Origin of the sequence: Exiguobacterium sp. s191 (assembly GCF_018618955.1) — a bacterium.
Taxonomy (GTDB): domain Bacteria; phylum Bacillota; class Bacilli; order Exiguobacteriales; family Exiguobacteriaceae; genus Exiguobacterium_A; species Exiguobacterium_A abrahamii.
On record NZ_JACSNC010000001.1, the window covers coordinates 403,211 to 858,588 of the forward strand.

At 46.6% G+C, this 455,378-nt stretch carries 499 protein-coding genes, 1 other RNA gene, 1 riboswitch and 1 other annotated feature (1 of these 502 cut by a window edge); of the genes, 297 read left to right on the forward strand and 203 right to left on the reverse strand.

Translation table 11 applies throughout. The annotated features are described in order from the left end of the window. Positions 1-320 carry the 3' portion of a pyrophosphohydrolase domain-containing protein gene (locus tag KNQ09_RS02045; protein WP_214857180.1) on the forward strand. The gene continues 202 nt to the left of window position 1, outside the view, so the window shows 320 of its 522 coding nt (coding positions 203-522); its start codon lies beyond the left edge, outside the window; the stop codon is at positions 318-320. A gap of 63 nt (positions 321-383) precedes the next feature. Here the strand turns inward: KNQ09_RS02045 and KNQ09_RS02050 are convergent, their stop codons facing one another. The 3 genes from KNQ09_RS02050 to KNQ09_RS02060 all read right to left on the reverse strand — a co-directional run bounded on the left by KNQ09_RS02050 (position 384) and on the right by KNQ09_RS02060 (position 2,250). Continuing rightward, positions 384-680 carry an MGMT family protein gene (locus tag KNQ09_RS02050; protein ID WP_064300215.1) on the reverse strand — a complete coding sequence of 99 codons (297 nt, stop codon included), beginning with the start codon at positions 678-680 and terminating at the stop codon, positions 384-386. Next, positions 677-1,645, reverse strand: a complete 969-nt coding sequence (locus KNQ09_RS02055; protein ID WP_029341224.1) for a cation diffusion facilitator family transporter — start codon at positions 1,643-1,645, stop codon at positions 677-679. The genes KNQ09_RS02050 and KNQ09_RS02055 overlap by 4 nt, the downstream gene beginning before the upstream one ends. 119 nt (positions 1,646-1,764) lie before the next feature. Further along, positions 1,765-2,250 (reverse strand): pyridoxamine 5'-phosphate oxidase family protein, encoded by a 486-nt coding sequence (locus tag KNQ09_RS02060; protein ID WP_029341225.1) that lies wholly within the window; start codon positions 2,248-2,250, stop codon positions 1,765-1,767. 163 nt (positions 2,251-2,413) lie between these two features. On the opposite strand from KNQ09_RS02060, the gene KNQ09_RS02065 reads away from it, so the two are divergent. Beyond that, positions 2,414-3,424: an LLM class flavin-dependent oxidoreductase gene (locus tag KNQ09_RS02065; RefSeq protein WP_023467737.1), complete on the forward strand. Its 1,011-nt coding sequence runs from the start codon at positions 2,414-2,416 to the stop codon at positions 3,422-3,424. A gap of 19 nt (positions 3,425-3,443) precedes the next feature. Here the strand turns inward: KNQ09_RS02065 and KNQ09_RS02070 are convergent, their stop codons facing one another. Further along, positions 3,444-4,712, reverse strand: coding sequence for an MFS transporter (locus KNQ09_RS02070; RefSeq protein ID WP_214857181.1), 1,269 nt, complete (start codon positions 4,710-4,712; stop codon positions 3,444-3,446). A gap of 120 nt (positions 4,713-4,832) precedes the next feature. Between KNQ09_RS02070 and KNQ09_RS02075 the strand changes: the two genes are divergently transcribed. Next, on the forward strand, positions 4,833-6,023 hold the full coding sequence (locus KNQ09_RS02075; RefSeq protein ID WP_064300213.1) for a helix-turn-helix domain-containing protein: 1,191 nt from the start codon (positions 4,833-4,835) through the stop codon (positions 6,021-6,023). A gap of 29 nt (positions 6,024-6,052) precedes the next feature. Here KNQ09_RS02075 and KNQ09_RS02080 read toward each other — a convergent pair whose 3' ends face one another. Continuing rightward, a complete protein-coding gene (locus KNQ09_RS02080; protein WP_214857182.1) occupies positions 6,053-6,232 on the reverse strand; it encodes a hypothetical protein in 180 nt (59 codons plus the stop codon). An 89-nt stretch (positions 6,233-6,321) separates the two neighbouring features. Continuing rightward, positions 6,322-7,755, reverse strand: a complete 1,434-nt coding sequence (locus tag KNQ09_RS02085; RefSeq protein ID WP_064300211.1) for a C40 family peptidase — start codon at positions 7,753-7,755, stop codon at positions 6,322-6,324. Between the two features lie 195 nt (positions 7,756-7,950). Here KNQ09_RS02085 and KNQ09_RS02090 point away from each other — a divergent pair, with 195 nt between their 5' ends. Together KNQ09_RS02090 and KNQ09_RS02095 are read left to right on the forward strand one after the other, a co-directional pair. After that, positions 7,951-9,663 carry an ABC transporter ATP-binding protein gene (locus KNQ09_RS02090; RefSeq protein WP_214857183.1) on the forward strand — a complete coding sequence of 571 codons (1,713 nt, stop codon included), beginning with the start codon at positions 7,951-7,953 and terminating at the stop codon, positions 9,661-9,663. A gap of 124 nt (positions 9,664-9,787) precedes the next feature. Then, a complete protein-coding gene (locus KNQ09_RS02095) occupies positions 9,788-10,648 on the forward strand; it encodes a DUF4003 family protein (protein WP_064300209.1) in 861 nt (286 codons plus the stop codon). A gap of 276 nt (positions 10,649-10,924) precedes the next feature. On the opposite strand, the gene KNQ09_RS02100 is transcribed toward KNQ09_RS02095, so the two are convergent. Together KNQ09_RS02100 and KNQ09_RS02105 are read right to left on the reverse strand one after the other, a co-directional pair. Next, on the reverse strand, positions 10,925-12,172 hold the full coding sequence (locus KNQ09_RS02100; RefSeq protein WP_064300208.1) for a lysine N(6)-hydroxylase/L-ornithine N(5)-oxygenase family protein: 1,248 nt from the start codon (positions 12,170-12,172) through the stop codon (positions 10,925-10,927). 77 nt (positions 12,173-12,249) lie between these two features. Next, positions 12,250-13,380 (reverse strand): S1C family serine protease, encoded by a 1,131-nt coding sequence (locus KNQ09_RS02105; RefSeq protein WP_023467745.1) that lies wholly within the window; start codon positions 13,378-13,380, stop codon positions 12,250-12,252. 207 nt (positions 13,381-13,587) lie between these two features. Here KNQ09_RS02105 and KNQ09_RS02110 point away from each other — a divergent pair, with 207 nt between their 5' ends. Further along, on the forward strand, positions 13,588-13,938 hold the full coding sequence (locus tag KNQ09_RS02110) for a DoxX family protein (RefSeq protein WP_029341233.1): 351 nt from the start codon (positions 13,588-13,590) through the stop codon (positions 13,936-13,938). Between the two features lie 38 nt (positions 13,939-13,976). Here the strand turns inward: KNQ09_RS02110 and KNQ09_RS02115 are convergent, their stop codons facing one another. Further along, entirely contained in the window at positions 13,977-14,741 is a 765-nt protein-coding gene (locus KNQ09_RS02115) for an SGNH/GDSL hydrolase family protein (protein WP_023467747.1), read from the reverse strand. 126 nt (positions 14,742-14,867) lie between these two features. Between KNQ09_RS02115 and KNQ09_RS02120 the strand changes: the two genes are divergently transcribed. Together KNQ09_RS02120 and KNQ09_RS02125 are read left to right on the forward strand one after the other, a co-directional pair. Further along, on the forward strand, positions 14,868-15,788 hold the full coding sequence (locus KNQ09_RS02120; protein ID WP_023467748.1) for an ABC transporter ATP-binding protein: 921 nt from the start codon (positions 14,868-14,870) through the stop codon (positions 15,786-15,788). Further along, positions 15,781-16,779: an ABC transporter permease gene (locus KNQ09_RS02125; protein ID WP_034785942.1), complete on the forward strand. Its 999-nt coding sequence runs from the start codon at positions 15,781-15,783 to the stop codon at positions 16,777-16,779. The genes KNQ09_RS02120 and KNQ09_RS02125 overlap by 8 nt, the downstream gene beginning before the upstream one ends. A gap of 36 nt (positions 16,780-16,815) precedes the next feature. On the opposite strand, the gene KNQ09_RS02130 is transcribed toward KNQ09_RS02125, so the two are convergent. After that, positions 16,816-17,343 carry a P-loop NTPase family protein gene (locus tag KNQ09_RS02130; protein WP_214857184.1) on the reverse strand — a complete coding sequence of 176 codons (528 nt, stop codon included), beginning with the start codon at positions 17,341-17,343 and terminating at the stop codon, positions 16,816-16,818. 506 nt (positions 17,344-17,849) lie between these two features. On the opposite strand from KNQ09_RS02130, the gene miaA reads away from it, so the two are divergent. Together miaA and hfq are read left to right on the forward strand one after the other, a co-directional pair. Further along, positions 17,850-18,776 carry a tRNA (adenosine(37)-N6)-dimethylallyltransferase MiaA gene (gene miaA, locus KNQ09_RS02135; RefSeq protein WP_029341237.1) on the forward strand — a complete coding sequence of 309 codons (927 nt, stop codon included), beginning with the start codon at positions 17,850-17,852 and terminating at the stop codon, positions 18,774-18,776. A 48-nt stretch (positions 18,777-18,824) separates the two neighbouring features. Continuing rightward, positions 18,825-19,073, forward strand: a complete 249-nt coding sequence (gene hfq / locus KNQ09_RS02140) for an RNA chaperone Hfq (RefSeq protein ID WP_023467753.1) — start codon at positions 18,825-18,827, stop codon at positions 19,071-19,073. A 108-nt stretch (positions 19,074-19,181) separates the two neighbouring features. On the opposite strand, the gene KNQ09_RS02145 is transcribed toward hfq, so the two are convergent. Further along, entirely contained in the window at positions 19,182-20,153 is a 972-nt protein-coding gene (locus tag KNQ09_RS02145; protein ID WP_064300207.1) for a site-specific integrase, read from the reverse strand. A gap of 138 nt (positions 20,154-20,291) precedes the next feature. On the opposite strand from KNQ09_RS02145, the gene hflX reads away from it, so the two are divergent. The 6 genes from hflX (at position 20,292) to KNQ09_RS02175 (ending at position 25,347) form a co-directional block, all read left to right on the forward strand. After that, positions 20,292-21,533: a GTPase HflX gene (hflX, locus tag KNQ09_RS02150; protein WP_034785946.1), complete on the forward strand. Its 1,242-nt coding sequence runs from the start codon at positions 20,292-20,294 to the stop codon at positions 21,531-21,533. 2 nt (positions 21,534-21,535) lie between these two features. Further along, positions 21,536-22,813: a methionine gamma-lyase family protein gene (locus KNQ09_RS02155; protein ID WP_214857185.1), complete on the forward strand. Its 1,278-nt coding sequence runs from the start codon at positions 21,536-21,538 to the stop codon at positions 22,811-22,813. A 140-nt stretch (positions 22,814-22,953) separates the two neighbouring features. Beyond that, on the forward strand, positions 22,954-23,352 hold the full coding sequence (locus KNQ09_RS02160; protein WP_023467758.1) for a MerR family transcriptional regulator: 399 nt from the start codon (positions 22,954-22,956) through the stop codon (positions 23,350-23,352). A gap of 45 nt (positions 23,353-23,397) precedes the next feature. Continuing rightward, positions 23,398-24,744: a type I glutamate--ammonia ligase gene (gene glnA, locus KNQ09_RS02165; protein ID WP_023467759.1), complete on the forward strand. Its 1,347-nt coding sequence runs from the start codon at positions 23,398-23,400 to the stop codon at positions 24,742-24,744. 116 nt (positions 24,745-24,860) lie between these two features. Next, on the forward strand, positions 24,861-25,097 hold the full coding sequence (locus KNQ09_RS02170) for a (4Fe-4S)-binding protein (protein ID WP_058713286.1): 237 nt from the start codon (positions 24,861-24,863) through the stop codon (positions 25,095-25,097). After that, positions 25,072-25,347: a GNAT family N-acetyltransferase gene (locus KNQ09_RS02175; protein ID WP_214857187.1), complete on the forward strand. Its 276-nt coding sequence runs from the start codon at positions 25,072-25,074 to the stop codon at positions 25,345-25,347. Before KNQ09_RS02170 ends, KNQ09_RS02175 begins: the two co-directional genes overlap by 26 nt. A 313-nt stretch (positions 25,348-25,660) precedes the next feature. On the opposite strand, the gene KNQ09_RS02180 is transcribed toward KNQ09_RS02175, so the two are convergent. Together KNQ09_RS02180 and KNQ09_RS02185 are read right to left on the reverse strand one after the other, a co-directional pair. Continuing rightward, entirely contained in the window at positions 25,661-25,987 is a 327-nt protein-coding gene (locus KNQ09_RS02180) for an AzlD domain-containing protein (protein ID WP_214857188.1), read from the reverse strand. Next, positions 25,966-26,667, reverse strand: a complete 702-nt coding sequence (locus KNQ09_RS02185) for an AzlC family ABC transporter permease (protein WP_023467762.1) — start codon at positions 26,665-26,667, stop codon at positions 25,966-25,968. The genes KNQ09_RS02180 and KNQ09_RS02185 overlap by 22 nt, the downstream gene beginning before the upstream one ends. A 155-nt stretch (positions 26,668-26,822) precedes the next feature. On the opposite strand from KNQ09_RS02185, the gene dhaK reads away from it, so the two are divergent. From dhaK to dhaM, 3 genes are read left to right on the forward strand one after another with little or no spacing between them, the layout of a single operon-like run. Next, complete coding sequence (gene dhaK, locus KNQ09_RS02190; RefSeq protein ID WP_214857189.1) at positions 26,823-27,791, forward strand: dihydroxyacetone kinase subunit DhaK; 969 nt, start codon at positions 26,823-26,825, stop codon at positions 27,789-27,791. A 24-nt stretch (positions 27,792-27,815) separates the two neighbouring features. After that, complete coding sequence (dhaL, locus tag KNQ09_RS02195; protein ID WP_214857190.1) at positions 27,816-28,418, forward strand: dihydroxyacetone kinase subunit DhaL; 603 nt, start codon at positions 27,816-27,818, stop codon at positions 28,416-28,418. Next, positions 28,411-28,779: a dihydroxyacetone kinase phosphoryl donor subunit DhaM gene (gene dhaM / locus KNQ09_RS02200; protein ID WP_023467765.1), complete on the forward strand. Its 369-nt coding sequence runs from the start codon at positions 28,411-28,413 to the stop codon at positions 28,777-28,779. Before dhaL ends, dhaM begins: the two co-directional genes overlap by 8 nt. 78 nt (positions 28,780-28,857) lie before the next feature. Here the strand turns inward: dhaM and KNQ09_RS02205 are convergent, their stop codons facing one another. From KNQ09_RS02205 to lexA, 5 genes are all read right to left on the reverse strand, one after another. Beyond that, entirely contained in the window at positions 28,858-29,178 is a 321-nt protein-coding gene (locus KNQ09_RS02205) for a hypothetical protein (protein ID WP_133208040.1), read from the reverse strand. Between the two features lie 74 nt (positions 29,179-29,252). Then, the gene (gene glpK, locus KNQ09_RS02210) at positions 29,253-30,755 is read right to left on the reverse strand and encodes a glycerol kinase GlpK (RefSeq protein WP_214857191.1); all 1,503 of its coding nucleotides are present in this window, start codon (positions 30,753-30,755) and stop codon (positions 29,253-29,255) included. 43 nt (positions 30,756-30,798) lie between these two features. Next, on the reverse strand, positions 30,799-31,500 hold the full coding sequence (locus KNQ09_RS02215; protein ID WP_023467768.1) for an MIP/aquaporin family protein: 702 nt from the start codon (positions 31,498-31,500) through the stop codon (positions 30,799-30,801). Positions 31,501-31,686: 186 nt separating this feature from the next. Beyond that, positions 31,687-32,157 carry a metal-binding protein gene (locus KNQ09_RS02220; RefSeq protein ID WP_047391185.1) on the reverse strand — a complete coding sequence of 157 codons (471 nt, stop codon included), beginning with the start codon at positions 32,155-32,157 and terminating at the stop codon, positions 31,687-31,689. A 31-nt stretch (positions 32,158-32,188) separates the two neighbouring features. Beyond that, the gene (gene lexA / locus KNQ09_RS02225) at positions 32,189-32,803 is read right to left on the reverse strand and encodes a transcriptional repressor LexA (RefSeq protein WP_214857192.1); all 615 of its coding nucleotides are present in this window, start codon (positions 32,801-32,803) and stop codon (positions 32,189-32,191) included. A 211-nt stretch (positions 32,804-33,014) separates the two neighbouring features. Between lexA and yneA the strand changes: the two genes are divergently transcribed. The 3 genes from yneA (at position 33,015) to KNQ09_RS02240 (ending at position 34,351) form a co-directional block, all read left to right on the forward strand. Continuing rightward, positions 33,015-33,302, forward strand: a complete 288-nt coding sequence (gene yneA / locus KNQ09_RS02230) for a cell division suppressor protein YneA (RefSeq protein WP_023467771.1) — start codon at positions 33,015-33,017, stop codon at positions 33,300-33,302. 45 nt (positions 33,303-33,347) lie between these two features. Further along, complete coding sequence (locus tag KNQ09_RS02235) at positions 33,348-34,001, forward strand: YneB family resolvase-like protein (protein WP_029341251.1); 654 nt, start codon at positions 33,348-33,350, stop codon at positions 33,999-34,001. 113 nt (positions 34,002-34,114) lie between these two features. Further along, positions 34,115-34,351 carry a DUF896 domain-containing protein gene (locus KNQ09_RS02240; protein ID WP_035398122.1) on the forward strand — a complete coding sequence of 79 codons (237 nt, stop codon included), beginning with the start codon at positions 34,115-34,117 and terminating at the stop codon, positions 34,349-34,351. A 75-nt stretch (positions 34,352-34,426) separates the two neighbouring features. Here KNQ09_RS02240 and KNQ09_RS02245 read toward each other — a convergent pair whose 3' ends face one another. From KNQ09_RS02245 to KNQ09_RS02255, 3 genes are all read right to left on the reverse strand, one after another. Beyond that, positions 34,427-35,863: a PTS transporter subunit EIIC gene (locus KNQ09_RS02245; RefSeq protein WP_064300199.1), complete on the reverse strand. Its 1,437-nt coding sequence runs from the start codon at positions 35,861-35,863 to the stop codon at positions 34,427-34,429. Between the two features lie 3 nt (positions 35,864-35,866). Beyond that, complete coding sequence (locus KNQ09_RS02250) at positions 35,867-37,546, reverse strand: glycoside hydrolase family 13 protein (RefSeq protein WP_214857193.1); 1,680 nt, start codon at positions 37,544-37,546, stop codon at positions 35,867-35,869. Between the two features lie 226 nt (positions 37,547-37,772). Continuing rightward, positions 37,773-38,786: a LacI family DNA-binding transcriptional regulator gene (locus KNQ09_RS02255; protein WP_353049740.1), complete on the reverse strand. Its 1,014-nt coding sequence runs from the start codon at positions 38,784-38,786 to the stop codon at positions 37,773-37,775. 362 nt (positions 38,787-39,148) lie between these two features. Here KNQ09_RS02255 and tkt point away from each other — a divergent pair, with 362 nt between their 5' ends. From tkt to KNQ09_RS02275, 4 genes are all read left to right on the forward strand, one after another. After that, the gene (gene tkt, locus KNQ09_RS02260; protein ID WP_251138072.1) at positions 39,149-41,119 is read left to right on the forward strand and encodes a transketolase; all 1,971 of its coding nucleotides are present in this window, start codon (positions 39,149-39,151) and stop codon (positions 41,117-41,119) included. Positions 41,120-41,242: 123 nt separating this feature from the next. Beyond that, positions 41,243-41,473, forward strand: coding sequence for a YneF family protein (locus KNQ09_RS02265; RefSeq protein ID WP_012370001.1), 231 nt, complete (start codon positions 41,243-41,245; stop codon positions 41,471-41,473). Positions 41,474-41,593: 120 nt separating this feature from the next. Then, positions 41,594-43,345, forward strand: a complete 1,752-nt coding sequence (locus KNQ09_RS02270; RefSeq protein WP_214857194.1) for an ABC transporter transmembrane domain-containing protein — start codon at positions 41,594-41,596, stop codon at positions 43,343-43,345. Further along, on the forward strand, positions 43,342-45,105 hold the full coding sequence (locus KNQ09_RS02275; RefSeq protein WP_058705250.1) for an ABC transporter ATP-binding protein: 1,764 nt from the start codon (positions 43,342-43,344) through the stop codon (positions 45,103-45,105). Before KNQ09_RS02270 ends, KNQ09_RS02275 begins: the two co-directional genes overlap by 4 nt. Before the next feature lie 56 nt (positions 45,106-45,161). Here KNQ09_RS02275 and KNQ09_RS02280 read toward each other — a convergent pair whose 3' ends face one another. The 3 genes from KNQ09_RS02280 to KNQ09_RS02290 all read right to left on the reverse strand — a co-directional run bounded on the left by KNQ09_RS02280 (position 45,162) and on the right by KNQ09_RS02290 (position 47,050). Beyond that, positions 45,162-46,058 (reverse strand): SH3 domain-containing protein, encoded by an 897-nt coding sequence (locus KNQ09_RS02280; protein WP_214857196.1) that lies wholly within the window; start codon positions 46,056-46,058, stop codon positions 45,162-45,164. A 304-nt stretch (positions 46,059-46,362) separates the two neighbouring features. Then, positions 46,363-46,539 carry a hypothetical protein gene (locus KNQ09_RS02285; RefSeq protein WP_214857198.1) on the reverse strand — a complete coding sequence of 59 codons (177 nt, stop codon included), beginning with the start codon at positions 46,537-46,539 and terminating at the stop codon, positions 46,363-46,365. 316 nt (positions 46,540-46,855) lie between these two features. Continuing rightward, positions 46,856-47,050: an aspartyl-phosphate phosphatase Spo0E family protein gene (locus KNQ09_RS02290; protein WP_029341257.1), complete on the reverse strand. Its 195-nt coding sequence runs from the start codon at positions 47,048-47,050 to the stop codon at positions 46,856-46,858. A 222-nt stretch (positions 47,051-47,272) separates the two neighbouring features. On the opposite strand from KNQ09_RS02290, the gene KNQ09_RS02295 reads away from it, so the two are divergent. Next, a complete protein-coding gene (locus KNQ09_RS02295) occupies positions 47,273-47,971 on the forward strand; it encodes a cytochrome c biogenesis CcdA family protein (RefSeq protein ID WP_023467780.1) in 699 nt (232 codons plus the stop codon). A gap of 16 nt (positions 47,972-47,987) precedes the next feature. Continuing rightward, the gene (locus KNQ09_RS02300; RefSeq protein WP_214857200.1) at positions 47,988-48,467 is read left to right on the forward strand and encodes a CcdC family protein; all 480 of its coding nucleotides are present in this window, start codon (positions 47,988-47,990) and stop codon (positions 48,465-48,467) included. 42 nt (positions 48,468-48,509) lie between these two features. On the opposite strand, the gene KNQ09_RS02305 is transcribed toward KNQ09_RS02300, so the two are convergent. Next, positions 48,510-48,935: a DUF2621 family protein gene (locus KNQ09_RS02305; protein WP_029341260.1), complete on the reverse strand. Its 426-nt coding sequence runs from the start codon at positions 48,933-48,935 to the stop codon at positions 48,510-48,512. 91 nt (positions 48,936-49,026) lie between these two features. On the opposite strand from KNQ09_RS02305, the gene KNQ09_RS02310 reads away from it, so the two are divergent. Continuing rightward, complete coding sequence (locus KNQ09_RS02310; protein ID WP_023467783.1) at positions 49,027-49,350, forward strand: hypothetical protein; 324 nt, start codon at positions 49,027-49,029, stop codon at positions 49,348-49,350. A 43-nt stretch (positions 49,351-49,393) separates the two neighbouring features. On the opposite strand, the gene KNQ09_RS02315 is transcribed toward KNQ09_RS02310, so the two are convergent. The 3 genes from KNQ09_RS02315 to KNQ09_RS02325 all read right to left on the reverse strand — a co-directional run bounded on the left by KNQ09_RS02315 (position 49,394) and on the right by KNQ09_RS02325 (position 52,265). Then, the gene (locus tag KNQ09_RS02315; protein ID WP_214857202.1) at positions 49,394-50,698 is read right to left on the reverse strand and encodes a VOC family protein; all 1,305 of its coding nucleotides are present in this window, start codon (positions 50,696-50,698) and stop codon (positions 49,394-49,396) included. Between the two features lie 26 nt (positions 50,699-50,724). Next, the gene (locus KNQ09_RS02320) at positions 50,725-51,738 is read right to left on the reverse strand and encodes a hypothetical protein (protein ID WP_058265204.1); all 1,014 of its coding nucleotides are present in this window, start codon (positions 51,736-51,738) and stop codon (positions 50,725-50,727) included. Between the two features lie 92 nt (positions 51,739-51,830). Next, on the reverse strand, positions 51,831-52,265 hold the full coding sequence (locus KNQ09_RS02325; RefSeq protein ID WP_231681780.1) for an RrF2 family transcriptional regulator: 435 nt from the start codon (positions 52,263-52,265) through the stop codon (positions 51,831-51,833). Between the two features lie 146 nt (positions 52,266-52,411). On the opposite strand from KNQ09_RS02325, the gene KNQ09_RS02330 reads away from it, so the two are divergent. Next, a complete protein-coding gene (locus KNQ09_RS02330) occupies positions 52,412-53,209 on the forward strand; it encodes a hypothetical protein (RefSeq protein ID WP_023467787.1) in 798 nt (265 codons plus the stop codon). Positions 53,210-53,267: 58 nt separating this feature from the next. Here KNQ09_RS02330 and KNQ09_RS02335 read toward each other — a convergent pair whose 3' ends face one another. Then, on the reverse strand, positions 53,268-54,512 hold the full coding sequence (locus KNQ09_RS02335; protein ID WP_064300193.1) for an MDR family MFS transporter: 1,245 nt from the start codon (positions 54,510-54,512) through the stop codon (positions 53,268-53,270). Positions 54,513-54,914: 402 nt separating this feature from the next. Here KNQ09_RS02335 and KNQ09_RS02340 point away from each other — a divergent pair, with 402 nt between their 5' ends. The 3 genes from KNQ09_RS02340 to KNQ09_RS02350 all read left to right on the forward strand — a co-directional run bounded on the left by KNQ09_RS02340 (position 54,915) and on the right by KNQ09_RS02350 (position 58,292). Then, positions 54,915-56,495 (forward strand): peptide chain release factor 3, encoded by a 1,581-nt coding sequence (locus KNQ09_RS02340; protein WP_214857204.1) that lies wholly within the window; start codon positions 54,915-54,917, stop codon positions 56,493-56,495. Positions 56,496-56,619: 124 nt separating this feature from the next. After that, positions 56,620-57,081, forward strand: coding sequence for a YflT domain-containing protein (locus KNQ09_RS02345; protein WP_214857206.1), 462 nt, complete (start codon positions 56,620-56,622; stop codon positions 57,079-57,081). A 122-nt stretch (positions 57,082-57,203) separates the two neighbouring features. After that, a complete protein-coding gene (locus KNQ09_RS02350; protein ID WP_214724584.1) occupies positions 57,204-58,292 on the forward strand; it encodes an MBL fold metallo-hydrolase in 1,089 nt (362 codons plus the stop codon). Between the two features lie 164 nt (positions 58,293-58,456). Here KNQ09_RS02350 and KNQ09_RS02355 read toward each other — a convergent pair whose 3' ends face one another. Next, complete coding sequence (locus KNQ09_RS02355) at positions 58,457-59,695, reverse strand: purine/pyrimidine permease (RefSeq protein ID WP_149427056.1); 1,239 nt, start codon at positions 59,693-59,695, stop codon at positions 58,457-58,459. Positions 59,696-59,802: 107 nt separating this feature from the next. Here KNQ09_RS02355 and KNQ09_RS02360 point away from each other — a divergent pair, with 107 nt between their 5' ends. The 3 genes from KNQ09_RS02360 to KNQ09_RS02370 are packed head-to-tail and all read left to right on the forward strand — an operon-like array spanning position 59,803 to position 62,443. Further along, complete coding sequence (locus KNQ09_RS02360; protein WP_214857208.1) at positions 59,803-60,624, forward strand: LysR family transcriptional regulator; 822 nt, start codon at positions 59,803-59,805, stop codon at positions 60,622-60,624. Between the two features lie 31 nt (positions 60,625-60,655). Then, entirely contained in the window at positions 60,656-61,840 is a 1,185-nt protein-coding gene (locus KNQ09_RS02365) for an RtcB family protein (RefSeq protein WP_064300188.1), read from the forward strand. A gap of 33 nt (positions 61,841-61,873) precedes the next feature. Next, positions 61,874-62,443 carry a hypothetical protein gene (locus KNQ09_RS02370; RefSeq protein ID WP_214857210.1) on the forward strand — a complete coding sequence of 190 codons (570 nt, stop codon included), beginning with the start codon at positions 61,874-61,876 and terminating at the stop codon, positions 62,441-62,443. Positions 62,444-62,476: 33 nt separating this feature from the next. On the opposite strand, the gene KNQ09_RS02375 is transcribed toward KNQ09_RS02370, so the two are convergent. Next, complete coding sequence (locus KNQ09_RS02375; RefSeq protein ID WP_050678322.1) at positions 62,477-62,971, reverse strand: hypothetical protein; 495 nt, start codon at positions 62,969-62,971, stop codon at positions 62,477-62,479. Positions 62,972-63,228: 257 nt separating this feature from the next. Here KNQ09_RS02375 and acnA point away from each other — a divergent pair, with 257 nt between their 5' ends. The 10 genes from acnA to KNQ09_RS02425 all read left to right on the forward strand — a co-directional run bounded on the left by acnA (position 63,229) and on the right by KNQ09_RS02425 (position 74,513). Then, positions 63,229-65,955, forward strand: a complete 2,727-nt coding sequence (gene acnA, locus KNQ09_RS02380; RefSeq protein WP_064300185.1) for an aconitate hydratase AcnA — start codon at positions 63,229-63,231, stop codon at positions 65,953-65,955. Between the two features lie 57 nt (positions 65,956-66,012). After that, on the forward strand, positions 66,013-66,480 hold the full coding sequence (locus KNQ09_RS02385; RefSeq protein ID WP_133208052.1) for a DUF3939 domain-containing protein: 468 nt from the start codon (positions 66,013-66,015) through the stop codon (positions 66,478-66,480). Positions 66,481-66,670: 190 nt separating this feature from the next. Then, entirely contained in the window at positions 66,671-67,378 is a 708-nt protein-coding gene (locus KNQ09_RS02390) for a hypothetical protein (RefSeq protein ID WP_029341277.1), read from the forward strand. 76 nt (positions 67,379-67,454) lie between these two features. Then, positions 67,455-69,698: an AAA family ATPase gene (locus KNQ09_RS02395; protein ID WP_023467800.1), complete on the forward strand. Its 2,244-nt coding sequence runs from the start codon at positions 67,455-67,457 to the stop codon at positions 69,696-69,698. A 12-nt stretch (positions 69,699-69,710) separates the two neighbouring features. After that, entirely contained in the window at positions 69,711-70,148 is a 438-nt protein-coding gene (locus KNQ09_RS02400; RefSeq protein WP_023467801.1) for an acyl-CoA thioesterase, read from the forward strand. Positions 70,149-70,383: 235 nt separating this feature from the next. Next, positions 70,384-71,415 carry a M15 family metallopeptidase gene (locus tag KNQ09_RS02405; protein WP_214857212.1) on the forward strand — a complete coding sequence of 344 codons (1,032 nt, stop codon included), beginning with the start codon at positions 70,384-70,386 and terminating at the stop codon, positions 71,413-71,415. Positions 71,416-71,432: 17 nt separating this feature from the next. Beyond that, a complete protein-coding gene (gene plsY / locus KNQ09_RS02410) occupies positions 71,433-72,047 on the forward strand; it encodes a glycerol-3-phosphate 1-O-acyltransferase PlsY (RefSeq protein ID WP_214857214.1) in 615 nt (204 codons plus the stop codon). A 191-nt stretch (positions 72,048-72,238) separates the two neighbouring features. After that, on the forward strand, positions 72,239-73,003 hold the full coding sequence (locus KNQ09_RS02415) for a DeoR/GlpR family DNA-binding transcription regulator (protein WP_047391234.1): 765 nt from the start codon (positions 72,239-72,241) through the stop codon (positions 73,001-73,003). Between the two features lie 25 nt (positions 73,004-73,028). After that, the gene (locus tag KNQ09_RS02420; RefSeq protein ID WP_064300181.1) at positions 73,029-73,691 is read left to right on the forward strand and encodes a copper homeostasis protein CutC; all 663 of its coding nucleotides are present in this window, start codon (positions 73,029-73,031) and stop codon (positions 73,689-73,691) included. A gap of 156 nt (positions 73,692-73,847) precedes the next feature. Beyond that, complete coding sequence (locus KNQ09_RS02425) at positions 73,848-74,513, forward strand: DUF975 family protein (RefSeq protein WP_251138073.1); 666 nt, start codon at positions 73,848-73,850, stop codon at positions 74,511-74,513. 51 nt (positions 74,514-74,564) lie between these two features. Here KNQ09_RS02425 and KNQ09_RS02430 read toward each other — a convergent pair whose 3' ends face one another. Next, a complete protein-coding gene (locus tag KNQ09_RS02430) occupies positions 74,565-75,446 on the reverse strand; it encodes an NAD(P)-dependent oxidoreductase (protein WP_214857215.1) in 882 nt (293 codons plus the stop codon). Beyond that, positions 75,443-77,188: an ABC transporter ATP-binding protein gene (locus KNQ09_RS02435; RefSeq protein WP_214857216.1), complete on the reverse strand. Its 1,746-nt coding sequence runs from the start codon at positions 77,186-77,188 to the stop codon at positions 75,443-75,445. Before KNQ09_RS02435 ends, KNQ09_RS02430 begins: the two co-directional genes overlap by 4 nt. Positions 77,189-77,312: 124 nt before the next feature. Here KNQ09_RS02435 and KNQ09_RS02440 point away from each other — a divergent pair, with 124 nt between their 5' ends. From KNQ09_RS02440 to KNQ09_RS02455, 4 genes are all read left to right on the forward strand, one after another. Then, on the forward strand, positions 77,313-77,744 hold the full coding sequence (locus tag KNQ09_RS02440; protein WP_058265220.1) for a YaiI/YqxD family protein: 432 nt from the start codon (positions 77,313-77,315) through the stop codon (positions 77,742-77,744). Positions 77,745-77,827: 83 nt separating this feature from the next. Further along, on the forward strand, positions 77,828-79,462 hold the full coding sequence (locus KNQ09_RS02445; RefSeq protein ID WP_231681779.1) for an ATP-binding protein: 1,635 nt from the start codon (positions 77,828-77,830) through the stop codon (positions 79,460-79,462). Positions 79,463-79,494: 32 nt separating this feature from the next. Then, the gene (locus KNQ09_RS02450; RefSeq protein WP_353049741.1) at positions 79,495-81,249 is read left to right on the forward strand and encodes an EAL domain-containing protein; all 1,755 of its coding nucleotides are present in this window, start codon (positions 79,495-79,497) and stop codon (positions 81,247-81,249) included. Positions 81,250-81,310: 61 nt separating this feature from the next. Continuing rightward, the gene (locus KNQ09_RS02455) at positions 81,311-81,577 is read left to right on the forward strand and encodes a hypothetical protein (RefSeq protein WP_214857217.1); all 267 of its coding nucleotides are present in this window, start codon (positions 81,311-81,313) and stop codon (positions 81,575-81,577) included. Between the two features lie 76 nt (positions 81,578-81,653). On the opposite strand, the gene KNQ09_RS02460 is transcribed toward KNQ09_RS02455, so the two are convergent. Together KNQ09_RS02460 and KNQ09_RS02465 are read right to left on the reverse strand one after the other, a co-directional pair. Continuing rightward, positions 81,654-82,619, reverse strand: a complete 966-nt coding sequence (locus KNQ09_RS02460) for a DUF4003 family protein (RefSeq protein WP_214857218.1) — start codon at positions 82,617-82,619, stop codon at positions 81,654-81,656. Positions 82,620-82,673: 54 nt separating this feature from the next. Then, positions 82,674-83,189 carry a DUF1836 domain-containing protein gene (locus KNQ09_RS02465; RefSeq protein ID WP_214857219.1) on the reverse strand — a complete coding sequence of 172 codons (516 nt, stop codon included), beginning with the start codon at positions 83,187-83,189 and terminating at the stop codon, positions 82,674-82,676. Between the two features lie 112 nt (positions 83,190-83,301). On the opposite strand from KNQ09_RS02465, the gene trhA reads away from it, so the two are divergent. The 5 genes from trhA (at position 83,302) to KNQ09_RS02490 (ending at position 87,696) form a co-directional block, all read left to right on the forward strand. Beyond that, a complete protein-coding gene (trhA, locus tag KNQ09_RS02470; RefSeq protein WP_023467814.1) occupies positions 83,302-83,949 on the forward strand; it encodes a PAQR family membrane homeostasis protein TrhA in 648 nt (215 codons plus the stop codon). Between the two features lie 119 nt (positions 83,950-84,068). Continuing rightward, positions 84,069-85,793, forward strand: a complete 1,725-nt coding sequence (locus KNQ09_RS02475) for a M3 family oligoendopeptidase (protein ID WP_214857220.1) — start codon at positions 84,069-84,071, stop codon at positions 85,791-85,793. Positions 85,794-85,835: 42 nt separating this feature from the next. After that, complete coding sequence (rpiA, locus tag KNQ09_RS02480) at positions 85,836-86,534, forward strand: ribose-5-phosphate isomerase RpiA (RefSeq protein ID WP_214857222.1); 699 nt, start codon at positions 85,836-85,838, stop codon at positions 86,532-86,534. Positions 86,535-86,554: 20 nt separating this feature from the next. Then, the gene (locus KNQ09_RS02485) at positions 86,555-86,815 is read left to right on the forward strand and encodes a hypothetical protein (protein ID WP_214857224.1); all 261 of its coding nucleotides are present in this window, start codon (positions 86,555-86,557) and stop codon (positions 86,813-86,815) included. A 131-nt stretch (positions 86,816-86,946) separates the two neighbouring features. Beyond that, positions 86,947-87,696: a hypothetical protein gene (locus tag KNQ09_RS02490; protein ID WP_214857225.1), complete on the forward strand. Its 750-nt coding sequence runs from the start codon at positions 86,947-86,949 to the stop codon at positions 87,694-87,696. A 302-nt stretch (positions 87,697-87,998) separates the two neighbouring features. Here KNQ09_RS02490 and KNQ09_RS02495 read toward each other — a convergent pair whose 3' ends face one another. The 4 genes from KNQ09_RS02495 to KNQ09_RS02510 all read right to left on the reverse strand — a co-directional run bounded on the left by KNQ09_RS02495 (position 87,999) and on the right by KNQ09_RS02510 (position 91,331). Beyond that, positions 87,999-88,982, reverse strand: a complete 984-nt coding sequence (locus KNQ09_RS02495) for a hypothetical protein (protein WP_214857227.1) — start codon at positions 88,980-88,982, stop codon at positions 87,999-88,001. A 592-nt stretch (positions 88,983-89,574) separates the two neighbouring features. Continuing rightward, positions 89,575-89,979 (reverse strand): DUF350 domain-containing protein, encoded by a 405-nt coding sequence (locus tag KNQ09_RS02500; RefSeq protein ID WP_023467822.1) that lies wholly within the window; start codon positions 89,977-89,979, stop codon positions 89,575-89,577. 13 nt (positions 89,980-89,992) lie between these two features. After that, positions 89,993-90,160, reverse strand: coding sequence for a hypothetical protein (locus KNQ09_RS02505; RefSeq protein ID WP_023467823.1), 168 nt, complete (start codon positions 90,158-90,160; stop codon positions 89,993-89,995). 55 nt (positions 90,161-90,215) lie between these two features. Further along, on the reverse strand, positions 90,216-91,331 hold the full coding sequence (locus KNQ09_RS02510) for a GGDEF domain-containing protein (RefSeq protein WP_214857229.1): 1,116 nt from the start codon (positions 91,329-91,331) through the stop codon (positions 90,216-90,218). Between the two features lie 241 nt (positions 91,332-91,572). Between KNQ09_RS02510 and KNQ09_RS02515 the strand changes: the two genes are divergently transcribed. From KNQ09_RS02515 to KNQ09_RS02535, 5 genes are read left to right on the forward strand one after another with little or no spacing between them, the layout of a single operon-like run. After that, on the forward strand, positions 91,573-93,012 hold the full coding sequence (locus KNQ09_RS02515; protein WP_035398062.1) for a GntP family permease: 1,440 nt from the start codon (positions 91,573-91,575) through the stop codon (positions 93,010-93,012). A gap of 25 nt (positions 93,013-93,037) precedes the next feature. Continuing rightward, a complete protein-coding gene (locus KNQ09_RS02520) occupies positions 93,038-93,739 on the forward strand; it encodes a CoA transferase subunit A (protein WP_056060627.1) in 702 nt (233 codons plus the stop codon). Between the two features lie 13 nt (positions 93,740-93,752). Continuing rightward, the gene (locus KNQ09_RS02525) at positions 93,753-94,415 is read left to right on the forward strand and encodes a 3-oxoacid CoA-transferase subunit B (protein WP_214857231.1); all 663 of its coding nucleotides are present in this window, start codon (positions 93,753-93,755) and stop codon (positions 94,413-94,415) included. A gap of 5 nt (positions 94,416-94,420) precedes the next feature. Further along, on the forward strand, positions 94,421-95,197 hold the full coding sequence (locus KNQ09_RS02530; RefSeq protein WP_214857233.1) for a 3-hydroxybutyrate dehydrogenase: 777 nt from the start codon (positions 94,421-94,423) through the stop codon (positions 95,195-95,197). Between the two features lie 13 nt (positions 95,198-95,210). Beyond that, a complete protein-coding gene (locus KNQ09_RS02535; protein WP_064300167.1) occupies positions 95,211-96,401 on the forward strand; it encodes an acetyl-CoA C-acetyltransferase in 1,191 nt (396 codons plus the stop codon). 61 nt (positions 96,402-96,462) lie between these two features. Here the strand turns inward: KNQ09_RS02535 and KNQ09_RS02540 are convergent, their stop codons facing one another. Beyond that, the gene (locus KNQ09_RS02540) at positions 96,463-97,395 is read right to left on the reverse strand and encodes a DUF2268 domain-containing putative Zn-dependent protease (protein WP_214857235.1); all 933 of its coding nucleotides are present in this window, start codon (positions 97,393-97,395) and stop codon (positions 96,463-96,465) included. Between the two features lie 280 nt (positions 97,396-97,675). On the opposite strand from KNQ09_RS02540, the gene brnQ reads away from it, so the two are divergent. The 10 genes from brnQ to KNQ09_RS02590 all read left to right on the forward strand — a co-directional run bounded on the left by brnQ (position 97,676) and on the right by KNQ09_RS02590 (position 110,031). Further along, positions 97,676-99,016, forward strand: coding sequence for a branched-chain amino acid transport system II carrier protein (gene brnQ / locus KNQ09_RS02545; RefSeq protein WP_064300165.1), 1,341 nt, complete (start codon positions 97,676-97,678; stop codon positions 99,014-99,016). Between the two features lie 238 nt (positions 99,017-99,254). Continuing rightward, positions 99,255-100,733, forward strand: a complete 1,479-nt coding sequence (locus tag KNQ09_RS02550; protein ID WP_064300164.1) for an AraC family transcriptional regulator — start codon at positions 99,255-99,257, stop codon at positions 100,731-100,733. Positions 100,734-101,060: 327 nt separating this feature from the next. After that, the gene (locus tag KNQ09_RS02555) at positions 101,061-102,755 is read left to right on the forward strand and encodes an IucA/IucC family protein (RefSeq protein ID WP_214857237.1); all 1,695 of its coding nucleotides are present in this window, start codon (positions 101,061-101,063) and stop codon (positions 102,753-102,755) included. A 49-nt stretch (positions 102,756-102,804) separates the two neighbouring features. Next, complete coding sequence (locus tag KNQ09_RS02560) at positions 102,805-104,337, forward strand: IucA/IucC family protein (protein WP_214857239.1); 1,533 nt, start codon at positions 102,805-102,807, stop codon at positions 104,335-104,337. Continuing rightward, positions 104,324-105,520, forward strand: a complete 1,197-nt coding sequence (locus tag KNQ09_RS02565; protein ID WP_064300161.1) for an AMP-binding protein — start codon at positions 104,324-104,326, stop codon at positions 105,518-105,520. The genes KNQ09_RS02560 and KNQ09_RS02565 overlap by 14 nt, the downstream gene beginning before the upstream one ends. Further along, a complete protein-coding gene (locus KNQ09_RS02570) occupies positions 105,508-105,759 on the forward strand; it encodes a phosphopantetheine-binding protein (RefSeq protein WP_064300160.1) in 252 nt (83 codons plus the stop codon). The genes KNQ09_RS02565 and KNQ09_RS02570 overlap by 13 nt, the downstream gene beginning before the upstream one ends. Continuing rightward, complete coding sequence (locus KNQ09_RS02575) at positions 105,752-106,750, forward strand: DUF6005 family protein (RefSeq protein ID WP_214857240.1); 999 nt, start codon at positions 105,752-105,754, stop codon at positions 106,748-106,750. The genes KNQ09_RS02570 and KNQ09_RS02575 overlap by 8 nt, the downstream gene beginning before the upstream one ends. Continuing rightward, entirely contained in the window at positions 106,698-107,525 is an 828-nt protein-coding gene (locus tag KNQ09_RS02580; protein ID WP_214857241.1) for a sugar phosphate isomerase/epimerase family protein, read from the forward strand. The genes KNQ09_RS02575 and KNQ09_RS02580 overlap by 53 nt, the downstream gene beginning before the upstream one ends. A gap of 94 nt (positions 107,526-107,619) precedes the next feature. Then, positions 107,620-108,732: a glycerol dehydrogenase gene (locus KNQ09_RS02585; RefSeq protein WP_023467840.1), complete on the forward strand. Its 1,113-nt coding sequence runs from the start codon at positions 107,620-107,622 to the stop codon at positions 108,730-108,732. Between the two features lie 147 nt (positions 108,733-108,879). Then, positions 108,880-110,031: an FAD/NAD(P)-binding protein gene (locus KNQ09_RS02590; protein ID WP_214857242.1), complete on the forward strand. Its 1,152-nt coding sequence runs from the start codon at positions 108,880-108,882 to the stop codon at positions 110,029-110,031. Between the two features lie 61 nt (positions 110,032-110,092). Here KNQ09_RS02590 and KNQ09_RS02595 read toward each other — a convergent pair whose 3' ends face one another. After that, complete coding sequence (locus KNQ09_RS02595; protein ID WP_214857243.1) at positions 110,093-111,037, reverse strand: peptidoglycan DD-metalloendopeptidase family protein; 945 nt, start codon at positions 111,035-111,037, stop codon at positions 110,093-110,095. A gap of 257 nt (positions 111,038-111,294) precedes the next feature. Further along, positions 111,295-112,032 (reverse strand): peptidoglycan DD-metalloendopeptidase family protein, encoded by a 738-nt coding sequence (locus KNQ09_RS02600; protein WP_050676998.1) that lies wholly within the window; start codon positions 112,030-112,032, stop codon positions 111,295-111,297. 308 nt (positions 112,033-112,340) lie between these two features. Between KNQ09_RS02600 and KNQ09_RS02605 the strand changes: the two genes are divergently transcribed. From KNQ09_RS02605 to KNQ09_RS02640, 8 genes are all read left to right on the forward strand, one after another. Further along, on the forward strand, positions 112,341-112,820 hold the full coding sequence (locus KNQ09_RS02605) for an NUDIX hydrolase (protein WP_251138074.1): 480 nt from the start codon (positions 112,341-112,343) through the stop codon (positions 112,818-112,820). Between the two features lie 88 nt (positions 112,821-112,908). After that, positions 112,909-113,784 carry an SDR family oxidoreductase gene (locus KNQ09_RS02610; RefSeq protein ID WP_029341323.1) on the forward strand — a complete coding sequence of 292 codons (876 nt, stop codon included), beginning with the start codon at positions 112,909-112,911 and terminating at the stop codon, positions 113,782-113,784. Positions 113,785-113,797: 13 nt separating this feature from the next. Beyond that, positions 113,798-113,986, forward strand: coding sequence for a hypothetical protein (locus tag KNQ09_RS02615; protein ID WP_029341324.1), 189 nt, complete (start codon positions 113,798-113,800; stop codon positions 113,984-113,986). A 152-nt stretch (positions 113,987-114,138) separates the two neighbouring features. Further along, positions 114,139-114,519 carry a GntR family transcriptional regulator gene (locus tag KNQ09_RS02620; RefSeq protein WP_029341325.1) on the forward strand — a complete coding sequence of 127 codons (381 nt, stop codon included), beginning with the start codon at positions 114,139-114,141 and terminating at the stop codon, positions 114,517-114,519. Beyond that, complete coding sequence (locus KNQ09_RS02625; RefSeq protein WP_050677003.1) at positions 114,512-115,189, forward strand: ATP-binding cassette domain-containing protein; 678 nt, start codon at positions 114,512-114,514, stop codon at positions 115,187-115,189. The genes KNQ09_RS02620 and KNQ09_RS02625 overlap by 8 nt, the downstream gene beginning before the upstream one ends. Next, on the forward strand, positions 115,186-116,001 hold the full coding sequence (locus tag KNQ09_RS02630; protein ID WP_214724636.1) for a hypothetical protein: 816 nt from the start codon (positions 115,186-115,188) through the stop codon (positions 115,999-116,001). The genes KNQ09_RS02625 and KNQ09_RS02630 overlap by 4 nt, the downstream gene beginning before the upstream one ends. A 10-nt stretch (positions 116,002-116,011) precedes the next feature. Continuing rightward, on the forward strand, positions 116,012-117,106 hold the full coding sequence (locus KNQ09_RS02635; protein ID WP_214724639.1) for a hypothetical protein: 1,095 nt from the start codon (positions 116,012-116,014) through the stop codon (positions 117,104-117,106). 82 nt (positions 117,107-117,188) lie between these two features. Continuing rightward, complete coding sequence (locus KNQ09_RS02640; RefSeq protein WP_214857244.1) at positions 117,189-117,482, forward strand: hypothetical protein; 294 nt, start codon at positions 117,189-117,191, stop codon at positions 117,480-117,482. Positions 117,483-117,510: 28 nt separating this feature from the next. On the opposite strand, the gene KNQ09_RS02645 is transcribed toward KNQ09_RS02640, so the two are convergent. Beyond that, the gene (locus KNQ09_RS02645; RefSeq protein ID WP_214857246.1) at positions 117,511-117,999 is read right to left on the reverse strand and encodes a DoxX family membrane protein; all 489 of its coding nucleotides are present in this window, start codon (positions 117,997-117,999) and stop codon (positions 117,511-117,513) included. A 127-nt stretch (positions 118,000-118,126) separates the two neighbouring features. Next, the gene (locus KNQ09_RS02650; RefSeq protein ID WP_214857248.1) at positions 118,127-119,311 is read right to left on the reverse strand and encodes an MFS transporter; all 1,185 of its coding nucleotides are present in this window, start codon (positions 119,309-119,311) and stop codon (positions 118,127-118,129) included. Positions 119,312-119,501: 190 nt separating this feature from the next. On the opposite strand from KNQ09_RS02650, the gene KNQ09_RS02655 reads away from it, so the two are divergent. The 8 genes from KNQ09_RS02655 (at position 119,502) to KNQ09_RS02690 (ending at position 125,366) form a co-directional block, all read left to right on the forward strand. Continuing rightward, positions 119,502-119,927, forward strand: a complete 426-nt coding sequence (locus tag KNQ09_RS02655; RefSeq protein WP_023467853.1) for an OsmC family protein — start codon at positions 119,502-119,504, stop codon at positions 119,925-119,927. After that, on the forward strand, positions 119,924-121,144 hold the full coding sequence (gene nagZ, locus KNQ09_RS02660; RefSeq protein ID WP_214857250.1) for a beta-N-acetylhexosaminidase: 1,221 nt from the start codon (positions 119,924-119,926) through the stop codon (positions 121,142-121,144). Before KNQ09_RS02655 ends, nagZ begins: the two co-directional genes overlap by 4 nt. Before the next feature lie 56 nt (positions 121,145-121,200). Then, a riboswitch (TPP riboswitch) is annotated at positions 121,201-121,303 on the forward strand. Between the two features lie 82 nt (positions 121,304-121,385). Continuing rightward, on the forward strand, positions 121,386-121,979 hold the full coding sequence (locus tag KNQ09_RS02665; protein ID WP_214857251.1) for a thiamine phosphate synthase: 594 nt from the start codon (positions 121,386-121,388) through the stop codon (positions 121,977-121,979). Continuing rightward, on the forward strand, positions 121,976-122,920 hold the full coding sequence (locus tag KNQ09_RS02670; protein WP_214857252.1) for an FAD-dependent oxidoreductase: 945 nt from the start codon (positions 121,976-121,978) through the stop codon (positions 122,918-122,920). The genes KNQ09_RS02665 and KNQ09_RS02670 overlap by 4 nt, the downstream gene beginning before the upstream one ends. Further along, positions 122,917-123,117 carry a sulfur carrier protein ThiS gene (thiS, locus tag KNQ09_RS02675; RefSeq protein WP_214857253.1) on the forward strand — a complete coding sequence of 67 codons (201 nt, stop codon included), beginning with the start codon at positions 122,917-122,919 and terminating at the stop codon, positions 123,115-123,117. The genes KNQ09_RS02670 and thiS overlap by 4 nt, the downstream gene beginning before the upstream one ends. A 2-nt stretch (positions 123,118-123,119) precedes the next feature. After that, positions 123,120-123,884, forward strand: coding sequence for a thiazole synthase (locus KNQ09_RS02680; RefSeq protein WP_214857254.1), 765 nt, complete (start codon positions 123,120-123,122; stop codon positions 123,882-123,884). Further along, positions 123,881-124,888 (forward strand): ThiF family adenylyltransferase, encoded by a 1,008-nt coding sequence (locus KNQ09_RS02685; protein WP_214857255.1) that lies wholly within the window; start codon positions 123,881-123,883, stop codon positions 124,886-124,888. The genes KNQ09_RS02680 and KNQ09_RS02685 overlap by 4 nt, the downstream gene beginning before the upstream one ends. A gap of 121 nt (positions 124,889-125,009) precedes the next feature. After that, positions 125,010-125,366, forward strand: a complete 357-nt coding sequence (locus KNQ09_RS02690; RefSeq protein WP_050677014.1) for a hypothetical protein — start codon at positions 125,010-125,012, stop codon at positions 125,364-125,366. A gap of 128 nt (positions 125,367-125,494) precedes the next feature. Here KNQ09_RS02690 and KNQ09_RS02695 read toward each other — a convergent pair whose 3' ends face one another. Then, positions 125,495-125,863, reverse strand: a complete 369-nt coding sequence (locus tag KNQ09_RS02695) for a hypothetical protein (RefSeq protein WP_214857257.1) — start codon at positions 125,861-125,863, stop codon at positions 125,495-125,497. Positions 125,864-126,094: 231 nt separating this feature from the next. Here KNQ09_RS02695 and KNQ09_RS02700 point away from each other — a divergent pair, with 231 nt between their 5' ends. The 5 genes from KNQ09_RS02700 to KNQ09_RS02720 all read left to right on the forward strand — a co-directional run bounded on the left by KNQ09_RS02700 (position 126,095) and on the right by KNQ09_RS02720 (position 132,243). Beyond that, positions 126,095-126,322 carry a hypothetical protein gene (locus tag KNQ09_RS02700; protein WP_214857258.1) on the forward strand — a complete coding sequence of 76 codons (228 nt, stop codon included), beginning with the start codon at positions 126,095-126,097 and terminating at the stop codon, positions 126,320-126,322. A 212-nt stretch (positions 126,323-126,534) separates the two neighbouring features. Next, positions 126,535-127,656, forward strand: a complete 1,122-nt coding sequence (locus KNQ09_RS02705) for an exonuclease SbcCD subunit D (protein WP_214857260.1) — start codon at positions 126,535-126,537, stop codon at positions 127,654-127,656. Continuing rightward, complete coding sequence (locus KNQ09_RS02710; RefSeq protein ID WP_214857262.1) at positions 127,638-130,643, forward strand: SbcC/MukB-like Walker B domain-containing protein; 3,006 nt, start codon at positions 127,638-127,640, stop codon at positions 130,641-130,643. Before KNQ09_RS02705 ends, KNQ09_RS02710 begins: the two co-directional genes overlap by 19 nt. A gap of 13 nt (positions 130,644-130,656) precedes the next feature. Then, positions 130,657-131,448, forward strand: coding sequence for an AAC(3) family N-acetyltransferase (locus tag KNQ09_RS02715; RefSeq protein ID WP_214857263.1), 792 nt, complete (start codon positions 130,657-130,659; stop codon positions 131,446-131,448). A gap of 57 nt (positions 131,449-131,505) precedes the next feature. Next, positions 131,506-132,243 (forward strand): Bax inhibitor-1/YccA family protein, encoded by a 738-nt coding sequence (locus KNQ09_RS02720; protein ID WP_214724661.1) that lies wholly within the window; start codon positions 131,506-131,508, stop codon positions 132,241-132,243. A gap of 43 nt (positions 132,244-132,286) precedes the next feature. Here KNQ09_RS02720 and KNQ09_RS02725 read toward each other — a convergent pair whose 3' ends face one another. Genes KNQ09_RS02725 through pssA form a run of 3 tightly spaced genes read right to left on the reverse strand, consistent with a single transcriptional unit; the run spans position 132,287 to position 133,858 of the window. Continuing rightward, positions 132,287-132,829, reverse strand: coding sequence for a GNAT family N-acetyltransferase (locus tag KNQ09_RS02725; protein ID WP_214857264.1), 543 nt, complete (start codon positions 132,827-132,829; stop codon positions 132,287-132,289). Between the two features lie 25 nt (positions 132,830-132,854). After that, complete coding sequence (locus KNQ09_RS02730; RefSeq protein WP_251138076.1) at positions 132,855-133,310, reverse strand: DedA family protein; 456 nt, start codon at positions 133,308-133,310, stop codon at positions 132,855-132,857. 17 nt (positions 133,311-133,327) lie between these two features. Beyond that, positions 133,328-133,858 (reverse strand): CDP-diacylglycerol--serine O-phosphatidyltransferase, encoded by a 531-nt coding sequence (pssA, locus tag KNQ09_RS02735; protein WP_214857266.1) that lies wholly within the window; start codon positions 133,856-133,858, stop codon positions 133,328-133,330. A gap of 136 nt (positions 133,859-133,994) precedes the next feature. Here pssA and KNQ09_RS02740 point away from each other — a divergent pair, with 136 nt between their 5' ends. Then, positions 133,995-134,855 carry a MerR family transcriptional regulator gene (locus KNQ09_RS02740; protein WP_251138077.1) on the forward strand — a complete coding sequence of 287 codons (861 nt, stop codon included), beginning with the start codon at positions 133,995-133,997 and terminating at the stop codon, positions 134,853-134,855. 154 nt (positions 134,856-135,009) lie between these two features. On the opposite strand, the gene KNQ09_RS02745 is transcribed toward KNQ09_RS02740, so the two are convergent. Continuing rightward, positions 135,010-135,315, reverse strand: coding sequence for a hypothetical protein (locus tag KNQ09_RS02745; protein WP_214748285.1), 306 nt, complete (start codon positions 135,313-135,315; stop codon positions 135,010-135,012). A 130-nt stretch (positions 135,316-135,445) separates the two neighbouring features. On the opposite strand from KNQ09_RS02745, the gene KNQ09_RS02750 reads away from it, so the two are divergent. The 10 genes from KNQ09_RS02750 (at position 135,446) to KNQ09_RS02795 (ending at position 144,407) form a co-directional block, all read left to right on the forward strand. Beyond that, a complete protein-coding gene (locus KNQ09_RS02750; RefSeq protein ID WP_214857267.1) occupies positions 135,446-136,180 on the forward strand; it encodes a nuclease-related domain-containing protein in 735 nt (244 codons plus the stop codon). 75 nt (positions 136,181-136,255) lie between these two features. Further along, positions 136,256-136,678 carry a MarR family winged helix-turn-helix transcriptional regulator gene (locus KNQ09_RS02755; protein ID WP_023467873.1) on the forward strand — a complete coding sequence of 141 codons (423 nt, stop codon included), beginning with the start codon at positions 136,256-136,258 and terminating at the stop codon, positions 136,676-136,678. A 68-nt stretch (positions 136,679-136,746) separates the two neighbouring features. Beyond that, positions 136,747-137,757: an ABC-2 transporter permease gene (locus KNQ09_RS02760; protein WP_214857269.1), complete on the forward strand. Its 1,011-nt coding sequence runs from the start codon at positions 136,747-136,749 to the stop codon at positions 137,755-137,757. 182 nt (positions 137,758-137,939) lie between these two features. Then, the gene (locus KNQ09_RS02765) at positions 137,940-138,254 is read left to right on the forward strand and encodes an ArsR/SmtB family transcription factor (RefSeq protein ID WP_214857271.1); all 315 of its coding nucleotides are present in this window, start codon (positions 137,940-137,942) and stop codon (positions 138,252-138,254) included. Positions 138,255-138,383: 129 nt separating this feature from the next. Next, complete coding sequence (locus KNQ09_RS02770) at positions 138,384-139,688, forward strand: arsenic transporter (protein ID WP_214857274.1); 1,305 nt, start codon at positions 138,384-138,386, stop codon at positions 139,686-139,688. 20 nt (positions 139,689-139,708) lie between these two features. After that, positions 139,709-141,367, forward strand: coding sequence for an FAD-dependent oxidoreductase (locus KNQ09_RS02775; RefSeq protein ID WP_214857276.1), 1,659 nt, complete (start codon positions 139,709-139,711; stop codon positions 141,365-141,367). A 135-nt stretch (positions 141,368-141,502) separates the two neighbouring features. Then, positions 141,503-141,835 (forward strand): PadR family transcriptional regulator, encoded by a 333-nt coding sequence (locus KNQ09_RS02780; protein ID WP_214857278.1) that lies wholly within the window; start codon positions 141,503-141,505, stop codon positions 141,833-141,835. Next, a complete protein-coding gene (locus tag KNQ09_RS02785; protein ID WP_167507541.1) occupies positions 141,825-142,352 on the forward strand; it encodes a DUF2812 domain-containing protein in 528 nt (175 codons plus the stop codon). The genes KNQ09_RS02780 and KNQ09_RS02785 overlap by 11 nt, the downstream gene beginning before the upstream one ends. Before the next feature lie 285 nt (positions 142,353-142,637). Further along, positions 142,638-143,771, forward strand: coding sequence for a hypothetical protein (locus tag KNQ09_RS02790; RefSeq protein WP_214857280.1), 1,134 nt, complete (start codon positions 142,638-142,640; stop codon positions 143,769-143,771). 18 nt (positions 143,772-143,789) lie between these two features. After that, positions 143,790-144,407 carry a hypothetical protein gene (locus KNQ09_RS02795; protein WP_214857282.1) on the forward strand — a complete coding sequence of 206 codons (618 nt, stop codon included), beginning with the start codon at positions 143,790-143,792 and terminating at the stop codon, positions 144,405-144,407. Between the two features lie 54 nt (positions 144,408-144,461). Here KNQ09_RS02795 and KNQ09_RS02800 read toward each other — a convergent pair whose 3' ends face one another. Then, positions 144,462-145,100: an SDR family oxidoreductase gene (locus KNQ09_RS02800; protein ID WP_214857283.1), complete on the reverse strand. Its 639-nt coding sequence runs from the start codon at positions 145,098-145,100 to the stop codon at positions 144,462-144,464. A 264-nt stretch (positions 145,101-145,364) separates the two neighbouring features. On the opposite strand from KNQ09_RS02800, the gene KNQ09_RS02805 reads away from it, so the two are divergent. The 5 genes from KNQ09_RS02805 (at position 145,365) to KNQ09_RS02825 (ending at position 149,170) form a co-directional block, all read left to right on the forward strand. Further along, a complete protein-coding gene (locus KNQ09_RS02805; RefSeq protein WP_214857284.1) occupies positions 145,365-146,195 on the forward strand; it encodes a transporter substrate-binding domain-containing protein in 831 nt (276 codons plus the stop codon). Further along, positions 146,188-146,985: a transporter substrate-binding domain-containing protein gene (locus KNQ09_RS02810; RefSeq protein WP_214857285.1), complete on the forward strand. Its 798-nt coding sequence runs from the start codon at positions 146,188-146,190 to the stop codon at positions 146,983-146,985. Before KNQ09_RS02805 ends, KNQ09_RS02810 begins: the two co-directional genes overlap by 8 nt. Positions 146,986-147,088: 103 nt before the next feature. Beyond that, positions 147,089-147,370: a hypothetical protein gene (locus KNQ09_RS02815; RefSeq protein ID WP_214857286.1), complete on the forward strand. Its 282-nt coding sequence runs from the start codon at positions 147,089-147,091 to the stop codon at positions 147,368-147,370. A gap of 107 nt (positions 147,371-147,477) precedes the next feature. Further along, the gene (locus KNQ09_RS02820; RefSeq protein ID WP_251138079.1) at positions 147,478-148,401 is read left to right on the forward strand and encodes an ATP-binding cassette domain-containing protein; all 924 of its coding nucleotides are present in this window, start codon (positions 147,478-147,480) and stop codon (positions 148,399-148,401) included. Position 148,402: 1 nt separating this feature from the next. Continuing rightward, complete coding sequence (locus tag KNQ09_RS02825) at positions 148,403-149,170, forward strand: ABC transporter permease (protein ID WP_214857287.1); 768 nt, start codon at positions 148,403-148,405, stop codon at positions 149,168-149,170. A 55-nt stretch (positions 149,171-149,225) separates the two neighbouring features. Here the strand turns inward: KNQ09_RS02825 and KNQ09_RS02830 are convergent, their stop codons facing one another. The 8 genes from KNQ09_RS02830 to KNQ09_RS02865 form a co-directional block, all read right to left on the reverse strand. After that, on the reverse strand, positions 149,226-149,663 hold the full coding sequence (locus KNQ09_RS02830; RefSeq protein ID WP_050677037.1) for an Asp23/Gls24 family envelope stress response protein: 438 nt from the start codon (positions 149,661-149,663) through the stop codon (positions 149,226-149,228). 53 nt (positions 149,664-149,716) lie between these two features. Next, positions 149,717-149,923, reverse strand: coding sequence for a DUF2273 domain-containing protein (locus KNQ09_RS02835; RefSeq protein ID WP_029341361.1), 207 nt, complete (start codon positions 149,921-149,923; stop codon positions 149,717-149,719). Between the two features lie 20 nt (positions 149,924-149,943). After that, positions 149,944-150,486 carry an alkaline shock response membrane anchor protein AmaP gene (amaP, locus tag KNQ09_RS02840; protein ID WP_023467891.1) on the reverse strand — a complete coding sequence of 181 codons (543 nt, stop codon included), beginning with the start codon at positions 150,484-150,486 and terminating at the stop codon, positions 149,944-149,946. A gap of 335 nt (positions 150,487-150,821) precedes the next feature. Beyond that, a complete protein-coding gene (locus KNQ09_RS02845) occupies positions 150,822-152,192 on the reverse strand; it encodes an amino acid permease (RefSeq protein ID WP_214857289.1) in 1,371 nt (456 codons plus the stop codon). 163 nt (positions 152,193-152,355) lie between these two features. After that, the gene (locus KNQ09_RS02850) at positions 152,356-153,240 is read right to left on the reverse strand and encodes a hypothetical protein (RefSeq protein WP_214857290.1); all 885 of its coding nucleotides are present in this window, start codon (positions 153,238-153,240) and stop codon (positions 152,356-152,358) included. A 58-nt stretch (positions 153,241-153,298) separates the two neighbouring features. Continuing rightward, positions 153,299-153,892: an undecaprenyl phosphate transporter UptA gene (gene uptA, locus KNQ09_RS02855; protein ID WP_023467894.1), complete on the reverse strand. Its 594-nt coding sequence runs from the start codon at positions 153,890-153,892 to the stop codon at positions 153,299-153,301. 123 nt (positions 153,893-154,015) lie between these two features. After that, a complete protein-coding gene (locus KNQ09_RS02860; RefSeq protein WP_214858543.1) occupies positions 154,016-155,335 on the reverse strand; it encodes a Na+/H+ antiporter family protein in 1,320 nt (439 codons plus the stop codon). A gap of 314 nt (positions 155,336-155,649) precedes the next feature. Further along, positions 155,650-156,201: a beta-class carbonic anhydrase gene (locus tag KNQ09_RS02865; RefSeq protein WP_214857291.1), complete on the reverse strand. Its 552-nt coding sequence runs from the start codon at positions 156,199-156,201 to the stop codon at positions 155,650-155,652. A 336-nt stretch (positions 156,202-156,537) separates the two neighbouring features. Between KNQ09_RS02865 and adhE the strand changes: the two genes are divergently transcribed. The 3 genes from adhE (at position 156,538) to KNQ09_RS02880 (ending at position 163,894) form a co-directional block, all read left to right on the forward strand. Beyond that, positions 156,538-159,132 (forward strand): bifunctional acetaldehyde-CoA/alcohol dehydrogenase, encoded by a 2,595-nt coding sequence (gene adhE, locus KNQ09_RS02870; protein WP_214857292.1) that lies wholly within the window; start codon positions 156,538-156,540, stop codon positions 159,130-159,132. Positions 159,133-159,321: 189 nt separating this feature from the next. Continuing rightward, a complete protein-coding gene (locus KNQ09_RS02875; protein ID WP_214857293.1) occupies positions 159,322-160,722 on the forward strand; it encodes a hypothetical protein in 1,401 nt (466 codons plus the stop codon). 457 nt (positions 160,723-161,179) lie between these two features. Next, entirely contained in the window at positions 161,180-163,894 is a 2,715-nt protein-coding gene (locus KNQ09_RS02880) for a bifunctional 2',3'-cyclic-nucleotide 2'-phosphodiesterase/3'-nucleotidase (protein ID WP_214857294.1), read from the forward strand. 38 nt (positions 163,895-163,932) lie between these two features. Here KNQ09_RS02880 and KNQ09_RS02885 read toward each other — a convergent pair whose 3' ends face one another. Continuing rightward, positions 163,933-164,814: a LysR family transcriptional regulator gene (locus KNQ09_RS02885; protein ID WP_214857297.1), complete on the reverse strand. Its 882-nt coding sequence runs from the start codon at positions 164,812-164,814 to the stop codon at positions 163,933-163,935. Positions 164,815-164,915: 101 nt separating this feature from the next. Here KNQ09_RS02885 and KNQ09_RS02890 point away from each other — a divergent pair, with 101 nt between their 5' ends. The 8 genes from KNQ09_RS02890 (at position 164,916) to KNQ09_RS02925 (ending at position 174,412) form a co-directional block, all read left to right on the forward strand. Continuing rightward, positions 164,916-165,935, forward strand: a complete 1,020-nt coding sequence (locus KNQ09_RS02890; RefSeq protein WP_214857298.1) for a ketopantoate reductase family protein — start codon at positions 164,916-164,918, stop codon at positions 165,933-165,935. A 13-nt stretch (positions 165,936-165,948) separates the two neighbouring features. Further along, positions 165,949-166,686, forward strand: a complete 738-nt coding sequence (locus KNQ09_RS02895; protein ID WP_214857299.1) for an acetoacetate decarboxylase — start codon at positions 165,949-165,951, stop codon at positions 166,684-166,686. 101 nt (positions 166,687-166,787) lie between these two features. Continuing rightward, on the forward strand, positions 166,788-167,306 hold the full coding sequence (locus tag KNQ09_RS02900) for a GrpB family protein (protein WP_214857300.1): 519 nt from the start codon (positions 166,788-166,790) through the stop codon (positions 167,304-167,306). Next, complete coding sequence (locus KNQ09_RS02905; protein WP_214857301.1) at positions 167,299-167,745, forward strand: DinB family protein; 447 nt, start codon at positions 167,299-167,301, stop codon at positions 167,743-167,745. Before KNQ09_RS02900 ends, KNQ09_RS02905 begins: the two co-directional genes overlap by 8 nt. A 19-nt stretch (positions 167,746-167,764) precedes the next feature. Then, a complete protein-coding gene (locus KNQ09_RS02910; RefSeq protein ID WP_214857302.1) occupies positions 167,765-168,649 on the forward strand; it encodes an alpha/beta fold hydrolase in 885 nt (294 codons plus the stop codon). 477 nt (positions 168,650-169,126) lie between these two features. Further along, positions 169,127-170,248 carry a GTP-binding protein gene (locus KNQ09_RS02915; RefSeq protein ID WP_214858544.1) on the forward strand — a complete coding sequence of 374 codons (1,122 nt, stop codon included), beginning with the start codon at positions 169,127-169,129 and terminating at the stop codon, positions 170,246-170,248. 111 nt (positions 170,249-170,359) lie between these two features. Then, complete coding sequence (locus tag KNQ09_RS02920; RefSeq protein ID WP_214857303.1) at positions 170,360-171,883, forward strand: cardiolipin synthase; 1,524 nt, start codon at positions 170,360-170,362, stop codon at positions 171,881-171,883. Positions 171,884-172,036: 153 nt separating this feature from the next. Next, positions 172,037-174,412 (forward strand): glycoside hydrolase family 31 protein, encoded by a 2,376-nt coding sequence (locus KNQ09_RS02925; RefSeq protein ID WP_214857305.1) that lies wholly within the window; start codon positions 172,037-172,039, stop codon positions 174,410-174,412. Between the two features lie 75 nt (positions 174,413-174,487). Here KNQ09_RS02925 and KNQ09_RS02930 read toward each other — a convergent pair whose 3' ends face one another. The 3 genes from KNQ09_RS02930 to KNQ09_RS02940 all read right to left on the reverse strand — a co-directional run bounded on the left by KNQ09_RS02930 (position 174,488) and on the right by KNQ09_RS02940 (position 176,674). After that, entirely contained in the window at positions 174,488-175,288 is an 801-nt protein-coding gene (locus KNQ09_RS02930; protein WP_064300110.1) for an SMI1/KNR4 family protein, read from the reverse strand. Between the two features lie 105 nt (positions 175,289-175,393). After that, the gene (locus tag KNQ09_RS02935; protein ID WP_064300109.1) at positions 175,394-175,975 is read right to left on the reverse strand and encodes a DUF1643 domain-containing protein; all 582 of its coding nucleotides are present in this window, start codon (positions 175,973-175,975) and stop codon (positions 175,394-175,396) included. 15 nt (positions 175,976-175,990) lie between these two features. Then, on the reverse strand, positions 175,991-176,674 hold the full coding sequence (locus KNQ09_RS02940) for a lytic transglycosylase domain-containing protein (protein ID WP_023467911.1): 684 nt from the start codon (positions 176,672-176,674) through the stop codon (positions 175,991-175,993). Between the two features lie 107 nt (positions 176,675-176,781). Here KNQ09_RS02940 and KNQ09_RS02945 point away from each other — a divergent pair, with 107 nt between their 5' ends. The 5 genes from KNQ09_RS02945 (at position 176,782) to KNQ09_RS02965 (ending at position 180,825) form a co-directional block, all read left to right on the forward strand. Further along, positions 176,782-177,456, forward strand: a complete 675-nt coding sequence (locus KNQ09_RS02945) for a CPBP family intramembrane glutamic endopeptidase (protein ID WP_064300108.1) — start codon at positions 176,782-176,784, stop codon at positions 177,454-177,456. Positions 177,457-177,603: 147 nt separating this feature from the next. After that, positions 177,604-178,026 (forward strand): hypothetical protein, encoded by a 423-nt coding sequence (locus KNQ09_RS02950; protein WP_055967405.1) that lies wholly within the window; start codon positions 177,604-177,606, stop codon positions 178,024-178,026. Between the two features lie 220 nt (positions 178,027-178,246). Continuing rightward, positions 178,247-178,927 (forward strand): ABC transporter ATP-binding protein, encoded by a 681-nt coding sequence (locus KNQ09_RS02955; protein ID WP_058712861.1) that lies wholly within the window; start codon positions 178,247-178,249, stop codon positions 178,925-178,927. Further along, positions 178,924-179,742 (forward strand): hypothetical protein, encoded by an 819-nt coding sequence (locus tag KNQ09_RS02960; protein WP_214857308.1) that lies wholly within the window; start codon positions 178,924-178,926, stop codon positions 179,740-179,742. The genes KNQ09_RS02955 and KNQ09_RS02960 overlap by 4 nt, the downstream gene beginning before the upstream one ends. Before the next feature lie 12 nt (positions 179,743-179,754). Beyond that, a complete protein-coding gene (locus KNQ09_RS02965; RefSeq protein ID WP_214857310.1) occupies positions 179,755-180,825 on the forward strand; it encodes a hypothetical protein in 1,071 nt (356 codons plus the stop codon). 101 nt (positions 180,826-180,926) lie between these two features. On the opposite strand, the gene KNQ09_RS02970 is transcribed toward KNQ09_RS02965, so the two are convergent. The 3 genes from KNQ09_RS02970 to KNQ09_RS02980 form a co-directional block, all read right to left on the reverse strand. Further along, the gene (locus tag KNQ09_RS02970; protein WP_023467917.1) at positions 180,927-181,820 is read right to left on the reverse strand and encodes a hypothetical protein; all 894 of its coding nucleotides are present in this window, start codon (positions 181,818-181,820) and stop codon (positions 180,927-180,929) included. 89 nt (positions 181,821-181,909) lie between these two features. Then, on the reverse strand, positions 181,910-182,116 hold the full coding sequence (locus KNQ09_RS02975) for a DUF2922 family protein (RefSeq protein WP_029341392.1): 207 nt from the start codon (positions 182,114-182,116) through the stop codon (positions 181,910-181,912). A 36-nt stretch (positions 182,117-182,152) separates the two neighbouring features. Beyond that, positions 182,153-182,380, reverse strand: a complete 228-nt coding sequence (locus KNQ09_RS02980) for a DUF1659 domain-containing protein (RefSeq protein ID WP_023467919.1) — start codon at positions 182,378-182,380, stop codon at positions 182,153-182,155. A gap of 68 nt (positions 182,381-182,448) precedes the next feature. Between KNQ09_RS02980 and KNQ09_RS02985 the strand changes: the two genes are divergently transcribed. The 4 genes from KNQ09_RS02985 (at position 182,449) to KNQ09_RS03000 (ending at position 186,072) form a co-directional block, all read left to right on the forward strand. Then, positions 182,449-183,444, forward strand: a complete 996-nt coding sequence (locus KNQ09_RS02985) for a potassium channel family protein (RefSeq protein WP_251138081.1) — start codon at positions 182,449-182,451, stop codon at positions 183,442-183,444. Positions 183,445-183,513: 69 nt separating this feature from the next. Then, positions 183,514-184,206, forward strand: coding sequence for a hypothetical protein (locus tag KNQ09_RS02990; RefSeq protein WP_029341394.1), 693 nt, complete (start codon positions 183,514-183,516; stop codon positions 184,204-184,206). A 59-nt stretch (positions 184,207-184,265) separates the two neighbouring features. Continuing rightward, complete coding sequence (locus KNQ09_RS02995) at positions 184,266-184,679, forward strand: hypothetical protein (RefSeq protein WP_050677067.1); 414 nt, start codon at positions 184,266-184,268, stop codon at positions 184,677-184,679. A 49-nt stretch (positions 184,680-184,728) separates the two neighbouring features. Then, positions 184,729-186,072 carry a S8 family peptidase gene (locus KNQ09_RS03000; RefSeq protein WP_214857314.1) on the forward strand — a complete coding sequence of 448 codons (1,344 nt, stop codon included), beginning with the start codon at positions 184,729-184,731 and terminating at the stop codon, positions 186,070-186,072. 47 nt (positions 186,073-186,119) lie between these two features. On the opposite strand, the gene KNQ09_RS03005 is transcribed toward KNQ09_RS03000, so the two are convergent. Next, positions 186,120-186,563, reverse strand: a complete 444-nt coding sequence (locus tag KNQ09_RS03005) for a hypothetical protein (RefSeq protein WP_041255063.1) — start codon at positions 186,561-186,563, stop codon at positions 186,120-186,122. Positions 186,564-186,697: 134 nt separating this feature from the next. Between KNQ09_RS03005 and rnpB the strand changes: the two genes are divergently transcribed. Continuing rightward, positions 186,698-187,071: RNase P RNA component class B (gene rnpB, locus KNQ09_RS03010), an RNA gene on the forward strand. Between the two features lie 111 nt (positions 187,072-187,182). Continuing rightward, entirely contained in the window at positions 187,183-188,328 is a 1,146-nt protein-coding gene (locus KNQ09_RS03015) for a THUMP domain-containing class I SAM-dependent RNA methyltransferase (RefSeq protein ID WP_029341397.1), read from the forward strand. Positions 188,329-188,423: 95 nt separating this feature from the next. Here KNQ09_RS03015 and KNQ09_RS03020 read toward each other — a convergent pair whose 3' ends face one another. Continuing rightward, positions 188,424-188,939: a tyrosine-type recombinase/integrase gene (locus KNQ09_RS03020; protein ID WP_214857315.1), complete on the reverse strand. Its 516-nt coding sequence runs from the start codon at positions 188,937-188,939 to the stop codon at positions 188,424-188,426. Between the two features lie 43 nt (positions 188,940-188,982). Further along, positions 188,983-190,215 (reverse strand): hypothetical protein, encoded by a 1,233-nt coding sequence (locus tag KNQ09_RS03025; protein WP_214857316.1) that lies wholly within the window; start codon positions 190,213-190,215, stop codon positions 188,983-188,985. Positions 190,216-190,683: 468 nt separating this feature from the next. Here KNQ09_RS03025 and KNQ09_RS03030 point away from each other — a divergent pair, with 468 nt between their 5' ends. Next, positions 190,684-191,346, forward strand: coding sequence for a hypothetical protein (locus KNQ09_RS03030; protein WP_214857317.1), 663 nt, complete (start codon positions 190,684-190,686; stop codon positions 191,344-191,346). Positions 191,347-191,375: 29 nt separating this feature from the next. After that, positions 191,376-192,224: an SMI1/KNR4 family protein gene (locus KNQ09_RS03035; RefSeq protein WP_214857318.1), complete on the forward strand. Its 849-nt coding sequence runs from the start codon at positions 191,376-191,378 to the stop codon at positions 192,222-192,224. Between the two features lie 55 nt (positions 192,225-192,279). Here the strand turns inward: KNQ09_RS03035 and KNQ09_RS03040 are convergent, their stop codons facing one another. Further along, positions 192,280-192,468 (reverse strand): hypothetical protein, encoded by a 189-nt coding sequence (locus tag KNQ09_RS03040; RefSeq protein WP_029341400.1) that lies wholly within the window; start codon positions 192,466-192,468, stop codon positions 192,280-192,282. An 85-nt stretch (positions 192,469-192,553) separates the two neighbouring features. Next, positions 192,554-192,799, reverse strand: a complete 246-nt coding sequence (locus KNQ09_RS03045) for a hypothetical protein (RefSeq protein ID WP_214857319.1) — start codon at positions 192,797-192,799, stop codon at positions 192,554-192,556. Here KNQ09_RS03045 and KNQ09_RS03050 point away from each other — a divergent pair. From KNQ09_RS03050 to KNQ09_RS03065, 4 genes are all read left to right on the forward strand, one after another. Next, entirely contained in the window at positions 192,798-193,064 is a 267-nt protein-coding gene (locus KNQ09_RS03050; RefSeq protein ID WP_214857320.1) for an N-acetyltransferase, read from the forward strand. The two genes, KNQ09_RS03045 and KNQ09_RS03050, sit on opposite strands and share 2 nt — an antisense overlap. A 19-nt stretch (positions 193,065-193,083) precedes the next feature. Continuing rightward, positions 193,084-193,308, forward strand: a complete 225-nt coding sequence (locus tag KNQ09_RS03055; RefSeq protein ID WP_214857323.1) for a hypothetical protein — start codon at positions 193,084-193,086, stop codon at positions 193,306-193,308. Between the two features lie 74 nt (positions 193,309-193,382). Beyond that, positions 193,383-193,601: a hypothetical protein gene (locus KNQ09_RS03060; RefSeq protein ID WP_214857325.1), complete on the forward strand. Its 219-nt coding sequence runs from the start codon at positions 193,383-193,385 to the stop codon at positions 193,599-193,601. 73 nt (positions 193,602-193,674) lie between these two features. Beyond that, on the forward strand, positions 193,675-194,151 hold the full coding sequence (locus KNQ09_RS03065) for a glutathione peroxidase (RefSeq protein WP_064300093.1): 477 nt from the start codon (positions 193,675-193,677) through the stop codon (positions 194,149-194,151). A gap of 79 nt (positions 194,152-194,230) precedes the next feature. Here the strand turns inward: KNQ09_RS03065 and KNQ09_RS03070 are convergent, their stop codons facing one another. Together KNQ09_RS03070 and KNQ09_RS03075 are read right to left on the reverse strand one after the other, a co-directional pair. After that, on the reverse strand, positions 194,231-194,692 hold the full coding sequence (locus KNQ09_RS03070; RefSeq protein ID WP_214857327.1) for a hypothetical protein: 462 nt from the start codon (positions 194,690-194,692) through the stop codon (positions 194,231-194,233). 3 nt (positions 194,693-194,695) lie between these two features. Further along, on the reverse strand, positions 194,696-195,607 hold the full coding sequence (locus KNQ09_RS03075; RefSeq protein ID WP_214857329.1) for an EamA family transporter: 912 nt from the start codon (positions 195,605-195,607) through the stop codon (positions 194,696-194,698). Between the two features lie 156 nt (positions 195,608-195,763). On the opposite strand from KNQ09_RS03075, the gene KNQ09_RS03080 reads away from it, so the two are divergent. From KNQ09_RS03080 to KNQ09_RS03115, 8 genes are all read left to right on the forward strand, one after another. Next, complete coding sequence (locus tag KNQ09_RS03080) at positions 195,764-196,717, forward strand: SMI1/KNR4 family protein (RefSeq protein ID WP_251138082.1); 954 nt, start codon at positions 195,764-195,766, stop codon at positions 196,715-196,717. Positions 196,718-197,145: 428 nt separating this feature from the next. Next, a complete protein-coding gene (gene lysS, locus KNQ09_RS03085) occupies positions 197,146-198,699 on the forward strand; it encodes a lysine--tRNA ligase (protein WP_214857331.1) in 1,554 nt (517 codons plus the stop codon). Positions 198,700-198,818: 119 nt separating this feature from the next. Further along, positions 198,819-199,703 carry an N-acetylmuramic acid 6-phosphate etherase gene (murQ, locus tag KNQ09_RS03090; protein ID WP_214858546.1) on the forward strand — a complete coding sequence of 295 codons (885 nt, stop codon included), beginning with the start codon at positions 198,819-198,821 and terminating at the stop codon, positions 199,701-199,703. A 12-nt stretch (positions 199,704-199,715) separates the two neighbouring features. Next, entirely contained in the window at positions 199,716-201,089 is a 1,374-nt protein-coding gene (locus KNQ09_RS03095; RefSeq protein WP_214857333.1) for a PTS transporter subunit EIIC, read from the forward strand. A gap of 82 nt (positions 201,090-201,171) precedes the next feature. Continuing rightward, the gene (locus KNQ09_RS03100; RefSeq protein WP_214857334.1) at positions 201,172-202,218 is read left to right on the forward strand and encodes a DUF871 domain-containing protein; all 1,047 of its coding nucleotides are present in this window, start codon (positions 201,172-201,174) and stop codon (positions 202,216-202,218) included. Continuing rightward, the gene (locus KNQ09_RS03105) at positions 202,215-202,742 is read left to right on the forward strand and encodes a general stress protein (protein ID WP_214857335.1); all 528 of its coding nucleotides are present in this window, start codon (positions 202,215-202,217) and stop codon (positions 202,740-202,742) included. The genes KNQ09_RS03100 and KNQ09_RS03105 overlap by 4 nt, the downstream gene beginning before the upstream one ends. Before the next feature lie 123 nt (positions 202,743-202,865). After that, on the forward strand, positions 202,866-203,579 hold the full coding sequence (locus KNQ09_RS03110) for an N-acetylmuramoyl-L-alanine amidase (protein WP_353049742.1): 714 nt from the start codon (positions 202,866-202,868) through the stop codon (positions 203,577-203,579). Positions 203,580-203,620: 41 nt separating this feature from the next. Next, a complete protein-coding gene (locus KNQ09_RS03115; protein ID WP_214857336.1) occupies positions 203,621-204,187 on the forward strand; it encodes a DUF1349 domain-containing protein in 567 nt (188 codons plus the stop codon). A 63-nt stretch (positions 204,188-204,250) separates the two neighbouring features. Here the strand turns inward: KNQ09_RS03115 and KNQ09_RS03120 are convergent, their stop codons facing one another. Then, positions 204,251-205,357, reverse strand: coding sequence for a citrate synthase/methylcitrate synthase (locus tag KNQ09_RS03120; RefSeq protein ID WP_214857337.1), 1,107 nt, complete (start codon positions 205,355-205,357; stop codon positions 204,251-204,253). A gap of 165 nt (positions 205,358-205,522) precedes the next feature. On the opposite strand from KNQ09_RS03120, the gene KNQ09_RS03125 reads away from it, so the two are divergent. After that, the gene (locus tag KNQ09_RS03125; protein ID WP_214857342.1) at positions 205,523-205,789 is read left to right on the forward strand and encodes a hypothetical protein; all 267 of its coding nucleotides are present in this window, start codon (positions 205,523-205,525) and stop codon (positions 205,787-205,789) included. Between the two features lie 71 nt (positions 205,790-205,860). On the opposite strand, the gene KNQ09_RS03130 is transcribed toward KNQ09_RS03125, so the two are convergent. The 6 genes from KNQ09_RS03130 to KNQ09_RS03155 all read right to left on the reverse strand — a co-directional run bounded on the left by KNQ09_RS03130 (position 205,861) and on the right by KNQ09_RS03155 (position 211,306). After that, positions 205,861-206,640, reverse strand: coding sequence for an HAD-IIB family hydrolase (locus KNQ09_RS03130; RefSeq protein WP_214857344.1), 780 nt, complete (start codon positions 206,638-206,640; stop codon positions 205,861-205,863). Between the two features lie 124 nt (positions 206,641-206,764). Next, positions 206,765-207,460, reverse strand: coding sequence for an FAD-dependent oxidoreductase (locus tag KNQ09_RS03135; RefSeq protein WP_214722859.1), 696 nt, complete (start codon positions 207,458-207,460; stop codon positions 206,765-206,767). 27 nt (positions 207,461-207,487) lie between these two features. After that, the gene (locus KNQ09_RS03140; RefSeq protein ID WP_058705311.1) at positions 207,488-208,240 is read right to left on the reverse strand and encodes an iron ABC transporter ATP-binding protein; all 753 of its coding nucleotides are present in this window, start codon (positions 208,238-208,240) and stop codon (positions 207,488-207,490) included. Further along, positions 208,237-209,289 (reverse strand): iron chelate uptake ABC transporter family permease subunit, encoded by a 1,053-nt coding sequence (locus tag KNQ09_RS03145; RefSeq protein ID WP_483299312.1) that lies wholly within the window; start codon positions 209,287-209,289, stop codon positions 208,237-208,239. Before KNQ09_RS03145 ends, KNQ09_RS03140 begins: the two co-directional genes overlap by 4 nt. Positions 209,290-209,297: 8 nt before the next feature. Continuing rightward, entirely contained in the window at positions 209,298-210,293 is a 996-nt protein-coding gene (locus KNQ09_RS03150) for an ABC transporter permease (RefSeq protein ID WP_064300406.1), read from the reverse strand. A 20-nt stretch (positions 210,294-210,313) separates the two neighbouring features. Beyond that, the gene (locus KNQ09_RS03155; RefSeq protein WP_058265312.1) at positions 210,314-211,306 is read right to left on the reverse strand and encodes a siderophore ABC transporter substrate-binding protein; all 993 of its coding nucleotides are present in this window, start codon (positions 211,304-211,306) and stop codon (positions 210,314-210,316) included. A 387-nt stretch (positions 211,307-211,693) separates the two neighbouring features. Here KNQ09_RS03155 and KNQ09_RS03160 point away from each other — a divergent pair, with 387 nt between their 5' ends. From KNQ09_RS03160 to KNQ09_RS03175, 4 genes are all read left to right on the forward strand, one after another. Next, positions 211,694-212,650, forward strand: coding sequence for a sensor domain-containing diguanylate cyclase (locus KNQ09_RS03160; RefSeq protein ID WP_214857346.1), 957 nt, complete (start codon positions 211,694-211,696; stop codon positions 212,648-212,650). Positions 212,651-212,887: 237 nt separating this feature from the next. Next, positions 212,888-214,903: a BglG family transcription antiterminator gene (locus tag KNQ09_RS03165; protein WP_214857347.1), complete on the forward strand. Its 2,016-nt coding sequence runs from the start codon at positions 212,888-212,890 to the stop codon at positions 214,901-214,903. A 3-nt stretch (positions 214,904-214,906) separates the two neighbouring features. Then, positions 214,907-215,173: a PTS sugar transporter subunit IIB gene (locus KNQ09_RS03170; RefSeq protein WP_058705306.1), complete on the forward strand. Its 267-nt coding sequence runs from the start codon at positions 214,907-214,909 to the stop codon at positions 215,171-215,173. Between the two features lie 32 nt (positions 215,174-215,205). After that, complete coding sequence (locus KNQ09_RS03175; protein WP_047395867.1) at positions 215,206-216,468, forward strand: PTS ascorbate transporter subunit IIC; 1,263 nt, start codon at positions 215,206-215,208, stop codon at positions 216,466-216,468. 107 nt (positions 216,469-216,575) lie between these two features. On the opposite strand, the gene KNQ09_RS03180 is transcribed toward KNQ09_RS03175, so the two are convergent. After that, positions 216,576-217,133: a hypothetical protein gene (locus KNQ09_RS03180; RefSeq protein ID WP_214857349.1), complete on the reverse strand. Its 558-nt coding sequence runs from the start codon at positions 217,131-217,133 to the stop codon at positions 216,576-216,578. Positions 217,134-217,388: 255 nt separating this feature from the next. Here KNQ09_RS03180 and nikA point away from each other — a divergent pair, with 255 nt between their 5' ends. Genes nikA through KNQ09_RS03205 form a run of 5 tightly spaced genes read left to right on the forward strand, consistent with a single transcriptional unit; the run spans position 217,389 to position 222,392 of the window. Further along, entirely contained in the window at positions 217,389-218,999 is a 1,611-nt protein-coding gene (gene nikA, locus KNQ09_RS03185) for a nickel ABC transporter substrate-binding protein (RefSeq protein ID WP_214857351.1), read from the forward strand. 12 nt (positions 219,000-219,011) lie between these two features. Then, positions 219,012-219,953 carry a nickel ABC transporter permease gene (gene nikB / locus KNQ09_RS03190; protein ID WP_214857353.1) on the forward strand — a complete coding sequence of 314 codons (942 nt, stop codon included), beginning with the start codon at positions 219,012-219,014 and terminating at the stop codon, positions 219,951-219,953. Further along, positions 219,950-220,795, forward strand: coding sequence for a nickel ABC transporter permease subunit NikC (gene nikC / locus KNQ09_RS03195; RefSeq protein ID WP_483299307.1), 846 nt, complete (start codon positions 219,950-219,952; stop codon positions 220,793-220,795). Before nikB ends, nikC begins: the two co-directional genes overlap by 4 nt. After that, on the forward strand, positions 220,792-221,598 hold the full coding sequence (locus KNQ09_RS03200) for an ABC transporter ATP-binding protein (RefSeq protein ID WP_214804654.1): 807 nt from the start codon (positions 220,792-220,794) through the stop codon (positions 221,596-221,598). The genes nikC and KNQ09_RS03200 overlap by 4 nt, the downstream gene beginning before the upstream one ends. Beyond that, the gene (locus KNQ09_RS03205) at positions 221,595-222,392 is read left to right on the forward strand and encodes an ATP-binding cassette domain-containing protein (protein ID WP_214857354.1); all 798 of its coding nucleotides are present in this window, start codon (positions 221,595-221,597) and stop codon (positions 222,390-222,392) included. The genes KNQ09_RS03200 and KNQ09_RS03205 overlap by 4 nt, the downstream gene beginning before the upstream one ends. A 46-nt stretch (positions 222,393-222,438) precedes the next feature. Here the strand turns inward: KNQ09_RS03205 and KNQ09_RS03210 are convergent, their stop codons facing one another. The 3 genes from KNQ09_RS03210 to KNQ09_RS03220 are packed head-to-tail and all read right to left on the reverse strand — an operon-like array spanning position 222,439 to position 224,314. Further along, positions 222,439-223,209, reverse strand: a complete 771-nt coding sequence (locus KNQ09_RS03210) for an ABC transporter permease subunit (protein WP_056060838.1) — start codon at positions 223,207-223,209, stop codon at positions 222,439-222,441. After that, entirely contained in the window at positions 223,206-224,090 is an 885-nt protein-coding gene (locus KNQ09_RS03215; protein ID WP_214857355.1) for an ABC transporter ATP-binding protein, read from the reverse strand. The genes KNQ09_RS03210 and KNQ09_RS03215 overlap by 4 nt, the downstream gene beginning before the upstream one ends. Continuing rightward, a complete protein-coding gene (locus tag KNQ09_RS03220; protein ID WP_056060843.1) occupies positions 224,087-224,314 on the reverse strand; it encodes a PLDc N-terminal domain-containing protein in 228 nt (75 codons plus the stop codon). The genes KNQ09_RS03215 and KNQ09_RS03220 overlap by 4 nt, the downstream gene beginning before the upstream one ends. 197 nt (positions 224,315-224,511) lie before the next feature. Between KNQ09_RS03220 and KNQ09_RS03225 the strand changes: the two genes are divergently transcribed. Next, positions 224,512-224,862, forward strand: coding sequence for a cupin (locus KNQ09_RS03225; RefSeq protein WP_214857356.1), 351 nt, complete (start codon positions 224,512-224,514; stop codon positions 224,860-224,862). A gap of 223 nt (positions 224,863-225,085) precedes the next feature. Here the strand turns inward: KNQ09_RS03225 and KNQ09_RS03230 are convergent, their stop codons facing one another. Together KNQ09_RS03230 and KNQ09_RS03235 are read right to left on the reverse strand one after the other, a co-directional pair. Beyond that, positions 225,086-226,177: a hypothetical protein gene (locus KNQ09_RS03230; protein ID WP_214857357.1), complete on the reverse strand. Its 1,092-nt coding sequence runs from the start codon at positions 226,175-226,177 to the stop codon at positions 225,086-225,088. A gap of 76 nt (positions 226,178-226,253) precedes the next feature. Further along, the gene (locus KNQ09_RS03235) at positions 226,254-226,772 is read right to left on the reverse strand and encodes a helix-turn-helix domain-containing protein (RefSeq protein ID WP_064300066.1); all 519 of its coding nucleotides are present in this window, start codon (positions 226,770-226,772) and stop codon (positions 226,254-226,256) included. A 149-nt stretch (positions 226,773-226,921) separates the two neighbouring features. Between KNQ09_RS03235 and KNQ09_RS03240 the strand changes: the two genes are divergently transcribed. Next, positions 226,922-227,191, forward strand: a complete 270-nt coding sequence (locus tag KNQ09_RS03240; protein WP_064300065.1) for a hypothetical protein — start codon at positions 226,922-226,924, stop codon at positions 227,189-227,191. A gap of 58 nt (positions 227,192-227,249) precedes the next feature. Here KNQ09_RS03240 and solA read toward each other — a convergent pair whose 3' ends face one another. The 3 genes from solA to KNQ09_RS17400 form a co-directional block, all read right to left on the reverse strand. After that, positions 227,250-228,392, reverse strand: coding sequence for an N-methyl-L-tryptophan oxidase (solA, locus tag KNQ09_RS03245; RefSeq protein ID WP_214857358.1), 1,143 nt, complete (start codon positions 228,390-228,392; stop codon positions 227,250-227,252). Between the two features lie 70 nt (positions 228,393-228,462). Then, positions 228,463-230,208, reverse strand: a complete 1,746-nt coding sequence (locus tag KNQ09_RS03250; RefSeq protein ID WP_251138083.1) for a methyl-accepting chemotaxis protein — start codon at positions 230,206-230,208, stop codon at positions 228,463-228,465. A gap of 482 nt (positions 230,209-230,690) precedes the next feature. Then, a complete protein-coding gene (locus KNQ09_RS17400; protein ID WP_214857360.1) occupies positions 230,691-231,161 on the reverse strand; it encodes a DUF2975 domain-containing protein in 471 nt (156 codons plus the stop codon). Positions 231,162-231,307: 146 nt separating this feature from the next. Between KNQ09_RS17400 and KNQ09_RS03260 the strand changes: the two genes are divergently transcribed. The 3 genes from KNQ09_RS03260 (at position 231,308) to KNQ09_RS03270 (ending at position 232,255) form a co-directional block, all read left to right on the forward strand. Continuing rightward, on the forward strand, positions 231,308-231,532 hold the full coding sequence (locus KNQ09_RS03260) for a DUF2188 domain-containing protein (protein WP_029341445.1): 225 nt from the start codon (positions 231,308-231,310) through the stop codon (positions 231,530-231,532). A 137-nt stretch (positions 231,533-231,669) separates the two neighbouring features. Beyond that, on the forward strand, positions 231,670-231,879 hold the full coding sequence (locus tag KNQ09_RS03265) for a helix-turn-helix transcriptional regulator (protein WP_353049743.1): 210 nt from the start codon (positions 231,670-231,672) through the stop codon (positions 231,877-231,879). Further along, complete coding sequence (locus KNQ09_RS03270) at positions 231,872-232,255, forward strand: hypothetical protein (protein ID WP_214857364.1); 384 nt, start codon at positions 231,872-231,874, stop codon at positions 232,253-232,255. The genes KNQ09_RS03265 and KNQ09_RS03270 overlap by 8 nt, the downstream gene beginning before the upstream one ends. 310 nt (positions 232,256-232,565) lie before the next feature. Here KNQ09_RS03270 and KNQ09_RS03275 read toward each other — a convergent pair whose 3' ends face one another. Next, entirely contained in the window at positions 232,566-233,480 is a 915-nt protein-coding gene (locus KNQ09_RS03275; protein ID WP_029341448.1) for a hypothetical protein, read from the reverse strand. 109 nt (positions 233,481-233,589) lie between these two features. Beyond that, a complete protein-coding gene (locus KNQ09_RS03280; RefSeq protein WP_214857366.1) occupies positions 233,590-234,141 on the reverse strand; it encodes a GNAT family N-acetyltransferase in 552 nt (183 codons plus the stop codon). A gap of 84 nt (positions 234,142-234,225) precedes the next feature. Then, positions 234,226-234,471 (forward strand) — a binding site (T-box leader). A gap of 56 nt (positions 234,472-234,527) precedes the next feature. Between KNQ09_RS03280 and ileS the strand changes: the two genes are divergently transcribed. From ileS to KNQ09_RS17405, 3 genes are read left to right on the forward strand one after another with little or no spacing between them, the layout of a single operon-like run. Continuing rightward, on the forward strand, positions 234,528-237,611 hold the full coding sequence (gene ileS, locus KNQ09_RS03285; RefSeq protein ID WP_214857368.1) for an isoleucine--tRNA ligase: 3,084 nt from the start codon (positions 234,528-234,530) through the stop codon (positions 237,609-237,611). Positions 237,612-237,621: 10 nt separating this feature from the next. Next, entirely contained in the window at positions 237,622-238,065 is a 444-nt protein-coding gene (locus KNQ09_RS03290) for an SMI1/KNR4 family protein (protein ID WP_251138084.1), read from the forward strand. A gap of 57 nt (positions 238,066-238,122) precedes the next feature. Continuing rightward, entirely contained in the window at positions 238,123-238,599 is a 477-nt protein-coding gene (locus KNQ09_RS17405) for a GNAT family N-acetyltransferase (RefSeq protein WP_064300059.1), read from the forward strand. On the opposite strand, the gene KNQ09_RS03300 is transcribed toward KNQ09_RS17405, so the two are convergent. Next, positions 238,578-238,829, reverse strand: a complete 252-nt coding sequence (locus KNQ09_RS03300) for a hypothetical protein (protein WP_064300058.1) — start codon at positions 238,827-238,829, stop codon at positions 238,578-238,580. The two genes, KNQ09_RS17405 and KNQ09_RS03300, sit on opposite strands and share 22 nt — an antisense overlap. Positions 238,830-238,887: 58 nt before the next feature. Further along, positions 238,888-239,544 carry a carbon-nitrogen hydrolase family protein gene (locus KNQ09_RS03305; protein ID WP_214857369.1) on the reverse strand — a complete coding sequence of 219 codons (657 nt, stop codon included), beginning with the start codon at positions 239,542-239,544 and terminating at the stop codon, positions 238,888-238,890. 132 nt (positions 239,545-239,676) lie between these two features. Here KNQ09_RS03305 and KNQ09_RS03310 point away from each other — a divergent pair, with 132 nt between their 5' ends. Genes KNQ09_RS03310 through KNQ09_RS03320 form a run of 3 tightly spaced genes read left to right on the forward strand, consistent with a single transcriptional unit; the run spans position 239,677 to position 241,301 of the window. Continuing rightward, positions 239,677-240,363, forward strand: coding sequence for a VOC family protein (locus KNQ09_RS03310; RefSeq protein WP_214857370.1), 687 nt, complete (start codon positions 239,677-239,679; stop codon positions 240,361-240,363). 30 nt (positions 240,364-240,393) lie between these two features. Continuing rightward, positions 240,394-240,804, forward strand: a complete 411-nt coding sequence (locus KNQ09_RS03315) for a hypothetical protein (RefSeq protein WP_214857371.1) — start codon at positions 240,394-240,396, stop codon at positions 240,802-240,804. Between the two features lie 20 nt (positions 240,805-240,824). Then, complete coding sequence (locus KNQ09_RS03320; RefSeq protein ID WP_214857372.1) at positions 240,825-241,301, forward strand: NUDIX hydrolase; 477 nt, start codon at positions 240,825-240,827, stop codon at positions 241,299-241,301. 216 nt (positions 241,302-241,517) lie between these two features. Here the strand turns inward: KNQ09_RS03320 and KNQ09_RS03325 are convergent, their stop codons facing one another. Further along, on the reverse strand, positions 241,518-242,390 hold the full coding sequence (locus KNQ09_RS03325; RefSeq protein WP_214857373.1) for a helix-turn-helix domain-containing protein: 873 nt from the start codon (positions 242,388-242,390) through the stop codon (positions 241,518-241,520). A 130-nt stretch (positions 242,391-242,520) separates the two neighbouring features. On the opposite strand from KNQ09_RS03325, the gene KNQ09_RS03330 reads away from it, so the two are divergent. The 8 genes from KNQ09_RS03330 (at position 242,521) to KNQ09_RS03365 (ending at position 247,925) form a co-directional block, all read left to right on the forward strand. Continuing rightward, a complete protein-coding gene (locus KNQ09_RS03330) occupies positions 242,521-242,916 on the forward strand; it encodes a hypothetical protein (RefSeq protein WP_214857375.1) in 396 nt (131 codons plus the stop codon). Positions 242,917-243,066: 150 nt separating this feature from the next. Then, positions 243,067-243,879 carry a hypothetical protein gene (locus KNQ09_RS03335; RefSeq protein WP_214857377.1) on the forward strand — a complete coding sequence of 271 codons (813 nt, stop codon included), beginning with the start codon at positions 243,067-243,069 and terminating at the stop codon, positions 243,877-243,879. Positions 243,880-243,891: 12 nt separating this feature from the next. Next, on the forward strand, positions 243,892-244,626 hold the full coding sequence (locus tag KNQ09_RS03340; RefSeq protein WP_214857379.1) for a hypothetical protein: 735 nt from the start codon (positions 243,892-243,894) through the stop codon (positions 244,624-244,626). A gap of 9 nt (positions 244,627-244,635) precedes the next feature. Beyond that, on the forward strand, positions 244,636-245,262 hold the full coding sequence (locus KNQ09_RS03345; RefSeq protein ID WP_214857381.1) for an ABC transporter ATP-binding protein: 627 nt from the start codon (positions 244,636-244,638) through the stop codon (positions 245,260-245,262). Then, positions 245,255-245,785, forward strand: coding sequence for a hypothetical protein (locus tag KNQ09_RS03350; RefSeq protein ID WP_214857383.1), 531 nt, complete (start codon positions 245,255-245,257; stop codon positions 245,783-245,785). Before KNQ09_RS03345 ends, KNQ09_RS03350 begins: the two co-directional genes overlap by 8 nt. A 138-nt stretch (positions 245,786-245,923) precedes the next feature. After that, positions 245,924-246,661, forward strand: a complete 738-nt coding sequence (locus tag KNQ09_RS03355) for a phosphotransferase family protein (RefSeq protein ID WP_214857385.1) — start codon at positions 245,924-245,926, stop codon at positions 246,659-246,661. 29 nt (positions 246,662-246,690) lie between these two features. After that, positions 246,691-247,296 (forward strand): AAA family ATPase, encoded by a 606-nt coding sequence (locus tag KNQ09_RS03360; protein ID WP_214857387.1) that lies wholly within the window; start codon positions 246,691-246,693, stop codon positions 247,294-247,296. Next, complete coding sequence (locus KNQ09_RS03365; protein WP_214857389.1) at positions 247,293-247,925, forward strand: DUF3108 domain-containing protein; 633 nt, start codon at positions 247,293-247,295, stop codon at positions 247,923-247,925. The genes KNQ09_RS03360 and KNQ09_RS03365 overlap by 4 nt, the downstream gene beginning before the upstream one ends. A 45-nt stretch (positions 247,926-247,970) precedes the next feature. Here KNQ09_RS03365 and KNQ09_RS03370 read toward each other — a convergent pair whose 3' ends face one another. Next, positions 247,971-249,914: a CDP-glycerol glycerophosphotransferase family protein gene (locus KNQ09_RS03370; RefSeq protein WP_214857391.1), complete on the reverse strand. Its 1,944-nt coding sequence runs from the start codon at positions 249,912-249,914 to the stop codon at positions 247,971-247,973. A 380-nt stretch (positions 249,915-250,294) separates the two neighbouring features. On the opposite strand from KNQ09_RS03370, the gene KNQ09_RS03375 reads away from it, so the two are divergent. The 6 genes from KNQ09_RS03375 to KNQ09_RS03400 all read left to right on the forward strand — a co-directional run bounded on the left by KNQ09_RS03375 (position 250,295) and on the right by KNQ09_RS03400 (position 256,001). Continuing rightward, positions 250,295-251,791: a glycosyltransferase gene (locus tag KNQ09_RS03375; RefSeq protein WP_214857393.1), complete on the forward strand. Its 1,497-nt coding sequence runs from the start codon at positions 250,295-250,297 to the stop codon at positions 251,789-251,791. A gap of 34 nt (positions 251,792-251,825) precedes the next feature. Beyond that, positions 251,826-252,692 (forward strand): UTP--glucose-1-phosphate uridylyltransferase GalU, encoded by an 867-nt coding sequence (galU, locus tag KNQ09_RS03380; protein ID WP_064300048.1) that lies wholly within the window; start codon positions 251,826-251,828, stop codon positions 252,690-252,692. A 92-nt stretch (positions 252,693-252,784) separates the two neighbouring features. Continuing rightward, positions 252,785-253,060, forward strand: coding sequence for a hypothetical protein (locus KNQ09_RS03385; protein ID WP_214857395.1), 276 nt, complete (start codon positions 252,785-252,787; stop codon positions 253,058-253,060). 927 nt (positions 253,061-253,987) lie between these two features. Continuing rightward, on the forward strand, positions 253,988-254,800 hold the full coding sequence (locus KNQ09_RS03390; RefSeq protein ID WP_064300045.1) for an ankyrin repeat domain-containing protein: 813 nt from the start codon (positions 253,988-253,990) through the stop codon (positions 254,798-254,800). A gap of 128 nt (positions 254,801-254,928) precedes the next feature. Next, on the forward strand, positions 254,929-255,399 hold the full coding sequence (locus KNQ09_RS03395; RefSeq protein WP_214857396.1) for a DinB family protein: 471 nt from the start codon (positions 254,929-254,931) through the stop codon (positions 255,397-255,399). A 71-nt stretch (positions 255,400-255,470) separates the two neighbouring features. Continuing rightward, a complete protein-coding gene (locus tag KNQ09_RS03400) occupies positions 255,471-256,001 on the forward strand; it encodes a GNAT family N-acetyltransferase (protein ID WP_214857398.1) in 531 nt (176 codons plus the stop codon). Positions 256,002-256,047: 46 nt separating this feature from the next. Here the strand turns inward: KNQ09_RS03400 and KNQ09_RS03405 are convergent, their stop codons facing one another. Then, positions 256,048-257,031 carry a ketoacyl-ACP synthase III gene (locus KNQ09_RS03405; protein WP_214857400.1) on the reverse strand — a complete coding sequence of 328 codons (984 nt, stop codon included), beginning with the start codon at positions 257,029-257,031 and terminating at the stop codon, positions 256,048-256,050. Positions 257,032-257,213: 182 nt separating this feature from the next. Here KNQ09_RS03405 and KNQ09_RS03410 point away from each other — a divergent pair, with 182 nt between their 5' ends. The 3 genes from KNQ09_RS03410 (at position 257,214) to KNQ09_RS03420 (ending at position 261,192) form a co-directional block, all read left to right on the forward strand. Further along, the gene (locus KNQ09_RS03410) at positions 257,214-257,888 is read left to right on the forward strand and encodes a 5'-methylthioadenosine/S-adenosylhomocysteine nucleosidase family protein (protein ID WP_214857403.1); all 675 of its coding nucleotides are present in this window, start codon (positions 257,214-257,216) and stop codon (positions 257,886-257,888) included. A 204-nt stretch (positions 257,889-258,092) separates the two neighbouring features. Then, positions 258,093-260,135 carry an acyltransferase family protein gene (locus KNQ09_RS03415; protein WP_214857404.1) on the forward strand — a complete coding sequence of 681 codons (2,043 nt, stop codon included), beginning with the start codon at positions 258,093-258,095 and terminating at the stop codon, positions 260,133-260,135. Positions 260,136-260,172: 37 nt separating this feature from the next. After that, positions 260,173-261,192, forward strand: coding sequence for an SMI1/KNR4 family protein (locus KNQ09_RS03420; RefSeq protein ID WP_214857405.1), 1,020 nt, complete (start codon positions 260,173-260,175; stop codon positions 261,190-261,192). 243 nt (positions 261,193-261,435) lie between these two features. Here the strand turns inward: KNQ09_RS03420 and KNQ09_RS03425 are convergent, their stop codons facing one another. The 6 genes from KNQ09_RS03425 to KNQ09_RS03450 all read right to left on the reverse strand — a co-directional run bounded on the left by KNQ09_RS03425 (position 261,436) and on the right by KNQ09_RS03450 (position 269,630). After that, entirely contained in the window at positions 261,436-264,957 is a 3,522-nt protein-coding gene (locus KNQ09_RS03425; protein ID WP_214857406.1) for a CDP-glycerol glycerophosphotransferase family protein, read from the reverse strand. A 164-nt stretch (positions 264,958-265,121) separates the two neighbouring features. Next, positions 265,122-266,525 (reverse strand): glycosyltransferase, encoded by a 1,404-nt coding sequence (locus KNQ09_RS03430; RefSeq protein ID WP_214857407.1) that lies wholly within the window; start codon positions 266,523-266,525, stop codon positions 265,122-265,124. A gap of 27 nt (positions 266,526-266,552) precedes the next feature. Beyond that, positions 266,553-266,693, reverse strand: coding sequence for a hypothetical protein (locus KNQ09_RS03435; RefSeq protein ID WP_214857408.1), 141 nt, complete (start codon positions 266,691-266,693; stop codon positions 266,553-266,555). A 145-nt stretch (positions 266,694-266,838) separates the two neighbouring features. Beyond that, positions 266,839-268,731 (reverse strand): glycosyltransferase family 2 protein, encoded by a 1,893-nt coding sequence (locus tag KNQ09_RS03440; RefSeq protein WP_214857409.1) that lies wholly within the window; start codon positions 268,729-268,731, stop codon positions 266,839-266,841. A 167-nt stretch (positions 268,732-268,898) separates the two neighbouring features. Next, the gene (locus KNQ09_RS03445; RefSeq protein WP_214769620.1) at positions 268,899-269,285 is read right to left on the reverse strand and encodes a hypothetical protein; all 387 of its coding nucleotides are present in this window, start codon (positions 269,283-269,285) and stop codon (positions 268,899-268,901) included. A gap of 105 nt (positions 269,286-269,390) precedes the next feature. Then, entirely contained in the window at positions 269,391-269,630 is a 240-nt protein-coding gene (locus tag KNQ09_RS03450; protein WP_214769623.1) for a hypothetical protein, read from the reverse strand. A 281-nt stretch (positions 269,631-269,911) separates the two neighbouring features. Between KNQ09_RS03450 and KNQ09_RS03455 the strand changes: the two genes are divergently transcribed. The 14 genes from KNQ09_RS03455 (at position 269,912) to KNQ09_RS03520 (ending at position 279,908) form a co-directional block, all read left to right on the forward strand. Then, entirely contained in the window at positions 269,912-270,652 is a 741-nt protein-coding gene (locus KNQ09_RS03455; protein WP_214769624.1) for a hypothetical protein, read from the forward strand. A gap of 573 nt (positions 270,653-271,225) precedes the next feature. Next, positions 271,226-272,527, forward strand: a complete 1,302-nt coding sequence (locus tag KNQ09_RS03460) for a suppressor of fused domain protein (protein ID WP_214857411.1) — start codon at positions 271,226-271,228, stop codon at positions 272,525-272,527. 16 nt (positions 272,528-272,543) lie between these two features. Then, on the forward strand, positions 272,544-273,083 hold the full coding sequence (locus tag KNQ09_RS03465; RefSeq protein ID WP_214857413.1) for a hypothetical protein: 540 nt from the start codon (positions 272,544-272,546) through the stop codon (positions 273,081-273,083). 29 nt (positions 273,084-273,112) lie between these two features. Then, a complete protein-coding gene (locus KNQ09_RS03470) occupies positions 273,113-273,745 on the forward strand; it encodes a hypothetical protein (RefSeq protein WP_214857415.1) in 633 nt (210 codons plus the stop codon). A 55-nt stretch (positions 273,746-273,800) separates the two neighbouring features. Continuing rightward, positions 273,801-274,511, forward strand: coding sequence for a DUF2750 domain-containing protein (locus tag KNQ09_RS03475; RefSeq protein WP_214857417.1), 711 nt, complete (start codon positions 273,801-273,803; stop codon positions 274,509-274,511). 1 nt (position 274,512) lies between these two features. Next, complete coding sequence (locus KNQ09_RS03480; RefSeq protein WP_214857419.1) at positions 274,513-275,097, forward strand: hypothetical protein; 585 nt, start codon at positions 274,513-274,515, stop codon at positions 275,095-275,097. A gap of 47 nt (positions 275,098-275,144) precedes the next feature. Then, positions 275,145-275,747: a hypothetical protein gene (locus tag KNQ09_RS03485; RefSeq protein ID WP_214857421.1), complete on the forward strand. Its 603-nt coding sequence runs from the start codon at positions 275,145-275,147 to the stop codon at positions 275,745-275,747. An 88-nt stretch (positions 275,748-275,835) separates the two neighbouring features. Beyond that, positions 275,836-276,315 (forward strand): hypothetical protein, encoded by a 480-nt coding sequence (locus tag KNQ09_RS03490; RefSeq protein WP_214857423.1) that lies wholly within the window; start codon positions 275,836-275,838, stop codon positions 276,313-276,315. Positions 276,316-276,330: 15 nt separating this feature from the next. Next, complete coding sequence (locus KNQ09_RS03495; protein WP_214857425.1) at positions 276,331-276,963, forward strand: hypothetical protein; 633 nt, start codon at positions 276,331-276,333, stop codon at positions 276,961-276,963. A 22-nt stretch (positions 276,964-276,985) separates the two neighbouring features. Continuing rightward, a complete protein-coding gene (locus tag KNQ09_RS03500; protein ID WP_064300026.1) occupies positions 276,986-277,468 on the forward strand; it encodes a DUF2691 family protein in 483 nt (160 codons plus the stop codon). An 88-nt stretch (positions 277,469-277,556) separates the two neighbouring features. Continuing rightward, on the forward strand, positions 277,557-277,943 hold the full coding sequence (locus KNQ09_RS03505; RefSeq protein ID WP_058705264.1) for a hypothetical protein: 387 nt from the start codon (positions 277,557-277,559) through the stop codon (positions 277,941-277,943). A gap of 21 nt (positions 277,944-277,964) precedes the next feature. Then, positions 277,965-278,969: a DUF2716 domain-containing protein gene (locus KNQ09_RS03510; protein WP_214857427.1), complete on the forward strand. Its 1,005-nt coding sequence runs from the start codon at positions 277,965-277,967 to the stop codon at positions 278,967-278,969. A 14-nt stretch (positions 278,970-278,983) separates the two neighbouring features. Continuing rightward, positions 278,984-279,151: a hypothetical protein gene (locus tag KNQ09_RS03515; RefSeq protein WP_214808416.1), complete on the forward strand. Its 168-nt coding sequence runs from the start codon at positions 278,984-278,986 to the stop codon at positions 279,149-279,151. Positions 279,152-279,158: 7 nt separating this feature from the next. Continuing rightward, positions 279,159-279,908, forward strand: a complete 750-nt coding sequence (locus tag KNQ09_RS03520; protein WP_214857429.1) for a hypothetical protein — start codon at positions 279,159-279,161, stop codon at positions 279,906-279,908. A gap of 57 nt (positions 279,909-279,965) precedes the next feature. Here the strand turns inward: KNQ09_RS03520 and KNQ09_RS03525 are convergent, their stop codons facing one another. Next, positions 279,966-280,469, reverse strand: a complete 504-nt coding sequence (locus KNQ09_RS03525) for a DUF2199 domain-containing protein (RefSeq protein ID WP_064300024.1) — start codon at positions 280,467-280,469, stop codon at positions 279,966-279,968. Positions 280,470-280,603: 134 nt separating this feature from the next. Between KNQ09_RS03525 and KNQ09_RS03530 the strand changes: the two genes are divergently transcribed. The 5 genes from KNQ09_RS03530 to KNQ09_RS03550 are packed head-to-tail and all read left to right on the forward strand — an operon-like array spanning position 280,604 to position 283,393. Continuing rightward, positions 280,604-281,221 carry a hypothetical protein gene (locus KNQ09_RS03530; protein WP_214857431.1) on the forward strand — a complete coding sequence of 206 codons (618 nt, stop codon included), beginning with the start codon at positions 280,604-280,606 and terminating at the stop codon, positions 281,219-281,221. Between the two features lie 27 nt (positions 281,222-281,248). Then, on the forward strand, positions 281,249-281,863 hold the full coding sequence (locus KNQ09_RS03535) for a hypothetical protein (protein WP_214857433.1): 615 nt from the start codon (positions 281,249-281,251) through the stop codon (positions 281,861-281,863). A 57-nt stretch (positions 281,864-281,920) separates the two neighbouring features. Continuing rightward, positions 281,921-282,538, forward strand: coding sequence for a hypothetical protein (locus tag KNQ09_RS03540; RefSeq protein ID WP_214857435.1), 618 nt, complete (start codon positions 281,921-281,923; stop codon positions 282,536-282,538). A gap of 32 nt (positions 282,539-282,570) precedes the next feature. Next, positions 282,571-282,966, forward strand: a complete 396-nt coding sequence (locus KNQ09_RS03545) for a hypothetical protein (RefSeq protein WP_214857437.1) — start codon at positions 282,571-282,573, stop codon at positions 282,964-282,966. A gap of 46 nt (positions 282,967-283,012) precedes the next feature. Beyond that, positions 283,013-283,393 (forward strand): DUF5412 family protein, encoded by a 381-nt coding sequence (locus KNQ09_RS03550; RefSeq protein WP_149427212.1) that lies wholly within the window; start codon positions 283,013-283,015, stop codon positions 283,391-283,393. A 92-nt stretch (positions 283,394-283,485) separates the two neighbouring features. Here KNQ09_RS03550 and KNQ09_RS03555 read toward each other — a convergent pair whose 3' ends face one another. Continuing rightward, positions 283,486-283,908 (reverse strand): hypothetical protein, encoded by a 423-nt coding sequence (locus KNQ09_RS03555; protein ID WP_023468065.1) that lies wholly within the window; start codon positions 283,906-283,908, stop codon positions 283,486-283,488. An 87-nt stretch (positions 283,909-283,995) separates the two neighbouring features. Here KNQ09_RS03555 and KNQ09_RS03560 point away from each other — a divergent pair, with 87 nt between their 5' ends. Continuing rightward, positions 283,996-284,712, forward strand: coding sequence for a hypothetical protein (locus tag KNQ09_RS03560; RefSeq protein ID WP_251138085.1), 717 nt, complete (start codon positions 283,996-283,998; stop codon positions 284,710-284,712). A gap of 471 nt (positions 284,713-285,183) precedes the next feature. On the opposite strand, the gene KNQ09_RS03565 is transcribed toward KNQ09_RS03560, so the two are convergent. Next, positions 285,184-286,023, reverse strand: a complete 840-nt coding sequence (locus KNQ09_RS03565; protein WP_214749492.1) for a helix-turn-helix transcriptional regulator — start codon at positions 286,021-286,023, stop codon at positions 285,184-285,186. Between the two features lie 118 nt (positions 286,024-286,141). On the opposite strand from KNQ09_RS03565, the gene fabF reads away from it, so the two are divergent. Further along, complete coding sequence (fabF, locus tag KNQ09_RS03570; RefSeq protein ID WP_214857439.1) at positions 286,142-287,380, forward strand: beta-ketoacyl-ACP synthase II; 1,239 nt, start codon at positions 286,142-286,144, stop codon at positions 287,378-287,380. A gap of 220 nt (positions 287,381-287,600) precedes the next feature. Here the strand turns inward: fabF and KNQ09_RS03575 are convergent, their stop codons facing one another. Then, positions 287,601-288,476 carry a LysR family transcriptional regulator gene (locus KNQ09_RS03575; protein ID WP_214804773.1) on the reverse strand — a complete coding sequence of 292 codons (876 nt, stop codon included), beginning with the start codon at positions 288,474-288,476 and terminating at the stop codon, positions 287,601-287,603. 149 nt (positions 288,477-288,625) lie between these two features. Between KNQ09_RS03575 and KNQ09_RS03580 the strand changes: the two genes are divergently transcribed. Next, the gene (locus tag KNQ09_RS03580) at positions 288,626-289,756 is read left to right on the forward strand and encodes an NADH-dependent flavin oxidoreductase (protein ID WP_251133614.1); all 1,131 of its coding nucleotides are present in this window, start codon (positions 288,626-288,628) and stop codon (positions 289,754-289,756) included. 911 nt (positions 289,757-290,667) lie between these two features. Here the strand turns inward: KNQ09_RS03580 and relB are convergent. The 3 genes from relB to KNQ09_RS03595 form a co-directional block, all read right to left on the reverse strand. Beyond that, positions 290,668-290,886 carry a type II toxin-antitoxin system RelB family antitoxin gene (relB, locus tag KNQ09_RS03585; RefSeq protein WP_251138086.1) on the reverse strand — a complete coding sequence of 73 codons (219 nt, stop codon included), beginning with the start codon at positions 290,884-290,886 and terminating at the stop codon, positions 290,668-290,670. A gap of 500 nt (positions 290,887-291,386) precedes the next feature. Then, positions 291,387-292,334, reverse strand: coding sequence for a DUF2268 domain-containing putative Zn-dependent protease (locus KNQ09_RS03590; RefSeq protein WP_214857441.1), 948 nt, complete (start codon positions 292,332-292,334; stop codon positions 291,387-291,389). Between the two features lie 247 nt (positions 292,335-292,581). Next, positions 292,582-293,133, reverse strand: coding sequence for a hypothetical protein (locus tag KNQ09_RS03595; RefSeq protein ID WP_214804774.1), 552 nt, complete (start codon positions 293,131-293,133; stop codon positions 292,582-292,584). Positions 293,134-293,209: 76 nt separating this feature from the next. Here KNQ09_RS03595 and KNQ09_RS03600 point away from each other — a divergent pair, with 76 nt between their 5' ends. From KNQ09_RS03600 to sstT, 7 genes are all read left to right on the forward strand, one after another. Then, positions 293,210-293,542: a hypothetical protein gene (locus KNQ09_RS03600; RefSeq protein ID WP_483299308.1), complete on the forward strand. Its 333-nt coding sequence runs from the start codon at positions 293,210-293,212 to the stop codon at positions 293,540-293,542. Positions 293,543-293,791: 249 nt separating this feature from the next. After that, positions 293,792-294,049 (forward strand): hypothetical protein, encoded by a 258-nt coding sequence (locus KNQ09_RS03605; RefSeq protein ID WP_023468074.1) that lies wholly within the window; start codon positions 293,792-293,794, stop codon positions 294,047-294,049. A 43-nt stretch (positions 294,050-294,092) separates the two neighbouring features. Then, a complete protein-coding gene (locus KNQ09_RS03610; RefSeq protein ID WP_214857442.1) occupies positions 294,093-294,737 on the forward strand; it encodes a hypothetical protein in 645 nt (214 codons plus the stop codon). Continuing rightward, positions 294,709-295,389, forward strand: a complete 681-nt coding sequence (locus KNQ09_RS03615) for a hypothetical protein (protein ID WP_214857445.1) — start codon at positions 294,709-294,711, stop codon at positions 295,387-295,389. The genes KNQ09_RS03610 and KNQ09_RS03615 overlap by 29 nt, the downstream gene beginning before the upstream one ends. A 102-nt stretch (positions 295,390-295,491) precedes the next feature. Continuing rightward, complete coding sequence (locus KNQ09_RS03620) at positions 295,492-295,800, forward strand: hypothetical protein (protein WP_214857447.1); 309 nt, start codon at positions 295,492-295,494, stop codon at positions 295,798-295,800. A gap of 340 nt (positions 295,801-296,140) precedes the next feature. After that, positions 296,141-297,388 (forward strand): MFS transporter, encoded by a 1,248-nt coding sequence (locus tag KNQ09_RS03625; RefSeq protein ID WP_214857449.1) that lies wholly within the window; start codon positions 296,141-296,143, stop codon positions 297,386-297,388. Positions 297,389-297,683: 295 nt separating this feature from the next. Then, positions 297,684-298,955 (forward strand): serine/threonine transporter SstT, encoded by a 1,272-nt coding sequence (sstT, locus tag KNQ09_RS03630; RefSeq protein ID WP_214857451.1) that lies wholly within the window; start codon positions 297,684-297,686, stop codon positions 298,953-298,955. Positions 298,956-299,028: 73 nt separating this feature from the next. On the opposite strand, the gene KNQ09_RS03635 is transcribed toward sstT, so the two are convergent. The 3 genes from KNQ09_RS03635 to KNQ09_RS03645 form a co-directional block, all read right to left on the reverse strand. Next, a complete protein-coding gene (locus KNQ09_RS03635) occupies positions 299,029-299,415 on the reverse strand; it encodes a hypothetical protein (protein ID WP_214857453.1) in 387 nt (128 codons plus the stop codon). A 161-nt stretch (positions 299,416-299,576) separates the two neighbouring features. Beyond that, positions 299,577-300,353 carry a phosphatidylserine decarboxylase gene (locus KNQ09_RS03640; protein WP_214857454.1) on the reverse strand — a complete coding sequence of 259 codons (777 nt, stop codon included), beginning with the start codon at positions 300,351-300,353 and terminating at the stop codon, positions 299,577-299,579. Between the two features lie 129 nt (positions 300,354-300,482). Then, on the reverse strand, positions 300,483-300,794 hold the full coding sequence (locus KNQ09_RS03645) for a DUF2834 domain-containing protein (protein ID WP_214857456.1): 312 nt from the start codon (positions 300,792-300,794) through the stop codon (positions 300,483-300,485). Positions 300,795-300,985: 191 nt separating this feature from the next. On the opposite strand from KNQ09_RS03645, the gene KNQ09_RS03650 reads away from it, so the two are divergent. Next, positions 300,986-301,825: a hypothetical protein gene (locus KNQ09_RS03650; RefSeq protein ID WP_214857458.1), complete on the forward strand. Its 840-nt coding sequence runs from the start codon at positions 300,986-300,988 to the stop codon at positions 301,823-301,825. A gap of 81 nt (positions 301,826-301,906) precedes the next feature. After that, positions 301,907-302,443, forward strand: coding sequence for a TetR/AcrR family transcriptional regulator (locus KNQ09_RS03655; protein WP_214857460.1), 537 nt, complete (start codon positions 301,907-301,909; stop codon positions 302,441-302,443). A gap of 48 nt (positions 302,444-302,491) precedes the next feature. On the opposite strand, the gene KNQ09_RS03660 is transcribed toward KNQ09_RS03655, so the two are convergent. Next, entirely contained in the window at positions 302,492-303,070 is a 579-nt protein-coding gene (locus tag KNQ09_RS03660; protein WP_214857462.1) for a LysE family transporter, read from the reverse strand. A 129-nt stretch (positions 303,071-303,199) separates the two neighbouring features. On the opposite strand from KNQ09_RS03660, the gene KNQ09_RS03665 reads away from it, so the two are divergent. Further along, a complete protein-coding gene (locus KNQ09_RS03665) occupies positions 303,200-304,081 on the forward strand; it encodes a LysR family transcriptional regulator (protein WP_214857463.1) in 882 nt (293 codons plus the stop codon). Here KNQ09_RS03665 and KNQ09_RS03670 read toward each other — a convergent pair. Further along, entirely contained in the window at positions 304,073-304,324 is a 252-nt protein-coding gene (locus KNQ09_RS03670) for a hypothetical protein (protein WP_251138087.1), read from the reverse strand. The genes KNQ09_RS03665 and KNQ09_RS03670 overlap by 9 nt on opposite strands. A gap of 75 nt (positions 304,325-304,399) precedes the next feature. Here KNQ09_RS03670 and KNQ09_RS03675 point away from each other — a divergent pair, with 75 nt between their 5' ends. Beyond that, the gene (locus KNQ09_RS03675) at positions 304,400-305,671 is read left to right on the forward strand and encodes an alkaline ceramidase (RefSeq protein WP_214857464.1); all 1,272 of its coding nucleotides are present in this window, start codon (positions 304,400-304,402) and stop codon (positions 305,669-305,671) included. Positions 305,672-306,523: 852 nt separating this feature from the next. Continuing rightward, a complete protein-coding gene (locus tag KNQ09_RS03680; RefSeq protein ID WP_214857465.1) occupies positions 306,524-306,991 on the forward strand; it encodes a DUF4825 domain-containing protein in 468 nt (155 codons plus the stop codon). A gap of 56 nt (positions 306,992-307,047) precedes the next feature. Here the strand turns inward: KNQ09_RS03680 and KNQ09_RS03685 are convergent, their stop codons facing one another. From KNQ09_RS03685 to KNQ09_RS03695, 3 genes are all read right to left on the reverse strand, one after another. Next, entirely contained in the window at positions 307,048-307,953 is a 906-nt protein-coding gene (locus KNQ09_RS03685; RefSeq protein ID WP_069940545.1) for a TerC family protein, read from the reverse strand. 228 nt (positions 307,954-308,181) lie between these two features. After that, positions 308,182-309,132: a TIGR03571 family LLM class oxidoreductase gene (locus tag KNQ09_RS03690; RefSeq protein WP_214857466.1), complete on the reverse strand. Its 951-nt coding sequence runs from the start codon at positions 309,130-309,132 to the stop codon at positions 308,182-308,184. Between the two features lie 11 nt (positions 309,133-309,143). After that, positions 309,144-310,346: an MFS transporter gene (locus tag KNQ09_RS03695; protein ID WP_214857467.1), complete on the reverse strand. Its 1,203-nt coding sequence runs from the start codon at positions 310,344-310,346 to the stop codon at positions 309,144-309,146. 311 nt (positions 310,347-310,657) lie between these two features. On the opposite strand from KNQ09_RS03695, the gene KNQ09_RS03700 reads away from it, so the two are divergent. Then, positions 310,658-310,987 carry a winged helix-turn-helix transcriptional regulator gene (locus KNQ09_RS03700; protein WP_023468096.1) on the forward strand — a complete coding sequence of 110 codons (330 nt, stop codon included), beginning with the start codon at positions 310,658-310,660 and terminating at the stop codon, positions 310,985-310,987. Positions 310,988-311,051: 64 nt separating this feature from the next. Then, positions 311,052-311,669, forward strand: a complete 618-nt coding sequence (locus tag KNQ09_RS03705) for a hypothetical protein (protein WP_214857469.1) — start codon at positions 311,052-311,054, stop codon at positions 311,667-311,669. Between the two features lie 57 nt (positions 311,670-311,726). Here the strand turns inward: KNQ09_RS03705 and KNQ09_RS03710 are convergent, their stop codons facing one another. The 4 genes from KNQ09_RS03710 to KNQ09_RS03725 all read right to left on the reverse strand — a co-directional run bounded on the left by KNQ09_RS03710 (position 311,727) and on the right by KNQ09_RS03725 (position 313,373). Next, positions 311,727-312,029 carry a hypothetical protein gene (locus tag KNQ09_RS03710; RefSeq protein WP_214857471.1) on the reverse strand — a complete coding sequence of 101 codons (303 nt, stop codon included), beginning with the start codon at positions 312,027-312,029 and terminating at the stop codon, positions 311,727-311,729. Between the two features lie 109 nt (positions 312,030-312,138). Further along, the gene (locus KNQ09_RS03715; protein WP_214857473.1) at positions 312,139-312,831 is read right to left on the reverse strand and encodes a hypothetical protein; all 693 of its coding nucleotides are present in this window, start codon (positions 312,829-312,831) and stop codon (positions 312,139-312,141) included. A gap of 25 nt (positions 312,832-312,856) precedes the next feature. Beyond that, positions 312,857-313,057: a hypothetical protein gene (locus KNQ09_RS03720; RefSeq protein ID WP_214857475.1), complete on the reverse strand. Its 201-nt coding sequence runs from the start codon at positions 313,055-313,057 to the stop codon at positions 312,857-312,859. Between the two features lie 16 nt (positions 313,058-313,073). After that, positions 313,074-313,373 (reverse strand): hypothetical protein, encoded by a 300-nt coding sequence (locus tag KNQ09_RS03725; protein WP_214857476.1) that lies wholly within the window; start codon positions 313,371-313,373, stop codon positions 313,074-313,076. A 188-nt stretch (positions 313,374-313,561) separates the two neighbouring features. Here KNQ09_RS03725 and KNQ09_RS03730 point away from each other — a divergent pair, with 188 nt between their 5' ends. After that, the gene (locus tag KNQ09_RS03730; RefSeq protein WP_214857477.1) at positions 313,562-314,479 is read left to right on the forward strand and encodes an NAD(P)-dependent alcohol dehydrogenase; all 918 of its coding nucleotides are present in this window, start codon (positions 313,562-313,564) and stop codon (positions 314,477-314,479) included. Positions 314,480-314,572: 93 nt separating this feature from the next. Continuing rightward, positions 314,573-315,325, forward strand: coding sequence for a collagenase (locus KNQ09_RS03735; RefSeq protein WP_074668468.1), 753 nt, complete (start codon positions 314,573-314,575; stop codon positions 315,323-315,325). Between the two features lie 381 nt (positions 315,326-315,706). Here the strand turns inward: KNQ09_RS03735 and KNQ09_RS03740 are convergent, their stop codons facing one another. After that, positions 315,707-316,018: a hypothetical protein gene (locus tag KNQ09_RS03740; RefSeq protein ID WP_214857478.1), complete on the reverse strand. Its 312-nt coding sequence runs from the start codon at positions 316,016-316,018 to the stop codon at positions 315,707-315,709. Positions 316,019-316,421: 403 nt separating this feature from the next. Next, positions 316,422-317,480 (reverse strand): serine hydrolase domain-containing protein, encoded by a 1,059-nt coding sequence (locus tag KNQ09_RS03745; protein WP_214857479.1) that lies wholly within the window; start codon positions 317,478-317,480, stop codon positions 316,422-316,424. Positions 317,481-317,589: 109 nt separating this feature from the next. Between KNQ09_RS03745 and KNQ09_RS03750 the strand changes: the two genes are divergently transcribed. Next, complete coding sequence (locus tag KNQ09_RS03750; RefSeq protein WP_214857480.1) at positions 317,590-318,465, forward strand: MerR family transcriptional regulator; 876 nt, start codon at positions 317,590-317,592, stop codon at positions 318,463-318,465. 144 nt (positions 318,466-318,609) lie between these two features. Here KNQ09_RS03750 and KNQ09_RS03755 read toward each other — a convergent pair whose 3' ends face one another. From KNQ09_RS03755 to KNQ09_RS03775, 5 genes are read right to left on the reverse strand one after another with little or no spacing between them, the layout of a single operon-like run. Further along, the gene (locus tag KNQ09_RS03755; RefSeq protein WP_214857482.1) at positions 318,610-319,302 is read right to left on the reverse strand and encodes a ChbG/HpnK family deacetylase; all 693 of its coding nucleotides are present in this window, start codon (positions 319,300-319,302) and stop codon (positions 318,610-318,612) included. After that, complete coding sequence (locus KNQ09_RS03760; protein ID WP_214857483.1) at positions 319,295-319,597, reverse strand: PTS sugar transporter subunit IIB; 303 nt, start codon at positions 319,595-319,597, stop codon at positions 319,295-319,297. The genes KNQ09_RS03755 and KNQ09_RS03760 overlap by 8 nt, the downstream gene beginning before the upstream one ends. Then, a complete protein-coding gene (locus KNQ09_RS03765) occupies positions 319,594-319,893 on the reverse strand; it encodes a PTS sugar transporter subunit IIA (protein ID WP_214724268.1) in 300 nt (99 codons plus the stop codon). Before KNQ09_RS03765 ends, KNQ09_RS03760 begins: the two co-directional genes overlap by 4 nt. A 29-nt stretch (positions 319,894-319,922) precedes the next feature. After that, the gene (gene celB, locus KNQ09_RS03770) at positions 319,923-321,242 is read right to left on the reverse strand and encodes a PTS cellobiose transporter subunit IIC (RefSeq protein ID WP_058713530.1); all 1,320 of its coding nucleotides are present in this window, start codon (positions 321,240-321,242) and stop codon (positions 319,923-319,925) included. Further along, on the reverse strand, positions 321,239-322,561 hold the full coding sequence (locus KNQ09_RS03775) for a 6-phospho-beta-glucosidase (protein WP_214857484.1): 1,323 nt from the start codon (positions 322,559-322,561) through the stop codon (positions 321,239-321,241). The genes celB and KNQ09_RS03775 overlap by 4 nt, the downstream gene beginning before the upstream one ends. Before the next feature lie 173 nt (positions 322,562-322,734). On the opposite strand from KNQ09_RS03775, the gene KNQ09_RS03780 reads away from it, so the two are divergent. Further along, on the forward strand, positions 322,735-323,451 hold the full coding sequence (locus KNQ09_RS03780) for a GntR family transcriptional regulator (RefSeq protein ID WP_058713528.1): 717 nt from the start codon (positions 322,735-322,737) through the stop codon (positions 323,449-323,451). Positions 323,452-323,550: 99 nt separating this feature from the next. Here KNQ09_RS03780 and KNQ09_RS03785 read toward each other — a convergent pair whose 3' ends face one another. The 18 genes from KNQ09_RS03785 to KNQ09_RS03870 all read right to left on the reverse strand — a co-directional run bounded on the left by KNQ09_RS03785 (position 323,551) and on the right by KNQ09_RS03870 (position 345,925). Next, complete coding sequence (locus KNQ09_RS03785; RefSeq protein WP_156357189.1) at positions 323,551-323,790, reverse strand: hypothetical protein; 240 nt, start codon at positions 323,788-323,790, stop codon at positions 323,551-323,553. Between the two features lie 659 nt (positions 323,791-324,449). After that, positions 324,450-326,336: a DUF4084 domain-containing protein gene (locus KNQ09_RS03790; RefSeq protein ID WP_214857485.1), complete on the reverse strand. Its 1,887-nt coding sequence runs from the start codon at positions 326,334-326,336 to the stop codon at positions 324,450-324,452. A 211-nt stretch (positions 326,337-326,547) separates the two neighbouring features. After that, positions 326,548-328,815 carry a putative bifunctional diguanylate cyclase/phosphodiesterase gene (locus KNQ09_RS03795; RefSeq protein ID WP_214857486.1) on the reverse strand — a complete coding sequence of 756 codons (2,268 nt, stop codon included), beginning with the start codon at positions 328,813-328,815 and terminating at the stop codon, positions 326,548-326,550. Positions 328,816-329,051: 236 nt separating this feature from the next. Next, positions 329,052-330,230 (reverse strand): hypothetical protein, encoded by a 1,179-nt coding sequence (locus KNQ09_RS03800; protein ID WP_064299970.1) that lies wholly within the window; start codon positions 330,228-330,230, stop codon positions 329,052-329,054. 37 nt (positions 330,231-330,267) lie between these two features. Next, positions 330,268-330,606 (reverse strand): hypothetical protein, encoded by a 339-nt coding sequence (locus KNQ09_RS03805; RefSeq protein ID WP_064299969.1) that lies wholly within the window; start codon positions 330,604-330,606, stop codon positions 330,268-330,270. 18 nt (positions 330,607-330,624) lie between these two features. After that, positions 330,625-330,906 carry a hypothetical protein gene (locus KNQ09_RS03810; protein WP_064299968.1) on the reverse strand — a complete coding sequence of 94 codons (282 nt, stop codon included), beginning with the start codon at positions 330,904-330,906 and terminating at the stop codon, positions 330,625-330,627. A gap of 33 nt (positions 330,907-330,939) precedes the next feature. Beyond that, entirely contained in the window at positions 330,940-331,365 is a 426-nt protein-coding gene (locus tag KNQ09_RS03815; RefSeq protein WP_251138088.1) for a hypothetical protein, read from the reverse strand. 234 nt (positions 331,366-331,599) lie between these two features. Next, complete coding sequence (locus tag KNQ09_RS03820; RefSeq protein WP_050677785.1) at positions 331,600-332,454, reverse strand: NmrA family NAD(P)-binding protein; 855 nt, start codon at positions 332,452-332,454, stop codon at positions 331,600-331,602. A 53-nt stretch (positions 332,455-332,507) separates the two neighbouring features. Further along, complete coding sequence (locus KNQ09_RS03825; protein WP_214857487.1) at positions 332,508-332,927, reverse strand: RrF2 family transcriptional regulator; 420 nt, start codon at positions 332,925-332,927, stop codon at positions 332,508-332,510. 36 nt (positions 332,928-332,963) lie between these two features. After that, the gene (locus KNQ09_RS03830) at positions 332,964-333,257 is read right to left on the reverse strand and encodes a hypothetical protein (RefSeq protein ID WP_023468121.1); all 294 of its coding nucleotides are present in this window, start codon (positions 333,255-333,257) and stop codon (positions 332,964-332,966) included. Next, a complete protein-coding gene (locus tag KNQ09_RS03835; protein WP_214857488.1) occupies positions 333,244-334,122 on the reverse strand; it encodes an NmrA family NAD(P)-binding protein in 879 nt (292 codons plus the stop codon). Before KNQ09_RS03835 ends, KNQ09_RS03830 begins: the two co-directional genes overlap by 14 nt. Before the next feature lie 233 nt (positions 334,123-334,355). Continuing rightward, positions 334,356-334,874, reverse strand: a complete 519-nt coding sequence (locus KNQ09_RS03840) for a hypothetical protein (protein WP_214857490.1) — start codon at positions 334,872-334,874, stop codon at positions 334,356-334,358. A 20-nt stretch (positions 334,875-334,894) separates the two neighbouring features. Beyond that, positions 334,895-335,365 (reverse strand): DUF7878 domain-containing protein, encoded by a 471-nt coding sequence (locus KNQ09_RS03845; protein WP_214857491.1) that lies wholly within the window; start codon positions 335,363-335,365, stop codon positions 334,895-334,897. Between the two features lie 28 nt (positions 335,366-335,393). Beyond that, complete coding sequence (locus KNQ09_RS03850) at positions 335,394-336,287, reverse strand: DMT family transporter (RefSeq protein ID WP_214857492.1); 894 nt, start codon at positions 336,285-336,287, stop codon at positions 335,394-335,396. Positions 336,288-336,453: 166 nt separating this feature from the next. Next, entirely contained in the window at positions 336,454-340,182 is a 3,729-nt protein-coding gene (locus tag KNQ09_RS03855; protein ID WP_214857493.1) for an ABC transporter permease, read from the reverse strand. A gap of 64 nt (positions 340,183-340,246) precedes the next feature. Continuing rightward, the gene (locus tag KNQ09_RS03860) at positions 340,247-343,951 is read right to left on the reverse strand and encodes an ABC transporter permease (protein WP_214857494.1); all 3,705 of its coding nucleotides are present in this window, start codon (positions 343,949-343,951) and stop codon (positions 340,247-340,249) included. A 210-nt stretch (positions 343,952-344,161) separates the two neighbouring features. Then, a complete protein-coding gene (locus tag KNQ09_RS03865) occupies positions 344,162-344,683 on the reverse strand; it encodes a GNAT family N-acetyltransferase (RefSeq protein ID WP_214857495.1) in 522 nt (173 codons plus the stop codon). A 15-nt stretch (positions 344,684-344,698) separates the two neighbouring features. Then, complete coding sequence (locus tag KNQ09_RS03870) at positions 344,699-345,925, reverse strand: MFS transporter (RefSeq protein ID WP_214857497.1); 1,227 nt, start codon at positions 345,923-345,925, stop codon at positions 344,699-344,701. Positions 345,926-346,358: 433 nt separating this feature from the next. Between KNQ09_RS03870 and KNQ09_RS03875 the strand changes: the two genes are divergently transcribed. The 6 genes from KNQ09_RS03875 (at position 346,359) to KNQ09_RS03900 (ending at position 351,514) form a co-directional block, all read left to right on the forward strand. Next, the gene (locus KNQ09_RS03875) at positions 346,359-346,721 is read left to right on the forward strand and encodes an ArsR/SmtB family transcription factor (protein WP_023468128.1); all 363 of its coding nucleotides are present in this window, start codon (positions 346,359-346,361) and stop codon (positions 346,719-346,721) included. 112 nt (positions 346,722-346,833) lie between these two features. Next, positions 346,834-348,231 (forward strand): aldehyde dehydrogenase, encoded by a 1,398-nt coding sequence (locus tag KNQ09_RS03880; protein ID WP_214857499.1) that lies wholly within the window; start codon positions 346,834-346,836, stop codon positions 348,229-348,231. Positions 348,232-348,256: 25 nt separating this feature from the next. After that, on the forward strand, positions 348,257-349,078 hold the full coding sequence (locus KNQ09_RS03885; RefSeq protein ID WP_214857501.1) for an SDR family oxidoreductase: 822 nt from the start codon (positions 348,257-348,259) through the stop codon (positions 349,076-349,078). Positions 349,079-349,257: 179 nt separating this feature from the next. Beyond that, positions 349,258-350,463: an MFS transporter gene (locus KNQ09_RS03890; protein ID WP_214857502.1), complete on the forward strand. Its 1,206-nt coding sequence runs from the start codon at positions 349,258-349,260 to the stop codon at positions 350,461-350,463. A gap of 13 nt (positions 350,464-350,476) precedes the next feature. Then, on the forward strand, positions 350,477-350,923 hold the full coding sequence (locus KNQ09_RS03895) for a MarR family winged helix-turn-helix transcriptional regulator (RefSeq protein ID WP_214857503.1): 447 nt from the start codon (positions 350,477-350,479) through the stop codon (positions 350,921-350,923). Positions 350,924-351,046: 123 nt separating this feature from the next. Then, positions 351,047-351,514 (forward strand): hypothetical protein, encoded by a 468-nt coding sequence (locus tag KNQ09_RS03900; protein ID WP_214857504.1) that lies wholly within the window; start codon positions 351,047-351,049, stop codon positions 351,512-351,514. A gap of 43 nt (positions 351,515-351,557) precedes the next feature. On the opposite strand, the gene KNQ09_RS03905 is transcribed toward KNQ09_RS03900, so the two are convergent. Continuing rightward, the gene (locus KNQ09_RS03905) at positions 351,558-351,995 is read right to left on the reverse strand and encodes a hypothetical protein (RefSeq protein ID WP_214857505.1); all 438 of its coding nucleotides are present in this window, start codon (positions 351,993-351,995) and stop codon (positions 351,558-351,560) included. Between the two features lie 113 nt (positions 351,996-352,108). Further along, positions 352,109-353,182: a peptidyl-alpha-hydroxyglycine alpha-amidating lyase family protein gene (locus tag KNQ09_RS03910; RefSeq protein ID WP_214857506.1), complete on the reverse strand. Its 1,074-nt coding sequence runs from the start codon at positions 353,180-353,182 to the stop codon at positions 352,109-352,111. A 169-nt stretch (positions 353,183-353,351) separates the two neighbouring features. Here KNQ09_RS03910 and KNQ09_RS03915 point away from each other — a divergent pair, with 169 nt between their 5' ends. Next, on the forward strand, positions 353,352-354,383 hold the full coding sequence (locus KNQ09_RS03915) for a zinc-binding dehydrogenase (RefSeq protein ID WP_214857507.1): 1,032 nt from the start codon (positions 353,352-353,354) through the stop codon (positions 354,381-354,383). Between the two features lie 66 nt (positions 354,384-354,449). Here the strand turns inward: KNQ09_RS03915 and KNQ09_RS03920 are convergent, their stop codons facing one another. Then, positions 354,450-354,944 carry a hypothetical protein gene (locus tag KNQ09_RS03920; protein ID WP_214857508.1) on the reverse strand — a complete coding sequence of 165 codons (495 nt, stop codon included), beginning with the start codon at positions 354,942-354,944 and terminating at the stop codon, positions 354,450-354,452. 140 nt (positions 354,945-355,084) lie between these two features. Here KNQ09_RS03920 and KNQ09_RS03925 point away from each other — a divergent pair, with 140 nt between their 5' ends. From KNQ09_RS03925 to KNQ09_RS03940, 4 genes are all read left to right on the forward strand, one after another. After that, a complete protein-coding gene (locus KNQ09_RS03925; RefSeq protein ID WP_214857510.1) occupies positions 355,085-356,062 on the forward strand; it encodes a DUF389 domain-containing protein in 978 nt (325 codons plus the stop codon). A 24-nt stretch (positions 356,063-356,086) separates the two neighbouring features. Then, the gene (locus tag KNQ09_RS03930) at positions 356,087-356,437 is read left to right on the forward strand and encodes a potassium channel family protein (RefSeq protein ID WP_195865169.1); all 351 of its coding nucleotides are present in this window, start codon (positions 356,087-356,089) and stop codon (positions 356,435-356,437) included. Continuing rightward, a complete protein-coding gene (locus tag KNQ09_RS03935) occupies positions 356,434-357,666 on the forward strand; it encodes a chloride channel protein (protein WP_214857512.1) in 1,233 nt (410 codons plus the stop codon). Before KNQ09_RS03930 ends, KNQ09_RS03935 begins: the two co-directional genes overlap by 4 nt. Before the next feature lie 89 nt (positions 357,667-357,755). Further along, positions 357,756-358,610, forward strand: coding sequence for a LysR family transcriptional regulator (locus KNQ09_RS03940; RefSeq protein WP_214857514.1), 855 nt, complete (start codon positions 357,756-357,758; stop codon positions 358,608-358,610). Positions 358,611-358,678: 68 nt separating this feature from the next. Here KNQ09_RS03940 and KNQ09_RS03945 read toward each other — a convergent pair whose 3' ends face one another. The 4 genes from KNQ09_RS03945 to KNQ09_RS03960 all read right to left on the reverse strand — a co-directional run bounded on the left by KNQ09_RS03945 (position 358,679) and on the right by KNQ09_RS03960 (position 361,136). Beyond that, a complete protein-coding gene (locus tag KNQ09_RS03945; protein ID WP_214857516.1) occupies positions 358,679-358,966 on the reverse strand; it encodes a putative quinol monooxygenase in 288 nt (95 codons plus the stop codon). Between the two features lie 54 nt (positions 358,967-359,020). Continuing rightward, positions 359,021-359,683, reverse strand: coding sequence for a type 1 glutamine amidotransferase domain-containing protein (locus KNQ09_RS03950; RefSeq protein WP_214857518.1), 663 nt, complete (start codon positions 359,681-359,683; stop codon positions 359,021-359,023). A 162-nt stretch (positions 359,684-359,845) separates the two neighbouring features. Continuing rightward, on the reverse strand, positions 359,846-360,232 hold the full coding sequence (locus KNQ09_RS03955; RefSeq protein WP_214857519.1) for a hypothetical protein: 387 nt from the start codon (positions 360,230-360,232) through the stop codon (positions 359,846-359,848). A 43-nt stretch (positions 360,233-360,275) separates the two neighbouring features. Next, entirely contained in the window at positions 360,276-361,136 is an 861-nt protein-coding gene (locus KNQ09_RS03960; protein ID WP_214857521.1) for an alpha/beta fold hydrolase, read from the reverse strand. 243 nt (positions 361,137-361,379) lie between these two features. Between KNQ09_RS03960 and KNQ09_RS03965 the strand changes: the two genes are divergently transcribed. Both KNQ09_RS03965 and KNQ09_RS03970 read left to right on the forward strand, forming a co-directional pair. Then, on the forward strand, positions 361,380-362,063 hold the full coding sequence (locus KNQ09_RS03965) for an ABC transporter permease (RefSeq protein WP_214857523.1): 684 nt from the start codon (positions 361,380-361,382) through the stop codon (positions 362,061-362,063). A gap of 1 nt (position 362,064) precedes the next feature. Further along, complete coding sequence (locus KNQ09_RS03970) at positions 362,065-362,955, forward strand: ABC transporter ATP-binding protein (protein ID WP_214857525.1); 891 nt, start codon at positions 362,065-362,067, stop codon at positions 362,953-362,955. Here KNQ09_RS03970 and KNQ09_RS03975 read toward each other — a convergent pair. From KNQ09_RS03975 to KNQ09_RS03985, 3 genes are all read right to left on the reverse strand, one after another. Next, a complete protein-coding gene (locus KNQ09_RS03975; protein WP_214857526.1) occupies positions 362,944-363,555 on the reverse strand; it encodes a YdeI/OmpD-associated family protein in 612 nt (203 codons plus the stop codon). The genes KNQ09_RS03970 and KNQ09_RS03975 overlap by 12 nt on opposite strands. A 65-nt stretch (positions 363,556-363,620) precedes the next feature. Further along, on the reverse strand, positions 363,621-364,706 hold the full coding sequence (locus KNQ09_RS03980; protein WP_214857527.1) for a diguanylate cyclase: 1,086 nt from the start codon (positions 364,704-364,706) through the stop codon (positions 363,621-363,623). 155 nt (positions 364,707-364,861) lie between these two features. Continuing rightward, positions 364,862-365,245: a hypothetical protein gene (locus KNQ09_RS03985; protein WP_064299939.1), complete on the reverse strand. Its 384-nt coding sequence runs from the start codon at positions 365,243-365,245 to the stop codon at positions 364,862-364,864. A gap of 141 nt (positions 365,246-365,386) precedes the next feature. Here KNQ09_RS03985 and KNQ09_RS03990 point away from each other — a divergent pair, with 141 nt between their 5' ends. From KNQ09_RS03990 to KNQ09_RS04005, 4 genes are all read left to right on the forward strand, one after another. Then, a complete protein-coding gene (locus KNQ09_RS03990) occupies positions 365,387-366,391 on the forward strand; it encodes an ABC transporter ATP-binding protein (protein WP_214857528.1) in 1,005 nt (334 codons plus the stop codon). Then, a complete protein-coding gene (locus KNQ09_RS03995; protein WP_193748180.1) occupies positions 366,388-367,182 on the forward strand; it encodes an ABC transporter permease in 795 nt (264 codons plus the stop codon). The genes KNQ09_RS03990 and KNQ09_RS03995 overlap by 4 nt, the downstream gene beginning before the upstream one ends. Continuing rightward, positions 367,179-367,970, forward strand: a complete 792-nt coding sequence (locus KNQ09_RS04000; RefSeq protein ID WP_064299937.1) for an ABC transporter permease — start codon at positions 367,179-367,181, stop codon at positions 367,968-367,970. The genes KNQ09_RS03995 and KNQ09_RS04000 overlap by 4 nt, the downstream gene beginning before the upstream one ends. 262 nt (positions 367,971-368,232) lie before the next feature. Further along, complete coding sequence (locus KNQ09_RS04005) at positions 368,233-368,763, forward strand: hypothetical protein (protein WP_064299936.1); 531 nt, start codon at positions 368,233-368,235, stop codon at positions 368,761-368,763. Between the two features lie 68 nt (positions 368,764-368,831). Here the strand turns inward: KNQ09_RS04005 and KNQ09_RS04010 are convergent, their stop codons facing one another. From KNQ09_RS04010 to KNQ09_RS04020, 3 genes are all read right to left on the reverse strand, one after another. Continuing rightward, positions 368,832-369,254: a MarR family winged helix-turn-helix transcriptional regulator gene (locus KNQ09_RS04010; RefSeq protein WP_023468160.1), complete on the reverse strand. Its 423-nt coding sequence runs from the start codon at positions 369,252-369,254 to the stop codon at positions 368,832-368,834. Positions 369,255-369,273: 19 nt separating this feature from the next. After that, positions 369,274-369,693, reverse strand: coding sequence for a MarR family winged helix-turn-helix transcriptional regulator (locus KNQ09_RS04015; protein WP_029341581.1), 420 nt, complete (start codon positions 369,691-369,693; stop codon positions 369,274-369,276). A 153-nt stretch (positions 369,694-369,846) separates the two neighbouring features. After that, a complete protein-coding gene (locus KNQ09_RS04020; protein ID WP_064299935.1) occupies positions 369,847-370,377 on the reverse strand; it encodes a hypothetical protein in 531 nt (176 codons plus the stop codon). A 199-nt stretch (positions 370,378-370,576) separates the two neighbouring features. On the opposite strand from KNQ09_RS04020, the gene arr reads away from it, so the two are divergent. The 3 genes from arr (at position 370,577) to KNQ09_RS04035 (ending at position 371,795) form a co-directional block, all read left to right on the forward strand. Next, complete coding sequence (gene arr, locus KNQ09_RS04025; RefSeq protein WP_214857529.1) at positions 370,577-370,978, forward strand: NAD(+)--rifampin ADP-ribosyltransferase; 402 nt, start codon at positions 370,577-370,579, stop codon at positions 370,976-370,978. Positions 370,979-370,998: 20 nt separating this feature from the next. Beyond that, positions 370,999-371,514 (forward strand): hypothetical protein, encoded by a 516-nt coding sequence (locus tag KNQ09_RS04030; RefSeq protein WP_064299933.1) that lies wholly within the window; start codon positions 370,999-371,001, stop codon positions 371,512-371,514. A 104-nt stretch (positions 371,515-371,618) separates the two neighbouring features. After that, complete coding sequence (locus tag KNQ09_RS04035) at positions 371,619-371,795, forward strand: hypothetical protein (RefSeq protein ID WP_156501836.1); 177 nt, start codon at positions 371,619-371,621, stop codon at positions 371,793-371,795. 17 nt (positions 371,796-371,812) lie between these two features. Here the strand turns inward: KNQ09_RS04035 and KNQ09_RS04040 are convergent, their stop codons facing one another. After that, positions 371,813-372,244, reverse strand: coding sequence for an Rrf2 family transcriptional regulator (locus tag KNQ09_RS04040; RefSeq protein WP_058265849.1), 432 nt, complete (start codon positions 372,242-372,244; stop codon positions 371,813-371,815). 163 nt (positions 372,245-372,407) lie between these two features. Between KNQ09_RS04040 and KNQ09_RS04045 the strand changes: the two genes are divergently transcribed. Both KNQ09_RS04045 and KNQ09_RS04050 read left to right on the forward strand, forming a co-directional pair. Continuing rightward, entirely contained in the window at positions 372,408-373,043 is a 636-nt protein-coding gene (locus tag KNQ09_RS04045; protein WP_214857530.1) for an NAD(P)-dependent oxidoreductase, read from the forward strand. Between the two features lie 128 nt (positions 373,044-373,171). Next, positions 373,172-373,354: a hypothetical protein gene (locus KNQ09_RS04050; RefSeq protein WP_214857531.1), complete on the forward strand. Its 183-nt coding sequence runs from the start codon at positions 373,172-373,174 to the stop codon at positions 373,352-373,354. A gap of 57 nt (positions 373,355-373,411) precedes the next feature. Here KNQ09_RS04050 and KNQ09_RS04055 read toward each other — a convergent pair whose 3' ends face one another. The 4 genes from KNQ09_RS04055 to KNQ09_RS04070 all read right to left on the reverse strand — a co-directional run bounded on the left by KNQ09_RS04055 (position 373,412) and on the right by KNQ09_RS04070 (position 375,515). Next, on the reverse strand, positions 373,412-373,693 hold the full coding sequence (locus tag KNQ09_RS04055) for a hypothetical protein (protein ID WP_214857533.1): 282 nt from the start codon (positions 373,691-373,693) through the stop codon (positions 373,412-373,414). Positions 373,694-373,782: 89 nt separating this feature from the next. Next, positions 373,783-374,151 (reverse strand): hypothetical protein, encoded by a 369-nt coding sequence (locus KNQ09_RS04060; protein WP_214857535.1) that lies wholly within the window; start codon positions 374,149-374,151, stop codon positions 373,783-373,785. Beyond that, positions 374,144-374,947, reverse strand: a complete 804-nt coding sequence (locus KNQ09_RS04065) for a hypothetical protein (protein ID WP_214857537.1) — start codon at positions 374,945-374,947, stop codon at positions 374,144-374,146. Before KNQ09_RS04065 ends, KNQ09_RS04060 begins: the two co-directional genes overlap by 8 nt. Before the next feature lie 25 nt (positions 374,948-374,972). Next, positions 374,973-375,515 carry a GNAT family N-acetyltransferase gene (locus KNQ09_RS04070; RefSeq protein ID WP_214857539.1) on the reverse strand — a complete coding sequence of 181 codons (543 nt, stop codon included), beginning with the start codon at positions 375,513-375,515 and terminating at the stop codon, positions 374,973-374,975. Between the two features lie 214 nt (positions 375,516-375,729). On the opposite strand from KNQ09_RS04070, the gene KNQ09_RS04075 reads away from it, so the two are divergent. The 3 genes from KNQ09_RS04075 (at position 375,730) to KNQ09_RS04085 (ending at position 378,245) form a co-directional block, all read left to right on the forward strand. Continuing rightward, entirely contained in the window at positions 375,730-376,359 is a 630-nt protein-coding gene (locus tag KNQ09_RS04075) for a DedA family protein (RefSeq protein WP_058704058.1), read from the forward strand. Between the two features lie 87 nt (positions 376,360-376,446). After that, a complete protein-coding gene (locus KNQ09_RS04080) occupies positions 376,447-377,541 on the forward strand; it encodes an MGDG synthase family glycosyltransferase (protein ID WP_208796384.1) in 1,095 nt (364 codons plus the stop codon). 17 nt (positions 377,542-377,558) lie between these two features. Further along, entirely contained in the window at positions 377,559-378,245 is a 687-nt protein-coding gene (locus KNQ09_RS04085) for a polysaccharide deacetylase family protein (RefSeq protein WP_064300892.1), read from the forward strand. A gap of 46 nt (positions 378,246-378,291) precedes the next feature. On the opposite strand, the gene KNQ09_RS04090 is transcribed toward KNQ09_RS04085, so the two are convergent. Both KNQ09_RS04090 and KNQ09_RS04095 read right to left on the reverse strand, forming a co-directional pair. Beyond that, entirely contained in the window at positions 378,292-378,540 is a 249-nt protein-coding gene (locus KNQ09_RS04090) for a hypothetical protein (RefSeq protein WP_064300893.1), read from the reverse strand. Positions 378,541-378,622: 82 nt separating this feature from the next. Then, a complete protein-coding gene (locus KNQ09_RS04095) occupies positions 378,623-379,732 on the reverse strand; it encodes a GGDEF domain-containing protein (protein WP_214857540.1) in 1,110 nt (369 codons plus the stop codon). A 155-nt stretch (positions 379,733-379,887) separates the two neighbouring features. On the opposite strand from KNQ09_RS04095, the gene KNQ09_RS04100 reads away from it, so the two are divergent. Further along, positions 379,888-380,421, forward strand: coding sequence for a DUF402 domain-containing protein (locus KNQ09_RS04100; RefSeq protein WP_050677833.1), 534 nt, complete (start codon positions 379,888-379,890; stop codon positions 380,419-380,421). Next, entirely contained in the window at positions 380,418-380,903 is a 486-nt protein-coding gene (locus KNQ09_RS04105; protein ID WP_214723071.1) for an NUDIX hydrolase, read from the forward strand. Before KNQ09_RS04100 ends, KNQ09_RS04105 begins: the two co-directional genes overlap by 4 nt. Positions 380,904-380,939: 36 nt before the next feature. On the opposite strand, the gene KNQ09_RS04110 is transcribed toward KNQ09_RS04105, so the two are convergent. Further along, positions 380,940-381,437, reverse strand: a complete 498-nt coding sequence (locus KNQ09_RS04110; protein WP_214804852.1) for a DinB family protein — start codon at positions 381,435-381,437, stop codon at positions 380,940-380,942. 90 nt (positions 381,438-381,527) lie between these two features. Between KNQ09_RS04110 and KNQ09_RS04115 the strand changes: the two genes are divergently transcribed. The 5 genes from KNQ09_RS04115 to KNQ09_RS04135 all read left to right on the forward strand — a co-directional run bounded on the left by KNQ09_RS04115 (position 381,528) and on the right by KNQ09_RS04135 (position 384,992). After that, entirely contained in the window at positions 381,528-382,292 is a 765-nt protein-coding gene (locus KNQ09_RS04115) for a helix-turn-helix domain-containing protein (RefSeq protein WP_214804854.1), read from the forward strand. Beyond that, positions 382,283-382,918, forward strand: a complete 636-nt coding sequence (locus KNQ09_RS04120; RefSeq protein ID WP_214857541.1) for a M15 family metallopeptidase — start codon at positions 382,283-382,285, stop codon at positions 382,916-382,918. Before KNQ09_RS04115 ends, KNQ09_RS04120 begins: the two co-directional genes overlap by 10 nt. Further along, a complete protein-coding gene (locus KNQ09_RS04125; RefSeq protein ID WP_214857542.1) occupies positions 382,915-383,160 on the forward strand; it encodes a phage holin in 246 nt (81 codons plus the stop codon). Before KNQ09_RS04120 ends, KNQ09_RS04125 begins: the two co-directional genes overlap by 4 nt. Before the next feature lie 134 nt (positions 383,161-383,294). Beyond that, positions 383,295-384,431, forward strand: coding sequence for a GGDEF domain-containing protein (locus KNQ09_RS04130; RefSeq protein WP_214857543.1), 1,137 nt, complete (start codon positions 383,295-383,297; stop codon positions 384,429-384,431). A gap of 66 nt (positions 384,432-384,497) precedes the next feature. Beyond that, the gene (locus KNQ09_RS04135; protein WP_214857544.1) at positions 384,498-384,992 is read left to right on the forward strand and encodes an Imm64 family immunity protein; all 495 of its coding nucleotides are present in this window, start codon (positions 384,498-384,500) and stop codon (positions 384,990-384,992) included. Between the two features lie 53 nt (positions 384,993-385,045). On the opposite strand, the gene KNQ09_RS04140 is transcribed toward KNQ09_RS04135, so the two are convergent. Both KNQ09_RS04140 and KNQ09_RS04145 read right to left on the reverse strand, forming a co-directional pair. Then, positions 385,046-385,339 carry a hypothetical protein gene (locus KNQ09_RS04140; protein ID WP_029341604.1) on the reverse strand — a complete coding sequence of 98 codons (294 nt, stop codon included), beginning with the start codon at positions 385,337-385,339 and terminating at the stop codon, positions 385,046-385,048. A 200-nt stretch (positions 385,340-385,539) separates the two neighbouring features. After that, entirely contained in the window at positions 385,540-386,217 is a 678-nt protein-coding gene (locus KNQ09_RS04145) for a hypothetical protein (RefSeq protein ID WP_214857545.1), read from the reverse strand. A gap of 124 nt (positions 386,218-386,341) precedes the next feature. Here KNQ09_RS04145 and KNQ09_RS04150 point away from each other — a divergent pair, with 124 nt between their 5' ends. Further along, on the forward strand, positions 386,342-387,415 hold the full coding sequence (locus tag KNQ09_RS04150; RefSeq protein WP_214857546.1) for a threonine aldolase family protein: 1,074 nt from the start codon (positions 386,342-386,344) through the stop codon (positions 387,413-387,415). On the opposite strand, the gene KNQ09_RS04155 is transcribed toward KNQ09_RS04150, so the two are convergent. Further along, positions 387,385-387,792 (reverse strand): MerR family transcriptional regulator, encoded by a 408-nt coding sequence (locus tag KNQ09_RS04155; RefSeq protein WP_035397549.1) that lies wholly within the window; start codon positions 387,790-387,792, stop codon positions 387,385-387,387. The genes KNQ09_RS04150 and KNQ09_RS04155 overlap by 31 nt on opposite strands. Positions 387,793-387,874: 82 nt before the next feature. Here KNQ09_RS04155 and KNQ09_RS04160 point away from each other — a divergent pair, with 82 nt between their 5' ends. The 3 genes from KNQ09_RS04160 to KNQ09_RS04170 all read left to right on the forward strand — a co-directional run bounded on the left by KNQ09_RS04160 (position 387,875) and on the right by KNQ09_RS04170 (position 390,003). Then, on the forward strand, positions 387,875-388,624 hold the full coding sequence (locus KNQ09_RS04160; RefSeq protein ID WP_064300902.1) for an SDR family NAD(P)-dependent oxidoreductase: 750 nt from the start codon (positions 387,875-387,877) through the stop codon (positions 388,622-388,624). 541 nt (positions 388,625-389,165) lie between these two features. Then, a complete protein-coding gene (locus KNQ09_RS04165; protein WP_214857548.1) occupies positions 389,166-389,507 on the forward strand; it encodes a DUF3139 domain-containing protein in 342 nt (113 codons plus the stop codon). Positions 389,508-389,754: 247 nt separating this feature from the next. Next, on the forward strand, positions 389,755-390,003 hold the full coding sequence (locus KNQ09_RS04170; RefSeq protein ID WP_023468196.1) for a hypothetical protein: 249 nt from the start codon (positions 389,755-389,757) through the stop codon (positions 390,001-390,003). Between the two features lie 68 nt (positions 390,004-390,071). Here KNQ09_RS04170 and KNQ09_RS04175 read toward each other — a convergent pair whose 3' ends face one another. Continuing rightward, positions 390,072-390,398 (reverse strand): DUF3139 domain-containing protein, encoded by a 327-nt coding sequence (locus tag KNQ09_RS04175; RefSeq protein ID WP_069940608.1) that lies wholly within the window; start codon positions 390,396-390,398, stop codon positions 390,072-390,074. A gap of 363 nt (positions 390,399-390,761) precedes the next feature. Here KNQ09_RS04175 and KNQ09_RS04180 point away from each other — a divergent pair, with 363 nt between their 5' ends. Then, positions 390,762-390,956: a hypothetical protein gene (locus KNQ09_RS04180; RefSeq protein WP_064300907.1), complete on the forward strand. Its 195-nt coding sequence runs from the start codon at positions 390,762-390,764 to the stop codon at positions 390,954-390,956. A gap of 203 nt (positions 390,957-391,159) precedes the next feature. Here the strand turns inward: KNQ09_RS04180 and KNQ09_RS04185 are convergent, their stop codons facing one another. Continuing rightward, entirely contained in the window at positions 391,160-391,576 is a 417-nt protein-coding gene (locus KNQ09_RS04185; RefSeq protein ID WP_214857550.1) for a hypothetical protein, read from the reverse strand. A gap of 261 nt (positions 391,577-391,837) precedes the next feature. Here KNQ09_RS04185 and KNQ09_RS04190 point away from each other — a divergent pair, with 261 nt between their 5' ends. After that, the gene (locus KNQ09_RS04190) at positions 391,838-392,743 is read left to right on the forward strand and encodes a methyl-accepting chemotaxis protein (protein WP_214857552.1); all 906 of its coding nucleotides are present in this window, start codon (positions 391,838-391,840) and stop codon (positions 392,741-392,743) included. A 172-nt stretch (positions 392,744-392,915) separates the two neighbouring features. Then, entirely contained in the window at positions 392,916-393,851 is a 936-nt protein-coding gene (locus tag KNQ09_RS04195) for a cation diffusion facilitator family transporter (RefSeq protein ID WP_064300911.1), read from the forward strand. Between the two features lie 46 nt (positions 393,852-393,897). On the opposite strand, the gene KNQ09_RS04200 is transcribed toward KNQ09_RS04195, so the two are convergent. Then, complete coding sequence (locus KNQ09_RS04200) at positions 393,898-394,215, reverse strand: hypothetical protein (protein WP_064300912.1); 318 nt, start codon at positions 394,213-394,215, stop codon at positions 393,898-393,900. A gap of 175 nt (positions 394,216-394,390) precedes the next feature. Between KNQ09_RS04200 and KNQ09_RS04205 the strand changes: the two genes are divergently transcribed. Both KNQ09_RS04205 and KNQ09_RS04210 read left to right on the forward strand, forming a co-directional pair. After that, complete coding sequence (locus KNQ09_RS04205; RefSeq protein WP_214857553.1) at positions 394,391-395,590, forward strand: MFS transporter; 1,200 nt, start codon at positions 394,391-394,393, stop codon at positions 395,588-395,590. A gap of 375 nt (positions 395,591-395,965) precedes the next feature. Next, positions 395,966-396,706, forward strand: coding sequence for a sugar nucleotide-binding protein (locus KNQ09_RS04210; RefSeq protein ID WP_214857554.1), 741 nt, complete (start codon positions 395,966-395,968; stop codon positions 396,704-396,706). 50 nt (positions 396,707-396,756) lie between these two features. On the opposite strand, the gene KNQ09_RS04215 is transcribed toward KNQ09_RS04210, so the two are convergent. Together KNQ09_RS04215 and KNQ09_RS04220 are read right to left on the reverse strand one after the other, a co-directional pair. Next, entirely contained in the window at positions 396,757-397,896 is a 1,140-nt protein-coding gene (locus tag KNQ09_RS04215; RefSeq protein WP_214857555.1) for a globin domain-containing protein, read from the reverse strand. 139 nt (positions 397,897-398,035) lie between these two features. After that, positions 398,036-399,667: an ABC transporter substrate-binding protein gene (locus tag KNQ09_RS04220; protein WP_214857556.1), complete on the reverse strand. Its 1,632-nt coding sequence runs from the start codon at positions 399,665-399,667 to the stop codon at positions 398,036-398,038. Positions 399,668-399,769: 102 nt separating this feature from the next. Between KNQ09_RS04220 and KNQ09_RS04225 the strand changes: the two genes are divergently transcribed. Together KNQ09_RS04225 and KNQ09_RS04230 are read left to right on the forward strand one after the other, a co-directional pair. Continuing rightward, a complete protein-coding gene (locus tag KNQ09_RS04225) occupies positions 399,770-401,005 on the forward strand; it encodes an MDR family MFS transporter (protein WP_214857557.1) in 1,236 nt (411 codons plus the stop codon). A 15-nt stretch (positions 401,006-401,020) separates the two neighbouring features. Next, entirely contained in the window at positions 401,021-401,584 is a 564-nt protein-coding gene (locus tag KNQ09_RS04230) for a GNAT family N-acetyltransferase (RefSeq protein ID WP_214857558.1), read from the forward strand. A gap of 92 nt (positions 401,585-401,676) precedes the next feature. Here the strand turns inward: KNQ09_RS04230 and KNQ09_RS04235 are convergent, their stop codons facing one another. From KNQ09_RS04235 to KNQ09_RS04250, 4 genes are all read right to left on the reverse strand, one after another. Next, positions 401,677-402,192 (reverse strand): DinB family protein, encoded by a 516-nt coding sequence (locus KNQ09_RS04235; protein WP_064300919.1) that lies wholly within the window; start codon positions 402,190-402,192, stop codon positions 401,677-401,679. A gap of 76 nt (positions 402,193-402,268) precedes the next feature. Further along, on the reverse strand, positions 402,269-403,174 hold the full coding sequence (locus tag KNQ09_RS04240; RefSeq protein WP_214857560.1) for a helix-turn-helix transcriptional regulator: 906 nt from the start codon (positions 403,172-403,174) through the stop codon (positions 402,269-402,271). 512 nt (positions 403,175-403,686) lie between these two features. Next, a complete protein-coding gene (locus tag KNQ09_RS04245; RefSeq protein ID WP_214857562.1) occupies positions 403,687-404,370 on the reverse strand; it encodes a hypothetical protein in 684 nt (227 codons plus the stop codon). Positions 404,371-404,445: 75 nt separating this feature from the next. Beyond that, on the reverse strand, positions 404,446-404,769 hold the full coding sequence (locus KNQ09_RS04250; protein ID WP_214857563.1) for a PadR family transcriptional regulator: 324 nt from the start codon (positions 404,767-404,769) through the stop codon (positions 404,446-404,448). Positions 404,770-404,928: 159 nt separating this feature from the next. Between KNQ09_RS04250 and KNQ09_RS04255 the strand changes: the two genes are divergently transcribed. The 4 genes from KNQ09_RS04255 to KNQ09_RS04270 all read left to right on the forward strand — a co-directional run bounded on the left by KNQ09_RS04255 (position 404,929) and on the right by KNQ09_RS04270 (position 408,100). Then, the gene (locus KNQ09_RS04255; RefSeq protein ID WP_214857566.1) at positions 404,929-405,699 is read left to right on the forward strand and encodes a CPBP family intramembrane glutamic endopeptidase; all 771 of its coding nucleotides are present in this window, start codon (positions 404,929-404,931) and stop codon (positions 405,697-405,699) included. Positions 405,700-405,784: 85 nt separating this feature from the next. After that, a complete protein-coding gene (locus tag KNQ09_RS04260) occupies positions 405,785-406,450 on the forward strand; it encodes a GntR family transcriptional regulator (RefSeq protein ID WP_174316277.1) in 666 nt (221 codons plus the stop codon). Next, positions 406,450-407,382, forward strand: coding sequence for a DMT family transporter (locus KNQ09_RS04265; protein WP_214857568.1), 933 nt, complete (start codon positions 406,450-406,452; stop codon positions 407,380-407,382). Before KNQ09_RS04260 ends, KNQ09_RS04265 begins: the two co-directional genes overlap by 1 nt. A 16-nt stretch (positions 407,383-407,398) precedes the next feature. Next, on the forward strand, positions 407,399-408,100 hold the full coding sequence (locus tag KNQ09_RS04270) for a DUF554 domain-containing protein (RefSeq protein ID WP_035397505.1): 702 nt from the start codon (positions 407,399-407,401) through the stop codon (positions 408,098-408,100). A 44-nt stretch (positions 408,101-408,144) separates the two neighbouring features. Here the strand turns inward: KNQ09_RS04270 and KNQ09_RS04275 are convergent, their stop codons facing one another. Together KNQ09_RS04275 and KNQ09_RS04280 are read right to left on the reverse strand one after the other, a co-directional pair. Next, positions 408,145-408,615: an NUDIX hydrolase gene (locus KNQ09_RS04275; RefSeq protein WP_214857570.1), complete on the reverse strand. Its 471-nt coding sequence runs from the start codon at positions 408,613-408,615 to the stop codon at positions 408,145-408,147. A 3-nt stretch (positions 408,616-408,618) separates the two neighbouring features. Then, complete coding sequence (locus KNQ09_RS04280) at positions 408,619-409,365, reverse strand: arylamine N-acetyltransferase family protein (protein ID WP_214857572.1); 747 nt, start codon at positions 409,363-409,365, stop codon at positions 408,619-408,621. A 183-nt stretch (positions 409,366-409,548) separates the two neighbouring features. On the opposite strand from KNQ09_RS04280, the gene KNQ09_RS04285 reads away from it, so the two are divergent. Genes KNQ09_RS04285 through KNQ09_RS04295 form a run of 3 tightly spaced genes read left to right on the forward strand, consistent with a single transcriptional unit; the run spans position 409,549 to position 412,477 of the window. Next, positions 409,549-410,469 carry an ABC transporter substrate-binding protein gene (locus tag KNQ09_RS04285; RefSeq protein WP_214857574.1) on the forward strand — a complete coding sequence of 307 codons (921 nt, stop codon included), beginning with the start codon at positions 409,549-409,551 and terminating at the stop codon, positions 410,467-410,469. Between the two features lie 59 nt (positions 410,470-410,528). Continuing rightward, the gene (locus tag KNQ09_RS04290; RefSeq protein ID WP_483299309.1) at positions 410,529-411,512 is read left to right on the forward strand and encodes a FecCD family ABC transporter permease; all 984 of its coding nucleotides are present in this window, start codon (positions 410,529-410,531) and stop codon (positions 411,510-411,512) included. 5 nt (positions 411,513-411,517) lie between these two features. Next, positions 411,518-412,477, forward strand: a complete 960-nt coding sequence (locus KNQ09_RS04295; protein WP_214858560.1) for a FecCD family ABC transporter permease — start codon at positions 411,518-411,520, stop codon at positions 412,475-412,477. A 105-nt stretch (positions 412,478-412,582) separates the two neighbouring features. Here KNQ09_RS04295 and KNQ09_RS04300 read toward each other — a convergent pair whose 3' ends face one another. Genes KNQ09_RS04300 through KNQ09_RS04310 form a run of 3 tightly spaced genes read right to left on the reverse strand, consistent with a single transcriptional unit; the run spans position 412,583 to position 414,639 of the window. Continuing rightward, positions 412,583-413,512, reverse strand: a complete 930-nt coding sequence (locus tag KNQ09_RS04300) for an ABC transporter ATP-binding protein (protein ID WP_214857576.1) — start codon at positions 413,510-413,512, stop codon at positions 412,583-412,585. After that, the gene (locus tag KNQ09_RS04305; protein ID WP_149427320.1) at positions 413,512-414,201 is read right to left on the reverse strand and encodes an ABC transporter permease; all 690 of its coding nucleotides are present in this window, start codon (positions 414,199-414,201) and stop codon (positions 413,512-413,514) included. Before KNQ09_RS04305 ends, KNQ09_RS04300 begins: the two co-directional genes overlap by 1 nt. 24 nt (positions 414,202-414,225) lie before the next feature. Then, positions 414,226-414,639: a DUF4064 domain-containing protein gene (locus KNQ09_RS04310; protein WP_058265893.1), complete on the reverse strand. Its 414-nt coding sequence runs from the start codon at positions 414,637-414,639 to the stop codon at positions 414,226-414,228. A 187-nt stretch (positions 414,640-414,826) separates the two neighbouring features. Here KNQ09_RS04310 and KNQ09_RS04315 point away from each other — a divergent pair, with 187 nt between their 5' ends. Continuing rightward, positions 414,827-415,129 carry a DUF2089 family protein gene (locus KNQ09_RS04315; RefSeq protein ID WP_214857578.1) on the forward strand — a complete coding sequence of 101 codons (303 nt, stop codon included), beginning with the start codon at positions 414,827-414,829 and terminating at the stop codon, positions 415,127-415,129. Continuing rightward, positions 415,126-415,410, forward strand: coding sequence for a hypothetical protein (locus KNQ09_RS04320; protein ID WP_050677872.1), 285 nt, complete (start codon positions 415,126-415,128; stop codon positions 415,408-415,410). Before KNQ09_RS04315 ends, KNQ09_RS04320 begins: the two co-directional genes overlap by 4 nt. A gap of 114 nt (positions 415,411-415,524) precedes the next feature. On the opposite strand, the gene KNQ09_RS04325 is transcribed toward KNQ09_RS04320, so the two are convergent. Further along, entirely contained in the window at positions 415,525-418,743 is a 3,219-nt protein-coding gene (locus tag KNQ09_RS04325) for an ABC transporter permease (RefSeq protein ID WP_214857579.1), read from the reverse strand. Positions 418,744-419,157: 414 nt separating this feature from the next. Between KNQ09_RS04325 and KNQ09_RS04330 the strand changes: the two genes are divergently transcribed. Then, entirely contained in the window at positions 419,158-419,481 is a 324-nt protein-coding gene (locus tag KNQ09_RS04330; RefSeq protein WP_214857580.1) for a DUF3784 domain-containing protein, read from the forward strand. 99 nt (positions 419,482-419,580) lie between these two features. Here the strand turns inward: KNQ09_RS04330 and KNQ09_RS04335 are convergent, their stop codons facing one another. Beyond that, positions 419,581-420,048 carry a GNAT family N-acetyltransferase gene (locus KNQ09_RS04335; protein WP_214857581.1) on the reverse strand — a complete coding sequence of 156 codons (468 nt, stop codon included), beginning with the start codon at positions 420,046-420,048 and terminating at the stop codon, positions 419,581-419,583. Between the two features lie 119 nt (positions 420,049-420,167). Between KNQ09_RS04335 and KNQ09_RS04340 the strand changes: the two genes are divergently transcribed. Next, on the forward strand, positions 420,168-420,779 hold the full coding sequence (locus KNQ09_RS04340) for a DUF3885 domain-containing protein (protein WP_214857582.1): 612 nt from the start codon (positions 420,168-420,170) through the stop codon (positions 420,777-420,779). Positions 420,780-421,293: 514 nt separating this feature from the next. Here KNQ09_RS04340 and KNQ09_RS04345 read toward each other — a convergent pair. Genes KNQ09_RS04345 through KNQ09_RS04355 form a run of 3 tightly spaced genes read right to left on the reverse strand, consistent with a single transcriptional unit; the run spans position 421,294 to position 423,832 of the window. Further along, a complete protein-coding gene (locus KNQ09_RS04345) occupies positions 421,294-421,671 on the reverse strand; it encodes a VOC family protein (protein ID WP_214769983.1) in 378 nt (125 codons plus the stop codon). A gap of 17 nt (positions 421,672-421,688) precedes the next feature. After that, complete coding sequence (locus KNQ09_RS04350) at positions 421,689-422,852, reverse strand: MFS transporter (RefSeq protein WP_064300940.1); 1,164 nt, start codon at positions 422,850-422,852, stop codon at positions 421,689-421,691. Then, positions 422,849-423,832 carry an ROK family protein gene (locus KNQ09_RS04355; protein ID WP_082874267.1) on the reverse strand — a complete coding sequence of 328 codons (984 nt, stop codon included), beginning with the start codon at positions 423,830-423,832 and terminating at the stop codon, positions 422,849-422,851. Before KNQ09_RS04355 ends, KNQ09_RS04350 begins: the two co-directional genes overlap by 4 nt. A gap of 264 nt (positions 423,833-424,096) precedes the next feature. Between KNQ09_RS04355 and KNQ09_RS04360 the strand changes: the two genes are divergently transcribed. The 4 genes from KNQ09_RS04360 (at position 424,097) to KNQ09_RS04375 (ending at position 426,670) form a co-directional block, all read left to right on the forward strand. Beyond that, positions 424,097-425,002, forward strand: coding sequence for a methyl-accepting chemotaxis protein (locus KNQ09_RS04360; protein ID WP_214857583.1), 906 nt, complete (start codon positions 424,097-424,099; stop codon positions 425,000-425,002). 108 nt (positions 425,003-425,110) lie between these two features. Continuing rightward, the gene (locus KNQ09_RS04365; RefSeq protein WP_149427329.1) at positions 425,111-425,599 is read left to right on the forward strand and encodes a GNAT family N-acetyltransferase; all 489 of its coding nucleotides are present in this window, start codon (positions 425,111-425,113) and stop codon (positions 425,597-425,599) included. A 34-nt stretch (positions 425,600-425,633) separates the two neighbouring features. Next, a complete protein-coding gene (locus tag KNQ09_RS04370) occupies positions 425,634-426,212 on the forward strand; it encodes a GNAT family N-acetyltransferase (protein ID WP_214857585.1) in 579 nt (192 codons plus the stop codon). After that, positions 426,194-426,670 carry a GNAT family N-acetyltransferase gene (locus KNQ09_RS04375; RefSeq protein ID WP_064300945.1) on the forward strand — a complete coding sequence of 159 codons (477 nt, stop codon included), beginning with the start codon at positions 426,194-426,196 and terminating at the stop codon, positions 426,668-426,670. The genes KNQ09_RS04370 and KNQ09_RS04375 overlap by 19 nt, the downstream gene beginning before the upstream one ends. A gap of 40 nt (positions 426,671-426,710) precedes the next feature. Here KNQ09_RS04375 and KNQ09_RS04380 read toward each other — a convergent pair whose 3' ends face one another. Then, on the reverse strand, positions 426,711-427,763 hold the full coding sequence (locus KNQ09_RS04380) for a C45 family autoproteolytic acyltransferase/hydrolase (protein ID WP_023468255.1): 1,053 nt from the start codon (positions 427,761-427,763) through the stop codon (positions 426,711-426,713). A 162-nt stretch (positions 427,764-427,925) separates the two neighbouring features. Between KNQ09_RS04380 and KNQ09_RS04385 the strand changes: the two genes are divergently transcribed. Then, positions 427,926-429,632, forward strand: a complete 1,707-nt coding sequence (locus KNQ09_RS04385; RefSeq protein ID WP_214857587.1) for a methyl-accepting chemotaxis protein — start codon at positions 427,926-427,928, stop codon at positions 429,630-429,632. Between the two features lie 140 nt (positions 429,633-429,772). Here the strand turns inward: KNQ09_RS04385 and KNQ09_RS04390 are convergent, their stop codons facing one another. After that, positions 429,773-430,276: a DNA topology modulation protein gene (locus tag KNQ09_RS04390; protein WP_214857589.1), complete on the reverse strand. Its 504-nt coding sequence runs from the start codon at positions 430,274-430,276 to the stop codon at positions 429,773-429,775. Positions 430,277-430,357: 81 nt separating this feature from the next. Between KNQ09_RS04390 and KNQ09_RS04395 the strand changes: the two genes are divergently transcribed. After that, positions 430,358-430,780 (forward strand): hypothetical protein, encoded by a 423-nt coding sequence (locus KNQ09_RS04395; RefSeq protein ID WP_214857591.1) that lies wholly within the window; start codon positions 430,358-430,360, stop codon positions 430,778-430,780. 250 nt (positions 430,781-431,030) lie between these two features. On the opposite strand, the gene KNQ09_RS04400 is transcribed toward KNQ09_RS04395, so the two are convergent. Beyond that, a complete protein-coding gene (locus tag KNQ09_RS04400; RefSeq protein ID WP_214857593.1) occupies positions 431,031-431,777 on the reverse strand; it encodes a bacteriorhodopsin in 747 nt (248 codons plus the stop codon). Positions 431,778-431,928: 151 nt separating this feature from the next. Between KNQ09_RS04400 and KNQ09_RS04405 the strand changes: the two genes are divergently transcribed. Then, entirely contained in the window at positions 431,929-432,369 is a 441-nt protein-coding gene (locus tag KNQ09_RS04405) for a VOC family protein (RefSeq protein WP_214857595.1), read from the forward strand. Between the two features lie 19 nt (positions 432,370-432,388). On the opposite strand, the gene KNQ09_RS04410 is transcribed toward KNQ09_RS04405, so the two are convergent. Then, positions 432,389-433,657, reverse strand: a complete 1,269-nt coding sequence (locus tag KNQ09_RS04410; protein ID WP_214857597.1) for an NAD(P)-binding domain-containing protein — start codon at positions 433,655-433,657, stop codon at positions 432,389-432,391. Positions 433,658-433,693: 36 nt separating this feature from the next. Then, positions 433,694-434,140, reverse strand: coding sequence for a MarR family winged helix-turn-helix transcriptional regulator (locus KNQ09_RS04415; protein WP_023468262.1), 447 nt, complete (start codon positions 434,138-434,140; stop codon positions 433,694-433,696). Positions 434,141-434,261: 121 nt separating this feature from the next. Here KNQ09_RS04415 and KNQ09_RS04420 point away from each other — a divergent pair, with 121 nt between their 5' ends. The 3 genes from KNQ09_RS04420 to KNQ09_RS04430 all read left to right on the forward strand — a co-directional run bounded on the left by KNQ09_RS04420 (position 434,262) and on the right by KNQ09_RS04430 (position 435,995). Then, complete coding sequence (locus KNQ09_RS04420) at positions 434,262-434,741, forward strand: GNAT family N-acetyltransferase (protein WP_214857598.1); 480 nt, start codon at positions 434,262-434,264, stop codon at positions 434,739-434,741. Positions 434,742-434,895: 154 nt separating this feature from the next. Then, the gene (locus tag KNQ09_RS04425; protein WP_055968026.1) at positions 434,896-435,513 is read left to right on the forward strand and encodes a flavodoxin family protein; all 618 of its coding nucleotides are present in this window, start codon (positions 434,896-434,898) and stop codon (positions 435,511-435,513) included. Next, positions 435,510-435,995, forward strand: a complete 486-nt coding sequence (locus KNQ09_RS04430; RefSeq protein ID WP_230088549.1) for a YusW family protein — start codon at positions 435,510-435,512, stop codon at positions 435,993-435,995. The genes KNQ09_RS04425 and KNQ09_RS04430 overlap by 4 nt, the downstream gene beginning before the upstream one ends. Before the next feature lie 40 nt (positions 435,996-436,035). On the opposite strand, the gene KNQ09_RS04435 is transcribed toward KNQ09_RS04430, so the two are convergent. Then, on the reverse strand, positions 436,036-436,821 hold the full coding sequence (locus KNQ09_RS04435) for an endonuclease/exonuclease/phosphatase family protein (protein WP_064300955.1): 786 nt from the start codon (positions 436,819-436,821) through the stop codon (positions 436,036-436,038). Beyond that, positions 436,818-437,348, reverse strand: a complete 531-nt coding sequence (locus KNQ09_RS04440; RefSeq protein ID WP_064300956.1) for a GNAT family N-acetyltransferase — start codon at positions 437,346-437,348, stop codon at positions 436,818-436,820. Before KNQ09_RS04440 ends, KNQ09_RS04435 begins: the two co-directional genes overlap by 4 nt. A gap of 79 nt (positions 437,349-437,427) precedes the next feature. On the opposite strand from KNQ09_RS04440, the gene KNQ09_RS04445 reads away from it, so the two are divergent. Then, positions 437,428-437,844: a GNAT family N-acetyltransferase gene (locus KNQ09_RS04445; protein WP_064300957.1), complete on the forward strand. Its 417-nt coding sequence runs from the start codon at positions 437,428-437,430 to the stop codon at positions 437,842-437,844. Here the strand turns inward: KNQ09_RS04445 and KNQ09_RS04450 are convergent. From KNQ09_RS04450 to KNQ09_RS04460, 3 genes are all read right to left on the reverse strand, one after another. Next, on the reverse strand, positions 437,841-438,302 hold the full coding sequence (locus KNQ09_RS04450; RefSeq protein WP_064300958.1) for a DUF2178 domain-containing protein: 462 nt from the start codon (positions 438,300-438,302) through the stop codon (positions 437,841-437,843). The two genes, KNQ09_RS04445 and KNQ09_RS04450, sit on opposite strands and share 4 nt — an antisense overlap. Then, positions 438,299-438,508 (reverse strand): helix-turn-helix transcriptional regulator, encoded by a 210-nt coding sequence (locus KNQ09_RS04455; protein ID WP_064300959.1) that lies wholly within the window; start codon positions 438,506-438,508, stop codon positions 438,299-438,301. The genes KNQ09_RS04450 and KNQ09_RS04455 overlap by 4 nt, the downstream gene beginning before the upstream one ends. 171 nt (positions 438,509-438,679) lie before the next feature. Further along, positions 438,680-438,961 (reverse strand): hypothetical protein, encoded by a 282-nt coding sequence (locus KNQ09_RS04460; protein WP_214857600.1) that lies wholly within the window; start codon positions 438,959-438,961, stop codon positions 438,680-438,682. 213 nt (positions 438,962-439,174) lie between these two features. Between KNQ09_RS04460 and KNQ09_RS04465 the strand changes: the two genes are divergently transcribed. The 4 genes from KNQ09_RS04465 (at position 439,175) to KNQ09_RS04480 (ending at position 441,969) form a co-directional block, all read left to right on the forward strand. Further along, positions 439,175-439,351: a hypothetical protein gene (locus KNQ09_RS04465; protein WP_169738094.1), complete on the forward strand. Its 177-nt coding sequence runs from the start codon at positions 439,175-439,177 to the stop codon at positions 439,349-439,351. Positions 439,352-439,506: 155 nt separating this feature from the next. Continuing rightward, the gene (locus KNQ09_RS04470; RefSeq protein WP_214857602.1) at positions 439,507-440,484 is read left to right on the forward strand and encodes a flavin monoamine oxidase family protein; all 978 of its coding nucleotides are present in this window, start codon (positions 439,507-439,509) and stop codon (positions 440,482-440,484) included. Next, complete coding sequence (locus KNQ09_RS04475) at positions 440,481-441,392, forward strand: PhzF family phenazine biosynthesis protein (protein WP_214857604.1); 912 nt, start codon at positions 440,481-440,483, stop codon at positions 441,390-441,392. Before KNQ09_RS04470 ends, KNQ09_RS04475 begins: the two co-directional genes overlap by 4 nt. Continuing rightward, positions 441,364-441,969, forward strand: a complete 606-nt coding sequence (locus KNQ09_RS04480) for an HAD-IA family hydrolase (RefSeq protein ID WP_214857606.1) — start codon at positions 441,364-441,366, stop codon at positions 441,967-441,969. Before KNQ09_RS04475 ends, KNQ09_RS04480 begins: the two co-directional genes overlap by 29 nt. Positions 441,970-442,008: 39 nt before the next feature. On the opposite strand, the gene KNQ09_RS04485 is transcribed toward KNQ09_RS04480, so the two are convergent. The 3 genes from KNQ09_RS04485 to KNQ09_RS04495 form a co-directional block, all read right to left on the reverse strand. Further along, positions 442,009-443,190, reverse strand: coding sequence for an MFS transporter (locus tag KNQ09_RS04485; protein WP_058265930.1), 1,182 nt, complete (start codon positions 443,188-443,190; stop codon positions 442,009-442,011). A gap of 17 nt (positions 443,191-443,207) precedes the next feature. Further along, positions 443,208-443,801, reverse strand: coding sequence for a TetR/AcrR family transcriptional regulator (locus tag KNQ09_RS04490; protein ID WP_231884734.1), 594 nt, complete (start codon positions 443,799-443,801; stop codon positions 443,208-443,210). A gap of 117 nt (positions 443,802-443,918) precedes the next feature. Further along, positions 443,919-444,971: a YrzE family protein gene (locus KNQ09_RS04495; RefSeq protein ID WP_050677910.1), complete on the reverse strand. Its 1,053-nt coding sequence runs from the start codon at positions 444,969-444,971 to the stop codon at positions 443,919-443,921. Positions 444,972-445,253: 282 nt separating this feature from the next. On the opposite strand from KNQ09_RS04495, the gene KNQ09_RS04500 reads away from it, so the two are divergent. Next, positions 445,254-446,555, forward strand: a complete 1,302-nt coding sequence (locus KNQ09_RS04500; RefSeq protein WP_047395248.1) for a hemolysin family protein — start codon at positions 445,254-445,256, stop codon at positions 446,553-446,555. Positions 446,556-446,608: 53 nt separating this feature from the next. Here KNQ09_RS04500 and KNQ09_RS04505 read toward each other — a convergent pair whose 3' ends face one another. Then, positions 446,609-448,867, reverse strand: a complete 2,259-nt coding sequence (locus KNQ09_RS04505; RefSeq protein ID WP_214857608.1) for a putative bifunctional diguanylate cyclase/phosphodiesterase — start codon at positions 448,865-448,867, stop codon at positions 446,609-446,611. Positions 448,868-449,117: 250 nt separating this feature from the next. Between KNQ09_RS04505 and KNQ09_RS04510 the strand changes: the two genes are divergently transcribed. Both KNQ09_RS04510 and KNQ09_RS04515 read left to right on the forward strand, forming a co-directional pair. Then, positions 449,118-450,410 (forward strand): globin-coupled sensor protein, encoded by a 1,293-nt coding sequence (locus tag KNQ09_RS04510; RefSeq protein WP_064300965.1) that lies wholly within the window; start codon positions 449,118-449,120, stop codon positions 450,408-450,410. Positions 450,411-450,520: 110 nt separating this feature from the next. After that, positions 450,521-451,183: a hypothetical protein gene (locus tag KNQ09_RS04515; protein WP_214857610.1), complete on the forward strand. Its 663-nt coding sequence runs from the start codon at positions 450,521-450,523 to the stop codon at positions 451,181-451,183. A gap of 141 nt (positions 451,184-451,324) precedes the next feature. On the opposite strand, the gene KNQ09_RS04520 is transcribed toward KNQ09_RS04515, so the two are convergent. Beyond that, complete coding sequence (locus KNQ09_RS04520; RefSeq protein ID WP_023468282.1) at positions 451,325-451,954, reverse strand: Lipopolysaccharide core heptose (II) kinase; 630 nt, start codon at positions 451,952-451,954, stop codon at positions 451,325-451,327. 145 nt (positions 451,955-452,099) lie between these two features. Here KNQ09_RS04520 and KNQ09_RS04525 point away from each other — a divergent pair, with 145 nt between their 5' ends. From KNQ09_RS04525 to KNQ09_RS04540, 4 genes are read left to right on the forward strand one after another with little or no spacing between them, the layout of a single operon-like run. Beyond that, complete coding sequence (locus tag KNQ09_RS04525; RefSeq protein ID WP_214857612.1) at positions 452,100-453,578, forward strand: carboxypeptidase M32; 1,479 nt, start codon at positions 452,100-452,102, stop codon at positions 453,576-453,578. Beyond that, the gene (locus tag KNQ09_RS04530) at positions 453,578-454,300 is read left to right on the forward strand and encodes a glycerophosphodiester phosphodiesterase (protein ID WP_251138090.1); all 723 of its coding nucleotides are present in this window, start codon (positions 453,578-453,580) and stop codon (positions 454,298-454,300) included. The genes KNQ09_RS04525 and KNQ09_RS04530 overlap by 1 nt, the downstream gene beginning before the upstream one ends. A gap of 13 nt (positions 454,301-454,313) precedes the next feature. Next, the gene (locus tag KNQ09_RS04535) at positions 454,314-454,784 is read left to right on the forward strand and encodes a hypothetical protein (RefSeq protein ID WP_023468285.1); all 471 of its coding nucleotides are present in this window, start codon (positions 454,314-454,316) and stop codon (positions 454,782-454,784) included. Further along, complete coding sequence (locus tag KNQ09_RS04540) at positions 454,774-455,331, forward strand: guanylate kinase (protein WP_029341679.1); 558 nt, start codon at positions 454,774-454,776, stop codon at positions 455,329-455,331. Before KNQ09_RS04535 ends, KNQ09_RS04540 begins: the two co-directional genes overlap by 11 nt. The last annotated feature ends 47 nt before the right edge of the window (positions 455,332-455,378 follow it).

Sequence of the window (455,378 nt, forward strand, 5' to 3'; positions counted from 1 at the left end):
TTGATACAGCGGTTGAAAAATCGCTCCAGATGAAACAACCCGAAACAGATGTCGAACGGCTCGTCGGACAAGGGGATGCCTTGACGGACGCCCTCTACTTCATCATGGGAAGCTTCGTTGAGATCGGGCTTGATCCGGCTCCATTGTTCGAGATCGTCCAGCGTGCGAACATGGCGAAGCTTGGACCGGACGGAAAACCAATCTTCCGGGAATCGGACCAAAAGGTCATGAAACCGGAAGGCTGGCAACCACCGGAACCACAACTGGAAGCAGAAGTACGTCGGCAAATCGCTGTAGCTTCGAGTACGTCGAAAGCGTGATTCATGACGATAAAAAGAGAGGGATGACTGGTCTGCGAACCGGTCATCCCTCTCTTGTTGTATCTATTCACTTTTGACTTGATAACGCGATAAATCGAGTTGACGGGCGGTGAGGAATTCGACATCTTCTGCTTCAAGCGCCAGTCGCTGTTCATCGCCTTCAAGCGATAGTTTTCCGCCAGCAGCAAGCACGCGGTGCCACGGTAGACGTTCCGTCTTACTCATGCTGTGAAGAATCCGCGCTACTTGTCGTGCGCTACGCGGATGACCGGCGAGTCGAGCGACTTGCCCGTAAGTCATGACTCGACCAGCAGGGATCGAACGAATGATAGTCAGGACATCTTGCGTGAATGGTGTCATGTTTCGTCCGTAGCAACGACATACTGTTGAATCTTATCGTCTTCATCAAAGCCGATCGTCACATCGATGATGCCTTGTTGCAGGCGAATCTGGAGCTCGAGACGGTCCTTGATATCGTCCGCTTGTGCGATCGTCAACGTCGGGTCGACTTCAATCTCGACTTCGACGTGGAAATGATCGCCTTCCTTAATGACTTCGAGTTTACTGATGTCTTTGACGTCAGGGTCCTTCATGATTAGTCCACCGAGACGTGCTGCCATCGTCTCATCGGCTTCACCCAGTGCACCAGCTGCGTTTTGTAGGAAGACATTCCCGACGACGTAAAACATCATCAGTCCGATAAGGATCGAAGCAATTCCTTCTGCCTGATGGAACGGTGTCACATGCGAGATAATGACGGCGATCATCGCGACGACGCCACCGGCCGTTGCGACCAAATCTTCTAGAAACACAAGGCGTGTGGCTGGTTTTGCTTGTTTGAGTGAGCGGAAGCTGTCAAGAATCAAGCGTGGTCCTTTTGAGTCTAACTTCGCATCGTGTGCGATCTCTTGCATCGCTTTAACAAATACGCCACTCTCTAAGACGACACCGACGAACAAGACAGACAACGTGATCCAAAAGCCAGTTGATTCCGTCGGTTCGATGATGTGGGCGATCCCTTCATGAATCGTTTCGTACGCCATGATGCCGACGAAGAGGATGGCGCCGAGCAACACGAGATTGACGAGACGACCGAAGCCGTTCGGGAATCGTTTCGTTGGTGCCTTTTTACTGAGGGCAGAACCGATGAAGACGAAAAATTGGTTGGCAGCGTCCCCGAGCGTATGCATCATCTCCGCGAACATCGCGACATTTCCCGTCAGGACGTAGGCAATTGCCTTGATGATGGCGATGACAGAGTTAACGATGCCTGCCGTCAGCGCCGACCGGTTTCCCCGGCGTAATAACGTAAAAAATTCTCCCATGATTGTACTCCTTTTAGTTAAGTTACGTATTAGTTCACTTTCTTATGTTAACTTAATTTTTCTGAAACGACCACTCCGACACATAAAACCCCCACGCTTTTCGCGTAGGGGTTAAGAGGTTAAGACAAGTCGACTGTTTTATTGATTTCGTTCTCATCGTCCTTGCCGACGACTTTCTTCAATACTTGTTTGACGGATTTAGCAGTATTTCCAGTTTCCCAGTACTCGGCTGCTTCAGTGTTGACTTTAATCAAGACGACTTTCGGATCTTCATATGTCGTTCCGAGATAGGCTTCATAGCGTGGGCTCCAGAGCTCTTTCTTCCGTTCGATGTCTTCAACGAGTTCCGCTGTCCCGCGGATCGAGACATATGATTTGTCAACATATGCGACATTGACGCTCGGATTCTTAAGTAGTTCTTGATATTTGTCTGTTTCTTTTGAAGTGAGGAACCAGAGGTCGCCATCAAATTCGATATCCTGTGTTTGCATCGGACGCGATACGAGTCCTTCTGCTGAAATCGTCGTCAGCATCGCTGTTTCGATTTTATCAATCAGTTTCTTGACCGTTTCGACTGCTTCTTGATTCGTAGTATGTGTTGACATGTAACTCCACCTCATTCGTTAGATTTTTATGCTCACTTAGGCATTGTTCCCTGAATCTCAAAATGAAAACGTCCCCATGATGGAAAGAAGCAGTTTCGTTGCACGGTACAACGAGGAGGCGTACAGTGTAGGTACGTATTCGAAAGAAAAAGGAGAGACATACATGAAACTTAGTATTTTAGACCAATCCCCGGTCTCTAAAGGACAATCCCCATCTGATGCCTTACACGAAACGGTCGAGCTCGCGAAAATCGCGGACGAACTCGGCTATCATCGCCTGTGGGTATCCGAGCACCACTTCGCCAAAACACTAGCTGGTTCGAGCCCGGAAGTCCTGATTGCTTACATGGCGGCAGTGACGAAACAGATTCGCCTCGGTTCAGGCGGTGTCATGCTGCCGCATTACAGTGCCTATAAAGTCGCAGAGAACTTCCGTGTCCTTGAAGGGCTTGCACCAAACCGGATCGACCTTGGACTCGGTCGGGCACCGGGCGGTATGCCGCTTGCGACACGTGCGTTGCAAGAAGGATCGTCGCCACGTTTTGGTGGAGCCGATTACGGCGAACAACTCGATGATCTCGTCGATTACTTGAAAGACGGGGCGCCTGCCGGACACCGGTTCGCGGGACTCGTCGCAACACCAGAAGTCGATACGACACCAGAGGGCTGGTTGCTTGGATCAAGTGGGGGTAGTGCCTTGAACGCCGCACAACGCGGATTCGGATTTGCCTTTGCTCACTTCATCAATGGACAAGGTGGACAAGAAGTGATGGATTACTACCGTCATAACTTCATGGCGACGTCATTCAATGAGACACCACAAACGCTCGTCTCGATCTTCGTTACGTGTGCTGAAACGACAGAAGAAGCAGAACGGTTAGCTTCAAGTCTGGATCTGTCACTACTCTTACTGGAAAAAGGGGTCTCGTCGACAGGAACGCCAACTCCGGAAGAGGCAGCGGCGTATCCGTATACGTTCCAAGACCAATTCCGGATTGCTGAAAACCGGAAGCGGATGATCGTCGGTAATCCGGAATCCGTTGCAAAACAATTGCAAGAGCTCGCCGATTCCTACGGCACAGACGAAGTGATGATCGCTTCGATGATCGCAGACAAGGAAGCAAAACAACAATCATTAAAATTAATCATGGATGCCGTCAAAGCGACGGTCTGACCGATTCGCACGTCCTTTCTCACGAAGTGAGGGAGGACGTGTTTTTTACGTCTGCTACAGGAATGCTCTCGGACAAGATGTCTTTACGAAGTCGGAGGAATCCGAATGATGCCGCACCGAATAAGCCGACTGTACCGACTCCAAGTAGCACGATGATAGACACATGATCACTGAGTAAACCAAACAATAGGGTACCAATCGGCATCATCGCCATTGCGACCGATTCCAGAACACCGATGACACGTCCGAGGTAAGTCGGATCGGTTTGTTTTTGAACGATGAGCTGTAGTGGAATGTTCATCCGTAAGACGAGCATGCCGTCGATGAACAATAGAATCATGAAAAAAGGTAGTAGTAGAGCAGATGGAACATAGCCGAGTAGAGCAAGTGCAGGAAGTGCGTAACAAGAGGCGATTAAAAAGAGCGACTCGAATATCGTTCGTAACGGACGTTTCACCGTAAAGCGAGGTAAGGCAAGAAGCAACGAAGCGACAAGAAGACCGGCACCTAGTGCGGACTCGACCACTCCAAACCGAAATGGTGTGAATTGTAGTCGATCGAGCAAAATGATCGGTAACAAGATTTCGAAAGCGACAAAAAAGAAGTTCAGGACGATCGCCATCAGGACGAGTGTCGTCAATACTGGTTGACGGAACAGATAGCGGTAGCCCTCTTTAAACTCCGAGACGAAAGACGGAGTATCGGTAGTAGCCGGAGGAGAGGTATCCACTGCAAGAAAGCGGAGGCGGCTATTCCACCAGGCAGCAGAGGCAAACAAGAGAAACGGTAAGATCAAGAATTGCGTGATGGAGACAGTGGCGATGAGCAATCCCGCAACGAGTGGAGCAGTGATCGTTGAGGTCGATTGAATCGTCGAGAAGAGCGCGTTTCCGCGTTGTAACTCCTCTTCTTCTACGAGTCGCGGTAACGAGCTTGATAAGGTAACGGACAGGAACGTCGACAGGCTCGTCAAAAGGACACTAGCGATGATGTAATGAACGGTATGTAGAGGGGCTTGTAACGAATAGAGCAAAAGTCCAAACAAGACGAGTGCACTTAAGCTTTCGGTCATGACGATGATTCGTTTCCGGTTCCAACAATCAGCGAGGACACCAGCAACCGGTGAGAGCAAAATCCGTGGCACTGATCCTGCAAGCAGGACGAGCGCAAACTGAAAACCAGACGACGTTTCCCGTAAGACGGTCAGTCCGGCGACGAACGTAAAGAGACTAGCTGCGAATAATGAACAAAACTTTCCGAATAAGACACGCTTTAAATTAAATGACATCCTGTTCACTCCTTCAGAGTTAAATATTATTGAACTTTAGTGTAGAATAAAGGAGTGGAAGAAAAATGTAAAGATAAAGTTCAATATAATTTAACTTTTATGATAAAAGGAGTGACCAGTGTGTTAGGGGAACGTATCAAACAGATCCGAAAACAGAAAAAAATGACGCAAACGGATGTTGCGACCGGCATCATCACGAAGTCAATGCTCAGTATGGTCGAGAACGGGAAAGCGACACCGTCTGTGCCCGCATTACAGGCGATTGCTAGGCGATTACAGGTGACAGTCGAAGAATTAATGCTCGATCCGCGAGATGTTCAGATGCGGGAACTCATCGAAACAATCCGTTCGCGGCATACCCCATATTTTTCAGACGAAAAAATTCAGGAACTTCTAGAACCTTACTTGGTTCCGGAAACGACTTCCTATTGGCAAGGGCAGGTCTATCATAAATACGGCGATGCCCTCCGAGCGTCTGACCCGGAGCTTGGTTTGATATATTATGAGAAAGCAGAGCGGATTTTTCGACAGCTCGGTCGTCAAGATGAGCAGTTGCTCGTTCAGATCTCGAAAGTCTATTTTTTATTCAATCTCAAACGGACAAAGGAAGCATACGAGCTGATCGAAGCAATGGATGTACCACGCGAGATTCCACTTGCACCGAAAACCTATTTAAATTTCCAAATCTTGCGTGCACTTCGAGCAAGTTTGTTCGATGATCACTACACAGAAGCGATCGCTTTATTGCGTGAAGGGGTTCAGTATATGCGGGAGCAAGATGTCTATTATCATGTCATTTCGTTTCAACGTTTTCTCGGACTGTTTTTATATCTAGAAGGGGAAATCGAAAAATCACAGCAAGAGTTTGATCGATTGGAGCAGTTTTTTGCATTTAGTGAAACGACTGCCGTCGGACGAATCGAAGTCGATTTGACGAAAGGACTCATCGCGATTTTTGAAAACGATACGGACGGCATGCAGATGGCGTGGGAAAAACTCGTCACTGTAGCGATCGATGACGCGAAGCATTACATCGGACAACTTGAAGTCCATCTCCTTGTCAATGGCATCGAATTACCGAATCAGACGCTTCAGCAGAGCGTCGATAAGATATGGGAGATGCAAGATGCGTGGCTTGCTGCGAGTGGATTCGACCAAGCGATGATGTTACAGACGCTCGTACTAGCGATGCAACGAGGAATTGGTCAAGAACGGCTGGAGGATGTCATTCGATTGAAGGATGACCTTCAAAGTGAACGCCTCAAAGGCGATCTTGAGCGAGAGATACAAGCGTTGGTTAATGTTCAATGACGAAAAAACAGGCATGAAGCGAGTGCGCTTCATGCCTGTTCGTGTGAGGATGTCGTTCTTCTGAAGATCAACAAGACGCATGCAAGGACGGAAACGATCAAGTGTCCGACATAGACATCTCCCGTCTGGATGTAATGCAAGAGCATCGAGCCACCAAAAATCAATAAGGCAAGAAAGAGAAGCCGGACATAAAGTGATTTGTAAGACATGCAGACACATCCTTTCCATATCCAGTATATCCCAAAGTGAAGTGATAAGACAAAAAAACATCCACCCCAGAGGGATGGATGAGGAAAGTTTAAAGTGATTTAAAGCCTAATAGTTTTTGTGTCCAGTAGCGTTCCGATACACGGCTGATGCCGAGTGCCGGTGTGTTGGCATGGATGAACTGATCGTTGTTCAGCATGATCCCGATATGCGTCGGACCAGCAGCATATGTGTTTTCGAAGAAGATGATATCGCCACGCTTCGGTTGACGTAATTTTGATAACTTCGCTCCGAGGTACCGATCATCGTTCCAGTAGCCGTTGACGTTCGTTCGTCCGACTGCATAGCCAGCGGCATTCAAGGTATAGTTAACGAATCCAGAACAGTCGAATCCACCATTAACGGGGCTGCTTGATCCCCAGACGTATGGTGTACCGAGATATTGTTGACCAATCGAGATCGCACGTTCCATCAATGTTGAACCAGGAACGGTCGTCACAGGAGGTGTCGTCGGAGTGACCGGAGGCGTCGTCGTGACGGATCCCGTCGTGATGTAACTCTTCGCGACATAGTAGAGACCCGTTCCGATCTTGATCTGGTACCAGCCGCTATCTTTACCTGTCGTTTCACCTGTGACATTGACTGTCGAACCGTGTCCGACTTGTGTGAAGACTTTAGACGACGTCGAAGGCAACGTACGGACATTCAGACCGGTTGGGGCATTGACGCGATACGTCTTCGAAGCATCAACTGGCGTCAAAGAGACTCCGGGAGTCGTCGGTGTTGTTGGTGGTGATGCTTTTGTTGAAGCTTTGACATAGGTCGAAGCGACATATGCTTCTTTTCCGTCAAGCTTGACTTGGTACCACGAATCAACGGCACCTGTGACATCGAGCACCGTCTGATGCGGTAATGTCTTGTAGATTTTTGCGTTCGTCGCTGCAGCAGTCCGTGCGTTCAAGCCTTCCTTCGCATTAACCGTGTAGACTTTCGATCGATCAACCGCTTTAACGACTTTTTTGACGGGAGTCGTTGCGGGTGGTTTTGAATCCGTCGTGACGTTCGACGTCTTTTTGCTGACTAACGTCGCATGGACGTAAGCCGTTTGTTTTTTATACGTGATTTGGTACCAATCTCCTGTTTTTTTCTTAACAGATAAGATTGTATTCTTTGCTAGTTTTCCGAGTGATTTCGAACTCGTCGTTGCTTTTTGGCGAATGTTGACGGCATCGGTATTCGTTATGTAAGTCGTAGTTGTTGGAGCCTTTTCCGTCGTCGCTTTGACATATGCTGAAGTGATGAAGGCTGGTTTGGACTGATAGCGGATTTCATACCAGCTGTTGACTTTCTTGACAGCTGTCAGCTTCGTACCTTTTTTGAGCGTCGTGATGACCTTCGCGGAAGTCGAGGCAGCCGTGCGAATGTTGACGTTATCCGTCAAAGTCAGTGTCGTTGACGCGGCTGAAACCGGAACCGTGGTACCGATCAAAGCGAGCGTCGTGAGGGCGAGAACAGTCTTTTTCACGTGACATAGCTCCTTCCAATAGATAGGTAAAAATCGTTGTTACCATTTTGTCATAAAAAGCGCTGATTCCCCTGATTTAAAAATATAATTTTTGTCTGGAAAACTGTAATACCGTTTTTCAAAAAAACGAATAGGTAGAATGAGTATTTTCAAAAAAGTTCAAGTACACTAGAAGTACTCGGAAGGAGGTTACACATGTTACGCCGTTTTTATCAGTATTATATCCCGCACAAACGATTATTCTGGCTCGATTTCATATCTGCTTTATTCGTCGGGGTTTTAGAACTTGCTTTTCCACTCGCTGTCCAGTGGTTCATCGACTCCTTGTTGCCAAACGGTGAGATGAACTGGATCATCCTCGTCAGCGTCGGATTATTAGCGCTCTACATCATCAGTACGTTGATGCAATTCGTCGTCAACTATTTTGGACATAAGCTCGGGATCAATATCGAGACCGATATGCGTCGTCAACTGTTCAGCCATGTGCAGAAACAGTCGTTCCGTTTCTTCGACAATACGAAGACGGGGCATATCATGAGTCGGATCACGAATGATTTGTTTGATATCGGGGAACTTGCCCATCACGGTCCGGAAGATGCCTTCATTGCCGTCATGACATTGCTGGGTGCATTCTCGATCATGTTGACGATCAACGTGCCACTCGCGCTCGTGACGATCATCGCTGTACCATTCCTAATCTGGTTGATCAGCTATGCGAACGTCCGGATGAATAAATCGTGGGACCGGATGTATGGTAACATCGCGGAAGTTAATTCACGCGTCGAGGACAGTGTCTCTGGTGTCCGTGTCGTTCAGTCATTCACGAACGAAGCTTACGAAATCGAGCGTTTTGAAAAAGACAACGCGACGTTCCGGCAGTCGAAAATCAATGCTTACAAAGTCATGAGTAAGAGTCTATCTGGCATTTACTTGACGACCCGTTTGATGACGCTCGCCGTCTTAGTCGTCGGTGCGTACTTGACGTATCGTGGCACTTTAACGGCCGGAGAGCTCGTTGGATTCATTCTTTATATGAACATCTTGCTGAAGCCGATTGATAAGATTACGGCATTACTTGAGATGTATCCAAAAGGGATGGCTGGCTTCAAACGCTTCCTCTCGATGATTGATGAGGATGCATCGATTCCGGATGCGCCAGACGCACTCGTCGTTGATCGGTTGAACGGTGGTATCACATTCAAGGATGTCGCGTTCGGTTATGAAGCCGATCGTCTCATTCTAGAGAATATCAATTTGACGGTCGACCCGGGACAGACCGTCGCGTTCGTTGGAACATCAGGGGCAGGGAAGACGACGATCTGTTCGTTGATTCCACGTTTTTACGATGTTCTAGATGGCGCAATCACGATTGACGGAATCGATATCCGGCAGATGACGAAGGAGTCTCTGCGACAACAAATCGGGATCGTCCAGCAAGATGTCTTTTTGTTCTCAGGGACGATCGCTGAAAACATCGCCTACGGTGATCTGAATGCGACGCAAGAAGACATCGTACAAGCGGCAGAACGTGCCCATCTCGGCCCGATGATCGCGGATCTACCTGATGGCTACGCGACACAAATCGGCGAACGGGGACTCAAATTGTCGGGTGGACAAAAGCAACGACTCGCGATTGCGCGGATGTTCCTGAAGAACCCACCGATTCTGATTCTTGATGAAGCGACGTCTGCGCTTGATACGGAAACGGAAGCACTGATTCAAGAATCGCTTGCCGAGCTGTCTGAGAACCGGACGACGCTCGTTATCGCCCACCGTTTAGCAACGATTCGAAATGCCGATAAGATTTTCGTCGTCACGAAGGACGGCATCGTCGAAGAAGGCTCGCATGATGAACTAATGGATCAAGGTGGTTACTTCTCCCGTCTGTTAGAGAGACAACGAGTTTGAATCGAATTGAAAGAATGAGAGGCGACGGACATGTTCTGTCGCCTTTTTTTGTTCGTCTAAAAATAAGGTTGTACAAGCCAATTTTAGGGAAAACGATTTATAGAAAAGAAGGCGAGGTGGAAGGATGTACGGTCAATTCTGTGAGAACTATGATGAGAGTTATCCCGTCTTGCGGGAGGAATCGTCACATGATTTCCATCGTTTTTTTGCGCTGTCCTACACGATTCATGATACCGTTTTTGAACAAACTGTCTACGAACGGCTGATGCGGACGATCAAACATAAGACGTCGCGTTTTTCAGCACTTCGGAGCCGCTATACACCGTTGCTCGTTGCCCATGTTCAATTAAATAGCACGGATCCCGATGTTCTCATCGAAGAAATCATCGTTGCGGAAAAGAAGATTAAACATCGCTTGATTCGTGATAAAGGAGTTCGCCCATTTTTTGCACTCAACGAAGTGCTGAACCGTCGACAAGGAATTGATGCGTTCCCTTATATGGAACGATTACATGCGACACGACCTCATTTGAATGCCGCGAAACAGTACGTCGTGACATCGACCTTGCTTGAACAGCAGCCATTACCAGAGGAATTTTTAGAGCGTGTCGATACATCGGAAGAATGGCTCGCGCAATATATGGAACGGACGAGTGAACGTGTCATTACGGCGCAAATCTTAGCGGCGCATCCAGATCCTTCAGCGCAACAGGAACGAATCATTGCGTGGCGGGAACTGTTAGAGCGGAGAGAAATCATCATCTGGGATCGTTTAATGCCGATTCTTGCGTTACTGCCTACAATGGAACGTGTCGACTGGATTTATGTGACCCGAATCGTCGACCGGGAGCGGGCACGGAATCGATTTTCAGACGAAGTCAACTGGTTGATTGCCTTTCATTTGTTGCTCGCTAAAACAGGTGTGACACGAGTTCAAGCCACGTTGCTATTGCTGGCTGCACTAGAGTTGACGAAAAAGCCTTGAAATGAAATAGACAAAGAGGCTGACTCAAAAGTCGATCTCCGCAAGATAAGGGTGGCAGAATGATGATCTGCCACCCTTATCTTGTAAAAAAAGAATGACACGTCACACGCCACTCCTACAGGAAAAAGCGCATTCTTGCGCTGTCAGAGACAAATAAGACCCGTTTTCCTGCTAAATGAAGCAGGAAAACTGGCATGTGTCTCGCCTGAGGAAAGGGCGTGAAAAGACGCGTCATTCTTTTTTTGAGTCAGTTCTTTTAAAGTGTCATCCTTTAATTTAATCGAACGTCGTAAACGTCGCATGTCGTTCGACCGGATACAGTTCCGTACCGGCGACAGCGTTCAAGATCAACTGGTTCCGCGAGACGGACATCCCGAGATTATCCGCAGCCGGACCGTGTGACAGCTCTAAATTAGCAGTTGCGTAAAGATGATGGGCTGTCTCGACCGAACGCACGATTTGGTAGTCGGCATCGACTTTCCAGGCATTCGGTGCTTCGAACACGATATCAAGTCGGTCGATGAAGCTCGGAAGGGATGGCGAAAAACCAGTTGCCGCGATGACGGCATCTGTTACGGACATACGTTCATCCTCAAGTTCTTGATGTTGCATCGCAATCGTGAACCGCTCATCGTACGTAATCTCTTTTACTTCGAGATTCGCGCGGATCGCGACCTGTCGTTGTTCCTCTTCCGTCAAATCATAGAGATGGGCATAGATTGATTGAAGTGTCTCCGGACTGATACCGTTCTGAGAGCGGGCGAACTTCTTAACCGATTCTTGTCGTACTTCGAGTGGAAGCTGGTTGAAGTACGTGACGTAGCTCGGTGAAAAAATTTCTTCTCCGAGTTTGCCGGTCTCAAGTGTCTCAAACAGTGTCGAACGCGCGATCCACTCGAGTTCAGGACGCTCTGGAGCAGGCGTCGTCAAGAGATCAAGGAAAATCTCGGCGGCACTTTGACCGGAGCCGACGATGCTGATTTTGTTGCGCTGAAGTAAATCTGCCTTATTCATGACATATTGCGTATTGTGGATGACGCGTTCATCAAACGTATCCGGGATGGCAGGTTTTGAACCAGTGCCGATGACGACGTTTCGTGCTTCGAACGTTTCGCGTTTACCGGTCGAGACATCTTCGACGAGGACTTCAAAACTATCACCGGTGTCTTGCACGTCGATGACACGCGTCGAAAAGTGGAGATCTTCAAGCTGTGTTGCGACCCAACGTAAGTAATCGTTGTAACCTTGTCTTGAAATCAGAAGTTTTTCATAGAAGTAAAACGTGTGGAGACGGTGAATCGATCGTAAGTAATTGAGATAGGAAAACGAACTTGTCGGATCGGCGAGTGTGACGAGATCGGAGATGAAGCTCGTCTGCATCATCGAGTCCTGGATCATCATGCCGGGATGCCAGGAAAATTGTTCGCTTTCGTCAAAAAATAACGTCTTTAAATCTGTCGGATGCGCAAGTGCGCTCAATCCTAAATTCATCGGACCAATGCCAATGCCGATTAAGTCATACATAGAAAAAGCCTCCCAATTCGATATTGTTCTAAAACAATACCCGAAAAGGAAGGCGGACGAAACGTCAGGCTGAAGCTTTACAGCTGGTCGGTCGTCGTTGTTTTGGTTTCGACCGTCATCGTTTTCCCATCACGGATGATCGTCAAGGAGAGCGGTCCATCTGATTTAATCAGTGCCGTTTTGATGTCAACGAATGCTTTGATTTCGGAATCATTGATTTTCGTGATGACATCACCTGTTTTCAGTTTAGCCGCAGCAGCTGGACTGTTCGGTTCGACTGACATGACGACGACACCTGTTTTTTGACTGTCTGGTAGTTTGACCTGATCTTTAAGATAACCGGCAGGGAACGCCGCAACGTCTTGTAAGGATACACCGAGCGTCGGATGCTCGACTTTACCGTTTGTTTCAAGCTGTTTGAGGATTGGTAATGCATCATCGATCGGGATACTGAAGCCGACACCTTCGACACCAGACTCAGCGATTTTCATCGAGTTGATTCCGACGAGTTGTCCTTGTTCATTGATCAAGGCACCACCCGAGTTCCCGGGGTTAATGGCAGCATCCGTTTGAATGACCGTCGTATTGAAGTCGTCTTGTCCGTCACTGTTCGTATCGACCGGTACGGTCCGGTCTTTCGAACTGACGATTCCGCGTGTGACGGAGTTTTGGAACTCACCAAGCGGGTTACCGATTGCGAGGACCGTTTGTCCGGCTTTTAAGTCCGCTGATTTCCCAAGTGTGATGACACCCGGAACATCGCTTGCGTCCACTTCAAGCACAGCTAAGTCATAGGTTTCGTCGCTACCAAGCAACTTGGCTGAGAGTGTCTTGCCGTCATTCAACGTTACATCGAGTTTTGATGCCCCGTCGACGACGTGATGGTTCGTAATGATGTATGCTTTGCCGTCCTCTTTCTTATAGATGACACCGGACCCTGAACCAGCCGCTGCTTCTTGTTGGGACATCGAGTTGCCCGCTTGATAGTTCGTTACGGTCACGACGGATTTTTGAGCCGTAGCGACTGCGTTCGTCACCGGATCATTCGTCGTCGTTGAGACTTGTTTTGGCATACCATTTGATAGTGGTGTATCAGCGACTTGTTGTTCTTGATCGAGTAGGATCGGAAAGGCAACCGTAGCCGTCAAGACCGCGCCGATGATGCCTCCAGTCAATCCAGGTAAAAGTGCTTTCGTTTTTCCAGCCATAAGTCATCATTCCTCTCTGTATGATTTCTGACTTCATCATAGCAAATGAAGCAACCTCTTCTCTGATTACGGGAGACATTCCGAAATGACTCATCATTCCCCATAATTCGACGACAATTTCTAAAAGTTGAGATAATCAGGTCATTTCGATACACTGAAGCTGTCTCGAACATATATTTCATTAACAGAAAGAGAGTGTGGAACATAATGCTATTGCGTCTAGTCTATGGAGCAGGATTACTGTTTGCGGGAGTTGGTCATTTCCGCAATGAAAAAGGGTTCGTCAGCATCATGCCGTCGTTCATTCCGTTCAAGCGCTTCTTCGTCCAAGTGACAGGGGTCATCGAAATCGCTTACGGTGTCATGTTGTTGACAGGAAAAGGGGTTCACCTCGTTCGTAAGACTCTTCCTGCCTTCTTATATGCTGTCTTACCCGCAAACGTCAACATGGCAGTCAATCCAAAGCCGATTAATGGGAAACGTCTTCCGTCTTGGTTGCTTTGGACACGGTTGCCGCTCCAATGGGGGCTCGTCTCTCTTGCGAAACGTCTGAAATGAATCGGAACAAAAAGCCGCCTAAATGGCGGCTTTTATTGTTAGAAACGTTTGTTGACAGCAAGTAAGGAAGCTTTTGCAATCTCTTCGTAGGTAGAATCGTTCGGGTGGAATTGGTCACTCGATAAATCACGTTTGACGTCACGCACGAGATTGAATGTGTCGATGATTTCGACATCGTACTCGATACCGAGCGTCCGTGATTTTGCATTCCAATCTTGTACGATGGCATCGAATGCTTCACCGTTTTCCGTTGCACGGAAAGGATTATAGAGCCCGACGTAGAAAATGACAGCATCCGGATTTTGTTCTCGTAGGATACTGAACGTCTTTTTCAAGTTCGCTTGTGCCGTCGTAACGGTTTCGGCTGTCTTCTTCGCATTGAAGTTCGCGACGCCTTCACCACGGTTGAATAAGTCATTTCCGCCAATCGTCACCGAGATGACTTTTGCTTGTTTGATTGAACGTAAGACTTCTTTTTGTTCTAGTTGTTTCAGTAAATCTTCCGTCCGGGCACCACTGACGGCAAGATTCTGGAAGCGCTCGACAGTGTTATCTTTGACAAGATCGCGTCCGACGATCGCGGCGTAACTATTGCCGTTTGATGCTCCGACACCACGTGTCAAGGAATCACCAAGCGCGACGTACGTCCCGCCTTTTTTGACAGGCTCTTCCTTCGTAGGTGTCAGGACGGCACGTTTTGGTGGGTTGACGACGTCACTATAGGCACTGACGAAGCCGTATCCAAAGATTGCCGTCAAAACGAGTGAGACGGTTAAAAACAGGGGCCAGCGTAATCGCTTCATGAACGTTCCTCCTTCTAGGTTCTAACCTGATTGTAGCAAAAGTTGAAAGAATGTGCGGAAATGAAGTGTTCTGACAAGTCAAATGATTCATTATTCCGCTAGAATAGACAATAAGAGGTGAGAGACGTGAAACCAACAGTGAAATTAGAAGGTGTAACAAAGGTGATCGGAAAAAAGACGATCATTGATAATATCTCGTTTGAGATTCAACCAGGTGAAGTCTTTGGCTTCCTTGGACCGAACGGGGCAGGAAAAACGACGACGATCCGGATGCTCGTCGGCTTGATCAAACCGACGTCCGGTAAAATCACGGTCTGTGACTTCGACGTCCGCAAACAGTTCGTCCAAGCGATGGAGCGGATTGGCTCGATCGTTGAAAATCCAGAGTTGTATAAGTATTTGACGGGTCGCGAAAATCTACAAGTCTTTGCCCGGATGTTACCGAATGTCGATGAGGCCCGGATTCAGGAAGTCATCGATCTCGTCGATTTGACGGCGCGTGTTGATGATCAAGTCCGGACATACTCGCTCGGGATGCGGCAGCGTCTCGGAATCGCACAAGCATTACTCGGACGACCAAGCGTCTTGATTCTCGACGAACCGACGAATGGTCTCGATCCGATGGGGATTCGGGATTTACGTCAATTCATCCGCCGGCTCGTCGAGGAAACGGGACTGTCGGTCCTCGTCTCGAGTCATATCTTGGCTGAGATCGAAATGCTTGCCGATCGAGTTGCGATCATGAGTTATGGCAAAATCGTTCAAGTCGGAACGGTCAAGGAACTGGTCGAGTCGCTCGCACCAGGCGTTGACTGGCGTGTTGACGATGCCTTTAAGGCGAATGAGATTTTATCAGCATCCGATTTAGTCCAAGTTTCCGAAGTCGTCGATGCGAATACGGTTCATACTTTGATGGATGCAAGCAAGACACCAGCGCTCAATAAGCAGCTGCTCGAAGCAGGTGTCGAAGTCTGGACGATTGAACGGAAAGTCCAAACGCTCGAAGATCTGTTCATCACGTTAACGGGAGGCGATCACATTGCGTAATCCGAACATGATCGGTCTCGTTCGAAATGAAGTGACGAAAATTGCTTCAAAGCGTCGTTTTGCTGTCGTTGCGATCATTTTGATCGTCCTTGTCTCGATGTTTACGTACGCACAGTACCGAGACATCCAAGAACAAATCAAAAAGCAGGGAACGCTCGATTGGCGGGTTGAGTTACAACAAGACATCGTCGACACGCAGAACCGTCTTGCTTCCAGCAGTATTCAAGATGAGTTCCGTCAGTTCCTTGAGTTTGACCTAAAACAAAATCAATACTATCTCGACAATGACATCAACCCGAACTATCCGGGAGCCCCGACGTTCATCCGGATCTTCTTCTCGCAAGGATTGACGCTGATCTTACCGCTGTTCATCATCGTCATCATGGCGGATATCGTCAGTGGGGAGCAAAATGACGGAACAATCAAGACGCTACTGTCGCGACCAGTCCGGCGCTGGAAGATCCTGATGGCGAAATGGTTGACGGTGTTGCTCTATACGTCGATGCTGATGGCATTGACCGTCGCCGTCTGTTACGCGATATCCGGGATCGTCCTCGGCTATGACGGCTGGACCGCACCGATCTTGACCGGTTTCCAAGCTTCACCGAGCGGTACGTTCTCGACGGAGTTCGTGCATACGTTACCGATGTGGGAGTACCTCTTGATGGCCGTCGGTCTAGCATGGATCGTCACAGCTGTCGTCGGAACGATCGCCTTGATGGTCTCTGTTCTCGTCAAAAATACAGCGACAGGGATCGGGATCATGATGGCAGTCTTGATTTCCGGTACGTTACTGACGACGCTCGGTTCAAGTTGGACGAGCTCGAAATATCTCGTCAACGTCAACTTCGGACTGATCAATTACCTCGATGGACAAGCGCCACCAATCGAGGGGATGACGCTTCCGTTCTCCCTTGCCGTCCTCGGTTGTTGGACGGTCGCGGCATTAGTCGTTGCGTTCTGGAACTTCACACAAAAAGATATGTATTAAGACGAACGGGTCCACCTATAGAGGGGGACCCGTTTTTCATGGATGAAGCGACAAACGATCGTATGTCTCGATTATTTTTTGATACTGAAGTTGTGTCGGTAACGAAGCATCTACTATCAGAATCGGGGAAATCGACCGGTCCATCTGATACTGGTGTTCTGCGAACGTACCGATCATCGATGGATCCGTCGCCGTGTGATACGTCCGGCACCAGTCAAGGAATTCATTGGAGCCTGTAAAATCTGAGTATCGTGCTGCTTCGCGCGCGATGAGACGTTCCATCCGAACCGATTCGTCGAGCGACAGGAAGACCAGCAAGTCCCGATCGATGAAACCGTCCGGATACCAGGCGAAGACAGAACCGGAGACGATGTAATCGTTGTAAGACATTAGATCTGCTTCATACATAGAAACTCGCTCGGAGACGTCTCGTTTTTCAGTGAACGTCGTATCTTTCCACAGATAATGGTCGGTATCAATCCAGGGAATCTGTTCAGCTTGTCCGATGAAGGCGCCTAGTGTACTTTTTCCGGTACCTGAGCCACCAATAATTTGAATACGCAAGACAATCGGCTCCTTTCGAAATAATGTACCGGCACGCAGAACAGGCCCGGGCATGATGCCGGACCTGTCGCTTGGAAGAACGAATTCTCCCTATGTCGCCTCGTGCAAGCACAAGACATGGAATCGAGAGGCAGTGCCTCTAATAGGAAGCCGATGCAGGTCAGCCTCCGCGCTACGTACCAATCGTACTTTTATCATACTGATTCCAAGAATTGGTGTCAAACCTGCTCGAAAGGGTTTACAAACCGTTCAAACCGTCAAAAGAGAGAATAACGATGACTAGAGGAGGAACGACCATGGCAGATTGGGGCATCATGCTGACAGGCGTCGTCATTTGTGGGTGGTGCATCTTTAGTGCCATCTATGACGATTTCATCCGTCGCGTATAAGACGAGCAAACGTGAACCGTCCAAGGAGGGCGGTTTTTTTGTTGATTTTTTTAATCCGAGTAAGTGGCTGTGGTACACTCGAATCAGAATGAAAAGATAGAGAATGGGTGAAGAAAAATGAAGAAACAACCAGTCATCGTCATCGTCGGACCGACGGCAGTCGGAAAAACGAAGACGGGCATTGAACTAGCCAAACGATTAAACGGAGAAGTCTTATCTGGAGACTCTGTCCAAGTCTATCAAGGGATGGATATCGGATCGGCAAAAGTGACGACCGAAGAGATGGAAGGGGTGCCGCATCATCTGCTTGATCTCGTTACACCGGATGATGAGATGAGTGTAGCGCGTTTCCAGACGGTTGCCCGAGCGACGATCGATGAGATCGCAAGTCGGGGGAAGTTACCGATCATCGTTGGTGGAACAGGGCTTTATATCCGTTCGATTTTATATGATTATCAGTTCACCGAGCAGGCAGAAGATCCAGCCTTAAGGGCTGAACTCGAAGCGTATGCAGCGACACATGGAGCGAATGCGCTACATGATCAGTTGAAGGAACTTGATCCGGTGCGTGCCGAAGCGATTCATCCGAATAACATTCAGCGGGTCGTGCGGGCGATTGAGGTCGCGCGGACGGGTCAGACACAAACGACCGGTAGTAAGCCTGCACTTTACGAGAGTCTACTGTTCGTCCTACACATGGAAGACCGGGATCGCTTGTATGATCGAATCGATCAGCGGGTAGATATGATGGTCGAAAGTGGGCTTCTTGAAGAAGTGGCGCGTCTTGACGCTGCCGGGTACCGACAAACGAAGGCGTTGCAAGCGATTGGTTATAAAGAGATGTTACCGGTCCTTGACGGGGCACCACTCGATCCTGCTGTCGACATGCTGAAACGGAACACGCGACGCTTCGCTAAACGTCAATTGACGTGGTTCCGGCACCAATTTGATGGCGTTTGGGTGGATATGGGAAAGTTTTCATTTGAAGAAACGTTCAAAATTATCTATGATAGAACTGTAGAGTTTCTGAAAGCGGTTAAATAAGAGTTGCCCGAAGACAGAAACAGATAAAAAGAGGGGGCACGGGGAATCATGAAAGCGACATACAACATTCAGGACGTCTTTTTAAATCAATTACGGAAAGATGCAGTCCCGACAACGGTTTTCTTAATCAGTGGGTATCAATTACGGGGGCTGATCAAGTCATTCGATAACTTCACAGTCATCTTGGAGTCGGAAGGCAAACAGCAATTGATCTACAAACACGCGATCTCGACGTTCGCACCAGCGCGCAACGTGACGTTATATGAGCAAGAAGAGACACAAGAAGTCTCTCGCTAAGCAAAAAGACGACCGGGGGGTCGTCTTTTTTTTAGGTTTCATTCAGGTGTGGCGCTTCGTAAGTGAAGCGAAAAATGACAGTTGCTTCACTCCATCGTAAACGTGTCGTTACAGTAATGGTGTTAGTTCCTCGACTGCTTCTTCATAACGTCTGAGCGAGACATCCTTATAGAGGCATGTCTTCTGTAGGCGTTCTTCCTTCGTCATCTCGTCCTGATATGTTTTCAGGATAAAACTGTTGCGTAACATCGACGGCGTCAAGATCCGTTTATTATCCGACCGTTCATTCAGCTGACGCATCATCTTCGTAATCATGACGATCGACAATTGCTTCGGTGCATTTTTGCTGTAGACCCATCGGAATGTCATCCGAGCGAAGTCGAAGGCGACGAAAAAGGGATCGGTACTGTTATAACGGGGGCGGACCGGCTCCGGGATCGTCTTCAAGTATCGCAACATGATATCTTGATCCTCCCGCTCGAGGTGAAGCAGGTAACGGTTGCCGAGTCGGTCATGAACGGTCATCTCTTGCTGGGCGAAATTGAGGTCGTGCATCTTCAAACCAATGATGTGATGAACACGTAAGCCGTAAAGATAAAACAGACGAAGAATCAATTCGTTTCGATCGATCAAATACGGACGTGCCTTCAATTGATGTTCCGTCAAGCCGCGATCGGATTGATTCGTCCGGACCAACTGTTCGTATTCTTTGAAGGAAGCGACGTGTTTTGCCGTCAATTCGTGCGTCGGTTGTGCGTATTCGATCAGCTTCGCCTTCGTTTGCCGGATCTGGTAATTGACTTGATTGATGACGGTGACGATTCGGGCAACCGTCGCTTGCTGGTAGAGTTTCTCTTCGATCAAGTACTCATTGATGAACGTCTTCCATGTCTCGATTGAAATCGCCTTGAAATCATCGATCGTCTCGAGCGGCTGGTCGACATCCGTCATGTAACGATGGACTTCGATTAAATCATACCGATAGCGGCGGACGGTCGAAAGTTGCCGTCCACTTGTCGTTAGATAAAACAAATAGCGTTCAATGAACTCTGGAAGCGTATACGACTGTTCGCGTGCCATGGTTTTCCTCCCCTTATCGTAATCTTTCTTCCATCATAAACCGAACGGATGTTTCCTGTCCAAAAAAGTTCAGACGAACCGGTGCCTGTGGTATGATAAGGGGCGCAGTACGTCTTTACTCGTGAAAGGAATGATATTATGTCAGAACGCGTTATCGTCGTTGGTTGCCAGCTCCCCGGTGTCCCGGACCATGTCTATGAAGAATCGGTCGCGGAGCTTGAAGCACTCGTAACGACTGCGCATGGTGTCGTCGTCGGTCGTCTGGATCAAAAACGACAAGCGATTGATCGCCGTACGTTCATCGGAAAAGGAAAGGTTGAAGAACTCGTTGCCTTAGCAGACGAACTTGAACCTGATTTAATCATATTCAATGCCGAGGTCACGCCCGGTCAGATGAAGAATATCCGGATCGCCTTGTCGGACCCGGAAGCGATCAAATTGATCGACCGGACACAGTTGATCCTCGATATCTTCGCTGGACGTGCCCAGTCACGCGAAGGGAAATTGCAGGTCGAACTGGCACAGATGAGTTATCTCTTACCACGTCTTGCCGGGCAGGGAACACAACTGTCACGTCTTGGTGGCGGAATCGGGACGCGTGGACCAGGTGAATCGAAACTCGAGACGGACCGCCGTCATATCCGGCGTCGGGTTGATGAGATCTCGAAACAACTCGAGACATCCGTCGCCCACCGTGCCCGTTACCGGGAACGTCGCAAAGAGAACCAGACATTCCAAATCGCGCTCGTCGGTTATACGAATGCCGGCAAATCAACGATCTTCAACCGGTTGACACAGGCCGACACATACGAGAAGGATGAGTTGTTCGCGACGCTCGATCCGTTGACACGTCAAGTCGATTTGCCAGAAGGTGGTCAAATCCTCCTGACGGATACGGTCGGTTTCATTCAAGATCTCCCGACGAAGTTGATCGCGGCGTTCCGTTCGACACTCGAGGAAGTGCTGGAAGCCGACTTGATCCTCCATGTCGTTGATGCGTCGAGTGAGCATTACTTGAATCAGATGCAGACGACGAACGATGTCCTCGATGAACTCGGTGCCGGTGACATTCCGCAACTCGAAGTCTACAACAAGAAGGATCAATTGAACCGCTTGTTCACAGGTGGAAAACTGCTGATTTCTGCGCTTGACCCGCAGGATATCGAGCGCTTGATCGAAGAGATCGAACGTTCGATCAGCGAAATCCTCGAGTATCTCGAGATTCGCATTCCAGTTGACGGATTTGCCCATTACAATCCGGCGAAAGAAGTCATGATGAATTTGAAGGAATCGTTCGAAGAAGATGGTTCCGTCATTCTAAAAGGTTACTTGCGTAAAGATACGCGTCTATACGCGACATTGAAACAATACGAGGTGTAAACATGTTTTCAGAATTAACCCATTACGAAACGCTCCGTCCGCTCATTGACCGGGCGGAGGAACAGATCGCCCCGTACGTCAAGAAAGCGCAAGAGGTCGCGGAATACAATCAATTCCGTGTCCTCGATGCGTTCCGGCGTCACAAGGTCAGTGATTTTCACTTCATGCCGTCAACAGGTTACGGCTACAACGATGAAGGACGCGATACGCTCGAACGGATCTATGCCGATGTCTTCGGTGCGGAAGCCGGTCTTTGTCGTCCGCAAATCATTAGCGGAACCCATGCGATCGGTATCGCGTTATTCGGTTTGTTATTGCCAGGAGACGAATTGCTCTATATCACAGGAAAACCATACGACACGCTTGAAGAGATCGTCGGAATTCGTGGTGACGGACGCGGTTCATTAAAGGAACTGGGCGTCCAGTATGATGTCGTCGAGATGAAAAACGCCGAGACGATCGACGTACCGGCCGTTCTCGAACGGATCACACCGCAGACGAAGGTCGTCGGGATTCAGCGTTCAAAAGGGTATGCGACGCGACGCAGTCTGCCGGTCAACGAGATCGGAGAAGCGATCGCCACCATCAAAGCTGTCCATCCGCACGTACTGATCTTCGTCGATAACTGCTACGGTGAATTCGTCGAGACAATCGAACCGACGCACGTCGGGGCAGACTTGATGGCAGGGTCGTTGATTAAGAATCCGGGTGGTGGTCTTGCGAAGACTGGCGGTTATCTCGTCGGTCGAACGGACTTGATCGAACGGGCATCGTTCCGGATGACGACGCCAGGGATTGGCGCCGAAGCCGGTCCATCGTTATCCGCACTTCCGGATATGTATCAAGGTTTCTATATGGCACCACATACGGTGAGCCAAGCGTTGATGGGCGCGATGTTCACGTCGAGCATGCTCGGTCAGTTCGGCTTTGATACGGCACCGCATCATACGGCAGAACGGACGGATTTGATTCAATCGGTTTCGTTCCATGCGCCGGAGCCGATGATTGCCTTCTGTCAAGCGATTCAAGCTGCTTCACCCGTCAATGCACATGCGTTACCGATTCCGGATTATATGCCGGGATATGCGGACGATGTCATCATGGCAGCAGGAACATTCGTACAAGGATCATCGATTGAGTTGTCAGCGGATGGTCCGATCCGTGCGCCCTATACCGCGTACGTCCAAGGTGGTTTGACGTATAGCCACGTTAAGATTGCCATCATCTCAGCCGTCAATCACTTGATGGAAAAACAATTAATTCCAGAAAAAAAAGTTTAATACTAGAATATCTCGTGAAAAGACCTCTGAACGACTTCATGTAAAGTGATTAAAAAAGTTGTGTTAACTTTTCTTACATCGCTTGACAAGTTGCCTGACAGAGGTTTATTCTCATGGAGTAAGGAAAAAGGAGGAACCACATGGCAGACTCATCACGCCAGTCCAAGCCACTATTTCCCATCGGAGTCGTTCAAGAGTTGACCGCGTTATCTGCCCGCCAGATCCGATACTACGAAGAACAAGGACTGATCAAACCGGAGCGGACAGAGACGAAGCGTCGCCTCTATTCGTTCAACGATGTCGATCGTCTGTTGTCGATCAAGGAATACCTGGATCAGGGACTGAATATCGCAGGGATCAAATTGATTTTTGAAAACGATCTCGTCAAACGCGAACGCGTTGCGGAGAGCGTCGTCGAGACGCGCCCGGAACTATCTGACGGCGAATTGTATAAACTCCTGAAAAATGAATTGAAGGAAGCAGGACGACATGGAAAGACGTCGCTCATCCAAGGTGAGCTCGGGCGTTTCTTCAAGTAAGGACCTGTAACCATATAAAAACGAATCGGAGAGGGGATTTGTCACATGACACGTCGCAACATTACACGAGAAGACATTTTGAAAATCGCTAAAGCTGAGGATGTACGCTTTATTCGCTTACAGTTCACAGATATCCTCGGAACGATCAAGAACGTTGAGATTCCAGTAAGCCAATTGGAAAAAGCACTTGATAACAAAATGATGTTCGATGGTTCATCGATCGAAGGATTCGTTCGAATCGAAGAATCAGATATGTATCTCTTCCCAGACTTGAACACATGGGTCGTCTTCCCATGGACAGAAGATGGAACAGGGAAAGTTGCACGTTTAATCTGTGACATCCACAATCCGGATGGCACGCCGTTCGCAGGAGACCCACGTGGTCAGCTCAAACGGGTACTTAAAGAGATGGAAGAGCTCGGTTTCTCATCATTCAACGTTGGACCAGAGCCAGAATTCTTCCTCTTCAAGAAAGATGAAAAAGGTCGTCCGACACTTGAATTGAACGACCAAGGTGGATACTTCGACCTCGCACCAGTCGACCTCGGCGAAAACTGCCGTAAAGAGATCGTCATCGAGCTCGAGAACATGGGCTTTGAAATCGAAGCATCACACCATGAAGTTGCTCCAGGTCAACACGAAATCGACTTCAAATATGCGGATGCGATCACGACAGCGGATAACATCCAAACGTTCAAACTCGTCGTCAAGACGATTGCTGCGAAGCACAACTTGCACGCGACATTCATGCCAAAACCACTCTTCGGTGTCAACGGATCAGGCATGCACGCGAACATGTCGCTTTTCAAAGGCAACGAGAACGTCTTCTTCGATGAAGGCAACGAAGACATGCAATTGTCGGATGATGCACGTGCCTTCACGGCAGGTATCCTCAAACACGCTCGTGCGTTCACAGCCGTTTGTAACCCGACAGTCAACTCATACAAACGTCTTGTTCCTGGCTACGAAGCACCTTGCTACGTCGCATGGTCAGCACGTAACCGTTCACCACTCGTCCGTGTTCCTGCAGCACGTGGACTCTCGACTCGGATCGAAGTTCGTTCAGTCGACCCAGCAGCGAACCCGTACCTTGCGCTTGCGACATTGCTCGCTTCAGGTCTTGACGGAATCAAGAATAACTTGAAAGCACCGGCTCCAATCGACCGTAACATCTACGTCATGGACAAGCCGGAACGCGTTGCGAACGGAATTGATGATCTTCCATCAACACTCAGCCACGCACTCGAAGTCTTGAAAGCGGATGACGTCGTCATGCACGCTCTCGGCGATCACATCGCAGAACACTTCGTTGAATTGAAAGAAATCGAATGGGATATGTTCCGGACGCAAGTCACGGAATGGGAACGCGATCAGTACATGGTCTTGTTCTAATCCAACTCAAGCACTTCTGGACTTTTGTCCGGAAGTGCTTTTTTCATGTCGTCGACAGGGATTGAGTCAAGGATGTGGAAAGATACAAGAGTACAAAGAAAGGGAGACGATACATCATGAAAAAAGGATATGAAGGCAAAGAGATTACGGTCTATTTTGATTCGGAAGTCTGCATTCACTCTGGTCATTGTGTACAAAGTCTACCAACTGTCTTTGATGTCAAGCGGCGTCCATGGATTGAAGCGGACGGGGCGCCGGTCGAAGACGTCATGCGGGTCGTCGACGGTTGTCCGAGCGGCGCCTTATCTTACGAACGGAGGGAAGCAAATGGAGCTGAAACGAGCGGAACGTAAAATCGAAGCCCATCAGGAAGGTGAAGTGATTGGGGAAATCACTTACAGCGATACGAACAACGGCATGTGGATCATTGATCACACATACGTCGATCCCGCGCACCGCAATCAACAGATTGGGGAACAACTCGTTGTCGAGATCGTCAACTGGGCACGAGAAGCAAACGTCAAGCTGTTACCGTTATGTCCGTTTGCGAAAAAAGAGTTTGAACATCAATCCGATTATCAGGACGTACAAGCAAATACGTGAACACAAAAATCTCCTCTAGTCTCTCAAGACCAGAGGAGATTTTTTCGAGTCATTGTTTATGATCCCTGACTTTCATTTTGCGAGAAACCATCATCGTACCGAAATAGGCGATGACGTACAACACAATCAATCCTTGTTTTAGCAGATAAGGTAGATCCATTTGACTCGCGATTATAAAAATGACGCACAGCAATATCAAATAGGGTATGAACTGCTTATTTGGCATATCAGGACCTCCTTCACTATCCATTTATTTCTATTATAAGGATAACACAAGAGATGCATCGAAATAGGCTAAAGATGAATGACTTGCTTATAGATACAATCGTAGAAACGCCATCGTGACAACACCAGTCACGACCGTCCAGGATAAACTTTTACTGAAAATCGCGACCGCCATGGTCGGGAGGGCGGCGAAGACATGAAGCGTCGAAACCGTCGGAAACGCCTCGTCTTGCGCGATAAGTAGATTTTGAAAGAAAAGGGCACCGAGCAGGCAGACCGGAATGAACGAGAGCCATTCTGTTACGAAGCGCGGTAACGTCAGTCCATGAAGGACGAGAAACGGTAAGACGCGTGGAATCCATGTGACGAGTCCACAAGCTAAAAAAAGAGCAATTAATTCCGGGCGGATTTCCATCGTGTGATCACGACTCCTATACTTGCACCACCGAGCGTCGCGCAAAGAACGGCGACTTCTGGAGAAAAGTAGCGCATGGTTATGTAAAGCAATAGTAAGACAATCAGTAAAAGGCAACTATTCACGGCAATACGGGAACGTTCCCCTTCAAACTGTAAGTACAATAAGCCGATGAACATCGCTGTCAGGGCAAAATCGAGACCGAAGCGCTCGGGATCAGGGAACCAGCTGCCGACAAGGGCGCCGAGAACGGTTGCGACGATCCAGCTGAAGTAAGCAGTCAGATTCAAGCCATGCATGAAGGACGGGGAGAGCTTCCCTTTTTGCGCAGTGTTCATCGCGACAGCGAACGACTCATCCGTTAGTAGCGTTCCGGTACCGAGGCGGTCGCGGAGATGCCGTGTCTCAACATGTGGCGCAAGCGTCAGACTCATTAACAAGTGCCTGAGATTGACGATGAACGTCGTCAGAATGATGGCAGAAGCAGGACCATTTAAGAGTAAGAGACTCGTGATGATGAACTGAGCGGCGCCGGCATAGATGAAGACGGACATGAATCCGACTTCAAGAGGGGATAAGCCGGAGGCACGACCGACGATCCCAGCTGAAAAACCGATGCCGATATATCCGAGGACAGTGGGTAGACAGGCACGGACGCCTGCTTGAAAGGCTGATGACATTCGATTCCTCCTCTTTTTTAAGAGCATAGCACTCATGCGGAATATCGTCACCAACTGGTCAATATTTTCATCGTTTTTTTCGACATACTCGGCTTGATTTAGTGGTAAAGAGTAAGTGGTACGGCAAAAATCAGATTGGTAAAGGAGCGTTTTTCATGCACAAATTAATGAAAGATTCAAACCGGTTCGTGTCAGACATGGTCGACGGACTCGTACTAGCTCACCCTGATTTGTATAAGAAGGTCGAAGGTGTTAATGTCGTCGCACGGAAAGTACCGCTCGATGGAAAAGTCGGTCTTGTCTCTGGTGGAGGAAGTGGTCACGAACCCGCACATGCTGGATTCGTTGGGGACGGTATGCTTGCTGCTGCTGTCTGCGGGGAAGTCTTCACGTCACCGACACCGGACATGGTGCTCGAAGGTATCAAGGCAGCCCATGGTGGAAAAGGTGTGTTACTCGTCGTCAAGAACTACTCGGGTGACGTCATGAACTTCGATATGGCGAAGGAACTCGCTGAACTCGAGGACATCGAAGTCGACACGGTAATCGTCAATGATGACATTGCTATCAATAAAGAGGAAGACCGTCGTGGTGTCGCGGGAACCGTCTTCGTCCATAAGATTGCTGGTGCTGCAGCTGCAGATGGAAAATCACTGAGTGAAGTCAAAGCAGTCGCGGAAAAAGTCATCCAGGGCGTTCGTTCGATCGGAATGGCACTCTCGCCATGTTACATGCCGGAGAGTGGCAAGCCAGGCTTTGAGTTGCATGATGACGAGATGGAGATCGGAATCGGGATCCACGGTGAAAAAGGACTCGAGCGAAAAGCGGTCGCTTCCGTGGATGCGATCGTTAAAGAGTTGCTCGATCGTCTGACGAAAGAGGTACCAGACAAAAAAGTTGCCGTCATGGTGAATGGGATGGGTGGAACACCAGAATCCGAACTGTATATCACGTATAAATACGTCGCGGAAGAACTTCAGGCACATGGTTACGAGATTGCCCGTTCGTTCGTTGGAAACTATATGACGTCGCTCGAGATGCACGGATTCTCAATCACGCTCTTACCAGTGGATGATGAACTGCTTGGGTATCTCGATGCAGAAACGAAAGCGATTGGATTCTAATTTAGATAAACGGGGTGTACAAAGATGAAGTTGACGACGGAACAGTTACGAAGCGCGCTCATCAAAGCAGCGGAACAGATCGAACAGCACAAGGATGAATTGACGGACCTTGACCGGGAAATCGGTGACGGGGACCACGGGATCAATATGTCACGTGGCTTCCAAGCAGTCCAAAAGACGTTAGAAGAACACGGCGAGTATGAGGACTTAGGAGCTTTGTCGAAAGAGGTAGGGATGACGCTGATCAAGACGGTCGGTGGGGCATCCGGTCCTTTGTACGGCACGGCATTCGTTAAGTTCGCTGGTGCGTTCAAAGGGAAAACGGAAGTCGAAGGTGCAGAACTCGCGGATGCTTTCCATGAAGCGACGGAAGGCATCAAATCGCGTGGGAAATCGGAATTCGGTCAAAAGACGATGGTCGATATCTGGACACCGTTCCAAGAGGCGCTCTCGCAAGAAGAGGATTTGAAAGCGGCAATCGATCAAGCGCTTGCTGATACGAAAGCGCGCATCGCAACGAAAGGACGCGCGTCTTACTTCGGTGAAGCGACGGAAGGCGTCCAGGACCCAGGAAGTCTATCGAGTGCGTTGTTACTTGGCGAAATCGCGGAGGTGCTTCATGGTTAATCTTGTACTCGTTTCCCATAGTGAAAAGCTCGCGACTGGACTAAAGGAACTGCTGGCAGAGATGGCGCCGGATACACCAGTCTTAATAGCAGCAGGTCTTGAGGACGGTAGCATCGGAACGGACGCGACGCGCATCGAAGAAACATTGAATACACTGGACGACGATGGAGTCGTCTTAACGGATATCGGTTCTGCGACGATGAACACGGAACTGGCCCTTGAACTATATAGTGGCGAACGGACGGTTCGGTTTATCGACGCACCACTCGTCGAAGGCGCGTTTTTAGCGGCAGTCTTAAGCGGACAGTCGAAATCCGTTGATGAGATTGAAGATGGATTGAAAAAAGAATTTAGCAAATAAGGAACAGATTCCCCTTTGCGATTAGGCGAAGGGGGATTTTTTTAATGAAAGATGATCGTCGATCTCATGCGTGACGACTTAAAACGATGAGAGCCATTTTTCTAACCACTCTCTAGGTAAGCGAATTGTAGCTAAATCAATGGTTTGTAATTCATTTAGAGAATAACTGTTAGCAAGATAAAGATCCCATTGTGCATCGATATCGTTCGCTACTTCAGTCGCTTGCTCACTTAACGGATAGCTCCCACGTCCGTCGGTTGCGATATGGTAATGATTGTTATGGTACACGTCGGTCATGTAGCGGTAACACCAATCCGCCAGTTCTTCATGTGTGATGTTGCCATCCAGCGCGTCCTGAATGCATGCTTTTAGTTGTTGATCCGAATAGGTAAGATTCATGATACACCCCGCATTATGTTTGTATAGAATAGTGAAAACCCGGTCCCTCTGCAAAAGGGACCGGGTCAATTGTTTTATTTTGATGGTTTGAAGACCATTGTCGCTTCCACTGCTTTTTGCCATCCGGCATAGCGTTGTTCACGATCGTCTTCTTTCATCTCTGGTTTGAACTGGTGATCCAGCTTCCATTGTTTTTTGATCTCCGCTTTATCTTTCCAGTAACCAACAGCTAATCCAGCAAGGTAGGCTGCACCAAGTGCTGTCGTTTCGTTGATTTCTGGACGATCGACAGGAACGCCGAGGATGTCCGATTGGAACTGCATCAAGAAGTTGTTCGCTACTGCACCACCGTCGACACGAAGTGTCTTCAGTTCGATACCAGAATCTTGTTCCATCGCTGTCAACACATCGCGTGTTTGATAAGCGAGTGATTCAAGCGTTGCACGAACGAAGTGTTCCTTATCTGTTCCGCGTGTTAATCCGAAGATTGCCCCGCGTACATCTGAATCCCAGTATGGCGCACCAAGACCAACGAAGGCAGGAACGACATAAACACCGTCTGTTGAGTCGACTTTCGTTGCGTAACCTTCTGAATCTTTCGCATTTTTCAGCATCCGGAGTCCATCACGGAGCCACTGGATCGCAGAACCAGCGACGAAGATAGAACCTTCCAGCGCATATTCCACTTTTCCATCGACGCCCCAAGCGATCGTCGTCAAGAGTCCATTATCAGAAGAAACGGCTTTCTCACCTGTGTTCATGAGCATGAAGCACCCTGTTCCGTATGTGTTTTTCCCTTCACCCGCTTCGAAGCACGTTTGACCGAAGAGTGCTGCTTGTTGGTCACCCGCAATACCAGCGATTGGCACTTCGTAACCGAAGAAGTGATACGGTACCGTTTTGTCGTAGACTTCACTCGACTGACGAACTTCTGGCAACATGGAAGCAGGAACACCTAGGATATCGAGTAACTCTTCATCCCATTTTTGTTCGTAGATGTTATACATCAATGTTCGTGAAGCGTTCGTGTAGTCCGTGATGTGCGTTTTTCCACCAGACAGTTTCCAAACGAGCCACGTATCGATCGTACCGAAGAGCAATTCACCGTTCTCTGCTTGCTCACGTGCACCTTCGACATTGTCGAGGATCCATTTAACTTTTGTGCCAGAGAAGTAGGCATCAATCAGAAGTCCTGTTTTGTCGCGGAACTTCTGGTTCAAACCTTGTTCTTTTAAGTCGTCACAGATACCAGACGTTTGACGCGATTGCCAAACGAGTGCGTGATAGACCGGTTTACCTGTTTCTTTGTTCCAGACGACCGTCGTTTCACGTTGGTTCGTGATGCCGATTCCAGCGATTTGCTCAGGTTTGATATCTGCTGTCCCGAGTGCTTCGGCCATGACGGCAAGAATCGAACCCCAGATTTCGTTTGCATCATGCTCGACCCAGCCTGGTTGTGGGAAGTACTGTTTGAATTCCCGTTGTGCCGAGTTGACGATTTTCCCATCGTGATCGAAGATGATTGCACGTGAGCTTGTCGTACCTTGGTCGAGTGCTAGGATATACTTGTTTTCCATTTCGAAATCCCCCTTGAGCGGTATGTGTTAGTGAGACGTGATCTTAGTAGATCAATTGATAGATGAACACGGCAATCGCTCCACCGATGATCGGACCGACGACAGGAATCCATGAATAGCCCCAGTCAGATGAACCTTTATTCGGAATCGGTAGGATAGCGTGCGCGATACGCGGTCCAAGGTCACGAGCCGGGTTGATGGCATACCCTGTTGTACCACCGAGCGAGAGACCGATGACGACGACGAGTAAACCGACGATGAGTGGTTTTAAGCCATCTCCGAACGTTGTTAAACCGAGTGCCAAGATACCGAAGACGAGAACAAATGTCCCGATGATCTCAGAAATCAAGTTCGACGGCGTATGACGAATCGCTGGACCTGTTGCGAATACACCGAGTTTTGCAGCTTGATCATCAGTCGCTTCAAAATGTTTCATGTAATGAAGCCAAACGAGAATGGCGCCGATGAAAGCTCCGACAAGTTGTCCGGCAATGTAGATCGGAACGTCTGCCCACGGTAGGTCAGAGTTCAAAGCAAGTGCGATCGTCAATGCGGGGTTCAAGTGTGCTCCACTTTCAGCAGCGACGAATGCTGCTGTCATGACGGCAAGACCCCAAGCGAACGTGATGACGATCCATCCGCTGTTTTCCGATTTCGTCTTTTTCAAGACGACACCGGCGACGACTCCATCCCCGAGCAGGATGAGGATCATCGTACCGATCATTTCCAATACAAAGTTATTCATGCAAAAACCCTCCCTTTGGATTAAAGCAGATAATGGCCTTTCTACTTTAAATTACTCCGAATTGAGAACGTTTTCAATACATATAATTGAAATATAGGAATGGAAATTTTTTATTTTGATGTTTAAAGATACGAAAAAGTGGATAAGAAAACACCTCATTCTGCTTGCAAGCAAGCAAAAGAGGTGTTACCGACGACGTTTTTTTCTTTTTTTAGGTCGAAACCAACTGCTGGAATAATCTAGTAGAATATGAATCGTACTCGCCACCATGATACCGACGACGAATGCAGGCAAGGAAGCGAACCACGAATCAATCGTAGCAGAATCAAGAACCTGAAAATATAGACTTAAAAATAGTAGCGGAATCAGAATCGCAGCACTATAAAGAAGCCGGATAATGTCTCCGATGATCAGTCCATGTGACCAGATCGAGCGATGGGGCATGATTTTGACGTACGGCATCCAAAGGACTCGAAATGGTCCAAAGCGATAATACGGTTCTGACTTTAAATCGAGGTCGGGTGACAACCAAAGGGTACCGACAGCGATACCGATGGCGGTTGGTAACCAATCGGTTTGTTGCGTTGCGACCGAATACGCAACGTAACCCGTCAGTGCGACGGTATTGACGGTATCATGTACATTTCCTGAAGGCATGAAAAAAGACCAGTCGTAACTGGTCCCTCCGTCAATGAATCGTCCGATACACGCCGATTACCTTACCAAGAATGGAGACATTATCGAAATACATCGGATCCATCGAGTCATTTTCTGGTTGTAGACGTACCTGTTGATCTTCTAAGAAGAACCGTTTCACCGTCGCTTCGCTATCTTCGGTCATAGCTACGACGATTTCTCCGTTTTCTGCTGTGTTTTGTTGGCGCACGATGACACGATCGCCGTCTAGAATACCTGCGTTAATCATCGATTCACCATCGATCATCAACATGAAGACCGTCTCATTTCCTACATAATGTGCAGGGAGCGGGAACTGTTCTTCGATGTTTTCAATCGCTGTAATCGGAAGACCCGCTGTGACTTTCCCGATGACGGGAACATGGACGATGGCTTCCGTGATTTCTTCAGGCTTATCAAGCAATATCTCAATCGCACGTGGTTTCGTCGGGTCACGGCGAATCATTCCCCGTTTCTCGAGTCGATCCAAATGACCGTGTACCGTCGAGCTAGACGCGAGTCCGACTGCTTCTCCGATTTCACGAACTGATGGTGGATACCCCTTCAGTTTCACTTCAGAGACGATGTAGTCGAGAATCTCTTGTTGGCGCTTAGACATTTTCCGCATACGAATTGCCACCTCTTTCTGGATTGAAGTTTGAAATGTAAGAATATATGTTTCTAGATTCACTATAACATAGAACAAATGAGCGTACAAACAATTGTTCGACATTTTGTGTTGACCGAACACGGGTTCTGTGTTTATTATGAGTTATGCGAACAATTGTTCCGCGAACATTTATTCTAACTCATTCATTTCATATTTGGAGGGATTCATGATGATTCATACGATTCGTACTCATGCTTTTTCAATTCTCTTCTATGCATTAAGTATTGCCTTCGTGATCTTTTTACTCACACCACGCCCGGATGAAAAAGTGGCGCAACTGATGACAGCTTCCGTTACGGTCGATGAGAACGCTACAGTCGAACAAATCGCTGAAGTCTACAATGATGGTTCGATGTCAGATGAAGAGTACGTCAATTGGTTGATTAAAAATAATGATGTTGAAACAAAACACGTCATCTCAAAAAGCAAAATCGTTGTACCAATCGCACAACAATGACAAAATGGAAAAGTTGTGAAAGAACGAACAGGGATGTGAGGTACGATGAAGGTCGTGATTTATTGTCGGGTGTCGACCGAAAAAGAAGCACAAGATAGTTCGATTGAACGCCAACGGATGGAGCTTTCGAAGGTCGCGTCTCAAAAGGGTTTTGATGTCGTAGATGTCGTCTCTGAAAAAGAGAGTGGATATGACGTCGATCGGGAAGGGATGCTGACGGTTCTTGATCATGTAACACGTGATGCGGTAGATGCGGTCCTCGTGACAGATGACACACGGATTGGTCGAGGGAATGCGAAAATCGCTATTTTGCACACGTTTAAGAAGCACGGTGTTCGGTTGATGACACTTGATTCCGATGGAGAATACCAGCTTGCGGATGCAGAAGCAATGGTCCTTGAGATTGTCTCACTGGTGGAAGAATATCAACGGAAACTGCATAACGCAAAAATCGCGCGCGGCATGCGGCGAGCTGTTGAACAAGGCTTTCGCCCGGAACGAAATCTGAATCGCCAAGGAGAGAACGCTGGGCGTAGTCGAAAGGACGTACCGATCGAAGAAATCGTACGTCTTCGAGAGCTCGGACTGACGTTTTCAGATATCGCCATCACCTTGCGTGGTATGGGACATGATATTTCAAAAGCAACGGTCAATCGTCGATATCTTGAATACCGCGAACTGACACCTAGCCCGGAATGAAGAGCAAGTTACCCGTCGACTGACGCGGTTAACTTGCTTTTTTTTATAGCCTCTTTTAAAGTAAGGATACAATTGAACAACTCAAGTTTGAGTCGTACAGAAAGAGGGATTCCATGTTATCACAAGAACAATTAGATCGAATCAATGCATTAGCGAATAAATCAAAAGTCGAGCCGTTATCAGAAGCCGAAACGGCAGAGCAAAAAGAGTTACGTGCAGCGTATCTCGCAGCATTCCGTGGATCGTTCAAAAACCAACTCATGGGCATGAAAATCGTCGATGAAGAAGGAACGGACGTAACACCAGAGAAATTGAAACAAGCACAAGAAGAAGAACGGAATAAACAATAAAAAATAGCCTTCTATAGGACCACCCGAGAAGTAGGTGTCTAATATAGAAGGCTATTTTATTGTTTTCAGCTGATATCAAGATATCTTGGAAGTTACTTTTTGTGGTTCCGCAACCAAAACTGATTTAGGAACTGCGAAAAAGTAAGTGATGGTGAGTGCAGCAACAAAGGTTAAGACCGATACGATTAAATAAGCTAAAAGTTGATTCCATTCATAAATGTACATTAAAGGAGATAAAATAACAGCTAGACCGTAAGAGTTGGCCTTAATCTGTAAGAGCGAAAGAAGAGCACCACCCAAAGCAGAACACGCAATCATAACATATAAAGGTTTCATACTATATCGCATGACAATCCCAAACAATGCAGGTTCACTAACTCCTAATAATTGCGTGAGTGTGGCACTCATACCAGCAACCCGTACTGTACTTTTTGTTGCGCGTAATGTAATACCGAGCGCCGTACCAGCATTTGAAAATCCATACATGGCGCATAAAGTGATTAGGGGGTTAAATCCTGTATTTGCAAGTAGCGTCGTTTCGATAGCAATGAATAAATGATGCATTCCAGTCATGACTGCAAGCGGATACATAAAACCAATCAGCAAGCCTCCAAGACCAAAAGGCATTCTAATTAACATCGTCACGAGAGTAATCAGACCATTCTCTAGAATATGCAAAAGAGGACCTAGTACAAGTAATCCCAATATCATTGAACCTAATAATACAAAAAACGGAGTAAATATCAAATCAAGTGCATTTGGCATGATTCGCCGTAACCATTTTTCAAATTTTGCTCCTAATATACCAATGACCAAAGCAGTTAAGACGCTTCCTTGATAACCAACGACTGGAATAACGCCGAATGCAAGAATTGGATCCACACCGCTATTGACATCTGCAACAGCATAGGCATTTGGTAAAGCAGGTGATACGAGCATTAAACCAACAATAAATCCAATAATCGGCATTCCACCAAATTTTTTAAAAGCGGACCAACAAATTAAAGCAGGTAAGAATGCAAAAGCAGTATCAGTCAAAACAGATAAGAGGGTCGGTACATAGCTTGGAATTTCTTTTAATGTTAAATCGAACCAACCTAATACGATATCACTGAACATTACTCCTTTTAATCCTAAAAAGAGTCCTGTAGCGGCAATGATAGGAATGATCGGGATAAAGATATCTGCGAGTGTACGGACAGCACGTCGAAGTCCCTTATCAGATGAAGAGGATTCTTCATCTGATGCAAGGGTTTCAATGTTTAATTCACTTAAAGCGGCATAAACTTTATTGACGATGCCGGTACCAAGGATGACTTGATACTGTCCAGCATTATAGAACACACCCTTTACCTCTGCAATTTGCTCGATTCTTTCATCATGGATGAGGGAACGGTCCTTTACAGAAAATCGAAGACGTGTAGCACAATGCGTGTAAGATTCGATGTTTTCTAATCCGATTTCTTGAAGAATTTGCTCGGCAATGGTTTGATATTGGTCTGATTTCTTCATGGTTTAGCCTTCTTTCCGATGAAGTAAGAGAGCATGATAAGGGCGTAGGATAGATGGAGTTTCTGAGACACCATCAACGAAATGATAATTATCGAGTAGCACAGTACCTTTTGGTTCGTTAGGCAAGTCGATATATTGATTAGAAAAGTTAAAATAACAAATTACGGCTTCTTCACCGAGTTTTCGTTCGTATGCGACAAGGTGTGGATGCGTTTCATAGAGTGGTAGAAAGTCCCCATAAACCAACGTATCACTAGCTTCACTATGCTGACGAATCGAAATCATTAAACGATAAAAATTGAGTAAAGACGTAGCACTATGTTCTTGCAGAGCAACATTTATATCACGATAATTCTCATTCATTTTTAACCAAGGTGTCGCATCTGAAAATCCAGCATGTTCATGATGTGTCCAGTGAAACGGAGTGCGAGAATTGTCTCGGCTACGTAAATTTATGAAGTGAAGCGCTTCTTGCTCGCTATGCCCTTCTTGCATGGAGCGGTAATATTGATCAATGCTTGAAATATCATCAAAATCATGAATAGATTCACGGGTGAAATTGGTCATGCCTATTTCTTGCCCTTGATAAATAAAGGGAGTGCCTCGTAAGAAAAAGTACATTGCTCCTAGCATAGATGCTGAATAGAAATGACGCTCTTCCGGATTTTTAATGTATTTACTAATAGAACGATTTTGATCATGATTCTCGAGAAAGTTAGCTGCCCAACCGCTTTCTTGTAACTTATTTTGGCTACGGAATAACATCTGTTTAAAATCGTTAACATTCCAATCGACACGCTTGAACCACTCGCTGCCCGATTCAACATCGAGATCAGCATAACGAAAATCGAAAATCATAGAAAAGTATCCGTTTTCTCCTATGAAATCATCATATTGTTCGTAAGGAACACCAGGCGCCTCACCAATCGTGACACAGTTATAGCGATCAAAGGTACGTTCCTTCAGTTCATGTAGAAAAATTTCGATTCCAGGTTGATTACGTGTTTTTTTAGTACATTTGACGAGACCATCGACACCGTCGGCGGGTAAGTTACTGAAAGTCTGATCTTTTTTTATAAAGGTGATAGCATCGACACGAAATCCTGAAAGACCTTTTTGTAACCAAAATTCAATCATTTCGTAGATTTCTTCACGCAGAGTCGGGTTTTCCCAATTCAAATCAGGTTGTTTGACACCAAAAGAATGGAAGTAATAAAGGTCGCTTCCTTGAATAGGTTCCCACACACTTCCGCCAAAAACAGAACGCCAATTGGTCGGGGGCTGTCCGGTTGTTCCTTTCTTTAACACGTAATAATCTCGATAGGGACTAGTCTCAGGCTGCTTTAATACATCTTGAAACCAAGCATGTTCGTCAGAAGTATGATTTACGACTAAATCCAATACGATTTTAATGTTATATTCTTTTGCTGTTGCCAATAATTCGTCCAAATCACTCATTGTTCCGAAATCAGGATGAATCGTATAGTAATCGGAAATATCATATCCGTTATCATCCATTGGAGACTGATAGATGGGACAAATCCAAATCATCGTAATGCCGAGTTTGCTGAGGTAATCCAATTGAGTCGTGATACCTCTTAAATCGCCAATGCCATCTCCGTTATGATCCTTAAAACTTTTAGGATAGATTTGATACACGACTTCCTCTTTCCACCAGCTCATATAAACTACCTCCTTATTGGTATCGATACCAATTTTGCTTTTAATTTTATTGGAACCGATACCATAAACACTCAAAAAATTTGGTATCGGTTCCAATTTGATTTAAAAAAATATGAAACCGTTTTCTTGTATCAAGAATAAGCGATATATATTTTAGTTGTCAATCCTATTTTTTTAACTCCTCCTCTTTGAGGAGCGTACATTACTGTAGCTCCTCTTGAAAAGCTTAAGTTGATTGACGAATGATTAACTTCATATCAAGGGAATCCATTTTTTCTAGACTGAAATCTTCTGGAGATAATTGTTGCAAAAGACAGTGCACGGCTTGTTTCCCCATTTGTTGAATAGGCTGATGAATAGTCGTCAAAGAAGGCGTAATGATTTCAGCAATCGGTTGATCATCAAATCCAACCACCGCCAATTCCTTTGGGATATTAATCCCGTGTTCTTTAGCAGCAAGGATAATCCCACAAGCTACTTCATCGCTGTTCGCGAAAAGAGCAGTTGGTCGATTAGATAGCTTGAACCATTCTTTAAAAACATCTTTTCCATCTGAAATAGTGTGACGATGAGTGAAGATCCAATCCTCGTGGAATGGAAGATGTGCCTTCTTCAGTATTTTCAAGAAAGCAATATTTCTGTCACGACCTTTACTTTTTTCAGAAAAATCTCCACCTGTACAATAGCCGATTTGAGAATGACCTTGTTCAATCAAATGTTGAACGCCTAAAGAAGTTCCTTTTGCTTGATCCGGGCGAACGACTGCAACGTCCGTTTGATCAATTTGTTCGTTACATACAACGATTGGTCCATATTTTAAATAGGGCAGTATATTTTCCCATTCATTGACTACAGCCGTTAAAATCAAGCCATCTACTTGTTTGGTTTTTAAAAGATTTAAGAAAGATAGTTCTTTTCCAGGTTCTTCATTACTTTGAGAAATTAAAACGTTGTATCCATGTCGTTGTGCTTCTTGTTCGATTTTATCGACTAGTTCTGCAAAAAATGGATTAACAAGTCTAGGAACTAGAACACCGATTGTTGTTGTCACGGAACCTCGAAGTTTTCGTGCTGAGGGATTTGGAGTGTATCCGAGTTCATCCATTGCTTGCAAGATACGTGCCCGCTTTTCAGGTTTGACGAGAGGAGAACCGTTGATTACCCGTGATACCGTTGTTTTAGAAAAGCCGGATAATTTTGCGACATCACTTATATTTGCCATATCATCACCTGTATTCACTTATTTTATGTTCAGTATAGCAAAGTTTTTTATTTTTGAATGAAAGGAGTCTAAAGGAAATAGTACCTAAAAATTAATCTACTATTTTTTGATTCCGAAAAATATATTTCAAAATAATAGGATGGACATTATGTTACTTCGTCTCATATATATCTCTTTTTGCAGGAATCTTAGCATCATAAAAATAAAATTTTAGAACCAAATCTGAAATGATACATCCTGAAAGGGATGGAAGGACAGTAATAGAGAACGCATTCATTTTAATGTGACATACTATTTAGATAAAGTTGTATCACATTTATGGTTGTGCTAAAATGAGTAGGAATTTGTGAAAAAGAGAGAGGATGATTGTTTTGACGAACATGACGACAGTAGAACAATTAGCAATTAATACGATTCGTACCTTATCGATTGATGCCGTACAAAAGGCGAACTCGGGTCACCCAGGTATGCCAATGGGAGCAGCGCCGATGGCATTCTCGCTTTGGGCGGATCATATGAACCACAACCCTAAAAATCCAGAATGGTTCAACCGCGACCGTTTTGTACTTTCAGCCGGACACGGTTCGATGCTTCTCTACTCACTCCTCCACCTATCGGGATATGATCTATCAATGGATGATCTTAAATCATTCCGTCAATGGGGATCAAAAACACCAGGTCACCCGGAATACCGTCACACGGCTGGTGTAGATGCGACGACAGGTCCACTTGGTCAAGGGATCGCAATGGCAGTTGGTATGGCGATGGCAGAACGTCATCTTGAAGCAAAATACAACCGTGACGATCTCAACGTCGTCGATCACTTCACATACGGAATTTGTGGAGATGGAGACTTAATGGAAGGTGTCTCAGCTGAAGCGGCTTCACTCGCAGGTCACCTTGGTCTTGGTAAATTGGTCGTATTGTACGATTCAAACGATATCTCACTTGATGGCGATCTCGATAAATCATTCTCTGAAAACGTCCAGAAGCGCTTCGAAGCGTACAACTGGCAAGTCATTCGCGTAGAAGACGGAACGGATATCGATTCGATTTCGAAAGCAATCGCGGTGGCACAAGCAGAGACGACAAAACCGACATTGATCGAAGTCAAGACAGTCATCGGTTTCGGTTCACCGAACAAATCAGGGAAATCGGCTTCTCACGGTGCACCACTCGGTGAAGCGGAAATCAAATTGACGAAAGCAAGCTACATTTGGGATCACGAAGAGTTCTACGTTCCTGAAGAAGTCAAATCATTGTTTGACGAGCGGATCGTCCAACGTGGTGCTTCTGCGGAAGACGCATGGAACGAAACGATGAAACAATACGAATCAGCTCATCCAGAATTGCATGCGGAACTCGTTCGCGCGATCGCAAACGAATTGCCAAGCAACTGGGAAGCAGATCTTCCGACGTACGACTTGTCATCGAAAAAAGCGACACGTCAAACGAGTGGTGAAGTCTTGAACGGTCTTGCGAAGAACGTTCCGACATTGTTCGGTGGTTCAGCTGACCTTGCAGGATCGAACAACACGATGCTCAAAGGCGAAGCAGACTTCGATATCGACCCAAGCGGTCGTAACATCTGGTTCGGTGTACGTGAATTCGCAATGGCTGCGGCTGTCAACGGTATGGCACTTCACGGCGGCGTCATTCCTTACGGTGCGACATTCTTCGTCTTCTCGGATTACCTCCGTCCAGCGGTTCGCCTTGCTGCGCTAATGGGGCTTCCATCAATCTTCGTCTTGACGCACGACTCGATCGCTGTCGGGGAAGATGGTCCAACACACGAGCCTGTCGAGCACTTGATGAGCTTCCGTGCAATGCCGAACGTCACGATCTACCGTCCAGCAGACGGAAAAGAGACGATCGCAGCATGGAAAACAGCGGTTCAAGCAAAAGACAAACCGACACTTCTCGTCTTGACGCGTCAAGGTCTTCCTGAACTGGAAGGTACGACGACAGAGGGCGCTGAAAAAGGTGGTTATGTCATCGCTGGTGACGTCACGAAAGCTGATACGCTCTTGATCGGTACGGGTTCAGAAGTTCACCTTCTTGTCGAAGCACAAAAAGAACTTGGTGAATCAGCAGCTGTCGTTTCGCTTCCATCATGGGAAGTATTCGAAGCGCAGTCAGCAGAGTATAAAGAATCAGTTCTTCCAAAACACATCACGAAACGTGTTGCGATCGAAGCAGGCGCTTCACTCGGTTGGTACAAATATGTAGGAACACAAGGACAAGTCATCGGAATCGATCGTTTCGGTGCATCTGCGCCTGGAGACTTCCTCTTGAAAGAATACGGCATGTCTGTTGAGAACGTTTTAGCGACAGTCAAACAACTCGGATAATCTTTTCCGGAAAAACGGGTCCGATCTTACGTCGGGCTCGTTTTTCATCTATTATCATCTATGCAAACAATTGGAATTATAGTATAGTAAAAAGCGACGTTTTAAGTTAGAGGAGGAAGCAACTTGGCTACATGGATTTGGATTTTAATTGCCCTTCTTTGCTTGGTAGCAGGTGTCGCCCTTGGTTTCTATATCGCTCGTCGATACATGATGAACTACTTGGAGCAAAACCCACCAATCAACGAAGATATGATTAAGACATTGATGATGCAAATGGGTCAAAAGCCATCACAAAAGAAAGTCAACCAAGTGATGCGTTCAATGAGTGGTTCAATGAAATCACCTAAAAAATAAGCTGTACGAAAGGGGACCAAATGGTCTCCTTTTTATTTGCTATTTTTTAGAAAGAGAACTAATCTAAAATGTGAGACTATTTCAAATAATCATAGGATTTAAAAAAGGGGGGAGACTTGAATGGGAGTCTTCAGGAAACTCGGTTGGTTTTTCCGACGAGAATGGAAAGCATATAGTCTTGGGGTCGTCAGTTTGATTTTTGTAGCGGCGTTAGAGTTGATTCCGCCAAAAATCATCGGGACGACGGTCAACGGTCTGAGTGAGGGAAGCTTGACGAAAGATGATTTGATTCGTCTCGCAGGTACGTTGTTGCTCATCGGGGTCGCGACATATATCATTCGTTATTTTTGGCGCTTTTATATCTTTGGGGCATCGATTCGTCTCGGTCGATTATTGCGCAGCCAACTGTATGGACATTTTTCAGATTTGGATCAATCGTTCTATAAGAAATATCGGAGCGGGGACTTGATGGCGCATGCGACGAACGACGTACAGGCGGTATCGATGACAGCAGGTGCCGGTATTCTCACGCTCGTCGACTCGGTGACGATGGGGAGCTTCGTCATCATCACGATGGTCACGACGATCAGTTGGAAATTGACGCTCGTATCACTTCTACCGATGCCGCTGATGGTCTACTTGACGTCACGCTACGGGAAAATGTTACATTCGCGTTTTCATGACGCGCAGGAAGCATTCTCCGATTTGAATGACAAGGTCGCGGAAAGTATTAGTGGTGTCCGCGTCTTAAAAGCAACAGGGGAAGTGGAATCTGACGTGCAGACGTTTACGGATCTATCGGATGACGTCGTCCAAAAGAACCGTCGTGTCGCAAAAATCGATGCATTATTTGATCCGACGATTTTTGGATTAGTCGGTCTATCGTACATCATCGCTGTCGGATATGGTGCATATCTGTTACAACAAGGTGAAATCCGAATTGGTGACATCGTCTCATTCACTACATATCTTGGTTTATTGACATGGCCAATGCTTGCCTTCGGTTGGTTGTTCAACATTGTCGAACGTGGTCGTGCTTCCTACGATCGGATCGAGCGAATGCTTGCGATCGAACCGGAAATTAAAGATGCGAAGGAAGCAGCAACAAGTGTTTCCTCACCGGAACTTCACGTTGGGATTGAGCGTTTCATCTATGACACGCAACCGGTCTTACAAGACATCGATGTGACGTTGAAGCCCGGTAAATCGCTCGGAATCGTCGGGAAGACAGGTGCTGGGAAATCGACGTTCGTTCGCTTATTGTCTCGCGAATACGACGTCAAACAAGGCGCCATCACGATTGGTGGACGAGACATCAAACAATTGACGCGTGACACCGTCCGTCGTCAAGTGGCGATCGTTCCACAGGATCATTTCTTATTCTCCGCGTCGATTGCTGACAATATTGCCTTTGCAAAACCGGATGCATCAATGGAAGACATCATGGAAGCAGCGCGTATTGCAGCAGTCCATGAGGACATTCTCGGCTTTAAGGAAGGGTACGCGACGATGGTCGGGGAGCGTGGGGTGACGTTATCCGGTGGTCAAAAACAACGGATCTCGATTGCCCGGGCATTATTAGCAGACTGTCCGATTTTAGTGCTCGATGATGCCTTGTCTGCGGTCGATGCTAAAACCGAGGAAGCGATCATCCATCACTTCCGCACGGCGGATCACGATCAGGCACAAATCATCGTTGCCCACCGGTTATCGGCTGTGTCGCATACCGATGAGATCATCGTCCTTGAAGACGGTCGGATCATCGAACGGGGCACGCATGAACAGTTACTCGCCCATGACGGTTGGTATAAAGAGACGTACGATCGCCAGCAACTAGAATCACTTGTTGAACAAGGAGGGCGTTCCGAATGAATCATGATATCAATGAAAAAGCCGTCCTGAAGCGATTGCTTGATTTTGTCAAACCGTTCAAAAAGCAAGTCAGCATCGCCTTCATCCTGCTATTCATTACGACAGCGGCAAAACTCGGTGGACCATATCTCGTCAAGATTTTCATTGATGAATACGTCGCACCGGGTACGTACCCAGTACAGGAAGTCGCACTCTTATTTACAGCGTACTTGTTACTGCATACGACAGGGATCATCGTCGATTACTTGCAAGCGTTCGAATTCCAAAAGATTGCCTTGCAAGTCATTCAACGCTTACGCATTGATGTGTTCCGGCATGTCATGCACTTACGGCTTGCCTATTTTGACCGGACGCCTGCCGGAGTGCTCGTGTCCCGGATCACGAACGATACGGAAGCGATCAAGGAGCTCTACATCGGTGTCTTGTCGACATTCGTGCAAAGCGGCGTCCAGTTGATTGGAACATATATCTTCCTCTATCTACTAGAGCCGCGACTCGCGACGATCGCGTTACTATTGTTACCGCTGTTTTATTTCATCATTTGGATTTACCGGAAGTATTCGACGAAGTATTACGCGGAAGTCCGCGATTTACTATCGAAAATCAACGCCCAACTGAACGAATCCATCAACGGCATGGCGATCATTCAACAATTCCGCCAAGAAAAACGCTTGATGGCAGAGTTCGAGGAGACGAACGTCGCTCACCAGAATGGACGTTATAAGAACTTGAAGCTCGATAGTTGGTTACTGCGACCAATCATTGAATTGTTACTCGCCATTTCAATTGCGACACTCGTGACGTATTTCGGTGTCCTATCGTTCTCACAAACGGTCCAAGTCGGTGTCGTCTATGCCTTCATCAGCTACATGGAGCGGATCTTCCAACCGGTTCAGCAAATCATGCAACGGTTGTCCGAGTTCCAGCAAGCTGTCGTCTCAGCAGACCGTGTATTCAAGGTCCTCGATACGGATGAGCCGGAACCAACGAAACAACTCGAAGGGGATGCACGAGTATCGGAAGGACATATCGTCTTTGAAGACGTGCGCTTTAGTTATGACGGAGAGAAAGATGTCTTGAAAGGGATTTCGTTCGAGGCGAAAAAGGGGCAGACGATTGCGCTCGTTGGTCATACGGGAAGTGGGAAAAGTTCAATCATCAATATCTTGATGCGCTTTTACGCGTACCAATCGGGTCGGATCTTAATCGATGGTCAACCGCTTGAGCAGTTATCGGAAGAAGAACTACGACAGCATGTCGGACTCGTGTTGCAGGATTCATTCTTGTTCACGGGAACGGTCGCTGACAATATTCGATTATTCGACAGTTCGATTTCCTTTGATCGTGTCGAAGCGGCTGCTAAATTCGTACAAGCGGACGGATTCATCAATCAACTCGACCAGCAATATGACAGTCCCGTTGCGGAACGGGGGGCGACGTTCTCAGCTGGGGAACGTCAGTTGATCTCCTTCGCACGCACGATGGCGCGAGATCCCAAAATCCTGATCCTCGATGAAGCGACGAGTTCAATTGATACGGAGACAGAGGAGAAAGTGCAAGTCGCACTTGAACGGATGCGTCAAGGGCGGACGACGATTGCCATTGCCCACCGTCTATCGACGATTCAAGATGCAGATTTGATTCTTGTATTGCATCAAGGAGAAGTGATCGAGCAAGGAAATCACCAAGAATTGATCGCGCAAGATGGTCTGTATAAGAAGATGTATCAACTGCAATCCGGTCATGTCACGGTTTCTTAAAAAATAGACAAAAAAAGCCTGCCAGGCGGTCTCGCCCGGCAGGTTGTTTGTTTTGATTAGTAGACTGTGACTGTGACGTTTTGGCGTCCCCAGTTGAGTGCTTCTTGTTGTGAACCAACGAGAAGGTCAAGTTTGTTACCTTGGATTGCGCCACCACGGTCGAGTACGATTGCTTCACCAATGCCTTCGATGTGCATACGTGTACCGATTGGGTATTGTGAAGAAGCTGCTACGATACGCATACCATTGTACGTGATCGTATTCGTAACGTCATAACCGCTTGCTGTCAACGCACGACCGTTGTAGAGTTGGCTACCGTTGTTAGATGGGTCGTTAGTGTAAGCACTGACGTTCATCGTCACTTTCGTACCTGATTTTGCAGGTGTCGATTGTTTTATTGCAGTTGCTGGTTTAGCAGCTGCTTTTGGTGCTGGCTTCGCAGCTGGTTTAGCCGCTGGTTGAGCTTGTGCTGCTGGTGCTTTAGCTACGCTACCGAGTGTTGTATATGCACTGTGTACATAGCGTGTTTTACCGTCGATTGTTGTTTTAATCCATGCACCAACTTTTCCTTCTACGTTGACTTTTTCACCTTTGTAGAGGTTACCGACATCTTTCGAGCTTGTCGTTGGTTGTGTGCGGACGTTTAGTACTGCCGTAGTAACTGTCGCTTTTTTAAAGTCGAATGAGCCTGCTGCAGACGTATACGCGCCATGGACATAACGTTTTTGACCGTTAATGTGTGTTTGAATCCATGCGCCAGAACGTCCTTCGACATTTAATGTTTGACCTTTATATACATTGCCTACGTCTGCTGATGCAGTTGTAGGTGCTGTGCGTACGTTGAGTACTGGTGTATTTACTGTTACCGTTTCTGAGGCAGCCTCTGTCTCTTGGGCAAATCCTACTGATAGAGCTGTTGCTGCAAGACCGGCAGCGAAAACTGCTTTTTTCATTATTGATGTCCTCCTGACATATGCTGTGTTTACTGTTCCTACTTTACACGGCAAAACTGACCTGTGCGTTTACAGGTCAATGTCATTCGAGTTACAAACCGGGCTATTGTGACAACGAGATTGCAAAAGGTCGGTTTTTGTCATCGATAGGACATACTGATTATGAAAAACGGATGTTTATAGGTCTTTTGGATTACTTTTGCTGAAAGATTCGCACAATTCAACAGAAAAAAGTCTTAAAAATAGAAACTATGTCATCCTTCTATCGTCTAGTGATGAAAAAGTGAAATGGAGGATACGCAGATCAATACTTGACGATCGTCGTCACGCCGAACGCTGTCAGGTAAGAACGATGGAACAATTCCTGCATACAATCGTTAGCGGAAAGCTGAAACGTGCCGTGAATCGTTTGGTACGTTCGCTGTCGAATATTGATTTCAATCGGCTCTAGTAAGGGGGCGGATGGTAGATGGTCATGCATGCTGTCATTTTAATTTTCAATATAAAGCAACTCGAGGACATCTCCTTCTTCCATATAACGCTGTAAGTAAATCATGAACTCCCACTGATCAGCACCTTCGATCGTGTACAGGTAAGGCATCGTGAATCTTCCTCGCTTCAATGATACGTATTCAATCGCTTCGACTTCATGTACGTATAATTGGGGGAGATCGTCAGGTATATAGAGAGGACGAGAACTAGCAATGAATGTAAGAGCGGACATAAAGCACCTCCATCAGAAATAAGAAGTCACAAAAAAGTCAGCATTCGCACTCGAATGCTGACCAGATCGTGCATTAAGATAAAAGCGGTTCATTCGAACCGTGAATGGTATAGTTTTGGACGATGCGTGAATATTCTAAAAGCAAGACGTCGAGTTCATGACTAAGTTGTAGAACACGCGGGGAGGTGAAGCTGGACTGGTCAGCTTGATGATATAGTTCGCTACGTTTGGCTTCGATCGCTAACGTCAATAGTTGTTGTGTCGTCATAGCAGTCTCCCTTACATTGGTGTCGTATCCATATTCTAGCAAGTCCATTTACTAGGTGCAACGAGATTTCAGTAAAATCGACGAAATGTAATTTTTTTGTAATTTTGGCGGACACGAATCTTTTGCAACTTTCTGTGAGATAATAGGTGCTAAATGCAGAGGAGTTTGGCAAAATAGAGGAGGAACTTCTTCTATAGTAGTAAAGGAAAGGGGATGCTCATGATGGAGCTCTCGTTATGGTTAGCGTTTGGAGCAGGATTATTATCTTTCGTCTCTCCGTGTACGCTACCACTGTATCCTGTGTTTCTCTCATACATCACAGGCGTGTCGGTAACGGATTTAAAAGAACGAGGCGTACGAGAAAAGCGATCCTTGTTTCATACGTTAGCGTTCCTCGTTGGTTTTGCGATGGTGTTCGTTGTGCTCGGTTTATCGACATCGTTATTCGCAGATGTTTTTATCACATATCGCGATACGTTACGGATGGTTGGGGCACTCGTCATCTTCGTGTTTGGGATTGTTCTCGTCGGATTATGGCAACCAACATTCTTGATGCGTGAAAAGAAACTGAATCTCGGGGAACGAAAAGGGGGATACGTCGGGACGGTACTCGTCGGAATCGGTTTTGCAGCCGGTTGGACACCATGTACAGGTCCGATTCTCGCAGGAGTCATCGGATTAGCTGCGACCAATCCGAGTCAAGGCATGTTCTACATGCTCGCGTATGTCCTTGGCTTCTCGATTCCGTTCTTATTGATGGCGTTCTTCGTCGGTCGTTCGCGCTTGTTCGTGCAGTATAGTCTGAAATTAACGAAATTCGGGGGAGCCTTGATGATGGTGTTCGGAGTCATGCTGTATTTTGATGGCTTGAGTAAATTCGCAGCATGGATGAGTGACATCGTCGGATTCACTGGATTTTAATCAAGGAAGTGATCGGATGATTTGGATATCAACTGGGGTAGCGCTCGTCATGGGATTGCTGATCAGCTTCATTCGTGTGAAGGCATCAGCAAAACCGACGAATGCTAAAAAAATCTTGATCCCGCCCTTTGCGATGTCGACGGGGATGCTACAGTTTTTATACCCAGCATCCCGTCTGACATGGACGGAAGTGGCAGAAGCATTGCTCATTGGAGCCATCTTCAGCATCTTTTTGATCAAGACATCCAATTTTTATGAAGCAGAAGGGCAGATTTATTTGCAACGTTCGAAAGCATTTTTCATCGTCTTATTCGGCATCTTACTCGTTCGGACGGTTGCGAAATTTTTCATAGGCGGACAAATCGATATCTTCGAAACGGGTGGGATTTTTTATCTCGTTGCCTTTGGAATGATTGCACCGTGGCGCTTCGCGATGTATATGAAATACAAACGAGTCAAGTCGGGTACCGTGCCGGTCGCGCACTTACCTCACTAAAAAAACCGCTGAAGGCGACTTCGGCGGTTTTTCGTGCATCCTTCAATTTTGGAAGTATAATGCGTAGTCTCGCCAGTCGATGGCGTGCTCCGTCAGTGCTTTTTTCAAGAATTTATGATCGCGTTTTGGCGTAGCGGAAATATATCCTTTGACAACCAGTTCAGATGTCATCTCTGTCGCTTGTTCCTCCAGTGCGAACTGTCCGATCCGCCCGGCAATCTTGCGGCGTGCGACATCACGAAATGCCGATGGAACCGGCATGACGAGAGCGTTCAACAATTCCATCGTCTCATCCGTCCAAAGATGTCGTGTTTGGTCGATGTACTCATCTTCCCAGTCCATCATCGATTTACCGTCTTCTTTCGGTAACTTTTTGAGGAACTTCCGGAACATGAAAAACCCGCCAATCGCCATGAGTGTAATCATGATAAAGCCCCAGAGCAGAATCCCGTTCATGAACCATTCCATGCGCGACTCATCCCCCTTTCACATCAAATATAGATTAGCATAAATCAGGTGGACGTGCTATGATGAATGACGGAGAAAGTGAGGCGAAAGAATGCTGCAACCATACGTACAATTGGACGAGACCGGACAGCCCCGTAAAGGTGTCTTACCTGAAACAGCGGACGGTCGGATCGTTGAATTCTATTATGATACGAAGGGTGAGGAGATCACAGTCATCTTCGTCACCGTTCCGGCAGAAGATGCAAGCCGGAAGCGTGCGTTTACGGTCGGGAAAACGTTCAAAACGGTCTCGACACTCGAAGACTTCACGTTACTTCACTATGAATGGGCAAATGACCAGATTTTCGCAACACTTGAGATGTTCGCGGATGGGTCGAAACGTCAAATCGACGCTTCGAGATTGCTCGACTATTAAAAAAGAAGGAGATGCGGATTGCCGCGTCTCCTTCTTTTGATATTCAAGAAATATATAGTCGGATGACCTCGTCATGTAATTCAACCTGTCCACCGATCGGGAACGTGAACAAAGGACTCGTATGTCCAAAATCGACATTCGCAAGAACCGGTACGTGCTCTAAGACTGGATAGAGCGAGATCAGATACCGCAGATGCTCTTCCGTCATCTTCGTTGCGAGTTGGAAGCGTCCGAAGACGATCCCGCGAATCGTTTCGGCACCCGGTTGCGCCATCAAAGAGGCGAAATCACGGGCGAACGTCGCTGGATGGACTTCGTAATCGTCTTCAAGGAATAAAATGGTATCCCGTAAATCAGGGAAGTGCGGTGTGCCTTGCAGGAGATTTAGCGTACAAAGATTCCCACCGAGCAGACGACCACTTGCTTGCCCAGAGGATAAAAGAATCGGTCCTTTGTTCGGTAACGTAATGACATGTCCGCGATCGGTATCACGCCAATGGACCGAAGGCTTGATCGTAACGGGATCCGTTCCAAACAACACTTGCTTGAAGTAATCGATCGTATAGGCGTCGCGATCACGGAAAGCCCGTAACATTGGTCCCGAGTACGTCACTAAGCCGGTATTCGTTAGAATGGCGTGACTGAGTGCTGTGATATCGGAGAAGCCACAAAGGATTTTCGGATGTGTCCGAATCAATTCGTAGTCGAGTAAGTCGACGAGTTCATTCGTACTGAATCCACCGCGAACGCACAGAATCGCATCAACGTTCGGATCAGCGAACGCGGCATGGAGGTCTGCAACCCGTAACTCAGGATTACTGGAACCAAACGGATTGACAGCACGCGCATGTTGACTGATCGAGACACGTAATCCGAGTGATTCGAGGGTTTGGATCGCACCATCGATGATCTTCATCTCGACCGTTGAGAGACTTGAAGCGGGTGCGACTAAACGGACATGAGAACCATCCGTCAATTTCTTCGGTGTTAACGTCGGCAGGTGGGCAGCGATGATTTCTAACCGGTTACCGAAGGGATCGGCTGTGAAGAAACGACGACGTGGCGCAAGGCGTGTATCATGCTCAACCGGATAACCGGCAGCTTGAAGAGCATCGCTCAAGGCTTCGAACGCAGCGACGGTTAATCCAGGATGCGCTTTTTTAGCAGGGGAGAAGGGATCCTCGATGCCAAGATGAAGTGCTGCACCATGGTCTTCGAACCAGACACCACCGCTGGCTTGAACGCCAGTCGGTTTTTCGACTTCCTTCATATGTAAAAGCCCGGCATAAAATGCACGGGCGCGATCTTCTTCGTTTTTCGGCATAGCGAGCTGGACATGATCTAACATGAAGACACTTCCTTTACGAATGAGATTCAGGCAACGAACTGGGTGATTCGTTTTAGTTCACGTTCGACGAGGTTCAAGTAGAAGACACCTTCGATCCGGCGATCAAGAGATTGTGCAATCTCATAGAGATTCGTCCGAAGCGCTGCGAGATACGACGCTTCCTCACCAAGAGATTGACGATGAGCAAAGGCATAGTGAGCGAGTAGGAACTGAAGATATCCACGATCAGTCAAGAACGGGATCAATTGTTTTTTCTCTTCCATCGACCAAGTATAGTTCGTATCATAATACATCTTCGCATACAGGTGATACGGCTCGTCACCGCCTGTAAAGAGGGTTTCACCACGTTTGACTTCTTCGATCAAGCGTTCGCTCCAGTCAAAGCGTTCTTTTTTGCGACTGAGGAACAACGGAAGGATGTATGGATGAGCCTGATCTGGCATCCGCGAGCAACCGCGTTCATGCCGCAGTGCTGCATAGAGAAGTAAGGCACGATCTTCGAAGCCACGATCAATCGCATACGTCATTCGGCTAAATGCTTCACAAGATGGGCAATCACTGAGTTCGTCACTTGGCGCGTCAACCCATTCCGATAGATAATGGTCGGCTTGTTCCTCGTCACCGAGTTTGCTGTAGACCATGAAGCTGATATAGTCACGTGTCCGAATAAAGCCATGCGCGTCACAGAAATCGATGAAGCGATCGAGATCTTCTTCGAGAAGCGAGACCGTCACGTCTTCTTGTTCTGCCATATAAATCAAGTAGGACTTGTAGTTCCAGTACAAATCAAGTTCTTGTTTGGGAGTCAGTGTCATCTCATCTTTTCGGATCCATTCCATCAAGAGCGTGAAGGACACGAGAAACGATCGGAAGTGTCCTAAATCAAATTGATTTTGTGAAAATGCCCATAAGGAGAGGAAGCGGAGTGAATCATCAGCTGTTTCCTCAAAGATGGCCCATAAGGCCTCACCGCGTGCAACGGAGGGTTCTTCTTCCTTTAAGCGAAGATATAAGAGATGGAGTTCTTCTTGAGGGTTCATCTGTACCCCTCCTTTCTTATATAAGTATACCACGAGCGTTTTGAGAAATCGCAATTGAGCGAGGACGGAATAAAAAAAGATTCCGAACCCGCTCAATCGCGGTTCGGAATCATTTCAAGTATTTGTGGATGAGTTTCAGCTGTCGGATGTAGCAAATCATGTACTGTGTAACCATTGAGTACTTGATGGAACGCCGCAATGGCATCATCGAAAGCATCACGTGCTGGATTGAGCGAAGGAATCTCGTGAATGCCTTCTTGCGGATCGAGAAAATGAACGGTTGGTTCAAACAGTTGTACGACGTCACCGATATGAATTGCATCCGGAGGGCTCGCTAATCGAAAACCACCTCCACGACCACGGACAGATTCAATCAGACCACTCTGTCCTAAACGATAGACTACTTTCATCAAATGATTCTTAGAAATGTCGTAACAATCCGCTACTTCCTGGATTCGGACTAAACGATCGGGATGAGCTGCTGCGAACAGCAGGGACCGAATCGCGTAATCCGTATAACGTGTCATGCGCATTTTCATCACCTACTTAACACACATACTAGGGGGGGACGCAAGCATTTACAACTTTCAATGTGCAAAAAATAAGATGCATTTTAGAGATTGTTTTTGAGAGTGGATTCACGCATAATGGACGGTGAAAGGTAGGTTAAATTATGCATTTCGATCAGGCATTACACCTTTTGCAACAGCTCGGTCCATCGATGGAGCAAAAGGGATTGCGGATCGCGACGCGCTTCTATGACTCGCTCGAGGCGACGTACGAAGAAGAATTGCGCGCGCTTCGAGAAGCAGGAGCTCAGGACGGAACTCGCGCATTACGGATTTTACGCCTGAGTCAATTACTGAACCAGATTACCAACCAGCACGAATCGAGTGAACTGTTTAAATTGATTTTGCTGAATGAAATCGATCAGACAAAATCGTTTCTGCTGACGTACCCGGACATCATCAGTCGTGAAATTCTTCAAGCTATTCAAATCGAATATGACCTTAAAGAAGATGCACCTTTACTTCAAGCATGGGCAATTGTTCACCATCAACTCGTCGATACGTGCCGCCATTTTTGTAAATACCGTCATGCTGAAAATTGGCGTCAACAAGATATTTTGTTGATCGCAGAAGAACATCATCTCGGAGCCGTCATCGATGAAGCCAGGCACGCGCTCTTGAGTGGTCGAAAAACGACATTGTTACATGTCTCAGCTGAGGAACTGGCAGAACGAATGTTAGCGAATGTCGTATCCTTGACGACGAAAGGGATGGTCGTTCATCACATTCGTCAAGAAGGATGGGAACAACAGATGCACGAATTCTTGACGATGATCACGGCAAATGATCCGATTGTCTTCGTCAGTGGATCGACGAATTTCATTGAAGAAATCCAGCAACGACTTGATCCGTTGCCGGTCCTGTTCGGTCCGTTCGTAGCGGCAAATCAATTACCCTCTTGACGAGAAAAGCGATGTGTAACGCTCTGAATGAAGTCGGAGCATGACACATCGCTTTTTTTTAGGCGGATTTCGTTAAGCGTTTCGCGCGTTGAATCGATCGGTCTAGTGCGAGATAGACCCCACCTGATACACAGCAGAGCAGTCCGACGAATCCGAGCGCAAAGTCACCTTTTCCGGTATCAAGGAATAACGATCCGAGAAGCGGTGCGGTGACGCCGCCAATCAACCATTGGAGACTCGCAGCACCGTTGTACGTTCCGCGGAGGTGTTCCGGGGCGATCAAAGCGATGAACGTCATCTGCACAGGAGACATGATCATCTCACCGAGCGTATAGAACGCATAAATCGCAAGCAATACCGTCACGAGCACGACATAACTCGTTCCGAGTGAGAACAGGTAAGACGGGACGAATGCGAGGAAAATCATGCCGATTCCGAAAATCGAGGCCCCGAGCAACATGACTTTTCCGAATGCTTTGCCAGACAAGCGAGCAGCGATCGGGAACTGGAACAAGACGACCATGATTCCGTTCAGAGCCATCAGATAAGGGAACGGATTTTGTTTCGTCGGTAATCCCGGTAGTGCTTCCTTCAAGAAGACCGGTAACATACTCTCGACGAGGGCAAATCCCATCGAGATGAAGACACCCGCCCCGATGAAGATTAAAAAGACATGATCCTTCCGCAATACAGTGAGCGGTGATACTTTGACTTCGTCCGTCTTTTCGATATACTCCGGTTTTGTCTCTTCGATGAAGAAGTAGAGAACGAGTCCGTACAGGAAAAAGACGAAAGCGGCAGAGTAGAAGATGAGTGAACGGTCGACGAATAGGACCGCACTTCCGAGAAGTGGACCGAATGCGGCCCCGACGTTATGTCCCATCCGCAGCAGGCCGAACGATTCGTTCAGGCGTTCTGGTGGTGTGACGTCAGCGACCATCGCGCTTGCCGCCGGATGGAACAGTGAACTCGATAAACCGAGCAGCGCGTTCAAAGCGAGAAGCGGTCCGAATGAATCAGCAAACGAAAAACCGATTAGTGCGATGACGTCACCGATGATCGAGAGGACCATCAGTGGTTTTCGACCGAATTTATCGGCGAAGTGACCACCGAGGACGGCACCGACGAGCGACATGATCGGTCCGGTCGCCATGATGACACCGACCAAGAAGTAGGAATCGAGTCGATCCGCATAATAAAGAACTAAAAATGGTGCAATCATGAACATCATGATCCCCGTGATCGTTTCCCCGACGAACCGGATCCAGATGTTGCGATCAAGCTGTTTGAGTGCGTTAAGCATAGTGAAAACCCCTTATATTCCGTTTTTAGACAATAGAAAAGACGGATACGCACAAATATGGGCATACCCGTCCTAATATAAGAGGGCAGCATGTACGTATACGCATACGCACACCCTGCTTAATTAAAAATTAAACGATTGGGTGACGTACAGTTGTAGCCGATACAAAGACAGTGTGGACAGATGTCCGGGCTTGATGGAATACCATTGTACGTCTCCTCCTTCTGTAATAGTGAACTTCCTAGTCATCGTAAAGAAGATCGTGATGAATTGTCAACTTTAAATCTGAAAATTGAGTCAATGAAGTGAAATGGACGAGACCTTGAAAATTCGGTATGATAGACTAGTTGCGAAAAAGATTGATCGGACTTTTGAATATATCGGTGAAAGGAACTACCATACATGACAAACATTCTACAAACGGAAGTCGAAAAGCGTCGGATTTTCGGCATCATTTCCCACCCGGATGCGGGTAAGACGACATTAACTGAAAAATTCCTCCTGCACGGAGGGGCAATCCGTGAGGCAGGTTCTGTCAAAGCACGGAAAAACTCGAAATTTGCGAAATCAGACTGGATGGAAATCGAAAAACAACGCGGAATCTCAGTTACGTCTTCGGTCATGCAATTCGAATACAACAAAAAGATCGTCTCGATCATGGATACACCAGGTCACTCGGACTTCGGTGAAGATACGTACCGAATCCTGACAGCGGTTGACTCAGCGATCATGGTCATCGATGCGGCGAAAGGGATCGAGTCACAAACGAAGAAACTGTTCCAAGTCTGTCGGATGCGCGGGATTCCAATCTTTACGTTCATCAACAAGATGGACCGTCAAGCGCGTGACCCACTCGAATTGATGGAAGAACTCGAAGAAGTCCTCGGCATCCCGTCTGTTGCTGTGACGTGGCCAGCTGGTTCAGGTCAACAGTTCGAAGGGGTCTATGACCGCGTCAAAGGACAATTCCACTGCTTTAAAAATGATCGTAAGACGATCGAACTCGGCGAGGAAGGTCTCGCAAACGAAGAACTCGCGACGACGATCAACTCGGAAATGTACGAGACGTTGATGGATGAAGTCGACTTACTCGACGGCGCAGGTAACGAATACGATGAAGAATTGATCGCAAAAGGTGAACTGACTCCAGTCTTCTTCGGATCAGCACTCGTCGATTTCGGTGTCACACCACTTCTTGAACATTACTTGAACTTGTCTCCTTCACCGACACCACGCGAGTCGAACAAAGGGAAAGTCGAGCCGGCACAAGACTTCTTCAGCGGTTTCGTCTTCAAGATTCAAGCGAACATGAACCCGAACCACCGTGACCGGATTGCGTTCGTCCGTATTTGTACGGGTAAATTTGATCGTGGAATGGACGTCGTCTTGACACGGACAGGCAAGAAGATGAAGTTATCTCAATCGACACAATTCATGGCGGATGAGCGGGAAACAGTCAATGAAGCGTTCGCAGGAGACGTCATCGGGTTGTACGATTCAGGCAACTATCAAATCGGTGATACGATCACGAACGGTGATCCATCATTACAATATGAGGCACTACCAACGTTCGCACCAGAACTCTTCTTGAAGGTCTACACGAAAAACGCCTTAAAGTCGAAACAGTTCCAAAAAGGTGTCGAACAGCTCGCGCAAGAAGGTGCGATCCAGGTCTACAAAACGGAATACAACGAAATCATCCTTGGAGCAATCGGACAACTCCAATTCGAAGTCTTCGAGCACAGGCTCAAAGGCGAGTATGGCGTTGACATCTTGAAGGATGCCGCGAACTTCCAAGTCGCGAAATGGATCAAGCCAGCAGAAGTCGCTGCCGTCAAACAATTGACGGATTCTCGGACGGTTCTCGTCTACGACCGTTGGGAGAATGCCGTGTTGTTATTCGCGAATGATTTCGTCTACGAGCGGTTCGTTCAGAAAAACGAAGGAACAATCACATTGGTCGATTCACCGCAACAACTCTAAGCTTTGACGGACTACTTTTCGAAGTGGTCCGTTTTTTCGTTCCTGAAATCTCGTTTGATGGCAAGCGAACAAGGGTAAAAACAGAGCGAGTTTGAATTCATATGAAAAAGGAAGGTGTCATGTGATGGCGAAACGGTTTGTTGGAATCTATCAGGATCAATCGAGTCTGGAACGAAAAATCGAGGAATTGAAACAACAGGGGCATCATGATTCGGATTTTTCTGTCGTCGGTCGAGATGACGCGGCAGACGAAGCATCGGGTGCGAGTTGGATTGATCAGGTCAAATCAAAATTTTCTAAAGAACCACCGCTCCGCGAGACATTAAAACGTGTCGGACATTCGGACGATGAGGCAGAACGGCATTACGCAGAAGTCGAGCGTGGCGGTCTTGCATTGTTCGTCAAGGATCGAGATCACGACCATGACCATGAGCACCATCACCATCATCACCATGACCACGATCATGACCATCGGCACGATGATAACAAGGTCGAAAATCCGGGGAACAATGCCTATGAATCCGATCACCGCGGGGACGGTGAGAAGAGCGACCGGGCGAAGTGGAAAGCGGACGATCTCGACTAATACCTAGAAGTGAAGGCGCCGATATCGGTGATCTTCACTTTTTTTCTCGGATCCGGAGTCGCAAAGCGAGATGTGTGGGGAATCGAGGTGCTATACTGAGAGCATCGAAGAGGTGATAAGACATGAAAAAAATAGTGACAGCTTTAGCAGGAATCGGTCTTGCCAGTGCTTGGTTCATCAACCGATACCCGGTGTTCGGGAAACGACCAAGCCGTGCAGAGCGGCGGAGTTTCGAACGATCAGACCGTTTTGTCGACGGGAAGTTCAAAAATGAGATGGATTTCCAGTTGAAGATGGAATGGGACTCGATGAAAAGTATCTTAAAGGATTACGGAAGAAACATTCCGAATCTGCGTCCTGTCAAAGCGTTACCGACGCTTCCGTATCAGCGACGTCAAGACGATAGCGAAACACCACGTGTCACATGGTTCGGGCATTCGGCATTTTTACTCGAACTCGATGGGCAAACGATTTTCTTTGACCCGATGCTCGGGCGCGCACCATCACCGTTCCCGAAGCTGGGCGGAGGACGTTTTCAAACGACGCAGACGGTTGATCTCGAACGTTTACCGTTGATTGATGTCGTCGTCTATTCGCATGATCATTATGATCATCTGGATTATCCATCCGTCCTCGCCTTGAAAAATCGAGTCGGTCGCTTCATCGTGCCGCTCGGTGTCGGGAGTCGTCTCCGTGGATGGGGCGTCTCAGCTGAGCGAATCACGGAACTCGACTGGCATGAATCGACACAAGTCGGTGGCATCAAACTGACAGCGGCTCCGTCGCGCCATTATTCAGGGCGAAATGGTCTTGATCAATTTTCAACGCTATGGGCGTCATGGGTCATCGAAGGCTCGCAAAAGGTCTTCTTTAGTGGCGATAGTGGATATGGTCCACACTTTAAAGCAATCGGCGAACAATATGGTCCGTTTGACCTGACGATGATGGAATGTGGGCAGTACGATGTCCGGTGGTCCAATTCGCATATGTTACCGGAACAAACGGTTCAAGCACATCGTGACGTCAAAGGTCGCGTCCTGATGCCAATTCACTGGTCTGCCTTCATCCTCGCGTTTCATGCATGGTTCGAGCCGGTCGAACGGTTGCTCAAGGAAGCGAAACGCGATGAGATTCCGGTTCTGACTCCGATGATTGGGGAGAGTGTGACACCCGAGAGCACTACACGAAAATGGTGGCGGGAAGTGCGTTGAGTAAAATAGCTTTTTGATTTTAATCGAATAAAATGAGAAAAAAGTAGCCTTTTCGATGTGACTCGAAAAGTCTACTTTTTTAGGTGAATAAACAGATGAGATGTTCATCCTCGACTCTTATAGAAAAGCGAGGATGATGACATCGTCCGGTCGTACAAAACCATTTAGCTCGCTAATCGATCAGCCTGTTTCGCGCGACGAGAGCGAACTTTTTCGATGATTTCGAAACCGAGCACAAGCATCGTACCGACGAGTAATCCGTTACTGAGGAACGGACGAAGTGTCAAAGGCAGGACTTCTGCGATGACGGTTGATTGTAACAAGATACTGATGCCGATGACAGCACTGATTGCAAACGCATGGCGGCGACGGCTATTCTCCATGTTACTTTCCGCAGACTGCCAAGCAATCAGGAACATGTGTGGCAATGTCGCAAGCAACGCGGCACTCGCGACGCTACGCGGTAATGTTGCGATAATACCGATCAAGCTTGGGAAGAAACCGATCAACGCGATGACGAGCGAGGCAATCAAGAACGGGCGACGTTTCCGGCTTCCCGTTTGCGCGATGAATCCGCTCGTAATGGGTAAAGGAACTGGCACCAGCGTCGAGAACGTAGCAGCGAGTAAATGAATGACACCTTCGATGGATAATCCTTGGTGCAGACGTCCTTGTTTTTGAAGCGTCGCTTCGACGGCGCTTAAAGCGGCAATTAAATTGACGACGAGCAAAATCGCGAACGGAATCGCGACAAGGAATGCACTGCCGTCAAACTGTGGCCATCCGAACGGTAACGCTTGCGGTGGTGCGAACAAACTAGACGATGCAGGAAGCGACGGACGGCTGACGAGCCAACCGACGATGATTCCGATCATCAAGGCAAACGGACGTAAGCGACTCGGTCCGAATTGGCTGAGTCCGAGTACGAGCAAGAACGTGATGATTCCGGCGAGACGTGTTGCCTCGACGGCAAGAACGGCACCGAGCATGACGCCTGTTAATTGAATACATAATAAGAGCAAAAATGTTCCGCTGACGAGCGGTGTGAAGACGGGTAGTAAGTATTTCGTCCATCCTGTCAAACCGAGAATGATGAGGACGACGCCGGCAATGACGACGGCTGCCATCGCGATCGTAAAGGCCGTTTTTGAATCGACCGGTAGTGCGGCGATGACGACGAAGATGCTGACCCATGATCCGGCAGGTCCCGATACGATCGGAAGCCGGTGGCCGAAGGCTCCGTGTAGGAAACAGGCGATCCCGCCTACAAAGAACGACCGTTGGACAAGGGCAGCAGTCTCAACTGATGAGAGGTCGAACAGACTGGCGACGACGATTGGTAAAGCAATCGTGTTCGCGAGTAAAAAGACGATCCACTGGAAGGTAGAAGTCGTTTGTTTCATGAAAAAGCTCCTTTCTTAAACTTCAGATATTCCTGCATCATAGCATATGATTGATGTTATGATTCATATATCTTTATACATGAAAACATATGAAAGAGATGATGAATATGGATTTACGCCAGTACCGCTATTTTTGTGCGGTCGTCGAGGAACAATCCGTCACGCGAGCAGCGGAGCGCTTACGGATGGCACAACCTGCCTTGACGCAGCAAATCCGGCGGATGGAAGAAGAGCTAGGCGTTCGTCTGATTGAGCGGGCAGGACGCGGGATCCGGATTACCCCAAGCGGCAACCGCTTATATGAACGAGCGGTTTCTTTGCTGCAGTTTGAACAGGAGACACGGATGGAAGTGAGCGACATCGAAGCCGGGCGAACGGGAATCTTGCGCATTGGTGTCAACACATTATCAGCCAGTCGGCTCGTCGAATGGATTGAACAGATGAAACGACGACATCCTGGCATTATCTTACAAGTCCACCAAGGAGAATCGAGTGCGCTCATCGAACGGTTGAAAGAGCGGTCGCTTGATGCAGCGTTCGTCCGTCTGCCGATTGATGCGCAAGGGATTTCGATTGAATGGATGGAAGAAGAACCGTTTCATCAAGTCTGGCACCCGGATCACCCGACTGCGGATCTCATCATTCCGAGTCAGGAAGGACTCGGTGTCTTTCAGACGTTAAGTCAAAGGCTCGGCGTCGTATCGCAAGAGACGTGTTCCGATGTCTTGACGCTGATTGGACTCGTCCGCAGTGGACAGGCGGTGACCGTTTTGCCGGAGAGTACGTTGCGGGAACTGGATATGACAGGACTGCACCAGACATATCTATCCGGTGCCGCGAGTACGACAGCCTTCGTCTGGTTGACGGAGACGGGACCGACGACACTGACAAAACAATTCATTGAAATCATGAAGGAAACAGCAGAATAATTAAATGGATAGGAAAGAAAGGAACGATCGTATGAAAACGATTCAAGGCACGTATGGGGAAGCGAAGATTTTCACGGATAACGTCGACGACCTGACGATTAAGCAAGTCACAGCTATGTTAGAGGAACAATTTGCGACAGACAGTCGCGTCCGGATCATGCCGGATTGCCATGCTGGAAAAGGATCTGTCATCGGAACGACGATGCATGTGACGGACGAGGTCGTACCGAACCTCGTCGGTGTTGATATCGGTTGTGGCATGTTATGTACACGACTTGCTGAACAAGAACCAATCGATTATGCGGAACTTGACGCGACGATTCAGCGTCTCGTTCCAAGTGGCATGTCGGTACGTCAAAAAGCCCATCCATTATCAGAACAGGTACCATTTGATCAAGTACTCGCACCGTTCAACGAGACACGGGCACGATTATCGATTGGTACGCTCGGTGGAGGAAATCACTTCATCGAACTGAATCAGGACGCGGCAGGCGAGCTTTATCTTGTGATTCATTCCGGAAGCCGAAATCTCGGGAAAACGATCGCTGAACATTATCAGGCAGAAGCGGAAACGACACGCTTCCAATTTGACGCGGATCAAGTTATCGGGGAATTAAAGCAAGCGGGGCGCGAGTCGGAGATTCAAGCCACCTTACAGCAATTGAAGGAAAAGCGGTCTACGTTTAACAAAGATTTAGCATCTGTTTCCGGCGAAGCGATGGAGCGCTATCTGCATGATCTCAAGATTGCGCAACGATACGCGGCACTGAACCGTCAGGCGATGACCGAAGTTATTTTTGAAGCGATGGGGTGGACGGCTGCGGATCAGTTCGATACGATTCACAACTACATCGATCTTGACGCGATGATTCTACGAAAAGGTGCCATCTCTGCAAAAGCCGGCGAGCGGGCAATCATTCCGATGAACATGCGTGATGGTTCCTTGATCGTCGTAGGAAAAGGAAATCCCGATTGGAACTATTCCGCGCCACACGGAGCAGGACGCATCATGTCGCGGTCAAAAGCATTCAAAACAGTTGAACTGGATGCGTTCGAAAAGACGATGACCGATGTCTGGTCAAGTTCAGTCGTCGCATCGACGCGTGACGAGTCGCCGTTCGTCTACAAACCGATGGACGAAATCATCCGTAATACGAAAGAAACGGTCGATGTCGTCGAGATCATTAAACCGCTATACAACTTTAAGGCGAAATGATGGAAGGGTATCAACAATGGAGGAGGATATTCTATGAACTATAAGGGAACTATGCTGATTCTGTTTTCAAGTGTGTTTTTATTCGCTGGATGCACGGATGAGGCGGTCACGACGGAACAGAAAAAAGTAGAAGTCAAAACTACTACGCATACGAATCAGACGAAACACCCCATCTTAAATCCAGTTCAGTATGAAAGGCTGTTCAAGCATATGAATGAACACTTGAAGATGGATCAGTTTCATTTGAAGGGAAGTACGATCGGTGCAGACTTCACGGCTGTCGACCAATCCTTGAGTTTTGGGAAGAGACGATGGTTAACGGTTGACGGAACGATTGACACGCCATCGACCCAGGAGACACTTTATTTTGAAAACCAAAAACAAGATACGCAGTTAGCGATTCATTTTGCGTATACGGATCGATACATAGGCAATGATTTGGTTCAGTATCAATCAAACGGTGATTACGGCGAGCTCCTCATCATCAGCTACAAAAATATCCTCATAACCGTGCAACACAATTCTTTACAGAAAGTTGATTCAGACACGACACAGGAAGCAGCAAAACAGGTGATCCAGGAATTAAAAAACGTTCCCGTCTAAAACGAGAACGTAAAGAAGATAACTCTGATTTGATTAGACTGCACCATCCGGTAATGTCTCACCTGTCCGGCGAATCGTCGCTCCGAGTTCAGCGGCGATCGCATTGACGGCTTCGGAATCTTCGTTGACTTCACTGATCAAGATGACACCGTAATGGTCAGGATTGATCTGATTCAGCGTCCGGTTGAATAAATCAAACGATTCCCGCTCGTTCTTCTCATCCCGATTCGCACCGATCAAGTAACCAGCAACGGAGCCGACGAGCATACCGAACGGACCTCCGACGACACCGATTGCCATGCCGATCAATGAGCCTTTGAAGGATTGGTCCTGCTGCGTGAAGTCGATGGCATCGATGAAAGAGAAGCCCTCTGCTTCGTCACGTTTTGCGAGAACCATCTGATCCATCTCGATTTCCTTGATTGCTTCGAGATCCTTAATCATCGCAAAGCCTGTTTTTGCTTTTTCTAAATCACTGAAAATGATTGTCGTAATGACGTGCGTTGCATCGCTTTTATATTTCGCCATAATAAACGCCTCCACAAGAATCGGATATCGTACTACACTTTTTAAGTACCCTGAACATTCTAAATGGAAACGCATGACTGGAAATATGAGAAAAACAGGACAACAGAATAATTTTCTAATATCGGCAATAAGTAAAACTTATCGAAAGTCTTTTGTTCTTTCAAATTGTAACGGAATCCATATTATACTATGATAGAACTGTACAAGTAAGCGGTATCAGGGGCTTGATGTCGTGAACACTTAAAGGGGGAATCACCATGAAGCAAACAGATGTGTCGCAAGATGTCTTTGGCGCACGCCGTTCGTTTGAAGCAAACGGTAAGAATTATCAGTACTATAGTCTTGAAAAATTGGAAGAACTCGGATTGACGGAAGTCAAACGTCTTCCATACTCGATTCGTGTCCTACTCGAGTCAGTACTTCGTCAACAAGATGGTCGTTCGATCACACGTGAACACGTCGAGAACTTGGCGAAATGGGGAACAGCTCAAGTTTCGAACGATGTCGATGTTCCGTTCAAACCGTCACGCGTTATCCTTCAGGATTTCACAGGTGTTCCAACGGTCGTTGACCTCGCGTCACTTCGTAAAGCCATGCAAGATCTCGGTGGAGACCCATCGGTCATCAACCCAGAAGTACCAGTCGACCTCGTCGTTGACCACTCGGTTCAAGTCGATGCTTACGGTTTTGCTGGAGCACTTGCAGAAAACATGGATCTCGAATTCGAACGTAACGAAGAGCGTTACAAATTACTTCGCTGGGCGACATCGGCATTCGATAACTACCGTGCCGTACCACCAGCAACAGGGATCGTCCACCAAGTTAACCTCGAGTACTTGGCATCTGTCGTCCTCGAAAAGGAAACAGCAGACGGTACAGTTGATGTGTACCCGGATACACTCGTCGGAACGGACTCACACACGACGATGATCAACGGTCTTGGCGTCCTCGGTTGGGGAGTCGGTGGGATCGAAGCGGAAGCGGGCATGCTCGGACAGCCATCGTTCTTCCCAGTACCAGAAGTCATCGGTGTACGCATCACAGGTGAGATGCACCCAGGAACGACAGCAACAGACGTTGCACTTCGTGTAACGGAAATGCTCCGTCAAGAGAACGTCGTCGGTAAATTCGTCGAGTTCTTCGGTCCATCACTCCACTTGATGTCATTATCTGACCGGGCAACAATCGCGAACATGGCGCCAGAATACGGTGCAACATGTGGATTCTTCCCAGTCGACACAGAAACATTGACGTACCTTCGTCTGACAGGTCGCGATGAAGAATTGATCGAAAAAGTCGAGAACTACTCGAAAGCAAACGGTTTGTTCTACACGCCACAAAACGAAGATCCAACATTCACGAAAACAGTTGAACTTGATCTTTCAACGATCGTTCCTGCCCTTGCTGGACCAAAACGTCCACAAGACCGGATCGATTTGACGGATGTTCATACATCATTCAAAAAAGCGTTGACGGCTCCACAAGGAAACGCTGGATTCGGCTTAGCGGAAGAAGAAGCGGACAAAGTCGCTGTCGTTCAGTTCGAAGACGAAGCAGTTGAAATGCGTACGGGTGACGTTGCAATCGCTGCGATCACGAGCTGTACGAACACATCAAACCCATACGTCATGATCGGTGCGGGACTCGTCGCGAAAAAAGCGATCGAACTCGGTCTTTCAGTTCCGAAATACGTCAAGACGTCACTTGCGCCAGGATCGAAGGTCGTTACGGATTACCTAGAGAAATCAGGACTCCAAACGTACCTTGACGAACTCGGCTTCAACACGGTCGGTTACGGCTGTACGACATGTATCGGGAACTCCGGTCCGCTCGACCGCGCTGTCGAAGACGCGATCCTCGGTTCAGACTTACTCGTTTCGTCTGTCCTCTCCGGTAACCGTAACTTCGAAGGTCGTGTCCACCCGCTTGTTAAAGCGAACTACTTGGCTTCACCGCCACTCGTCGTCGCGTATGCCCTTGCAGGAACAGTCGACGTCGATATCATGAACGCGTCACTCGGAACAGGCAAAGACGGACAAGAAGTCTTCTTCGCTGACATCTGGCCGTCACGTGATGAGATCCAAACGATCATCAACACGGTCGTCACACCAGAAAGCTTCCGTGCAGAATACGATTCAGTCTTCACAGGAAACGAACGTTGGAACAATCTTGACGTGCCAACAGGGGATCAGTACGACTTCGACGGTGAGTCGACGTACATCCAAAACCCACCGTTCTTCGAGAACTTGGCGAAGGAAGCTGGTCAAGTCGAAGCCCTCAACGGACTCCGTGTCTTCGGTAAGTTTGCTGATTCGGTTACAACGGACCACATCTCACCAGCGGGTTCATTCTCGAAAACGACACCAGCCGGTCAATACCTCGTCAACAAAGGGGTTGCACCAAAAGACTTCAACTCATACGGTTCACGTCGTGGTAACCACGAAATCATGATGCGCGGAACGTTCGCGAACATCCGCATCCGTAACCAAGTCGCACCAGGTACAGAAGGTGGCTTCACGACGTACTGGCCAACAGGCGAAACGATGGCGATGTACGATGCTGCGATGAAGTATAAAGAAGATGGCACAGGTCTCGTCATCCTTGCTGGTAAAGACTATGGTATGGGTTCTTCACGTGACTGGGCAGCAAAAGGAACGAACTTGCTCGGCGTCAAAGCCGTCATCGCGGAGAGCTTCGAGCGGATTCACCGTTCAAACCTCGTCATGATGGGTGTTCTTCCACTACAATACGTGGCAGGCACGACAGCTGAAACACTTGGTTTAACAGGTGAAGAAGCGATCAGCATCGCAATCGATGAGTCTGTTCGTCCACGTGACATCGTTAAAGTCACAGCGACAGCGGCAGATGGAAAAGTCACTGAATTCGAAGCGATTGCTCGTTTCGATTCAGAAGTCGACATCGATTACTACCGTCACGGCGGGATCCTTCCAATGGTCCTTCGTGAGCGTCTCCAACAAGCATAAGTTGTCTAATCAAAGGTGGGGGAAACCCCACCTTTTTTTGACGAGAGGAGGAAAAAGGTGAACCGATTCAAGAAGTGGTTTCAACCGAAGGAGGACGACCAGCCGTTGCCGATGCGTGACGTGACGCTTGATGAAGTCAAACAAGCGACGCATGCCTTTGAATCCGAACTACCGAAAGGGACGAATCGGACAGTGCTTCTAGATAATGAGCAACGCATCGACTTAAAGCAGTTGGAGCCGTATTTAAAGGTTCGTTCGACACAAGTGTTTTACATGTCGCGTGAGACATTCACCATCATGGAGGCAAAAGACCGGGAACTTGTCTATGAGATGGATCATGTCCAGGTTGCCGTCGATCGCTATTTTGACCGGGTGAAGAAACTTCCGTTGAAACCGTATAGCAAAACGTTCCAAGTCGACTGCGCGATGTTGTTTCAGGATGGCTATTTGCGTGAAATGCCGCATCATAGCTATTACTTGGTCGATGAGTCGATGATCGTCTCGCTGACGCCGAAGGAAGCATAAACGTAATCAAGGGTGGACCGAATTCATTCGGTTCGCCTTTTTTTGTCGTCCTGACCGTTTTCAGATTTGTTCAAAAGTCTGACGAATTTAGTCAGAAATCGTGAAATCTCGGACAAACCCTTTGTATTCTCCTTATAAAACCGATACGATGATAAGGAATAGAGACTTGAGCTAGGAAGGTGTACATGGCATGACGAAACGAACGAGCACGTGGATTGCAGTAGCAATCGTGGCAATGGCGATCCTCCTTGCCTACAATTTTTATCTCTTGAACAAGACGCAGACCGCAAGCGATGAAAAAGCCGCGACGGTCAAACCGTTTTATACGATGACACGCATCCAATATGTTGAGAAGAAGCTCGCGACGAAAAAAGATGAACTTGAATCACGCACGTATGAAGTCGTCTTTAATGACAAAGGTCATTTCCGGACAGAAGTCGTAGACGGTCCGTCAAAAGGATCGCTTGCGATCTGGAACGGGACGATGTTCCGTGAGTATGATGCGACAGGGAAGTTAGTCAATGAGACGAAAGCTGGCAAAAGTGTCAGTGCGCCGCGCCCATTCCTCTCACGTGGCTTCAACGAACAGATCCTCGCCTTCATCAACAAAGGTGACTTTGGACAAGTCGAAGGGGAAGCGGACATCGCCGGAATGGCAGCGGACGTGTATGTGAAAAAAGAACCGTCGAGCACGGTACCAGAAGAATGGATCAAACAATATCCATCGATCTTCGATAAAGAAAACAACCAAGAACAAGCAACGTATTATGTCGCTTCCGACCGTTCGAAAGTACTCGGTGCGGAGTCACGCAATAATGGTAAATTGTTCTACTCTGTCAAGATGAAGAGTTTTGAAACGATCGATACGTTCGATCCGGATTGGTTAAAAGCAAAATAAACAAGAAACGACCGGCGATGACGCTACGAAACGGTAGCGGACAAAGTCGGTTTTTTCGAGACGCAGGAGGTTCAACATGGAAGCATTCTCGAAAGAGGAGATGTTCAATCAAATCAAAGCGTGGGAAGAGGGCGCGAAGGTCGAGGAGGTGCTCGCCTTACGGTATGCTCAAAGTAGCCGGTTGCTTGGAGAGACGGAAGCACTCGTCCGTATCTTGGCGTTACTCGTCGAACATCGCTATATCATGACAGGACGACTGGATGCCTTAGCTGAGAGTTGGATGCAAGAAATCCGTCAGCATGGCCGCCTGCCAGCCCGTCTTGAGCAGTTGTTGACGGAACAACAATTACAAAGTACGTATCAGCGCCTTGTCGCGCATACGTTTCCGACGATTCGCGAGACGGACAATGCAAACGCCAAACGATCAGCGACGAAAGAACTGATCCTCCAAGCAAGTCAAATCGTTGAGGAGACGGAACAAATCGTCGAACTGACGGAACGACTGCGTCGGTTGGATGCCGGACGCTGGACGGAACTGTTCGAGGCTGGAACGGCATTACTGCGTTCAAGTGCCACGCTTGAACAGACAGCGCAGACATTCGTCGACAGCTTACAAGAGCGTTTCTATTCCCGGGAAGCGTTCCGCGAGATGACGGAACTGAAAGCGACGACGATCCAGGATCTCAAACGTGTCGTCGCTTTGCTCCCCGTCGAAAGCAAACAAGTCGAACGCTCAGCACTCGAGGAACTAGACGCGATGATTGGTCTCGAAGACATCAAACAACGGGTCCATCATATGTATCGCTTCTTAAAGTATCAACAGAAACGATCGGAAGATGGCTACCGTTCAAGCGATCAACCATCCCTACACATGATCTTCATGGGGAACCCCGGAACCGGAAAGACGACGCTTGCCCGTTTGATGGCAAAGATCTATCACGAGCTCGGATTACTCGAACGACCGGAAGTCGTCGAGACGGATCGTTCATCGCTTGTCGGTGCGTTCGTCGGTCAGACGGAAGAACAGGTCATGAGTAAAGTCCGCGAAGCCGTCGGAGGGGTGCTCTTCATCGATGAAGCCTATGCCTTAAAACGTGCCGGACAAAGTGGGAACGATTATGGTCAGGCAGCGATCGATACGCTCGTCGCAGCAATGACGAGTGGGGAATATGCAGGGCGATTTGCGGTCGTGCTTGCTGGATACCCAGAAGAGATGCGTGATTTCCTGAAGGCGAATCCTGGACTGCGGAGTCGTTTCCCGGAATCAAATCATTATCTACTCGCCGACTATACGGATCAGGAGCTGCTCGCCATCGGACGCTCGATCGCGACCGCTAACGATTATGTCTTGACGGAACAAGCGGAGCGGGCATTACTCGGACGGCTTGAGCGGGAACGCGTCGACGCCAGTTTCGGAAATGGACGCGCCGTCCGCAATATCGTCCTTGATGCGATCTTCAAAAAGGGATCAAGCCTTGGAGAGAGTGCCAGTCACGAAGACTTTGCCTTACTCGAACAAGAAGATTTCGAGATGGTACAAGAACCGGACGCAACCGTTGAGGAGCGGATTGCTTCGCTCGTCGGATTGTCTGATCTCAAAGATGAACTCAAACAGATTGAAGCTCTGTTATCGATGCAAAAACGTCGCCGGGAAGCTGGTTATAAAGTCTTACCGGTCGAACTACATGCGGTCTTTAGCGGCAATAGCGGAACCGGAAAGACGACCGTCGCGCAGCTCTATGCCGATGTCTTACGACAATGCGGTTATTTAAAACGGGGACACTTGAAAGTCGTCAGCCGGGCGGATCTTGTCTCTGGTTACGTCGGACAAACGGCGCAAAAGACGCGAGACGCAATTCGCGATGCGCTGGGTGGTGTCTTATTCATCGATGAAGCGTATGCGTTAAATGGTGGAGCGAACGACTTTGGAAAGGAAGCGATTGATACGCTCGTGGATGAGATGACGAAACATCAAGACAATCTCGTCGTCGTCCTTGCGGGTTACGAGCAACAGATGAACGCCTTGCTCGCAAGTAATCCAGGATTGAAATCACGCTTCAAACGGTCATTCCACTTCCCGAATTATTCGCCAGACGAGTTGATTCAAATCATTGAAGGATACGCGGCACGTTTCGGATACGAGCTGACGGAGGACGCACGATTGACGCTTACCGAGAAGATTGATGTCGTTCCGAACGGAAACGCACGAGCGGCGATCACGATCGTTGAACAGGCGATCGCGAAGCAGTCGATGCGATTAATTGACAAAGTTAGCTTGTCCGGTTCAGAATGGTCCTATCTTGAAAAAGAGGATTTTTAAGGGGGAAGCTACATGCACACGATTGAAATACCTGTCCGGTACGCCGAGACGGACATGATGGGCATCGTCTATCATTCAAACTATCTCGTCTATTTGGAACTCGCACGGACAGAATTGATCCAGTCCTTAGGTCTTGACTATAAGGAAATGGAAGATGCGGGATATGTCTCCCCGGTCACGAATGTCAATCTCGATTACAAACGCTCGTTGACGTACGGTGATACAGCGGTCGTCACAGTCTGGATTGATCATTACGATGGATTACGGACGATTTATGGTTATACGGTCAAACATCCGGACGGGAAGCTTGCAGTATCGGCGAAAACGACACACGTCGTCGTCAAGAAGGAAAACTTCCGACCGATTCGCTTGCCGAAGGTGTTCCCGAACTGGCACGAAATTTATGAGAAGATGAGCGAGACGGACGCAGCACTCTTAACGGAAGCGTGAAAAGATACATCACAGCGGGATCGATTTTTGAATCGGTTCCGCTTTTTTCTTTTTTCAGTCTGAACAGTAAAAGTTAGCACTTGGTACTAACGACCGATGACAAAGTCAGGATCATTTGCGAAAATAAAGAAGCTGAAGTAAGGTAGGGACTTACTCCATCTGTCGGAAGTAGACTCGACGGATGGAACGATTAGCGGTAACATAGAGAAGCATAAAAAGAAGAGGGGTCTTACTCATGAAAAAAATCGTAACCGTCAGTACGTTAGCGCTTCTCCTTGCAGGATGTAATCCTGGGGATCAACAAGCGGATGATACAACGAAAACGGAACAGAAATCAGATGAGACAAAACAATCAAACGACGAAACGAAAAAAGAAGACACAGCAAAAGACACGAACAAAGAAGAAACAAACAAAACAGAAGAAACAGCAAAAGACGATACGTCAGAAGAAGCAAAACAAGAAGACAATTCGTCTGATGCGGCAACGCAAGAAGATCAAGAATCTTCAGATGAGACGAAAAAAGAAGAAGAACAAAAAGACGATACACCAGCTTCAGAGAACAAGACGGAGGACAAAAAAGACGAATCGACGGATAAACCGGATAGTTCATCTCAGGATCCAGAACAAGAAAAACCGTCGAAACCAGAAGATGAGACACCGGACGTCGATAAATCAGCAGAAGCCAAAGCGGATTTATCACTTGGTAATCTTGTCGTCGTCAATAAAAAATACAGCTTGCCAATCGACTACAAACCATCAGATCTTGTCGTACCAAACGTCAGCTTCTCATACTCAGGTGTACTTGAGCAAAGCTACATGCGGGCGCCAGCTGCGAAACAGATGGAGAAGATGTTTGCCGCTGCTAAAAAAGAAGGCGTGACATTGAACGCTGTCAGTGGATTCCGTTCAGGCGAACGTCAAAAAGTATTGTATAATAATTATGTCGCACGTGATGGCAAGGCTGCTGCTGATCAATATTCAGCACGTCCTGGTCACAGTGAGCACCAGACGGGTCTCACTTTCGATATTTCGGCACCAAGCGTTGGTAACGGATTGACGGCTGCCCTTGGTGATACGAAAGAAGGAAAATGGATCGCGAATAACGCAGCGAAATATGGTTTCATCGTGCGCTACGATCGTGGCTTCCAATCACGGACAGGCTATACGTATGAGCCATGGCACATTCGTTATGTCGGTGTCGATGTCGCGACACAAATTAAAAATAACGGACAGACTCTTGAGGAATATATGAAAGTCGGTCACTAAGAGGTTGGAGGTTGACTATGATTGAAATCATAGGGATTTTAGTTCTTGGCTATCTGCTTGGTTCGATACCGTTCGCACTTCTTGTCGGGAAGTGGGGACATGGGATGGATATTCGCCAACACGGTAGCGGGAATCTCGGAACGACGAATACGTTCCGTGTCTTGGGAAAAAAGGCGGGAATCATCGTATTAATCGGTGATTTCGGAAAAGGAGCCGTCGCAAGTCTCGTTCCAATCTTGATGGGAGCAGATATACATCCGTTGTTTGCTGGACTAGCAGCTGTCATCGGTCACATCTATCCGATCTTCGCGAAGTTCAAAGGCGGAAAGGCAGTTGCGACGTCCGGAGGGATGTTGCTCGTGACGAGCCCTGTTCTGTTCATCTTCCTGCTCGTTTCCTTTTTGACGACACTTCGTCTGAGCCGGATGGTGTCGCTCAGTTCAATCGTGGCAGCAAGTGTCGGAATCGTTGTTTCCATCACGATTGGTGTCTTGACGAACGACTGGATTGTTCCGACGCTCTTTACGGTTCTTGCCTTGTTCGTCATCTTCAAGCACCGCGAGAACATCCAACGGATTCGCCAAGGTACAGAGTCTAAGATTCCACTCTTTGCAAAGAAACCGTCTGAATGAGTCATTAAGACGCATCTCCATCTCGTTCATTGAGATGCGGATGCGTCTTTTGTTTGTGGAAAAAGTCGGATAACGGACGAATTCAACGACATTTCATAGGAACTACACGTTTATTTACATCGGATTTACAAGACCTTTACAGACGTTCGATACACTAGAACTAGAACTTGTCTGTGAAGGGGGAAGCGCACGTGTCGTTGTTAGGAGAAGAGCGGAAATCACGCATCATGGAATGGCTGGAAGAGGAAGGGAAAGTCATGACGAAGGATTTGATCGAACGTCTCGATGTCTCGGGAGAAACGGTACGACGCTACTTAGAGGAGCTCGAACGGGAACGGCAGTTGAAGCGCGTCTATGGCGGTGCCATCTATCAAGGAGGAAAACGAGAAACACCGATCTCGCGTCGGACGGATCAGTTGTCTCGCCGTTTAGCGCGTTATGCGAAAGGATGGCTCAGCGATTATTCCTGTATCTTTCTTGGTCGAGGCGAGCCGGTCGAGCATCTGTTGCCGTATTTAACGGGGAACGCGACGATCGTCACGAACTCACTAGTGGTCGCTAGTCACTTGGAGCAGTGCCGCAAGACGGGACCGTTCAAAGGTGAAATTCGGTTACTTGGTGGGACGGTCGATGCCTATGGGCAGACGGTCGGAGTCGAAGTCTTGCAGGCGCTCGATGCCTACGCTTTTGATGCTTGTTTTCTATCGTTTGACGGTGCCGAAATCGAGCGTGGCTTCGTCAGCGATGATATTGAATCCTCGCTGATTCAAAAAGCCGTCATCAGTTGTACGAAAGACGTTTATGCCTTCTTGGCGAATGATGAATTCCAAGGCAATCGTAAATATAAGGTGGCAGAGTTCCGACGTGCGAAGATCGTCCTCAGTCCAGCTTCCTATCCACCATCGTGGGAGATGAAACTGTTCAACGAACGCGTGAACTGGATGGTCGTCTCATGATACACTGATGCGGGAGGGATGTATCATGTTAGAAATCATCGCATCGACCGTAGAAGAAGCGGTCGCAGCAGAACAAGCCGGAGCGGACCGGATCGAGCTCGTTTCCGCATTATCCGAAGGTGGGTTGACGCCGAGCTATGGACTGATTCGTCAAGTCGTCTCGACGGTCGAGATTCCAGTTCACGTCCTCGTTCGACCACATAGTAAGTCGTTCGTCTATTCGAAATCAGACGAAGAGACGATCATCACGGATATCGACTTGATCCGAGAACTCGGTGCTGCCGGGATCGTCGTCGGCTCATTGACCGCAGACGGTCGCGTCGACGAAGGCTTCCTTGGTCGAATCATCAAACATAAAGGGGAACTGTCATTGACGTTCCACCGAGCAATCGACAGTAGTCGCGATATTCTCGAAGCGGCAGAAGTGCTCGCTGATTTTCCAGAAGTCGACCGGATCTTGACGTCGGGTGGTCAAGCGACGGCGTTAGAAGGAAAAGAGACAATCGCGCGCTTGATCGAGGACCATCCGGACTTGATTATCTTACCAGGTTCCGGGATTACGCTTGAGAATGCGGAAACGCTTCTCAAAGCGACGAAGGCATCGGAACTACATGTGGGTTCCGCTGTCTTACAAGACGGTATCATTCAAAAAGAACGTGTTGAGGCATTGACGCGACTTCTGCGCTAATCCTATACCGCACGAATCCATTTTTCAAATCTTATGAGATGAGAGAAATGGATTTTTTTGTATGTGTTCGTGACGGATTTTCGACGATTCCGTGACGCGTTTGAAAAGCAGAGCGGGATAACTAGGTTTTTCAACGGGACTACGCTAGAATCAAAGATGGAAATAGTGGAAATGAAGGAGTACGACATGAACCCTAAACAATTAAAACAAGACGCCCTTGGTACACTAAAAGGACGTTGGCTGGTCGGGCTAAGCATCTCGATCATCTACTTCCTTATCTTTGCGCTTGCAGCAAGCCGGATGTCCTTTGACCAAGATGACATCGACAGCATGGTCCGTTTCATCGGACTGAACATGGTCGTAACGATCGTGCTTGCTCCGGTGACGGTTGGACGAACGATTGCTTACTTACGCTTCACACGCGGGGAGTCTGCCGGTATCGGAACGTTATTCGAAGGATTTTCTTCGTTTCGACGTGCTTTTCGAACGATTGCTGCGTATGCAATCGTGACGATATTGGTCTATGTCGGATCATTTTTGATCTTACCGGCATTGTACTTTTATCTAGCGTATCGCCTCGTCCCGTACATTTTGGTCGACCGACCGGAATTGTCGTTTTGGCAAGTCCTCGGTGAGAGTCGTCGGATGATGAAAGGGCATAAGCGTGAATTGGTCATGCTTTACTTGAGTTTCATCGGCTGGGGTATCCTCGCACTACTTAGTACTGTGGGTGTCATCTTCTTGACGCCGTATTTCGATACGACGATGGCACACTTCTATGAACGCTTGAAACCAACACGTCAATCATCCGTCGAGGGATGAACGAAAAAAGCCTGTACATTACGTCAGTAGACGTAGCGTACAGGCTTTTGCTTATTCTACCGAAGCGCGTGAACGTTCGGCGAGCAACAGATAAAGCGCTTGTGTACCGGAATCGGCGTGACCCAGCTCAGCAAGTTGTTCATATAAATCCTTCGTCAGTGCGAGACCAGGTGTCGCGATGCCCATCTCAGCTCCTCGCTCAAGGGCAAGGCGCATATCCTTGATGAAGTGTTTGACGAAGAAACCAGGTGAGTAGTTTTCAGCGATGACGCGCGGAATCAAGTTCTCAAGACTCCAGCTACCGGCAGAACCAGATTTGATCGTCTCGATGAATTGTGTCGGATCAATCCCGGACCGCGTGACGAACAACAGCATCTCCGCTGTTCCAATCATCGAGCCGGCAATTGCGATTTGGTTCGCGAGTTTCGCCGATTGTCCTTTACCAGGACCACCGAAGAGTGAAATCGATTTTCCCATCGCTTCGAATAATGGCTTCGCTTGCGCGAACGCTGCTTCTTCACCACCGACGAGAATGGCGAGTGTCCCGTTCTTCGCACCGAGGTCACCACCTGTGACAGGTGCGTCCAGTGCCTGAAGACCGCGTGCTGTCGCTTCCTGCGCGATGCGTTCTGCAAGAGCCGGACTGGATGTCGTCATGTCAATCAGAATCGTTCCGGGTGTCGCATGGTCGAGGATTCCGTCTTCGAAGTAGATCTGCTCGACGTCTTGCGGATAACCGACGATCGAGATGACGACGTCGACATCCGTGACGACGTCTTGAATCGTATCGACGATTTCGACACCATCTGCTTCAAGGACAAGTCCTTTTTCTTTCGTACGATTGTATCCTTTGACTGTAAAACCTGCCTTGCGCAGATTGCGGACCATGCCTTGTCCCATGACACCTAATCCGATGAAACCGACTGTCTTCATACGTGATTCCCCCTTGCACGTTCCGTGCCGATGAATTGTTGCGTTACGAGCTTATTATACAATGGATTGTCGACGACAAGACGATCATGTGTCCCAATGCCGGAAATCCGACCATCTTCAAGGACGATGATTTGATCGGCATGACGAACTGTCGCGAGACGATGGGCGATGACGAACGTCGTCCGTCCGACCATCAATCGCTCGAGTGCTTCCTGAACGACCCGCTCTGACTCGGAGTCGAGGCTTGACGTGGCTTCATCCAGCAATAGAATTTCCGGATCACGGAGGAGTGCACGTGCGATTGCAATCCGTTGGCGTTGACCACCGGACAACTTGACACCCCGTTCTCCGATTTCAGTTGCATACCCCTCCGGAAAACGTTCAATGAACGTATCGGCATTCGCCATCCGTGCAGCCTCACGGATTTTGTCTTCACTGACGTCTTCCGCAAGACCGTAGATGAGATTGTCACGGATCGTTCCCGATAAAACAGGTGAGTCTTGCGCAACATAACCGATCGCTTGGCGCCAAGACGATAACGTCAAATCAGTGATGGATTGATCTCCGAGTCGGATCTGACCGGACGTCGGTTGATAGAATCGCTCAAGTATCGCGAATAATGTCGTCTTCCCGGATCCACTCGGACCAACGATCGCTGTCGTCTTGCCGCGTGGTAACGTAAAGCTGACATTCTGGAGGATGGGCGTCTCATTGTATCCGAATGACAGGTGATCGACCGTGACGTCCGTGAACGGACGCGGCGCAACAAGCGCTCCAGGTGCTTCCGGTGTCTCATCGAGCAGCTCGATGATTCGCTCTGTCGCCCCACGTGCTTTCTGCAACTTCGTGATGAATTCAGTCATCGTCACGAGCGGCGTCATGATTTGGAACAAATAGAGTGAGAAGGCGACGAGTTCACCTGCTGTGATCTGGTTCGTCGCGACGCGGTAGGCACCAAAGCCGATGATCAAGATCAACATCGTCGTCAAGGTGACGTTAAAGATCGGCAACAAGAGGGCTTGGATTCGTCCTTCCTTGACGCCATAGCCATAAAGATTCTCGATGCGAGTTTTCCCACGGTTCAACTCATAGGGTTCTGTTGCTTGTGATTTGACGAGTCGGACTTCGCCGAGCATCTCGGCAAAAAAACCGGATAATCCTGCGAGTTCCTTCTGAGTCTCACGGGATATCTTATGCAGCTTCCGCACGAGCGGGATGATGATTAGTAGCGTCACGGGTACAGCGATGACCATGACGAGTGTCATCTGCCAGTCGAGGAAGAACAGAATCGTGATCGCTCCGATGATCGAGACGAGTGATGTCAGCAGGCGGACGAGTTGCTCCGACAGCAATTGCTGGAGTGTCGTAGCGTCACTGTTGAGTCGGGAGACGAGCTCGCCAGATTTCGTCTCATCATAGAACGGAATCGACAAGGTCAACAGGTGTTTCCATAGGAGCGTCCGCAAATTAGCGACGATTCGTTGACCGACGATCTGTAACCAATAGATGGATAAAGCATTCGCGACGACTTGGACGACGAAGACGATCACAAATAAACTGATCAGCTGCGGAGTCAGTCGATCGACTGTAAAACCGTCAATCAACGTCTTTAAGAACCAAGGAATGGCGAGGGCAGCCAGCGCTTGGATGACGGAGACGGAAACAGCGGCGGATAATAATCCGACCGGGGGTTTCGTTTTTTTCAATAACAGGTAAAAAGATTGGAACGTCGCAGCGTTCATTTCAACACATCCTCTCTTTTCCATTGTCCGAAAGAACGAAGAAACGGTCAAATGGGAAACGCGACTTGACAAGAAATCTTTTGGTTTGTGACACTGATAGTGGAACCAACAAGGGAGGATACAGATGTCTATTTTCGTAGATGCGGACGGATGTCCCGTTGTCGATCTCGTCATTCGACACCGACAGGGACGTGACGTCTTTTTAGTTTGTGATACAGCACACCAGATGATGCGGGAGGGGGCGACGACGATCACGGTCGGACAAGGACCAGATGCCGTCGATTACGCGATCGTCAATCGGATGAAACGTGGTGATCTCGTCGTGACGCAAGACTACGGTCTAGCAGCACTCGTCTTAGCGCGAGGAGGACTCGCAATCGACCAAAATGGTCGTCAGTTTACGAACGAGAATATTGATCTATTGCTTCATACACGCCATGTCGGACAACAAATTCGACGAGCGGGTGGACGGACGAAAGGACCGAAAAAACGGACGCGCGATGCGGATCGGGCATTTGAAGAGGCATTTCGTGCATTAGTGCAAACCAGCATATAAGGAAGACAGTACTCGAACTGTCGATCAAATAGGGACCATGCTATAATTTGTAACAGGAATGCATTCAGAAAGGAGGATACACGTTGAAACGAATCTTACGCGACCACTCGAAGGACCGTCCTTACCGATTGCGCCAAGGAACGGTTCCGGCATCAGCTGAGGCACGACTCACATCACTCGATCAACGTGAAATCAATCGATTACAACAGAATTTACGGGAAGTCGAACTGAAATTGAAGCAACGCAATGAGATCATGGAAGCGTTAGCGACGCAAAATGTCGAAGCGGCCTGTGAGACCGTCCTGACGATCCTGTTGCAACTGCTCGATGTAAAAGAAGGTGCCATCCTCTTGTACCGTCGTGAACAGTTGAATCATTTCGTCGCGCAAGGCATCGACGAGATGGAGCTGATCGAAAAAGATCTCGATCAATATTCGGTCTTACGTCGGGCGTTCGTCATGCGTAAATCGGTTCAATTACCGATTGGCGATCAGTTCGAATCGGCGATTCCCGTCCAATCTCCAAGTAATGGACAAGTCGTCGGGTTACTTTATATTCGTCATGCTTTTCCTCAGTTCAATCTAGAGCAAGTCGGGGACTTACTTGATTTATCACGAAAACTCGGAATGACGCTTGAGCGCCATCTCCTGTTTCATCAGATGGAGCATGAAAAGATCAAGACGTATCAGCTCCTCGACTCGATTCGGGAAGCTGTCCTATACATCGAGAGTAGTGGGGAACAGATCTATGCGAACCAAGCCTTGTTGAACATGTTTCCACCGAAGCTCGTCAATCAGGCGCAAGGATTCCGCCACGCCTACGAACGGGCGACGTCGTTGTTTGAACATGTCGATCAGCCAGACGCACTCCATGACTACATCGGTCAACTAATGAATGGAGATATTCCGGGAGAAACGATCGAACTATCAGCGTTTCGAGGGAACTTGCTTCTCAGTGCTTACGCCGAGCGGATTGCGATCGCAAACGTCGAGTGGGGCATGATGCTCGTCTTACGGGACGTGACGAAAGATAAGGAACTTGATCTCAAGCAGGCAGAATTCGTCTCGATCGTGTCGCACGAGTTGCGGACACCGCTCTCTTCCATCATGGGCTTCACGGAATTATTGATGAAACGAGAAGTGGATCCGAAGCGCCAAAAGCGATATTTGCAGACGATACATTCAGAAACCGTTCGTTTGGCGGAATTGATCAATGACATCCTGGAAATTCAAAAAGGAGAAGACTCGACGCATGGGACGCAAAAAGAACCGCTTGATGTGAAACAATTGATGTTTGAGATGAAACCGATGTTTGATCTCGCGAGTCGCGCGCATCGCATCAGTGTCCAGTTCGATCCAGGCTCCTATACGATTTCAGCAAGCAGTGAAAAGATGAAACAGCTGTTCACGAACTTGATCATGAACGCGATTAAATATTCGCCTGAAGGTGGGGCAATCCGGATCAAAGGGTCAAACCAGTCGGATCAACTACGGATTGAGATATCGGACGAAGGGCTTGGGATTCCAGAAAAAGCGCTCCCTTACATCTTTGATAAATTTTACCGAGCAGATAACTCGGATACACGTAAAATCGGTGGAACCGGCTTAGGGCTCGCGATTTGTCGCATGATCGTGCTTGATCATGGTGGAGCGATTTCCGTCCAATCAACGGAAGGAGAGGGCAGTACCTTCATCATTCAACTCCCGCTCGACGCATGACCGACAATCGACTGAGAAAGGAGGAAGACACGGTGAATAATTCACACATTCGTTATGAAGCATTGCATCCGCTCGTCGAAGAGATTCTTGAAAAACTGAGTGAACGGATTGGCGTCAACACGTTGTTTTTTGCATTGAACGACTCCTATAGCAACTTTGTCGTCAAGGCGATTAATCAAGAACGACAATTGATTGAAGAAGGCTCGACCCATGTCTTCCAACATGTCCTCTGTAAGTTGGTCGTCGATGAGACGGACGGGAAGGTCTCGATCAATGAATTGCTCAACGATCCATTGACTGTCAATCATCCGGTCACGAAAGCACTTGGAAACGGTAGCTTTTTAGGGGTGGCGATCAAAAACGCAGAGAACGAGAAAATCGGCACGTTATGTGCCTTTGACGATCAACCATTCGACTTCAAGGAACAGGACATCGCGCTCGTCGAACGATATGCAGATATCATCAGTAAATCAATCAATGTCGAAACATACGTTATTAAGGATGCCCTGACCGACGTCTATAACGAACGCTATATGAATCGTTTAATTTCGAGTGTGACGATTCATCCAGCTTTCTTGATGGTCTTGAACCTCGACCGTTTTCATGCGATCAATGCTACGCACGGTTACCGGATAGGGAATGAAGTGTTACGTGAAATTGCAAGTCGTCTAAAATATGTACCGTTACCGAATCATGTCGTCGGACGGATGGATGGTAATGAGTTCGTCGTATTGGCAGAACTTGAGCAAGAGCAAGAATTCGAACAGCATGCAATAGACTATGCCCGCATCGTCACGGAAGCGATCGAGCAACCAATCGTTGGTGTCGCGGACGAACCGATTCACGTGACGGCATCGTCTGGTGTCAGTCTCTTGACGGGTGACATGGCGAGTCGTCAGACGCAGATTTATGCGGCGGAAGCTTTGATGCAACAAGTCAAACACGACGGGAAACGACGGACCTCGTTCGTCAATCCGAACCGACATGCGGAGCAGCACCCGTTTGCATCGGTCCTTGAATCAGAGCTGTCGCATGCACTGGAACGGGGGCAGTTCGAACTTTATTACCAATGGATCGTCGATGCGAAACAAGAACATTATGTCGCAGTAGAAGCACTTTTGCGCTGGAACCACCCAGTGCTTGGCTTCGTCAGTCCGACGGATTTCATTCCGATTGCTGAGAAGATGGAGATTTTTCCGGACATTGGTCGATTTACGATCTGTCAGGCAATCTTGGATCAACGCCGGTTAGAAGAAACGTTTGGTCGTAAGATTTCCGTCGCCGTCAATCTATCGGCAAATCAGTTCGAGTCGGATCAACTATTTTCCGAGTTAATTCGACTAACAGAAGAGTCTTACTTCCCGAATGAGCGTCTCATTCTTGAAATTCGTGAGGAAGTACTGCAAACACGTCGTCGTTTTGCGATCAAACGCTTGGAACAGTTACGCCAAGCAGGCTATCGTCTGACCGTCGATCATTTCGGCAGTCATTATGCGTCGCTCAATTCGTTGTTACGCTTACCTGTTCAAGCGGTCAAACTCGATCCGATTTTTACACGTCGACTCGTTCAAAATCAGTTGGAGCGCTCGATGATTCGCTCTGTCCATTCCTTGACGTCGACGTTGAACATCGCGCTCGTGATTCAGGAAGTCGAAACACCGTCACAGCTGCAACACATTCAAACGTTAGATGAGTTATTGTATGTGCAAGGATACGAGGTCCATCATCCTCAGCCCATCGATCAACTGCTCGTCGAAGACATCATGCGAGGACGTGCTGAGGTTTAACCGTTCTTCAGTCGGGAATACCTTAAAAGGTGGAACAAGTACATTTTAAGGGGGATGCCAAATGGCTGATCAACACGATAAAGAAACGGATCCAATTACTTCAGGTAACCGAATGACGAAGGATGAGATTGCGGGGCGTGATCCGCAGAACCATGCGGAGGTTCCGGAAAAATCGAAGGATGAAAAAGAATCGAAGCATCCAGATCAAGAAGCAGACACATCAAGTGAAGAAGCTTCAAGTGAAGAGGCTCCCGATTTGTCCCATGCTTCAGATGAAGATGGGGATGTCCAGCCGTCTGATGAAGACAACCAACAAGATAAAGAATGACTAAAAATAAGGGTAATCGACGTTCGGCAGTAATGCCACGCGTCGATTGCCCTTTTTAGTGTAGTGTTCTCGAATGTTACTCGCCACCGCCGCCGCCGTCACCACCACCATCAAATCCTCCGTCGATCCCGCCGTCTGTCGCATGGGACGTGTCGGTCAAATCAACAGGGAAGAGTAAGAACGGAATCGCGTCGGCGCCGTCCGGTGGGAGAATCGAAGTTGGGAAGAGCTGTTGCAGGATCGTTTGTTGACTCAAGTATAATCGGATTGCCGTCAAATAGACTAAGTCCTTCCGGTATTTAAAATGTAAATCAGAGCGTAACGCCTCTGCCATTTGTTCGAGTGACGAAGCGTGAACGTTTGGATCACCGAGTAACGCAAGCATGCCGTGGAACGACAGCGGAACATGGTGTTTACGATGTATCTTACGGGATGCCTCCACTTGTGCGATATAGCGATCCCAATCGTCTTCAGGCAATAAAGCGAATAACAAGGCGACGACATACGTCTGTTGAGCGCGTCCGAACCGTCGTTTGAGTCGTTGATAGACCATCTCGATACGCAAGGCGAGTTCGTCTAACTCACCGCGTGTCGTAGCGTGAAAATAGACGAAAGAGATCAATAGCGGTGACACGATGAACCGATGTTGTTTTTTGAGGCGTGTGTATAGTTGTACCGTTCGTTCGAGTACCGCGTCCTGTGGAGTAAGACGGCTGATGAACAGGGCAGTAGAGTAGGCATTCAAGGGATGCGACAAGCGATGCGATTTAAAATAGCCATGAATCGACATCATCTCAGCAATCCGACTCGGTGTGTGGGCGTCAAAGGCATGAATCTTCGAAGCAAGCAATAATGCCTGGGTCGTTTGTGTATGCAAGCGTATTTTCAAGTCATCTGCTGTCTCAAGCAACACACTTGCGGAAACCTGCTCCGTTCCGATCGTTCGGTCGAATGCCAGTTCGATCAGAATACCATCCTGATAGGTTCTGAATTCTGGTCCGATGTGATCCAGCTGTCGCAAGAAAGTCGTCGCGATCTCCATGACTGTTCCTCCTCTGCCTTTTCTTCTAGTGTATCACGCAGTGAAAGCGTTCTCTTATTTTTTCAGTTGGGTGTCAATTAATTGTTCTGCTGCGCGCCGGTACAAGTTACTCATATGAGCCATCGCTAAGATCTGTTCCAGTGGGTCGGTCGTCGAAACGGTCAGAGCCTCTCGTTCCGTTACGAAGCGGGCTGTATTTCGCTCTGCTAACATGAGATATTCACGGTAAAACCCTTCAAGATCGAGTTGATCCTGTTCGATCCCTTCGTTCAAGGGCGCGAGAATCGTCTTGATATCATTGATCGAAAACGAACTTTTCAATTGATAAATTAAGCTGATCAGAATCAAGTGCTCCTTCGTATATTTTTTATTCGTGACCGGAAAGAATAATTTCTTTTTGGCATAATTGTTGATCATCGTCTTCGTCAAAATCGTCTCGTCTGCACTTCGCGTCGTTTCCTCGAATGTCCGCTCGAACAGTTGGATGACTTGATCCATATAGAGATCGATATTCGGGATATCTTCGAGCCGTAATTGACGATCGTATCTCGTGTCGTCAGAATGTGTCATAAAAAAACCTCCAAAATCGCTAAAATAGGACTTTCTACTTCTCCATCATATGATAGAATACGTATATAACGCCATGTAGTATTCGAAACTACATATCAGGGGAGGAACGAAAGTGAAAGCTTATATGAGAGAACCGATTAATGGATTAACGCATCTTGGAGGAGCTGTCTTTGCTTTTGTCGGGTTACTGGCACTTGTCATTAAGGCATCGTTAGAACGGGGGGCATCACTTGCGATCGTTGCAGCGATTATTTTTGGTGTCAGTATGATGGCGCTCTATGCCGTCTCAGCGACCTACCATATGGTGCTTGCGAGCGACCGGGCGATCGCAATCTGGCGTCGGTTGGATCATTCGATGATTTATCTGTTGATTGCCGGGTCTTACGCACCGTTTTGCCTCGTCAGTCTGAACGGCCCGACCGGTTGGGTCTTGTTCAGCATCGTCATGTTGATTGCAGTCTCTGGAATCACCTTTAAATTGGTTTGGTTCAACAGTCCACGTTGGTTATCAACGACGCTCTACATCGGAATGGGCTGGATCATGGTATTTGCGATCACGCCACTCGCGCAAGTCTTATCACCGCTCGGCATCGGATTGTTGTTCCTTGGTGGTATCTTCTATACGATTGGTGGCATCATCTATGGGCTGAAGCCACGTATCTTATCGTTCAAACATCTTGGATTCCATGAAATCTTCCATATCTTCGTACTACTGGGTAGCCTAGCGCATTTCCTATGTGTCTACTTCTTCGTCTTGTGAGGATGTCCTCCTTCAGTCAATGGCTGAAGGAGTTTTTTTGTGTCTGATGGAAAATACAGGAGAAGTCGAGTGTCCTCACGAATGAAAGAACGAATAGATCACGCATAGGGAGGAAAAACATGAAACACACACGATGGCAGTTAGAGACACTCTACACGATAGATGACGTCAAAGCAGGAATTGCTACGATACAAGCCGCGTTGACGAAACATCCGGCTAATGTGGCAGAACAGGTCGAGCGTTATCAGCAAGTCGCGCGCGACGTCGAGGAATGGAGCGACTTCATTTATTGTCTGTACGCTGAAGATGTCACGCGCTCAGAAGTCCATCCATTGCTCGAAGAGATCGAAATCGTGCAAGCGATGGTGCGCAGTGAGGCAGCAGCACTCGATACGAAGATCGCCGCACTGTCACAAGAAGAGTGGGAGGAGCTCGTCACGGGTTCACCATACGCCTTTTTCTTGAATGAACGCCGTGACATCCAGTCCCGTCGTGCACCACTAGTTCAGGAACAATTGTTGCAGGATCTCGGTGTGGACGGGTTCCAAGGCTGGGGGCAGCTCTACAAACAGCGCTTCATGGCATTGCGCGTCGACTTGGATAATAAGCAGGTCACGATTGGTCAAGGGCTACACGAAGCGATGTTCGCACCTGACCGTTCGGCTCGTTTAGCGGCAGCGACAGCAGTTGACACCGCGTGTGCACAAGAAGCTGACTTGTTTGCGACGATTCTGAACCGGATTGCCGGCTTCAGACTGCAATCCTACAAGATGCGGAACTGGGAGCAACCGTTGACCGAGTTGCTTGAGCAGAACCGGATCTCGGAAGCGAGCCTAACAGCGATGATGGAAGCACTCGATCAACACCGCGACCTCTTTCACGCCTATTACGCTCGCAAGATTGCCCAGGCGGAGCGGATGACGGGAGAATGGCATGATTTTGAGACGAACACCTATCGTTCCGCGCGTCACGTTTCGTTTGAGATGGCAGAGACCATCGTCACGACACAATTCAAACGATTGAATCCGCAGCTCGGCGCCTTCGCGGAAAACGTGTTTAGTGAGGGATGGGTCGATGCAGAGAATCGTCCTGGAAAAGCAGAGGGCGGATTCTGCGCTGCCTTTCCGATTGCCAAGGAGAGCCGGATCTTCATGACGTACCGCGACAGTTATCCGGACGTCGCGACGCTCGCTCATGAATTCGGTCATGCCTATCATAATTATTTACTGCAAGATGAACCCTATTTAAATCAAGTCAAAGGAACGAGCATCGCGGAGACGGCTTCGACGTTCATGGAGAATCTCGTGCTCGATGCTGCCATCAAAGAGACGACGGAACGGGAGGAAGTGCTCGCTCTCCTAGAGGTCAAGATCCGAGAAGGGTTAAAATATGCCAGCATCGTTCCCGGCATGTTCCGGTTCGAGCAACGGTTTTATGCGGAACGTCAGCAAGGGACGGTCAGTGCCGAACGGTTAAGTGAACTCCTGCAAGAGGAAGAACGGTTAGCCTATGGTCCGGTATTGCCTGAACCGGCGCGCTATAAATGGATGTACATCAGTCACTTATTCAATCCGAATCTTGCATTCTACAACATTCCCTACACGATCGGTTATCTGCTCAGCAATAGTCTGTATCAGACGGTTCAAGCGGATCCGAGTCAATTTTCGACAGTCTTTGAAGCCGTCATGCATGATTCCGGTCAAGCGACAATCGATGAGATCGTTAACCGTCATCTCGACGCTGATCCGACATCTGTCGCGTTTTGGATGGAAGCCCAGCAACCGATCGTCCAGGCAATTGAGCAGTACCTGAAGTTAACGGAATCCTCTCTCTCCGTCGATTGAAGACGAATCGAAACGGGAACAGAAATGTAGGGAGGGATGCGGATGTATGAACAGGAGAAACAATTAGTCGCTGAGGCAGCACTAACTTACGTGAAAAATGGGATGATAGTGGGTCTTGGGACGGGTTCGACGACGGAACGATTCATCGAGGCGCTTGGTCCACTTGTGCAGGCGGGACTACAGATTCAAGGTGTGGCGACGTCACTTGCGACGGTCCGACTCGCGGAACAGTTACACATTCCGTTGATCGACTTGGAAGAGGGAATGGAAATCGATGTGACGATTGATGGGATCGATCAGATTGACGGACAATTTCAAACGATCAAAGGTGGTGGCGGTGCACTATTTCGCGAGAAAATCGTCGCACTGATGAGTCGGGAATTGCTCTATCTGACCGATTCCTCGAAGTTCGTCCATCATTTAAGCGGACCGTTACCGGTTGAACTGGATCCGTTTGCCTTACCGTATGTACGACAACGGTTGCGTGATAAGCATGTCTCCGCAACGTTGCGGCTGAAAGACAATCGTCCCTTCGTTACAGATGGAGGTCACGTGATTCTTGACGTGGAATTATCAGCCATCTCGGACGTCCGAGTATTCGCAAAAGAAGTGAAGAGTTGGTCTGGGGTGCTTGAGACCGGTTACTTCGAGCGACAGCCCGATCATGTCCTGACGGTCGAAGAGGGAAAGGTCAAACGTATCGCGCATCCACGACTGCGTGACGGCGGTGGGTTGGTTTAAGAAAGAAAGAAGGAAACCGTATGGGCTTGAAAAAACGGTATTTATTTGGAGCAGGTGTCATTGCCGGTGCGAGTCTACTGTTGTTCAGGAAGCGGGAACAGGGCACACAGACCGATGCGCTACGTAATTATTTAGCGCATCTCGATCAGGATCCGAGTCCCGATGCTGCGAAAGACCCGGATGAGGTCGGATTGACGAAACTTGATTCGATCTATCGGTCGGAGTGGCAAGCGAATGGTTTTCCGCGTTCGCGGACAGAGCTAGAAGAGCTTGAAAAATAGTGGCAGTCAACTATGAGTAATTAAAACGGCTAAAGTCCGGATTTGAACGGACTTTAGCCGTTTAGTTGTGAGCGTAGTAAAAATTGAACGCAATACATAGAAAATTAAAAATGTTCAGCAGGAGGAAATGTATGTATAGTTGGTCAAGAAAAGTGAGGCGTATGTGGTTGAAGTTTGGCTGGATTGTGATCATCGCTTGTTTCGTTGTTATCGTTGGTTCATTCGTTTTAATCATGAATGGCAATCCGATCAAAGAAAAAGAAATCGGAAAACGATTGGAAGTAGATTTAGAGCGAGAGTATAAAACGAAATTTGACCTAGAGTACACTCGTTACGATGCGACTAGAAGCGAATATGGGGCAATTTTTCATACGAACGAACCGGATAAGAAGGACGATGTCTCGTTCTATGCAACGTATCATAATGATTATGAATTGTACGATACATATCGGGAAGAAATTTGGTCACGTGATATTCGTAAAGCAGTCTCTAAAGAAGCAAAAGAGGTGTACGGTAACAATTTTATTAGGATCGAAGTGAACTCTCCACCAGAATTATTCATAGATGACGTAAAACTAAATAATGTATTGCAATATACCGAATTGAGCGAAGAATCGATGCGATATGTGCAGATCATGGTGAACGTACATAAGGAAGCGCGACACACGGTGAAAAAAGACTTGGCAAAATTAGTGACGAAAATGAAAGACGGATCGATGAAGGCTGGAAAGGTGATCGTGATGGGAGCAGATGACGAGAAGGCTACAGCATTTCGTTCATGGGTATGGATTGATGTAACGAACCTTCCAAAGGATTTTAAAATGTCTGAGTTCAATAAGTTATTGGAATGGGATAACACATTTACGACTGTAAAACCATGAAAAGACCGTTCAGAAAGTTGAATGGTCTTTTTATATAGAGTCGCTGTTAAAATTTTATGAGTATGCTTTCATGAAGATGATTGGTTGCTTTACATATTAAAAGTCAAAAACAACAATCATCTTCGAAACGTTTCAAGCTCGTAACAAGACACTTTATTTATATGTTTATTACTTGAAGCTAAACTTTAATTTCCTCTTTAAGTTAAAAAATGGAATAGTGATTTATTTTTGAACTAAAATCGATTTAATAAAAGCCATCAAAGATATGGTAAAAGTACTGGAGCCTCATACAGTAGAAATATTTAAAAAGATTTAGTATATAACTTTTTACCCTGTAAATAAGTGAGTTTGCCGAGTTGTAAGTTAATTGATTTTAAGTAAGTTGCTTCAAAAAATAGATAAGGATCATATAGATTATTAGACAGAGTTACTACCTTTTTTAAGGTCTTTCCATCCACATCTCGTAAAAATAATGAATTATTCTCTGAGACTATATAGTTACCGTTTAAGAAATCAATAGCCTCTATCGTGATGGTAGTGATATTTTTATTTTTGAACACATGATCGTTTGTCTTGTAAACCATTACTTTAGTTTGTCCTGTCACATAGTCGTAAAGATCGAATCGATGACGATAAGTAGTGACTGCGCTTAAAAAGGCGATTCCTTCATCATAATGGATATAGTTTAATTTCTCACAGTTTGAAGGTGTGAGAAGTTTTCCTTTACCAATTTCTAAGAGAGTAGAGCGATAACTTTTAACATTCATTTTATAGAAAGATCTGTTTTTGACATAAAAGATATCTTTATCGGACATCCAAAAGTCCTGCACATCAGTTACGAGAATTTTTCGTTCTTTTCCGGTTGAAGAAATACGGATCAAATCCCCTTTACTATTGCTTTTATTCGAGACAAAATAGACGTATTTTCCATCGCTTCCAATGTGTCCTCTTCGTCCGTTGATATTTGCCCCTTTTACAGTGGAAATTACTCCGTTTTTAGAGCGGAATCGAAGTTCATATTTTTCAAAAGCTAACATACAAACAGAGTCGATAAAATGATTTTTTTCATTTTCTGTATAAAAAAGATTATCACCGGCGGATACAACATTAGTAATGGTATACGGATAAGTAGGAGATTCATTTTTCGCTGCATGAACTAATTTACCATTTTGATAAATTCCAGAGCTTATACCTTGTTGCTTTGGAACTGTATAGTAAGGTGATGTAGCATCTACATGGATAGCAAGGGCACAAAAGGTCAAAAGTAAGAGTATAACTTTTTTCAAATGCATCTTCTCCTTAAATTAAATAAAATAGTAACTTCACATTTATTATTTTAAATGTAAGATCAGAAAATAATATCCTATTTTTGTAAAAAAGATAAGTGTGTTTTTTAAGAAAAAATATAGATTGTTTGTATAATTAATGGTAAAACATTTCTTAAGTATCAATGATTCGAAAATCCCTTTAAAAATGATTGTGATAAAAAATAAGTCAATCTTGATAAATATCCTAATTTTCATGTTTTTTAATTTTCGGGATAAGCTATATTGAATTCATAATGAGAAGACCTGCCGACTTCACTTTCCATTATTCTTGAGTAAAAAAGGTTGGTGAGAGTTAACCTTACTAATAAAAAGAATTACAAAGGATTTAGTGAAGCGAAATAGTTCGCTCTCGTTTTCACCCAGTTAAAAAAACAAGGTACAGAAACGTCAAAAAAGATTGGTTACTATTTCTTTATGTTTTGAACTTTCCCTCTTTCATTTATTTTTTCAAACGTTACTCAAAATCTCCTCATTTGAAATACAAAATTAAGAGTTGTCCACAATCTAAACAGCCCTAGATCCTAATGATCCAGGGCTGTTTTCATGTGTTTTAATATGTAAGCGATCCTGCAATGATCAAACCGATCGAAATCGATAAGAAAAGGAGCAGCAAGCCGACTGCTTCGTTATTCGCATCAATCTCTTTCGTCATGCTCAAACGTGGAATCAATAAATCTGCAAGATAGAACAAGACGATTTGTAAGACGATCGCGAGTGCACCCCATAACACCATATCGAGAATGCTGACAGAGTTTGAAATACTCGAATAGAGGACGATGGCGAGACCAAGAATACGTCCACCGAAGGCGTAGACGGCCGCTTTCTTCCCGTTACGGATGAGTTCGAGTTCCTTCGATTTCGTCGTCACCTCGAACAGGACGACACCGATTGCAAGGAGTACGGTCGCGACACCGATATACGAGAGCGTTGAAAGAAATAGATCACTGAATGTCATGCTGGTACCTCCATCATGATTTTTTATTTTTTTTGCGTTGTTCGTATGCAACATACAATTCAAGCAGTGCTCCGACGAGAATACCTGCTGATACATACAAATAGAAGTTGTCACCAATGAATCCGAACAAGAGACCTAAAATGAGGCCGATCAGGATATAGGGACCTTTTGCTAACTTCATGCCAATCACCTACCTCTTCTTTAAAGGTAGCGGATTTCAGAGGTGGCGTCCATCGTTATTCTTGAAAGCTGACGGCAGATTCTGCATTAGGAGAAAACAGGACGACTTGATTCCGTCCTTGTTGCTTTGCCTGATAGAGGGCAGCATCCGCATCCAGTAGAAGATCGTCGATTTGCAGTGTCGTCTCATCGTACGCGGCTAAACCAAACGATGCCGTGAGCGATAGCTCTGTCGTCGCTAGTCGGAACGTACTAGAAGCGATCCGTTCACGTAATTGTTCTGCTAAAGGCAGGACTTCAGCAAGCGGAACACCCTCAAACAGGACCGAAAATTCCTCGCCGCCGTTACGGGATAAATACCCGCTTTCTGCTACTCCATCGCGCAGTCGATTGGCGAACTGTCGTAGCACCTCGTCGCCCGCCTCATGTCCATACGTATCGTTGACCTGTTTAAAATGATCAATATCGATCGTCAACAACACGACCGACTGTTTGTTTAGGATCAATCGCTGTTTGACATCCGTATAGTATTCGTTGAAGGCGCGTGAATTATTTAATCCTGTTAAAAAGTCGAGTTGCGCTTTTTGCCGAAGCATCCGTAATGATTGTTTGGTCAACCGAATATCACGGATGATCACTAGGGCGAGCCAACTACTGACGAAGGAAGCAGGAATGACGACTGCCATCACTTCAAGTAGAAGAATCTGTTTCGGTAAGACAATCCATAAGACAAGAGCGTGTAAAGCCGTCGCATAGATTGTCACGAGTGTGAATGTTCGTTTTGCATAGGGTGGCATCTCGCGAACGATTAAGCTCGTTCCTAAGGCGACGGCGACGATGAAACCGAATGCGGTGAAGGCTGCTAGATTCGTTCCTAAACTGAAACGATAGATGATGATCGCGATCGTCACGATCGTTGTCGGGATGGCGCCACCAAAGTAGGCAGCGACGACGACCGGAATATGACGCAAATCAACCATGACGCCAGGTGCTGCTTCAATCGTCATCTGCATGAGTAGTAAAGAGATGACACTTAGGGCAAGACCGTACAGCACGCGCGTTAGACGTGGGGAGTCACGGGTGATTGGAAGCGGTGATAATTTTCCGAGCAGATAGAAACCAGCCATTAATAGCGTCACGTTATGCAAGACGTCAAAAAGGATGCTTTTCATGAAATGTCCATCCTTTCAAATAAAAAGTACGTTACTTAAAAGACATACGCCATAAAAGGACTAACTCCTGTTCCTTGAAAAAATAATCTATCTGATGTAATTGTGTCTATAATGTGAACTTATGATTTCTATAAGCTGTACTTATAGTTTGACGGAATTTAATTGACCTCCTCGATACTGCGTTGTTAAATGATGAAGAAGCGATATGAAAGCGCTTACTAAAATCGAAGGAGATCTACTTATGGAACTTGTCATCATTCTTCTTGCCTTATCCCTATTGATGTTCGTTGCCTATCGTGGTTTTTCGGTCATCCTATTTGCGCCAATCTGTGCCTTGTTCGCCGTCTTACTGACGAACCCGGATTGGGTGTTACCCTTCTTCTCGAATATCTTCATGGAAAAGATGGTCGGCTTCATCAAGGCGTACTTCCCGGTCTTCCTCCTCGGAGCGATTTTCGGAAAAGTCGTTGAGATGTCTGGTATCGCAGAATCGATCGCAAAGACGATCATCCGCATGATCGGTGCGAAACGCGCCATTCTTGCCATCGTCTTACTCGGCGCCATTCTTACATATAGCGGTGTCAGCCTGTTCGTCGTCGTCTTCGCTGTTTATCCGTTCGCAGCGAACTTGTTCCGCGAAGCGAACATCCCGAAACGCCTCATCCCGGGAACAATCGCACTTGGTGCATTCACGTTCACGATGGATGCCTTACCAGGAACACCACAGATTCAAAACGTCATCCCAACGACGTTCTTCAAAACGGATATCTACGCTGCACCGATCATGGGAACGGTCGGTGGATTGTTCATCCTAGTCGTCGGCATGTGGTATCTCGAGTCACGTAAGAAAAAAGCCCATCAAGCGGGGGAAGGATACGCTGGATTTGAAGCAACAGCTGCAAGTGCCGCACCGCAAATGGAGTTGAAGAACGAACCAGAAATGACGCTCGAGACGGATCGTCAACCGGTCTATCGGCAAGTCCTTGCCTTCGTTCCACTCGTCCTCGTTGCCGTCATGAACAAAGTCTTCACACTCTCGATTCCGAAATGGTATCCGGAAGGATTTGATTTTTCAGCAATTGGTCTAGAAGCATTCGGAAAGATCGAGACACCGGCCGTTCTTGCGATCTGGTCCGTCCAAATGGCGTTATTGATTGGAATTCTCGCAGCGATGCTGTATGACTTCCCGAAGATCAAGACGAATTTCCAAGCTGGTCTGAACGTCAGTATCGGTGGCGCGCTCCTAGCGGTCATGAATACAGGTGCTGAGTATGGTTTCGGAGGCGTCATCGCGGCATTACCAGGATTCAAGTCCGTCTCAAGCGGGATCTCAGAGACATTCACGAATCCGCTCGTCAACGGAGCCGTCACGACGACAACACTAGCTGGTGTCACCGGTTCCGCATCAGGTGGAATGGGGATCGCGTTAAGTGCGATGTCGGATAAATATACGCAAGCCATCACATCAGGCGGCGTACCACCGGAAGTCATGCACCGCGTCATCTCGATGGCGTCCGGCGGAATGGATACGTTACCGCATAACGGTGCCGTCATCACGTTACTTGCCGTTACGGGGCTGACGCATCGTCAGTCGTATAAGGACATCTTCATGATTACGATCCTCAAGACAGTGACGGTCTTCTTGATGATCGGATTGTATAGCTTGACTGGCTTGTACTAAGGATTTTTAAAGGGGGCATCATCAGATGAAACAGGGGAAAGTATACGAATCATTCGCGGAAGCAACAGCAGACATCTTTGACGGGGCGACGCTAGTCGTAGGGGGCTTCGGACTCTGCGGAATCCCGGAAAAATCAATTACCGCGTTGCAAGAGAAGGGCGTCAAGGATTTGACGGTCGTCAGTAACAACTGTGGCGTCGATGACTTCGGACTCGGTCTCCTCTTGCAGACGCGACAAATCAAGAAGATGATTTCATCGTATGTCGGGGAAAACAAGACGTTCGAGCAACAATACCTCAGTGGCGAGATCGAAGTCGATCTCGTCCCACAAGGTACACTTGCCGAACGTATCCGTGCCGGCGGAGCTGGTATTCCCGGTTTCTATACACCAACAGGCGTCGGGACACCGATTGCTGAAGGAAAGGAACAAAAGGAGTTCGACGGGAAGACGTATCTCCTCGAAGAAGGAATCGTCGGCGATTTTGCGATCGTCAAGGCATGGAAAGCAGATCGACTCGGGAATCTCGTCTTCCGGAAGACGTCACGCAATTTTAACCCGATCGTCGCAACAGCCGGAAAAGTAACGATCGTTGAAGTCGAAGAACTGGTCGAAGTCGGTGAACTCGATCCGAACGAGATTCATACACCTGCTGTCTACGTCCAGCGCATCGTCGTCGGAACGGATTATGAAAAACGCATCGAACGCCGGACTGTCCGGGAAGCTTGAGGAGGAGACGGATATGAAAACGACACGAGAGATCATCATTGAACGCGCACTTCAGGAAATCGAAGACGGGATGTACGTCAACCTCGGGATCGGAATTCCGACATTGATCGCCAATGCGATTCCGGACGATATGCATGTCATGCTGCAATCCGAAAATGGACTGCTTGGCATCGGACCGTATCCGCTTGATCATGAAGTCGATGCCGATGAAATCAATGCCGGCAAAGAAACGGTCACGGCACAATCCGGTGCATCTTACTTCGACAGTGCCGAATCGTTCGCGATGATTCGCGGTGGGCACATCGACCTCGCGATCCTCGGCGGGATGGAAGTCGATCAGAACGGTGACCTCGCGAACTGGATGATTCCGGGCAAGATGGTCAAAGGCATGGGGGGAGCGATGGATCTCGTCAACGGAGCGAAACGCGTCGTCATCATCATGGAGCATGTCAACAAACACGGCGAATCGAAAGTCAAACAGGTGTGTACTTTGCCGTTGACAGGACGCGCTGTCGTCAACCGTTTGATTACGGACCGGGCCGTCTTTGATTTCACACCGGACGGAATGGTCTTGATCGAGACGCTGAATGGTCATACGGTCGAAGACGTCAAACAAGTCACGGAAGCACGATTCACGGTCAGTCCGGAACTCGAGCGCGTGACGGCAGGGGAGTGAAGCAGATGGTTCAAGGAGATATCGTACTCGTAACAGGTGCAGGAAGCGGAATTGGTCTTGAAATCTCAAAGGCGTTCGCTGCGGCAGGAGCGAAGGTCGTCGTAACGGACGTCCGCACGGAAGCAGCAGAAGTGGCGGCGGCAGCGATTCGCGCAGCTGGTCATGAAGCGGTCGGTATGACACTCAACGTCACCGATGAAGCACAGGTCGAAGCCGTCTTGAAGCAGACGGTCGAACAGTTTGGTCGACTCGACGTCTTGATCAATAACGCGGGTCTTCAACACGTCTCACCAATTGAAGAGTTTCCGACGGAGAAGTTCGAATTGATGATCAAGATCATGTTGACGGCGCCGTTCATCGCTATCAAACATGCCTTTCCGATCATGAAGGAACAAGGCTACGGACGGATTCTTAACATGGCATCGATCAATGGTTTGATCGGTTTTGCCGGGAAGGCGGCGTATAACTCGGCGAAGCATGGGTTGCTCGGCTTGACGAAGGTCGCAGCCCTTGAAGGAGCAGAACACGGAATCACCGTCAACGCGATTTGCCCGGGGTACGTCGATACACCACTTGTCCGCAATCAGATGGAAGACTTAGCGAAGACGCGTCACGTCGAGCTTGAGAAGGTACTCGAGGAAGTCATCTATCCGCTCGTTCCACAAAAACGGTTGCTCGCCGTCGAGGAAATCGCGGATTATGCATTGTTCCTCGCGAGCCGTAAAGCAAAAGGGATCACGGGACAAGCGAACGTACTCGATGGAGGATATACGATTCAATAAGGAGATGGAGCAGATGAGTGAAGCAGTCGTCATCGTCAGTGCGACGCGCACGGCGATCGGAAATTTTAATGGGAGTTTGAAGGACGTCAAAGCAACGGAACTCGGAGCGACAGTCATCCGCGCAGCACTTGAAAAAGCAGGTGTCGCTGGGAATCACGTCGACGAAGTCTTTTTCGGTAACGTTCTCTCAGCAGGACTTGGTCAAAATCCAGCACGGCAAGCGGCACTCGCTGCCGGATTACCGGAGACATGTCCAGCGATGACCGTTAACAAGGTCTGCGGATCCGGTCTCTCGGCCGTCCATCTCGCGTATCAGGCGATCAAGTCGGGCGAAGCCGATGTCATCGTTGCCGGTGGGATGGAGAACATGAGCCAAGCGCCGTATGTCCTATCGGGCGCACGGTCTGGGCTGAAGATGGGTGACCAACCGCTCGTCGATACGATCATCCAGGATGGACTTGAGTGTGCGTTTAATGACTATCACATGGGAATCACGGCAGAGAATTTAGCCGACGCCTATGAACTTTCCCGCGAAGCCCAGGATCAGTTCGCGGCGACGAGTCAGCAAAAAGCGCAGACGGCATTAGCGGAAGAACGGTTCGTCTCGGAAATCACGCCAGTGTTGATTCCACAACGAAAAGGCGACCCGATCCGTTTTGATCAAGATGAGTTTCCGCGTGCCGGAACATCTGTCGAAACACTCAGTCGTTTGCGCCCGGCATTCAAAAAGGACGGAACGGTCACGGCAGGCAATGCATCTGGCATCAATGACGGGGCTGCGGCGCTCGTCATCATGTCCGCGACAAAGGCAAAAGAACTCGGCGTGACACCACTCGTTGAGATCGTTGCGAACGGAACGTCCGGTGTCGACCCGAGCATCATGGGAATCGGTCCCGTCCAAGCGGTCCAAAAGGCACTCGATAAAGCGGGACTGACGCTTGACGAGATCGATGTCATCGAAGCGAACGAAGCGTTCGCGGCACAATCTCTCGCGGTCGATGCGGAGCTACAGTTCCCGCATGAGAAACTCAACCGCAACGGCGGTGCGATCGCGCTCGGTCATCCGATCGGTGCGAGTGGGGCGCGGATTCTCGTTACGTTGATCCATGAACTCGAGCGGACCGGTGAGACGCATGGTCTTGCGACGTTATGCGTCGGGGGCGGTCAAGGGGTAGCGACGATCGTCAAAAAATACGAAGATTAACTAATAAAGCACGAGACGAAGGAGATGCATGCTCCCGTTGTCTCGTGCTTTTTTGATGTTTTTAGCGAATCGTTAACCTCTTCTTATAACTGCTTTTTTCGAGAATTTGTACAGATGACATCCGTGACCATTCCTTCAAGGAAATCTCGGGATGTTGTTTTACGAAGTCGGAGACTATCATGTAGCCGAGTCTGTATTTCACGAACGCTGGAATTTGTTTTTCGTAATTTCCAAAGAACAGATCATCCGTCGTCAATCGTTCCGCATTCAGCTCCGAAATCACATGCTCTAAAGTATGGTCAAGTAGAGGGGCGATCGCTTCCGATGATTCCACAGGATAAAGATTGTGGGCAAAGAATTCCGCTTTTCCTTCGAGGATGATGTAATCGAGCATCGTCGCACGATTCGGTTCATCGAGGGCAACGGTATGATGGTACTCATGCGCCGTCGTATTGCGTAATGATGTTTCCGAAAAATCCTTCAAGAAGAATAGACTCATCGAATTGTTTCCTTGAGCGACACCGCTGACACCACCATAACGTTTGGCATCATCATGCTCGATTGGTGTCGTCGGGGAGACGAAGACGACGAGCTTCTGATCTCGTGGAAGTTGTTTCATCGAAGTCAGGAGACTGGACTTGATCTGTTTCATGATGCGCTGATGGTGTTTTTTCAAATATGTATTCATCTGTTTTAAGTCCTTGATGTTCTCCGATGGCTGTTCATAGAGGCTAGGAACGGGCATGGCTTGGAGCTGTTCTTTTTTGATGACGCTATTTTTAGCGCCCAATACATATTTTTTAAATAGTGCCTCTTTGTCCTCTGGATGTTTCGAAGCCGCTTGAATGTAATCGTCATACGCCTTGTACAAAGGAACGATTTGAATCTCTTGTTTCTCATGCGTAAATGAGATGTCATACGTCTTTGGTTTTTCGGCAGCCGGGGAACAACTGGCAAGTAAAAGGGTGGCGCTAAGAAGATAGATCGATTTCATAGAAAAACCTCCTGTTTAATTATCCATATATTTACTTTCTTCATGAAACCTTTTAATCCTACTACGTCATATGAACTTATGAATCCGATTTCATGCTTCGACGCACAGACGTAACAAATTCTATAGACCGTAGCTCCACCAAACTTTCAACATAATTTTCAGAATATTCTCCAGATAAACTCCTAGCACGAGCTCTTAAACGTATGGTATCCTTTCGAACGAAGTACTTCATCTGCTTAGGGAGCGAGATGAAGTCGATCATCATCAGTGGGGGTTTATTATGTCTAAAACTGTTCCAACATCATTTATCATCGTCATCGGCATGATGCTCTTCGCCTTATTCTTCGGGGCAGGAAATCTCATCTTTCCGCCGATGCTCGGACAGCTCGCAGGGGAGCATGTCTGGGTCGCCAATGCCGGATTCCTCGTCACCGGTGTCGGTCTACCATTGCTTGCGATTCTCGCATTCGCGTTTTCAGGGGAACGCGATCTACAAGCGATGGCGTCACGCGTTCATCCTGCGTTCGGGATCGGGTTCTCCGTCATTCTGTATCTTGCGATCGGTCCCTTCTTCGCGATTCCTCGTGCCGGAACGGTCTCGTATGAAATCGGAATCAAGCCTTTCTTCAGTGAATCGACGAGCCACTGGCCGTTGCTCATCTTCACGGTCTTGTTCTACACGGTTGCGTGTCTTTTATCATTGAATCCGACGAAAATCGTCGATGTCGTCGGGAAAGTACTGACACCGATTAAGATCACGTTCATCGGTCTGTTGATCGTCGTCGCTGTCCTCCATCCGATCGGAAGTTTTCAGAATCCTTTGAAGACATATCAGTCGAATGCCTTCTTTAACGGTTTCCAGGAAGGATATATGACGCTCGATGCACTTGGTGCCTTCGTCTTCGGGATTATCATCATCGCAGCGATCAAGGAAAAAGGTGTCACATCGAAGCGACAGTTGCTGTTGATTTGTACGAAAGCGTCATTGATTGCAGCAGCCTTGCTTGCAATCACATACTCGGCGCTTGCCTTCATGGGTGCTTCGAGTGTCTCTGAAATCGGACAGCTGGCGAACGGAGCAGAGATCTTGTCTGCTGTGTCCGATTATTACTTTGGTGAATACGGTGCGATTTTACTCGGTCTGATGATCACAGTCGCCTGTATGACGACAAGTGTCGGCTTGATCACGGCCTGTGCGTCGTTCTTCTCGGCACTCGTGCCAAAAATCTCGTACGTCAAATGGACGATTGGTCTATCAGTCTTCAGCGCACTCGTCGCGAACATCGGTCTGAATCAATTACTTGCCGTCTCAAAGCCAGTCTTGATGACACTTTATCCACTGGCAATCTGTCTCATTTTCCTGACATTCTTGCATCCACTCTTTAAAGGCAAACCAGCCGTCTATCAAGGGGCGCTGTGGATGACATTCGTTGTCAGTTTGTTTGATGGATTGAAGACAGCAGGGATTAACGTCTCAGCTGTCACGAAAGTGTTCGACGCGGTATTACCGTTTGCTTCCGTCAGTCTCGGATGGGTCGTTCCAGCCATCATTGGTGGAGCGATTGGAGCAATCGTTGGTAAGAAAACAGCACAGACACAATCGTCGTCGCGTGTAGCTTAAATTAAATCCTTTCACTCAGATTACACTGGGTGAAGGGATTTTTTTATTGTAACGATGAAACGTATTCTAGCAACAGTTGTTGACAAAAAGCGGTAGCATGATGCTATAGTGTTAACGAAAATGATATTCATTATCAATTAGAAGGGGTGATAGGTGATGTTTATCTAATTGAAAATATTCAAAGCTGATATACGGAAAAAGCATCTGATAGCAAATGTTTTTTAGGAGTGAGTTGAAAATGACAGAAGCATTGAATACATTTCGAGTGAGAAAACACGCGTTACAAACAGGAGGACAATTGACGTTACGTCCGAGTTTGATCATCGTCATACAAGGTGCTGGCATTACCTACACGGAAAGAAAACGTCTAGAGGCGGGAGAAGCCTGTTTCGTCAAGAAATCAGGTGAACGATTCATCGTTCAGGAGGGACATTGTCTCTTGTATCAGGTAGAGGTTGAACTGACGCCATTTCCAATCTTCCGACAACCAACGAATGAACTAGAGGAGTGCTTAGAACGAATGCAAGGGTGTCCAGAAACAATGACCGGTTCTCTTAGACAACATCGCTATTTGTATCAACTACTGGAGCAATTAAGTGAACGTCGTCATGAGCAGACGTTTGAGGAAGTGACGTTAGAGTGGTTAAAAGAACTCGGAAAATCAAGAACAGTCAGTGACTTGGCAAGTGAGTTAAACATGTCACTGCCGACGTTTTCTCGTCAATTCAAAAAGCACTACGATCAATCACCAAAGGAACTGCTTCATCAATTGCGGATGCAACGGGCGAAGGAGTGGATGATTGCACATCCAGATTGGACGATTGCCGAGATCGCAGAACGTGTATCAATCAATGATGAATTTTATTTCAGCCGTCTCTTTAAAAAGCGTGAGGGACTATCACCAAGTCAGTACCGGAAACGGTTGATTCCACGGGTCGGAATCTGGAGTCAAGCGTTGTTACAAGATCACTTATTGGCACTTGGCATTCAACCGGTCATCGCACCGTCTTTTCCGACACAATATCGTTCGAACGGTGTGCCAGACTATTTAAGTGAAATCGAAGGTACGCGACTATACGACGCGTCAGCAACGATTTTACCGGAATGGTTTGAGACATCAAATCTTGATCTCGTTTTACGGACACCGATACGAGGTGAACTACCACCTATGTTGACTTCTTGTCCGGTCATCGATATTTCGAAACAAACTTGCTGGAAGGATTACTTGTATGCTGTTGCTACGGCAACCGATATGCTTGAGCAAGCGACTGATATCATCAACGAAGTCGAGACGTTTGAATCAGTTGTGAAGCAACAATTCGAATTCAATCGGAATGTGACATGGGCAGTCATCTGGATCAGAGACTCAGAAATCAGACTGTACGGACGAACAGGGCATACGATGTTGGATTTTCTGTTCAATGAAATCGGTCTACGAGCAGTGGAAGGACTTCCGCATACCGTCTACATGACGATCAGCCTAGAAACATTACAGCAGTTAGATCCGGATGGTCTGTTCATACTGTGGAGTCAACCTGCAGATGTGGAACGAATTCGAGGAACGAAGGAGTGGAAAACGCTTCGTGCCGTTAGGACGGGGCGTATATTTCACCCAGACAGTGTAGATTGGGATCCGTGGGGACCACTTGGGAGGATGCATATGTTACGTCAATTGCATACATATATCAGCGATAGTAACTGTTTTGTTTGTCCATGAAGAATGAAAAGAAAATCCATGTCATTCGTAATTGATAATGATTATCATTACAGATGGAGTTCACAATGAGGCAGAGAAGGCTGATAAATGAACCTAAAAAGTCGTCACCTTGTCGTACGAATGTTAGGGAGGATCGTTTGTTTGATTTGTGTTAAATCTCACGACGATATGTGACTTCTGGCATTTAATCGATTGTGAAAACGGATTGAAGAAACTTGAAAACGTTTTACTTAAAATAAGTGCGTATACGCACCATCAAAAACGGGGAAACCCGTTTTTCTATTGATATGGAATGAGAATGATTTTCAATAAGGGGAGGAACAGAGCGTGCGAACATGCGAAGAACAAATCGAGCGATTAGCGACCGAGGTGACGCTTCAATCGTTCATGAACAGCTACATCAGAGAAGTGAACCCGGGCGAATGGGTCAACGAGAGACCGTTTGATGCATCCGAGACATCCTCTTTTTATTGGATGAAGCCATATCTCATTGAAATCAAACGTCGTTCCATCATCGGACGCCACGAGATTGGAATGATCCGTGAAGAGACAAAGAACGGATGGCGGGAAGTTTCAGCCATGTCTTGTATCATCACCTGTTGCATCAAGCTTCAAGATCAACATCCGGATCAAACGGACTTACTCTTTCGCGTTCTTGACAGTCACCGGACTGTGCAATTGATTTTGGAGGAACAACTGAACGCACAAGAGCAACAGACGTTCATCGATTATGAACAACGCTTGTGGTGTGGTCATTGGTTCCATCCGACCCCGAAAAGTAGAGTCGGTATGACCGACTGGCAACAAAAAGCGTATGCGCCTGAATTCCGTCAGCCGTTTCAACTTCACTATTTCACAGTACATGAGACATTGCTCGAAGAACGTTCAGGTAGCAACGAGACGATTACTCAGCTGATGAAAAATCAACTGGATAACTCAATCCAAGCGACGGCGCAAGAGCGAGTCATTCCAATTCATCCGCTTCAAGCCGAGTATTTGTTACGTCAGCCGACAATCAAGCAATGGATCGAGCAAAGTATTCTCCGTTATCATGGCGCAACTGGACCACTCTATAACGCGACTTCGTCGATACGGACCGTCGAAGCACTCGACCGAAGTCATATATTGAAGTTATCCATACCTGTCCAAGTGACGAACTCAAGACGCGTCAATAAACGGCACGAATTAGAGGCCGGTTATTTGATGCATCGATTGTTTCATCATCTGTCTCTTCCTGATACATTTGACCTCATTCATGATCCTGCGTATTTGGCGATCCGGACTAGAGAAGAAACCGGATTCGAAGTTATTTTGCGAGAGCCAGCACCCCACGCGGTAAATGTTGCGGCACTCGTCCAACCAGCATTGCCGGATTCAGAATCGCTCCTGCTGCGGCTCATTCGGCAGTCAGGATTAATCGAACCGGAACACGTCACTCGGTGGTGGAAACAGTACTTAGAGTTGACGTTAGGAGCGATCGTTACACTGTATGAGGAACAAGGAATCGGTCTCGAGGCACATCAGCAAAATAGTCTCATCACATTCGAAGACGGATGGCCGGTTCAATATCACGTCCGGGATAATCAAGGCTATTACTTAGCAGACACGAATCGAGATTCCTTCATCCTGCTGGAACCGGAATTGAAGCATACGACGTTGTTCTACCCAGAAGAAGTCATTGCTGAGCGTTTGACGTACTACATGATTTGGAACCATCTGGCGAGTGTCATCGACCGATTTGCAGCAGACACATTATTGAACGAAGAAGTTGCTATCGCGTTACTGCACGAATGGTGTCAGGTACGAGTTGAAAGTCTAGAAGGGCGAGGCAGAGCTTGGCTTTTGATGTTGTTAGAATCGCCGACACTTCCATATAAGGCGAATTTACTAACACGCCTACAAGGACTCGATGAACTCGAAGTCGAGGGAGAACGAGTTTGTTTCGTCGAGTTGGATAATCCGTTACGGGAGGACAACTATGCTTTACGACAGCAAAACACGTATCTGCAAACAACTTCTTGAGAGTTTGTTATTCGAACGGATTCTTCCTTTTACTGAAATGATTGTCGGAATGAAGCATCGTTTTACATTCCACATAAAAGATAGTGAAGTGACAGTCGAGGGCAAACGCGGTCCGTTCGACCGGATTCGGCTCGACATCAAGACGTTACGCTCATCGAAGTCATCTGGCGTCAACGACTGGTTTGAGCATCTTTTGACGCAGTTGCCGATCTCGGACGACTTTCAGGAAGAGTTGCGACGTACACATGATTTTGATGACTTGTCGCAGCAACATCGTCTACCAATCCACCGAGCAGGCTTGGATTATGAAGAGTTGGAGCAGACCATCATCGAAGGGCATCCCTATCATCCTTGTTATAAATCAAGGATTGGTTTTTCGCGAGCTGATCACGAGGCATATGGACCTGAAGCGGGCAATCGCTTCCAGTTACATTGGATTGCCTTACCTTCTACGCTCGTTCAAGGGAATAGAATCTTACCTATTCCACTGATTCTTGGAGAATCGCTTCTACATATGTTTTTAGTCAAACTGGAAGAGCTCAATCAAACCGATTATCAGATTCTTCCGGTCCATCCGTGGCAGTGGTCACGTATCCAACAGGAAGTGGCACAAGTCGGAGGTGTCGACTTAGGAGAAGGTGGTGTCTTCGTACAAGCGACGCAGTCGATTCGAACCGTTTTTTGTCCAGGTCACCCCGAACTACCGCATATCAAATTGCCGCTAGACTTGAAGCAAACGTCAGCCGTTCGGACTTTTTCCGTTCCGAATGTCGTGGCAGCTCCTGCGGTATCGGATTGGTTGAAAAAACAGGCGAGTGAATTGCCGGTGACGCTGTTATCTGAATTTGCTTCATCTGTCGTTTCGAGCGGTCCACTTGCGGGTCGGGTCGGCTGTGTCTTTCGAGAAAATGTCTTGACGTATGCTCAACCGGGCGAGCAAGTCATGCCTTTGACGGCACTTGCTCAAATCGAGGTCGACGGAAGACATTTTCTAGGTCCGTGGTTGGAACGATATGGTCATGAACGGTGGCTCCGTCGATTCTTCGGCGTCTATCTCGAACCAGTCATCCGACTTGTGACCGAGAAAGGAATCGGTGTGGAAGCTCACGCCCAAAATACGTTACTTGTCTTACGGGATGGATGGCCGGAACGGATCATTCTCCGCGATTTTCATGATAGCGTCGAGTTCGTCACCGAGTTGCTCGATGATCCATCGGATGTACCCGATTTTAAGAGGCTACATCCTGATTTTGATGCACCGCTCAATACCTATTATGAAATGTCACACCCGCTTGCCTTACGCGAGCTGCTGTACGATACATTATTCGTCTATCATTTGACGGAACTAGCGTATCAACTTGAACTGACGGAGAACTTGAATGAAGCGACGTTCTTTGATTGGATGCATCAGACGATCGAGGGGTTGCCGATTGATCGAGACCGACTAGAACGAATCGGATGGTACGAACAAAGAGTAACGGCAGAAGCCTTACTGGCACCACGGTTTGGTTTGACGAATCAAATCGATGTAAAAAATTCACTAGTTCAACGAGGAGAGGAAGACGATCATGCTATGGATTGAGAAAGAATGGGTGACAGAAGAAGAATTGACGACACACGAACTGGTGAAGCAATCGTTCATAACGGAAGGGAAGACCGTAGCCATCTGTACGTTAGATACAAAAGCATGGTTAGCCCTCTGTCTTGCGATGCGACGTATGAATGGAACAATCCTTCCCATTCATCCGGAGACGCCTGTTTCTGGTGCTGAGCGTCTAGCGATACAAGCCGGATGTGGCTATTTGATTTATCAAGAGACCATCATTCCGCTTCCGGAAGCGGAAAAACGTGCGGGTGGATTGATTCAATTCAGTTCCGGTACGACGGGGCAACCCAAAATCATTCACCGGACATGGGAGTCGATCGAGACGGAACTGACTGCTTATACGAACAGTTTTCCGCTGACGACCAAAGCGACGATCATTGCTTGTCCGACGACGCACTCATTCGGATTACTGTGTGGAGTGTTTGCGACTTTAAGACGCGGAGCAACACCAGTCATCCTACAAGACTTCTCACCACGTCATGTGCTAGCAATTCATCGTTTGCATCCGGACGCTATCATCTATATGGCACCGGGACTGGCGTATGCGATGAGTTTGTTCCCGGAAACAGTTCACGCAGTGATGATTTCCGGGATGACATTACCAGAAAAATGGTTCCGTTCGATTGAACGGAAGACACATCATTTGCTTCAACAATATGGCTGTTCAGAAATCGGTTGTATCGCACTACATCCGAATCCGCCGAGTCCGCAAGCGATCGGATTTCCGTTAGAACACCTTGAAATTGAAACTGGAACGAAGGGGAAACCAGCAGAACTAGTCGTTTCGCAACAAGGCGTACGGATTGGTACGAAGGATTTAATGTACGTTGAAGACGGGCTGCACTTTCTTAGCCGACTCGATGAGATGATCAATGTGTCTGGCTTATCCGTCTATCCCGGGGAAGTCGAAGATGTCTTGTATCAGCTTCCAACCGTCGAGGCTGTCGTCGTCTTTAAACGAATGGATGCGTTCCAAGGAGAGCGCGTCTGCGCTCAACTCGTGACGACGGCATCGGAGGAAGAACTGAAACAACATTGTATGAAGCATCTCGCACCTCATCAACGACCGACGGAGTGGCAAATCGTTGAGCAAATCGAGCTGTCTGCGAATGGGAAAGTGAGTAGAAAACGATTGGGGGAACAAACATGTCCCGTTTAACGATTGCGCAATTCGAAGATATACTGACCGAACAGCTCGAATGGTCATCATCTGTCCCTGTCTCGACAACAGACTCTCTACGAGATGATCTAGGACTGGATTCGATGCGTTTGATTCATCTGTTGCTTCACCTTGAATTGGAACACGGGTTAGTGATTCCAGATGAGCACATGTCAGCCCTCCCCAAAATGCGAGTAGAAGAGTTAATGTCTGTTTTACAGGAGGTCATACATGATTAAAGTACACTGTCTCGTCAGTTGCGTCTGCGAGACGATCAAACGATCGGCCGCTGATCATCGTCCCTATTACTTTGGCGTATGGGATTCTTCGTTTTCCTTGTCAGCCGATTATGTCCTCTCACATCATGATAAGAAGATCAACCATCAGGAGATGCTTAATTGGTATGAACGTCTTTACGGAATCCCAGTCGAAGAATGGTACGACCAAGAACAGTCAAAAGACGAAAACATCGCTCAGCTGATTCAACGAATCGAACAGAAAAACGAGGACGAGTCAGTGATCGTCATGTTGGATTTAGCTAGTCTACCTGAGCGCGAAAATAAATTTCACCATGATGTGTTTCCCCACTACGTCATGTTAGAGGCGACAGAAGATCCGGAAATATGGCACATGCTTGATCCTGATTTCCGGTATGAAGGTGAAATAGAAAGAGAACGTATTCTTGCAGCAGTACGTCATCCTGCTGTCGCTGGTGGATTTGCGTTTCGAAGTACGGATGTTCGAGTACCGGACGCGACGACGGTAAGTGCGTATTTCATGAGTTGTATAAAAGTACAACATCCATTGACTGAGGCAGTCAAACGTGTTGTGCATCACTATCGTGAACAACCTGAGGGATTGCCGAATGCCTTAAAGCAGTTACCTGTGATTGCCATTCGAAAATATGCCTATGAGCATGCATTTGCTTATTTATATGAAGCGATTGGACGCAACTTGCAGACATCTGATTTTGAAGAATGGACGGATGAGGTTGAAACATTAGTCAATCAATACTCTGTCATCCAGCATCGGGCTGTCAAATACGCTGTAACACGTCAACCGGAAGTGTACTTAGAAATCGAACGATTGATCGAAGAACAATGGGCACGGGAAAGTGCAATCAAACGGCAACTCGTCGACACGTTCCATGCGTATCAACGACAGGAGGGGATTGAACATGAAACTCGCACTCTGTACGATCAGCTATCGGCATCATCTGCGTTCATTTAATGATTTGATCGATTTTGCTACAGAAGAACACTTTGACGCTATTGATATTTGGGGTGTTCATGCTGAACATTTAAGAACGGAAGAAGTCGATCGGCTGAAGTCGTCCCATCTGAACGTCAGTATGTTGAGTCATTATTTAAATTTAAGCGCACCGATGTCAAAACTACTTGCGGAGACGAAACGACTCTCGCGATTAGCGACACGAATCGGAACGCAGCGCATCCGCATCTTTGCTGGTAATGAGGCGAGCCATACCTTATCCGATGCCAAATTGGATCAACTCGTTTATCGATTGAACGGGATTTGCCGTGTCCTTGATCCTGCAGGACAGCGATTATTACTTGAATTTCATCCGAACACGGCAACAGATACGGTAGAGGCAACGGTTCGTTTGCTACAAGCGATCAACCACCCGGCATGTCGGATCAACTTTGACGTCTTGCATGTCATCGAATCAATGGTAGATCCCGTCGAAGCATACTTCAGACTTGCATCGTATGTGGATCACCTTCATTTAAAGACAGTGGAAAATGCTGAACAGTTCGCAGTATTTGAACCAACGAATGTATATGCAGCAAGCGGATCACGGGAAGGGATGGTTCCATTATTCGAAGGTATCGTCGATTATAAACGGTTCTTTGAAGACGTATCGGCTCATCTCGATCACTTGACGGCAAGCCTTGAATGGTTCGGTCCTGATCCGGATAAGCGATTAAGCGAAGATCGACGTCTTATTGTTCAAGCACTTGAAAGAGTACCCGTTTTGTCAAGATGATTCGACTTGATGGGGTTTAAACGTCAGCAGAAAAGGCAATTCCTCTACTGTATGTCATTGACCATCGTGTCCCTTACAGAAAGGATGTTGAAACATGTCAGAACGTGTCTTCATTAGTCCCTCAAAGTATGTCCAAGGAAAGGATGTCATTGACCGGCTCGGTACATATGTGAGCCCGTTCGGTGAAAAAGCGCTCGTCATCGCGGATGATGTCGTTTGGAAAATCGTCAAGGAACGTGTCGAGCATTCGTTATCCGGCGAAAATGTCGGCATCGAGAAAGCGGACTTTAGTGGTGAAGCCTCACGGCATGAAGTGAAACGAATCGCTGAGCAAGCACAGGCAGCAGATGTCCGGTTCGTCATGGGTGTGGGAGGCGGAAAGACGCTCGATACGGCAAAAGCCGTCTCGGATGAGCTGAACGTCTCCGTCGTCATCGTTCCGACGCTTGCTTCGACCGACGCACCGACGAGTGCCTTGTCCGTCATCTATTCCGACGAAGGGATTTTCGAAAGCTATCGTTTCTATAAGAAGAATCCCGATCTCGTTCTCGTCGATACAAAATTGATCGCCCAAGCACCAGCGCGCTTCTTCGCGTCCGGAATCGCCGATGCGCTCGCGACGTGGGTTGAGGTCCGGAGTGTCGTCGCTTTTGGTGGACAAACGATGGCAGGGGGACGACCGACGATTGCGGCACAAGCGATCGCCAAACGGTGTGAGGAAGTCTTGTTCGAGCATGGTCGCTTGGCGTATGAATCCGTTCAAGCGCAAGTCGTCACACCGGCACTTGAAGCCGTCGTCGAGGCGAATACGCTCTTAAGTGGACTCGGTTTCGAGAGTGGTGGGCTAGCTGCAGCGCATGCGATCCATAACGGGTTCACAGCGCTGGACGGTGAGATTCACCACTTAACGCATGGTGAGAAAGTTGCCTTTGGTACACTCGTTCAACTGGCGCTCGAAGAACATCCACAAGAAGAAATCGAGCGGTACATCGCGCTCTACACGGATCTTGGCTTACCGGTGACGCTCGAAGACGTCAAGCTAAAAGATGCGTCGCGTGAAGATATCGTCAAGGTCGGCGAGGCAGCGACTGCTGAAGGCGAGACGATTCACAGCGGTTTCAACGTCACGGCGGACGAAGTCGCGGATGCGATCATCGCAGCTGACCGCTATTCGAAAGCGTATCTAGCGAAACATGCTTCTTCCTGATTGATGCGTTTAAATCCGCTTCCTCTACCGAGAGGAAGCGGATTTTTTATGGGCTTTCGTCGAATGACGCTTGAATTCTTCTTAAAAACACGCTATCGTTATAAAACGTAATGATTACGATTTAATTCAGGTAAAGGAGTTTTTGTGATGACGGATCGATATGAATGGGTGATTGTTGGCGGAGGAATTCATGGAATGACGGTATTCAATGCCTTACGTGAAAAAGGAATCGATCGGGAGATGATACGGATCATCGACCGTCATCGGCAACCATTGATGAACTGGCGTAAACAAACCGAACGAATCGGCATGCCTTACCTACGTTCAACTCGGGTGCACCACACTTCGACGAATCCGACGAGTCTCAGGCATCATGCTGAAGAACAGGATTATACACATCAAGCCTTCAAGGATACATACGGGCGACCATCCTTGGAATTATTCAACGACCATGCCCTTCAATTGGCGCAACGAAATGAAGTGGAGGCGAGCTGGGTCCAAGGGGAAGTCACAGGACTAAGACGAGAGAGCGAAACGTGGATCGTCTCGACAGACGAAGGTGAGTTACGAGCAAACCGTGTCGTTCTCGCCCTCGGACAATCGGAGCATCACGTCATGCCAGAGTGGGCGAAATCGGCGCGTCACGTTTTCTTATCGAAGCACGATACACCACCGGTCGTCATCATTGGAGGTGGAATCAGTGCCTTGCATCATACGATTCAATGTGCCGAGCGCTATCCTGGACAGGTGACCCTCCTTTCACGACGTCCGCTCGAAAAAAGTGCATTCGATGCGGATCGGAAGTTCATGGGACCAAAAGGATTGACGCCATTCAAGTCCTTGTCGGCTAGCGAAAAACGAGCGTTGATCGTACAGGAGCGTCGCCCCGGAACGGCAACACAGGACTTGATTCAACGTGTCCGTCATCTGATTCGAGAAGGAATCATCAGTCATGTGATTGGTGAAGTCGAGCAGGAAATCGGAAGCGGAGTGAAGCTGACAGGTGGTCGCATCATCACCGCTAAATCGATTATTTGCGCAACGGGTATCCGTCCGATGGTCGTCGAAGGATCTTGGCTTGAAGCGGTACAGCAAGAGTTGAATCTGCCATTGTCTCCTTGCCGGACGCCGTTATTAGATGAAGAAACCTTTGAATGGGGAGAGAACTTATTCGCGACTGGCAGTCTTGCTGACTTGACGGTTGGACCGTTCGCTCGGTCGATTTACGGGGGACAAGCTGCAGCACGTGCGATTGTCTCGACGATTCAAGAGAAACAGACTACGCTTGTTTCCGTTTAAAAGAATAGGAAAAGCCCCGACCACATGACTTATCAATGACGTCATGCGGTCGGGGCTTTTTTTAGAGGTAATCGAGTGGATTGACGCTGCTACCAGCTGATGTTGCGCTGTAGACGTACGATCCCTTATGAAGTTCAAAATGTAAGTGTGTTCCGAAAGCGTTACCTGTCTCACCGACTGTACCGACTTTTTGACCTTGGGCGACGGTTTGACCGACCGAGACGGAGCGGCTATTCATATGTGCATACAGACTGATGAACGGCGATCCGTTGACAGTGTGTGAGACCATAACGTAGTTGCCGTATGCGCCTTTGAACTGAGACGTAATGACCTTACCGCTTGCTGTCGCATAGACTGGAGTACCTTTTGCTGCGCCATAATCGATACCGTTATGGAACGTATATCCGTAAGCACCGCTTGCCTTACCATATCCTTGCGTGATCGGGCCACTCGTTGGTGTCGCGAAGCTTTTTGACGTCGACGTCGAGGCTTTTGATGCGCCACTGCTGTTTGTCAGTGTCAAGACAGCATATTTCGAGACGTAGTCAGCGTGCACAAATCGTTTGTCGCCACCGTATAGGAACTTGATCCAGTCACCTGTCCGACCGAGGTAGCGGAATGTCTCGCCTTTATCGACACTTCCGACGACTGCACTGCTCGTCGAGTTGCTGCTACGAACGCGAAGATTGTCGACGTTGACTTTAATCTTATAGATACGTGTTACAGAATATTTCTTAACATATGTAGAAGAGACGTAGACTTTTTTTGAACCATAGAGGATTTTCGTCCAGTTCCCTGTCCGTCCGAGATACTTGTATGTGTCACCTTTTTCAAAGCTCGTGACCGTACCGTAAGATGTCGAAGGACCCGTCCGAGCGCGTAAGCCGTCCTCCATGACCTTCACCTTATAGAACGTCGTTGCAGCATCCGCACGCGGGATGGCAAATGATGCAAAACTTGCGACAGCGATGGCTGTCGCCGAGACACCTTTCCAAAAACCATGCATGATTCATTCCTCCTGAATATGTAATCTGTGTGACTAAACCGTTATGTAAATTTCATAGATGAGTATAACATTTACGAATTTGTTTAAATGTTACATTCACATTTCGATATTATTTCAATAAATTATATTAAACGGACTTAATTTTATTCATTTTCCAATAATCATAAAATCCTTTGACAAGATTGGATGGAATTGGATAAGGTGAAATGCCCACTGAAAATCAAAAAAGGTACCTCAGATGAGGTACCTTGAAATGCTTATAAGAAAGCGAGTGGGTTGACACTGCTTGCTGCAGAAGAACCGCTGTAGACGTAGTTTCCACGATGAATCTCGAAGTGTAAGTGTGATCCAGACGAGTTCCCTGTACTACCGACTGCTCCGATGTTCGCGCCTTTCGGGATCGATTGACCGACGAAGACAGAACGTTTGCTCAAGTGAGCATACACCGTTGTGTACGAAATACCGTTCACTTTATGTTCGACCATGACATGGTTACCATAAGCTCCCTGATATGACGACTTAATGACTTTTCCGGCAGCAGCTGCTTTAACTGGTGTTCCAGTAGGTGCACCGAAGTCGATTCCGTTATGGAACGTGTAGCCGTATTTCCCGCTAGCATTCCCATACCCTTGTGTGATCGATCCGCTTGTCGGACGCATGAATCCAGTCGACGAAGAGAATGATGCTTTTTTCGCTGATTTTCCAGAAACACTGTACTTCTTGACGTAACCAGAATAAACGAAGCGTTTTTCGCCTTTATGCATGATCTTCGTCCAGTTTCCTGTCCGACCAAGGTATTTGAATGTTTGACCCGCATTGACGCCGTCGACGATGCGGTGTTTTAACGATGGGCCAGTCCGGACGCGAAGTCCGTCTGCCTTGATTTTAACTTTATACGATGAGCCAGAAGCGGCTTCAACCTTACCTGTACCCGTAGCTGCAAAACCTGAAACAACGAGGGCGCTCATTGCTAACGTCGTGATTGTTCGTTTCATGAATGTTCCTCCTAAGTTGAATATCTAGTGTTGTCGTCGGAATGACATCTATAGAAGTGGATGCGTTTAGTGTGTGTTGAAGTGAGTGATGCGGTCATTTGACTAACGAGAGTATAGCATTCAAACATCAGACGGTTGTGTTTCAATTTGATTGCTTAAATATATTCTAATAACAATTGTTGTAATATTGAATACATATTCAATCTCAAAATCCCTTAAAATCAAGATGAATCCGTGTTACAACGAGATGAATTTGATGACAAAACGCAATCGTGGGAAATGATGAGAAAGTATGGGAGTCTAATAAGATGAGAGTAGGTAATGGAATGGATTTGACGTTTACAGTAAATCAAAAAAAGCTTAATATTCGCGCAGTGGCGCTGTTGATTCAAGATGGACATCTGTTGATTCATCGTCAGGGAGAAGATGATTTTTGGTCATTACCGGGAGGGCGTGTTCAGTTCGGTGAAAGTGGTGCCAAAGCGATTGAACGTGAAATATTAGAAGAACTCGGTCAGTCGATCGAGCCACCGGTCTTCCGTTTCCTCCATGAAAATTTCTTTGAGTACGCTGATCACCAGTTTCATGAACTAGGGATGTTCTATGAAGTCGTTTGCAAAAAACCGCTGCCTTTATTAACAGAGGATTTTTACGGTCCAGAAGGTGAAGGGTTGACGTATCGCTTCGTTCCGTTCAACAAACTGGATCAGTATATATTGTATCCAAGCGAACTATCAAACATGCTCCAAACGAATGTATTCCCAACACTGTTGACGAATGACATCTGACTTTTCCAGAAAAACGTTTATAGATGTATCTCAAGGGAATGGTTAATCATGTAGTTCATTCCAACAGTGATAAGGGAGCTGATCGTTCATGAGAGAAGAACAGTTCGAAGCGATGCATCAAGAAGCACGAGGGCAGACGCAGGAACAACAACCCGGTGTCGAGTACGCCATGAAACCAGAACCGATTTACGATGATCCGGACTATGTCGGTTCAGGAAAACTGACGGGGAAGGTCGCGCTGATCACGGGCGGGGATAGTGGAATCGGTCGTGCCGTTGCTGTCGCTTATGCGAAAGAAGGGGCAAACGTCGCGATCGTTTACTTAAATGAGGGGAAAGACGCGGAAAAGACGAAATCGTTGATTGAAGGCTACGGGGTCAAAGCCTTAAAAATCGCAAAAGATGTCAGTCAACCGGAAAATGCACAAGAGATCATCGATACGGTCATTGCAGAATTCGGTCAATTGAACATTGTCGTCAATAATGCCGGGAAACAATTCCCGCAGGATGATTTTCTTTCGATTACACCAGATCAATTGAAGGAAACGTTCGAGACGAATGTCTTTTCGATGTTCTATTTGATTCAAGCGGCGCTTCCGCATCTGCATAAAGAAGATGCAATCATCAATACCTCATCGGTGACGGCTTATCGTGGGGCACCGACGTTGATCGATTACTCAGCGACAAAAGGGGCAATTACGACATTAACACGTTCACTCGCCTCGAGCTTGATTGAGAAGGGAATCCGCGTTAATGCCGTCGCACCCGGTCCGATTTGGACGCCACTCATTCCGGCGACGTTCTCGAAGGAGAAAGTCGAGTCGCATGGGGAAGATACATTAATGAAACGCCGGGGACAACCGTCGGAAAATGCACCGGCTTATGTCTATCTGGCTTCTCGCGATTCAAGTTACATCACGGGTCAGACGATTCATATCAATGGCGGCGATTACATCACGTCTTAAGGGGGAGATCAAGATGAAGAAAAATCCGAATGAAGTGCCAGAACGCGAACCGGATCATCAACCGGACGAGATACCGCAGACACCACCGAGTGAGGTGCCAGATACGCCACAGGAAGACCCGGTCCGTCAGCCGGAACCGGATACGTTTCCAGAACCGACCGAGATTCCGGATACACCGCAGGAGGATCCGAATCCCTATTAATGAGTGAAGTGACCACTATCCAAAATTGGATGGTGGTTTTTTCGTGATAAAGAAGACAAACTATCTTGACAGTCAAACTGTATGGTGAGTATGATACAGAAGAGAAGTGTATTATTGTTTTAATACATTAAACAGGAAAGGGAGGTCTACCGATGCAGTTCGACCAAAGAAGCCCGGTGTATCTGCAGGTCGTCCGTTGGTTCAAACAACGAATCGCGACCGAGGAATTGCAAAGCGGGCAAGAGATCCCGTCCCGCCGCGAAATCGCCGCACAGCTCGGAATCAATCCGAATACCGCACAAAAAGCATACAAAGAGATGGAGGAGCAGCAATTGATTACGACAGAACGGAATGTCCCGAGTAAGATTACACGCGATCCACAAGTCGTCCAAAAAGTACGTGCTGAGATGCTAGAAGAAGCCGTCTCTGAATTCATCGATGCCGTCAAGGCAATTCAAATTCCACTCGATGAGGTCGTCTCGAAGATCGAGACGGTGTATCAGGAAACAGAACGGAGGAAGATCGATGCTTGAAGTCCATGGCTTACAAAAGAAATACGGGAAAAAACCAGTTCTTCAAGGCGTCTCGTTTTCTGTTCCGATGGATCAATTGACGTGTCTGATCGGTTTGAACGGTGAGGGGAAATCAACGATCCTGAAGGCAATCGCAGGTCTCGTCCCAGTCAACGCGGGAACAGTTCTCGTCGATGGCGAGATCAACCGAAACAAGATTGCCTTCGTTCCAGATATCCAGACGATGCCCGGTTACATGACGGTTGGTGATGCGCTGACGTACATGGCGGATTATTATTCCGACTGGAACCAAGCGACAGCGGATGAGCTGATGCGGATCTTCCAGCTACTCTCGACAGATAAGATCACGGACTTATCAAAAGGGAATCAGGCGAAGGTTAGCTTGATCCTCGGATTTGCGCTCGATCGTCCGTACTTACTACTCGATGAACCATTCGCTGGGATCGATCTGTTTACGAAGGAACAGATTGCAGGACTATTCTCGAGTCACTTCATGGAAGGACGCGGCATCCTGATGACGACACACGAAATTCAGGAAATCGAGCATTTGATCGATCGAGTCGTCTTCTTACAGGACGGTCGGATCATCGATGAACATGAGACAGAAGAGATGCGAGAACTGTACGGGAAATCGGTTCAGGACCGGATGCGGGAGGTCTATTTGCGATGAAACAATACATACAATTGACGAACGAAGAAATTAAGCGGAGTTTTAAGATATATGTAATTGCGGTCCTTGTAATGGCTGCGATTGAGCTGGTGTCGGTCGTTGTAAAAGTCAAACTACATGAGCGCAGAATCGAAGATTATATGAAGTCTAATACAGTGACTCTATATGAAACGTTTGATCAAATCGGTAAACTATCTTTTCCTGATGCAACCTCATGGTTTAGTTACGTCATATTAATTGGAATGGCGTTAGTCATCATATATTCAATTCAAATATGGTATCGGGATTGGTTCGGTGAGACGAAATATATGTACCGTTTGCTGATGCTTCCAGGGAATCGAGCAAGTATTTTCTTTTCAAAACTAACATCTGTATTTCTTATCATCATGAGTTTCCTTGGTATTCAATGGCTCTTAATTCAAGGTAGTCGATCTATTTTTAGATGGGTCATTCAAGATGAGTATATGGGAAAAGAGGGAACTGGGACGCTTGGAAGCACTCTAGGCGAAATTTACTCAATGAATCTGACGAATTTGTTAGTCATTCTTTCAGTTTCTTTTCTCATTGTTAGTTTAATTTTTTTACTTGTATTAATTGAACGGTCGTATCGAAAATGGAGTGGATTTATTCGAATTGGAATCGAAATTCTTTTTGTAATTGCCTATACGTTTTCTAGTTTATATTTCTTAGAACGAACAGACTTATTATTAAATCTGGAGAAAACTATTTTATTAGTGAGTTTATTTGTCCTCTATTTTGCTTATGTAATTTGGAGAAGTCTACGTTTACTAAAATGGAAAGTTGCTGTTTAAGGAGGACACTATGCGTTCAATAAAATATTTTTTGATTCTGGGAATAGTCAGTATCGTATCTATAGGAATCTATGTAGGACAAGTGTTATCAGTAGATAAAACTAATTTTGTAGTTGAAACAATAAAAGGTAATCCGAAGCAAGATGCTGTTCAAAACATGAGACTTATTTTAAATGAGTGGAGTCGTAATCCGAACGGATATTCTATTGATATTGAAGGTAACGTACAGAGGATTGATAAATCTATCCTATTTTATATTTTTCAAGACGAAAATAGATGGGAAGAGTCTCCTCGTGAATTTCGTCAATTTATTTTTAAACACGATACCCATTTGTACACTCAAGATTTAGTGACGTATGGCTTACGTGCTACAGGTGATGGGGAAATCGAACTTCAATATTGGGATGTATCGACGAAAAAGTTGACTCGGAAAACATTTGATATTTCTGAAATTCAACAAAATCGATCCATTCGTTTCTCTCCGTTTCAACGAATGGGTAATATGCTGCTAATTGAATCGTATATTCCTAACCGAGAATCAGTGAGAGAAAATATCTTTAGTATAGATTTAAATGATGAGACAGTATCAAAAATTAAGTTGCCAAGTCGTTTAGAGAAAGGCGATGTTATTCGATCTTTTTATGACGGAAAAATGATTGTGGAACAAATGCACCAATTAAAAGATTCAGATACAATGGAAGTAAAAATCGTTGTAAAAGATGGACAGAAAACAAAACAACTAAATCGATTTGCAGACTTTCCTAACGGTACTTATATCATGAAAGAAGGAAGATATTTGGTAGGAATTGAAGAGTCGGATGAATCTTCTGAGCAAGTACAGTTAAGATGGCACATCTATGATATTGAGTCTGATCGACAGTTCGTTAAAACGATAAAATTAAAATCGTTTGCTAAAAACGAAGTTATTTCATACTCAGTTGTTAATGCAGAAAACGACCATATATATATTGCATATCGGATGGAAAATGGAGCAGTCAAAGCGATTGTCGTCAATCCATTAACAGCCGAAACAGTATTTGAAACAGAAATTAAAAATAAGGGATCGAAGAATAAACTTATGCTTGAACAAATTATTACAAATTAATAAAAGTAACCAATTTCCACTCCTAATTTGAAACCTCCCGTTTTCTTCCAACGTATAAAGACTATACGAAGGGGGAACTGACATGCAATTCTTGATTTTTGTTTTATTTGCAGGTGTTATGTACTGGTTCTACTACAATTTCTTACTCGGGTATCGTAAGAAAAACATCACAATGACGTTCGACGATCGGTTTTATTCACTCGACGAACATGTCTCAGCCATCGAACAAAAGCTCGCAACGGATGGGCACTCGGCACGTTATCTCGGTGACCATCGTTTCGAAGTTGATGGCAAACCCTATCTGTTCCTCGAGCGGACAGTCTCAGTCGGCGGGGTTCCGACACAGCAGACGATTCTCGAGCAACAAAAAAAATAACTCTCCCACGTATGGGAGAGTTTTTTCGTTAGACTGGAATCCGGTCAAGGGGATGCGGTTGCTGCGACGAACGATACCAGCGGATGATCCAGTGATCGATGCCGATGTGATAGGCAAAGCGTCCTGCAGCCAGTAAGGCGATTGACGCTGCTAAGAATACTGGGTTCAATGCGATCGTCCCAGCGAGTAAGTAATTGAGATTCATGATACTACCGACGACCAGTGAAGGAACTGTCAACAGACTAAGAATCAACAGAATCCCGACGACGAGTTCCGCGAACGGAATCAAGGCGTTGATCAGCCCGACGTTCGGTAAGGCGAGTTGCTCGATCCACGTCGCATACCAGGAACTGACGAGTGCGTCTTCGCCAGTTGACTTCGCGAGCGCTCCTTCGAGAAACGGCCGTGCATCAAAGCCATTAATGTACTTACCGATTCCAGCGATGAACCACTGGATTCCGAGCCAGAGTCGGATGATCGTCAACAGACCGAGACCGATGATGTGTAATGCTTTCACTTTCAGACACTCCTCTACTACAACATAGTCCCCATCATACTGAAAAATCATCAGCGAGATGGGGACTATCATCATAACGTCATCGAACCGTCATCGACCTGTTACAAAAAAGGATAAGGTAACGGTTTCATGACCGTTGATCGAGGCGATGACTGATTGTAGTCAATAAAGCAGCAACGAGCGCAACCAGTCCACCGACGAGTGCCGTGTTCATCATCGGACCGTTCGCATAGACGATGCCACCGAGTGCCGAACCAAAAGCAATCCCGACGTTACTCGCAACCGGCATCAATGAAGCAGCGAGTCCTTTTGCTTCCGGATTGAACTTTTCAGCAAGGTCGATCAAGTAGATTTGTGTCGAAGTCGTTAGTAAAATCGACATCAACGACATCAAGGCGATGTTGAACAGACCAAGCGGAAGGGATGCTGTTGTGAAGTATAACGCAGCAAGAACGACTGCTTGCACGACGAAGACGAACCGTAAGCGTCCCATCGGATTTTTGCTGGCAATCTTGCCGGCAAGGATGTTACTGAAGATCGAGACGACGCCGTAAGCGAGCAAGATCGGACTGATCCACGTTTTCGCAATCCCGAGTTCTGTTTGCAGAATTGGTACGAGGTACGTGTAGACGACGTAGGTTGCCCCGAATCCAAATGACGGAATAAAGAAGGCGATCAGGATCCGTGGGTTGGCGAGCAATCCAAGCTGTTCCTTAATTGAACCAGAACCCGTCGATTGCTGGACCGGAACGATCTTCCATACTGCGAGGAACGCGATCAATCCCATGACTGTCGTTAGCCAGAACGTAGCTTCGAAGCCAGCGTGTTGACCGATGAACGTTCCGATCGGGACACCGAGAACGTTCGCAAGTGTGAAACCACCGAAAATGAACGAGACGGCGACACCGCGCTTCGCGACAGGCACACCGTCACTTGCGACGACCATTGCGAGCGAGATCAAGACACCGGTCAGGATGGCTGTCAGAATGCGGGTTGCGAGCAATACTTCGTAACTTGGAGCAAAACTACTGGCAAGATTCAATAAGACCCAGGCGAGTAAGAGACGTAGGATCAGACGACGCCGTTCCAGGTGACCGGTCAGCGACATGACGATCGGTGTACCGATTGCAAAGGAGATGGCAAAGGCTGAAACGAGCGTACCTGCTGTTGCGATCGTGATATCAAGGGCTGAGGAGATTTCAGCGAGGATCCCGACGATGACGAATTCGCTTGTTCCGAGAACGAACGTCAGGAGCGACAACGTGGCGATCAAGAGCCAATCGCGTCGACTTAAACGAGTAGTAGGTGACATGGATGATTCCTCAATTCTAGCGCTTGCGCGCGAAACTATGAGTAACAGGATAGCATGAAACGATTTCGTCGGGTATCGCAAAGCGAGATTTCGGGAAAAGAACCATTATTCGAAATAGCGTGTGAATTTCCAGGCTTGCTGTTTTTTGCGTATACTACAGAAGAAGACTACTTATAAAGGAGTGGAAACGATGCAAGCGACAGTGACATGGAACAAACAGATGGGATTTAGTGGACAGACGGAATCAGGGCATCATCTGGCGATGGACGCAGCACCCGAAAACGGTGGTGAAAACCAAGCGCCACGACCGACTGAACTCTTGCTACATGCCGTTGCCGGCTGTACTGGAATTGATATCGTCTCGATTTTAGAGAAGATGCGCTTGACGATCACCCATTTCGAAATGGATATCGAAGGAGAACGGGCAGAGGACCATCCGCGGCGTTTTACGTCGATCTCGATTCATTACCGGCTCGAAGGTGATCTCCCGGAAGATAAGGTCCGTCGCGCCATCTCGTTATCAAAGGATAAATATTGTTCGGTCTCGCAATCCCTGAACGCTGAGATTTCCGTCTATTATTCGATCAATGGTGTGCGAAGCGAGGATCCTTTGTGAAGAAAACCGTACTGATCGGTTGTCTGTTGCTTGCAGGGTGTGCGCAGGAGACGACGGAACCAACGAAACCATCACAATCGGAAACGAAGCAACCGACAGAAGAAAAGAAACCGAAACCTGAGCCAACGAAAGAGGAACGACAACAAGCACGATTAAAGCAGCAACTTAAAACGATGTCGACGTCAGAAAAAATCGATCAACTGCTCTACATCGGAGTCGCCGGCACGGAACTTTCAGCAGCTGACCGGAAATTGTTACAGACGCATGCGATTGGCGGGGTCTTATTGCTCGGCGGAAACATTACGTCGGAAGAGCAACTCTTGACGTTCACGCGTGCGATTCAAGAGACGAACCAAAAACCGTATGCGTTCGTCGGGATTGATGAAGAAGGCGGACGCGTCAGCCGGGTACCAGATCAACGATTACGTCTACCGACGAGTCAACGTATGGCGCAAGGAGCAGATGAAGTGAAAATGGAAGACGTCGGACGTACGCTCGGACATTTGTCACGTTTTTATGGCTTCAACATGGACTTCGCGCCGGTCCTTGACGTCAACAGTAATCCGAACAATCCGATCATCGGCGACCGTGCGTTAAGTGCTGATCCGAATACCGTCGCGACGCTTGGTACGGCCCTGATGCACGGGATGCAGGAGACGGGAACGATTCCGGTCGTCAAACATTTTCCCGGTCACGGCAATACGAGTGTCGATTCCCATGTCGGGCTACCGAAAGTGAAGGCATCAAAGGAAGAATTGAAGCGGACGGAGCTGTTACCGTTCCAAGAAGCGATTCAAGAGGGCGCCGAGATGGTGATGGTCGCCCATATTCTCTATCCCGCGTATGACGATATGAATCCGTCCTCGCTCTCAAAGCCGATCTTGACTGACCTCTTGCGTCAACAACTCGGATTCAACGGTGTCATCATCACGGATGATCTCGTCATGGGGGCGATCACGAAACAATATGGTCTCGCAGAAGCGGCACGTCAGTCGCTCGTCAATGGAGCTGATATGGCGATGTTTTCAGAGGCAGGTGCTTACACAAAGGTCCATGCTGAAGTGATGCAAGCCGTCAAAGAAAAAACGCTGACGCCGGAGATGCTCGATGCCAAAGTAATGCGCATCCTGAAGCTGAAGCAGACGTATGCCGACAGCCGAGAGCAACAGCGACCAACGAAATCGGAACTGATTCAGCAAGTGGAAGCGCTCAACTAGGACTAGCGAAGCAAAGCGACTCATGCTAGACTAATGGGGCAAGCCAATTAAACACGAAAAGACACTAGGGGAGTCTCCCAGCAGACTGAGACGGAAGTATCCGGACCCTTTGAACCTGATCTAGTTCGTACTAGCGGAGGGAAGTGGCTCGAAATCCTAGATATCCTTAGCGCTTCAGCGCATTTTCGGACCACTCCCTTCAACATCGGGAGTGGTCCTTTTTCGTATGGAAAGGAAGAACATGATGCGTTTACATCTGATTTCGACGGGATCCATTAATCCGCTTGACGAAATAAAGACCTTTCAATCGCTTCAACCCTATACGGATCAGCTGCATCTACGAGAACCGAACTTATCGGCGGCAGAATTACTTGATCTAATTGAGGCGCTCCTTACACATGGTTATTCGCCTGAACAGTTAACGGTTCATGATCGGGTCGACGTCGCCCATGTCGCAGGCATCGGTGTGCAGCTGACGCGCCGTTCCTTGCGTGTCCGCGATGTGCGACGTCATTTTCCGAATCTCGTCATCGGGAAATCAGTCCATTCGCTAGCAGAGGCACTGGCAGCAGAAGCGGAAGGAGCCGATCGCCTGCTGTACGGTCATATTTATCCGACAGCGTCGAAGCCGGACGTGCCACCACGAGGGATTGACGCCTTGAAGCAAGTCGTCACCTTCACGACGAAACCAGTCATTGCAATTGGCGGGATTACACCAGAACGCATGCCTGAAATCGTAGCGACCGGTGTAACCGGAATCGCCGTCTTATCGGGTATTCTCGGTCATTCGGATCCGCTCGCCGCCGTCAAGCATTATCAGGGGGTACGGGTATGACGAATCACATCATCATCGGCGGTGGAGTCATCGGTTTGACGCTTGCTTACGGTCTCGCCTGTCAGAATGAATCCGTCGTCGTCTTAGAACGCGGAGCAGGTGGACAAGGAACGAGTCGCGCGGCTGCCGGGATGCTTGCGACGGACATCGAGCTCAGAGAGGAATTGCATGCACTTTCCGCGCGAAGTCGTCGTCTGTATCCGTTGCTTGCACGTCGTCTTGAGCGAGAAACAGGCATCGATTGTGGATACCGGGAACAACCGTTTTTGTTAAAGCGTAAAGGGCGCGAGCATCTGTTTCCAGCTGTCGGTCAAATCGATCCACGACGACTGACGACTGCATTGATGTATGCCTTACACGCACGTGGCATATCGATTGAAGAACAGGTGGAAGTCACACGCATCGAAGAGAACGATGACTTCATTAGGATCGAATCGAATGCGGGAATCTGGACCGGACAAACAGTGACGGTCGCTGCCGGACGGGGTTCGCAAGCTTTGCTCGATACAGCCGGCATTTCGATCGCGACATATGGGGTCAAAGGGGAATGTCTCGCCGTCCGTCTCGCGGGTCAGCCGTTACGCTCGATCCTGTTTGACGACGCTGTCTACCTTGTGCCAAAAGCAGACGGTCGGATTTTGATCGGTGCGACCGAACTGCCGCACGACGAGACGGTCGGTGTCAGTGTCGCAGGGGTCACGTCATTGCTTCAAGCAGCAGAACGACTGTATCCACCGATTCGTGACGCGGTCATCGAAGAAGTCTGGTCCGGTGTACGACCACAAACGGCGTCCGGCTTGCCATATATCGGAGTCGCCGATTCATCCCGTCGGATCTTCCTAGCGACGGGGCATCATCGGCATGGCATATTACTCGCACCGGCGACAGCGGAAGTCTTGGTAAATACATTACGGTTGATTCAGAAGGAGGAAGTCCGATGAACATTACGATTAACGGCAATGACCACACGATCGATCAGATTGAAACGATCGAGGACATGCTAACGCAACTCGGCTTAGGGGAAAAGCTCGTCATCGTCGAACAGAATCGACAAATCATCGATCGCACGGCGTACGATCAGACGGTCGTTCGGGACAACGACACATTTGAAATCGTTCATTTCGTAGGAGGAGGATAAACATGCTGAAAATTGGAGAAAAGACATTTGAATCACGGTTATTACTCGGAACGGGGAAATATACGGATGCTACGGTACAGCAGGAAGCAATCGATGCGTCCGCCTCACAAATCTTGACGTTTGCCGTCCGCCGGCTCGATATTTTTGATAAACAACAAGCGAATTTCCTCGAGTCGCTTGATTTAACGAAGTACGATCTACTACCGAACACGGCCGGAGCGAAGACAGCAGAAGAAGCCGTTCGGTTGGCGAAGCTTGCGCGAGCATCCGGTATGTGCGACATGGTTAAGGTCGAAGTGATCGGTTGCGATAAGACGTTATTACCTGACCCGATTGAGACGTTACGGGCTTCTGAAGAATTACTTAAAGAAGGCTTCATCGTCTTACCGTATACGTCGGACGATGTCGTCCTTGCACGACGACTCGAAGAACTTGGTTGTCACGCCATCATGCCGGCAGCATCACCGATTGGTTCCGGGCAAGGTATCCTCAACCCACTTCACCTGCAATTCATCATCGAGCAGACGACGGTCCCAGTCATCGTCGACGCCGGAATCGGTTCACCGACCGACGTCGCCTATGCGATGGAACTCGGTGCGGACGGTGTCTTATTGAACTCCGCCGTTGCCCATGCTCAAGATCCAGTCAAGATGGCGCGCGCAATGAGACTAGCTGTCGAAGCGGGGCGTCTCGGATACGAAGCGGGACGAATCGAGAAGAAACAGTATGCGGTCGCGAGTAGTCCGACAAGTGGATTGATTCGATGAACCGTTACTCACGGCAAACTCGATTTCAACCGATCGGGGAAGCGGGACAAGCACGCTTGGCAACAGCGAAGGTGCTGATCATCGGCATGGGAGCGCTCGGAACGGCGTCGGCAGAACAACTCGTCCGCGCCGGTGTCGGCGTCGTCCGAATCGTCGACCGCGACTATGTCGAGTGGAGTAATCTACAACGACAACAGCTTTATACCGAGGAAGATGCGCGTCACATCGTACCAAAAGCGATTGCCGCAAAAGCACGGCTTGAAGCGATTAATTCGACGGTGACGATTGAAGCGCATGTATTAGACGTCGACCGGGCAGCGCTGACATGGCTTCTCGATGATATCGATCTGATCATCGACGCGACGGACAATTTCGATATTCGCTTGCTGATGAACGACATGGCGTTGATGCGTTCGATTCCGTGGATTTATGGTGGCTGCGTCGGCAGTTATGGGATCACGTTTACCGTCCGTCCCGGGGAGACGCCGTGTCTGCATTGTCTGCTCGATCAATTACCGCGGGATCAGGAGACGTGTGATACAGCGGGAATCATCGGACCAGCTGTACAGATGGTCGCTTCCTTACAGGTGACGGAAGCGTTGAAGTGGTTGAGCGGAAAGACGGACGCCATGCGGACGCGCTTGCTTGCGTTTGATGTCTGGTCGAATACGTTTCAACAAATTAACGTTCAGTCACTGAAGCAAACGGAGTGCCCGTCGTGCGGCATCGATCCGTCCTATCCTTACTTATCGGATCAAACGGTTCGTTTCACGGCACTCTGCGGTCGGGATGCCATTCAAATCCGCGGAGACGGACAGCGGGATCTGGAACAGTTGAAACAACGTCTCCAGCCGGTCGCTGCGATTTCCGCCCATAATCCATATTTGCTGGCGTTTACGACGGACGAACATCGGATGGTCGCTTTCCGAGATGGACGCGTTCTGATTCATGGCGAGGCGGATCTCGTCAAAGCGAAACGGCTCTATCATGCCTATTTCGGGTAACGTTCACAAAACAGTAAAACTAATTTTAAATATATATGTTTTAAATGTTTGAAAAACAGGTAAATAAGACTTCAGACATAAATCGGTCTACAGGTTTTGAACGTGAAGAGGAGTGATTCAGATGAAACAAGAATTCGATCCAATCAAGGATCAGGCACAGACGGAAGACGCCCAAGCAGTTGTTCAGCAACCCAACTGGAATCCGGATCGGTACCGGACGAACTTGAACCCATTCTATCTGTCACCTTGTAGTGTCGAACGTAGAGAAGACGTGCATCAGGATGCATCGAAAATTCTCGAAGTCGAGACGTCGTCGCCCCTCCAACAACTTTTTGAACACAATCAAGCAACGCATAAATCAGAACAATCGGGCAAAAAATTTAAAACAGGCATCGTCGTCGGCGTCGGTGCGATCATCGGCGGATCGGTTTCTGTGATTCGTTCCGTTCAACGCTTTAGAAAACAACGGACGAAATAATACGTTCGTCGTAAGAGTGAAAAAGCAGGAGGCATTCGCCTTCTGCTTTTTGTGTTACCCTTTCGTTTCACAAAAGAAATGAGGGGTTTTAGTATGTATGTTGTTTCTACTTGTTATATCTAGATTTATCAGTTAGTTACGTTATCAAATGCGGTAGATTTACCGTTCACGTAAACATCGATGATTTTATGTTCAGGATCTAATGTTAACTTGTAGACATGCTGCTTCGTTTTCTTATGAGTTTTAGATTCATTCAATTTAATCTTTAGCTTATCTCCTTGTTCCTCAAGATCAGTAGCAACTGTTTTCTTTGACTGATAAACAACATAAGCGACTTTGTCTTTCGTATTGATCAATTGCAAGGTATTGGCGGGATTGATCTTCGTTTGTATTTCGTTTGGTACAATCTTTAACTCACTAAAACTGAGCTTAGACTCATTGATGCTACACGCTGATAACAAAGTACATAACAGAGCTAACAGTATAAGTCTTTTCATGTTTTCCCTCCTGGCTTTCAAATGAGAAGTATATATTGTATTTTAACAGTTTTTTAAAGTATGCAGACCTCAAAAACTAATAAAATTTTCTATATTAGCCATATTATTGATTCACAAAAAAATAAAATGGTAAAGTAAATACTATTGATTAACTCATTTCTATAATTATAAATAGCGATGTAATATCAAATTTAAACAATTTTAAGTTATTTAGTAATCGGAGGGTTTTAATTGCGTAAGATGGGATTTTGTTTTGTATTAGTAGCTTTGACTAAGCTATGGCTATCTATTTACTTAGCTGAGTTTTTATTTCTTAGAGAGCTAGAGGTGTACAAAAGTGTCGGAGGTGATGCGATTGACATGATTCCGAGCCTTACTTGGTTGATCATTCTTTTGGAATGTATCATAGGTATTACTTTGATTGTTACAGATGGGAAAAGAAAACTAAAACAGACATAAAAAGTAAACGTTCTATCTATTTTCTATTGAAACTAATGTGTAGTTTTTCTCTTAGTCGAGAAGAATTACACTTTTTTCGTCATTACGTATCATCGGATTGATGTGCAACACGAAAACTACTGCTTTTTGTATTCCAAACGGATGTTCGTCGCAGAACGAACGCTTGCATGCTACACTTAAGCTACTATATTCAAAAAGTGAGTGTGATGAAAATGAAATGGATACATACTGCCGATTGGCATCTCGGCAAAATCGTTCATGGCGAGTCGATGCTCGAGAACCAGCGGGCGGTCTTAGCGGACTTTTTGACACTCGTCGACCGCGAACAACCGGATGCAATCGTCATTGCGGGTGACTTATACGACCGCGCCGTACCACCAACGGAAGCCGTTGAACTGCTTGACGAGACGCTCGCTGCCTTGATCCTTGACCGAGACATTCCAGTCGTTGCGATCAGTGGAAATCACGATTCGGCCGAACGGTTAAGTTTCGGAACGACGTTACTCCAACGGGCTGGTCTGCATCTCGTCGGAAAACTAACGCCGGTCATTACTCCGGTCACGATCAAAGGGGTGTCATTTTACCCGATTCCGTTCGCGGATCCGGCGACCGTTCGTTACGTGCATCAGGACGAAACGATTAAGACACATGATGACGCGATGCGGACGATCCTTGCCGGATGTATTCCGGATGGACCGAGTGTCCTCGTCGGTCATGCTTTTGTGATCGGTGGACTCGAGACGGATTCGGAGCGGCAATTGTCCGTCGGAACGGCAGGGCAAGTTAGCGCAAGCCAGTTTGCACCGTTTACGTATACGGCACTCGGTCATCTGCATAATCCACTTGCGATTCAATCCGAGACGGTTCGCTACAGCGGATCGCTCTTGAAATATTCATTCTCGGAAGCCCATCATGTCAAAGGGGTCGATGTGTTGACGTTGAACGATGCGGGTACGTTCGATCGTCGGTTCGAACCACTTGCACCAAAACGTGACTTGAGGGAACTGACTGGAAGTCTCGCGGAGCTGACAGACCCGGCGTTCGTCGCGACACAAGACCCGGACGATTATCTAAAGATCAATCTAACGGACGGCGAAGCTTTGATGGATCCGATGGGCAAGCTGAAAAAAATCTATCCGAACATCCTGCACCTCGAGCGAATTGGATTCGTCCGCGAGAGTACGCGGGCGGTCAAGGCGTCGCGGGAGCAAGTCAAGGATGCATCCGTTGCGGATCTATTCAGTGAGTTTTATGAAGCAGTCCGTGAGAAGAAACCGACGGAAGCGATGCAAGCCGTCCTGAAGGAGGAAGCGACATGCGCCCAGAACGACTGACATTACGCGCCTTTGGACCGTTTGCTGGTGAAGAGACGATTGATTTCACGGCACTTGCCGGACGGACGATGTTCGTCATCTCCGGGAATACCGGAGCAGGGAAAACGACGATCTTTGACGCATTGACGTTCGCCCTGTATGGCGAAACGTCAGGCGGCGAACGGGAAATGAGCGAACTGCGAAGTCATTTTGCCGTGCCCGAGCAAAAGACGGAAGTTGAACTGGAGTTTACGCTGAAAGGGGAACGGTACCGGATCATCCGCCAACCGAGTCAACCGCATCCGGTCAATAAAACCGGCTACTCGCATGAAGCCGAGCTCGCTCGGTTCGACGGAACGACGTGGAAACCGCTCGCGGTCAAGATTCCAGAAATCAAGCAACGGGTTCAAGAGCTGATTCAGCTCGACCATAAACAGTTTTCGCAAATTCTCCTGTTGCCGCAAAATAAGTTCCGCGAACTGTTGATGGCAGAGTCAAAAGACAAACTGCAGATTCTCAAGCAGCTGTTTAAGACGGAACACTATGGTGAGTTCCAGCAACGATTGCATCGACAAGCGCTCGATCTTGCGGCACGCATCAAGGAAACGAAGACGAAACAATGGGCAAAGCTTGAGGAACTACCTCTGCAAGCGAACTGGAGTGAACTGACGGAAGGCGACATCCGGTTACGGATGGAGGCATTGACGACGGAACGGGACGAATGGTTAACGGCTGCTCGTCAAGCTGAAATAGAGACTCGTGCGATCGTCGAGAAGAAAACGACGCAATTGCAACAAGGCGAGCAACTCGAAGCGGTTTTCCAAGAGCAGGAGCGACTTCAACAGACGGAACAGTTGCTACTAGACCGCCTACCGGAAATCAAGAGGATGCAAGAAGAAGCGATGGCGGCTGAACGCGCTCAAATTGTCGCACCGATCTATGACCAGTGGCAACAGGATCAAGAACAATTGACGCAACTCACGCATCGAAAACAGGAAACTGAACAGCACATCGCTCGCTTGAAAGAGCAACAAGAGGTCGTTCAAGCAAAAGTCGATCGATTGCTAGCGGAGGAACCACAGATTGAGCAACTTAGTCGTCGTCTCGAAAAGATTCAAGAAGAGCGCGAACGCCTGGAAGCAGAAACGGCTTTACGGCAACAACAGCAACAACTAGTAGAACGTTTGAAGCTTCTGGACCCAGAGTCATTACGGAAGCAACTCGAACAAGCACGGACAGAGCGAAAGAACGTTCAAGAACAACTGCATCCATTACAAAACGTCGGAGCAGAGCGCTTACAGGTGCAAGAACGGCGCTTCATCCTGCAACAGCTAGCGACAAAGGTAGCGGAACATGACAAATTGGAAGCAGAACGGCAACAGCTGATCGTCCGCGGCACGAGCGTCCGGGATCAAAAAGAGGCAGCAGCGCGCCAGTATGAAGAAGCGCGTAGATACGAACGGGAACAACTGGCTGCTGAACTTGCCAAAGGATTGACGGACGGGACGGCTTGCCCGGTTTGCGGGAGTACATCGCATCCGCAGCATGCTGTCGCCGTCGCAAAGGAACGATCCGTCGATGTAGCACAACAGCGGTTCCTTGAAGCGCAACAAGCGCATCAAGAATTGCAAGCCTCTTACCGGACAGTTGCGGAGCGTCTGCAGCAACTGACGACCGAAATGAAAAAGACGAGTGAAAACGAGTCATCTCATGCGGATGTTTCAGCACAGCTTCAGGAAGTCGAACAGACGGAAGCCCGATTAGCGGCAGCGCAGACGGAAAAAGCGCGTCTTGAGACTCGCCTGCAACAACTCGAGCAATCCATGGATCAGCTACAACTGAAAATCGATGCAATGATCAAAGATCGGACCGTCATCGAATCGGAAATGGCACACTTGTCTGGTCGCCTAAGTCAATCAGGAGAGTCCACGAAATCGCTACCAGCACTCCGTGAGGAACAACAACAGGCAGAAACACGTATCGAGCAGTTCAAGCAAGACAAACAACGTCAGTTACGCGAGAAGGAACAGCTCGATCGTGACTTCGCGGAACACCAGGGTCGATTCCGTCAATTGACTGAGGCATCTGCTGAACAAAGCGATCGATTAACGAAACGCGAAAACGAATTACACGCAGTTTTGGCAGAAGAAGCGTTTCCGACGATTGAAGCCTTCCGCGATGCGAGACGTTCTCGTGACGAACTCCGCCACCTCCAAGAACGTTTGGAACAAGACCGCCTAGCGCGGCAGGAACTGAAGCTGAAACAGGAACAAGCTCGCTTGAAGACGGAAGGCCAAGTGCGACCGGACCTTGAACAGTTACGGATGGAAGTGCAGACGTCGTCGCTCGAACTGACGGAGCGGACCGACCGACGTGTCGGGCTTGAGAAGGAACGCGCACACATCGATCAGTTGATCGCGGCTTGGGAAAACCTGCAACGCCAAATCGAGGACGAGGATGCGAGATACGGGGTCATCGGCGAACTCGCTCGCGTTGGTGTCGGGGAGAATGCGCAACGGATGACGTTCGAGACGTACGTCCAGACGGCATACTTCGATGAAATACTGTTCGCCGCAAATCGGCATCTGCACGAGATGACATCTGGTCGTTTCCAGCTTGAACGGAAAACGGAGGCGGGAAAAGGACTCAAGAAATATGGGCTTGATTTAAATGTCTTTGACGCGTACACGTCGCAAACGCGTCACGTCAAGACGTTATCCGGTGGCGAAAGCTTCAAAGCATCCCTTGCGCTTGCGCTCGGATTGTCGGAAGTCGTGCAAGAAGCAAGCGGTGGGGTATCACTTGAGACGATGTTCATCGATGAAGGATTCGGAACACTTGACCCGGAATCACTCGAACAAGCGATCGAGACGTTGCTCTCGATTCAAGCGAGCGGTCGCATGGTCGGAATCATCAGTCACGTCCAGGAACTGAAGTCACGAGTTGACGCAAAAATCGAAGTCAAACAAGGAAAAACGGGGTCGACGATTGAACTAGTCGTCGAGTAAGGAGCTAAGATCGATGGAAACACGAAACATGGTCACGAAAACACAAATCAAAGAGGCGTTACACGAATTAGGTGTGACGCCCGGTATGAAACTGTTCGTCCATTCGTCTCTCAAACAAATCGGCTGGATTCCCGGCGGCGTACAAGCGTTAATCGAGGCCTTACAGGAAGTCGTCACGACGGAAGGGTTGATCATGATGCCGGCGCAGAGTACGGATAATTCGGATCCGAAAAACTGGAGCCAACCGGCTGTTCCCGAGGAATGGTGGGAAACGATCCGCCGGGAGATGCCGGCATATGACCCGGCAAAAACGGTCACACGCGGCATCGGTCGCGTCCCGGAAGTCTTCCGGACGTATCCCGGCGTCGTTCGAAGCGATCATCCGATGTGGTCCGTGACCGCCTGGGGGAAAGATGCGGCGACATTCGTTGCCGATCATACATTAGAAAATGGCTTCGGTCCCGGTTCACCGATTGAACGCTTCATCGAGGCGGACGGTCAAATTCTGCATATCGGTTCCCCTTGGGATACGACAACCGTCTGGCATTACGCGGAATACGGATTGAATCGTCCGGACGTCGAGGATGGTTGTAAAGTCAAAGAAGGAACGACGGAACGATTCATTCATTACCGACATCGTCAAATCGATAGTGACGCGTTTGGTCCGATTGGCGAAGCGTTAGAAAGTGCCGATTTCGTCACGTCCGGTCTGATCGGACAAGCGAAATCTTACCGCATCGATGCCAAAGCCTCGATCCCAGTCGTCATGTTGCAATTAAAAGCGCTCGATCAATGGTTATTTTGAAACTTTTTCGGGAAACCTTCGTAGTAGAAAACAGAATCATAAAAAGGAGTGAAAGCAATGGCTTCACGTTTTAAAGTAAACCCGGCATTGCGTCGCGGATTCGATACAGCACGTGTCGGAGAGCGACCAATGACAAAAAGCGGGACGATGAGCAAGATTTTCTTGATGCTCGCTCTCGTCACAGCAGCAGCAGGGGGAAGTTGGTTCTTCCTCGCAGAAAACCAAGCGTTCCTATTCCCGGCATTAATCGGTGGATTCGTCATCGGTCTGATCCTTGCCTTGATCATCACATTCAAACCAGCAACAGCACCGGTCCTTTCACCGGTCTATGCGTTGGCAGAAGGTGTCGCCGTCGGAGCATTGTCGCTCGTCTTTGAAAGCATGTACCCAGGTATCGTCGGAAAAGCAGTGGTTGCGACTTTCGTCGTTGCGTTCGCGATGTGGTTCGTCTACTCGACAGGCATGATAAAAGTGACGCAACGTTTCCGTTCTGCGGTCACAGCAGCGATTCTCTCGATCTTCGTCTTGTATGCAGTCAACTTGATTCTCTCGTTATTTGGTGTCGACCTCCCATTCATGACAGGTAGCTCACCGCTTGCGATTGGTATTCAGTTCGTCATCGTCATCGTGGCATCCCTGTCACTCGTGATGGACTTCGATTTTATCTCGCAACAAGTTCGTGCGGGTGCTCCGAAATCGATGGAGTGGGTTGCAGCATTCGGATTGATCGTGACGATCATCTGGCTCTATATTGAATTACTCGATCTCCTGTACCGTCTTGCGGCACGGGATTAACAGCAACAGACGACGGAGAATCCGTCGTCTGTTTTTTTTATCGTTAATTTGTTTCTGAGGATGACATTACTTTTTCAAAACGAAAGAATTCGTATTCTTCATCGGACGTGGGCACTTCGCCCTCTACATTCGGGCCAGGGTTCCCTTTATGATTAAATTCGACGATGTGGAAACCGCACTTATTCACATAGAAATGAATATTACGTTTTTCAAAGTACGGGGTATGCAACTCCCATACGTTTGTTTGTGGAAAGGCGGCTTCAATTGCTTTCCATGCTTTCGTGCCAATCCCTTTTCCATCTGCACTTATATATATAAAATCGACTTCATTATGCTGTGTTTTTTCATTAATCCGTAGCACCACACCTCCGACTATTTCACCATCTAGGACGATATGAAGAATAGTAGCGCCCTTCGCACACAACGAATGCTGTATGTCTTCCTCTGAAGGAATAGGTCCCATTTCTGTTAAGTCTTCATATTGACAGCTATCTTGCCAACCTTTCATAAAGGCATCTTGTAATGCCTTTTTAAATTTTGGTAAGTCTTCTGTTGTTACGGGTAATAGCTCAATTTTTGAATCCATGTTGTTTTCACCTCATCCTAAAAAATTAAAAAAAGCGTCCAATGGTTAAAAATATTAAACTCCATATGCCAATACTAATACTGGTATAGAACGAATACGTTTTTATCGACATATGCGACATCCCGCAGAAGTAACCAGCGAAATGACGCATTCCCGGTACGAAATAACTCACGACAAGCGCTACTGCTCCATACTTCCCAATCCACGTTTCAGCTTTACTACTCCATTTTCGGGGAGCGCTCATCCAACGTCCCAGCCAATCAAGTAAAGGACGACCTGCTCGTTGTCCAATGAAATAACTAAATAGCATTCCGACGAATGACCCAATACATACGACGACAAACGTTAAATCATAACGAAGAAAACCAATTTTTGTGAAATAACCAACGAGTAAAATCATCAACTCATCTGGAATCGGAAGGCTGAATAGACCTAAGGCCAGTACGAGAAAAATAGTGACATATCCATAGTCTGTAATCATAGCTTCAAATAAAGCCATCATATTGTTTGTTCTTTTTCTGTGCTGATTTTTTTAGCATGTGGAATCTTCACATGACTGATCATTAAATAAGAAAGTAGGCACATGATTCCGGCGACGAACATAGGTGATAAGAAGATCGTAGTTAACAGTAGAATGACAGCAGCCGCGGGTACGGGTAACCCGATAAAAGTCGGTAACTCACTTTGCGTCGTATTAAATCGTGCTAAGCGAAGTAATGCACAGACATTGTATGACACAGCGAGGAAAAGAGCGATTTGTCCAAAATCACTTAGTAAAACATGATAAGTAAAAAGCGCTGGAGCAATTCCGAACGTTACTAAATCTGAAAAAGAATCGAGTTCTTTTCCGAATTCGGATACAGTTCCTAGTTTTCTAGCGATCCTACCGTCAAACAGATCAAACAATAACCCGAATAAAATAAATCCAATTGCTGCACTAAAGTTCTCCTCGAGTACGGCAAAGATAGACAACGTTCCACAGACGAAGTTACTAATCGTTAAGATTGCGGGGATAGCAGTTTTCGACATAATATGAAGTCTTCCTTTCCTGACATGAATGAGCGGATTTGAATCCCTAAGCGACTCATTCAAAATAATTTTTAGTCAGAGTACACGATGGTCGTTTGTGCAGGGATGTGTTACTCTCACAAAAAGAGCATAAACTATGGAGTCACTCCAGGGTAAAGGGGGCAAAAAAGGAAAGATGAAAAATTATTTGCAAAAAAAATTTACAACCGGTGAATTTGCAAAACTTCTTGATATCAACAAAGACACACTTTTGTATTACGATAAAATCAATTTATTTAAACCGGCTGGTACTCATACGAACGGGTATCGCTACTATACGTTTGAGCAATTTGATCAATTTATGGCGATCCATTCATTACGACAAGTAGAAGTACCAATTAAAGAATTAAAAAAATATTTTGAAACACCGACGATACCGTCGTTACGACAACTGGCATTAAAACAAAGTGAACAAGTCGCGCTTGAAGTAAAAAAATTGCAGGATATTCAGCTTTTTTTACATCGTGTCGTAGAACTGACAGATGAAATGCAAGGGATTTCGTTCGGAGAAGTGCATTTTAAAAAGTTAGCTGAAGAATCGATTGTATTGAGTGAGGAAAAATTAGATTGGTCATTGTCAATTGAAGAGTTGTATCAGCACTCTAGTGTATTTTTAAAAAAACTTGGTGTGAAAAGTACAGCTGCACATGGAATCGTGTATGAAAAAGAGAAATTCTTGCAGGAGGAAGGTAATCTACATCATTTGTTTTGTCACGTAGAAACAAGTCATTCGAAGAAAAAACCAGCCGGATTATACGCTGTCCTCTATTTCAAAGGGAGTTTTGACAATATCGATACTGCTTATACACAGCTTATGGATTCATTAGAAATACAAAACTTTGAAATGGACGGAGATGTGTATGAGGAGTACCTACTTCATTCTATTGCGTCTCTAGAGGAAGAGGAGTTCATCACGAAGATTAGTGTGAAAGTAAAAGAAAACGTTTCAACATCTTGAATGTGTATTTTCTAAGAATCGTATTTAAGATGTTTTGATATGTCTTACTTTTTGTCATAAGTGACTAAGGATTTGAATGCTTGAACAAGATTAAATCAAAAATAAGTAATAGATATACCATCCAGCAAATAACATTGCCAGATGGTCTTTTTGATCATATTCCGTGATCACTTTTTAGTTGGTCGACATATTGTTTTGCTTCGAGCAAGGACGATCCGAGCGTCTCTCGAACGCGTTTGACAGCTTCAACCGTCTTTCCTTCATGAAGCAACTGAACCAGTTCGACTTGTAACGCTGCTTCTTCTAGTGACACCTCATTCAGACCGAGGTGCTCTTCGATCCGTTGTAGCTTCTTCAGAATCGTTTGTTGGCGGCGTTTCGCTTCGTCTGCTTTTTGAGATAAGGACATCCAGATGAAGAATAAGACGATTAGTGGTGCGAACGTGACGACAGAATCCATGGAGAACACCTTCCTTTGTTTCACCGTACCATAGGATAGTCACCGTAACAAATAGTGGAAAATGATGCAGAAATTGATTATGCTGATATAGTGGAAAATAAAGGGTTAATATGGAAAGGAGATAAATCTAGTGGATAATGTGTTAGTGACATTTTTACCGCTCTTGATTCAAATCGGACTGATCATGGTACTGTTCTTCTTCGGAACGTTTGGTCTGTTTTTCTTCGTAAAACGCAGTTCGTATCACAGTAGTCGTTATTATCGTTTAACGCGCGAACCGTTTTTACGGATCGTTCGTGATAAAGGGAAATGGGGTGAATACTTGACGACACGTCAACTCGATCAAGTTTCCGGATACGGCACTTATGTCTTTAATACATACTTACCACGTGCGCGTGGAGAAGGAACGACGGAGATCGATGTGACGTTCATTCATGAAAGTGGCATCTATGTACTCGAATCGAAAAACTACAGCGGGTGGATTTTCGGACGCGAGCAGGACCGTCAGTGGACGCAGCAGTTCCAGAATCGCTTCAAGCAACGGTTCTATAATCCGATCAAACAAAATGAAGGGCATCTCAAAAGCATGCAACGCTTCTTAGAAGGAACGGATCCCGCGCTCTTTCACTCCTTGATCGTTTTCAGCGAACGCTGTGAACTGAAAAAGATCACCGTCGATTCAGCGCATGTCCGTGTCTTGAAACGAAATGTCCTTCGCAAGACGATCGAGCAACTCGCGACAGGAAAACCATTGACACCCAGTCAAGTTGATACGATTGCAGGGAAACTCGGGGTTCATTCACAAGTCGATCGTGCCACGCAACAAGCGCATATCGAAGGGATTCGCCAACGCCAGGCAAAATGAGACCGTTGACGGACTTGTTCTTCTTCAGGTATAGTGGATAAATAATAAGTAGTGCAACTATATGGAGATGATGGGATGAAAGAATCGGAATGGTCGCTTGGCATGCAATTATCCCGTAGTTATTATGCGTTTAAACGTGCTGCTGCTAAACGGATGGAAGCGTTCGGACTGACACCAGAGCAGTTTTCTGTCCTGAGCGAACTCGCTAAACAAGATGGTGTTTCGCAAAAGCAGCTGGCACTCGTGACAGAACGTGATCAAACGACGATCGGTAAGATTCTGGATAAGCTCGGTAAAAAAGAACTAATCGTTCGGACGCCGGACCCCCGGGACCGACGAGCGGTTCTGCTCTTAATGACACGAGAAGGACGCGACATCGTCGATCGCCTCGGACCAGAGCTCGATCAGCTACAACTCGAAGCGTTCCGTGGACTATCGAGAGAGCAAATCGAGCAATTAAAGGAAACACTTGAGACCATTCACCGGAATGTGACGTGAATGGTTTTCCTTCGGACATATAGTTGCACATGATATTATAAGTAATGCATATAAAAGGAGATCGTAATATGAAAGCATGGAAAGATGTCTGGTCAATGACACAAACGAAAGTGGGACTCGTCTTCGCGATCGTCGTCCCACTCTTGTTCCTCATCGTTTGGATGACTGGTTACGAAGGAACAACGGAACGGCTCGATCAATTGAACGTCGGAGTCGTTGGCGAAGTGAATGACCCGTTCGTCACATCACTTAAGGAAGCACCATTCACGGTCCAAACACTCGCGACGGAAGCGAAAGGGTTGGAAGCACTCGATGCCAATGAAGTCGATCTCGTCCTACAAAAGGATGATGCCTCGCGTCAACTGACGGCACACGTCAGCCAGACGAATGCTGAATTCGCGAATGCGATTCTCGAGCGGGCAACGGAAACGATCGGCAAACAGTTGAATGGTGAGCCGACGTTTACGACATCGATCGTCACGGAGCATGCCGTCTCGGATTTTGCCTTGTCGATGCTGCCACTCGTCCTCGGGTTCGTCATCTATATCGCGACGATGACGATGGGGATTCAATTCAATCTTGTCAGTACGATCTTAAGTAAGCGTCATTCGATCTGGTCGCTATTTTGGAGTCGCCAACTGTTGCACGGGATCGTTCTTTTGGTCGTTCCATTACTGCTCGTTTCCGTGGCACATGTATTAACGGACATCACGACACCGTTCATCAAACTATGGGCGTTCGAACTCCTTGTCGTCGCGACCTGTATCGCCGTCACGCAGATGAACTTTGCGATATTTGGACCGATTGCGCCGCTCGTCAATGTCGCATTGATTCCGTTCCAGCTGATGACTGCCGGAAACATCGTGCCGGCGAAGATGCTGGCACCGTTTTATCAATCGCTTGGAACGTTCCTGCCCGTTCCGAATGCAGTCTCCGGTTTCAGTCGATTGCTGTTCATGGATGGTTCAGTAGGGACACAGGTGCTTCATTTATCACTGATTGGTCTCGGTAGTTTTATCGTGACATGTTTAGTGGTGAGTTGGAGGGAGCAACGACAAGCACGACGTGTAGTTGCATGAAGAACATTAAGAAGAATCGTCATCGAATGAGATGGCGATTTTTTTGTTTGAAATCGATTTACGAAAAAATCATTGCATAACAAAATCGTTATATAATAATATGGTTATGTGAAAAGCGAAAAGATAAATTCGTGCCTGGATCATGCATGGACTATACGTATAACAGAGAGGAGGAGCCTCTAGTGATCGAGACAGCAAAACGGGTAGAAGAGATGAGTCAGTTCTTAAAGCTGTTGAGCGATGGAACACGACTTGAAATTTTGCGAAGAGTACATGTTCGGGAGCATTGTGTCTGTGATTTCGTCGAGATGTTTGATATTTCGCAACCGGCAGTCAGCCGTCATCTAAAATTATTGCGTCAATCCCAGCTCATCTTGGAACGACGGGAACGACAATGGATTTATTTTCGAATCAATCCAGATCATCCGCAGTATAAATTGTTATTGACGATTTTAGCAGAAATGGACACGCCGGACATCCCGGACAGAAGTTGCTAAGACACATTGTGGATGAAATGGATTAGCCCGAGTAAGGCAGGGGAATTAAAACGATATTCCATTCTGAGTGACACGTTCAAGGATGACGAATCGTTAACAGAACCACTCGAAATTTAATACAGAAATGAAGTGAACGCATTGACCGGTACACATTTACTAGCGATCGGAATTTTTCTGATCACCTTATTCTTAATCATTAAACAACCGAAAGGACTCGGCATCGGTTACTCCGCGATGGGAATGGCGCTCGTTGCGCTATTGACGGGAGTCGTCAACCTCGATGATGTCTCGACGGTCTGGGGCATCATCTGGAATGCGACCTTTACGTTCATCGCCCTGATCATCATCTCATTGATTCTTGATGAGATTGGATTCTTCGAATGGGCGGCACTCCACATGGCACGCATCGCACGAGGTGGTGGTGTCAAACTATTCGTGTACATGACATTGCTCGGTGCTGTCGTTGCGGCTTTATTCGCGAACGATGGGGCAGCCTTGATTCTGACACCCATCGTCCTCGCGATGGTTCGTCACTTGAAACTTCCGGATTATGTCGTGTTAGCTTACGTCTTCGCTTCCGGATTCATTGCCGATACGGCCAGTTTGCCATTCGTCATCTCGAACCTCGTCAACATCGTCTCAGCAGACTTCTTTAATATCGGGTTTACGGAGTATGCGTCACGGATGGTGTTCGTCAATCTCTTTTCTGTCATCGGCAGTCTGATCGTCTTGTATCTCTATTTCCGAAAGAGTATTCCAAAGAATTACGATGTCGCGCAACTCGTCGCACCAGCGACAGCGATCAAGGATCAACGGATGTTTAAGTTATCTTGGTTCGTCCTCATCTTGCTGGTCGTCGGATACTTCACGAGTGACATCGTCGGCATTCCCGTCAGTCTTGTCGCTGGTATTATCGCCTTGTTCTTCTTATTGATGGCACGCCGTTCACCGAGCGTACCGACGAAAAAAGTCATCAGTGGTGCTCCGTGGGCAATCGTCTTCTTCTCACTTGGTATGTATATCGTTGTCTACGGACTTCAAAATGCCGGGTTGACACAAGTTCTTGCCGACATCATTGATGGATTTGCGACGAATCTAGCAGCCGCAACTTTTGGCATGGGCTTCTTAGCTGCCATCTTGTCGTCGATCATGAATAATATGCCGACCGTCATGATTGATGCGCTCGCGATTGATTTAAGTCAGGCAACCGGAACGATGCGAGAAGCGCTCATCTATGCGAACGTCATCGGATCCGATTTGGGACCGAAGATCACGCCGATTGGTAGTTTAGCGACGTTACTTTGGTTACACGTGCTTCGAACGAAGGGTGTAAAGATTGGTTGGGGACAATACGTTAAGATTGGAGCGATTCTAACGATCCCGACACTCGCCATCACATTGCTTGGCTTGTATATCAGCTTGATACTTTATTGATTTTCAAGGAGGAACGAGAGATGAAATTGATGATTATTGGTTCAGTTGCTGCGGGAACGTCCGTTGGAGCAAAAGCACGTCGTAACAGTGAAGAGTTGCAAATCACGATTTATGATCGGGATCAGGACATTTCGTATTCAGGTTGTGGAATTCCCTACTTCGTCGGTGGGGAGATCGCTGATATCGATGAGTTGACACCACGCGATGCCGCTTTCTTTAAAAAACGGTATAACATCGATATTCACACACAACACGAAGTCGAGTCGATCGATCATGCGACAAAAACGGCGACGATCGTCAATCTCCTGACAGGAGATCGTTTCACGGACACGTATGATACGTTAGTGTTGGCAACTGGTGCTTCAAGTATCGTTCCACCGCTTCCAGGAGTTGAGCATGAGAATGTCTTTACGGTTCGAAATGTCCGCAATGCCGACGCGATTCGGTCCTACATTGACGCCCATGATCCGAAGACGGCAACGATTGTCGGTGGAGGATTCATCGGACTCGAGATGGCAGAGCAATTGACGTATCGCGGCATTCAAGTCACGCTCGTCGAACGTTTGCCGCAAGTCATGCCGCCACTTGATCGCGATATGGCAGAACGCGTAGCGGATCATTTGAAAGATAAAGGGGTATCGCTCTTGCTTGGCGAATCCGTGACAGCGTTCAACGGAGAAGAACGTGTTTCTGAGGTCGCACTTGAGAGTGGAAAAACGATCGAGACCGATCTCGTCATTTTATCGGTTGGCGTCAAGCCGAACACGGGTCTTGCGAAGCAGATCGGTGTAGAGCTTGGTAAAACAGGGGCGATTGCAGTCAACCGTCACATGCAGACGAATGTAGCTGAAGTTTACGCAGTCGGTGACGTCGCGGAGAGTTTCTCCGTCATCACGGGTGAAGCACTTTATCGTCCGCTTGGTTCAACAGCGAACAAGATGGGACGGATTGCCGGCATGGTCATTACTGGAGAAGAAGCGGAGCACCGTGGGATCTTAGGGACGGGTATCTTCAAGGCGTTCGATTTGACCGTCGCTCAAACAGGTTTGACGGAAAAAGAAGCGCGTGAGTCAGGCTATGACATCGAAGTCTTGCATAACATCAAACCAGATCGTCCGGAATACATGGGTGGGAAAGAGATGACGATCAAAGCGATTGCCGATCGGGCAACAGGGCGAGTCCTCGGAGCCCAGATCGTTGGTCCGCAAGGTGTCGACAAACGGATTGATGTCCTGGCGACGGCGATCACCTTTAAAGCGAAGGCAGAGGATTTATTCCATCTCGATTTAGCTTACGCTCCACCGTTCGCGACGACGAAGGATCCCGTTCTCTATACGGGAATGGCACTCGATAATGCCATCAAAAAAACAGCGCGTTTGATGACACCGAACGAATTAATTGACCAAGTCGCGAAGGGGAAGTCGTTCCAAATCATCGATACACGCTCGAAAGCACAATTCGAAAAAAATCATGTTGATGGAGCGATCCATATTCCGCTCGGTGAACTGCGGACACGCGCAAAGGAACTGGATCCGACGTTACCGACGATCGTCTACTGCAACAAAGGCGTGACGGGGAATGCTGCGCAAAACGTCTTGAAAAATCTTGGATTTACGGATGTATGCAACTTATCAGGTGGTAACAAGAACTATCAACATATCAAAAAATGTTTGTCATAAAATCGAACAATATAGCGTGATGATCCTATTCATTTAGGAATCATCACGTTTTTTTGTTGCCAAATCGTTAGAAATAGGATATTTTTAGTATATCGGTAGACGATATAACGGAAGACGTAGTAAGGAAGTGAGAAAATGGCAAGAACAGTCCAGGAGACAGCATTAACAGAAGCCGTTTATTATATTTTACTGTCACTTCAACAACCCCGTCATGGTTATGGCATCATGCAATTCGTCCAACAGTTGAGCAACGATCGGGTCAAGTTAGCTGCCGGTACGTTGTACGGCGCACTCAGTAGTCTGGTCGATAAAGGATGGATTGAAGCGATTGAGCAAGAAGCAGGGCGGAAGAAAGAGTACATCTTGACGAATCAGGGGCGGGAAAGATTACAGGTAGAGCTGGATCGATTAAAAGAACTCGTACGACATGGACAAGAAACGATGGGAGTGGATCAAGGTGAGCAGTAAAACGGTCTATCGCTTTTACGCTGATTATGCAAAAGAAGAAGTGTGGTTAAACGAGATGGCAAACAACGGCTGGTACTTACAGCAGTTTCGACTCGGACGTTATGTATTCATCAAAGGTGAACCTGGTATGTACACGTATCGAATCGAGTTATTAGAAAACATGCCAAAGCATCCGAAGTCGCAGGACTACTTTGCGTTTTTGGAAGAGATGGACATCGAAGTCGTGGATACATCGTTCCGCTGGGTCTTCTTAAGAAAACGGACCTCGGATGAACCATTTCATTTGTACTCGGACTTTGATTCACAGATCCATCACGAACATCGGATTTTGCAACTCTATAAAGTCATTTTTTTCGTGAACATCATTGCAGTACTCATTAATTTGTTTAATCCGATTACCGACACGATGATTTGGTTCAACCTCGCGATCGTGACGGGTCTCTCATTCGTGATGCAACGCCACGAACGTAAAATTCAAACGTTACGTGGATTGCGTGCCATTGCGGAGCAGGATTAAACGCATACAACCTGATTTCAAAATTCCTCACGTCTCTAAATGAAACGTGAGGAATTTTTTTGGTGGTTAGAGTTCAGGAGGATGTTGTAAAGTTGGTCAATTCGTCTAACAGTGTTGTAAGAAAGACGTATTACATCGATCTAACAGTGTATAACTAGATAGAAGTAATTGTTTAAATCAACAAGTTAAGGGGTCATGAATCGAATGGATAAGTCTATCCGTAAAAAGCGGATCTTTTTTAGTCTAGTGTTTTTTGTCAGTGGAAGTATCCTTTTAGCGACCTGGATGAAAGTGCAACAGGATCGCGCAAACGCAAAAATTCTACCACGTTCTTCGATTACAGCCATTGATTTTAGTCCTCAACAAGACACCATGATGTTGTTCTATCCAGGACAGGGGCAAGGGAAAACGAATGATCCTGAACTTGCTTACAGTTCGATTGTCACGATCAACATGAAAGGACAGGTATTAAACGAACGACAGGTCCATGATCCTGCAATTACGAACATGACGCTTGTGCAAAAACCGAGTACGCCGAATGTGTTGTATGCCTCTGGCGCAGGATATCCGAATCACTTTCATACATTCGATTTTACGAAACGACGGTTTGTTCAACATAATGTGACGTATTTCAAGCACGATCCCATGATGGAATCAATCAAACACTTTGGGACAGATACATGGTTCAAGACGTTGAATTCATACAAAACCGGTACGCAACGATCGTCTCAAGGAACAGGATTCTCGCACACCTTTTCTAATTTTGAGACAAAAGAAAACTATGAGACGCCTGCGCGATTCGAACCAGGAAACTCGATGATGATTGAATTGAAGCAGCATTTAGCTTATGCCAGTATTGGTAGCGAAGATGAACAAGAAGAAAAAGCAGCGATGATTTTTTTGGATAAGCGGACTGAAAAACCAGTCGTATATCGTAAAAGAGATGAACCATATGCATACTCAGCACTTTATGGAAAGGATGATACGGCATACTTCGCTAGTACGGATGGCTGGATGATTCGGATTAATGAGACAGGGGAACAAACCGAGCGATATTATCCGTTTCTTCAGAATACGAATTTTGATAGTACCGATCCGATTCGAATGATCGATGCAACACAAGGGATTCAAGTCGTTCAGCAATTTTCTCGTGATAATCAAAATCGGGATCGCCACATTTTAGTCAAATGGACGTTCGGTCAATCATTCTCGGTTCAGGAAATCAAACCGAATTTTTGGAAAGCAGACAAATGGTACAAGTACTTATATATTCATCCCAAGACGAAAAAATCATACTTCATCGAATTTGACCCTGAACACCCGGATAAAGGGAAACTGCTCATTACGAATCAAAGGTATGAGTTGCTTCACGAGATGCCGGTTGAAGGACCGATTGGAATCGACTTTGTGATTGAGTGAGGCAGGGGGGAAGATGTTTTGAACCGTATCGAGCGATTTGAATTTGAATTTGAAGAAAAAGCGGGAGACCGACTTCCGTTGTTCACGTATCTAGAGCAACAGCAATCAGATTGGTCTTCTTTACAAGATGATGAAGCGCGTGAGGGGAACTTTCACGTAAGTATGTGGATCAGTGGAGAGAAGGTTTCCTGGTCATATGATGTGCGAGAACGGGATGAAGAAACACAAGCATATCGGTTTGGCATTTTCATGCAACGCTGGAAAAACATCTGGGAATGGGATCGGCAACGTCACTTGATGAGTGGAAACGCATTTGGAATTCATCAAACACTAGCCGACTCCGTCAGGACATCTGCCAAGTCTGAAGCGCATTTGGAATGGGCATTGAACGAGCTTGCTGGATACGATGCGGAAGGACTACTCTTTTATTTTGGTCCCGGACCGTGGGACGACTTTCAGAACGCGGATGATGAGCTGGATATGTTTCTCGAGTTCGATGAGATCAACACAAAAGAGAAGATGCGTACGGAAGGGCTGTATTTTGATCAAGATAGCCAGCGCTGGATCGACATTCCGGCGTCGTTACCCGTCATTAGTGAGACGATGCTCGTGATGTATCGCCAACTATACGAATGATTCATTTGATCAAAAAAAGCTCACGTCTCGGAAATGGAGACGTGAGCTTTTGTATTAGAATAATTCGTTAATCGGTGTGTCACCTTCGAGTAGCGTGACGACTTGCTTCGACGCCTTGTCGTGACCGATTGCTGCCAGAATGACGCGTGCGACATCCTCGCGCGGAATCTTTTTAGTTGCTTGTTCGGACGGATCCGTCGTGACGTTTCCTGTGCCGGCTTCATCTGATAGTCCGCCTGGGCGAAGAATCGTGTAATTAAGTGACGATTCCTTCAGGACACGATCCGCATAGCGTTTTGCAATGTAATACGGTTTCATGCTGTCGGACCATGTTTCCGGCGAATCGGCATTCAAGGCACTGACCATGATGAACTGTTTTGCATGGATTGCTTCCGCTGCTTCGATCGATTTGACGGCACCGTCGAAGTCGATCAGCATCGTCTTGTCCGCCCCCGTGTGACCGCCGGATCCTGCCGTAAAGATGACGACATCTGATCCTTGTAATGCATCAGTGATCGTCGCGACGTCCGCTTCAAGATCGAGATGGACCGGGGTATGACCTAATTTCTCAAAATCACTGAACTGGTCCTTGGAACGTAATCCTACTTTGACATCGTGCTCCGAATCCTGCAGTAAGCGAGCAGCGTGACGACCTACTTTACCATTTGCACCAATGATGAAAATCTGACTCATGTTCCATTCCTCCATTTCACGATTTGATGATTCTGTTTCAGTATGGAAAAGACGAAGGGATTTTGTAAAGAGAGACGACTTGTAGAACTGTAACCGTCATCAAAATATCTTTTTAACGCTTTTATGCATAAAATCATCAAATTATCTTGAAATCACGTGTAAGTGTGGTAGGATAATGACTATTACCCACACCGAAAATCATTTGGGTTAAATTGTAGCAATATTCGGTGAATGGGCAACGACGAAACAGAAAGGAGAGATACGATGAGAAAGAAACCATGGCTACTGGCAGGACTTGTTTTGACAGGCGTTGCCGCTTGGATGATCTGGAATCAACAGACGGATGCCAAAGCACATGACATCTTCGAAGACCACAAGCTGGTCGTCGGGACGACGGGGGATTATAAGCCCTTTACATACTGGAACGAGGAACGGAATCGTTATCAAGGCTTTGATATCGATGTCATCCAAGCGTTCGCAAAAGCAGCAAATCTTGATGTGACGTTCGTCAAGACGACATGGCCGACATTATCGGAGGATACGAAATCAGGCAAGTTTGATATCGCTGTCGGTGGCATCACGAAGAAAGTCGAGCGCGAGGTCGTCGGAGACTTTACATCGTCGTATTTCTCCTTTCAAAAAGCACCGCTCGTAAAGAAGAAAGATGTCGAACGCTTGAATTCGCTCGCTGCAATCAATGATCCAGCAGTCAAAATCGGCGTCAATCCGGGTGGCACGAACGAAGCGTTCGTGAAGAAGCATTTTCCGAAAGCAGATGTGACCGTCTTTGAGAACAACTTGGACATTCCGAAAGCCGTAAAAAGCGGACAAGTCGATGTCATGGTGACGGACGACATCGAGGCGTTGCATTACGCGACAGAACTCGATCTTGCGGTGCCGAAACTGACAGAGGCATGGGAACCAGCTGAGATGGCGTATTTGATGAAACCGGACCAAAAACAGCTTGGAGACGTTTTCCGGGTCTGGATTGAAAGTGCAGAGGGGCAAGAACATGTTCAAAAATTGAAGAAAAAATGGAACATCGTCTCGACACGTGAGACGGTCGGAGCGAAAGGAGCGGGAGCACATGAGTAAATGGGGATGGATCGTCGTCGGAGGTGGCGTCTTGTTTGCGAGCTTACTGACGCTATGGCAAACGGAGCAACCACGACGTGTACAAGCGAAGAACGTCTTTGCGACGAAAAAAATCATCGTCGGAACGACCGGGGACTACAAACCATTCACCTACTTGAACCGGAAGACGAACGAGTACGAAGGATTCGATATCGAAGTGATCCGTTCTTTCGCGAAGACGACCGGTATCGATGTCGAATTCGTCCCGACGACATGGCCCACGCTATCTGCTGATCTTGCTAGCGGGAAATTCGATATGGTCGTCGGGGGTGTGACGAAAAACATCGAGCGAGAGATCATCGGCGACTTCACATCGAGTTATCTGTCGTTCCAAAAGACACCGCTCGTCCGAAAAGAAGATGCTAAACGTCTTGCTTCGATCGAACAAATCAATCGTCCAGACGTGACGATTGGTCTAAATCCAGGGGGAACGAATGAACAGTTCGTCCGTAAGACGTTCACAAAGGCGAACATCGTCATGTATGAACAAAATCTCGACATCCCGCATGCGGTTGCCTCAGGTGAAGTCGATGTCATGATCACCGATACGGTCGAGGCGATTCATTATGAAGCGCTCGACAAACGACTCGCGGCACCAAGAATTCAAGAAAAATGGATTCCGGCGGAGAAGAGCTACCTCGTTCGAGAGTCGGAAGGGGACGTCGTCGATGTCTTCAATCTCTGGATGCACTCGCACGAAGGTCAAGAAGAGATGGAGCAATTAAAAGAGAAATGGCAAGTGGCGTCTTAAGTGGATCGTGTCTCCTGACAGCAGGAGGCACGATTTTTTAGTAACAGGAATCTAAATGGAAAAGGGCGAACAAGTAGGTAGAAGCAAATTAGGAGGAATCAATATGTTGAAATGCGTGTCAGCGAGGCAATGGCTCATCATGACTGTTCTTCTAGGCTGTGTCACTTACGCATGGATCGTCATCGGAGAGTCATGGATTAATTCTACGTTGTTATTTGGAGGGGCGCTTATATTTACAAGTGGTGCAGTGCTTTCGTTTAGTCTTGCGTTGGCACGAGTCGTTCGATTAAAAGGAATCGGATTAACGATGATGCTGGTTTCGATCGTCACAACGCTCGTGGTATCTGCCAGCGTCTTGTATGGTGTGTATCAGATTGTTGCGTAATAGTTATAGAGTGAATCAAGGCACCGAATCAGGTGTCTTTTTTTTGATTCGAGAACAGAAAAAACGGGAAAATCTTGGACATGACTTTGAATTCAAGGAAAGAAGGAATGAAGATGATTCATGTCGAGAACTTGACGAAAACGTACGATGGAAAAGATGTCGTCAAAGGCATCTCGTTCGATGTCGAGGCAGGAGAAATCTTTGCTTTTCTAGGACCGAACGGGGCAGGAAAGTCAACGACCGTCCAGATGCTGACGACGTTGATTCCGATTTCCGGTGGTCGGGCGACGATTCAAGAATTTGATGTCGTTAAACAGGAAAAACAGGTCCGTTTGCAAATCGGGGTCGCCTTGCAAGATACCGGCATCGATGAAGATTTGACCGGGCTTGAATTACTCGTCTTACAGGGAAAATTATTTGGATTAAGTCAGACGGAAGCAAAAACACGGGCAGAGGAATTGTTGCAGCTCGTCGGACTCGATCAAGACGGCAAGCGCAGATCGGGTACTTACTCCGGCGGGATGAAACGTCGGCTTGACCTTGCTTTGACGCTCGTCCATCAACCGACTGTTTTGTTCCTTGACGAACCAACGACAGGACTCGACCCCGCGAGCCGTGTACAAATCTGGAACGAGGTCCGACGATTAAACGAAGAGTTCGGAACAACGATCTTTTTGACGACACAGTACTTGGAAGAAGCCGATCAGCTAGCCGACCGAATCGCGATCATCAATGAGGGACAATTGATTGCCGAAGGAACGGCAGCTGAGCTGAAAGCAGCAAATGGAGAAGAGCGGATCGAATTGACGCTAGCTGAAAAAGAGAACGAACGAATCGTCTTAGAGACGTTTTCCGGTCGTCAGGAAAAAGATCGCCTCGTCATTCCTTCGCGGGGAACGGAGACATTGCGCGCGGTCGTCCGTTTTCTTGATGAACGAAAAATGGTCGCTACGTCACTGGTCGTCAAACAACCGTCGCTTGATGATGTCTTCATTCGTTTAACTGGACAAGCTTATAAGGAGGAATCGTGACATGATTCGAGAAACATGGTTTCTGATGCGGCGGAGTCTCCTCGTGACGTTACGTAATCCGTTTTCCTTCATTCCGAACTTGATCATCAGTGTCTTTTTCCTGCTCGTCTACACGAGTGGTCTCTCCGGCATCTCGAACTTACCTCAATTCGACGGCGTCGATTATTTGAACTTCATTTTGCCTGTTTCGATCGTCTCGGGTGCTGTTGGTGGAGCCGGGGGAGCCGGTCAAGCACTCGTCAAGGATATCGAGAGTGGTTATTTCGCACGACTCTTATTGACACCCGTCTCGCGAACGGCAATCGTCCTCGGACCAATGCTTGCCGGGATGCTGCAATTATTCGTTCAAACGTTACTGATTTTCGGGATGGCATTCTTGCTTGGTCTATCGATTCCAGTCGGTGTCAGCGGCTTTTTCTTGACGATCTTACTCGCGCTCGGATTTGGACTCGCCTTTGCCGGTTACTCGGTCGGTGTCGCTTTGAAGACACGGAATGCGCAAGCAGCTCAAGCTGGAACGCTCTTATTCTTCCCGCTGATTTTCTTGTCGACGACGTTTGTCCCGAAAGACTTGATTGAAGCCGAATGGCTCAAGATTGCTGCGACGATCAATCCGACGACCTATATCATGGAAGGGATGCGTAGTGTGTTGACCCGTCCTGAAATCGATTGGTCAGTCTACTGGCAAGGTTTGATCGTCGCTGCTGTTCTCAGTATTGCGATGGTGATCTTTGCTGCGTTGAACGCACGTGGGGCATTGAGAAAGTAAAAAATGGACCCGTTTTTAAGCGGGTCCATTTTATGCGGCTATCTAGTTGACTGTCTTATTTCAAATCGCGTTTTTCTTCCTCTTCTTTCGACGATTTACTTTTTGCGTCGAACTCAGAACGTGTCATGACATCTTCGACATGCATGTTGATTTCGATGACATCGAGTCCTGTCATATCATGGACTGATTTTTTGATTTTCGTTACAGCGTCTTGGAAGATGGAAGGGATGTTTTTGCCGTACTCGACGATGACTTTTAAGTCGAGTGCGACTTGTCGTTCGCCGACTTCCGCGTCGATGCCTTTTGTGATATCTTCCGTGCTCCGGAAACGATCAGTCAATCCACTCATGAAGCCACCGCTCATTGAGAGGATGCCTTTGACATCATTTGATGCGATACCGGCGATTTTTTTAATGACTTGATCTTCGAATGTGAGTTTGTTTTCGCGTACTACTTCGTTTTCGTTTTGTTTAGTGTTGATTTCGTTAGCCATGAGAAATCTCTCCTTTTAGTGTAAGTTAAGTGATTTTTATTTTCTGTCTATGCTCAATCCCGCTGAAAGAACTGAATCCATCCTTCAACATCGAGCGCATTATCCCGCCACTGACCGATCAGGTAACCGATTGTTGCGAATACGATGATCAACAACGTCGGTCCAAAACCGATCGTCAAGAACAAGATGGCGAGGATCAGTCCGACTAGCCCGCCAAGTAGACGGTAGCGATACGGACGAAGTGCTTCGCTCGTTTTCATGATCTTCCTCCTCTCGGATCTTAGACGACGCGTTCAGACGTTTTGGTCTTCGTGTCACTGATTCGGACGCGTGTTTTTGTGACAGGTAGTTCGAGCAACGATTCGACCGCGTTCTTGGCGCGTTCTTGAATGTCTTTGCCGATTGTCGGCAAGCCTTCTTGACCGAAGACGGAACAGTCGACTTCTAACGCGACGGTTTCTTTTTTCGAGTGAATATCCGCGTTGACGCGTGGCGAACGTACGCCGTTGATACCACGAATCGACTCGAGTGCCGTTCGTTCGATCGTTTGCTTAGAGATCGTGATATTCCCGTCACCCGTCTGAATCAGGAGACGTTGTCCTTTTGAACGACTGAGTAGTCCAGTGAATAATAGAATGACAAATACGAATGCTAGGAAGCCACCAAGTGATAAAATCGTGTAGCTATACCATTGTTGATCTTGCCACTGTTCAATCAAAGGACTGAGTCGTGGAACATCATAGACGCCAAGTACAAGAAGACCGACGCTGACTAAACCGAGAATGCCGATCAGAACGAGTAGGAAACGATTGAATCCGTTCATGTTACATCTCTCCTTTCTGCCGTTAAATTGTTTTAACGTGATTGTTCTACACATGAAATATTATGTGTATGGTGAGAATATTCCCGCTCAAACGAACTCGAAACATGAAAATGCACTTAGAATGAAAAGACTATTTATTCTGAAAATTTATCTATTTATTAGAAAAATAGTAGATGAAATACGGCTTTACGCATTGAAATCAAGGATGTTACGACGTCTTAAGGGTTTAAGCGTTCGCGAAAAATATCTATCATGAATATTATTCAATGTCAATATAGAAAATCATCTCCATCAAAAAACTCCTCTCATGCGGTCATGAGAGGAGAGACAGACGTTTATTTTTCGATTTTCGGTACTTTTACGATGTAATAGACCGTACTTAAGATCAAGAAAGCGACTCCGATTAAGATCGAGACGCGTGTCTCATCGTTGAACAACATCCCGACGAGCACTGTCAACAGCGCGACGATCGACAGATAGTTCGTCACCGGGGCACCGGGCATCTTGAACGGATGTGAGGCTGTCCGTTCACTTTCGAGTTTACGATACCGGATATGACTGATTAAAATCGCGAACCACGGTACCATCCCTGGTAGTACCGAAGCACTGTAGACATACACGAAGATATTCGTATCCTTCCCGAGAACGAGTGGCAAGGTGATATCGAGAATGACACCGAAGAAAATCCCGATTGAAATCGCTAAGACCGTGTAGAATGGAATGCCGCGTTTGTTGACCTTTAAGAAGAAGGACGGCACTTGTTCTTTTTCAGCCAATGCATAGATCATCCGGCTTGCGCTGAAGATCCCGGAGTTACAACCGGATAAAGCGGCCGTGATGACGACGAAGTTGATGATCCCGGCAGCAATCGTGACACCGACCTTGGAGAATGTCGCAACGAACGGACTGCCGAGATCCGACAACTCATTCCATGGATACACCGTGACGATGATGAAGATGGATCCGACGTAGAAAATCAAGATTCGCCAGACGACACCATTGATCGCCTTCGTGATGTTCTTTTCTGGATCTTTCGTTTCTCCGGCTGTCACGCCGATCAACTCAACTCCGATGTAAGAGGCGAAGACGATCGAGAGCGCAAAGAAGAAGCCGGTGAAACCATTTGTGAAGAATCCACCGTTCGCCCAAAGATTCGAGAAGCCGACCGGGTTTCCGTCATTTCCTAGACCAAAGAAGATGATTCCAAGTCCAGCGACGATCATTAGAAGAATCGTTATTACCTTGATTGAGGCGAACCAAAACTCGAGTTCACCGAACATCTTGACGGAAGCAAGGTTCGCAAGCGTCAAGAGAATGATGACGACGACGCCTGGAATCCAAGTCGGTAGCTCCGGCCACCAGAAGCGTAGATAGGTTCCGACGGCGATGACTTCACTCATCCCGACGACGACCCAGTTGAAGATATTACTGCTTGCTGTCAAGAAACCAGCTGCTGGATGGATATAGTCGTTTGCGAACTTTGCGTACGAACCACTGTGAGGATGGGTGTAGACCATCTCACCAAGTGCCCGCATGATGAAAAAGATAAAGACTCCTGCTAGCATGTACGCGAGTAAGACGGATGGTCCCGTCCAAGCAATCGTACTCGATGCTCCAAGGAAAAGACCGACCCCGATCGTTCCTCCGAGTGCAATCATTTGTACCTGTCGTGCTGTTAAATCTCGTTTCAAATTCGAACTCATCATTTCCCCCAAAAAAATTCTGTGACGTCATAATGTTCAGACAATTCGTCCGAATAACTATAACGCTGAGTATACTATCCTCAGATAGAACTCGCTAGTCTTTTTGAAAATTTGGGTTAGAGGTTTTCAAAAGTAAAAAGATTATGAAACAACTGTGTAACGGCTTTCATTTGCCTGCTAAGAGAGAGACAAGTCGCTGACCGAGTCTCCCGAAATATAGGTGTTCCGAGGTCGCTAGTACGATCAAGTCATTACGCATTGTAAGGTCACCTGACAGGGTATTTCCCTGTTCTGTCATGAATCGAATCGAACGAACACTTTCAAAGAGCGTACCTTTCCGTTCGAGTAAATGTGCTTCATCAGAATTTGCGGCAAGTAGAAAATCGTCGTACCGAGCGAACTGAGAAAAGGCGATCGTAGGTGCCTCACAGACGAGATCTTCCTCTTGATCGGTACGAATGAAACGGTAATCAGAGTAGTAGAAGAACCAGACTTCTTTTGATGAACAGATGTTTAAGGCGTAACAATCATCAATCGGGTATTGACGGTTTTTATATTGTACTTCGCCCGTATCGTCAAAAGCGACGAGACCAAAGGCACCATTTGAACTGGTTACGGCGTCAGCATAGACACCTTCGTCAAAATAGCTGACCCAAATCCACCCTCGTTCATCGATTTGCATGTTTTGAATCCCATCATCTAAACAAAATTGATTGACTAGATTTCCCTGAACATCATAAATAAAGGCATTCGGCAACCACGTTCCGTCTACGTCATCATCGCAACGGGAAGCGACGAGTAACAAACGTCCATCCGGAAAACGATCGACGAGCGAAAAATCAATTTCGCTTTTTTTAACGATCGTCGTCTTCCTCCAATCATCCTTTAATTGATGAATGGAAAGGACGTGTTCATTGCGTGCTTCGTCGAGGGTTTCTTCGACGATTAAAATATGTCCGTCGACGGTGATCCCGGTCGCGACAGGATGACCCGACCGGTAGGATGCAGTCAAACGACGGAGTGGAAAATGAGCAAGTGGGGATGTGAGCATGGCAGGACCTCCTGTTTGTTTAAAAAAACAGTCCGTCGTCAGACAGACTGCTAGTTGTTCAAACCGTTCGTTGACGGCGTTTGTAGATGACGTAGAAGATGATCAAGACAACGGCAGCGATTAGGACACCGTTCGTGTACGGTGCAGCCACTTCCTTGATCGAGCGCCAGTTCGTTCCGAGCGTTTCACCAAGATACAGGAACAAGATCGACCACGGAATGATCGCAAGCACCGTATAGAGGGAGAACTTCGTTTGATCCATCTTGGCAAGACCTGCCGGAATTGAGATGGCATGACGGACGACCGGGATGAAACGGGCTCCAAAGATGACGCCTTGTCCGTACTTTAAGAACCAACGCTCGGCTAGATCGAGATGATGTTCTGAAATCAAAACATACTTCCCGTATTTCAGGATAAGGGGACGACCGCCGTAGCGAGCGAACCAATATAAGAATAATTGCGAGAATAATCCACCGATGACGGCAGCGACGATAGCAAGCGGCCAGCCGATCGTTCCTTGGGAAATCATGAATCCACCGTAAGAGAGGACGATTTCACTCGGTATGATTTCAATCATCAACCCGAGGGCGATGCCGAAATATCCGAGATCGGCAAGCGAAAGTAAAATCTGGTTGACGACTTGAGATAACACGTTAGACAACTCCTTTGTATCAGTTCATTCCTTTATTTTAGAGAACCGAGGACGAAATGAAAAGGAAAAAAACGGAGACAATTCAAAAGACGGATTCGCGATGACAGCGAATCCGTCTTGTTTTTATAATACGACCGCAGCGATCGTACCGAAGATGAGTAATGGAATGTTGTAGTGCAGGAACGTCGGAATGACCGTTTCTCGCATGTGATCGTGCTGACCATCAGCATTCAAACCACTCGTTGGTCCGAGTGTCGAGTCAGACGCCGGGCTACCCGCGTCACCGAGAGCACCGGATGTTCCGATGATGGCAATCGTCGCTTCTAAGCTGAATCCGTACTGGATACAAAGTGGAACGAAGATGGCAGCGATGATCGGAACGGTCGAGAAACTCGAGCCGATCCCCATCGTGACGAGAAGACCAATCAAGAGCATGACGAAGGCGGCAACGAGTTGTGAATCGCCCATCAACGCTTTCGAATTCTCGACGAGTGGCTCGATATCGCCCGTCTTACGCAAGACGTTTGAGAAACCGTTCGCTGAAATCATGACGAAACCGATGAATGACATCATGCGCATACCGCGTGTAATGACGTCATCGGCTTCACTGAAGCGAACAAGACGAAGCAACAAGAAGAGAATCAACCCCGTCGTCGCAGCGAGAATCATTGATCCGGTCTGTAGTTGTACGATCAAGGTCGCGATGACGACGACTCCACTTAAGACAAGCTTCGTTTTCGTGATGACCGGGATTTCATAATCGTCCGGTGCGATGTCGCGCATCTCATACGTGCGCTCTTTCCGGTACGTGTACAAACCGATCAAGAGACCAACGACCATTCCGAGTGCTGGAATCGCCATCGCTTCGATGACGGAAGCTCCAGCAGTATCGAGACCATTTGCCTTCAAGTTCTTTAGTAGAATCTGGTTGAGGTAAATATCTCCGAATCCAACCGGTAAGAACATGTACGGTGTCACAAGACCGAACGTCATGATGATCGCAATCCGGCGACGGTCCATCTTCAATTGATTGAACAGACCAAGAAGCGGCGGAATGATGATTGGAATGAACGCGATGTGGATCGGCAACACGTTTTGTGAACTGATCGCAAGCAAGAGAATCGCGAACAAGATGAATCCTTTTAATTTTTTGACGGAAGCGGCACTTGCGTTACCACGCGAACGCGCAATCAAAGAGTGCGCGAGTGCATCCGGTAAGCCCGTTTTCGAGAGGGCGACAGCGAACGCACCGAGCATCGCATAGCTCAGGGCGATTTCGGCCCCGTCACCAAGACCACCGGAGAATGCTTTTGTCGTCGCAGTCAGGTCAAGACCACCGACGAGACCACCGGCAAACGCACTGATGACCATCGCGACCACGATGTGGACGCGGAAGATCGCTAAAATAAATAGTAAAAAGACGGCAAACAATACGGCGTTTATCATTCAGTAAAACCACACTTTCTTTTGTTATCACTGTACTATACTAAAGTATCTTACAGCCATGTTAGAATGCTGTCAAGAGTAAAAGTCTGACCTCGTAATCGAAAGATGAATGATACGCTTTTTAGCTCTCCACAAGAAGTTACATTCTGTTATACCCTGAAGCTTAAAGTGAGAAGCGTTTTGAACACTGAAAATGACTCATACAAAAAACGTGCCATCCTTCTCCGTTACGAGAAAATATGGCACGTTATCTTTAAATTAAGACGGAGTAGAATATCCGAGTCTATTTGCGTTTCTTCTATAGAGAGTGATCAGCAATCGACGACGTCAAGTTTACCAGTCCCTGGATCGATGACGAGTCCGTGGACATTCGTTCCTGGCGGTAGTAATGGGTGGTTCTTCACGAGGCTGACCGAGTGAGCGACGCTTTCTTGAACTGACGTGAAACCACGCAACCATTGATTCAAATCAACGCCAGATGCTTCGAGCGTGTAAAGAATCTGTTGGTCGATGCCCCGATCCTTCATCTCGTTGATCATGTGGTTAGGATCAATCGTGCTCATGCCGCAGTCGTGGTGACCGATGACGACGACTTCTTCAGCACCAAGGGCATACAACGCGACGAGAATCGAGCGCATGACGGAACCGAATGGGTGCGATAGGATAGCACCGGCATTTTTGATGATCTTCGCATCCCCGTTCTTAAGACCAAGTGCGTGCGGGAGGAGCTCCGTCAAGCGGGCATCCATACACGTCAGGATGACGACCTTTTTGTCTGGGAACTTGTCCGAGACGAACTGCTCATACTGTTTTTCGGCGACGAATCGCTCGTTGAAGGCTAGCATTTCCTGTACAACTGACATTCAAGTGTCCTCCTTTAGTGGTAGCTCTTAATATGTACCCCATATCAGAATACAAGATGATGAAACGGCTATCAAGTCAGGAAAATGCGAGGTGTGACAAATCGCACACATCTATGTACATGAAGCAAAACGATGAAAAAGAGGAATTCACAACAGTTGTAAACGCTATCAAAGGTGTGAGGGAATTCACAGGATGGTCATGCACAAAACAGGAAAAAGGGGTTATGATTGATTTGTGAAGGAAAGCACAAACTATTGAAAAACAGCTTGGCATTCCTGACATAATGGTTGGCAAATCAAACTCAGATTCGTTCCACGACAGGGAGGAAACCACTCATGGCTGTGAAAGAAAAAACAAAAACGACGGCAACGCCGGTCGAACAAGCAGTTGGACAAATCGTTGAAAAAGGGCAACGTGCATTACAAGAATTACTGACATTCGATCAAGAAAAAATCGACACGATCGTCCGGGATATGGCACTTGCCGGACTCGAACAGCACGTCGAACTCGCTCGTCTCGCAGCAGAAGAGACGGGACGCGGTGTCTTTGAAGATAAGATGATTAAAAATATGTTTGCGACAGAATACATCTACAACAGTCTACGTCATGAAAAAACAGTCGGGATTTTAGAAGAGGATGTCCAAAACGGCATCACCTATATCGCTGAACCGGTCGGTGTCGTCTGTGGTGTCACACCGGTCACGAACCCGACATCAACGACGATGTTCAAAGCATTGATTGCGATCAAGACACGCAACCCAATCGTCTTCGCGTTCCACCCGTCGGCACAACGATGTTCCGTCGAAGCAGCGAAAACACTCCGTGACGCAGCCATCAAAGCCGGGGCACCAAAAGACTGTATTCAATGGGTCGAAGAACCATCACTTGAAGCAACGAAAGTCTTGATGAACCATGAAAACATCGCCATGGTCCTTGCGACAGGTGGAGCAGGAATGGTCAAATCAGCGTATTCAACAGGTAAACCGGCACTCGGTGTTGGACCAGGGAACGTCCCTTGTTACATCGAACAGTCAGCGAAAGTCAAACGGGCAGTCAGCGATCTCGTTCTTTCAAAAACGTTTGATAACGGGATGATTTGTGCGTCTGAGCAAGCTGTCATCGTCGACCAAGAGATTTATGCGACGGTTCGTGCGGAAATGGAAGCACTCGGTTGTTACTTCTGTACACCGGAAGAAAAACAACGCCTCGAATCACTCGTCATCAAAACCGATACATGTGCCGTCAACGCGGACATCGTCGGAAAACCTGCGACATGGATCGCAGAAAAAGCCGGCATCGATGTTCCGGAAACAACGGTCATGCTCGTCGCAGAACTCGAGCACGTCGGAGCGGCAGAACCATTGTCTCATGAAAAACTCAGTCCCGTCCTCGGTGCGTACCGCGTCGCTTCCACCGAAGAAGCGTTTACGATTGCCGAACAGATGCTTGAAATCGGCGGTCTCGGTCATACAGCCGTCATTCATACGACGAACGATGACTTGATGACAGCGTTCGGACTCCGCATGAAAGCCTGCCGGATCCTTGTCAACAGCCCATCTGCTCATGGCGGAATCGGTGATCTGTACAACGAGTTGACACCATCACTGACACTCGGTTGCGGATCATACGGGAAAAACTCTGTTTCTGAAAACGTGACAGCGAAGCACTTACTCAACGTCAAAAAGGTGGCGAGACGACGCGTGAACATGCAATGGTTCAAGGTTCCTGAAAAAATCTACTTCGAAAAGAACTCTGTTCAGTACCTGCGGTCGATGACAGACGTCTCACGTGTCATGATTGTCACTGATCCAACGATGGTACAGTTCGGGTATGCCGATAAAGTAATTCAAAACTTACCACAGTCCGTCAGTTACCGGATCTTCGACCAAGTCGAACCAGATCCATCGGTGACGACTGTTCAGACAGGTGCTCAAGCGATGCGTGATTTCAAGCCTGACTTGATTATCGCCCTCGGTGGTGGTTCAGCGATGGATGCTGCAAAAGGAATGTGGCTCTTCTACGAACAACCGAACGAAACGTTCTCGAACTTACGTCAAAAATTCCTCGATATTCGCAAACGGGCGTATCAATTCCCGACACTTGGTCGTCAAGCGAAGTTCGTCGCGATTCCGACGACTTCTGGTACAGGTTCAGAAGTGACACCGTTCACCGTCATCACGGATAAAGAGAAAAATGTCAAATACCCGATTGCTGACTATGCGTTGACACCTGACGTCGCAATCGTTGATCCGGAATTCGTCATGACCGTTCCAGCTTCGATCACTGCTGATACCGGAATGGATGTCTTGACGCATGCGACAGAAGCTTACGTCTCGGTGCTTGCGAACGACTATACGGATGGACTGGCACTGAAAGCAATCAAGATGATCTTCGACTACTTGCCACGAGCATATACTAACGGATCAGACGCCGAAGCACGCGAAAAAGTGCATAACGCGTCAACGATGGCAGGGATGGCATTCGCGAACGCCTTCCTCGGCATCAACCACTCGATCGCGCACAAAATCGGTGGTGAATTCCACACGCCACACGGACGGACGAACGCGATCCTGATGCCGCACGTCATTCGCTATAACGCGTCACGTCCAACAAAACTAGCAGCATTCCCGAAATACGAATCATTCGTTGCCGATGAACGGTATGCGGACATCGCGCGCTACCTCGGTCTTCCGGCAGCAACGACGGAACAAGGGGTCGAATCCCTCATCCAAGCAGTTGCCGATCTTGGACAACGTCTCAACATCAAGATGTCATTCAAGGCGCAAGGCATTCAAAAAGCAGACTTCGAGGCAAAACTCGATAAGATGGCAGTCGATGCCTTCGAGGATCAATGTACGACAGCGAATCCGAAGATGCCGCTTGTCGCTGAGTTACGGACGATCATGGAACAAGCATACGAAGGCATCTAATAGAGAAAAATACCATGGCACCTGATCGTTCAACCGGCTTCTCACTGTGAGAAGCCGGTTTTTATTTTGGAAATCAGTGGAGACAGTCGGAGAAAAGGTGGGATATAATGGCTGTTGAATGAATTTGATGTTTTTGGTTTCGCTGTAGCAGGAATATTCAAACATCAGACATAAAAAGGAGGAAATGGGATGGAGTCAAGGCAAGAAAGGAAACAACGACGGTTTTCCGTCTGGGATGTCCTGTTTGGCGTCCTCATCGGTCTCATCTTTTTCGGTGTCATCTATGGCGTGATGGCATTTTTGACTTCACAAATCACTTCATCCTCAGACTATCAGGATCTCGTGACGCAGATGCAACAGGCGGACGTCTCCTGGAAAGATGCAGACATCACGGTGTCATTGATGCTTCTGTTCGTCGGTGGGCTATCGATCACGATGCCGAGCGCGGTCCGAGAAGGAATCATCAATCAGGTGCTCGATGCGAGTTCTGCCGGCGACGTCTTATCGTTGTTTGGGATTGACTTAAAGCAAGTCCTTGCACCACTTACGTTTGATGTCTCTTACGGCACGTTACTCTATTCCGTTTTTGGCATCGGTTTGATTGTCCTGTTATTTTTGGTGTTACGGATTAAGGCAAGTCGTCTCGGGTGGACGATTCGATCGGTTAGTTTCTTCTTAACGGTCGGAATCATCTGGTTCGTCCTTGCCGGACGCGGAAACGACGTGCCGTTCCTCTCGTTACAAGACGGCTATGCGATGAGTGGGATCCTACCGCTTCTCGTCGTCAGTTTGCTTGGTTGGATGGCGTTCTTCCCGCAAAAGTTATCTGGTCTGACAGCTGCTGGACGTGCCAGCTTACTGATTTTGATGCTCGCAAGTACGCTTCAACTCGTCTTTACGGTACAGGACGAAGCGGAATATGACGGCGATTCTTCACTACGGACGGCACTCACCGTCGCGAGTCTGAACGCCGGAAGTGGCGGGATGTACGACTGGATCCACGGCGGTCAAGTCGTGTATCAAGCAGACGTCCTTGGAGCGAATGCGGAAATCCCCGTCTCGATTTTGAACGGGGAGACCTCAACGGATCAGCTCAATGACTCGATCCAAAAAGTCGTCGATGGGATCGACACGGACCGGGTGACAGAACAATTGTTGACGTTACTCGGTGGAGAACGTCCGGATTTGTCAGCAACACAATTGAAGCTCGATCCGGTTGATTACGGTGTCGCGCGGCAGACGATCCAAGTAATTGATGCGGAATCGGCAGGAGCGACGCCACCGAATGTCTCGAGTGAGAGTGCGTACTGGGTGCTGTTGCTCGTAACGTTCGCGATCTACTTTGTCTGTAGTATCCGCAGCTTCAAGTCGATTATCGATCCGTTCGTCTTTGCGATCGCGATCGGTGTCATCAGCTTCATCGTCAGTCAAGCTTCATACGTTCAGTTCGCGATGAAATGGCGCAGTGACGTCTTATTCGAGTTCGCTCAACAGACGGCAGGCTGGACGGTACTCTACGCTGCAGGTCTTGCGTTACTTGGCGGAATTCTTGGTTATGTCGTCCGACGGAAACCAGAGAAAACGGTTTAAGGGACGTGGAGTGATGAAGCTCCTCCACTAGGAGATGTGCCCTGAATGGGGACGACGAACGTTGCTGTCATTGCCGCTTTCCACAGGCGGAAGGTAAGCCGCGGTATCCTAAACTATGTTTCATCTGCCGGGCGAAAGCGAAAAACATGCTTTCTTTGCCTGTAGGAGTCGAGAAGGAACAGTTACGTTCTACATCAAGCATAAACGATACGTTTTCAGGTTCATGTCCTGAAATGTATCGTTTTTTTTACGTGGTTCATCTCATTGGCATCATCTCCTTTTTTTACCATGTAAACTTGGTTTGTAAAGGTAAAATCAACAATGTTAAGCCAGTATTTGGAATTAGTTAAGTAGGTTAAATAAGACGGATGTCCGACCTATTTGAAAGGACTATTAGCTATAATCGAACCATGCTAAATTAATGAAGCAGTCAAAACTTCCTGGGGGGAAAATCCATATGAAAAAAGCAACGAAACTCGTCATCGCGTCGACATTGATCGCACCGATGCTCGTACCAGTCGTTCAAGTCAAGACACTTGCTGCCGACAACAGTGTCGTCAAGTTACGCTTCTTAGAAACAACGGATTTACATACGAACTCAATGAACTACGATTACTTCAAGGATGCGCAGGACGAAACGATTGGTCTCGTCAAAGCGGCTACAGTCATCAAAAAGCAACAAGCTGAAGTGGGCGTTACGAATAGCTTCTTGTTCGATAACGGAGATACACTTCAAGGAACGCCGTTTGGTGATTACGTCAAGAATCAGTATGACAAAGGAAACAAAGGCAAACATCCGATGTACGAATTGATGGAATACCTCGGTTATGATGCGGTCACGCTCGGAAACCATGAATTCAACTTCGGTCTTGATTTCCTCAAGTCAGCGATGAGTGCTTCGAGCGGTTCAATCAAGTTCGTCAACTCGAACGTATTGGATGCAGTTACGAAAAAGCCAATCGTCGCGGACTACAACAAAGATGGAAAAGACTATCAAATCATCGAACGTCAAGTCAAGGATCAGAACGGTGACATGAAAACAGTCAAAGTGGGTGTGTTCGGAGTCGTCACGCCACAAATCATGGCATGGGATGCGGGGAACCTGACGGGGAAAGTCACGGCTGAAGATATCATCCCGACTGCTAAAGCAACAGCGAAGAAATTAAAAGATGCTGGCGCAGACGTCGTCGTGGCACTCGCACACACAGGCATCGGGGATACGACGGATCAAAAAGATGGCGATGAGAACGTTGGCTACGCGTTGACAAAAGTCGCAGACATCGATGTCTTGATGACAGGTCATCAGCATGGAAAGTTCCCAGCAGCCGATTCAGCGTTCAACAAACTGCCGAACGTTGATGCAACGAACGGTCTGATCAATGGCAAGCCGGTCGTCATGGCAAACACACAAGGGAAAAACGTCGGTGTCATCGATCTTCAGTTGAAGCAAGTCGACGGGAAATGGGTCGTTGATACGTCTGGCGCTAAACTAGCGGACGTGACGAAAGACACGACAGCAGATGCCGGTGCCGTCAAGTTGATTGAAAAAGCACATGAAGGAACACTCGCGTACATTCGTCAAGAAGTCGGAACGATTAATGATGATATCCAAAGCTTCTTCGCTCTCGCGCAAGACGATGATTCCGTTCAGTTCGTAACGAACGCTCAGAAATGGTATGTCGAGAAACAACTCAAAGAAAATGCCGATCTTGCAAAATATAAAGATCTCCCGTTGTTGTCAGCAGGTGCACCATTCAAGACAGGTGGTCGTAACCAGGTCAACGCATCCGATTACACGTTGATCAAAAAAGGACCAATCGCACTCAAGAACGTCGCCGATCTTTATGTTTATCCGAATACACTCGAAGTCGTCAAAGTAACAGGTGCTGACGTCAAAGACTGGCTCGAGATGTCTGCGGGTCAATTCAACCAAGTCGGCGGTGAGCAGACAGAGTTGTTGAATAAAGAATTCCGTAGCTATAACTTTGATATCCTCGATGGATTGACATATGAAATCGATATCACGAAACCAGCGAAGTTCGACTTTAACGGTGTCGTCGTCAATAAAGACGCAAATCGCGTCCAAAACATCAAGTATCAAGGCAAAGCGATCGCAGACGATCAAGAATTCCTTGTCGCGACGAACAACTACCGCGCAGGCAGTGCGACGTTCCCAGGTCTTGGTGGCGGAAAGAATATCGTCTACAAATCAGCCTACGAAACACGTAACGTCATTTCGGACTTCATCAAAGCGAAACAACCGGTTGATTATAAAGCCGATGACAACTGGTCACTCGTCGCAAGCAAACCGACGACGGTCAGCTTTGATTCAGCGGCTGCAGCTGCACCGTACGTCAAGCGTTATGAAGGCATCACGAACACAGGTGAAACACGTCCAGGTGAGACAGGTACGTTCCTCAAATTCAACATGAACGTGCCGATGAAAGACTTCACGGTCTCAGCAAAAGCAGTCAAACCAGGGGCAAAAGTCGTCACAGGTCAAGCCGTTCCAGGTGCGAAAGTCACAGTCAAACTTGGCGAAAAAGTCCTTGGTACAGCAACAGCAAACGAAGCGGGTCAATACGAAGTCGTGACACGTCCGCTCAAATTGCGTGACAAGTTGACGATCGTCTCGGAACTTAGCTTCATGAAGACAGAAACGAACGTCACAGTCGGCACAGGTGTCGTTGCGACACCAGCGATCGATAAAAAGTCAGCAGTATACGGTTCAACGGTCCTCCGCGGTAAAGCAACGGAAGGTCTTGACGTGACGCTCTATAAAGGATCGACGAAAATCGCGAAAGCGAAAACGACGGCAAGCGGCTTCAAGATTGCGGTCAAAAATGGTCTAACGACAGGTACGTACACGGTCAAGTCGACAGACATCTCGAACAAGATCACGAAAAAGGCGTCGTTCACGATTAAGAACACGTATCCGGTCAAAAAATGGTCAGGCAAAAAGACGTTGACAGGTAAAGTCGAAAAACGACAAATCGTCCGCCTCTACCAAAAAACAGAAGCTGGTTATCAATTGATCGCTCAAGACGTGGCGGATCAGCACGGGAACTATGTCTTGAAGATGCGTAAGGCATTGACGAACGGCTCGTACAAACTCAACATCTATACAGCGAAAGATCATCTCGATCAGTCACGCTACTTCATTACGAAGTAATACCTCACATGGATGTCTGCATATGCAGGCATCCGTTTTTATTTGATTAGATACGTGCGTTGCGAGAGCAGAAACCGTTTAATGCGTTCATAGATGGTTGCTTGCTCGACCGTCAATTGATCCGTCGCGTGCGACATGTAGAGTTGTGAGGTAACGGTAAACACATCGTCTGTGATGAAGGGAAGTCCCATCTCGCGACAGACGGAGACGGGAACGAAGCTGAAATACCGTTGTTGGCGTAAGGCGAGTTGCAGTGAGACGTCATCAATATAGTGCGAGGTATCGGCATAGATGTTTAGTTCCGCCATCTTCAATTGGATGAAGCGGTTGTAGTCCTTATTGTGGGAGGGAAACAAAAAGGCAGTCTCCGTTGCATCCGCATAGAGCGCCGTAATCGCTTCTTTCTCTGAATAAGAAGCAGGATAGGTGATGACGATATCTTCCTCCACGATCGGTTCGCTCGTAATGAGCGGGTGCTTGAGTTCCATAAAGCTAATCGAGAAATGGAATTCTTGATGAAGCAGACCGCTTAAAATGTCGCGGTTCGAGAGGATGTCCGAATTGAACAAGGGCGCCGTCTGCGGTAGGAGAAATTCTCGTAGAATCAATTGGATGAAGCGACCATGCGAACTGGCAAGACTAAGTGGCGTTTCGGTAGTGGCATCATTTCGCGACATGCGTTCCTGGACCCGTGTTAGCTCGTGTTCGATTTTTTCGACCGACTGCAGTAGAAGTCGTCCATTGTCGGTCAAGCTGATCGTTCTGCCTTTTCGATGAAATAACGTCGTGTTCAAGTCACGCTCCAGTTTTTTGATCGTCGTACTAAGGGCGGGTTGGCTGATGAATAATCGTTCGGCAGCACGCGTCACGTTCAATTCCTCCGCGACGTGACGAAAATAATTCAAATGTAAGAGTTCCATGATATCCTCCTGACATAACCTATAGGTTATTAAAATATATAAATATATATATTTCTGTTTATGATGAAACCAGTATATCGTAAATACCAGAGGTGATAGAAATGAAAATCGGAATTTACGGAGCAGGATCACTAGGAACCATCATGGGAGCTTATTTAAGTCAACAGTATGAGGATGTCGATTTGATTGATACGAATCGCGCACATATCGAAGCGCTGAACACAACAGGCGCGCATGTCATTGGACCAGATTTGACGCAAGCCGTCCATGCGATGCATCCGGATGACATCACGGAGATGTACGATATCGTATTGTTGCTGACGAAGCAGGTCTACAATGAACCGGTCCTGGCGAAAGTCCGGACGATCTTGAAGGAAGACGGTATTCTCGTCTCCTTACAAAACGGTGTACCAGAAGAATTCATTCAACAACAGATTCCACGCGAACGTATCATTGCGGGATCCGTCGAGTTCGGAGCGACATACGTCGGACCAGGTGAGTCACGTCTGACATCGGATTACGAGCACTTCAAGACGTATGCGATGCAAATCGGTGAACTGGACGGCAAGAAGACGGACCGAATCATTCACTTGAAGGAAATCCTTGATCACATCGGTGGGACGGAAATCTCTGATAATCTACCGGGAACGAAATGGTCAAAACTTGTCATCAATAGTACGTTCAGTGGGTTATCCGCTGCGTGTAACGGTACGTATGGCGACGTTCTCGATCATACGGTCTTGTTACGGGCAGCGATCCATACGATGCAGGAAGTCGTTGAAGTCGGTCACGCCCACGGCATCACATTCGCGCCGATGAGTACGTTTGAGCCGGCAGCCTACGCAACACTTGACGATATCGATGAAAAACTGATCACCGTGCCACAATTGATGTACGGATCACGTGACTTAGAAGCGAGCATGTTGCAGGACTTACAAAAAGGTCAACCGACCGAAATTCGTTTCATCAATGGGATCGTAACAATGTACGGCAACACGTACGATATCAAAACACCGTTCAACTCACTCATTCAAGAAATCGTCGAGGAAGCGCAAATAGCGAAGACAGTTCCTGATTTTGAAACAAGTGTCACACGCTTTGCCGCATTGTTAAACGCATAAAGGAGGAATTCAAATGAAACAGAGCGATGTAAAGAACGTCGTCGCGACGCCGATCAATGCACCGGTCTTTCCGGCGGTCGATATCTTTTTTCGGAATCGGGAATACTTAAACATCATCTATGAGACAGACATCGAAGCGTTACAAGCAGTCGTTCCGGAACCGCTCGAGGTGCTGAGTAATCAGATCAAGTTTGAGATCATCAATATGCCGGATAGCACGGGTCTTGGGAGTTATCTTGAGTGCGGGCAAGTCATTCCGGTTCGGTATCAAGGGGAGGTCGGTGAGTTTTACCTCTCGATGTATGTCAACAATCAGCCGGCGATCGCCTCTGGTCGTGAAGTAGCTGCGTTTCCGAAGAAGTATGGTTCACCCCGGCTTTATCTCGACAATGATGTACTCGTTGGAACGCTTGACTACCATTCACTTCGTGTCGCCCAAGCGACGATGGGATACAAATATGTTCCGATGGCGGTCGAAGAAGCACAATCAATCGTCGGTGCACCGCAATTCATGCTCAAACAACATCGTGGCTATCAAGGTGAGTTGATCATCTCTGAGCTGACACGGAGTCAAATCACGGATCTTGAGATTAAAGAAGCGTACCGTGGACCGGCGCGGCTCCAGTTGTTCGAACATGTCATGGCACCACTCGCTGACTTCCCTGTTCGAAAGATCGTCGATGCCCAGCATATCATCGCTGATCTCCGACTTGGTGGACCTGCGAAGCTGTATGATTATCTGAAGGATTAACTCTCATTAAACAGTATGTGTAACGAAACGACCTCCAAAGCGGATGGTCGTTTTGTTTTACCCCAAAAACTGGCATACTGAATTGAGAGGGGGAAACGACCATGCGACAAGTCATTGTGTTACCGTATCAATCAGAATGGGCGAGTGCATATACACGAGAAGCGGACCGGTTACGAGACGTGTTCGGAGCACGTCTTAAGCAGATCCATCATATGGGGAGCACATCAGTTCCGGGACTCGCAGCAAAACCGATCATCGATATCTTACCCGTCGTCGATGCGCTTGAGGGGATCGAGCAGTTCGATGCACAGATGGAAGCAATCGGTTACGAGGCGAAGGGTGAATTCGGGATGCCGGGGCGTCGGTACTACCGAAAAGGTGGAGACGAACGGACGCATCATATTCATCTCTATGCGACGGGAAATCGAGAAATCAAGCGTCATCTCGTCTTCCGGGATTACTTACGTACCCATCCAGAAGAAGCCGCTGCTTACGGGGCATTAAAGGAACAATTAGCGGCAACATATCCGTTTGATATCGAAGCCTATATCGCCGGCAAAGATGCGTTCGTCAAGGAACTCGAACAACGTGCGATCGCTTGGGGGAATGCACATGACTGACTGGAAACATGCCCTCATCCGCCATGTCGGCGTTGGTGTGAAGACGTCGAAAGCGTTGTTTGAGAAGATTGAAGCGCAGGACTGGGACGCGCGACCAATCCCTGGGAAACGGACCATCGGTGAAGTCGCCGTCCATCTCGCTGTGTTGCTTGAAGCCGATTTGATGATCGCAGAAGGGGCGACGGCTGAAGCGATGCATGCGTTTTATGCGGAACCGGTCCCACGCGATCAGTTAAATGATCGAATCAATCGTGCGTTTTCTATCTATCAGAAGAAAGTCACGACTGGATTTACGACGCGTCCGACGTACTGGGGCGTTACCGACTCGATGAACGGCTGGGCAATCGAAGCAGCCGTGCATCTCTATCATCATCGATCCCAGTTATTTGATTACTTGAACATCCTTGGATACGAGCTAGAGATCTCGTTATTTGAATGAATGGAAGTAGGGGTAGTACATGGAATATATTGTTGAAACATCAGCCGGTCGTTTTGATACCCGGCTGACAGGAAGTGGGGACGTCACATTCGTCCTTGATCACGGGATGATGTCGAATCGACACCAATGGGGCTGGCTACGAACTGAATTATTGAAGCGAGGGCGGGTCTTTGAATATTCACGTCTCGGGTATGGTCGGTCGAGTCGTGGTAAAAATAAACGACTCTTTACGCATCAAGCAGATGAGCTCGCGGACGTCTTACGGATGCTTCGTGTCGAAGGACCGTATGTCTTCATCGGTCACTCGCTCGGAGCCTATATCTCGCTCGCAAGTGGACGATTGTTTGCAGACGAGACACGCGGCATCGTCTTGCTCGATCCGTCGCATCCGGATGTCGATGCGGCATTACCGAACTGGTACGAACGAACACAAGAGGAGTGGAATCGATTCCTCTATTTCCTTAGTCACGTCCGACCGATCGCCTGGATGATTCCTGATCGTCTCGGCAAAAAGATGTTCAGTGTCTTACCGGAAGCTGATCAATTACCGATGTGGCGGCATTTTGCGGCACCTGGACATTGGCGGGGGACGCTCGACGAATGGCAAACGGTCGAGGAGAACAATCAGCTGATTCTTTCGTTGCTTGAAGACGTGACACAGCCGGTCCTCGTCCTATCTGCTTCGAACTGGGCAGGCGGTATGCCGGAAAGTTGGTTGAATCCGGCATTGACAGAACAAATCAATACGGCTCACGCTGCGTTCGCCGATAGTTTACCGAATGGGATGTATCATGTGATTGCGGATACGAACCATTACACGATTGCTGGTTTTTCGCATGAGGCAGCGGAACGGATCACGAATTTGATTGGTACAACATGGGATTTACCGATTCAAAGTCAGTAGTAAGGTTACGCTTTTTCGTTTCACTCGAATCGTTTTCCTGGGACAAGCATCGCGCCGCTTCACTTCGTTGCAGGGTCGCTCCTGCTTGTATTTCCCTAAGAAGAGATTCCGAGCGAAAAAAAGTTTCTTTTCTTGTGCTTCGGAATATCTGACGGAGCTGACTCTAAAGCCAGTATCTACAAAGAATGACGCGTCACACGCCACTCCTACAGGAAAAAGCGCATTATGCGCTCTCAGAGACAAACAAGACCCGCTTTCCTGCTTGAAGGAAGCAGGAAAACTGGCTTGTGTCTCGCCTGAGTAAAGGGCGTGAGAAGATGCGTCATTTTTTTGGAGTCAGCCCGGTCTACTCCTTGAGTCGATGCTTATCGGCTTTTTTTAGGGAACAAAATAAATCGAAATCATTCCGATTGACGTCAGTTAAAAAGTCAGTTACTCTATAAAACGTAACGATTACGTTTTGGGAGATGAATGATGATGCAACCGATATCGATCACCGTTTTATCCGGTTACTTAGGATCCGGTAAAACGACACTATTGAACCATTTACTACATAATCGCGAAGGGCGCCGCCTTGCGATCATCGTCAACGACATGAGTGAGGTCAACATTGACGCGGCATTGATTGAGCAAGGCGGATTCTCGCGGACGGAAGAGTCGTTCGTCACACTTTCGAACGGGTGCATTTGCTGCACGTTACGTGACGATTTATTACTTGAAGTCAAACGACTCGTCGACCAAGGAGATATTGACGGTATCGTCATCGAATCGAGTGGTATCTCGGAACCAATTCCGGTCGCCCAGACTTTCACGTACGAAGATCTGGACAGTGCAATCGACTTATCACAAGTCACGAAAATCAATGCGATGGTCACGGTCATCGATGGGTATCGCTTCCTGAAGGACTTTGAATCCGGTGAATCGTTGATTGAGCGGAAACAGGCAGTCGATGAGACAGACGTGCGCGAAGTCGTCGACCTACTCGTCGATCAAGTCGAGTTCGCGGACATTATCGTCTTGAACAAAGTCGATCGTCTGACACCGGAAGAACGCCATACCGTCATCGGTTATCTAAAGGCATTAAATCCAGTTGCCCGTTTGATCGAGACGACGTATGGTCAAGTCGATCCGGCAGACATCTTAGATGTTGATCTATTTGATTTTGAACAAGCGGCATCTAGTGCTGGTTGGATCCGTGAGTTGAATGCGGAAGAACATATTCCGGAAACGGAAGAGTATGGGATCAGCTCGTTCGTCTACAAGCGCGACGTGCCGTTCCACCCGGAGCGTTTGCTTGCCTTGATCGAAGACTGGCCGCAAGAAGTCGTCCGGGCAAAAGGCTTCTTGTTCCTTGCGACACGTCCTGAGATGGCATTGCTGTTCCATCAGGCAGGATATGCGTCGAACATGGAATACGCTGGTCGTTTTGCATCAGATGAGGATCGACGGACCGAGCTCGTCTTGATCGGCATCGGACTGGAGCAAGAGAAGCTCGAAGCACTATTTGATGCGTGTCTCGTCCAGGAACACGAAACGGATTGGGCATCACTGAATGATCCAATCCCTGGTCGCGAGATGTACGAAGAAACATTTTTATAAGAGGTCAATCTTTCGAGAAACCGTATCTGCGGTTTCTCTTTTTTGTTATATTTTCATAGTGAATGGGGAAAGAATACTAGTGAAGGTATGTTAATTGAAGGAGGAAAATCTGTGCGCAACCGGATTTTACAATTCGCACTCGTATTTTTAGTCGCCGGTGGCATCATTTGGGGACTATATCAACTCGGCTATTTATTTTATGTCTTAACGATTTCAGCGACGGTCGTGCCGCTCGCCGTCATCATGATCATTTTCATCGAAAACCGGACAGCAGAATCAACGATCGCTTGGTTCCTCGTTCTGATTTTCTTACCAATTCTCGGAGTCATCATCTGGTTGATGTTCGGTCGGAATCCACGGCGTCGCCGTCGGAATCGTCGTTCGCATGACGAACGGAAATTGCTCAAACAAGCGATTCGTCCAGTTCGGTCGCTTGCTGTCAGTGAGTTGCCACCGAATCATTTGAAGCTTGCGAACACGATTCGTAACTTTGGTGGTGGCGGGGTGGACGTTCATACAGCAAGTGACATTCTGACGAACGGGGAAGAGACGTTCCCGGCGATTTTGGAGGCGATTCGTCAAGCGCAGCATCACGTCCACATCCAGTACTACATCTATCGCAACGATGAGACAGGTAAGGCGATCCGGGAAGCATTGATTGAGCGACTCGAAGCCGGTGTGACGGTCCGGTTCATGTATGACGGACTCGGAAGTTATATGCTCGGTGAGAACTTCTTGCGCCCGCTACGCGACGCTGGGGCGCATATCGCAGCCTATGACCCAATCTCAAGTCCCTTGTTCATCTTCACGGCGAACTTCCGCAATCACCGGAAAATCGTCGTCGTTGATGGAAAAGTCGGATTCACCGGTGGATTGAACGTCGGGGATGAGTACGACGGTAAGAGTAAGAAGTTTGGTTTTTGGCGTGATACGCATTTGCGGCTCGAAGGACGGGCCGTCAAGGAATTACAAGCGACGTTTCTTGACGACTGGATCTATGCCCAAATCGAATCGGATGATACATGGGAGACGTTTGCGGGGGATGAGTCAATCCACCAGTACTTCCCGAAACATGATGTGGCGTCAGACGGGGCGATTCAAATCGTCACGAGCGGACCGACCTCGAAGGATCCCGCGATTCGTAATGCCTTGATTGCCGCGATCATCGCAGCGCAACGTTCGATCTGGATTGCGACACCGTACTTGATTCCGGATAATGAGACGATGACGTTACTCCGACTCGCAGCACGTGCCGGACTCGACGTCCGTATCTTGACGCCGGGTAAAGGCGACAGCTTTACGTCTTATTACGGGACCCGGTCCTACTTCGGACCACTTCTGAAGGACGGCGTCAAGATTTACACGTACAACCGTCACTTCATCCATGCGAAACTGTTTCTCGTCGACGGGAAGATCGGTGCCGTCGGAACAGCAAACATGGATATTCGCAGTTTTGTCCTCAACTATGAACTGATGGCGTTCTTGTACGACACAGAAAGTACGGAACAGCTCGAGCGTGACTTTATCGCTGATTTCGATGTCTCGATTCAGTTATCATCGAACGATTACGTCAAACGTCCGCTTCGTTTCCGCATTTTTGAGTCGCTCTCGCGCTTGATTTCACCACTATTATGACACAACGCCCCGCATCGATTTTCAGGTGCGGGACGTTTTTTTGGTTCATTCTTCCTTGAAGTGGGAACATGAACTCTTATACACTAGATGTGTAATCGGTTGCACACTACTTAGCCTGGAAGGAAGTGAAAGGGGCGTAAGTCCCGAACCCGTATGCGAACAATTGATGAATCCCATTTCTACACGCGCGACATGAAACCACAAGCACGACCAGACGCCATCATCCAAGGAGATGTCTACCGTTTCACGGTCTTGACGAGTCGGATGATCCGACTTGAGTACGCGGCGGATGGACAGTTCGAGGATCGACCGACCCAAACGGTCTTCAATCGTGATTTTCCGGTACCTGCTTACCGCATCGTCGAAAACGAGGAAGAATTGCAAATCATCACCGAGCACGTACATCTGCATTATACGAAGGGACCGTTCGCTGCGAACACACTTTATATCGATGTCTTAGGGAACTTCAGTACCTACTACAGCCGCTATACGTTCGGCGGACCGCTCCGGACGTTAAAAGGAACGGCACGGACGCTTGACCATGCGGACGGCGTCATCCCACTCGAAGAAGGGATTCTTTCACGACAAGGTTACGCGGCGATCGACGACTCGAACGCTTTCGTCCTGACGGAAGACCACTTCGTCGAACCGCGACGCTCCGGGACGCATGACATCTATTATTTCGGATACGGTCACGACTACAAACAGGCACTGCGTGACTTCTACCACCTAACAGGACCGACACCGATGTTACCACGTCAGGTACTTGGCAACTGGTGGAGTCGCTACTGGCGTTATAGCGAGAAGGAATACAAGGATTTGATGACGCGCTTCAAGACGGAAGACATTCCGTTCTCGGTCAGTGTCATCGATATGGACTGGCACGTCACCGATATCCCGGAACGCTACGGAAGTGGCTGGACGGGCTACACGTGGAACCGTGATCTATTCCCGGATCCACGCGGATTCTTACAATGGTTGAAGGACGACGACCGGATGGTGACGCTCAACTTGCACCCGGCGGACGGTGTGCGTGGGTTTGAAGAAGCCTACGAGGCGATGGCGGTCGCGATGGGCGTCGATCCCGAATCGGATGTCCGGATCCCGTTTGATTTCTCGGACCGGACGTTCATCGAGAACTACTTCACGAAGCTGCATCATCCGCACGAGGCAGATGGCGTCGACTTCTGGTGGATCGACTGGCAGCAGGGCGCGAACTCGAAGATGAAAGGGCTTGATCCGCTCTGGATGCTCAATCATTATCACGCGCTCGATATCGCCCGCGATGGCAATCGACCGTTGATCTTCTCACGTTACGCGGGACCCGGAAGTCACCGCTATCCGGTTGGTTTCTCAGGCGATACGATCATCTCGTGGGCATCACTTCAATTCCAGCCGTATTTTACAGCGACAGCGTCGAACATCGGTTATGGATGGTGGAGCCATGATATCGGGGGACACCAACGGGGAGAGAAAGATGACGAGTTATCGACACGTTGGCTCCAATACGGTGTCTTCAGTCCAATCATGCGCCTGCACAGTACGATGAGCATCTTCAACGGGAAAGAACCGTGGCGTTATTCGACCGATGCGGCGAACGTCATGAAGAAATATTTACGACTTCGGCACCAGCTCGTGCCGTACATCTACACGATGAATGCCCGTAATCACTTTGACGGCTTGCCACTCGTCTCACCGATGTATTATGAGCATCCGGAAGACGATCAAGCATATAACGTTCCGAATCAGTTCTACTTCGGAACGGAATTGATCGTCGCGCCGATGGTCACACCAATGCACCGGAAACTGCACATGACGGCGACGACAGCGTGGTTGCCGGAAGGGGAATGGTTCGATTTCTTTAATGGGCACCGATACCGCGGCGGCAAGCAGATCCGTCTGTTCCGTTATCTCGAAGACCAAGGCGTACTCGCAAAAGCCGGTGCGATTGTTCCACTCGGTCGTCATCTCGAACAGTCGAATGCCCTGCATAATCCGGACGATCTCGAAGTCGTCGTCTTCCCGGGAGCATCGAACCGGTTTACGTTGTTCGAAGACGATAGCACAGGTGTCGCGCACCGCGACGGTGTCAATGTCGAGACGACGTTTGCGCTCGACTGGGGAGCACGTGAGTTGACGATCGCGGCACCAACCGGACACCGTAACTTGTTACCCGAAAACCGCTCGATTACGTTGATCTTACGTGGAGTCCGTGAAGGATACGTTCAGCGCGACGGAGAGAGTGTCACCGGCGTCTATGATCATGCGACGCAGTCCCTTCGCGTTGAACTGGGTGAAGTGACCGATACGATCACGTTGTCGCTCCAAGTTGAGATCTCGACGAACGAGAATAAGATGGACCGGTTGTATGCATTTCTCGACCAAGCGGAAATCAGCTATGATTTGAAGGATCGTTTGTACCGTCTGCTGTCACAAAAGCTCGACCCGGTCAACATGATGCACCAGTTGCAAGCACTCGAACTCGAGAAGGATCTCGTCGACTGTCTGCTTGAGTTGATGTTGTCTTAAACGATTGGATAGGCATGCGAAAAAGCCAGTATTCGTCATCCGTATGGACGAGGAATACTGGCTTTTTGATTGAGGTCAGAACTCTTCGTCTACCTCTTCATCCATCCAAGATAGTAAGTCTTCTGCATCAAGATCGTCACCTTTACTGAGGATCAAGGCTGTGACGTCATCTCGTTTCTGTTCTAATAACTCCGGGTTGTTCGTCAAGACTTCCATGAGGTAATACGCATACGAGCCAAGGAAATCAGGCTGATCGTTTCGTTCGATCAGTGTCATGAACGCTTCGATCAGTTCTTCCTGTTCTTCATCGAGAATCATCCAGTGGGAGTAGGCGAGGAGTTTTTCGTTCTCGTCATCTCCACGGAGAATGTCCTTGATTTCAGGTAACGTCAGAAATACGACATCCGGCATGACGACTTCCGGAACATCGGTACTCAACTTCGTTAACCACTCGTCATATGTCGCCGCGACGAAATGGGTCGTCTCATCCGAAATATCGAGGCACGAGACAGTCGGCTCAGCAGCTTCCGTGAAGTGGAAGTACCAAAAATAGCTCCCTTCGCCTTCCGCGAACATCATGACGTTTCCTTCGACATCCCATTCCCTGAGGACCGACAATTCGTCCAGATACCGTTCGAATGTCAATGACGTCATGGAGCGGAGTGGGAGGTGCAATCCGCTTTCTTCGTCCGACCATGTATTCTTGAACTCGACCATCACGGCCATAGCTTCTGGGGCACCACCGTTTTGTTCCCGGATTTGTTCGAGGTAACGGACGGGGAGTGAACCGTTGACGGCTTGCTCGATTCGTTGAATGTCTGTTTCTTTGACTGAAATCATCGTTTCTTCTTGTGACTCTTTATCCCAAAATGGCATCGTATGACCTTCCTTGCTATGTAGTATGTAGACCTTGATTATACGCGAAGCTGATGGGAAATGTTTCAAAAAAAGACCCTATCCGTTATGGAAGGGTCCATTGTGTCATTTACGACGCAATTTTTTCGCTTTTTGTTTCATGTCGTTGTACGTGATCATCGGGCTATCGTCCATCGTCAAGCGCAGATGGTTCGGTTCACCTTTGTTCGTGATGCCGGAGCAGTACAAGATGTCGGCATATTCATTGAATAGATCCTCGTAAGCCGGCAGGTGGTGCATCAGTCGACCAGGCGATCCCCAGCCACAGAGGACGACGCCATTTTTTGCTTTGACTTCAGCAAGTGTCTTCGCGACGAACTCATAGTTCGTCTCATCGAAGCTCGCTTGCGCGAACGGCAGATCCTCGCTGACGAGCAGGTCCGGCATCAAACTGATGATGTCATATTGTTTGACGGGGTCACTGACATACTTCTTCATCAAATTGTACGCACGTTGTGTCGTCGTTCCAGAGAGAAAGGCGTCCGTCGTCCGTGGTGTGTAGATTAAAGCGGCGACGTGCGTCCCTTCTACGATGTCGTCAAAGATGTAGCTACGTAAATAGCGTTTCGTCTTGTCTCGATCAAACGTCGTTTGGACGCGGATCGACGATTCCTCAATCAAGAGTTCGGAAGAATCGGCTGGTGTCATGGGTGGTGCCTCCTTTTAATTGGTCAAACGTGAGCTGATGCGAAGGAAGAATGCGAGTGTCTTCTTCTTGAGGTCGAGGTCGTTCGCATCGATCGCCTCGACGTGTTGCTGGTAACGATCATATTGGGCGAGCACGTCAGAAACATATTGTTCACTGCGATTGTATTCAAACAGTGCTGTCGCGAGCGTGTCTCGGTCTGATGTCTTCGTAACATCGTGTTGGTTCAGGTATTTCGCTGCCGTGTGGGCGCTGTCGACGAGACTCGTCGGATCGGCTTTCCCGTCGCCGTCCGCGTCCACTCCGAGACCACCATATTTCTCGATGGCTTCCGGATCCGTCACGTCGATGCCGTCATGCTCGATGTCACCGAGCGACGTGCCACCTTCGTATCCCCAACCGACCCATGTTTTCGGCATGAATTGGAACGGACCGATGGCGCCAACGGACGATTGCATCGCTGACGAGTTTGAGAAGATCGTCTCGACGCGATGGATGGAGGCGAGTAGCTTCCAGTCGATGCCGTAACGTGCCGCGGCTTGTTCGTAGATGTCGATGTTCTCGGCAGGTACGCCATGCTGTCCATAATACGTACGATACATTTCATTTTGAACACGTTCCCGATTTTGCCAGTAGATGAAGCTACTGACGATGAGGGCGAACAGTACGAACAAGATGCTGATTCGAAAAACTTTTCGCATATTGTTCTCTCCTCTGTATAGGATTCCACTGAATGGTATCATATTTTAGTAGGGTCTAATAGCACTTTCTGTGACGGGAGTGTGGAATCAAAAAAGGAGTCGAAGTCATGTATCTCTTCGTAAATGGGTTTTTACTCGGATTGCTTGTCGTCCTCTCAATCATCGCAGCGGTCCGTCCGGTCGATTTGACGATCGTTCCACGCAAGGAATTTTACCCCTCGATGGTCCAGTCGAGCGGCATCTTATGTCTCTTACTCGTCGGTGGCACGCTGGTCAGCGGTACGCTGTTACCGGAAATCGGCTTGACGTTTTTTGTCCCAAGTGGTCCAGTCTGGTACGCGACGATTGGACTAATCGTCTTTCTCTGTATCGTCTTGCTTTTGACAGCGACCATTCCAGCGTTTCGCAAACGTTTATTGCCGCTCTATCAAAGTGAGGCGGAGCGACTGATTCTGCCGCGAACGAAAGAGGAGCGGACCGGATTCCAAATGGTCGCGCTAATGGCTGGGGTGACGGAAGAGTTGATCTATCGCGGGTTTCTCTTCCATACGCTTGGATTATTTTTACCGTTCTCTGAAGTCAGCTTCGTCTGGATCGGTGCCATCCTGTTCGGGATTGCCCATCGCTATCAAGGGTGGTTCGCGATTCTCGTGACAGGACTGATCGGAGCGGGATTCGGCTACTTGTATCTAGCGCTCGAGACGCTCTGGCCGCTGATCATCATCCATGTCTTGATCGATCTCGTTGCCGTCTACGTTTACAAGGACGATGTTAATTCCTGACATCGTCAAAAAGCGTTGAATTTGGTAGACTGAATGTCAAGCGAAGTTATCGTTTAAATTGGTCAAGTTGACGGTTGCAGAACAGGTCAAATGACAGGTAGAATGAGAAGGTAAACGCTTACACATCAAAAGGAGATGGATGAAACCATGCGAACGATCACTTCCACTGGCGAGCGAAAGAAGACGAGTTGGACATTGAATATCGGCAATCAGCCACATTTGATGATGGATGGTGTGACAGAACAAACGCTTGATGCCGAACAACGTGTCATCTACGACGAATTTTTGATTCCGACGACGGACACTTTGATTCATCGGTTTAAAGCCCGCTTCCCGAACCATCTCTGCGAGAACGGGTATGATGTGTATGGTGCTGCCGCTTTTGACGAACAGGTCGTCGAACTGATCTCGAACTGGTTCATCGAGCTGGTCACCGTCTTAACAGCGATGCAGCGGACGAAAGGCATTCAGCATGTCCAGATTGAAGGCGGTGTCGCAAAACGGACCGACTTCTTACCGACCGTTCGTCGGACATGCCGGGCACTGGAGTCGACGATTGATATTTATTGAAACACCAGTCACGTGTTCAGAGAGAGCGTCCATTAGGGCGTCCTCTCTTTTTTTAGATCAACGAACAGAAAGAGTCGGACATTTTTGTCCGGCTCTTTTTCATTTTCTGGATAACATCAGGAAAAAACAGGTTGACGCTAGACTGTATGGCATGTACCATACAGTTAACAGATGTACTATTGTCTTAATACAATGGTGATAATCAAGGAGGGAAAGTCTAGTGCTTGAAGTGAAGGGGCTACAAAAGCGATACGGACGAAAAAAGCACGTCTTGCGTGACGTGACGTTCTCTGTCGGTCTAAACGAAGTGACATGTCTGATCGGCTTGAACGGGGAAGGGAAGTCAACGATTTTAAAAGCGATACTCGGTCTGATTCCGGTGGATGCCGGGACAGTGACGGTCGACGGCAAAACGTCGCGCGACCAGATCGCGTTCGTGCCTGATCTTCAGACGATGCCGAGCTACATGACGATCGGACAAGCGCTCGCGTATATGGCGGATCATTATCCAGATTGGAATCAAGAGACAGCGGAACGGTTGCTGCAGACGTTCCAGCTGTTTACGACGGATAAAATGGCGAACTTGTCAAAAGGGAACAAGGCGAAGTTCAATCTCGTCTTAGGATTCGCCCTCGATCGACCGTACATATTACTCGACGAACCGCTCGCAGGAATCGATCTCTTCATGAAAGAACAAATCGCTTGGATTTTCTCAAGTGAGTTCATGGAAGGACGGAGTATCCTGATGACGACTCACGAGATCGCCGAGGTCGAGCAGGTGATTGACCGAGTGTTGTTCTTACGGGACGGGAAAATCGTCGAAGTCAAAGAGACGGATGAGTTACGCGGCCGTCATCATCAATCGGTCCAGGACCGGATGCGGGAGGTATATCAAGGATGAAACGCTGGTTGTTATTAACGAATGAAGAGCTGAAACGAAGTACGAAATTACTGGTGTTGTTGATTTCAGGATTGATTGTCGCAGAAATCGCGTCACTGCTCTATCAGATTTACGATTATCAAAGCACGATCGAGAAAACGATGCGGATTGAGCAAATATCAGAAATGGACGCAATTGCACAAGCAGGTGGTGCGTTGACATTTGCACAAGCGATTGATTTTTACGATTCAATCATTGTATTAGCAATGGGAATGATCGTCTTGTTCGCGTTCTGGATATGGTATCGCGACTGGGTGGGCGAGACGAAATACATCTACAGACTACTATTGTTACCGGGATCACGTCGGGCGATTGTTGCATCGAAAATGACGGCACTTTTACTTGTCGTTACGAGTTTGATCGGCATTCAGTGGGTGTTGTTGTTACTTAGTCGCAATCTTTACTTATGGCTGTTGCCAGATGCTCAACAGGTCACAGCCAGCATCAACGAATACTCCTTCTACATGAAGTTGTTCTATACGATGTACCCAACTGACATTTTATTCATCTTACTGATGACATTCATCGTCATCTCGTTCGTTTTCATGACAGTTTTACTTGAACGATCGTTTCGAAGAGGAAAAGCGTTCTTGATCGTCGGATTACACGGGATTGCGCTGATTGGTGGTTATATCATTTTAGGCTTAGCATTGTCAGCTATTTCAAGCAACCTGAGTCAACTGCATATGCAATTTTATTTCGGATACGTCGTACTATTAACGTTATATGTGTCATACAAAAATCTGATGCTAGTCCAGACGCGACTATCCGTTTAAGGAGGAGACTTCATGAAGCGATATCGACAACTCCTGATCTATGGATTGATCATTTTCATAACAATCGGAAGCTACATCGGCTATACACTGTCAATCAAAAGCGCAGACTTTTCCCTCGAGACCATCAGTGGGAAATCTTCGCAAGTAGAAAATTTTAATTTACGTTTACAGACGAAAGGAATGCGTTCGACGATTTATGATGCCAATGCAAATGGAGACATCGAAAAACAGTCAAACTCTTACGTCGGACAACTATTCCGTAAGGATAGAGTGACGGATTTACCAGACAAATATTATGAGTTCACGACGAAAATGGAAACAAATGTCAGTGAGGATGGGCAATCGGAATATGCGATTCAGATTAAACACAATAAACTGCAATTTAAGATGTTTACGTTCAAGACAGAGGAAATGTTCGAGAAGACATTTCAGTATGATACGAAATTTGAGACGGGGATGGATTTACAAGCAAGTGTCGTCGATAAACAGGCGATGAAGGTCTATGTTCAACTTGATCGTGTCGATCAGCCCATGGAAACGAAACTCCTTGTGCTTGATTTAGCAGGCGATCGGGTCGAAGAAATCATTCTTCAAAAACCTATAGCACCTAAACACTCTCGTCAATTCTTAGCAATTTATCGAAATGAAATCGTCTACACGGAACAAAAGTCCGACAGCGAAGATGAAAACGTTAAGCAGTCCTATTTCCTCGATGACGGAAAAAGCGTTCAGTCCATCAAGGAGTTGAATCAGCAACAAATCGGGTTTACCCCCTATGCGAACGGTCGTTATTTAATCGGATTCCGTCTGCCGGAAGGGGAGACGAAACGAATCGAATGGTCGATGTTCGACTTGGAAACGAAACGATTATCCGAGCATAGCGTAAGCAGTCCGCTTGTTTTGAAAAAGATCGATTGGTTGGATTCGACGGACGAGATGCAGCTCTATCTCTCATCAGAGACGAACGCAGGATTCCAAGTGTCTGTGATCGATCTGAAGAATGAACAACTGATGTATCAAGGTGAAATCAAAGATGCGAATCATAAAAAAGGAACGCATATCTATGATTTTGCGATTCAATGATCTACGAATGAAAAAACGCTTCGGACCGGAAAAAGTTATCCGGTCCGAAGCGTTCTTTTTTTCGTTTTGACTAGGAATCAATGCGTCCTAAGGCGAAAGCATCAAGACGTGAAGTTTTTCTCTGCCGCTTTACAGGCACGCAATAAGGCATCCTTGAAGAAACGATCTTCCTGCGAAGCGAGTTGTTGTGTTGCTTCCTCGTCCCCGCGCAGGGAGCGGGCGAGCATCTGGATGACTTTGACCCAGCGCCGGACGTGATCGAGTTGCGGGCGACCCATCGCGACGTATACCGTGAACCAATCGTTCTGATCGCGACGGATCATCCGTTGGAACAGTGATTTTGCGAGATCGACTTCTTCGGTCGTCGGGAGCTCGTTCGTCTCGAAATAGCGACGTAACGCGGCGACGGCAGTCGCATACGCTGCCTTGACGTCTTCCGACGGCTGATGTTTGCCGTAGTCGGATGTCGATAGATGAAGTAAGGCAGGTTTTTTCTCGACACCCGTGATCCAGGCGGAGATCGTCTTATTGCCCTTATAAGCTTGACGATTCGCGACCGGGAGCTTCGCCGTGACGTTTCCGACTTTCCCGATCAAGGTCACTTTGTTGTTGCGATCCTGGATTTCGGTCACTTTCATCTCGACCGTATCCCCCATTTCATGAGGAATGGCTTTCGGCTGGAGCTTTTCTCCTGCCGAGAGCGGCGAACGCTTGCGGATCATCCGCAGTGCTTCTTGTTCAATCCGGTCGTCAAGCGACCACAGATGTTCCGGTGGGACGTTGCGGAACCGGCGACGTCGGACCTTGATGTACTGGTCAAGCGCGTCAGCAGCTTGCTCCCGCGTCGATTCACCACGTGCGACGGGGCCGATGATGTCTCGGAGCGTAATGGATTCGAGACGTTCCATGATGCCTTCGAACGGGATGAGTTCCATTACGTAGAGACTACAGACGACGAGTTCGCATTCGCGAGGAGTGAGTGGGCGTTTGGCCATAAATTGACTTCCTTTCAGCTGGTTGATGTTTCTAGTATACCAAAAAAAAGCCATCGTCACGTAATCCCGTGACGATGGACTGAAAAAGCTTACAAGACGAATGCCGATTCCGAACTGTTTTGCAATTCGGCGGACGCGAGACGTGTGACACCGTTCATGAACGGGTCATGGGCGACGAACAAGTCACCGATTGCTTTGATCTCCGCCACGGTCGCATTCTCCTTCGCACCAGCGATGCGCAAGCGATACGGTTTTTTCGTCACCGTATCGAACGTCAGGACGATCGTATGTTCCATCAATGGTCACTCCTTTCATGAAATGTAGAGGATGGGTTATGCCTTCAGTAAAGCGTAGTCACGGCTGATTTCCGTCAGCGCGTAGCGTCCGTCGAGTAAGCTACCGATCGATTGCCCGATCGAAGCGACGACGTCTGCTGGAAGATTCGAACGTAAGCCGTTGTAGCGGCGGCGAGCGACGACGGCATCACCGTTCGCTGTCACCTTGTCCTTACGCTCGAAGACGATGACGAGACTCGTCTTGATCTCTTCTGCTTGTGTCATGTGTATCACCTCCTTCGCCCTTATTGACAGGGGAAGAGACCGGATTGTTCGAAAGGAATGAAAAAAACATGGTCTGGTTACGTTTTTTACGAAAAGTCTCGTTTCTACGGATGCGGACGCTCGGGTATGCGTCCTTAATTTTCGTCTTCGGTGTCGCGGGCATCATGTATGCGCTTGAGCCGGAGACGTTCGGGTCCTACTTCCGCGCCGTCTACTGGACGATGACGACCGTCGTCACGGTCGGATACGGTGACTTCTTCCCGAACTCGGATACCGGTCGGATTCTGACGATCTTCGTGTTCATCTTCGGGATCGGAATCGTCGGTGGATTGATCTCAAAACTGGTCGACGGTGTCCAGTTGATTCGTAATCAAAAGGAAAGAGGGTTGTTACAAGTGAAGGAAACAGGGCATACGGTCGTCTTCGGTTACAGTCGGCGTTCGAAGCACGTCATCGAGTCATTGCTCGAACATACGGATGTCGTCCTCGTCGACGACCTAGAGCGAGAGCCATTCAGTCACCCCCGGTTCCATTACGTCTGTGGTGATCCGGCGCTGACGTCGACGCTTGAGCGAGCACACATCGAAAAGGCGGTCCGCGCGATCGTCCTCGCGGATCATTCGATTCCGCCGGTCCACGCTGACGGAAGGACACTGTTAATCGCTTCAAGCATCGAACGGGCGAATCCGAACATCTATACGATCGTCGAGATGATGCTTGAAGAACACCTCGACAGCTTCGAACAGGTCAAGGTCGATGAAGTGTTACTTGGTGACGAGACGATTGCCCGGATGGCGATCCTCGCGTCCCACCATCCTGGCGTAACGAAAGTCGTGACGAACTTATTGACGAAGGATGGTGAGGGAATGTTCTCGATTTCGACACGACCGGAATGGGCGACATACCGCGATGCGTTTCATGCTTTGCTGGAAGAAGGGGTGACGATTTTATCTGACGGGAAGCGGCTTGATTTGAACCAACGTCTCGACGAAACGATTCCGAAAAATGGAACGCTGATTGTCTTATGTTCGGAGGAAACCGCCCAACGAATCGGAGCAATTTAGGTCGGGCATGATTCAACTAATCTTTTTTCGGGTATAGTAAACAAATTTACTAAACGGAGGAAAAGGATTATGACACAACCACAACCAGAATGGATTCAAGAATTATTCGAGACGGTCGATCAAGGCGAAATTAAAAATGCACCGAAATTACTCTATATGGCATTGACGCTTGAACCAAGTTATTTTACAAAAGCAGTTAGTCGTTTTAATCAACGATTGGAAGTCGAACCATTAACGGACGTTTCGGAACTACTGACGGTTTATCGTCAATTCTTCCTCTCAGCTAATCCGTCAGAGGAATATTGGTCACTTGCCTGGAACGAACTCATCCAGACCCTACAACATATGATCGATCGTCCAGAAGCGCAGCAATTACTTAAAGAACATGTTGATTTACTCGACTGGTGGTCAAGTGAATCGTTGCTGTCACTCCCGAGCTGGTTGACGATTTTAGATGTCGCAGAACGGATTGACGCCCTCGATCAATTTAGCAGTTATCTTCCAGATATCTTCGAGAGCTATGCGCTCGAGACAGCAAAGGATGAACCGTTCGCTCGTCTTGCCTGGTACGCACTCGCAAGCAATCAACAAGAGTTGCTTGCCCCGTACAGAGACCGGATTGAAGCCGGTTCATCGAAGGAAATTCAGTCTCTTCGTCAAGCGGATCTCGTCGATCAAATTGAAACGACACGGGTCGTTATGTTAAAGTCGAAAGATAACGAGCCGATTGAATTAACATTTGATCGAAAATGGACATTATAAATTATCGAAGAAAAAATGACACCTAGAAGCCGCACGAATCCAATCCAAGGGGTGTAGGGATGATTCACGTCAATTTACCGAGTGGTGACTATGTCGTGTTAGTAGAAATAAATCGTGAAGTGCTGCTGTGTCATTCGATTGAAGAAGCGGAACAAGCACAACGTGACCGGTACGAACTAGTCGGACGGATGAGCGAACGCTTGCCGGCAGAAGTGATCGGACCCTCGATTGCGGACTTCGTCCGCTTTTCGACCGGGTTCATCGGCGAAGAAGTAACGTGGCATGAAGATGAAGAAGCGTTCTTTTGCCAACAGTTCGAGACGTTCGACGGTTCCCCGTTAGGTGAAGATTTGACGGGTATCGATGCAACGCGTTGGCGTGCGGTCCTTGCACGCTATTATGCTTACGTGACGATCGGAAAGATCATTCCTTTTGAAGTCAGCGAAGAACCGGACGGTACGGTTCCGCTTTAGTCCAGACGATTCTTCGGTCGGCGCGTAAACAGAGAAGGGCAGGGTTCCCATGAAAAAGCAACTTGCACTACTCACGCTAGCGACAATCGTCGCCATGCCAACGTCTGCTTTCGCGCAGTCTCAATATGTACAATACGACCCAACCTTTACAGAACAACAAAAACAAGAATGGTTGGCGAATCAGGGGTTGACCGAGATTCGTGCTCTGAAACAAAAAGGATTCTCACTCGTCGAGCCCCTTGCGCACCTCGAAGAAAAGGATATCGACGCCGACTTGATTCCGATCACGGATGTCAAAAAAGCAACGGATTCTGCCCAGTTCCAGCAAACGTACCTCGATCAGTCACGGATTCCGGCTTACTGGAAGTACAGTCGCGGGAAATCGGACGTTCGCGTTGCGATCATCGATGACGCGATCGATACGAAACACCGCGAGTTCAAGGATGTCATCTATAAAACGACGACGATTTCCGGGATTCGCAAACCAGATGATCACGGGACACACGTCGCGGGGATTGTCGGGGCGCGTGAAGACGGTCAAGGGATCGTCGGTGTCGCTTCTGGTGTCAAACTGATTGGGGCGGATGTCTTTGACGGAGAATATGCCGGGTCGATCGATATCGGCGACGGTATTTTGTATGCCATCGAGCAGGGTGCAGATGTCATCAATCTGTCGCTCGGACAATATGAATACGATCCATATATGGAGTCCGCGATCAAAAAAGCAGAAGCGAAAAACATCCTCGTCGTCGGTGCAGCCGGAAACGACGGGAAGGGGAAAGTTCTTTTCCCAGGCTCGATGAGTCAAGTCGTTGCCGTCGGATCGGTCGGGACGCTCGGTCGTGCCTCGACGTTCTCGAACTACGGCAAAGGACTCAACATCATGGCGCCGGGTGAAGGGGTTTACTCGACGATCGTCGGGAATAAATACGGCTACTTGGACGGAACGTCGATGGCGACACCAGTCGTCAGCGGTGTACTGGCACTCGCGAAATCGAAGAATCCGTTCGTCTCGAACACGACGATGCGCAGTAAGTTATATGCGGCAGCGACGAAAAAATCAGGCGATACGAAGTCGCATTACGGAACGGGTCGCTTGAACGCCGGAATCTTGGCGACGTTACCGGCACCGATCTCGAAGATCTCGTTGCCGTCAACGGTCAAGCCGAATCAGCTGTTTTCATTCTATTTCGATGAGTACGCGAGTGCGAAGACGACGACACGTCTCTATAAGGACGGGAAGGTCGTCAAAACGTTCACGCAATCGAATTTAAGAAATGGAACCCATAAGTTTACGTATAAGTTGAAAGAGAAGGGGTCTTACAAGCTCGTCTTTACGACGACAGGCGGACGCCATACGCGGACCGTCGAACGACTCCTGACAGTGAAATAAAAAAAGCGCCTCCCACTTAGTGAGAAACGCTGTACGAGACCCGGAGATTACTTCGGGTCTTTTCCTTTTTTATAGACGGGCGTCGGAGGCGTTAATGCCTCTCCAGTCCACGTGATCATCGCTTCCATCTTGTATCCTGTGTCATCCTCATGGACGAACGACAGGCGACTGGAATCGATCAATTGGTATAAACCATAAGCGACCTGGTCGGCCCAAGAGCGTAACGTCATCGCATTATCATACAACGGGATTTGCTCAGGGAACCGTTCGTTCATAAGCAAGATATCGTGTTGATCGAAATGATAGCTACGTTTTGAGAGTGCATCGGGCGCCTTGACGTTGAACGGCTCGAACGCGTGGATGAGCTCTCCTTGACGATAGAAGGCGAAGATGCCGTTTCGCAGATGAAGTGCCTTGATCTCATCGATCTCGATCAGGAATGTCAACTTGCGAACCGTTCGCCGGTTCGTACCAGAGCGTCGTTTTTTCATGCTGCATGCCCCCTTCTGAACTCTTGTACTATACCGTGAAATGAGGCAGAGACGCAACTTTTTCGATTATAAAACGAGAATTGCCTCTTGCAGGAAAGCGGCATCTACGCTACACTCATAAGCAGTGACTATGTTGGTTCGGACAATCGCGGGGCATTTCGGTGCTTTGAGGAAAGTCCATGCTCGCACAGCCTGCGATGGCTGTAGTGATCGTGCTACACAAAAAGATAAGTGTAGGCAGCGTCAAGCTGACGGCAGAAGGAACGCCTAAGTCTTCGGATATGGCCGAAACTTCTTGAAGGTGCCACAGTGACGGAGCTTCATGGGAAACCATGAAGGTGGAACGAGGTAAACCCCACGAGCGAGAAACCCAAATTTGGTAGGGGAATTTCCGGAGCGGAACTGAACGCGAAGGAGAGCGTATGCAAATACGGAGATAGATGATTGTCGCCTGCGTGTGAGGGTCAAACCGTTTGGAACACTAAGGAACAGAACATGGCTTACAGGACCACATAGGCTGTTATTTTTAAGTTGAACGAGAGTCCAGGTCCACCCTGGGCTCTTTTTTTATTGCAATGAAACGATACAGTGGAAGAAACGATAAAGGAGTGAACGCGATATGGCAAAACGCTTAGTCATCGCGACAGCGGCGATGGGAATCGAAGCGCTCGTCGCAAAAGAAGTCCGTGCGTTAGGATATGAATGTACGGTCGAGGACGGAAAGGTCTACATCGATTGTGAGATGGAGGACATTCCCCGTTTGAACATGTGGCTCCGGACAGCGGACCGCATCAAACTCGTCGTTGCCGAGTTCCGCGCGACGACATTCGAAAAATTGTTCGATCAAGTCAAGGCACTGCCATGGCACGAATTGATGCCGTGGGATGCGAATTTCATCGTCAACGGTCGTTCGGTCAAGTCGAAGCTTTTCTCGATTCGTGACTGCCAGAAGATCACCGAGAAAGCGATCGTCTCGCACATGCAAGAACAGTACAACAAAGGAACGGAATGGTTACCGAAGACAGGCGCGAGCTATCCGATCGAAGTTGCTTTGTTAAAAGACATCGCGACATTAACGATCGATACGTCTGGCGACGCGTTACACAAACGTGGCTACCGTGAGTTCCACTCGGCCGCTCCACTCAAAGAGACGATGGCAGCAGCGATGCTGATGCTGACGAACTGGAAGCCGGATATGCCGCTCTACGACGTCTTCACCGGTTCAGGTACGCTTGCGATCGAAGCAGCGATGATCGGGCGTAATATCGCACCAGGGATCAACCGCGAGTTCGTCTCACAGGAATGGAAATGCATTCCGAAGAAGGCGTGGTTCGACGCAATCAACGAAGCGAACGAAAAAGCAGAGTGGGACAAACCACTGAAGATCTACGCAAGCGATGTCGATCCAGAGATGGTCAAGCTCGCGAAAACAAACGCAGAACTCGCAGACGTCCGCGATGCGATCAACGTCATGCAGCGTGACGCAGCAGACTTTAAACCGAAGGAAGATTTCGGTGTCATCATCGGAAACCCACCGTATGGGGAGCGTCTCGAGGACGCACGTGAAGTTCATCAGCTCTACCGCAAGATTGGAACGGCGTACAAAGAATTCCCATACTACAGCGTCTATATGATCACGTCGTATGTTGAGTTCGAAAAAGCGTACGGTCGCCCAGCGACGAAGCGCCGAAAGCTGTACAACGGGAACATCGAAGTTCAGTTCTATCAGTACTATGGTTTGCGCCGGAAACGTCCGCAGGCTTAAGCCATTTCTAGCACTTACAGAAATCCCATTGCACACTTGATGTGAAAAACGGGAATTTCCTCACGAACCGCTCTGTTGAGCGGTTTTTTTGCGTTTCAAAAGCTGTTCGAATTGCGTCGCCGTATCGTATTGCAAAGTGTGCAATACGTGAGCGTACGTATCCAAATGGCGCGACGAGAATTAATCGTCGAAGCCTTCAACGACGTCCGGCTCCAATCAGCAAGAAGGCGCTGGGCGTGAATCGCTTTGACGCGATCAACCTTCAACTTCGTGAACCATTCCGGAATCTGTTTGACGATTGATTGATACGAATGATAAGTCGTCTTGGCTTTCGTCGGGCGGATGTGGTCTTCAAGCCATACCTCGAACAGTTGCGCCATCGTCCGTACCTGTACGACATTCCCAATCGTCCCGTCTCGTCGATAGGTCATCTTCTCCGCGATCCAAAACTCGACCTCTTGCTTTCGTTTGCTAGAAAAATAGGCTTGAATCCGTTTGACGTGTTCGTCTGTCCCGAGTGAGAGACGAAAACCACCAGAGTCCTGTCTTTTCATTCTTCTTGATTGTTGCCATGTTGATTCCTCCTCTTGCGTACATATGTTCTGTTTCATGTCAGTAAGAAAAGGCACCTGAGTGCCTTCAGTGTACACCTTTTTATGAGCCTTGTTCATCAGCGTTTTGCTTGAAGAATGTTGTATAAGACGAAACATCAGGATGCATCAACTGCTCCATCGCGTTGAAGTTTTGCTTGATCGCGTTGACGAGTTTATTCGCATCTGAATAATCTTGTTTATCGATCGTGTAAAACTGTTGTTGGATTTCCGCATACAGGCGATTCAACTCTGTTTGGTTCGCCGCGAGTTGTTGTGTCGTCGCCTTCACATCAGCTGGGGTACTTATTTGCTGCAATGTAGTGATTTCTTTTCCGATTGGGTCTAGCATCGATTTCAGTTCAAACAGGGCGGAGGAGACGGGCGCTTGAACCTTCCCGTCCGAAACTTGGACCAAGTCGTTGAGTTCACTGATCTTGAAAGACGTCATGTCGAAACCTTGTGTGATCAGATAGATGCTATTCACGATAGTCGATGCGTCGTATGTCGCTTCCGGTTGAGGATCCGGTGCAGACTCCTCTGTGACAGGTTCAGCGACGATCGGTTCTTCTTTTTCGACCGACTCCGGTTTTTCTACGACATCATTCGTCGCGTCCGGGTGCATGTCGTAACGGGACTCGTCCATGTTTTCGAAGTTGATTGGTGCATTAATCTTGCCACTTAAGCTTTCTTTTAGGCTTCTGAAGATACCGAGGTGAATCCAGTACCCGTCCGCCTTCTGGAAATAACGCTCACGATCGACTAGCACCATGTCCGAGAAGTTATCGAGATTCATTTGATCAAGCGTCTTTCGTGTGTAGTACGACTTCAGGACCGGTTCGAGTTCTTCATTCCCGTTGTCATCCGTCATAACCGTCGACCGTTCGAAAGCAAATAAATCAAAGTTCTTGTTTTTATAGAGGTCCTCTATCAAACGAATCGAATCCAGTGCGTAACTTTCGACCATCGTGTTATCGCTCCAAAAGGCAGAGTCTTTGTACTGGACGATCAACGTTTTGCCTTTCACCTTCGCACCAGTGATGCCCTCGCTATATTTCTTCAGTTCGCTACTAATCGTCTCTGGTGTCGCGTGTTCGAGATCTGCTGTGACTTCCGGTTTCTTCTTCTCTTTCATGTCTTCTGCCTTTACTTCTTTCTTCACTTCCGTCGGTTTGTCATTCTGCGCGCTGTAGATGCTACCGAACATGCCGACGATGAGTACACTGAATATAGCGAACAGCGTACCTTTTCCTCCCATTCCAGATGGTTTCCGGTTCGAACGCCTTCTTTCTTCCAATGTATACCCTCCTTTATCAGTTCTTTTAATACCTATATTGTCATTTATGTTTTTAATTTCCATATTAATTCTAACTCAAAATGGTTTATTATACGACATGGATTTAAGCGATGGGATAACTATCTTCGCATCGAACAACCGTATATTTAACGTATAAAAATATTGAAATGCAGTTACTGCATTAATTTCCAATTGTTATAGTTTCTGTCGCAAAAGGTCTTATGCTTAAGTTACATTTGGTATTCGCGTGACCGGTGTTGCACAATCATTACATAGTTTTTAAGAACCTCTCTAGATTAAATAGGACAATGACAATATAAAAAATACCTTTTAAATGACATAATTAAAAAGTACAAGTTTTGAAGGGGTATTTAAGTCGCGCAAATAACATTTTTGAGTAGGATGATATGAACAGTAAGCAAAAGATAAACATTGATGATGTACCTATACTTATTAAAGGAGATAAGCATGACAAAAATCTGGATTGAGGAATATGCAGTGACGGGTGATTTAGGTCGTCTGTTCGGTCACTTTTTAGATATGGACGAGTCAATTAAAACGGCATATTTAATTAGCCCGTCAGAAGGAGACGAATTTGTCTCACCAACGAAGAAAATTTTGTTCGAGTTTTTAGAGCATCGAAATAACTTTCCACTGTATCTGTATTTTTCGGATGAATATGTATTAAGAGAACGACATCAGCAGTTCTTTCAGCAACATGATGTTGACTATACCATTCAAACGGTTTATCCAAGTCGCAAACATCATTTAAATCCGCTTGTCTATTTTACAGTCGAGTTAAAGGACAAGGAAGCGCTCAGACGCATCGTTCGCAAAACGTACTGGTTGGGAGAAGAGAATGTTTTCTATATAATTTCGAATTACGATAATTTAAAATTTACGTTTGAGGAAAGGCAACATTGGGGTTTCCAGCAATATCTACCGATTGCTTCATTTGATCGAACTCCTCCATCAGTGCTTATTAAGCCTGGTCATGACGGATGTGGTTTTTTCATATGTTCAAACGATCGATCGGTGAATTCGTTAGAAAACGTCATTCGGAGTATGCCAGAAGAAATCATCACGTATCAAGTCAATGATGAACTATATGAAGCTGAGAATGAAGAGTAAATTCACTCTTCAGCTATCGGAGGTGCTGCATGAAACCAGCCATCAAACAGATCAATCCATCGTCTAAACGCCCGGGTGTATCACTAATCGATCTAAAGCGTGCAGAAAAAATCCTCGGTGTAAAATTCCCGACGGATTACATTTCACTCATGCAGGAATCAAATGGTGCAGCCTTTCATGACTGGCAACTCTATTCGATACCTACTGAATCGAGTCATTCTGAAGTCGAAGATATCATCCACCATCACATAAATCGTCCAGATGGTTTACCGGAGGATATGATCTGCTTTGGTGAACATTTAGATGGGAGACGGTTGTGCTACCGGATTCGACGTCGTTTTTTACAAGAGCTAGTCTTCACGTGGCATCCTAAAAAGGGACTTGAAAAATACTGTGCCTCTTCACTCAACGAATGGGTAGAATCCGAAATGTTGCGTGACCGGGCTAATAAAAAGATTACCCTGGGTACTTTTAGTGTTAGTAGTCATCGACTGCTCGTGACGGATTCGAATGAAAAAGATGTAGCATCGATTGTCTTGGAGCAAGTGAAGTCTGGCGCATGGACGGCTTCCGTCACGTATGATTCAGATGGAACGGTTCGTTTACTTAAAGTATACGAAGGTGTCGATCAGCCGACGGGCAGATGGACGCGCTCGCATGAGATTGCGATTGATTCGGGATTTGTACTGATTGGTGATGATGTTGCGTTTCGTGAGGAGGAACTAGCCGAGGAACTCTTTTTCGGTCAACAGGACGTCCATTTGTTTCGAGCGGGTATCATGACCGATTCTGGATATGGAGACGGCATCTATCATCTGAAAGTAAAGAAAAATCGAGATAAACAAATCATCGGAGTACGAATCAATTTCATGGAGTAGCAATCGAAAGACCGGTAAGGAATGCTCCTTCGACCGGTCTTTTTGAGGTATGTAGTTATTTGATATTGTCGATGGCGTTGCCATCTTGATCGACTTGAGTAGAAAGTCCTGTCCAGCCTCGACCTTTTGTCTCTAGCCAGCTGGTGAATTCGACGAGAAATTCCTCGTGTGGTACATGACCACCATCTTTTTTGACGACGACGTACCCGTCAAGCTTTACATATGACTCCTTCAGTGATTCCATGCGTAATCTCCTCCTAAGTAGCGGATGCGAAAGTAAGAGTATAGCGCTCGAAACATGCATTTACAAATGATATCCATTTATCTTTCTAGTTCAACAAATGGTCCGCTCGACATAAAACCGTCACCTTCACACTATCAGCGACAGAAAAGCCATTCAAACGCGTGCCATCATTCATGCGAAGCGGTGTTGTTTGGATGATGTCCTGGAAGAAAAATAGGTCACTTCGTAAACGACGCAGTAACTGGCGAACATGATCGTATGTTATCGCTTGACCACTCAATTCCGTCAATCGCTCGGCTAGCGCAGGATATGTTGACGTCGGGCTTGGCATGCGACCAGACTTGACGGGCCGAGGAAATGGAGTGGCATTTTTAGAAGCCGGTCTTGCGTTCATAATGGACCGGTATGCACCTAAACAAATTGAATTAGCTGTCGCGACATTCAACGAGCGGGCGATTCGCTTGTATACGAAAAGTGGCTTCCTTCCAGTAGAACGGTTCCAACAGGCGACGAACGGTGGAAGCTATGAATTTTTGAAGATGCGTTTACAACCTATCCACTCGACGGAACCTTTTCCAAAATCTATAAGTAGATAACAGAAAAGGAGATGATGTCATGGCACGCTGTACGAATTGTCAGTATAAGTTCAGCACAAAAGAACTACTCGCTGTCAGTGTTGCAATACATGGGAAAAACAAACCATGTCCGAACTGTGGCGTGAAACAATACATGTCGCGGAAGTCGCAATTTTATCTTTCACTCGGGAATATCAGTCTAGTGTTCGTCCTGTTCTTGCCATTTCTAATCCGGTTGAGCGACCGGGAAGAATCGATGAGGTAAGATGTCGGTTACTTTTATTTTCATGAAACTTTTTCCTGAATCCACCAGTAGATAAGGAAGAAGGAGATGGTCAGATGGTACGTTGTACGAATTGCCAGTATACGTTCAAAATGAAAGAAGTGCTTGCTGTCGGATTTGCGAAACATGGGAAAGCATGTCCGAACTGCGGCGTGAAGCAATACATTTCAAAAGACTCGCAACATTACTTATCACTCGGATACGTCAGTCTCTTGTTCGTCTTGATCCTACCGTTCGTCATCAAACTGAGCGACAAAGAAGAGACGATCTGGTAAAGCATTACGCGCATGCCTGAAAACGACAGGGTGCGCGTTTTGTCTTATACTCGGGGCAAAGGAGCTGGGAAACATGCAAACCGTATACGATGCAACCGTACAAAATGCAGCGGGCGAGACTGTTTCATTAGGTGACTATGCGGGGCGTGTCCTCGTGATCGTCAACACGGCAAGCAAGTGTGGGCTCGTCAAACAACTTGGCGAACTACAGGCATTGTACGATAAATATGACGAGCAAGGAGTCACGGTGCTTGGCTTTCCGTGCGATCAATTCAATCAGCAGGAATTCGCGAGTCAGGAAGAGACGATGCAGTTCTGTCAGCTGAACTATGGTGTGACGTTTCCGATGTTTCAGAAGATAAATGTCAATGGACCAAATGAACATCCGCTTTATACATTCCTAAAACGCGAACGGTCGGGTCTACTGTCGTCAAAGATCAAATGGAACTATACGAAGTTTTTAATCGATCGCCAAGGACGTGTCGTACAGCGGTTCAGTCCGGTCGATTCCGTCCAGTCGGTTGAAAAAACCTTATCTTTGTATCTATAATCCAAGTAACCGTCCGGCGCGAGTCGTTGGGCGGGACGAACGAATACCCTACCTTTGGCAAGGTAGGGCTTTTTTTATGTCATTCAACAATGAACGAATCAAAGGAATGCTTGACAATCGCATCGCTGCGCTTATGTCCGAGATCGGTCAGAACCGGTGGACGGGGAGACAAGACATGAAAACCCTGCTCGAACGCACGGAGCCAGTAATGAACCCAGTCTTTTGTAGGATCGAGATTCATCATTTCACGTGCGAACGTCAGCAGCTTTGAATCGGTCAGCGTCAGAAGTGGAATCGAGTTGATCTCGACATCTTCTTTTAGTTCATAGAGGTCCGGTGAACGAAGCAGAATCGCATCCGCCTCGAAGGTCAATCGGAAGTAATTACAGCTATAGTCACCGACGATGATCATCGTCTCCTCCGTATGCCCACGAAAATGAAAGATCAATCGGTTACCATTTGCGACATCGATCAAGAACTGATCGAGTCCGATGTGATAATCCTCGCGAAATTGTAGTTTTTCAAGCGTGATTTCTTGCATGATTTAGCCTCCAGTCCGAGTTTGTCGTTCTTCTGTCAAAACGGTTTGCCGCGCTGCTAGGCGGGACGAACCGATCAATAAGGCGATTCCGAGTAATAATAACGAGATTCCGAACCAAGCCGTACCACTTAATTCTTCACCAAGGACGAACACACCAAGCAAGGCGGCAGTCAGCGGCTCACCGAGCGAGAGCGTGACGGCAGTCGACGATGTTACGTTCGATAGTCCTTTCGCGAATAACCAGTAAGCGATTCCGGTCGCAACGACGCCAAGATGGAGGCTGATTCCAGCACCACGTGACGTGAACAACCAGGAGAGGTCGAATAAAAACAGCAGAGGCGATAACAGCAAGGCGCTTGTCGTGAAAATGACGGCAACGACTGACAGCGGCGCGTGTGTCTTGACGAGGTCTCGACTGACGAACGTGTACCCGGCAAACGATAGTCCGGCACCGAGTGCAAGGATGATCCCGATTGGATCAATCGCAACCGTTCCTTGATTGTTCAAAAGCAACAGACAGCCAGTGATCGATAGTCCGGTCGATGCCCACCACAGCAGCGCTGGACGTTTCTTTAGGAACAGCCACTCGATACACCCGGAAAAGATTGGTGCGCTACCGATTGCGACGACAGTACCGACGGCGACACCGGTCATCAAAACAGCTGAGAAGAACAGCGGTTGGTAAGCCGCCATGCTGACGGCAGCGAGTAAAATCGTTCGCAACGGCCAGTCGCGTAACGTCAGCGTTCCTTTGAAGAGAACGAGACAGAGTAAGAACAGTCCACCGACAGCCAGACGAACGGCACCAATTGCAATCGGATGTGCATCTTCCGGCGCAAAGGCTTGTGAGGTCCCCGTCGTGCCCCAAAAGATCGCAGCAAGTAATATGAGCAACATCGATGATGATTTAGACATGGGTCACCTCTTCGAGTGCAATTTTTTAAAATGATATTAGAACGAGAATACCACAGAACGAGTAGGAAGGAATACACCAAATAATTGAAAAAATGGTATGGTATATAGGGTGAATTCGTATCATTCACGAATACGAAGATGAAAAGGATGGGACCCATGAAAGAAATGAACCAAATCGAAGCGGTACTTGACGTCTTATCACAAAAAATCAATCACGGGTCGACCTTCATTCAGCGACGATACGATACTGGAGTCGCTCAATTCAATTTGAATGACCCGGTGACGGAACAGGCGATTCAGTCATTTGAACAGCAGTTCAACTTAACGTTACCAAGCGAATACAAGACATTCCTTCGTTTACATGACGGAGCGGAATTGTTTATGATTCAAGGTCTCGGCATCGAACTCTATCCACTTGAAAAAGTCATTGAAATGACAATCCAAGCTAAAGAGTACGATCTGATCCATGAAGACTACGATCATTTCTTGATGATTGGCGAAATGAACGAAGGATACGTCTTGATCCATACGGAAGATGCGAAGACAGATGAGACACCCTATATGCACTGGATGTTTCATGAGTTGTCGACAGAGGAGACTGATCCGATTGGACAGAACTTCGGCACGTTCCTTGAATATGCGATCATTTCGCAAGGGGATATGTTCTGGGAGTTCAAGGACTTCTCGATTGCAACAAATACTTATTATGTAGAGAATCACAATTCTGAAGAGGAAGTGAGCAAACCACGACCGATTCGCTTCGTCGACTCGGTTCGCGTTGAAATCGAGTATCCGATTGCGAAGAGGGATGCGTATTTCTCGGTTAAGATTTTCGAAGGGAAACAAGAACAAGAACGCCTTGGTTCAAGCTACGACTCGGATTCGCGCTTTGAAAAAGTGATGCAATCGGTTCGAGAATATCTAATGGCAGAGCGATTCCAGTATTCGTCAATCATGGTCTTTCAAACGGAACATTGGTTTTGGCAGAACGAGGACGAGACAGGTGATCCGTTGATTCGTAACTATAATCCGCAACGTCAAGGACTGCGCTTCGATGGATATCGTGCCTTTGTTGAGGAACCACCACGCCCACTTCCAGGGTGGGAATGATACAATCAATGTTCGGATTCGATGATTTTCACCATCGAAACTCAAAATAAAGTTTTATCTTGTATCCACTCATCTTTCAAAAAAGAATTGACAATGAACTGGATGAATCTGTATGCTAATCAAAATTACATAGTCAAGGCGATGACGAGAAGAGTAGGAAGAAATTGACGGTGCCAAGCGAGTCCGAGATGGTGAGAGCGGATGACCGGGTTTCTCTCTGAAAAAAGCCTCCGAGCTTCGTACGGATTCCGATATGGATGATGCTACGATGGGTTCTCCCATTATCGAGAGCATGTATGATTGTACATGTGAAGGTTCGTCTGGTGACAGGCGGACGAACAAAGGTGGTACCACGGGAAGCTGATTCTCGTCCTTTAGGCAACTAACGGGCGAAAATCAGCTTTTTGTCTACTACTGGAGGAATCATCATGCATTGGGCAGAACACACTGCAAGAACCATTATCGAGCGTCAGCCAGATAAAGAGACATACGTCTGTGCTGCCGGGATCAGTCCGTCGGGTCCCGTTCATATCGGCAATTTCCGGGAAGTCGTCACGACGTACTTCGTTGCGCGTGCGCTGCAAGACCTCGGTAAAGACGTCCGCTTCCTGTTTTCGTGGGACGATTACGATCGTTTTCGGAAAGTACCAGCGGATGTCGATCAAGCATTTACTCGATACATCGGGATGCCTTATAACGCCGTTCCGGCACCGGATCGATCCGACATGAGTTACGCGACGTACTTTGAACAGCAATTCGAAACGATGCTGACAGCATTCGAGATCACTCCAGACTACCGTTATCAACACGAAGCCTATACGTCTGGCACTTATGCTGAACAAATCATCCACGCGTTTCGCCATCGTCACGCGATTTATGACATCTTGATCGACCATAAGACAGCGGCAGGATCCGATGATGAGCGAGCAGCGTTTTACCCGGCGACCGTCTATTGTGCTGCTTGTGGAACCGACGCGACTACCATCGATTCGTTCGATGAAGCTGAAGCCACGTACCATTACAGCTGTCGATGTGGTCATATGGCAACGGTCGATATGCGGACGGAACATCGGATGAAATTGAACTGGAAAGTCGACTGGGCGATGCGCTGGGCACATGAAGGCGTCGATTTCGAGCCAGGTGGAAAGGATCATTCAGCAGCAAACGGAAGTTACACGGTTTCGTCCCGGATTGCGCAAGAAATTTTCCAACAGCCGGCACCGCTCTATCTCCCGTATGAATTCATTCGTCTAAAAGGGGAGTCGAAAAAAATGTCGAGTTCAAGCGGTGGTGTCTTGACTCCGCAAGATCTACTCGCCGTCTATCCACCGAGCATTCTTCTGTTCTTATTTGCGAAACATCGTCCGAATCACGCCTTTCATATCGGGCTAGATGAAGATGTGTTACGCAATTACAGTGAGTTCGAGCGTTTTGTCGCACACTCATCGCGTCAATCCGAAGACATTCAGCAAAGTCTGCGTTGGAGTCATCGTGGAACTGCTCATCTTGTTTCGTTTACGCAGTTGACGATGATTGGTCCGATGGTTGGTTTTGACCCTGATTTGATTGAAAATGTGTTTTGCGCGAGCGTTCCGCCTGAACAGATTGACCGTGCTCGTACTTTTGTTACGCAATGGTGTCCGGAGCGGGAACTTCAAATCAGTACTGTTCCGAATTATGAACTACATGCGCAACTGACGGGAACGGAACAGGACTGGATCCAACAATTCGTCGTTGCTCTCCGAACGGATGAAGACGTCCTTTCTGCCTTCTACCGTTTGACACGGCAAGCTGAAAAAAAGGAAACACTTCGCCTGCAGAAACACTATGCGACGCTACTCTATCAACTGACGATCAATCAATCCTACGGACCACGCATCCCGTTACTTGTCGCGACGATTGGACGGGAGCGAATGTCTGCGTTACTGGACTTTGTGAATGAGGAAATTACAACAAGCAGGAAATCAAGGGACCAAGCCTGAAATGAAGGACAAAACCTTATTTTTATATATAGAAATTTAATTTCAAAATTAAATAAATAATATTGAATTAAAATTTCTTAATTGTATAATAAAGGGAGGGAAGAGAAAGGGTGAAGCAGATGTTAGATCAATTAGCAACGGAACGTCGGAATGAACAGACGATGCAACTCGATGAGATGACAGTCGAAGATGTCTTACGGGTGATGAACGCTGAGGATCAAACGGTCGCGACGGTCATTCGGGAACAAATTCCTGTCATCGCGGAAGTCGTCAAACACGTCATTGCATCATTCAAAAACGGAGGACGCTTGATTTACATCGGTGCTGGTACGAGCGGACGACTCGGGATTCTTGACGCGGCAGAATGTGTGCCGACGTTCGGGGTCTCACCAGACATGGTCGTCGGTTTGATTGCTGGTGGCGAACGCGCGTTAATCAAAGCGGTCGAGGGAGCAGAGGATAGTCGGACGCTTGCCGTCGACGATTTGAAAGCGCTCCAGCTAGAAGCACGTGATACGGTCATCGGGATCGCAGCAAGCGGTCGGACGCCGTATGTCATCGGCGGGCTTGATTACGCGAAGGAAGTCGGAGCGGTGACGGCAGCGATTTCTTGCAACACGGATGCGGTCATCAGTGGGCACGCACGCTATGCGATTGAAGTCGAAACAGGTCCGGAAGTCTTGACGGGGTCAACAAGACTAAAGGCTGGAACGGCACAAAAGCTTGTCTTGAACATGGTTTCGACAGCGGCGATGATCGGTGTCGGCAAGGTCTATCAAAACCTGATGGTCGACGTCCAGTCAACGAACGAAAAACTGGAGATTCGGGCGAAGCGGATGATCCGTGAGGCGACAGGAGTCGATGCCGTAACGGCGGAGCGTGTCTTCCATGAAGCACACGGGCACGTCAAGACGGCGATCGTCATGATTCTCGCAAATGTTCCGCATGCGGAAGCCGTCGAACGATTACAGCAAGCGAACGGATTTGTCCGAGACGCACTCTAAGGGGGAAACACGATGAAGAAGGAAGAAGTGCTGGCACACGCGATTCTCGAGCACGTCGGTGGAAAAGATAATCTCCGGCAGCTTGCGCACTGTATGACGCGGGTTCGTTTATCGTTAAAGGATCCGACGCAAGCAGATATCGATGCGTTAAAGCGGATTGATGGGGTCATGGGGGTCATCGATGACGAGACGTTACAAATCGTCGTCGGTCCGGGAACGGTCAATCGGGTAGCAGACCACTTAAGTCGCGAAACAGGACTCGCGATCGGGGAAGAGTCCGTTGATCCGAACTTGACGCCAGAAGAACGAGCCGCCGTAGAACGGCAAAAAGTAAAAGCAAAACAACAGTCTCCGTTCAAACGCTTCTTGCGCCGAATCGGGAACATCTTCATTCCGCTCATTCCGGGTCTTGTTGCTTCCGGTATCATCAACGGCGGTGCGAACTTCGCGAAGAATGCGGGTGTCGATGAAACACAGACATGGATGCAGATTTTACTACTGATCGGTGGGACGGTCTTTGCATATCTCGCAATCCTTGTCGGATGGAATACGGCGAAGGAGTTCGGCGGAACACCGGTGCTCGGGGCGATTGCTGGTGGGATTCTATTCAACCCCGTGCTTGCGGACATCACGATTTACGGGGAACCGCTCGTTCCAGGCAGGGGCGGCTTGTTTGGTGTCATCTTCGCTGCGTGGTTGATGACCTATCTTGAGAAACACATCCGTCGCTTCATGCTCGCATCGATTGATATCATCTTCACGCCATTGTTGACGGTGCTGATCGTCGGATTCGCCTCGCTCTATGCGATCATGCCGGTTGCTGGACTGTTGTCTGACGGTATCATGAAAGCAATCAATGCCGTACTTGAGGTCGGTGGACCACTCGCCGGGGCAGTACTGGCCGGCTTCTTCCTACCACTCGTCATGGTTGGTCTTCATCATGGACTGACACCGATCCATCTCGAGTTCTTGAACACGATTGGCAACACGCCACTCTTACCGATTCTTGCAATGGCAGGAGCGGGTCAAGTCGGGGCGGCAATGGCGATTTTCGTCAAGACGCGCAATCCGCGCCTGCGTAACATCATTAAAGGTGCGATTCCGGTCGGTTTCCTTGGAATCGGTGAACCATTGTTATACGGTGTTACGTTGCCGCTCGGTCGTCCGTTCGTAACGGCATGTCTCGGCGCAGCAGTCGGTGGTGCCTTCCAAGCAACGATGAAGACGACGGCGCTTGGAGTGGGCGTATCCGGTTTATCATTGACACCGTTGATCGACAACGGAATGTACTTTACGTACATCGGTGGTCTCGTCATCTCGTACGCGGCAGGATTCCTGTTCACGTATTGGTTCGGTTTCAAAGAAGAGATGGCAGACGGTATTTAAAGTATTGAAAAGCAGTTGAATCCTTCGAAAAAGAAGGATTCAGCTGCTTTTTCCCTAAGTAGAGAAGTGAAGGAGTGAGTCGATGAAAGGATTATCAATCTATTTAAGTGAACCGATCACAGACGAGACGAGCGAGTGGCTACAGCAGATGCGCGCTGTTGGCTTTACGTCGCTCTTTACATCGCTACATATTCCCGAGGACGATTCTTCACTGTACGTCGAACGCTTGCAAGCGCTCGGTCGTTTAGCACGTGAGCTTGGATTCGAATTCGTAGCGGACATCGCACCGGCGTCACTCGCGACGCTCAGCAAGACATGGGAGACGGCAGCGACGTTAACGGACTGGGGTGTAACCGGACTCCGTCTTGATTACGGCATCAGTCCGCAGCAAATCGCGACGTTATCCAATCAGATGATGGTCGCACTGAACGCCAGTACGTTAACAGCAGATGAATTGACGGAGATGAAGGCACACGGGCTGCGAATCGATCGAACGGAAGCGTGGCATAATTTTTATCCGCGACCGGAAACGGGACTCGACAGGACATGGTTCGACGAAAAGAATGCCTGGTTGCAGGCGCAAGGATTACGAGTTCAAGCGTTCATACCGGGTGACGGGACACTTCGTGGACCGTTGTTTGAGACGTTACCGACACTTGAAGAACACCGGCATGCGGCACCGTTCGCCAGTTACATCGATTTAAAAGCGACCGTTGACCGAATTCTTGTTGGGGATCCACGATTGACGGAGGCGACGATTCGGCAATTCGAAGCAGAGCAAGACGGAATCATCGTACTGCGGGCACTCGCGAACGGGCAGCAAGCACAACGGGAGACGGAAACGAATCGGTTTGATCCGGCGCGGGATGTTATTCGATCCGTCGAGTCGCGGATGAAGCCGTCGACGATCGATCTAACACCGCAAGATCCGTCTGCCCGTCCGCTTGGAACGATCACGATCGATAATGAAAAATACGGACGATACGCGGGCGAGGTTCAAATCACGAAACGTAATTTGTCGGCAGATGAGCGAGTCAACGTCATCGGACGCGTGATTGAGGCTGATCAACCATTGATCGCACGGCTTGGTCCAGGAAGTAAGTTCCGGATCGAATGGGTGACGCCATGAAGCAGCTCGTTGCGGAACGACTCGCCTATCTGTACCGAGGGGAGCTGTTCACGGTCGTCACTATTTTACCGCTGAGTTGGTTTGGTAATCGTGTCTTTCCACGACTGCAGTTATTTGAACTCAGTGCCTTTTGGATGTCACTGTTTTTGTTTGAGCTGTTGTTGATTCAAGGAGCTTGGTATTGGTACAGCAAGTCAAGGCGTCTGAAGAAGGAAGGAACGTCAGCCACCCCGGTACCCGTCGTCCGACGATTACGTCACTGTCGTGTCATCAATCTGGCTTTGATCGTCCTGACAGCGTGTGCGTTCGGAATCGATTGGATGCGTCTCCGATCTGAGCTTCCCGTCTCCGGAACACAACTTGCCTTGTTATTATATGTATTCGCAATTCTTGAATATATCAATTATTTCCATATCCAACTTATGTACGATAACCGGTCAGATGTGCAATACTTAATACGGAACAGACGTTTGAAACGATCAGCATTGAATAAGGATATGCAACGACTTCGTCAAGTAGTCTAAGGGTTTATAGAAAATAGGAGGGATTGTATGCTCGATATGCTCATTCGTGGCTATCGAAAGTTACGGAAGCTAAGAGGACGTTAATAAGTTTTGCAAAATGGATGGTATGGAGTGTGATGAAAAGTGAAACGAATTGGTTTACTCATCATGTTAAGTCTATTGATTGGAAGTGCGATGCCACTCGATGGACAGGCGAAATCGACGTCAAAGAAGGAAACGATTTGTATTGATCCAGGTCATCAAAAAAAGCAAAACTTAGCAAAAGAACCGGTCGCTCCACGTTCGAAGGTCATGAAAGTGAAAGTGAGCGCGGGGACGAGCGGAGTAAAGACGAAAATTCCAGAGTATAAACTGAATTTACAAGTCGGATTGAAATTAAAAGCTGCATTAGTGAAAAAGGGATATCGGGTACATATGACGCGAACGACACACGATGTCAACATCAGTAATGCAGAGCGTGCAAAACATTGTAATGCGAAGAAAGCTGCCTTAACCGTTCGGATTCATGCAGACGGAAGCACGGATCGAAAGGTAGAAGGAATCTCCGTCTTATATCCAGATGATCAAGTGACGAAGGCGATCAATAAGACGAGTAAAAAACAAGCAACCATCATGTTGAAGCACTTGATTGAATCGACGAAGGCGAAAAAGAGTTACGGAACTGGACTTGTTCCACGAAAAGATCTGACGGGTTTCAATTGGTCGAAGACTCCTGTTGTGTTGATTGAAATGGGCTTCATGTCAAATCGAACAGAAGATCAAAAATTAGCATCTGACAGTTATCAAAAAAAGCTCGTGAACGGGATGGTAAAAGGGATCGATGCGTCGCTAAAATAAAGGTTCAATCAATCATCAATGATTAAAAAGGGGAGAATTCGATGAAGAATACAAGTTGGTTAAACCCACCGACACGTATCGAACAGGAAACACCGTTACGTTTCATGACGGATCCGGATACGGATTTTTGGCGCAATACCCATTATCAGTTCAACCGTCTGACGGGGCATGCACTGTTGCAGGATGCTCCGGAAGGGGAGTTCAAGTGCCGAATCGAAGTAAAATTAAACCCGAATGCGACATATGATCAGGCGGGGATTTTGCTTTATATGAACGACGATCACTGGGTAAAAGTTTCGGCAGAATTCATTCCGGATGGTCCATCGCATCTGGGTGCCGTCGTGACGAGCTTCGGGTACTCGGACTGGTCGTGCCGGGATGTCGACAATACGCTGTTTGATGCACCGCTTGTCTTTGAACTCCACTATCTCAATCAAGATGTCACGTTGTATCACGTAACAGGAGAACACAAAGAGCAACTCCGAATCGCACATTTACATGACGTGACTAATTTTAAGATTGGACCGTATGCGTGTAGCCCGGATGTAGAAGCGGCAGGATGTGAAGTGGAAGTACTAGAGTTCTCATTAGAAACAATTGTTAAATAAACGCCATAGCAAATGGACCGATGTCAGGCATCGGTCCATTTTTTGATCGTAACTAGAGACTAATCAAAACTTAGCTGCTTGTTCCGGCATCTGTCCTGTGTATGACGATTGAGGTCTGAAGATCCGGTTGTCTTGCGATTGTTCGAGGATGTGTGCCGTCCAGCCGATGATACGGCTAGAGGTGAACGTCGGTGTGAACAGTTCTTTCGGAATGTCGAGTCCTTTTAAGACGGCTGCCGCGAAGAATTCAACATTCGTATACAGTTTTCTACCCGGTTTGTATTCCTCGAGTAAATCGATCGCTGTTTGCTCCATTTGTGTAATCAGGTTGAACCAATCGCTCTCTTGCGCGAGATCCTTTGAGACGACTTTTAAGGCTTCTGAACGCGGATCGCGTGTTTTGTAGACACGGTGACCAAAGCCCATCAGTTTTTCGCCTTTTTCTAATTTGTTCCGGATCCAAGGTTCGATGTTATCGATCGTTCCGATTTCATCAATCATCTCAATGACTTCTGACGGGGCGCCACCATGAAGCGGTCCTTTCATGGAACCAATCGCAGCACAGACGCCAGAAATTATTTCCGATTCCGTCGAGACGACGACACGGGAAGCAAACGTCGAAGCATTCATACCGTGTTCAATCGTTAAGATCAGATACGCCGTCAATGCTTTGATCTCGACGTCACTCGGTAATTGTCCTTTAATCATATAGATGTAATTCGCGACATGATCGAGTTCCGGATTCGGTTCGATGAAGTCAGCACCTTGATTTTTTTGATATTTATAGGCGATGATTGTTGGTAAGAGTGCTGTTACGTGCATCGCTTGATCAATTGTCGGTGGCCAAGCGAAAGCAGGTGTGCCGAGTGCCGAGATCGCTGTTCGCATCGTACTCATGACATCCATCTCGTTCGGCAATGTATCGAGAATCGTTTTAACGTAAGAAGGAAGTTCACGGTAGCTCGTCATCTGTTCCTTGAATGTGACCAGTTCCGCTTCAGTCGGGAATTCACCATTCCAGATGAAATACGCCACTTCTTCGAATGAATAGGATAATGCAAGTTCTTTTGCCCAGTGTCCACGATAGATAAGGTGACCTAACGTTCCATCGACTAAACCGATTTGTGTTTCAGCGGCAATGACGCCTTCGAGTCCTTTTTTGTATTCCATCTTCAACACTCCTTTTCTAATACCTACTGTCAGTATGACTTACAACGATACCAAATCACCAGTTATTTGAATGCGTTTCCAAAATTATTCTGTGAAGCGCTATAATTAGAGGGCATTCTGTTTCATGAAACAAATCAAATATATAGTAGCCATGAAGGAGTACATATGAATAAAGCAATGATCATTCGCTTATTGGGATTTTTCTTTGTATTGAATGTTTTTTTAATGATCGATATTTTCTTTTCAGTGAGCCGAACGATTCTTGAGCCGCTTGCATTAGTCGTTGCTTCATTGACCATGCTCATTCCTGTGAAACGGCTCAAGCCACTAGAGGAACAAACGCTGTCGGTTTTCAAATCGAGTATCGCTGTCCTAGTAGGAATGCTCTTGATGAGCGGATTATTCTTACCCATTGTATTCATCTTTGGATGAGTAACTATGTTAAATTGCATTACATCTGATAGAGATTTAACTATTGATCCGAAAATTTCACCAGGCGTTATTTAGGAATACGACGTGGAATAGACGTATTTTTGGCTTAGATGCCTGATTTGTTCGACTATGTGAGATTCTAAAGGACTAGTGGAGTCAATGGTGTGATCTGCGTAAAAACGGAGTGATTTATGGCTTCCGATCATGACAGCATACTGTGCTCCTTTGAATAGCTCGATATCATTCGCGTCATTCCCAAAAGCAATGTATCCCTCGTTCTCGATCCCGAGTGTTTGTAAAGCAGTCCGTTTATTGATGCTGGTTGGACTGATATCCAATACTTGTTCCGATCCATGGTGATGAACAACGACATCCATTCGAAGTAGCTCGTTTTCTAAGGATTTCAGATTGTTGGCACTCAAAATGAGGATTTTTATGATTCGATCATGGTGAGATAGCGGAACATTTTGTGCCGTCTTAGCCGAATCTAGATTGTTCAGGATAGGATGGTCTTGCGGTCCGTTATATGTATAATTCCAGTCACTATCGATTAAATATGTGGCTTTATGCTTGTCGAGTAATCCCGTAATAAGGGAAAGCTCACGATCGTCGAACGATTTGGACTGAACGATTGTTTGTTCCGATGCGACCAACGATCCGTTTCCGCCGATTAAGATATGGTCGTGGAATGAAGGATGAATGACGGGTAGCATGTCACGGATAGGACGTGCTGAAGCAAAAATCACACGGTGCCCGTCGTCCTCGACTGCATGAAGCGCCTGTACGATGTCTTGAGACATCGGTTTTCCTTTAAAACAGATTGTGCCGTCGAGATCAAATACAAAATTCATAAGCAACCCTCCGAAAGTCAGTTGATGCACTTATCATAACAAATATTTACAGATAACATACCAATTCTTTATTTTGAGAAAACAAAAAGACTCCAGTCAATGCTGAAGTCTAATCATTGGTACCTTATGCTAAAAACGTATCTCGCTGGTCCTGACGTTTATCAATCATGATTTGTACTGCCGGAATGTTAGCAGCCTGCAACACGTCAATCGTGTCTCGGAGAAATTCATCACTACCAACGATGTAGAACAACCCTTCCTTGTCCGCTGTCATCGCTTTGACAGCATCGTAGTAAGCGGAGCGACTCTCGACATAAGCGGGGCTAAACTGCTCGTGCGAAGGAAGCTGAGTTTTGAATAGTTCAGTGCGCGCCGAGTCGACATTCAACGAGTACATGTGCGGAATGCCACTTCTGTCAGCCTGATGTTGCAGGATGATTGGTCGAAACGTTGCCAGACCAACGCCTGCTGACAGTAAGTACACCGTACGATTTTCCCGGCGTAGCGGAACGTTCGAATGCGTCTTAAACAAAGCAATCTTCTCACCTAGTTTCAGCTGTCGAAGTGTCTCCTTAAAGACGGAACATTCCGGTTTAATCCGTGTCGTGATGCCAATCGTTCCTTCATGAGGGAGCGTCGAGATCGACATGTGCCGAATCAGACTGCGGTTCGGCTTATCGCCTGCATTAAACCCTTCTAGCGCCATATGCGTATGGGCGCCTTCCTCCCAAACGAAACCATCTGGGCGTTGCAAATGAAACGTGTAAGTGTGTTCGCCTTCTTGCGTTACCTGTTCTAGTGGTAGCCAATCGATCTGCATCATTCATTCCTCATTTCTATATAAGTATCAATAGACAGCAATCGGGCCGTATGGACCTTCGATGATCTCAAGATGAGTCTCAAAGATCTCGGATAATAGCGCTTCATCCATGACTTCGGCAACCGTTCCGAAGGCGGCGATTTGTCCATCCTTCATCGCACAAATGTGGTCTGCGTATTTCGCAGCAAAATTGATATCGTGCAAGACTGTGATGATCGTCCGTCCGAACGTATCAGCGACGTGTCGTAGATAACCCATCATCTGGACCGAGCGGGCGATATCAAGATTATTGAGGGGTTCGTCGAGTAGAATGTATTCCGTTTCCTGACAGAGTACCATCGCGACATATGCCCGTTGCCGCTGTCCGCCCGATAATTCGTCGAGGTAGCGGTTCTCAAGCGACGTCAACTCGAGAAAATCGATGTATTTCGAGATGATCGTCTCATCGTCAGCCGTCAAGCGACCTTTTGAGTAGGGGAAACGTCCGAAGCCGACGAGCTGCCGGACTGTCAGCCGGGTTACGAAATGATTTTCCTGCCGCAGGATGGTGATGATCTTCGCTAAGTCTTTCGATTTGCTACTCGTCACATCCATCCCGGCGACTTCAATCTGCCCGGCATCAAGATCAAGCAAACGACCGATCATCATTAACGTCGTCGACTTACCGGCACCGTTTGGACCGATCAACGCTGTGAATCCACCTTTTGGGATCGTTAAGTCGATTGGACCAATTCTAACATCATCCGTATACGATTTTTTAACTTGTTCAAGTGATATCATAGGGACCTCTTTCTAAGCAACACGACAAGGAATATCAGTCCGCCGAACAGTTCGATGATGACAGAGACGACGCTTGGCGTGTTGAAAATGTGATACATGAAGAAATAAGCAGTCGTCAAAACGAAGAAACCAATTGCGAATGCCATCGGGAAGACGTATTTGTGATCATACGTTGCAGCGACCTGATAACTGAGTGTCGCCACTAAAAAGCCGAAGAACGTCAACGGTCCAATCAATGCCGTCGACATCGACATCAGGAGTGAAATCAGAATCAAGAAGTAGATGACACTGCCACGATGATTGACGCCGAACGATGTCGCGACCTCTTTTCCAAGCGCGACGACGTTGAGTCGTCTTGACGAGAAGTAGAGCAACAGACCAACGATGAGGACGACCGGAATGACAATCGGGAAGTAAGATGCGTCGGCATTCGTGACCGAACCGAATAATCGTGCTTGTAAGATATCGAACTCGGACGGTGCGAGCATCTTTCGCATGAATGACGACAGCGAGTTAAGACCCGTGCCGAGAATGATTCCGACGAGCAACATCAGCTGCAGGTTCGCGTATTTTCCGGATAACAACCATCCGTATAATAAGAGACTCATCGCGAGCATGATCGCGACCTGTGTCAAAAAGGCGCTCGTGCCGGTAAAGCCGACGAGTGCTCCCGCACCGAAGAAGAAGATCATCGATGTCTGGATCGTCGAGTAGAGAGCGTCAAAACCAAGCAGGGACGGTGTGATGATCCGGTTACTCGTGACCGAATGAAAGGCGACGGTCGCAAGACTTTGGCAAATTGCTGCGATCGCCATCGTGATGACTGCCGTGATCCGGCGTTCGACGACCGGCCAAAAGGACGGAGAATCAAACGGAACCGGGTTATTGTAGAGCAAGAGACCGATCGTACTGAGCACTCCGCCGCTGAGGAACAGGATGAGGAGAATCCAGTAGCGGCGCTCGAGTCGTTTCGACTGAAACGCAGACGCCCGGCGATTGGTTTCACGTGTAACGCTCGGTTGAATTCGTGTGTGTTCCTGTTGTTTAATCGCGGTACTCACCTGACACCTCCAGTCTTCCGTCGACGTAACAGAATGATGATGAAGACGGCTGCTCCGACCGTTCCGAGAATCAAGGAGACCGGCAGTTCAAACGGACGGATGATCGTGCGTGAAATCAGATCACTGATTAGAATCGTTGCCATCCCGATCAGACAGACCCACGGTAAATTACTACGGAGATCGTCACCGCGAAACATCGAGACGATGTTCGGAACGATCAAGCCGAGGAAGGGTAGGTTGCCGATGACGGTCGCGACGACACCGACTGATAGAGCGATCAGCCCAGTCGCGATCAGCATCAGTCGATTGTAGTTGACGCCAAGGCTCGTCGCGACGTCCTCTCCGAGTCCAACGAGCGTCAAGCGACTCGCGAGAAAGAAGATACAGACCGTGACACCGATGATGATCCAGAGGTATTCGTAGCGACCGATCTGGACGGACGCGAACGAACCGACGAACCAGCCTTCGATCGCTTGGCTGGCACGGAAAAACAACCCGAGAAACGTCGATATCGCGGAGATGACGGCTCCGAGCATCAGACCAATGATTGGAACGATCAACGATGAACGCAGTCGGACCGAACGGAGAAACCAGAAGAAGACCATCGTCCCGATGAACGCAAACACGATGGCACCGCTCATCCGCATCATTAACGACGGTGCAGGAACGAGCAAGTAAACGGCTAACAGTCCGAGTCCCGCCCATTCGATTGTTCCGGTCGTCGTCGGTTCAACGAGCCGATTTTGCGTGATCAGTTGCATGACGAGTCCAGCCATTGCCATCGCAGCACCCGTCAGCATCAAGGCGAGTGTCCGCGGAACACGTGTGATCCAGAACATATCGAAATCGTTCGCTGCACTCCGTAGTTCGTAGACGCCCGTGAAGAGGGAAGCCGCTGCGAGCGCTAAGACGAGACATAAGGTCAAGACGAACGGCTTCGTCCAAACGACAGAAAAGGAAGGTCGAGCGGGTGGCTCAACTCTTCCATTCATTTGTTGCTGTGCGTGTGCCATTACTTCTCGAGCGCTTTCGCGATGTCAGTGAAGAATTCCGAGTACGTCTGGATCGATTCATTCAAATACGTGTCTTTCGGTGCGTAGACGATGTTGTCGTCTTTGATTGCTTTTGTTTTCTGCAGGGCAGGTGCACGGTCGATGACATCTTGCGCCGGTACGGCACCTTCTGCGTTTCCAAGTGGTGCGTCACGATCAAGGACGAGTAACCAGTCCGGGTTACTTTGAGCGATTGCTTCGACCGAGACTTCATCCCCTTGGTCGTTGCCCGATTTTTGTTTGACTTCGAGGGCTGGTTTCCAGTCGAACAAATCATACATCGGTCCGAAGACACGTCCACTCATCGGAGCAGAGAAACCGATATCACCGCCTGAGACGATGACCGACATGATGCTGTCCTGTCCGTTATATGATTTTTTAACGTCTTTGATCGATTGCTCAAGCGTTGTCACGAGCTGATCCGCTTCTTGTTTTTTATCAAAGATTTGTCCGAGTGTCTCAGTCGTATCTTCAAGTCCTTTGACGAGTAACTCACCTGGTGTACCGGAGTCTTCCGGTAAAGTGATGTCAAGGTCGATGACAGCAGCGTTCGGAACGAGTTTTTTGATGTCTTCATAATGATCAGCGAAGCGTTGTCCGACGATGACAACGTCCGGATTAACACCAGCGATTGCTTCGAGATTCGGTTCGAAGTGCATGCCGACATCGACGATATCCTTATCTTTCGCATACGGTGACTCAGCCGGGAGCAGTCCGACTGGTGCTGCTGCGAGTTCGACGTCCCACGCGGCAAGCGTCTCGAATGTCCGATTGTCGAGTGCGACGACCTTCTTCGGATCAACCGGGACGTTGACCGTTCCGTGTGCATCCTTGATTTTGACCGTCTTCGGTGCTTCTGCGTCCTTCTTCGTGTCTGCTTCTCCTGCGTTCCCGCATGCCGCCAGTAAGACAGCAAGCGAACTCACGACGAGTGGTGTTTTCCATTTCCCCATGATGATTCAGCTCCTCTTGTTTAATTTGATAACGCATGAATCACGGATTAAGTAGCAGATGGATTATGTAGTTCTATCTGAGTCATCTGTTCTCAATAAGTGATAATGATTATCATTTTCACGTTCACTGAGAATGATAGCAGACGATTTTAGAAGACGCAACGCTCATTTCCAGCCAATTGGCTGTCCGAATTTTTACCTTCTATAAACTACACGAAAATAAAAAAATGATAATCTTTCTCATTTAGGACTAAAATTAGGACCATCGAACGCTTTTTACAAAAATAGGTTTAAACGATAGTCAAAAGAGAAAGTGGTAATAAATGTAACCTTTTCGTTTTTCAAATCAGAGACGCTGCAGAAGATGACTTCGAAATGAGGTGCTGTATGAATCAAGCATTTGAAGACTTGAAGATGTATCAAAATTTTGATGAATTGGCGGATGATGTCCTCGATTTTGCAAAAGAGATTCTACCGGACCAGATGCTGTATTTATCAGCGATCGAAGCAGGACAACAACGGATGTTGAAGATTGCGAACGACAAAGCAGATATCCCGATGGTGGAAGGCATGCAGATTGAATTGAACCAATCGTTATGTAAGCTGATTGATTTCGAGGCGAGACAGCCGGTCGTGCTCGAAGATATTCCGAACGCGGAACAACTCGGCGACTGGCGAAAGGGTCTGGAGGAGGCTCACGTCCGCTCCTATCTAGGTATTCCAATCGTCTTGACGAGCGGGGAGACGTTCGGCACATTATGTGCAATCAATAATCGGGTCAGCTTGTATGAACAAAAGAACATCCGGTTATTGCAACGGATCGTCCGACTCTTCTTGTATTATTTGGAGCTTGAGCGTCATGCTTGGAAGGATGCGTTGACAGGACTGCACAATCGGCGGTACTTAACCAAGCAGTTCGAGGAGCATCCCGGGCAGACAGGAGCCGTCTTCTTCCTTGATCTTGATGGATTTAAGAAGATCAACGACGTCTATGGACACGAGACGGGAGACATCGTTCTGCAAGAGGTCGCGCAACGCTTGCGACAGTTCGCCCGCGAACAAGAAGACGCGATGGCCGTACGCTTAGGCGGTGATGAATTCATTCTTCACTTCGGTCATTCGGATTCAAGGGCAGGGTGGGAACAACTTGCAGAGCGGATCGTCACTTCGTTAAGTGAGTGGGAAACGGACTACCGCGTGTCGACGAGTATCGGGATCGTGTTGTATGACACCGCATTTCGTCCAGAGTTGCAAGCCTTGTTACAACAAGCGGATGTTGCGCTATATGCCGCTAAGTCGTCTGGGAAGAATACGTATCAGTTTTATGAGTTAGTAAAAGAGTGAAGACTATCAATCTGAAGAATATTTATTCGGTATAGAACAGGTTGTTTGGCTTATTATGGTAAAATACAAATAAAAATTAAATCGCTTGTAAAACACTCATGTGACGAATGAGTGTTTTTTTTGTTCTCAAGAATTAGAGACAGTTTTTTGTTAATAGTAAGAACAAACATCAATCGTAAACGCTTACAAAAAGATGGTGTTTTCGTTTTATACTGAATGCGTAGGAGGCCTCCACTTATGTTATTGAACGAAAAAAGTAAACGAATCCTTCATGTGATGCTTCATGAAGAAATCGTACAAATTCCATTTTTATTAACAATCTTACCGTATTCTAAACGAACTTTAGAGTATGAAATCGAACGTATTCAAGAATGGCTTGGATATCATCAATTACCGTTGATTGATGTGAATGGACCGATTTTGACGATTCCATCTGATAAGGGGATTGGAGAGAAATTAGAGAAAGCTGAATTAATCTTTTCGGAAGAAGAACGTGAGTTGTTGATCACATTCTATACGATGGTGGAAAAAGATTTTGTATCTTCCGTTCATTATCAGCAGTTGTTAAATGTATCGAAGTTTACAGTGCAAGAAAGTTTAAACGCTGTGAAAAAAGACGCGGTTCAATTTGGGATTACGCTCAATTATTCTCGAAAAGATGGATATCACTTCTATGGGCATCTACAAACGATTTATTTGTATATGTACCGAGCGATTGAGCGATTAATTCGACTTTCTACGAAAAACGATTTGATGTCTATGATCATTGATGATTGGTCAGAGCGTTTAATTAAAGCGAAACAACACATTGAATCATATGAAGCAGAACAACAATTCCAATTTGTAGAAGAGCATCGAGAGAAACTATCTTATTTTTTGATGTTAGGTCGATCAATAGCTATCAAGGAAGTTGTACCCAGTGAAGAACCGCTGTTCGTGAAGAACATTGATTCAACTCTCATTTCTTATTTCGAAGAACGGACATTATTTGTTGATACGTTAGATCTCCTTATCCAAAGTGGTCCGAAGGTGGAAGAGGAAATTCAAAAAGATCTTCATGCTCGTCTTTTCAAAATCATGCATGAGGTGATTACTCATTTTGAGACGATTTCTTGCACTTTCATTATCGAAAAAGAGGCTCTTTGTGAAAAGTTAGTACTTCACTCGAAAGCTACGATGCAGCGCCTCTATTCAGGTTTGGAATCATCATCGGAATTAAAGCGGTATGTCATGGAAGAACACCAAGTATTACATGTTCTTGTATCGAAAGCGTTAGAACCATTCCGCAAGTTGATGAATCAAGACATACCAGATGTCGAAATCATGTATTATACGCTTCACTTTGCCACACATCTAAATCAGCAAGGAGAGCAATTGGATAAAAAGTTAAAAGCAATTGTTGTCTGTCCAAGTGGGATTAGTGTATCGCATATGCTTGATTACATTCTAAAAAATCAATTTCCTGAGATTGTATTTTTACCACCGGTGTCACAACGTGAAGTGGGTCAATTCGTGGAAATTATCGATGTGATTTTTACGACAGTTCCGTTAGAAGAGAGTATTCATTTGCAGGCAGATGTCATGCTTGTACCTACCTTGCCGACACGTTTTGAGCAAATTACATTAAGACGGTCGGTGGAGCAGCGTTTTCTAAAACGAAACCAATCAGATGAAATTCAATTGGAGGATTTGATTGCTGTCATCAAACAACATGCAACAATCCAAAGTGAATCAGCGTTACGACAGGAATTAAATCAGCTGTTATATCCAAGACAGCCAAAACTGCTACAAGGAGGGCAACCGGTGCTAAATGATTTAATCACAACAAACCAAATACAGATACACCAACGGGTGGAATCATGGATGGATGCCATTCGAGTGGCAGCAAGTCCTTTACTACTTGAAAAGAAAATTCAACCAGCGTATATCGAAACGATGATTCAAAACGTTGAGTCTCATGGTCCATATATTGTCTTAATGCCAGATGTGGCGATTCCACACGCACGACCGGAAGACGGTGTACTTCAACTAGGAATGAGTATTTTGAAATTAGAAGAACCTGTTTTATTTCCTCAAGATAAAGAAGTACGTCTGTTTTTTGTTCTTGCAGCCATTGATCAAACAACGCATCTAAAAGCGCTAAGCCAACTGACGAATCTTTTAGGAAATCAAGCAGATGTCACACGTTTACTAGAAGCAAACTCTGTAACAGATATCGAAACAATCATTGAACCATATTCTGAGGAGGACTAAATCATGAAGAAAATTTTAGTGGTATGTGGAAACGGACTTGGATCAAGTTTCATCATGGAACTTAACGTTAAAAAGGCACTTGAACAAATGGGGAAACAAGCAGATGTTTCTCATACGGATCTCTCGACTGCACAAACGGAACCGGCTGATATTTATTTAGGTGCAAAAGACATCATTATTTCGCTCGACAACGGCACTCGTGACATTGTTGCTCTTGAAAATGTCATGAATATCGAAGACATTAAGGCACAACTTAGTACGAGACTTTAAGTAACAACACATAACAGAAGGGGGGACTGACCTTGCTTGATTTACTTATGCGAGATATTTTAGGGACACCAGCAATTTTGCTCGGTATATTTGCTCTTGTTGGATTACTGTTGCAAAAAAAGGATATTGCGACAGTTGTTTCGGGGACACTGAAGACAATCATGGGCTTTATCATTATTGGAGCAGGAGCCGGTGTTATCATCGCAGCACTCGAAATCTTTAGTAAAATGTTCGATCACGCATTCAGCATTCGGGGAATCATTCCAAATAACGAAGCAATCGTAGCAGTTGCTCAAGATGCATTTGGTGTAGAGACGGCAATGATCATGGTGTTCGGAATGGTCATGAACATTGTTTTGGCTCGATTTACACCATTCAAGTACATCTTCTTGACTGGACATCATACGTTATTCATGGCGAGTTTACTTGCGGCAATACTTTCAGTTTCCGGATTGAGTGGCGTTCTATTAGTTGTTGTAGGTTCGGTTCTACTGGGATTATGTATGGTTCTTTTTCCAGCTCTCTTGCAACCTTTCGTTCGACAAATCACTGGTTCTGATGACTTTGCAGTCGGCCACTTTGGTTCCCTTGGATACTTTATTTCTGGAACGATTGGTAAATATGCAGGAAATAAAGAACACTCAACTGAGCAAATTAAGGTGCCCAAACAACTAGGCTTCTTAAGAGATACATCCGTTGCCGTTTCTTTGACGATGACATTACTTTTTGTTGTCGTTGCTCTGTTTGCTGGACCAGGATTTATTGAAAAAGAATTATCGAGTGGTTCGAACTATATCGTCTTCTCCATCATTCAAGCCATTACGTTCGCAGCAGGAGTCTATATCGTACTTGCCGGTGTTCGGATGTTAATTTCTGAAATCGTACCAGCGTTTAAAGGAATTGCGGATAAACTAGTTCCAAATGCCAAACCGGCGCTAGATTGCCCGACAGTTTTCCCATTCGCACCAAACGCGGTCATCATCGGCTTCCTATCCAGTTTTGTCGCTGGATTGATTTCAATGTTCTTCTTACCTTTACTCGGATTATCAATCATCGTGCCTGGATTAGTACCACACTTTTTCACGGGTGCTGCTGCTGGCGTATTCGGTAATGCGACTGGTGGAAGACGAGGTGCAATACTTGGCTCATTTGCAAATGGTATTCTGATTAGCTTTTTACCGGCATTCCTCTTACCACTGCTCGGCAATCTCGGATTCGAAGGGACGACATTCGGGGATTCTGACTTTGCGTTCGTCGGTATTTTGATCAGTTGGATTGTTTCTCTATTCAGCTAAACGGGTTCCATTGCATCTTATTTCGTTATAAAAAGTTGTGCGTTTCATTTCTAGTTACACTAAAAGACCTGACGCTTCTGAATCTCCTCAGAAACGATCAGGTCTTTTTAGTTGCCATGAAGACGATAGACGATCCGAATGATGTCTTTTTTCGGAAGATCAGGGTACTTGAGACATAACGTCTCGACGCATGTCACAGGATCGATATCTTCTAACAAACGGATGGCGTCTTTAACGATTGGCTCATGTTGTGCATTGTCTTCAGAAGACGAAGCAGTCGAATCGCTTGATTGATGAATCAGGTAAAACAATAGCGTATGTATAGATACCAGAACGACTTTCGTCGCAAGCGAGATTGTAATGGACTCCACGTAGAGATCCATCCAAAGTAAGACGCTCAAACTGACGGAACCGTTCACGACAGCAAACAGTATGTTCGAGAAACGACGCTTGAACAGTCCGCCAAGCGCACGCATCATCCCGTCAAACACGACGCTGACGACCAGGCTAGCGAGATAGAAACATACGAGAAACACCAGACAACCAACGAACGAGTCGTAGGACACATCTCCGACGTAGAAAATCAGTCCATCGATCATCAGTAAAGGGAGCACTAAGAGCAGACTGAGCAACACAAGCGAGATGGAGGAAACCAGTCGTGACATCATATCATCCTTTCCGTGCAAATGATTTCGTTAAACAAGAAACGCAGCATCCAAACTAGGATACCGCTTAACACAGCTGATTACAATTATTGACAAACAAGAAGCGTACACAGAATGTTACTCAGTTATGCGTGGAAATCCTGTCAAAAAGCGTCTTTAGGTCCAGTTAACATCTGGATTATCCATTGACAATCCTTACCTTTCCCTCTTACAATTGAAAATGATTATCAATACAAGTTGGGAGTTCTGCCTACCATGAACGTTAACCGTAAAAAATTACTGATTTCTACTGTCTCGATCCTGTCTTTGACATCATTATTGATCGGCTGCTCGAACCCGGGCGAGTCGACAGGAGAGCGAAAAGATAAAGATACATTGACGCTCGCGTGGCCACGCGACGTCGGAACGATGAACCCGCACGTCTACAACCCATCACAACTGTTCGCACAGTCGATGATCTATGAGCCACTCGTCCACTACGGAGAAGGTGGAAAGCTCGAGCCATACTTAGCCTCGTCTTGGAAGATTTCTGAAGACGGAAAAACGTATACGTTCACGCTCCGTGACGGCGTCAAGTTCTCGGACGGTTCGACGTTCGACGCAGCGATCGTCAAAAAGAACTTTGACGCGATCCTCAAACAAAAAGCCTTACATAGCTGGCTTGGCTTCATCACGAAAATCGAGAAGACAGAAGCTGTCGATGCGAAGACGTTCCGCCTGACATTATCCGAAGCCTATTACCCGACGATTCAGGAACTCGCGGTCGTCCGCCCGGTCCGTTTCCTCGGAGAAGCGGGATTCCCTGAAAACGGCGATAAGTCGAAGGGTGTCAAAAAAGAAGTCGGGACAGGTCCATGGATGCTCGACGAATACAAACCGGATCAGTATGCGACGTTTAAGGTCAACAAGAACTATTGGGGTCCGAAGCCGAACATCGATCACATCAAGGTCGACATCATCCCGGATGCGGAGACACGTGTCTTAGCACTCGAAAAAGGACAAGTTGATCTGATTTACGGTGAAGGGGCGATCAGCATCGATGCCTTCAACCAGTTGAAGACGGATAAATCCTACAAGACAGAGATGTCCGAACCAGTCGCGACGCGTCTCCTCGTTTTGAATACGAAAAATAAGCGTCTGTCTGACGAACGCGTCCGCCAGGCGCTCCAACACGGGTTTGATAAAGCCGCTCTCGTCGAAGGGATCACGTCGGGAATAGAAGCACCAGCTGACTACCTATTGCCACCGAACATGCCGTACACGTCGAACCTGAAAGTGAAGCAATGGGATTATGACGTCACGGAAGCGAATCGTCTTCTTGACGAAGCAGGTTGGAAACTGCCGAAAGGTGAAAAAGTCCGCGTCAAGGACGGTCAACCGCTGCAAATCGGGATGATGTATGATGCGGCCGAGCAGGTCCAAAAGGCGATGGCCGAAACACTCCAGTCGGAATGGTCGAAAATCGGCGTCGAGCTGAAGACGGAAGCTGTCGAATTACCGGATCAAGTCCAGCGCTTCAAGGACAACCGATTTGACATCAACTTCTACAGCAACTTCGGTGCACCGTATGATCCGCATACGTTCGTGAACCTGATTGATACGGATGGCTTCGGCTTCAAAGAAGCGATTTCGGCTTATCCGAATAAAGAACAACTATTGCAAGAGATCAAAGATGTCTTGAAGACGACAGACGAGACGAAGCGTCAGAAGATGTACGCCGACATTCTGCCATCACTCCAAGATCAAGGGGCATTGATTCCGATTTCGTACTTGAAGAAGATGGCGGTCTATCAGTCGGACGTGACGAACTTCCAGTTCCCGGCGAACCGGGATGAGAGTCCATTTGCCCGAATCGGAATTAAGTAAAGGAGGGATGACATGGGGGTCTTCCTCGTCAAACGCATATTATCCGTCATCCCGATCTTGTTACTTGCTGTCTTGATTCTGACAGGGTTGATTCATTTGTCACCAGTTGATCCGGCACAGGCCTATCTATCCGCTGCCCATATCCAACCGACGGATGAACTGCTCGCTGCAAAACGAGCAGAATTCGGACTCGATCAACCGTTCTACAAACAATACTTCGATGCCGTCATCCGCTTGGCGCAGCTCGATTTCGGCACATCGTATCTTTCCGGCAAACCGGTCTTAGAAGATGTCTTGCTCCGCTTACCACCGACGGTCGAGCTGGCAATGACGAGTCTGCTGCTAGCACTCGTCGTCAGTATTCCGCTCGGGTTCCTTGCTGGGATCAAGAAGAATGGCTTCTTTGACCATCTTAGTCGGGGGATCGCCTTCATCGGTGCCTCGATTCCGTCGTTTTGGCTCGGGTATCTGTTCATCTTCTTCTTTGCAGTCCAGCTGGATTGGTTCCCGGTCGGTGGAACGGGAAGTGTGATGCACTTGATCTTACCGGCATTGACACTCGCGTTTCCGTTGATTGCCCTTTATACACGATTGCTACGCGGCAGTGTGATCGAAGCATTGAACGAACCGTATGTCTTGTTTGCCCGGACACGTGGATTAAAGGAAGGACGGATTCTTGGGAAACACGTCCTTCGGATGGCGATTCCGCCGATGATCACGGGTCTTGGGATGAACCTTGGGAAGTTGCTGACGGGAACGATCATCGTCGAGACCGTCTTCTCGTGGCCAGGATTCGGTCGTTACTTCATTGAAGCGATCTTTGACCGGGACTTGCCGGTCATCCAAGGCTATGTCTTTCTCGCTGCCCTCGTCTTCATCGGCAGCAGTTTGCTCGTCGACATCATTCAAGCCGTGCTCGATCCACGACTAGCGAAAAAAGGAGGGACGGTATGAATACTCCACTTCCAGCAACGATGATCCGGTCGCGGTATACACCGCTTCTTTATCTTTGTGCATTCGTCTTAATCGGGATGGCAGGCATTGCTTTGTTCGCACCATGGATTGCGCCGCATGATCCGAACCTCGTCGACTTGACGCAAAAGCTCCATGGGCCGTCGTCAGCCTATCCGCTCGGAACTGACCAGCTCGGACGCTGTCTCTTATCGCGTTTGATTTACGGTGCGCGGATCTCACTTGGTTGCGCCATGTTGATTTTCGTCGCCTCACTTGCGATCGGATTGTTCGTCGGAACACTTGCCGGCTATCGTGGCGGTTGGGTCGACCAACTCTTGATGCGTCTTTGTGACGGTGTGATGGCATTTCCGAGTCTGATTCTCGTCCTCGGTCTCGTCGGTATCTTCGGTCCAGGTCTCAAGCAAGTCATCATCGCCTTGATGCTCGTCCAGTGGGTCTACTACGCGCGGATGTTCCGCGGAATGGTCATGACGTTGAAGACGGAAGCGTTCATCGCAGCCGCTCGCGTCAACGGTTCGTCTTCGTGGAAGATCATTCGGACGCATATCCTGCCGAACATCTTACCACCGTTGTTCGTCATCGGGACGCTTGAGATGGGCTGGGCGATCATGGATATCTCGGCGATGTCTTTCCTCGGGCTTGGTGTCCAGTCACCGACAGCCGAGTGGGGGGCGATGATTCACGAAGGAAAATCGTACATCCGGACGAATCCGGAATTAATGATTTATCCGGGACTTGCGATCATGCTCGTCATCATCAGCTTTAACCTATTAGGAGAACAGTTAGCAGAACGATTCGGTGTGTCAAAAACAATGAAATGAGAGGAGGTGCCCGTATCGAACCGATCTTAGCTGTCGATGGTCTAACCGTCCGTACGAAACAACAAGTGACACTGATTGAAGAGGTATCATTCTCGATTCAACCTGGTCGGATCCTCGGTCTTGTCGGAGAGAGTGGCTGCGGAAAAACGGTGACGAGTCTCGCTTTGATGCGTCTGCTCAATCCGCAGACGACAGACGTCACCGGTGACATCCAACTGAATGGCAGATCAATCATGTCTCTATCCGAACGAACCGTCCGAACGATTCGAGGCGGTGAGATTGCGTTCATCATGCAAAATCCGATGAGTGCCTTCACACCGGTCTACTCGATCGGGCACCAGATGATCGAGACGATTCAGACCCATTCACGTTGTTCAAAACGTGAAGCGAAACAACAAGCGATGACGGCACTCGAAGAAGTCAATCTGACGGACGCCGCCCGGTTGCTCAAAGCTTATCCATTCGAACTGAGTGGCGGGATGTTGCAACGGATCATGATCGCCTTAGCCGTTGCCCTGCGCCCAAGCGTCTTGATTGCCGACGAACCGACGACGGCACTCGACGTCTTCAATCAGAAGACGGTTCTTGAATTACTCGAACGGATGCGGGCGACTTACGGAACGGCGATGTTACTCATCTCGCATGATCTCGGTGTGATCGCTGAACTTGCAGACGATGTCCTCGTCATGCAGCAAGGACGGATCGTTGAGCGAGCAGATGTTTTTGAATTGTTTGATCGACCGCAACATCCGTATACACAGTCACTTCTTGCACAGCATCTAGGAAGGGAGGCGTTCGGATGAGTCTCTTGCAGATCGATCAAGTCTCACACGTCTATAAACGCCGGTTTCAACCAGCAAAGACCGTCTTACACGATGTCTCATTGACGCTTGAAGCGGGACGCTGTCTCGGATTGCTCGGGTCGAGTGGTGCCGGGAAAAGTACGCTCGGACGATTGTTGCTCGGACTCGAACGCCCAACGACCGGAACGATTTGGTTCAATGGTGTCGATCGCCACGCGACAAAACGACCATTTCAAGGTGACGTCCAAGTCGTCTTCCAGGACTCGTTTGCTGCGGTCAATCCGAAGCTTACGGCTGCCGATATCATCGCCGAACCGCTTGATAATTTCATTCGTTTAAAGGGTGAAGCACGGCAACAGCGTCTCGTCACGCTAATTGAACAAGTCGGGCTCAAGGCGACGGATCTGACGAAATATCCGGCGCAGTTCAGTGGCGGGCAACTCCAGCGAATCGCGATCGCGCGAGCGATTGCTGCTGAACCACGTCTGATCGTTTTAGACGAAGCAGTCAGTAGCCTCGACATGGTCAACAAACGGTTGATTCTCGCATTGCTAGCTGACTTGAAACGGCTACATGGTCTAACATATGTCTTTATCACGCATGACATTAAAGCTGCCGAGCAACTTTGCGACAGCTTCGCGATCTTAGAGCAAGGACGCCTCGTCGGGCATTACCCGAGTCTAGTTGCATTTGATGCTGCGACGGATCCTGCCGTTGAACGGATGTGCCAAGCAAAGCTTGCCGTGCATCCAAGGCAACGAACGATTCGAAAGACACAATCAAACAAAGGATAACGGACTGCTGAACGGCTCCGTTATCCTTTTTTATTGTAGAGCAGGATTAGTAAGGCGTTTTTCGAAACCGAAGACCAGACCAGCCAAGTGTTAGGGCAATCCAAACGAGACAAGAAGCGACACCGATTAGATGGGACGAAGAAAAAAACGACGTGTTCGATGGAAGCGACAGAAGCGCACCAGGCGTGAAAAATAATACATCTGGCATTAGCGAAGGAAGTGCAACAAGTAGTAAGGAAACGACGAGCGACAGGATGCCAATCGGAACAGCGCGTTGCAAAAAGGTGCTGATCAGTAGTGTCAGACTGACGACGAATAACATCCAAAGACTAAAATCGAGGATGATGCGTAGCGCAAGCATCGGCGAAAGGAATCCGAACCAATAGACGGTCAGACAATAGGACGTGAGTGCGCCGATCAGAATCCCGAATAGACTGATCATCCCGTGACTGAACCATTTCGATAGCAGATAGATATTCCGCGAAACCGGACGCGTCAGAATGAAATCCTGCATACCGGTTTGTCGGTCTGAAGCAAGCAATCCCATGAAGCTCATGATGAGGACAATCAAGCCGAGCTGATTGAACTGTCCGTGGATCGTTGCGCTGAAGACGTCAAGCGGTTGTGGAGCAGGACGATTCGGATCGACGATGATTCCGTCTGCATTTCCGACGTGTGCGAGTAAGACATCCATGTACATCAACAGCAACGGTTGTGTCACCCCGAGGGCAATGAAGAACAGCGGTAACCAGACGATTTTCCATTCTTTCCATGCTTCCAACCACTCGGTCCATGTCAGTGTATAAAAGGTCCTCATACGTCTGCCACCATGTCGAGGAACCGTTCCTCGAGTCCAATCGGTTGATAGGCAATCGAAGCAATCGACCATCCCTGTTGAATCAGAGTAGTCGCTAACTGCGAGAGATCAAGCGGCTGCTGTGCGGAGAACTGATAGCAGCATGGGTTGATTCGATCAATCTCGACTTGTGGAAATAGTGTCGCAGAAAACGACGAGACAGGGAGAAGCGTCTCGACTTGAATCCGATATTGATCCACGTTACGTTGATTATCGAGCGGCCCCAGCAATTTTCCGTGTTTAATGACGAGGAAGCGATCGCAACACGTCTTTGCGTCCTCTAACAGGTGCGTTGAGACGATGATCGTCATCCGTTTCTTTAAGCGAAGGATCAATTGATTGATATCATGTCGACCACTCGGATCAAGTGCAGAAGCCGGTTCGTCAAGAATCAAAAATGTCGGTTCATGTAAGATGGCTTGGGCGATTCCGAGGCGTTGGCGCATGCCGCCGGACAGGCGTTCGATGACTTCTGCTTGTTGATCGTGGAGTCCAACTTCATGAAGAACGTCCGGAATCCGCTTATTTAACGTTGCGCGATCGAGACCTGACAAGCGACCGAAAAAACGTAATGATTGTTCGCACGTCATCCAAGGCTTAAAGTCGGTCTGTTGTGATAAGTAGCCGATCGATTGCTGGTGTTGACGGATGGAGCGCGAAGACATCGTGATGGAACCACGGTCACTCTCAATCATGCCGCTCAGACATTTCAGGAGTGTCGTCTTTCCAGCACCATTCGGACCAATCAGTCCAAGACATTCATGTTCGTGAATCGTGAAGGAAATATCATCTAGGATAAGACGTCGTTGAAGTGAAAGCTGGAGATGAGAAATCTGAATCATGCTGTCATCCTCCTTCCGAGGACGAAGTAGAGAATCGAGCCAATCGGCTGGACGAGGAGAATGATCAATAACCAAGTAGTCGGTGTCGCGATCCGGTCCTTCCGTCTAAACCAATCGATACAGGCGCAGCTGAGTAGAATCAGATTGATGGAGATGTAAATCAATAATAGGGGCAGGAATCGTTCCCAGTCGATGTGTGATAAGGCAGAGAAATCTGTATTCATGAAAAACCCTCCTTTTCTATTACCATTATCAATAATGAAAATTGAAAAGTCAATGCCATGGACGAATCATCGTTAGTTCTCAATCAGTTAGAGCTATGATAAACTTCTCTTATCAAAATTTTCCAAATACGATTTGAATCAAATAGTTTAGATGAAAGACGAACTATCAAACGAATCATGTTTTTAAGGAGGATTATATGCAGATTTATCAATTCAAAAAAGAGGTTGGCAAGAAAATTACGAAATTCGATTCAAACTTTGTGATGTCACGGATCATGCTGACGGAAAAAGTGACGCACATCGGATGCATCCATTTAGAGAAGGATGGCGTGGTCGGTTATCACCAGGCTGTTGTGCCGCAACTTCTATTAATTGTAGAGGGTGAGGGCTTTGTAAGAGGGGAAACGGATGACTACATAAATGTTCAGTGTGGGGAAGCCGTGTTTTGGAAACAAGGAGAATGGCACGAAACGAAGACGGATACGGGTTTAACAGCGATCGTGATTGAAAGTGAAGAACTCGATACATCATCTCTCGTTTCCGTATGACGAAACTAAGCTTGATACATAAAGAGGCTGACTCAAAAAAAGAATGATTCGCTTCCTCACCCCCTTTCCTCAGGCGAGACACAAGCCAGTTTTCCTGATTCATTCAAGCAGGAAAGCGAGTCTTGTTTGCCTCTGACAGCGCAAAAATGCGCTTTTCCTATAGGAGTGGTGTGTAAAGCATCATTCTTTTTGTCTTTGTAGAGACTAAAGTTTACGTCAGCCTCTACTCTGATTCCGTACACCGTCTTTCTAATTCTTCGAGGCATAGATGTAACCGAGCAGTGATCATTTCTCGATTTCCCATCTGTTGCGTTGTTTTATGAGTGAGATGAGGCTGATGTAGAATGTCGTAGTGCTCATACGCTTCTTGCAATACCCATAATGTATATTCATCCAGTAATCGTTGAATTTGAATGGTGCGTTCGTCTCCAACCACGTTAAAGCAATATCCACTTATGAATCCGTCAGCTATTTTGTTAAGAACATTACTTTTTTCTTGATACGCTTGATTTATGTATCGTGGAGCATTTGAAAAGGCTGGTAACAAAAATTTGTAACAAAAAACAAAGTAAGCTGCATATTTCAAATCAAAGTCCAATCTTGGAAACGGGTCAATGATTGCAATGTGTTCATCACTTAAAATTAAATTTTCTGGTGTTATATCTTGATTCACGAGAGAGATGTTTTGAACCTGAGTTCGTCTATTTTCAATTAAAGCATGAATATGTTTACCGACTTTTTCTTTATCAAAGCAAAGATTAGAGTGGATGAGAGTATTTAAGGCGGTTAAGACGTGTTCATTTTCATCCTGCCATAATTTATCCTCGTTTCTTAAATCACTACCTTGTAAAGTTTTCTCTTGCCAGTTCAATTCCCCGAAACCTGCAATAGAGGTTTTCTGGTTGTGTATATTGTGATAAATTCTCCCTAATTTCTTACCGTAAGAATGGGCTTTATTCTGATCGAGTAACAATAAATCCGTTCCACGACCCATGAACGTTTCTACTGTAAATACTGTGTCATCTTCAATAAAATACTGATAAAAGTCAGGACAGACATTTTGGTCACTTGTATTGGCATGTAAATAGTAAGCTTTCGTAGACTCATACTCTGTAGTCAGCTCTTGTTTATCAATCTGTTGGAACTCCCCATAAGCTTCATTCTTTTTTATGCGAATCACAAGGTCTTGATCATCTACTCTCTTTAACTTATATACAGTGTGCCAAGCTCCTTCACCAATCTTTAGAATCTGTTCTGCTTTTACGTTCAACGTATCCAGCACAATTGCATCAAGATTTTCTTTGATCCGTTTCATGGGGTCTATTTTCTCTCCCTCGCAATGTTGTCTCGTTTCAGTTTGGTGAAAATACAATTCTAGAAACGGAGCGTGTTTAGGGCAAGATGACGAGTGAGACGGTCCGTTCAGTTGCCTGGTCTTCTGTCTCTAGGTGATGATATTTTTCGAGCAGTGTCCGCATGTCCTGTTGAAAATCATTGAAGGTATCATCTGTCAGGTGCAATTTCGCGATCGAGAACGTCGAGTGGTCCTGACCATGCGTTTGAACGGTCTGTTCGAAGTACGACTGGTACTGCTGCAAGACATACATGAAGTAGAACGAGACGAAGTTCACTTTTTCATCGTACGTCGCACTGTTCCAGTCTGCTTCGCTGATTTGATAACCGCTCGTGTTCAAGGCATAGATTTTTTCCTCGACTTTTCCGACGCGCTGGACGGCGACGATTTTCAACAACTGATCGTCCATCATCGCATTAACTTGCCGGTACAAAGTAGACTGCGGTACATCCGTTAAACGTTGATTCAGTTGCATGATTGATAAGCCGTCTTCGCGATCAATCAATTCGAGTGCAATCTTAAACCGGACATGATTTTTGAATAAGTTAAAGTTCACGACGTGTTTCACTCCTTCGTTCAATCGATTCTAAAACTATCTTATCATGCTTTTGGAAACATTCTTAAAAATGATAATGTAAAAAGAGGGAATTTGATGTATTCCTTGAATGATTTACATTAGAGTATGTTTTAGAAAGGAGCCTTCATATGAAAAATACAAGTTATCGCTACAGTACATATGCACTCATTACAAGTTTTTTCTTATTCTTCATCGTTCAGATGTTCCGAGCGTATATTGAATTATCTCCAGAATTTCTAGGAGAAAACCTTGGTGAGTATTACTTAACATATTTCCCGATGAGTGCATTGATCCTTGGACTCGTATTACTGATCCACGGCTGGTGGACTGAAGATGAGAAAAAACAGCGTGAAAAGCTAGCTGCAAAAAATCAGCAAGAATCGAATGAATCGGTGTGACATCATACCGTTGATACAGAAGACCGACAACGCATTTTCGTTGCCGGTCTTTATCGTTTCATGTGTTCAATTGTTTAAATCGCTTAATCGCGAACGGTCCGATCGGTTCGGTCGTCGATCGTTCCATGATCAATTCACTGAGTACTTTTCCGACTAAGCTGCTGAACTTGAATCCGTGACCGGAGAAGCCGGCGGCGATCGCGATATGCGGATAGTCCGGATGCAAATCGATGATGAAATCTTCGTCTGGCGTCATCGTATAGAGACACGGTTTGCCGTGAGCTAAAGTATCGATTGAGGGCATGAACGTATTCGTGAATTGTCGTAAATCAGCCAGATCACCCGTCTCTTGACCGAAAGGACGGCGTGGTTGATTTGGATCAACCGGGATGCCGCCGTCGTGGCGTCCGATTTTCAGACCGGCTTGAGCGATACTTGGAAAACCGTAATAATAACCGGCGGGTGTATCAAAGGCGAAGGCCGGGAACACCGCGTCATTGAATACCTCTTCCGCTGCTTCGAACCAGGCGAACGTCTTACGGATAGGGCGCAGCGGTAAGGAGAGTCCAGTTTGTTCGAGCAACGGACCAGACCAGGCACCGGCTGCGACGATTAACGCGTCAGCTGAGTAGGTGTCTGTTCCGACGGTTACGTCCACACCATGAGTGTGGGCGGTAAGCGTCGTTACTTTCGCATTCGTCCGGATGTCGACATCGTTCGCGATTGCAAGATCGCGATACGCTTCAATACAATCCTCGCACTTCAATACACCAGACGTCGGTTCAAAACAGCCGATATAGTCGTTGGGCATCGTTAAGCCGGACCAGCGGGTTCTAACTTCCTCAGCCGTCAGGACCTCGAGCGGCAAATCGTATTGCGCTGCACTCCTGATGATCGTTTGCATCGAACGGGACGAACGGTGACCAGCGTTTAAGACTCCCGTGTTCAGGAATAGACTTCGGCCGCTGATTTGTTCCAACTCGTACCATAAGCGTTGCGCGGCTAACGCCAGTGGCACATAAGCTTCACCTTCTCCGTACGCATGGCGAATGATCCGAGTCTCCCCGTGATGGCTCGCTTGATCATGCGGTGGATTGTGAGCGTCTAATAGTAAGATGTTTTGATCGGTTCGTGAGAGATAGTAGCCTGCTGCCATCCCCATGGATCCGGCACCGACGATGATGACATCATAATGGGACATCTGATTCGACTCCTTCATATGTAAGTTCACACCAGTATAGAGTGAGAACTAGAAAAGAACAAATGAAAGATTAAATCTCGAAGCGACGGGCTTCTTGTTCTAAGTGTTCCGTTCGTGCGTTTAAATCGCCGACGAGCGTATGTAGCGTCGTGATCGTCGCGATCATTTGTTCAGACGCAGCGGCAACTTCCTCGTTACTTGCCGTGTGCTCTTCTTCGACAGCAGCAATTTCCGTCAAGGCATTACGAATGAACCGTTCTGCCTGCAAGACGTCTTCCATCTGTTGCGTCATCTGCTGTGTTGCTGACGAGACGTGCGTGACTTGATCCGTCAACAGTTCGAACGTCGTATCTGTATCGAGAACGATCTGCTTGCCGGCTGCTGTTGCTTCGACCGTCGTCTTGAAGCTATGCTGCATCTGCTGCGCACTGGCTTCAATCGACGTGACGATTGTTGCGATCTCACTGACACTGCTAGCGACGTGGCTTGAGAGATTCTTGACCTCGGTCGCAACGACAGCGAATCCTTTTCCTTGTTCACCAGCTCGTGCCGCTTCAATCGCGGCATTAAGGGCGAGTAGATTCGTCTGCTCGGAGATACCGCGGATGATACCGACGAGCGTTTGGATATCCGATGATTGCTGTTTCAGTAGATCAATCTGTTCAGCAGACTGCGTGACGTGCTGATGAATGTGGCGCATCTGTTCGACAGAAGCGGACATTTGATCCCGTCCGACTCGTGTCAGTGTTGCCATCTGAGCCGTCGTTCCTTGAATTTCGACACCAGACTGGTTCGTCGTCTCAATCAATCCTGCGAACCGATTCATCTCGTCATTCAATGAAAGTGTGACTTGGGTCTGACTTTCGGTCCCCGTCGCGATTTCTGACATCGTATGGGCGATTTGTTTCGATCCGTCGAGTACTTCTGTCGTACTTTGATCAATCGATTGACTTGTCGTCGAGACGAGTGTTGCTGTTTGTTTGATATCGACGATCATCGTCCGTAGCATCTCGTTCATATCACGAATCGAGATCGCAAGCGCATAGATTTCATCTTTTGAAGCAATCGTTAGGTCAGTCAACGTCTGTTTTGCCTGATCTAGACGCCCTTCGGCAATCAAGGCAGCGACTTTCTGTAACGTCTCGAGCGGACGTAATTTTCGACCGAGGACGAAGTAGAGCAAGACGAGTGTGATCGTTAACAGAAGAAGTAAAAGTCCAATGAAAATCGGTGCATTTTGTTTTAATAATTCTGTTGTGAGGGCATCGATTTCCTTCGCAGCGATGTCGACGCCAAGAATTCCGATGATTTGACCAGACGAATTCTTTAACGGAACGTAGACACTCATATACTGTCCATATACAGGATCATCAATGATGTCCGTCGCGTGTGTTCCGCCATTTAATACGTCCTTCATATCAGCGACTTTTGCGCCACTCGCCGGTTCATTAATCTTTGCGGCATCTTTCTTAGGGAGACCGTCAATCAGCAAACGGACCTTGTTTTGGTCGATGCGTGCTGTGTATGTATACAAGAGTCCATTTTGTTTACGTAAGGTATCAAGTTGATTCCGTAGGGTTTCATACTGCTCGGACGCGACAGGCGATTGTAGGAATTCGCTATAAGCCACTGTGTCGAATGTTTTGCTGATGCGAAGCGCGTCCTTTTCGGCGGTCGCTTTCAGCGTTGAGACCGCAGTTTGTTTCGTATTGAAGAAGAGAGCGATACTACTGAAAATGAAGAACGCGATCATAATCAGGCTGATGATAGTCAATAAACGTGTTCGAAGTGAGTGTTGTTTTGTAGGTGTACTCAAGTTGCATGTTCCTCTCGTCGTGGATTCTAGTGCTGTATTTAAATTATCGGTCGCTTAAATAGCTATTAAACAGGACTATCCGACGATTTTTTAATGAAAATCAGTAAAATAGAGCGTTTTTTTCAAAAAAAGATTTACTCAGAATGATTTAGGGGAGAAGTAAAATAGAAAAAAATACAAGATGAGGGAAGAGGGAACAAAATGGAAAGTGAAGCAATTCCTCGAATCAAAGCGAAACATGTATATGAAAATGAACTACACAGACATGCAATCAGTAAGCGGAGAACAGCAATCCGTTTGATCACGTGCCTGCGTTGTCATGCGAAGATAGTTCTCAAGCAAGGACATCAAGACAACCATCAATGCGATGCAATCTAAAAAATCCCGCTTTTATGGGCGGGATTGAGTAAAATACCAGGCAAGACCAGCAACGATTAGAAGAGCGAACACGATTAAAATCATTTGCTTTACCTCCAATTAATTTACGACTCAAGTGGCAATACGTTGCGCAACAATAAGTGTTGGATGCACGAAAGGGTAATCCCGAACGTCAAAGGAGTCAGGATCAAACCCATACCAATGACGATTAGACCGGGTGCGTCGTCAATCTGACCAATATAGAAAAAGACAGGGAACAGACATGTCGTAAGAATCGTAACGATATAAAAACACAATTTCATCGATTGAATGGAAGCGGTGATGAGCGGAAAAGCCGGAGGAGTCATCGACATATATCGAAGGATTCGGAGCGCATGGAATAAAATCAAAAGAGTTGGGATGAAGATAAGGTATGCGGTCAATAGAACACTGTAGCCAGGTCGCTCGAGTAACAAGTTTTTCGTGATACCATGCCAGACAAGTGGGATACCAAGTCCAGCTAAACCGAACAGACTGAAGATGATACCGAAGACGATAAAACGTAAAAACCGGATTTGCCAGACGAAATGATTCACGATATCAACTCCTTTCGAGGCAACAAACGTTTCTTTTAGTATACTGCATTCCCCGATAGGCTAGTAAAAAATTCAAGTGAAAAGACAACCGTACGCCAAAACAGTCTCATGAAGATGAAATAGATTAAGGAAATGGAGGTCACGTGATGAAACGAGAGCAACATGTCACGCCGCATCCAAAAGGTGGCTATCAAGTGAAAGCTGCCGGTGCGACTCGAGCAACCAAACGATTCGCTACACAGAAAGAAGCGATTGCAGAAGGGCGTCGCATTGCGAAAAGTCAGAAGACAGAGCTCGTCATTCATAACAAAGAAGGGCAGATTCGCGAAAAAGATTCCTACGGACACGATCCATTTCCACCACGAGGTTGAGCCATCATATAAGACACGTTCTGAGCATGAGAGCGTGTCTTTTTAATGATTCTCATGTCAAAAGTTTTTGACATAATGATGGAAGTTCATTACAGTAAATATGTAAAAAGAATTTGACACGTCGTGGAGGGATGAACGTGAGAAACCACATCAAGGAACGACGTCTAACGGCAAAATTATCGCAACAAGAACTGGCTGACCGTTGTCAGGTTAGTCGGCAGACGATTAATGCGATTGAAAACAACAAGTATGATCCGACTTTACAATTAGCGTTTAATATCGCCAAAGTCTTGCAGATACAAGTCGATCATCTGTTCATTTCAGAACAGGAGGAATGGGATGTCTAAGAAAAAAACGGGTTTATTTTTAGTAACGCTCGTGATAGTGGCGAGTCTTACCATCATTAGTATGATCATCGAAAATAATGTAACGTTCTTCTCGATTGTTCAATTGGCGATTCTATTGATCATGTTCTTCTCGTATTTTACGTGGGCACGATCAGGAGAAGACGAGCGTCCTGTGCCAGAAGATGAGCTCGGCAAAAAGATTACGACGGAAAGCGGCCTCGTTAGCTACAAAATCCTGATTGTCCTGATTTTTGGATTCATCTGTCTCGATTACTTTTTACATGAATCAGCGAATCTGTTATTGATCGTTTTGTTCGCGATTGCTTTAGTTACACTACCAATCATTGAGTTTATGAAAGCACGTTCCTATCGATGAAGTGGTTTGGAACGGAAAGGAGTAAAGCATGGAAGAACAACAATAATGATATCACTACTGATGATACATCTACTATATTATATGGAATGTGCTTGCACGGTCAGTTTGCATCATGCAGGAAAAGCGATTGAGCTTGCTCCACTAGATGTTGCTTATTATGAATTTATCTTGTTTTTTTGAGGGCAATCCTCATGTCTATCTGTTTAAAGAAGAAATGGCTGATACCCACAAACGAATCAAAGAATTGCATAAATGATGAAAAAAATACCTAGATGAGATGACTAATAATCTCTTCTAGGTATTTTTTTTATTATTTTGTCAGTACAGGTGAAATCAATGTAGTAACTGTACTGTTTCCTTCTGCAGTTACACGAAGATTCGCCACACCCGTGACATCAATATCAAAGTCTATTTCATCCGCGCCATATACAACATCATAGCGACCGAGTTCTTTTCCGTTATTGTCGGAGAATACAAGTGTCATTTCATCTTCTGGACTCGCATAGTTCAAGTCACTCGAACTTTTTGTCAAAGCTTGTTCAGTCAAAAGGGACAGTTGACCAGATAATTTTTTATATTTTCGATCAAGACTAAAAGTAGCATATTCATCATTGAAGAACCCTGATAAGATTACGTTTTGATTATTTAGTTTACCATTCGCTAAAATGGATTGATTTTTTTCAATCGATTCAAACGATGAAGAGGCGATATGGATCGATGAAAGTGATGTACCTGAAAGTGGTGTTCCGACTTCATAAGCGGTGGAAGTCTCGATTAGAGGTAATCCTGAAAGGTCTGCTAACAATTGTAATGGTACGTATGGCGTTTTACCAAGCATCAACAAACTTTCTGTATTTTTGTACTTACCAGTTACGACTGCTCCGTCTGTGACAAGTGATTTTGAAGATGCGAGAAGGCGATACCCAGTCGAAAGCTCTTTGATCTTCTTTTTGTTCCCTTCGTTCTCGATTTGAAGATTCTTGTACTTAGTATCAAGTGATTTATAAGACTTTGAGAGGCTCGTGTGCTGTCCTTGTAACGTCTTATAAGCGTTTTCCGACTTCTTTGTTTTTTTCTTTTCGTCGGCTAGTTGTTTTTGGAGTGCTGCTTTTTCCTTTTTCAGTTTAGCCACTTCTTTTGAACTTGAACTTGCTTCAACGATTGATGTCTGCATGACACCGAATGCTAATGATGATACAAGACCTGCTGCGATCCATTTCTTCAAGATGGTTCCCCCTTAAATGACAAAAATGATTTCTTACACCTAACAGTATATTCCAATATCACATTTTTAGATTTCAATCATTTTGAAATGAAGGGAATGTTTTTATAGATTAAATTTGAAACCAATCACTTCGCAATATCGAGTACATATACAAATCATCGAATTGTCCACGCGTTTTCTCATATTGACGAAGCAACCCTTCACGCTGGAATCCGAGCCGTTCAAGCAATCGTTGCGAAGCGGTGTTTGCTGGTAGGACAAGTGCTTCGATCCGGTTGAGCGAAAGTTCTGTAAAGCCATATTCGATGACCGCAAGCGCTGCTTCCTTCGCGATGCCTTGTCCCTGATAGGCAGGGCTCAACTCAAACCCGAGTTCTGCCCGCTGATGGCGTTCCGCTTGATTCAAGAAACCGCAACTGCCGATGATGACATCGTCTTCTTGTAATGCGATCCCGAACCGGATACCCGTTCCATCTCGACGAATCGAGGCATACCAGTCAATCTCTTCAAGCGCGTCTGCTTTCGATTGAAAGGCGGCGAGTCCCATCTGTTTGACGACGTGTTCGTCTGATAAATAGGCTAGGACACTCGTAGCATCTTCGGGTAACACTTCGCGTAAGACGAGACGATCCGTTTTAAGCGTTGGGAAAGTATGTAACATTCAAAAAACTCCTTTGCAAGAAAATGTAAAAAGTTATTGTGCAGTGTTTAAGGCATATGGTAAGATTCTCCACAACAAGAGCATATCATTTCGTTGACGAGAAAGAGTAATGATTGTACCTCTGCCTTACAGAAAACCGGGATTGCTGAGAACCGGTAGCCAGATCAATCATGAAGATCCTCTCTGAGAAGTCACGCTGAACCATTCAGTAAGCGTGACCGGGTGTCCACCGTTACATGGAATGCACATGATAGTGTGCAACTAAGTGCTGTCGAGAATAAGTATTCTCGGCGGAATATGGGTGGTATCGCGGTGAAGTCCGTCCCTGTCAAAGGGGGCGGACTTTTTTGTATTCTCTTAGTTATCGACAAAGGAGCGAACAAGAGATGACGTCACAAAACCAAGCAGAAACCGTACAACAACGTGAGGAGCGTGTCCGCAACAGATGGAAACAAGACCAAGTCTTCGCACGATCGATTGAACAACGCATGGAAGCGGAATTCGTATTCTACGAAGGACCGCCGACCGCGAACGGCTTACCCCACGTCGGTCATGCACTCGGACGAACCGTCAAGGATACCGTCGCCCGCTATAAGACGATGCAAGGATTCCGGGTCGAACGAAAAGCCGGCTGGGATACACATGGACTACCGGTCGAACTCGGGGTCGAGAAACAACTCGGCATCTCCGGCAAACAAGCGATCGAAGACTATGGTGTCGAAGCATTCATCGCACGCTGTAAGGAAAGCGTCTTCTCTTATGAAACACAGTGGCGTGCCTTCACGGAAAAACTCGGCTACTGGGTCGACAGGGATGATCCTTACGTGACGATGGATGACGAGTATATCGAGAGCGTCTGGCATATCCTTGGGACGATCCATGACAAAGGCTGGTTGACGAAAGGACATCGTGTATCACCGTATTGTCCGAGCTGTCAGACGTCACTCAGTTCCCATGAAGTCGCGCAAGGCTATCAGGACGTGACGGACTTATCGGCTACGGTCAAACTCCCGATCGTCGGCATGGAACAGACATTTCTACTAGCGTGGACGACGACACCGTGGACGTTACCGGCAAACGTCGCGGTGGCGGTTCATCCGGAATTGACGTACGTCACAGTAGCGTTTGAAGGAAAGCGATTCATTGTCGCTAAAGCGTTAGTCGCTGAACTGTTCTCGGAATCCGTCGAGGTCGTATCCGAACAGCTCGGTGCGGAACTCGTCGGTTTGCGTTATGAACCACCGTTTGATTTCGTGACGCCAGAGAACGGTCATACGGTCGTCGGGGCGTCCTTCGTCCAAGCAACGAGCGGAACCGGACTTGTCCATCTTGCTCCAGCATACGGGGAAGAAGATTACCGGGTCGTCCGGGAAAACGGTCTGTCGTTCGTTAACGTCGTCGATGCTGCTGGGTGTTACACGGATGCCGTTCCACCACTCGTTGGTCGATTCGTCAAGGAGTCAGACGTCGCGATCATCCAGCTGCTCGCTGAACGGGGACGCTTGTTTGCGAAAAAACGCTATACGCACAGCTATCCGCATTGTTGGCGATGTGACTCACCACTGCTCTATTACGCACAAGACAACTGGTTCATCGAGACGACGGCCGTCAAGGAACAACTCCTTGCGAACAATGCTTCTGTGACGTGGTACCCCGATCACGTCAAGGAAGGGCGGTTCGGAAAGTTCCTCGAGCAACTCGTCGACTGGAACATCAGTCGTAATCGCTACTGGGGTACACCACTGAACGTCTGGGAGTGTGAAGCGTGTGATACGACGTTCGTTCCGAAAAACAAGGCGGACTTGTTGCACCGGACGACGACATCGACGGAATCCGTCGAGTTGCATAAACCATACGTTGATGCGTTATCGGTCTCGTGTCCGACGTGTCAGGGAGTGATGCACCGGACACCAGAAGTCATCGATGTCTGGTTTGATAGCGGAGCGATGCCGTTCGCGCAACAGCATTATCCGTCACGGACGCAGACGCTTAACCGCTATCCAGCCGATGTCGTCATCGAAGGCATCGATCAGACGCGGGGCTGGTTCTACAGCTTGCAAGCGATCTCGACACTTTTCACGGGACAGCCTGCCTATAAGCGTGTCCTCGCACTCGGGCACGTCCTCGATGAGAACGGGCAGAAGATGTCGAAGAGTCGTGGAAATGCCCTCGACCCGGTGGCGTTAATCGAAGCATATGGTGCTGATAGCTTACGCTGGGCGCTACTCGTCGACAGCAGTCCGTGGAGTGCGAAACGGTTTGCTGAGCGGATCGTCCAAGAAGCAAAATCAAAACTAGTCGATACACTGGATCATGCCGTCCAGTTTTATCTGACGTATGCAGAACTGGACGGATTTGATGACTCACGTCCGCAAAAACGGACGCGTCTCGACGAATGGTTGCTCTCGCGTGTCCATCAGACGACGCAAGACGTGACGGATGCGATGGACGATTATCAATTGACTCAAGCAGCACGGAGTCTTGCGCAACTCGTCGATGAGATCAGTAACTGGTACATCCGCCGTTCGCGGGAACGTTTCTGGCAAGCTGACTGGTCGGAAGAGAAACAAGCCGCGTACACGACGCTCCACTTCGCACTTTCGACGACGGCACGACTACTCGCTCCGTTCACGCCGTACCTTGCTGATGATGTCTATCAGCGATTAACAGGAATGAGCGTACATGTAGCGGATTATCCGGTTGCCGATCCATCGATGCTCCGACCTGATCTGGAATACGAGATGATGCAAGTCGTGTCTGTCGTCGAGTTAGGACGACAAGTTCGTAATACGCACGCTTTAAAAGTTAAACAACCGCTTGCTAGCTTAGGCGTCCAATCGAGTGAAACCTTTTCGTGGTCGGACTATACGGCAATCATCCAAGAGGAACTGAATGTAAAAGACGTCCAAATCGTTCCGACGACGCAAGCGACGACACGGTTCCGTCTTAAATTGAACTTCCGCGCAGCCGGAGCGAAATTCGCACAGCAAGCGAACGCGATCCATCAATGGCTACAACAATTGTCTGCACAGAAGACTTCAGACTTGCTCGAGACCGGAAGATTGATCTATCAGACCGCATCAGGCGATGAAGTCGAGGTGCGTCAAGCGGACGTCATCGTCGAACCAATCGTCCAGACGGGCTTTGCTGCTGCGACGAGTGGTGGACTCACCGTGACGCTCGATACGCGGATCACGGAAGCACTGGAGCAGGAACGCTGGATGCGAGAGCTCGTTCGCTATATCCAGTCTGAACGAAAGGCACAAGCATTATCGCGGGACGCACGAATCGATCTCGTCTTGTCTGTCGATGCGACGTTCCAACCGATTGTCGAGACGTTTGAGCCTTTGTTATTTAAACACCTTGCCTTATCCTCCGTTCGAACTGAACCGCTACAAGGAGCAGGGGATGTCCAGCTAGGCGGACACGATGTCGGTGTCTCGTTCGCACCAACGAAAGAATATTGTTAAGGAGAAGATCATGATTGCATTAGAAGCATTAAAAGGTCGACTCGTCGACGGTTTGTTAGAGGTCCAAAAAGAAGAAGGATATGTTGCCCGAGAACGTTTCATCTTTAACCGAGGGGCGACGGACGAACAGCTCGCGCTGTTACCTGCGTGGACGGCAGACGACTATCAGGCGTTCTTGCGTCAACATAACGGGGCGAAGCTGTTTCAGCACGAAACGTTATCCTACAACGATGGATTCGAACTCTTTTCGATCGAGGATTGCCTGACGTATAGCGAGATTTGGGAATGTCCCGAAAACTTCTTAGCGATCGGCGCAGGACCAGACGGGGAGTGGATCGTCTACGAGATGAATCGCCGGCAGGAAATCGGATCTGGAGTGGGGAATTTCTTAATTTCGAGGAATGGGAAGAAGACGCAATGCCGTTTGGCTTCGAGCGATGGCTCGACTACTTGATCGTCGCGCAAGGCACGCAATTTTGGGAATGATTCCGGTAAGAGAGGAAGAGGTTCAGTGGATATTCAATTAAAGATAGCGTCTCTTACAGACGCTCCGAAGCTTCACACGCTTCAACTCGAGGCGTTTTCAGAGACGCTCGAGCGGTATCAGGATTTTGCAACGAATCCGGCGAACGAATCGATCGATCGTGTCATTCACCGGATCACGCATCCAAGTAGTACGTTTCATCAAATCATCGTCGACGATGTCGTCGTCGGCGGGATTTGTGTCGTTGCGAAAGCACCGAGTCGCTACGCGATCAGTCCGATGTTCTTAGATCCAGCCCGTCAAGGTGAAGGGATCGCCCAACGCGCATTACAGCTCGTTGAAGCAGCTTATCCGACTGCAACGACATGGGAACTGCGGACGATTCGTGAAGAGACACGTAACTGTTATTTCTATGAGAAGATGGGCTATCGATTGACCGGTGTCAGTCAACCGCTCAACGAACGGGCGACACTTGTTTCTTATCAAAAATCGGTTTCGGCATGAGCGGGTTTTGTCGGAAGGAAGAACCACCACAGATTGGTTAATAGAGCGGCAAGGACGGCAAAGTTAAACAGATAAAGACAAAAGAAGAAGACGAACTCACCGATGTCCTCAAGGTTAGCTAACGGATTATCGACCAAGTACGATTCGTGACTGACCCCGAAGATGAACAAAGGAAAGAAGACATAGAAGTATCGTTTCCAAAAGAATGACGCACGACCTGTTTGAGACATAAGAGCACCTCCTGAAGGAATGGCACGCTTCTTCCAGTCAGAAGAAGCGTGTGTTCGTTTACGATAAAGAGGGTGTACCGACTACTTCGACGTGACGCGTGACCGTATCAAACAGACGTGTCCGGGTATCGTTATGAGACAACAGCAACGGCTCGCCCGTCTCGTCATAGATGAAGGCAATCGGAATCGAAAAACCACAGTTGCGGTACGAACCATCGGCATGACTTGTTCCGATTATGAGCGCTTGTTGCGCCTGACTGATGATGCGCGCTTCACCGGACCACTCAACGTACTGTTCCTCGCTGAACATGCCGACGCCAATCGGGTTGAAGATGAGATCAAGTCCAGATTCCTCGCGTAGTCCGTCGTTTCCTAAGAAGATTTCGCGACAGAGGACGTATCCATAGCGGAACGACCCGTCGTTTGCTGTTGAAGGCGTATAAAGCGGCCCAGCTTCTGGTGTTTTTGCGCGATCAAGCAGAAGCGTCCCGGTCGCATCGATGATGACAGCGCGATCGAGATTCGCTTCATCCTTGTAACCGAGGACGATGGCTGTTTCGAACTGTTTGGCAAGGTGTTGCACGCGTTCGAGTTCTGCGACCGTACAATATCCTTCCGGGTAGACAATCAGATCGACTTCAGGATAAGCGGCGATTTCACGTTCAAATTGCTCGAGTCCGGTCTCGCGTTTTGGTTGAGCGATTAATAATTTCATCAAAACATCCTCTCAGGTATAAATATATCTGAAAAATCAGACTTTCCGTTCGTCATGATTTTACCATTAGTGGTAAAATAAAGCATATCGCTTTTTGATAAATTTTACTGCAAATGAAGGAAGGTCATCAGCTTGAACATTTCAAAAACCACTCTTGTGACACGCCATCTACAGGCAATGAAGGCTTTTTACATAAAACAGATCGGATTCCCGCTCGTCTCGGAAACGGACGACTCGTTTACGATGCAAATCGGTACCGATCAACTGACATATCGACAGACGGACGATGTTGATACGCAGTATCATATGGCGTTCAACATTCCGGAAAACGTCTTCCAACAAGGAAAAGCGTGGCTCGTAGAACGGACACCACTCTTGATCGAAGATGGACAGGACGAGATTTATTTTGACTTCACGGACTCGCATTCCTGCTATTTTTATGATCCAGATGAAAATGTCTTGGAGCTGATCGCGCGGCATCAAATCAATCCCTCTAAAGCGGAACCGACGTTTGATGTATCCGACATCCTCGGAATCGGTGAGATGAGTCTGACGGTGAAAGACGTGCTTGAAGTGGGTGCGCAGTTAGCAGAGATCGGCGTTCTCGAGCGACGGGAACGTCCGCTCAACGGCGCGTCTCTCAACTTCCTCGGACCAGTCGCGGATGGAACGCATATCTTGCTCGTCCCGGAAGGACGGACATGGTTGTTCTCACCGAAGACGGCGAAGGTCAGTCCGATCGAGATGGAACTCGACGGCAGACATCGGGTCCGGCTAGATGCAGCGGGCGTATGGCATCAAAGTGCCGTTTCTTCATAATTCATTATTCTAAAAAGTGAGGGAAGTAAGATGAATAAAGCGGTGAATGCGAGTATCGCGTTCGGATTATTGTTGTTCGTATGTGGTTTCTTTTTTCTGTTTGGCTATTTGACCCGGTCGATGCCGATTCAGCAAGGCGGTGACCCGGTCATCTTACCGGTCGCAGCACTCCTCGTTCTCCTACCGTTCGTGATCCGTGAAGGCATGCGCGTTTTGACGTATGTTACGTTGACACGTCGACAGGTCGGCGTACTCATCTTACTTGCAATCAGTGGAATCATACTAAGTAGTTGGATTGAGATGCAGCAGAATGTTGCCGTAATCGATTTCCGTTCCCTCTTTACGATTCATACATACGTACTGTTCGTTTCGGGCATCATCTTGTTGTGTCTCCTATTGACGGGACTCAAACGGATGCGCGTCCGAACGAAAGTGATTTAAATGGAAAAGGACTGAATGACATGGGATACATCACAGAATTACGCAAACTCGTCGGCACACGACCACTCGTCATGGCAGGGGCGTGTGTCATCGTCGTCAACGATAAACAAGAAGTCTTATTACAACTTCGGCAAGATAACGGTTGCTGGGGACTCGCTGGTGGAGCGCTTGAGATCGGGGAGACACTCGTAGAAACAGCAAAACGAGAATTAAGGGAAGAGACCGGTCTTGAAGCGGAGCATCTCGAATTATTGAACGTCTATTCGGGTGATGCGTTTTACTATAAGTATCCGCACGGGGATGAAGTCTATAATGTCATCTCAGCATTTCTGTGTACGGCTTATACGGGTGAAATCGTTCGGGATCCGTCAGAAGTCGCGGAATTACGCTTTTTCGCTATCGATCAGCTACCAGAAAAACTCAATCCACCGGAACGACCGATCTTGATGGAGTTTGTTCAAAAACAACAGACAGCGCATCACGTTTCTATTTATTAAAGCTAGCGGCACGAATAAAAAATCTTGAATGAAAGCAATTTAATATTTCAATACAAAAAAAGTGGAGTCTTTTCAATTCATCATTGAAAAAGATTACACTTTTTTAGTTCAGTTTATTTTTGTATTGATTTTCATAAGATATAATTTTTAAATTTTGTTTAGTCTAATTAAATTAATTCAGTTTTAGGCAATTTGAATTATTTACTAAAAAGAAGATCAACTTATTATTAGAAACTCATCAATTAGTGCTTTATATTTATTTATTTTCTCCAAATCATTAATCGTTTCTAAAAAATTAAACCCTTTATTTATAAGATCAATATTATCTGCGTAGCTATAATTTGAACTTCGTGATTTCATTTTATAAATACCTTCTCTTAAATCACAATCACCTAAGAAAGTATAAATCTCGAATTTTTCTGAAATTTCTTTTGCAATTAAAATTTGTTGTATGGCTTTTTCATAATCTTTTTTAAAAGCATAAATTGAAGATAAATTAAGTAGAACTATTATAAATTTCTTGTTCCAATCATAAGAGTCATTATACTTTTTTAGGTTAGACGATAATTTATTTTCATAAATAGATACGTATTCATCAGGTATTGCAAATTCAATAGATTTTAATAGTAATGTTTCATAATAAAAGTATTCGTCATACTTAGAAAAATAATCCCACAATAAATAAACCTTACTTTTTTCGAATGGGATGATTTCAACCTCAAGTTCTTCTAAATAACTTATTAAAAGATTGTAAATATTTTCTTGTAAATAAGTTGAATTTTGATGCTCTTCTATTTTCTTTTGAAAAATTTTCAAATCTTCTATAGATTCAGATAAAGAAATAGTTAAATATGTAAAATATTGATTTTCAATACTATTGTTGATTTGAAAATCGTTATTTAAAATATCTAGTTCATGAATAGGTATATCTAAAACTTCAAGAATTTTAAAAAAAATTGTTGGTCGGAGCTCAATTGCTCCTGCCTCGAATTTACTGTAAGCACCTTGAGTAATATGTACCTTCAATGCTACTTCTTTTTGAGTCAATTCTTTAGTTAAACGAACCTTTTTAATATACTCACCTATCAAAAAACTGACCTCCTTCTAATTATTACTTTTGGAATATTATTAAAACTATATCTTTAATATGCTAATTTAATCAATGGGTAAGGGAATTTTTACAATTTCTTTATTACAAATTTATTGGAGGTAATATGATATGAAATTAAAAAAGGTTGTTACAGTAGCAGCACTAGGTCTTACTTTATTGGGAACAGCTGGTGGCGATGTTCTTGCACAACAAGTTAAATCGTTTTCAGGATTTACTGTTACATATTCTGGTGGAGAAAAATTTGCTCCATATTCATTACGTGAAGATAATACTAAAGCAGTAGTAAATCTTTCAAACGATACTGGTACTGCATGGATCTCTGCCAATATGAGAAACTCCGATAATGCATTTCGTGGTGGTACCGAAGTGCAACGTAATACTCGTAAAGAGTTCTCAACTGTTAATGCATCGGTGAACTATAGTTACAAATTAGGTTTGAGTAAAACAAACAACACTGGTGGTGGAGAAGTAACAATTAAAGGTTCATGGGCAGCAAGTTTATAAGAAAAAAAGGCGCAAATTGCGCCTTTTTTACTGTTTAATATCATAGACAAAAGAGGATTAATTACCCAATTTATTGATAGTGTGTAGAATAGTTTTTGTATATATGGAATGATGATACAGTGAATTATATTTTTTAGGAGGTGATAGCTTTTGATTGCAACTCTTAAAATCAAAAGTAGATTTGTTTTCATCACAATTATTTCTTTACTCATGGCTCTAACCGTTTCATGGGCTTTCGCTAGTAATTTTGTTGACATCATGACGATGGATTACAATGCAAAAGATTTGGTTGGAACAAAAAGTGAAATTCGATCAAACTTTTTGATGTCCATTGCGACATGGGAACGGTTTGTCGACTCATCGATGTTCTATCTAATTAATTTCCTACCAGCATTTTTTGTTTTAGTCACATTAGGATTATATGCTGAAAAAAGAAGTACATATGCAATGGGACGCCATCGCTATTCATCATTTAAGAAGACGATTTATCGAGATGTCATTCAATATGTTCTTCTATCTACTGCGACGGTAACAGGAGTATTTATTATTTATTATTCGATTGGTGCTGTCTTTGTTTATCGGGGACTAAACGATATTGGAGGCTTTGCATCTGCGTTACCAGTAAATTTTTATGCAAATCATCCCTACCTATTTTTCCTCTTCATGGCCTCAACCATTTATCTCTCACTTGCTTTTGTTTTTAGTTTATTGTCTGCAGCGCTCGTCTTAATTTTCGATCGGGAATACAAGGTGATTCTAGCGGTATTAGCCATTTATTTTGTTTACGGAAAAATTGGCTTTTTGACAGGGAGCTCATGGCTGACTATATTTTCTAGTTTTGTTGCTTATAATACGACTCGTTCAACAGTTGAGACGTTTTATCCTCTTCTTGGACTATTGATTATTGCAATTGGTTTATTGGTTTATGGTGTAAATAAGACAGTTCGACAATATGAAGAATAGGAAAATAATGATATGACTAACAGATATGCTTTTAAACAAATGACGATTATCAGTATGTTGGCAATCGTCATCAGTTATTTAAATTACAAACAAGGATTCAAAGCGATACAAGTTTTTTCGTCTGATCGTCAAATCGATTTAGGCTATCTTGAGATATTTGATCGCATTTTCATTAATCTTAATTTTAGCCAATTAGAGTATATGGAAGGAAATTCTCCTTTCCATTACATAGGTCCATTCTTATTTTTTTTATGCGTCATTTTTGTAGGGAGCTATCCTTTTTTAGCTTTAAAAAAAACATATTTTCAATTTATCTATGTACGCTCTAATCATAAGTTGAAAGCCCTCCTCTATATGCTACAAGGCTTTTTGTCTCGAATCACAGTTTTTGTAATCGTTTACGCGATTAGTATGTTGGGTTGGCTATTTCAAAATAATCTCTCTGCGATCACAAGTAATACAGAAATTTTAATGAAGATTACTTTTTTTTCGATAGCAGCTATTTTTATATCTAGCGCGTTAACCATCCTCCTTTTATTTTTCTATATAAAGTGGGATGAAATTATTGCGATAGTAGGCGTATTATTAGCGCTTTTTACTGTGTTCGTCATAAATGTATCTTTTCCAAATTCAAGTATCGTCTTTATTGGTCAGGATCACTATTTCAGTACAGGAATAGTCACTGGATTAACATTAGTTGTTTTATCATTTACAGCTGTTTATAAAACCAAATACAAAATAGAGTAGGTGCCTCGGATGATTCAAATTCAAAACGTAAATAAGTCGATTAAAAATACTCAGATTTTAAAGGATATCAGCATATCGATCGAAGAACAATCGTGCGTTGGTTTTGTTGGACATAACGGGTCTGGTAAAACGATGTTGTTGAAAGCAATTTGTGGATTTACGAATATCAACAGTGGAAAAATCATAGTTAAGGATTCACCTATTGAATTTGGAAATAAGTACATCAAAGACGCTGGAATCATCATTGAACACCCACCATTCATCCACTACATTTCTGCTTGGGATAACTTAAAGGTCTTAGCAAACATCAACAATAAGATTGATGATGAAACGATTCTACAAACGCTTGAAAAGGTTGGATTATTGCAGGATAAAGATAAAAAAGTGAAAAGCTTCTCGTTAGGCATGAAACAAAAATTACGAATCGCTCAAGCAATCATGGAAAAGCCGAAAATTTTAGTCCTAGATGAACCATTTAATGGATTGGACCGTGCTTCTGTTCAAAACGTTCAAGAGATTCTTCTTGAATTCAAAAAATCAGGCACGACAATTTTGTTAACGAGTCATGATGAACGTCATATCGAGGCGTTATGCGATATCGTTTACCAAATGGAAGGGGGCGAATTAATTGCGTAACGTTAAACTTATGTTTTTATGTAGCTTTCTTCTAATCGGAGGATGTACTCCTTACGGTATTACAGGTTCTCCTGAAGAAGATGCACCAAAATCGCAAGAAACAGCTGCAGAGAAAAAGGCAATGGAAACACCTGATCATTTTTCGGTCACTCTTCAAGCATTCGAGAACCAGATAGCGCAATATGCGTTTTTCAAAGAGTTCGAACCGATACAAAATGGTTTGAAACAAAATGATGGTCCAGTTCAGTTTGAATACAAATCAAAGGACTTAAAAAACGAGGACTCTCTTCAAAATATTTATTTGACGATCGATGTAGACGGTGAAGAGTTTAGCACAGCTTCAGAACAAACCGTTAAATCATTAGAGATGATCTGTGATGGTTTGAACCAAGAAGTTGACCTTGTTACGGTCATTAAACGAATTAAGGCGAATGAAACCAGTTTATATGAAAATGAACAATTATCGATAGAATTAATGAATTTCAAAAATGATGTTCAGATTATCATCAGTCCAAAAGTTTGACAGTTGGAAGTCTTTACAATGCCTGTTCCTTATCGGAGTAGGCATTTTTGAAATGAATAATATTTCTATGATGCTTTGAAAGGTGCCCAATTAATGACGAGAAATCAACAATGTGTATCTACCGCTATCGTAATGACGATGTCTGACGAGCGAGTACGCAAATACTTCCATGAATCGATTGAAAAACAACGAATCATACAGGAATTTCGTATGCTTGAAGAACTAGAACGGACGACCATCCCGACGCCAAACGTATATGCTGTTGAATTAGAAGATTCGCCGTTCATTGAGATGCAACGGATCGACGGCAACGAATTGTTAGAGTTGTTTGAACCCTCCCAAATAACGGACTTTCTTAACGCCTTCGCGACATTACATCAACGGATTCATCAGCAACAATCGCGCCAAGCGCCTAAATGGCACGATGTCATCCAACAAAAAGTGCATCATCTGCCACCTGCGTTGCGCTTGAAGGTTGAACGATGGCTAGAGAAGCTTCACATTCCCCAAAAGCAAGGATTGCTCCACGGGGACTTCCATTTCCAGAACATCCTCGTGACAGCAGATGACACGTTCGTCGTCATTGATTGGCATGATGCGACGACAGGACCACCGATTGCGGATGTCGCGCGGACGTTGCTCTTGCTGCGAATAGCAGGTGAAACAGCAGTGCCGGACGAGGTACGACGATACGTCTGTCGCGAATACCTCGACCGTTATAAAGCTGTTTCGTCAATCCAGCTATCGAATCTTGCAGACTGGTTACGACTCATGGTCATTCTTAGGACGCTTGAGCAAATCCCGGATGCTGAACAAAGTCGGTTAAAGGAAATGATCAGTCATCCAGACCTCAGCGCTTATTTTTTTAATACTTAAAGTATATATAGGTAGGAGGAACACCATTCGTGAGAACCATCCTCTCGATCCAAGGCGGCATGGCATCAGGGAAGACGACATTAGCGCGAGCGCTCGAAGACGTTTACCCGGAGTTGCATGTCTATTATGAAAATCCATATCCGATCGTTCAAAAACGAAAAGAGCTCGGATTAGACATTCGTACCGAAGACGGATTCGTTGAGAATCAGCGCCTGTTCATTCAAGCGGAAATCGAACGATTTCGCCATTTTCCCGATGGACACATCATATTAGATCGTGGTCCGGAGGATCTTGAATTCTACACGCTTCATTATCCACAGATACATGGGCATGACTGGGATATTGAATCTCGTTTAAAGACGGAACTTGAAGCATTAAGAGAATGTCGGTCCGACCAGATTCTTTATTTACGCGCGTCAAACCAACTCTTACAAACGCGTCGGGACGCTGATCAGACAAGAACTCGTCAATCTTTTGAACAACATCAACCGCTTTGGGCACTCGAAGAAAACTGGTATAAACAGTTTCCGGTCTATTCGATTGATACGACAGCGAAAACGCCGGAGCAAGTCCGACAAACAGCGATTCATCAGTTGTCTATCACTGGAATCTTAGGAAGGGGGAGCGAAATATGAACTTGAAAGAGCTGACGTATCCCCTCATCGAGGGACGAGACGAAAAACAGGTCTACTGGATAGAGCAAGGAGAATCGGTTCAGATCGGACAGACCTACGAAACGATTCGGTTAGAAAAAACAGCACATCAGTCCATTTTGGTACGGGAGCAAGAATTAGTGTCAGAAAAAATTGGCAATCGAACGATTCGTCTGACGATTGACGCTGAAGACTACGCACCACTCGAATTCGTCGAGTACCAAGATGGTGTCCAAACCGTGTATGCATCGTATGGGGGAGATGAAGTCGTGATCACGCGAGGAAATGAGCAATCTGTCTTGCCCATACGTAAGAAAAGTGTTGATCTGTTTTCAATCGAATTGTTGTTGCGAGTATTACCACTGGCTGTTGATTCGACGCTCTCGTTTAGCGGCTTCAGTGCCGTTTCCGGACGTGAGGTGCCGATTCAGGTGCAACCTCTGCGGTACGATCTATTGATGACCGAGTCAGGCGAACACCTAGAGACACTTTGCGTTCACGTTGCGTTTGGTGAACGTGTTCAGTATTACTGGATTGATCCAGTCAAGCGGGAGCTGTTAAAGCAGTCCTCACAGATTGCGGACGGGATCTCGTTGGAATTTCGTCGATGAAAAAGGAGCAATGAAACGGTATACCGTCTCGTTGCTCCTTATTTGTTATAGCTGAAAATGGTGTTGCATCGCTTCGAAAATCCGTTTACTTGCTTTTGTATCGTCAAAGGCATAGATATGGCTGAGATGACGTTTGAACTTTTTAGGCATTTTCGATTCGCGTAGTGATTCCATCAAGGCGTCTCTTGTTTCGATGACGTCTCCTGGTAACAAATCCGTCGATTCGCCGGCGTTATCTTCGCCAACTAAGACAGGTGGGCGATAGTAGATGACCTTTTTGTGCATCAAGGAAAAATCGAGACCAACACTCGAATAATCCGTGATCAATACATGATGATTTTCAAGTAGCTCCTTGACTGTGAACGCATCCTGACTGATGACATCGACGAAGTCCGAGTGGAACAAGTGGCTGAATTTTTGGAAATTGCGATGAAGATAGAACGAGACTTCAGCCTTGTTGTCCATTACTAAGCTTTTTAACCGTTCGTCCGTGATCAACGCTTGAAACTCCTGGTAATAGTCGCTTTCCATGAACTGTTCGTCTGAATACGTATCGAGTTTAGGTCGCCACGTCGGCATGATCAACAGCTTTTTCCGGTTTTTATATCGCTTGAGCCAACGTGATCGTTCCGTGATCAAGTGATCGAATCGGGCGAGACCCGTCACGATGATTTCGTCAGGATGAAAACCGTAATCGCGGGCGATGAGTTGTTTTTCCCGCTCCGAGGAAACGACGAATAAGTCGGTAAATGGATGCGGCATCTTTTTCCCATAAATGTGACTGACATCTTTTGATCCGATGACACCGTGTTGCAAGAACAGCTTTTGTTTCGTTTGCATCATCGCCTCCGTGTGATAGGTAGCGAACGGTAAGGCATAACTTGAAGAATGCGTATGACAGAGAATGTCTGCTGCTTGGACGACCTCGATGTTCTCTGGTGATTTGTAGAACACGATATGGTTCTCATATCCGACAAGATTTTTGAGGTCCGGACTCGATCGACTGATGATGTAGAAGATATTGAAGCGCTTCTGATGCTGGTCAACGAGATACTTGAAGAAAATCATCCCATTATCTTGTGCTTTATCCGGATATTCAAAACAGATAATAGTCTTCTTATTTGGATCCAGTCCAAGTAACGGTTGAGGGTCCGCGTAATACTCGACGGTCTCGACCGGCACCGGTATTAGACGCATCGCAAGTCGTTCCGACACGGTTGAATAGGGGCGGACCAACACGTCATGTTGCTCATTAAGCGATAACCAGTGCTCATCGTTCAAGAGTTCCGGGTGATTTTTGAAGTGACGAATCCGCGGTGTGAAACCAGAGATCGGCATCTCACGAATCGTAAATCCGAACATGAGGTCATAGATGTTCGCATTGAACGCGTCGTAGTTATACCGGTCACCGAGTAACTGCTCGACGAGTTTTGGTTCGATCACGGCTTCGACTTCTGTCTTGAAGCGACGAGCATCAACTGGTGTGACGCTGAAGCGATTAATCGGCAGGGCGATTTTTTGTTCCTGATGTCTGATTTTAATGAAGCAATGTGGCTGTTTCACTTCGAAATACTTTGAGTGAAACGAAAACTTCAATAGAAGGACGTCGTCTTGACGAGTGATGCCCTCAAATAGGACGTCTTGATCATAAAAATTCATGATGGACGGTTTTTTGTTATAGATCAGACTGAGCTCGTCGTCTTGGTCGATAAAAATGAAATAGGAATGTTTCCCTTGTTTGATGTAGCTATTCGGTGCGATGTCCAGTGGTTTTGAAAGATGTTTGAACGAAATCGGTTTACCGGATTCATCGACGAATTTAACAGGATAATTCTTTTTTTTGAAGATATCGAGCAATGTATCAATCGATAGCACAAAGGCTGTCTCTATTTTTTGGAGTGGTATCAGTTGTTCATTGATCGATAACTGTAGGCTTTGGTGCGGAAGATTCTCGATCAAAAACGTATGATCACGACAAGTGATTTTCATTGGTGCATGGCTTCCTTTCATACTCTGATTCAGTCGTTCTTAAACTACATCACTTACCATACAATATCTTCCGATTTCTGCAAAGATGTAGATTGATTGGAAACCAATACAGTATAGTATTCTGGCTAAAGGATATTGGGAAAAGACAGACGTTACCGCATCTTCGACAGATCATTAGTTGCAGAACCATGACAATGATTGGATATTATGCAAAACCGATTGACTTTGTTCGTAAAAAAGGAGATAAATAGAAACTGTATTGGTAAATGCGACTAGTATCGCAAGAGGTTTATGAAAAAGCAAAGTCGGCTATATATAGAGGTTGAACTCACAGAAAAAAACAGGGATCAATCTTGAAGGGTGAAGGGGAGTAATGACAGATGCTGTATACGGTAACATCGACATTACCACCAAAACACGGTGGTAGAACGAAGTCGTTATTGAGTCGAATCGCGCTCATGGAACAAGAACTTGGCGCCGGTTCAACAATCGTTACGACGAACTACAATGCCAACTACATGGAAGTCTACGAATTGTTCCGAACAGAAGAGAAGGTCGGTCCGAAAGTACAATTTGAAAATATCTACGATTGGCTATCAGATTACAAATTGTTAAGTATTCCAACGACTCGTTTTCGTAACAAACCGATCATCAAAGAAACAGCGCGCGAAATCGAAGGATTAAAAAGCGTCGAGAAAAAAGGCAGTGACGCCGTTCGTTATTATGATGAGGAAGATGAGTATGTCCTCTACCGTAAATTTTACCCTGAAACGCAAGTCGTCGAATTCGAGGATTTCATGACGAACGCTTCCCGTAAAAAAGTCGAGCGTTGGGAATACAACGTCTACGGTCAATTACACCGGAAGACAATCTATTCGCCGGTCCATCATGGGAAGATGATGGAAGAGTTGTATGATTCAGAAGGCAATGTCTATTGTAAGAAGTTCTACAATGAAATGGCGCGTCCGAAGCTCATCTTGATTCAGTTATACCGGAACGGCAGAATGTACAAAGCGTTCAAAAAAGAGAAGGACTTATTTGAGTATTACTTCAATCGATTGTTTAAAGACGGTGATGTCTTGTTCGTCGATGCGCGTTTACTGGACCGCTCGATTCTCAACATCAAAGCAGACGTCAAACGGGTCATGGTCATCCACAACTCACACTTGGATGGTTCGACCGTCAAAGGATCGTACGCGACAATGTTCTCGGAATCCGATAAAGTGACACGTTTCATCAGTCTGACGAATCACCAAAAAGAAGACATCCTGGAGCGGTATAACATCCCGGAAGAGAAGATTTCCATCATTCCGCACTTTATCGTCCCAGAACAAACGCAACGACGCGAACAGGTCAAGGATCAATTCTGTTTCATCGGTCGATTCGGTCTGCAAAAGCAGATGGATCATTTGATCAAGAGTTATGCGATCTTCAAACAATCAGGTCATACGACGAAGCTTGTGCTCTATGGCATGGACGAACAAGGGCAACTGGCGATGATGGAGAGTTTGATCGAGGAGCTCGGCTTACAGGATGATATCGAAATCCACGGCTTCACGTCGAATCCGGCAGAAGTCTTCCGGGAATCGAAAGCATCACTGTTGACGAGTGAATTTGAAGGATTTGGACTGACGGTCATGGAAAGTATTAATGTCGGCTGTCCGGTCATCTCTTATGACGTCAAATACGGACCACGCGAAATCATCGCCCACGGCGAGAACGGCTACCTCGTTCCAGCGAACGACATGGAAGCTTTTGCTGCCGCGATGGTGCAACTCGTCGAACGACCACTCGAGCGCGTCGAGACGAAGCCATCGCTTTACCTCGAGACGGCTGTAAAGAACTATGGACGATTACTAGAAGAATTAAGCAACTAAACCTACTACTTGAACGATGAAGAGGATGAACGTTATGAAGAAAATCACGAAAGCCATTATTCCAGCAGCAGGACTCGGGACACGTTTCTTGCCTGCGACAAAAGCAATGCCAAAAGAGATGTTACCGATTCTCGATAAACCGACGATCCAGTATATCGTCGAAGAAGCGGCAAAAGCCGGCATCGAAGATATCATCATCGTCACAGGGAAACACAAACGGGCCATCGAAGATCATTTCGATAACCAAAAAGAACTCGAGATCACGCTCGAGAACTCTGGGAAGACGGAATTACTCGAGAAGGTTCAATTCTCGACGAACCTCGCGAACATCTTCTATGTCCGCCAAAAAGAACAAAAAGGTCTCGGTCACGCCATTTTGACGGCAAAACAATTCATCGGGAACGAACCGTTCGCAGTCTTACTCGGGGACGATATCGTCGAGTCGGATGATCCGGCAATCAAACAATTGATGGACGTCTACGAGCAGACGGAAAAATCAGTCATCGGTGTACAAGAAGTCCGTCCAGAAGATACGCATCGTTACGGCATCATCGATCCTGTTTCACAAAACGGACGACTGTATGACGTGAAGAAATTCGTCGAAAAACCGGCTCCAGGCACAGCACCATCAAACCTCGCGATCATGGGACGTTACGTGCTGACACCGGATATCTTTGATTATCTAGCAAATCAAGGAGAAGGGGCAGGCGGTGAGATTCAATTGACGGATGCGATTGAGCGACTGAATGCGGATAGCCAAGTCTACGCGTATGATTTCGAAGGTAATCGTTATGACGTCGGAGAGAAACTCGGTTTCGTCAAGACGACGATTGAGTATGCCTTGAAAGATGCAGAGATGCGTGACGAGCTGAAAGCTTTCATCAAGACACTAGACATTTAACATGATGGACCACTCTGACATGATTCAGAGTGGTTTTTTGTAATTCATGAAACCGATCTGTCTAGTCGAAACGTAGAAAAAGGAGAAGAGAGGTGCTACATATGTTAACGTGGCTCGGTATGAGGACTGATAAAAAAGCAGAGAGACAATTTTTCGCAGGTGTCGAAAAGAAAACAATCTTCCTAATCTTGCTTCTATCGCTTGCGATCTTGAAGGGTGTGAAGTGGGGAATGACAGTACTTATCCCAACTGCCTTTTTCAGTGATCCGATCGTTTCGGTGTTACCAGGCGTGCTTGGCGTCCTAACAGCAGTCGTTTTCGTGCTTTTGGTAGAGCGCTCCCTGCAGGATAAGTCGAGTGAAAAGTAAGAGATACACGAAGACCACTTGAAGTTTGTCGATTCAGATTGAAGACAATGTGCAATTTTTCTCTAATTGAGAAAGATTGCGCTTTTTCGTTTATCTCGAATCATTTTCCAGGGTCAAGCTTCTCGCGGCTGCTCCTGCTTGTTTTTCTCTAGAAGGCGATTTTGAGCGAAAAAAACTTTTGTGATACCTTTTCTCAATTCATCCAAATCAAACGAGAAATTGTTGATTTCGTTCCATAAATTGTTAGGTAGAACGTAATTGTCTGCTCGTTAAAAATAGGATAAACCTTTTTTTAAGTTAAATTGGTAAAAAATAAATGTGATTATATAAATATAGTAAAATTTAAATGTTTTACTTCTATAAAAGTAAAATAAAGGTATGGAGAATTGAGAGGTGATACAGAAAGATGAAAAATCAAATTTTAGAAAGTGTTTTCGCAGCAATGTTTTTTCTTATTTTTCTAATGTTTTTTGAAGGCATGCCGAAGTCGACTGATACATGGGTCGAATATGGAATAAAGTCTGTGGCAATTGCTGTCATTTTCCTAATAACGGAAGGTATTTTTTCTAAAAAATCTCTCAAAAAAACACATTAAATCAATAAAGTATTCAATTATTTTAATGCTGAGTACACGATTGAAACAAAGCCCACATGTGCGTCATAATGTGAGCTTTCTTCAATGCAAAGTGATCGAGTGAAATATATTACGATGTGACGAATCCATTATTTTCACGATGTTTATCTATGCTCTGATCATGATTATTTTTCTTTTAATTCTAACGATCTCCCTAAAATCAATAAATGTCATGAGTGACGAACTGAACTTGGTACAAAAGACATCAGATGTTCAAAGGCGTTTTTGCGCATGACAACTGATTGTTGTTGTAAAATGAGGACAACGACGGAACAGGTGAGGGGCGAACGGACATGACGAAACGATCCATCCAAGATGCTGCTTTTTTGGGCAAACGAAAACAAGTAATGCGCTGCATCGAACGTGGTGACGATCTGAACGAACTGGATGAAGAAGGATTTGCGGCGCTTCATTGGGCGATTCAGGAAGGGTACCTACGGATCGTCGAATTGTTGCTCGATCATGGCGCGGATGTCAACCTTCCGAATCAGGACGGGATGTCACCGTTGCATATTGCGCTTTATGATCAAAAGACCGACATTGCGTTACTTTTGATCAAGCGAGGCGCTCATCTTGATTTAGATGAACACGGATTCTCAGCGCTTCATTTAGTAGCGGGCCGGGGCGGCAATAAAAAAGTCTTACGGAAACTAGCGCAGAACGTCGAGTTGTTACATCAACGGACCGATGACGGGGAAGGTGTGACACCGCTACATTATGCGGCGCAGGAAGGTAAGTCGAAAAAAGTCCAGCTATTACTGGAGGCAGGAGCAGAAGTCGATGCTGTCGGACTAGACGGATTCACACCGCTGTATCTCGCAGTCGGAAATAATCATCCGAAAGCGGTCAAAGTGCTTCTAAAGGCAGGAGCTGACATCGAAGCGGAAAACGTCGCGGATGGCGATACGGCAGTCCTCGCATTAGCGAGTGCTTACGGCTATGAACGGGTCGTCCGGTTATTACTCTCTTATGGAGCCGATCCACTGCATCGAAATGAAGATGGACGGACAGCGCGTGATGCGGCACTTGATAACGAACACCATCAGATTGCGGAGATCTTGCGCCAAAAAGAGATTGATGCGTTATCTGAGGAAGAGAATAACTGAACGGTGGACGACAAGACAGGAAACATCTGCGGATGCTTCCTGTTTTTAAATTTTAAAGGATTTTCAAATTGCTTTGTCAAAATAGAGATAAGAGAACACTTATTCGTCATTGAAAGGAAGGTCGCATCATGAACGCAATCGATTGGACGGTATGGAATTTAAACGAAGTGAGAAGAAGAAGCATCAAAGTCTGGCAGTCGATTCCTGAAGATAAATTGAACTGGAAACCGGATAAGAACGCCATGACGTGTTTTGAGATGATCCGTCATGTGTTAGACAGCGAGTATTATTATTTCTTAGCGTTACAGAATCGAGGCAGTCTACCGTCGTATGAGTCCCCGTTTGAAGGGCGCAGCTTCGTATCCGTGCAAGAGGAATTAGACTTTGCGGAAGCCTATCATGAGGAATTCATGGCATATGTCGAGCAACTAACGGAATCAGATTTAGCGATCGTTCAGATTGATCGTTCGGAATCAGGATATGTGCGTTCGCTCGGTGATATGTTGTTACGAATTGCTTATCACGAAGCAGTGCATACAGGACAGTTACTCGATTACTTAAGAACAGCAGATGTTGAGCGGGTACGAGTTTGGGACTAAGGTAATTTAATGAGAAAAAGTGTTAGTAGTATGAGCTGCTAATGCAATCCGTCAGGTAGGGGGTAAAAATTTTGAAAATACGTTTAGCAACATCCAAAGACATGAAGGTAATAGCAAAGATTTACGTTGATACGTGGAGGACGACATACACCGGTTTAGTACCCGATGTATATTTAGAACAACTCACTGTTCAACGGGCAGAACAAAAATGGATACAGTTTTTGAACGATTTCTCACAAGATACATTCCTATATGTGGTATTGAATGAAAAGGAAATTATAATCGGATTCGCAGCAGCTCAAATTCATGCTAATGCTGGAGTACGGAAAGGAGAGTTGTCTGCCCTCTATATATTACCCGAAGCACACGGTTTAGGAATCGGCAAAAAGTTGATGGAGACTGTCAGCGTGCATTTCCTGAAAGCAGAGGTCTCTTCGATGATGGTTTGGGTAATGAAAAAGAATGAGCCAGGGCGTGCATTTTACAAACGACTTGGCGGCAAATACATAGGTCATCGTCAGAGTCGTTTTGGGAATGTTACGGTTGAAGATGAAGCATATGAATGGCTGGATGTCGCTATGCTTATCCATCATCAGAATTAAAAACAAGGAGGAAGTACGATGCATCTGTACTTCTTCCTTGTATGAATCACAGACTCCATTTCATTAGTAATCCTGCTTGTGTCAAACCGCCACCGAACCCATATAACAGGAGCATATCTCCCGCTTTGATTTTCCCCTCAGATATACCTTTATCTAAAGATAAGGGGATGGTCGCTGAAGAAGTGTTGCCATAATTGACTAGGCTGAAAAGCGTTTTATCAAAGGGAACCCCACTTTTATCGCAGATTGATTGAATCATACGAAGGTTTGCACTATGTGGAATGAACCAATCGATTTGATCTAAAGTCATCGATGCTTGAGCCAGTACATATTTCATCCCATGAGGAACCGTGCTGACTGCCCATTTGTATACTTCTCGTCCATTTTGAACGATTTTGTTATTGTGAATAATAGGATTTTCGAACAATTGATTTGACAGGTTTGAGCAATATAGACTTGATCCTTTTTCTCCTTCCGAGTTCAAGTAGAAGGAAATAAAGTCAGACTGGACTTCATCACGTTCCACAAGAACAGCTCCGCTTCCGTCTCCAAACAAAATGCATGTATTTCGATCCGTGTAGTCAGTAATTTTAGAAAGTGTTTCTGCACCGATAACGAGAATTTTTTTATGAAGACCAGATGAAATTAATCCGTTCGCCAAGTGTAATCCGTATGTAAATCCCGCACAAGCAGCGTTCAGGTCAATTGTACCGGCATGTTTGATACCGAGTTTTGCTTGAACCAATGATGCGGTACTTGGTGTCTTAAAATCGGGTGACATCGTACAGATGATGATCATATCGACATCTTGAAATTCTTTATTGTAACGTAGTTTTAAATTCATGGCCGCTTGATATGCAAGATCACTTGTCGATTCAGTCTGAGCCGCGATTCTTCGTTCTTTGATGCCTGTTCGTTGAACTATCCATTCATCATTTGTTTCTACTAGTTTCTCTAAATCATGGTTCGTCATGATTTGATTTGGAACGTAAGAGCCGATTGCTGTAATTCGGGCATAAGATTCATTCAAGAATTGTTCCTCCTTGTAAAAAATATTTCTATAAAATTTAAAACTAGATATTAGTACTAGGTACTAATATAAATGTGATTTTGTTTAAATACAAGCAATATAACTGATAAGATTTTTTGTTAAATCAAATAGTTTAAAAAATAGAGTGGTTTCTAGCGAATGCAATAAAGGAGGAATAAGTCATGATCGGAATCAGCATCGCCACCACATGGGAGTTTGACGCGACACTGGCGTATTTTCATGTCTCGCCTGAGGAAAGAATCACCTATCCATATGGTGAATACTTCACGCGTGAGATAAACGGGAAGACACTTCTGTTTTATAGCACGGGCGTTCGAAAAGTAAACGGTATCGGTGCCAATCAATACATGATTCTCCGTTTCTCATTGACGAAGGTCATCGTTGCCGGAACGTGTGCCGGGATTGACCCGAGGTACGACGTACTCGACATCATCGTTCCGGATCGTGCCGTTCAATATGATTGTACGGTCAAAGAGATCGAACCCCTCATCAAACCTTCGTTCATCGTCGATCTCGACGTGTCGAAGTATAGCAAAGACTTTCAACTCGGAACAATCGGAACGGCAGACCGTGCCGTCGTCATGTGGCGCGACTATATCGAACTGCGGGATAACGGATTGACGATTGCTGATACGGAAGCGGGGGCTATCGCGTACATCTGTCAGAAAAATGCCGTCGAATGTATCATCATCAAAGGTATCTCCGATTTTCCGACCGAAGAGAAGGAAGAAAATGCTGTCGAAGCAAACGTCGAACAGATGCGGATCTATATCGAGAACACACCAAAAGTCATGCAACGGATTTTTGCCGACTACTTATACCGGTTTCTAACGTAATCTTTCATCAGTGCACTTCTTTTACATATTTTCCAAGTTTCTTGCGACAATATAGTTCAGTAGCATTGTATTTTTTGAAATATGTTCTATCATAGTGAATGGAAACGTTTTCTTAAAATGGTGAGTACATACCGAACTGTACAAGAAATGCGCTGCAATCGTCAGGATTCGTAGGTGTAGAAGTAGATGGAGGGACATAGAAGCATGCAGGAATGGAAAGTATCTGGTCAACCAGGTCAGAAACGGATTGATATTGAAAGCCGGTTTCGCCCGGAAATCGAAGGGTTACGCACGGTAGCTGCCTTACTCGTTGCGATCTATCATATTTGGTTCAATCGTGTCTCAGGAGGTGTCGATGTCTTCTTCGTCATCTCGGGTTTTTTGATCACGACATCGATTATCTCGACGATCAACCGGACAGGGGAGTTCAAATTCCTGCCGTACGTCACAAAGTTGCTGAAACGACTCTTGCCATCCGTTTTGTTCATCTTAGGCGTCGTGTTAGTACTAAGCACATTTTTATTACCGGCATCGATTCTTGGGAAAACAATTCGTGAAGTCGTCGCCTCGATGTTCTTTTATCAAAACTGGCAACTCGCCGTCTCAAGTACGGATTACTTAGACGCGACCCAGATGAAGTCACCCGTCGAACATTTTTGGGCGCTATCGATCCAGTGGCAGTTTTATATGATTTGGTTCGTCTTGTTCTCGTTCATCTTATGGATGATGAACAAGTATCAGATTCGATCGATTAAAACCGTTTTAAATGGGTTGCTTGGATTCCTATTCGTCACGTCACTCGCGTACTCAATCTACCTGACAGAAGTCAATCAGCCGTGGGCGTATTTCATTACGCCGACGCGGGTCTGGGAATTTGCCTTAGGTAGTCTGTTATGTGTGAACTTATCGGCGATTCGTGTTCCGAAGTGGATAGCGACGATCATCGGCTGGGTCGGTTTGCTTGGTTTGCTGACGACCGGTGTTCTGTTTAATGTCTCGCAAATGTTTCCCGGCTATATTGCACTCTGGCCGATGACGTGCGCCTTGATGATTGTGTTATCGGGAACGCAGGAGACACGATTCGGATTAAAACGATTCCTCGGATCAAAGCCGATGGTCAAGCTCGGAGGGATTGCGTTCGGGATTTACCTTTGGCACTGGGTGTTGCTTGAGTTCTATCGCTACAACGTGCAACAAACACCTGGTATTCTCATCGGTACATTGATCATTGTCGCGTCGATTGGTCTATCCTACTTGATGACGGAATGGGTTGAAAAACCGATTCGCACTTCGACTGTCAATCGGACAGCGTTCAAGAAGCTAGGTGCACTGTTGACGATTAACGTCTTGTTGATTGGATCCTTACTCGGACTCGCTTATCTGGAAGAGCAAGAGCTGAAACAAGCGGTCAGCAAAAATAAATACCCGGGTGCTTTAGCGATCGAACAAACACTGCCTGTACCAAAGCAAGACCCGTTCCCGTCTTATGCGAACGTCTTCAATGACTTACCGCTCGTCCATACGGATGGTAGCAACCAAGGGCTGCAAAAGACGGAAGCGAAAGTCGGCGAATACGGGAAGACGAAGGATTATAAAGCGACGATTGCGCTCGTTGGGAGCTCGCACTCGGAGCAATGGTTCGGTGCATTACATGAAGCGATCAAAGGAACGGACATCCGTTTACTCAATCTGACGCGGTCAGGAACACGTTTTTCGACCGGCTATGAACCGGACTCCTTAAAAGGAATCTGGAACCAGAACGTCTTGAACTATTTGAAGGATGCCGATGTTGATTTGATCATCTCGCACGTGACTGCAGCGGATGCTTCAAAAGACAGCATCCATCAACAAATGGTCGACCAGATGCAGTTCGTCAAAGACGAGTATGGGATCGATGGTCTAGCACTCCGGGATAATCCACGGTATGACTTCAACGTACTCGAGGCGCTCGAGACGACAAGCATCGCGGATACGACGAAACAGATGAATACGCAACCGAATCAAACGGATGAGGCGTACTGGAAACAGTTCGAAAAAACGAATCAGTCGCTTCATAAGCTGGATTTGACGCGTTACTTCCACGTCAAAGGCGAGTATCGCCCTGTCATCGGTAATGTCGTCATCTATCGTGACAACAGCCATATGACGAATACGTATGCGGAAAGCTTTGCTCCGATGTTCAAGAAAAAGCTCGACGAAGTGCTGGCGGACAAATTAGCGAGTACATCAGCTAACACGAACCAATAGAAATTGAGAGCGTGTCGTGAAGCTTAACGAGGAGGCAATGAAAGAAACCATGGCAAATGTTAAGGCAAAGTTTAATCGGTGTTTAAAACTAATCGAAAAATACCCACAAGCTTTCATAGTGGGGAATGGGTCAACGGAAAATGAGATTCTTGAAGTCGAACATCGTCTTCAGGTCACGTTTCCGCCAATGTACAAAGAATTTCTAAAAAAGTTTAGTTATCTGGCTACGCATGATGAAGAGATCTGGGGAATCAGTCCATCAAACAACCAGTTAGATCTTGTATTTAGACTTGAAAAATATAACAAGGAACTCCGTAGCAAATCTCAAAGTGAAGTTCCTTCACATTTAATCGGAATACAAATGGAAGACTTTAGTTCGTCGCTCATTTGTCTAGACTTACAAGCCTTGACCTACAATGATCAAGAGGCAAAAGTATGTTTTTACCCAAGTGATGACGAACCTTACTATGCAGATTCCTTCACGGAAAGATTATTTGAGGTGTGTGACAGTGCCGTGTCAACGTATTTAGAGGATACAGAGGACGAATCTTCTACTCCAATCAAAAAAGTGAGTGCGATCAAGACGGAGCATAAGGATATTTATTCCGAAGCAAAAGCATTGATCCATGCACATCCAGAGTTATCTGAGTTTGGAGAAGGGATTTCGGACGCTGAAGTCGAGGTAATTGAAAAAGAGTTAAGCGTCACCTTACCTGAAAGTTACGTGACATTCATGAAAGAATTCGGAGGGGGTATCTTTGGAGACAACCAGTTTTTTACGATGTTCAATGATGAATTAGTAAAAACGAATCTCGAATTGTATCATCCAACAGAATTTGATCATGCTCTTTCAAAACATCTAGTAGCTGTCTATTTTGATGATCTTGAGGAATTTTATGCGTGTCTTGATTTCAAAAATATAGTGAATGGTGAGCCTAAAGTAGTGTATCGAGAAGTGAACATACCGGAAGAAGACTATGATGATCGTGATGCATTCAAAACGTTCTCCGATTTTCTCTACTACATTATTCAAGACACCATTGAGGTCAATAGCTAATATCATTCGATCGACTACGTAAATGCTCGATTTTTCCGTCAAACGAATAAGCAACGTAATGAAACGGCTTGAGTCCAGAATTCAAAAGGACTCAAGCCGTTTTCCTATTCTTAGCATCACTTAACGCATGAACCATGCAGAAGGGCTGAACGAAAACACAGAAAAACTCCCTTCAAAATAAACGGTTGAAAGAATGAAACCGTCTGTTTTGAGAGGGAGCGTTTATTCAACAGATTGAAACAATTAAACAGAATAACTGCCGTCCGGTTGCTCACGTAATTCGAGTGCTTCCGTGCGAATCTGTGGATTTGTTCCGAAGTACGCATCGACGACGCGGGAAGCGGCGAAGCCGTCCTCCATCGGACCGTACGTCGCACGGAACGTATCGAGTTGCGCTTGATACATTTTCGTCAGACGCGGAATGTCCGATAAGGCGTGAAGCAAAGCCTCTTCTGTCTCTAAGATGGGTCCCGGAAGATCGTTGTAGTAATCGAGATAGAATCCGCGTAGCGTGTCCCGATAGAGATCAAGGTCATACGCATAGAACATCATCGGTCGATTCATGTTCGCGAAGTCGAAGAAGACAGAGGAATAGTCCGTGATCAGCAGATCCGTGATCAAATACAATTCCTGAATATCCGGATAGGCTGTCGCATCGATGAATCGTTCCCGGTGCTGTACTGGAATCTTCGGTTTTTTCGTGACAAGCACGTGCGTCCGAATCAAGAAGACGTACTCATCCCCTAACGCTTCCGCGACCCGGTCGAAATCAAACGGATAGTCGAAGTAGAACTTCCCTTTGCCAAGCGATTGATGATCGCGGAAGGTCGGTGCATACAAGATGACTTTTTTGCCTTCCGGTAGTTGCAACTGCGTCCGAATCCGCTCGATCGTTGCTTCATCATTCGCCGTAAAGAAGAGATCATTTCGCGGATAACCGGATTCGACGACAGGACCGCTATACTGGAATGCACTTCTAAAGATGTTCGTCGCATAAGGACTCGGAGACAAGAGGACGCTCCATTGCGCAATCGAATTCGTCACTCGTTCGACGTAGCCTTCATCCCGTCCATGGATCTCATCTAAGTCGAACAACATCTTCTTCAACGGCGTGCCGTGCCACGTTTGGATGTACGTCGTCTCTTTCCGCCGCGTCATGTAGTGCGGGAAGTTCTGATTGTTGACCCAGAACTTCGCCGTCGCCATGTAATAGAAGTAGGCGGGAGACAGGCGTTTGACGACTTTTGCATTCGGATCACTCAGATAGAGCTTTTTGTTATAGATCCAGACGACTTTATAGCCGAGTGCTTGGTTCTTCAGTTCTTCGTAAATGTAACGCGGGCTGTCCGCGTAATGTTTACCGAGACCGCTCTCGAAGACGACAAGTTTTGGGTCGACCGGTAAGACGCGTTGCATGAGTCGATATCCTGCCTTCATCGTCGGGAAGTAGAACCGGCTACGACGATAGACCTTAAAAAGGATGTTCGCCGCTTCGTTCGTCTGAATCTTCTCTAAAAGACTCGTCTGTTTCGTATAGTTCGCGATCGTTTGATAGACCTGATCGGAATAGGTCGTATCTGTTTTCGTCAGGAAGACGTCAGCGCGGCGTTTGAATTCGTCATCCATCTCAAAATGACGGCGTGCCGTCGCATCGAGATCCTCGAACAAGTCATCGATCGTCTTCGAGATCCGCCCCGGTAATTCGTTTTCGAGATCGAGATACGAACCGAGCGGACCGATGAAGCGTTTCGGGTCGAATTGCAGGTAATGGACCGGTCGCTTCAAGAAACTGAAGTCAAAGGCGACACTCGAGTAGTCGGTGACGAGCAAGAGGCTCTCTTTTAACAACCCTTGGACATCACGTTCTCCTTGATGGATGACCGTGATCGGTAAGTTCTCGAAGTGACTCGAATATTGCTGCATGTTCGGGTGCAGGCAAAGGACGATCTCGAGACGATGTTGTTTTGCGTATGCATGCAGACGCTCACTCGATAGGAACGCTTGGTACTGCTGATAATATTCCGATTCGAAGAACTGGAGTGGCGTCTGTAACCACGAGCGCCACGTCGGAATGACGAGCATCTGACGTTTGACTGGGACGTCGTCGTTCAAAAGGGCATCAAAACGAGACAAACCGGTGATTTTGACCTCTCGCTCAGCGTATCCCATGTCTTGTGTGACGAGTCGTTTCTCACGCTCGGAACTGACGAGGAACAGATCCGTATCGAAGGCAGCTGCAAACTTGCCGTACTGGTCATTCATGTTCTTCGTTCCGAGAACCCCGTGTTGGATGAAGACACGATCCGCCCGCATCCTCCCTTTGAACGGTTCGGACCGGAGCGGATACAAGTATTCCGCATGATGTGTCCCGATGACCTTCTTCGCCATCAACGAGTGATAGATGTGTTCCTTCGATTTTACCGGCAAGACGTTTCCGAGCGGAGCAACTTGTGCGTATTCGTTCGACGTCGGATCGATGACGTAATAGACCGGTCGCTCCGGATAGGTTTCGCGCATGTACTTGAAGAAGTGATATCCGTTGTCCTGCGCTTTATAGGGACGTTCACCGACGAGCCACGTGTTCTTCTCGGCAAACAGCCGGTAGAGCGGGGCGAACGTCATCAGATGATTCAGATAGGCGTAATTTTCATTCGTAAACTCGGTCATCTCAAACGATAGATTCCGGTGACCGACCGTGTAGTACGGGATGATGTGCATTGTCGACGTATCATCTTTCCCTAACGCTTCCGGTGTCAGTTGGCGCGTGATGTACCGGGCACGACCGAGACGGTGTAATTTTGGTTCCGACCGGTGATAGAAGTCGAGTGCAACGAAGGCGTCATAAACCCCTTCTTGTAATTGTGCTGCTTGATAGAGTTGCGACCAGTGGATCGTCGCCGTGTAGTGATAACGATACAATCCGAATTTTTTCGCACTCGTCTCATTTTGGTACAACCAATCGATTGGGACCGGGACTTGATTGCCACTTTCCCGGTGCACGAGGAGCAATCGTCCCGTCTTGATGAACGCGTGACGCGTAAAGGCTTTTCCGCTAATGACCGTCGTCGCTTTCGTCTCATTGCGGACCGCATCGATTTGGATCTTCGGCTTCGTCTGCGGTTCTTTATTCAACAACAGACGCAGGTTGCCTTTTAGATCCGTATACAGCTGGACGAATTCGTTGGACGTCTCATCCATCAATGGCGCGACCGGCGCAGGAATCTGCGTGTTAACGAAACGTCCTAGCAGAATCTCACGGGTGAAGACGGACGCGTCGAGCGTAGCGTGACTCGGTAAGCCGTCAGATTCCCATTTTTGTATTTGCTCCGGTGTGAGATGTTCGACTTTTTTCGTGAACGTCAGCCAGAGTGAAAAACGACCGACTGGATAGGCAGTCTCTTGATCGGCTTCGACAGACTCGATCTCAGCGAGACCGTCCTCTTCGACCGTCGGAACGTCCGCATCCTGCATCTGAGCAGCATGTTGACTCAGCTGAGAGACGAGCGTATGCGGCAGTTGGAAAGAGAAGCGATGATCGTGCTGTTGGTTCGGCACTTCAAGGACCGTCTCTTGCAATCGATCGCGAATGAGTAAGGACGTGATCGTCAGCAACGGATCGTTTAATTGACCGGATAGCGTATAGTCTGTCGGCGAGGATTGAATCTGTAACGACTCTTTTAACGCCGATCGTTTAAGTTTCTTTGGTTTCTTCGGAAGTACAGTGTGCCCGAATTGGAGCACCCGGAGAACAGATTTAAACAGCATGGAATCAAGGGACCTCCTACTAAGTGATATTTTATGAAAGCGTTATCTTCCATTAGCATTCTATCACAATCAATAGCTAAAACATCCCAAATTTTGAAAAACAATATGGACTTTGGTGGGTAGACGAAAAAAACCTTCTCACAGAGGAGAAGGTCAATAACCGATTAGTCGAGCTCACTTAAAAGCGTTAACCAGTTTGTCGTAAAGAGCTCATCAGAAAACCGGTTGATCGAGTGCAGGGCGGCTTCCCCCATTTGACGGCGTAGAACGGGCTGCTCCATCAAGCGGATTGCTGCTTCTGCAAAAGCTGACGTGTCACCGGGTGGAACGATATAACCGGTCGTCCCGTGCGCGATGATTTCACGCGGACCATAACAGATGTCATAGGCGATGACCGGAACACCGTGCCCCATACTCTCAAGGATCGCCATCCCGAACCCTTCGGATTGCGACGTGAAGATCGTCGCGATGGCACCATGATAGGCGTCTTGAATGTTCGTGATGAATCCGTTGAATCGGATCTGTTTCGTCAGTGACAGTTCCTTGATCAAAGCGTGGAGATCCTTTTCGAGCTGATCGTTGTAACCGAAGCCATAGAAATCAAGGAAAGCATTCGGATGCTGGTCGACGATCTTTCGCATGATACGGATACTGGCGGCGACATCCTTTTTGATTTGGATGCGCGAGACAACGATGAACCGATTCGGATCAGGTTCAGGAAGGACCATGTAATCCGCTTCCGGCACCGCACCGACACCGTGTGGAATCGCATGGAACGTCTCCGGATGACCGAACTGATCGGTCATATGTGCTTGTTGCCGAGGGGTTGCCGTGATGACTCGATCCCACTCGTCGATGCGACCAAATAACGTATCCCACACACCGCTGACCGTTGCCGTCTCGTTGAAGGGGGAGACGAAGTGATTGCTGTGCCCGAAGGCGATTTTTTTGATATTCGGATGCTTGATGTCCAAGATGACCGCGTCTAAATTCTTTTTCGGTAGGTTGGCAAGACGATCCCGGTATTCGGATGAGATCAGGCCCGCGTCATGCTGACCTAACAGTTTGTTCAAGACGAACGTATTAAAGGTCGCCGGATCATTGAACTGTTTTTCCTGACCGGCTTCGAAATAAAACAGATGACTCCAGTCCGCTGAGTTGATTTTGTGCCAAATCGTCAAATAACACGTCCCGTCACTATGGAAGAAGGAGCGAGAGACCGGCTTGTTCGACGTAAACGAATACTGGATCGTCTGCACCAACTGCCCGTTGTCCAAGTATTCTTCGCGGCGCAGGCGATGACGATTCTCTGAAAAATAATCGATGAAGCTAAGCTGACCGTTAGTATCAAACCGGGCGTACTGGACGTATGTACCATTGTCGAACAACCGATACGAATCTTTTTCGCCGCGACTCGCATCGAGGAACAACGTATACCGCTTTTCCCAGCGTGGAATCAATTCGGCTTTCGAAGAGACGACGGACCGTTTGTCTGCCTGGCGACGTGCTAAAAAATTAATGACGTTGACGACTTGGATGCGAGGATCAAGCAACCGTGCCTCGACCATCTCTTGACGAATCGTTTCAAGATTCGGTTAAATCCCTAACGTCACGAGCGTCACGTTTCGCTCCGGATCAGCCGTGATGATCGCGTTCGCTCGTTTAATGACTGCTTTTGATAAACCGCCACGCTGGGTCGCTAACGTATTCAATGTAAAAAACAAATCTCGTTTCATAGGGCATCTCCTTATATAGCGCTTACAATTTTAATGAGCATCATGAAATGTGAATCTCTTTGGTGAACCTTGCCCATACTATAGCATACAATGTTGGAATAATAAGGAACCTAGGGATGAAATGAAGATGTCCCTAGGCGGATCGTTAAGCTTCATGAATGGGTTGAACGAATGACCGATTGGCGGTGATATACGTATCATGAGCCGTTTTCAAGCGTGGTGTTCCTTTTGATGATAGGACGACCTTCTCAATTGGAAGAATCGTATCCGGTGTATTTTTCGTTGGTAATTCATTTTTAAAGTCACGATCAGCGTACTGTTTACATGTCTTCAAAATCCGCACTGTTGTCGGAAGATCAGTCAGATACGTCTCGTCATCAATCATAGGCGGAAGATGGATGTATTTTTTGTTTGCCGTGACGTAAGCACCGTCAACCGTGACGAGTCGTGGTGTGCCGACCAGTGTCAACTGAAGATCGGAAATCGTCAGCAATTGCCCGACTTCAAGTGCTGTCTGCTTATGCTCGAATTCCAGATCGTCATACAAGAAAGCCTTCTCGAGTACAACGACTTGCGTCGGTGCATCGACATGATACTTCGTCGCATCGATTTTCTGTAACGGTGATTTAGGTTCCGCTGGACGAAATTCGACTTTAAGTTGCTGGTAATGCAGATGCATCCCATTGACACTACTCGGTAACGTCATCCGGACGACGAACGGATGATAGTCGTCATGGATCAGCATCAATTGGAATGGATGTGACTGTCGTTCGAGTGCCTCCGTCGAAATGAATAATTCAGTCCCTTCGATATGGAACGGAACGGCGGTTTCCGTTGCTTCATCGTTAGGCGCGATTAAGAGAACTTGATCGACCGAAGCCGTGTCGTCTTTGAGTAATTGTACGACTTCATAGAAGACACCATCAACAAGACGTGTGCCTGCATACGTGGCAAAGAACGGCTCAAGGACAGGTCCGAGATGGTGTAGTGATTCCGGCATTCTATAATAAAGACGGTTCTCCGATACATAGCGCCGGGCTTTATGTTTTTGGACGAGTAGCGTGATGAAGGTGACGAAGCTGTCATAATCTTGTTGCTGCAGCAAGGCGTACTGCTTTTGGAAGATGTCATCGAAAATGAAATCGGCTGGATCTGCACCATGACGTTCAAAGATGGTGATCATTTCACCGAATAAATCAAAGAAAGTCTGCTGTTGCGGATGCTCGAGGAACCGTTTGTTGTTGAACAGACGGGAGAGGAAATCCATCTCGATCAGACGGCTCAAGGTATGGGTCTTGGCGACTGTCGGAATATCCAGTTCAAGCGTTTTCTCAAGCACCTGTAAATTAAAAGTCGTCTTCTCGAAGATGCTCGTCTGTCCGACTAACGAATCATTCATCGCAAATCGGTTGACGTGATAGACAGGTGCCGGATTCATTGAAGCCGTCTGACATTTGGAGATAGCTTCGAAGAAGAAAAGTTTATCTTCACCGAACTGCATCGGGCTGAACCGGATGTTATGCTCGATCAAGACGGAGCGCTTCAGGATTTTCCCCGGCGGTCCAACCGCGCGAAATACTTTATCGATTTCATACGGCACGAGCTGATTGGCAGTCGTGAACGATGCGAACCGCCCGACTTTTTGAATCGACGTGTCGGTATGTTTGATCGTTTGACCGAATGCGATATCGGCATCGTTCGAAGCGGCTTGTGCGACGAGCTGAGGGAATCCAACCGGATCGAGGCGGTCATCAGCATCTAAGAACGTGACGTATCTACCTGTCGCCTCTTCGATTCCGACGTTTCGCGGATGGGCAGGACTTCCCGTATTTTCGGGGAGTTCAATGATGCGAATGAAATCCATCGTTTCTGCAGCCGTTTGGAGAATCGATAACGACTCGTCGGTCGAACCGTCATCAACGAAAATCGCTTCCATCGTTGAATGGTCAAGCGTGAGTGCCTGAATCGACGCGATACACGTCGAGAGATACGTCGCTTTATTGTATACAGGAATGATGATTGAAACAATTTTTCCCAACAGTAATTCCCACCTTAAAGAAAATATTTTAAAAAATACCATTTGAACTGTACCACAAAATGGATGCTCTCAAGCGTAAGAAAAGTGAGAAAATACAAAAAAGGGCGATGACCCAATCTAAAGAAGGGAGTCATCGACCATTTAAACGCGGTCATAAAAAATTGAAATTACTTGATTCCAATGTTCTCAAGATATTTTTTTTCAGAGTCATCGATTTTACGGCTGATTTGTTTCGTATACGTCTTCCGCGCGTAAGTAGATCCTTTTTTCTGATAAATGGCTCTTTCTCCTCCAGATGATTGGTCGTAATAGATTTCAATGAGATTTTGATCCTCATAGACGATGACGCCCGTTTCTCCAGAATTTCGCTTTAGTTGTCGATCGACCTGTTGCTGCTTCAAGTACTGATTTTCAGATTTGAAGACTTGATTGATGGCTGCGTCATATTTCTGTTTTGCTTTCTCACTCGTCGTATTTCCATCTTGATCGTAATCGCTACATCCTGCTAGGCAGACGATCGAAAAAAGTAGGAAAGATAAAAGTTTTATTTTCAAGTACGAACACCTCCGAAGTACACGTTTTGTATTACCGATAGTGTACATTAAGGCAACCCTTCATATGTAACGTACTTGAGAAATAAGGAAGTGCCAATAGGCATATTATAGTTCAATCGCATCGATGACGCCTTCAGGATACTCCCAGACGTTTCCTTCGATGAGCCATTGATGGTGGCAGTTCGGACAAGCGACTTCCGAAGAGAAATCATACTGGATTTCAACACCTAAACGTCGCTCCTCGTACGATACACTATGTAAATCTTCAATAAGGATCTCATCTTTGAATTTCTCGCGACAACGCGGACATTTGAATTTCGAATAATGACTGATGATCGTATCCATTCGATTCAACTCCTAAACAAAGAATTAGTATCGTTTACAGTATAATGATAACGCTTACATATAAACGTGTTAATTTTGAATTGTAATCAAAATGGAATATATCAACTGAATTGGATTTTGATATATAGAGATCTTGAAGAAAAAATTTAAATGGAAATACCCGTACTTATACATCCGTTCAATCCAATTGAGGCATATTTTTCGTCTAGATCAGTAAAAAGTGCCTTAAGATATAAGTTGAAACCACCATATCATTACAGCTTTTAAGAGAGGTGAAAATCATGTTAGAACTCGAAGTGTTATATATTGAGAAAAATGCAAATAATAAGTTGGATATTAACTATTTTGATCCAAAAAATGAACCATTGATCTTTATGTTTCAAAGGATGTTGAAAAAATTAAAGGTACAATTTCCGAAATACAGTTCGCTTTATGTTATTTTTTATGAAAGTTTAACAGAAGAAGAAAAACTAAAAATCAGAAGTGAAAATGGTGAAGGACGCGAATATTATTTTAAAGAAACTAAGATGGAGGAATTAAAGTCAAAAAAGAATTTAGATTTTTTAAAAGAAACGTTGAGTACTTTATTAGAAGGAATTAGACATTCAATATTCCGAGAATGTATAACCGATGATGAATTAAATAAAATAGAAAATTATGTGTATGAACAGAACTTTATATTCGTACAGAACATAGGCAGGAAAAATAACAAAACGAAAACAATGAGAGCTACTCTAAAAGCAAAATTGACACCTGTAAATCTAAATTTGTTTCTAATGATTACTGATATGAAGTCTCGGAAAAGCCTATATGATGGATGTATATTTGAATTACCGCAATCAGTCATTATACCGTTAAGAAGTATATTGAACCCTATCTCTTTATATGGATATGAATTGTATTGGGAAAATGAGAATACGATCGACATCATCATAAACACAGTGGGAGATAGATTACGAACCAAAATTTATCGGAAGAATGATGACTCTGTTTTGGTTAAGCAACAAAAAATAAAGGCTTAAAGAAAGCATTATTTTTTATCAAGTGATTGCGACATAGAGTCGCTCTTAACATGCAATTCTATTCTTCTGCTCACTAGATGCTACACTTAGACCAACTATTACACATAAAAGGATGATGTGGATGTGGAAGGCACTATTGTTTAATTCTGTATGGATGGGTATCACATTGCCAATTCTTTTGAGTATTACTTTTACAATTTTACACCCTCTATTCGTTTCTGGTAATAATGGTGTTCTCATGATTGTCGTTGCGTTAATCATTGGCATAATTGATGTTTACCTATCAATTCGGATTTGGACATGGATCGAAGGAAAGTCCTACAAACGAAAACGGTACATGTGAGTGAAGCCTAACGGATGAACATTTTAAAAAGTCGCTTTATCTTTTTACATTGCTATGAGATGGCTTCGGTATTGAACCGGAGTCATTTTTTGTCGTTTTCAGATGTCACGATACTCGTATTAGGAAAAAATAAAAAATCCCAAAATTGTATTATGAAATATATAATATATGGTAGAAGATATTTATTGAAAATGACATTTTTTGATGTCATGAAATGAGGATATAAAAATATGAATTACATAGAACACTTAGAAGCCCATTGTGGTGAAAATACAGGTCATCTTGAGATGGAAGAATTACAAGGTCATGCGATTCAATTGTTACAGTTTCAAAATGCACCGTTTGCGAATGCGAATACCGTGACATCACTTGGATTATTGCACCACCCATTGCAATTCGAGAACGGTGCCGTTGTCCATCAAGAAGTGATGCTATCTGTCATGCAACAAGAGGCCGAATCGGATTTAATTGAATTGATCTATCGCTTGACGCTGGAAGCATTAAAGACTGGACACGCTTATGATTTAGGCGAGTACTTACCGATGCCAGATGGGTTGTTATCAAAGTACGGCTTCGCTGCCCTATACGTGACGACACCGTTCTACTTTGAAGAATCATTTCAAGTCTATAAAGGGAACGCGGCATTCGGGGAACCGGAGACGGTGTTACCAGTCTGGTTCGTACCCATCTTTGCTTCGGAAGTCGCTTACATCGAAAAATACGGTACTGAGGAATTTAATGAGATGTTATATGAAATTGAGATGCAGCTGCTTAATTTAAAACGACATCCGCTCGTGGGAGACAATGAAGAAATTGAAGAATCGATTTTTAACAGGGAGGTATTCGTTTGCGAATGCGAAATTACCGACGCCCTTTTTGAAGACGATATCCAACGACCATTAGTACTAAATGGACCGCTAGCGAAAGCGTATCACATGAGTGTTGAATCGGGAGAACAAGGCGATACAGATCAAAATGAAACTTTCCTGTTTGATTTTCTAAATCATCAAAATCGTTTTCCGATCTACGCGACCTTTTTTGCTTTTGAAGAGGAAGACAAAGACAACAGGGCTTTTTTCTCGCAACATCATATGTCGTTCACTTCACATGTCTTGTCTAGACAGAAACAAACGAACGGTTGGTTACGTGGAAAACGAACATCGACAAGTGAGAGTCATTTTTTCACGGTAAAGATTGAAAATGCTAGGATGCTCGAACTCATCCTTGAACACGCTTATAGAGTTGCGTCGATGAACGAACTGTTCATGTTTTCGTATTCCAATCGCTTGTCGATTCAACAAGAGGTCGAAACGACGTACCGAAAAACACGTGTCTTAGAAGATCGGTTCGTTTATCCGGAAGATACGACCGTCGTGATTGTCGGCCATGATGGAACAATGCTTTATCTGCTATCGAACGAAGAACACTTCGCTTATGATCTTCGGACGGACTGGGCGAAACGACTACGACAACAGTTACCGAACGATACGGTGATTCGCCAGCTGAATGGCGAATTGTTCGCAGATCTATAAGAGTGGAGGGAACTTCATGCAACTCATCAAACCAATGAACGATCAGAATCATTTTTGGCTGTTCGAAAAGAATGGACGGACACTCTACACGTTTCACGGCATCATGGGAGAGAGATTGAAAGAACCAATGAGCGAGCAAAAGTTCTCGCGCTTTTTTAATCTAGATGCCTATATCCGAGAACTCGTAGCTGAAAAAGAAAAGGACGGATACTCGGTCGTCCAAGAAGCGGATTACCACGAAGTTGTCGTCGAGATCTTTTGTCAGGATACAGAGTATGACGTCATCTTTGAGCGTCGTTCGAGCATTGAAGAAGACCTCAATGAATTTCTTTTTGAAATCGGAAATGGGTATTTTGTTGAAGATGAATATGGTCCAGAAGCGATCGAATTCGTCCTTCATATCTTGGAGCCGTCTTTTATCGTTGAACCCGTCATTGATTATTTCAAGGACCAGTTTAATCTGAAGAAAATCCGAATGGGGCAGGCAAAAGTTCATTACGGCAGACGTTTGACCGGACTTTATCCCACAGGAAAGAATTCTAACCGGAAAAATTGAACGATGACGACACAGTTAGGAGGAACAGTATGAACGAGCTGACAATCGACGAATATTCTTTTCTGTCGAAGAGTATCCAACGTATGCTTCAGACATCCGAAATCAACGTGCTTGGTCCATTGCAAACTATCTACGAAATCATGTGTTATGACCATACAGTAGGCAGTTTTACCAGTGAATTGACGGAGGCAGTATTATATGACACGCTGGTTCGCTTCAATCATTTTCCTTTATATATCACGACTAATTTTGATGAGATTCGAGAAAATGAAATGGACCTCTTAGAGCGTTTAAAATTGCGACCATTCGTTTGCCACGAACATCTCCGGTACGAAGGCGATCAGCGACGTACCAGTTTTTATTGTTGTATCGAAGTGTTGAATGCGAATGATCTGTGTTTCGTCTTAAAAAAATCCTTCTTTCGAGCTGCTTATAGTGAAACGTTCCTCATCACGTTCGCTCGACCCACATTTGAATTAAAAACCTCTGGAAAATGGATTTTTAAAGAAGCGAAATACACGCATGTAATTGATGCACGTGATAGATTGCCGTTTATCCTTCCATCGCATGATGCGCTCGGTTTCATGTGGTTTTCGAATGGAGATGCCTTTCAAACCGTCGATCAGCTAAAAGCGATTTTACCAACGGATTATTCAGATTGATTATGCACTAAATACCTACAAATAATTTAATTTAAGATCAAAGGAGTCATACAGAATGACATATCAAAGTGGATTACCTGGCGTTAAGGAAGAGAGACTACAAGAAGTAGAGGCAGTACTCGGCTTCGAGCTTCCGAAAGAACTACGAAATAGATACAAGCACGAAAACAAATTCAGCGTTGGCGAATGGGAGTTTCATCCGATCAAGGACGAGCATTATATCAAGCAGACATGGGATGACCTTGTTCGTGTCAATTTGACAGATACAGAAGAGTATCCAGAAGGGTTCTTGCGGATTGCGGCGGACGGAACAGGTGACGAACTCGGATATCAGCTCCCGGACAAAGAGACAATCGTCTTATGGGATCATGAGGAACAAGAGCTGTTTCCGATAGCACCGACACTTAAAATGTTTATAAAAAAGGAACAGAGCGCGGAACAAGCAGAACTTTTCTTAGAGACGGTTCTTGAAACGAGAGCTGTCTATGGTCTATCGAAGTTGGAACAGTCGGGCTGGGCGTACTGTCCGTCGAATCAAGAGGAAACAGACGTCCTATTATTCTTTTCGACGGAAGCGGCGGCAAAAGCACTGCAGACGAAGGAATGGGCGAACTATCATCTGATTCGCTTAGACCTGGATTTGTACATGAATGGCTGGTTACCGAGCATGATTAACGACGGACTGTATTGTGGCTTGGATTGGGGACCGGAGCTCGTCGGACTTGAGCTGGATCCAGAAGATGTCCTAGCAGATCTGGAGGGTTAACATGATTCGGACGCTTCGTAAACAAGTCGATGGAATGACGTCCGTCTGGCTCATCTATCGCGATGGACGAAAATTGTATACGTATCACGGTGTCATGGACGAGATTCGTCAGGACGATATGAAACAAGCGATGGAAGAGCGCTACTTGTTCCGATATCAAGCGAAACGTCGGATAAATACGTGGATTTCGGAGAAACAGACAGAAGGATACATATTCGAAGACGTATTCGGACTGACACCGAACAACAAGAAAAGACAGACGTTCAAGCGTCGAATGATCGGACTCGCGTCTCTGCTGATTAGCGTCGGTTTGTTTCTGGTAGTGATGCCTTTTCTCGTCTCTCCAAGTATCATCGCAGTGCTTGCGTTACTTCAAATGGGAATGGTCGTTTTCAGTAAAGACTATTTACCGGGCTGGCTACGCACGGTTTGTTTCATCAGTTGCTGTGTCATGAACGTTGAATACCGAGAGGGACTATATGCAGGTTTCGCGATTGGAACAGGTACGCTCCTGTTGTTTTATGTCCAAAACAGATACAATCAAACGGATTTTCTGGCGGAACAGCCGAACCATGCTTCTATTTAAAAAAACTCCTACAGAAGACCAATTCAATTGATAAGGATGATAATTAAATGATTGTCACGCTCAGTAAACAAGTGGATGGCATCATCTATTTCTGGCTCATGTACCGGGATGGTCGAACAATCCAGATGTATCACGGTGTCACCGAACAATGGAAACTCGATAAGGATGTCAGTGATTCAATTGAAGAACGCTATACATTTCGGCGTCAAGCTAAACGACGACTGAAGGAATTGATTGCTGAGAAACAGGCTGAAGGATACAGGCAGGATGATATTTACGGGATGAAACCCGGACGGAAAGAGCGTGAGAAATTTCGCCGCCGGACGTCGTGGCTCGCTTATCTTCTTCTGGGTCTCGGTCTGTTCCAGTTAGTGACACCGTTCACTATATTACCGTTTGTTGTATTAGGTATCGGTATCACTCTGATGTTCTTAGCGTTTCTTAGTAAAGATCAGTTTCCGATGTGGCTACGTGTCATCTGTTTCGTCGATTATTTCTTAATGCATGTCAGTTTTCGGCAAGAGCAATATATCCCGCATCTATTTCCGATTTTATCAATTGGAACAGGACTGATGCTTTTATTATATCTTCGAAGCAAGTACAAACGTAAACTCGAGAACAACTTTAATGATGGAGATGGCTACATATAAACGAAACAAAGAAATAAGAGACACATTTAAAGGACTATCCTGATTAGAATTTCAATGCACAAAAGAATGTGAGGAAGAAGATAATCTTATGAGAATAATCTATTCCCGTGAAGACTTACTCGCACTCGAGGATCCCTTTGAATATGAGGTTGGATTGCCAATCCGCATCAGAGAACTTCCGGCTTCCGTCATCGAAGAGGAGCTTCCGGATAGCCGCGAACAATTAGATCGCCTTCTGAAAGAGGGCTATACCTTGGTCATTCAAAAACCGCGAATTCCAAACCCTCCCGTATTCGCAGGGTTATCCGTGATAGCGGAGAACACGGTCATGAAATTATATGTCTACGAGGCGAATCATTGTGAGGATGCGTTATGGGATGTCCTGTCCGAGAATGAATACAATCGCCACTGGGCATATTTTTTACTGAAGAAAATCGAAGGTGTCAGATTCGAATTGCCTTATACGAATGAAGCTCAAAGTTCGCTGAAACTGTCTAATCTCAAAACAAATGAACTCGTACATCTACGATTTGAAACCAATCAAAGCGTAACGTGTCAATGGGAATGAAAAAGTAGATACTTCATGAAAACGTATCTTGAAGAGCATAGCGATGCGACACGCATCTTTCAATGGCTTGCGGATGCGAGTTCATCAATTCGCTGTCTATGTGCAGTCGGTGAGATGCTTTTGTTTCCAGAAGACATCGTCCAATTCAAACAAATCAGTAGTGAGATGTTCCGTGACAAGCTAGCGAAAAAGCATGCGCTGAGCACGTATCGCTTTTATGTAGTAGTGTGTGTCGGAAATGAGTTTCAGTCCAAAAGAATCTTTGATTATTACAAGCTGTGGCGTCTACTCGAACGAGAAGAAATGCTCGAGGGCTTCATCTCTCGAATAGAAGTACCGGTTCAAGTGGGAAAAGAACCGTACTACGTTGGGATTGCTGAATTTGGCATCGAACAGCTCACAACAGCCATCGAGATGATTAGTGATTCACCAGCTATGTATACCATTATTTGTGCGAATCATGATCGACCGTCACACTGTCAGGAGTTACTTGATCAGGTGCTCGACATCGGCTTAACAGAGAGTGGGGGTTTGCCAGTCGTCGAGATGGTCACGACACTGACCGCACAAGGTTATGCCATCTGCACGTGGGGAAGTTCGAGTGAAGAACAGGAACTACAGTGTTTTTATACGGCAACCTTCTTATAACATTTTAGAAAGAAGGAATTCGATGAGTCTGCGTGGCGTATCGTTTGAAATTCCGAATGAACCGGGACGTGTCTTGCTCGACATATTAAGTGCGATCGAGATGAAAGCGTATGACTGGTTTCTTCGTAACTTTGATTTTCCGATCCAAACCATGGATGGGGACTTGTATGACAGTTTAGAAGAGTTTTCAATCGATCGGATAGCGACAGGACATGAATTAGCAAAATGGCTAAGGGGACCAAGCAATTACCTGATCTTTGCTGAATTGTTTGCGTTTCAACGTGGTCAGACTGAAGAAGTGGGAACAAGTTATGAGTGGTTTCAGGAAAGCAATTGTCAAATCGCGATTTTGGTATATGACTGCATGTACGTCGATATCTATTGCAAGGAGCAGCACGTATCTGAAGCATTTTATGAGAATGCGATGAAACGTGGATATACCGGAATCAAGTGGGTGACTGATGATAATGATCCTCGGACTCGTTTGTCGGTATGGGCAGAATAAGACACTGTTCAGACGAATAGATGTAATCGGTAAGCGTTCAAGATGAGAGATATGAACTACGAAGTGTTGATAAAAGGAGAGAAAAATCATGAACCAAGAGATGGAGGAGTTTGTTCAAGCGGTCCATCGGACGGTCGTTCAGGACGGTATGGCAGATTATAAGGACATCTATGAAGAAGAAGTCGATCCAAACGTCAATGACTATACGGCCTGCATCGCGTTTTACCAACAGTCGAGCGAAGCGGATCAAAAACGAATGAGACAGATGATTGAACAGACGATCATCGATACGGTTTCCCATGTATTTAGTATCATCGATGGGAGTTCAGGACTAAATGGATCTGCGCTTGAAGCGAAACTGGCACTTGTCCGAGTTGACGAAGCAGGAGATCCGGTCGATACCGTAGAGACAGATGGTGCATTGCAAGATACGTTTTTAGGCTACATAGAAGATCGTGACTTGAACGCATTGTGATGGAGGGAGCGGAAACCACTCATGATCCAACTGACAAAACAAAACGGCTCGGATACGCTCTACCAAACAATCTATACAGAGGGACGCCTCATCGTTCAACATCAAGGAATCGTTGGAGCGTGGGTGAAAGCAGAAAACGTAAAGCAAATGCGCGTCTCGCGCTTCAAACGATTAGGTGTACAGATATTGCAGCTGATCGAGAAGTTTGAACGTCAAGGCTATCGCGAGCTGAACGAGACCGATTATACGGAACTGGTTGTCCAGTTTTCTTATGAAAAGGATCAGGAAGAAACAGCGCTCGAGCGACGTCACATGATGGAAGAAGTAATCAATGATGGTTTGCTTCACACGGGGAACGGCTACTGCGAAGGGGGAGATGTCGGCAGTGGTACGACGAATATCTTTTACTATGTCCTTGATGTCAAGACAGCCATTACACTAATTTTTGAAGAAATGAAAGCACGCGATGTACAAGACGAACCAAAAATTGCAGTACAAGAAGGAGCAGCGTACACCGTTCTATATCCTCAAGGAGCGCCGTTTGATCTGATTGGTGAAGGTAAACCATGGAGCTGGATTCCGATGACGCAATTGGAGGATGAGAAGGTATGGCACGTCATTGATCAACAATTTCAGTTCACACCGAGCACGACAGTCTTCCCCTCATACCGTGCCCCGAGTCCGTTCATTATATACGAAGTGGATTATAAGAAACGAGAAGAAATCGAACGAGAACTAGAACGTATTCTGATCGAGCTAACTGTTGAAGGAGAACGCGTCATGGCGCTCGATTGGAATCATCAAGGGTATTGGATCGACCCAAGACGTCCGTTTCTTCGCAATGAAGAAGGAGACTGGATGATTCCAGCAGTTCCAGATGGCGATTACTCCTTTTTCATCGCTCGTGATTTTCGCTGGGGATATCTCGGTCATCCCTGGGAGGGTAGCATCACGTTGTTTGGAGAAGATCTGATCTCTGCGTTTCAAAGAACGGAGATTTTTTCGAATGAAATCCGTAGAGGATAAAAGGAGGACAGGAAGTGAGAACACCATACGAAGAGTATCACGGAACCGCATTATGGCAGGTCATCTCGGAGACAATCAATGAATTAGTCGACAATGATGATCTTGAAGAACGGACGACGCATGAACATATCGTGGGCTATCTTTGTAGCAAACTAGAAGGTCGTATGAAAGATGAAAAATAAAAATAGGATGCTGGTTGAACGAGACGACTGGATCGATGTGTTCCGGGAACTGCTACCACGCGACGATTGGCAAGACCTCGTCCGTCTTCAAGTGAGTCAGCATTCGTATCCGGTTGAAGTAAAGTTATTGGACCGACCTCTCAAACAGAATCTACACATCGACGATTTTTCAGATTGGACGGTCCGATCTCACATGATTATGACCGACGACTCACAGCTTGAAAGATTTCTCAAACATCTTGTCATCGAACAGCAGGAAATGGCGACTACAGCAGAAGTGACGCTCATTATCCAAAAACAAGGACAAGGAATCGTCCGAGTCACGAACGATTGTGTCTCGATGTATGGAGTCGCGTATGAGGAGCTTGATGACGTTGGAACAGAGTATGAGAACTTTTTCGATGCAGTTTTACCGAATGCCACGTTTCCGCTTGAGGTCGTCTTTTGTGGTCGGGATGTTTTAGAAAATGATGATTCGATTCACGTGATGACGTTGCACGATTCCAATTGGCAAGCGGTGTTGGAAGAACATTTATTGCATTTGCTGAATCGAAAGGAAGTGACGTCAGGATTATTTTCGAAAGATGCACGTCCCACGAAGCAAACGCTTGAGGAATTCATGTCTGAATTCTCGTTAATGACGGCCTATAACTTCATCGTGACCCGCGATGCAGCGGATCGATTTGGCATGCTCGATCACTTTTGTACGAATGGAAAGATTGCTCATTTTGGGAATATCAGTAGAACAGATGAATGATCGTAAACACGTGAGACATAATAAAAACCGCTGTGGATCAGCGGCATTATAGGTGATTTACTCTTGTGCATAGACGATATCTGCGATGGCATGGACCTGGGAAAGCGTCATCTCAGAATAGAATTCGATCGACAAAGGATGATCCGTCGGCTCGAGTTCAAAGAAAGGAAGTTGACCGGTTCCTTCATCATGGACCATCACTTTTAAGTTGACGGTATCCGGATAAGCGGGTAGATCGCTTGAAAACCAGCCGAACATCGGCTCCTCGATGCGAGGACGTTTCTTCTCGATGAAGCGAGCGAAGTTTTCAGGACTCAGGCTCACCCATGTAATCCACCAGAAAGGTTCGTCTTGTCCAGCGATCGGGAGTTCAAGAATGCCCTTCACGAAATAATGTGGACCGTCCAGTTCTAAGACACACCACGTGTCATGCATCTCGCTTTTCGTTTCTTGCTCTTTCTCAGACATTTGTTCGTAGTAGACCGGTCCGAGTGTTTCATATTCAGTCGGGAGTTCGTCGTGGCGTTCGCCACAGATGGCGCAAGGCAGAAGTTTTTTCATTGGAATCACCTCTAAGTTGGATTATGTATGTCTCGTTGTCGAACGCTAGGAGAGAGCATACTTATAGTGTAACACCCGTTGATAGAGAATCCTGATGAAGACCGTGACAATCCAGAGAAAGTGAGGAGATTAACGTGCAGATTTACATTGAAGAACATCAAAATCATGCGAAGACGATTAAAGAATATCATCTGACACTAAAAGGACAAGACCGAATCGAATCCATTTTTTCATTCGAATATTATAATGATGACTCAAAGGAAGATGAAGTCATTTCGGACGAAGAAGTGTTAACCCAATTATTCACACGGTTGAATCGTTTTCCAATCTATCTCTCCTTTGGATTCCATGAACTGACGGATTTAGAAAAAGAAGATTTGCTGTCTACGCTTAAGCACAAACAATTATCGTATACAGAGATCCTAATCACTAAGCGTGAAAGATATATGACCGTCGAAGTGAATTGCCCAGAAGACTTATTTCAGGTACTCACGCAGTCAATTACAATGGCTAACTACAATGGCTACTATTTGATTGCTTTCACTGATGTATTGAAGTTTGAAACGAGGAGAGTCAGACGGTGGTTGATCAAAAAAGAGAGAGTAGTGCCGGTAATCGATATGACGAAACCGACGACATTTTTAAAAACCGGCTTTGATTTCGAGAATATTCTGATCTTCTCGAATGAAACAGATTTCGATGCATTAGAAAAAATAGAAGCACTGTTTCCAGAAGATGAAATCGAGCGGTAATGGAGAGATTATGAGGGGAGAGGGAACGTGTTGGATGTCTATTTTGAGAAGCATGTGGATCACGCACAAGTGTTCAAAGACAGATACTTGTACGTTGATCAACCAGAACGAATCGACTTCATCTATTCGATGGGGTGTCTACCGGATATGGAAACTAAAAGCGACTATCAAGGCGATTCAAATCGAGTCTTAAAACAATTTTTGACGCGTCTCAATCGGTTCCCGATTTTCGTCACGTTCGGTGGAGGTTTTACGGACGAGGAGGTCGAGCCGTTCTTTCAAAAGCACAACCTATCGTATACAAAGGTTCGCCCCCATAAGAACTTGTATTATAGTGTCCAGGTACATGATGCGACCGAATTGGAGTTGTTGCTAGATGAGACCTATTGGTATGGGGCTGTGAACGAAGATTTCTTCATATCGTTTACAAATCTCCTGACGTTTGAGCGGAAAATAGTCAAAGGATGGTTTTTCAAAAAAGAACGTACCGTGCCCGTCATTCGTGCGAAAAAAGAGATGTCGTTCATCACGATGGAGCATGATTTCATGGGCTATTATCTGTTTTCGAATGAGTCCTGTTTTAATACCGAGGTCAAGGTGAAAGCAATCTTTCCTGACGACGGTACCATTGAATTCTATTGATGAAACAAGCAGTTGAATGATGTAGATGGATCAAACAGAGTGCGTGGAGGGATTTCCATGTTATACATCGATCTCGAAGAACATACGAATCATGCAAAAGTAATCAAAGACTGCTATCTCGATATTGATCAACTAGATTTCATTAAGTCGATTTATTCGATGGGATGTCTTCCGAATGACGAGGAACGCGACTATCAACATGACTCCAATGAAGTACTGAAGTATTTTTTGACGCGTCTGAATCGCTTTCCGCTATTCGTCACGTTCGGTGGTGGTTTTACCAATGAAGAAGTGGAACCGTTTTTTCAGAAGGAAAATCTGTTCTACACAAAGATTCAACCAGATAAGAGCAGTCTCTTTTATAGCGTTCAAGTGAACGATGCGAGCGAACTTGAGCGTCTGCTGGACGAAACGTATTGGTATGCGGCAGTAAACGATTTTTATTTCCTATCGTTTACGAATCTCCTGACGTTTGAACGGAAAATAGTCAAAGGGTGGTTTTTCAAAAAAGAACGTATCGTTCCCGTCATCCATGCGACGGAAGAGATGTCGTTCATCACAATGGAGCATGATTTCATGGGCTATTATCTGTTTTCAAATGAAGCCTGTTTTGATACTGAAGAGAAGGTAAAATCGTTTCTTCCTAAAGGAGATGGCATTGACTATTATGAATGACATCCGGACGGGTGATATAAGGGAGGACGATCATGTTTGGGATTAGTACGAGTTTAAAAGAAGTGCCAGAAAACGAAAAAGAGATTCTACCATTTCCGAGTAACGTCCAACGCTTTTTAAGAGAAGAATTCGCAAGTACCTCCAATCGCTGTGACCTCTTGATTGATCTCGATCCTTACGGCGATAAGTTGTTCTTAGCAAGAGAAGTGAACGAGTTGATTGGAATTTGCGAGCTGCTTATTCAACGCTATTGCACACCTAAGGAAGCGTGGATGATGAATCAAGCGAATCATTATGCGAATGAGCCGTGGATGATGCATCAGTCAGATAAACGAATCATGGAACTACATCAATTTTTAGAATTATTGAAGCAGATGTGCATCGCGTCTGTCTATCAGAATACGTTGGTTTGTTTTTGGGGCGACTAAACGATTGAATATTAAAGAATATATGTAAAAATTGGAGTTTTGAAAAGTGAGAAAAAAGCTGAAGATCACGGGAATCATAGCAGGTGTAAGTTTTTCGATATATGTCGTGTGGACGATCTACCGACTATTTTTCTTGGTTGATATCAATGTTGTACCAAAAGAAGAGTATATCTCAAAAAGTAGCTCGCCCGATCAGGCGTATACGATTCGCTTTTACCGCGCGAATGGTGGCGCGACGGTGGATTATGCGATGCTTGGTATTATGGAGAATGAGGACGGAGAAAAACGTAGAATGTACTGGGAGTATCCTTGTCGCGAAATAAAAGAAGTGAAGTGGACGAAGGATACGGTGACGATCAATGGCACAAAAATTAAGATATGGAGTCAAGTGTATGACTTCAGAGAGGGAATATACGAAGCAGACTAAGAGGAACATGAGGATGATGATATGCATTCAGAAGATTTTGGAGTACAACCACGTGACGTAGTTGTTAGAAACCAAGCATGCAAGGATGAAGATTAACGATTGCTCGGTTTCTTCAACAAATAGCGAGGTGGTGGACCGAAAGATTGCTCCGCTTCGAAATACGCCAATTCGCCTGGAATACAAGAAATGATCGAGGCGAATCCAAAGCCGATGGCGTGTTCGAGTGCCTCACGGAGAGGTAACGTTTTCCCGCTAATCAGCTCGTTTTCTGATAGACAATAGCACGTATCCGGTGCACCATATTGTTTCAACAAATCATACGTATCGTCTGGCCATGAATTAGGTGGTTTGATTTCAATCAAATAATCATTCTTCAGCATGCTTAAATACCGGTGATCTAACCGCTGAAGCGCCATATCTCGTTTTTTTGGCGTGAACAATTCATGTAGAACGCGCTCTTGAACGCGCTTGACGAAAAACGATTGGACGAGCACTCTTTCTTGTTCTTTATCCATATTTTCATTTCCTTTCTACTCAATTTAGCGAATCAAATCCATTACATACACTCATTGAATTCATTTTACATGACAAGGAGCCAATTTATGAGCTACCTATCTGCGGGATATTATCTTATTCTGCCAACTCCTCGAAAAGAATACATGGACAAGGCTGTTGTTCCTGAGTCCGTTCTATCCGTAAGTGAATGCATCTGTACACACTATCCTGACATCAGTATCTTATGGGGAAACGTGGAAGTAAAGAAAGACCATTATATGGAACAACTCGGTCTCTCACTTACCACCTTTCAGTTACTTGAACAATGGATAGAAGAACAGCGGAAGACAGGAGATGTGTTGTTTCCTCAAGTGTTCTCTAACTTAAATGCTGCGCAAACGTTCGTAGATCGTTTTTTGAATCAACTTCCTGACATACGCATCATCAGCCTCGGTTTGCCTGAGCAGTATAAAGTGGATTTTCTTGAAGATATAGCGGCTTTTAGTAGTAAAAATCCTGAGCCTTATGGAGTAGAAAAAATGGTATCACAACATCTCAGACCTGACATGGAAGGTTCCAAAAAAATCGGGTACGAAGTGCTAGGATTTGATTCGGGATCATTTCATTCGTATTTGTGTAACGGACTGGAACGCGATTTCGATCATCAATTCAACACTTCACTAAACAGCCATGGTTTAATCCATACGTTCGAAGAAGCGGATCGTTACTCAGATTATTGTAATGAATTAGGCGAGGCGACAGAAGCAGTCTTATGGCTTCCGTGGGCGATTTTTGAATACAATAAAAGTGAAAGAAGTAAATAATAATTTATTTTGGTTATTAATTTAGTAACGATATTTTTCTATTAAAATAGAATGAGAAACCTTTGATGTAATCTAAAAATCTAAATGCTTTAAATATTTCGCGAGAAACCAGTTACACTTCTTCGTTCTATTCAAATAGTTCACAAAATGCGTTTTTTACCGATTCAATCACCTCATAATTATTTTGCAATAACCGTATACGAAGCATGTAACTTTATGAGGTAGGAATTTTATTAAATGCAGTTCAAATTAGTTCAGTTCATCCATGTTTACTCTCTATTCCTCTAAGTCCAGAATCCCTTTGTCACGTAAGTCCCGCAACACGCGATTGATGGTCGCCTCAATGATGTCAGTGGAAGCATCCTTTCGTCTGCCTTCGTGAACGTTGTGATTCGCCCTTCGACGAAACGACGAATCCAATTATTCTTGTCCTGACTACCCGTCGTTATAAATCCGACGTGATCTTCGAATTCACTGAGCTGAAATCAGTCGTTTCAGTTTTTCTTCTGTACCGGATTCCTCGACAGGTGTATAGATGCTACATCGCAAGTCGTCTTCTCCCTGTACTTGGAGAGAGGTCAAGTCGAATAGCATCTTGCCGACTTTTCCATGTCGGAATTCAATCAGGATTTCCGGAGCCTTACTGACCTGACTCTCCATCCATAGCGACTTGAATTCAGGATACGTATCACTCATCTCCTGTATGAAGGACGTATACCATTCATCACCAGAATATTGACCGTAGTACGCACGGAAAATGGACAAGAACCCTTTGGCGAAATGTTCCCAGTTCCCGGCAAGTACTTTAAATTCTTTCTGTGAGAACAAGAGGCGAATGAGGTTACGTTGTGATTCTGGAATGGTCGCGAAATCTACGAACACATGAGCCGCTGCCGGATTCCAGCCGACGATATGGCAGTAACGATCCGTGACGATCGTCGGACACGTCGTCAAGGCAGACAGAATTTTTTCAAGTGACGGACTGATGGTCGTAGGGGAAGCTTGGATTTTCCTACTGACGATTTGCGTCCCTAATGCTAAATCGTATAAATATTCGTGTTCATCCCTTTTCAGACATAACGCCTCGGCGATACAGTCCAAGACGCTTCTAGATACCTTAATATCCCGTCCTTGTTCTAGCCAGGTGTACCATGTCGTGCTGACGCCTGCTAATTGAGCGACTTCCTCTCTTCTCAAGCCAGGCGTTCTTCTTCTTGATCCAGGCGGCAGCCCCACTGATTCCGGTTTGAGCTGTGCTCTTTTCGTCTTCAAAAAATAGGATAGAGCTTCTAATCGATTCGAGTCGTCCATACGTTCTCCTCCTGACTTCTCTCTATCCAATTATCAATGATAATAGGATAAATGAACACTTGTAATAGGATATATGACACGTATGATTATCTCATACTATTACGAGGAGTGAAGAAATATGGAGCGCGTAGTGATTACAGGAATGGGTGTCGTCTCACCAATCGGAAACGACGTGGAGTCCTTTTGGAATAATATGATTGCTGGAAATTCAGGCATCACGGAAATCGATACGTTTGATACGACTGATTTCAAAGTAAAGATTGCAGGGAGTGTAAAAAACTTTGATGCGGAAAAGGCGATTGGTAAAAAAGCCTCTCGTAACCTGGACCGCTTCGTCCAGTTCGCATTAGCGGCTGCTGATCAAGCCTGGAACGATTCTCAGCTAGGAGAATCTGATCTGGATCGGGAAAGACTTGCTGTATATGTGGGGTCAGGTGTAGGGGGGATTGAAACGTTGATTGACGGTGTTCATGCTTTACACCAAAAAGGTCCGAGAAGGGTCAGCCCGAGTCTCGTACCTTCCATGATGTCTAACGCAGCAGCCGCTCAGATTAGCATCAAGTGGCAAGCGATGGGACCTTCCATGTCACCTGTATCCGCGTGTGCGATTGGAAACACGGCTATTGGTGAAGCATATCGACTTATTCGAATGGGAGAGGCTGATGCTGCATTCGCTGGTGGGACGGAAGCGGGCATCACGGAATTGTCCATAGCAAGCTTCGGTAATGCGACGGCATTGTCTACAAGAAACGAATCACCTGTTAAAGCGAGTCGCCCTTTTGACGGGACACGCGATGGTTTCGTGATGTCAGAAGGAGCGGGCATATTGATACTAGAATCGTTATCACACGCAAAGCAACGAGGTGCGTCCATCTATGCGGAAGTCGTCGGATACGGAGCAAGTTCAGATGCCTATCATATAGTGGCGACCCATCCAGAGGGTCAGGGAGCATACCTTGCCATGAACCGTGCTGTTCAACAGGCAGGGATTAAGACGCATGACATCGATGTTATCAGTGCCCATGCGACGAGTACGATCGTCGGCGATCAGTCCGAGACACGTGCGATTAAAAAATTGTTTGAGGAACATGCACACACACTCCCGGTGACGGCGAACAAATCAATGTTGGGTCACATGCTCGGTGCTGCCGGTGGAGCGGAAGCAATCGCGCTTGCGAAATGTTTACAGGAAGGAATCATTCCACCGACGATTAATCTTGAAGTTGATGATCCTATGTGTGACCTGGATTACGTAACAGAAGGAGCTCGCTCGATGGAGATGCAGTATGGACTATCTAATTCTTTTGGATTCGGTGGTCATAACGCCGCTATCGTCTTGAAAAAATATATGGATTAAGCATCAGAGTTCGGGTTCGGACAAGAGAACTTAATGAGTAAATACTTTCTGAAAATAGATTGTATATATTTCGATATAGAAATGTATACAATCTTTTTTTGTATCCAGTTCTTATTAAATGTTAGCGATTCGGGAACCTTCAGCATTACTGTATCGTCATTCATCCAACGATTCGTGACACGTTCTATCTTTTTTATCACAACTCGAGTCATCAGTTTAATCAGATTCCACAACTTTCGAAATGCGCTTTCACGATCTTGACAAATTCTTTGGAAAGAGGCGTCATTTTGTCTGAGGACTTGACAATTAATCCGAGATGTCTCACTACAGGAGGATGTAAGGATAACAAATGAACATGAGTCTCTCGTTTAGAAACTGCAAGGTTTGGCATAATACTAATACCTAATTTTCCTTTCACCATAGACAGTACAGTTTCATTCTCCTTGCTACTATAAGAGGTATGTAATGAAAGACCAGCTTTACGACATTCATCCTCGATAAGGACTTCACATCCAGAACGTAACATGATGAATGATTCCTCTTTAAAATCAGCTATCGTAACAGTATCTTTTTCTATAAAAGGGTGTCCATCATATACGACAGCAGACAAAGGATCTTGTGTCAGTGCTATACTCTCGAAACCCTTAACTGGTAATGCTGTGAAACCGAAATCCACAGTACCTTCCTCCACCCACTTTTCAATATCATCGTAGCCACCCTCATATAACACCAATTCAACATTCTGGAACCGTTCTTTGAATATAGAAAACAGGATCGGTATAAATGCAGCAGTAAAGCTCGGAAAACTCCCAACAGCAATCTTTCCTAATTCTAATCCTTGTAAAGAAGAAACTTTTTGCTCTATATGAGCCATATTTGTCACAATATTACGTATGTGTGGAATAATGTATTCCCCTGCAGTAGTTAACGATGTACCACCTCGTCCTCGATTCAAAAGTGTTACTCCTAGTTCAGATTCCAGTGTTGTAATGTTATGACTTACTCCAGATTGTGTCAGTCCAATCTTTTGACCTGCTTTCGTAAAACTACTACATTCTACTACGTTTAAAAGCACTTCTAGTTGAAATAAATTCAATGTACTTCACATCCTTTTCTACATTTTACATGAGAGATACAAATAATTAGAATGAAAAACATTCATTTTACTTATTTTATTTTTACAAATACACTAAAAACAGACAGATTGAATCAAAAAAATAAAAGAATTGGAGAGTGGATGTATTGATGAATCAGAAGTATGAAAAGATCCTTTCACCTTATACGCTTTCAAATGGAGTAACTTTGGCGAATCGAGTCGTTGTTGCACCGATGACCACTTATTCAGGAAATATAGATGGAAGTGTCTCTTCCGAAGAATTGGACTATTACAGCAGAAGAGCACAAGGACCAGCTATGTTTATTACCGCGGCTGCAACCATATCATCACTCGGAACTAGTTTTCCTCGTCAAATGAAAGCATATGGGGAAAACAATGTACCAGGTCTTACGCAGTTGGCAAATAAAATAAAAGAAAAGGGAGCAAAAGCAATCCTTCAGCTTCATCATGGAGGAAGCGAAAGTCTCATCGGATACATAAGTGAAAGGCGAATGGTAAGCCCGAGTGGTATCGTGGCATGCCTTTACAAGGATTCAAGTGATGATTACGTTCCTCGTGCGTTAGAACACGAAGAAATCCTATCTACTATTCAGGATTTTGGACGAGCAACGGAGATGGCTATACGTGCAGGGTTTGATGGTGTGGAAATTCATGGAGCCAATGGATATCTGATTCAACAATTTCTTTCGGGATATTCCAATCTTCGAACAGATATGTGGGGAGGAACATTAGAAAAACGGATGTCTTTCCCGTTAGCTGTTATTGAAGAAGTAAAACGAGCCCGAGATCAATATGCGAACAAAAATTTTATTATTGGATATCGCTTCTCACCAGAAGAACCAGAAAAGGATGGTTTGAATATGGAGGAAACGATCACTTTTGTAGATCAATTGTCTAATCAAGGCTTATCGTACTTACATCTTTCAGTCAAAAACGTTTGGTCCATGCCTCGAAGTGGTTCGAATCAAACAAAAACAAGAGCAGAGATTTTTCGTGATGTAATTGCAGATAGAACAAGTTTTCTGTCACTCGGTTCTATATACACACCAGATGATGCCTTGGACGTATTAGAACAAGGCATCCCTTTGTTCGGATTAGGAAGAGAGTTATTAATGGAGCCTGATTGGGTTTCAAAACTAAAAGCAGGAAGAGAAGGAGAAATTCACACGACCTTGTCACGCGATGATCAACAAATGCTCTCCATTCCGGATGAAATGTGGAAAAATATTCTTACGCGTGATGGATTGCCTATAAAATGATAATTATATGTTGAGTTTTTCTGAGTAAAGAGGGGGAAATGATCGCGAATACACTAATGCGAGGTTGTACATTTGGTGCTACCGATAGAACGAAGGCGATTGGGCTTGCTAAGATTTTACAACAAAAACTCATTTCACTAACGAATAGTCTGAAGTAATGTGTAGAATTAGCAGCAGGACAGCCACTCAGTGTAAACTTGTCGCATTGCAATAAGTTAAAAAATAAAAAAATAGGATTACGTGTTGTTTTTTAGAGAAGTCGACGGTAAACTCCAAATCATTTAAATTGTAGCGATCGTTAAACGGGATAAAGATGAAATTTATAAAATGGCTGAACAACGATTAGACGGATAATTAAGAAAAGGATCAACGCGCAGATACTTGAAGGTATCTATACGTTGATTCTTTTTGTCGTGTTTTTTGTCAAAGTGTGCACGCAGTTATTTTGTCTTTTTTACGTATGAAAGGACTATTAAAAATATATTGATAAAAGATGAGTTTATAGACGTCAACATTATAATTGATCCACTAGATTCAGTTTTGTGAAAGAATAATCATTACTGTATAAATAACGCTTGTTAAATAGACATAATCAAAAACTCATACGCTTACTTGTATATGAGCAATAAATGCTTTATTTATAAATATCACGACGATACTCTATCTCAAGAATCAAGATCACGACTTTTCCATCTTGAATGTCAGCAATCAGACAATAGTCGCCGATGCGATACCGCCATTTACCTTAGTGATTCGATATGAGTCCTTTACCATGACGACACGGATTATCCGTTCCAACAAGGTTCTTCTTGATCCAGGACATGATGATCCGCGCCTTTTGGGGGATTCATCTTCTTGAGAGACCTTTGAGCTCCGCGCTCAAATTCTACTGTATATGCTGTCATCCTAAATCAAGTTCCTTCATCATGTCGTCGAAAGAAAGAGATTACTTCTGATTTTTTACGGTGTGCTGACATAGAATCATGATAGAGTTGTAAATCGATTTCGCCTTCGATGCGGTCGAGGACGGCATCACGAACAAGTGTTGAAATCGTAATGTTCTTTGCCTTCACATATTCCTTGATGAGTCGTGCATCCTCTTCATCCAGACGTATAGAAATGGTACTCATAACTATCAGCTCCTTTGTAATACATTGAAATACAAATTGAGGTTCTAGTATATAGAATTGGTCGATAATCTTGAATAATGACTCCTTGAAGAGCTGAAATTCGAATTGTAAATGTTTCAGATGGGTACGATTAAATCTAAAAAAGTGGATGAAATTATGTTCAAATTGAAGTAAACATAGTCATTTGTCTTTTTTTGACCATGTTTAGGGAGGCGATGATCATGATATGTTCTTTCATTCTCCTCGTTTCCGACAACAGGATATGCATCCAAACGCTACTCCGTATCGATTACAGAAAGACAAAAAGTATTTTAAATTGAAGAAAAATCAAGGTACGGATCTGTTTAAAGCATCCGTACCTTGATTTGTTTTTGTTATATGTATTGGCTTATATCAAGATGTCATTGAGTTCGACAGAGAAAATTTCAGTACGATACGTAAACTGATATTGTTATTTCATCTGTCTGTTTTTTATGGAATGTATCAAAAATATAGTTCTCTCACTGAAGTAACTTTTGGTATTTATATCCTTTCAAAAGATCAGCTTCACCTTTAAAGGACCATTCCTCTATTTTAGAATCTGGATGTAATTTAAAATAATGATCGAGGATATCGTGTCCTAAATTGTAGTTACTCCAGCGGGGGATGTCTTTTTGAGGACTACCGCCTACAAGGTCCTCGTAAGTAGCTTCACCAGTTTGAATCAACTTTGCGACATGTTTGATTGTCGTATCATCCATGGGTTCATCCCACGGGGCCTTCACATTTTTTAAGACTCGATCAGCAAAAGCATCTGCTTTTCCCTCAACAATGACCGAATCGAGTAATTTATTCATCTGATATTCTGGTCTATCTTGAAGGATTAAATGATGGTATTCATGTGCAACGGTATAGGCGAGAGCATCCTTATCGAAATCTTCCGCCAGATAGAGCACGACCGCATCTTTGTACGTTCCTGCTGCTACTCCACCCATCGGTTCGGTCATCGTCGTATATTCCGAGTTGATCGGTACGATGAAAATCGTACTCTTTTTCTTTGGAAGGACTTTATGCGCAGCAGTGTAGTTTTTTGTGATGATTTTTTTAATCTCGTCTTGTCGTTCTTCCAGAGCATCGATTCGATCAAGCAGTGCTTGCTGATAAGCAGTCGATTGCATCATGAAGAAACCTTTTAAAGAAGTAGTATCAAAATCTTCTTTTTCACCCGTTTTATCGATATCGCTAAGGACATATTGTACGTAATTTTTTTTACTCATTTCAGTATCATTATCTTTGAGTGAAGCATTTAAGTATTTTTGATAGGGTGAATAAAGAGGTACGATATTTACTTCACCGTCATTGTTGATTTCAATGGACTCGGATTTGTATTTTTCGCTTTGCCTCTCTTCCGAGCATGCAGTTAAAACAAGTAATGGAACACATAACAAAGGTCCAAATATTCTTTTCAAAATATGATCATCCCTTCAACACATACATGAATAACCTGGAAGATTATTTAAAAAATAAATAATCACTAAAATAAAGATAGCATCCCTTCTCTTTACAGTCAAAATATGTAATTTTAGAATAAGAAATGCTGTTTATTTATTCCCTACACGTAATAATTGAAGAGACTAAAACTAGTACTAAGGATTAGTAATTAATTTCTTAAAATTAAAGAAACCCGCCATTATTTTCTTTAGCACAGTTTCACTTTTATTTTGTTGCCTCTGCTTCATACTTTTCTAAAAATTCATCAACAGAGACCTTTTCATTTACTTCACTCGTTGATTTACTCGAGGAAATGGTGTGGGACGGTCCTTTTAAATCATCTGGACTTGATTGGATTTCGAGCACTAATGTATCACCTAAACCCGTTTCAAGCCCACTTCCGAAGCTAAAAGTTCGTGTTACATAAGCTTCAGCATAATTTCGTTGATTTTCGGAGTACACTTTTACGTTAGAAATCTTATAACTAAATGAATGTAGCTGTTGTTTATCCACTTTTGTACTAGATAGAAAAATTAATACAGCCTCGTCGCGAGAAGATAATCTCGATTGATTGGTGTGTGCCAACGGCGTATTGTTTAAAAAATCCGCTTTTTGTTGTTCTAGGACTTTCGTGAAAAAAGTGAAGGCTTGCTCCTTTGAAATCGCGCTTTCAGATTTTTCCTGTGAAATATTAGAAGTTGCTATTGCGTTACTGATCAAAAAACCAGAAGATAGAAGTACACCTAAAGAGAGTGATAATAAAATAGTTTTCTTCAATATCAAAACCTCTTTCTGTTGTATGGATAATGTTACTATATAACAAAAAAAGCCAATAAAGGAAAGGTTGAAAAAGATGGGTAAATCGAATTCTAAGAAAAAGAACAGAAAGAAAATAGTCCTGATCTGTTTCGGAACGCTAGCCATCATCGTACTACTCATGCCGATCCTATCACCGGTTCTGTTTACGGATGCTTCGCCGAGAGGTGCTCTAAGACACGAACTTTATAAAGAAGGCTATTTCTATCAAAGTTACTTTGCAATCATTACGGAACAAGATCCACAAGCGGAGCGCTACCATATGTTTTGGTACCATTGGAAAAGTGAAACAGGCGGAACTCCTTTTGTCTGTTATTCGAAGAAGGTGAGTGAAGAAAAGTATGCGGTCTCTTGTGATACAGGTCCATGACCCTATTTTTCGGAGAAAAATCTTACATAAGAAAAGTAGATACATCATGCGAAATAGGAGTGCAGACTGGTGCTATGGAAGCGTACATAGTGCTGCACTCCTTTTGTAAAAAGAAGATATAAAAGAAAAAATCATACATAGAAAATTTTTCAATGAAACTTATTAAAGGAAAATATCGTAATTAATAGTTGTATAATAACTTCATGAAATAAACATATTCAAAGAATACATATGTCGGAGGAGACGTCGATGGTGGTACCGTTTCTTGGTCTTGGTGTCGGGATATTCTTGTTGACGTTAGGCATCTATTTTATCCGCTCAAAGCATGCGAAAAAGACACCGCTAGCGGGACATGGGGATAGCGTCGACACGGTGGATTCATTCGTACTCAGTATCATTCTGTCAATTGGCGTCATCTTATTTTGTTCGTTGACCGTCAGACATTATGGTTACGTCTGTGTCTTAGGTGGACTGTTCATACTATACGTGGTCAGCGCAGCATGGTGAGACCTATAAGAATGTAGAAGGTAAGATAAAAGGAGCACAAATCATGATTCAATTAGTAAAACAAATCGGCGATCGTGTTCATCACATCGTCTTTCACCAAGAGGGGCGCACTTTATTCTGCCGGGAAGGTGTTGCCCGAAAAGAGCAAGCAGTCGATAGCGAGGACATGATGGAAAGGAATGAAGAGTCCGCAACGAAGCGGATCGTCTTCAAGAATCCGTTCCTTGCGTATCGGCAGAAAAAAACGTGGGTCCGTGAAAAATTAGACGATGGATACATCCGTTCACCTTTTGCTCTGTCTGAAGCGATGGATTTTCGAGCCGACCGACGAATCATAAAGTTGCGTATTTTAAGCGCTTTACTCGTTCTGTTGAGTGGATTACTGACGCTAACAGATATCTTGCCAATCCCAGGATACATAACACTCGTCGTTCTGATGATTTTCTGGCCGATGCATCTCGAAGGGAAATCTGCACGTGCTCGCATGTATCGCTGGTCAGGAGCACTTTTCATGTTCGCCTTAGCGGGCTCATCGAAAAACTATTTATCACCGATCAATCTATCGATTAACGGAGCGGTCTGTCTCATCTCAGGATTCATTCTCCTGTTGTATGCGTCAGAGCAATTACAGGAACTTGCGACGAAAGGAATCACATATCATGACGAATCAACAAACGAAGGTGATTGAACTCAAGCGCGACAATGGTCAAGCGACCGACTACTGGGTCAGTTACCGGATGGGGCGCACGCTGTATCAGGTATCCGTGCAAGAGCAAGCGGATGGTCAAACGGATGAAGGGGAGGTCGTCAAAGAACGTTTTCCGTTTTATTTCGGGATGAAGACACGAATGCTTGAGTTAGCGGAAGCGAAAGAAGCCCTTGGTTTTCGACCATTGACCGAAGCGGAGAAAGCAGCGCCCGTCATCGAGGAAGAGGAAGCGCAGCTCGATCCTGCTTTCTTTAAGCCTGCGATCCGATACGCCTGGTTGATGCTTGGTCTCGGTATTCTTCTTTTCCTTCTTCCTTCGCCGATCCTGAACGGACTTGCGTTCGGACTCGGCTTATACATCTGGTATGAGACGTTCGGGCAGCCAGGGATGCCGCACAGCTATCAGAGTTATTTCCACGGGATGCTTGCGGGATTGACGATCTTACAGGTGCTATCGGCGTTAGAGTTCGAGCGCGTCGCGCAACCGTACTATGCGACGATTTGTGTGATTTCTGCGATCGTGTTAGTGTTGCTCGTCGTTCAGCACCGTTTGAAAGAGACCGATCAAATCGGTCAGGAGGAAAGTATTCGGGTTAGGAAAATGAAGGACTATTCTGATTTGGATCTTTAAAAACTCATTCACTCAACTTTCGGAAGACTGGAAGAGTCTGTATTGCTTTGAAATATAGGTATCACTCGCATTCAATCAGCCTATTGAAAAGGAGAGTAGATCATGGAGGTACAATGGAACGATAAGACTATCCTTGAACTCATACTCATCGTCTGGGTGATCGGTGCCATCATCATCATCGTGAGTCAGGCGCGGGGTAAGAAAAGTTTGAAAGCGAGCTTGATTAGCGGAACGATCATCAATTTTCTTTATACGACGGGCATTTCATTACTTTGGTTTTACACGATTGCTGTCGATGGGATCAGTCAGGTGTTAGTCGTCTATTTCTTCGTAGGCATCTTTACGGTCCTTGAGTTTCTGTTTGTGATCGTTCTTTTGATCGTCAAACGCAAAAAAATAACGATCTCTTGAGAAGTGAAAATTCGTGATGAACCGTTTTAGAACACTGATTTCAGAATTTCAACGTTTGATTCGAGAATCATCCAAAATTCAAGCGGACGATAGAAGGATTAGAGGCGATATCGTGTTGAATCGGAATAGATCAAAGAAGGAATCGTTTTTATGTACGACGCAAGGACATCATCTACATAGTAGTAAACGTGCTTTTTCGTAAAGGCTCTATTTACGAAGAAGCATTTTTTCAAGGGTTTAGTTAAATTAAATTGAACTTATCGCTTTACATTTTTCTTCCAGTCCTTTACTATACAATAAAGTTCAATAAAATTTAACTATTGGAGAGAGGGGAAGGCGATTGAACAAGCAACTAGTCATCTTGTTACTTGGTAGAATTCTGATGAACATATCGGACAGCTTTTATATGATTGCCATCGTTTGGTTCGTCAAGACGACGACGAATTCGCCATTTCTGGTCGGATTAACGAGTACGATTGCTGTGTTACCCGTGACGCTTCAATTTTTGTACGGTCCGATCATTGATCGTTATTCGAAAAAGAAACTCCTCTTTTTCTCAGGCGTCGGGCAAGCCGTTTTGGTCGGAATCATCACCTTGCTTTATTTTAACGAGACGCTCTGGATTCCATTACTGCTCGTTATTCTGTTTTTAGCGTTAACATTAGCGGAAATCTCGTATCCCACCGAAAATACACTCATCGAGCGACTGGCATCAAATGATCAGTTGACGAAAGTCAATTCAGTGTTCGCCTTTTCTTATCAAACGCTTGATTTGATTGCGGATGCGTTAGCAGGTATCGTGATTTTGTTTGTCGGCGTCGGAATCGTATTCGCTGCGAATAGTATCGTATTGCTAGGGATCGGGTTCTTATTTTTGTTAGTTCTCAAAGTCCCATCTTCGAAAAAAGAACAACCCATTTCCTTACGAAACTTTTGGCAACAGTATAAGCGAGACTTCAATGAAGGATTTTATGTTGTCAAGCAACAGAAGAAATTACTGACCATCATATATGGCATCATCGGGATGAATTTTCTTGCGACGATGGGACTTGCGGTGTTACCAATCATTTCTGAGACATCAGCAGAGTACGGGTTTTGGTTAGCAGCAATTTCACTTGGAACAATGATCGGAACATTGATATCAAGTCGTTTGGAGACGTTTGCTCTTAATCGTGTCATGCCGATTGCAGCGCTCCTATCCGGTCTGTTTTGGATTGGTGCGTTTTTAGTAAATGATGCTGGGGTGCTTCCCATCGTTTTATTTGGAATCGCTTGGATTGGAATCGGTGTGAACAGCATATATCTGTATACGCTCATCCAAGTCAATCTTCCGTCGGACTATTTAGGAACAGGTTTTTCGTTTCTCTCTTCACTGTTAGGGTCGTTAAGTCCACTTGGATATTTTGCGGGAGGCATTTTCGGAGAATGGTCTTCTAGTACAGCAATCTTATTGATCTCTAGTATCGGCTATTTTGGCTTTGCCGGCTATTTCTTAATTCATCCGACACTTAGAGCGTTAACGATACCTGTCAATACTAAATTCGAGAAGACTGCTGAAGAGAGAATAAAGGTCAATCAACATCTGTGAAACATTTTAGTTTACATAATTAAGTAGGAGAAGGAACGCATCTTCTTCTACTTTTTTTGTAATTATGCAATCGATTGCATTCGTATGCTCACTTAACATCCAGGAAAAGGAATCATATTTCTTGCAAAAAACTAGTTTTTATTTCACACGATTTATGCAAAAATAGAACACAACAAACTGCGAGAATTTTTAGAAAAGTGAATGACTAGACTATTCATCCTTTTGAGTAGAAGAGAGAAGTCATCGTTTTTCGAATTCTAAATAACTTATTTTTTGTAAGCCTGGAGGGGAACGTATGAAATTGTTGAAGATGTGGAACCAAATCAGTTTAGTGAAACAAATCGCGATTGGCTTGATCGTAGGGATTATTTTAGCCGTCACGATTCCTGAAGTAGCGAGTTCTTTGACCATCTTTGGAACATTATTTGTTTCCTCACTAAAGGCAGTCGCGCCGATTTTGGTCTTTTTCCTAGTTATGGCTTCGATTGTGCAACACAAAAAAGGTCAGCAAACGAACATGAAATCCATCGTCTTCTTATATCTGCTCGGTACATTCTTAGCGGGTGCGATTGCGGTCGTCGTCAGTTTCTTGTTCCCGGTCACGATTACACTGACAGAAGGAGCAGAGAAGCTGTCAGCTCCTGGAAACGCCATCGAAGTCCTTAAGAAACTTGTCTTGAACATGGTCGACAACCCCGTCAATGCGCTCATTCAAGCGAACTACATCGGAATCCTGACATGGGCGATCGTCTTAGGACTCGCATTAAAAAATGCTTCCGACACGACAAAAACGTTCATCTCGAATTTCTCAGATGGTATCGCTAAGATGGTTGGCTGGATCATCAAACTGGCACCCCTCGGAATCATGGGTCTCGTCATCGGTTCAGTCACAGAGAATGGACTTGGTTCTCTCGGTAAGTATGTAGGGTTATTGGGCGTGTTGATTGGTACGATGCTTATCGTCGCACTCATTGTTAATCCATTGATCGTATTCATCAACGTCCGCCAAAATCCATATCCGCTCGTCTTTAAATGTCTACGTGAAAGTGGCATCACGGCATTCTTCACACGTAGTTCGGCAGCGAACATCCCAGTCAACATGGAATTGTGTAAGAAGCTCGGTCTCGATAAAGAGACATACGGCATCTCGATTCCGCTCGGTGCCACGATCAACATGGGTGGGGCGGCGATTACGATTACGGTTCTGACACTTGCTGCCGTCAATACGCTCGGGATTCAAGTCGATATTCCGACAGCCATCATCTTGAGTGTACTCGCTGCGGTCTGTGCATGTGGAGCGTCTGGTGTCGCTGGCGGATCACTTCTCTTGATTCCACTTGCGTGTAGCTTATTCGGAATTCCGAACGATGTTGCGATGCAAGTCGTTGCCGTTGGTTTCATCATTGGGGTATTGCAAGATTCATTTGAAACAGGACTTAACTCTTCGACAGATGTCCTGTTCACAGCAACAGCAGAGTATCGCAAACGCTTGAAAGAAGGCGAGCGTTTCTCAATCAATCGTCAGTCGATGAATGATGAAGTAGCTGAAAAAATCGTTAACGGCTGATCAGCCTCTCTATCATCATGATCTAAATAAGAAAAGGCATCCTTAGCTGAGGATGCCTTTTCTTATAGAAAAATTAACCTTCTCCTAAAGCAACGTACTTTTTTAATTTCCCGTTGAAGCTGACTATCAGAATCTCATTTCTTTCTTTAGTAGAGTATAGGGCGGTACCCTTAGAGAGTTTCGTAGCAGTCCCATTATCAAAATCGTCTCTATCCGAACTTCTTCTTTTAATTTCTCCGACTTTTTCCTTCTGAGTGACTTCGGTTTTTTCTGCCCATGCTACATCTGATTGGTAGATCGTATCATTGAATTGAAAAATGTCTGCTTTAGAATCTTCGCTCAAAACTTCGAATGCCGTCGGTTTTTCACTAGTACTTTGCATTATCTCTTCATTATTACAAGCAACTAATATCCATACCGTCATAATCGAGAAAGCGCATAATAAAACGACTTTTTTCATGACACGACCTCTTTCCCGTTTTTATATGTTATTCCATGCCGATACACGTTAACGTCAACTGTTCTTCACGGTCGCCATCCCATTGAACAGTGGTTTCCTTTAGTCTAGCAAATTCAAATGTTTTTCTTAGTCAGGAATCTTAACAAAAAGGGAATCCATTTTTACGGTATCCAGCGTCCGATCTCCTCACCCATCTTGACACTACGTTCGATGCCTGGTGCGAGTTCGACAGTGTCCGGTGGCAAGACGAGGATGACGGTCGAACCGAACGAGAAGTAGCCGAACTCTGCACCACGCTCCAGCAGGCGTCCTTGATGTGTCTGAACGATCGTATTGACGTTCAGCGCACCGACCATGACGTGCTCGATCGCGCGGTGATCGACTTGCAGACGCGTGACGCGGCGATAATTACGTGTAAGCGGACGTTTGCTGAATCGTAGTCCCAAGTCATTGACGGGTGCCGATTCTCGCCCCAGTGTATAACTCGTCGTGATTTCGCCCGTGACTGGCGAGTGGACACGGTGATAGTCGGTCGGACTCAAATAGAAAATCAAGGCGACACCGTTCGCGTAATCCTGGGCGCGTTCGCTCGAGCCAATCAGCTCAGCAATGGTATAGTCCTGTCCTTTGATCGTAAACCGACTATCTTGCGTTAATGCTGGGAAGATGGAGAGGACGGCGTCACTCGGACTGACGAAGGCATCCGGCGTGGTTGCGATGGGTCGCATACCGGGACGTAACTCGCGTACGAAACAATCGTGTAGCGAGGTAAACGAATCGACAGACTTCAACGCTTGATCCGTCTGAATGTGATAGGTACGAATGAAAGGTCGGATGAGCGGCTTACTAAAGCGACTCATCGCAAACCGTTTTAGTGTGTTCGCGACTACTGGTCGTGCATTCAAGTGGACGATCGTATCAAAGATGGCTTTCTTCATGAGGTGAAAACTCCTTTAAGCTGTAATCTACCTCTTAGGATACGGTCGAATTCTGTTGATAGACGGAGTCGTTTTCTTAAGTTTGTCTTAAGAAAAACACGTACCGAAGATGCGGCACGTGTCAGAACGTCATGATTTTCGAGTCAACAAATAGAGTAGAGGTCCGAACGTACCAATCGCGAGGGTGATTATCGCCCAAAGCGGAAAGCTTCGTCCGGCACGACGTGTATCATGGCGGAGCCAAACGATGATGAAGAGGGCGCAGAGAATCAGGTCGACGAAAATCTGGAGCGTCGCCGTGTTTTGTGTCGCTTCTGCAAAGATGCCAAGTACACCAAAGTCAATTATCGAAAACGCGGTTAAAACAGCGAAAGCGATCGTAATGACGAGCAATAAAGGTTTCGGGATGGTGTCTACAAATGAAGCTTGAGATTCTTTCATGAAGGATTCTCCTTATAATTGTAGTGTTCACTACAAATAAATGTAGCATGTACTACAATCAAACGTCAATCGAGGATATATAGAAGGAAAGTTATTACCCTGATACGTCAAATAACGAAATGTGATGCTGTTAAATTTGGTATAATACGGAAAAAGGTACGTTGAATGACGAGAAGGGACGGAGCGAACATATGAAGGTAAAGCGATTGCGAACAATCATCGCCTGTAGTGCGGCTGTAGCCGTATTGATGAGTGGAGCGAGTATCGGAAGTGGAAGCAGTCTTGTCGAAGCAAAAGTGATCCAAACGAAAAAAGCGTTTGATTACAAAAAATACCGTGCCGATCAATTGAAGGTCATCACGAAGTACGGCAACATCTTATCGGATCTTAGTTCCAAATCCCCAATCAAAATTCCTTCTTATTATCAAAATAAAGCGTATCGGACTGCGGTCGAGCAGTATAATCCGAAAGTAGAAAAATACGATTCAGATAACGTGAAGGAGTCAAGAAAAATCAGAGCGATGCGGGTTGATTTAAAAATAGTCGATACATTGTCTGAGAAAAAAGCGTTCGATAAACGAATGGTCGCAATGAAAAAAGAAGTCAAACGACTCGTTAAGGTCGAGCAGGCATTAGCGAAGGAAAGCAAACCACTCTATCAAGAAGTCATGGATTACGAGCGACAACAAACGGAAGCGTTCATCGCCCAATATGGACCGATTGATCCGGCTTTGACGTTGATTAAATCACTTCCATACGTACAGGAACTTGAGCGAAAACTGATCAAGAAAAAAATCAGTAAGCAAGACCGGATAGAGCGCGTAGATCAAGCAGCAGAGGCGATGGTACGAGAACGTGAGACGTCGAGTGAGCGCGTCGGACCGGAGCGTGGGAAAATGACGATCTTGATTTACGAGAATAAATTCGAGGAAGCAGCAGCTGTCTTTGAAGAAGCGAAACAGCTGACGAAAGACGAGAACGTCCGACTGGATCTTGCTTTTAAGAAGATCATCAATCAATTTTTAAAATGAAGCATCCTTTGTGGATGCTTTTTTGCATGGTGTCCGTTTCTTAAAATCGAGTATGATGGAAAGGGAAGGAGTCGATCGGATATGGATAAGTTTGAACAGAAGCGACAGGACTATACGCATCACATCGCACAAGCGACGTTAGCATCAAGCATTAAGGAGATGAGTCTCAAGAAGATGGCGACCGCTGCCGGGACGAGTGACCGGATGCTGATGCATTATTTCAAGGATAAACAAGACATCGAGACCGCCGTGTTGACTGCAATCAGCCAAGAACTGATTGATTTACTACAGCAACCGGATCTAAAACTCGAGTTCACGGCATTCGTCCGTTTTCTGCGACAAGCGATCGATGAGCCACGAATCAAGCCATATTTGAATCTTTGGTTTGAGATCACCCACCTCGCAACGAGTCAGGGGGAACCGTATACGTCGATCACGCGGACGATTGGAGAATCGTTCGACGATTGGATTAAACAGATCTATGTACCAACAGAGGGGGAAGATGTCGAACAGCAAACAGCGTTGCTCTTCGTCTTCACGGAAGGACTCGTCGTCTTAAATAAGATCGGCTTACAAGAGCGGATGGACGCGGCAGTGGAAGCAATGATTGCATTATAAAAGGACAACATGCCTCGCAACTGAGGTGTGTTGTCCTTTTTCTGCATCTCACTGAAAAATCGTCACAGCTGAATAAAGGAGTAAGCCACACATAATGACGCGAAACGCGACATCGTATCTTTGAAATAACGAACGAAACAGGGAGCCGCTTCCTGCCCAAAGCAATAAGGCAATCCAACCGAGAATGATGGCATACGATGTGTATTGAACGATTTCTATAGTAGACGTGCTATGCGGCAGAATGAACGTCGATAAAGCAGTTAAGAAAAAGAGGATACTCTTGACGTTGATGAGTTGGAACAACAGACCGGATAAAAATGTCGCTGGCACGGTATCGACCTGACTTGCTGTCTGTTTCGGGAAACCAATCTTATAGGCAAGGTAGACGAGGTATGCGGCACCGAGCCACTGAAGAATCGGTTCGATCATAGGTAAGGTCGCATGTAATACTGTCGTCCCTAATGCGCTGACCAACCCGAGCATCATGAAGCCCAGTAAGATACCGGTATTAAATCGCCAAGCACCACGAAAACCAAAGTGGCTTGATTCATGCATGACTAACAGATTACTTGGTCCAGGTGTGATGGACGTAATGATGACATAGGATAAAAAAGCAACAACATTCATGAGAAAACTCCTTTTTCGTTCTATCGAGTACTTGAATTCTAGTGTAAGATGACAAGATCGATAAATAAAATTGAAATAAAAAATCATGCCATCATTTTTTTCGATGGACGATGAAAGGAGAGTCTTGGAATGGAAATTCGCCATTTAATCAGCTTCTTGAAGATCATTGAGACAGGGAGTTATACGGCAGCTGCGAGTGAACTCGGCTACACGCAATCGACGATTACGTCCCATATGCAATTGCTCGAGCAAGAAGTAGGCGGTGCTTTTTTTTTCTATGCCAATCGTACACTTCAGCTTACACCGCTAGGTCAGGAAATCATTCCGTTAGCTGAAGACTTACTAGCGACACACGAGAAAATCAAGTCGATTCAACAACAGGATCCCTTTGAAGGTGTCTTGAAGGTCGCAGCGCCAGAGTCACTGACAATCTCTCGTCTTGGTTCCATCTTACAAACGTTCATGACAGCATATCCGAATGTCAACATCATCTTATCGAATGGGACATGTCAGGAAAATCAAGACGAACTCTTACATGGACGGGTCGATGTCGCCTTGATGCTGTATCCGATGTTTTCCGCTGAACGTTGTACGCATGACATTTTGACAGAAGAAAAAATCGTCATCATTGGTCATCCGACGATGCCGGATCATTTTGACGCGATTCGATCTTCTGCGGACACATACGTCTATCTGACGAATGAAGACGGGTGCAGTTACCGAACGATGTTTGAGGCGTGCGTCAAAAACCAAGACATCTCGTTTCAGACGCAAGAATTGTGGAGTATCGGGGCAATCAAGAAGATGGTCATGAACGGTCTTGGTTTTGCTGTGTTACCGTATGTGACGGTAGCAGATGAAGTGGAAGCAGGTGCGTTGAAAGTCATTCATCATGATGAGACGTTCGAACCGATGTATGCCCATCTGCTTACGAAACAGTCGAAGTGGGGCTCACCCGTGACACGCGCGTTTCAGGAAATCGTCCTGGACCAATTCATGAAGTCAGGGTGAATCGAGTATCTCGACCCAAACTTGATAATAGATTTCTTCATCGAGGTGAACCGTTGCCGACCGTACACGATAGTCTGGGTTTTCCGCTAAATAAAATGCAAGAATCGTCGCGACTTTAAAATCAGGGGTGCAATATCCGGTGATTGACCGACCATGAATCTCATTCGTGATCGAGTCCGCCCAGACTTCTGCTTCACGTAATGTCTCGAACTGAAGCATCTCTTCCTTCCAACGAATCGACATCTTATGTCCTCCTCTACTGTAGTTAATGTTAGTATATGGAAGAAATAGTGTGTTACTCAAGGGGGAACGTCAGACATGAGTCGTTTTGGAATACATCGGGAAGAAATCAATCCGCCGCTCGGTGCCGCCTTCATCGGTTATCACCGAGAAGTCGGTGTCGCAAGCATACATGATCCGCTATATGTTACAGCGAGTATCTTTGAAAGTGAGCAGACGACATCGGTTTTCGTCAGCATCGATAACATCGGTTTGCTCGTCGGAGATACCGATACCATCCGTGAAGGCATCGCAGACCGGCTAGACGTGTCGAAGGAACAGGTCACGGTTGTCTACACGCATACGCATTCAGGACCAGCGACAGCGGGAAACGAACCGTTGACCGTCGCCTACAAAACGATCTTGACGCAACAAGCGATCGTATCTGCCGTCAAAGCAAGCGAGGCGATGCAACCGGTCGAGATGGGTTGGGGTGTGACGTCCGGGAAACTTGGTGTCAATCGACGAGAGAAAATAAATGGTCACGCGGTGATGGGGACGGATCCTATGGGTGCGACGGATGACCGAATCGGGACGCTGTTGGTTCGCCGTGTCGATGATGCGAGTCTCATCGGAGCCTTCGTTTTCTGTACAGCGCATCCGAACGTCTTGAAATCAGATAGTGTAGTCTTATCCGGTGATTATCCGGGCGTCGTTCGAACGATACTCGAACAGGCACTCGGCTGTCCAGTCGTGATCGTCCAAGGGGCGACGGGAAACGTCAATGCGAAATATCGCGGTGACCTAGCAAGTCTACAGAAGATGGCATTTGTTCTAAGTGGACACGTCTTAACGACGATTCCAGACGTATCGTTTCAACTATTAACGCACCATCGGATTCAGTCTGTGATTTATCCGATGCGCTTAACAGAAGTACCAACAATGAACCAATTACAAGACATGGCGGATTACGCTGAACTGACTTGGGGCGTCAGTGCAGCACGATGGTTGGCGTACGTTCAAGAGCAATCGGGAATAACACTCACCATCCCGCTCGAAGTTCAATTGTTCGAACTAAACGAAGGTTCGTTCTCAGGCATCCCGATGGAACCGTTCTGTGAAACAGCGTTACAGATTCAACAGATGCGTCAAACGGAACTCGCCTTTTTCGGAGGCTATACGAACGGTTACATTGGTTATTTGCCGACAGCGGAAGAACATCCGTATGGTGGATACGAAGTGGCAATCAATCCTGTCGTCTACGGTCCAGTGACGGGTCTTTGGATGCCACCTGTGCCGGAAACGGCAAACGACATCGTGCATCGTATCCGACAACTCTATGAAACAAACAACCCGGCTTCTCTCGTTTGAGAGATCCGGGTTGTGATGTAATCTGTTTTAAGAATTAAAAAATTTGAAGATACTTTATAAAGAGATAAGGTTTACTTAGTAGACAAAATTCTTATAATTTCAGTTGCTGAAGAGTAGATTTGTTATTATGTTGAAGAAAAAGTAGAGTGAACCAGCTCGTAGTATTTTTCTACGAATCATGTAATTTTATGAAATTAATTAAGAAAAAAGTATAGAAAGAAAAAGACCTACCCAAGAATAATTTCATCCTTGAGCAGGTTTTATACACCGAGGGAAGGTGAGATTTTCATGACAGATGCAATAAGAAGAATCAACAAAGTGACTGAAAGCCAATTGTGTTTCAATTTTACATCTATTTACGAGTACATCTAGTTAATGTGAGTATGTGCTCCTATAAAATAAATTGTTCTCTAAAGGGCTAATTAGCCCTCATCATGGAGAACAGTGCAATCCTTAGATGGAGACGAGAATTGCGATTACAGGGATAACAGTAGTGAAATAGAAGCTTTTAAGGGCTTTCATATCTACCACTAGTTTCCCATTAGAAATAGAAAATATATCGCTTAACAATATACTTACCATCACTAGAACAAATAGTACTGCGTACGTTTTTGCCATGAGTATCATCCTCCTTTTCCCTCGGTATAGCAACCGAAAGTAGGTGACCTCATATTGACAAACACACTGACAATCAGCGCATAAATAGTATATCACAAATATAATAAAGAAATTTTGAATTTTAAAAATAATGGAAATGAAGCAAAAGATTGATTTGGAAATTATAATATAGTTTAAGTGATACGTATTTTGTATTCCAGAACAGATAAAAGGAGAATATGTGATGAAAAGACAATGGGCGCAATTGCTCTAGCAAGCGGCATGCTGATACTCGGAGGTTGCGGAACAGCGGCAACACAAACCGATGTATTTGATCAACAAGGTACATATCTAGGGGATAACAGTAACGTACGAGACATCGTCCAACAGCTACCTCATGGCGATCAGTTAAAGAAAATGGAACTGTCGACGAAGGATAAACCGTATCAACTCACGTTACGTTATGCTGGATTCGAAGAAGGACAGGTCGAACAAAAAAGTAATCGTACGGCAATCTACAATGCAACAGCACTGTTCACATTGATTCCGAATGTCGACCACGTCAACATGACGATCGAGGATGCTTCGTATCACTTTACGAAACAACAGCTGCGCGATTGGTATGGAAAAGACTTTACGTCGTACGATAATGAGAAAGCACTGAAGGTGTTTACGAAGCCTTTTATCGAAGATGAATTGAAAGTAAAAGAAATACTGAATTGAAAAGAAAAAGTGGAAGTAGATGAATTTTCATCACTTCCACTTTTTTATACTATTGATTATTTCCCTGGCTTCGTCTTGTAGAAGCTGTAGAAGACGCTAATCAAGATGACGAGAACGATCGTACCGAGCGACATCCAGATCGGCATTTTGTAGACATCACCGAGAATCATCTTCGCTCCGATAAAGACGAGCATGAAGCTGAGACCGTGTTTCAAATAGTAGAAACGATCGATCAAGTTCGCGAGGACGAAGTAGAGACTACGGAGTCCGAGGATCGCCATGATGTTCGCATAGAAGATGATGAACGGATCACGCGAGTACGCGAAGCTTGCTGCAACGGAGTCGACGGCGAAGACGATATCCGATACTTCAATGAAGAGTAGAGCAATCAAGAGCGGCGTGAAGAACAGTTTCCCATCAATTCGTTTTGCGAACTTACCAGACGAGATGTCTTGCGTGATCGGCAAACGTTTCTCTAGCCAACGAATCGTTTTGTTTTCTTCGAGCGACGTCTCTTGACCGATGTTTTTATACATCATCCAACCAGTGTAGACGAGGAACGCTCCGAAGATGTAGTAGATCCAAGCGAAGTTCTCAAGCAACGAAACACCAGCGACGATGAAGATGACGCGGAAGAAGATTGCACCAAGAATACCCCAGAATAAGACTTTGTGCTGGTACTTCAATGGAATCGCGAAGTATGCGAAGACGAGTGAGAAGACGAAGACGTTATCAATCGCGAGAGCCTTCTCGATGAAATAAACGCTCGTATATTCGATCGCAGCGGAACTTCCTTGATCGAAGTAGAGCCAGCCACCGAAGGCGACGGCGATTGCGATCCAGACGAACGTCCACGTCCAGGCCTCCCGAAGCGAAACTTCATGTGCCTTACGATGGAAGACTCCAAGGTCAAGGGCGAGCATGATGAAAACGATGGCTAGAAAAGCAATGAGTAGTGTCAACAGCGCTTCCTCCTTTAAGGTAATTGTTATCTTGAATTTATTATAAGGTCATAAGAACTCAAAAGTAAAGAGATAAATGTTCGGAATGTGCAATTTGTTAAAAAACAATCCCCGAAAGTGGACGAATGTATTCGACGTGATATGCAAAGAAACGACATGAAACCCAGTTCCGAAAAGGGACTGGGTTTCATGCATATTACTTTTAATTATAAAGTGATTTTTAAGGCATCATGATAAGGGAGGGAAATGCGGCACGACGTACGTTCCGAGTTCATCGATGACATCTTCCGCTGATCGCTCACCGTCGAATAGGGCGAAGAACAGATGATTGACGCCAAGCTCACGATACAATTCCAGCAACTCGATCAGTCGATTGCGTCCGATCCGAAAACCGAGTCGAATCGGTGTCGCTTCTTCATTTGGATCCGCAGATAAATCAAGATGCATCGGCATCGAAAACGGACGAAACGTTGTATTACCGGCTGCTTGACTCGCTGCACGCCATTGTTCGATGGCACGTGCTTGTTCGAACGGTCCTTGCGGATAATACATCCAGCCGTCGCCGTTTTTTGCGAGCCAGTCCATATCCTGCTGTGCGAAACCAGTGATCATCGTCGGGATTCGTTTCTTTGGTCGTGGCACGAGTGTCGCACTACGGACTTCCCCATACGTCGAATCGATTTGCGGATAGTCTTCGTATAAAGCTTGTTCCATCACTTGCAGTGCTTCCTTGAACTGAGCACCACGGCTCGGATGATCGACACCGAGTCCATGGAAGTCGGCTTGTCGATCACCGGACGAGACACCGAGAATCAAACGTTCCGGGAACAGCGCATTAATCGTCGCGACTTCTTTCGCAGAGCGTAACGGATGACGGAGTGGCAGGACAAGTGCTGACGTCCCGAGGGCGATCTGTTTCGTCTGACTGAGGAGGTGCGTCCCGTATATCAGCATGTCATGAATCTGTCCGACAGCTGGATCAAGAAAATAAGGATCCTTCAATAAGACGTCGCGTAACCAGAGGGTCGTAAAACCATAGTTCTCTGCTTTTTGTGCGAGCTCGACTTGATTGGCAAGCGTCGGCGTTCGCATCTTGAAATTCTCGAGCGGGACGTGAAGGCCGAGCGTGAGCTCGCCCTCCCGGTACATCCGCTGATAACTTGCATGATCGTTAAACATAGTAGTCCTCCTTATTGTTGTTCGAGACGACGCGAGACACCAGTCAAGGTGACGGCAAGGATAACCATGATCCCGCCGACCCATGGTGTGTGGACGAGACCGATCGTATCGGTGACGAGACCACCAATCGTTGCTCCGAGTGCGATGCCGATGTTGAAGGCTGCGATATTCAAGGCAGACGCAACATCGACTGCTGCTGGGACATATTTTTCAGCCAACTGGACGATGTAGAGCTGGAGTCCAGGGACGTTCATGAACGCAAGGAGTCCCATTAAGATGATACCGATGATACCGGCGACCTTGAACGGAATCATGAACGAGAGGGCGATCATGACGATGGCATGGATGATGAACATATAGAACAACGCTTTAATCGGATTACCGTTCGCGAGTTTTCCGCCGACCGTGTTTCCGATCGCAACCGCGATTCCGTAGACGAGCAGAATGATACTGATCAAGCTGGGACTGATTTTCGTGACGTCCTGCATGATCGGTGTCAAGTACGTAAAGGCGACGAACGTTCCACCGTAACCGAGGGCAGTGATCAAGAAGCCGAGCATCAAGCGTCCGTTCGTCAACAATTTGAACATGTCGGAGAACTTAGCAGGTGGTGATTGTTTCAAGTCTTTTGGAATCAAGAAGAAACTTGCGATGATCGCAATGATTCCGAGTGCAGCAACCGCGAAGAACGTCGCGCGCCAGCCGAATGATTGACCGATGAATGTCCCGAGTGGAACACCTGTGACCGTTGCGACTGTTAGACCTGTGAACATCAAGGCGATGGCACTCGCTTTTTTATGCTCCGGTACGAGCTGGACGGCAATCGTCGCACCAATCGAGAAGAAGACGCCGTGCGAGAAGGCAGTGATGAAACGGGCGACGATCAACAATTCAAACGTCGGCGAGATGGCGGAGATCAGGTTACCGGCAATGAAGACGACCATCAATGCCATCAGTAACGTTTTCCGGTTCATCCGGTTCGTTAGTGCTGTCAAGATCGGCGCACCGACGGCGACACCGATCGCGTAACCAGAGATGATGAGACCAGCGAGTGTGATGCCGATATTTAAATCACCAGCGATTGCTGCGAGCAGTCCGACGGGAACGAATTCCGTCGTACCGATCCCAAAGGCGCTGATTGCTAGAGCGAGCAGGGCAAGTCCGCCGTTTCTTGGGACCTGTTCCTCCTGGATCTGTGAGTTTAATTGATTCATGGGGATTCCTCCTAAAGATGATTTCAGTGGGGATCGTGTCCGGTGGGCCCGACCAAACATGATCCGATTGACATGACCCCAGCATAACCGGGGTGTTTCCTTTCGGGAAGTACGTACTTTAAAGTGCGATAGGCACTAAAAAGTACCCTACTCCTTCTTTGAGATACAAGGTCTAAAAGGAGGTTGTACTTTCCGTTGACAATTGCTATCATATAGCCAGTTAATCTGCTTGGGAAGTACGCACTTTCAAGTACGATAGGCACTAAAAAGTACCTATTCCCTTAACGGAATCACGAAAGGATGGAACATATATGCCATACAATATCCCGGTCGAAGCAACACTTGAAGTCATCGGTGGAAAGTGGAAGGTCGTCATCATGTGTCATTTGATTAAAGGCGAGCGTCGGACGAGTGAGCTCCGCAAGCTAATGCCGACGATCACGCAAAAAATGCTGACGCAACAATTGCGCGAGTTAGAAGAAGACGGCGTCATCATCCGGACCGTCTTTGAACAAGTCCCACCGAAAGTCGTCTACTCGTTATCCGAGTACGGCTGGTCGCTGAAGCCGATTCTTGACGCGATGTGCGCGTGGGGAGAAGGACATATTGATTTGACGGGTGGAGAAGTCGTCTCGTCATGACGAATAAAAGTGAGTCTCGCTCGAGGCTCACTTTTTTGAATACATATACAAGGTGGGGAAAAAGATGGAGCAATCAATCGTTCAGTTCGATTCGATTACAGTCAGTTTTGAGGATAAAGCCGGCAGACGCCAGTCAATCGAGGAGTTTGCACAAGGATTCGAGCATGGCATCTTATTTTTCGGTCATCCGCTGGAAACCAATGATATCAAAGTCGTCCTTGATCTGAAGACAAACTTTGGTAAACGGACGTTTCGATTTAACTTTTGCCGGATGGACCGGGCAATCGGCCATTATCTAATCGATGGGTTGGTCTGGAAATGGGTCATCTTGTGGGAATGGTACTACCAGGAGAGTTATCAAACGGGTAAGTCCTACCATATCAATCGTCCAAAGGAAGGAATTCGTGATTTTTATCGACAAATCGATGTACAAAATGAGACCTGTTCGAATGATTATTTAGAGTCAGGCATTCACGAGGAGGACGTATCGTGTACGGATAGTTATACAAATTTTGAGAACCTAGATTGGGTCACCGAAGGAGATCCGATTAATACATTAGAACGGATGCGGAACCAAGGTGTCTTTTTCGAGTATTATTTTAAAACCTGGATTGATTTAGAGCATTCATTGCCCGCGATTCGACGCGTCATGGATGAATTGTATGCACATACACCTGAATAATGCTTAATCAAATAAGCACCGCTCCCTCTGTCATTGACAGAAGGAGCGGTGTTTTGGTTAGAACGCTTTACGTTGACCTTTTAGAATCGTCTGTTGCAGAGGACCAAAGTCCCCTGGAACCGTCCGTTCCATGAACAGGTACGGTTTTCCATCGACGATGAATTTTCGATCTCCAAGATACTCGAAGTGGCGACCGTCATCCTTTAATCTTCGCTTAACAGCTTGAATATGGTCTTCATGATGGATGAACCGCTCGTTAAACGTCATGACGATATTTCCTTTTTTGAATCCGAGTAAGAAGACATAGTAGAACCAATATCCAACGAGACAAATACCAACGTCCAATAACAAATCATACATGTGTGTCGAGCTCCTTTCGTGTATACAGATTTTTACGAATATTTCTGTAAAAAGATTTAATCAATTTCAATTAAAAGTAAAAAAGTATTCATCTGAAGATGAATACTCGTTATTTTTGAGCGATATATTTTTTTTGATCGAAATCATATTTAAATTCAACGATCATCCAATCATCACCCGTTTGATTCCGATACGAGTAAAAGAGCGATGTCTGTTTTTCTGGATACACGACTGTACTGTCATCATAGGCTTTTCCAATCTTAGAGTAATCTTCTGTGCGGTGAGCCGTCATGACACCTAGCCCTTTGCCCGAAAGAATATGATCGAATTCTGCTATCGTCATGCCTGGTTTAAATTTCTTTCCTGGCAAGAGTCGTTTTTTCGAAGGCGTTTTAGGGGTGTATTCCTTTTGCACAAGATATAACGTGTGACCTTTTTGTTTCGTTTTGAAGATCAGATGCATGCGCTGTAAAGACCAATGATCGTTTTTTTCATCGTACGGATAAAATGAGAAAGCGTATAAAGCATAGTCGTCTTTGATCTCACTCAATACTACCTTGTGATTGAGTGTCGTGACGCCATGTTCTTTCTTTATGTATTTCTTATATGATTTTCCGTAGAGCGATTTTGCGACGTCTGTCGCGGTCATACCGAGTTTTAGTTTTTTGTACGACGTATATTCCTTTGTCGCCGCGTCGACAGAATGAGGTGCGAAAATAGTACCAATCATCGAAAGCGTGATCAGAAGCGCGAAGAGTACTTTCAACTGAAGAAGGTGTAATTTTTTCGTACGTGCCATCATGATTGTGTCTCCTTTGACAAATGTATTAAAAACCGGGCGTTTCTTTTCGTTTGAGATACCAGAGAAGTCCGAGTGTAAAGAAAAAACCAATCGCACCTATGATTCCGATGAACAGGAAACCAATGAGATCATTACCGATATTCTTTTGAAAAAAATAGGATGAACCAAAAATCGCAGTGGTAATCATGAAAATATTGCGTAGATGGCGAAGTACTTGGACTATCATGGAGAACCCCTCTTTCTTAGTTTTTCGTTCGACGGATCTCGGTCGCGACAATCGAGTTCTTTGCAAACGTCACTTGAATCGTATCACCGGTTTGAATGGCAGCCGTGTTATCCGTTTTGCCATACACGATCGTGTCCGTTGTGACGCGAATTTCTGTTAATGCATACTGCTCGTCTGGATGTTGTTCACTTGGAGCGACGAATAACGTATCCCCTGTAACTTTCTCGACGATACGTGTATCGTTCTCGTGTGTACAGGCACTAAGCGGCATACTAAGGAATAGAATAAAAGCGAAAAGCCACCGACGTGTCGGCATGAACCAGGCACCTACTTTCGTCAGTTAATAGGGTTAAATGAAATCTTATTATTATATAAATTTTACCAGTTGTGATACTGATTGATGCGAATTAAAAAAACTTTCTTACTCCAAAACAACAGGAATTCGGATCGAAATCGGCGTATGATTAAGGGAATACCATCATCTCGATCAGAGGAGGAAATACGATGAAGGCAGCCATCTGTACCCGCTACGGATCCCCTGACGTCTTGCACATCACAGAGGTACCACGCCCGGTTCCAAAATCAAACGATCTACTGATTAAAGTACATGCATCTGCCGTCCATTCCGGAGATCGTCGCATGCGTTCGCTCGATGTTCCGCTGTTGGGGAAGCTTCCGATGCGCCTAGCTGTTGGCTTTAAGCGACCGAGACAACCAATTCTTGGCGTTGTTCTTGCCGGTGAAGTCGTCGAAGTCGGTCGAGACGTCAAGCAGTTTCAAGTCGGAGACCGTGTCCATGCCTTGACCGGATTTGGCTTCGGTGGATACGCCGAATATGCGTGCGTGTCTGAGAAACGTTGCATTGCAAAAATGCCGCAGCACGCATCGTACACGGAAGCGGTCTGTCTCCCGTTCGGTGGTACGACGTCGCTCCATTTCTTCCGGAAACTCCAAATCGATCAGATGAAGACAATCTTGATTTACGGTGCGTCGGGCGCTGTCGGAACGGCTGCCGTTCAAATCGCCAAAGCAAAAGGGCTGCAGGTGACGGCTATCTGTAGTGGACGAAACGCGGAGCGGGTCAAAGCACTCGGTGCCGATCACGTAATCGATTATACAAAGGACGGTTACGATGGATTGTTGCTGAAGTACGATGCCGTCTTCGATGCGTCCGGAAAAATCAATAAGACGCAAGCGAAACGGCACGTCAAACAAAATGGCGCCTTTGCATCCGTCGCGGGACAAGGTGTGGCGAGAGAACGGAAAGAAGATCTACACTATTTAAATGAACTGTTTGAAGCGGGACGATTCAAAGCCGTCATCGACCATATCTATTCACTTGATGAGATCGTCGAAGCGCATCGTTATGTCGATACCGGGCAAAAGTTCGGTAACGTCGTCGTGTTAGTAGCAAACGAATGATTCATCGAACCACCTGATTCAGGTGGTTTTTTTATGGTTATCCAATATATGTTAAAATAAAATAGGCTATTTTAAGAATAGGGGGATATAGCGATGATGAAACAGATTCATGCGTTTGAGACAAAAACGGACTATGAGAAATACGAAGCGGTCACGCATCGCTTTCAAGCACGGTTAGACGAGTATCAAACAATCTTACAAGAGACGTATAAACTGATCGACGTGCCGAAAGGAATCGTTTGGACGTCAGCGGAACTCGCGACGACCGTCTTCTCGGACATTCCGATTCCGGCATTTACGAACAAGGACTTGATTTACATATCACCAGACGTTGCAGAATGGCGGACGTTATTTTTGTCTCAACTCGACGGAAAGGACGTACCACATATTCGAGCATTCTACGAAACGCTTGCGGAAGATCACGTCTTGACGATAGCTGGTCATGAACTGACGCATCACTTGGATTTGTTCGTTGATGAATTCGACGATGAGAGAGAAGACGGAATCTGGTTCGAAGAGGGAATGTGTGAGTATCTACCCCGGAAGCACCTGTTGTCGGACGAAGCATTCAAGCGAATTACGACAATTGAGACAGAGCTGGTCGAGCTCTTTCAGGAGGAGTATGGAGCGCGCTCGATTGATCAATTTGGGAGTGCCTCCTATACTGGTAGTCTGTCGAGTATCATGTTTGATTATTGGCGGAGCTTTCTCGCAATCCACCATCTCATCGAGGAACGATATGACGGGGACGTCTTACGCGTTTTCGAAGCATATCGGAACTGGCATGAACAGGGGCGGATTGTGCCGCTCTCGACATACTTTAATCTTCAGACGGTAAGACGCTAAGCTGTATTTGTAGTGGAGGAGGGCATATGAATCGTTACAGTATTCTTTCGTTATCTGCATTCATCTGTTTTTGTTTCTTATTTTTCTTGATGAAGAGCGGAGTCAGTCTGAAAGGGTTTGGAACTCTCTATATCCTGCTTCTGTTTATCGTTCCGTTAGTCGGCGTATACACAGGGTACAAAACGAAGCATCGAGTACTTAGATGGCTATTCGTTGGTATCCATCTTATTATGTTCTGTATGATGTCCTATTTGCTATTACTAGCTTACGGTATTTCTGAGCCTTAAAAAGGTTAAACGAAAAGGTCACTTGATTTCGAGTAAAAAAGAATCTTCTGACCTTTGCTAATATGTAGTGTGAAATAAGAAATCATCACGTGATTTAGTCTCGCTTTGGCAAACTAGTCGTTGTGCCCATCTCAACGACGTGATCATCTTGAAGACGATACAGGAAATATTCTTCTTTTTGAAGTCCTTGCCCCTGTACTTTCACGGCAATTTGATAGCGTTTTTCCTTATCGCGGTGTTTGTCGTCATAAGCAGAGTGGAGTGAGACGACATGAGCTGGACCGTATTTTTTCTCGACATAGGTCTCAACTTTTGTGCTGACGTGCTGCTCGAATCGTTCATCGTATCGGACGTCTAAATAAAACAGCAGTCCTCCTAATAGGAGTGAGACAATTAAAACGTTCATTCCGACTTTTTTCAATTCATCACTTCCGATCGTTCCATAGCATTAAACCTAGAAAAGCTGTTACAGATGATCGGAAGACGATACATCATAACAGCGATTGAATCATTAATTTGAAAATCTACATCATTTGAGTGATTGTTTTAAAGATCGACTCCAACTAATTTAAGAATGATGACGATCGTGATAGCTGAGAGCGCAAAAGAACCGGCAAAAGCAAGCTGTTTTTTCAAAAGTATCTCCTCCTTATGAAAGGGTTACCATTATTATGCCATTAAGTAAGATGTCTGTAAAATTAATTCCAATTAGAACCCTGGATTTTCATCATAAAATTTTAGGAATAGATGACAACATCCCCACTCCTCGTTTTGTCAATAGAGCAGGGATTTTTCATGTTTCCTACATTCTACTTTATTAATAGTCGATGAATCGCCCTTGCCTCAGCATATGTCGATTCCTGTCCGAACCAACGATAAGTGAGAGTTAATAATGGCGAAGTTCCAGTGTCATTCAATAAAGCGATAGATAAATTATTCTTCCGATCAACGATTAAAAACTGTCCGCCTGATCCTACTCCCCATAACAGAGGATTTTTAGCATTTGATTCTAACCACCAAAGATATCCATATCCTGAAAAACGATCGACGTCCGAAATCTTAGAGTAAGCCATTGTACTCTCCTCAACCCACTTGATTGGAATAACGGATCGTCCTTTCCACTTACCATCTTGGGCATAAAGCGCACCAAATCGGGCAAGGTTTTCGGCAGACATATAAAATCGATACATCGGAATGGATGTTTCTTCATTCTTTTCATAAGTGACATGAGAAGGGCTGAATGTTTTCATGCCAACAGGCTTGGCGATCCATTGTTCAAAAGCATCTCCGATTTTCATTTTCGTCTCTTTCTCAAGAATAAGACCCAACATGTTAAAATCCCAATTGTTATAGTAATAAAAACTTCCTGGAGTATGACTTTCACGTTTTGGACGTAAATCTTTCATTCGTTGTGATTCACCCAATGCGTTTAAGTAGATACCTGATCGTGCTTGTAATAAGTCCCGAATTGTTGCGGACTTCTCTTGTTTCGTTAAGGGTTGCTTGGAATCATCGACAGAGAGTTGTCCCAATGTCATATCCAAGTCTACTAACCTTTTTTCCTCTGCAATCCCAAATAGTGCACTGATGATGCTTTTACGAATAGAAGCAACATTATACAATTCGTTCGAAGAGCCGATGGATGCCACTTGTTGGGTATCCTGAATTGCATATAATGCGTCCGCCTCATTGCGTTTCATCTGCTGTTGAAGACTTATCTTCAACTGTTCAGTATCTGTTTTACTTTGAAGTGAAATATTTTCATTATCCGTTTCGTTTTGTACGAACGGGCGGGTAAGATGGACGAAAAGACTCCCAATTACGATTAGAGATAAAAATAAAAGAGTACGTTTCCTTCTTGACTTCATAGTTCAGTTCTCCTTCAATCAATATTGTGATGACACTGATTGATTATCAACCTTCAAGTAACTTTAAGGTCAAGCTTTCTATAAAATATATTTTGAAAGGAGAGATAACTTGAGTTTATTTAAAATTGGAGAGGCAGCAAAACAAAGTGGCATACCTGCATCGACACTACGATATTATGATCAGATTGGTCTGAGCCGTTCGCGTCAAATCGATCCACATAGTAAGTATCGATATTACACACAACACGACATCACACATATGAAAATCGTCCAGCATCTGCGCAGGATGAATTTTTCTCTTGAAGAAGTTCAACTTTTTTTAAACGAAAGAGATATGAATCTTCAACTTGGATTGTTAGATAAGAAGAAACAAGAAATTAAGTTAAAGCGGTTGGCACTTCTTCAGACTGAGAAGGAAGTGCATCGCCGAATCGAATCTATAGAAAAGGAATTAATTTCGTCAACAATCACGAAAAAGGATAGTTGGGAAATAGTAGTGAAACATTTTGATGAACGACCTATTCTATCGAAGCGAAAGATTTTCGACAGAGGTGGAATTGATATCTATCAAGACGCGTTTCTACAGTTACTCAAAGAAAATTCGTTTGAGGATCTACCCGTTACATCGCTCGTGTTACAGCATCATCATATCCAACTAAATGAAGAATTTTCTCACTTCGAAAGACATCTTCCAGAAATCGATTTAGAGGTAGGCGTGCTTCTTCCTTCCATGACATCCCCGTCTCAGAATGCGACTTTGCCTAGTGGTAGTTATGCTTGTATTGTGAGTAGAGGTATGGCAGGGAAGGAACGATTTCGTAAATTATATTCATTTCTACAAGAATGGCTTCAAGAAAACAACTATAAAGTCGAGGGACCATTAATTGATATCGTCTTAACAGACCTCACTCAGTTAACTGCGATTGATTATACGGAAGATATACTTTCTGAGACTCAATTTCGCATTACACCAAATAATGCGTAGTGTGAAAGCAACAATCATTTTGTACTTTAATTTTATATATGTAAAATTAATTCTAAAAAAATCGCAATTTCTTATTACAACGATTCATAAAGAAAATGACAACATCCCTACTCCTCGGTTCATCAAGGCAGTAGGGATGTTTTTTCATGTCCACCAATCCGGTGGAGTATATCTCGTTAAAAGATCTTTCTCGACGAGTCGCTGATTCACATAAGATGTGACGCTTGGAAGTAGCGCATCCATGTTGGCAGGGTGCACCATGACCTCAACGGATGAACCGGGTGAGATTGAATCAAGTGTCGCAAACGAAACGCCCTCTCCATAAAACCGCTCATCGAAGCGATTCGTCAGCCAGAAATCCCGGTGCTTCTCGTTCCCCGCAGCACGGAACGTCGTTTGATATTCGCTAGCGAGCTTGAAGATGACGGAGTCGATCGCGGACCAGCCGTGGATATGATGGTGACTGTCTAAGTGGTGCAGCGACAGCCTGGTAGCAAGAAAAGCTTCAATCTGGGCTTTCCATTCCAGGTAGACGTCTTCAGGATCCGGTGGCTCTTCCTTCAAAAAGCGACTCGTGAAACGAAACGTCCCGTCCTCCTTTGTTAACGACTGACTTGTCGACGCGAGCGGTTTTCCCCAAGAGAGCACGAGATGTACGCCGACATGCAGGTCCGAGTGTTGCTGAGAAAGTCGAACAGCTTCTTCGACCGCATGTCCGTTCATCATCAGCGTCGTCGAATTGACGGGACCGTAAAGATGACTCTCGATGATGCCTTGGTTAATACCCGTCGTCAAACCGAAATCATCAGCATTGACGATTACACGCGTCTTAGGCATGTGCCGTACCAGTCAGCGAGAGTGCTTGATCAAGCACTTGATCGCCATTCATCAACCCGTATGCCATGTTGTCAATCACAGCAACCGGCACGTTAACTGCTGTACGGATTTTGTTCTCGAGGTAGCGGACTTGCGGACCGATCAAGATGACGTCCATCGTCGTATGTTCCTTTAGTCGCGATTCGGGTACTGCTTCGATCGTTGCGTCAAGCCCTCGTGCTACGGCTTCCGTCCGCATTTTTTCTACTAAGATTGAAGTGGACATGCCTGCTGAGCAGACGAGTAAGATATTCATTTCGCTTCCTCCAGTCGATTGATTTTCGTGATCATGTCGATCATCTCGGTCGCCAGTTCCTTGACCGTCATCGCCGTCATCAGATGATCTTGAGCGTGGACGAGTAGGACACTCATCTCGTTGCTCGTTCCTCGTGCTTCTTCTTGCAAAAGTTCCGTTTGAAGTTTGTGTGCTTCAAGAAACGAGGTTTCAGCTTCTTCCAGCTTTTCTTTTACGAGCGCAGCGTCGCTGCGTTTGGCAGCGGCGATCGCCTCAAACGCACTTGATCGTGCATTTCCGGCATGTAAGATGATCATGAACGATAATTGTTGGATTGATTCTGTCTTCAACTGATTTTCTCTCCTTCGTGGATGCTGTCTTTATTTCGATTGATTTCGGCAGTCATGGCGCGTGCTCCTGCTACGACGAACGGGATGTAAATGAGTGTCGCGAGCGTCAAGTTGAACACCTGAAGCAGGACACCGCGGATGCTACCACCGGTGACAAGGTACCCGCTGATGATTGGTGGTGTCGTCCATGGTACGATAGCGACCGTCTTTGGAACCATTCCGGTTGATAATGCAACATATGAGACGACCGTCAAGACGACCGGTGCGAGAATGAATGGAATCAACATGACCGGGTTGAGCACGATCGGCATACCAAAGATGACCGGTTCGTTGATGTTGAACAGCCCGGCTGGAGCGGATAGCTTAGCGACTTGATGATAGGGATGATTGCGTTGTTTCCTTACGACGATGAAGATGGCGAGTAGAAGTGACAACGTCGTACCAGAGCCACCCATGAAGACGAACGCATCGAGGAACGGTTTCGTTACCGTATACGGGACATCATAAGCGGAAGCGCCAGCTTGGAAGGCAGCTAAGTTTTGTTCAATCAGCGGCAGGTAGATTGGCTCGATGACCGACCCGATGATGTTCGTGCCGTGTAGACCGAAGAACCAGAGGACATGGTTCAACAAAGCGATGATCAGACCAGCGGCAAGCGAATCACCGAAACCTTGAAGTGGCTGTTGGATTGCCTTGAAGATGACTTCGAAGATGCTGAGTTCGAGTTTTATTTGAATGAACAACTGGATCGCAGCAACGACCGTCAAGATGATCATCGAAGGAATCAATGCTTGGAACGATCGGGTGACACCACCGGGCACCCCCTCCGGCATCCGGATCGTCAGTTTCGTATGGATGAGAAGGCGGAACGCTTCCGTCACGAGGAGCGAGACGATGATGGCGACGAATAAACCTTGTGCGCCGAGCCAAGCGAAGCTAAGTCCCCAGTCTTTCGTGACTGGAACAAGCATGACGTAAGATGCGATCGACAGGATACCAGCGGCAAGACCGTCGATATCGTAGGACCGTGCCAAGTTATAGGCAATCGAGAAAGCGACTAGTAAGCCGAGGATCGCGAAGGAGGCATTCCAGATGTTTCCGCCGAGCCGTTGCCAACTGCCTTCACCAAAAGCGTTGTTCATCGAGCCGACGAAGTCGAGCGACCAGCTGCCGAGCTGGATGGCAGGGAAGTTATTGATCAGGATCGCGAGCGAACCGACGATGATGAGCGGCATGACGGAGACGAACCCGTCACGGATGGCGACGAGATGGCGCTGGGAACCGATCCGTCCGGCGATTTCAATGAACTTGTTCATGAGAGAACCTCCTTAAGTTGGAATTGGGGTAAGTACGGGTGATGCGCGCGAAACAGCTCTTCAAGTAAAGCGTCGATCCGTTTTTCGTCTTGGATCAATGGGTTCATCAGGGCAGCGAGATAAGCATCCTCATACTTCCCGGAGATGGCGGCTTGAATCGTCAGTTGCTCGAATGTCTTTAAGTTCGTGATCAGTCCACGCACGTGGAGTGGTAAGCTACCGATCGACAGAGGTCGCGGTCCGGCTTTTGTGATGACGGCGTTGACCTCGATGACCGCATCTTCCGGTAAGTCACGGATCGTTCCTTGATTCAGCGTATTGACGGTTTGGATATCACCACGGTCGTTATAGAGCGAGTCCATTAAATTACACGCTGCATCCGAGTAGTAGGCTCCACCGCGTTGCTCAAGCTCCTTCGGTTTTACATCGAGCGATACGTCTCGGTATTGCTCGAACAGTCGGCGCTCGACTTTTTGGACGACTTCAGCGCGTGTCCCGTTCTCTTCGTAAGCCTGTAAATCTTTAGCGAGCACGTCACGCGTTTGGAAATAATACTGATGGTACGGGTTCGGCAACATTTTAATTGAATTCAGGAACGACTCCGACCAGCCGAGTCCGACGATATTCGCTGGTGAGTAGTCATTCCCTTGACGCAATGCAGCAAGAACGTCTGCCGTCCGGTCCACACCATTCACCAAGACTTGTCGACCGAAGATGAAGTGATTCAATCCGATGAATTCGATCGAGACGTGCTCGACGGGGGCGTGCAGGATTTCAGCGACGGAGTTCCGCATGTTGAACGGGATGTTACAGACACCAATCACCTTCTGATGCTTGGAATGTTTCAATAGTGCTTCGGTCACGATTCCTGCAGGATTGGTGAAATTAATTAACCAGGCATCTGGACAGAGTTCCGCCATCTCGTCAGCGAGCTCTAGTAAGACGGGAATCGTCCGAAACGCCTTGAACATACCGCCAGCGCCATTCGTCTCTTGACCGATGAAGCCATGCTTCAGTGGGATGCGCTCGTCAAGCGCACGGGCCGCAAGACCACCGACTCGGATTTGCGTCGAGACGAAGTCGGCTCCACGGAGCGCTTCTCTTCGATCGAGTGTCCAACGAAGTGCGATCTTCACGTTAGACTTGTCAATCATCCGTTGTGCGAGTTTCCCAACGGTTTCGAGCTTTTCTTTTCCGTCTTCGATATCGACGAGCACGACCTCATCGACCGGAAAGGAGTGGTGACGCAGAATGAATCCTTCGATGATTTCCGGTGTATAGCTGGAGCCTCCACCGATGATGACGACCTTGAGTGGCATGTTGTGAATTCCTCCTTATGAAAGCGATTTCTTTTTGTTGTAACAAATGTAACAAATAATACAACTTAGAGCAATATAAAAATACAAATAAAACAAATTATGATTTGTATTTGCATTTGTATGATGTCTGTATCACAATAAAGGCACAAAGGATTAGAGGAAGAGGTGGGGGTATGTCGCAATCGACGTTACAGACGGCAATCAAGGAAGAGTTACTGTCGCGAATCAAGAGAGGCTATTACGAAGAAGGGAAAAAATTCCCGACGGAGTATGTACTTTGTGAAGAGTTCGATGTTAGTCGGACGACCGTTCGGGGGGCATTGAACCAGTTGACGCTTGAAGGGTATCTGATTCGACAGCAAGGACGTGGGACGTTCGTCGCCGGTAAAAAAGTTCGGCAGACCTTGTCGCATACACCGAACAATTACGCCGCTCAGTTAGCGGTGCAAGGTAAGCGGGGCGAGGTGTCGTTGATTCAATTATCCGTCGTCTCTGCGACCGACGTCCTAACGGAAGTCTTTCCTGTAGAAGAGCAAGCGCCCATCCAGAAGATTGAACGGATTCGTCATGCCGACGGTGAACCGACACAATATGAGATCTCATTCATCCCCTGGTCGATTGCTCCAGGAATTACGAAGGAACAAGCAGAACATTCGTTGTTTGATACGCTATCGAAGGTCTTCGATATCCAAGTGGCGAAAACGACGGAGTCACTCGAAATCGTCTTAGCGGATGAAGCCATCAGTAGTCATCTGAAATGTCCGGTCAATGCGCCGTGTTTTTATATCGAGACGGTGACAGAGGATCAGGAAGGTCAGATCATTGAGTATTCACGATCCTACTTCCGTGGGGATAAGACAAACTTTGTGATTGAACGTTCGTATCGTTAAATGGAATAGCATTGTTGCCGAGAAGCACGAAAAAAGGTTGAATCCCTTCACACATCGAAATGGATTCAACCTTTTTTGACGTCATCATTTTGTTTCAACTCACATTATGCTAAGTAATAGTTGAGGCTGTTCGGAGAGTAAGTAATCGTTTTCGACGTAGCGATGATAGGACAATGACGAATCGTTCACATGAAATAGCGTCAACTGTCGACTCTCGAAGTCGACTTCTTCTATGTAGACAAGTTCTGTAATGCCACCGGAATGATGGGGAGGAAGCAGTTTTAAGGATAATCTTTCCCGTAAAGCGATGAATAACATGACGTCCATTTTATAAGTCATAGTAACGGAAGTATCATTGTGAAGAATAATGGATGAATCGATGGAGAGACAAATAAGCGGATTCATAGTGGGTAACGATACCGGATGAGTCATTTCTTTTTGAAGGTGCTGCATGATGGACCTCCTTATAATAAGAACGTATGTTCATATTATGGGGTGTGAATACATTTTTTGCAATATTATTTGAGGTGAATCGTTTATCAAGGCATCAATCATGATTGTTCAAAGAGTTTGAATGGAGTTTTATAGATGGATTCTGGTACAAACGATAAGATCATGCTTTTCAAAAAAGGATGCTGAATTTTCATAGGTTTTGAGATAATCGGATCATATCCGTGCACCGGATTCCGTTTTCAATGATTTCCTTTTTGTAGTACCTCAAGAAGTAGTTCGTATCGACACCGATTATTCGAAATCTAGACGTTTGACTATCTTATATGAGGGTTCTGCCACTAGCAAAAAATTCATCGGAGGATTTTCCTGATGAGACAATTGACGAATGTTTACATTCATAACTGTATACTTCTTACATTTTAAGATGAATTAGCGAACCACTATTTTTATTAAATATAATATCAATTAATAAAAACCAGCATCTGATAAATAATCAGGTGCTGGTTTCATATTCTAAAGAGTCTATATCCAAGACTAATAATTTTTTAACTCGGCATATGTTGAAGTTCGTCATAAAGAACGTAGCTTCCTGATGGAATGTCTTTCGCACGATACATGGCGATATCCGCATGTTGGAGCATCTCGAGCATACTCAAGGCATCCGTCGGATAGCAGGAGATACCGATGCTTGGCGGGCAAGAAATCGTATGATTGGCAATCTCATAAGGTGCTTGTAACGTGCTCAACAACTGATTTGCCATACGATGAAGTTGTTCGTATGATCTAACGTCCTTTAAAAGTAATGTAAATTCATCGCCGCCTTGTCGCGCCATCATGTCAAAATCCATTTCAAATGATTGTAGTCTTTTCGCAACAGATTTCAATAATTGATCACCGACATCGTGTCCAAGTGTATCGTTGACCGTTTTGAATTGATTTAAATCCATGAAAAATAGCGACACATTTGATGTAGGATGAGGTGAATCAGATGTGATAAGCGTTGAAAGTCGTTCCTCGAATGCAAGACGATTAAACAGTCCGGTCAGTGCATCATGATAGGCAAGGTATTGAATACGTTGTTCATTTCGTTTCATTTCAGTCACATCCTTACCGATACCAAAGATTCCTACAATTTCGTTTTGGACGATGATTGGAACATTGGTGATGTTCATATACGTACTGGAACCAAGTGTATTTTCAACCACGGTTTCATAGCTTCGTGGCATACCTTTAAATACTTCTTTCAATTCTTTTGAGACTGTCATCCGGTGTGTATCTTTGACGTATCGAAGGCTATTTTGACCCATCAATTCGATTTTAGAGACACCTAAAAGATTGCTACAGGCAGTATTCGCACTATCGAATTGACCTTTAAGATCAGTTGAATACACTGGATCTGGATGGTATTCAAACAAGGATTTATATCGTTCTTCGCTTAATTCAAGCGTTTGTGCTTGATCGTAGTAGCGACGGACTAATTTATGATTCTCGATAATAATTAAGACTTGTCGGGTGATGACGAGTAAAATGGAAAGTCCTGAACCAACTGTCACGATATCGAAACTACGGGAGTGAAAACCCATGAAGACGAACAGAATCAAGACTCCTCCATAAGGCGTTAGCATTTGAAAAATATTTAACTTTTCGGGTTGAGTCGCTGACTTTGTACTTATAGTATTTGGCTGATGTTGAAGACCCGCATAAGCTAAAAGAATCATTGCTATGATGAACAAGGGGTCAATTAAACTACCTGAGATGTACGTGTCTTGGGCAATCAAATACAAGTAAACAGAGTCAGCGATTGCTTGTATCGTGACGGCTGCAATAATGAGATACATGGATAAACTTTTATCCTTACGCGTAAGATTAAAAAATAAAAAGGAAGCGGCGACTAACATACCCAAGTCTCCCAAAGGATAGATGAGAGAGACAATGAGAGCATTGATGGTTGCCATGCTCGTATCCAGAATAGGTTCGATCAAAAAGTGCCAAGAAAACGTACTCGCAACGACTAAAATGATCAAGACATCGAATAAAAATGAAATGCGTTGCTGTATTGCTGCATCCTTTAAAATTTTGTATGTCAGAGCGTAAAGTAGGAACAGCACTTGAAGAATGTAAAACACGTCTGGCCATCCTGGAAACGCCACATTTTTGTGGAAAATACTTTCTGTGAAAAACCAAATCAATTCGGCGATTAAATACCAAAAGGTGCCGAAAGCGATAAGTAACCAAAACTTACGATCGTTTGAATCAGCCCATTTGATAGCAATCTTTAAATAGAGAAGGGCAATCAACAATCCTGAAATCGAAAAGATATTTCCCCCTAGTGCTTCAAGAGAGGGAGAATCAGAAAAAGTAAAAATCCATCCATAATAGCCTAAAGCATAGAGTAGAATGATTAGGATAAAGCTTTTAGGTTGTTTAAACATGCTATTCTTTTACTCCTTCTTATCATATTCACTTAGTATACAATGAGCTTATTTTTTGAACAGAATTTGTTTATAAAACAGGTCTATACTGATTAATCAGACAGAGCATCTTAAAAGTATTCCTTAAGAGAAAGGTATAAAAATAAATCGCAATCATAAAGTGCATGACATAAACGATCAAACGTCATCTACATCATGCACTTTAAAATTTTTAGAGAGGTGTGGTCTTCAATACATCTTGTGTTTGAAGTAATGTAACGAATGCGTCAAAATCGATTGGACGTGAAAATAGATAGCCTTGACCAATCGTACAACCGTAGGAAGTGAGAATCTTTTTTTGCTCAATCGTTTCTATACCTTCCGCAACGACGTTTAAATTCAGATTCAAACCAAGCTCAATGATCGTCTTGACCATAGGAGAATTCTGATTAGAAGTCAGGCGATCAATGAACGACTTATCGATTTTCAATGTATCTATCGGAAGTTGCTCGAGCACATTCAAGGACGAATACCCTGTTCCGAAGTCATCGATGGATGTTTTAATCTGCGAGGTCTTCAAACATTGCAAAATCGAAACGCTCTCTTTGATGTTTTGAACAATGCTCTCTGTAATCTCAAGCTCGAGCCACTGCGAGTCAAGAGATGTCTCCTCGAGAATCTCGCTGACACGCTGGCAGAAGTTTGGACTTTGGAATTGAAGAACAGAAACGTTGACCGATAGAAGCAAAGGTTCGAATCCTAAATGCTGAAGTTGTTTACTTTGGTAAGTCGCAGTAAATAGGACCCACTCTCCGATTTCATTGATAAGACCTGCTTCTTCAGCGATTGGAATGAACTCAGCTGGTGAAATCCATCCGAACTTTGGATGATGCCAACGGAGCAATGCTTCCATACCAATGATTCTCCCAGAACGAAGATTGACTTTAGGTTGATAGTAGACGCTTAATTGTTGCTCACGTATCGCATTTCGTAAATAGGATTCAATTTCAAGCTTTCGTACTAAGTTGGATTGAAGTTCAGTTCCATAGTAAACAAATGCGTAATTTCCATTCTGTTTAGCTTGATAAAGAGCTTCAGCTGTATGAGCCTGTATTTCTTCGATAGTCAAACTTTGGTCAGGAAATACACTGACACCACCATGCGCTACAATATTCAATTCTAGCTCCTTCAAACAGATAGGAGCTGCAAGGTGAATGAATATTTTTTCATTCATTACAGTGATACTAGATCTTTCTGTTTTCAGAAGCACAATCATAAACTCATCTTCACTATACCGATACATTTTAAAATTCTCTTTCAGTACATGTTTTAAACGGAAAGATACTTCTTTCATGATCTGTTCACCGACATGATGCCCGAAAATATCTGTGTACATTCGCACCCGTTCTACTTGAAGCAATATGAAGGCAAGCGGTGTGTGTTCATCTTTAAGGGTATTTTTGGTGTCTTGTAAAAAAGATGCACGATTACCTAAGCTTGTTAATGGATCGATATATGCAATTTGGTTTAATTCAGCTAATAATTCACTATTTTTCATGACAGTAAAAGCTTGTCTAATAATGATAAGAAGAAAAATCATGATCCATCCTGTACTTAAGGCATTTAAATTCCAGGCATAACTTTGCATCATTAGGATAGAGAGAATCAAGATGCTCGAATAAGGAAAGATAAATTCTTTTTTAGTTGATACATTAAGAGCAAATGGATCAATCATACTTTCTTGTCTTGGCTCTTTTTCATGATATCGAGCAGTGTAACCGATAAACAATAATGCGATAGACCAAATCAAATCGACACTGCCACCTGATATATAGCTATTTTTAATTGTAAATTGTGCAAAAGTGATATCTCCGATGACTTGTAAAAATAAACCGATGATGAGATAAGTCAAATATGCATTGCGTTTGTTAAATAGAATTAAATAATAAAGCGTGATGATAAAAAAAAGAATTCCTAAATCTGCAATTTGGAAAAGAAATGTATGGGCGATGTACCATAAAGACTGCTGATTAATCTGATAAAGTGGATAAAGCAGGTAATGATAACTAATTGAAGTCGCGGCTATCATATAAATCATTGTATTAAAGAAGAATGCCGAGTTTGAAAATTTTCTCGTTTGATTCAAAAGTTGATTTAACAGGGCAGCAAAGTAGAAAAAGTAAGAGCAGACCCAAGTTAAGGATGATAAGTCCGGTGTATCCAGGGCATTATTCGTAACAAGTAAGATGATCCAAACAAGTGTGCCAAGGGTAGAAAAACTAGCTCCAAGACCTAAAAACATCCAAAAACGTCTAGCGGAGTCATTCTTAAGATAACTTTTTATGATCCAACTCGTACTTAAAATACCGACGAACAACTGGACCGTGTTCAATAGAACCAATCGCATCCATTCAGATCCTTCAAAAAAATGGTTCCCATACCAAAACAATAAACCAATTCCGATGGACAGAAGGAAGGGATAACTTATAGTTGTACGCAAAGATTTTTCCTCCCTTATGTTTAAATAGCTTTCAAATAAGTATCGGATATATTGGATTTATATTTAACGTAATGTTCTAATGTCGTTCGGATTTTAAAAATAGCTACTATTAAAAAAATATAGAACTTAAAAATAAGCCTAGTTCTCCCAATTGAGTTGATCTAGGCTTACATTTAGTTTGTTATCGTTTTATATTTATTGATTTAAACGATTTAAAAGCTTTTTTACTGTCGTGTCTAGTAATTTGAAGCTTTCAAGTTTACAAGATGGTACGTCGTTTTCGTTCCATTCGTGATGCTGTACGCCAGTACACCGTCATGGTACAGAGGAATGGAAACCAGCTCTTCAAAGTCCGTTAAAGGAGCGACGGTCTTCGCTTTTAAGTCCGCATACATCAACTGATGGATGCCTTCGCGGAAGATGACTTGTGTATTTGAGAGGAACTGAATGTCGTCGATCGTCGTCTGGGCACTTGAAGCAGAATAGTTCAGCGTCTGTTCGTCCAATCCGATTGGGTGGAATATGGCGTCGCCTTCTGTTCCAAGAGCGAGATAGGTACCGCTGCGACTGAAATCAATCAATCCGGATATCTCTTTTTTGTAGGCACCATCCAGCGTCTCAAGCACACGGACGTTCTTTCCGTTGTTAAAGTGAGACGTGTATAAAGTCACCCCGTCATCGCTATCGCGGTGCTCGTATGTGAATAGACCGTCTCGTACCTTTCCTGTTTTTAAGATGAAAGACTGGAGTGGTGTGATCTTTCCGGTTTTTAATGAATACGACTTGATCGTGGAAACCGTTTTTTGTGCAGTCGCTTCTTGCGTGATCCAGGAAACCCGAGTTGACGTGACATCGATTTTTGGAGGAGATGTATCAAAGCGACTTTCTCCAGTATCGAGCGTCGTCACCTGATTCGTCGTAATCTTCAATTGACGAATCGACCATTTTACACCTGTTTTCGTCGGTTGTTCCGTTTCGACCCATAGTAAAAACGCACCTGTACCCGTCACCATCGGGATTGCATGCTTCGTCGCATGGACGATTTTGTTGTGCTGTCGTTTCGTATCGTATGTATAAATGGTGCTCTTATTTTCTTGTAGATCCAAGTAAAACATCTGGTTTTGATAAGAATACTGTGGATCGATCGAGACACGGTGTTTGCTTAATAAGGAAGAGATGTCGTACGTTTTCGTTTGACCTAACGTGACGCGCTCCGATTGCTTTTCTAATTCGATTGCTTGTTGGTTCTTGGAGTCGGTCGTTGCTTTCTTCAAGGAAGTGTTTACTTGTTCAGGTGACGCGACATTTTTTTGTGCTACACGCGGTGTTGCTTGTTCTTGCATCATGGAACAACCCGCTGTCGTCCAAACGATGGTCGAAAGACAAAAGACGGATGCGAATCGATGTAATTTCATATCGGATAGCTCCTTCGAAGATTTTCGGAAACGTAAGTCAGTGCTGCATATCATGTGAAGAGGGACTCGGACGACGGGTGTGAAGAAATACGAGATACCACCACTTTAATGTGTAGGCGAATAAGAAGACACACATCCATGCCCACGGTCGCAGTGTCGTCAATCCTTCGTAAAAATGTCTGAACTCTGTAATGTCAAGACGGTACATGGAGTTCCAAATGAATAATGCACACAGAAAAAGCATGGCTAACATCGCTCGAATCGATGCTTTTCTCAAAGATGGATGCTTGATCGCGACAAAAATTGCACTGATAAGTGTGATGAAAAAGAAAGCATAGAATAATACCCACACCCACATGTCATTGGTTGGACCCATATGTATTTTCCTCCTCAGTTAATCATGGATGCGTCTAGACGATCTTCTAAACAAAACAGAAAGAATGACATCAATCAGTAACCCGATCAAGAACCAACTGATCAAGGTCAGGATGTAGATCAGAAAAAGTGGGACATGGAAGGAATCTAGCCATGTTCCAAGAAAGGATCGTGATTCAAGAAGCCAGAAAACAGGGCTCGTCAAAAACAACAAGATATTTTTGTCGTCGTAGCCGAAGGCATTGAACAGACAGACAACAAGTGAGAGCAAGGGTAGCCAGAGTCGAAAACCTTTACGCATTATTATTCATCTCCTGTTTGAGTGAGGTTGGTTTTATCGGACTTGAATCAAAAAGGCGGATAGACCGTCACCATGTTCGTTCCATCCGGCAACGACCTCATAGGTATACGTACCTTGAGCAGACGGTGCGATAAGAATGTCGTTTTTTAATGAAACCTGTTCACTTTTCGTTTTCGAATCCCAGCGTACGACTTCGAGCGAATCGGGTTTACGATCAAACGAGAGATGAATTTTGTCAGAGGGTGAGACGATGACGGGTTTACTTTTTTCAGTCATGTGTAAAGCATCCACATAGATCATGTCCGCACATTGAGCACTGAACAAACTGGACCAGCAATAAGAACCTTGAACAGTTGGAATCGCTTTACCGTTTACTTCGACGTTTGGGTCATAGGGTTCGATCCGAAATGGCTCAAAATAGATAAAAAAAGCAATCACGGCAAGTAGTGAGCCAATCAAAATGAATTTAAGGATACCAGCTCCTCCTTTATTGAATAAATAATAGTGTTAAATCGGAAATTAAAATCAATCAAGTCATATATCATGCAAAAGAATCTTCATATAGAATCATTTTCCACAATAAACTATCAAATCCCTTCAAATGGATGAAGGGATTATGAATGAGGCACACGTGTCTCTTTGAGACGACTAGGTTTTGAGGAAGTCATGTTCCTTTTACGAAGAATGGAGGAATCAATGCTTCTCCCAGTGGGCTTGATAATCGAGAATATATTGACTCAGGGGAATCGGCTCGGTGCCAGTCACTTCGCGGAATTGACGGTTCGTTCGTTTCGTGAGTCCGAGACTAATCGGGAGGTGTAACATGATGACTTCATTGACGTAGCTTTTCGGATATCCTTTTTGGACCATCTTCATTTGGAAGAATGGAATCGAAGGGTTCGTGTAACGAATCGTCTTTCCTAAGAGTAGCGTCATCAGACTTGCGATCTCATGGAAACCGAAAACTTCCTCGCCATGCAATGTATAGACACGATTGAAATGGGGAGCAGGATGTTCGAGGCAATGGATGACGAACGTCGCGATATCCCGAATGTCGATCATGCTTGTCTTCCCAAGACCAGCGGGCGTAACGATCTGCTCGTGAAAACGGATGTCATCACGCATGAAGAGATTCAAATTTTGCATGTAGTATCCGGGACGGATGATTGTAAACGGGATACCGGTCTCTTGAATGATCTTTTCGATCGTATGGTGAGGTGTCAGCGGAAAGACTGGAACATCCTTGAACGAGAGATAAACAATGTGCCGGACTGAGGTGAAGCGCAAATAGCGCAGAAAGAGATGGAACTGTCGTGTTGATACTTGGGACGGATACATCAAAAAGAGTTGATCGACGCCTTTTAACGCTTGTGAAAACGTTGAGATATCGGCGTAGTCCAGGTGACGATAGTGAAAAGCATTGCCGAATTTCTCTGAAGCAGCTGCTGGGTCGATGACAGCCGCATGAAAGGGAATATGTCGCTTCATCATTGCATGACCGACGGCTAGTCCAACGTTTCCTGTGAATCCTGTTACTAAAATCGTCATGTGTAACGTCCTTCCTGTACACTTGACTGAACTGCTGTTTGATGAGAAGTAAATTATGATATGTCTAAGAAAAAGTGAGGTGGTAAATCGTCCGCTAATTGCTTTATCGTAACTTGATTGAGCGTATTAAAGAACGAAATCAGTGCAACATCTAATAGTTGATCTAACGCACGTACCTGATAACGCGTTCCCAGGAAAAGCGGACGTTCGAATAATGCGACGACTTCTCCGACCCGGACAGTATGACTCAATGGAAGGAGTTGAACACCACCTTCTCGTCCAGCATGGGTTCGTAAAAGACCTGCTCTTCCTAAAATTGAAATGATCTTCGTAAGATGCTCGTACGAGATGTTACATTGAAGCGAAATATCTCTCGTCTTTACGTATTCTCCTCTTCGTGTCATCGATTTTGAGGTGTGTGCCAAAAAAAGTAATGTCAGCAAGCCGTGTTCCGTAGCACGTTTCAACCGCACGATCGCATCTCCTTTCATTTTTGACTGACGATGATTTCAGACAATCAAGAGACAATATCGCGTCATGGAGGAAAAGGGCGCTTTCGTCATGTAAACATGCGTGTAGGAATCATCGAATGTGATCAAAGCAGAAATGAGGTGTGCGCGAATGTACCGACAGGAGAGGCTTCGCCGTTGAGGCGTAATCAGTTCATCTCTTCGAGAGTCGAAGTCGAGCAACAATTGCAATGGGTACTCTGTGAATATCGTCACCTGACAATGAATGCCGAGCCGGTGATAATAATCGACGATGCATTGACGAACGAACAGTGCTCGTTCATGAGTAATCATATGCTTTGCCCTCCTCTTCATTTACCCAATCGGATAGATGGTCTTTTATATATTGCCGAAGGGTGATCGGTCGTTCACCAATTAGTTCTAGAAAGTGGTTATCCGTCTCATCCGCTAGACCTAATAAGATCGGCACATGAAGTTTGATGATTTCATTGGTTTCTTCGTAAGACAATCCATGTTGCATCATAAAGGACCGGAAAAAATCAATCGACGGGTTCGTATACATGATCTCTGTTTCAAGTTCTTCTCCGAGAAGCCGGGCGACTTCGTAAAAATTGTAAGCCGCTTCACCGCTGATCGTATAGATTTTATTGAAGTGAGTGGCTGGGTTTTCAAGACACGTCATCACGACGGTCGCTACGTCACGGGCATCAATCATGCACGTCTTACCAATTCCTGCCGGTGCGAAGAGGTGTGCATGATCTCGTAACATATCTCGCATGAACATGTTTAAATGCTGCATGTAGTAGCTAGGACGAATGATCGTGTAGGGAGTGTCGGTTTGGCGAATGACGACTTCAATACGATGATGTGGCGTGAACGGGAGGGATAGAGCGTCTTTGGCTGAGAGGTAGACGATGTGTTGCAGGGCAGTCTGTCTGAGATAATGAATAAAATATTCGAATGTTTCCAAGTCCGCGTTTGCAGGAAATTCGAGAAAGATTTGATCGCATCCTGCGAGTGCCTCTACGAACGTCGAGGCATCTTGGACATTGAATCGACGAAAGTCAAAATGCTCTCCGTATAATTCGGAAGCGGCTTGTGGATCGGATACCCCGATGCAAAAAGGCTGTTCTTCCGTGCGCATACGTTGGCTGACGAGCTGCCCGATCGGTGAAGAAAAGTCCGTAATGAAAATCATGGGAAGGTTCCTTTCCTCTCTTAGATGAACGAGGCATCACTGATGTTGGAAAGTGGTAAATAAAATACTTGTATTAGTTATATAATACCCTAATTATCTTTCAAATACCGGATAGATGATAGTTCCTGCTAAAAACATGATTAAGTATTCCATTTATTCAATATATGAACCTTAATATTCAAAAAAATTAATTATAAATACTTATGTTTACATATCTAGGCTTATTATGAATATTACTTGACGTACTTGTCGTGAAGGCTATCGTAAATTTGCGCGTATGTTTCCTTGAGTGACTTAATCGCAGTCGCATCGCCAATAACATCCACTACATCCGTCGACACATACAAAAGAAAAACTGAGTCATAGAAGACGATGTAAGCTGGCGTGTGCCCTCGATAGACTTTTGTGCAATAGGAAATGATTTCATTGAGCTCTATATCTTTCACATGCGCATAGACGACACTTTTATGAGCTACTTCATCTTCCACGATATACTCTTTCCAGTTTCGAATCGTGATCGACGAGCCTACTCGTGCCTTTGCTGAATAACGACGAAAACGATGAATGTACGCAGCAACGAATAGAAGATGGATGGATCTGTCTTCTTGAAAAATCGTCTGAAGAATTTCTTTTAACTGCGAAGCATTTAGGTCTTCCATTAAAAAGCGGCTACGGCGTTCTGGTGTTGACTGAAAATAGGGTGTTGGCTTCCTGATATCAAGCTCGATCTGGAACTGAGATAAATCAAGCATATAGAAGTCTCCTCATTCTATTAAAGTTTTGGTGACGAATAGGGAATGTGACGGATGAAGGCATCCAGCTGAATGTCGAAGTACGCTTCAAGATCGAATCGAAGTTGCCTTTCTAAATCAGACAAGCATGTCACTAAGGTGTCGAGAGGAAAAACAGTGTTCATCCGTTCATCGCCCCAAATCGATTGAATATTTCCTTGATTCGTGGAGGGGACCATCGATACGATTGCCCCTTCTTCATCATGGTCAAACTCCACCGAATAATAAGAAAAGGCAGGAATGAATGAAGGCGTCACCAATCTTTTCCACCGATACAACGATTTATAAAACTCGAAGATGGATAACGATGTTTCGAGATATAGTGCATGATCAATGATGATTTTGACATTCGCTTCAATCGACGGAATCGTGGGGATATCCTTTGCTGAAGCATTTGAAATAGCGTTCGGTGAATTTAAAAAATCATACGTACATCTGATTTGAGAAGACACGTTCATCACTCCGGTTCATGAATTGACATTAGCTGAATACTTTATTTCGTTGCCGAAACGGACGAATCCCTAGAGCAATCGAAGCCCCGATGCAACTAAATAGACACCCGATGATTAAAGGAAGAGATAGCGTCGATTCACCGATCAATACGGAAGCAACACCGCCAATTAGCGGAAATAGTGCTACCATATAGCCGCTCTTCGCACCACCGATCCGTTCGACGAGTTTCAAATAAAACAGCCAGGCAAGAAACGATGCAATCACAGTTAAATACAGTAAGGCAGAAAGATAGGTAGCTGTTGTCGGGAGCGTAAGCGGTGTTCCTTGAATCATGACGATTGCGCCCATCACTAAACTCGCGACAGTGAATCCGATCGCATTGGCATGAACCGGATTGATTCGTTGCTTGGCGTTCCGCGCTGAACTGGCGTCACCTACTGATGTCAATAGCGTGCCGACTAGAGCAATCAAGACACCTTTTAAATCGGTCAGTCCATGGATGCTGCTTAGACTCGGAACAATCAGGACACCGACGCCGATGATACCAAAACATCCGCCAATCCAAACGCGCGCATGGAGGGTCTCTTTTAAAAACAAGCGCAGAGCGATTGGTGTCAGAATGACCTTGAGTGAGAAAATCAATGTCACGATGGCGGCAGAGCTTAACATCGTCGCGTAATAGAGACATAAGTAACTCAGAGCGAAGTTACAGACACCGAATACGACGATGAAAGGCATGTCCGACGCGGTAGGTTTGTTCGTTCGTTTAACGAATAACGCGAATAGAATGAAAAGAACAGCGGTCATCGCTAATCGATAGGTCAGGGATACTTCCAAGGCGACAGGTGTTCCTTGGATTTTGACAGCAATGAAGTTCAGTCCCCAGACGATCAAACAAAATAAATACATGAAATATGTCATGGTTAATCCTCGTTTACGTATTTTCATTTCCAAATCTTTTCCTGTCTATCATCTTAACAAAAATGGTCGTGTAACAAACGATTTCAGTAAAAATCATTTGTCAGCATAAACAAAAAATCACTGACCGTCATACGACAGTCAGTGATCCAATAGATAGAAGCATCAATCATAATTTGATTTTAACGGTGTAGAGAAAACCGGTAAATCCTGTTTTTACGTTCATGACGAAGATGTTTTCATTTTTCGGTACGATGTAGATGACATCAATTTTTGAGTGTAACGGAGCGTAATAACCTAAGCTTTCTGAATAGGCTTTTTTGTTTAGGTTAATCGTTTCTTCAGGCGTGTAGCTTTTCTTGTGACGATCAATCAATGGGAAAGAAGATGGTTTATAGTCGATATAAGAGTCAGCTGAATCTTCACCCTTTACCTGCATCTCAAGTCTGACAGATACGGCTTGTTTATCTTTCGGAAGATTCTTAAGTGGAACACGTTTCGCCGAACTGACCATGAACCCACGTTCTTTCATTAAATTTTTATCACCAGCATAAGTCTGAAGACCACCTTTATTCATCAGTTCTTCGATGGCGTCTGTATTCGTTTTCTTTGACTGTTTCTTTTGTCCGGTCTTCACGTTGGTTGATGCAGCATTCGCAGCATCGACTTCGATTTTGACGGTCGTCGGCTTCGCAATGGCTTCGCTTGTCGCGAGAAGCACATACGTATTTTTATCACTTGGAACACGGAACACAAGATCGACGCGAGAAACGAAAGGTGGGAAATAGCGATAGCCGTCCTTCCAAGCGTCTGGATTCCGGTTCTCATAATCGACAGCTTCGTATACGTTACCGTTTGTATCCTCTAACGTGAATAGATTGGGCTTATAAATAGCATACCCGCCATTTGCGTCTTTATCCTTGTAGTTCTCAAGGATGACGGGAACGGTAACATATTGTTCATCATCAAGAGTTGGTAATTTCAACTCCTTTGGAGGGGAAAGGAGAAGTTTATCAACATAGAAAATGTTTCCTTTTGTTTTAGGGTCTCCCGGATAGGTTTGAACGACACCGCGCTCCATTAGTTGATCGAGCTTGCTCGAATTGACTTTTTTCGTAGAGGACGCTTTCTTTTTCTTGTCTTTTACATCTGCCAATTTCGTTCCTGTCGTCTTGACCGTCGGTGCAACTGTTTGTACCGGTTTCGTGGACGCAGGTCCTTCTTCTGTCGTAGCAAAGAAGAACAGGGAAGCGACACCAACGACAAGGGCACCACCAACTGCGGATAAGGCGAGTCGGAAACGTCGTTCCGTCGCTTTCGTATTCGTTGCGACACTTCCAATCGCAGCATTTGGTGTAATGCTGACGGCGCGTTGAGCGGGTAAGAGGGCACCGAGAACTCCCGTGATGGCAGGAATCAACAACATAACACTCAAGAAGCCGAGCTCACCTGTTGGAAACTGGTTATAGACGAAGCCGATCATCGCAAGAGCGATCAGTAAGCCGATGATTCCAGCGAACAGTCCGGTCATTAGTCCTTCGCTTAAAACGAGCGTCCGGATTTGACCGTTCCGCCAGCCGGTCGCTTTTAAGACAGCGAGCTGACTCTTCCGTTCGTTGACGTTTTGCCACATGATCTCCGTCGTCGTCAGGATAGCGATAAGTAAAGCGACACCCATCGCAACATAATGCATCGTGCCGACTTCGAGTGCAACGTATTCGCCGAGCCATGTCGCATACAGGACACCTTTCAGTCGGAAGGTGATGAACAGGAAGAAAATGAACAGACTCGTCGGCAAGGCGATCGCGATTGTCGAGAGGATCGTCCGTTGCCAATACGTTGCAAGTTGGTTGATGCTCATCCCAAGGACACTTTGTGCCCGGACGAAGCGACGACCTTTTGAGACTTCACCAGAACGCATACTTTCGAATGGTTGAATCCGTCGGATGAGCGTCATCGGGACGAGCGTACCGCCCCAGTAAATCAACAGTCCGGCGAGTCCAATCAAGATGATCCGTGATAAGGCAATCGGATGATCCGTCGTTAGCCAGAACGAACCGAGGATCGTCCAAGAAATCAAGGCGACGAGTGTGCCGAGTAACGTTGCTTCTAGGAACAGAAGCTTCGATAGCTGACGTGGACGCCAACCGAGCGACAGTAAGATCGCGAATTCCTTCTTGCGGGCATAAAGCAAGATGATGTTTGAACTAAAGACATACACGAGTGCAACGGCGATGACGCTGGCGATGATGCCGCTCATGCCGACTTTCGCTTCTTGGAATATGGCCATCGACGAACCGAGTTTGATCCACGGTTGCTGGATCCAACCGAGTGCCGATTCACCTTTTAATCCAGGGAGGTATGTCAGCGCAAGCTGTGGCGAGGAGCCGAGCGTGACGTCGGTGATCAGACCGGTCTTGTCCTCGATCTCTTGAGCAACAGCTTTCAACTTTTTCTCACTCGTCGCGTTCATCGTCTCGACACCTTTGACGTTGACACGAATGGCAGAGATAGCTTTATCACCACGTAACTTAAAGGCGGCGTCAAGCGTCGTCAGCATCGATGGTGGTTTCGTCAAGAAGTCATACGGATCGTTCGTCGGTTTGACTTCTCGGACTGGATTGACCGGTTTTTCATTCTTATCCATGACCCATTGGGCTTTCGCCGGGAAATAGGTCTCCATCGGCAGTTCCGTCAATGGGTCTTTCGAGATGTTCAATTTCTTCGGATCAAAGACACCAATGTAGTTCAAATGCATTTTCGGTACTTTATCAAGGTTACCCGTGTTGTCACCGAAGAGACGAGCTTTTCGATACATAGATCGTTTCGAAATGAGGGCGTCCTTATCGACTTCTTGAGGTGTTACTTGATAGGTGAACGGCCAACGTTTGGCAAAGGGACTAGCAATCGTTTGATACTCGACAGACGATGGCTTTAAAAACATCCAGTCAAAGCTACCACTTGCTTTTTCCGGAACCTTATCTTCGAGAATGTTCTTAATAAGTTGCTTTGATGCTTGCTCTGTCGAAATATAGTATTCCTTCGTATCTTTAACAGGAAGCGTCTTGAGATAGGATTCGCCACCTTTTTTCATAATACTGCGCACCGTTTCAACCATTGAATCTTTGACGAGCGGGATATCGACTTTCTCGTAGCGATAGGTCCGCGAAGCATTGACGTATTCCTGACTGTTCATGATCAATGGGATGTCCCAAACACCGTCACCATAATCGTTCACGACATCGTCCTTCGTGAAATAACGACTATGCGTAGCCTTTTTGGTTGCCTGATCGAGTCCAACGAGTTGTGCTTCTGCTTCCGGATCAATCCCGGCAAGCATCACTGCGCTCCCGTAACCGTAGATGGGAAACTCGCCTAATTCTTGCGGTGAAACATCTCGATTCAATCCGTCACTCTCAGGAGGGAACCAACCGGCTCCGGCAAAGAATGAATAAGATTCTGTTTCTTTCTTTAGCCCAGTATCTTGCATATCCGTAAACGAAATTTTGTAAATGCCCGGTTCTTTGAAATTATAGGTATCCGTTTCAGCATTCGTATTGTAGTTCCCAATCATCGCAATCGGTGCTGCGACTTCGACGTCAGCAATCTGCTTGATCGTCTCGTACTGCTTACGGGTAATCCCACCGTCGAGCCCGCTCATATAGTTCGGCTCGAGCAGGTTCAAGTCTTCTGTCACGCTCCGGCTGCCTTCCGGACGAACGACGATATCGTACGATGAGCCCCAGCGTTTTTGCAGTTCATCGACGACCGTTCCGTTATTTGCTTGCGTCGTACCGATTAAGTAACTTAGTCCGGTACTGACGATCAGAACGCCGACGAGGAGCAGAATGAACCGCTCCTTGTTGCGCCACCAGGAATTCCAGATGAATTTAAGCATCGATAAAACCTCGATTCCTTTCAATGACTGGACAGTCCATGTCAAGTTCCTCCTAGTGTTTAAATTATTTTTTCGTCAGATCGATTTTGACGGTCGTTGGTTTAGGGAACGCTGGATCAGAAGCGAACAGAACGAATCGCTTCTGATCGATTGGTACTTGATAAACCAACTCCACTCGTGACTTGTACGGTGCGAAATATTGAAACCCGTTTTTCCAGGCTTTCTCATTGCGATTCACATAATCGATCGGTTCATAATCGGTTCCTTGCAAGTCTGTCAAGGCATACCGATTGGGACGATAAGTGATGAATCCTCCCAGATCATCCCCTGTATCTTGCATGACGACAGGGATCGTCACGAAACGATAACCAGCACGTTGCTTTAAATTCAGTTCTTTTGGTGTATCAATCAATGCTTCGACATGAAAACGATCAAATTGATGTTTCGGATTCCCGGGAGTTGTTTGCGTGACACCTCGCCTCATCAATGTTTTTAATTTTTCCGTTTCCTCTGTTGAAGGAGTAGTAGCTGACGTATTCGCTTTTTTGATATCGTCGAGCGTGATCTTGACGGTCGTCGTTTTTTCGACGGCCTCATCTTTTGCAAGCAAGACGAACACCTTTTGATCAACTGGTACTTGGTAAACAAGATCGACCCATGATTTTTTCGAATTGATGTATTTGAATGCATTTATCCAAGCCGTTTTATCGTGATTGACATAATCGACGGGAGTGAACTCTTTTCCGTCAAGAGCAATCAACGAGAAGGTTTGTGGTCGATACGACGAAAACGAACCTGCAGCTAATTCATCCCGGTTATGAAGGAAAACTGGAATCGTCACGAAACGATATCCTGACTTTTCCTTGAGCTTTAACTCTTTTGGTGTTGAAACGAGCTTTTTAACAGAGAAGTCATAATTCTTCGCCGCCGGGTCACCCGGGTACGTCTGAATAGCGCCTGCGTTCATCAATTGCTCCAGTGCCGTGTTGTCTTCGGCAGTATGTTTCTTATCGTCAGGATCTTGAGCGAGATTTTTTAATTTTTGTCCGGTCGTTTGTACTTTTGGTGTCGTTATTTCTTTTTGAGTCGTTCTCGTTTCAGGTGCAGCGAGAAGGAATAAACTCATCGTTCCGATGACGAGCGTAGCAGCGATGCTACCGAGTGCCCATTTGAAGCGACGTTCGGTCAATTGTTGATTATCGTTTACGCCACCGATGGCTGCATTCGGTGTGATCCGCACAGCACGCTGGGCAGGAAGCAAGGCACCAAACACACCAGTCGTCACCGGAATCAGGAGCATAAGACTTAAGAAACCGAGTTCACTGGTCGGGAACTGATTATAGACGAAGCCAATCATTCCTATGGCGACTAGTAGACCGACGATTCCAGCGAAGAGTCCAGTCATCACTCCCTCGCTTAAGACGAGTAGTCGGATTTGACCGTTGCGCCAACCGGTTGCCTTCAGGACAGCGAGTTGATTCTTTCGTTCGTTGACGTTTTGCCACATGATCTCGGTCGTCGTCAGAATGGCGATGAGTAAGGCGACGCCCATTGCGACATAATGCATCGTGCCGACTTCGAGCGCAACGTATTCACCGAGCCAGGTCGCATATAAGACACCTTTCAGTCGGAATGTGATGAACAAGAAGAAGATGAACAAGCTCGTCGGTAAGGCAATTGCGATGATGGACAGAAGCGTGCGTTGCCAGTAAGTCGCGAGTTGGTTGATGCTCATTCCAAGAACACTTTGTGCCCGGACGAAACGACGTCCTTTTGAGACTTCGCCAGAGCGCATGCTTTCAAACGGTTGAATGCGTCTGATGAGTAACGTCGGAACGATCGTACCGCCCCAGTAGATCAAAAGTCCGGACAATCCGATCAAGATGATGCGTCCGAGGGCAATCGGGTGATCCGCTGTTATCCAAAATGATCCGAGAATCGCCCAGGCGATGAGTGCGACCAGCGTTCCAAGAAGTGTCGCTTCTAGGAAAAGGAGTCTGGATAGCTGCCGTGGACGCCATCCGAGCGAGAGTAAAATCGCGAATTCTTTTTTTCGAGCATAGAGCAAGATGATGTTCGAACTGAAGACGTAGACGAGCGCGACAGCGATGACGCTCGCGATGATGCCACTCATTCCGACTTTCGCCTCTTGGAAAATCGCGATCGACGACCCGAGTTTGATCCACGGTTGCTGGACCCAACCGAGTGCCGATTCTCCTTTTAGACCGGGTAAATACGTCAAGGCGAGTTGCGGGGAGGAACCGAGTGTGACGTCCGTGATCAGACCCGTCTTATCCTCGATTTCCTGTGCGACAGCTTGCAATTTTTTCTCACTTGTTGCGTTCATCGTCTCGACCCCTTTGACGTTGACGCGAATCGCAGAAATTGCTTTATCCCCACGCAACTTAAAGGCAGCATCGAGTGTCGTCAGCATCGATGGTGGTTTCGTCAGGAAGTCATAGGAGTCGTTGGCGGGCTTGACGTCACGGACTGGATTGACCGGACGATCATTTTGATCCATGACCCACTGTGCTTTTGCCGGGAAGTAAGTTTCCATTGGAAGTTCAGTTAACGGATCCTTTGAAACATCGAGCTTCCGGGGGTTAAAGACACCGATATAGTTGAGATGGACTTGTTTCCAGCCTTTAAAGCCACCTTCGAATTCACGTGCTTCGCGATACATGCTTCGTTTGAAGAGTAAGGATTCCTTGGCGACCTCTTTTGGTTGAACTTGGTAGGTGAAGGGCCAACGGGAACCGAACGGACTCTTAATTGTTTTGTATTCAACCGGTGAAGGTTTCAAAGTAATGGAAGACAGTGAATCACTATTGTTCGCATCGCCTGTTGATAAGGTGTTTTTAAGGATAGCGTCCACCAGCTTTTTTTGGACGTCTTGAGTCGTGATCGAATAGGAGGTAGGCTCTTCTACTGGTAGTTTACTCAGGTATGTTTTCCCACCTTTTTGTTCAATCTTTTGGACCATGTCTGCAACGCCTGTTGCAGTGAACGGAAGCGCTACCTTTTCATATGTATAGGTGCGCATCGCATCGACGTATTCACGAGAATTCAATAGAATCGGAATCTGCGTCGCTTGATCACCGTACGAAGCGGGAAGATCCGTTTCGCTGAAGAAACGGCTATATGTTCCGGTAGTGGTCGCTTTTTTCAAACCGACGAGCTGGTCTTCAGCAGCAGGATCGATTCCGGCAATCATGACTTCTGAGCCGTAGTCATAGAGGGGTTGTTCACCAAGTTTTAAAGGGGAGACGCCTGTGTGCGTTGCATCACCCATTGGTTCCCAGCCAGCAGCAAGAAACGTTGTCATGGTATAAGATTCGTTTTGGAGTCCCGTATTTTGAGAATCCTTGATTTTCAAGCGGTAAATCCCTTCTTCTTGAATCGTATGGGTACCGACGCTACTCGATGTCGATGTATAACCAATCATCGCGATTGGTGCTGCGACCTCGACATCAGCAATCTGCTTGATCGTCTCGTACTGCTTGCGGGTGATCCCACCGTCGAGTCCGCTCATATAGTTCGGTTCAAGCAGGTTCAAGTCTTCCGTCACACTCCGACTGCCTTCCGGACGTACGACGATATCGTACGACGATCCCCAGCGTTTTTGCAGTTCATCGACGACCGTTCCGTTGTTCGCTTGCGTCGTACCAATCAAGTAACTCAGTCCGGTACTGACGATCAGGACGCCGACGAGGAGCAAGATGAAACGCTCCTTATTGCGCCACCATGAATTCCAGATGAATCTCAGCATGTACTATCCCTCGCTTTCGTTTGATTTGAAGAAAATTGTGTAATGCGACCTCCTTATCACTTATGTACATATCCATATATTTCTTTTTATTTTTCCATTATATACAAATAATAGTGAATTGACTAAAAAATCTGTTAATTAGGTATGTTCGTTTTTAATAGATTAGAAAAAGCACCTCACGAAGGAGGTGCTACATCAGGAGTGATTCTTTTAAGCATAGAGTGGGCTACATTTCCGCATGATGATTTCGTCGAACGAACGCCCTTCATAGGATACAGCATCAGGAATCGTTTCTACGATGTCAAAGCCAACTTTTTTATACGCAGCGATGGCTCGCTCATTATGCGAAAACACTTCAAGTTCAAGTTGATGAAGTCGAAGTTCCTCGAAACAAAACCGGATGATACACGCGATCGCTTCTGTCCCGTATCCTTGACCGGTCCAGGGGAGGGCACGCATCGAAATACGAAAGCCCGCTTGTTTCAACTCTGCCTCAATGTCTAAAATGGAACATTCACCAATTATTTCACCAGAATTCAAACAGATAGCGAAATCGAAGCGCGATGGATCAGCTTGAATCGAAAGAATGTGCTGTTCAATCTGTTCAATCGAAAACGTTGCTGTCGTACCAGTTAAATAACGTAATGTCTCATCCTGGGTTTGTTCGAATAAGACGTGTGCATCGGTCACGTCAATCGGACAGAGGAAAATTCGTTCTGCGGTCAAGTGCATGAATACCTTCCTTTCTCATGACGAAAGCTTGATCGTTTCGTCCGTTTCCGTCGTAAAATAATGCCGTTTCGTTCGATCCTGGACGATCCAAACGATCCATCCACCGATGAACAGGAAGCTGACTGCAGCGACGGTATACGTCAAGCGGATCGAGGTCTCCGCATAGAAACCAATCAACGCCGTCAAGAGAATGACACCAGCTGACTGCACGACGTGGATGCTACTGAGGAATCGTCCCATTGTTTCGACCGGAATGTGCGTTTGAGCGAACGTCATGAAGCCGGTGTTCGCAAACGCAAGGGCGAACGTCAGCAAGAAAAAGCCGGTCGCTGCCGTCAGGAATGATGTCGCTGTGGCAAAGATCACATAACCGATTGGTGTCATCAGTGCTCCAAATTGAATCAAGAAGCGGAGCGACAAGCGATGTGTGAAGATCGCATTGATTGCAGAACCACAGATGATGCCGATTCCAGCGATACTGACGAGAAATCCATACGTGCTTTCATCCAGTTGCAACACGATCGTCGCAAACGAGGCTTCGAGCGAATCGAGTCCGCTCATCAGGACGATCATCAGCGCATAGAAGGCGTAGACGAGCGTGACGTAGCGCCGCGTCCGTGCAAACTGAAGCGTCTCTTTCCAGTCCGCAAGAATCACTTGGAGTGAGAAGGACGTCGCTGGAGTCTCTGCCTGGCGGACGTCGGGCAAGACGAATAGTAAGGCAGCAGAACACAACAACGCTCCTGCATTCAGGATGATCGCCGTCTCCGGAGAACCAATCAAAAATAAGAATCCAGCAATCGATGGTCCGAGAATAAAGCCTGCCGACTGAATAAAGTTTTTCAACGCATTGAACCGTTGGCGGCTCGTTTCCGGCACGAGCTTCGTCATGTAGATCAACGACGATGTCTCGAACAGCGTGTTACCGATGTTCAGAATGAAGACGAGCGCATAGAGGATATATAATGAATCGATCAGTGTCAGTGAAAAGACAAGCGCGGCACGGGCGACGTCAAGCATTACGAGCAAGCGGCGTTGATTGATCCGATCGACGACACTACCGGACCAGAGGCTCGTCAACAGCGCGGAGATTGGCAACAGAATATAGAGAACAGAGACGGCGAACGCCGATCCCGTTCGTTCGAGGACAATTAAATTCAAGGCGATAAAGTAGACCCAGGCACCGATGTTCGAGACACCGACACCAAGTAATAGCAATCCAGGGTATTTCCAATTCGACATATGACACACTCCTTTTTATTGTTTTTTAAGCCAATAAAAAAATCCCACCTCCAAGACGTTGGTCTTGGGGACGAGACTGTGCGTGTCGTGGTGCCACCCCTGTTCGCGAGACCGTCACCAGTATCGCCTTCATCGGTACGACCGTTTTCAAACGGCAAATACCTGAGCTCGATAACGGGAGCACCCGTCACGATATCCCCGATTCGGTTCCACCGTGCTGCTCAGAGGCTTGGTTCGGTCAATGGCTGATGCTCCTTTCCACCAATCGGAGCTCTCTAGGAAAAGCCGAGATGACGTACTGTTCTCTTCGACGCGTTTGAATCATGTAATTTTTACCATCCTATCATGAGTTTCCTGAACCTGTAAATAAGAATATGAAATGAATCAGTTGACAACGGAAAGAAAGGATTGTAAATTAGGAGCATGAATTTAAATGTTTAAACGTTTAAACGGAGGCGCTATGAGAAAAAACGAACAGGATGTACAAGCTCTAGACGCAGCAGTAGGGTATTTTCAAGATGCAATTCCGATCTTTCAAGTCTTATCGGATGTCAATCGTCAAGCGATCATCATTGAATTGGCACGGTACGATCGTTTGAACGTCAGTCAATTGGATGAAAAAATTTCGTTATCTCGACCAGCGATTTCGCATCACCTGAAAGTATTGCGGGCAGCAGGAATCGTCGCTTCTGAGAAAGTCGGTACGGAGAACTACTATTATCTGACTTTACAAGAAGCGGTCAACGTCTTGAAAACATTGACGGCAGCCATTGAAGAAGATTGTATCCTACGCTGAACGAGGCTCTTTTCTCACACATGAGAAGAGAGTTTGATTTTACACTAAATGTTTAAATGTTTAAACGAAAGAACATAACGAAAGTGAGCGATGAATGATGCAACACTCAACCATGATTTTACAAGATCAAGCCGTAACCGAAGAAGTCTATAGTGGGAAACGTGCGTTCTTTGATGCAGGGAAAACGAAGACGATCGATTTCCGGCTACGTCAGCTTGAACGGCTGGAACAGTTAGTCCGATCAAACGAAGAACGGATTCTCGAAGCATTAGCAAAGGATTTAGGAAAACCGACATTTGAAGCCTACACGTCAGAAATCGGCGTGCTCTATCAAGAGCTACGTGAAGCGAAAAAACAATTAGCGCGCTGGATGGAGCCGAAGCGAGTCGCCACACCACTCGTCTTGCAGCCGTCAAAGAGCTTCATCCGACACGATCCGCTCGGTGTCGTCTTAATCATCGGACCATGGAATTACCCTTTCCAATTGTTACTTGCACCCGTCATCGGCGCAATCGCAGCCGGGAATTGCATCGTCTTGAAACCGTCGGATTTGACACCACATACGTCGGGCTTGATTGCAGAACTCATCGCAACGACGTTCGATCCAGACTATATCAGTGTCGTTCTCGGTGATGGGGCAGTCGTCGGTGACCAATTACTCGATCGATTCCGTTTCGACCATGTCTTCTTTACGGGAAGTCCGGGTGTCGGACGATATATCGCCATGAAGACGGCTGAGAAATTGGTTCCGACGACACTTGAGCTTGGCGGGAAGAGTCCCGTCATCGTCGATAAGAGTGCCAATCTGCAGATAACAGCGAAACGGATCGTCTGGTCGAAATTTTTCAATGCTGGTCAAACGTGTGTCTGTCCGGATTATCTGCTCGTTGAAGAGACGGTCAAGGATGCGTTGATCCAGTTGCTAAAAGCAGAAATCAGACGTGCTTTCGGGGCGGATCCACAAATGAGTGAAAGTTATGGACGCATCATCAATGAGCGCCGCGTATACGCTCTGCAACGTCTGATGCAACAAGGCACAATCGTTCACGGAGGACGAATCGATTTAGCGGATCGCTACGTGGAGCCAACGTTGCTTGACGCTGTATCGCTTGAGGACGACATCATGCATGAAGAAATCTTCGGTCCGTTACTTCCGATCGTATCGTTCAGCTCACCGGAACAAGCTGTCTCGATCATTCGTCGCAATCGTTATCCACTCGCCTTATATCTCTATACGGAATCATCGGAGATGGAATCCTACTTCTTGGAGCACGTCGAGTTCGGAGGAGGATGTATCAACAATGGCATGGTGCATCTGATGAACGCTGAACTGCCGTTTGGTAAAGTCGGTGGTAGCGGGATGGGGGCGTATCACGGCAGACACACCTTTGAGACGTTCTCGCATGCGAAGAGCATCGTCAAAACGTCGACGAAACTAGATCCATCGTTACGTTACGCACCGTATACGTCGAAAAAAATGACTATCGCAAAACGTTATTTTGCACGCTAAGTCCAACAACAAAGGAGAATCCACAATGAAACAAAAGAAAACGATTATCATCACAGGAGCATCTAGCGGAATCGGACGGGCAACCGTCGAACGGTTCAGTCAGGAAGGATGGCATGTCGCAGCAACGATGCGAAAGCCGGAGACGTCAAGCGATCTCGCCTCGTTACCGGGCGTTCGCTTGTATGCACTGGATGTCACGGACGAGAGGAGCATTCGTCTAGCCTTTGAAGCCATCACGAACGATTTCGGTACGATCGACGTCCTGTTGAACAATGCAGGGTACGGTGCGGTCGGGATCTTCGAGGAGGCGACAGCGGAGCAAATCAAGCGTCAATTCGATACGAACGTCTTCGGCGTCATGAACGTGACGCGTCAGGCATTGCCACTCTTTCGAAAACAACGAAAGGGGAAGATCGTGACTGTGACATCCGTCGGAGGACAAGTCACGTTTCCGATCTATAGCCTGTACCACAGCTCGAAATGGGCTGTTGAGGGATTCATGGAATCGTTACATTATGAGCTTGCTCCGCTCGGGATCGCCGTCAAACTGATCGAACCGGGACCGATCAAGACCGACTTCTACGGACGGTCGCAAGATCTCGTGCAAACGGACATCGTGGATTATGCCGACTATATGAAAACGGCGCTCAAAAATTCGAATGCAGCAGGAGAAGAAGCCGAAGGACCGGAAGTCGTCGCCGATGCGATTCACCGTGCCGTGATGGATGACTCGAAAAAGATGCGATATCCCGTCGGCAAGAATGCAGCGAACTTAATTCGATTGAAACGATTCTTGCCGCACGCGGTCTTTTTCCGAATCGTCCGTCGTGTCATCGAAAAAGCATGATTAGTCGAGACTGACGCAAAAAAGAATGAGGTAAGGATGGCAGATCATCATTCTTCCATCCTTATTTTTATAGGGACTAACTTTTGAATCAGCCTCATTAACCGATTGATCCGTTGACAAGCGATCGGTCGCTTCATATAGTTTAGTTAACTTAACTATAAGGAAAGGGAGTCTGATTCATGGCAGTGCTGAGGAATCAACGCTTTGTCTTCATGTGGTTGTCCGGTATGACATTAACGCTCGGTTTTGCGATCTTCTTCTTGAGTGTGTCGTGGTTGACGATTGATGTCTTGCGACAGCCTGCCTTGCTTGGTCTGATATTAACAGCCGTGTCGTTGCCCCGGGTCATCATGATGGTGTTTGGTGGCGTGTTCGCCGATCGATTCCAGAAGAGCCGTCTTCTCTTTTGGACGAATCTCGGACAGGCGTTCTTGATGCTCGGTGTCGTTCTTTTACATTACGCTGATGCGTACTCGGTCGGGACACTCTTGTTGATTTCTGTCGTGTTTGGCATTTTGGATGGCATGTCTTATCCTGCTTTATCGTCCTTGTTGCCGTCTCTCGTCCCTGCGTCGCAATTACAGCGGGCGAATTCCTTATTTCAAGGATCACTCGAATTGATGTTCGTCATCGGTCCGTTTCTCGCAGGACTTCTGCTGACGCAAGGGGGATTTGGACTGAGCTTCGGGACAGCGATGATCTTAATCTTTATTGCAGCCGTACTGGTCCTACCGCGGCTGATTCGCGATCCTATTCCGGATACTTCCGTCCTCTCGATTCGTCAGGTCTTACGCGACTTACGCGAAGGAATTCGGTATGTCAAAGAGACACCCGTCTTACGTGCTGGTACGTTGTCGATTGCCATCGTCAATCTATTCGTCATGGGACCGTTGATCATGAGCATCCCGATTCTCGTCGGCGCAGCGAAAGGGTCAGCGGCGGATCTCAGTCTCATCGAAGGTGGTCTTGCTGTCGGGACATTTGTTGCCAGTGTCGTCGTGTTGTTTCTAAGGTCGATTCATCGCGGTCGGTTCGTCTTTTGTGCGCTGTTTTTGACGTTAGGTGCTTTCTTGCTGTACACCCAGGTGGCATCGATTCCGTTACTTGCCTTTACGGCAGCAATGAGTGGATTTTTGTTGATGCTCGTTTATCTGCCGACCGTGACGATTTTACAGGAGCGGAGTGATCCGGATAAGATCGGACGCGTCATGAGCATCATGGCGCTTGCCGCTTCCGGTTTAGAACCGATTGCATTCGCGGTCTTATCGCTTCTAGTCGCGATCGAAATTCCGATTCAGTTTCTGCTGATTGCGTTCGCAGTGATTGGTGTCATCTGTGGTCTGTTACTCTATCGCGCAAGTCGAGATTTTCGGAACATTTCATGACAGGAGGAAAACAATGGAAGGATCTAAAAAACAGGACATCTTGACGATGTATCGGCGTATCGACGAACTAGATCTTCAGCTGGCGAAATTTTTCGCAGCGTTGAATCCGTTTGCTTTGAGTCAACAACAGGAACAGCTACTGCTATTGTTCAAACGAAAAGACTCCTGGACGTCGACGGAAATCGCACGAACGATGGGGATCTCGAAGAGTGCGGTCAGTCAAGTACTGAAAATCTTGGAAGAACGTACATTCATCAAGCGTCAAAAGAATCCAGCAAACTTAAGGGAAAGTTTCATCCATCTCGATACGAATGGGGTAGCCTACTTGCGAACGATGGATGAGATTGAAGAGCAATTGGCGGAGGAGATGACGACGATTCTTGACGAAGTGGAACTAGATATCATCAATCGTTCCCTTGCACGCATGATTGATCGATTTCAGGAGCTTGATCGACCGTAAGTAGACGTATTTCATAATCAGAACGAATCAAATGGAAAAATACTGGAACGACTCGTATGATACGCTAAGTAAGAAGTGATTCAGAAACACTGTTTGTATGGATTCACTGAAAGGAGAATGACAGTGAAATTCTTTATACTTAGCGTATTGCCACTACTTGTCGTACTCAGCACGCCACTCTTCTCGATGACGGAGCCAATCTCACAAACGCTTTACTTTTTGGTGGTGTTCTTACTGACATGTCTGTCGGCGATGATGCTCGTTGAGCGACAACGTTTTTTCGAGCGTCTGAATACAGTACGACCGCTATACGGGATCGTCATCGGAATTCTTGGGCTTGCTAGTTTTGTTGGGATACTGATTTGGCTCTCGCCAGTCTTGTTGCAGACTGGTCTTGGAGGTCGCATCCTGACGTTCATGTTGATGTATCTTGGAATCTTGATTCTTGGTTTCATTACCGGTTGTTTCTTCGAAGGCATCACGCGCCAACCGAAGAATCAATTGATTCGCCCAGTGTTTCTGTTCATTGGGACAGGGTATGCTATCCTGACTGTCTTTGGCATTTTGCAACTTTATCACCAAGCAGGATGAAATAACCCCCTTAACGTCATCGTACGTCAAGGGGGTTATTGTTTTACTGCACTTTCAATAAGAATCCGAATTGTCCGTCTCCTTGTTTCCAGCGCGAGTTTAGTTCGTACGCATAGAGACCAGGTTCTGTCGGGGCGTTGAACTGATCTTTTTTCAAAGCGACAGGGGATTCCTGTTTTTGATCGTCCCACTGTGATAGTTTCACGCTTTTAAGATCACCGGATAATTCGACACGGACGGGTGCTCCAGCAGAGACGGTAACTGGCGTTTTTCCCTTTGCTAAGTCAAGACCGTCACGGTACGTCTTATCGACACACTGACTGCGGAGTAAGCTATCCCAGCAATAAGATCCTTGGACAGTCGGAACATCCTTTCCTTTTGCCTCGACTTCAGGATTCGGTGGCGCACCACGGAACGGTTCGAAAACGATGATGCAAACGACGAGGATCAGTAGAACGGCTAATGTTAGACCACGTTTCATGAGACACCCCCGATGGATTTTCTTTATTTTACCAAAATAAATCGAGATAAGTTGAGGTGTCTTTGAAAAAAAGGATATTCATTTCTTAAATTTCGAAATACATCCGTTCCCTATTATTTTTCAGAAAACAGTTGCAATCGTTTGTTCAACAACTCCGCGACATAAATCGTTCCGTCCGAACTGACCGCGATGTCGTGTGCGATCCGGAGTTGTCCCGCTTCTTTGCCCCATGCACCAAATCGTTTCTCAATCTTTCCTTGTTTGTTCAAGATGACGATTTGGCTTTGCGCGTTCTTTTTTTGTCCATTTAAATAGTTTCCGCCATCAGCGACGTAGACTTTACCGTTCCTACCGACTTCGATCCCGTACGGTCGACCGAGTTCTTTTGACGACCACGTATCGATGTGTTTGCCGCTTCGATTAAAGATTTGGACCCGGGCGTTGTCCCGGTCCGCCACATAGAGATTCATCTCATCGTCGCTACTGATCCCATGCGGCAGATTAAACTGTCCGTCTTGTTTGCCGAGTTCATTGACTTCCCATTTGACTGTTCCTTTTGGATCGAACATGACGATGCGACTATTCCGATAGCCGTCAGATACGGCGAACGAGCCGTCCTTGAAAACGGTGACGTCTGTCGGACGAGCGAACGTCTTTTCATCTAGCTGTAGCGGGATGCTTGGCAAGACGTTTCGGATACGCAGACCGACTTCCGTGAACGGACCATATGCGTTTCCGAACGTTTGCAAGACTTTACCGGACGCATCGAGCTTGAAGACTTGGTTCAGACTGATGTCGGTAATCCAGATATTGTTTTGGTCATCGACTTCGAGACCGTGCGGTGACTTGAATAGTCCTGCACCTAACCGCTTCTTCACCTGCATCGTCTTTCCGTCGAGCACGATCAATGTCGGTTCTGTGATGTAGGTGTCATCCCCGTATGAATTACTACCTCGGTGTAAATAGTAGACGTCACCGTTCGGAGCAACAGCGACGCCGCTTGCTTCACCGGCAATCGAACGATCGCGCGTTTCTAGTGGCCAAGCGACCTGTCCGCGATACGTCGTATCTTTTGGGATGGGTGGATAGTTGTCTTTCATGACGGGATCTGCGCCACCTCTTGACCAGGAAATACCCAGTACCGTGATGGTTGCTAAAGTCCCTATAAAGATCAATCGTTTTTTCATAAATCGTTCCTCCAGACGTGAATTCGTATCCATATTATATCTAGATATTAAACGAGGACGAATCGTTCTATAGGAGGAGACAGCGGGTTACGGAAGCAGGATATTAAAATCAGGATAGATGGGTAAAGAAGAGAGATATCATATGGAGGGAAGAAAGTGAGGCAAAAACATGAAGGCAGTCACCGTAACGGGGCATGGTGGGCTTGAGCAGCTCGCCTATATCGATCAAGAGACACCTCAACCGAAACAAGGCGAGGTACTGATTGAAATCAAAGCTTGCGCCTTGAATAATACAGAAATTTGGATGCGGGAAGGCGCATATGGTGCGGAGAGTGAATCAGGCTGGAAAGCAGAAGGGGTCAAGTTCCCCCGGATTCCCGGTTCAGACATCAGCGGACGGATCGTCGCGGTCGGAGACGGTGTCGCCGAGACGGAAATCGGACGCGACGTCGTCTTGTTCCCGTTCACGGCGAGTGGAGAAATCGCTGACGAACAGAGTGCCGAGGACTTATCGTTCATCGGTTCCGAGTACGACGGCGGATACGCGGAGTATGTCTGCTGGCCGCTCGAACTCTGTTACGACATGCCGCTTGCTTCCTATACGGACAGTGCGGTCTTCTCGGTCAGTGGATTGACGGCGTGGCACATGGTCGAACAACTTGACTTACAACAAGGACAGACGTTACTTGTAACAGGTGCCAGTGGTGGTGTCGGCTCACTCAACGTCCAGATTGCGAAACGTGTCTTTGGCGCCCGTGTCGTCGCACTCGTCGGTGACTTGAAGCTGACGGATCAATTGCAAGAACTCGGGGCGGACCTGGTCGTTTCCTACCGTGAGCCGGACTGGGATCAGCAGGTCATGCAAGAAGTTGGTCCGGTCGATGCGATTCTCGACGTCGTCGGCGATGCCGTGTTCAAACAAGGACTGGATCTGCTAAAGCGCGGCGGAACGTACTGTATATCCGGATCGTCCGGGGGACAGGTGACTTCGCTCGATTTTCGGACGCTTTACTTGAAGCATATCCGTCTACAAGGATCTGTCCTTGGCAATCGCCATGATTATGAGAAATTACTGGAGGCCGTTCGGACGCAGACGATTCAGCCCGTCATTGACCGGACGTTCCCGCTCGCTGAAGCGCGAGAAGCCCAAGCGTACTTCAAACAAGCTGGTAAATTCGGCAAGGTCGTCTTGCTACCATAAGAGAGACCGAACAAAACGAGCTATCCTCTTCCTGTGATGGAAAGGATAGCTCGTTTTCGTGTCAATTTAAGGGCTAGGCAAGATGTAAAAAAACGTGACGATCGAGCTGACAGGCTCCACTTCCGTATAATCAACCAATTCCTCCTGTGATTGATGAATCGTATACCGGTTGCCCGGAAAGAGTTCCGTTAGCCAGGTCGGAACATGTGAAGCGAGAGGGAACGACTGAATCCGCTCGAGTGGGAATGGGGTTCCGTCCGGATTCGTCGTGTGGACATGTAGTGCGTCTTGTGAAGCATCCTCGAGGACAATCGTTATGTAAAGCTGATGTTCAATCTGTTTTTCCTCTAGTTTTTGTCGCATGTCCTGCATAGCGCTCAACGCGATCCGAAGATGTGCTTTACGAATGCGCAGACTCGCGTTGCCATGTCCATAAAAGTCAGGGTGCTCGTGCCAGTCGTTAAACCAAACGTCTGGATCAATATAGGCTGAAGAAGAAAAACTGTTGAATTCAAGTTCGAGATTTTTAAAATAACGACGTTTGCCGCGGAATTTTTTCATGAGCAATGTACCTTTCGTTAAAGGGATTTTTTTATTTTTCATATGGGAAATAAGACGAACACACTAAAAATGGGTAAATAAAAATCAATGACTTGAATGGTGCGACTCGTATTGATCGACGGTGGAAAGGTGGAGCCTTCATGGAAGCATCGGTCTATGATCTGCAAGAGACGAGAAATAAAATCGACAAGGAGCTGACGATTCGATTGAGCAATGCTGTCATCTTGATGTGTGCGATTTTCATCGCCTCGATCGGATTGAACTTGAATTCGACCGCTGTCATCATCGGAGCGATGTTGATTTCGCCGCTGATGAATCCGATTCTCGGTCTCGGTATGGCTTTAGGGATCTCGGATATACCTCTGTTCAAGAAAGCACTTCGGCTGTTGCTCGTCCAGTTGACGATCAGCATCGTGACATCGACCGTCTATTTCTATTTTTCGCCTTTGACGGCAGCGAGTGATGAACTGATTGCGCGGACGTTCCCGACGATTTGGGACGTACTGATCGCCTTTGCTGGGGGAGTCGCCGGATGGATTGGTTTACGCAAGAAAGGGGCGAATAATATCGTTCCCGGTGTCGCGATTGCTACCGCCTTGATGCCACCAGTCTGTACGGTCGGGTACGCCATTGCGAATCAGAACATGACCTACGCGCTTGGTGCTAGTTATCTGTTCCTGATCAACTGTAGTTTCATTTTGATCGCGACGTTCCTCGGTGTCAAATGGCTCTTACGGACGGATCAGAGTTTACGGATCCAGGCATCAAAACGAATCAATCGTTCCTTGATTGCGCTAGCCTGTCTCATCAGTATACCAAGTGTCTATACAGCCTATCTGCTCAGTCAGGACAGTTTGTTTGAGACGAATCTTGACCGTTATGTCGAGGAGACGTTTCAAGAGACGTTCGTCGTTCAGCATAGCTATGACGAGAAACGCCAGCAATTGACGGTGACGACGTTAGGCAAACGGTATGATGCACGTGAACGGGAACGGCTGGAACAGTCGCTCGACGACTATGGACTATCGCGTGTCAAACTGACCTTGATCCAGATCCCTGATTTGAATCAACTTGATCCTGACCAACTAGAGAAATTGTTTAATGAACGTATGCAGTGATGACGGAACTGAGGAGGAAAGAGCATGCTGGCGTTCTTTATCTTGATCCGAAATTTTTTTCATGTCATCCGTATCTTATTCAAGCAAGAAGAACAAAAGGCATTGATGATCATGGTCGGGGCACTTTTCTTGATTGGGACGGTCTTCTATCACAATGTCGAAGAGTTCAGTATTCTGGATGCCTTTTATTTCTCCGTCATGACGCTCGCGACAGTTGGATATGGGGATCTCGTTCCACAGACAGCGTTCGGTAAATTATTTTCGATTGTGTACGTCATGCTTGGCGTCGGTGTTCTCAGTGCTGTCATCGTGAACTTCAATATGGCATTAAAACAATATCACCGGGATAAGAAGAAAAAGGAGGAGCAGAAATGAAACCGCATCTGGCGCACTTCTTGCATTGTATGATCCTCGGAGCAATCGTCGGATTGACGGCTGCCTTGTTTTTAAGTGGCATCAACGCATCGATTCATTATGTATGGGAGTGGTTACCGTCTGTACTCGATGTATCTTTCTATGGACTCGGCGTCGGTCTACTCGGTGGTATCGGTATTGGTCTGATTCAAAAGTCTGTGGGGGATTACCCGAAGACGATGCACGAGACGCTTGCTAACTTTAAGCAAGAAGGTCGTGTACCTTATCGCGGTGCCCTCTGGAAAAACGCCGTTGCCGCATGGATCGTGCTGACGTGTGGAGCGAGTTTAGGACCAGAAGCTGCGCTGATCAGCATCTTAGGGGGAATGGTGACGTGGATCGGTGACCGGCTAAGGTTGACGGAGCCGGAACGGCAAAGTTTCTTGCAGACGGGATACGCTGCGATGCTAGCGACGATATTTCATGCCCCGTTCGTCAGTGTCTCTGAAGCGATCGAGGAGGAACCGATGCAACGAGCAACGTCACGCTGGCAAAAGATACAACGCATCTTTTATTACGGCATTTGTACGCTCGTCGCAATTACCTGTTTTCGTTTCATCATGCACCTCGTACCCCATGACCGCTTGTTCGCAATCAAGATACCACCGATTACGTGGAATGCGACTGTCATGTGGTTCATCCTTCCGGCGATTCTCCTCGGTATCGCGTTCGGACTCTTCTTCTTATGGATGGAGCGGGTGACGAACTGGATGGTCTCTCGCGTCGGCAACCCAATCCTTCTCGCACTCATTGCGGGAATCGCGATTGGTCTTGCATCCATGCTCACACCTTACTTACTGTTTTCTGGTGAACATGAAATCCTAGACTTTACGAAGGAAGGATCCTCCTGGTCAATCGGCGCGTTATTGTTGCTTGCGATCGGAAAGGTGGGATTGACGCATCTTTGTTTTTCCTGCGGCTGGAAGGGCGGAAAGATATTCCCGTTGATTTTTTCGAGTACAGTCATGGCATTTTGTCTCAGTCAATTAAGTCCGTTCATGCCTGGATTGATCGTGACGCTCGTCGTCACGGCAAGTTGTGCTGTCGTCTTGCGTCAGCCACTCGTGACCGCTACGCTTCTCCTCTTTCTATTCCCGTTGCAATTCTTTCCGTTGATCCTACTTGTCTGTCTTGGCGTTCAACAATTCATGAAATACTACGGAAACCATCTTTCATTATCCGATAAATAAATTTATGACTTACTAAATTATTCGTTATTTGTCTTATGGATTAAATGAATCTATACTTTTCAGGAAGACCTAGTAAAAGGAGAACACACATGATTGATTTTGAATGGTATCGGAGTTTCATTCACGTTTACCAACAACGTTCCGTCTCAGCGGCAGCCCGAATTCGCTTTTTGACGCAACCAGCGGTCAGCCAGCATATCGCGGCACTGGAAGCGGAACTAGAGACATCCTTATTCATCCGTGCGCCGCGGCAAATGATTCCGACGGACGCGGGAACAGCCCTCTATACACAAGTCGTCGGATTGATTGATCGGCTCGAGGAGTTATCGCTTGAGATGAAGTACGAAGCAGGGGATCAACCCCGTCCGGTCTTGAAGTTCGGGGGACCGACGGAATTCGTCACGCATGGGATCGTACCGAAGCTACCGCTCGACGTCGCACAGTTCACGGTAGTCTTTGATTTGACGGTTCCCTTGTTGCAACGCTTGCTTGCGAATGAGCTCGACTTCATCATCGCAACGAAGCGGATCGATGAACCGGGCGTCCAGTACGTCCCGATTGCTGACGAACGCTTTCATTTGATCGCCCCGATCGGCTACGAAGTTCCGGAAGCGGATCTAAAGGAATGGATGGACCGACAGCGATGGATTAGCTACGGACTTGAGTTACCGATCATTCGTCGGTACTATCAGACGCAGTTCGGAGAACGACCTGGGATTCGTCCTGAAATGATCTTACCGAACGTCGATGCGATACTAAAAGCGATCGAAGCAGGACACGGGATCAGCGTCTTGCCCGATTATCTCGTCGAGGCAGCGGTCAGTGCTGGACGCGTCCAACGGATTGCGCCGGAACGATTCGCGACGAATCAGTTATACGTCGCCTATCGAACGGACTCGCGCCACGATCCGGTTTTGCAACAGGTGATTAAGGCGTTAGGTTGAATTGTATGAAAAAAGTCCAATCCACAAGCAAATGCTTGAGGATTGGACTTTTTTGTATGAAATATACATTACTTCGATACGTCATTTAAGAACGTCAATGCACGATCAGCGACGAGATGGGCACTGTCTGCTCGATAGGCTTGATAGTGCGGTGAGGCGACATGCTGATCGAAAGCGTCTTGATCACGCCATTGTTCATAAAAATAGAAGACGTTCGGATCATCGATAGCGCGATGTGTCTGATACGTCAGACAGCCTGCCTCGGCACGCGAAGGGGCGATCACACCTTCGATGATAGAAGCGAGCTGTTCGCCTTGATTCGGATGCGCTTCGATCCGGGCAATCAGTTGAATCATCGATAGAACCTCCTATGAAAAGAGATCCTTCATCCAAAGGATCCCTTGTTTCGATTAGTTAAGTGTATTGATGACGGCTTTCGCGACCGCAATCGTAGATTGTGGATTTTGACCCGTGACAAGGTTTCCGTCGACTTGGACGTTTTCCGTGAAGTTGTCAGCCGTGATGATGTTCGCACCGAGTTCACGAAGACGTGTCTCGAGCAAGAATGGCATGTAGACGTCAAGACCTGTGGCGCGTTCTTCTTCATCCGTGAACGTTGCGATCGTCTTTCCAGCGACGAGTAGTGTTCCGTCTGAGAGTGTCGCACTGACGAGTCCAGCTGGTCCGTGGCAGACCGCAGCGACCGTTTTGTTCGCTTCAAACAATGTCCGAAGGGCGTTGTTCAAGGCATCACTTTGTGGCAAGTCGAACATCGTACCGTGTCCACCTGGCATGAAGATTGCATCGAATGCTGAGAAGTCCTGGATTGCTTTTAAATCAAGTGTCTCTTTCAATAGTGGAGCTGTCGCTTGGATCTCAGCTGGGACTTCATCTTCAAGGCTCCGTGCGTCGATTGGTGATTCGCCGCCGTTCGGGCTTGCAACCGTGACGGTGTAACCCGCGTTCTTGAATTCGATGTACGCTTCCGCGAACTCAGACAACCAAAGTCCTGTCGCGTGACCTTCCTTCATTTCCTTTGCGTTCGTGACGACCATTAAGATGTTTTTACTCATGATGTGTTCCTCCTTTTTCGTTTGCCGATTGGCTACGTGATTAGAATACGCCCGCTTGAATCAAAAAACAAATTAATAAAAGTGAGCTTATCGATAAATAAATTTATACCTAAAAATAAAAACTACTTCTACCATGACGGTGGAAGCAGTTTGAAAGATAGATTAACGTACGTCAGAAGAATAGTTAGCTAAAATCGAGTGACTTCGCACTGTCACGATGACACTAGCAAGACTCGCGACTGTTCCAAGGACAGCGACGATGATCGTCGAGGATCCATTCGGAATCAAAAAGCCGACGGGAATCAGTCCGACGAAGCTGAAGACGATCAGTGATTGATAGACGACATTGATGATCTTCAGGACAGGATGTTCGAAAAACGATAGGACGAGCGGTGGTAAGAATAAGAAGACAATTAGTCCAATCGCGATGTAAACCGATAACGGCTCTTCAAACGAAATGGTGTTTCCAGTTGAGTGGCGTGCAGCGACAAGGGTGGCGACGATCGCGACGCATAAGGTCACACAAACGAACGTTAGCCGTTTTAACATATGAACCCCTCCTTTTTACTTTAATTCCATAATAAACCATTTTTCAAATGGAAGACAATCTTTTTCCGGACGTCCAGTAGTGACGAATCGCTTCGATGATGACGTCAGGACGATCCCAGTGTAATAGATGTCCTGTCTCGGGGACGAAATGGACCGTCGCTTGCGTCATCTCATGTAATAGATCCGTCGCATGCTGACGGATCGATGCTTGATCTGTCGGTAACGTAGCGACGTACAACTGAATGTCCACTGGTGGAACGTCCGGGAGGAAATCAAGAACATCATCATGGTGGAGCGCGCGTACGATCGCAGCAGCCGTCTCTCCTCGCGCATGCCAGTGGTATCGTCCTTGCTCCATCCGAAGAAGATCGGCACCAGCTAGATCGAGGGAGGGCGAGCGACGTGCATCCGGAGCATAGACGGCAATGTCCAAAAATTCTTCCCATGTCGAAACGGAATCCTCGAAGTCTTGTTTATAAAAAGCAACTTCTTCCTCTACGGAACGACCGTAAAGCCGTTTACTGTGATAGCCGCCGTCAATTAAAATCGTGCCGAGCACACGATCCGCATGTTCAATCAAATAATAGAGCGAGAGTACACTGCCCCACGAGTGCGACAAGGCATAGCACCGCTTGATATCAAGGATGTGTAAGACTTCGTCGATCCAGCCCGTAAAGGGTTTCATGCGATAGTGTAGAGGGTCTGAGAAAGCTGGTGTTTTGCCGTGACCGGGTAAATCAATCGCAATCAGACGGAATTCGTCCGCGAGCGCTTCAGCGATTTCGATGAAGCTGAGACTCGTACTGCCGAGTCCGTGCAGACAGACGATCGTCGGAAGCTGTTCGTTTCCCCATTCCGTAATATGAACGGATTGATGCTGACAGGTGATCGTATAACGTTTCATTTGCCGTCTCCTTTTTTCTTTTTACTGTACCATGAGGAGAATGTTGGGAATTGAAAAATAAGGAAACTTTCTTCAAAGAGTAGCGTAGAGTAAGATGACACGTCATTTACATAGAGGAGAATTCACATGGAAACCATCATCACGATGCTCTTAACAGCCGTTACCTTATATGGACTCGGTGTCCTTGTCACGAAAGTAAAAGAACGCTTGCGTTAATCAAAAATATGTCCGAAGGAGTCCGTCATGTTTCCAATTGTAAAACAAGAATTCACGAGCAGCTTCAAAAGCGTCAAAGCGATTCTATTGATTCTTTTTCTGACGATCACGTCCGTCTTCACAGCATCGTATTTGACGAGGCATCCGGAACTGCTTGCTGGCGTTAATCAACCGTCTGCCTATACTTCAAGCATTAAGTTCTTCATCCTGTTCTTCGGGTTTCTATTCGTGACTGCGTTATCGCACGACATCATCAATCGTGAAATCGAGACGCGAACGATACGTTTACTGGTCACGAAGACGTCGCGTCAGCGAATCGTTTTGGAGAAGTTTCTCGGTTCATTGTTGTTCTGGTGCGCGACGCTAACGATCAATTTCCTGATTGTCTCGCTCTACGCGCAGCAATGGTTCTGGATCGATTATCTGTCGGTTCTGATCGTCATCCTATACATCACGAGTTTCAACATCTTTTTATCTACGATGATTGCGAAGCCTGGTTTGACGATGTTTCTCGGTATTTTTCTCGGAATCGTCGTACCGATCATCGGTCTCTGGTCAGCGTTCTCAGAAAAATGGTATCTGGTACCGTTTCAATACATCTTGCCGTATCACGCCGTCATCATGTCTGGAACGTTGTTACTGTTACCTGTTTTATGGAGTGGGTTGTTTTTGACGGTCTCCTATCTCACGTTAAAGCGAAAGGATTTGTAGCATGAAAGCAATTGAAGTAAAAGGGTTGAAGAAATTGTTTGGTGCGAAGGAAGTCTTACGAGAAGTGAATTTGACGGTCGAACGAGGAGAAATCTTTGGTTTTTTAGGTCGTAATGGTGCTGGAAAATCGACGTTCATTCAGATTATGACCGGAATCACACAAGCGACAGGCGGAACTGTCTCACTTCTCGGTGAACCCGCTGATCAACTGGATGGCATCAAACAACGGATCGGGGTCATGCCGGATACATCAAATCTGTATCATGATATGACGGCACGTGCGTTTCTTAACTATATGGCAGGATTATCAGGAGTTCGCATCACGAAGCAAGAAGTTGGACGATTGCTTGAACAAGTCGGATTAAGCGGAACGGAGCGACAAAAGATCGGGAGCTTTTCGTTCGGGATGAAGAAAAAGATCAGTATCGCACAAGCGCTCACCGGAAATCCGGAATTACTTTTTTTAGATGAACCGACGTCCGGTCTTGATCCAGAATCGGCGATTGATATCCAGCGATTGTTGCTTGCATTAAAAGCAGAAGGAAAAACGATCTTCTTAACCTCGCATAACTTGAATGAGATCGAAAAGATGTGTGACCGTGTCGCCATCATGACGGAGGGAAGGATCGTCCGCTATGGAACCGTTGAATCCTTACAAGAAGCAATGAGGCAGGAGATTCAAATCCGTATTCGGACTGTTCCGCGATTAGAGCCATCGCATCTGCCAGCATACGCTCGGCTTTTGTCGCAAGCTGATGATTGTACACGGCTTGATTTATCGACGGAAGAGGATATTCCAGAGTTACTCGTCATGCTTGCGGAACAAGACGTCAAAGTCTACGAGGTGCAGATCGAACGTCAAACGTTAGAAGAGATTTTCTTAGCGGTCTGACCGACTAGCCTCTAATTCCGTCTCCGGAACATCTTCGAGTAAAAGACGACCCCCGTCATTCCACTGACCGTACATCTGATTCAGTTTCGTTTTTTCAATCAACGTCTGCAGACGTTTTTCATAGAGAGCGGGATCCTTACGTACACTTTGAATCGTATCAATCCGAATCCGTCGATAGAGCTCCGGGAAGTCATTAAACTGTTCATAGACGATCGGGTCTTCTTGTAGACGCGTCTGGATCGTGTCATCGATGACGAATGCATCAGTGCGCATGTCTGGTAGAACCTGTCGTCCGGACGGTTGCATCAAGCCGAGGCGCTCTAAGCGACGGACTCGTTCCTTGTTCAGTTCGGTCCAGTTACTGTTTTTTCGACGCGGGGTGAATCGTTGCGCCAGTTCGCCGTCTTCGGTCTTCTTTGCAATTCCATCAATCCAGCCGAAGCAAAGTGCCTCTTCGACAGCATCGAGATAAAGTAACCCATCTCCGGCTTGTTTTCGACTGAGAATCACCCAGCAGAAGGTCGCGTGATCTGCGTGGTTCGTCAGCCACTGTCGAAAGCCATCGCGATCGGTAAAGCGTAAGACATTCGTGATTTCCACGTTCGTTCCTCCATTTCAGATAGCAGTGCCCCCTTCACGTCACGCGAGGGGGGCACTTTTTTTCTTTAACGTAACGGGTCATGATGAAAGACACAATTCCGACCACTCTTCTTCGCTTGATAGAGGGCAGCGTCTGCCTGCTGGATCGTCTGCAGAAAATTATGGGTCTCAGACGGTTGATGCGTTTGGCGAGACACACCAATCGATAACGTCACTTGCAGCGGTTCCGTCGCTGATAACTCATACGTCCGTTTGGCACTGGCTTCACAGATTTGTTCCGCGAGTCGACGCGTCTCCGGCAACGAATGCTCCGGCAACAGCATCATGAACTCTTCGCCGCCGAATCGTCCGAGCACACACGTTGGGGGACAATACGATGCTAGCAAAGAGCTGATTTGCCGTAAGATATGATCACCGCGGTCATGACCGTAAGTATCATTGACCTGTTTGAAATGATCGACATCGATGATCATGATTGAAAAATCCGTTTGTTGTGATTTGTACCGTTGGACGGTCTCTTCTAGACGACGTCGATTATCAAGCCCTGTCAATGTATCCGTCAAGGCAAGACGCCGATGCATCCGGACTTGATTGAAGTGCCAGCGGACTTGATGCAAGATGCTGTGCAAGAGAAAACCAGCGCAGCCATTCCCGACGAGAAAGATCGTCATCGCTGTCACGTCATTCGGTTGAACATGTTGAACGTATGGTAAACAGAGAATAAGTGCAATCGTGAAGATGACCGGAAACGAGATGAATCGATCCGGTGCTTCATTTTGTAAGTACAAGACAACGATGCTGACGATCAGATACGTACCGATCAGCCAATAGGCATGAGCGGAATCAAAAACGAACGTTTGAAGGGAAGCGAAGACGAGGGTCGTGATGAAGCCGCTACTGATGCCTCCATAAATGAAAGCGATGACGATCAAGGTAATCGACAAATCGAAACGGAATCCCTCATAGGTGATGGCGTTATGGATGACCCAGTAGCCGGCACCTGTCGCAAGAGTCAGTACTAACAGATTTTTCTTCAGCCAGCTGTCGAACGTGTTTCGAAACTGAAATCGTTTAAAAAAGAACAGGGAGATGAGCACGAAGAAAAAGGTCAGAGCGACGTTGAGGATAAGATGGTTCAGCGTATTCCACATATTCGTGTTCCTCTCAAATGAGTTCTGAAAAATAACTACAAAAAAATGTTTCATTCAATGAATATTTATTCTATATAGCCAACGATACCCTAAAGATGTATGAAAATATCTTGATTTCCGTATATTTTAAAAAAGATTAGATTTCTTCAACTAAATCAATAATACTCTGAGATTTTCTCACGTGAAGACTCGACGAGATAATCAAGTGAGACGAAATTGCGAATGAATGCATACGAGCCAATTTCCTCGATGGATACGCCTAATCTCTCTGCCTGGTGACTGCGGACGTCTTCTGTTGATTGCAATATCTCGAAGCCTGCCGCTTGCATCCGCTCCCCGTCGAATTCGAGCGTAACGACATCTCCATCCTGCCAATCATTTTTTAATTGATGAAAGTGCGTTTGATACGCTGCGCTTGGAGGATCGACTTCAAAGGCGATCCAGCCTGTTGGTGCATCGATTTGGAATGTCGGTGACAATCCACCGCGTGTCACGATTGATTTCATGTGATGCCGATGTGTCATATGGCGTAATAGCATGGTCAGACCACTCCTTTTTTTCTATTATTACGCGACAGCGTCAGAATATCGAGAAAAATTTTCAAAAGAGATGGAAGAATCTTGGATTTTTCTGGTATACTACGTTTTCGGAAAGCGTTTGCACAAAAAGGGGGAGAATACATGCAACCATATGCCGTCAAAGCAACAGGACTAACGAAACACTATCAAATCCTACAACGGGAACCGGGATTACGCGGAGCGATCAAAGCGTTGTTTCACCGGACGTACCGGACGAAAGAGGCGGTCAAAGCGATTGATTTGACGATCGCACCAGGAGAACGGGTCGGCTATATCGGTTTTAACGGTGCCGGGAAATCAACAACGATCAAGATGCTCGCTGGAGTCTTGCGTCCGGACGCGGGGAACGTCCGGGTATTCGGACTTGATCCACACGCCGACCGCGTCAAGAACGCATCGCAAATCGGAGCCGTCTTCGGTCAGCGGACGCAACTGTTCTGGGACATTCCGGTCCAAGAATCGTTTGAGCTGTTGAAGGAAATTTATCAAGTACCGACTTCCGAGTTTGCCGAGACACTCGCGTGGTTTCGGGAGAAGCTTGATCTGGCACCGCTTCTAGACGTACCGGTCCGACAACTGTCGCTCGGACAAAAGATGCGCTGTGAACTAGCCGCAGCCTTCCTGCATCGACCAAAAGTCGTCTATCTCGACGAACCAACGATCGGGCTTGATATCGAGATCAAGGAGACGATCCGTCACTTCATCCGTGAGATGAGTGATCGCTGGGGGACGACCGTCATCTTGACGACACACGACATGCAGGATATCGAGGAAGTCTGTGACCGTGTGATCGTCCTCGACGACGGTAAAATCATCTATGACGATACGATCGATCAGTTAAAGGCATCCTTCAGTCACGAGCGGACACTTCGAATCACGCTCGAAGAACTGGTGCCGTTCGCTTTACCGACAGTGTTGATCAATCGTGTGATCATGTTTGAGACGGATGAACTAACGTATGAGCTCGCCTTCGACGACCGAGAACTGTCAAGCGGTCAAGTCATCAAGGAAATCGTTTCGCTGTACGCCGTTCGGGACGTCTCCGTGTCCGTACCGAAGATGGAGACGTTAATCCGCAAGCTCTATCAAGCGGGGATCAGTGCATGAGAATACGTAAATATACCGCGTTGATGCGGTCCCAAATCAAAGTTGATCTCGCCTACACAGCCTGGTACTGGGCAAGCATGTTTAGCGTGACGATGCGTCTGTTCATCCTCTATTTCTTCTGGCAAGCCGTGTATGCCAATAAGACCGATGTTTCCGGTATCTCGCTGTCAACGATGCTGACGTATGCGGTGCTTGCGACGATGATCGATCAGTTCCGCGGGGGTGCCGGACGCGATCTCGCCCGAATGATCAAACAAGGAGCAATCGCAATCGAGTTGCTCCGTCCGTATCACTTGCTCGATAAATTACTCGCCCAAGACATCGGCTCAAAAGTCTCGGTCTTGTTCCGCTCGATCCTACCACTCGTCCTCGTCTCGATCTTGTTCATCGGCGTGGATCGACCACAGTCATGGCTAGCTGGCATTGCCTTCGTCGGTAGCGTGATTTGTGCCGTGTTGCTCGCGACATTGATTGATCTGCTCGTCGGCATCTTTGCCTTCTATACCGTCAACATTTGGGGACTATCCGTCTTACAAGACGCCGTCATCACGATCATGTCCGGTGCAATCGTCCCGTTGACGCTGTTCCCGGACTGGTTTCAGACGATCAGTCTGTACTTACCGTTTGCTTCACTCGTCTACGTCCCGGTTGCGATCTATACGGGAGAAATTGGTGCAAGCGGCATCCTGCAGGCGTTACTGATTCAAATCGGTTGGTTGATTGGGTTCTTTGTCATCTTGCGGATCACGTTTGCGCTTGCAATCCGGAAAGTGACGGTGTTCGGCGGATGAAACGATACATAAAACTCTACTGGTTGTATGCCAAAAGTCATTTTAAGGTCATGATGGAATATCGGATCGATTTCCTGATTGGTGTCTTGTCGGTCTTCGGTCAACAGTTCGCCTCACTCTTTTTCCTGTCGGTCGTCTTTCAGCATATCGAGACGCTAAACGGTTGGGACTTTTACGAGATCCTATTCATTTACGGGATTGCCTTTTTAGGACGAGCCTTACACCATATCTTCTTTGATAACTTGTGGACGATCGGCTGGCAGTACATCCGGACCGGGAATCTGGATCGGTTGTTGATGCGCCCGGTCAATCCACTGTTTCAAATCGTCGCCGAGCGCGTTCAGCAAGACGGGTTCGGTCAACTGTTGATTGGCGGTGGCGTACTGTACATCGCCTCGGATCATCTCGATATGATCTGGAGCTTCGGTGATGTCTTGATGCTGATCGTACTTGTTCTTTCAAGCGGATTGCTCTATATCGCGATCAACCTGTTTTTTGCGACGTTCTCGTTCTGGATGGTCGACAGTTTACCGGTCGTCTCAGCGGTCTTCAGTCTGAGTGATTTCGCTCGTTATCCGATGACGATCTACTCGAAGGTGTTGATGTTCGTCTTGACCTACATCATCCCGTTCGGATTTACTGCCTTTTATCCGGCGATGTATTTCTTTGATGGAAAAGGCTATGGAGTGATGGCGATTGCGACACCACTTGTCGCGATCATCGCCTGTTTGATCGCTTATCGTTTCTGGTTGTTCGGACTGAAGGCATTTGCGAGTACGGGATCATGAAATAAGAAGAACCTTGAAGTGTTGCGACGCTTCAAGGTTCTTTTTGGATGTTTTTATCAGCTCGTTCGTAAAGATTTTGCATAGTTGAAAGATCAGCGATGTCAACTGTGTACAGCAATGGATGATGGTTAAAAATCAGGTTAAGAAAAATAATCCGTTCCCTTGATTCCTGAAAAAGGAAATTTTAAGTGTCTTGATTTTGTATAATGAAGAGGGAAGACGGAAGGAATATAAACATTATTCAAAGGAGGAGTGTAGTGAGATGAGAGTCGTAAGAGTTGACCGATTGGTAGTGGCATTGAGCATCTTTAGTGGACTTCTCGTATCCTTGGGTCGCTCGACGCAAGTGTATCCGCAATCAAGCAGCGGCAATGGGAATCTAGGGCTTATACCGCTCCTGCTACTCCTATTGATTTTTCCATTTGGCATCAGTCTCGTGGTGCAATGGATGAGAGCAGCGCGGTTACGTTTTTTATCCCTAATCGGTTTATCGATCTGTACGATGATCTATCTTGTGTGTGGCATCTTCTATCAAGTCGAGCAATTCAGCCAGTATCAAGTTTTCGTTAAACAACAAGTTAGGGCGGAGAATGGAACGATCGATGAGAGTTACTTAACAAGTATTACGTCGGTACCTTCGCCCTATATGAACAGTCAGTTCTTTAACAGCAATACTTTCTTGATTTACTGGGCAAGCATCTTATTAGTGGCAAGCTTGATTGCATGGTGGACTCGAAATAAATCGTTATTGTCGGATTCAGATAAAAGGAATACGTTCCCATTTGAACAATGAAAGAGTCCTTCTCTCTACTGTGCTTTCAGAAGAGAGAAGGACTCTTTTGTTATAACGATTACGCGCATTTAAAAATGATCGCTTTGCATCTTATGAAGCAATTGGTCGAACGTCTCGTGGTCCTTTGATGTAAAGGCACGGAAATAGCGATCATCAATCTCTTCGATCTCAGGAGCTGATGTTTGAATCAGCGCTGCACCATCTTCCGTCAAGAGAATCCGTTTTTCCCGGTTGATTCGTTTTCGGATGACGAGGTGTTCCGCCAGCAACTTCTTGACCGTTTGCGAAATGGCACCGCTTGAGAGTTCAAGCGTGCGTTCAAGTGATTTTTGCGTCGCACTCTCTTGATGATACAGGGTCATCAATAAATCAAATTGGGACTTCGAGAGTCCTTTTGGTTTCAATACATCGTTGACTTCTTTCGAATAACGAGAATGGATCCGCTGAATGGCGTTCCAGTGTTGCATTGAAGATTCGAATGTGAAGGTCATGATTTTTCCTCCTCTTCTGTCATGCAGGGTTGAGCTTATCGAAGAAACGGATTAATTCTTCCTGTTGTCGAGCCGTCAAAGCGGCGAATTGTTCTTGTTGAAAACGTTCGTAAGCGGGCAACACTTCTTGCAGAATGGCTGTTCCTTTTTCCGTCAATAGCAGATAGTTCGTCTTCCATTTGCGCTTGCGGGTGATGAGTTGCCGATCAAATAAACGTTTGATTCCGTGTGAAATCGTGCCATCGGTCACTTGGATCCGTTCCGCGATTTCCTTCTGGCTCGTGCATGAGGTCGTTTGTAGGCAACGCAATACTTCAAGATTCGTATGGGAGAGATCCCATTGTTTCAAGAAAGCATTGACGCGCTTGATTTGTTGATTATGATACGTCGAAATCGTATGCCAGCATGTCATGGGATATGTCTCTGTCATTGTTGTCATGGGGAACCTCTTAAATGTAGAATGTACTGCTGATGAATTACTTTTACCATACCATATTAAAAATATGTAGTGCTACTAGTTTGAACGCAAACCCATCACTTCCCATCATTGCCTAGGAACTGTATAAAAAAGACCTGAACAAGTCAGGTCGGTTCAGGAAGGAATCCCATTCGAAAGCGTGAGATAGGAATCCGTTAACTGGAATCCATATTTCGTAAAACATTGATCTGAGACGCGTCCTTGTAAGGTGATCGTCGCATAATCACCACGAATCGCGTAATGAGTGTACTTTTTTTCAATATCATGAATCAACGACTCAAGTAACAGACCACGCTCGCCGAGCCCTTCTTCACGAACGTTGATCTCAAGTAAACAGAATGTACCGTATTCGGTGAGGGACGTGCGCTCCGTTCGTTCATGAAGCACGGTTAAGAACGAACGTTTTGAGATGAGAGATCGACTATTAGGTGGTTCAAGAATCGTAACGTAATAACTGAGCGCTGGGGGGCGCATGTTGCGCGTGACTTCGACGACTTGCCGCTGATTGTTGTACGCGAGACCAACAAATTGTTCTTGTGGATGATGCGGCACGGTCAGTCCTTCTTGCTCACAAACGGTTTGCCACTCGGCTTCTGGAATCCAGACAGCCTCTTCGGTTTTCGCTAAAGCTTTAAAGAACTTCACGTTGAACGGATGACCTCCTATAGGGTATGTAAAATGACTATTCCCATCATGCCTGATGGCTAGACAAAAAACGAGTTACAATCTGACGACAAATGATCTTCCTTTGCTATAAGTATACCGTGAAATTTCGTTTTGAAACAGACTACACCTGAATCAATCGACTGTCTATACTGAGTGTATCCAGTCAGGAGGGGAGCGTATGAAACCAGTCGAAGGTCCGTTTTTCCATGGCACGAAAGCCACGTTGCGAATCGGTGACGAATTGAAACCAGGGCACGCGTCGAATTTTCGTGAACGACCGCTCCAGCACGTCTATTTCACAGCAACACTTGATGCAGCGAAGTGGGGCGCGGAGCTCGCACAATCTGACGCTCCGGAGCATATCTACCTCGTCGAGCCACTAGGAGCGTATGAGGATGATCCGAACTTGACGAACAAACGGTTCCCAGGCAATCCGACTCGGTCGTATCGTTCGACTGAACCCGTGAAGATCATTGCTGAACTCGGAGCGTGGGAGCGGCATACAGATGAAGAGATTGAGACGATGAAAGCATCCTTGCAGCGGTTACGCGCAGAAGGGAAGGATATGATCATTGACTAAAAGAGCGGGGGGAGAAAAGCTTGCCTGTACATGCTTTTAAATCGATCCAACCGACGAATGTGAACGTCATTGATCAATTATTAGTCAATCACTTGCACGCCATCCGCTTGAATCAAGACGACGAGCGTTTGATCACGATCCTCGAAGATCCGTTCGTTCCACCCATTGAAACGATCGTTGGCGTCTATTGTGTCTACCGGAAATCAATTCTTGATCTGTTGCAAGGTAGGATTGCCTCCATCGAATCGTATGACTTTCAGAATGCATCTGTGAAAGACAAACTCATGACAGCAGAAAGCGTCGAAGGAGTGCTTGATATGGCGACATTCGTCGTCATTGCCTCAGAAGACGACACCTATATGTCTCACTATTTTATCGGCGGTGAGGCAGAGAAACTTAATTCGATACTAAATGTATGCTTTGGTCATCCGAATTTGATTGACGAACAAGCATCAAAACATTCTATCAAACGCTTCGAGCAGGATGTTTTGATCGTTGAAAAGATGGGATTCATGAAATTGCTTCGAAATGAATAGAGAAACTAATTGAATGTAAGATAAGCACTACCACGTATTTTTTTGTCAGAATGTACTGCAAGGTGAAGATAGAATGGTACAATATGTAAAAAGGGGGCGTTTATATGTCTCGCTTCAAACAAGAAAAGAAACAACCACTCGATCATCTCCGCGATGGTGTCGATCAAGGTCTCGGTAGTGCCGTACCACGTGGGCAAAACGACGGGATGCGTGGTCTGGAGATGCTCGCGGTGCTTGTCGTCCTCGGTGGAGGATATCTACTATATCAATGGTTTTTCTAAAGCAAGAAGCATCGCCCTTACGAGGACGATGCTTCTTTTTGTTCGATTTCACTGACGATATCATCTAATGTGACGTGAGCGAGTACCTTCTCAAGCGCGGATTGTGCGAGCTCGAAGATGGGTGTGACCGTCGATTGGATGTTTCGTCCGACTGGGCAGTCTGGGTTCGGTGCGGCATGGACGCCGAACAATTCCTTGTCCGGTACGACAGCAACGGCGTGATAGACGTCAAGCAGCGTAATCTTAGACAACGGGCGGGCGAGTCGCGCACCGGCGACACCCGGACGGACCTCGATCAGATCGGCTTTTTTGAGCATGCTCATGATTTTACGGATGACGACCGGATTCGTATTGACGCTGCCAGCAATCAAGTCGGATGTCATCTTCTCGTCGGTCGCGATCAACGAGAGAATATGGATGCCGACGGAAAAACGTGTACTGATGGCCAACGGATGATCCTCCTTCTTAAAAACATTGTTCTCTCATTATACGTCGTATTGTTCATTTGGCAAGAAACGGGGAATAGGAACAACACTGTTGACAAACAAAGTAATTGTAACTATATTGGTTACATGTAATCAAAGTAGTTACATATCAAAAGGAGGAATCATCATGAACATCGGAATCATCGGCGCAACAGGAAAAGCAGGACAATTGATTTTACAAGAAGCAATCACACGCGGGCATGACGTCACAGCAATCGTCCGTAACGCAGCAAAGGTGACCGCAGACGTCACGATTCTCGAGCGCGATGTGCTCACGCTGACGAAAGACGATCTGAACGGGTTTGACGCCATCGTCAATGCGTTCAATGCAGCACCGGGTGAGGAAACGAAACATATCGAAGTCGGGCGTCATTTAATCAACGTGTTAGCAGGAAGTAAGACACGACTATTCGTTGTCGGTGGTGCGGGAAGCCTATTCGTTGATGCCGAGCATACAGTACGTGTCATGGAAACACCGGATTTCCCGGAAGCGTATTATCCGACAGCTTCGAACATGGGGAAAAACTTGATCGAACTGCAAGGGCAGCAAGACGTGACATGGACGTATCTCAGCCCCGCTGGATTCTTTGATCCGAGCGGTCAACGAACAGGAACGTATACGATCGGCGGCGAGCAGATGATTCTGAACGCAAAAGGGGAAAGCTACATCAGTTACGCGGATTACGCCATCGCTGTAGTGGATGAGCTAGAAAACGCGCAACATCTCAACGAGCGGTTCTCGGTCGTTGGCGAACAAGGGTGATGGTGTCAGACCGACTTACGTAGTCGGTCTTTTTTAATGGGCGGAGTGAGAGATACGGCGGAGGACGGATGGCATAATAGCATGGTTTGTTTAATATGAGAATAGAAACGACTAAAGGAGCTCAAATTATGATGCGACGATGCTTTAGTATCATCAGTCTATTAGCTGTCTTGATCGTCTGTACGACATCGACGCAACCGTCCCGGTTCGAACGTTCGGAACCCGTCGCGACGATCGAGGATCATTACGAGGGACAAATCAATTGGCCGAGTGAAAGCGATCCGTTGATAGAACTTCACGCCAAACCGTGATCTACATATTGCCGATCAAAGCCCGTCTCCTTGAAGAAGACGGGCTTTTTGGTGACGTTAAATGACAGTCATTGCGTTCAAGAAGACGAACAAGAACGTAATGCCGCTCGTCAAAATCAAAAAGGGGAGGACGATCAGTAATTCAAGATGCGGACGAACACCGTGGTAGAACAGAAAGAACAGTGTCAAACAGGCGGTCGTGATCGTCAACGCAAGTGAGGCAATTAATTCATGAAGGGGTTCAACGAACGGAATGAGGTTCGATCCCGTAATCGTGTCAAAAGCGAAACCGAAGGACAAAAAAATGAGTAAGTACAAAAGTGATTTTTGACGAAACATGCGGCATGTCTCCTTTACTGAACGATATACTCAGTATAGTGCCTAGCCTGTCATTCTTACCTAACAAAAATGTAAGAATGTGGCTGATTTCAAACAGCTGAATCTTTTTTGTATAGTAATGTCAAACGTGTCATCAAAAAATAGAGAAAAGCGGCGCTACTCGCGATTGCCTGAAAATAGAGCGGTTGAAACAGACCATTGAAGACGATTAATAAGATGCCACCAATAAGGAAGGCGATACCTTGATTCAGAAAGAGATGTGATGTAAAGGAAAGTGGACGCGTTCGGAAGCCGAAGTAACGAATCGCGTCAGTCAGGATGCCGCCGACCGTGATGATGATCGCAAACGACAGTAATGTCTCAAAAACACCTGAATAATACCCAGCGTCCGTCTCGGGCATGAGCCGTGGTGAATACGGGAGATGTTGATACAGCATCAAAAAAATCCAATTAGTCATCAGTAGTCGAAATGACAGACGGATCATGGTGTTCCTCCTTCCCAGTTTTCATGACGATGAATAGGCGGGTGACCATCACATATAAAAAGGCAGCGACTACGTTTCCGGTGAAACATACTGCAGGAAGTGAAGTGAACAAAATGAACGCGCCAGCAAACACGAAGACCGTGCCTTGATGAACGAGGAGATGCGTCGTCCACGGAAGCGTACGCTTCGTGAAACGGACAGCTAACAGTAAGTCAGCCATCGCGATGCTGCTGAAGAACAGTAGCATGACAGCGTCTAACTGTTCATTGACCAACTGCTCCGTATAAGACAGAAACGGAATAATCATCGTCATCGATCCAAACAAATGGAGAAACAAAAAGAAGCTGAGGACGGTCCGACCAAGCCACCCGAACAGATAGGGTAGAAATGACGGATACTTCCGTGCCGACTCGGAGACGAGGAGATACATCAACGCTACACCAGAACAGAATACCATCGGAACGAGCGAAAACGAATGCGGCTGCACAAGTAGATAGAGGACGATGCTTGCGAACAACGCCACGACTTGATTGAGAATGATCCGTTGTGTGAGTGAAATAGTCGAACGGAATAACAGGCGCGGAAGCCCTTCTGTTAAGAGTGCACCAATCAGGATGACAGGACCTGCAAACAGTAGACCAATTAGGAAGAAGTCGGTGAAGGACGTGCCGTAGATTGCTGGATTCCCTATCTTAAGCCCAGCAATGAACGCATACAAAAAAGCGAACAATATCGCGGTAATGAAACTGTTCTTTACGATAGACAACATGAGATAAGTCCTTTCCAGCTGACGTTCAAAATAGTTTGTACCAATAAAGCGTCAGATCGATGTGTGAATTGGCGGATTGTTTTAGACTATCGACACCTCCAAGGACGAAGCCTTCTCGCGCGTAAAACCGGCAAGCAATCAGATTGTCGTCCTGTGCTTCAAGCGACAGACCAATCAATTCGCGTTGCTGTGCCCACTTTGTCGCAGCGGCGAGCAGTTGGTGTCCGACGCCAAGTTTACGAAACGCTTGTTTAACAGCGATGTTCTCGATGTAAGCAAAACGGTTCCAATCACGTACGAGACGGATCTGTCCAATACAAGAAGTGCCGGAAAAGGCGAGTAGGACGATCCGGTCCTTGTTATCGATATACGTCGCCCAGTCGAGTCGATCGTCCGGGAAACGGATTTCGGTTATTGTTTCAAACCTTTCTTCTGTGTAGGACCAAGTGGTACCGGAGAACTGCGGAACAATACGTCCGATGATTGGGAACGGATCGTTGGCATCATTGACGAGTGGAATACTCTCGGTCGAGAGAGGGCGAATCGTCAGCTGTTGAGTCTCTTTCATCGTCATCCTCCTTCTATCCTTAAAAATATACTTCACTCTATTCATCATCTCCTAAATGCTGAGAACTGTCACGAGGAGAGATAAGAGAAGAGGTCAATTTTAGCTAAAAACGGGTTTTAATTTTTCTAAAAAAGGAATTGCATGAACAGGAACGAATACATAGTCAGAAGACGATGAAACAGTACAGAGAGACAGCAGTAGAGGACGTGACAACATGAACATGGATACGGTCAACCAGTATCTCGATGCCTATGGATATGGCGTTATTTTCATTTTTTTATTTTTTGGCATCGTCGGGATCCCGGCACCGGAAGAATCACTACTCGTCCTGATTGGTATCTTAAGTGGTCAGAACGAAGAACGTTTGATTTATTCAATCTTGACGGCATTCGCCGGAACGTACGTCGGCATGTTGACGGCATATGGCGCGGGGCGCTTCTTTGGACCGACGGTCTTACGATACGGTCGGTTCATCGGATTGACGAGGGAGCGCTGGGAGCGGGTGTCAAACGGCTACATGGGACGCATCAATCGGACGATCATCGCCGGTCTTTATATTCCGGGCGTGCGGCAAATCAATCCGTATTTTGCGGGGATGAAGCAGATTCCGTTCGGTCGTTATTTCTGGGTGTCAGCACTTGGTTCCGCGCTATGGGTCGTTCCTTTCGTCTTACTCGGTCACTTTGCCGGGAAGACGTTCCATATCAAGCCGGAAGTCGTACCGTATTTCGGACTTGCCTTACTCGTATTGTTCCTGCTCGGTGTACTCGTCAAATGGCTCAAGCGTAAACGGCTTGAAAAACGCGTCGTTTCAGGGAAAAACCAAGCGGGAAAAGAAGACTAAGCGATACTTCTTTTTAAAGGATTTTTGCGGATAGTTTGAAGGAGTGGACATACGATGCAAAAAATAGTGATCTTTCCTTTTTTAAGGATGCGATCCGGTCATCATCTCGTCGCGGAAGCCATCGCCGAACGATTGCAGGGACCAGATGTTGAAGTCAAGGAAGTAGAGTTACTCAGTACGATCAGCCCGTTCGCGGAATGGGTGACATCGAAGTTTTATCTGAACTGGATCCGACATTTCTCAAACGGTTATAGTCGTTTTTACCATCGGCATATTGCCGGGCGTTCAAGTAACGCGCGCTCAAGGGGATGGACGTCGCATTATTTCCAACAGCAGATGTTACGAATCATCCGAACGGAACAACCGGATGTCATCATCTGTACGCATGCATTTCCGTCCTATCTCTTGAATCAATTGAAGGAACGAAACCTTTGTGATGTACCCGTCATCAATGCCTATACCGATCTATTCGTCAGTCGCGTCTGGGGAAAGAAGCATATCGAGTATCATCTGTTGCCGAATCGTGAGGCGAGGCGGGAATTGCACGCGCACCATGCTGTACCAAAAGAGCGGTTGTTCGTAACAGGAATCCCTGTCCATCCAGCAATTTCTGGTGGTTCCATCATTCGTTCGACGCAGTCCCGCAAACAAATTCTTGTTGCTGGCGGAAACGGTGGACTCGGTCAACTCGAGACGTTGCTGACGCAAATCGAACAGTGTGCGGAAGCAGATTTTCATGTCTTGTGCGGGAACAATCAGACGCTCTATAAACGACTAGCCACGCGACGTCATCCACATATCCATCCACTCGCCTATATCGATTCAAGGGATGAGATGAATCAACTGTATGAACGGATGGATGCGATCGTCACGAAGCCGGGTGGCGTGACGGTTAGCGAAGCGTTCGAAAAACGTATACCGCTGTTCATTCAACACGTCCTACCGGGGCAAGAAGAAATCAATCGCACGTATTTGATGGAGAAAGGGCTTGCGTTCTCCTTTAATCAAACGGATACACTCGCGGACGTCATCCGTCGGACGCTTGAGAATCCGGACGTCATGCACGCTTGGCAACAAGCGGTCACACAGTATCAAAATGATCGCGTCATGGCCGATCAGCGATTTTTCGCTGAACGGATTGCGGGTTGCCTGCAAGATCGTCGTCAAAAAGTAAATGGATAATAAGGGAGTTAGTTTACATGCGTTCACGTCTTGTCACAGCGGGAGTTCTCGCGACACTCGCCTATACGGTCGTTCCGTATATGGCGTCACGCGTCTTTGGATGGCGCGTGACGAAATCACTGGACTCACGATCCGTCGCCTTGACGTTCGATGATGGTCCAGATCCTGTCTATACGGCAGAACTTCTTGATCTCTTACAACAAGAAGGCATTCATGCGACGTTTTTCGTCGTGGGTCATAAAGCAGAAGAACATCCGGACCTCATTCGCCGGATGCACGAAGAAGGGCATCAAGTCGGTATCCACAATTATATCCATCGTCCGAACTGGTCGATGCGACCGTCGACCGTCCGGACAGGCATCGAGCGGACGGCTACAATCATTGAACGGATCACGGGCGAACGTCCGACGGTCTATCGTCCACCGTGGGGTGCGCTTAATGCTGGAGATGTCCTTTGTCCTCCTTCTTACAACATGATTCTCTGGTCGAAGATGGCAGAGGACTGGAAGCTAGAGGGCGGAAAGGCAAAAATCAAACGGCTGCTATCAAATGTGTCAGAAGGAGACATCATCTTGCTCCATGATAATGGGGATACGTTCGGTGCAGATCCACAAGCACCCGTGCAGACGATTGCGGCGCTGAAAGAACTCTTGCCGGAGTGGAAAGCACGCGGCTTACAGTTTCGGCGAATCGATCAAGCATAAAGAAAGAGGACTTACCGGTTTCATGGTAAGTCCTCTTTTGCATGGATTAAGCATTGCGTGACATGTCGTCCTCGTCTGCTTGACTATGATGGAGGATCAAGCGTCGTACGACGAACGAGCGTAAGAATAAGATGAAGGTGATGAGCGGAAGTAGTAACCACCACGATTGTGTTAAAAATAAGTCATCAAACGTCGTGATCATGACGAAATGACGCCCAATGTACAGCCACATGAACAAGGAACTGACGAATAGAATCGCTTCTGATGTCGTCATGAACTCAAAATCGGATTTCATTGCTTCACTCCTTATGGATGGATGATCTGTTTTTGCATCATCCAGCGCAATCTACTCAATAATCGAATGCGTATGATAAAGATTAAGAACGGACCGGTTCGCGGTCTTGTGTCGTCATGGCTGCCTCAGCATCGACCTCGTACAGAATGACACGGTTCCGCCCTTGTTCCTTGGCGGCATATAACGCTTCGTCGGCAAGGATATTCATCCGCTGGGCAGCAACGTGTTTCCCATGGGCGATGCCGACGGATGCTGTGATCGAGATGGCGGGAAAACCGTCGAGCTGAAAGCGCGTGTTCGCGATTCGCTCCCGGATTCGGTTAGCGACCTTCGCGACTTTCGAAGGCGTCAAATCATAGACGAGGACCATGAATTCCTCTCCACCGATGCGCGCCGTGATATCGTGCGGACGCGTTTCTTCCTGTAAGATCCGTGCGAACTGTTGCAAGACGAGATCACCGTTCGCATGCCCGTATGTATCGTTGACATGCTTGAAGTGGTCGATGTCGAGTGCGAGCACATTGTAGACACGTCCTTCTGCTTCGAGCAACGCCGTCCGTTCGTCCCAAACACGGCGATTGTATAGTCCCGTCAAGTGATCGAGTTCCGCTGATTGTTTATAGCGTTGCACCTGTTCGTTAAGCAACTGAAAATCAATCGTCAACAGGCTCGATAAGAGTCCGACCGCGAGTCCGATCGTCCATGTCGAAGCGAGCAAACGAAGAGCGGCATCACTAAAGCCGAGATTAATCGAGACAGCAATCGAGATCATGAACAAGGCCCAAACGTTCATGATGAGATTTTGCAAGAATGGTCGTTGGAGCAGCCGTTTGTGGATGAAGTACATCCCGGAGCTGATGCCAAGGACAGCGAGAAAGGCGACGACTGCTTGGGGTGTCCAACCGAAATAGAACCGGGAACAACCGATGATTAGCGTCGCGATGATCAGTGGCGAGCGGACGCCATAAAAGGCGAGCAGAACGAGTGGCAAATGTCGCAAATCCATTCGTAACGACTCGTTGACGGCGATCCCCTTAAACATCAATAGCACCCCGAGCAGCCCGGTCGCGAGACCGACGATGAGGGATTTCAAGCTACTTGACGCGAGACGTTGACTATAAATGATTTTGGCGATCAAATAAAAGCCGGTGAAGGCGATGCAAGCATTCAATAACAACTCGGCAATGAACATCGGTTCCACATCCTTGAGTATGATACCTTCACGATAGCAGTTTGATAAAGGATGTCAACGAGAGACTCTCAAAATTTTAGTAAATCAGGTAAAGACTTGCTTCGATATGATCATTTGGTAAAATAAGAGAGCTTTAGGGAAAGGGAGGGATGAGGTTGGAACCGAAACATCTAACGATTGAAGCGCGGAAGTTTGACGGACGTCCGCACTACTCGTGGGACGGAGACGTTCTTGTTCAGACGGAAGCGTATCTGCTCGTCGCGAATACGCCAGGACGGACACTTTTACATCATCGTCGCGAAGCCGTTTATACATATGACAATTATAGTCTGGAATTCTATCCGCTTGATGCTGATTTTACGGTCGGTCTCGATATAGAGCGGACGGGAGAAGTGACGTACTACTGTAACATTTGCTTACCGCCGGTACTTCAAGGAAATACCTTATCGTTCATTGATCTGGATCTCGATCTCGTCCATCGAGAGGGAGTGTGGACGGTCGTCGACGAGGACGAATTTTTAGAGAACCAACAATTGTACGACTATCCGACTGATGTGATTAAACGAGCTCGTGCATCGTTACTGAACCTACAACAGCGAATCGCGCAGCAGCAGTTTCCGTTTGACGGCTTTTTGGATCCATTCATCCCGACCGTCCTGCAGATGAAGAGAAGGGGGAATGACACATGAAGACGATTCGTTGTCACCGGGCATTCGGTGTCTATGGATTATTGTTGAAGGATGATGCCTTACTCGTCATCGACAAGAATGGTGGACCGTATATCAATCGCTATGATTTACCAGGGGGGAGCCTTGAAGAAGGGGAGACGCTCGCTACGGCGATGCGCCGGGAATTCACGGAAGAGACAGGGCTCGAGGTGGCACTCGAACGGCAGATCGGCGTCGCGGACTTCAAGCTTCCGTGGGACTGGCGCGAGTTCGACGAAGTCCATCACATCGCTGTTTTTTATCTCGTCCGACAGACGGGGGGAACGCTTAGTATCCCTGAACAATTTGTCGGACAAGACTCGCTCGGTGCGCGCTGGGTCAAGGCGAGTGACGTCTCGATTGATAACGCGTCACCGCTCGTACTCGAAGCGTTTCGCTGGATCGAGGAACAGCAACTCGATCTCGAGGCACGACACTTTTCGAGTTGGGACGTCTTGAAATGAACAGGAGCGCTCTTCGTTAACGGAGAGCGCTTTTTCTTATGGGAGATTCGCTAATGCGGCATCAAGCCGTCGTTTTTGATGGCGATGGTGCGCGAGATGATACATGACGAGAGCATACCACTCGGCGGCATTCAACCAGCCCATCCCACCGTGTTGCGTCTTTTGGTCAGCGGGTGCCGACTTTGCGATGGAAGCAAGTGCAGTGTGACGATCGGTCAACTCAAGCCAACGCGTCCGTAATCGGTCGACGTGAGCCGTCTCGTCCGGTGGTGCGTTCATCGCATCCGGTAACCGGATCGGTGTCGCCGGAAACGCACCGGCAGCAAACAGTACCTCGCCAAAAGGTGACTTCCCGGACGTGGTCATGGGTGCGAACTGGCACGACTCGACCTCATCCAAATACTCATGACTGACGACGATCAGATGATCGTACATCTGACTGATCGACCATGTGTCATGATCCAGATGATGAATCAAGGAATCCGGTTGATAGTGATCAAGCTCCTGTAGATAATAGGTGAATAGTTCGTTCATCCTGTCACTCCTCTCAAAAAACATCTCCCTATTCTTTTCGAACAATCCTCGACTTCTTCCTGTCATATTTCCTAGAAAGGAGGAATCACCATGCAAGTTCCATATCTCCCGGTTCCCCATACGCTCTTACGGAGCGGGACGGCATTTGCGTCCGTCCATGAAAAGATGATCTATCTGATCCTTGAAAGCTTCAGTGGTCAGGATGGTCAAGCATTCCCGTCCTATCAAACGATCGCCGACGCTGTTCCGTGCAGTAAATCGACGGTCAAGTCGTGTATCCAGTCCTTGATCGCAAGCGGTCGGATCGAGAAAGTCGAACGGTTCACGAAACACGGGGGACAGACCTCGAATGCTTACCGTGTCCTGCCCCGTGCCGACATACCGTCCCCGGCGAGTCACGAGACGACTGCCCCCGAGGTTTCTGCTGACTCCGAAGAAGAAGTCTTGAAGAAAACGACTTTAAAAAAGGAACTGGTGCAGCAGTACGAAACGAATCTAGGTAAAGCGACACCACGAATCGAGCAGGAATTGCTACAGCTGGCAACAGACCATCCGATCGAGCGAATCCAGTATGCGATCGAAGAGGCAGCGCGGGCGAACAGTCGTCATTTTGGTTACATCGAGCAAGTCGTCAAACGCCTTGCGACCGGATCTGCGGCAGTACGTCCGAAACAAGGAACCAAACGTTCAAGAAGAGAAACTTCATTATTTCAATTACCGAATTGGATGGAACGAGAAAAAGCAGCGCAACGAGCATATGAAGCACACCATAAAGAGAAACAGACCATACCTGACGACGCCGAAATTGCAGAATTATTACAAGCACTGACAAGGGAGGGAGCTTTATGCAACTAGAAGAATTACTCCGACGTGCCAATCAAAAACTATCCGCTCCTGGCATGCATCCGTCTGTCATCCGGATCGCGCGTGACGTGATACGAGAGCTTTATCCGCATGGAATCAAGCTCGGTGTAGCGCAAAGCTTTCGGAGTATCTCGGAACAGAATGCGTTGTATGCAAAAGGACGGACGACACCAGGGCCCATCGTGACGCAAGCCCGCGGCGGACAATCGAACCATAACTTCGGTGTCGCAATCGATGTCTTCCTTTACGAAGACGGAGCAGTATTCCTTTCTCCACCAGATGCGCGACTCCAGCGGATTGTTGCAGCGATGAAACGACGCGGAATGGACTGGGGAGGGGATTGGTCTCGTTTTCCCGACTACCCACATTTTGAACTGTACGATCATGTCAGTCTTGCCCGCCATCATGTGCCAAAACCGGGACACTATCTACGGGAAAAAATCCAAGCACCGGAACTCGTCCGAGCCCTTGAAAAACGCTTGGGACTTGTGGTGACGGGAGTTTTTGATGCCCGATTGACGCACGCCGTTCGAACGTTCCAACAGACGTGTCGTCTAGTCGCTGACGGGATCGTTGGTCCGCAAACATGGCGTCGTCTCTTTCCGGTGTCACCATGATTCGTCTTCAGGCGTGGATCCGTCTCTTGATTCCGCTCTATGTCTTTCTTGAGTTACTCTTACCGACGCTCGGTTTTACAGCATTGCCAGTATCGTCAAGTGACGTCGAACGGTTCGTGACGGGTCTGATCGGACTGGTCGGTCTACTCGTCGCTTGGTGGAAGAACAATGATGTGACAGAACGAGCAATGAGACGAAGGCAGTCACAGGAACAGCTGGAAAACACATCCCTGACCGATTAAGAAGGCTGGAAGCGTTTGGAATGTTCTAGCAACGGGCATTATTTCATACAAACGACTAACAGTTTGATTTCAAGACACCGATATAAGGGATAGACTTTAGTCAATTAGATAGAGAAAGAAAGGTCGGTCTTTTTGTGAAATGGTCAACGTTGCAGCGCTATTTGTTTTTGGCACTCTGTGCGCTTTTATTTACAAGCGTCTGGAGCTATCAAGCTTTCCTAAAAATCGAACGAGAGAATGCACGCATCTTAAACGAGGCGATTCCGATCTCGACGGAAGCAGCAGAGTTGTTTCCGGCGTTACTAAATCTTGAACTGGTCGTTCGCAGTTACATCCTCTCACCGAACGAGGCGGATCTAGCCCAGTATGATCGGACGATTGATCGGCTTGATCAAACGGTCAAGCGACTCAATCAACTCGATGAGAATCATCCGATCATGCGAAAGCTCGTCCGGACGGAAGCGATCCCACGAATTGAGACGGCAACCCGGTTTTATGATGCCCAACTGGCACTCGTTCGAAGCGGGGATCAAGCAGTCGCTGAGGCAAAACGCTATCAAGGGATGCAATATATCGAGACATTTCGTCCGATCGATGCCCGTCTACGGACGGACGTCAACCGAATCATTGCCGAAGCAACGAATCGTTCCGAACAAGCATCGAGTGCTGCGAAATGGGTCATCGTCGTCGTTGCAAGCATCGCTGTCATCGTCTTGATTGCCTTCATCCAGACGTTTCGGATGGAACGCAGTAAACGAGCCTTGATTCATCGTTCGCTTCACGACGCCTTGACCGGTATTCCGAATCGGCGGGCGTTCGATGAACGATTGGAACATCTCCTCGAAGAAGCCAAACAACAGCAGACACCACTCTCCCTGATTTTGATCGATGTCGATGCCTTTAAATCGTATAACGATACGTATGGTCATTTAAAAGGGGATGAATGTTTAAAGGAAGTCGCCCGCGTCTTGAAGCGTCAAGCACGGCATGGACAAGTCGCTCGGTATGGAGGAGAGGAGTTCACGGTCTTGTTGTCGCGTGGAGCAGAAGAAACCCGGCACATTGCAGAACGAATTCGTCAGGACATTCTCGATTTGAATATCGTACATGAACGGTATGAACCACTTTGCCGGGTCAGTGTCAGTCTTGGCTTGACGTCGCTCGTACCTGGAGCAGAGACGACGGAAAAAGAGGTGATCGACCAAGCCGATCAAGCGTTGTATCGGGCGAAAGAGAATGGTCGGAACCAAATCGGTGACATGGCAGGGTAATGCATAATCAGATGGGAATGAAGAATGGTGATACAGGTAGGATTTGTTTTTGAAAAAACGGAAAACATGGAAAACGTTGCTCGAACGGTCTTGGATGCATTTCATTCAGACATACGAGTTCTCGGATACAGTTACGCGACGGATATTGATGGATCACATTGGGGCGAGGAAAAAGGTCTTCCGAAAGACTGGCGTCCATTGCTGAGTCATCATTACGGGAATGCCTCGCTCGTCTTCTCAGCGTATCATGGTTTAACGACAATACCTGTTCGAATGACGATTGAAAAAGAGCCTGACTGCTTTGGTTTTCGATTCGGTTTTCAAGAAGAGAAGTTAATTCCGTTGACGACCGACCAGCAAGAATTGATGTTCATGGAGGACATGCAAAGGATTGCTGACAGGTCAAACGCTCTGTATGCCTTTTGTGATTTTGATGCGGAAATCGAGCATCCGATAACAGAGCGGAAACACATCAATCGAGAATATGCGATCATCTACTGGTCCAAGGAGCAGACTTTTTTAAAGAACGTTTGGAAAATCGATGGTTTTACAGACCGATGAACACAAAAATACCCCACGTGAGAACTTACTTCTCATACGGGGTATTTTTATGTTCATTGTAAGATGACGCAATACGATCGATCGGAAATGAGAGGCGCCGATATGACATAGACCGCTTTGACGGGAACACCACCGACACGTGCATCGAGTTGTTTGAGTTGGGACCGAATCTTGCGGCTTAAGCCATAGCGTGTTTCAGTACTGAGCTCATCGACATCTTCTTGGACGTGCAAGAGAAGTTGGAACGGTTCAAGCGAAAAGATTGAAAAATCACAGGAAATCCGCGGATCCTCGAATTTTTCATTCAATTCCTTCTTGATGTAATAGGCTTCTTGTGCACTGATCATCTTCTCTCACCTCACTCTCCTGGTTGAACGACTTTTTCTCTACTATAGTCTATATTACCCAGTTTTCTGGCAACTAATCGTCTGATTTTGAAAAATAGTCAATCCAAATCTTAAAAACCTTTGGAACCTTCTTTCAAGATGTCATCCTACTCGACAGCAAAAGAAAAACCGCCGAGCTTCAATGAGCAGGGCGGCAGGATTCAAGAGATCGATGATTGAACTTGGCATGTCCGAAGATACTGCTCCATCGCTTGGGCGAAGAAGGTCAATTGATGCGTCGAGATGACCGGTACCTTCCCATACCGGACTTCAAAGTAGAGCGGATCAACAGGAGATGGGAACGCAATCCGATCAAACCATTCCGTTACCGTCTCGTGGGTCCGGCGTTGTAAGGACAGTGGCAATTGTGCATTAAAGTGAGCGAGTTGTTTTCGAATCGAGTCAGCAGGCAGGTCTTTTGTCTCATAGATGAAGATTGGAAACCGTGGCGGAAGCACGTACCCTGATGGATCGATACGAGGTCGACGCAACCACTGGAGATAATACCAGAAAAACCAGCTACAAAACAGGAGAATGAGACATAGTATGAGAAGATAAGGAGGTGTCGTCACCGAAGAATCGAACCCTGTCCGGAACCATGGAGCTGGTGGATCGACTTCGCTCATCGTGACCGTGCTTTCACCATAAGACGTTCCTTCTTCGATCGTATCGAAGATCGATTCCTTTGGACCGCAACGGTCGACGCAATATGTATTCGTTGCTGGATCAATTCTTCCAAGCAGTGACGTATAGAGCGACGGGACAAATTGTTGCATGGTAAGTAATAGTAGACAGACAAGTGGAATAAGAAGCAATAGGCGAGTGCGAAGCGTTTGCACGATAGGGACACCTCCTTTGACGAGTACGTTTAACAGACTTTCGCTACACAGTATAGCAAAAGTAGAGAGGGAATATTTTGATTTTTTCAAAAAATAGTCATTGATTTAGAAAGGAATGAAAGAGATGGATTTACGATCGAGTTACCAAGAAACGACGAAACGTTTAGATGGACATGGTAGTCGGACGGTCGGCGTGTTACAAGAAGCGCTACGAACTGTCTCGGCTGATCAACCAAGTGACATCTATGGCAATGGCGAATTAATCAAGACGTTCGAGCGCAAGATGATAGACTTACTCGGGCACGACGATGCGGTCTTTTTCCCGAGTGGCACGATGGCGCAACAGATTGCGTTACGTATCTGGTCGGATGAACAGAACAATCGCAAGGTCGCTTACCACCCGCTCTGTCATCTCGAAATTCACGAACAGGACGGTTTAAAAAAATTGCACGGGATCGAACCGATACTAGTCGGAGAAGCCGATCGGATGATGACGATAGACGACGTCAAAGCTTTGCCGGACGTCAGTTGTCTGTTACTCGAACTACCACAACGCGAACTCGGCGGATTGCTTCCGTCGCGTGAAGAACTCGAAGTGATCTGTGCGTATGCTCGTGATCGAGGAATCCGTCTTCACTTGGACGGTGCCCGTTTACTTGAGGTCTTACCGTATTATGAGGCAGAAGCAAAGGACATCGCGCAACTGTTTGACAGTGTCTATATCTCTTTTTATAAGGGACTCGGCGGCGTCGCAGGAGCAATCTTAGCTGGACCAGAACCGTTTTGCCAAGAGGCACGAATCTGGAAACGTCGCTATGGCGGTGACTTGATCAGTCTATATCCGTATATTCTGTCTGCCGATTTTTATTATGAACAACGAAAAGACCGCATGGCAGAGTACCATGCAGCCGCAAAGGAGCTTGCGAGCAGTTTGAATGCGATTTCGGGCATCTCGACTCGTCCCAAAGAGCCAGTCTCGAACATGTTTCATCTCTACTTCAAGGCAGAAAAAGCAGTCGTCGAAGAAAAATTGATTGAAATCCAGTCGCACGGAAAAGTTGGTATCGCTGGTTATCTAGTTGAGAAAGATAGCGGCTGTGCAACGGAAATCAACATCGGCGACAGTTTTCTCGCGTTAACGCCTGTCGAGCGTGAAACGGTCTATCGTCAATTGACGGAGGCGTTCTCAGAGGATTGAACAACATCAGGAGCGGGAATTGTAGGATGGAGGCGACGATAGGTGTCGACTTTTTCTGCAATCATTCGCTCCGTTTCTTGTAATGCTGCTAGTTGTGCTAAGACGTTCGCATGGTGGGCTTCAAGCAATGCGAGCCGTTCTTGCGTCGTATCCTGCTCGCCGTGAGCAAGAAACAGCGTCACGTAAGAACGGATTTGCTCGATCGGCATATGCGTTTCGCGCAAGCGAAGGACGAACCGAAGCCACGTCACATCTTGGTCGTCGTATCGACGTTGACCGTTCTGGCGCTTCGGAAACAGTAGCCCTTCTTTCTCGTAATAGCGAATCGTATGGGCACTCGTATCGGTCAATCGACTGATTTCAGAAATCGTATACATACATCTCACCTTTCTGCTTGACTTAGAGTTCACTCTAAGGATTAGACTCTCACTATACCAAATCAAAAAGGGGATATGCTACATGAAGTACACGGTCATTACAGGAGCAAGTTCGGGAATTGGATATGAGACGGCAAAACTACTCGCAGGAAAAGGGAAATCACTCGTTCTCGTCGCGCGACGGACGTCTGAGCTCGAAAAACTTCGGGATGAAGTCAAACAAATCTCACCAGATAGTGATGTCATCCTCAAGTCGGTCGATCTCGCAGATAACCAAAATGTCCATGATTTATATGAGGGACTAAAGGAACTCGACATCGAGACGTGGATCAACAATGCTGGATTCGGCGATTTTGATCTCGTCCAGGACATTGAGCTCGGGAAAATCGAGAAAATGCTTCGCTTGAACATCGAGGCGCTGACGATTCTATCGAGTCTGTTCGTCCGCGATCATCATGACGTTGAAGGAACGACGCTCGTCAATATCTCGTCAGCAGGTGGCTACCGGATCGTTCCGAACGCGGTCACGTATTGCGCGACGAAGTTCTATGTCAGTGCCTACACGGAAGGGCTAGCGCAAGAACTGCAAAAAGGTGGGGCAAAACTCCGGGCGAAAGTACTGGCACCAGCTGCGACTGAGACAGAGTTTGCGGATCGTTCGCGCGGCGAAGCAGGGTTCGACTACAGCAAGAACGTCAAAAAGTACCATACGGCGGCTGAGATGGCAGGCTTCCTGCATCAGTTGATCGAAAGTGACGCGATCGTCGGCATCGTCGACGGTGAGACGTATGAGTTCGAATTGCGTGGTCCGTTGTTCAACTACGCAGGATAAAATAGAACAAGGTCCCTTTTTCGAATGAGAAAGGGACCTTGCTTATGTAATCATGATCGATACGAATTTCAAGAATGAATCAAAAAAGGACATCCATCATTTATTTTTTAAAGAGTTTTTTTGCTAATTTCCATACGACATAGACGACTGCGCCAATGATCAGAAGATTCATCAAGGCACCAAAAATCATGAATTGTCCCACGAGTTAACCACCTTTACATACTTTTTTTGGAGCTATAAGCATCCTATTTACTTTTTCGTTTTAAGAACCTCAAGCTGATAAAAAATAACGCCATCAGCACGATAGCGATGTTCACGGCTAACGTTAATCGCTCATTTTCAATCACTCGACCATTCAAGAGATTCAAGATGATAACAAGCAACATCAATGACAATAAAAAGTATTTTATGGATTTTTTTATCATGAAAGACTTCCTTTTTTTGTGTCATTGTATTAGTTTAAACATATCTAGTTTTTAAAACAAGGGGAATGGAATCTGGAAATACGATATTTTTCTTACTTCTACTCGGGAGTGATGGTATGAAACGAATTTATGTATGGATTACGATAGTGATGATTCTAGGAGTGGGCATCATCGGTGCTTCAGCCTTTAAGGTGTTTTATTATGATGAAAAACAAGAGGTCACTCAGGAAATCGATCATTATTTGAAGCAACAGAAGTATATGACATATGTGAAGAACAAGGAAATTCGATACGATACGAGCACGGGTGAATTCATTGCACTGGTCGTGTTCCAAGATGAACCGGAAAATGAATATGAGATTTATCGATCGGGATCTCATCGCTTTAAAGTCACGGGATTCAAAGACGGCGAACAAATTACGAACAAACAAGAAGGACGGTATATTTCAGAGTATTGACAGCAAGTAGTCAAGAATGGAAGTGAGGTGACAAAATGAAAAACATGATCTTTTTAGGAAGCGTCGTTGCGCAACTCATGGTACTCTTTTCACTTCATTACGGATTTCACGTAATCAGTGATACAACGCTTAAAATATCTTTATTGGCTTCTCTGATCGTTGTATTGATCGCGCGGAACAAATGGAAGATTTCGTTTTAATGGGAGATTGAATCGGATGACAAAAGATTGTTTGGAGGAAAAGATAAGTGAACGTCAGTGAATTTTTTGACTGGAAAATCAACTTAGATGATGAACTGTATGCTGTCATTGATGAGAAGGCGAGAAAAATGGTAGTGATGGGGGACTTCATCGAACTGACTGCGGTCTTGTGGTTGGATCGAAATGATGTCCTTCAGTTAAAGCCGACATGGGATTGTGTAATATCCATCGATGATGCTACAAAACAAATTACGATTCGCTCGGCAGAATCACTGAACATGAAAGAAGAATGTTAAGAGGTACATAAATCGAGTCCATTCGTGCAATCGCTGAATGGGCTCGATTGTTATTTAAAGTACGATGTCTACTTTAATTCATGTTGAACGGAGCCAGTCACTTCAACATGATGCTGGTCGTATACAGTCGTCAGTACATGATCTTCGACGATTTCATAGTTGTATGTATAGTCTGGTTCATTCGTGTATTTGATTTCCAGCACGTATCTTCCGGTCTTCGACTCAAAGACCGTTTCCTTTTTTGAAATATCTTGTTCGTATCCTGATTCAACTAACATTCGTTCAATCTTGATTTCGGTCATCGTTTTAGAAACGAAGAGGTAAGTCGGATAGGCAGCTATCAAGATGACGAGAACGATAAGTGTATAGATGAGTGGACGTACTTCTTTTTTCATACAATCACATCCGTTCCGATGAAATGAATAGAGAAGCTAGGTATTCTATATTGAAGATGAGGAGAGATATGTGATGGGAAAAAACAAAGACGAGATACCGTACTATATGAGGAACGTTCCGTTCTTCTTCCTAACGGCACTCCTCGCGCCCATCGCGGTACTACTTGTACTGCTCAATTGGGATAAGCTCTCGACACAAATGAGAAATAACCATTTAACGTTTTCAATCCTAATGACCATGTTATATATCTCAAAAATACTGCCTGACGGCCTATTTAAAATCATATTCGCGGTTTTTACGTGGACATTGATTCTTTTCGTGACATACATCTACTTCGGTGGCGGTAGAAGAGGAGGGAAATCATGAGTAAGTATCATTTATCGAGCATTCGGTTAGTTCTCATTGTCGTCATCACATCGTCAATCTTGTATTTTGGATTCGATTGGGAACTCGGGTATGGCATCATTTTTTTAATAGTAACAGTAGGGTATACCATATATCTCAACTTCAAATCAGCCCAAATCGAAAAGGCTGAAGCAGAGACGAAGAACGATTGATTTCATTTGAAGTCAATCGTTCTGTTTAAATATGACCCCACCGAACTAAATCGTCGAGATAATCACGATACGATTCCGATTATTATCTTTTTCACCGACGCACTGGAATTCACCTGCTTTTACACAAATAGACCGTTGGACGAGTGACGAGTCCAATGGTCTATTTGTGTTATTTGTCGTCCTGTAGAACACATTTCATCGCCTTAGATCATTTTATATCCCATTCGTCTCGCCTCGATGAAAGCAGCAGCAAGAAAGGCGAAGACCCCCCAAAGGATCCATGCTGCCCCACGTCCAACGAGTAAGGGATCCGTTCCATACAGAGATGTGCCCCACGTTAGAACGATTCCGTCTAAAAATGTAGCCACTAACAGTCCGAGACTGACACCCGGCACCATCTGTTCAGCATTCAAGCATGCAACTTTTTTTATGATGATGACGGAAATCCACGAAACCGGTAAACCAATCAGGAAGGCAATCACGTTTCCAACATTTTCGAACATGCCGATTCCAGATCCGAATCTGACTGACAGGGCACCGACGAACCAAAATGCTGCACCAAGTACGACCAAGATGATAGTTTGTCCTTTCGAGAATAGAGGGGGCTTATCATGTGTCATTTGTATTTCCTCCTTAAAGATGTAGTATTTACTACATAAATAAATGTAGCATCTACTACGCTTTTTGACAATGCCATGGTGTATCGATTGTAACTGTCACAATATTTTTATCGAAGTGATTTCGTTTTCGTGAAAAACAACTTGAATAATCGCCGATTCAGCTATAAAAAAGGTCAATCGATGACGATAGATAGGTACAGATTGTTCTTTTGAAAAACTGTCTTAGTACATGAACGATACATAGAAGGAGTTAATGACACCATGAATGAAACCTTACCGAGACCGCTACGCTCACCAGCGATTTTGTCGAGCCTTGAAGCAAACGTCGCGATGATCTGTTTTGATCGCCAACGACGCGTCGTCGACGTCAATGACTTGTTTGCGAAAACGATGAAATATAAACGAGACGAGATGATTGGCTTACAGCACCATACGTTTTGCACACCAGAATTCGCGAACAGCCGTGAGTATCAGGACTTTTGGACACGTCTGTTTTCGGGCTTCAGTACAGCGGATAAAATCAAACGAGTCGATGCCCGGGGCGACATCTTGTGGCTTGAAGCAACCTACATGCCGATTTTTGAAGGAGAAGAGGTCGTCGGTGTCGTCAAGATTGCGAGTAACATTACGGACCGGATCGACCGCGTGCAAGGATATGCGAAAAGCTTCCAGACGCTTGCTGAAGGACTGAATCTGCAGTCGATTCAAGGATCGAAAGATGGCAACCAGCTTCAAGAGACGATGAACACGATCTCGAGTGAAACGGCAGAAAACCAACAGACGTTCGAAACGCTATATGACCAAGCTATCGAGATCACGAAGATTGCTGATACGATCAAGGAGATTGCTGCTCGGACGAACCTGTTGTCACTAAACGCGGCAATCGAAGCGGCACGGGCTGGAGAACACGGTAAAGGCTTTACGGTCGTTGCCAGTGAAGTCAAAAACTTATCGGATTTAGTCGGCAGTGCAGTTATCGAAGTGCGCACGAATACGGAAACGATGAATCGTCAAATCATGGCGATGATGAAAAAGATTGAAGCGTCCCATCTCGAAGTCGCGTCGAGCCTTGCGACGGTAAAAGAAACGATGCAACGCTTTACCGCAATCGAAGAGGTCGCACGACAACTCGAGCAGCAAACAGAGGATTTCCGGTCGTTTATTTGAAAATGATATAGAAAAAGCGATGGCAATGGGCCATCGTTTTTTTGTTTAGTCAGATGAGTCGTTTTGGAAGAGTAAAGGCGTGGGATATAACACATGAGCCCGTTGACCACAGAACGAAGGCACGTTATAATTCAAATAGACGTTTGAATGTAAGGTAAAAGGAGGCAACGTCATGGCACATGATCATCATCACCACCATCATCATACCGACAATAAAAAGGTACTAGGCCTGTCGTTCCTGATCATCACCGCGTTCATGATCGTCGAGGTCATCGGCGGGATTTGGACGAACAGTCTCGCGTTGTTATCAGACGCTGGGCACATGTTAAGTGATTCGATTTCACTTGCGATCGCCCTGTTAGCCTTCCAGTTCTCGAGTCAAGCACCGGATGCGAATAAGACATTCGGTTCAAAACGCTTTGAAATCTTAGCCGCTATCATAAATGGTGTGACGCTGATCGTCATCGCCCTCTATATTTTCATTGAAGCCATTCAACGCTTCATCGATCCACCCGCTGTCGCAACGACCGGGATGCTGATCATCAGTGTCCTCGGGTTGCTCGTCAACATTCTCGTTGCCTGGATCATGACACGCGGCGGAGGGCATGAGCACAACCTCAACATGCGTGGTGCCTATCTGCACGTCTTAAGTGACATGCTCGGATCCGTTGGTGCGATTGCAGCTGCTCTTCTGATCATGTTCTTCGGTTGGGGATGGGCGGATCCCTTGGCGAGTGTCATCGTTGCGATCCTCGTCTTACGGAGTGGCTATTACGTGACAAAGGCATCCGTTCACGTCTTGATGGAAGGAACGCCGAGCGACGTCGATATCGATGAGGTCGTTTCGACGATTCAGACGAACGAAGCCGTCCTCGGACTACATGATCTACACATCTGGTCGATCACGAGTGGGTATAACGCATTATCGTGTCACGTCGTCGTCAAGGAGGACATGACTGTCCGGGAGTCAGAGTCGATTCGCGAACAGATTGATCACGATTTGAAACACGTCGGGATTAATCACGCGACGATCCAGGTCGAGACGGATCAGCACGCACATGGCAATACGTTGTATTGTAACGGCAAACACGAATCGCATACGCATTAAAAAACGAGCACGCGTCCAAGTCGGACGAGTGCTCGTTTGCTTATGCTCAAATGATCGGCACCGTTGGTAGAAACAGCGTCGCGAATAGACTGATACTCAAGAACATCGAGTATCCGAAAAAGGTCGTTTTGGCATTTCCAGCAGCTCGGTTACCTAAGTACATGAATAAGACGATGGATAAGAACGTCAAACCCGTCAATACGGACGAGTGGTGTTGATCCGGCGAAGGAGCAAGCGACTGGACAAGATGCGCGAGACCAAGCGGCAGGACGATCAAAAGAAAGTAGTAGCCTAGACGTGCCTCGGATGGGACGTCGACCTGTTCCTGTTCGGTTTCATAGTCATAACGCGTTTGCGTTTTCATGGATCTTCACCTCCCTATGCGTTTTAGTATAGCGAATGAACATGTCGGCTCTGTTACAGACGGGTAAGAATGCCTTAACAGACGATGACGATGTGATGACGAAAAAAGAATAGGCAGCAATTGAGAAAAATTGTAAGATGAACAAGAAGTCGGTTAAAGAAAGGAATAAAGCATCATGTCACGTGCATTTCGTTTTATGTATGTCTCGGATTTGTTATCGACCGTCGGGACGAGTTTCGTTTATATCGCGATCTACTGGTTGAGCGCGGAACAAATCAGTGCTTCTGGCGTCGCCCTGATTGCGACTGGTGTCTTTTTGATTCGTTTTCTCGTCTCAACGTTCGTTGGACCATGGATCGACCGATTCGTCAGTGCATCGTTGTACCAAATGTCGTTACTCATTCGGTTGCTTGCGCTTGGGATCGCGTTAGCGGGAATCGGTCTGACGGACGTCGTCCTACCGTGGTTACTCGGCTTACTCGTCGTGCAGACGATCTTACAAATCATTGGCGGCAATGCCGTCTTCACATGGGTCGTTGATTTAGTCGAAGATGACCAATTGCCGCAAGCGAATGCGTATCTTGCAACGATCGAACGGATCGGTACGTTGAGCGGATTTTTACTCGGTGGGATGATGGTCGCCCATTTCTCGATCGCGAGTATCTTATGGCTCGATCTTGGTCTACATCTTGCCGCCTGGTTACTCGTTCGACATATGACAGGACAAGTCGCAGAAGGGGCGCGTCAAGGATCGTACCGCGAAGCGTTGCTCGAAGGGATTGGTCACGTCGTGCGTGACGGTCGCTTAAAATGGATCCTCGGTTGTGCGATCCTCGCAAACTGGATGATCACACCAATGAATACTTTACTTGCGCCATATGCGAAGGATGTCTTATCGGGAAATGCCCAGACGTTTTCTGCACTCGAACTGGCGACGGTGATCGGGGGAATCGCGATGTCGCTCCTTTACGGAAAATGGTTCGCCTCCGTACGACAGGATAAGCTGTTTCGTTTTGCCGTCGTCTTGCAAGGTCTTGCGATTGCGATTGTCGCCTATGTCTCATTCGTCCCAGTGGCTGTTGGTGGGTTCATCTTACTCGGCATGGCGCTGACGTTATTCGGGATTCCGTTTGCGACCTTATTGCAGCGCTCGACGCCTGCGCATTTGCTCGGCAGGGTCCGTACGGCGATGGTCGCTGCATCAACGGCGTGTTCTGCGCTCTGTTACGGTCTGTCGTCGTACTTGACGTCGTTCTTCAGCATCTCGTTCGTCTTTCTGTTCTTTGCCTTAAGTGGTCTTGTCATGACCAGTATCTGGTTGCTCTTTCATCGTACCGTTTCCTTTGCTGAAGAACGACAGGACAAGGTCGGATGAAATATCCGCCTTGAGGTGGAGGTAAGCGGTTTCGCACTCTTGTACACTAGAGATAGAAATGAACGATGAGGAGTGGAGTCGATGGAGAGTTTATGGATCACGGCGTTATTGTTTTTGATTCCGATCAGTGGGATGACGGTCTTCTTGAATGTACTGTGGCGCCGAATGGAAACGGAAGGCGTTTCGGAGTAATCATGAACTAAATAGTGCGTCTGCTCGCCGATGTTAGATCGGATAGCGGACGCTTTTTTCATTTGAGGCATGAATGGTCGTAGGAGAATAACCTCAGATTCGTTAAATCAACATTTCCCGTGTAAACTGATGTAGTAAGTAGTTTTATGATGTTTCGATTGAACATAAGGGGGATGAATCACCATGAAAGCAATCATTACAGGTATGAACGGAACGGTAGCACCCGTCGTTGCGGACGTCTTAGCAAAGCACGACATCGAGACAGTCGCCTGGGACCGAACGAAAGTCTCGACGACTGACGAATCCGCGATGCGCACGTTTTTAGAAACGGAACGACCAGATTATTTCTTACATATCGGGATGGGGTCTGTCAGTTGGACGGAAGCGCTCGTCCGCTTGTGCCAGGAGTATAAAATTCCGTTCTTCTTCACGAGTACGGTGTCTGTCTTCTCAGACGACGTGCCGGCACCGATTGACAAGGACGCAGTACCGGATGCGACCGACGAATACGGTGCCTATAAGATTGCCTGCGAACAAGCGATTCAAGCACTCGATCCACAAGCGAAAATCGTCCGGATCGGCTGGCAAATCGGGACGGAAGCTGGTTCGAACAACATGGTCGATTTCTTTACGAACGAGATGAAACAGCACGGCGTCATTCAGGCGAGTCGGAACTGGTATCCGTCGAGTTCGGTGCTTGAAGATACGGCTGAAGCGCTCGTTACGATTTTACTTGAACACGAAGCAGGTCTCTATCAGTTGAACGGTAACGATCGCTATTCGATGTACGACTTAGCGCGTGCCTTGAATACGCTTCACGCAAAAAACTGGACGATCGAACCGGTCGATGAACCACGCCGCGATAACCGAATGGCGACGGACGTCGTTTTGGTCCGCCTGTTGTCAGAACGATTGCCCCTCTAATCAAACATCCCGCTCTCCTTGACGCGTGTCAAAGAAAGCGGGATGTTTTTTTACTGCGTTACCGGTGTTTCTGCCGCAAAAGCAAGCGTTGGTCCAAAGATTTCGTAATGCAGTTTGTCTCGTGACGCCGTGAAGTGTTCGATCACATATTGAATCATTGCTTCCGGACCACAGACGTATGTCGAATCCGTGATACCTGCGATAACGTCTTTCGGCAGGCGACCCGCTTGATCCATTGCCTGGTGTTCCGCGTAACGAATGACGCGCGCGCCGCGCTGCTCAAGCAAGGCAAGTTGCTCGTTAAATGGACGATTGCGTTCGTCTTGGACGGCATGATGTAACGTTACCTGTCGACCAGCAGCTAACGCTTCGTCAGCCATCGCAAGCATCGGTGTAATCCCGATACCACCGGCAATCAGCACGACGGGTTCGCCTGATGCATCAAGAGTGAAGGCACCCGCTGGCGCACTGATCAATACCGTGTCACCGACTTGCGCTGCATGTAAATAGTCCGAGACGATGCCTTCTCGTTTGACACCAATCGTATATGTCTCCGTGTTCGATGCCGTCGTCAGACTGTATTGACGATTGTGCCATAAGCCATCTTTGTCTTGAATCCGCACCGTAATGTATTGTCCGGCTCGATAAGCGGGGAGTGGACCGTCCGTGCGGAAGGTCAAGGCGCGAATCCGATCCGCTTGTTCCTCGACATTCGAAATCTCGACTGTCTGATAACCGGAAAAATCTTTCGCTTGTTCATCCTGCGCGTAGAGTTCGGCTTCGAGCGTGATGAACAGATTGGCAATCTCTCCGTATGCTTCTCCCCACGCGTGCAAGATTTCTGGCGTTGCGGCTTCTCCTAAGACATCTTGCATCGCCCCGAGTAATTCGTGTCCGACGATAGGATACATCTCCGGTTTGATTTGTAGACTGCGGTGCTTATGGAGCACGGGTAATAAGACCGGTTTTAACGTCTCGAGTCGATCGATGTGAGCAGCAGCGGCATACACGGCGGTCGTGAGTGCTTGCGATTGGCGGTCGCTCCGCTGATTCGATTGATTGAAGACGTGTTTCAGTTCCGGATGAGCTTGAAACAAACGCTGATAAAAAACTTTCGTGATCGCGGCACCGTGCGACGCAAGGACGGGAACAGTCGATTGAACGATTTGAATGGTAGAGGTTGATAACATAAGACCACTTCCTTTTTGTTAAGTAATGAAGACAGTCTTAGTATTTCGTAGTCTCACCTTTAATACAATATTTAAAATACTAGATTAATGAATATCGTGCCTTTTGTCACAAGCAGGTCAAGATTTCGACAACGATTCGTCACGATTGGTTAGAGATCCAGAGCTTCGAGAAATCAAAGTAACCGAACGAGTCGATCGTGATGTTTTGCAGTTCGATCGGATACGGAATCAGCCGCGTATCGTGATAGAACGGGATGAAATACGATTCGTCGATCAAGTGGCGTTCGATTGCTTGGTGGATCGGGAGCCAGTCTTCGAACGATGTCGCATCGTATTGTTCGATCCAGGTCAGCATCTCTGGCATCTGCTGAAAAAGTCGGATCGGTGGTGAGAACGTGTTCGTCATGAACTGATAAAAGGCGTACTGGATATTTCGCTCGAACACTTCGGCATGGATGGCGAGATCAATCGTATCGTAGACATGAAAATCCGTGATGCTCTCTTCAAATCCGACCTCGACGAACTCATACGGAATCCCGTCTTGATCAAATCGCTGACAGAGCCAGCGTGTTACCTTGTCCGTAAAATCGGTCAACTTGATTCGGATCGGTTGTGTGAATAAAACAGCAGGACCTTCAGGTGTTGGGTATGGTCGACTGTATGATTCAAGAAATCCGGAGTCGTTCGGTTGTGCCCGTTCATGGAAGTCATGAATGCCATTACGGACTTCTGCGACGAGCCGGTGGATATAATGTCGCGCGGCTTTGGATTCAAACGGACCACCGGCGCGTGGATGGAGCAAGACAAGACCAAATCCGGATTGCGTTGCGATCGTATCAATCGGACTGGAATCAGAAGCCGATGTCCGGTAGACCGGGTCATATTGCTCCGGCATCTGGATGAACTCAATCCGGTCGAGCAGGGCACGGATGCCAAAGTAATTCGGGAACGCTGTCAGAACGGTCTTCTTGTCGTCATGTTGCGTCAGTTGGAACGGTCCCGTCCCGACACCGTCCTTGATAATGCTCGTATGTATCGAGGCAAGTTGCGGCAAAATCGAACTTCGACGTTGATCGAGTGTGAGGTCGACCCGGTACGGACCGTTCGAGACGATCTGTTTTACGTGCCGGTAGGAATAAGCGTAAGCCGGATATTTAATCAAAGCACGCAAGCTCTTCGTCACTTCCTTACTCGTCAGGAGCGAACCGTCATGAAAGCGGACGTCTTTCCGTAAGAAGAGACTGAGCGTCGCCCCGTTCCAGACATAGTGATGCGCCAGTTCACCCTGAATGTTGCCGTCGCTGTCGATCGTAAACAGACGGTTGAAGACGTTCTGGACGAGATGGGCACTATGGATATCGGCTGCTTCTAACGGGTGTGTCGTCAGGAAATTCCGTTTTCGCGGAATCAATAACGCGTCAGCCGTCGTCTGTGTATAGCCGAATTTTCGTTCGAGTTGTCGCATGAAGCGTCCTGCTTGCGCCGGCGACCAGTCCCACGTCAATTCCTCCGTCACTGATTCGATCGAGTCACGGTCAATCCGCTCGAGCATCTGTTTCGCATACTCCCGTTCGACGTGGCGCAACCAGACGAGTTCACTTAAGTTGCCTCGTCCGCGGCCGCTCGTGTAACCAATCCAGCCGTCTTCCTGCCATTTATTGAGATATCGTTTCGTTTGTTTAGGACTGAGATGGATGGCGTTGGCAAGCGTCGCAATCGAGTAGTGTCCATTTCGGCAAGTCTTCCATAACATAAAAAGATAAGCATCCATCGTACTTCTCCTCCTTAAAAGGGGACATCTTTTATTAATGACGTCCATTTTTCCTGTGTCTTGTCTTGTTTATGATACAGGTAGAGAATGGAAGGTGACAATATGAAATGGAAAGAAATACCGAAACCAATTAAAGTACGTCTCATCACATCGTTTTTCAACCGGGCTGTCTCGTTCTCCATCATGCCGTTCATGGCCCTCTTGTTCGTCCGGGCATTCAACGAAGTCATCGCCGGTGCATTTTTGATCGCGATGGTCTTCGTCAGCTTCATCACGAATCTACTCGGCGGATATCTTGCCGACCGCTTTTCCCGCAAACGTCTGCTCGTCACGACTTCTGCGCTCACAGCGCTGACGTTCATCACGATGACGATCTCATTGACACTCGACTGGATGCTGTTGTTCATGGTCATCTACGCTGTCTTCTCGGTGACAAGTAATCTTGGTCGACCGGCAATGAGCGCAATTATCATCGATGCAACGACGAAGGAAAATCGCCAAGCGGTTTATGCGCTTGACTACTGGTTGATCAATCTCTCGATCGCCATCGGAACGGCGCTCGGGGGCTGGCTCTACGTCAGTAATCAATTGCTGTTGTTCGGGATCTTAAGCTTCACGTCGTCCGTTTTACCGATTGCCTATTATCTGTTTCTTGACGACACGCCACGGACGTGGCAACGTCAAAAACTACGTGGCGTTCTCACGGATATCTTCACGAGCTATCAACTCGCTTGGCGGGACCGTCCATTCGTTAAGGTCGTCTTCGGTTCGATGTGTATCTTAGCGGCTGAGTTTTCGATGGGCAGTTATGTCGCCGTCCGACTCGCCGATTCGTTCGAACCACTATCATTTGCCGGGTGGTCGATCAACGGGGTCCGGATGATGAGTATCATCAACATCGAAAATACGTTGCTCGTCGTCACGTTGACGTTCATCGTCCAGCGATTAGCGAAGCGTTTGTCGCCGCGCCGGACGCTCGCTGCGGGTCTCATGCTGTACACGATCGGTTATGTTGTCGTGACGAGTGCCAATAGCATGACGGCACTGATGGTCTTCATCTTCATCGCAACGATTGGCGAGTTGCTCTACTCTCCGGTCTTGAACACACAAAAAGCAAACATGATGCCAGCCGATCAACGTGGGGCGTACTCAGCGTTCGCGGGAACGTCGTTTGCTGGAGCGGACTTACTTTCTCGGTCGACGATTCTCGTCGGGACCTTCTTGATCCCATCGATGATGAGTGTATACATCGGATTGATCCTCTTGACGGGCTTTGGATTAGTCTATACGAGTCTGTTCGTGAAGGAATCTGTCGAACGAGAGCGAAACGTATCTTAATAAGGGGGAATACAGATGAACTTACCAGATACTATCGAAACGCCACGGCACCTGTTACGCCGTTGGCAAGAAGACGATGCAGAAGCATTGTATGCTTACGCCAAGGATCCAACTGTTGGACCAAAAGCAGGCTGGGCGCCGCACGCGTCACTTGACGAAAGCCAGGAAGTGATTGGCATTTTCCAAGCGTCAGTTGGCGAGTATGCCGTGACCGATAAGGAGACGGGGGCAGTCATCGGGAGCTTCGGATTTCACTTTAATCGTCGGCCGGACGATTCGATCACCCATGACCGTCAAGTTGAGATCGGCTATGTCCTCGCGCCTAACTACTGGGGAGAAGGGCGGATGCCGGAAATCGTTGAAGCAATGCTTGATTTCATCTTCCGGGAACTACCGATCGATGTGGTTTGGTGTGGTCACTTTGATTTTAATGATCAATCACGCCGTGTCGTTGAGAAACTCGGGTTTACGCCTGTTCTTGACCGACCATTCGTCTTAGAACGAATCGACGGACGGACCGTGACGAGCCATGTCTACAACTGGACGCGTGAGCGGTATGAAGCAATACAAGGGAATTGATCACTATATAAAATAAAAAGGCGTGCACCGGTGCACGCCTTTTTATTTTATATAGTGATGTCTAAATAGACATTAAAAACGAATACATTCTGTTATGGCTTAACTTTCATATCTTCATACCAAAAAAGAGAATAATCCATCATCAATGAGGGTTCATTTTGCTGCCTTAACATGGTAGTAATGTTCCCCAGGTGATACGTACCGTGATTGGCTACATGTAAAAGAATTTCTTCAAAAGTCGTTTCCCGTGGACCAGACCAAGGATTATCCACATGTATCGTCATAGTAAGAGTTGAGTTCTGATTTAAAAATAGTTGATACTTTGATGCTATATTTTTGAATGCTGTTTTGAATTCTTCAATTGTATATGCATCAGTTAATGGTAATTGACTCATCGCATCTTGTAGCGCTTGTTGAAATTCTACTTTTTCTAAAACATGAATCCACATAGTATCAACTGCAAGAATATGACTAAGTGTTTTAGCGATTGTCGGATAAGAGCTTTTCACCTCTTTATTTAATAGATTTTCAGGTAATGCATCCATATGATCTAACATCAACTGCATCGCCCAGTTGTGATATTCATACATCGTTTTTCCGGCATTCATCCAAATCGCTCCTTTAATTGTAGTAAGAACTGTCTAACTACGTTCATTATAAAAAAGGATATATGACATCTGAGTGTCATATATCCTCATATAGATTAACTATTTTTTTGGCTTCATTTCTTAATATGTCTTGTAAGTACAAGGGATGAATAACAACTACACCTGATCTGAAGCTTAATAAAATGTTGATTAACCATTCCGCATGTAAAGGTGAAGGTAACAATAAAGTCATCGTAACACTACCATCTTCTTCAAAAACCATCGATTGATGCTGAAAATGATTTAAGACTACATGAATGGATTCAGGATGAATTCTTAACGTGATACTTTCCCGTGCGGGTTTCACGACAGCTCTGTCTCCAGGAATGGGATGGTTATCCTGAATAGATGTTGGAAGTCTTTGAAGGTTGAGCATATGTGACACTTTGAATTCGCGGTAATCATTTCTTAAATAACAATAAGCATAAAGGTACCATGTACGAAATTTATATCGTAGAAAAATGGGATCTACTTCTCGAATGGTCTGTTCCTTTTGAGCACTGATGTATTGAAACAGAACTCTTTTTGATTCTTTGATACTCTTTTGAAGATCAATTAAGAAAGTAGGCTCAATGGATTGATCAGCTAAATCAATGTGCAAATGGTTATTTTGTTCTTCTGTCGTAAGAATCGAAAGCCGTTCTAGCGTATTTTTTAAATCTTGATCATGTAATTGCGCTGATAAACTTTTCATTAAAGATAGAACATCGACCATAGAAGACGCATTTAAAAAGGTCTTATCCCATTTATAATTCTCAATAATACCGAAACCTCCATTAGTTCCATGATAAGAAGTAACGGGAATTCCAGCTGCACTAATGGTTTCAATATCTCGATAAATCGTTCTCTGAGAGACATTTAATTCACTAGCTAATTGAGCGGCCGAGATCGTAGAGCGATGCAGTAACTTAAATATGATAGTCAGTAATCGTTCGAGTTTCAAAAAATTCTCCTTTGTATTAAGCACGACTATAGTTTGAACCGTCATTCCATACAAATAATTACGTTTAGTATAATTGATTTATTCGTTCTATGGAGAGATTAAAAAGTACTTCGTAATGAATTGAATCAAAATCCAAAGAAAAAAGTATGCATCGCGCATACTTTTTGTGGTTTTCCTTATCTTATTAGATATGTTTGGGTTGTAAATCTAATTCAATATGTAATTTTGACCTATTTCTTTAAGAATTTATTCGGCGATAAGACAGCTACCACTTTGAAGTCGGGAAGCTAACACCAAAAAAATGAAAATTACTTATGAATCATAAAAATGTAAAATCAAAGGTTACGTATGGAAAAGGAAGTAAGTTAAAATTCGGTTCAATTCAAATAAAGTCCTTATCTAAATAAGAAGGAGAGTGGGAAAAAATGAATCAGGTTGCAGCCATAAGTATGCTAGGAAACGTCTTTATTTTTATAGTCGTTTTATACTTTAATCAGAACCAAATCGTTTCTTCAGTGCTTTGAGACGTTTGACTGATCTTGTTTAGATTCGCGAATAAAAGCGACTGTCATTGTAATGGCAGCAACAACATATCCGACGAGTACAGAGGTCAATTCCGACCAATCAAATACAGAACGGAGAATGATTTGGGGAACAAAATAGACGAGCAATGCAATCGGCAAAATCCATGTCTTCGTCTTCCATGCCGTGACAAGAATCCAGATAATCAATAGGGCACCAATCATCCAGCCGACGCTTAGGGATAACGTGATCTTTGGTGAATCAACAAGTCCGTTGACGATCAATAGTCCGATGATTAACAGAAAATGAATACTACCATGAATGCCGTAACGCATGATACGAGGGCGCGCTCTATCACGTAAAGCATCTTGACGGAAGAGAAACGCCAGGGTGGTCAGGTAAACGGCACTAATCAACAGGAAACCGCCAACGAGCAAGATACTGAACGTCGTTTTACCATTTAAGAGGTTTTGAAGATAGAGAAAACTGGATGCGCCGAGAAAAACTTGCAAGACGATCCAAAACGCTTCTTTTGGATCAAATGACATCTCTTTAGAAATCGATTGGATGTAAACGGCGGGACTATCACCCGTGATCGCGCGAACCGATTTTCCGTCTGCTTCCGCTTCGATCAGGTGATCTTCGAGTTCGTTGACAATCTCGTTCGTCGCCAATTCATTTTACCCGAAGCAAGTAGGTATACCTTTAAGTCTTCCAAAAATCGTTTTGATTCCGTCGATAGGGTCATCTCATTCGTCCTCCTTTAAAATGCTTTCGACACTCGTTGAAAGGTGATGCCATCTTTGTTTGAAAGCGGCGAGTTCTTCAACACCGCTCGTTGTGATCGAATAATACTTTCGTTTTGGACCGGACGGGGAGACGCGAGAGGTTGCTTCGATCCAGTCCAGTTTTTGCATCCGAATCAATAGAGGATAGATTGTTCCTTCGCTGATGTCAGCTAAACCGTATGCTTTGAGTTTCGTCGCCAGTTCGTAGCCATAAATCTCTTCTTCCGCGATCAGTGCAAGTAAACAACCGTCGAGAATCCCCTTTAACATTTGCGTCGATGACATCCGCATCATCCTTTCGCTACTTGGTATTACAAGGTAATGATATACCAAGCTATTGTGTATTGCAAGGTAGCTGGAGGAAAAAGATTCATTTCCCTGAAAAAAAGGTAAACAAATCATAAAGTAGATACGTCGCTTGTTTAGAAAAGGGAGGTATTGATCGTGGATAAGCGGAATACTATCGTCTCGGCGACCGTCGTCTTCATCATCATGGGTATCGTCATGGCTGTCTCTGCGTTTGGTTTCGGCATTCGTTATGGTGAACCGGAGTTGTTACGTATCGCAATCTTCGGTGAAGTCGCAACAGCGATTTTTCTCGTCTGGTACATTCGTCGTCATGCCACGTTTGCTGCCGTCGGGTTTTCGAAATTGCAGTCGCGGGGTCTAATCTGGTACATTCCGTTACTGCTGATCGTTCTCGTTCAAGTCGGATTGATCGTCAATGCGTTGTTCACGTCCTCGATATCATCATCGTCACTCCAACTTGTCGGAATCGTCTTCCTGACGACCTTATTCGTCGGTTTCAATGAGGAAGTCTTGTTTCGCGGCATCATCTTACGTTATCTTCGACCGAACGAACATCCGTATCGTGCCGTCCTCATCAGTGCGCTTCTGTTCTCATCTTTCCACTTGCTTAATTTGATCGCCTTGATTCCACCGGCAGCGATGTTGTTCCAACTTGCGAACACATTCGTCTTTGGTGTTTTCTTAGCGATCATCGCACTGAAGCTGAATAACCTCTGGCCATTAATCATTTTCCATGCGCTGTGGGATTTCGCGAGCATCGCAGCGGATGTCGTGAACGTCAATTTAGGCATCACTCCTCTTTTGACGCAAGCTTATCTACTCGTAGCGATCGTCATTCAACTGATCTTGTTGAAACGACATGATCTCAGCCATCTGAATGGACCGATGAATCCACGTAACGTTTGAATAGCTGACTCTCCGTTGTTTGACGGGGAGTTTTTATTTTTGAATAAAGCTAGTATCAATGATTAATATGTAATATATTACTTGTATGAAACCTACAGATGATTTAGCCATTGCACGACTTCCTCTCAGTGAGGAAGTATATCGACGTTTACAGCATCACATCATCACTTTACGCCTCGCCCCAGGCGAGAAGGTGAACGATCAAGCGCTCGCGGAAATGTTCGGAGTCAGCCGAACACCGGTCCGCGAAGCCTTGAAACGACTCGAGGAGGAAGGATTGATTTTTGCGAAACGGGGCTCGCGGACGATCGTGACAGAGCTTGACGCTGAACAGGCACAGCAAACCTATCCGATTATCGCGACACTGCACGGGCTAGCAGCGCGTCTAGCGGGACCGCAATTGACGGAAGACGACTTGATGGAACTTCAAACGATTCACCAACAGTTCACAACGGCAATCGACCAACAGGAGACGGAGACAGCGCTGACGCTTGACGATGCCTTTCACGATGTTTTTGTGTTGCGCAGTCAGAACGCTCAGCTACGGGAAACGATTCGCCGATTGACGCCGCTGATCCGCCGGCTCGAATACGCCCAGTTCGATCGACTCGGTCGTCAATCGATTGCCGATCATGCGGCGATTTTGATTGCATGTCAACAACGGGATGTCGAGCAGCTCGTCCAGGCGACGGAACATAACTGGAACGGGCTCGGACGTTTACTCGTCTCGACACTAAAGGAGGAGCGCTGATGCGACCAATCATTTATGGGATCTTGGCGGCGATGTTCTTTGCCGTCACCTTCATCTTGAATCAATCGATGCAAGGAGCAGGGGGGCACTGGATCTACAGTGCGTCGCTTCGCTTCTTCTTGATGTTGCCGTTCTTCGTCGTCATCGTCTTGATGCGTCGGGGAATTGGTCGCGTCTTACAGGCACTGCGAGCAGACTTCGGTTTTTGGTTACTGTACGGTACAATCGGTTTCGGACTGTTTTACGGTAGCATCTGTCTTGCTGCCGATCATGCACCGGGCTGGCTGATTGCCGGAACGTGGCAATTGACGATTTTAGCCGGACCACTGCTTGCGCCCTTGTTCAAACAACGGATTCCGTGGTCGGCTCTTAAGTATTCCGTCTTGATCGTCCTTGGGGTCGTCGTCATGCAGTTATCCGTCGCAGGAAGTCTATCGCTACAATCCTTACTGTTCGGTGCCTTGCCGGTGCTCGTCGCTGCGATTGCCTATCCGCTTGGTAACCGGAAGATGATGGAACGGTATGGGGATGAGCTCGATGTCTTTGAACGGATCCTTGGAATGACGATCGCGAGTCTACCGTTTTGGATCGTGCTTTCCGTAATTGCTTACATACAAATCGGCTTACCGAGTATCAGTCAAGTGACCCAGTCCGGCTTCGTCGCTTTATTCTCAGGCGTCATCGCGACATCGCTCTTCTTCTACGCGACGTCACTCGTCCGGACGGAACCGGTCCGGTTAGCCGCGATCGAGGCGACCCAGTCGTTTGAGATCGTCTTCACCGTTCTCGGGGAGATTTTGTTTCTCCATGCGGCACTACCGACGGGACTCGCGACATTCGGGATCATCCTCGTCATGCTCGGGATGACGTTGCATAGCTTGAATCAGGCGGAGCGGACGGTCGTCCGTCCTGCGAAACGAAAAATCAATTGAGAAAGTAGGCTGTCAGATGGTTTTAACAGGTACACTCGTCAATACCGTCCTGATCATCGTCGGGACGTTGCTCGGATTGATGTTCCACCGGATTCCGGAACGGATGAAGGAGACGGTCTTGCAAGCGATTGGTCTAGCCGTCGTCGTCCTCGGGATCCAGATGGGAATGAAAAGCACGAACTTTTTGATCGTCATCGGTAGTCTTGTTCTCGGAGGTGCGATCGGGGAATGGTTCCGTCTCGATGAGAAGCTCGACCGGATGGGGGCATGGCTCGAGCGTAAGATCAGTCGCGGTCGTCCATCAAATATCGCCGAAGGCTTCGTCACCGCGACGTTGATTTTCGTCATCGGAGCGATGGGTGTCCTCGGTGCGCTCGACGGTGGACTGCGTCAGGATCACGACGTCCTCTATACGAAGGGGTTGATTGACGGTTTCACGGCGCTTGTCCTCAGTTCAACGCTCGGGATCGGCGTCATGTTCTCAGCGATTCCCGTTTTCCTCTATCAAGGGGCGATCGCACTGAGTGCCGTTGCCATCACGAAGTTCATTCCCGATGCCGCGTTGCAAGAATTCATCTTAGAGATGACGGCGACCGGTGGAGTGATGATTGCAGCAATCGGTCTCAATCTCGCTGGAATCACGAAAATCCGTGTCGCGAACTTGTTACCGGGCATCGTCATCGTCGCTGTCATCGTGACGGGCTTACATCTATTCTAACGAGACATCCCCGCCTGTCCGAAAGGACGAGCGGGGATGTTGTGTTATGTCTCAATTAATTCATGTGTCTCGTATGCCGTAATCGTATGGGCATCGTAATGGAAGTCATGCAGTAACGGGTGTTCGATCGACAGAACAATCGGTAGGTAGTGCCGGAGGTTGCTGATGACACCCATGTTATCGTCGCCTAAAATCCAGTCGAGTGATTTCCAATCGAGGATTCCTTCAACTGTCATGACCGGTGTTGGAAACGGACGATCTTCTAAATCAGCCAGGTAAAGGTACATGCCAGATGTCTCTTCCCCATGTAAGCGAACGATGCCTTTTGATGTCACTGAGGTGAGCGTGATGCCTGTCTCTTCAAACGTCTCGCGGATGACGGCGGCTTCCGGTGTCTCGCCCGGTTCGATCTTACCACCGACACCATTCCACATGCCCATCGCCGGACGTTTTTGCCGATTGACGAGTAAAAAGTGGTCTGCGTGGCGGATTAAACAAAGTGTGTAACGATCCATGATTTACGACTCCCGTCCTAAAAAGTGTGTGTTGTACAGCATCTCGAATTGGGCGGGACCTGCGACCGGTAATTCGGTCGTCGTCGCTTCTTCAATTCGTAACGTCCGCTCAGTCAACGTCTTTTGTCCGCGCGGCGTCCGCATTGCAACGAGGCGACCTTTATTAAATGGCGAAGCGTCACTCTGCTGGATGATCTGTTCCATCTTCGATAAGTCATCTGTTGTAATGGATGTCTCGCGGTCGAACCGGTAGCCAGTCACAAACTCTGCTTGTCCAGTTCGCTTCATCTCAAGTGTGTCATTATTGATGATCCGGTAACTGCCGCTAGCGGAATGAACGGTTTCCCCACTCAACGGAACAGGAACGAGCGGTAAATTAACACCGAAGCCGGTATCAAGCAGGTGTGTTTCATTCCAAAGGATTGCGACATGGGTTGGTCCGGTCGCTGACCAGGCGTCCGACTTCGTATCGTAAACAGTCGCTTGCACGAGTCGTACGGGACAATTTCGTTCCTGCAGGACCCGGTGCAACAGTCCGTTTAAGTCATAACAGACACCACCGCGTCGCTCTGTCAGAAACGTCTCGATGAAGCGCTCGTCGCTAAACGGACGGATGCGCTTCTCAAGGACGGTCGTATTCTCGAACGGTAACTGGTAGGCGAAGGCTTCGAGTAAGTCAGGTAATTGATCAAACGTGATTGCATCGAGCGGAAACTCAATCCGCTGTCCTAAGTCTTTCATCCAATCCATCTCTGATTCCTCCTTTGTTCACTACCTGATTATCCCATATTCCTTCAGATAATGTGGATTTCAGCCTATATTATCTGAAAATAAGGATTTCCCTTTTGTTCGATGGAAATCTTTGATATGCTGAGACAGGATTAATTAAGAATGATTCTCAATGTCGAATCACGAATTAAAGGAGGTCTCACCATGAGACGGAAAACTTGGATGACAGCGTTAACGCTCCTCGTGTTGAGCAGTTTGATGCTTGCAGCTTGTTCAGGTCAAGCAGAGCAATCGAACGAAAAAACGCGGACGATCACGCACGAAGCAGGAAAAACGAAAGTACCGGAAAAGCCGAAGAAGGTCGTCGCGCTCGAATTCTCGTTCGTTGATGCGTTAGACGAACTCGGCATCACACCGGTCGGGATTGCACAAGAAAACAAGACCGATGTCTCTGGATTACTCGGAAAAGACATCGAGTTCACGGAAGTCGGTACACGCCAACAACCGAATCTTGAAGTGATCAGTTCCTTGCAACCGGATTTGATCATCGGCGACTTCAACCGTCATAAAGGAATTTACAAGCAATTGCAAGAAATCGCACCGACGATCATCTTGAAGAGTCGCAATGCGACGTATGAAGAGAACATCGATTCGTTCAAGACGATTGCGGAAGCGGTCGGCAAAACGAAACAGATGGACGATCGCCTTGCGCTTCATGAAGAGCGCTTGCAGGCAGCGAAGAAGAAGGTTGATCCAAAAGATGACCGGAAAGTCATGGTCGGTGTCTTCCGCGCCGATTCACTGACAGCACACGGTGAGACGTCGTTTGACGGTGAGTTGCTCGAGAAGATCGGTATCGAGAATGCCGTTACGAAAACAGCGGAACCGACTGTGACGATCACGTTAGAGCAGATGGTCAAGTGGGATCCGGACGTCATCTTCATGGCGGAAGCCGATCCGAAGTTATTGAAAGAGTGGAAGGATAATCCGCTCTGGAATCAGATCACAGCGGTTAAAAACGGAGAAGTCTACGAAGTCAATCGTGACCTCTGGACACGTTACCGTGGTCTGGACGCTGCCGAACAAATCGTTGACGAAGCAATTCAATTGCTCAAACAGAAATAACGAACGACAAAAAGCCGGAGCAATCTGGCTTTTCGTCTTGATGAAAGGGGAAAGATCCGGTGCAGCGGAAACGTCTGATTTTCGTACTTATCTTACTCAGTTGCTTGGCCGTTTATAGTAGCTTGTTCTTTGGTATCACACAGATGAATCCGGTCCACTTAATGCAGGAGTGGATCAGTGGCACGACCTCTAAAGCGGGACTCGTCCTGACGAATCTGCGCTTGCCGCGTCTCTTACTCGGATTGTTGCTCGGAGCAAACCTTGCCGTCGCTGGAGCGATCATGCAAGCCGTGACACGGAACCCGCTCGCTTCACCACAAGTCTTTGGTGTCAACGCCGGTGCGTCGTTTCTCGTCGTCTTAAGCCTGCTCATCTTTCCGTCACTCGGGACGGCGAACTTGCTTTACTTCGCCTTTGCCGGTGCCTTGCTCGGTGGCGTGCTCGTCTTTTCGTTCGCTTCGATTCGCGGGATGACGGCGTTAAAACTCGCCCTCGTCGGGATGGCGATTCATCTCTTGTTGACGTCGCTAACGAAAGGCTTGATTTTGTTCAACGACCGGATCACGAACGTCTTGTACTGGTTGTCCGGTTCGCTCAGTGACGCAAGCTGGCTCGAACTCCGGATCGTTCTCCCATGGTCGCTCGCAGGTTTGATTCTTGCGGCAAGTCTCGCGAAGTCGCTCGCCGTTTTCCAACTCGGGCAAGACGTCGCGGTCGGACTCGGACAAAAAGTGACGCGGATCCGTCTGCTTGCCGGCATCAGTGTCGTGTTACTCGCAGGGGTGACGGTTGCCGTCGCCGGAGCAATCGGCTTCATCGGTCTGATGGTGCCGCATATCACACGTCGACTCGTTGGCGAGGACTACCGGATCGTCTTACCCGTCTCTGCCGTCATCGGTGGTCTGTTGTTGACGTACGCTGATGTCCTGGCGCGCTTCATCGCCTATCCGTATGAATCACCAGTCGGCATCGTGACGTCATTGCTCGGGGCACCCTTCTTCCTTATCTTGGCACGCCGCCAGATGAAAGGGGGATTACGATGAGAGACATGCGTCGGATTTTACTTGTCGCAGTAATCGTTCTTGTCACGAGCTTCGCCTTACTGTCGGTCGGTTCGATTCAGTTATCGTTAACGGAACTCTGGCAGTCATTCTTTGGTGGAAAGGATGCCTTCATCGTTCAAAATTACCGCTTGCCGCGAACGGTCCTCGCCTTTTTAGCCGGTGCGAGTTTCGCTCTTGCCGGGGTCATCTTACAAAGTGGCATCCGCAATCCATTGATCTCGCCGGACGTGATCGGAGTGACGAACGGAGCGTCTCTGTTCGCTGTCTTGACGATCGCCCTCGTGCCGGATGGTCCGCTCTTGTTGACACCGATCGCCGCTTTCATCGGAGCAGCACTCGTCATGCTGGCGTTGATGATGCTTGAGCGGGGGGGGAACGTCTCCCGCAGTTCGTTTGCGTTACTTGGTATCGCCGTTAGTGCGATCTGTGCCTCGGGAACAGAATACCTGTTGATTAAATTTCCACTTCAGACGAACGATTCACTCGTCTGGCTTGCTGGAAGTCTGTTCGGGAAAGGGTGGCAGGAAGTGTTGATCTTAGCGCCGGTGCTCGTCGTAATCGGTGCGATCCTCTTCTATCGCCATCGTCAACTCGATGTCTTATCACTTAGTGAGGAAGTCAGCATCGGTCTCGGGTTACCAATTCAGCGGACGAGGCACGTCTTCTTGGCGCTCGCTGTCATCCTAGCCGGTGTTGCCGTTGCAACGGTCGGTGCGATTGGCTTCATCGGTCTGATTGCCCCACATATGGCACGTCGTCTCGTCGGACATAAACACCTCGCCGTCTTACCAATGGCGCTGTTACTCGGCGGTGGGTTACTCGTCGTCGCTGATGCGCTCGGTCGCGGCATTCATCCGCCGCTTGAAGTACCAGCCGGATTGATCACGGCGATCATCGGTGTACCGTACTTCCTGTATCTCTTACGAAGAGAGCGGGCGGCTTGAACGGATGAAAGAAAACAAAACAATCCCCCTCATTTCGTAATTGGAATGAGGGGGATTGTTGTATAGAAGTTTTTGTTTAATTCATCATGAGGCATGTTTTTCACTTTATGCTGAGCGGACTTCCGAACCTAGATTCAAGAAGATCTCTTCCAACGACGCTTCCTCGACTTCGAGTCGATACACGTTAACGTGTTGCGAGACGAGGTAGCTATTGATCGTAGCAATATCGTGTTCACTTTGGACGATGAACGTCGAGTGAGTAGAGGAGATGTTGACGTCTTTCGCAAGTGACGACAACTTGGTCTGCAGATGTTGTTGTGTATCATTGTCGAGCGGCGCATGTTTTACGTGAACAGTGATGTTCTTCTCATGTTGTTCCCGTAACTCCTCCATCGTGCCTTGCGTCTGAATCGTTCCGTCCTGCATGATCGCGATCTCCGTACACAGTTTTTCGACCTCGTCCAAGTTATGAGACGTTAAGAAAATCGTCGTTCCGTCTGCTGCGATCTTGCGAATCAAAGTATGAATCCCGAGAATCGAGTTGGCATCAACGCCAGACGTCGGTTCATCTAAAAATAGCATTTCCGGTCGATTAATCAGGGCTTGGGCGATCCCGAGCTTTTTTTTCATCCCAAAGGAGTAGTTCTTCGTTTTCACATCGATGGCGTCTTCGAGTTGTACATCACGGAGGAGTTGTTTTAACTCGTCCGTCGTCGTCTTCAGACCGAGGACTTTACTGAAATACTTCAAGTGATCGAGCGCCGTGAAGTTTTCGTAAAAGGTCGAGTAATCCGGCAGGACGCCGATTCGAGTTCGGACGTCCTTCAAGGAATCGTTCGGTGCTCCGAGTAACTCAAACGTTCCGGATGTCGGACGGACAAGACCCGTGATCATGTTGATGAATGTTGATTTACCGGCGCCATTTTGACCAAGGAAGCCGAAGATGGCCCCTTGTTTGATTTCGAGATTCAACTGGTTGACGACGGTCTTATTGCCGTACTGTTTCGTTAGATTGGTTGCGCGAAGGGCTAGCATCATAAATCTCTCCTTTTAAAGATCATCAAGCTCGCGATGACGAAGACGGCGATATGGATCAAGACAAGATACGTGTATGCAGTGTTTTCTTGCGTGTAGTAATAATAGGGCGTCAAGTAAGACAACGTATCAACGATGACATTCTTCGAAATAAGACTCCACATCCCAATGACCGGAAGCGCGATCGAGATGAAGATACCGACGAACATCGTCATTGCAGAGCTGTTGACGACTGTCGAAAGAAACAGCGACAGACCGATGAAGTAAGAGACGAAGATGATGCTTTGGATCAAATCGACGATCGGGAACGATTTTGAAAACGGAACGATCAACAAGAGGGCAACTGTCAGACAGAGGACCCAGAACGAGACGTTGCCTAAAAACTTTCCGAAAATGATGTTCTCACGAGATGTTTTCGTCGCAAGAAAACGGATCGTCTTCGATTCGATCTCTTTGTTGACGCTACTATGAGAAATACTCGTCACGAATAAAGGAGATGCTAAGAACAGAAGCAGCATCAAACCGATGATATAGGCGTTGTCACCTAGACCGAGATCACTAAGTTGTCCTTTGAACTGGCTGACAAGCTTAGCGGAACCAATCGTCACACCGAACAAGACGACGATGATCAGGATGGCTCGAATACTTTGGAAAAGCGATTTAAATTCTCGAAGTGTAATCGCGAACATATCGACACACCTTTCTGTTTGAGTTTAGTATTGCCGTGCTATCTTTTTATTCTTCGTGACGTTAGTGATACCGGCGATCAAATAAGCGATTGAACCAAAGACACCGGCGAGTAATGTGAAGATCCCACCGAGAATTGCAGTAATGATCAACATCTTTCCTGCTGAACCGTTTTTGCGAATCCGGACGATCGAGACGATTCCGCCTATCGTACATAAGAGAGAGACGGCACCAAGGTACAAGAAGAATTGTTGGAAGGATGTGAGGATTTGGGTAGACGTGACATCCGTAATGTTCTCATCTTGGATGAATTGATCGACCAACTCCTTCATGCCAGCGTGATCCGCAATCGATCCAGACAATAGAAACCCACCTAAACATAATGATCCAAACAAGACGATACCGATGACAGCAAATATGTATTCCGTTGTTCTTTTCAAGTAAAACACTCCTTTTCCTTATTTTTCCGATTTGACAATCCTAAACTACCATGACTCGAATCACTATGACAAGCGAAATAATGAATATATTTTAATTATTTATTGGTTAAATGTTTAATTAATATCAAAAATAATTTAACTTTATTTAATGGGATGCTATTATGGTGACATGGGAGGGAAATGGAAAATGAAAAAAGATGATGTTCCAGATTGGGTTTTATCTCTAGAATTGGAAGAGATGGAATTCGTTAAAAAATTCATCGTAAGCTCGGGTTCTTTGAAAGAACTGGCGAAACATTATGATGTCTCCTATCCCACAGTCCGGATTCGCGTCGATCGGATCATTCAGAAAATCGAAGTGAATGAGAAAATCGAGAATGAACCGTTCATCGCATACATTAAACAAATGGCCATCGAAGACCGGGTCACGATTGAAGATGCCAAAAAAATCATCGAAAAATATCGACTTGAGAGGGGTAACAATCAATGAACTTTTTCATTTCTGCTCTAATTATCAGCATCTGTTTAGGAATACAATATTTTTTATCGAGTCGTCATAATCCGTATCTCGGTATCATCATGCCAATCGTTTTAGTTATTTTCCTGACATGGCGTTACTTTGATGGTAGATATAATAGTTTTTTAGCCTATGTATTGATTTTAGGGGTCGGCATGATTTCACTGTGGGAACAATGGTCGCGTGGTCGAAAGAAGCTTAAAGAGAATCAAGAAAAAGAATTAGAACGGATGCGCGTGCACGATACATTGTGAGTTACACCCATACATATCTTTTTTAGTAAAAAATGAGAGTAGCCTCGGTTTCGATGATGAAACAGAGGCTACTCTCATTTACGTGTTAAGGACTATATTCATATTCCGTTCATTTTAATCGAGTTCAATCTTCACTGTCGTATCCTTTGGAAAAGCCTCATCTGATGCATAAAGAACAAATACCTTTTGATCGTCAGGAACTTGATAGACTAAGTCGACAAGTGACTTATATGGAGCGAAGTACTGATAGCCGTTCTTAAATGCTTTTTCATTATGATTGACATAATCGACGGTAGAATATTCTTTACCTTCTAGCGAGGTCAGCGTAAATGTTCCTGGTCTGTAAGTTGAATATGCACCTTTACTTTGTATATCCGAGTTGTACATAAAGACAGGAATTGTGACATACCGATAACCGCTCTTTTCCTCTAGATCGAGTTCTTTCGGTGTTGGAATGAGTGATTTAGCATAGAACAGTTCAGAAGTTGCTTCCGGATCGCCTGGATACGTTTGGATGACTCCTTTTTTCATCAGTTTTTTTAGTGCTGTTTGATCACCTGATTTCTTGTCAGCAGATGTTTTTAGATCAGTGGTCAAATCCTTTAATTTTTGCCCACTCGTCTGTTGCTGAGGAGCACTCTGTGTTGTAGTCGTCGAGGATTCCGTTGAGGCGAACAAGAATAGGCTTGCCACTCCGATACACAAGGAAGCGGCGATGGATCCAATTGCCCATTTGAAACGCCGTTCTGTCGCTTGCGTATTTTCGACGATACTGCCGAGTGCAGCATTCGGTGTGATGCGGACGGCACGTTCGGCAGGGAGCAAGGCACCTAACAGCCCCGTGATCACCGGAATCAAGAGCATGATGCTGAGGAAACCAAGCTCTTGGACCGGAAATTGTCCGTAAACGAAGCCAATCATTCCAAGTGCTGTCAAAAGACCAATCACACCAGCGCAGAGTCCTGTCATCATGCCTTCACTTAGTACGAGTAAACGAACTTGACCGTCTTGCCAGCCTGTTGCTTTAAGGACGGCGAGCTGACTTTTCCGTTCATTGACGTTTTGCCACATTATTTCGGTCGTCGTCAGGATGGCAATCAGTAGAGCGACACCCATCGCGACGTAGTGCATCGTCCCGACTTCGAGTGCGACATATTCGCCGAGCCACGTTGCATACAAAACACCTTTCAGTCGGAACGTGATAAACAAGAAGAATATGAACAAACTCGTCGGTAAGGCAATCGCGACGACGGAGAGTAATGACCGTTGCCAGTAGGTGACGAGCTGGTTGATGCTCATCCCAAGCACGCTACGCGCGCGGACGAAACGGCGACCTTTTGAGACTTCACCGAAACGCATGCTTTCGTACGGTTTGATCCGACGGATGAGCGTCATCGGCACGAGCGTTCCACCCCAGTAAATAAGTAAACCAGCAAGACCAATCAATAAAATTCGACCGATTGCAATCGGGTTGTCCGTCGTGACCCAGAACGAACCGAGAATCGTCCAGGCAATCAAGACGACGAGTGTCCCGAGCAGCGTGGCTTCGAGGAACAGTAGTTTTGACAGCTGGCGCGGACGCCAACCGAGTGATAGTAAAATCGCGAATTCTTTCTTTCTTGCATACAGCAGGATGATGTTCGAGCTGAAGACATAGACGAGAGCGACAGCGATGACACTTGCGATGATGCCGCTCATCCCGACTTTTGCTTCCTGGAAGATCGCAATCGACGAGCCGAGTTTAATCCACGGTTGTTGGACCCAGCCGAGCGCTGATTCGTCTTTTAGTCCCGGTAAATAGGTTAAGGCGAGCTGCGGTGACGAGCCGAGGGTCACGTCCGTGATTAGACCTGTCTTCTGTTCGATTTCTGTCGCCACCTGTTGGAGCTTTTTCTCGCTAGCAGCATTCATCGTCTCGACACCTTTGACGTTGACGCGGATGGCAGAGATCGCTTTGTCACCACGAATCTTAAACGCAGCATCGAGCGTCGTCAGCATCGATGGTGGTTTCGTCAGGAAATCATACGGATCATTCGTCGGTTTAACGTCTCGAACCGGATTGACGGGACGTTCATTCTTATCCATCACCCACTGGGCTTTTGACGGGAAATACGTCTCCATCGGCAGTTCCGTTAGCGGATCTTTCGAGATGTTCAATTTTTTCGGATCGAAGACCCCGATATAGTTCAAGTTGACCTTTGGCCAGTCCGTGCTTTCTTTTCCGAACATCCGCGCTTCCCGGTACATGCTGCGTTTAGCGAGTAAGGAATCTTGCTCGACTTGTTTCGGTTGGACTTGGTAGGTGAACGGCCAACGTGATGCGTACGGACTTTTGATTGAGCGGTAGTCGATCGGAGACGGTTTTAAGGCAATCCACGTAAAGGAATTACTGTTCGTCTCTTCAGCGGTCGGTAACGTATGTTTCAAAATATCATTGACGAGCTTTTTCTGGACATCTTGTGTCGTGATCGTATAACGTTTCGCACCACTTGTCGGTAAGGAGTCTAAGTATTTTTTTCCGCCTTTTTGTTCGACCTGTTGTACCAGATCGTTAATGGATGTTTCTTTCGACGGCAGCTCCACTTTTTCGTACGTGTAGATGCGTGACGCGTCCACGTATTCACGATTGTTCAACAGGATCGGAATTTGGACACCGTCTTCACCAAACGAGGTGACCTGATCATCTTTTGAAAAATAGTTACTATAGGTTCCTTTGGTCGTCGCTTTATCTAAGCCGACGAGTGCAGCTTCCGCCTCAGGGTCAACCCCTGCAATCATGACTTGACTCCCATACTCAAAAAGAGGCTGCTTTCCAAGTGGAAGGGGGGACACGCCTGATTTTACTGCATTTTCTGTAGGTTCCCATCCCGCAGCTAAGAAGGTGACCCCACTCGAGGATTCGTTCTGTAACCCGGTATCTTGCGTGTCTTTGATCGTCAGTTTATAAATCCCTTCTTGATCGATCGTATGCGTACCGATACTCGAAAGTGTTTGGTTATACCCAATCATCGCGATGGGGGCAGCAACCTCGACGTCAGCAATCTGCTTGATCGTGTCGTACTGCTTGCGAGTGATCCCACCATCGAGACCACTCATATAGTTTGGCTCGAGTAACTTCAAGTCTTCCGTCACACTGCGGCTGCCTTCTGGTCGAACGACGATGTCGTAAGAGGAGCCCCAGCGCTTTTGCAGTTCATCGACGACGGTTCCGTTATTGGCTTGCGTCGTTCCGATCAAATAGCTCAGTCCAGTACTGACGATCAGAACGCCGACAAGTAGCAGGATGAATCGCTCTTTATTACGCCACCAGGAATTCCAGATGAACTTAAGCATCGGCAAACCCCTCCTGGAGTAAGATGTACTGTCTTGTGATGGACCTTGCATCGACCGTCGACTGAAGTGACGTATAGCTATGGATGTGTACCGATTCAGTCATGTGCGAACCCTCCTTTAAATGAGTGTTTTTATTCCATATGTAAGTAAAAAAACCAATCATTACCTAATTATAATAGAAGGTTTAGAAATCGGGCTATAAAAACAGAAAAATCAGAAAAATGAGTCAATGATTCAACTTAAGAATGACATTGAAGGGGACAAACATATTATCATGTGCTCATGATAGGAAAAAATCTACATAATACGATTTATGTGATTAATTCAAAAAGGTTATGAAACCTGAAGGAGTATAAAAGCGTTAATGAATTTACATGTGTCTTACATTAAAACGAGAGAAAGGAGCGGATGGTCATGAGCGAATCCATTGTTTATTTTGTAATCCTTGTTCCTCTGCTGGTGTTTGCTATCGTTCTATCGAGAGGAAAAGGTGCATCACTGCTTGCAGGATATAATACGTTGTCTGAAAGTAAGAAAGAACACTACGACGAAGTCGCCCTATGTCAATTCATGGGTAAGATCATGTACGGCGTTTGTTTTAGCATCCTGTTGTTCGCGGGGAGTGAGCTGTTTGGATATCACTCTTTGTTTACTTTGGGCGTCATGCTACTATTCTTTCTTATTGTATTTGCAGTCGTCTATTCGAACACGAGTGACCGATTCAAGAAAAAGAGATAACTTTGTTCACGTCAGCAAGACCTCCATCATTTAAATCATAATGAGAAATCCTTTAAGGCGATTAACATCGAAATGACTTTCGTCGTTCATATGAAGATATCAAACCTCATCAATCGTGTATGAAAAAATGTGTATGGGTAACTCCGTCGTCTCGATCGTCTCGACCAATGTCCATCCTAATTTTTTATAATATGCTGAAGCGTTTTTTGTTTTTAAATAGATTGTTGTGATCTGTCGTGATTTGGCGTAGACGATTAATTGATTGATGAGTTGTTGCGCGATTCCTTGATTCCGATAGACTTTTTCGACGAATAAAGAAGCGAGCCAAGGCGTATAGGCTGGTCGTTCATTCAAGTCATTTTCAAAGAGGGAAACGGTTCCGATACAAGTGACATCATCTAAGGCAACGAACGTCACAGGGTAAGGTTCACTTGGTTTTTTGTCTAAAAATGCTTTTACTTTTTCATAAGGTGCCGTCCCTTTTTTCTTTTGAACGAATTCGGTATGAATCATTGTGGAAACCACTTCTAATTGTTCAGGATGATTCGATAATGTATCAATGATCATCTTCTTATCCTCCTTTCTACACTTATTGTATCGATCATTAAATCGATTCGTCCTGCAACATACGATTGTAGTTATTTAAAACAGTACATCTGTCCTCATCGGAATAAAGGAGCTTTAGAATGAACTTCGAACAATACTTGCATCAACGTTATGGAAATGTAAACTTATTTGATCGTTCCTTTGTCGAGAAGGATTTCGTAATTCACGTAGACTTAGTAAAGGACCTGTATCAGTTAAAGAAAGATTCAGATGAAATCAACGAGGAATACTTCAAACAGGCATACCAAAAATCAAACGAATTGTTTGAGGATCTATTCCGAGAAGCGGAGCCTCATTATTTCGTCGTGCATGTGAGAAGTGAGCGCGATAAGTATCAAAAGTCAGCGACGAAAGTGTTTCATCATTTAAGACGTAGAGAAGATCAATACAACATAAAGTTCGTAGAGAGAGTGATTGATGAAGAAGAGCAGGTATCCGAATATGCCGTGTTTTTACCGAACAAAACCGCGTTAGATTATAAGCGTGTAATCAAAGCAATCTGCAATCAGGATTTCCCGCCGCTACAACCAAGATTTCGTCAAACGTATACATACTATCCGGAAGTCTTTTTCGTGAACGTGGATCGAAATATCGTCATGAATATCTACGATGATCGCGGTTGTTTTCTTCTGTTCGGTGATTCAGTAACGTATGACGTGTTTAAGAAGAAATATCATAATGATATTAGTTAATCGTCAAGCGTGTTTTCATCGGTTTGCGAAACGCTCAAGCTAGTGCTAAGAAGCCGATCACTGAAAAAATAAAAAGAACTAATAGAGAAGTGAGCAATGTTAACGCGAGGATTTTCCCCGTATTTCTTAGACTTATGATGGCGCACACTATCGCAAGCAATAGTCCAGCTAACATATAGTTCGTACCCCAAAAACCATTGAACGGTAAGAGCTTAACAGTAAGGAAAGTGAAAACCACGATGCCGATTGAGATCCATCCCAAATGCCTTCGCATAAACTACCTCCTCGTAAAATGAATACACATAGTCATAATTTGGTTTTTTTAAGCGTATCATTACAAATGTTTACAGTGAAAGAGTTTTTTAAATAAGTCGTCTAAAGATATCCTGAATGAACGCGTGTCATACACCAGCTCGTCACGAAACATACCAACAAGCAGGAAACCATTGAGCAGTCATCGAGCAACAAACAATCCCTCACTCTAATCAGAATGAGGGATTGTTTCGTTTCATCATTAGATCGTCAACTCGATCACATTACCTTCCGGGTCCGTGATCGTACTTTCATAATACCCGTCACCCGTCGTCCGGGGACCGTCAAGATGTTGTACACCTGCGTCCTGTAACCGAGCCGTCCAGTCGTCGACCGCTTGTTTGCTGCCGAGCGAAAAGGCGAAGTGGGCATACCCGAGCGCATTCATCGTCCGTTCCGTGATATCCGTCCGTTGCATCAACTCAAGGCGCGCACCACTCGAGAACGTCAGGAAATACGATGTGAACCCTTTCGTCGGATTATGATACCGATCGCCTGCCGTAGCATCAAAATGTGTTTCGTAGAATTGACGCATCCCGTCAAGGTCTGCCACCCAGAGGGCGATATGTTCAATCTTCATCTCCATTCCTCCTTTTTTCAAGACGCTTTTGCCAATCGCTGTCTGAACAACATCCGGTTCAACCCTTCCGTAGCGACCAGCATCAAGAAGATGAGACTGATCGTAAACCAATGGAACAACGATAAGGAATAGGACGTCGCCAGCCAGCCGAACAATGGCGGCATGAAGGTACTACCGGTATAGGCGAATGCCATTTGTACCCCCATCAGCCGTTGCGCCGCAGCCTCCCCGAAGCGAACCGGCGTCTCATGGAGCATTGCCGGATAAATCGGTGCGAGACCAAGCCCGACAAGTACGAAACCAAGCGGCATCCAGGCAGCGGGTGCGAGGATGAAACAGGTAGCTCCGACGAATGCCGTCCATTGACCGACACGAATCAAACGACGATTCGACCAGCGCAGCGACAGAAAACCACTTATGAAACGCCCCGCGGTGATGCTTCCGTAGTAGACGGAAATCCACGTCGCTGCTGACGTCACGGAAAAGGAACGGACTTGGACAAGATAACTACTGCCCCACAGCCCGACGACCGCCTCGGCTCCACAATAAAAACAGAACGCTGCGAGTGCGGCAATCAATCCGCGTGGTTTTCCGGACGACGTATTTACGGTCTGAACCTGTTCAGACACGTGTTTCGGAGCCCGTTTCCAGAGCGGTAAGCTGACGATCAAGATGATCATCAAAACGAGTTGCAATGCACCGACGACGAGGTAACCAAAACGCCAGCCGGAATCGAGCAATACGCCAGCCATGATGAGCGGACCAGCCGTCGCACCGATGCCCCAGAAGCAATGGAGCCAGTTCATGTGATGCGCTTGATAATGGGTGGCGACGAAATGATTAAGCGCCGCGTCAACGACTCCAGCACCCAGTCCGAGCGGGATCGCAAGAACGAAGAGCCAAATCAAGGACGGAGCAACGTAAAAACCAATCAACGCCAGTGCCGTCAAACCGGCAGAAACTGCCGTGATTGGACCTGTTGAATAACGTTCGATCAAACGACCGCTAAACAGACTCGAGACGATCGTTCCGGCAGCAATCGTCATGAAGAGCCATCCCGCCATGTCGAGCGGTGCGTCGAGATCGAGCCGCATCACGGGCCACGCTGTACCGAGTAACGCGTCCGGAAGACCAAGACTGATGAAAGCGAGATAAATTAAAGGTAATAGTAGACGGGTCATCGGGTGAGTCCTCCTAACGGAATTTGTTCAATGAATGATTGGATGCTCAGTTGCATCAAACCATCCAAATAATCGGTTTCCCAGTCGCCTTGCCGCAACCGAGGTAATTTGTCGAGCGGAAAGCGCTTGGCGCATCGATCCGTCAACCGTGCTAATCCGTCATCCGAGACATCTGACGCTGTAAACAAGATGACATCTGGGTTCAAGGTGACGCTAAACGAGAGGATGATCCGACTTAACGCCTCATACCAGTCATCAGAGTGAGGCGAGCTTGTCGCAAGAACTTGACCGACATTTCGTTTCTCGTCAAACGGAATGAACGAGATCTCTCCAGCAAAGTGATGCGCTCCTCGGACGACACGACCTGAAACGGCGAGACCGGCTCCCGGTCCGTTCGTTCCGAGATAGATATAGACGGTCGTATTGTTATCAGAAGCTTGCGCCCGGACCGCCGCATTCATGTCATTTTCGACGATGACGGGTCGCCCGAACCGTTCCGTCAGTTCTTGTTGCAAGGGGCGACCGTCAAGCGCCGGATAATCTGGGGCGAATAGGATCGTGCCGGTTGTATCAACGGCACCAGCGACACCAATCGCAAGCGTTTGAATAGATGGATGATCGTCGAGTAATGTTGTCAGTGTTTTCGATAAAACAGATCCATGATCCGACGAATCGAAGTTCAGGCGATCCGTTGCGATCAGATGTCCACCGACGTCGTGTATGCGATACTGCAGATACGTGCGTTCGAGATATAGAGCGAGTCCGTGGAAGCGATCCGCGCGGTAGCGATACCGTTTTGCCGGACGCCCTCCGCGAACCAATTCAAGTGGTGTCTCTTCAATTTCCTGTGCAGCGATCATCTGATCGATCTGTTTGCTCGCAGTCGGAAAACTGACATCCAAAACGTGACGAATCGCAGGGATCGTATCCAGGTGGTCGACTAAAAAAGCATGACGTGTAAGTGAAATGAGTTCAGTCAAACAAAGACCTCCAATCTAAATCACTTATTAAAAAAGTTTAATAAGTTTTGATTTGAGTATAGCAGGTCGGAAGAAAAAGACAAGTTTAAAAAAGAGGTGTAGGATAAGAATATTTAGAGAAATAACGTTTCATCCTATCGTTGTCTGGATATATAAAAAGAAGATAAAAAATTTTAGTCATATATCTTTAATTCATACTATTCCGATTTGTAATATCTTGGATAGCCTGTAACAGGAGGTAGATGACGAGAGGAGCTTATAATCATGACTACCCAACTATCAACCGACCTAGGATCCCAAGATATTTTAGCCTCCCTGCGAGATAATGTCGCGATGATTCGATTCGACCGGCAACGTCGTGTCGTCGACGTCAATGGTTTATTCGCAAAGACGATGAAATATAAACGAGAAGAGATGATCGGGATGCAGCATCATCTCTTCTGCACGACGGAGTTTGCAATGAGTGACAGTTACCAAGCATTTTGGCAGAAGCTGTTTAGTGGCTTCAGTACGGCAGATAAAATTGAACGCATCGATGCGCATGGTCAGTCGATTTGGCTAGAAGCAACCTATATGCCGATTTACGATGGAACGGAAGTGACCGGTGTCTTGAAGATTGCTTCCGATATTACGGATCGTCAGCAGACGATTCAAAAGTTCGCGACTTCGTTTGACACGATTGCTAGTGATTTGAATACACGATCGACGCATGGCGAGCAGGAAAGCGAAGCGTTACGGCGAACGATCGAACAGATGGCCGAGACGACCCGTGATAACCATCAGACGATTGAACGGCTGCAACGCCAGGCACAGGACATCGCTCAAGTGACTGAGACGATCAAAACAATTGCGTCACAGACGAATCTATTGTCACTGAATGCATCGATCGAGGCAGCGCGAGCCGGAGAACACGGCAAAGGATTCAATGTCGTCGCGACGGAAGTCCGAAATCTCTCAAAGCTCGTCGAACAAGCCGTCGTCGATGTTCGACAGACGACGCAGCGAATGAATGATGAACTGCAGCGGATTGCCCGTGCGATGACGCAAGCAACGTCGGATGCACAAGCAAGCGTCACGGTCGTCGCAGAAACGGTCAATCGCTTCCATGACGTTCAAAGTGCGGCATCGACGTTAACGGAGACAGCGCGAGACTTTACAAAAGCAATTTAAGTGAGAGACGGCATTCCGGTAAACGGAGTGCCTTTTTGTATAAAAGTACCCCTATACTTTGGAATAATATGTTAATATACTACAAAACGGAAAGGGAGCGAACTTCTGATGAATATCCGCACTGCTCGTCCTGACGATTTTCAGGCCTTGATACCATTGTTCCAGCAAATCCACGATCAACACGTCGCTTTACGACCCGATCATTACCGTCCGCACGAGATGCCGGTTCCGGAAGACTTATTTCTGTCGCAACTCGAGAATCCAGATTTTGCATTACTCGTTGCGGAACAAGACGGGCTTGCCGGTGTGATCGTCCTAAAGGAAGACATCGTCGAAGGGAGTGGCTTCGTCTTCGATAAGCATTACTTACGCATCATCAGCCTCGTTGTTGCGGATACGCATCAAAAACAAGGCGTCGGGAAACGATTGATGCAAGCCGCTTACGCACATGCGGAAACGATCGGCTGTGACAAAATCGAACTCGGCGTCGATGACGCCAATCAGGAAGCGATCGCCTTTTACGAGGCACTCGGAATGGCTGTCCGCTCGAGACGAATGGAATGGAACGTGACGTCAAGCAGGGAAACGTCGACGTGATGTCAAACAACAGGTACTAGAAAGGAGAGAGGTCATGTTCAGATTACAAGTATCCGATCACGTATCGCTTCAATTGTTTGAACGGCACCATGCGGAAGGATTATTCGCCCTCGTCGATGCCAATCGCGCACATCTCCGCGAATGGCTCGGTTGGGTCGATGGTGCAACAGAGACAAGTACATATCAGGAGATCGTCATTCCAGCATGGCTGCAACAATTCGCCGATGGCAACGGCTTTACATGTGGCATTTATCTTCATGACGAGCTCGTCGGAACGATTAGTTTACATGAGATTAATCGGCATCTCGGGCAAACGTCGATTGGCTATTACTTAGGGGAAAAGGACCTTCGAAAAGGCGTCATGACGGACGTCGTCCGGTTCATCACGAACTATTGTTTCGAGACGCTCGGCTTAAACCGTGTCGTCATCGAGTGTGCGACCGGAAACGTCCGAAGCAGACGAATCCCGGAACGACTCGGTTTCACGGAAGAAGGCGTCTTACGAGACGCTGAGAAATTGTACGGGACTTATCACGACATCCAGGTCTATGCGATGTTACGACGGGACTGGATGAAAACACAGGAGGTGGCAGCATGCGCATCGAGCCAATGAATCAAGCGACGTATGACGCTTACTTACCGGTCGCAATTGAGGAGTATGCGGCAGATAAGTGTCGCGCTGGTACGTGGTCAGAGAACGAGTCGCTTGAGAAGGCGACTGAAGAGTTCGCGGCGCTGTTGCCAGAAGGTCTGAAAACGAAGGATCATTATTTGTTTACGTTTCGTGATGAGACAGATAGCGACATCGGGATGGTTTGGGTCCATGTGACGGAAGAATCACGCGGACGTTCCGCCTTCATTTTCGACGTCAAGATTACGTCCGACAAGCAGAACCAAGGCTACGGCAAGAAAGCGCTCCGATCACTAGAAGTGATATTAAAACGGATGAACGTCAAGAAAATTTCCTTACATGTCTTCGCGCATAACGAACGGGCGATTCATGTGTATGACTCGCTTGGGTATGAAAAAACGGATTATTATATGTCGAAACGTCTCGATGACAGCCATTAAAAAAGATTCCTCTTGCGCAAGCAGGAGGAATCCTTTTTGTTTAACGCCATGTTTGTAAGGTATTCGCGAACTGAATGTTTGTCTCCAGTTCACCTGTGATCTCGCTTGCTGTGAAGTCATTGCCAGCGAGCCAGTCGGCAAAGTCGAACGTGACCGGTTCCTGATCACCACCGAGCGCGAACCAGACCTTCAACTCTTCCGGGAAGTAGGCAGACGTATGAATCGTTCCCGCCCACTGGGCATATAAATCAGCGAAGACGCCTTTATCGGTATCGTTGAGTAGTCGGAAAGCGGACTCCGCATCTTGAATCATGTGTTGATGCGTTTTTAGCTCCATCATCCGACGTTTCGAGTCATCGAGGTGATAGCGGTTTTCGTGTTGCAGCAAATCGAAGTGATTGGTGCACATGTTCGATTCCCGCACTTGGACGTCGCGCGCCGTCGCCTCGATGACGAACGAACGCGCCGATTTATCGTGGACGACATACGTGAACGATCCGCGATGCGGAATCTCCTTGACGAGTGAGATCGCATCGTCGACCGACGTGCACATCTCGAGGATGATCCGCCCGATCATGAAACTGACGAACCCATCGCCCGGACGGCGACGATTGATGAAGTTATAGCCCATCGCAAGCCCATGTTCATTCATCCCGTCCATCCGACCGGTCACCCGTGATGCCGGACCGATGATCGCTGATCCGCCATCGTTCGGTTGAAAGACGGAAAATCGACCATCATATGTCATCGGATGGTAATCATAGTTGCGGACGAGGAAATTATCACCGGTCATGATCGAACAACCGCTTTTCGGTCCTTCGACCCGATAATGCCCGAAATGGAGTAACGTATCCGGAAGCGACAGTTCAAGTTCGTCCTGGAGTCCAAGTAACTCGTCCCAAATATGCGGGGCGTACCGGAGAAACATCTCCTTCGTCTCGACCGGATCGACTTGAAAGCGCGGAACACGGATCTTCCAGTTGTCTTCCCGGTTATGGAGCAACTGGTTTCGTTTGACGTAACGCCCTTGTTCGCGACCGAACTCATAATGACTGCCGCGGAATTGCGTGATCTCATTGGCTACACGTTGCATACGATTCATCCTTTCTTCAACTGCTGTATGCTGATTATATCGAACGTGAGGGAGAAAGTCGTACGGCAAGTCTTTACCAAAGCACATCTAAAGTATGGGAATATTGAAAAAATAGTCAACTTTTTCATTCTTAAACCGATAACAAAAACGGGAGGGGATGGAATGAAACATATGTCAGTCAGACGGAAGATACAAGCTTTGATCGCAACAGCCGTCGTTGCGATGCTTTTGATTGCGGGAGCAGGACTTTATTTCTTAAATCAGATGTCGAATGCTTCCCGAGCGATGTATCAGAAAAACTTAATACCGATCCAGGAAGTGGCTCAAATCCGGATCGATACACGCGCGCTCGATTCGTTTTTAGTCGAGATGATGTTAACGAAGGACGAGGCACGGGTCACGGAACTGCAAGCTGATATCGATACGCGTCAAGAACAGATTCGCGCATCAGTCACGAAAATCGAAAAAACAGGGCAATTCGATGCTAAAGAGAAGAAACAGCTTGAAGAATTAAAGGATAACGTCCTCGCCTATGATAATTCGATGACGATCGTCCAGGATGCGGCGACGCGCAACGAAACCGAAGAAGCCTATACGGCATACACGCAAGGTCTGGAACAAGTTCGGGATAACGTCGCGGATTCTGCGAAGTCGTTGATGTCTTCGATGACAAAACAAGCGAAGACGTTAGACGCTCAGAATCAAGCAGAAAAACAAACGGCCTTTTACTTAATGCTCGGCATCTTTTTACTCGCGGTCCTCTTGTTTGCAGGACTTGCAATGTACATTACACGTCTCATCACGCGTCCGATTCGTCAATTGCAGGGATGGATGGATCAATCGGGGAACGGGGACTTGACCGTCCGTGGAACATACGACTCAAAAGACGAGCTTGGACAGTTGACGACGTCCTTCAACGAGATGATTGCATCACAGCAACAAGTCGTGCTTGAACTAACAGGTACGGCTGACCGTGTCGCTGTCGCATCGGACGAGTTGAGCGTCAACGCGGAATCGACGACGAAAGCAACGGAAATGGTCGCCGTGACGATGGAAGAGATGGCAAGCGGTGCTAGTCAACAATTGCATCAAGTATCGGATGCCTCACGGACGATCGAAGAGTTGACGACCTCGGTCCGTTACGTCGCCGGTAATGCCCAACAAATGACGGACCGCACAGCGGATGCGATGGAAAAAGTCGCTCTCGGTGGTCAAGTCGTCGGAACACTCGGTACCCAAATGGGACGGATTCAAGAAGATGTTTCTCGACTGAGCCACGTCATTGACGGTCTTGGTAACCGATCGCAGGAAATCGGACAAATCACGGATTCTATCAAAGGTGTCGCGGCACAGACGAACTTGCTCGCATTAAACGCAGCAATCGAGGCAGCACGCGCCGGTGAACAAGGGCGCGGATTCGCTGTCGTCGCAGCGGAAGTCAAGACGCTCGCGGAGCAGTCGGCGGTCTCGGCAAAACAAATCGAGTCGTTGATTCGGGTCATTCAACAAGAGACGGAAGCATCGGTCGCTTCGATGGAGAAGGTTTCAACCGAGATGACGAGTGGGATTGCCGTCGCCGATCAAGCCGGTGCCTCATTCTCAGAAATCGAGACAGCGATCACCGACGTGACAGGGCACGTCGAAGAAGTGTCCGGCGCCGTACAGGAAATGGCGGCAGCGAGCGAGCAGATTGCCTCCGTCATGCGAACGATTCAAGCAGTGACGGAAGGGACTGCTGCCGGAACACAAAACATCTCCGCTTCGACGGAGGAGCAGATGGCATCGATGGAAGAAATCTCATCCGCGTCGCAGTCACTCGCGACGATGGCGGATGATTTAAAACAAGTCACAGGCAGATTCACCGTGTAAGATATTGAACGACGACCATGAGGTAATTCATCATGGTCGTTTTTTTATTTGTGGTAATGAATGGAAAACAAGCAGGGGAGTAAGCGTGTGGCGTCGTATGTACAGGTTAAGTAAGAGTGATACAAAGCAGCAGATAGATGTTATGAAAGTGATTGAAGAAATTGTTTGACAGCACGACGGGACGTCAGATGGATGACTTGTTTATCGGACGTCGCTGTAAGCGTTGAAAGAATACTCGGTCGCTTATCGATCGGGAAACGCCAAATCCATTTCAGAAAATCGAACGATAGTTTCTCGGGACAGCCTGCCGCCATATCCGGTCGACCGGTCTTGCGATAGCGCCACGTCCTTTTCAATGCCCGGTACAGACAGAGTGTCCGTGGTAGGTCAAGGAAGATGATCGTATCGGCGGCATCAATTCGTAAATCAAGCGTTCCACCGTAATTACCGTCGATGATCCACGTGTCGCGCGAGATAAGTGTTTGTTGAATCTGGCGTTGTTCCTCACGCGAAACTGCTTCCCAGTTCGGACGCCATAATAAGCTGTCGAGGTGATCAACGGGATAGCTGAGTTTTTTGCCCATCTCGCGGGCAAGCGTCGATTTACCGGATCCGCCGGAACCAATCAAGATGATTTTTCGCATACAACACCTCCTATTTTTTGTCATAGAAATTGATAATACCATGGTTTTCTAGTCGAGGATAGAACGAAAGGAGTGAATGAGATGGTACCAAATTTCATAATCGAAGGGATGGCGATCGTTTTTACACTACTTGTAATCGGTTGCGGCGTGTTATTCCTGCCGCAGCGATGGAAGCGGTATGGCTTGATTTTACTTGGTTTGGTGGCAATCGGGTGCAGTTCCTTTTGGTACATCCGACCGACGCTCGTCAATCAACAGATTGCTGAGGATGAGAAATTGCTTAAGATAGAACTAGCACGGCAATTCCCGGATGAAGTCTACACTACAAAAACACAAAAATTTTCGTATGAGTCTTCGGCGAATCCGGCTTCAATCGAAGTCGAATTTGCAAATGAACCTGACGTAACTTATTTTCTAGATATGGATGGGAACCGGATTAGGCTGTCAAGTTTTATCTTTAAAAACGGAGGATTTCCACAGGATTTACAGCATGAATTCAAATGAAGAGGCTGACTCAAAAAAAGAATGACGCGTCTTTTCACGCCCTTTCCTCAGGCGAGACACAAGCCAGATTTCCTGCTTCGTTGAAGCAGGAAAGCGGGTCTTGTTCGTCTCTGACAGCGCATAAATGCGCTTGTTCCTGTAGGAGTGGCGTGTGACGTGTCATTCTTTTTGTTACTAAATAAGGGAGGCAGATCATTATTCTGCCACCCTTATCTTTGTAGAGACTGACTTTTGAGTCAGCCCCTTTTGATTAAGTCGATTTCAAATTTTTCGTAGCAGACATCGTTTTGACAGCGAAGAAGGCAATCAGACCAAATCCGACCTTGTTGATCAAGTCAGCGAAGTTATAGATCAATTCGCGGACGAGTTGCACTTCGATACCGGGTGCAAACAAGGTGACCGCGTAACCGACCGGATAGATCGCCCATCCGATCAAGATAAACAAGCGCATCTGCAGCAAGGCTTTACGAATCGGGGCAGGCTTATCTTCAGCGGCTTTCGTGACGTTCGTGAACAAGAGATAAATGATATAAAACCATGCGATACAACCGACGACGTATGCCCAAAGACCGAGTTGCGTGAAGCCACCCGCTAGATTGATGGACGACTCTCCGATGTAACCACCGATGATCATGATGATGTCCGCGATGACGAGTTTCGTCAGAAGGGAACGCCCTTTCCCACCTTTTAAACCGAGTAACAGCGGAAACTTGATCAGCAAGAGAGGCGTCGTCACGAGCCAATCGATGTAGCGGATTTCAGTCGGAAAACCATCGATCTCCGACAACAAACCCGATTCCCCGACAGCTTGCTTCATGAAATAGTAATGAATCGCAGCGACGAACGTGACGAGAGCAGCGACTGTTGCGGTTGAGCGGTATTCCGGGGCAAGGGAATTTCGTTCGACGAGAAAATAAAGCGTACCGGCGGCCATTCCGACGAATCCGACCCAGAACATGTACTGGGTCGCAAGGACGAGAAGGTTAACGTCTTCCATGTTGTTTCGACTCCTTTTCGTAAGTGGACACGACCTTTCATACTTTTATTTTACTGACGATACAAACTTCAGACCCCACGTCGAAACGCTCTTGATGTGCGGTCTATCAACGGTTTGACAACATTTTGACACACTTGAGGAGGAGTGACGTATGTCGATTAAACGAACGGATCATATCAGCCTGAACGTCTTGAATCTAGAAGAAGCGATTTACTTTTTTTCACTTTGTGGTCTCGAAGTACGCGGACGTTGGGAGATGAAAGGAGAGTTACTCGATCGTTTATTGAATCTAGAGGGAGCGGAGACGGAGTGTGCTGCACTCGGATTACCAAGTGAACCGATATGGCTCGAACTCGTTCGGTTCAAACACCCGCGCGACACAGCTTCCGTAATCCAATCCGTCCATGCGATTGGATTGCGTCATCTCTGTTTTGAAGTAACAGAACTCGCTGCGCTCGTCGAACGTTTAGCGGACAATGGATATCAGTCGATTGGCGACGTCGCGAATTACGAAAATGAGTATCGCCTATGTTACGTAAGAGGACCAGAAGGCGTGATCATTGAGTTGGCAGAAAAAATCGGACCCGTCTAGACAGGTCCGATGTATATTTTTAAGAACAACAGGAAGTCGATGATTGTGACAGGGAAACTTTGCACACACCCGTCTCCGGTAATGATAACTTGACCTGCTTGGCACGTGCCTCGTCTCCGACAAGAAAAGCAACGACTGATCGAACTTGTTCATAACCGGTCGCAAGCAGGAAGGTCGGAGCACGACCGTAACTTTTTGCACCGACCAGATAAAGTCCGAGATCTGGATGACGTAACTCCGCTTCTCCATGTGGACGGACAGTTCCGCAACTATGAAGGTTCGGATCAATCAGAGGAGCAAGTATTCGACTACTCTCGGTCACAGGATCAATATCAAGCCGTACTTCTTCAAGGAACGAGAAGTCGGGTCGACTTCCTGCGTTGACGATCAGCTGATCGATATGATGGAGAGACCGACCATCTTGAGCAGTGATGTCAAACGACTTTCCTTTCGATTCAATGGATTGGGTCTTGAAACTGGAGTGAACCCTAATCTGATCTCGTTCAACGAGCTGACGGATACGCGAACCGAGTGCCCCGCGACCTTCTAGTGCATCCTTATCTTCTCCGCCGTAGGCTTGAACGGGGTCAGATTTGCGAAGAATCCAATGAATCTCCGTTTCAGGGTAGTGCGCTTTAATGGAAACGAGTTCAAGGAGCGAGTTCAAAGCCGAGTGCCCGCTACCGATGACAGCTACGGATTGATTAGCGAAAACAACAGTATCACGTTTCGCATTTACGATCGAATACCGGACAGGTAAGTTCTGCTCGATTTCGACTCGATGACCAGAACTGATTGCAGGATTTGGTCGCCCGAGGACGCCAGACGCATCGATGACCGCGCGAGCGAGAATATGTTTACGTCCGTTCGGCGTGTCTATGACTAATTCGAACGGTGTTACATCACGTGAGGCATTCGTCATCTTGTCTAGACCTGCCCGTGAGATCGAGAGAATCTCATGTTGGAAATGTAGAGAGGGAGCAATTTCCGGTAATGCAGCAAGTGGGGCAAGGTATTGTTTGATCAATTCAGTTCCGGTCGGCACAGTATCGTTTGCTGGTGCAATCCAGTCCGTCAGCTCGAGCAAGTGACGTGCTGCGTCACTAATATTGTATTGCCACGTCGAAAACATCCGAACGTGTTCCCATTGTTTGATATGGTGGGCAATCGAAGGACCTTTCTCAAATAGTAAAAACGATTGACCTTCCACTACAAGTTGAGCTGCAGCTGCAAGACCGATCGGACCGGCACCGATGATGACGATGGGGTGGGAAGAAGCGTATGACATGAATAAAACCTCCTTTTTATTTGTAAGTTGCAAATATTAGAGACATGGTTTACAGCAAACGTCACTCTCGCCCATCTTCGTGTTCAGCAAGTCGATTGCCTGGAGGACATGTGCTTTTTCGAAGGAAGTCATTGATGAGAAGATGGAATCAAGATACGTGTTCATCTCTTCGTCAATGGCTTGAGCAACACGTAATCCTTTCTCGGACAGGCGAAGTAGGTGAATTCGCCGATCGTTGATCGCGGGACGCTTTACGAGTAGGTCCCGCTTAATCAATGTTTGTACTTGTCTGCTGAACGTAGTGATATCAAGAGCGAGTTGGTCAGCAATTTCTTGCATTGCGGAGTCAGGATGTTTGGCAACCTGATACAGCAGATGACTTTGAACGAGAGATATCTCTTCATCTAGGACGGCACAACAATTCTTATTCAATAATCCGAAGCGCCGGGTGAACGTTTGAAATAATTCACGAGTTTCATTCATGTATAGCTCTCCTTTCTCTATTTTGCTTATGAATCAGTTATACGATATAAACTTGCAAATTGCAAGTAATAAATATATGATTTTCTCATATTCAATTTTAAATAAGGAAAGGGGGAATTGGATGCTTGTTCGTTCGATGGAAGAGGAAGATCGTAGCACTGTGTTAGCCATCTATTGTCAAGGAGTAGAAGAAGGGAACGCGACGTTCGAAACGATGATTCATGAGCAAGAGTGGTGGACAACGCTGACGCAATCTGAACGATTCGTTCTAGAGCAAGGTGGAAAAGTGATTGGCTGGGCTAAACTGGGACGTGTTTCTGAACGTCATGTCTACCGTGGCGTACGAGAAGTCAGTATATATCTAGAGCGTTCCGCTCGAGGACTCGGCGGTGGACGATTCTTACTAGAGGCATTGATCACCTATGCGGACGTCAATGGGATTTGGACGCTTCAATCACACATGTTCCCAGAAAACATCGCAAGCAGACGGCTGCATGAGCGACTTGGATTCGAACTAGTCGGTCGACGACGTGCCATCGCACAGCATCATGGTGTCTGGCGAGACACGTTGTTATTTGAGCGACGAAATGACCTCAGGTAATGAAGTGATGTTTACACGCTTGATTGTTCATTTCAAATCTTCTAGCATGACCTGCCTTCGCTGAAGCGAGGGTTTTTTAGTTTATCCGTCGATGGAAGAAGGAAAGTACTAAAGACGTATGATGTTACTTAAAATGACGGAGGAGGATGGATGGATGTTGCACGCCTTATTTTTAAACTGCACCTTAAAAGCATCACGTGAACCATCGAATACGGAGGCGCTGATCCGTGACGTGATTGCATATTGGAAACAAGAGGACGTCACTTCAGAAATTGTCCGGATCGTCGATCACCAAGTGGCGTTCGGCGTCACGGAAGACGAAGGCAACGGGGATGAATGGCCCGTGATTTTCGAAAAGGTGAAGCGGGCGGACATCGTTGTCATCGGAACACCGCTCTGGTTGGGTGAAAAAAGTAGTGTTGCGACGCAAGTCATTGAACGATTGTACGGAGGGAGCGGCCTGACGAACGATCTTGGACAAGCAATCTACTACAACAAGGTCGGTGGCGTCATCGTCACGGGGAATGAAGATGGAGCTAAACATGCGTCTGCTTCCATCTTGTACGGTCTGTCGCATATCGGCTTTACAATTCCGCCGAACGTCGATGCTTACTGGGTCGGTGAAGCGGGACCAGGACCATCGTACATCGAAGCAGGACGGAACAACGACTTTACGAAACGACACGCACAGTTTTTAGCTGCTAACCTATATCATTTTGCGAAGATGTTAAAGGAACATCCGATTCCAGCAGAAGGGAATGTGATGGAATGAAAAAACAACGTTTAACAGGGTACGGTGTCGCCACATTGTTCGCGATGAGTTTAATGCTTGCGGGTTGCGGAAACGACGAAGCGTCGACGGACAAGGTTGAAGAAGGATCAACGAATTCGAACACGACCGACGATACGATGCAAGACAAAGATACGGTTACGAAAAATGCCGACACGGATTATGGCTTCAACAGTCTGTCGATTGAAGCGGACGTTGAAGGGGATAACGATGCCATTGATATTAGTTATGATCGGGATAATGACGGAACGGAAGCGGAATATCGCTATAAAGGGGAGCAAAAGCAAGGAGACGACGCGATGACGGAACTCGACGCGAAGTTCAAGAACTTAAAGATTGATGCGGATACATCTGAAAAAGAGGTCATCAGTGAGGTTGAACGTGTGTTTGCGATCCAGGATGCTTCTCGCTTAGAGGTTGAAATCGAATTCTCAGACGGAACCGAAAAAGAATATAAAAAATAAACAACAGGTCTGCGCCCGTAAGGGGTGTAGACCTGTTGTCTTAGTGTAGCTTCACATGAGCGAGGACACCGTAATGATCGCTCGGTACAAGGTGATGCTGCAGTCGATGATTTCCGATCAGCTGGACGTGCTGTAAGGTCACCTGTGAAAGTGAACGCTGACAGAGTAACCAATCATATCGAACGGGGCTTGTGATGCCGTCATTCTTCCTTACGTACGGATTCGTCACGGAATCAAGCGTCGCGGCGGCAATTTGTCCTGTACGAGCGGCAAAACTACCGGCGAGATCGACCCATTCCTTAAGCGCAGCTTGATGCAGAATAGAGTTTGGACCATCATTAAAGTCACCGCCTAAGAACTCGATCGTCGTGTCATTCGTCTGTGAGGCAATCCATTCGTTGACGAATCGAAGTTGATCGAGTCGGATGTCTGAAGCACGCCAATTGAAATGAATGTTCGTCACGGCAAAACGAACACCGTCAATCGAAAACGGGATCCGAATCGCACAGTGGTGGTTGATGTTTGCTGTCGCAGCGGCACTCGAATCGGTTCGTTCAAACGGCAATTTCGTCAGAATGGCAAGTCCTTCGTCCGGTGAATCCATATAAGGATCCATCATCCAATACGGATAACCGGTCGCCTCTGCGAGGTGCTCAGCGATCGAGACGAATGGTTCATCCGGATGAAACGTCGACATGACTTCTTGCAGAAGGAGAACGTCCGGTTGGTGTTGCTTGATCTCCGCGCATAACGCCTCGAACCGTTTTTGTCGTTTGTGCGGGTGATGCCAGATGTTATATGTCGCAATCGACAATGAAAGACTCATTGCTGTAAGCCCATCAACACCGTATCGTAAAAGCAACCGTCCGATAATAACCGGTCATGACGCAGTCGTCCTTCTTCTTGAAATCCATGTCGCTGATAGAGGCGAATGGCGCCGAGGTTCGTCTCGACGACTTCGAGCTGAATTTTTTGCAGGGATTGCGCTTTTGCCCAAGCAATCATTCGTTCCAGCAGTTGGGTACCGATTCCTTGCCCCCAGTCGGATTGAAGTACACCGAGTCCAAATGATGCCTTGTGCGCGAAACGTTTTAAATGAAAACCACGACATCGGGCGTAGGCGATGAGTCGTCCATCGCGCTCGACGACGAGGATACGATCCGGAACCGAGGAATCGCGTAACTGATTTGCGAAATCCGTCGCGGTCATCACGTCCTCACCAGGCATTCGGTCGAAGTATTCCGTTTCCGCATCGAGTGTTTGGCGGAGTTCGGCGAGGGCTTCAGCGTCACTGAGTCGAGCCGGTCGAATCTGGTACCGTTGTGTATCGAACGAGTGGTGCATCGTCTGCATATGTAATCCTCCGTTCTAGATGGAATATGCTATCATTATGGCAGGGATGGTATCATTTGTAAATTTAAGGAGAGAAGAAATGAAAATTCAAACTGGAACGAAGGAAGATAGGACATTCATCCGCGAGCAATTGATTGCCTACAATCGGCAACATGTTCCTAAAGCCTTATATGAACAATCGGAAGAACTTTGTTTTACAGCATATAACGAGAAGGGCGAATGCATCGGAGGAATTACCGCGTCTTACGGTTGGCAACACATTCATGTCCAGTTCCTTTGGGTGAGCGATACAGCACGACAGGCAGGTGTCGGAACCCGCCTGCTGCAAGCAATCGAAGGATATGCGAAGGAAGCAAGGTGTACGAAAATTCTTTTGGACACGTTTGATTTTCAAGCACCAGACTTTTACCGCAAGCATGGTTATGTAGAGTATGGACGACTGACCGATCATCCATCGATTGGACAAACTCAATACTTCTTCGTCAAGCGGCTTTAACGACGGACATGGACAATCCATGCCGTCATATACGTGAGTGTTCCAACCGAGAGAATGAGAGCGATCGCATAGAACGGAAACGCTGGAAACAGTTGTAGTAACGGCTGTTCAAACAAGAAAGCAATCATCAGGACAGGAAGGCTGATCATAAAAGCGACGTACGCTGCGCGGGTCGCTTTACCGGTGATTTGTGCCTCACGTTCATCTGAGTCGGAAAATTCTGCTGTCGCAAATGAACGCGAACGGTCTTCTCGTAAAAAATAACTGACGATCGAAAGGGCGATTGAAATCATTAAGACTGGTATGACGCCCATTAAATTTAATTCCAGCGACAGGCCCGTACCGGATACAGGATCATCTTGAAATAGTTTCAGATTAGCATGAATCGCACTAATGAGATAAGCAGCTAAAAAGTAGAGACAACAATTAAGTAAAGATTGAGTGACGACACGTTTCATTTGGAATCCTCCTCTAATTGAAATAATTCCTCCACCGGTCGATCGAAGACGCGGGCAATCTGCATCGCGAGTAATAGCGATGGGGTATAGCTTCCTTTTTCAAGCGAGATGACGGTCTGGCGTGTCACGCCGATTCGTTCAGCGAACTGCTCTTGTGTCCACTTATGCTGTTGACGATATAGGCGGACATGGTTCGTCAGTTGCATCTGACGACCTCCTTTCCAGTTGTTTACATTGTAAAGTCTGTTTTACATTTTGTAAAGTGGACTTTACTTTTTAGACGTGAAAAAACCAATGCGTCGATTCGATGCATTGGTGTCGTCGTTCACGATGGACATTCGCTCTATCTTATTAAAGGGATGCGTCACCAGCGAACATCACATGACATGCGGCGTTATAATGACAGCTAGAAGACATGCGAACGTCGTAATGGTGTGATGACGACGTAAGGACAAGGGAAGCGAAATCAGCCCTGCGATTGTTACACCGGATAAGATCCACCCTAAAAGAAATTCCGAGTCAGGAGAAGCGACTGGAATGCTCAACAAGTAAGCTGTCGCGTACGGAAATAAGCCGATGGCATCTAACAGGATACCGCCAAAGACACCAATCAGCAGCAAGCCGATCGACAGACGAAATAGTGCGTTACGTTTAATCATATGCATGCTCCTATTCTGTTTGGTTGACGCAAGAAATCCTACTGTTGAGCCTATTCAATATGTTTCTACAAAAAGCGAGGGATTCCTTTCTGTTATCTATCCCTGAACTTTATCAAAAATCCTCGCTTCTGCACATCAATCGGAATATTCAGATAATTATCGGGTATTCTGTTGAAAACGCCATCGCCGATTCAGTGGAGAGGAGAAGAGAAGATGATGCCTGAACTGATACCGGATGACCGGGAGCTCGAACGAAGGATTCGGATCGTCCATCTGTTGCGAAAACTGGGGAAAACGGACGAAGCGATTGCCCGATCCTTGTATGTTTCGATCGAATGGGTTCAATCGATTTATGAAGAAGACGACTGGCAGCAAATGCAATCATCCTAAGGCAAGGACGTCTCGTCCTTGTTTTTTCGCGTGTTCCGGTATACTAAAACAAGCATCTTAAATCGAGAGGATGAAGTGAAATGAACGTTGCCATCATTGGAGCAGGAATCAGTGGTTTGTATCTCGCGACGCGTATGCAGTAGCTTGGACACGACGTGACGATTTATGAAGCACGCGACCGAATCGGCGGGAGAATTGAGACGGTCGATTTCAACTTAGCAGGACAAGCATATGCCTTTGATCTTGGACCGACTTGGTTTTGGCCGGACAGCGAACCACTGATGGTTGATTTGATCCATCGATTCGATTTACCGACACTGGAACAATATACGACGGGTGCGCTTCGACTTGAACGGGCTGACGGCATCGAGTCACATATGGTTGCGAATCAACCGACGGCGCTTCGCCTTCGTGACGGAATCCGCTCCGTTGCTACGGCACTTGCTGCACGACTCAGACCGGGAACGATTCGACTCAAGTCTCCCGTCAGTCAGATTGATGTCACGAACCGGAGGGTCATCAGTTCAGGAAGGAAGAGTCAACCGTTCGATGAGATCGTCCTCGCACTACCACCACGTCTAGCGGCAAGACTATCGTATGTGCCAGCTTTACCTGAAGCAGTCCTGGATGAACTCGAATCATTACCGACCTGGATGGCGCAACAAGCGAAATGTCTGATTCTTTACGAGAAACCGTTTTGGCGTGATTCAGGCTGGTCCGGTCAGGCAATCAGCTGGACTGGGATGGTGCAAGAGATTCATGACGCTTCCCCACAAGACGGACCGGGCGCGTTGTTCGGTTTTTTCCGGACACAAGCACGTGAACGACAGTTATTGACCGAGGCGGAAATCAAGGAAACCGTACTCGCGCAGCTGGTTCGTCTGTTCGGTGAACAAGCGCGTCAGTCGATTGATTGGGCATATAAAGACTGGTCGACGGATAGTTGGACAGCAACACGAGCCGATGCAGCACCGCTCGTGGATTTCCCGGCATATCATGCCATCAATCTCGGAGTGGAGCATGCAGCGATTTCACTGATTGGGACAGAGACCGATCCGAGTCATGGTGGACACTTAGAAGGGGCCATACGATCCGTTGAACGCTATTTAGAAAAGAGAGGAGTAAAAAAATGATCAAGACGCTACATTATGATGTGTTTACATCGACGCCAGGAAGCGGTAATCCAGCTGGGGTCGTCTTAGACGCCGATCAATTGACTGAGTCGGAAATGCAACGAATCGCGCGTACGAATGGCTTTACCGAGACGACGTTCGTCCTGTCATCCGACCAAGCGGACTACCGCATGCGCTACTTTGCACCGGAACGGGAAATGGATTTATGCGGTCATGGTACGATCGCTGCATTAACGGCACTCGATTCAAAAATTAGTTTATCTCCAACATGTCAGATCGAGACAAAGTCAGGCATCTTGCCTGTGATGCGTTTAGCGAACGGAATGTTTCGCTTGCAACAAGGACGACCTCGATTACATCAGTTTGACGGTGACATAAAGCAAGTTCTAGCCGCGATTGGTCTCGAATTGAAACATCTCGATGACCGATGGCCAATCGTATACGGCAGTACTGGGAACTGGACACTGATCCTCCCCATTCGTCGACTTGAGGACTTCCACCGGATGATGCCGGATAACCAACGCTTTGCCACCGTGTTGACCGACTTCCCACAAGCCTCGATTCATCCGATTTGTCTCGATACATATAACCGACAAGCGACGATGCGCGGACGTCACTTCTCAGCAACGGGAGCAGGAAGCATCGAAGATCCGGTTACGGGAACAGCGAGTGGTGTGATGGGCGTCTACTACCGAAAATTCATCCAGCCACTTGAAACGGAAACTGCGATCATCGTCGAACAAGGACACGAGATGGGTCGACCCGGTCAGGTCGGAATCCGTATTTCTGGCGAAGGTCTTGATCACAGCAAATGGAAAGTCGAGATGGACGGGCAAGCCGTCTTTGTCGGCGTCAAGAGAGTGGGAGAGGAAGAGGCAGATGTTAAAACATTTCATTTGGGATTTTGACGGCACCTTGTTTGATACGTATCCGGTGTTAGTCGATGTGTTCGTGGAATTACTCGAGCGTGAGGGGCGAACGGTCGAACGCGAGCAAGTAGCAGAGCTGATGGCGATCTCGGCAAAAACGACGTATGAGGCGTTTGGTGTGTCCGAAGCGTTCATTCTGAACTACAAGCAACAAAAGATGATCATCGAACAAGAACAGTCTGAACCGTTTCTCGGAATCCGTGAACTGCTAGAGGCGTTATCGACGAGAGGTGCGACGCATCATATCGTCACCCATCGCGGAACATCGATTCATGCGTTGCTTGCAAAACATGGGATGACGCATCATTTTCAAGACGTGTTGACAGCACCGGATGGATTCGCCCGAAAACCGGATCCGGAAGCTGTCACGTACTTGATCGATCGGCACCAGATGGCACGAGACGAGACGATCATGATTGGAGACCGGGAACTCGACGTCTTAGCCGGACATCGTGCCGGTATCAAGACGTGTTTGATAAGCGAACATACAAGTCAGACCGTTGCGACGTATACCGTACCGTCGATCAATCGATTAAAGGAATTGTTACTGACATAAAAACAGCCCCGCTTCCAGTGATGGAAACGGGGCTGTTTTTTAAGAAGACAATCGATCTGCTTCGGTTGCTTCAGCGCGTGGTGCACGCCAGAAATACGTCAGTAAAATGCCGACTGCGAGCATGACTGTCGCAAAATAAAACGGATAGTTCAAATTGACGTCAAACAGTAGTCCACCAACGATCGGTCCGAGAATGTTGCCGATGCTCGTAAACATCGAGTTCATTCCGCCGACGAATCCCTGTTCATTTCCGGCAATCTTCGAAAGATAGGTCGTGACAGCGGGGCGCATCAAGTCGAAACCGACGAAGACGACCATCGTCACGAGAATGATTGAGAGATAGTTCGTCACGAACGTCATCAAGACGACGAGCAGTGTCGAACCGATCAAGCTGTACCGAATCAAGCGAATCTCACCGAACCAGCGCGTCAAACGATCGAACAGTCCCACTTGGACGATGACGCCGACGATCGCACCGAGAGAAATCGCAAGCGCAATGTCCTTCGCCGTGAAGCCGAACTTCCGGTCGACGAACAAGGCGAACAACGACTCAAACGAGGCGAGACCGAACGATGAGATCAATAGGACAAGAAAAGCGATGAAATAGAGCGGACTGAAGACTTTCCGGAAACCCGTCTGTTGTTTGACCGTCGTTGTCTCGTAATGACGTTCCGGTTCCTTAAGCGTAAAGACGGATAACACCATCGCTGTTAAACCGAACGCAGCAGCAAAGAAGAACGGCGTCCGCGAGCCAAGGTCAGCGAGGAACCCACCGATACCCGGTCCGATGATGAAACCGGTCGAGATGGCAGCAGACATATATCCGAGCGCTTTCGGACGAGTCTCGTTCGTCGTGATATCAGCGATGAATGCCGTGACGGCTGGCATGATGAAAGCCGCACTGACACCACCGAGAATCCGTGACGCGAACAGGACTTCGACGCTTTGACCGAGACCGAATAAGAGCTCGGACATACTGAAGATGAACAAACCGATGATGATCATCGGTTTACGTCCGTACTTATCGACGGCACGTCCCGCGAGTGGTGACAGAATCAGTTGCGCAAAGGCGAAGGCGGAAACCATGTAACCGACCGTCGCTCCCGAGATGTTCAACTCGTTCATGATCGTCGGTGTGACGGGAATGACGAGTCCAATGCCTAAAAAGGCGATGAATAAGTTGAGCAGGAGTGTACTTAAAATCAATGTATTGTTTTGCATAGTTCACCTCAATAGAATTAAATCGTTTTTGACATACCGCGCCAGACGATCGGCCAGACAGCTTGCTGTCGAGCGTGAAACGCTTCGACACCGTTGTAGACGAGTTCCGTCAGCGTACCTTCCGCAACCGTCAGATAGGCGAGAGCGGCACTTTTGTAATCCGTCGAATAGAGAATCTGTTCCGTTCGGTCTCGTTCGCGTAGTAATCGCGTTAATAGATCGTGCAGTGAATCGAAAAACGGATTGAAGCGGTCCGTCATTTCTTGTTCGAGCTTCTCCGGTGGAAAATAGGCAGCCCGAAGGATGAATCGCATCAGGATATCGTCTTGCTGTTCCGAAATGAACCAATCGAAGAAGCCGTGCAGCGATTGCTCAAGCGGCTGCTGCCGCGTACTCGTGAAATACGTCGCAAAGCGGCGCTTTTGTTCTTGCAAGGCGTACGTCGTCGCTTGCAGGAACAGGTCGTCCTTCCCTTTATAGTGCGCATAGATCGATGGCTTTTTTATGCCAACCTCTGTCGCGATCTCTTGCAACGATGCCCCTTCATAGCCGTGCGCAGCAAAATGATGGATGCTCGTCTGTAACAATTGTTGGGCTTTCAGATGAATCACCTTCCTAACGGTCGTTAGGTAACACTGTAACAGCAAATTTCAAATGTAGTCAATCAGATTGTCTTACCGCACAAAAAAACTGACTCCGCGAAGGCGGAATCAGTTATGGAAGAATTATTATTTATTCATGACACGACCGCGTGTTGCGACGCGTGAGCCGACGATTCCTGCGAATGACGTGAAGATAAGAGTCAGAAGCAGTCCGACGAACGCCCAGATTGAAACTTTTGACGCCGTTTGTGTCGCTTGTTCTGTTTGCTCGCGGACATCTTGGACCGTTTTCTTGAGGTCAGCGGATGTTTCATCAAGCGTTTGTTTCGCAGTCTCAATTTGTTGCGTCGTTTCTTTTGTTGCCGTGTTAAGACCATCGACGATATTTTGCGTCGCTTCTTCCGCTTCAGCACCTGTCAAATCGGTGTTTTTCGCAACAGCATCAGCGATTTTATCTTCATCGACTGATTTCTCGATTTTTTCAGCTCGTGCTGTCAACGAATCACCGAGATCCTGGACGATCGTATCGAAGTTCTCTGGTTTCGTGATCGCTTCCTTACCAGCAGCCGTGACGTCTTCTTGAACAGCGTCAAGTTCGTTCTGCAAGTAACCTGGTTGCAATTCTTTGATGTCCGTATCTTTTAAGATTTCATCGACGTTCCCTTCAAGTTCTTTTGTATCAACTTGTGACACGTTTTTTGTAATCGAATCGAATCCTTTCGTCGCAGCGTCTTGCGCCGTCGAAGCAACGGATCCGATACCGTTACCAGCCGCACCACCGACCGTACCGAGTAGTGAGCCGACCGATTGTAACGTATTGACCGTCGTGAACGTCAAGAGAGCGAACAGTAGGATGACGCTCGTCGACCATGTCAAGAAACCGTGGACGAGACCGGCACGTGCCGACGTCACACCGGAGACGAATCCAGCAACGAACAGCGAGATGAGCAATGAAAGGATTGCCCAGATGATCAAGCCAGTTCCGACACCATCGAATGGGTTATTCGACGTGACGTCCGTGACGCCGAGTCCGATTGCTGAACCGATTAAACTAAATAAGATCAATAAAGATAGAAATGATACCACACCTGCAAAAATCGAGCTCCATGAGATGTTACGACCTGCTCCGTCCGCTTCCGCTCGGAAATGCGACGAAAAGCCTCTGTTTGTTTTTTCCATACTAAGCACTACCTCTCCCCAAATTGGTCTTTCAAGTTTGAGATGTTCATGAATGTAAAAGCTTCATCTCAAGTTTCTTACGCGCATAGCTCTTATATAACCGCTAAATAAGTAAGAGAAACCTAGTATTACAGTTACATGATTAATGGTCGTCTGAACTTCAACGAAGTGATATTGGTTGCGTTTGAAGAAAAAGCATCGTACACTCTTATCAAGTGTCACGTTATACTGTACAGTTTAAAATCAAAAGGAGGTGATCCCCCGCTTCTAGGGGGATACAAGTTGGACATCGTCTTAACACTGAATTTGTTGTTGCTCGTCGTATTGATTGGTTTGACTGCGTTTTTCGTCGGTTCGGAATTTGCTGTCGTCAAAGTCCGGATGTCACGTCTCGACCAGATGGTGCAAGAAGGAAAAAAGGGAGCAGTACTTGCGAAGAAGGTCGCAGGAGATCTGGATTATTACTTGTCGGCCTGTCAGCTTGGTATTACGATCACTGCACTTGGTCTTGGTGCACTCGGAAAACCGACCGTCGAGAAATTGTTGACACCGGTCTTTGATGAACTCGGTGTCGCCGTTGCGCTCTCAACGCTTCTCTCATACAGTATCGCTTTCATCTTCGTCACGTTTCTCCACGTCGTCATCGGAGAACTCGCACCGAAGACGCTCGCGATCCAGTATGCGGAACGGATGACGTTATTACTGGCGCCGTCACTCTATGTATTCGGAAAAGTCATGTATCCATTCATCTGGATCATGAACGGTTCGGCCCGTGTCCTCTTGCGGATGTTCGGTGTGAAACCAGCCGGTCACGAACAAGCCCATTCCGAAGAAGAGTTGAAGATCATCATGGCTCAAAGTTTTCAAAGTGGTGAGATCAATCAATCGGAACTCGCCTTGATGCAAAACGTCTTTGCGTTTGATGAGCGTGTCACACGTGACATCATGGTGCCACGGATGAACATGATGGTCATTTCGGACGAGATGAGTTGGGAAAATCTATTACAGACGATGTCTGACAATCCGTATACACGTTACCCGGTCAGTGAAGGAACGGATAAGGACCGGATTAGTGGTTATATCAACGTCAAGGAAGTGCTCGCCCATCACGCGGTACAAGACGAACGAGAACTTGCATCGTTCCTTAAACCGTTGCCGGTCGTTTCGGAATTGACACCGCTGCAAGAAACACTCTTGAAGATGAAGCAGACAAGGTCACACATCGCTCTCGTCATCGACGAGTATGGTGGGACATCCGGTTTGATCACGATGGAGGATATTTTGGAGGAAATCGTCGGTGATATCCGTGATGAATTCGATGAAGCGGAGCAAGCCGAGATCGAACAGTTACCGGACGGCTCGTACCGCTTAGCGGGTACTGTCCTATTAGTTGAAATCGAAGAACGATTTGGTCTTCGATTCACTGAAGCAGAGGCGGTCGACACGATCGGTGGATATATCCAATCACGGACGGCTGCTTTTGAAGAGGGAACGATCGTCACAGATGAGGCGTTTACGCTTGAGATCTTGCGTTCTGCCCAATATCAGATTCAGGATGTCAAGTTGACCTTGCCGTCAAGCTAACAGAAAGACCCGTTTTGCTTAGTAGTTCAATCTACTAAACAGACGGGTCTTCTTTATTGAGCGGAGGGGAGATTGGATTCGGTTGACGGTAACAGTTCCTTCAAATACAGAGAAAAAGCTTCTTCCGATAAAGGACGAGCATAGTAATACCCCTGACCGATGTGACAGCCGACGGATTTAAGATACAAGTGCTGCGCCTCGTTTTCGACACCTTCTGCGATCATCGTCAGACCAATCGTTTGTCCCATTGCGATGATATGTGGGAGTAAAGCAGCTCCACCCGTTGTTTCCGGACAATCGTCTACGAATGATTTATCAATCTTCAGCGCATGAACTGGCAGTTGATGCAGGATGGATAAAGAAGAGAAACCGGTTCCGAAGTCATCGATGGCACAGTGAATTCCCTGATCGCGCAACGAATGTAACATCTTGCTGCTATCTGTGACGTCTTGTAAGACGCTCTCGGTAATTTCGAGTTCCAGATAAGCTGGAGATAAGTTCGTCTCAGACAAGGTCTCTTCAATCATGTTTAGGAAATGTTGATCCTTGAACTGGGGAACGGAGATGTTGACGGCGACGATTAGCGGATAGCCTTGCTCATGCCAGTCAAATGTTCTGCGGCATGCCGTCTTTAGAATCCAGCGTCCGAGAGCGATGATATGACCGCTCTCTTCAGCGATCGAGATGAATTCGACGGGAGAAATCAAACCAAAGACTGGATGATGCCAGCGAACGAGTGCTTCCATACCGATCGGACGGTTCGTCTTCAGATCGACTTTTGGCTGATAGACCAGTTGGAATTGATCGTTCTCGATCGCTGCCGGCATATCCATTTCTAGCTGGATCTTCCGATTGAACCATTGGTGGAGTCGTTCATCATACCGGACGCAGTGCATCGGTCCTTGTTGTTTCGCTTGAAGAAGTGCCGTATCAAGACAAGGAAGAATGTCCTGGTGCAAGGAAGTGTCTTCTACGAGACAACTACCAGCATGGATGGTGACTTGAATCGAATATCCGCGAATTCGGAACGGGCGCTCGAATTGGTGTAATAAAGCCTGTTCAAAAGCGGTCAACGAATCATTTGTCGCGTATGGAAGGATGAGCGCGAACTCATCCCCACCGATTCGGTAGATTTCCAGGTCATCGTGACGCAACAGCCGAAGTCGATTCGCGGTCTCGACCAACACACGATCTCCCGTCGCATGCCCCATCGTATCATTGACGATCGTCAAACGATGTAAATCAAGCGAGACGGCCGCAAAAGAACGCGGTAAGTCGTTCGTAAGCCGTTCGATGAAGTGTTGGCGATTCGCGAGCTGTGTCAGCGAATCGTGGTAAGCGATGAATGAGACTTCGTTTAGCAATCGATTGTTGCTACGTAACGTAAAGATTTGCCGACCGAGAACAAGAGAGAACAAGAGCAGCCAACCGCTCGATAGAATATTGAGGTACCAGTCATAAGTCGATAAGACGAACCCTGTCAGTAAACCGATGCTGACATAAGGCAAGATGAAATCGCGTTCCGTTACCGTTCGCTGAGAACGAAAGAGTCGTTCTTGTTGCGGATGCTGTCTTCCTTCTAAATGACCACTCCATCCGATGGACAGAAGCGCGATGACCCAGAAAACATCGACGAGATGTTCGAGAAACGGACTGTTGTTAAACGTAAAGACGGTAAGCATGACATCACCGCACACTTGAAACAAAAAACCAACGACGAGAAAACGGTGATGCGGTTTTCCTTGGTTATAACGAACATGGTAGTACAAAATCGCACTGAAAAAGAGGAGTAACACATCAGCAATGAGAAATCCGAAGGTGGAGATCGTTCGCTCGAGCGAGGGATTCAGGATCTCAAAATAGGGTTGCAATAAATAATAGTCGCTCATGACGAAAGCCGTCGTCATGAACACGACTAAATTGAAGATGTAGTTCTTATTCGTGAAGTTCAATCCGATGCTACGCATCTTCGTGATTAGCGCTAAGACATAGCTGAAATAAGACGAACACCAAAGAATGGTTGAGGCAATCGGTGCATCGACCCGTCCGTCTGCCAATTGAAGGAACAGCCATAGACCATTCCCGAGGACGTGTAATAGAAGACCCGCGAACAAGAAACTTAGAAAACGGAGGTGTGGATTGCGCTGTTCAATGCGTGCGCGAATCATCCAATAGGCGGCAATCAGACCCGCCATCATATGAAAGACGTTGATTCCAATCAAGTGTGCCCACTCTTCAGCAGGTCCAAAACGAATCCAACCATAGAAAACCAGGAATACAGGAAAGACGATGAAAGAGAAGTAACGCCACATGAGTTGAACGGACCTCCTTAAGTTAAAAAGCAAGAAGTGTTATATAGATATCGGTCAAATTTTCCATTTTTTGAAGGGTGCTTACCTAGAATGCTTGAGGAAATGGGCGAGTGTCGCACATCAAAAGTACCATTCATGACGGGAAATTCCATATGAAAATTTTGGATTTTCGAATGATAGCCATTCAAATGTCAATTATAGGTGACGATAAAGAAAATGAAGTCCATCTATGAATGAGGGAGAGAAGCATATGAAATGGTTCGCGAAATCAGCATCACCGTCCTTCGATGCGCGCATCGAAGGCGAACGCGCTCATGTCGTGTTGAATGTTCCGACATCCTTACATGAACAATTACGTTTAATCGGTCTAGAAGCAGTCGATTTACAAATTGTCCGGGTCATCCGCGAAGATGTATCCCGTTGGATGCCGAGCATGGTCGACGCGTTCTACGAGGAGCTGGTTCGTGTTCCGTCACTCCGGCATTTGATTGAACAGCATTCGACGCTCGAACGATTGAAAGGCACTCTCGCTCGGCACATCCTACAAATGTTCGATGGTCAGGTGACGATGGACTACATCGAAGCCCGGCGCCGGATCGCTGAACGGCATGTTCAAATCGGGCTGCATAATAAATGGTATATCGCCGCCTTCCAAAAAGTCTGGAACGTCCTCAGTGAACAGATTGACGGCAGTGATTGGCCGGAAGCAGAACGTGTCCGGATCATGCGGGCAGCGGGGAAACTCTTCAACCTTGAGCAACAAATCGTCATGACGATGTATGAGGATCAAATCGATGAGGAGCGCCAAGCGATCGCGACAGCCAAACGGCACGTCGGAGATGGCGTTCAAAAATCCACGGAAGAACTTGCTGCGATGAGTGAAGAGTCGTCAGCGAACTTCCAGGAGATTGAACGGCACGCCAAACACGTCTCGACGACGACAGACGCAATTTCGATCCAGTTGACGGAAGCGGTCAGTGAAGCAGAAGCAGGTGTCGTCCTCGTCGAAGAGGAGACACGTCGCTTTGAACATGTCGTTGCAGATTTATCACGGACGACCGAACAAGTCGCTGAACTGTCTCGTCTGTCGCAGGAAATCGAGCGAATCGCCGGGATGGTGACGACGATTTCTGATCAGACGAATCTTCTCAGCTTGAACGCCTCGATCGAAGCGGCGCGTGCCGGGGAGATGGGGCGCGGATTTACCGTCGTGGCGCAAGAAATTCGGAAACTCGCTGAAGAGAGTAAACAGTCGGCAGCCGAGACGTCGCGGATCGCCCAAGAAATCACGCAAAAGATGCTCGTCGTCTCAGAGCGGATGGGAACGACGGAGACGGCGGTCGTCCGAACGACGACGGAGATGCAACAAGTCGTCCGTGCCTTCTCACGGATTTCGGAACAGACGGATGCGGTCTCGCGGCAAATTCATGAACTATCGACCGATACGAAGGATGTCGCCGGAACGATCGAAGGCATGCGTAAGATTGCAGAAGCGATTGCTGAGACAGCGGATGACTTACAAGAAGTCGCAGCAACCTTATAAGTGATCCCTCCTTTCTACGGGAAAGGAGGATTTTTTGTCGTTTTATGGAAAAATGAAAGTGGAGGTGTGAAGGATTCATGATGAAAAGTCTTGGATTGATTTTTGTATGTATGATCGCTTTTGTAGGAAATTACGTGATAGCAGGTGACCTCGCTCCACGGGAGTTCTATGCCTTACTCGGTTTAATGGGTGTCGCTTTCTTGACCGGCGGGATTGAATGGTGGCAAATCCGGCGCGATTTACGTTATCGGGGAGTAGAAGAGGGGATATCCGTTCGCTTGGCAGATCGGGCGAGCCGAAAGACGAATACGGTCTTTCTCGCGCATGAACGATGGCTGACGTTCTCACGTCGTTACGCCACGTGGTGGCAGGCAATCCTTGTGCGCTTCGAAAAGTTCGAATCATTTTTTCTCGACGTGACGTTCGAAGGAGACGGGGAAAAATTACAAATTAAAGAGACGAAGACGGAGTGGCTTCGCAATACGACACATTTTGTGATTCGCAAAGATGGACGCGATGTCGGAACGATTCGCACCGATGCGGCACTGCGTCAGCAACTGCAGCTGCAAGAAGTCTTACTTGTCTCGTATGCCGATCAGGAGTATCAGATTCGGTCCTCGACGGTCAAGAGAACGATCAACGTCTATCAAAATGGGGACTGCATCGCGACGGGGTCACGACACGGGGCGCAACTCGTCTTTGACTGTGACACGAATGAACGTCTCTTAGCCGTCGCCAGTATGATTGTCTTTCGACTTGTTTATTCGAAATGATTTTATTTCACTGACCGTAATAACGATTTAAAGGGTTTAAGCGAAAAAAATACCAAGATAGGTCGTTCGCCTAATGATTACATGAATACATACGAAAAAGCGCGCTGATTCTCTTTTGTAGAGATCCAGCGCGCCTTTTCGTTAACCGGTCTTACGGATCGATTCGAACAACCGTCCCTTATAGACGTCGGCAATCGTATTGAGGAACGTCTCGCTCAACTTTTTCGGGAAGAACGGTTTTGCATATACATAATGATATGCCTTCTTCAAATCATCCCATTGTGTACACGGTTCCGTTTGACGGAACCGAGCGACGTCGATGATCCGTGTTCCGTTAGCGGTCAAAAGGATATTGCGTAAATGGATGTCTGATGGGTTCAAACCGACGGATCGTGCTTGTGCTAAAGCCGTATCGACTGTCGTTAAGACGGATTCCGGGATGAACGTCCCGCTGACGAGACATTCGAATAACGTTTGACCTTCAATGTATTCAAGCACGATATAATCGGCACCGTATTCGTAGACTTGCGCATACGTCGGAAAATCAGTCAACTGTGCGTAGATGCTCCCTTCGAGATCAGCGAGCGTTCGAAACGACGGGTAAAATTTCTTGATGACGCGATCCGTACCGCGGATGCGAAAGACGAACGCACTTCGTCCTGTCCCGATTAAGTCAAGTTCACTCGGAAGATGCTCGATCGTACAAACGAAGCCTGTTTCTTTCAATTGGATCAATTGCGCTAACTCAGCGTCAGTTTTCAATGGTGTCACTTCCTTTCCTCCTTCATTTCTTATACCCATTATACGCTCATCTGACAGGAAAAGTTTCAAAAATCGCTTGTGTGTGAAAGTTTTGAACATTATGTGATATGCTAAAAATGCTACACTGTTACATACTTTAAGGGGGTTTTTAATCATGTCAACGACACAACAATGGCGCGACCATTTCGATGGTCTTCGCGCATACGAAGAAGCCGTCGCATTACTTTACTGGGACATGCGGACATACATGCCGGATCAAGGCGCAGCAAACCGTTCCGCGTCGATCGGATTCCTCTCGACGGAGAGCTTCCGTCGCCGGACAGGCGAAACATACCAACAATTACTGGCAGCGATGGAGCAAGAGACGCTGACGGGCATCGAAGCGATCTCGTTCGCAAAAGCAAAAGAAGCATTCGATCGCGACTCGAAGATTCCAGAAGCCGAGTACCAAACATTCATCACGTTGATCTCTGAGGCAGAGAGCGTCTGGGAAAAGGCGAAGGACGCGAACGATTGGTCGATGTTCGAACCATACCTCGAGAAAATCGTCGCGATGGAGCGCCAGTTCGTCGAGTATTGGGGCTATGACGCGCACCCATATGACGCACTGCTCCATGACTATGAGCCGGGGATGACGGTCGCGACACTTGATCCGTTGTTCGCTGAACTCCGTCATGCGATCATCGGTTTGCTCGGTCAGCTTGAAGGAAAAGACTTCCCGACGCTTGATTGGTCAGCGGACCGCGAGACACAGATCGCCTTGAACCAAGAATGGCTCCGCGATATCGGCTATGACTTCACGTCTGGTCGCTTAGATGAGACGGTCCATCCGTTCCAGACGACAATCAACCGGAAGGACGCACGCATCACGACGAAATACGATGAGAACGACTACCGGAACTCTGTCTTCGGCACGATGCATGAAGCCGGACACGCGACGTATGAGCAAGGGATCGAACCGGAACTCGATTCACTCGGTCTTGGTGACGGGGCTTCGATGGGGATTCACGAATCACAATCACTGTTCTTTGAGAACTTCATCGGACGCAACCAAGGTTTCCTCGACGCACGTTATCATGGCTTACAACAAGCGATTCCGTCACTGGCTGACGTTCCGTTCGAACGCTTCTATGCCGCGGTCAATGAAGTCAAACCGTCACTGATTCGGATCGAAGCCGATGAATTGACGTATGCGCTTCATATCATCATCCGCTATGAGCTGGAAAAACGCTTGATGACGAAAGAGCTCGAAGTCAAGGATCTTCCGCAAGAATGGAACCGTCTCTATAAAGAGTATCTCGGTGTGGATGTGCCGAGTGATGCAAAAGGCGTCTTACAGGACGTCCATTGGTCAGGTGGCTCGTTCGGTTACTTCCCAAGTTACGCGCTCGGTCTCGTCTATGCGGCACAGCTGAACGAAGCGCTTCGTCGTGACGTCGATAACGTCGATGGTCTGATCGCAGCGGGAACACTCGCTCCAATCAAAGGCTGGTTGAAAGAAAACATCCACCGTCACGGGAAATCGAAGACACCGGCTGAACTGATCGAAGCAGCAACGGGTCAATCGATCTCTGTCGCACCACTCGTCAACTACTTGACGAAGAAATACACGCGTGTCGTCGAGGCACTCTGATGTTGTGGTTTGCACACCGCGGCGTCAGTGACCGTTTTCCGGAGAACACGCTCGAAGCCATCGCTGCTGCGATTGAAGACGACGTCGATGGGGTCGAATTCGATGTCCATTTCTCAAAGGACGGTGTCGGTGTCATCATTCACGATGAGACCGTCAACCGGACGACGAACGGGAAGGGGCGCGTCATCGACATGACGGTAGCCGAATTGCAGGCGCTGGATGCTGGAGCACGATTCAAAGGGGAACCGATCAAGACGAAGATTCCGACGCTTGACGAAGTCCTCGCAATCCTCGCACCAGCGACGCTCCTGCTCAACATCGAGCTGAAGACGGATACGATCCGGTATGACGGTATCGAGGCGTATGTCCTCGAACGTTGCGCGGCGCATGGCATCGCGACCGACCGGCTGTTATTCAGTTCGTTCAATCATTATTCGGTTGCCTTGATCCGGAAGCTCGACCCAAGCGTTGAGACGGCGATTCTCTATCCGTATCCGATCTATCATCCGGAAGAACAAGCCCTCCGAATTGGTGCGACCGGTATCCATCCCGATTATCGACGGGTGACGGAAGCGGACGTCGCGTTCGCTCACGCGCAAGATGTCACGGTCCGGGTTTATACTCCGAAGACGGTCGAGGATGTCCGGCAGATGCAGCGGATCGGCGTCGACGCCGTCATCGTTAATGATCCAAAAGGGATGCGCGATACACTCGAAGGATGAGGAGGAGGAAGGGATGCGCAAGGAATACGTATTCGTCATCAGTTTGTCGCTCGTCGCTTTATTCGTCGGACTTCAGCTTGGCTTTGCCCGCTTGCCGGAACCAAAACCGAAGCAAGTGACGACGACACCGATGCGCCCTGCGGATTATCAGGCAGGACTTGCGTCAGCGAAACGGGAACTGAAGCAGATTCAGCGCTTCACCTTGAAAAGCACCCTTCCTGCGGATGGAACGACGGTGACCTGGATTTATGAGACCCCATCCGATGAACGAATTGCGGTCGATTGGTATTACGTCGAGAGTTATCCGGAAGAACAAGTCCAGATGACACGAAACGAAACATCCCGGATCATCTCGTACGAGCGCTATTTAATCGTCATCCGACCGATTTACGGAACGGTCGTCGATAGTGAACTCGAACAGTTCGCTCTTCGCTTTACAGGTTACTTCACGACACAACAACAGGGGGAAAACGATGTCAGGTAAAATCATTCTCTTGATTGGTGGATCGGGCAGCGGAAAGTCCTCCCTGATCAAACGTCTACGGACGGAATACGCGCACGTCCGGTTCATCCCGTCGGTCACGACCCGACCGAAACGACCGACGGAGATTGATGGAGCAAGCTATCATTTCGTCGACGTCAAGACGTTCCAACAATTGATCCAAGACGACGGCTTCATCGAATACGCCCACGTCCACCGGGCGTGGTACGGGACACCGCGTCAAGCGTATGTCGATGTCCTCGAACAGGATCAAATCGTCATTAAGGACATTGATCCGAAAGGGGCGGCGAACTTCAAGCGTTTGTTTGGCGACCAGGTGATCACGATTTTCGTCTCGGTCCCACCCGACTTGATGAAGGAACGACTGTTGATGCGCGGGGATACACCGGAGTTTGAAGCGCGACTCGTCGATTACGAGGAAGCGTGGAAAGACCGCGATCATTATGATTATATGATTGAAAACATCGATTTTGAGACAGCGTATGCCGATCTGCTTGAGATCATTGCTGGCTACATTCCACAGGCATGACGAAGAGGACGCAAGATGCGTCCTCTTTTTGATGTCAGAAAGGAGTC

Coding starts and splice junctions, on each gene's coding strand:
- KNQ09_RS03830 (WP_023468121.1), bottom strand. CDS start 333,257: ATGATTACTCATGAACGAGCACTGTTCGTTCGTCAATGCATCGTCGAT.
- KNQ09_RS02180 (WP_214857188.1), bottom strand. CDS start 25,987: ATGGAAATCCGCCCGGAATTAATTGCTCTTTTTTTAGCTTGTGGACTC.
- KNQ09_RS03420 (WP_214857405.1), top strand. CDS start 260,173: ATGAAAGAAACCATGGCAAATGTTAAGGCAAAGTTTAATCGGTGTTTA.
- acnA (WP_064300185.1), top strand. CDS start 63,229: ATGAAGCAAACAGATGTGTCGCAAGATGTCTTTGGCGCACGCCGTTCG.
- KNQ09_RS03130 (WP_214857344.1), bottom strand. CDS start 206,640: ATGAATTTTGTATTTGATCTCGACGGCACAATCTGTTTTAAAGGAAAA.
- KNQ09_RS03500 (WP_064300026.1), top strand. CDS start 276,986: ATGAGTCTGCGTGGCGTATCGTTTGAAATTCCGAATGAACCGGGACGT.
- KNQ09_RS04525 (WP_214857612.1), top strand. CDS start 452,100: ATGTCAACGACACAACAATGGCGCGACCATTTCGATGGTCTTCGCGCA.
- KNQ09_RS03760 (WP_214857483.1), bottom strand. CDS start 319,597: ATGAATATCTTACTCGTCTGCTCAGCAGGCATGTCCACTTCAATCTTA.
- KNQ09_RS04360 (WP_214857583.1), top strand. CDS start 424,097: ATGACTACCCAACTATCAACCGACCTAGGATCCCAAGATATTTTAGCC.
- KNQ09_RS04540 (WP_029341679.1), top strand. CDS start 454,774: ATGTCAGGTAAAATCATTCTCTTGATTGGTGGATCGGGCAGCGGAAAG.
- KNQ09_RS04505 (WP_214857608.1), bottom strand. CDS start 448,867: ATGTGGCGTTACTTCTCTTTCATCGTCTTTCCTGTATTCCTGGTTTTC.
- KNQ09_RS02145 (WP_064300207.1), bottom strand. CDS start 20,153: ATGGCACGCGAACAGTCGTATACGCTTCCAGAGTTCATTGAACGCTAT.
- KNQ09_RS03000 (WP_214857314.1), top strand. CDS start 184,729: ATGAAAAAGCAACTTGCACTACTCACGCTAGCGACAATCGTCGCCATG.
- KNQ09_RS03670 (WP_251138087.1), bottom strand. CDS start 304,324: ATGTCGATTCGTTGGAAGGAAGAGATGCTTCAGTTCGAGACATTACGT.
- KNQ09_RS02535 (WP_064300167.1), top strand. CDS start 95,211: ATGAGTGAAGCAGTCGTCATCGTCAGTGCGACGCGCACGGCGATCGGA.
- KNQ09_RS04335 (WP_214857581.1), bottom strand. CDS start 420,048: ATGATCATTGATACATTATCGAATCATCCTGAACAATTAGAAGTGGTT.
- KNQ09_RS02805 (WP_214857284.1), top strand. CDS start 145,365: ATGAGAAAGAAACCATGGCTACTGGCAGGACTTGTTTTGACAGGCGTT.
- KNQ09_RS04370 (WP_214857585.1), top strand. CDS start 425,634: ATGTTCAGATTACAAGTATCCGATCACGTATCGCTTCAATTGTTTGAA.
- KNQ09_RS02155 (WP_214857185.1), top strand. CDS start 21,536: ATGTTTTCAGAATTAACCCATTACGAAACGCTCCGTCCGCTCATTGAC.
- KNQ09_RS03600 (WP_483299308.1), top strand. CDS start 293,210: ATGGGTAAATCGAATTCTAAGAAAAAGAACAGAAAGAAAATAGTCCTG.
- KNQ09_RS02895 (WP_214857299.1), top strand. CDS start 165,949: ATGAAACAGAGCGATGTAAAGAACGTCGTCGCGACGCCGATCAATGCA.
- KNQ09_RS02605 (WP_251138074.1), top strand. CDS start 112,341: ATGAGAGTAGGTAATGGAATGGATTTGACGTTTACAGTAAATCAAAAA.
- KNQ09_RS03045 (WP_214857319.1), bottom strand. CDS start 192,799: ATGCCAAGCCCGACGTCAACATATCCTGCGCTAGCCGAGCGATTGACG.
- KNQ09_RS03930 (WP_195865169.1), top strand. CDS start 356,087: ATGCTGGCGTTCTTTATCTTGATCCGAAATTTTTTTCATGTCATCCGT.
- KNQ09_RS04135 (WP_214857544.1), top strand. CDS start 384,498: ATGGAAAACGTTGCTCGAACGGTCTTGGATGCATTTCATTCAGACATA.
- KNQ09_RS02710 (WP_214857262.1), top strand. CDS start 127,638: ATGCGCCCAGAACGACTGACATTACGCGCCTTTGGACCGTTTGCTGGT.
- KNQ09_RS03345 (WP_214857381.1), top strand. CDS start 244,636: ATGATTCAAATTCAAAACGTAAATAAGTCGATTAAAAATACTCAGATT.
- KNQ09_RS03665 (WP_214857463.1), top strand. CDS start 303,200: ATGGAAATTCGCCATTTAATCAGCTTCTTGAAGATCATTGAGACAGGG.
- KNQ09_RS03865 (WP_214857495.1), bottom strand. CDS start 344,683: ATGCACTTGACCGCAGAACGAATTTTCCTCTGTCCGATTGACGTGACC.
- KNQ09_RS02820 (WP_251138079.1), top strand. CDS start 147,478: ATGAAGATGATTCATGTCGAGAACTTGACGAAAACGTACGATGGAAAA.
- KNQ09_RS02595 (WP_214857243.1), bottom strand. CDS start 111,037: ATGCATGGTTTTTGGAAAGGTGTCTCGGCGACAGCCATCGCTGTCGCA.
- KNQ09_RS04280 (WP_214857572.1), bottom strand. CDS start 409,365: ATGGATTGGATGAAAGACTTAGGACAGCGGATTGAGTTTCCGCTCGAT.
- KNQ09_RS03995 (WP_193748180.1), top strand. CDS start 366,388: ATGAGAATACGTAAATATACCGCGTTGATGCGGTCCCAAATCAAAGTT.
- KNQ09_RS03240 (WP_064300065.1), top strand. CDS start 226,922: ATGAAAAATACAAGTTATCGCTACAGTACATATGCACTCATTACAAGT.
- KNQ09_RS02100 (WP_064300208.1), bottom strand. CDS start 12,172: ATGTATGACTTAATCGGCATTGGCATTGGTCCGATGAATTTAGGATTG.
- KNQ09_RS03180 (WP_214857349.1), bottom strand. CDS start 217,133: ATGTCACGACTGGTTTCCTCCATCTCGCTTGTGTTGCTCAGTCTGCTC.
- KNQ09_RS02315 (WP_214857202.1), bottom strand. CDS start 50,698: ATGTTAGATCATGTCCAGCTCGCTATGCCGAAAAACGAAGAAGATCGC.
- KNQ09_RS03875 (WP_023468128.1), top strand. CDS start 346,359: ATGTTTAAACGTTTAAACGGAGGCGCTATGAGAAAAAACGAACAGGAT.
- KNQ09_RS03810 (WP_064299968.1), bottom strand. CDS start 330,906: ATGCGTAAAGGTTTTCGACTCTGGCTACCCTTGCTCTCACTTGTTGTC.
- KNQ09_RS04435 (WP_064300955.1), bottom strand. CDS start 436,821: ATGAGTCTTTCATTGTCGATTGCGACATATAACATCTGGCATCACCCG.
- KNQ09_RS03020 (WP_214857315.1), bottom strand. CDS start 188,939: ATGAAACAGAACATATGTACGCAAGAGGAGGAATCAACATGGCAACAA.
- KNQ09_RS03905 (WP_214857505.1), bottom strand. CDS start 351,995: ATGAAACGTGGTCTAACATTAGCCGTTCTACTGATCCTCGTCGTTTGC.
- KNQ09_RS02440 (WP_058265220.1), top strand. CDS start 77,313: ATGTCTATTTTCGTAGATGCGGACGGATGTCCCGTTGTCGATCTCGTC.
- KNQ09_RS02400 (WP_023467801.1), top strand. CDS start 69,711: ATGCACACGATTGAAATACCTGTCCGGTACGCCGAGACGGACATGATG.
- KNQ09_RS03450 (WP_214769623.1), bottom strand. CDS start 269,630: ATGGATACGATCATCAGTCATTATTCGAAATTCAAATGTCCGCGTTGT.
- KNQ09_RS04110 (WP_214804852.1), bottom strand. CDS start 381,437: ATGAACGAACTATTCACCTATTATCTACAGGAGCTTGATCACTATCAA.
- KNQ09_RS02275 (WP_058705250.1), top strand. CDS start 43,342: ATGAATCATGATATCAATGAAAAAGCCGTCCTGAAGCGATTGCTTGAT.
- KNQ09_RS04200 (WP_064300912.1), bottom strand. CDS start 394,215: ATGAAAACGCAAACGCGTTATGACTATGAAACCGAACAGGAACAGGTC.
- KNQ09_RS03945 (WP_214857516.1), bottom strand. CDS start 358,966: ATGATTCAACTGATTGCCCGGATCGAAGCGCATCCGAATCAAGGCGAA.
- KNQ09_RS02425 (WP_251138073.1), top strand. CDS start 73,848: ATGGAAATAGTGGAAATGAAGGAGTACGACATGAACCCTAAACAATTA.
- dhaM (WP_023467765.1), top strand. CDS start 28,411: ATGGTTAATCTTGTACTCGTTTCCCATAGTGAAAAGCTCGCGACTGGA.
- KNQ09_RS02755 (WP_023467873.1), top strand. CDS start 136,256: ATGAAAGAATCGGAATGGTCGCTTGGCATGCAATTATCCCGTAGTTAT.
- KNQ09_RS03210 (WP_056060838.1), bottom strand. CDS start 223,209: ATGAGGACCTTTTATACACTGACATGGACCGAGTGGTTGGAAGCATGG.
- KNQ09_RS03835 (WP_214857488.1), bottom strand. CDS start 334,122: ATGATTTTCATTACGGACTTTTCTTCACCGATCGGGCAGCTCGTCAGC.
- KNQ09_RS03520 (WP_214857429.1), top strand. CDS start 279,159: ATGCTGGTTGAACGAGACGACTGGATCGATGTGTTCCGGGAACTGCTA.
- KNQ09_RS02395 (WP_023467800.1), top strand. CDS start 67,455: ATGGAAGCATTCTCGAAAGAGGAGATGTTCAATCAAATCAAAGCGTGG.
- KNQ09_RS03615 (WP_214857445.1), top strand. CDS start 294,709: ATGACGAATCAACAAACGAAGGTGATTGAACTCAAGCGCGACAATGGT.
- KNQ09_RS03695 (WP_214857467.1), bottom strand. CDS start 310,346: ATGAATCAATTAAACTCACAGATCCAGGAGGAACAGGTCCCAAGAAAC.
- KNQ09_RS03035 (WP_214857318.1), top strand. CDS start 191,376: ATGAAACCAGCCATCAAACAGATCAATCCATCGTCTAAACGCCCGGGT.
- KNQ09_RS04365 (WP_149427329.1), top strand. CDS start 425,111: ATGAATATCCGCACTGCTCGTCCTGACGATTTTCAGGCCTTGATACCA.
- KNQ09_RS03060 (WP_214857325.1), top strand. CDS start 193,383: ATGGTACGTTGTACGAATTGCCAGTATACGTTCAAAATGAAAGAAGTG.
- KNQ09_RS02390 (WP_029341277.1), top strand. CDS start 66,671: ATGACGAAACGAACGAGCACGTGGATTGCAGTAGCAATCGTGGCAATG.
- KNQ09_RS02890 (WP_214857298.1), top strand. CDS start 164,916: ATGAAAATCGGAATTTACGGAGCAGGATCACTAGGAACCATCATGGGA.
- KNQ09_RS02980 (WP_023467919.1), bottom strand. CDS start 182,380: ATGACACAAGCAGAAGAGATCAAGACGAGTCTCGTCATCGTCTTCGAG.
- KNQ09_RS02975 (WP_029341392.1), bottom strand. CDS start 182,116: ATGGAACATACGATCGTCCTGACGTTCGATACGGTGACGAAAAAACCG.
- lexA (WP_214857192.1), bottom strand. CDS start 32,803: ATGCGGAAAATGTCTAAGCGCCAACAAGAGATTCTCGACTACATCGTC.
- KNQ09_RS03790 (WP_214857485.1), bottom strand. CDS start 326,336: ATGTTTAAACAACCTAAAAGCTTTATCCTAATCATTCTACTCTATGCT.
- KNQ09_RS03330 (WP_214857375.1), top strand. CDS start 242,521: ATGAAATTAAAAAAGGTTGTTACAGTAGCAGCACTAGGTCTTACTTTA.
- KNQ09_RS02575 (WP_214857240.1), top strand. CDS start 105,752: ATGATTAAAGTACACTGTCTCGTCAGTTGCGTCTGCGAGACGATCAAA.
- KNQ09_RS02905 (WP_214857301.1), top strand. CDS start 167,299: ATGACTGACTGGAAACATGCCCTCATCCGCCATGTCGGCGTTGGTGTG.
- KNQ09_RS03635 (WP_214857453.1), bottom strand. CDS start 299,415: ATGAAAAAAGTCGTTTTATTATGCGCTTTCTCGATTATGACGGTATGG.
- KNQ09_RS02215 (WP_023467768.1), bottom strand. CDS start 31,500: ATGAATAACTTTGTATTGGAAATGATCGGTACGATGATCCTCATCCTG.
- KNQ09_RS04460 (WP_214857600.1), bottom strand. CDS start 438,961: ATGATTAAACGTAACGCACTATTTCGTCTGTCGATCGGCTTGCTGCTG.
- KNQ09_RS02885 (WP_214857297.1), bottom strand. CDS start 164,814: ATGGAACTCTTACATTTGAATTATTTTCGTCACGTCGCGGAGGAATTG.
- KNQ09_RS02305 (WP_029341260.1), bottom strand. CDS start 48,935: ATGGAATGGTTCATGAACGGGATTCTGCTCTGGGGCTTTATCATGATT.
- KNQ09_RS04295 (WP_214858560.1), top strand. CDS start 411,518: ATGCGTCGGATTTTACTTGTCGCAGTAATCGTTCTTGTCACGAGCTTC.
- KNQ09_RS03510 (WP_214857427.1), top strand. CDS start 277,965: ATGATCCAACTGACAAAACAAAACGGCTCGGATACGCTCTACCAAACA.
- KNQ09_RS03545 (WP_214857437.1), top strand. CDS start 282,571: ATGTTTGGGATTAGTACGAGTTTAAAAGAAGTGCCAGAAAACGAAAAA.
- KNQ09_RS02235 (WP_029341251.1), top strand. CDS start 33,348: ATGAAGGTCGTGATTTATTGTCGGGTGTCGACCGAAAAAGAAGCACAA.
- KNQ09_RS03720 (WP_214857475.1), bottom strand. CDS start 313,057: ATGATAGTCCAAGTACTTCGCCATCTACGCAATATTTTCATGATTACC.
- KNQ09_RS03105 (WP_214857335.1), top strand. CDS start 202,215: ATGAAGCAGCTCGTTGCGGAACGACTCGCCTATCTGTACCGAGGGGAG.
- thiS (WP_214857253.1), top strand. CDS start 122,917: ATGAACATTACGATTAACGGCAATGACCACACGATCGATCAGATTGAA.
- KNQ09_RS03165 (WP_214857347.1), top strand. CDS start 212,888: ATGTTATTGAACGAAAAAAGTAAACGAATCCTTCATGTGATGCTTCAT.
- KNQ09_RS03580 (WP_251133614.1), top strand. CDS start 288,626: ATGAATCAGAAGTATGAAAAGATCCTTTCACCTTATACGCTTTCAAAT.
- KNQ09_RS02285 (WP_214857198.1), bottom strand. CDS start 46,539: ATGCATGACCATCTACCATCCGCCCCCTTACTAGAGCCGATTGAAATC.
- KNQ09_RS03095 (WP_214857333.1), top strand. CDS start 199,716: ATGAAGAAGGAAGAAGTGCTGGCACACGCGATTCTCGAGCACGTCGGT.
- KNQ09_RS03370 (WP_214857391.1), bottom strand. CDS start 249,914: ATGAAAATCACTTGTCGTGATCATACGTTTTTGATCGAGAATCTTCCG.
- KNQ09_RS03200 (WP_214804654.1), top strand. CDS start 220,792: ATGAGAGGAGGTGCCCGTATCGAACCGATCTTAGCTGTCGATGGTCTA.
- KNQ09_RS03680 (WP_214857465.1), top strand. CDS start 306,524: ATGGGCGCAATTGCTCTAGCAAGCGGCATGCTGATACTCGGAGGTTGC.
- KNQ09_RS02360 (WP_214857208.1), top strand. CDS start 59,803: ATGGATTTACGCCAGTACCGCTATTTTTGTGCGGTCGTCGAGGAACAA.
- KNQ09_RS04385 (WP_214857587.1), top strand. CDS start 427,926: ATGAAACATATGTCAGTCAGACGGAAGATACAAGCTTTGATCGCAACA.
- KNQ09_RS04045 (WP_214857530.1), top strand. CDS start 372,408: ATGAACATCGGAATCATCGGCGCAACAGGAAAAGCAGGACAATTGATT.
- KNQ09_RS02590 (WP_214857242.1), top strand. CDS start 108,880: ATGACGGATCGATATGAATGGGTGATTGTTGGCGGAGGAATTCATGGA.
- KNQ09_RS02115 (WP_023467747.1), bottom strand. CDS start 14,741: ATGAAGCGATTACGCTGGCCCCTGTTTTTAACCGTCTCACTCGTTTTG.
- tkt (WP_251138072.1), top strand. CDS start 39,149: ATGACGACAGTAGAACAATTAGCAATTAATACGATTCGTACCTTATCG.
- KNQ09_RS02910 (WP_214857302.1), top strand. CDS start 167,765: ATGGAATATATTGTTGAAACATCAGCCGGTCGTTTTGATACCCGGCTG.
- KNQ09_RS02950 (WP_055967405.1), top strand. CDS start 177,604: ATGCGAACGATCACTTCCACTGGCGAGCGAAAGAAGACGAGTTGGACA.
- KNQ09_RS03480 (WP_214857419.1), top strand. CDS start 274,513: ATGATTCGGACGCTTCGTAAACAAGTCGATGGAATGACGTCCGTCTGG.
- KNQ09_RS03055 (WP_214857323.1), top strand. CDS start 193,084: ATGGCACGCTGTACGAATTGTCAGTATAAGTTCAGCACAAAAGAACTA.
- KNQ09_RS04090 (WP_064300893.1), bottom strand. CDS start 378,540: ATGAAATCCGATTTTGAGTTCATGACGACATCAGAAGCGATTCTATTC.
- KNQ09_RS04325 (WP_214857579.1), bottom strand. CDS start 418,743: ATGCTTAAGTTCATCTGGAATTCCTGGTGGCGTAATAAAGAGCGATTC.
- KNQ09_RS02500 (WP_023467822.1), bottom strand. CDS start 89,979: ATGACATTCAGTGATCTATTTCTTTCAACGCTCTCGTATATCGGTGTC.
- KNQ09_RS03040 (WP_029341400.1), bottom strand. CDS start 192,468: ATGGAATCACTGAAGGAGTCATATGTAAAGCTTGACGGGTACGTCGTC.
- KNQ09_RS03395 (WP_214857396.1), top strand. CDS start 254,929: ATGAACGCAATCGATTGGACGGTATGGAATTTAAACGAAGTGAGAAGA.
- KNQ09_RS03300 (WP_064300058.1), bottom strand. CDS start 238,829: ATGTCTCAAACAGGTCGTGCGTCATTCTTTTGGAAACGATACTTCTAT.
- KNQ09_RS04445 (WP_064300957.1), top strand. CDS start 437,428: ATGAAAATTCAAACTGGAACGAAGGAAGATAGGACATTCATCCGCGAG.
- KNQ09_RS02960 (WP_214857308.1), top strand. CDS start 178,924: ATGAAACGCTGGTTGTTATTAACGAATGAAGAGCTGAAACGAAGTACG.
- KNQ09_RS02050 (WP_064300215.1), bottom strand. CDS start 680: ATGACACCATTCACGCAAGATGTCCTGACTATCATTCGTTCGATCCCT.
- KNQ09_RS04185 (WP_214857550.1), bottom strand. CDS start 391,576: ATGACACATGATAAGCCCCCTCTATTCTCGAAAGGACAAACTATCATC.
- KNQ09_RS02990 (WP_029341394.1), top strand. CDS start 183,514: ATGACACAACCACAACCAGAATGGATTCAAGAATTATTCGAGACGGTC.
- KNQ09_RS02375 (WP_050678322.1), bottom strand. CDS start 62,971: ATGGCGAAATATAAAAGCGATGCAACGCACGTCATTACGACAATCATT.
- KNQ09_RS02465 (WP_214857219.1), bottom strand. CDS start 83,189: ATGACACATTCTGACGACACGAGATACGATCGTCAATTACGGCTCGAA.
- KNQ09_RS04105 (WP_214723071.1), top strand. CDS start 380,418: ATGAAGACGATTCGTTGTCACCGGGCATTCGGTGTCTATGGATTATTG.
- KNQ09_RS03925 (WP_214857510.1), top strand. CDS start 355,085: ATGGAAGCATCGGTCTATGATCTGCAAGAGACGAGAAATAAAATCGAC.
- KNQ09_RS04475 (WP_214857604.1), top strand. CDS start 440,481: ATGATCAAGACGCTACATTATGATGTGTTTACATCGACGCCAGGAAGC.
- KNQ09_RS04210 (WP_214857554.1), top strand. CDS start 395,966: ATGAAAGCAATCATTACAGGTATGAACGGAACGGTAGCACCCGTCGTT.
- KNQ09_RS03960 (WP_214857521.1), bottom strand. CDS start 361,136: ATGAAACGTTATACGATCACCTGTCAGCATCAATCCGTTCATATTACG.
- KNQ09_RS03910 (WP_214857506.1), bottom strand. CDS start 353,182: ATGAAAAAACGATTGATCTTTATAGGGACTTTAGCAACCATCACGGTA.
- dhaL (WP_214857190.1), top strand. CDS start 27,816: ATGAAGTTGACGACGGAACAGTTACGAAGCGCGCTCATCAAAGCAGCG.
- KNQ09_RS04390 (WP_214857589.1), bottom strand. CDS start 430,276: ATGCGAAAAATCATCTTGATTGGTTCCGGCGGATCCGGTAAATCGACG.
- KNQ09_RS02365 (WP_064300188.1), top strand. CDS start 60,656: ATGAAAACGATTCAAGGCACGTATGGGGAAGCGAAGATTTTCACGGAT.
- KNQ09_RS04000 (WP_064299937.1), top strand. CDS start 367,179: ATGAAACGATACATAAAACTCTACTGGTTGTATGCCAAAAGTCATTTT.
- KNQ09_RS02455 (WP_214857217.1), top strand. CDS start 81,311: ATGGCTGATCAACACGATAAAGAAACGGATCCAATTACTTCAGGTAAC.
- KNQ09_RS03740 (WP_214857478.1), bottom strand. CDS start 316,018: ATGAACGTTTTAATTGTCTCACTCCTATTAGGAGGACTGCTGTTTTAT.
- KNQ09_RS03955 (WP_214857519.1), bottom strand. CDS start 360,232: ATGTTAAAACGGCTAACGTTCGTTTGTGTGACCTTATGCGTCGCGATC.
- KNQ09_RS03075 (WP_214857329.1), bottom strand. CDS start 195,607: ATGTCTAAATCATCATCGATGTTGCTCATATTACTTGCTGCGATCTTT.
- KNQ09_RS02435 (WP_214857216.1), bottom strand. CDS start 77,188: ATGAACGCTGCGACGTTCCAATCTTTTTACCTGTTATTGAAAAAAACG.
- KNQ09_RS02560 (WP_214857239.1), top strand. CDS start 102,805: ATGAAGCATCGTTTTACATTCCACATAAAAGATAGTGAAGTGACAGTC.
- KNQ09_RS03650 (WP_214857458.1), top strand. CDS start 300,986: ATGAAGGTAAAGCGATTGCGAACAATCATCGCCTGTAGTGCGGCTGTA.
- KNQ09_RS03860 (WP_214857494.1), bottom strand. CDS start 343,951: ATGCTGAGATTCATCTGGAATTCATGGTGGCGCAATAAGGAGCGTTTC.
- KNQ09_RS03640 (WP_214857454.1), bottom strand. CDS start 300,353: ATGAAGAAAGCCATCTTTGATACGATCGTCCACTTGAATGCACGACCA.
- KNQ09_RS02940 (WP_023467911.1), bottom strand. CDS start 176,674: ATGCGAAAAGTTTTTCGAATCAGCATCTTGTTCGTACTGTTCGCCCTC.
- KNQ09_RS03745 (WP_214857479.1), bottom strand. CDS start 317,480: ATGAAGTCAAGAAGGAAACGTACTCTTTTATTTTTATCTCTAATCGTA.
- yneA (WP_023467771.1), top strand. CDS start 33,015: ATGATTCATACGATTCGTACTCATGCTTTTTCAATTCTCTTCTATGCA.
- KNQ09_RS04055 (WP_214857533.1), bottom strand. CDS start 373,693: ATGTTTCGTCAAAAATCACTTTTGTACTTACTCATTTTTTTGTCCTTC.
- KNQ09_RS04080 (WP_208796384.1), top strand. CDS start 376,447: ATGCGATCCGGTCATCATCTCGTCGCGGAAGCCATCGCCGAACGATTG.
- KNQ09_RS03015 (WP_029341397.1), top strand. CDS start 187,183: ATGGCAAAACGCTTAGTCATCGCGACAGCGGCGATGGGAATCGAAGCG.
- KNQ09_RS02530 (WP_214857233.1), top strand. CDS start 94,421: ATGGTTCAAGGAGATATCGTACTCGTAACAGGTGCAGGAAGCGGAATT.
- KNQ09_RS02350 (WP_214724584.1), top strand. CDS start 57,204: ATGAAAAAAATAGTGACAGCTTTAGCAGGAATCGGTCTTGCCAGTGCT.
- KNQ09_RS02585 (WP_023467840.1), top strand. CDS start 107,620: ATGTCAGAACGTGTCTTCATTAGTCCCTCAAAGTATGTCCAAGGAAAG.
- KNQ09_RS02965 (WP_214857310.1), top strand. CDS start 179,755: ATGAAGCGATATCGACAACTCCTGATCTATGGATTGATCATTTTCATA.
- KNQ09_RS03800 (WP_064299970.1), bottom strand. CDS start 330,230: ATGAAATTACATCGATTCGCATCCGTCTTTTGTCTTTCGACCATCGTT.
- KNQ09_RS03780 (WP_058713528.1), top strand. CDS start 322,735: ATGTCGCAATCGACGTTACAGACGGCAATCAAGGAAGAGTTACTGTCG.
- KNQ09_RS04275 (WP_214857570.1), bottom strand. CDS start 408,615: ATGGATCGTTACACACTTTGTTTAATCCGCCACGCAGACCACTTTTTA.
- KNQ09_RS04050 (WP_214857531.1), top strand. CDS start 373,172: ATGATGCGACGATGCTTTAGTATCATCAGTCTATTAGCTGTCTTGATC.
- hfq (WP_023467753.1), top strand. CDS start 18,825: ATGAAAGCGACATACAACATTCAGGACGTCTTTTTAAATCAATTACGG.
- KNQ09_RS02985 (WP_251138081.1), top strand. CDS start 182,449: ATGGTCTGGTTACGTTTTTTACGAAAAGTCTCGTTTCTACGGATGCGG.
- KNQ09_RS02610 (WP_029341323.1), top strand. CDS start 112,909: ATGAGAGAAGAACAGTTCGAAGCGATGCATCAAGAAGCACGAGGGCAG.
- KNQ09_RS03005 (WP_041255063.1), bottom strand. CDS start 186,563: ATGAAAAAACGACGCTCTGGTACGAACCGGCGAACGGTTCGCAAGTTG.
- KNQ09_RS02310 (WP_023467783.1), top strand. CDS start 49,027: ATGCTGCAACCATACGTACAATTGGACGAGACCGGACAGCCCCGTAAA.
- KNQ09_RS03690 (WP_214857466.1), bottom strand. CDS start 309,132: ATGTTTAACGATCATGCAAGTTATCAGCGGATGTACCGGGAGGGCGAG.
- KNQ09_RS02815 (WP_214857286.1), top strand. CDS start 147,089: ATGTTGAAATGCGTGTCAGCGAGGCAATGGCTCATCATGACTGTTCTT.
- KNQ09_RS03455 (WP_214769624.1), top strand. CDS start 269,912: ATGTTAGAACTCGAAGTGTTATATATTGAGAAAAATGCAAATAATAAG.
- KNQ09_RS02520 (WP_056060627.1), top strand. CDS start 93,038: ATGAAACAGGGGAAAGTATACGAATCATTCGCGGAAGCAACAGCAGAC.
- KNQ09_RS04065 (WP_214857537.1), bottom strand. CDS start 374,947: ATGTTGTCTATCGTAAAGAACAGTTTCATTACCGCGATATTGTTCGCT.
- KNQ09_RS02740 (WP_251138077.1), top strand. CDS start 133,995: ATGGAGTCACTCCAGGGTAAAGGGGGCAAAAAAGGAAAGATGAAAAAT.
- KNQ09_RS02715 (WP_214857263.1), top strand. CDS start 130,657: ATGGAAACACGAAACATGGTCACGAAAACACAAATCAAAGAGGCGTTA.
- KNQ09_RS02220 (WP_047391185.1), bottom strand. CDS start 32,157: ATGCCTTCAGGAAATGTACATGATACCGTCAATACCGTCGCACTGACG.
- KNQ09_RS02830 (WP_050677037.1), bottom strand. CDS start 149,663: ATGGCTAACGAAATCAACACTAAACAAAACGAAAACGAAGTAGTACGC.
- KNQ09_RS04230 (WP_214857558.1), top strand. CDS start 401,021: ATGAACTTACCAGATACTATCGAAACGCCACGGCACCTGTTACGCCGT.
- KNQ09_RS04225 (WP_214857557.1), top strand. CDS start 399,770: ATGAAATGGAAAGAAATACCGAAACCAATTAAAGTACGTCTCATCACA.
- KNQ09_RS02525 (WP_214857231.1), top strand. CDS start 93,753: ATGAAAACGACACGAGAGATCATCATTGAACGCGCACTTCAGGAAATC.
- KNQ09_RS02725 (WP_214857264.1), bottom strand. CDS start 132,829: ATGGATTCAAAAATTGAGCTATTACCCGTAACAACAGAAGACTTACCA.
- KNQ09_RS02685 (WP_214857255.1), top strand. CDS start 123,881: ATGAACCGTTACTCACGGCAAACTCGATTTCAACCGATCGGGGAAGCG.
- KNQ09_RS02930 (WP_064300110.1), bottom strand. CDS start 175,288: ATGCCATTTTGGGATAAAGAGTCACAAGAAGAAACGATGATTTCAGTC.
- KNQ09_RS02625 (WP_050677003.1), top strand. CDS start 114,512: ATGCTTGAAGTCCATGGCTTACAAAAGAAATACGGGAAAAAACCAGTT.
- KNQ09_RS02620 (WP_029341325.1), top strand. CDS start 114,139: ATGCAGTTCGACCAAAGAAGCCCGGTGTATCTGCAGGTCGTCCGTTGG.
- KNQ09_RS02540 (WP_214857235.1), bottom strand. CDS start 97,395: ATGAAATCGATCTATCTTCTTAGCGCCACCCTTTTACTTGCCAGTTGT.
- KNQ09_RS02835 (WP_029341361.1), bottom strand. CDS start 149,923: ATGAAAACGAGCGAAGCACTTCGTCCGTATCGCTACCGTCTACTTGGC.
- KNQ09_RS04440 (WP_064300956.1), bottom strand. CDS start 437,348: ATGCAGACGATGCACCACTCGTTCGATACACAACGGTACCAGATTCGA.
- KNQ09_RS04180 (WP_064300907.1), top strand. CDS start 390,762: ATGAGTAAGTATCATTTATCGAGCATTCGGTTAGTTCTCATTGTCGTC.
- KNQ09_RS03915 (WP_214857507.1), top strand. CDS start 353,352: ATGAAGGCAGTCACCGTAACGGGGCATGGTGGGCTTGAGCAGCTCGCC.
- galU (WP_064300048.1), top strand. CDS start 251,826: ATGAAGAAAATCACGAAAGCCATTATTCCAGCAGCAGGACTCGGGACA.
- KNQ09_RS02650 (WP_214857248.1), bottom strand. CDS start 119,311: ATGTCACCTACTACTCGTTTAAGTCGACGCGATTGGCTCTTGATCGCC.
- KNQ09_RS03215 (WP_214857355.1), bottom strand. CDS start 224,090: ATGATTCAGATTTCTCATCTCCAGCTTTCACTTCAACGACGTCTTATC.
- lysS (WP_214857331.1), top strand. CDS start 197,146: ATGCATTGGGCAGAACACACTGCAAGAACCATTATCGAGCGTCAGCCA.
- KNQ09_RS04120 (WP_214857541.1), top strand. CDS start 382,283: ATGCAACTAGAAGAATTACTCCGACGTGCCAATCAAAAACTATCCGCT.
- KNQ09_RS02630 (WP_214724636.1), top strand. CDS start 115,186: ATGAAACAATACATACAATTGACGAACGAAGAAATTAAGCGGAGTTTT.
- KNQ09_RS02705 (WP_214857260.1), top strand. CDS start 126,535: ATGAAATGGATACATACTGCCGATTGGCATCTCGGCAAAATCGTTCAT.
- KNQ09_RS03170 (WP_058705306.1), top strand. CDS start 214,907: ATGAAGAAAATTTTAGTGGTATGTGGAAACGGACTTGGATCAAGTTTC.
- KNQ09_RS04480 (WP_214857606.1), top strand. CDS start 441,364: ATGTTAAAACATTTCATTTGGGATTTTGACGGCACCTTGTTTGATACG.
- KNQ09_RS04095 (WP_214857540.1), bottom strand. CDS start 379,732: ATGTTCATTGCCGAGTTGTTATTGAATGCTTGCATCGCCTTCACCGGC.
- KNQ09_RS03605 (WP_023468074.1), top strand. CDS start 293,792: ATGGTGGTACCGTTTCTTGGTCTTGGTGTCGGGATATTCTTGTTGACG.
- KNQ09_RS02205 (WP_133208040.1), bottom strand. CDS start 29,178: ATGAATCTTACCTATTCGGATCAACAACTAAAAGCATGCATTCAGGAC.
- KNQ09_RS03730 (WP_214857477.1), top strand. CDS start 313,562: ATGAAGGCAGCCATCTGTACCCGCTACGGATCCCCTGACGTCTTGCAC.
- KNQ09_RS03135 (WP_214722859.1), bottom strand. CDS start 207,460: ATGCAGATCGATTGGCTACCACTAGAACAGGTAACGCAAGAAGGCGAA.
- KNQ09_RS03495 (WP_214857425.1), top strand. CDS start 276,331: ATGAAAACGTATCTTGAAGAGCATAGCGATGCGACACGCATCTTTCAA.
- KNQ09_RS04340 (WP_214857582.1), top strand. CDS start 420,168: ATGAACTTCGAACAATACTTGCATCAACGTTATGGAAATGTAAACTTA.
- KNQ09_RS04260 (WP_174316277.1), top strand. CDS start 405,785: ATGAAACCTACAGATGATTTAGCCATTGCACGACTTCCTCTCAGTGAG.
- KNQ09_RS02250 (WP_214857193.1), bottom strand. CDS start 37,546: ATGAGCTGGTGGAAAGAGGAAGTCGTGTATCAAATCTATCCTAAAAGT.
- KNQ09_RS04085 (WP_064300892.1), top strand. CDS start 377,559: ATGCGTTCACGTCTTGTCACAGCGGGAGTTCTCGCGACACTCGCCTAT.
- KNQ09_RS03505 (WP_058705264.1), top strand. CDS start 277,557: ATGAACCAAGAGATGGAGGAGTTTGTTCAAGCGGTCCATCGGACGGTC.
- KNQ09_RS04160 (WP_064300902.1), top strand. CDS start 387,875: ATGAAGTACACGGTCATTACAGGAGCAAGTTCGGGAATTGGATATGAG.
- dhaK (WP_214857189.1), top strand. CDS start 26,823: ATGCACAAATTAATGAAAGATTCAAACCGGTTCGTGTCAGACATGGTC.
- KNQ09_RS03620 (WP_214857447.1), top strand. CDS start 295,492: ATGGAGGTACAATGGAACGATAAGACTATCCTTGAACTCATACTCATC.
- KNQ09_RS04060 (WP_214857535.1), bottom strand. CDS start 374,151: ATGACTAATTGGATTTTTTTGATGCTGTATCAACATCTCCCGTATTCA.
- KNQ09_RS03125 (WP_214857342.1), top strand. CDS start 205,523: ATGAATAAAGCAATGATCATTCGCTTATTGGGATTTTTCTTTGTATTG.
- KNQ09_RS04035 (WP_156501836.1), top strand. CDS start 371,619: ATGTCTCGCTTCAAACAAGAAAAGAAACAACCACTCGATCATCTCCGC.
- KNQ09_RS02070 (WP_214857181.1), bottom strand. CDS start 4,712: ATGTCATTTAATTTAAAGCGTGTCTTATTCGGAAAGTTTTGTTCATTA.
- KNQ09_RS04015 (WP_029341581.1), bottom strand. CDS start 369,693: ATGACAACAATGACAGAGACATATCCCATGACATGCTGGCATACGATT.
- KNQ09_RS02875 (WP_214857293.1), top strand. CDS start 159,322: ATGGAGTCAAGGCAAGAAAGGAAACAACGACGGTTTTCCGTCTGGGAT.
- KNQ09_RS02335 (WP_064300193.1), bottom strand. CDS start 54,512: ATGCTTAACGCACTCAAACAGCTTGATCGCAACATCTGGATCCGGTTC.
- KNQ09_RS02970 (WP_023467917.1), bottom strand. CDS start 181,820: ATGGCCAAACGCCCACTCACTCCTCGCGAATGCGAACTCGTCGTCTGT.
- KNQ09_RS02095 (WP_064300209.1), top strand. CDS start 9,788: ATGTACGGTCAATTCTGTGAGAACTATGATGAGAGTTATCCCGTCTTG.
- KNQ09_RS04215 (WP_214857555.1), bottom strand. CDS start 397,896: ATGTTATCAACCTCTACCATTCAAATCGTTCAATCGACTGTTCCCGTC.
- KNQ09_RS02090 (WP_214857183.1), top strand. CDS start 7,951: ATGTTACGCCGTTTTTATCAGTATTATATCCCGCACAAACGATTATTC.
- KNQ09_RS03880 (WP_214857499.1), top strand. CDS start 346,834: ATGATTTTACAAGATCAAGCCGTAACCGAAGAAGTCTATAGTGGGAAA.
- KNQ09_RS03030 (WP_214857317.1), top strand. CDS start 190,684: ATGACAAAAATCTGGATTGAGGAATATGCAGTGACGGGTGATTTAGGT.
- KNQ09_RS02550 (WP_064300164.1), top strand. CDS start 99,255: ATGACAGAAGCATTGAATACATTTCGAGTGAGAAAACACGCGTTACAA.
- KNQ09_RS02280 (WP_214857196.1), bottom strand. CDS start 46,058: ATGAAAAAAGCAGTTTTCGCTGCCGGTCTTGCAGCAACAGCTCTATCA.
- KNQ09_RS02490 (WP_214857225.1), top strand. CDS start 86,947: ATGTATAGTTGGTCAAGAAAAGTGAGGCGTATGTGGTTGAAGTTTGGC.
- KNQ09_RS02290 (WP_029341257.1), bottom strand. CDS start 47,050: ATGACGACACAACAACTATTGACGTTAGCGATCGAAGCCAAACGTAGC.
- KNQ09_RS02780 (WP_214857278.1), top strand. CDS start 141,503: ATGGCAAGAACAGTCCAGGAGACAGCATTAACAGAAGCCGTTTATTAT.
- KNQ09_RS03460 (WP_214857411.1), top strand. CDS start 271,226: ATGAATTACATAGAACACTTAGAAGCCCATTGTGGTGAAAATACAGGT.
- KNQ09_RS03990 (WP_214857528.1), top strand. CDS start 365,387: ATGCAACCATATGCCGTCAAAGCAACAGGACTAACGAAACACTATCAA.
- KNQ09_RS03485 (WP_214857421.1), top strand. CDS start 275,145: ATGATTGTCACGCTCAGTAAACAAGTGGATGGCATCATCTATTTCTGG.
- KNQ09_RS04125 (WP_214857542.1), top strand. CDS start 382,915: ATGATTCGTCTTCAGGCGTGGATCCGTCTCTTGATTCCGCTCTATGTC.
- KNQ09_RS02745 (WP_214748285.1), bottom strand. CDS start 135,315: ATGGATTCTGTCGTCACGTTCGCACCACTAATCGTCTTATTCTTCATC.
- brnQ (WP_064300165.1), top strand. CDS start 97,676: ATGTCTAAAACTGTTCCAACATCATTTATCATCGTCATCGGCATGATG.
- KNQ09_RS03070 (WP_214857327.1), bottom strand. CDS start 194,692: ATGCAAGAAATCACGCTTGAAAAACTACAATTTCGCGAGGATTATCAC.
- KNQ09_RS02800 (WP_214857283.1), bottom strand. CDS start 145,100: ATGAGTCAGATTTTCATCATTGGTGCAAATGGTAAAGTAGGTCGTCAC.
- celB (WP_058713530.1), bottom strand. CDS start 321,242: ATGAACAAGTTCATTGAAATCGCCGGACGGATCGGTTCCCAGCGCCAT.
- KNQ09_RS02300 (WP_214857200.1), top strand. CDS start 47,988: ATGATTTGGATATCAACTGGGGTAGCGCTCGTCATGGGATTGCTGATC.
- murQ (WP_214858546.1), top strand. CDS start 198,819: ATGTTAGATCAATTAGCAACGGAACGTCGGAATGAACAGACGATGCAA.
- KNQ09_RS02175 (WP_214857187.1), top strand. CDS start 25,072: ATGGAGCTGAAACGAGCGGAACGTAAAATCGAAGCCCATCAGGAAGGT.
- KNQ09_RS03465 (WP_214857413.1), top strand. CDS start 272,544: ATGCAACTCATCAAACCAATGAACGATCAGAATCATTTTTGGCTGTTC.
- KNQ09_RS03840 (WP_214857490.1), bottom strand. CDS start 334,874: ATGCTTGATTTATCTCAGTTCCAGATCGAGCTTGATATCAGGAAGCCA.
- KNQ09_RS04375 (WP_064300945.1), top strand. CDS start 426,194: ATGCGCATCGAGCCAATGAATCAAGCGACGTATGACGCTTACTTACCG.
- KNQ09_RS04270 (WP_035397505.1), top strand. CDS start 407,399: ATGGTTTTAACAGGTACACTCGTCAATACCGTCCTGATCATCGTCGGG.
- KNQ09_RS02850 (WP_214857290.1), bottom strand. CDS start 153,240: ATGCTCACATCCCCACTTGCTCATTTTCCACTCCGTCGTTTGACTGCA.
- KNQ09_RS03425 (WP_214857406.1), bottom strand. CDS start 264,957: ATGCTGTTTAAATCTGTTCTCCGGGTGCTCCAATTCGGGCACACTGTA.
- KNQ09_RS02370 (WP_214857210.1), top strand. CDS start 61,874: ATGAACTATAAGGGAACTATGCTGATTCTGTTTTCAAGTGTGTTTTTA.
- KNQ09_RS03560 (WP_251138085.1), top strand. CDS start 283,996: ATGAGCTACCTATCTGCGGGATATTATCTTATTCTGCCAACTCCTCGA.
- KNQ09_RS03710 (WP_214857471.1), bottom strand. CDS start 312,029: ATGTATGATTTGTTATTGGACGTTGGTATTTGTCTCGTTGGATATTGG.
- KNQ09_RS04405 (WP_214857595.1), top strand. CDS start 431,929: ATGTCGATTAAACGAACGGATCATATCAGCCTGAACGTCTTGAATCTA.
- arr (WP_214857529.1), top strand. CDS start 370,577: ATGAAACCAGTCGAAGGTCCGTTTTTCCATGGCACGAAAGCCACGTTG.
- KNQ09_RS02170 (WP_058713286.1), top strand. CDS start 24,861: ATGAAAAAAGGATATGAAGGCAAAGAGATTACGGTCTATTTTGATTCG.
- KNQ09_RS03655 (WP_214857460.1), top strand. CDS start 301,907: ATGGATAAGTTTGAACAGAAGCGACAGGACTATACGCATCACATCGCA.
- fabF (WP_214857439.1), top strand. CDS start 286,142: ATGGAGCGCGTAGTGATTACAGGAATGGGTGTCGTCTCACCAATCGGA.
- KNQ09_RS03140 (WP_058705311.1), bottom strand. CDS start 208,240: ATGATATCACTTGAACAAGTTAAAAAATCGTATACGGATGATGTTAGA.
- KNQ09_RS04395 (WP_214857591.1), top strand. CDS start 430,358: ATGGTACCAAATTTCATAATCGAAGGGATGGCGATCGTTTTTACACTA.
- solA (WP_214857358.1), bottom strand. CDS start 228,392: ATGTCCCATTATGATGTCATCATCGTCGGTGCCGGATCCATGGGGATG.
- KNQ09_RS02640 (WP_214857244.1), top strand. CDS start 117,189: ATGCAATTCTTGATTTTTGTTTTATTTGCAGGTGTTATGTACTGGTTC.
- KNQ09_RS02320 (WP_058265204.1), bottom strand. CDS start 51,738: ATGAACCCTCAAGAAGAACTCCATCTCTTATATCTTCGCTTAAAGGAA.
- KNQ09_RS02110 (WP_029341233.1), top strand. CDS start 13,588: ATGCTATTGCGTCTAGTCTATGGAGCAGGATTACTGTTTGCGGGAGTT.
- KNQ09_RS04535 (WP_023468285.1), top strand. CDS start 454,314: ATGCGCAAGGAATACGTATTCGTCATCAGTTTGTCGCTCGTCGCTTTA.
- KNQ09_RS02690 (WP_050677014.1), top strand. CDS start 125,010: ATGAAACAAGAATTCGATCCAATCAAGGATCAGGCACAGACGGAAGAC.
- KNQ09_RS03470 (WP_214857415.1), top strand. CDS start 273,113: ATGAACGAGCTGACAATCGACGAATATTCTTTTCTGTCGAAGAGTATC.
- KNQ09_RS03885 (WP_214857501.1), top strand. CDS start 348,257: ATGAAACAAAAGAAAACGATTATCATCACAGGAGCATCTAGCGGAATC.
- KNQ09_RS03645 (WP_214857456.1), bottom strand. CDS start 300,794: ATGAAAGAATCTCAAGCTTCATTTGTAGACACCATCCCGAAACCTTTA.
- KNQ09_RS02720 (WP_214724661.1), top strand. CDS start 131,506: ATGGCTTCACGTTTTAAAGTAAACCCGGCATTGCGTCGCGGATTCGAT.
- KNQ09_RS02270 (WP_214857194.1), top strand. CDS start 41,594: ATGGGAGTCTTCAGGAAACTCGGTTGGTTTTTCCGACGAGAATGGAAA.
- KNQ09_RS02485 (WP_214857224.1), top strand. CDS start 86,555: ATGGGCTTGAAAAAACGGTATTTATTTGGAGCAGGTGTCATTGCCGGT.
- KNQ09_RS04115 (WP_214804854.1), top strand. CDS start 381,528: ATGCAAGTTCCATATCTCCCGGTTCCCCATACGCTCTTACGGAGCGGG.
- KNQ09_RS03220 (WP_056060843.1), bottom strand. CDS start 224,314: ATGAATACAGATTTCTCTGCCTTATCACACATCGACTGGGAACGATTC.
- KNQ09_RS04075 (WP_058704058.1), top strand. CDS start 375,730: ATGAACATGGATACGGTCAACCAGTATCTCGATGCCTATGGATATGGC.
- KNQ09_RS02570 (WP_064300160.1), top strand. CDS start 105,508: ATGTCCCGTTTAACGATTGCGCAATTCGAAGATATACTGACCGAACAG.
- KNQ09_RS04465 (WP_169738094.1), top strand. CDS start 439,175: ATGATGCCTGAACTGATACCGGATGACCGGGAGCTCGAACGAAGGATT.
- relB (WP_251138086.1), bottom strand. CDS start 290,886: ATGAGTACCATTTCTATACGTCTGGATGAAGAGGATGCACGACTCATC.
- KNQ09_RS04195 (WP_064300911.1), top strand. CDS start 392,916: ATGGCACATGATCATCATCACCACCATCATCATACCGACAATAAAAAG.
- KNQ09_RS02810 (WP_214857285.1), top strand. CDS start 146,188: ATGAGTAAATGGGGATGGATCGTCGTCGGAGGTGGCGTCTTGTTTGCG.
- KNQ09_RS03610 (WP_214857442.1), top strand. CDS start 294,093: ATGATTCAATTAGTAAAACAAATCGGCGATCGTGTTCATCACATCGTC.
- KNQ09_RS03435 (WP_214857408.1), bottom strand. CDS start 266,693: ATGAAACGAGATTTGTTTTTTACATTGAATACGTTAGCGACCCAGCGT.
- KNQ09_RS02695 (WP_214857257.1), bottom strand. CDS start 125,863: ATGAAAAGACTTATACTGTTAGCTCTGTTATGTACTTTGTTATCAGCG.
- KNQ09_RS03225 (WP_214857356.1), top strand. CDS start 224,512: ATGCAGATTTATCAATTCAAAAAAGAGGTTGGCAAGAAAATTACGAAA.
- KNQ09_RS03980 (WP_214857527.1), bottom strand. CDS start 364,706: ATGTGGAATACGCTGAACCATCTTATCCTCAACGTCGCTCTGACCTTT.
- KNQ09_RS03375 (WP_214857393.1), top strand. CDS start 250,295: ATGCTGTATACGGTAACATCGACATTACCACCAAAACACGGTGGTAGA.
- KNQ09_RS03850 (WP_214857492.1), bottom strand. CDS start 336,287: ATGACATATTTCATGTATTTATTTTGTTTGATCGTCTGGGGACTGAAC.
- KNQ09_RS04175 (WP_069940608.1), bottom strand. CDS start 390,398: ATGAAAAAAGAAGTACGTCCACTCATCTATACACTTATCGTTCTCGTC.
- KNQ09_RS04430 (WP_230088549.1), top strand. CDS start 435,510: ATGAAAAAACAACGTTTAACAGGGTACGGTGTCGCCACATTGTTCGCG.
- KNQ09_RS02945 (WP_064300108.1), top strand. CDS start 176,782: ATGTATCTCTTCGTAAATGGGTTTTTACTCGGATTGCTTGTCGTCCTC.
- KNQ09_RS02760 (WP_214857269.1), top strand. CDS start 136,747: ATGAAAGCATGGAAAGATGTCTGGTCAATGACACAAACGAAAGTGGGA.
- KNQ09_RS03355 (WP_214857385.1), top strand. CDS start 245,924: ATGTCTGACGAGCGAGTACGCAAATACTTCCATGAATCGATTGAAAAA.
- KNQ09_RS02510 (WP_214857229.1), bottom strand. CDS start 91,331: ATGAAAAGCATCCTTTTTGACGTCTTGCATAACGTGACGCTATTAATG.
- KNQ09_RS03230 (WP_214857357.1), bottom strand. CDS start 226,177: ATGAAACGGATCAAAGAAAATCTTGATGCAATTGTGCTGGATACGTTG.
- KNQ09_RS04265 (WP_214857568.1), top strand. CDS start 406,450: ATGCGACCAATCATTTATGGGATCTTGGCGGCGATGTTCTTTGCCGTC.
- KNQ09_RS02680 (WP_214857254.1), top strand. CDS start 123,120: ATGCTGAAAATTGGAGAAAAGACATTTGAATCACGGTTATTACTCGGA.
- KNQ09_RS02405 (WP_214857212.1), top strand. CDS start 70,384: ATGAAAAAAATCGTAACCGTCAGTACGTTAGCGCTTCTCCTTGCAGGA.
- KNQ09_RS03705 (WP_214857469.1), top strand. CDS start 311,052: ATGGAGCAATCAATCGTTCAGTTCGATTCGATTACAGTCAGTTTTGAG.
- KNQ09_RS03080 (WP_251138082.1), top strand. CDS start 195,764: ATGAAAGAAATGAACCAAATCGAAGCGGTACTTGACGTCTTATCACAA.
- KNQ09_RS03940 (WP_214857514.1), top strand. CDS start 357,756: ATGATTGATTTTGAATGGTATCGGAGTTTCATTCACGTTTACCAACAA.
- KNQ09_RS02865 (WP_214857291.1), bottom strand. CDS start 156,201: ATGTCAGTTGTACAGGAAATGCTAGCCTTCAACGAGCGATTCGTCGCC.
- KNQ09_RS03965 (WP_214857523.1), top strand. CDS start 361,380: ATGTTTCCAATTGTAAAACAAGAATTCACGAGCAGCTTCAAAAGCGTC.
- KNQ09_RS03555 (WP_023468065.1), bottom strand. CDS start 283,908: ATGGATAAAGAACAAGAAAGAGTGCTCGTCCAATCGTTTTTCGTCAAG.
- KNQ09_RS04205 (WP_214857553.1), top strand. CDS start 394,391: ATGTCACGTGCATTTCGTTTTATGTATGTCTCGGATTTGTTATCGACC.
- KNQ09_RS02340 (WP_214857204.1), top strand. CDS start 54,915: ATGACAAACATTCTACAAACGGAAGTCGAAAAGCGTCGGATTTTCGGC.
- KNQ09_RS03935 (WP_214857512.1), top strand. CDS start 356,434: ATGAAACCGCATCTGGCGCACTTCTTGCATTGTATGATCCTCGGAGCA.
- KNQ09_RS02615 (WP_029341324.1), top strand. CDS start 113,798: ATGAAGAAAAATCCGAATGAAGTGCCAGAACGCGAACCGGATCATCAA.
- KNQ09_RS04315 (WP_214857578.1), top strand. CDS start 414,827: ATGAAAAAAGATGATGTTCCAGATTGGGTTTTATCTCTAGAATTGGAA.
- glnA (WP_023467759.1), top strand. CDS start 23,398: ATGACACGTCGCAACATTACACGAGAAGACATTTTGAAAATCGCTAAA.
- KNQ09_RS03700 (WP_023468096.1), top strand. CDS start 310,658: ATGCCATACAATATCCCGGTCGAAGCAACACTTGAAGTCATCGGTGGA.
- KNQ09_RS02420 (WP_064300181.1), top strand. CDS start 73,029: ATGTTAGAAATCATCGCATCGACCGTAGAAGAAGCGGTCGCAGCAGAA.
- KNQ09_RS04155 (WP_035397549.1), bottom strand. CDS start 387,792: ATGTATACGATTTCTGAAATCAGTCGATTGACCGATACGAGTGCCCAT.
- KNQ09_RS04485 (WP_058265930.1), bottom strand. CDS start 443,190: ATGCAAAACAATACATTGATTTTAAGTACACTCCTGCTCAACTTATTC.
- KNQ09_RS03305 (WP_214857369.1), bottom strand. CDS start 239,544: ATGAAATTATTAATCGCTCAACCAAAACGCGAGACCGGACTCGAGCAA.
- KNQ09_RS03100 (WP_214857334.1), top strand. CDS start 201,172: ATGAAAGGATTATCAATCTATTTAAGTGAACCGATCACAGACGAGACG.
- KNQ09_RS04250 (WP_214857563.1), bottom strand. CDS start 404,769: ATGTCATCGACGCAAATGTTAAAGGGGATTCTCGACGGTTGTTTACTT.
- KNQ09_RS04345 (WP_214769983.1), bottom strand. CDS start 421,671: ATGAAGATTGAACATATCGCCCTCTGGGTGGCAGACCTTGACGGGATG.
- KNQ09_RS02925 (WP_214857305.1), top strand. CDS start 172,037: ATGCGAACAATTGATGAATCCCATTTCTACACGCGCGACATGAAACCA.
- KNQ09_RS02600 (WP_050676998.1), bottom strand. CDS start 112,032: ATGAAACGAACAATCACGACGTTAGCAATGAGCGCCCTCGTTGTTTCA.
- KNQ09_RS02240 (WP_035398122.1), top strand. CDS start 34,115: ATGTTATCACAAGAACAATTAGATCGAATCAATGCATTAGCGAATAAA.
- KNQ09_RS03870 (WP_214857497.1), bottom strand. CDS start 345,925: ATGTCGAATTGGAAATACCCTGGATTGCTATTACTTGGTGTCGGTGTC.
- KNQ09_RS04455 (WP_064300959.1), bottom strand. CDS start 438,508: ATGCAACTGACGAACCATGTCCGCCTATATCGTCAACAGCATAAGTGG.
- KNQ09_RS03490 (WP_214857423.1), top strand. CDS start 275,836: ATGAGAATAATCTATTCCCGTGAAGACTTACTCGCACTCGAGGATCCC.
- amaP (WP_023467891.1), bottom strand. CDS start 150,486: ATGAACGGATTCAATCGTTTCCTACTCGTTCTGATCGGCATTCTCGGT.
- KNQ09_RS03755 (WP_214857482.1), bottom strand. CDS start 319,302: ATGCCTAAGACGCGTGTAATCGTCAATGCTGATGATTTCGGTTTGACG.
- ileS (WP_214857368.1), top strand. CDS start 234,528: ATGACGTCACAAAACCAAGCAGAAACCGTACAACAACGTGAGGAGCGT.
- rpiA (WP_214857222.1), top strand. CDS start 85,836: ATGTATGAACAGGAGAAACAATTAGTCGCTGAGGCAGCACTAACTTAC.
- plsY (WP_214857214.1), top strand. CDS start 71,433: ATGATTGAAATCATAGGGATTTTAGTTCTTGGCTATCTGCTTGGTTCG.
- KNQ09_RS04005 (WP_064299936.1), top strand. CDS start 368,233: ATGAGAGTCGTAAGAGTTGACCGATTGGTAGTGGCATTGAGCATCTTT.
- KNQ09_RS02105 (WP_023467745.1), bottom strand. CDS start 13,380: ATGGCTGGAAAAACGAAAGCACTTTTACCTGGATTGACTGGAGGCATC.
- KNQ09_RS04320 (WP_050677872.1), top strand. CDS start 415,126: ATGAACTTTTTCATTTCTGCTCTAATTATCAGCATCTGTTTAGGAATA.
- KNQ09_RS02160 (WP_023467758.1), top strand. CDS start 22,954: ATGGCAGACTCATCACGCCAGTCCAAGCCACTATTTCCCATCGGAGTC.
- KNQ09_RS02460 (WP_214857218.1), bottom strand. CDS start 82,619: ATGGAGATCGCGACGACTTTCTTGCGACAGCTGGATCACATCGGACCA.
- KNQ09_RS03890 (WP_214857502.1), top strand. CDS start 349,258: ATGGCAGTGCTGAGGAATCAACGCTTTGTCTTCATGTGGTTGTCCGGT.
- KNQ09_RS03715 (WP_214857473.1), bottom strand. CDS start 312,831: ATGATGGCACGTACGAAAAAATTACACCTTCTTCAGTTGAAAGTACTC.
- KNQ09_RS02935 (WP_064300109.1), bottom strand. CDS start 175,975: ATGACACCAGCCGATTCTTCCGAACTCTTGATTGAGGAATCGTCGATC.
- KNQ09_RS02325 (WP_231681780.1), bottom strand. CDS start 52,265: ATGACACGTTATACGGATTACGCGATTCGGTCCCTGCTGTTCGCAGCA.
- KNQ09_RS02915 (WP_214858544.1), top strand. CDS start 169,127: ATGCAACCGATATCGATCACCGTTTTATCCGGTTACTTAGGATCCGGT.
- KNQ09_RS04305 (WP_149427320.1), bottom strand. CDS start 414,201: ATGTTCGCGATTACACTTCGAGAATTTAAATCGCTTTTCCAAAGTATT.
- KNQ09_RS04140 (WP_029341604.1), bottom strand. CDS start 385,339: ATGATCAGTGCACAAGAAGCCTATTACATCAAGAAGGAATTGAATGAA.
- KNQ09_RS03365 (WP_214857389.1), top strand. CDS start 247,293: ATGAACTTGAAAGAGCTGACGTATCCCCTCATCGAGGGACGAGACGAA.
- pssA (WP_214857266.1), bottom strand. CDS start 133,858: ATGTCGAAAACTGCTATCCCCGCAATCTTAACGATTAGTAACTTCGTC.
- miaA (WP_029341237.1), top strand. CDS start 17,850: ATGAAGAAACAACCAGTCATCGTCATCGTCGGACCGACGGCAGTCGGA.
- KNQ09_RS03970 (WP_214857525.1), top strand. CDS start 362,065: ATGAAAGCAATTGAAGTAAAAGGGTTGAAGAAATTGTTTGGTGCGAAG.
- KNQ09_RS04010 (WP_023468160.1), bottom strand. CDS start 369,254: ATGACCTTCACATTCGAATCTTCAATGCAACACTGGAACGCCATTCAG.
- KNQ09_RS02475 (WP_214857220.1), top strand. CDS start 84,069: ATGAAACACACACGATGGCAGTTAGAGACACTCTACACGATAGATGAC.
- KNQ09_RS02665 (WP_214857251.1), top strand. CDS start 121,386: ATGATGCGTTTACATCTGATTTCGACGGGATCCATTAATCCGCTTGAC.
- KNQ09_RS03660 (WP_214857462.1), bottom strand. CDS start 303,070: ATGAATGTTGTTGCTTTTTTATCCTATGTCATCATTACGTCCATCACA.
- KNQ09_RS03855 (WP_214857493.1), bottom strand. CDS start 340,182: ATGCTTAAATTCATCTGGAATTCCTGGTGGCGCAACAAGGAGCGGTTC.
- KNQ09_RS03050 (WP_214857320.1), top strand. CDS start 192,798: ATGCGACCAGACTTGACGGGCCGAGGAAATGGAGTGGCATTTTTAGAA.
- KNQ09_RS02635 (WP_214724639.1), top strand. CDS start 116,012: ATGCGTTCAATAAAATATTTTTTGATTCTGGGAATAGTCAGTATCGTA.
- KNQ09_RS03805 (WP_064299969.1), bottom strand. CDS start 330,606: ATGGGTCCAACCAATGACATGTGGGTGTGGGTATTATTCTATGCTTTC.
- KNQ09_RS03340 (WP_214857379.1), top strand. CDS start 243,892: ATGACTAACAGATATGCTTTTAAACAAATGACGATTATCAGTATGTTG.
- KNQ09_RS04165 (WP_214857548.1), top strand. CDS start 389,166: ATGAAACGAATTTATGTATGGATTACGATAGTGATGATTCTAGGAGTG.
- KNQ09_RS03820 (WP_050677785.1), bottom strand. CDS start 332,454: ATGACGATTTTAGTAACAGGATTCACAGGAAACGTTGGACTAGCCGTC.
- KNQ09_RS03150 (WP_064300406.1), bottom strand. CDS start 210,293: ATGAATGGAAGAGTTGAGCCACCCGCTCGACCTTCCTTTTCTGTCGTT.
- KNQ09_RS02565 (WP_064300161.1), top strand. CDS start 104,324: ATGCTATGGATTGAGAAAGAATGGGTGACAGAAGAAGAATTGACGACA.
- KNQ09_RS03920 (WP_214857508.1), bottom strand. CDS start 354,944: ATGAAAAAATTCCGCGGCAAACGTCGTTATTTTAAAAATCTCGAACTT.
- KNQ09_RS03280 (WP_214857366.1), bottom strand. CDS start 234,141: ATGTTACATACTTTCCCAACGCTTAAAACGGATCGTCTCGTCTTACGC.
- KNQ09_RS03320 (WP_214857372.1), top strand. CDS start 240,825: ATGGGATACATCACAGAATTACGCAAACTCGTCGGCACACGACCACTC.
- KNQ09_RS03260 (WP_029341445.1), top strand. CDS start 231,308: ATGAAACGAGAGCAACATGTCACGCCGCATCCAAAAGGTGGCTATCAA.
- KNQ09_RS02295 (WP_023467780.1), top strand. CDS start 47,273: ATGGAGCTCTCGTTATGGTTAGCGTTTGGAGCAGGATTATTATCTTTC.
- KNQ09_RS04070 (WP_214857539.1), bottom strand. CDS start 375,515: ATGAAAGAGACTCAACAGCTGACGATTCGCCCTCTCTCGACCGAGAGT.
- KNQ09_RS03565 (WP_214749492.1), bottom strand. CDS start 286,023: ATGGACGACTCGAATCGATTAGAAGCTCTATCCTATTTTTTGAAGACG.
- KNQ09_RS04220 (WP_214857556.1), bottom strand. CDS start 399,667: ATGGATGCTTATCTTTTTATGTTATGGAAGACTTGCCGAAATGGACAC.
- KNQ09_RS02825 (WP_214857287.1), top strand. CDS start 148,403: ATGATTCGAGAAACATGGTTTCTGATGCGGCGGAGTCTCCTCGTGACG.
- KNQ09_RS02995 (WP_050677067.1), top strand. CDS start 184,266: ATGATTCACGTCAATTTACCGAGTGGTGACTATGTCGTGTTAGTAGAA.
- KNQ09_RS03895 (WP_214857503.1), top strand. CDS start 350,477: ATGGAAGGATCTAAAAAACAGGACATCTTGACGATGTATCGGCGTATC.
- KNQ09_RS02060 (WP_029341225.1), bottom strand. CDS start 2,250: ATGTCAACACATACTACGAATCAAGAAGCAGTCGAAACGGTCAAGAAA.
- KNQ09_RS04410 (WP_214857597.1), bottom strand. CDS start 433,657: ATGTCATACGCTTCTTCCCACCCCATCGTCATCATCGGTGCCGGTCCG.
- KNQ09_RS03675 (WP_214857464.1), top strand. CDS start 304,400: ATGAGTCGTTTTGGAATACATCGGGAAGAAATCAATCCGCCGCTCGGT.
- KNQ09_RS02580 (WP_214857241.1), top strand. CDS start 106,698: ATGAAACTCGCACTCTGTACGATCAGCTATCGGCATCATCTGCGTTCA.
- KNQ09_RS04400 (WP_214857593.1), bottom strand. CDS start 431,777: ATGGAAGACGTTAACCTTCTCGTCCTTGCGACCCAGTACATGTTCTGG.
- KNQ09_RS04285 (WP_214857574.1), top strand. CDS start 409,549: ATGAGACGGAAAACTTGGATGACAGCGTTAACGCTCCTCGTGTTGAGC.
- KNQ09_RS02430 (WP_214857215.1), bottom strand. CDS start 75,446: ATGAAGACAGTCGGTTTCATCGGATTAGGTGTCATGGGACAAGGCATG.
- KNQ09_RS04350 (WP_064300940.1), bottom strand. CDS start 422,852: ATGACCCGTCTACTATTACCTTTAATTTATCTCGCTTTCATCAGTCTT.
- KNQ09_RS04380 (WP_023468255.1), bottom strand. CDS start 427,763: ATGCAACGTGTAGCCAATGAGATCACGCAATTCCGCGGCAGTCATTAT.
- KNQ09_RS03430 (WP_214857407.1), bottom strand. CDS start 266,525: ATGGTCGAGGCACGGTTGCTTGATCCTCGCATCCAAGTCGTCAACGTC.
- KNQ09_RS04330 (WP_214857580.1), top strand. CDS start 419,158: ATGAGCGAATCCATTGTTTATTTTGTAATCCTTGTTCCTCTGCTGGTG.
- hflX (WP_034785946.1), top strand. CDS start 20,292: ATGTCAGAACGCGTTATCGTCGTTGGTTGCCAGCTCCCCGGTGTCCCG.
- KNQ09_RS03985 (WP_064299939.1), bottom strand. CDS start 365,245: ATGCTATTACGCCATATGACACATCGGCATCACATGAAATCAATCGTG.
- KNQ09_RS03415 (WP_214857404.1), top strand. CDS start 258,093: ATGCAGGAATGGAAAGTATCTGGTCAACCAGGTCAGAAACGGATTGAT.
- KNQ09_RS04150 (WP_214857546.1), top strand. CDS start 386,342: ATGGATTTACGATCGAGTTACCAAGAAACGACGAAACGTTTAGATGGA.
- KNQ09_RS03160 (WP_214857346.1), top strand. CDS start 211,694: ATGAATCAAGCATTTGAAGACTTGAAGATGTATCAAAATTTTGATGAA.
- KNQ09_RS03065 (WP_064300093.1), top strand. CDS start 193,675: ATGCAAACCGTATACGATGCAACCGTACAAAATGCAGCGGGCGAGACT.
- KNQ09_RS04235 (WP_064300919.1), bottom strand. CDS start 402,192: ATGAATGCCGGAAAAACGATGTATGAATATCACAACTGGGCGATGCAG.
- KNQ09_RS02655 (WP_023467853.1), top strand. CDS start 119,502: ATGCAAGCGACAGTGACATGGAACAAACAGATGGGATTTAGTGGACAG.
- KNQ09_RS03475 (WP_214857417.1), top strand. CDS start 273,801: ATGACATATCAAAGTGGATTACCTGGCGTTAAGGAAGAGAGACTACAA.
- KNQ09_RS04415 (WP_023468262.1), bottom strand. CDS start 434,140: ATGAATGAAACTCGTGAATTATTTCAAACGTTCACCCGGCGCTTCGGA.
- KNQ09_RS02345 (WP_214857206.1), top strand. CDS start 56,620: ATGGCGAAACGGTTTGTTGGAATCTATCAGGATCAATCGAGTCTGGAA.
- KNQ09_RS04300 (WP_214857576.1), bottom strand. CDS start 413,512: ATGCTAGCCCTTCGCGCAACCAATCTAACGAAACAGTACGGCAATAAG.
- KNQ09_RS03155 (WP_058265312.1), bottom strand. CDS start 211,306: ATGGGGAAATGGAAAACACCACTCGTCGTGAGTTCGCTTGCTGTCTTA.
- KNQ09_RS02790 (WP_214857280.1), top strand. CDS start 142,638: ATGAAAGTGCAACAGGATCGCGCAAACGCAAAAATTCTACCACGTTCT.
- nikB (WP_214857353.1), top strand. CDS start 219,012: ATGGGGGTCTTCCTCGTCAAACGCATATTATCCGTCATCCCGATCTTG.
- KNQ09_RS03120 (WP_214857337.1), bottom strand. CDS start 205,357: ATGGAATACAAAAAAGGACTCGAAGGCGTCATTGCCGCTGAAACACAA.
- KNQ09_RS02845 (WP_214857289.1), bottom strand. CDS start 152,192: ATGATGAGTTCGAATTTGAAACGAGATTTAACAGCACGACAGGTACAA.
- KNQ09_RS03205 (WP_214857354.1), top strand. CDS start 221,595: ATGAGTCTCTTGCAGATCGATCAAGTCTCACACGTCTATAAACGCCGG.
- KNQ09_RS02330 (WP_023467787.1), top strand. CDS start 52,412: ATGCATTTCGATCAGGCATTACACCTTTTGCAACAGCTCGGTCCATCG.
- KNQ09_RS02775 (WP_214857276.1), top strand. CDS start 139,709: ATGAAATTGATGATTATTGGTTCAGTTGCTGCGGGAACGTCCGTTGGA.
- KNQ09_RS02515 (WP_035398062.1), top strand. CDS start 91,573: ATGGAACTTGTCATCATTCTTCTTGCCTTATCCCTATTGATGTTCGTT.
- KNQ09_RS03290 (WP_251138084.1), top strand. CDS start 237,622: ATGATTGCATTAGAAGCATTAAAAGGTCGACTCGTCGACGGTTTGTTA.
- KNQ09_RS04420 (WP_214857598.1), top strand. CDS start 434,262: ATGCTTGTTCGTTCGATGGAAGAGGAAGATCGTAGCACTGTGTTAGCC.
- KNQ09_RS03270 (WP_214857364.1), top strand. CDS start 231,872: ATGTCTAAGAAAAAAACGGGTTTATTTTTAGTAACGCTCGTGATAGTG.
- KNQ09_RS04515 (WP_214857610.1), top strand. CDS start 450,521: ATGATCGCTTTTGTAGGAAATTACGTGATAGCAGGTGACCTCGCTCCA.
- KNQ09_RS02670 (WP_214857252.1), top strand. CDS start 121,976: ATGACGAATCACATCATCATCGGCGGTGGAGTCATCGGTTTGACGCTT.
- KNQ09_RS03725 (WP_214857476.1), bottom strand. CDS start 313,373: ATGCCGACACGTCGGTGGCTTTTCGCTTTTATTCTATTCCTTAGTATG.
- KNQ09_RS02880 (WP_214857294.1), top strand. CDS start 161,180: ATGAAAAAAGCAACGAAACTCGTCATCGCGTCGACATTGATCGCACCG.
- KNQ09_RS02055 (WP_029341224.1), bottom strand. CDS start 1,645: ATGGGAGAATTTTTTACGTTATTACGCCGGGGAAACCGGTCGGCGCTG.
- KNQ09_RS04450 (WP_064300958.1), bottom strand. CDS start 438,302: ATGAAACGTGTCGTCACTCAATCTTTACTTAATTGTTGTCTCTACTTT.
- KNQ09_RS02730 (WP_251138076.1), bottom strand. CDS start 133,310: ATGATTACAGACTATGGATATGTCACTATTTTTCTCGTACTGGCCTTA.
- KNQ09_RS03765 (WP_214724268.1), bottom strand. CDS start 319,893: ATGATCATCTTACATGCCGGAAATGCACGATCAAGTGCGTTTGAGGCG.
- KNQ09_RS03785 (WP_156357189.1), bottom strand. CDS start 323,790: ATGACTTATAAAATGGACGTCATGTTATTCATCGCTTTACGGGAAAGA.
- KNQ09_RS04530 (WP_251138090.1), top strand. CDS start 453,578: ATGTTGTGGTTTGCACACCGCGGCGTCAGTGACCGTTTTCCGGAGAAC.
- KNQ09_RS02065 (WP_023467737.1), top strand. CDS start 2,414: ATGAAACTTAGTATTTTAGACCAATCCCCGGTCTCTAAAGGACAATCC.
- KNQ09_RS03390 (WP_064300045.1), top strand. CDS start 253,988: ATGACGAAACGATCCATCCAAGATGCTGCTTTTTTGGGCAAACGAAAA.
- KNQ09_RS03315 (WP_214857371.1), top strand. CDS start 240,394: ATGAATAAAGCGGTGAATGCGAGTATCGCGTTCGGATTATTGTTGTTC.
- KNQ09_RS03410 (WP_214857403.1), top strand. CDS start 257,214: ATGATCGGAATCAGCATCGCCACCACATGGGAGTTTGACGCGACACTG.
- KNQ09_RS04495 (WP_050677910.1), bottom strand. CDS start 444,971: ATGGAAAAAACAAACAGAGGCTTTTCGTCGCATTTCCGAGCGGAAGCG.
- KNQ09_RS02900 (WP_214857300.1), top strand. CDS start 166,788: ATGCGACAAGTCATTGTGTTACCGTATCAATCAGAATGGGCGAGTGCA.
- adhE (WP_214857292.1), top strand. CDS start 156,538: ATGGCTGTGAAAGAAAAAACAAAAACGACGGCAACGCCGGTCGAACAA.
- KNQ09_RS02245 (WP_064300199.1), bottom strand. CDS start 35,863: ATGAAGAAATCAGACCAATATCAAACCATTGCCGAGCAAATTCTTCAA.
- nikA (WP_214857351.1), top strand. CDS start 217,389: ATGAACGTTAACCGTAAAAAATTACTGATTTCTACTGTCTCGATCCTG.
- KNQ09_RS03775 (WP_214857484.1), bottom strand. CDS start 322,561: ATGCCACTCAAGGTCGTCATCATCGGTGGAGGCTCCAGCTATACACCG.
- KNQ09_RS04190 (WP_214857552.1), top strand. CDS start 391,838: ATGAATGAAACCTTACCGAGACCGCTACGCTCACCAGCGATTTTGTCG.
- KNQ09_RS03950 (WP_214857518.1), bottom strand. CDS start 359,683: ATGAGTAAAAACATCTTAATGGTCGTCACGAACGCAAAGGAAATGAAG.
- KNQ09_RS03115 (WP_214857336.1), top strand. CDS start 203,621: ATGAAGAATACAAGTTGGTTAAACCCACCGACACGTATCGAACAGGAA.
- KNQ09_RS02355 (WP_149427056.1), bottom strand. CDS start 59,695: ATGAAACAAACGACTTCTACCTTCCAGTGGATCGTCTTTTTACTCGCG.
- KNQ09_RS03540 (WP_214857435.1), top strand. CDS start 281,921: ATGTTATACATCGATCTCGAAGAACATACGAATCATGCAAAAGTAATC.
- KNQ09_RS02505 (WP_023467823.1), bottom strand. CDS start 90,160: ATGAAGTTAGCAAAAGGTCCCTATATCCTGATCGGCCTCATTTTAGGT.
- KNQ09_RS04425 (WP_055968026.1), top strand. CDS start 434,896: ATGTTGCACGCCTTATTTTTAAACTGCACCTTAAAAGCATCACGTGAA.
- sstT (WP_214857451.1), top strand. CDS start 297,684: ATGAAATTGTTGAAGATGTGGAACCAAATCAGTTTAGTGAAACAAATC.
- nikC (WP_483299307.1), top strand. CDS start 219,950: ATGAATACTCCACTTCCAGCAACGATGATCCGGTCGCGGTATACACCG.
- KNQ09_RS02185 (WP_023467762.1), bottom strand. CDS start 26,667: ATGTCATCAGCCTTTCAAGCAGGCGTCCGTGCCTGTCTACCCACTGTC.
- KNQ09_RS03525 (WP_064300024.1), bottom strand. CDS start 280,469: ATGAAAAAACTTCTGCCTTGCGCCATCTGTGGCGAACGCCACGACGAA.
- KNQ09_RS02080 (WP_214857182.1), bottom strand. CDS start 6,232: ATGTCTTACAAATCACTTTATGTCCGGCTTCTCTTTCTTGCCTTATTG.
- KNQ09_RS04510 (WP_064300965.1), top strand. CDS start 449,118: ATGAAATGGTTCGCGAAATCAGCATCACCGTCCTTCGATGCGCGCATC.
- KNQ09_RS03735 (WP_074668468.1), top strand. CDS start 314,573: ATGATGAAACAGATTCATGCGTTTGAGACAAAAACGGACTATGAGAAA.
- glpK (WP_214857191.1), bottom strand. CDS start 30,755: ATGGAAAACAAGTATATCCTAGCACTCGACCAAGGTACGACAAGCTCA.